This is a genomic window from Thermoflavifilum thermophilum (assembly GCF_900116565.1).
In the GTDB taxonomy this organism is placed as follows: Bacteria; Bacteroidota; Bacteroidia; order Chitinophagales; family Chitinophagaceae; genus Thermoflavifilum; species Thermoflavifilum thermophilum.
The window spans coordinates 747,653-1,209,025 of sequence record NZ_FPCJ01000001.1 but is presented as its reverse complement, the minus strand read 5'-3'; the positions used below and the strand labels follow the sequence as shown (position 1 = coordinate 1,209,025).

Sequence of the window (461,373 nt, the reverse complement as noted above, 5' to 3'; positions counted from 1 at the left end):
CAAATGGGCGAAGAGCTATCTTCTTCGTCTTGAACCCGATTTGCCGATCCATCCTTCGCCCCATCCCGAGCCTGCTTATCCAACGTCCCATCCTGAGCTTGCCGAGGGATCTCCCAGGCTGCATGAGATTCCTGCCTGCCTGTCGGCAGGAACCTGCCGAATCGTATGCACGCTGTTCAAGGAGATCCCTCACTTCGTTCGGGATAGGGACGAGAAAAAAGGGGATTGGGACGAGAAAAAGGGGATTGGGACGGGAAAAGGAGTTCTGCATGACGATGATGGAAGGATGCCTCGCATTCGCTTGGAATGTTGTTATCCATCCTTCGTCCTCATCCTGATCCATTCCCCTTCATCCTCATCCTGATTCACCCCCTTCGTCCTCATCCTGAGCGCAGCGAAGGATCTCCCGGGCTGCATAGGATTCCTGCCTGCCGGCAGGCAGGCCTCTCCGCCCACCAGCGCATTGGAATAGCAGCACAAGGCAGGGAATAAGCAACGCAAAGAGGCTGTCCCCGGGCAAGGGCGTATCTTTGCAACATGGTATTTTCCTCCCGATTGATTGAAGAAGCCGTAGAAGCCTTTTCCCGCTTACCCGGCATTGGTCGGAAAACTGCCCTCCGCCTGGTATTGCATCTGCTCAAAGAAGCGCCCGAAGAAACCCACCGGCTGGCCGATGCCATCAGCCGCATGCGCGATGAAATCCGCTTTTGTGAAATCTGTTTCAACGTATCGGATGCCGAAGTATGCAGCATCTGCAGCAATCCGGCCCGGCGTCACGATCTGGTCTGTGTGGTCGAGAACATTCGCGATGTGATGGCTATTGAGAATACCCAGCAATATACCGGTGTATATCATGTGCTGGGAGGCGTGATCTCGCCCCTTTCTGGCGTAGGCCCGGAAGACCTGACGATTGATCAATTGGTGCAGCGAGCCGCCAGCGGTCAGGTGCAGGAAATCATCATGGCCATCAGTCCCACGGTGGAAGGCGATACCACCCTCTATTACCTTTCAAAAAAGCTGAAGTCCTATCCGGTGAAACTCACCACCATTGCACGGGGCATTGCTTTTGGCGGCGAGCTGGAATATGCCGATGAAATGACCCTGGCTCGCTCCCTCACCAACCGCCTGCCCATAGAAAGTTATTTGCATACCGAAGAACAGGCCAGCCATCGGCCACAGAAGAGCGGAGAAACCGACTAAGCTATTGGCCTTGCGCATTGACGGTGGAACGGAACGATGCGTTAAGGCATAACTGTCACCATCACCCGCTTGTATCGGGCCAGGGGAGGTTTACCCATATCGGTAACCCTTACAATGAAATGCAAGGTTACAGGGTGCGTAACCTGGGGGGCGACGACAGATACGGCCTGCATGTTTTCGGCCGAAGCTATGGATACGGGCTTTCCATAAGTACCCGCCTCCGGGTAATTGAACCAAAGATAACTCAGATGATCTCCATCCGGGTCAGTGGCTGTTGCATTGAGCCAAAAGACTTGTCCGGATTTTACCGTGAATTGAGCAGGACATTTTAACTGCACAACAGGAGGATGGTTGGCTTCCCGATAGGGCTTGGTACACCAATCCATTCGGGCTGCAAAATCGTTTTGAAAATCTTTTCTCCATCGCCACAGGGTTACCTGATTACCAGTAAACGCAAGGGTATCTTCTCCCACGGTTTTTCCGAAAGGCCGATGCACAAAAGGCCGGTAAGTGTCGGATGTGTCCGTCCAGATCGGCCGGGTTTCCGGTTCAATCGGCACACCGGAAATGCCTTTTTTGAGTGGGGATATGTGGGGTAGATACAAGGCATAACGGCCGCCCCAGCCGCCCCAGTCGGGATGTTCGGGTGCATTCAAGCCATTGGGGATAAGCGAAAGAAATGAGGGGGTATCGCCTTCCATGCCATAGGCCACATCCGGATAGTCGGCTCCCAGGGGTCCGTGTCCTTCCTGAATATGCTCCGCAATCCAGTCGTTGCTGATTTCTTCGTTGTCAATACCCTTCACGACCATCGTGATTCCAATCCAGGTAGCCCTCCCGTAGTCATCGCCCGGGCTAACGATGTAAAACAGGTTAGGAAACTGGGTTCTGATCCAGTGCCCGCTGTCGTCCTGGTCGGAAATAGCATAGACCCGCAGTTTGGCAATCAGCCTATTCACTTCGGCTGCTGATCGGGTGGTACGCAGCTCATACAGGGCCTGGGCTAAGGTATTGGCGCCACCCCAAATGGCAATCCACAGCGGTCTGTCGTCAGGCTTTTCCAGCATTCGGATAATCCAATCAGACCCTTCTGAATTTTTTCCCTCCCCCACCCCTTCCATACCATAAGCCGGATTACCGCTTTTTACCAGGCGCAGCAAAGAATCGGCCGGTGGAAATCCGGGTTCATGCTGGAGCAGGTTGGGGCGCACTCTTCCATAATCAAGGATTAGTTTTCGGATGATTTCGGGATGCACACGATTTTTCATCCATACGGAAGTGGTGGCAACCAGTCCCTGGATGTCGATCTCATTCGAATACAACAGCAGGCGAATCAGCGACTGCATATCATCGACCTCTGCACCAACATCGGTGAGCACAATCAGACGGTTTTTCTGTTCTTGCTGTGCATAATTGGCCATAGCCAGGCAGTTCAGGATGCAAACAAGAAGAATGAAGCGAAAATGTTTCATGGCAAATGACTTCGGCAGGTTACAAAATACGGGTTGATCTGCATCCTTCAAAGTCCTTTTGCCAGGCGCCATCAGGTGGAAAAGCGGATTTGTTTCTATCCGGGTCATTTATTCCCCGTCCCCATCCTGAGCACAGCGAAGGATCTCCCAGGCTGCATGGGATTCCTCGTTGCGCTCCGCCTGAAGGGGGTACAGGGCGCAAATAGATGCGAAATGACAGCCGCTTTGTCAGCCAGCGGTGATTTTTCCGGATCTCGAAGAGAGGCATCCCGCGCTAAGTCCTGGATTTGTTGCTATCTTTGCCTTTTCACCATCGACGTGGGCGGATTTGTTTATTGTTCGGCCCGTCAGTGCAAACGGAACTAATAAACAGCATGAAATCACTACACGATTGCGCTCTTGAGCGCATCCTCATCATCGACGGTGCCATGGGCACCATGATTCAGCGTCATCGTCTTTCCGAACAGGATTATCGGGGTCAGCGTTTTGCCGATTATCACCGGGATGTGAAAGGCAATAATGATCTGCTCAATCTCACCCAGCCACAGATCATCCGAAGCATTCACGAGGCCTACCTTGAGGCTGGCGCCGACATCATTGAAACCAACACGTTCAGCAGCACCCGCATTGCCCAGGCCGATTATGATATGCAAGAGCTGGCCTATGAACTTAACCTGGCTGGGGCCCGCATTGCCCGGGAAGCGGCTGATGCTTTTACCCGCCGAAATCCCGATCGGCCCCGCTTTGTAGCTGGCGCGATAGGGCCCACCAACAAAACCCTTTCCATTTCACCGGATGTAACCAATCCCGGCTATCGGGCAGTGAGTTTTGATGAGGTGGCGGCAGCGTATGAAGAGCAGGTGCGGGGATTGGTAGAAGGAGGTGTGGATGTGTTGCTGATTGAAACCATTTTTGATACCCTCAATGCCAAGGCCGCCATTTATGCCATCCGGCAATATTTCCGGAAAACCGGCCGGCAACCCTTGCCTATCATGATTTCGGTAACCATCACCGATGCCTCGGGGCGTACCTTGAGTGGTCAAACGCTCGAAGCCTTTTATATTTCCATCATGCATGCCCGGCCATTTTCGGTGGGGTTAAATTGTGCCTTGGGTGCCCGGCAGATGGGGCCTTACCTGGAAGAGCTTTCGCGCCTGGCCAGCTGTTTTGTGAGCGTATATCCCAATGCCGGTCTGCCCAATGCTTTTGGGGAATACGATGAATTACCGCACGATACAGCACAAGCTATCGAGGGCTTTGCTCGCGAAGGCTGGGTGAATATTGTGGGCGGCTGCTGCGGCACCACGCCCGATCATATTCGCGAAATAGCCCGACTGGTGAGCTCCTATCCTCCTCGCCCCCTGCCCGAAGTGGCCCACACCCTGCAAACCGCAGACTCGATGGAGGCTTAACCGCAGTTAACCGTTTTGTACATGAACAAACGTCAGATTATTCACCCATATTTGCGATTATCCGGACTGGAGCCGCTGGTGGTGCGGCCCGAAACCAATTTCATCAACATCGGCGAGCGAACCAATGTTACCGGTTCCAAAAAATTTGCCCGGCTTATCCGTGAAGGGAAATACGAAGAAGCGCTTTCCGTAGCCCGCCAGCAAGTGGAAAACGGCGCCCAGATCCTCGACGTGAATATGGACGATGCCCTCCTGGATAGTGAAAAGGCCATGACCACCTTTCTGCAGTTGCTGGCTGCAGAGCCTGATATTGCCCGTATTCCCATCATGATCGACAGCAGCCGGTTTAGTGTGATTCTGGCTGGCTTGAAGTGTGTGCAGGGCAAATGCATTGTGAATTCCATTTCCCTGAAGGAAGGAGAAGAAAAATTCCTCGAACAGGCTCGCATCTGTCAGGATTTTGGTGCGGCGGTGGTGGTCATGGCCTTCGATGAACAAGGCCAGGCCGATACCCTCGAGCGCCGCGTCGCGATCTGCCAGCGAGCCTACCGGCTGCTTACCGAAAAGCTGGATTATGCGCCCCAGGATATCATCTTCGATCCCAATGTGTTTGCCGTGGCTACCGGCATCGAGGAACATAATCATTATGCGGTGGATTTCATCGAAGCCACCCGGCAAATCAAGCAACTGATGCCCCTGTGCAAGGTGAGTGGCGGCATCAGCAATGTGTCGTTTTCCTTCCGGGGCAACGATGTGGTGCGCGAAGCTATGCATGCGGTATTTCTGTATCATGCCATCCGGGCAGGACTGGATATGGGCATCGTCAATGCCGGGGCGATCCCGGTGTATGATGAAATACCTGCCGAGCTGCGTGAACGGGTGGAAGATGTAATCCTGGATCGCCGACCCGATGCCACCGAGCGCCTGATGGAATATGCCGAGCAGGTAAAGGCTAAAGGCAAACAGGTGCTGAAAGACGAAAGCTGGCGCAAAGGCACCGTGCAGGAGCGCCTCATCCATGCCCTGGTGAATGGGATCACCGATTATATTGAGCAGGATGTGGAAGAAGCCCGTTTGCAATATCCCCGCCCGCTGAATGTGATTGAAGGGCCTTTGATGGATGGGATGAATATCGTGGGCGATTTGTTTGGCAGTGGTAAAATGTTTCTGCCGCAGGTCGTGAAAAGCGCCCGGGTGATGAAAAAAGCCGTGGCCGTGCTGTTGCCCTATATGGAAGCCGAAAAAGCGCAGCTCCAGCTGGATGGCAAGCAGCAAGACAGGCAACAGGGCACAGGAAAAATAGTCATGGCCACCGTGAAAGGCGATGTGCACGATATCGGGAAAAATATTGTGGGGGTAGTGCTGGGCTGCAATGGATATGAAATCCTGGATTTAGGGGTGATGGTGCCGGCTGAAAAAATTCTGCAAACGGCCCGTGAAGTTCAGGCCGATGCCATCGGACTGAGCGGCCTGATCACGCCCAGCCTGGATGAAATGGTGCACGTGGCACAGGAAATGGAACGACAGGGATTCAGGATTCCGTTGCTGATAGGTGGGGCCACCACCTCCCGCATGCACACGGCCGTGAAGATTGCACCGGCATATTCCGGCGGTGTGGTGCATGTGCAGGATGCATCCAAATGCGTACAGGTGGTGAGTAGCCTGCTAAACCCCGCTTCCAGAGAAGATTTCCTGAAAAGCATCCGGGAAGAATATGGGCAGCTTCGCATGAATTTCGAAAGCAAAAAATCCGTCAAACCTTACATATCCCTGCAGGAGGCCCGGGCAAACAAACAGCGCATCGAATGGAGCGAATATCACCCACCCGTGCCCCGGCAGCTCGGAGTGCAAGTTTTCGCTGAGTATGACCTGGAAGAATTGTCGCATTATATTGACTGGCAGCCGTTTTTCATTGCCTGGGAGCTGCACGGTAAATTTCCGCAAATCCTCGATGATCCGAAGGTGGGTGAGTCGGCCCGCCGGCTCTATGAAGATGCACAGGCCCTGCTGCAGCAAATCGTCAGGGAAAAATGGCTTACCGCACGGGCTGTGATAGGCCTTTTCCCGGCTTATGCGGTGGATGATGACGACGTGATGGTGGAGACCCCCGATGGACAGGTTCGATTGTGTTTTCTTCGCCAGCAGATTAAAAAAGCGGCCGACCAGCCTAATTTGTGCCTGGCCGACTTCATCAAACCTCAATCCATGCTTGCTCCCGGTGAAACGGACTATATAGGGGCGTTTGCCGTGACGGCCGGGATTGGCATCGAAAAATGGATCCGCCATTTCGAAGCCGACCACGATGATTATCATATCATCATGCTGAAGGCATTGGCCGACCGGCTGGCAGAGGCTTTTGCCGAACGCATGCACGAGCGCGTGCGAAAAGAGTTCTGGGGCTATCAGCCCGATGAGCAGCTGACCAACGAGCAACTGATCCGCGAAGAATATGTGGGCATCCGCCCTGCACCTGGCTATCCCGCCTGCCCTGATCATACCGAAAAACGCAAGCTGTTTCACTTGTTAAATGCCTCGAAAGCCACGGGTATTCAACTGACCGAATCATTGGCCATGTATCCGGCGGCCAGTGTGTGCGGCTGGTATTTTTCCCATCCGGAAAGCAAATATTTTGGAGTGGGGAAAATCCTGCAAGATCAGGTAGAAGATTACGCCCGTCGCAAGCAGATGTCTTTGGATGAAGTTACCTACTGGCTCAGACCTCAGCTGCAGGATTGAGCCTACTGGACAACATGCAATCCCTCGCTGACGCCAATCCTTTTCCGTCCTCACCCCGGGCCTGCCGGCTTACCCACCCGTCCCCATCCCGAACGAAGTGAGGGATCTCCTGAACAGCGTGCATACGATTCGGCAGATTCCTGCCTGCCGGCAGGCAGGCCTCGCTGGTGCTCGGAATGACGGGAAAGGGCCTGAATTCGCCGATTCCACAGAGCTTGCCTCCGTATTTACCGGTGTGCGTATAAAAGAATCCTTTCACTCTTCATGCTTTTCCCGTTTGCGCAGCTGGGCGTTAATCAGCGGTGTTTTGGGAGCCAGGAAAAAGCCAGTGAGGCTGGCAAACAGAATGGGAATCAACAAATGCACACCCGTCATGCTAGCCACCAAAATGGTTGAGCTTACCGGCGTGCGGGTTACGCAGGCATTAAGGGCAGCCATACAACACACCATGATCAGGGCAGGTTGCGAATAAGGGAAGAAATGAGCAATGATCAATCCCAGCGTAGCTCCGGTGAAAAATAGCGGAATAATAAAACCACCCCGCCATCCGGAGGTGACGGTTACAGTAATGGCCATGAGTTTAACAATCAGAATCGCTACCAGCAGCTGCAGGGTAAAATGTTGGCTAAACAGTTCCGGAATTTGATAATGGCTGAAATAGCGAGTGATAGGCAATTCATAGGCCATAATACCCAACAATAGCCCACCCATGGCTGTTTTGATGAAAATCGGGAACGGTAGTTTTTTAAAAACTCTTTTTCCGGTACGTACCAAAAAAATAAAAGCCCAACCTATAGCAGCTGCAATGGCTCCAAATCCGATAGCATAAATAGCATCATTCACATGTACCTGATACGAAGCTGGAAATTGCCAGCTGGGACCTATGCCGATATGGGTAATGATTACGAAAACAATATAGCTTGTGCAACTGGCCACAATAGCAGGAATCAATGCCTGATAATATTCCGTTACATGCTTGTGGTGAAGGATTTCCAGTGCAAAGAGGCTGCTACCCAGAGGTGCACCAAACAAGGCTGTGAATCCAGCAGCTACGCCGGCAATGGTCATGGAACGGATATCTTCATTGCGGAAATGCAGTCGTTTAGCCAGCCAGGTTCCGGTAGATCCAGTAACCTGAATCATGGGCGTTTCAGGTCCCAGGCTTCCTCCCGAAGCAATACACACCAGTGAAGACAGAATCATAGCCGGATTGTTGCGTGTGTCAAGCCTTCCACCGCGGAAACGAATATTGTTCACAATCAGATCAATTTCTCCAGGATCACGCAGCAGGTAAATGATCAGGCCCGCTATCAATCCGGCGCCTGTCATGCAGGCAATCACCCAGGCTCCAGTAAAACCTGCCAACAAGTGGGTGAAGGCATCCAGGATAATCCAGTAAAAACCTGCCATAATCCCGCCCAGAAACCCAATCACAGCCCAGAGAATAAAAATTTTGCTGAAGATGAATTCGTTGATACGCAGCCGGTCATTGATGGTATAGCGAAGTTCAACTAATTTTTTCCGTGTGGCATAGTCCATAATCCTTGTTTTTCGGGCAAAGATAGCTTGCCAGGCCTTTAGCTCGAACCTTTTTATCTGAATAGAAGCCTTGCTGTCTGTAGGCCTATGGGATTCCTGCCTGCCGGCAGGCAGGCCTCTCCGCCCATCGGCGGATCGGAATGACGCTTACTTCCACCCGTCCCCATCCCGAACGAAGTGAGGGATCTCCTGAACAGCGTGCATACGATTCGGCAGATTCCTGCCTGCCGGCAGGCAGGCCTCGCTGGTGCTCGGAATGACGAAAAAAATGCATTTCGAGGCGTTAATTTTTTTCAAAATATCAGCCTTTATCTTTCCACCAGGCTCCGGTAAAAACTATATTTGCCTGCGTGATGAATTCCTGAGCATGCTTCGGTTTCAGCATCCTGAATATTTTCAGTGGCTCTTGCTGCTCATTCCAGCGGTTCTGGTATTTGTGTATGTGCTTTGGTGGAAACATCAAGCCATCCGCAAATGGGGAGAGGCCCGGCTGGTACAGCAGTTATTTACCGATTACCGGCCAGCCCTGTTCCGCTGGAAATTTTTGCTTTTGCTTCTGGCCCTGGTGCTGGTGATCACAGGTGCAGCCAATCTGCAGATGAGCACGCACATGGAAAAGGTGGAAACCAAAGGTGTGGATGTGATGGTAGCACTGGATGTAAGCAAAAGCATGCTCGCCCAGGATGTGCAGCCCAGCCGGCTGCAGCGGGCTGTTCAGTTGCTAAGCAGGTTGTTTGATCAATTGCCCGGAGACCGTCTTGGGCTGGTGGTGTTTGCCGGGCAGGCTTATTTGCAGATGCCGCTCACACTCGATCATGCGGCGGCTCACATGTACCTGAACAGCATCACCCCCGATATGGTACCCACACCTGGAACCCAGATCGCCGATGCAATTGAAATGTGCCGTCAGGCTTTTAACACCCAGGAAAAAACCCATAAAGCCATTATCCTGATTACCGACGGGGAAGATTTCGGTGAAGGTGCCGTTGAACAGGCCAGAAAAGCTTATCAGGAAGGTATTGTTATCTATACCGTGGGTGTGGGCACGCCCGCCGGAGCCCCGATTCGGGATCCGCAAACCGGCGATTACAAACGCGATGAAAACGGACAGATCGTGATTTCCCGGTTAAATGAAACTGAGCTCAAACAAATTGCTGCCGAAGGACATGGCTCCTTCCAATACCTGGATCAGGTGAGCGATGTAGCCCGCCGCCTGGAAAACAGCATTAACCAGATGGGACAGAAAACCTATCAGGAAAACATGTACACCGATTACAACAGTTATTTTCAATATTTCCTGGCCATCGCTTTGGCATTGATCGTGCTGGAACTGTTCATCCCTGAAAAATCAAAAGGACTATGGGTAAAACGGGTGTCTGCCTGATGCTGATCATGTGGATTGCTGCCTCAGCCGCCGCACAGTCGGCTCACCAGCTCGTTCGGAAAGGCAACAAAGCCTATCAGAAGGGTGATTATGCCGATGCCGAAGCCGATTACAAAAAAGCATTGCAAAAACAGCAAAACCTTCCCCCCGCCTGGTTTAACCTGGGCAATGCCATGTATCAGCAAAAACGTTATGAGGAAGCCCGCCAGCAATACCAGCATAGCCTGGAACTGGCCGGATCCCCGCAGGAGAAAGCAGATGCCTGGTACAATGTGGGCAATACTTTTATGAGTGAAAAAAACTGGCAGCAAAGCATTCAAACCTATAAACAAGCACTGAAGCTCAATCCGGCCGATAACGAAGCCCGCTATAACCTGGCCTATGCCCAGGAAATGCTGAAAAAACAACAGCAGCAACAATCCGCCGGTGGAAGCCAAAACCAGCAACAGCAAAACAAAAACCAGCAAAATCAGCAACAACAAAATCAACAAAACCAACAAAATCAACAAAACCAGCGGCAAAATCCCAATCAGCTCACCCCGCAGCAGGCCGATCAGCTGCTGAAAGCCCTGGCCCAGCAGGAACAAAAGATCCGCGAGAAACAAAACGAAAACCAAAAACAGCAAGTGGTTCCCGGTGGGAAAGATTGGTAAAATTTGCTAAGCACTCAACCCCATCCCCATTGGATTTGTTAGATTTGTAGGTGTTTTTGTGAGGTCTTTTAATTCCTTTTGCATGCAGTATTATACAGAGTCGCTTACGCGATATCAACGTTTGCCTACACGCGAAGTAAAAATAGGAGACCTGCTGCTGGGCAATTTCCATCCTATTCGCATCCAGACGATGACCACCACCGATACCCTGGATACGGAAGCCACGGTAGCGCAATGCATCCGCTGCATAGAAGCCGGAGCTGAGCTGGTGCGCATCACGGCGCCCAGCATCAAGGAGGCGGAAAACCTGTTGCACATCAAAAAAGCCCTGCGTGAGCGCGGCTATCATACGCCCCTGGTGGCTGATATCCATTTTACGCCAAACGCCGCGGAAGTGGCCGCCCGCATCGTAGAAAAAGTGCGTATCAACCCCGGCAACTATGTGGACAAAAAGAAATTTCAGTTCAAAGAATACACCGATGCCGAATACCAGGCTGAATTGGAACGTATTCGCGAACGCTTCGTGCCGCTAATTCGCATCTGTAAGGAATATGGCACGGCCATGCGCATTGGTACCAATCACGGCTCGCTCAGCGACCGTATCATGAGCCGCTATGGGGATACGCCTATGGGCATGGTGGAAAGTGCCATGGAATTCTTGCGCATCGCCCGTGAGGAAAACTATCATCAGATCGTGCTGAGCATGAAAGCCAGCAACCCCCAGGTGATGGTGCAGGCCTACCGGCTGTTAGTGAAAACCATGATGGAAGAATTTGGCGAATGTTATCCGCTGCACCTGGGCGTTACCGAAGCCGGTGATGGGGAAGATGGCCGCATCAAAAGCGCTATGGGCATCGGTACCTTGCTGGAAGATGGCATTGGCGACACCATCCGGGTTTCCCTCACCGAAGAGCCGGAGTATGAAATACCCGTTTGCCGGGATTTGGTGAAACGATATACCCATAGGGAAAACCATAAGCCCATTCCGCCCATCGAACGACTGGCTTATTCACCTTTTCAATATCAACGCCGGAACACCCAGCCAACAGGCCGCATAGGAGGCAAACAGGTGCCGGTGGTGATAGCCGATCTGAGCGAAGAACCTTTAACCCATGAAAAGCTCGCCGACATTGGCTATCGCTACGATTCCACGACCGACAAATGGCATGTGAGCGACACAGCAGCCGATTTTATTTACACCTCGGGACGATATGTGCCGTTTGAACTGCCAGGCACCTTGCAGGTGATTTGTGATGCGCAGGTGTATGCCCATGTGCCCGATCCGCGGCGCTATTTTCCGCTGTTCACCTGGACTACCTGGCTGCAAAGGCTCGACGAGCCCTCGCCCTATCTGAATTTCATCGCCCTGGATACCCTCAACACCACCGACGAAGAATGGGAACAGCTGCTGCAGACGCTGGATGATACCACCGTGCTGTGCATCTATTCCCAAAACCGGCACGCTATGCCTGCCGTGCGACAAAAAATCAACGACCTCATGCTGCGAGGCATAACCACGCCGGTTATCCTCTGCGTGGAAAGTTTTCATGCCTCTATCGACGAGCAGCTCATTCAGTTTGCCGTGGAAGCCGGAGCCCTGTTGCTCGATGGCATGGGCGATGGCATCTGGCTGAAAAATCATCCCGACTTGGTCAAGAACCTGCGCGTGAGCGGGCGCACCTATCTGGAAGTGCACAGCCACGCCCAGTTTTTAAACAATACGGCTTTTTCTATTCTGCAAGCCTCGCGCACCCGCATCAGCAAAACCGAATATATTTCCTGCCCTTCCTGTGGCCGTACGTTGTTCGACCTGCAGGAAACCACAGCTCGCATCCGCGCAGCTACGCATCATTTGAAAGGAGTTAAGATTGCGGTCATGGGCTGCATTGTAAATGGCCCGGGAGAAATGGCCGATGCCGATTTTGGCTATGTGGGCAGCGGACCCGGAAAAATTACGCTTTACAAAGGCAAAGAAATCGTAAAACGCAATGTGCCAGCCGAAACCGCTGTGGATGAGCTCATCCAGCTCATCAAAGAAAACGGCATGTGGACGGATCCCGAACCTGTTCCATCTGCAGCCATTGCATCAACTCCTCGCTCATAACCCCCATTTCACCGAAAACAACAAATACCGGCTTACCAGCGCATAGTAGGTCCATTGACCGCTGTTGGCATCCAAGGTTTGGTAGGCCAGGGTGGCATGATTGAGCAGGTTATGCCCGTAGAGCGAAACGGTGATGTTTTTCCACGGCCGATATTCCACAAACAGGTCAAGCGTGTGAAAAGCAGGCAAGAAGGCCGTGTGGATGTAATTGTATACGATATTGCCTTTCAAAAGACTGGTTACATCCACAGAGGTTTTCAGATAAGCTTTCTGGATGGTGCTTTGCTGGGCAAAGGATGCGGCCTGCCTTGTGGCGCGCAATTGTGTATGCAGCTGCTGCTGGGTGTAGGAAGCCTCCATCAGAAACCAGAGTAGCGGACTCCACTGATAAGTGAAAGTGTGGCTGAACACACGCAGCTGCTGGCGATAGTTGACGTCATTGAGCAGGTAGGGCTGGTCCTGCACGGTATATTGCAAGGTGTAAAAGCATTTGGAGTTGATTGCGATCAAAGGCTTAGCGAAATTGCCGGACAGCAGGTAGCGCCTGCTATTTTTCCCCTGATGGGGTTGGGTGAAGCTATAGGCCGGATTTTCAAAGAAAGACCAGATCACGGGTTGTGGCGTGTAGGAAACAGAAAAACTTGGGCCGAAGGAGATATCAGGCTTCTTCATCTTGATGGAAAAATAGGTCGTGCCCTGGTTGTCGGCTGTGCGATACATTCGGTCGGCTGGTTGCTTGATCTGGTATCCAGCCGATAAAAGGATGGGCGGAAAAAGCATATCTGCGGATAGCAAGTGCTCCCGGTGTGAAAGGGAAAGCGTGATTTGATCCACATACAGATTCTTTGATCTTCTTCCTGAGGGGCGCGACCATTGATAAGTCAGCGAAAATTGTTTCAACGTGAAGCTTTGCAGCTGATCCGCATAGCGGCTGCGGGCACTGGACAGGCTTGCACCTATTTTCAGTTGGGTAAACAGGTTCCAGTTGCGCTGGAATACAAAAGAGCCTCCGGCTTCCTGCAGGTTGACAGGATAGGTATTTTGCACAAAAGAGCTGTCTGGCGGCAGCTCGGCTTGAATTTGATGAGCCTGCTGAAGGGCATCGGACTGATAAAATGCTTTTGCCTGATAGCTGTGCCTGGTGTTGCCGTGTGTCCAGCCAAATTGCAGAAAGGTGCTGTGGAAATGGCTTTGCAGGAGCTGCAGGTAGTCGGTTGTCTTCCCGCTGGTGTCTAAGATTTTGCCTAGGCGTGAGGTGTGCAGCAGCTGTTGTTCGGGTAATTGTGTCTCCACATAAGCCAGATCGGCTTCCAACAGATGTTTGCCCAGGCGCAGCTGTTGGGTGGTGCGTGCACTCCATAGGTGTTGTTTATCTGTTATCCATTCCGTCAGCGTATCGTGCAGGTATCCGGAAGTGAGCTGCACAGCTTCATGCCGGGGCTGGCTATGGTGCAGGTTCCAGGCATAGGTGGCAATGTAGTGTTTCTTTGGGTCGTAAGTCCACTGCAGGGAAAGATCCTGAAGGGTTTGCGCAGCCTTAAACTGGCGCTGATTGGTCAATGCCCAGCTTTGCTGGCCCGGCACGATAAAAAAGCTGCTATCGCGTTGGGCTATCCATTGGCTTTGTTTCCCTGCCGTGTAATGGATGGTCAGTTCATGGGCTGGCGTGAGTTGCAGGCTCAGCTGGCTACCGGCCAGTTGGTCGCGGTTATCATAAGCATAGCGGGGATAGGGCACGTCGGGTTGGCCCGCCGGTATGGGCTTGATGAGCCATTGGGGTTCAAGCTGCTGGGGAGCCATAGGGTTGGCCGTTTGGGATGTATTGTCAAAAGCCTCGTAATGCACTCCGGCATTGTTTATCTTGCCATAGGTAAACCATTTGATGGGTTTGTAGAGCGCGAAAGCGTTCAGCTCCGCTTCATATTTGTTGAACAGGCTGGTGCCGCCGGTGATGCTGGCCGACCCGCTGAATGGCCGATGGGTAACCAGGTTTACCGCCACATCCTGTGAAAGTGAAAGACCTTTTTCCAACCGGTTGGGATGATAGTCCTTGATCAGTTCCACGGTGTCGAAGGTAGTAGCCCGGATATTGGGGGTGAGTTGCTGATAGGCATCCCCAAGAAACGGATCGCCATTGATGAGCAAAGCTTTGATGGGTTTGTTGTTGTAATAAATCTTCCCGCTAGCATCCGTGCTCAGTCCCGGAATACGATTGATGAGATCGGTGATGTAAAAATCGCGTTGGCCCAGGTAGGTTCGGATATCGAAGCGGAGGGTATCGAGGTTTTCAGCTGGAAGCTGAATAACTACTTCGGGCAATGGGTAAGGTTTGGGCCTGAGGTTGAAGTTCACGAGGTAAGAGCCGCTTTGGTTGATGATGATCTGACTCGTATCTGCGGCATAACCCAGGAGCCTGGCGATGCAAAGGGCAGTATCGGGTGCAGGCAATGTACCGGTGAAGCCAAACTTACCTGTGCTGTCGGTGATCGCAAAAAACATTTGTCGGGCATGCTTAAACTGCAGGATCAGGCTGGCACGAACAGCCGGTTGATTGTGGGCTTCGATCACGCCATAAATACGATAAGAAAGACTTTCCTGGGCAAGAGCCGGAAAGGCATATACCATCATCCATCCAAGCAAAAAAACATATACAAAATAGGTGTGCACACAACGTTTCACGATCCGGGATTTCGGCTTATGGGCTTATCGCATTTTGGCTGTGCGGGACTTACAAATCAAATACATATTTGATTCCTTCGTATGGGTTATAGAATGTTAGCGTTTGTGTGAGCTTAGCAGAGTTTGTGTTCTGGCAGCTTACACAATTGCTTTTTTCCTGTTGCCACAATAGTTTAGTTTTTTTGGCTGTTTCATCCAGCATTCTCCGGTAAGATGGGTAATAGGGTATATGCGTGGAGTTCAGTTCATGCCACTGGCTCACTAAGTTTTCAGGGAAGTCAGGCACCACATGCATGCTTTGCAAAAGCAAAGCTTTATCAGCGGGTTGTTCCCAGCACACAATCGGGCCCGGTAGTCCGCCTAATTTCCACGGGCCATCGGATATGGGAATATCCGGGCAATACCAAACGGTGATTTCTCTATTCCGGAAAAATGTGGTAGCTTTTTTGCAAAGCAAATTGCCAAATTTTTTCTCTTCGGGAATAAGTGTCCACTTCATCGGGAAAAGGGTATCGCTAAAAAATTTTTTAATCGCTCCATAAGCAATTCTTGAAGAATATTCGAAGTATAGCTTCTGTTCGCGTAAGTTTTTATATACGACACAACTGGTGTCTACTTGCTTAACAAGTGCAGGATGCGTAAGCTTCATTTGTCCGTAGTGTTGACCGGCGCTATCGTATTCCTTCACGATCACCGGAGTAAGATCGATGGGTTTAGCCGAGTCCTGTTTATACTTGATGGAATTATCATAAAAATAATAGAAACAGGAATATGTACCATTCGTAATTAAAAGATTTTGGGTAAGGATTCCTTCTTCCGATAAAAAGCTTATGCTATCATCCATTATTTTTCCGCTTTCTTGGTATGGTACATATACAAACAGATAAGCCTGCTGGGCATATATTCCCGTAATGAACATTAAGAAACTGAAGAAGAAAAAAATGATGGTTTTCATAGTTGCTGGGTTTGATTATGTTCTTTAAAAAAAACGGGAGGCGAGAAAACAATTAATCGATTTTAATGACTATATCGTGAATCGGAACTTGATTTGGTTTAAGGTTGTCATCCTGGATCTAATTTTTTCATAGCTGCACCGGGCATTTAATCAATCAAAGGTTTGCATGATAAGATATGCCTTCATAAGGAATGGTTACATACAATTCCTGCATACTTTGTGTTGCACATTGCACGCAGTTTTGCTTTTTGTTTGAAAACACTACCCTGGCTTTTTGAATGAATTGATGAACTTCCTTATCAATGAATTTCCTGAATTCCTGATAACCCGGGTATGATTTACGTAAAATGGATTGTATATGATCTGTAAATAATGATGTGGATTGACTTGTATGAAACGAGCTTAATGTAAAACCATCATTGTCACCAATTTTACAAGATACAATCAATCCAGGTAATCCACCCAGCTTCCAGGGTCCGTCGGATATGGGAATATCCGGGCAGTACCAGGCTTCAATGCGTTGATTTTTGTAAACAGTTGTGGCTTTAAAGCACATTAGATTTCCAAAGTTTCGAATCTCGTGATTGTCTGTTTTCCATTCCATTGGATATAAGGTATCTGCATAAAGGTTGCTCATAACAATCCGGGGAAACTCATTTGTGTATTTAAATAAAATCCTTTTTCCGATAAAATCTTTAACCACATATACTGTGGTATCATCATAAGAGAGGGGAAGTTCTACATGCATGGTCATATGCACATGATGTGCATCGGCACTGTCTGATTCAGCATCTTGCATCAAATGGATGGCTGTGTCCTGGCCTGCATGGAGGGTATTCTGTACAACATAGAATACGGAATGTTTCGCATTTCCCTGAAGCACGCACTGGTAGATTTCTCCATTAGCAGATTTAAAAGATACACTATCATTGAGCAAATTTCCTTTTTTATGTAAAGGAACGTACACACATGTGTAGTTTGTTTGTGCATATCCTATAACAGTACAGATCGTAAAGGCAAACAATGATATTCTTTTTTTCATCTCGTTATTTTTATGAAGAAATGAAGAAAAACGTCATCAATGAAATTGAAAAATAACCCAATTGCCGTGCTTGGTTTTAACGAAGAAAGGGGTTGAGTTACATTATGTACTACGACCGGGCTTGAATGTGTCGGGGGGAGGTAATTGCATATGTAAGATTACCCATCAATGTTAAACAACTGAAGATAAGAATTAATGTTTTCATAATTCCATGATTTAAGGTGAATAAATACTCACGACAGGGGGATATCGTAAAATTACATTTTATTTTTTTACAAATTTCTCTCTGTGAATTTTCCAAATCTTTCTTCCACCCGTTGAAAGCGGTAATCAAAGATTTCCTGCAATTGTTGGCGTATGTGCCACGCATGGGCCATTCGTCCGATCAAGCCCAGGGGCAAGCGGTAATGCACGATGTCAGTCATTTCCACACCGCCGGGTATTTCCCGGAAATGGTGTTGATGATGCCAGAAAGCATAAGGTCCCATGCGTTGTTCATCGATGAAATATTGTTTTTCTGCCACATGGGTGATTTCGGTCATCCAGAACAGGGGAATGCCCAGCAATGGCCGTACATGATAGGTAATGATTTGTCCGGCATACATGCGTTCTGGCTTTGCCGGGCTCAGGATGCGAAAACGCATATAGGGCGGCGTGATGAGAGGTAAATTGCCCGGATCTGCAAAAAATTGCCAAACCGTGTCGAGCTCGGCCGGTATCCGCTGGATACGTTGCAAAACATATACTTTCATCGGGATTTTATTCAATTAAAACGAAATTTTCATCAAAAGGTTGATTGCGCAGATAGGATGCGTGATTAAATCTTAGCTTTGACAGGTCATAAAAAATACAACATGAACCCGAAAACACAAATCAGCACTGCCTACCAACAAGCCTATCAGCGTTTAAATGCCAGACAAAAAGAGGCAGTAGATCATATATACGGCCCACTGATGGTCATTGCCGGACCGGGTACCGGGAAAACGCAATTGCTGGCTGTGCGCATTGGCCGGATTTTAGAGACAACCGATTTTGGGCCGGAAAACATCCTGTGCCTCACTTTCACCAATGCCGGTGTGGATGCCATGCGCAAACGCCTGGAATCATTCATTGGCAAGGATGCGCGTAAAATTGGCATTTATACCTTCCATGCCTTCTGCAACGAGGTTATCCAGGATCATCCGGAATATTTTAATATGGTGGAATGGCAGCCCATCTCTGAGCTGGAAAAATATGAATGGATGGAAGAAATCATAAGCAGGCTTGCATCAGATCATCCCTTGTATCGGGGGAAAGGCGATCAGTTTGTAGATGTTGATAGCTTGATTTCGCTGAACCGGATCATGAAGCAGGAAGGATGGACAAAAGATATGGTGCAAAAAGAAATAGATGATTACTTGGAAGAAATAAAATCTGGGAAGGTAGATGAATTTGTTTATAAGAGGGATACTAGAAATGGTAAAAAAGGGGATCTGAAATGGGATAAAATCGGGGAGCTCGAGGAAAGATTTACCCGCACGAAAGCTGCATTGGATGTAATTGAACAATATAACAAACTGCTTAAGGAAAAAAAGCGGTATGATTATGAAGATATGATCAATTGGGTAATTGATTTGTTTCAAAATCATCAGGGATTGCTGAGTGATTACTGGGAACGTTATCAGTTTATTCTGGTGGATGAATATCAGGATACCAATGGTGCACAGAACGAATTACTAAAGTTGCTTACCGATTATGATCAACCCAATGTCATGGTGGTGGGTGATGATGATCAGGCCATTTATCGCTTTCAGGGGGCCAGTATTGGCAACATGAAGTCGTTTGCCGATCGCTTTTCGGGTAGTGGTTTAAAGGTGGTGGTGTTGGAAGAAAATTATCGTTCCACACAGGATATTCTGGATGTAGCCAATCAGTTGATTGCAAATAACCAGAATAGGCTGGTTCAATACTTACAAGAACGATTTCAATTATCCAAACAACTTTTTGCTCATGTTTAATTCATTGTAGCCATGTCTATAATCATAAAATCTTACCCAAACCCATCTGATGAAATGATGGGCATTGCAGAGGAAATTGAAAAACTCATCCAGCAAGGCGTGGTTGCTCCTTCTGAAATCGCTGTCGTATTCCGGGAAAACAAACAGCTGGATGAGATGGCCGTTTATCTGCAAAACAAAAAAATTCCCTTTCAGCTTGTCAGAAAAGAAAACCTACTGAAGAATCATTTTATCCAACAGATTCTTCTGATGCTGGAGTGGGTTGCACTGGAAGCCGCGAGGCCGGGTAGCGGTGATCATCATTTGTTTACATTGTTGCATTTTCAATGGTTTGATTTACCCACTGAGCTTATTGCCCGCGTGCACATGGATTTTATCAGGCAGGCATTTGGTGGTCAGCAATCATTCCGGTTGTATTTGCAGGATTTGCAAAAACAAGGAAATCAGTTATTTACACCCATAGAAATCCAACAGCTGAAATCTGTAACCGATCTGCTCGAAGCATGGATCAAGGGTGTGTACAATGAACCTTTGCAAAACTTTTTCTGTCGAGTACTGAATGAAAGCCAGGTGCTGAAAATGGCTTCCCAGGCTCCTGACAGCGGTTTCCGGATTCATCTTATGAAAACCCTGTTTGAATTTCTTCAGGCAGAGAATCAGCGTAATCCCGATCTGACGCTTGAGGGATGGATACAGATTATCCGCAAAATGGAAAAATACAAATTAACCATTCCTTATGAAAGCCGGATAGGCGATGAGCATTGTGTGCAGTTGCTTACCGCCCATGGCACCAAGGGTCTGGAATTTGATTATGTGTTTATAGGTGGATGTGTGGAAAACAACTGGGAAAAAAAGAGGGGAAGAAATATAGGGTTTAGTTTGCCTCCAGCTTTAAAAATTCAGATGAGCAGTTATGCGCAGTCTCATCTGAAAGAAGAAGATGAACGCAGGTTGTTTTATGTAGCGCTTACACGCGCAAGAAAATATGTGCAGATAAGCTATGCCGAAAAGGATAATCAGGGTAATGAATGGCAGAAATCAAAGTTTCTCGATGAAATCCTGATACCCGGACGGCCTATTGTAAACCCTCAGCCAGAGGCATACAGCCAGCAAAACAGTGCCATTGTTTTTCAGGTAAACAGATTGCAGGGCAACCAGATCCAGGCCATGCAACAACGATACAGCCAAACTTTTCTTCAGGATTTGGTACGCAATTTCAAACTCAATCCTACCGCATTAAACAAATATCTCTATTGTCCCAGGAGTTTTTTCTATGAATCGCTGCTCCAGGTACCCCAGGCAGAACAAATGCACAGCGTCTATGGACAGGCCATCCATCATGCACTCAAACAATTAGCCAATTATCATGCTCAGGGAAATGGAGTCAACATCGAAAGGGTGCAGGCCGATTTTCAGTGGTTCATGCATCTAAACCGGCATCATTTCAGGCCCCAAGATTTTCAGCGTCATTTGCAACATGGTAATCAGGTACTGAAAAATTATCTGAATCAGGTTTTCAGCAACTGGGGGAACGTAAAAGAAACGGAAAAAGATTTTCAGGCCATTATCAACGAAGTGCCCATCAAGGGGCGGCTGGATAAAATCGAAATATGCAATGGAACAACCCAGGTGGTAGATTACAAGACCGGCAAACCAGATAATGCAAGCAATAAGCTTAAGCCTTTTGATAACCAACAAGGGAAAAAGAAAAAAGACGATTTTGATTATTGGATTCAGGCGGTAATGTATGTCATGTTGTTGCAGGAAAATGGCCACTCATCGGTCAATACGGTTGTGTTTGATTTTGTAGAACCCGATAAAGACGATCAATTTCAATCTCATTCCATTCAAGTTACGCAGGGTGATATTCAACTGGTTGAGCAACTCATTGAAGATACCTGGCAGAAGATTCAGGCATTCGAGTTTCCCTGCTGTGGGCACAATGATTGTCCCTGGTGTGCATTTGAGCAATCGCTTGCAAATGGATCCCGTGCTTCAAACCCATGATGAACCTGCATAGCCGATAAGCGCATGATGAAATGCGAAGGATGAAGTACCTTCGCTGAGATTTGGGTGGATATGATCAGGTATGCCAAAAGCAGATGGAAAGCCTCCATCGTCGCCATCGTTTCGTGCTTGCTTTTTTTGTGTGCATTATGGCAACGTTGTGCCAATATTGTACCCCCTTCGGGTGGACCAAAAGATACCATTCCACCGGTGCTTGTATCGGCTGTACCGCCCGATTCTACCCTGCATTTCCATAGTGATCGGATCGTGTTCACCTTCAATGAGTATGTACAATTGGCCAATAACTACAACGATGTACTGATCTTTGCACCCCGCCTGCGTCGCCAGCCCATTGTTAATGTCAAGCTGCGTACCATTACCATCCTGCTGAAAGATACCCTGCAGCCCCATACTACTTATCAAATCAATTTCGGCAATACCATTCAAGATATCGATGAAGGCAATGCCATCCCGGATTTCTCCTATATTTTTTCAACCGGCAATTACCTGGATTCTCTGCAAATCAGCGGTACCGTGCTGGATGCCGAAACAGGCTTGCCCGACAGCAACGTGCTTGTGATGCTGTATAAAAATCTCAGGGATTCAGTGGTGAGCCGGGAAAAACCCTTGTATTACACGCGAACAAATGGTACCGGTCATTTTTTATTGCACAATCTGCCGGCAGATACATTTAAAATCTTTGCCCTCAAAGAAGAGAACAACAGCCTGATGTACGATGATGTAGGAAAAGAAGCCATTGCTTTTATGAACCATCCCATAGCCTTGCACGGGGATATTCAGGGATTGAAGCTGTATTTGTTCCGCGAGGAAGTGCCAGCTGATACAAGTCGGCAGCATTCATCATCAGCCTCCACATCACCATCCGGTCAGTCACATTCATTTACCGTACAAATGAATCTGGATAATGGCAGGCAGTCTCTTATTGCTCCCCTGCAACTGCAATTTTCACAACCTGTTGCCTTTATTGACAGCAATAAAATCTCATTGCTGGAAGATACATTGCTTCATCCGGTGACATTTCATATTAAACTGGATGACAGCCTGCATCAGCAATTACAGGTGTTTGCACAGTGGAAGGAAAATATGCCTTATCAATTGCGCATAGCCGATAGCGCCATTATGGATACGGCACATCAGGTTTTGAAAGCGGATACACTTGCTTTTCAAACCAAAAAACTATCGGATTACGGCAGTGTAACATTAGAACTGCATGGATTGGATACAGGCTATCATCATAATGTGTTGCAGATCGTAAAAGATCAGCGTGTGGTTTATCATACTCTTATTCAGCAAACTACCGTCCGCATTCCCTTATTTGATCCGGGCGACTATCAGCTTCGCGTCCTGAAAGATGAAAATGACAACGGCAGATGGGATACAGGCTCTTACTACGGCCCGCATCCCCGCCAGCCGGAAAAAGTGATTGCCATTCCGGGAAAAATCACCGTAAGGGCCAATTGGGATAATACCTGGATCGTGGATGTACCGGCAGATTGAACCTGGAGCTGTGCGTGTTAAACTTCTGTCAAATCTGGCAGCAAGCATGGCTGCTTGTTTCCATGTGGTATAAATGATGTTGATATTGCAAACAGATTGAAGTACATGTAACCTAAATCAAAAACATGTTGCGTACAACTCCCGGTGAATGGATTGCATTGGCTGCGTGTTTTTTATGGATAGGCATGGTAATAGCCATCAGTTTTATGGAAGCCTGGTTGAAATTTCGTGCGCCGGGTGTAACCAAAGCTATCGGATTGAGCATCGGGAAAAGGGTATTCACGGCATTGAACCGCATGGAATGGGTTTGCGCCGTGATACTTACTGCAGGTGTATTGTTATTACCCGACCACCTTCATCTCATTACGGCAGTTTGTTTTGCGGCAGCTCTGTGTATTTTGTTGATACAAACCATTTTCTGGTTGCCTGTTTTAAAAATTCAGGCTGATGCCCTGATAGAAGGGAAAAATTATTCCGGTAAATCGGTGCATATCAATTATGTGGTAGGGGAAATTATCAAAATCATTGCTTTATTCACAGCAGCTATTTTATTGGGTGTGCAAAATTTTTCCTGATGTCTAAACCTATTAAACGCCATCCCGCCATTCAGCAACTCTCACGCGATCATCATTATGCCTTGTTGTTTTGCTGGAAAATAGGCCAGGGGCTGGAATGGCAGATCGATACCCCCCGTATCAAAAAATATGTGGCTTATTTTCATCAGCGTTATATCATTCCGCATTTTCAAGAGGAAGAACAGATTTTGTTTGTGCTGATGCCCGATGATGAAAGGGTGAAAAAAGCCGTTACCCAGCATCGGGAAATAGAACAATTAATTAAGCAACAATTGATTGCGCCTGATAAGATGGATGCGAATTTATCCGAAGATGTTAGTTTGCTAACCACACTTGCTGAAAAACTCAATCAACACGTACGGTATGAAGAACGGGAGCTGTTCCCTTATCTGGAGCAATGCTTGAGCGAAGCTCAGCTGGAACAGGTGGGTAAACAGCTTGCAGAAGCAACGCATACTCCCGATGATGCCTATCCGGACCCCTTTTGGTTGAGAAAGCGTACCTGATTTTAGCAGGTGAGGGCATGTAAATAGACCGTAGATCAGCATAAGCATAGAATGATCCAGATTTGCCAAAGCCGCTATGCTGGATATATGTACCATGTTCAGAAAAGCTGTTAAACCAAAAAAATCAAAAACCAACAACCAGAATTGGCAGCCAGGAAAACGATTGTGCGGATATTTGGTCAAAAATTTAGGATGATTTAACTTTGTTGACGTGAGGCGCCTCCTGGCTATAGTATTCCTTCAGATTTATTTTCTGGCCTTTGTAGAAGGTCATGAATTCTTGCGTGTGCCTTTACTGATTCAACATTATATTACGCATAAACATGAAAATCCACAGATGAGTCTGTTGGATTTTTTTTCTTTGCATTACAGCGGGAAAATCATCTATGATGCTGACTGGCAGCAGGATATGCAGCTTCCGTTTAAATCTGTTCCTGCCAACGATCTTTGTTTATATGCACTCAGCAGTATCGTTACGCCTTTGCAATATTCGCGGAACATTCAATTATCTCCACCAGAACCACATTCTTCCCTTCATCTTCCTCAAAACAACCAGGATTTATGTCCTGTTAATATCATCTCTGAAATTTTGAAACCTCCTCGTTATCAGGTTTTCTTTTTCCATCCTTTTATTTGATTCCATCGTTGGTATGCAGATGTGTGGATGTGAAGCAAAGCATGTATATGTGTTTGTTTTTCATCCATAAAAAATCTCCTTCTTAAGAGGATGTTTTGAAATGATGCAGGTAAGTTCATCTGTTTGCTGATGATGGAATGGATGAGCGTGTATTGTTTCATAAGCAGAAGTTGTAAAAAAAGAAAACCATGTGGCAAGCGATTATAAATTTTTCGATCCGCCATAAATTTCTCATAGGCATATTTTGCCTGGGATGGATAGGTTATGGCATATACAATCTCATGCATTTACCCATTGATGCTGTACCTGATATTACCAACAACCAGGTGCAGGTTATTACAGTTTCTCCCAACCTGAGTGCACCTGATGTGGAACGATTCATTACGGTTCCCATAGAACAAGCAACCCGCAACATACCCGGTATTACAGAGCAAAGAAGCTTTTCTCGTTCTGGTTTAAGTTTGGTTACGATTGTATTTAATGACCAAACCGATGTTTACTGGGCGCGTCAACAGGTGAGCGAACGATTGGTACAGGTTAGGTCGCAGATTCCCGATGGCATGGGCTCACCCGAGCTGGGTCCGGTCACAACGGGATTGGGTGAAATTTATCAGTATGTGGTGAGGCCCTTACCCGGCTATGAAGGAAAATATAGTTTGGAGGACCTGCGCGATATTCAGGATTGGATTGTGCGCAGGCAATTATTGGGTACGGAAGGAGTAGCAGATGTGAGCAGTTTTGGAGGTTTATTAAAGCAGTATGAAGTTGCTGTACATACGGATCGGTTAAACACCTATCATCTGAGCATTGCCGATGTATATCAGGCTTTATCCCAAAACAACCAGAATGCAGGAGGAGCCTATATTGAAAAAGGAAACAACGTATTATTCATCAGAACCGAAGGATTGGTTCGCAATCTGGATGATATCCGGCAAATTGTAATCAAGCGTGTGGAAGGTGTGCCGGTTTATGTAAAAGATGTAGCGGATGTACGTATCGGGCATGCGATTCCTTATGGAGCGATGGTTTATGTGAATAAGCATCATCAACAGGAAGTGGCGGGTGCTGTGGTGATGATGTTAAAGGGAGGAAACAGCAGCGAAGTCATTCGCAATGTGAAACGCAGAATTGAAGAAATTAAAAAAACATTACCGGAAGGTGTAACCATTGAGCCTTTTCTGGATCGCACGAAAATGGTGAATAATGCTATCCACACGGTGAAGAAAAATCTCATTGAAGGGGCCTTGATAGTTATCTTCATTCTGGTATTGTTTTTAGCCAATTTGCGGGCAGGACTCATCGTGGCATCGGTGATTCCCATGAGTATGTTGTTTGCATTTTCCATGATGAACCTTCTGGGAGTGAGTGGAAATCTGATGAGCCTGGGTGCACTTGATTTCGGATTGTTGGTTGATGGTGCCGTAATCATTGTAGAAGCTGTGATGCATAAACTGAGAAATTTAACTCATTTGCCGAACACCATGCGAATGGATCGGCAGCAGATGGATGAGCTTGTCCGCGAATCAGCCGGTAAAATGATGAGCTCTGCTTCATTTGGCCAAATCATCATCCTGATTGTGTATTTACCCATTTTGAGTTTGCAGGGTATTGAAGGGAAAATGTTCAGACCTATGGCTGAAACCGTTGCATTTGCCATTTTAGGTGCTTTGATTTTATCATTAACCTATGTCCCGGTAGTTTCATCATTGTTTTTGGGAAATAAACTATCAGTAAAAGAAACCTATGCAGATCATGCCATTCGGTATTTGCAAAGAAAGTATAAAATCTGGTTAATTAAGGCACTTCGGAAACCAGCAGTGTTGCTGGGTGGTTCTGTATTGCTCTTTGTCATATCTGTATGGATTCTTATGAAATTGGGAGGAGAATTTATTCCTCAGCTGGAAGAAGGAGATTTTGCTGTAGATACTCGTTTGCTTACAGGTGCTTCACTTAGCAATACCATTCACACCACTCAAAAGGCAGCAAAATTGCTGGTTGATAGTTTTCCGGAAGTGGAAAAAGTGGTGGTGAAAATTGGCTCCGGTGAAATTCCCACGGATCCCATGCCTGTAGAAGCTTCGGACATGATGGTAATCCTGAAAGATAAATCAACATGGACGAAAGCACAGAGTTTTAATGATCTGGCCGAGCAGATGAGTCATGTATTGCAGGCTGTTCCTGGAATTGCAACGGGTTTTCAGTTTCCAGTGCAAATGCGGTTCAATGAATTGATGACAGGTGCCAGGCAGGATGTGGTATGTAAAATATTTGGTGATAACCTGGATACGCTTGCACATTATGCGCAGCGATTAGGCGATATCATACAAACGATTGCGGGCGCAAAAGATTTATATGTAGAAACAGTTACAGGTATTCCGCAGCTGGTCATCCGATACAATCGAGCTGCGCTGGCGCAATATGGTTTGCAGATTTCAGATGTGAACCGGGCAGTTCAGGCTGCATATGCCGGTGCAGTTGCGGGTTCTGTGTTTGAAGAAGACAGGCGCTATGATTTGGTAGTAAGATTGGCAAATAAACAACGTGATAGCCTAACTGAAATACAAAATCTGCCCGTCTCACTTCAGGATGGTACCATTATTCCCTTGCGTTATGTGGCTGATATCCGTGTGGAAGATGGGCCGTATCAAATACAACGAGAAGATGCACGAAGAAGAATTATTGTAGGATTCAATGTACGTGGAAGAGATGTGCAAAGCCTTGTAAATGAATTGCAGCAAAAGGTAAACCGACAGTTACATCTTCCACCGGGATATTATATCACGTATGGTGGTGAGTATGAGAATCTACGACATGCAACTCGCAGATTATCGATTGCTGTACCAGTAGCATTGGTGATGATTTTATTGATTTTATACCTGGCATTTCAGCGATTAAAATATGGTCTTATGATCTCTTCTGCTATTCCGTTGTCAGCTGTTGGGGGTATATTATCATTATGGTTACGAGGCATGCCTTTCAGCATATCAGCAGGCGTAGGTTTTATTGCCTTATTTGGCGTAGCTGTGCTAAACGGCATTGTGATGGTCAGTGAAATGAATCGCCTGAGGCAAATGCATGATTGGCCATTGAGCCACATAATATTGAGAGCTACATCCATCAGGCTGCGTCCGGTATTGATGACGGCTTCTGTAGCTTCATTGGGTTTTCTGCCAATGGCTGTCAGCCAGTCTTCCGGTGCAGAAGTACAAAGGCCTTTGGCTACTGTTGTAATCGGAGGATTGATAACCGCCACTATTCTTACCCTGTTTGTTTTGCCATGTATTTACTTCATCGTTGAGCGTGTTCGTTTGCCAAAAATAAAGACCTCTCACATGCTTGTACTGCTGATGGTCATGTTGATATCTTATCCTGCTAAAAGCCAGCAGATGCAACAACCGGTTCTGCCGATCAGCTGGGAAACATTTCGTTCACGCATATCATCTCATGATCCCAGATGGCTGGCAAGTGATTTTCAGGTATATTATCAGCAAATTTTGGTAAAAACAGCATCAGATATTCCGAAGACCCAGTTAATTGCAGAATATGGAAATTTAAACGGCCCATTTGCTGATACGCGTCTGAATATTTCACAAAGCATAGCCTGGCCGGCTTATTACATAAGATTGAAAAAACGTTATGAAGCTGAATTGCAGGCAACCAGGTATGAAAGTGAGATGAAAAAATCTTCTATCATCCACTTGATGCAGATGAATTATGTGGAATTGCAATACCAGCAAGCGCTGCATCAGGAATTATCGTGGCTGGATAGCCTGTATCAGCGATATGCGCAATTGGCTCAATTGCAATATGAAAAAGGTGAATTTTCATTGCTTGAAAGAAATACCCTTCAGCAGGAAGCACGGCTTATGCATTTGAAAAAAATAGCTGCAGAAGCCGATCTGAAGGCTATTCAGCAACAACTTATGCAGTGGCTGCAAACAGATTCGGTGATTGTAGCCACCACACCTTTTGTTCCATCCAATGAGGTGTTTGACACCAGTGAAATTTATCTGAAGCCTTATGTGCAATATTACCAATCCCGCATGCAAATGTTCAAACAAAATGTGCTAACTGAACAAGCAAGTTTATTGCCCGAATTGTCAATTGGATATGTCAATCAATCTTTTACTGGCTGGCATACACTGAAAGATCGTACAGAACAGTACTATAGTTCATCCACTCGATTCTCTTCATTGATTTTGGGTGTTAATGTTCCTTTGTTTCTTAAGCCTTATCGTGCACGTGTGGATGCAGCCAGAATTATGGAACAAATAAGCAGGAAAGAATATGAATGGTCTGTGCTTTCATTGCAAATGCAAATAAAAAAAGTATGGCAGGATTATCAGAAGTACACCCATCAGGTGAACCTGCTTGAATCAGAAGAATTACCGGTTGCGGATCAAACCCTGGAACTTTCCCGTCAACGTTTTCAAAACGGAGAAATAGGTTATATGGAATGGATCTATTCCATGCGCCAGGTGAGCGACATTCGGCTTCAATATCTGCAAGCTATCAGAGATCAATGGCTTGCAGCCATCACTTTACATGATTTGTTAACTGAATTTTAAACCTTTTGCATATGAAAAAACTCATTTTTGTTGTTCTTATCGCGTGGACATCTTGTTCATCGCCCTCACGCCCATCAACACAAAGCGAAGCAATAGCTGCAAATGAGCAGGATAGCGTGGTTACAATGAGTGATGTGGAATTGCAAAATGCAGGAATACAGCTTGTGCATCCTGAGATTAGAGATATTTATACTCAGGTGAAACTGAACGGACAAATAGATGTACCTCCGCAAAACCTGATTTCTATTTCATCGCCCGTGGGTGGATTTTTGAAATATACCCATTTGCTTCCTGGCGATCATGTTAAAAAAGGGGAAGTAATAGCTGAACTGCAGGACATGCAATATATTCAGATGCAGCAGGATTATCTTACTGCAAAAACACGTCTGGCCTTTCTACAGCAGGAGTTGAATCGCCAGCAGGCATTGAGTGAAAATCAGGCAACCAGCCAGAAAAATTATCAGCAAATATTAAGCGAATATCAGGCTCAGCAAATTCAGTTTCATGCATTGGCTGCCAAACTACGTTTGATGGGTATTGAACCTGATTCACTTACACCCGATAAGCTTTCTTCTATCATTCGGCTTCGTTCGCCTATCAACGGATATGTAGCTTCTGTAAATGTTAACATCGGAAAATATGTGATGCCCACGGATGTATTGTTTCAATTGGTTGATCCCCGTGATATCCATGCAGCCATGACTGTTTTTCAGGAAGATATAGATTTATTTAAACCCGGGATCCGTGGAAAAGTGTATTTACCTAATCAGCCCGGAAAATTTTATGATGTGGAAGTGGTGCTCATCACGCGGAATGTGGATAGCAACAGGGCCGGTCTTTTGCATTGCCATTTTTTGCAGGATGCATCCGGTTTGTTGCCTGGCATGTATGTATCGGGAAATTTTACATTGGGTCATGAACGTTCTGTAGCCGTACCGGATCATGCCGTGGTTCACTATCAGGGAAAAGATTATGTTTTTGTGGCACATGATAATCATACATTTGTGCTTACACCCGTGCGAACAGGTAAAGCAGATAGCGGATGGATTGCGTTGCCTGATGTGAAGCCAGAACAATGGCTTCGGTTGCAGGTTGCTGCAGGAAATGCTTTTGCTATTTTGGGCAAAATGAAAAACAGGATAGAAGATTAAAATCATTGTCGGAATACACACTTTAGTGTGTCTTTATTGGACGGGAGTTTGTTAAATTTGCCGGGAGATGGATATTCATGCCAATAAAAAATTTCTAATTTCATACCATGCATTTTCTTGACGAACTCAATGAACGCCAGCGTGAAGCAGTACAACATATCGATGGGCCACTCATGGTAATTGCCGGTGCCGGTTCTGGCAAAACCAAAGTGCTCACTGCCCGCATTGCCTACCTGATAGAACAGGGAGTAGATCCCTTTCACATCCTGGCCTTGACATTTACCAACAAGGCAGCCAATGAAATGAAAGCCCGCATTGAACGGATGCTGGGCAGTACAGAAGCTCGTAATTTATATATCGGCACTTTTCACTCGGTATTTGCACGTTTATTGCGCGCAGATGCCCACAGGCTTGGATATCCGTCTAATTTTACTATTTATGATACAGACGATTCCAAAAATGTATTGAAAAAAATCATAGCAGAACTGAAGCTTGATGATAAACATTATCGCCCCGGCATGGTGTATAACCGCATTTCCAATGCAAAAAACAGCCTGATCGGTTGGGAAGAATATCAGCAATATCCGGAATTTATACAGGAAGATACACGGGCTGGAAGGCCTATGATCGGAAAGATCTTTGAATGGTATGCTAAACGTTGTTTTCAGAACGGGGCTATGGATTTTGATGATTTGTTGTATCAGATGTATGTGCTGCTTACCCGTTTCCCGGATGCGTTGCATAAATACCAGCATAAGTTTCAGTATATCCTGATTGATGAATATCAGGATACCAATCCAGCGCAATATGCTATCATCAAGCTGCTGGGCGCCGTGCATGAAAATATTTGTGTAGTGGGTGATGATGCACAAAGCATTTATTCTTTCCGCGGAGCCACCATTCAGAATATCCTGCAGTTTGAAAAAGATTATGAAGATGTGAAGGTGGTAAAACTGGAACAAAACTATCGCAGTACGCGTAGTATTCTCTCTGTAGCCAATGAAGTGATTGCCTATAACAAGCGCCAGCTCCCCAAAGTGCTGTGGACACAAAATGATGAAGGAGAAAAAATTAAATTGATTTCCCTGCTGTCAGAACATGATGAAGCTCGCTTTGTAGCCGATACCATTGCCGAACAAAAACTACGAAATCACTATGCCAACAAGGATTTTGCCGTGCTGTACCGTACCAATTCACAAAGCCGAAGCTTTGAAGAACATCTGCGCAGGTTGAATATTCCTTATAAAATTTACGGAGGCATATCTTTTTATCAACGAAAGGAAATCAAGGATTTCCTTGCTTATCTGCGTGTGATTGTTAATCCTAAAGATGAAGAAAGCTTATTAAGGATTATTAATTATCCTGCGCGTGGTATTGGCGAGCAAACCCTGCAAAAATGTTTGTTGGTGGCCCGTGAACAGGGAATATCACTTTGGGAGGTGCTGGAAAATATCAGGAAATATGACCTGCGTTCGGCCGCGGTTAACCAGATTGAAGATTTTGTAGTGATGATTAAAAACCTGCAGCTGCTGCTCAGCAAGGAAAATGCCTATACCGTGGCTGTGCAGGCAGGTAAAGCATCCGGACTGGTAAAGGAATTGTACAATGATCAGAGTGTGGAAGGCATTGCCCGGTATGAGAATGTGCAGGAATTGCTGAATGCCATTAAAGAGTTTACAGAAACGCCCGACAGTGAAGGTGAACTGGCAGATAAGGACCTGGGAAGCTACCTGCAGCAGATTACCTTGCTCACCGATGCAGATGATGAAAAAGAAGAGAGTGATACCGTAAAGCTCATGACTATTCACGCAGCAAAAGGACTTGAATTTCCTTGTGTATTTGTGGTAGGTTTGGAAGAGGGACTTTTCCCCAATGCTATGTCAATTAACACACGCGATGAACTGGAAGAAGAACGGCGACTGTTTTATGTGGCCGTTACACGTGCGAAAGAAAAACTATGGCTTACTTATGCCATGAACCGATATCGCTTTGGCAATTTTGTACAAAATGATCCCAGCCGTTTTATATCGGAACTACCATCGGATTATGTTGAAAAACCATTAGGCAGGGATTATAGAACAAATCACGGCAGTAGCTTTTGGCAGCATCAAACACAGAGAAAATCTCCTTCTTCCGGCAACTTATCATTTTCTCAGCACAAACCTGCAACTGCTGTGCATACGCCCTCACCAGATTTTAAACCTGATGATTTCCGATTAATGAAAGAAGGAATGAAAGTGGAACATCAGAAATTCGGATATGGGATGATTCTTTCCATTGATGGGAATGCATCTAACCCGATTGCAACTATCCGTTTTGAATTAAGTGGTGAAAAGAAAATCATGCTGAATTATGCACGCCTGCGGATTGTGCGCACAGATGAAACAGATACTCAATGATGCAACAACATGTCGGATTGTCAGCATATCAAACAATCTGTAATCTGGAAAAAAATTACACATTACTGTGCTTATCAGGAGCGATGCCATCAGGAAGTAAAGCAAAAATTATATCAGCTGGGTGTGTATGGTCAACAGGCAGAAACATATATCGCCTGTTTGATAGAGGAAAATTATCTGAATGAAGAACGTTTTGCTATTCAGTTTGCCCTTGGCAAATTCAACATCAACAAATGGGGTAAACGAAAAATCGCTTCGGCCCTTCAGCAAAAACAAATTTCGCCATATCTGATCAAAAAAGCACTGGCACAGATAGATACGGATCAATATTTGAAAGTGTTGGAAAAACAAATGCAATCCAAAATAGCTGCTGGTAGAAATCTGAGTGCTCCTCTGCTGAAACAAAAAATTATGTCTTATTTTTTGCAAAAAGGATATGAAGCAGAATACATTGAACAGATTTGGAATCATATTCAGGATTTACAGGATGAATAAACCATGAAATCACATCTTCACATAGCTTTGATGCAGATTGACATACAGTGGGAGCAGATAGATGAAAATTTGCAACAGATCGCACAACAACTTGCCACACTTCCCGGTGAAACAGAGGTTGTATTTCTTCCGGAGATGTTTGCAACCGGATTTAGCATGCATGCTGAAAAGCTGGCGCAACCTATGAATGGAAAAATTGTGCAGTGGATGAGAGAACTGGCTTACCAGCATCGGATCATTCTATGCGGCAGTGTGATTATTTACGACGAGGGTAACTACTGGAATCGCCTGATCTGGATGCAGCCAGATGGTAATTTTGGTACGTATGATAAGCGGCATTTGTTTGCCTATGCGGAGGAAAACAAGTATTACACACCGGGTTACCGCCAGTTGATTGTGCAGGTTAACGGATGGCGGATTGCTTTATGCATTTGTTATGATTTGCGTTTTCCGGTATGGTGTGCCCAGCAGCCTACGGACGATGGATCGGCAGCTTACGATGTACTGGCTGTTATTGCCAGTTGGCCGGCATCGCGCATTGAAGCATGGGATCTTTTGTTGCGGGCTCGTGCTCTGGAAAATCAGGCTTATGTGATAGGTGTAAACCGTGTAGGAGAAGAACCACCGGCTACACCGCATGCTTCGCATGGAACACAATATCCAGGTCATTCTGCTATCGTGGATCCTGTAGGGAAATGGCTTTATCATTCCACTCATCCACAACCTGAAATTATTACCCATACCCTTTCGGCACAGCATCTGCAACAGGTGCGCAAGCATTTTCCTTTTCTGCGCGACAGGGATCGTTTTACCATTCTGAATCATGAATAAGTTTATCTATGCGACAGGCTTACTACAATGGTTTCATTTACACGGGTAAAGAAATACTGAAACATCTTGCCGTGCTGATGGATGGCTATGAAGTACTGGATATTGTCCCGGAAAGCGCCATTCCGGAAGGCTTTCAACGGATAGATGTGCAGGGAAATCACATAGCTCCCGGTTTGATTGATTTGCAGATTTATGGTGGCAATGGTCAATTGTTTTCCCTGTATCCGGATGTATCGACAATTTTAGCTACCGAACAATATTGCAAGGCAGGAGGAGCCTTGTATTTTCAGCCTACCATAGCAACCAATGAACCCGGACTGATGCAAAAAGCTCTGGAGGCTTACCGGCAATATCGGGATCGTGGCGGAAAAGCAGCTATAGGCGTGCATTGGGAAGGACCTTTCATCAACCCGCAAAAACGAGGTGCCCATGTGGAGAAATACATTCGTCCCCTGCAAAAGGATGAAGCCAAACAGCTGACGGAACACCAAGATGCCCTTCGTACCCTTACATTGGCACCGGAGTGTTGTGATGCGGCATGTGTAGAAATATTGCTGCAGGCGGGTATCAGGGTTTCGGCCGGACACAGTGCTGCAAGTTATGAACAAGCCAGGCAGGCATTTACAAAAACCGGAATCCGGTTGACTACTCACCTGTTCAATGCTATGTCGCCCTTGCAAACACGCGATCCGGGGTTGGTGGGCGCTATTTTTGAAGATCCAGCAGTATATGCCAGCATCATTGCCGATGGAATTCACGTGCATCCGGCCAATATCCGCATAAGCAAAGCTATCATGGGCAACAGGTTGTTTTTGATTACAGATGCTGTGGAAGAAAGCAAAAACGAGCCTTATATTTATTTGCGGCAAAAAGACCGATATGTGAATCAGGAAGGGGTGCTGGCTGGTTCTACACTCACCATGCTAAAAGCAGTAGCTTATTGTGTGCAACAGGTAGGTATTGCATTAGATGAAGCTTTACGCATGGCATCCTGGTATCCGGCAAAAGCCATGGGTATGGATCAGCAGGCAGGTTTGCTGCAGCCGGGTTATCATTCCGGCTTAATTGTGTTTGATGATAATTTTGAATTGCTTTATCGTTCGGTGTAAGGCTTGAGTAAGATCTGCGCACTGTCCAAAGCACGATACATGCTGTCTTTTACCTGTTCAACATATTGCAGCTGGGTAATTAAATATTGCTTGCGCAGATCAGGCTGTGCTGTATCTTTATCAATGTCAAACTGTCCCATCCAGTTGAACATGGCGCTGTCGGCCAGGCTTAGCTGATTGATAATTCTATCCCATACAGCATTTTGCAAATGCAGGGAATCGCGCAGATGCTGCATCGTGGCACTGGCCCGGCGCAAATCTCCAATTTTTCCCATCAGGCTATCGTGCACATGCAGAATCTGATTTTCCAGCGCTTGCAGGCTGTCCTGCTGACTGGTTTGCGCGGATTGTTGATTGTGCGAATGACAGCTGGCAATAAGCATCACGATGCAAACATAAGCCAGCGTATGTGGGATGAAGCGATGCATTGTGTAATTACTTATGATTTACAAACAGCGGATGTGGATTCAAATTGAGTATTCAAAAATAACAGAATATTGAGACGAAAAGCAAATTTATCCTTAAATATATTTGGGTGCGTCGGATTTGTAAATTTGTACATACATTTTTTATTTCTGTCTGCCAAAAGACAGTTTTAACGGGATGAGATAGCATGAAAACATTGTTGGTCATCCGCCATGCTAAGGCCGACTGGCCGGAAGGTAAAGCACCGGCAAATGCTACAGATCGCGATCGTCCGCTCACTGAGCGCGGTGAAGCAGATGCTGTGCGGATGGCACAACGTCTTCAGCAGCTCAAAGCCGTACCGGAACTACTTATTAGCAGTCCTGCATTGCGGGCAGCTACCACAGCGCGCATCATGGCGCGTGAATGGAATTATCCTGAAGATGTCATTCAGTGGCAGCCCAGGCTGTATCAGGCCGATCTTACTGATTTTATCGAGACCATTACAGCCTTACCCGATACCTGGAAATCTATTGGCCTGGTTTCGCATAATCCCGGTATCACCTTGTTTGCCAATGCACTGACGGCGTACAACATTCAGCATATTCCTACCTGTGGTGTGGTGGCTTTTCATGTGCAAACATCGGAATGGGCACGCTTCTGGCCAGCGGAGAAAAAACTCTGGTTTTTTGAATATCCGGAAAAACTACAGCAGCATTCGCGTATATAAACTTTACCGCCGGTATTTCTGATAAACGTTATACAAGACTTTGAGTGAAAGCGAATCCCAGACAGGCGTGAGGTTGGTCTGGATGAAATGACGTTTGAAAGCCACCAGTGATGCAGTGGTATCGCTCAGATCATAGCCGATGATGCGCAGGGCATCCCAGGGATGAAAATCAGCCGGCGGATCGGCCAGCACACTGTCGCGCCAATAGCCAAATCCATGAGCAGCCAGTTCATTCCACGGAAAATACACACTGGGATCCTGCTTGCGGGTGGGCGCAATATCGGCATGGCCCACAAAATTGGCGGTATCCAGATGATAACGTTGCTGCAGGATATGCAACAACACCAGGAGCGAATGGATCTGCGTTTCCGGAAAAGGCTCCTTTCCGGTGTTGTCAAGCTCAATGCCAATCGATACCGAATTCACATCGCGGATAGCTCCCCAGCGGGAAACGCCCGCCTGCCAGGCTCGATACACATCGGGCACGAGTTGAAAGATAGTACCGTCTTTGCAGATCAGATAATGACTGCTTACCCGGCCGGCCCGGTGTGGATCGGTGAGGGTGGTCAGCGACTGGGCACAGCTTTGCTCTTCGGTTTGATGGATGATCACCAGATCGGGCTGGCGGATATTGAAATTGGGTGAGGGTGCTATCCAGAAAGCTTGTTGCAGGGAATCGAGCGGCAGCTGGATGGGAACAAAATGCCGATATATTTTGCGCATATCACGGAGTTGCCGGTGATAGGCACTGCGAACTTGTGAATTAAGGGGGTAGAGGTGTGCATTGCAGCTCCACAATAAGGCCAGCGCTAAAACCAGCCAACTGGTTATCCATGGACGAACTTGTATTTTCACAATGAATCTCATTTATTCATTCAATCCGCGCTACCCAGCCTCCACCCGGCGCCAGGTGAATATGCCAGACATCGCCTGCCTGCACGGTGGCTTCTTTCACGACATAATCGTTGGCATTGCGATCGGCATTTATTCCATCGGCATAATACACGATATGATGAGTGCCGGGCGGAAGAAACGAAAAAGAAAGCGTCAGGTCACGTGCTTGTTCATTGGTCATCGCGCCAATGAAGTAGGTATTGCCTTTTTTGCGTGCCATCAGCACATACTTTCCTACTTCAGCATCCAGTGGCAGGGTTTCGTCCCAGGTGGTGGGCACGGAGGTGATGAAATTCAGGCAGGGCTGTTCTTTTTCATAAGCCACCGGGTTATCGCTCAACATTTGCAGGGGTGCGTCGTAGAGCACATACATGGCCAGCTGCTGGCAGCGCGTCCCCAGGCTCATGGGATGGCGGTAAATGGGCGCAAAATCGCGCGGTTGGGCATTGCGCATGGCTCCCGGCGTATAGTCCATGGGGCCGGCAAACATGCGGATGAATGGCAGGGTCACCGCCATGGTGGAGGTTGCAATAGATGGCGACCACTTATCCTGTTCCAGACCTGGAACACCTTCAAAGTTTACCACATTCGGATAGGTGCGCTGCAAGCCTGCAGGCTTGTGTGCACCGTGAAAATCTACCAGCAAATGGTATTTGGCCGCAGCAGCCGCACAACGCCAGTAGAAATTCACCACGGCCTGGTCGTCGCGATCCATGAAATCGACCTTGATGCCTTTGATACCCCATTTGGCAAACAGGGGTAACACAGTATCCATCTGCTGATCGAGGGTATGCCAGGCGCACCAGAGGATGATGCCCACGCCTTTTTGTTGAGCATAGTTCAGCAGGGCAGGCATGTCAATATCTGGTACCACGCGCGTCAAATCGCCCAATACATACCAGCCGTCGTCCATGATGATGTAGGGGATGTGATGACGGGCCGCAAAATCGATATAGTATTTATACGTTTCGGTATTGATTCCTGCTTTGAAATCCACACCCGTAATATCCCAGTCGTTCCACCAGTCCCAGGCCACCTGTCCGGGCTCAATCCAATGGGTGTTTTCAATCTGATTGGGTTTGGCAAGTTTGTATACAATTTCATTGTTCAACAAATCTTTGTCCTGATATGCAAAGGCCAGGATACGCCAGGGGTAAGCTCTTTGTCCCGATGTGCGGGCAATGTATGGATATGTTTCGCGGGGATATACTTCCCGGTCCCAGCCCCACTGCGGCTTTTGCGGAGTGGAATCCGATTTCACAGCAAGCGGATAAATAGCCTCTATCAGGCCTTTTCCATTGCCTGTGAAGTACATGCCGGGATAATCAAATAAATCAGATTCTGTAAACAAGATTTTGCCGCTGTCAGGTAAATTCATCAAAAGTGGTAACTGGGCTGTTTTCTTATTTGTCAAGCTATCGAGTGGCAGCAGTTGATATACGTGTTCATAGTTGTTCATCCAGCGGGGAGCCCAGGCAAAATAAGCGGTGGTAGCTTGTGGCATGTGAAGGGTGCATATTTCATTTTGTACGGTAACAGAATCTTGTTTCCATGCCGTTTCAAACCGATAAGCCATGGCATCATTGTACACCCGGAATTCCAGGCGATAGCCATTCCGGAAGAATAAAGTCAGCACATGGCAGGTATCAGGGATTTGTTTGTTTTTGATGGCTACTACAGGTGTAATGATCTGCTGAATGCGATTGGTTGTTGAGCGCTGAATCCGATCATTACCCAGCGTATCGTGATCAATCACCAGGCCTATCTGCACATCGGGAATCCAGACGCGTCCATGGCGCCATACGGTGAAATGGATACCTTGCTGGCTTTTTATTGCTACTCGTGTGTTGCCATCGGGCGAATGCAATTCATACGATTGTGCACGGGTGGTTTGTGTCAGAAAAATCAAACAAATGGCACTAAGCAGATATTTCATGCAAATAGATTTTCAGATCAACAAGTGAATTCAAAAATAAGCGAATCGTTGAAAGAGGAATGTATTCCGAGCTAACAAACAGCTTGCTCATCCCATAGCTGTTGGGAATTACAGTTTTTTGATTTTGATATTCCGGAACCACACTTCATCACCATGATCCTGCAATGCAATATGTCCGCTGTGGTATTTTCCATAATCGGGATAATCTTTCCACTTGCCTTCGTTTTTCAGTTTATACCATTCAGGCGTCCACATATCAAATTCCAAAATTTTTTTCCCGTTCAGCCAGTATTGCACATGGCCGTGATTGACGATGATTTCGGTATGATTCCATTCGCCGGCCGGATGTACGGGGCGGATTTGTGGCACATGCATGGCATAATCGGCACCCGTATGTTGCCAGGGTTCCAGCTTTTCGGGGTAATGTTCGTCGTCGATAATCTGAAACTCAGGGCCTGTGTAATATGAGGCAGGTTGTGTTTCCCGAACCAGGTAGAGGATGCCGCTGTTGGAGCGGGGAGCGATTTTCCAATCTATTTTCAGATGAAAACTGGAAAAACTGCTGTCGTCCGTAACCAGGTCCACGGGTGCGAATCCGGGACCTTTTCCTTTGCAATGCAGGGTTCCATCCACCACATCCCAGGCTGTTGCGGGCTGGTGCTGATAGCCATGCCAGCCATCAAGATTTCGGCCGTTAAACAGCAATTGCCATCCCTCTTGTTTTTCTTGGTTGGCAAGGGTGTTATTGGTTTGAGCAGTACCGGCAATGAAAAATACAGCGAGCAATAAGGTCGTTAATCCTAAGTGCAAATAAGAGCTCATGCAAATGAATTTTCAACCAAAATACAAAACATTTACGGAGATTGCAGCATGCTGAACAGGAAAACGTTTGCGCGAAACGCTTGCCGGGGTGTGTGTTGGGGGGTGTGGGTGATGATGGCATTATGCACAGGGAAAATATTTGCACAGGTGCCGCCCAAATGGGAATTGCGGGGGGCCTGGATTGCCACTGTCGGGAATATTGACTGGCCATCCAAACCCGGACTGCCGGCCGATCGACAAAAGGCAGAATATGTACAGTTGCTTGATTCATTGCAGCACCTGGGTATCAATGCTGTGTTTGTGCAGATACGTCCGGCTGCCGATGCATTTTATCCATCCGATCAGGAACCGTGGAGTTACTGGTTAAATGGCGAACAGGGCAAACCGCCTTATCCGCTTTATGATCCGCTGCAGTTTATGATTGAAGAAGCGCACAAAAGAGGCATGGAATTTCATGCCTGGCTGAATCCATATCGCGCAGTGTTTAACATTCATACCAGCAAAGTGGCAGCCAATCATATTACCCGCCGGGCACCGCAATGGTTTTTGACTTATGGGGATAAAATGTATTTCAATCCTGGATTACCGGCTGTGTGGCATTATCTGACCGGCATCATTGCCGATGTGGTGCGGCGTTATGATGTGGATGGTATTCATTTTGACGATTATTTTTATCCCTATCGCATTCCGGGCAAGGAATTTCCCGATCAGCTCACGTATGCAACCTATGGACGCGGCATGAGCCTGGATGACTGGCGCCGGCATAATGTGGATACCGTCATTGAAATGATTCATGATACGATTCAGGCTATCAAACCATGGGTAAAGTTTGGAGTCAGTCCGTTTGGGGTATGGCGTAACCAGAGCCGCGATCCGGAAGGCTCGCAAACCTATGCCGGACAAACGGATTACGATGATTTGTATGCCGATGTATTGAAATGGCTAAGAAAAGGTTGGATTGATTATGTGGTGCCGCAGCTGTATTGGGAGTTTGGATTTCGTGCGGCGGATTATGGTGTGCTGCTCGACTGGTGGGCACGTCACACCTATGGCCGTGCCTTGTACATTGGCATGGCGCTATACCGTGTAGGTGGACGTGGTGCCTGGAGCGATCCGGATGAGTTGCCACGGCAGTTGCTGGCCAGCCGCAGTTACCCGCAGGTGCAGGGTCAGGTCTATTTCAGTGCCAGCGTGTTTTACCGAAATCCGCTGGGGTTTGATGATTCCCTGCGTCATCATTTTTACCGGTACCCGGCCATTGTGCCTCCCATGCCGTGGAAAGACCCTATTCCACCCGCTTCTCCCAGGCTGATGATGATAACCCCCGCAGAAAAAGGCTTTACGCTTTGGTGGGAAAATGCGGATACCACCAGCCAGGTGAAAAGTTTTGTGATTTATCGTTTTGACGCGGATGATGCCAATCCTGATTTTAACGATCCCCGGCATATTGTAGCCATTGTTCCGGATATTTCATCTGCTGAGATAAATCATGCCCTGTATCATGTTACCGATACTACGGCCATGGCTGACATGAATTATGCATACGCTATCACGGCACTGGATCGGTTGGATAATGAAAGTGTACCATCAGCCTGGCTGAGCGTATGGCCTCGTTCGAAATTTGAATATCGTTTGCGCGAACATCTGTATCCGCTGAAAAATATTTCCATGCTCGATTATCACACACCTGTACTGACTCATATACCCATATCGGTCAACATGGACTTATGGCAATCATCATCCCCGTCTCGAAAAGCTCCCGCTTCCCGCAGGCCGTGGTGGCGGATATTCATTCCATGGCATAAATCCGGACAATAATTTTTTGTATATGCAGAGGAATGTATTTGAATGTATGTGAGTGTGTAATGATGTTTTTAACTTGATATCCCACAAGCATGTGATGGATGATTTAAGATGTGGCAGGCAGCAAACAGAAATCATCAACGGTTTTATTTTCCATCGGGCTCATCTTATCTTTGGAACAACATTCAATTTTCATGGTATGCAATTAGCCACCAAACTGATTCATGCGGGTATAGAGCCCGATCCGGCTACGGGAGCCATTATGACGCCTATTTATCAGACTTCCACTTATGTACAGGAAGCACCAGGCAAACACAAAGGTTATGAATATGCCCGGACACAAAATCCCACCCGTACTGTATTGGAGAATGCCATCGCTGCGATTGAAAATGGCAAATATGGCATTGCTTTCAGCAGTGGTATGGCCGCTATTGAAGCTGTATTGCATACTTTGCGACCCGGCGATAAGGTGATTGCCTCCAATGATTTGTACGGTGGCAGCTATCGGTTATTTACCCGCATATTTGCTAAATATGGAATCGAGTTTCAGTTTGTGGATCTGCAAGATGCAGGCCGTCTGGAACAGTTTGCTGATGAGCGTACCCGGCTAATCTGGATTGAAACGCCCACCAATCCGCTTATTCGGATTGTGGATATTCAGGCCTGCGCTGAGATTGCCCATGCACATGGAGCTTTGCTGTGTGTCGACAATACTTTTGCATCCCCCTGGCTGCAAAATCCACTCGACTGGGGAGCCGATATCGTTGTGCATTCGGCTACGAAATATTTAGGTGGACACAGCGATGTGGTATTGGGTGTGGTGGTGGTAAAAGATGAATCGCTGGCCGAACAGTTGCATTTCATTCAGAACAGTGCCGGTGCTGTGCCGGGTCCGCACGACTGCTGGCTGGTATTGCGCGGCATGAAGACCCTGCACGTGCGCATGCAAAGACATTGTGAAAATGCCCGGCAGATTGCAGCATTTCTCCGTCGGCATCCTAAGGTGCAGCAGGTCCATTGGTGCGGTTTTCCCGATCATCCCAATCATGCAATTGCCCGCAGGCAGATGCGCGATTTTGGTGCTATGATGTCGTTTGTCCTGAAAGATGATCGCATTGAAACAGCCCATCGCGTGTTATCTTCTACCCGGTTGTTTGCCTTGGCCGAGAGTCTCGGAGGGGTGGAATCCCTGATTGGCCATCCCGCTTCTATGACCCACGCTTCTATCCCGCGGGAAGAACGATTGAAATCGGGTTTATCTGATTCGCTAATCCGATTAAGTGTAGGCATTGAAGATGTAAATGATTTGATTGCCGATCTGGAACAGGCATTGCAGCAGGCATGATCATGCATATCAGCACGAGTTAAGTGTAAACAGGTAAGATGAAGATTTGGTACTTTTGAAAGAAAGTTTACCCATGAAAACACATCATATTATCATCCATGGGGATAGCAGGCAAATGACAGAAGTGGAAAATCATTCCGTGCATTTGATGGACGATTGAAAGATTAAGAAATTTTACCCTGAAAATAATCCAGCCAGATAATGATGTTTAGGTAAAATTTATTCAAATGATTATGCAGCATTATCAAAAACAACTGGCAATAAACTTTCTAAAATGAAAAGTAGTTAGAAAAAAGCTGATACCGGATAAGGATATGAAATATGTGATCAGGCAATATTTTACTTGCATATACGTATCCGCAAATATCATGTACATCTGATTAATAGTGGTTTGCGGTGACGAATCATGATGAATCATTTCGTTTCATTTTTATGAGTAGAAATTTATTGAATAAAGCTAGCAAGGATTTTGAAGACATGCTCCATGCATTAAAAGAAGCTATGGAAAAAATTGATGAAGAAATGATTGAAAAATGGGTAAAAGATTGGGTGATTGTGAAAACTTTTATTGGGTTAAAATTCCAGGAAGCTATTCTTAAGCAAGTATCATCAGAGTTGAAATTATCATACAGGATGGCATCACCAGATGAAGAATCAAAGGGCATAGATGGCTATATTGGCGAGCATCCGGTGAGCATCAAGCCCATCAGTTATGCGGCTATGGCTTCTTTGCCAGAGGAAATCCCTTATCCGGTGATTTTTTACAGGAAGACCAAAGATGGTATCGAAATTCATTTCGATGAAAACCTGTTTACAGGGCATGCATAACCTGTTGCATTTAAATAAATATTAGACAGTTTCAGAGTCAGGTCATAATTTGCTAATTTTATCAGTTGCAAAATGGCGTTGTATGTTGCTTACACATATTGGCAGGTATATGCTGATGTTGAAAGGGATGTTTACCCGGCCGGAAAATTGGCGCATGTATTGGAAGGAGTTTATGCGGCAATGTGTGGATATAGGCATTGGCTCATTGAGCATTGTGCTGATTATTTCTGTATTTATCGGCGGTGTATCCACCATTCAGACGGCTTATCAGCTTGTCAGCCCCATCATTCCCAAATCCACCATTGGCCAGGTAGTGCGCGACACCATGATATTGGAGTTTTGTCCTACCATCACCAGCATTGTATTAGCCGGTGTGGTGGGATCCAAGATTGCATCCGAATTAGGTAATATGCGGGTTTCTGAACAAATTGATGCGCTGGAAATCATGGGTATCAACACCAAGAGCTATCTGATTTTGCCGAAGATATTAGCAGCGCTGCTGGTAGTACCCATGCTGGTGGTGATATCCGGATTTGTGGGTATCTGGAGTGGAAAAATAGCAGGCGTAGTTTCGGGCATTCTGTCTGCACAGCAATACATGCAGGGACTGGTGCTGGAATTCAAACCTTTTAATATTGTGTTTGCACTGGCCAAATCGTATACATTTGCTTTTATTATTTCGTCCATACCTGCTTATTTCGGATATCATGTGCAGGGAGGAGCGCTGGAAATAGGCCAGGCCAGTACCAAAGCCGTTGTGATCAGTTGCATTCTGATTTTGCTGGCCGATTATGGATTGGCAGCTTTGTTGTTGAAAAACGGTTGAACCAGCAATAACAGCACTACATGATTGAATTAAAGAATGTTTGCAAACGATTTGGCGATAAAGAAATCCTGAAAGGTATTTCAGCGATCATGGAAGCCGGCAAGGCCAATCTGATTATAGGAGCCAGCGGCAGTGGCAAAACCGTGTTGATGAAATGCATGGTGGGATTGCTGGAAGTAGATGCCGGTGAAATTCTTTACGACGGCATTTCTTTTTCTTCCATGAGCAATGCTGAACGCAAACATATCCGCAAAGAAATCGGAATGTTGTTTCAGGGTGCAGCCCTGTTTGATAGCATGACGGTGGAACAAAACGTGATGTTTCCGCTGGAAATGTTTTCAAACCTGAGTTATAGAGAGCGAAAAAAGCGAGTGGATGCCTGTCTGGCACGTGTAAATCTGCAGGATGCCCATAAAAAATATCCGGCTGAAATCAGCGGTGGTATGAAGAAACGTGTGGGCATAGCCAGGGCCATTGTGCTGAATCCCAAGTATTTGTTCTGCGATGAGCCCAACTCCGGCCTGGATCCGCAAACCTCCATGCTCATTGATAAGTTGATTCATGAAATTACGGTGGAGTACAACATCACCACCGTCATCAATACGCATGATATGAACTCGGTGATGGAAATTGGAGATCATATCGTGTATTTGTATGAAGGTAAAAAGCAATGGGAAGGATCTAATAAAGACATCATCTTCAGCAAGGATGAGAAATTGAATCAATTTATTTTTGCTTCTCAGTTTTTGCAGGATGCCAAGGAAATGCGGCAGCAAGAGCTGCTGAATCAGCGATCCGGCACTGGATAAATTTCAATTTTTTTCCATGGATGCTTTGACAATGAAGAAAGCTGCGGGTGAATTTGCAGCCCGTTATGTGGAGCCTCACATGCTCATCGGCATTGGTACCGGATCCACGGCTTACTGGTTTATTCAGGCATTGGGCGAAAGAGTGAAGCAGGGATTGCAAATTCGGGCAGTAGCCACTTCCAAGGAGAGTGCACAATTAGCATCTGCACTTCAGATTCCGATACTGGAGTTAAACGATGTAGATGAGATTGTGCTTACGGTTGATGGGGCCGATGAGGTGGATCCGCAGCTGCGGCTTATCAAAGGTGGTGGAGGTGCCTTGCTGCAGGAAAAGATGGTGGCTGCCGCTTCGCGCAGGCTTGTAATTGTGGCCGATGAGCGTAAGCAGGTGCAGCAACTGGGCGCCTTTCCCTTGCCGGTGGAAGTGATCCCTGCCGGATGGAAACATGTCCGCCGCCGCATCCTCGAGATGAATTGCAGCCGGGTAGAACTACGGGGTAATCCGCAACCTTTCGTGACCGATCATGGCCATTACATCCTGGATTGCTATTTCGGGAAAATTGAAGATGCACATGCTTTAAACATAAGCTTGCATCAGATTCCGGGTGTGGTAGAAACCGGATTATTCCTCAATCTGGCCACAGAAGCCATCATTGCCCGTGCTGATGGCAGCATTCAGATTATCAGGCGTGAATCCTGATACTTACCGCAAGATGGGTTTGCATTCAGGAATTATTTCTTTTCTTTTGTTGCTGTGGTTGTTGTGATTTTTTCTGTTTTTGTTTTCGGCGTTTGCTGGATTTTTCCAGCGATTTCAGGCTGATTTGCCCCACCACGTCCACAAATTCATGCTCTTCTGCTTTGCCTTTAGCAGGTAATTCTTCCACTGGTTTCAGCTCTTCTACAGCAATCCCCTGCTTGTTAAGTTCCAGAATTTCCTTTACCCGTTCTATGGTAAGAGCATAAGGTTTGGTAGGATTATGCTCATAGGCATACCACATGAGGTTTTTGAAAATATCTCTTTTTTGGAGCAGCGCTGGGCCGGAAACGGTTTGCAGTACATCGGCTTCTTCCGGAAAATCTTTCAGGGCGTCGAGATAAGTATCCAATTCATAGTTCAAGCAACATTTCAGGCGGCCACATTGACCGGAAAGTTTAGCCTGGTTGATGGACAGATTTTGATAACGAGCCGCTGTGGTGCTTACCGATTTAAAATCAGACAACCAGGTGGAACAGCATAATTCACGGCCACAGGTGCCAATGCCCCCCACTTTGGCCGATTCCTGGCGGGCGCCGATCTGCCGCATTTCCACCTTGACGCGGAATTCGCTGGCATACACCTTGATCAATTCACGGAAATCCACCCGTTCATCAGCGGTGTAATAAAAGGTGGCTTTTTTCCCATCGGCCTGAATTTCCACTTCTGTTAACTTCATCTCCAGCCCCATATTCCGGGCAATAGCCCGGCTTCGGATCAGCACTTCTTTTTCCCGTTTTTTGGAGGCCTCCATTTTGGCGAGGTCGTCGGCCGTTGCGCGCCTAAGTATTTTTTTTAGGTCCGGTGTGTCGGCAACGCGCTTTTTTTTCATTTGCAGCTTTACCAGTTCACCGGTGAGGCTCACCATACCTACGTCAAACCCATTCATGCCCTCCACGGTGACCATGTCGCCTTTCTCAAAACTGTGCCGGGTAGTATTTCGATAAAAATCTTTGCGGCTACCGTTGTTAAAACTTACTTCAACAATGTCAAAAGGCTTATCGTACGGTGATAACGGTATTTCGGCCAACCAGTTCCATACATCCATTCTGCTGCATCCTCCACATCCGCCGGACCCACATTGTCCACATCCCATCTGAATGATTTTTTACTGTCAAAGATGATATGCATGGATGCTGTAAGGCAATTTTTACCTCATGCAACATCTGCATGCAGCTTACAAAGATAAAGTTATTCCCGAAATAGGGTTCATGCATTTACCTGAGGTCGAACCAGGAGTTCCTGCATGTATAGGGTGAGGGCGTGAAAGACCAGTTTTGCATAGGCGTTACGTTCAATATGGTAGATAGCTGCATTGAGTCGCTCGCTGAGGGTGCAAAGCTGGGAAAAGGAAAACTGGGACTTAAGCCGGTTTACAAAATCCTGTTCGGCTTCTGGCAGGTGAAGCTGCTCAGGCAGGAGATAGTGCGCCTGGATGGTTTTTTCCACTAAGTTCAGGAAATATTGCAGGAAGAATTTTTGTTGCTCTCTTCCGTTTTTGGTACTGCCCATTTCATCGATCCATTGTACCAGGGCGGGTATTTGCTGTTTGGCTATGCTGTTGAGCCAGGAGCGCAGCATTTCCAGCCAGTCGGCATGGGCGTCGTGCAGCAATCGCAGCGCCATCCGGTAGTTTCCGTTGGCAGCCAGGCCTATTCGGGTAGCCATTTGTGGATCAGCCTGCGCCCGTGTGATAAGGGCCTGTGTGATTTCTTCGGCGGGCAAGGGATTCAGCTGAACGGTTTGCAGGCGGGAGGCAATAGTGCTTAATATGCGCTGGGGCTGCTGGCTGACGAAAAGCATAAGTGTATCGTCGGGTGGTTCTTCCACCAGTTTCAGCAGGCGATTGCCTTGCTGGCCCAGGTATTCGGGAAGCCAGAAGATGAGTATTTTGTAGCGGCCTTCAAACGATTTTAAGCTCAGCTTGCGAACAATTTCCCGGCATTCAGCGGCTGTAACGTTGGCCTGGCGGTTTTCGGCGTGGATCAGCTGCAGCCAGTCCTGCAAATCTCCATAGGGAAATTCCCGGACAAATTCTCTCCATTCTTGCATGTAATCATCGCTGGTGGGCTCGCTGCCCGGTTTGCGCGATACCACCGGAAAAGCAAAATGCACGTCGGGATGGATAAGCTGTGCCATCTTTTGGCAGCTGGGACACTGGCCGCAGGCATCGTTATCACCGGGCTGTTCACACATCAGGTAGGTGGCAAAGGCCAGAGCCAGCAACAATCCGCCGCTGCCCTCGGGCTCGCGCAACAGCAGCGCGTGAGCCAGGCGTTGCTGTTTTACCATTTGCAGCAGCGCATCCCGGGCTTTTTGCTGGTTGATGAGAGAAGAAAATAACATGCAATGGGTCGTTTGCAGACAAGCAAAAATACATGAATCTGCGAGGGGATGATGAAAACACAAATCGGTGAAAAATAAATTCTGCAGCCTTTTCGCTACTTTAGTTGCGCCAAATTCTTCTACCATGCACCGTTTTCGTTGTTTTATCTTTTGTTGGACAATCGCAGGCTTATTGACTTTTACTTGGGTCTCTGCCCAACAATACGATCCCTATCAGGCTTTTGCATCCGGATTTTATACACAACATGGCAATCCATATCGTTCGGCCGATGGTTCGCCCGGACCTGCATACTGGCAGAACCGGGCTGATTATACCGTGCATGCACGATTTGATACAGCTTCTCTTCGATTATCGGGCGATGTATGGATTCATTATGTCAACAACAGCCCGGACACACTTGCATTTTTGTGGCTGGAGCTCGACCAGAATTACGATCGGCCAGACATGCTTCAGCAAATTGAACACGGACAAGTTCTGCCGTCCGACACCGGTACGGGATTTATTTTTTATGCGGTGCAATCGGGCGGGAAGGATTTACATTACCGGGTCGAAGGTACCCGTATGCAAGTTTGGCTCTCGCAGCCATTAATCCCCCATCAGGAAATTCGACTAAAAATATCCTATGCCTATCATTTGCTGCCGCGCAGTGGTGGCGATCGTTCGGGGTATCTGGATACCCGGCGGGGCCGGATCTATGAATTTTCTTACTGGTATCCCCGCATGTGTGTGTACGATGATCTTCATGGTTGGAATACCCTGCCGTTCCTGGGCGAAGGCGAGTTTTATATGGATTATGGGGATATCGACTACACGGTTACCGTGCCGGCTAATATGCTGGTGGTAGGCTCGGGCGTCCTGCAGAACCCGGCACAGGTGCTGACACCGCTTGAACTGGAGCGACTGGAAAAAGCCCGGCAGAGCGACCAAACGGTGCTGATTCGCCATGCAGCTGAACCAGCTACCCGTGCCCGAGGTGGTGAGCTGAGTTGGCACTTTCACATGTCTAACACGCGTGATGTAGCCTGGGCTATGTCATCAGCCTTTATCTGGGATGCGGCCCGTATTCTTTTACCCGATGGCAAATCAGCGCTGGCCATGAGCGTATATCCCGAAGAAAGTGCGGGCGACAGTGCCTGGGGGCGCGCAACAGAATACCTGAAGGGAGCCGTGGAAATCTTTTCCCGGCAATGGTTTCCCTATCCCTATCCCGTAGCTATCAATGTGGCCGGGCCTGTCGGCGGCATGGAATTTCCGGGTATTACCTTTGATTATTGGAAAGAAAAAGGAAAAGATTTATGGGCGCTGCTGGCCCATGAAATTGGTCATAACTGGTTTCCCATGATTGTGGGCAGCGATGAACGGCGAAATGCCTGGATGGATGAGGGTTTCAATACATTTATCGATGTGTACGCTTCTGAAATCTTTCATCATGGCGAATATGCGCCCAAACGTGATGGCGAATATGCTCCGCATGGAGGCAATCCGGCTGATGAACTCATCCCTTTTATTACCAATAAAGCGGTGCCGCCCATCATGACCCACGCCGACCTGATTCCCCCGCAATATCTGCATCCGGTAGAGTATTTCAAAACGGCATACGGGCTGGTGCTCTTGCGCGAACTGATTCTGGGGCATCAGCGCTTCGACTCTGCTTTTCGCATTTATATTCGCCGCTGGGCTTTTAAGCATCCTTCACCCAATGATTTTTTCAGAACCATGGAAAATGTGTCGGGCGAAGATTTAGGCTGGTTCTGGCGAGGCTGGTTTCAGCATAATTGGCTGCTTGATCAGGCAATTACCCGGGTGGAATATGGGCAAAATGATCCTTCACAGGGGGCTTTGCTCACGCTCGAAAATAAAGATCAAATGGTCATGCCCGTGGTGTTGAAAGTCAGTCTGGAAAATGGAGATACCCTGCGTTATCGGTTACCGGTGGAAATCTGGGAGCGTGGGGCAATCTATCAGGTAAAGCTTCCCACTCATGTGCCGATCCGGCAGGTGGAGATTGATCCCGATCACCTGCTTCCGGATGTGGATAGGAAGAATAATGTATGGACATCTGCAATCAATCCATAAAAAAACAGGCTGTTGCTTAGGATCAACAGCCTGTTGGGAACATGGAGCATATTGGTTTTTTACGGATGCAGGTCAAAGCGGTCGAGTTCCATGACCTTATGCCAGGCTTTCACAAAGTCGTGCACAAATTTTTCTTTCGCATCGTCGCTGGCATACATTTCGGCCACAGCCCGCAGTTCGGAATGGGAGCCGAAGACCAGATCCACACGGGTTGCTCTCCATTTGCGTTGGCCCGTTTTGCGATCGCGGATTTCGAAATAATATTTCTGTTCATCCAGCGGGTGCCAGCTGTAGCGCATATCCAGGAGGTTCACGAAGAAGTCGTTGGTAAGCTGGCCCGGGCGGTCGGTCAAAACGCCCCAGTCTGAACCGTCGTAGTTGGCTTGCAGGGCGCGCATGCCGCCGATGAGCACCGTCATTTCCGGGACGGTAAGCGTAAGCAGCTGGGCTTTGTCCACCAACAAGAATTCGGCTGGGACGTGGGTAATCTGTTTGATGTAGTTGCGGAAGCCGTCGGCAAAGGGTTCCAGGTAGGAAAATGATTCTACGTCGGTTTGTTCCTGCAATGCATCCATGCGGCCGGGTGTGAAGGGCACTTCGATATCGAATCCGGCGTCACGAGCAGCTTTTTCCACAGCGGCCACCCCGCCCAGTACGATCAGGTCGGCCAGGGAAATGCGTTTGCCGTTCTGCTGGCGGGCGTTGAAATCCTGTTGAATCTGTTCCAGCACCGTCAGCACCCGGGAAAGCCTTTCGGGGTTGTTCACTGGCCAGTTGCGCTGGGGTTCCAGCCGAATGCGTGCGCCATTGGCACCGCCGCGTTTGTCGGAATCGCGGTAGGTAGAAGCTGAAGCCCAGGCTGTGGTAACCAGATCGGAGATTGAGAGTCCGCTTTGCAGCAATTGTTGTTTCAATTGCTGGATATCGTGATTATCCACTAGCGGATGATTTACAGGGGGAATGGGATCTTGCCAGATCAGATCTTCCTGTGGAGCTTCTGGTCCAATGTAGCGCGTTTTGGGCCCCATGTCGCGATGGGTAAGCTTAAACCACGCACGGGCAAAAGCATCCTCAAAGGCCCTGGGATTCTCATAGAAATGCCGGGATATTTTTTCGTATATGGGATCAAAGCGCAGGGCCAGGTCGGTGGTCAGCATGGTGGGCAGGCGTTTTTTGGAAGGATCGAAAGGATCGGGGATGATAGGCTCGGCGTTTTTGGCCACCCATTGCCAGGCACCGGCGGGGCTTTTGGTCAGCTCCCATTCGTATTCAAACAAGTGTTTGAAAAAGTCATAAGTCCAGCGGGTGGGCTGAGTTGTCCAGATCACTTCGGGTCCGCCGGTAATGGCGTCAGGACCTTTGCCGCTCTTGTAGTGGCTGATCCATCCCAGGCCCTGGTGTTCCACGTCGGCAGCTTCGGGTTCAGGGCCCAGCAGGCTGGGATCGCCCGCACCGTGGGTTTTACCAAAGGTATGACCACCTGCAATGAGGGCCACGGTTTCTTCGTCGTTCATGGCCATGCGTTTAAACGATTCGCGGATATGCTTGGCGGCGGCAACAGGATCGGGTTGGCGGTTGGGCCCTTCGGGATTCACGTAGATCAATCCCATTTCCACGGCAGCCAGGGGCGTTTCCAGTGCCTCCGGATGTTGGAGGCCTTTGCCAGAAAAGCGGGTGTCGTCGGTCAGCCATTTGTTTTCCGAGCCCCAATAGACGCTTTGGTCGGGTTCCCACACATCTTCGCGGCCACCGGAAAAACCGAAGGTTTTGAACCCCATCGATTCGAGGGCCACGTTGCCAGCCAGGATCATGAGATCGGCCCAGGAAATTTTTTGTCCGTATTTCTGTTTGATGGGCCACAGCAGGCGACGGGCCTTGTCGAGGTTGGCATTGTCGGGCCAGCTGTTGAGGGGAGCAAAGCGCTGCAGACCTTTGCGGGAGCCGCCGCGGCCGTCCCAGATGCGATAGGTACCGGCGCTGTGCCAGGCCATGCGGATGAAGAGTCCGCCATAGTGCCCAAAGTCTGCCGGCCACCAGTCTTGCGACTGGGTCATCAATTCGCGCAAATCTTTTTTCAGAGCCTCATAATCCAGCGATTGAAAGGCTTTTCGGTAATCAAACCCTTTGTCGAGCGGATTGGACAGCTCGCTGTTTTGCCGGAGCATGCCCAGGTCCAGCCGGTTGGGCCACCAGTCTGAGTTTTTAGTGCCTCCCAATTTAAATCCATTCTGTTGCACGGCGCCGCTGAACGGGCATTTTGCGGCAGTTGTTTTGTTGTTTTCCATATGTTTCCTGTTTGATTTCAACAATTCAGAGCAAACATACAAGGAAGCCGTTTATCAATCAAACTGATAATTTTTATAGAAAAATAGTTTTCATCTATTTATTTCAAAAAGTCGGATAACCATCAAAATTACGTTTCTCGAAAATAAAATTCCCGATTTGAATATGGATTTTCTCAATGGACGGGCAATTTTGCTTCCACATTTTAAAAACAAATGCTATGAAAAAATTATATCTCTCTGTTGCAGCTATATGCATCATCCATATCGGATTTGCACAACAAATAGATTCCGTTTCCCCTTTGCAGGATAGCCTGAAAATGCATCGGGTTCATCATTTACAAGAAGTGATTGTTACTGATCAGAAACATTCTTATCAGGCGAATAATCTTTCATCATCCCTTCGTTTGTTAACCCCTTTGCAAAAATTACCACAAAATATTCAGGTAATTACACAGGATGTGCTCAATGATCAACAAATTACAACAATGGGGAATGATATTATCAGAGATGTGAGCGGGGCTGTACGGCTTGAGCACTGGAGCATGTACACCCGAATCAATATGAGAGCCACGCGTGCTTCGGAATTTCGCAATGGAATGAATATCACTTCCACATGGGGGCCGCTTTCGCTGGATATGGGATTGGTTGATCGCATAGAATTTGTAAAAGGACCTGCAGGTTTTCTAATGTCGAATGGTGAGCCGGGTGCTATCATGAATATTGTTACCAAAAAACCAACAGGCATAGATCAGGGCGAATTGTCACTTATGTTTGGAAGTTATGATCTGTATAGAATAGCTATAGATAAAAATGGCAGATTCGATAAAAATGAAAAGTTATTATATCGTGTGAATCTGATTGGACAAACACAAAATTCATTCCGTCCTTACGAATTTAACAAGAGATTGAGTTTCCATCCGGTTATTACTTATAAGATAAATGACAAAACAGATTTTACAGCAGAATATACCCTGCAATCTGTAAACATGTCTGATGTGGGATCGCCTTATGCTTATTCTCCCAAAAACTATGCTGATGTGCCAAGAAGCTTTACTACATTGGAACCCGGATTAGATCCAGCTCATATTTCCGAGCAAAATTTCTTTTTTTATTTTCATCATCATATTCATGAAAACTGGATGCTGACTGTGCAATCGGCTTATTTTGATTATAGGCAACAAGCTTCCGATATATGGCCTTCATCTATAGATAGTGCCGGAAACATGATTAGAGGAGTTTACAATTTTGATGTTCTTAGCCAATATGCATTTGGTCAAATATTTTTGAATGGGCAACTTTCCACGGGACATATTTCGCATCATATATTAACTGGGTTAGATCTGGGTAATAAACAAAACTGGTATGACTGGAGTCAATATCATGAACTGGACACCCAAGATCATCCGTTTAATATTTATCAGCCGGTTTATGGATCCCCATCCAATGGTCTTCCAACATTTGACAGATCAAAAAGCATCAGACAACGCGCGGGTAATAACACCATCAATCAATCTTATTCTGCGCTGTATGTACAGGATGAGCTGGGATTTGCTGAAGACAAAATCAGGCTTACCCTGGCAGGTCGTTATACCAAAGCCCAGCAATCAGATTATGGTACGCCTTATCAGGCTGATCACTTCACGCCCCGTGTTGGATTAAGTGTATCGCTCAGTAATGACGCATCCGTGTATGCATTATTTGATCAGTCATTTCTACCTCAATCGGGTCTGTTGCGTGGCAATAAGCTTCCTAAACCTCAAACAGGGAATAATCTGGAATTCGGAATTAAAAAAGATTTCAGAAATGGCTTGTGGAACGCAACGGTATCTGTTTACCGAATTCAAAAGAATGGATTGCTGGTAAATGATCCGGATACTACAGATAATCCCAACAACCGCTATTCTTTGCAAATAGGTCAATCAGTGGCAAAAGGTTTTGAACTCGATATTCGTGGGCAGATTCTAAAAAATTTACAGGCAGTAGTCAATTATGCTTACACTGAAGCCAGCATCACAAAAGATGTTGATAAAAATAAGGTAGGCCAACCATTACCAGGATATGCACACCACATCATCAACTCATGGCTTACATATCAATCCCAGAACGGTAAATGGAAAGGTTTCGGTGTATCTGCCGGTTGTTCTTATCAGAAAGATCGGATTGGCTGGTCAGGAATTTTTCAAGCAGCAGTTCCCTACAGGCCATTGTCTGACTATTTCAGGCTTGATGGCGGTGTTTTTTGGCAAATCAATCAACTGAAAATAAATCTGACGGTAAATAATATTTTGAATGCTTACCTGTATTCCGGAGGCGCTTATGCCAATTTTTACTACTGGCAGACAGAAGCACCCCGAAATTATAAACTCGGCATTTCATATCGTTTTTGATTTATGCCTGTAAATAAAAAATCACCTTTTCTTCGTATCATATCCTGGCTGCATTTGTGGCCAGGCTTGATTTCTGGCCTGATTGTTTTTATTGTTTCCTTTACCGGATGCTTGTTTGTTTTTCAGAAAGAAATTTCAGAACTAACCCGAAAAAAAATTTTTTTCATCAGCAGGCAACATTCTACCAGTACTCTCCCACTCCGTGTACTTATAAATCGTACGCAATCGGCATTGGGTAGTGATAAGCAAATTACTTATATAACCGTTTACACTGACCCGTCGAGAACATGGGAATTAATGGCATATGCACCTGGTGATCCGAAATCAGTCTTTTTTCCAAATACGCTCCGTTATTATGAATCAGCATTTGTAAACCCTTACACAGGTGCAGTTACCGGCAAAATCAATTACAAGAAAGATTTTTTTGTCATTATCAAATACATTCACTGGAGCTTATTTCTGAATACCATTTATGGTCAGCCCATTGTAGGGTGGAGCACATTGATCTTTATATTGATATTAATTACGGGTTTGATTTTATGGTTTCCTGGTAAATGGAATCGCCATGAAATTAAAAAAGCATTTACCATAGCGTGGAGAAGTCGGTGGAAACGCGTAAACTATGATTTGCACAATGTGCTGGGATTTTATATTTTCAGTATAGCATTGATTCTGGCTTTTACGGGAATGCTATTTGCATTCGGATGGTTAAGAAGTATGTTTTCAGATGCCAAACATTCGCGTTCCAGAATTGAGACGAAAACATTTCATTATTTGCTCAATCCACAACCCAGAAATGATCTTCCTGATCAAATATTCCAGGCTGTACGGAAACATTTTCCGGAAGCGAAACGATTTATTCTTCAACTTCCTGCTGACAGCACTTCACCTATATATTTGAATGTTTATTTCCGGAATGAAGTGTACTATGACGCCCGCACATTTGCATTTGATTCAAGAACAGGAAGACTATTATCAGAAGAAGCTTTCTCAACAAAAACCTTGGGTGAAAAAATCCTTCAGATGAATTATGATATTCATGTAGGGGCTATAGGAGGGATTGCAGGAAAAATCATTGCTTTCTTCGGAAGTTTGATATGTGCAAGTCTTCCGGTTACGGGTTTCGTTATTTGGTTAGGAAAGAGAAAGAAGAAAGCAAAGCGCAAATACATTTTTTCTAAATTTCGCGTATAATCCTTCTCTCCATTTGGTGTAAGAAGGAAAATTAGCAAAGCATAATGGATGCCTACTGTTATTTTTCAAATGATGAATGTTGGTAGGATTTCTTGAGTCTATCCGTTGCCAAATATGAGTTATTAAAAGTTAACCATGCCGTGTTATTGTACATGTATGAATAATGATTAAAAATTCGATGAGATATTTATTTATTGCCTTGAAAAAATCCTTGATCACTAAGCCATTTTCTGACAAGAGCTAAGATTTTCTCACGCAATTGTTCCGGGCTTTGTTGTTTAGATTCCAGAAATACCGTAAAAAAATAAGGATGCCGGTTTTCTTCTTCCCAGCCCAGCATCCAGGCCTGTGCCGTGGTGTCGGTATGAATAGCCGCCGTAACGTAACTTAGTGAATATTGGGGAGTATTTTCCTGTAGCATGATTTGCTGGACCAGTCGTTGCGGGCGTTCGTGGAAGGGAAGTTCATGGAAATACAAATGAATCAGCAAGCCCAGTTGTTCATCCGGGGATATGCGCAGCGTACCGTTTTCCCAGAATGGTTGTATGGTGTCTATGTAAACCCGGTTGCCATAATGAACGGAGTCGAGCCAGAATTGCATAACTGCTTTGCGGATATGGGTAGAAAGCCACTGGTTCAGGGTTGCCGGATGCTGGCGGAATAAATCACCCATAGACATGGAATCGATATCCGAAATTTGGATCATGCTGCTGGTATCAGCTACCAGTCCAGATTCCAGCGCCACCAGTGAGCTGAATACAACAAATCCCGATCCGGGAACATAGCGCTGGCGCGCCTTTTCAACAGGATATACGCTTACCTGATCGTGCATGTTATCATAAAGCATCAGGCAACCCGTTGCCTGTGCGCTATCGAGGTAAGATTGCCAGGATTTTTTTTCTTTGATGCCGGAGTGGCAACCCATGGAAAAGCCCGCCCAGAGCAGAACCAGCAATAGATATGGATGCTTATGCATGTGAATCAGGATTTCAATATGCCCAATTGTTTTCCTACACGGGTAAAGGCATCGATGGCCTTATCGAGGTGTTTCCGTTCATGGGCAGCGCTCAGCTGCACGCGGATGCGGGCCTGTCCTTTGGGCACTACCGGATAGAAAAAGCCGATCACGTAAATATCTTCTTTCAACAACTCATCTGCAAAACGTTGGGCAAGCACGGCATCATAAAGCATGACAGGCACGATGGGATGTTCGCCGGGCTTGATGTCAAATCCGGCCTGCTGCATTTTTTCCCGGAAATAACGGGTGTTTTCCATCAGCTTGTCGCGGAGCTGCGTGGTTTCGCTGAGCATGTCCATGACGGCTATGGAAGCGCCTACCACGGCCGGAGCCAGGGTATTGGAAAACAAATAAGGCCTGGAACGCTGGCGGAGCATTTCAATAATTTCCTTGCGTCCGCTGGTAAAACCTCCGGATGCTCCACCCAATGCTTTGCCCAGGGTGCCTGTGATGATATCTATTTTGCCCATGACGCCCCGGTATTCATGCGTACCCCGTCCAGTTTTGCCTAAAAATCCGGTGGCATGGCTATCATCTACCATCACTAGGGCCCGGTATTTGTCGGCCAGTTCCACAATTTTATCGAGCTGGGCAATGGTACCATCCATGCTGAAACAGCCGTCGGTAGCAATCAGCCGGGTGCGGGCACCGGCGGCTTCCTGGAGTTTGCTTTCCAGATCAGCCATGTCATTGTGCTTATACCGGTAGCGCTGGGCTTTGCACAGGCGTATGCCATCAATAATGGAGGCATGATTTAGTTCATCGGAAATAATGGCATCCTGCTCGTTGAGCAGCGGTTCAAACACGCCACCATTGGCATCAAAACAGGCAGCATACAGAATGGTATCATCCGTGCCCAGAAATTCGCTTAATTTGCGTTCCAGCTCTTTGTGGATATCCTGGGTGCCGCAAATAAAACGCACACTGCTCAGTCCGTAGCCACGTTCATCTATGGTTTTCTTGGCGGCCTCCTTTACCCGCGGATGATTGGATAGTCCCAGATAATTGTTTGCACAGAAATTGATGACCTCGCGGCCATTGACCCGGATCACCGCATCCTGAGGCGATTCAATAATCCGTTCCCTTTTGTACAGGCCGGAAGCCTGGATATCAGCTAATTCTTTTTGCAGGCGTTCCAGAAAAGTAGTGTCCATGATGGCTGATTTTTCATCACAAAAGTCGGAATTCATCTGCATTCCTGATACAGTGGGCGAAACGATTCTGTATCTTTTCGAAATTTCATACGATTTCGGAAAAATGATAAAGCCAGACAAAACAAAAGCCATTTATTTTGGATGAACTGTAACCTTATGCATATCCCATTCGTTTTACGGATGCGTACAAAGTTTTACATCTGATTCTGATGACGGAAAAAGAGTATAATGATTGTGTGGATCTCTATGCCGACAGGCTGTATCGTTTTGTGGTGAAAAATCTGGGGCAGGAAGAAACGGCGCGGGATCTGGTGCAGGTGAGTTTTGAGAGGCTCTGGCAACATCGCAAAGAGGTGGCATTTGCCAAAGCAAAATCATATTTATTTACCATTGCGTATCATGCCATGATTGATCATCTGCGCGTTAATAGGTTTCGCCATCATGTACCCTTGCATCCCGAGGCTTTTGTACAGCAACCCCGGACAGAATGGGAAGTAAAGCATATCGTGGAAAAAGCGTTGAATGAGTTGGATCAAACCCAGAAAATGCTAATCATGCTGAAGGATTATGAAGGTTATCGGTATGAAGAAATTGCGCAGATTACCGGTTTAAGCCTGGCGCAGGTGAAGGTGTATCTGCATCGGGCAAGGAAAAGCCTGAAGCAGGTATTGGAAAAATATTTTGTATCCTAAATCATGAAATGATGAATTCAGAACGGTTGGAAGAATTGATGATACGGGCTTTGGATGATGAACTTTCCAAAGAAGAATGGAAAGAGCTGCAGGCCTATCTTGCCGCACATCCGGAATTACAGGCCGAATGGGAGAAATGGCAATTGACCCGGTTGCCTGCAGAAACATGCACTTATCCTGACAAGCAGCAACTATATCGCCACAGCAGAAAACGGATGAAATATCTGTATGGGATGGCTGCAGCAGCCTGCATTGCGGGTCTATGGATCTTGGGAAAAATGTTTATGTCTGCAATCCATCCTGTCAGCAATTGGGCAGTAGATCAGCCGCAAGTTTCCACATCGGCGATTTTCATTCCAAAGGAAGAAAAACAAAAATCAGATGTGATCTCTTCAACTACCCGTGCGGGTATTGATTCATTCCATCATCCCCATACATATCATTCTGTTGTTTCACATCAACCGATTGTTTCAAAAACTTCTGCAAAACAACAATCATTGTCCATACATGATACGGTTTCACAGGAAACAATTATGCAAACAATAAACATTGCACAGACGGGAAATGAGGCTGATGTATTACCATTGGACAGGTTAGCCGCCATTACCGATTTGCATGCCAAAGCCGATACAAGCATGGTGATAAACAATCATAAAATTCAAATTCATATCAATTCCACACCGGCATCAAACGCAGCAGATGCGCCGGTTTTGCTTCTTTCGGCACGCAGCCCCCGCACATTTAACCGAATCATACTGGCTGTGGCACGAACGGTAGATAATGCTCATAAGATTCAGGAATCGTTGTTTGCGTCTGATCATATTCGTATTGAACTTCAGCAGGAAAATCATTAACTATGGATATATTGCACAAAACATTTTCAATTGCTGCAGGTATTTCTGTGTTGCTGATGCTGCAATCCTCCGCCCAGGGCCAGCAAAAGCAATGGGTAAAGGTAGAAACCCGTAATGGCGTACATGTATATGCTGTTGATGAAAATGGTGAAACAGAAATTAATCTGTTGGGCGATAGCACATTTTCCAAAGCCAGTCGGGTAAAAGACAGCATTCCATCCGTTGAAGAAGATACGGTGATTGTAGGGCGCTGGCGCATCATTCATCGCGAATCTCCGGGGGGGCATTCATATACTGATATTTACCGGGTTCCCAAGCCGGCCTCCCAGCACGTGTTTACCCATTGGCTGGGGTTTGATTTTGGTTGGAACAATTTTGTGGATCGGAGTGATTATGCAGGTCTTTCTGGTGTGGATCCTAATGTAAAGGCTTATGATTATTCGGCACAGGGTTTATATACATTTGCACCCCGCCCACCAAGTGATCCGCTCACGGCATCGGAATTTTCATTGATACCGGAAAAATCGGTCAATGTGAACATCTGGATTTTCCACCAGCAGCGTTATCTGCGAAACAATAAGATAGGCATGGAATATGGATTGGGTTTGCTGATGAACAATTTCCGCTACCGGAGAAACATTACTTATGTAAATCAGGGAAGCCATACAGTGGTGATTCGGGATAGTATTTCATTCCGGAAAAACAAGTTGTTTACTGAATACCTTACCGTGCCTGTATTCCTTTGTTTTCATCTGTCAGGCAGGGGCGATGAAGGTTTTCAAGTTAAAGTCGGTTCCAATTTCGGGTATCTTTTTAAATCGCGTACCAAGCAAGTAAGCGATGCCCGTGGGAAGGTGAAGACCAATGATAATTTCAATCTCAGTACATTCCGGGTGTCGCCTGAGCTCGCTTTTGGCTGGCATAGCTGGTCGTTTTATGTGACATACAGCCTTACACCCCTGCATCAATACGGTGTTAAGCAATATCCTTATGCTTTTGGCATCCGGTTTAATGGGTTTTAAAAAAAATTGTTGTTTTCAATAAACGGAATGTAACTTTGCTACGTATATTGTAGCAGCATGAGATTGCTTGCTTTCATATGGTTTTTAGCCGTGTTATTGCAGGCTTTTAGTAAGAATCTCATTATTCTTGACTATCATTTGAATATTAAATACATTGCTACACATTTATGTGTTAACCGAAATCATCCTGAACTACATTGCGAGGGCAAATGTTTCTTGAAAAAAGAGCTGGAAAAAGATCAGCGTCGCAATCCCGCTGGTGTACCCGCTGGTAAATCTGCTCCAGATGTTCCATTTTGTGATTGCCATTTCCGTTTACTTGCGCCAGTTTTAGATTCACAACCTTTTCAATTTCTTCACTTTGTTCCCTTTTATTTAACCGGTATTCACAACCGTATTTTTCATCCTCCTGCCATGTGTTAAGTACATCATGCTTACCGGATTTTGTATGTTGAGGTGGCACATAAACGATGTTGTTTGTGCTGGCCTTTCCTATCCGGCTTGATGATTTAGCGTAATACACGTTATGTATTTTGTTCGCGGCAAGTAGAGCCGGAGGAATCTATTTGTGATTCATTCAGTTATTAAATGTTTTACACATGAAACATGTTTTCCTTTCTTTCATACTCAATTTCGTGTTATTGTATGCCTTGGCACAATCGTCATCTGCTATACAGGGTATCTTGATCAATGCTTCTACGTTGGAGGCTGTTGCTGGTGCTGCGATCCGTGATTCGCAGAATAAAGTGATAGCGCTTACAGATGCCCAGGGCAGATTCAGCTTTCCCTCCACTGATGCAGATAGCCTTGTGATTTCATGTGTTGGATATGAAACTTTAAAAATACCAGCCATGGCTGCATTGGGTACATTATATCTCAAGCCTGCTGCTACTGCATTACAGGAGATGGTGGTTACGGCCAGCCGCGAAGGTGAACAACGTGCAACCGTTCCTGTGGCGCTGAGTGTGATTTCATCCCGTATGATGCAGCAAACCCATGCCATTACTTTAGATCAACTGCTCAATCAGGTTACAGGTGTGTACATGGTTGATCTGGGAAATGAACAACATACTATGGCTATTCGCCAGCCCATCGGATATCGGAGTGTGTATTTGTATCTGGAAGATGGTATTCCCATCCGTACGGTGGGTAATTTCAATCATAATGCATTGATTGAAATCAACAGTGCAGCAGTAAAGAATATTGAAATCATTCGTGGTCCGGGTTCATCTATATATGGCAGTGATGCCATAGGCGGGGCGGTGAATTTTATCACCTATGATCCATCTGCAGTTCCTGCAGCAAAGCTTTCTGTGGATGGTTCATCTATCGGTTATCGACGTGCGCAGTTTCAGGTATCGAGTACAAAAAACAAGATGGGAGTTGGTTTATACGGATATTATGCCAATCAACATGATACCTATCATCAACATAATGATTTTCATAAACTTGCTGTCACACTGAAAGGTGATGTATATATCAATGATTATGTAAAATGGGAGAATGAACTTTCAATTATTGATTATAGATCTGATATGAACGGTGGGCTAGATAGCCTTGATTTTTATAAGAAAAACTATGCGAGCTATTATACATTCAATTACCGGAGCGTAAAAGCCATTCGTTTTGCAAGCAGTTTGCATTATAAAAAAGGTAATCTGGGGGAGGGCTTTGCCACAGCTTATTTTCGGTACAATGATATAGGCCAGAATCCTACATACCGGATTAAATGCACAGCTGATCCGTTGAAGGCAACCGGCGAAATCAATGATAACCGGTTTACAAGTTATGGTTTGCTGATGCAGCACACTTTAAAAAACGCCTCCTCGCATCTTCAGGCAATTTTTGGAATCAATGCAGAATATAGTCCATTGAATTATCATGCTCAGTTTATTCAGATTCAGAAAGATACGGCCGGTTATTATATCAGTTTTACACCTACGGATTCCGTACTTACTGATTACCATGCTGGGATTGATAATGAAGCTGCTTATGTGCAGCTGAAATGGGAACCGATACATGCATTGTATGTGGTAGGTGGAATCAGGTATGACCGGCTGGCATATCATTTTGTGAACCACTTGTCCCCCTCGGCTTATACAGGAGCGCCTTCCAGCATCAATGTGTTTTCGCATGTTACGCCTAAAATTGGTCTGACTTATCATTTTTCTCCCCGTTCGGGTTTTTATGCCAATATCAGCCAGGGATTTGCGCCACCCGATATTACGGATTTATACAACGGTGTAAAAGTACCTTATTTAAAACCTGCTGTTTACATGAATTATGAAGCAGGAGGATGGTTCATGTGGCAGCAGGGGAAGGGAAGCATACAGGCAGATGTATATCGCATGATGGGAACTCATGAGATAATTACAGTGCGACAGGACGATGGATCCTATCAAAATGAAAATGCGGGAAAAACCTTGCATGAAGGTATTGAATATACAATTGCATATAGCCCTTTTACGGGTGTGCAATTAAAATGGAATGGTACCTGGGCTTATCATGAGTTTCTGGAATATCAAATCAACGGAAAGGATTATAGCCATACACAAATGAATGCTGCTCCCAGGATTCTATATTTTGCTGAAATCAGCTATCATCCTGGATTTTTGAGGAATGCTTATATAGCTTTTGACTGGCAGCATCTCGGTAAATATTACATTGATCCGGCCAATACGCAGATATACAAAGGCTATGATTTGTTTCATATCCGATCGGGATATCAATGGAACCGCCTCGGTGTATGGCTCAATGTATTGAATGTGATGAATACTATTTATGCTACTACCGTTGATTATGCCAGCTATGGAAACACTTATCGGGCCGGCATTCCACGCACCTGGCAAATCGGTATTAGTTATGATTTTACGGGTAATCCGAAATCTTAAAAACAAATCATGATGATACGCAACATCTTTCATGTTCTTTTGATTATGGGTTTGATGGGATGGGTATCCTGCACACATTCCGAAAAGCATGTTGAACGGATTTTTCAACAAGGAGGCTGGAATTTTTCCTGCCCCTTTCTCACTTCTGATTCACAAGGTCATATTTTGCTTACCTGGGCTGGTATGGATAGTTCCGGGACGCATAGCCAGATATGGATGGCCAGATTCAACAGGCAAACGCTGCAACTGCAGGATGTTGCTCCCGTGCCGCATACAGTGGGCGTGTATCCACACGGCGAAAATCTGCCCAAACTGGCCTGTACATCCAAAGGCACCTGGGTATTGGCTTTCGGCACACCTGCCCATCGTTCATCCAATCCTTATGCAGGTGAAGTAAAATATGTGGTTTCCACAGATGCTGGCAAACACTGGTCTGAAGCGTATCCACTGGTAAACGACACAACCAGCCATGATCAGCGTTATTTTTCGCTGATATCATTTTCAGACAATCGCTTTCTCATCATCTGGATGGACGATCGTTTGAAAACAAAAGCAGACGGTTCAACATTGTATTTGGCAGAACTTAGTCCGGCAAGAGGTGTTTTAAATGAAAAGCCCATTGCATATCAACTTTGTCCCTGTTGTCGCACAGCCATGATTTACGATTCAACGAAACATGCATTGCACATTGCTTTCCGGCAAATCATTCACGACAGCATCCGTGATATCATGCATATGGTATCGTTTGATCAGGGTCAAACTTTTCAGGAACCTCAAAGAGTAAGTTTTGACAACTGGGTTGTGGATGCCTGTCCGCACAGTGGCCCTTCAATGGTTTGTTATGCCGGCCAACTGCATATCGTATGGTACACGCTGGGCGATGGTCGGGGCATTTTCTATGCTCGCACAACAGATGATAGAGTTTTTACTTACAAACAACAGGTGAGTGATAGGAACGTGTCGGCAAAACATGCGCAGATTGCAGCTTTGCCGGATGGACGGCTTGTGATAGCCTGGGATGAATATCCGCTGCATAGTACAAAAGCCCATCAACGCATTGGTTTACAGCTCAGGGATACGAATGGCAAATGGATTAAAACCTGGTACATAGCTGATAGTACCGGGGATCTGCAGTTTCCGGTCCTGTTGCCTGTAAACCGTCATCAGCTGTTCATGGCCTATACCTGGCAGCAGGGAAGGCATTCGGCTGTGATATGTCGTACATGGGATTTTCGGTAAACATGCATTCAACCTCAATATCAGGCAAAGCCTGGATTTATGACTCCGCAATAGCGAGGGTAGCAATACTTATCTGTACTCCGGGTAACTGAATAAGTGTATCAATGCAAGCATTTAATGTAGCGCCGGTAGTGACCACATCATCTATCAGCAACAGATGTTTGCCCGTTAATACATTTGCATGAGCAGCCAGCTGGAATGCATGTTGAACATTTTGCTGACGGGCTTGCCGGCCCTTACGGGTTTGACTTTCGGTAAATTTTTTTCGCCTCAGCAGATGATGGATGACTGGTTTTTGCAAATCATCTGCCAAGCCATAGGCCAGTATCGCAGCCTGATTGTAGCCTCTTTGACGTTCTTTGCGGGGATGTAAGGGCACCGGTATGATATAATCTATCGAGGCTAAACCTGGTTTCAACATCTGGGCCATCAATCTGCCCATGCTTCGGGCTAATTGCTGGTGGTGCTGGTATTTGATCTGGTGAATAATGCGTTGCAATATGCCATCATGGTGAAAAAAATAACAAGCCGTTGCAAATTTCACTTCGGGATGATGCATAAACAATTGAAAGACGGGATTCAAAGGCACCAGATGAAAATCAGTCGCGGGCAGGGATGATATGCACTCATAACAAAGCCATTGCTTTAAAGCATAAGAAATTTCTCTGCCACAATTGGCACAGCGTACAGGGAGCAATACGTGGATGATTTCTTCCAGAATAGAAAACACGGATGAAAAATAAGAAGCAAATTTCATCCAGGCAATGATTACAATTTTCGGTCAAATATGCACAGGATGTTATCCCTGAAACAGCTGCTGGTAGAGCTCTTCCACCCTACCCACGGGAATCACTTCGATTTCAGGGTGAGGCGGAATGTCCTGATTGTAACGGGAAAGATAGATACGCCGAAAGCCCAGGCGTGCGGCTTCGGCTATGCGCTGGGCTGGGCGGCTGATAGCCCGGATTTCGCCACTGAGACCAATTTCACCGGCAAAGCAGGTACTGGGAGAAATCGATAGATCTTCAAAAGAAGAGAGCAAAGCTGCCACCACGGCCAGATCCAATGCCGGATCCTCAATGTGCAGGCCGCCCACGATATTCAGAAATACATCCTGCTTATGCAGATGAAATCCGCCTCTTTTTTCCAGTACTGCCAGCAGCAATTGCAACCTTCTCAGATCAAGTCCGCTTACTGTGCGTTGGGGGGTACCGTACAAAGATGGGGTGACCAGTGCCTGCACTTCGACCAGCAATGGCCGTATGCCTTCCAGTGTGGCGGCAACAGCGCTTCCGCTGAATACCTCTTCTTTCTGATGCAGAAACAAGGCTGAAGGCTGGCTTACAGGCCTGAGTCCACGCTCTGCCATTTCATATACACCTAACTCAAAGGAAGCCCCAAACCGGTTTTTCACCGTGCGCAACAAACGATATACATATTGTCTGTCGCCCTCAAATTGCAGTACCGTATCCACGATGTGTTCCAGCACTTTGGGTCCAGCGATCAGTCCATCTTTGGTGATATGACCCACCAGGACAACCGGCGTATGGCTTGATTTGGCAAATTCCTGCCAGATGGCGGCGCACTCCCGTATTTGTCCTACACTGCCTGCCGGCGACCCCAGCATGGATGAAGTCATTGTCTGGATAGAATCCACAAAAACGAGATCGGGCTTTAGCTGGTGCAGGATTTTCAGGATAGCCTGCATGTCTGTTTCAGCAAGCAGATAAAAGGCCGGATGGGTGAGTCCGATTCGATCGGCACGCATGCGGATTTGCTGCTCGCTTTCTTCTCCCGTGATATAGAGGATTTGCAGATGCTGCAGCTGCAAAGCGGTTTGCAGCAGAAGTGTGGATTTGCCAATGCCGGGTTCACCCGCCAGCAATACCAGGCTTCCCCGCACCAGTCCGCCGCCCAATGCCCGGTTTAATTCTTCATCCGGAATCGGAATGCGATCTTCCTCTGCGGTGCGAACCAGTTCCAGAGATACAGGCGAGGCGGATTTACGCGTGGATGTGGAATTGCGGGCGATGGGGGTTACAATTTCTTCGGCAAAGCTGTTCCATTGTCCGCAGGATGGGCATTTCCCCAGCCATTTGGGACTCTCGTAACCACAGTGCTGGCAGAAAAAAGCTACTCTGGTTTTGGCCATAAATCGTTACAAAAAGTAAAAAGAGCCAGCACCAAGACTGACTCTTTTTACTTACTAACCCATTAAATTCAGGACTAAATTAGGAAAAGGGGCAGGAATAAAAAAGTTTTATTTCAGGATTCCCGATAAATTTTTCCCAAAGAAAAACATTACAATTGAGAAAAAGAAAAAATATAGTTTTACTTCTTTCATATTTATTTGTTTATTAATCATTTATGAATTATTTTTTAAAATTATTACAGATTTTCCCTGATTTAATTAAATATAGCCAATCTGGCGGTTTTGTTCGCTGGATTTCTATGTCACTCTGGCAGATTTTTGTTGAAAAAATGGTTAAATTCATGGAGATACGCCTTTCGGAAAGCTTTTTGAATAATAGATTTGTACAACTTAACATTTAATTTTTGTCTTATGGCCGGATGGTTTTTTCTGATGATTCTGGTAGCAGGTGCTGGATTGCTGATCAGCCTGCAATTACGAAGCAAGTTTCATATATACAGCAAAATTCCTCTTCAGGCAGGACTTACAGGAAAGGAAGTTGCCGAAAAGATGTTACACGATAACGGCATATACGATGTGCAGGTAGTTTCCGTAGAGGGCATGCTCACGGATCATTACAACCCGATCAACAAAACGGTAAATTTAAGTCCGGATGTATATCATGGAAGCAGTGTAGCGGCGGCTGCAGTAGCTGCTCATGAATGCGGGCATGCTGTACAACATGCAAAGGCTTACAGCATGCTGATGCTGCGCTCGCAGCTGGTGCCTGTGGTTCAATTCAGTGCCGGCATTGTGAACTGGATTTTGCTGGCCGGTATTCTTACCTTCCGTGTTTTCCCACAATTGCTGCTGATAGGAATTATTCTTTTTGCTGTGATCACATTGTTTGCCCTGATTACCCTTCCAGTGGAATTTGATGCATCCCGACGCGGATTGGCCTGGCTTACCACAGCCCATATTACCACACCAGCTGAATATGAAAAAGCCCGCGATGCCCTGTGGTGGGCAGCCATGACCTATGTGGTGGCAGCTATTAACTCCCTGATTACCTTGTTTTATTACATCAGTATTTTTCTGAGCGGACGAAATCGGAATTAAAAGCTGAGCCATTTTGATGCTGATTATCAGCATTTTATGCGTGCATGATAAAAAATTTCATGCATTTTCTTGTCGAAATTCGATCGGCACGCTATCTTTGCAACCCCATTTTGAAAGTGCCGCATTATGGAAAAAAATACATTTAAAACAATATCAGCCAATGCTGCTACCGTAGAGCACCGCTGGTATGTGGTTGATGCCACCAATCAGACTTTGGGCAGGCTTTGTTCGCAAATTGCAGCTATCCTGAGAGGAAAGAACAAGCCCTATTTTACGCCCCATGTGGATTGTGGTGATTATGTAATTGTCATCAATGCAGAAAAAGTGGCCCTTACCGGAAAGAAATGGAAAACGAAGGAATATATCAGTTTTACAAGTTATCCGGGTGGGCAGAAAAAAGAATCTGCCATCAGTTTGCTTCATCGCAGGCCAGAAGCTGTTATTGAAAGAGCTGTAAAAGGCATGTTACCCAAAAACAGGTTGGGGCGCCAGCTGTTTCGCAAGTTATTTGTGTATGCCGGTCCTGAACATCCGCACCAAGCTCAAAAACCTGAACCCATTCAGTTATTAACCAAATAAAGCACATGGAAAAACAACTCATCAAAGTTGGTCGTCGCAAAGAAGCCGTTGCCAGGGTGGTCATCCGCAAGGGCACCGGCCAGATTACAGTGAATGATAAGCCGTTTGCCACCTATTTTCCCATTCTTTACCTGCAGCATCAGGTAACCTTGCCGTTGAAAACCATTGAAGCTGCAGATCAGTTTGATGTGGTGGTAAACGTACAGGGCGGAGGGAAAAAAGGCCAGGCCGAAGCTGTTAAGTTGGGAATAGCGCGTGCATTGTGCGAGCTGAATCCGGACTACAGGCCCGTATTGAAAAAAGCCGGTCTGCTCACCCGCGATCCCCGTGCAGTGGAGCGTAAAAAACCGGGCAGAAAGAAAGCTCGCCGGAGCTTCCAGTTCTCCAAACGTTAAAGATTATTTTTTATCAATCCTATCACCAAAGATTGCAGGTATTTATGGAAGAATCAGCAGTATCCTTGCAGCAACAGCTTTTAGAAGCTGGTGTCCATTTCGGGCATCTTCGCAAGAAATGGAATCCCAAGATGCTTCCCTACATTTTTGCCGAAAAGAAAGGCATTCACATCATTGACCTGAACAAAACCACGGAATGCCTGCAGGAAGCTGCAGCTGCGCTGAAATCCATTGCCAAAAGCGGGAAGAAAATCCTGTTTGTGGCAACCAAAAAACAGGCAAAAGATATCGTAGCAGAAGCCGCTCAAAAGGTAAACATGCCTTATGTTACCGAACGGTGGCTGGGAGGTATGCTCACCAATTTTGCTACCATCCGCAGAAGTGTAAAGAAAATGCAGAGCATTGAAAAAATGCTTACGGATGGAACGCTGGATAGCGTAACCAAAAAGGAAAGGTTGCGGCTGCAGCGGGAAAAAGAAAAAATGGAAAAAGTGTTGGGTGGTGTGGCCCAGATGGCCCGGCTGCCGGCAGCCGTATTTATTGTGGATATTACCCATGAAGCCATAGCCTTGGCAGAAGCCCGGCGGCTGAATATCACCACTTTTGGTGTGGTAGATACCAATGCCGATCCTACCAAAGTGGATTTTCCCATCCCCGCCAATGATGATGCAACCAAATCCATAGCCATCATCATACATTATGTTACAGCGGCAATTGCAGAAGGTCTGGCTGAGCGGGCAAGTGAAAAAGAGGAACAGCACGAAGAAGAAGAAATACATGAACATACCGGCAGGCGTGAACTAAGCCTGGAAGCAGAAGAAGAGGAAGTACCCAAGCCTGTGCGGGGTTCTCGGCCGGCTCCTCCCAAACGCAGGGTGCCGCTGGCAGGCGGTGGAGGTCGCAAACCGTCCTCAAGACGTTAATCTTATTCTTAGCTGCCTGTAGCCATAAGTCATGCTGACAGGCAGGGTTATTTACCATCAAAAATTATCGTAAAAATGGCTCAGATTACAGCAGCAGATGTAAATAAACTCAGGCAACAAACAGGGGCAGGCATGATGGATTGCCGCAAGGCCCTGATTGAAAGTGATGGTGACTTTGAAAAAGCTATTGATTATCTCCGCAAGAAAGGTGCAAAAATAGCCGCCCAGCGCTCAGATCGGGAAGCAAAGGAAGGAGTGGTGATTGCACGCACCAATGCTGAGGGTACAAAAGGCGTGTTGGTCCTGTTAAGCTGTGAAACAGATTTTGTGGCCAAAAACCAGGATTTTGTAAGCTTCGCTGAAACCATTGCCCAGGCAGCGCTTCAACAGGATGTGCACCAACTCCAGGATTTACTACAGGTGCAAATGGATGGAGAACCCGTTCAGAATCGCGTGCTGGATCAAATGGCTAAGATTGGAGAAAAAATTGAACTTACCCGGTTTGAACGCATCGATGCTCCGGGCGTGGTAGCCTATACCCACGCTGGGAACCGGGTTGGGGTACTGGTAGGCTTGAACAAGGCGCTGGAGCCAACTATCGAACAAGCCGGAAGGGATGTGGCCATGCAGATCGCAGCCATGAAACCCATTGCCGTGGATCGTGATCAGGTGCCCGAGGAAATCCTGCAACGCGAAAAAGATATTGTATGGGAACAAATCAAACAGGATCCCAAGATGCAGGGCAAACCTGAAAATATCCTGGCAAAAATTGCAGAAGGCAAGCTAGAAGCATTTTTTAAAGAAAATACCCTGCTGTCCCAAACGTTTGTAAAAAATCACGAGCAAACGGTGGCACAGTTCCTGGCTTCTGTAGATCCCGATTTGCGTGTCATGGGCTTTAAACGCGTGGCGCTGGGATAAAGAATCTGTAAAGCGGGAAGTGAATTTCCCGCTTTTTTTATGCCCCACCCACCGGTGAGAATCCAAGCAGCCCGCCCGGCAGCGGGCAAGTTGAAAGCAACTTGTTTAAATTTACGAATCATAAGTCTATCGCATATGATTCCCAAGTATAAACGCATCTTATTAAAGCTGAGCGGTGAATCGCTGATGGGCAAGCGCAATTACGGAATCGATCCCGAAGTGATTGCCCAATACGCCCAGGACATTAAATCTGTCACCGATCTGGGTGTGCAGGTAGCCATTGTGATCGGAGGTGGCAATATATATCGCGGGATGGACAGTGAAGAAACCGGTATTGAGCGAGCCCAGGGCGATTATATGGGGATGCTGGCTACTGTGATCAATGGCATGGCCTTGCAAAGCGGGCTGGAAAAAATTGGTTTGTATACCCGCTTGCAATCAGCCATCAAGATGGAACAGATTGCCGAGCCCTACATCCGTCGCAGAGCTATTCGTCATCTGGAAAAAGGAAGAGTGGTTATTTTTGGAGCAGGTACCGGAAATCCCTATTTCACTACCGATACCGCAGCTTCTTTGCGGGCAGTGGAAATCGGTGCAGATGTAATCCTGAAAGGCACCCGTGTGGATGGGATTTATTCTGCTGATCCGGAAGTGGATGCCCATGCTACGCTGTATCGAACCATCTCATTTGAGGAGGTGTACCGCAATAACCTGAATGTTATGGATATGACAGCCTTCACCCTTTGCCAGGAAAACAATCTGCCCATTATCGTATTTGATATGAATACGCCTGGCAATTTACTGAAGGTGGTGATTGGCGAAAAAATAGGTACATTGGTTACCCGGTAAATATTTTTTGTGGAGCAGGAAAATATGCATATCTCAGATCTTCGGCGAGAATACAGCCGTGCTGCTCTTGATGAAACGCAAATAGCTGATAACCCTTTTGTCCAGTTTAAAAACTGGTTTCAGCAAGCACTTGAGAGCCATATCCTCGATGCCAATGCCATGGTGCTGGCTACCTGCGGCGAAGATGGACAGCCATCAGCAAGGGTTGTATTGCTAAAGGAATTTGATGAACGGGGAATGGTGTTTTATACACACTATGAAAGCCGCAAGGCAAGAAACCTCGCCACCAATCCACGAGCTGCTTTGTTGTTTTACTGGAGAGAACTGGAGCGCCAGGTGCGCATCGAGGGGCAGGTGGAGAAACTAACGGCAAAGGAAAATGAAACTTATTTTCTATCCCGGCCATTTGAGAGTCAGATTAGTGCCTGGGCCTCACCGCAAAGCCAGCCTGTGCCAGACAGAGCCACCCTGGAAGCGGCCGTAGAAGCCTATCGCAAGCAATTTCAGCATGAACCTGTCAGCTGCCCGCCTTTCTGGGGAGGATATCGCCTTATACCCCATTATTTTGAATTCTGGCAGGGACGCGAACATCGGCTGCACGATCGCATCATTTATCAGAAGTCAGGTGGTAAGTGGACTATAGGCAGACTGGCTCCCTAAGCCTGCTGAACTGAATTGGCTGAGGTCTCAGGTGAAGCAGAAGTTTTAGCCACCGGAAATTGTTTCTTATTCTGTTTTCTGGCCGGGCGCGATTTGCCAAATGTACCTTTCCAGATTTTTCCTCTGCGGGTGCGAATATCTCCTTTTCCCATTGCTCCTTCATTTTTGTGCGAGGCAAAAATAAAAAAAGCAAGGATTAAAATCCCTGCTTTTGGAAACGAAGTTTGAAAAGGCTTATTTGAGCTTGGATGCAAAAGCCTTACCAGCCTTAAATTTGGCCACTTTCTTTGCAGGAATCTTGATGATTTTCCCGGTTTGCGGATTGCGGCCATTGCGTGCATTACGCTTGGATACGGAGAAAGTACCAAATCCCACCAGCGTAACCTTGCCACCCTTCTTCAGGGTTTCTACAACGGCACTGGTAAAGGCGTCCAGAGCATCGTTGGCCTGAGCTTTGGTGATGCCAGCATCTTTGGCAATCTTGTCAATTAATTCGGCTTTGTTCATAGTGAGAACAGTTTTTAAATGGTGAAAAATAATTGATCTGGGCAAATTTAAAGCGTTTTGGCATATTACCAAATATTTTAAGCTGTTTTTCATTTTCTGAAACAGGCTACAGACAAAGGTTATAGCAGTTTGGTAATAAAAGTTGATTATTGCAAAAAGGTACTTTGTTGGTAAAATGCCTACTGGTGGCTTATTTCAGCCGTTTTTGTTTGTATGTATCTTTTTCAGGATCTTGCCAATAAGCATTCCGAAAACGTGCATTTCATGTGGATAAATCCTTTCAGAGCGAGATTTCTTCCATAACGGTCTGGAAATAAACCACGGATGTGCCCAGCAGCTGAGCCATTTCCTGAAGTTCGGGTTGAAGCCGCTGCATGAGCTTCTGATAGGCTTCCATATTTTGAACTCCCATTTGCTGGGTGAATGTAAATCCTTCATCTGGCTGATGGAGCAGCCTGCAAAAATGCAACTGCCTGACATCTCTTTGTTGTAGCACAGGCATCCAGCTGTGCCGGAGCCAGTTTTGCCATCGTTCCAATGCTTCGGTGCTCACATTCCAGGTGATGTTGCAGATGATCATGGATCCTCATTTTTTAGGCCTGCTATCTTGCGTTTTAAGAGGGAACTTTAATTCCAGATACACCGGGCAGTGGTCGGAATGCTGTACCTGTGGCAGAATATCGGCATCGATGATAGAGGACTTCAGGGGTTCGGTAACGGCAATGTAGTCAATGCGCCAGCCTTTGTTTTGCTGGCGCACGGTGGGAAAGCGCATGCTCCACCAGCTGTAGCGGTGTGCCTCATGAGGATGCATATAGCGGAAGGTATCAATCCATCCACTGGCAAAAAACTTATCCATCCAGGCTCGTTCTTCGGGAAGAAAACCGGATGAATTTTTATTGCCCTTTGGATCGTGGATATCAATTTCTTTATGGGCAATGTTGTAATCGCCGCAGAGAATGATTTTGGGATATTGCTTTTTTAATTTTTCCAGATACTCAAACCATTCATCGAGCCATTGATATTTGTATTGCTGGCGTTCTTCACCGCTGGTGCCGGAAGGATAATAGGCATTAATCAGCAGGATATCGCCAAACTGCAGTTGCAGTACACGTCCTTCCGCATCGCTTTGCGGAAAACCGTTGCCATGGAATACCTGGTCAGGTTTGATTTGGGTAAGGATGCCTACGCCGCTGTAACCTTTTTTTTGTGCGGAAAACCAGTAACAGTTGTATCCGGCTTTTTCGAATGCCGATGTATCGATATCTTCCGGTTGGGCTTTGGTTTCCTGCAGGCAAATGATTTCGCCGGGCGAAGTGGCTATCCAGTCTGCCAGTCCTTTTTTCAGTGCGGAGCGGATGCCATTCACATTGTAGCTGAAGATGCGGATAGACGATGACATGCTGCCGAAGTTAGGATTTTTGTTTTACAAATGCAGCTCATGAGTTGTTGCCATGCAGTTGGCGTAGCATGCGCCGGATGCGGTCTTCCAGTTTTTCACTGCTCAGGCTTTCCCGAAGGCTGTCAACCTTAATCGGGAAACTGAAAGGAGTCAGCTGTGCGGGTTTTTTCAGGATGATGTGTTGATGCTGGATGCGATGGAGGGCATTTTGAAGCCTTAGCAGATCTATTTGTTCCAGCAAGGCTTCATCCAATGCCTGTTTCAGCAACAGGTTAGCCGGATCGTAATCTCGGAGCACATCAAACAGCAGCCCGGTAGAGGATTGCAGATGACGTTGTAGTTTGGGTGCACCAGGATAGCCCTGAAATACCAATCCGGCAATGCAGGCTATATCGCGAAATTTTCGTTTGGCCATTTCGGTGGCATTGATGCTATGCAGCAAATCGTCCTGCAAAGAGGCTGGATGGAGCCATTGTTTGAGGGATGAGGCGTTGATGTGGAGGGGTTGATCTGTAAGCAATTCAAAGCCGTAATCGTTCATAGCCATGGAAAACGTTCGGGGTTGTTGCCTGGCAATGCGATAGGCCAGCAGGCTGGCGATGGCCTCATGCACCTGTCGGCCTTCAAAGGGATAGACAAACAGATGATGACCATCGCGGGTAATGATGTATTCTACCAGCAATTCATCTGGCCCGGGCAGGTGTGATACTTCCTGCTGCAGGGACAGCAAGGGACGAAGAAATCGGATTTCTTCGGCTGAGGTATCGGGTGCTGTGAGTTGTTGGCGCAGCTCAGCGGCCAGCGGCCCCGAGAGGGGAATACGTCCGCCCAGCCAGCTGGGAATCCAGGCTTGTGCAGCGTTGGATTTTCTTACCCACACGGTCAGGTCTTTTATTCTCACCAGCTCCAGGGTTTTGCCTGCCAGCACAAAATGGTCGCCCGGGTTAAGCCGGGATATGAAATATTCTTCAATCAATCCGATGTAGTCTCCATGCAGCATTTTCACTTTCAGCATCGCATCACTTACGATGGTACCAATGTGCAAACGATGGCGCATGGCCAGTTTGCGATGGGCGATGTGGTAATGCCCGTTTTTAGATACCAGTTTTTGAAATTCATCATAATGCTGCAGGGCCTCACCGCCATGGGTAAGGAAACCGAGAATCCAGTTCCATTCTTCATCGGATAGCTGATGAAAAGCGTAAGTATGGCGGACGACCTGCAGCATTTCTTCAGCCTGGAATCCTGTACCAATGGATAGGGTTGTCAGAAACTGGATCAATACATCGAAGGCCATCACCACGGGGCGGGGTTGTTCCATTTGCTGCTGGTTGATGGCTGATTTCAGGGCGGCCACTTCGGCCAGTTCCAGCGCATGGGTCGGAAGAAACCAGATGGTGCTCACCGCCCCGGGCTGATGACCACTGCGCCCTGCCCGTTGAAGAAAGCGGGCAATGCTTTTGGGACTGCCTACCTGGATTACGGTATCAACCGGACGGAAGTCTACTCCCAGATCGAGGCTGGATGTGCAAATCACGGCCTTCAGCCGTCCCTCGTGCAAAGCCTCTTCCACCCAATGGCGAAGCCCCTGATCCATGGAGCCATGATGAAGTGCCAGAGCACCGGCCAGTTCGGGTGCGGCATCGAGCAAGGCCTGATACCACCGCTCGGCCATCCCCCGGGTGTTGATGAATATCAGGATGGATTGGCTTCGCCTGATCAGGGGGATGATTTTGTCAATAAGTTTTAGTCCCAGATGTCCGGCCCAGGGATAGGTTTCAATGTCGTCCGGGTAGAGGGTTTCAATGCGAATCGCTTTTTGGATTTGTGCCCGGATAAAGATTTTTTTTGCAGGTGGTGGATAGCCCCAGAGGGCTTCCATCGCATCTTCGGGGTTTGCCAGGGTGGCCGACAGCGCCCAGATGGGGATGGAAGGCTTACCCTGTTTGGTTGTTTGCAGATATTGCAGGTAGGCACAAGCCAGGCTCACAAGCACGCCTCTTTTGCTACCCAGCAGTTCATGCCATTCGTCGACTACGATCATGTTGAGCGAACGGAAATAATCCGGATGGCGGGTATGGGTTAACAACAGATGCAGGCTTTCGGGTGTAATAACCAATACTTCTGGCATTTGCTTTTGTTGTTGCTGGCGCATGGCGGGGCTGGTATCTCCGTTTCGCACGCCCACTTTCCATGGCAGTCCCAGCTCATGCAGGGTTTGTTGCATAGTATGAGCCAGATCATTGGCCAATGCCCGAAGAGGGGTTATCCAAAGCAGCCTGAGGCCTGAGGAGGCGGAAGTGGAAGAAGGGTGGTTGATCCACTGAGCCACGGCAGGCAGGAATACGGCAAATGTTTTTCCGCATCCAGTGGGGGCCTGAACGAGTCCGGAATAGCCTTTTAGCACATGTATCCAGGCTTGATACTGGAAGTCGGCAATTTGCCAGCCTTTGTCCAGCATCCAGCGTTCGATTTTTTGAAAGCCGGGAGTATGACGCAAGGCCTGTTCAGCTTCCATACAGCTTAAGCAGTTGTTTCAAATCTTCCAGCGTATTGATTTCTTCGGGTTTTTTGTCTTTTCGCCAGCGGAGGATGCGGGGAAAACGTACGGCCACGCCTGAGCGGTGCCGGCGGGAAGGAGCCACTCCCTCAAACGCAATTTCAAATACCAGCAAGGGCTCCACAGTTTTTACCGGTCCGAATTGTTCCCGGCTGTGGGTTTTGATAAACCGGTCCACCTCCCGGATTTCTTCGTCGGTCAGGCCGGAATAAGCCCGGGCAAAAGGAACCAGTTGATTTCCGTCGCGCAAGGCAAACGTATAGTCGGTATACAGGCTGGCGCGCCTGCCATGGCCGCGTTGGGCATACAGCATCACGGCATCCAGGGAAAATGGATTTACCTTCCATTTCCACCATTCGCCTTTATGGCGACCAGTTCGGTAAATGGAGTCCTTTTTCTTCAACATCAATCCTTCACTACCCATGCCACGGGCATGCTGGCGGGCCAGCGACAGGGCTTCCCAATCCGCAAAAGATACCAGCGGGGAAAGGCAAAGTTGAGGGTGGGATATTTGTTGGATGCAGATTTCCAGCAGCCGACGGCGTTCGGTAAAAGGCAGATTTCTCAGGTCAGCTCCCTGAAACTCCAGCAGATCGTAAGCCATAAAAATTATTGGTATCTGTTGCATTAACTGAGTAGTGATACGTTTGCGACCGATCCTTGTCTGCAGTTGTTGGAAGGGTAAAATCTTTTTGTCCCGGCAGGGGAGTATTTCGCCATCCAGTACGGTACCATCGGGCAAGTGGGTTGCAGCTGTGATCAGTTCCGGGAAACGATCGCTGATTAGCTCTTCGCCTCTGGACCAGAGAAAAGTTTGGCCTTTTCGCCGGATCAGTTGTCCGCGGATGCCATCCCATTTCCATTCGGCCGCCCATGCTTCCGGGTAGCCCAGTGCTTCGGGGTCCTGTTCAAGGGGGTATGCCAGGCAAAAGGGATAAGGCCTGGAAATATTTTCAGTGGAGGGATGCAGCAGCACGTCAAGCTCAGTTTGTGAGGGATCCCATTGGCCGGAAATGCAATGCGCCACGGTAGATTTTTCCAGCCCATATACCTCTGCAATAGCCTGTACCACGAGGTTTTGAGATACTCCAACCCGGAAAGCGCCGGTGAGGAGTTTGTGCATTACGAAGCGGCCGGTCTGGTCGAAGGTTTGCCAGCAGCTGATTAGGAATTGCTGTTTTTCGGCTTCCGAAGCGCCCTGGAGTTGGCGGAGCTGTTGCATCATCTGGTGCAGGGGAGGAAGCGCATCAGGAAGTATAGGGCTATCGGGAATCAACAAGGCAATGGTTTCGGCCAGGTCACCTACCGTTTGATAACATTCTTCGAATAGCCAGTCGGGCATCTGCAAATAGGTTTTGCACGCATTTTTCAGCTGGGTGGAATGAATGGGACGCCTGGGCCGCCGGCCGGTGAAGAGTGCCAGGGTCCAGATCGCATCGCGCGGATCGGCAGTCTGGAAATAATTTTTAAGAGCTTCCAGTTTTTCGAGGGTTTTATGGGTTTGGTCGAGTCGTTGGATCAGGGCAATCAATTCTTTCATGCGCAATGGCCTTTAGCTGTTATAACCGACGCTCCGCAAAAAAGTTTTTCAGCAGCCGGATGCTTTCTTCTGCCAATAATCCACCTTGCACCGTGGTTTTGGGATGAAAAGGATGTGTCCGTTGTTGGTGGATGCGAAAGCCATTTTTTTCGTCGGTAGTGGCATAAACCACCCGGCCGATCTGGCTCCAGTAAAGGGCGCCGGTGCACATCAGGCAGGGCTCCAGGGTTACGTAAAGAGTAGCCTGGGGCAGGTATTTGCTCCCGATGGCGTGGAATGCAGCTGTCAGTGCCAGCATTTCAGCATGGGCGGTTGAGTCGTTCAGCAGCTCTACCTGGTTATGGGCGCGGGCAATGATTTGTCCGTCAATGACTAAAACGGCACCCACGGGCACTTCTCCGGCTTCGTAAGCCTTTCGGGCTTCTTTTAATGCTTCGCGCATGAATCGCTGGTCAGCTTCAAGGGACGACATAGATCAGGCTGATTCAATGAGTTTCAAAAACTGGGATTCATCGATAATTTTCACGGATGGCATTTTCCTGGCTTTTTCAAGCTTTGACCCTGGCTCCTCACCCACGACCAGATAATCCAGGTTACGACTTACCGAATTGGCAATTTTACCTCCATGCTGTTCTACCAGGGCTTCGGCTTCATGTCGTTTGAGATGGGGTAAAGTTCCGGTAAATAAAAAAGTTTTGCCAGCCAGCTTGCCTGCCGGCCTGGATGGCTGTGCCTGGTTGTGCATATTGACACCTAACTTTTCCAGTTCTTGCAGCATACGAATGTTGTCAGCATTATGGAAGAAGTCGTAGATGCTGCCGGCCACTTTGGGCCCAATATCGGGGAGCTGGGTGAGCTGATCAACAGACCAATGCTGCAAATCCGGTAAGTAATGGATCGCCTGGGCCAGGGTTCGTGCCGTGGTTTCGCCCACGTATCGGATGCCCAGGGCAAAGATCAGGCGGTGGAGGGGTTGTTTTTTGGAGGCTTCAACAGCCTGTTGCAGATTGTGTACGGATTTTTCGCCAAAACCTTCCAATTGTTTAATCTTATCATAATCCAGTCGGTAAATGTCGGGTATGCTTCGCAACAACCCCAGTTCGTAAAAACGCCTGACATTGGCTTCACCCAGGCTTTTGATATCCATGGCATCTTTGCTTACGAAGTGGATGATGCGCTCCAGTACCTGGGCTTCGCAGTTGATATTGACACAGCGCCAGGCAGCTTCGCCGGGTGTTTTAACGAGTGTATCCCCGCAAACCGGGCAATGATGGGGGAATTGAATAGGTTTTTCTTTGCCTGTTCGCATTTCCACAACCGGTTTTACGATGTAGGGGATCACGTCGCCGGCACGTTCCACCAGCACGGTGTCACCTATGCGCAGGTCTTTTTCCCGGATGACATCTTCGTTAAACAGGGAAATGGAGCTGATGGTCACGCCGCCAATCGGCACCGGATCGATTTTCGCAACGGGGGTGATGGTGCCCGTACGGCCCACCTGGAATTCCACCTTGCGCAATACGGAGGTAGCCTGTCGGGCTTTGAATTTATAGGCCATGGCCCAGCGGGGGTGATGCGTGGTGGCGCCGATTTTTTCCTGAAGCCTTAGATCATCTACCTTGATTACCATGCCGTCAATTTCATAAGGCAAAGTATCGCGCAGGTGTTCGAATTCCTGGAGGTACTGAATGGCTTCGTCGATATGATGAACGATTTTGATGAGCTGATAAGGGGTGGGAAATCCCAATTGGTGCAAGGTTTTGATGACGCCCGACTGGTAGTGAAGTACCTGGGGCAAGGGTTGGCTATCGGCCATTTCCACGAAGCTGATCTGATACAATACGGCCTGGAGTTTTCGTTTGGCCACTTCGCGCGGATCGATCATGCGCAAAGAACCCGAGGTGGCATTGCGTGGATTGGCAAAAGGCGGCAGGTTTTCGGCCAGGCGCTGCTGATTGAGGGCTTTGAAAGTATCTTTGTGCATCAGTACTTCCCCCCGGATTTCCACCCGCCGGATGCCCAGCGAGGAAAATGGCGCGGCTAGGGGAATTGCTTTAATCTGTTTAATATTGGTGGTGATTTCATCTCCCCGTACTCCATCGCCCCGGGTAGCTCCGCGCACCAGCATATCGTTTTCATAGATCAATGAAATGCTGGCCCCGTCGTATTTGGGTTCAATGCAGTAATCCACCTTTGAAATGCCCGACAGTTCCTTTACCCGGCGATCCCAATCGCGTAGGTCTTCGGCATTGTATGAGTTGTCGAGCGAAAGCATGGGGGTAAGATGGACTACAGTTGGAAATTGTTCGGTAAGTCCGCTGGCAATCCGTTGGGTGGGGGAATCGGGTGTAACCAGTTCGGGGTGTTTTTCTTCGATTTGTTTCAGCCGATGGAAGAGTTGATCATATTCGGAATCGCTAATGACGGGATCATCCTGTACGTAATACCTCCATTCCGCATAACGAAGTGCCTGCCGCAATTGCTGAACATGCTGTTCGGGAGCGGTATCTTCTGCTTTTTGTTCCAGCAGATGCTTCAGCAGCCGGGAAAGTTCTTTTTCTTGCTCTGGCGTATACATGGGATAAAGATTAAATTCGCAAAGTATTAAATATGTTAGGGTGAATACGAAAGCCTTTTCTGTTTTTATCCAGGCAATCAAATATACTTTATTCCCAATCATATCAGGCTTTATGCTCAGCTGTCATACCTCTACACAGCAGGCGGATCTGATCCTGTATCATGCCACTATTTACACAGTAGATGATAACTTTCGCATGGCTCAGGCCATGGCCATCCGGCAGGGGAAAATCGTGGCTGTAGGCAGCGACCAGCAGATTCTGCACGACTATTCGGCTCCGCAAAAAATAGATCTGCAAGGGCATTTTGTGTATCCCGGATTTATTGATGCCCATGCTCATTTTTATAGCTACGCTCTATCGTTGTTGTCGGTTGATTTAACCGGAACACGAAGCTGGGAAGAGGTGCTGGAACGTGTAAAAGCCTTTGCTGCCACGCACCCGCAAGGCTGGATTGTGGGCCGGGGATGGGATCAGAATGATTGGCCCGGCAAGCAGTTTCCCGACAGAGCTGAATTGGATCGTATTTTTCCGCATAGGCCCGTATTGCTTACACGAGTTGACGGGCATGCAGCCATTGCCAATGGCGAAGCCCTGAAACAGGCCGGTATCAAACCCGGGAAAACCCTGGAGGGAGGTTTGTTTGTAACCAAACAGGGACGCCTAACAGGTGTGCTGATTGATAATGCGGTGGAGAAAGTAGCCAGTCTGATACCTCCGCTGGATGATGCTACCAAGCTAAAGGCCTTGCAGGAAGCTGAACAGCGCTGTTTCGCCGTGGGCCTCACCACGGTAGCCGATTGTGGCCTTCCCAAACAGACAATTGACTTTCTGGACAGCCTGCAGCGTGCTGGCAAGCTGCGCATGCGGATCTATGCGATGGCAGCTGATGAAAAAGAAAATTATGATTACTACCTGAAACATGGGCCTTATCAAACCGATCGCATGCATGTATGTGCTTTTAAACTCTTTGCAGATGGCGCACTGGGGTCGCGGGGAGCCTGTCTGCTGCAGCCTTACAGCGATCAACCCGGGTGGTATGGTTTTTTACTCAAAGACAGGAAATATTTTGACAGCATAGCGCATGTCCTTATCAACAGCCCATTTCAGATGTGTACCCACGCCATAGGCGATTCTGCCAATCGCGTGATGTTGCAGATTTATGCATCGGTGCTCAAGCCCGGTAATGATCGCCGCTGGCGCATTGAACATGCCCAGGTCGTGCATCCCGATGATGTGCCGTTGTTTGGAAAATATGCCATTGTGCCTTCTGTACAGCCCACCCATGCCACTTCTGATATGTACTGGGCAGGCGAGCGGTTGGGCAAGGAGAGGCTTCGTTATGCCTATGCCTTTCAGGATTTGCTCCGGCAAAATGGCTGGTTGCCGCTGGGTACTGATTTTCCGGTGGAAGATATCGATCCGCGAAAAACCTTTTGTGCTGCGGTGTTCCGGCAGGATAGTACCGGTTATCCGCCCGGCGGTTTTCAGCCTGAAAATGCCCTGACGCGTGAACAGGCCCTCCGGGGCATGACCATCTGGGCGGCTCGTGCGCAATTTGAAGAACAGGAAAAAGGCAGCTTGGAGCCTGGCAAATGGGCTGATTTTGTGGTAATGGAAAAAGATCTGATGCAGATACCAGCACGGGAAATTTTGCATAACCCCATACTGGCAACCTATCAAGCTGGGCAGCTGGTATATGCACGAACACGAGATTGACAAACAGGTAAAAAGACTATATTTTTACGATTTTTCTCAAATCAGATAAAATATGCAAAGCCATACTTCCTTTCCCATAAAAAACATCAACACCCACCTGACGGAAATCAAGGATTATTTCAAAGTGGCCGTGTCGGTGGATTGTGTCATATTTGGCTTTGATGGTAGTGTGTTAAAGGTATTGTTGATCAAGTCGGACCTGGCTCAATATAAAAATAAGTGGTCATTGCTGGGCGATATTGTTCGCCCCGACGAAGAGCTGGATGCGGCGGCATATCGGGTGCTTCGGGAACGCACCGGCCTGGAAAATGTATACATGGAACAGGTACATACTTTTGGTGCATTGAACCGGCATCCGGCAGGCCGCGTCATCACGGTGGCTTATTATTCGCTGGTGAATATCCATCATGTGCAGCTCAGGGTCAGTGATTTCGGGTTGCACTGGCATGCGGTAAAAGACATCAAGCAAATGGCGTTTGACCATAAGCAGATTTTGGATACCTGTGTCAAACGCTTGCAGGACCGTATCATCGAACACCCGGTAGGTTTTAATCTGCTACCTAAAAAATTTTCGCTCCGGGAATTGCAAAATCTCTATGAAGCCGTGCTGGGAGTGAAATTTGACCGAAGGAATTTTCGGAAAAAATTCCTTTCCATGGGGCTTATTGAAGATTTGCATGAAGTGGAAAATGATGTGCGTCATCGGCCAGCCAAGCTATACAAGTTCAATGAAAAGGCCATGTGGAAAAACACCCGGTTTTTGAATGTCAATAGCATTGATTAAAGCCGGATGCTTGTGGAAGGAGCTTAACAAAAAATTTAATTTTTTTTTGCTTTTCGTTTTTCTTTTCAAACATTTTCTTTTAAATTGCGTTTAAGTTACGCAATGTTCTTTTAACGATTGAGCCATTTATTCCTTTACCCATAAACGTTACCATATGATGCACAGTCGTACTTTTACCAGGCCCTGGCTGGCCACATTGTTCTTTCTAACTCTTGCTCAATTTGCTTTCTCCCAGGCCCGTACCATCAGTGGGCGTGTAGTAGATGCCCAATCTGGAAGCTCGATGGCAGGCGTTACTGTCAGGGTTAAAGAAGTATCGGGTGTGGGTACCACCACCAATGCGCAGGGTGTATTTCAGCTCAATGTACCTGCAGAAGCCAAAACATTGATCTTCTCTTTTGTAGGATATCAGAATCAGGAAGTGCCCATCACGGGAAATGAGATCAATGTATCATTGAAACCTGGAGAAGCCTTGCAGGAAGTAGTGGTAGTAGGTTATGGTACCCAGCGTGCACAGGACGTAAGTGCAGCCATCAGCAGCATCTCCAACAAGGATTTCAACAAGGGAATCGTCACCAACCCGATGCAGCAAATTCAAGGCAAAGTGGCGGGTTTAGTGATTACCCAACCGGGCGGGGATCCCAACCAAAATGTAATCATTCGGTTACGCGGACAAACCTCCATCACAGGTGGGCAAACGCCTTTGATTGTAGTGGATGGAGTGCCATTAGATGATCCTTCGCAGATTGCCAATATTCCACCGGGAGATATTGAATCTTATGACGTATTGAAAGATGCTTCTGCAACAGCTATTTATGGTTCGCGTGGTGCCAATGGGGTAATCATCATTAACACGAAAAAAGGCCGGGCTGGTCAGACATCTGTAACTTACAATGGGTATGTAGGGCTCGACTGGCAAGCCAAATATTATGACCTGTTAACTGCAGATGAATGGAGAACGGCCACCAAACAGTTAGGTAATTATCAAGCCAGCCTGGATAAAGGAGCCAATACTAATTGGCAAAAAGCCATTACCCAAACCGCTTTCAGCCATGCGCATAATTTAATGGTCAGTGGTGGAACAGATAAGTTCACCTATTCGGCTGCTGGCAACTATATTAACCAACAGGGTATTGTCATCAACTCCGGGAAAACAGAAGTTGGCCTTCGCTTCAATGCCCAACAAAAAGCATTAGATGATAAGTTAACCCTGAATTATGGCCTCTTGACCACCCGCACCAACCGGAAATATGTGGATTACAGTATTTTCACTTATGTATTTAGCACGCCTCCAACTTACCCCGTATATAATCCAGATGGGAGCTATTTTGGGTACTTTGACTTTGAACAGCAAAACCCGGTAGCTCAACAAATGTTGCAATTAAACCGCGGCAATGAAAATCTGAACATCTACAGTGCGGGCGCTGATTATGAATTGTTGAAAGGCTTGAAATTAGGTATGTTAGGTTCTTTATCCTATTTCAACAAACAAACTGATTTCTTTCAGCCCACTTTGCCTGGTGTAGGTAACATTAATAATGGAGCGAAATATGCCGAAAACAGAAATTCGAAAAAAGGCAATATTCATATTGAATATACCCGCACCTGGAACAATGTGCATCATTTTGATTTCACAGGTGTTTATGAGTACAATGATTTTGAATACGACAATTTCCGGGCAGCTGGTCAGCAATATCTGGTAGAAGAAAATCAGGATAATGCACTCCAGAATGGCAACACGGCATTTAATCAGATTTCTTCTTACAAGGAAGAATATAAACTCATTTCTTTCCTGGGTCGCGTCACCTACAACTATAAAGGCAAATATTATATTGATGCGAGCTTCCGTCGTGACGGTTCTTCCAAGTTTGGGGTGAATAACCGCTGGGGTAATTTCCCCGCAGTATCTGCAGCTTGGCGCATCAGTGAAGAAGGATTCATGCGAAATATTTCCTGGATCAATGATTTGAAACTAAAAATCGGATATGGCGTTACCGGTAATCAGGATGCTATTACTCCTTATGCAACACAATTGCTGGTAGGAAGCATTGGAAGATATTACAATCCAGTTAACCCCGCTTATGCATATCCCCAGTCCTATGCGCCTACCCAGAATGCGAATCCCGATCTGAAATGGGAGGAAAGACATGGATTTAACGTCGGTGCCAATTTCTCTTTGTTCAATGACCGGCTGGGTGGTGATGTGAATGTGTTTAATGATAAAACCAAAAGTTTGTTGTATAACTACACCGTTCCTACTCCGCCTTTCTATGTGAACACTATTTTGGCCAATGTGGGAACCCTAACCAACAAAGGAGTTGAGATTGCTTTGAACGGAACGATCATCAAAGGAAGCAAATTTACCTGGACAGCAAACGGGCAGATTACTTTTATTAAAACCCGTGTAACCAGCCTTTCCGGCACTTATGCAGGTTACAAATTATCAACTGATAATATTCCTGGTGGATATGCTGAAGGACGTGGATTGAGCAGCAATCCCATTACTTTCCTGAAGGTAGGTTATTCACCGTATGTGTTTTATTTACCACACTGGGAAGGAGTGGATGCCAATGGCAATCAGCTATTTGATTCTGCAGGGGTTAAAATTCCTAATTATGGTAATGCAACATTCCGGTACATTGATCCGGCTCCTAAATTTAATTATGGATTGGGAAGCACCTTGAATTACGGCAACTGGAGCTTGAATTTCTTCTTTAGAGGCGTATATGGACAGAAGATTTTCAACAATACTTTGTTAGATGTAGAATTCATCAAACGCTTGCCGGGTAACAATGTGACGAAAGAAGCGCTAACCAATGGCATACAAGATGCCGCAGTAGCTTCTGATCACTGGCTGGAAAACGCTTCTTACTTAAGATTAGATAATGTATCGCTTTCGTATTCCTTTAAACAAGTGAAAGGCATTGGCAGCATTGATGTATATCTCACGGCTAACAATGTATTTGTAATCACTCCATATCGGGGCTTAGATCCTGAAATCAGAAATGCAGATACCAACGAAGCCTACATTGATGCGAATTATGGAAGCGATGGATACTACCCGAGAACCAGATCTGTGGTGTTTGGGGTAAATGTTTCATTTAAATAACCCATAATTCCATGAAGCTATGAAACATTTATTTTCTATTGATCAAAAACATGTAGACATGAAACCTTTTCGCTCATACATCAAAATTTTCTTGCTGGTTGCCTCATTATTTTCTTTTCAAGCATGTACTGATCTCAGCCAGCATGTATATAGTGTAACGCCTATTCAGAACTTTTATCAGACACCCGATCAAATTGCTGCCGGGTTGGCTCCTGCCTATCAGGCCTTGACAGCCATTGCTGGCAACCCAAGCAATGTATTTAATCTTCAGGAAGTATCGAGTGATGAAGTCATTGTACCGACGCGGGGTGCTGACTGGTACGATAATGCGCAATGGCAGCAGCTCTGGTTGCATACCTGGCCTACCAATCATAATGTGGTCAATGGTGCCTGGGGCGATATCTATAATGGCATTGGAAAGGTAAACTTTATCTTGAGTGTAGTGAACAGTTTACCCAATAAACCTGCTACGATCGGGGAAATTAACGCAGAACTAAAATTATTGCGTGCATACTATTATTATCTGGCCATGGATCTGTTTGGGAATGTGCCGCTGGTAACAGATTTCAATACGAATCCGAATACCGTAACCAACAGCGCCAGAAAAGACGTGTTTAATTTCATAGAATCAGAGATTAAAAATAATATTGATTCGCTTCCTACCAATGTAGATGCAAGCACTTATGGTCGTGTCACCAAATGGATGGCTTTTGCCTTGCTGGCCAAAATCTATTTGAACGCACAAGTATATACAGGAACACCTCGTTGGGCCGACTGCATTGCTGCTTGCGATTCCATCATCAATTCCGGTAAATATAGTTTGCTTCCCAACTATTTCGACAATTTCGCCGTGAACAACAGTGATCTGGTAGGTTCAGGCAATGAAAACATTTTCGTAGTGCCTTTTGATAAAACTAATATCGGAGGTGACAATATGGAAATGGCCACGCTTCACTACCAAAGTGATAAAACTTTTGGCCTTTCGGGTAGCCCGTGGAATGGATTTTCCAGCACGGCCGATTATTATGCACAGTTTGATACTTCTTCTACTTACTCCGTACAGAGCGGCGAATTGCTGCGTACGTACAATGATCAGCGAACCGGTCAGTTCTTAATCGGTCAGCAATATGCTATTCCTTATCATTATCCACCCAGTACGTATGTTGACAGTGCCGATCCTTCGCTGGCATTAAAAGATGCGCAAACAGGACTATCGCTAAAATTTTCACCTTACGTGTTGCAACTTTCCAATCCCGCAGATAGCTTCAGGCTTGCTGGCTTGCGCAATATCAAATACTTTCCGGAAGCTGGCACGGCAGGTAGCCAGAGCAATGATGTGGTGCTGTTCCGTTATGCCGATATTCTGTTAATGAAAGCCGAATGTGAGGTGCGATTGGGTATCAACCTTCCTGATGCATTGAATTTGGTGAATCAGATTCGCGAGCGGGCTTATGGAAACAACCTGCACGACTGGACGATAGCCAATTTAACTTTACCGAATATCTTAGCCGAAAGAGCTCGTGAACTGGCCTGGGAAGGCTTCCGTCGTCAGGATCTGATTCGTTTTGAAGTGGCCTCGGGTACACCCTATTTCAGCGCTGCCCGTACACCAGCCAAACCAGCCGATCCTGCTGATCATCATCTTTATATCTATCCGATACCTGCTCAGCAAATCACATCCAATCCCAATCTGAAGCAAAATCCAGGCTATTAACAACAGCATCACTGATTTTTGATTTACTTTACATCAGGCATCTTTACATATTGATAAAGATGCCTGATGATTTGTTATCTATTTTATTCACACAGAGCAGATAATCGATACATTGGCATGAGGTTTTGTTTGGAAAAGAACGTGTGCAGAGAAATACTCATAATCATGGCCTGTCTGTACATAGTATTTATGGCAGGTTGCCATTCATCTTCATCCAATTATCATCCGCCTTCAGATCCGTTGTTTGTTCAACTATCGGCCCGGCAAACGGGTATTGATTTCGAAAATCAAGTGAAACCTACGGCCCAATTTAACGTGTTCAACTACCGAAATTTTTACAATGGTGGCGGAGTGGCTATTGGGGATGTAAATAACGATGGTTGGGCCGATATTTTTTTAGTATCCAACCAGGGACAATGTAAATTATATTTAAATAAAGGTCACTGGCATTTTCAGGACGTAACCCGCCAGGCCGGTCTGGAAACAGCAAGCCTGCATTGGTCAACCGGTGTGGCCATGGTAGATATCAATGGCGATGGATTATTAGATATTTATGTATGCAACAGCGGCAATTTGCCGGGTGACGATCGGGCCAATGTATTATGGGTGAATCAAGGCGTGGATAAGAATGGTATTCCGCATTTCAAAGATGAAGCTGCTCAATATGGTTTGCAGGATAAAGGAGGTTTTACTACCCATGCTTCCTTTTTCGATTATGATGGCGATGGTGATCTGGATTGTTATATCCTGGAAAATAGTTTCAGGCCGATTAGCAGCTTTGGATATGATCGCTATCAATTGCGCTACCAGCGGGACCCCTATGGCGGAGATAAATTATTGAGGAACGATAATGGTCATTTTGTGGATGTGAGCGATTCTGCCCATATCTACGGCAGTGTCATTGGGTTTGGATTGGGCGTGAGCGTGGGAGATATCAATGGGGATATGTGGCCGGATATTTATGTATCGAATGATTTTTTTGAACGCGATTATTTGTATCTGAATCGTGGCAACGGCACATTCGAAGAAATCCTGGATACCGCCATGGGGCATATTAGCCAATCATCTATGGGCGCTGATATGGCCGATTTGAACAACGATGGCTGGCAGGATATTTATACAACTGATATGCTTCCTGAAGGAGATTACCGATTAAAAACCACCTCTTATTTTGATGATTATGATGTCAATCAAGAACGATTGAATCATGATTTTCATCATCAATATATGCGCGATATGCTCCAATTGAATAATGGCGATACTACGTTCAGCGAAATCGGACAGCTGGCCGGCGTATATGCTACTGACTGGAGCTGGGGCGCACTGGCATTCGATATGAACAACGACGGATGGAAAGACTTGTTTGTGAGCAATGGCATTTATAAAAACCTGACCGACCAGGATTTTATCAATTATTTTGCCAGCGATGCAAATAAAAAACGAGTGGCCGAAAGCGGAAAGTTTGATTATCGCGAGTTTCAGGATAAAATTTCTTCTACTCCGGTTGCTAATTATGCATTCATTAACCAGCACAATTTAACTTTTAAAAACGAGGCTTATGCGCTTGGCCTGGGCATGCCCGGATTCAGCAACGGTGCAGCATATGGCGATCTGGATAATGATGGCGATCTGGACCTGGTGGTGAATAATGTGAATATGCCCTGCTTCATTTACCGCAACATGACCAATGAAAAATATCATACATCCTATATCCGCATCAAACTGAAGGGTTCAGACGAAAATACATTTGGTGTTGGCGCACAGGTAACGGTGTATGCCAATGGCATCAAACAAATGCAGGAGGAGTTTCCCCAACGGGGGTTTGAATCGAGTGTAGACCCTGTATTGGTATTTGGGCTGGAGCATGCAAAAATCATTGATTCCATTGTAGTCATCTGGCCTGATCGCCATCATGAAATGCAGGTGTTGAAAAATGTAAAGGTCAATCAAACGCTTACGTTGTATCAGAAAGATGCGCATCAACAATTTATTTATCATCCGCCATTGTATCATCCGTTTTTCGAAAACGTTTCGGCATCCAAAATCATAGGTAATATCAGACATCAGGAAGATTTGTTTTATGTAGATTTTCATCGCGAACGATTGATGCCTGAATTGTTATCTACCGAAGGTCCTAAAATTGCTACTGCTGATATCAATGGTGATGGTCTTACGGATTTCTTTATCGGCGGCGCACGCGACGACCCGGGTAAAGTTTTTATACAACTTTCCAATGGACAGTTTAAGCGTGTGGATGAACCCGACCTCGATGCCGATCGTCATTTTGAAGATATTGGAGCTGCATTTGCCGATGTGAACCATGATGGATATCCCGATCTGATTGTTGTTTCCGGAGGTAATGAGGATGATGTGGGTTCACGCTGGCTGGAACCGCGCGTATATCTGAACAACGGAAAAGGTATTTTCAAAAAACTTCCGGATGCTTTTCCACCCGAAATTTCAGTGAATGCATCGTGTGTGAAAGTGTGTGATGTTAACCAGGATGGTTATCCGGATTTGTTCATTGGCGGACGGGATGTGCCGGGTATTTATGGAGCAGATCCCCGATCCTATTTGTTGCAAAACGATGGCCATGGTCATTTCAGGGATGTTACGGAAAGAATTGCACCCGGTTTGGCCAGAATAGGCATGGTCACAGATGCCTGTTGGGCCGATGTGGATCAGGATGGAAAACCCGACCTGATTGTGGTGGGCGAATGGATGCCTATTACCATTTTTAAAAACGAAGGAGGATATTTTAAAAAATGGATGGAAATTCCGCACAGTGAAGGTTGGTGGCATTGTATCACTGCAGCCGATGTGAATGGGGATGGAAAAGTAGATTTTGTGCTGGGCAATTTAGGCCTCAACAGCCAGTTTAAAGCCGATCCTCAACATCCGGTGCAACTTTACGTGGGTGATTTTGATCACAACGGACAAATTGATTGCATATTGACCAGCTACAAAGATGATGGAAAGTCGTATCCATTTTACATGAAAGATGAAATGTATGCGCAATTTCCCATGTTGAGCAAGCGCTTTCCAAAATATGCTGATTATGCTGGGAAAACCATCCAGCAACTGTTTAAACCGGAAGAACTAAAAGATGCAGTGATCAAAAAGGCCGAATACCTGCAAACGGCTTTGCTGCTGAATGAAGGGAATGGACATTTCCGCCTGGAAGCCCTTCCCATCCGCGCACAGTTTTCTCCTGTATTTGCTGCCCTGGTAGAAGATCTGGATGGTGATGGATATCCCGATATTTTCCTGGGTGGAAATTTTTACGGCGTAAAGCCTCAAATCGGGCGATATGATGCCAGTTATGGATGTTTCCTGAAGGGCGATGGGAAAGGACATTTTACTTACCTAATCCCCGAACAGAGTGGATTGTTTATACGCGGCGAAGTAAGAGATCTTGCTACATGGGAAGGAAAAAATCATACGAAATATATCCTGGTGGCAAGAAACAATGATAATGCCCTCTTGTTTCAGCAGATTCCTAAACATAAACCTTAAAGAACCAGATAAAATCCGAATGCATGTTATCGGGTCATACATCCAAATCAACATGGCTTGCACTTGCAGCTTATTGTTTGCTTTTGGTGGCGTGCAAACGTTCAGAAAAACTTTTTGTAGCACTGAAACCTGATCAAACCGGAATTGATTTTGTTAATGAAGTGCACGACAGTTCAGATATGAACATCCTCGATTACATGTATTATTACAACGGCGGAGGAGTAGCACTGGGTGATATCAATAATGACGGGCTGGATGATATTTTGCTGACATCCAATAAACATGGCATTCGTTTGTATGAAAACGAAGGGCACATGCATTTTAAAGATATTACCCACCAGGCAGGATTGGAAACCGATGCGAATTGGATTACAGGAGCTGTGATGGCAGATGTAAACGGCGATGGATGGCTTGATATTTACGTGTGTGTGGTAAGCGGATATCAGGGTTTGCAGGGACATAATTTGCTATTTATCAATCAGCACAATGGTACTTTCAAAGAAGAATCGGCAGCTTATGGATTGGATTTCCGGGGCTTTTGCACACAGGCCAGTTTTTTTGATTATGATCATGATGGTGATCTGGATTTGTTTCTGGTTTGCCATGCCGTGCATTCTGCTGAAACGTATGGTGATACATCTTTGAGATCACATTTCAGTGAAGTGAGCGGAGGGCATCTGTTCCGCAATGATCATGGGCATTTTGTAGAAGTAACCCGCCAGGCTGGTATCATAGCCAGTCCTATCAGTTATGGACTCAGCGCCATCATCGGTGATTTTAATAACGATGGATGGGATGATATCTATGAAGGCAATGATTTTCAGGAAAATGATTACTACTACCTCAACAATCAGGATGGCACATTTACAGAAATGAATGGCAAGGCTTTTGGCCATGAAAGCAAGTCCACCATGGGTTCAGATGCAGCTGATATCAACCAAGACGGGTGGCTGGATTTGGTAACGCTGGATATGCTGCCTGAAGATGAGAAAATCCTGAAATCCACGGCCAACGATGATCCTTATGAGATGGCGCTTTACAAAATGAAGCTGGGTTACAGCCCGCAATATACCCGCAACATGCTGCAGTTGAATACCTACGGTGGTAAATACTTTAGTGAAATTGGACTGATGGCCGGGATAGCCGCTACTGACTGGAGCTGGTCGCCCCTGATTGCCGATTTCAACAACGACGGTATGCCCGATCTTTTCGTGTCGGCCGGAATATGGAGAAGAGCCAATGACCTGGATTATATTCGGTTTATAGCCAACACCCAGGTGGCGAAAAGCTTGTCAGACACCCGCTTGCTCGATCAGGAAGCCATTCAGCGCATGCCACAGGGACCGGTGCATAATTTCATCTTTGAAGGCACGGATCATATGCATTTCATAGATCGATCTGCACAATGGGGGTTGCATCAACCCGGCTTTTCCAATGGAGGCGCTTATGCCGATCTGGACAACGACGGCGATCTGGATCTTGTGGTCAACAATCTCAATGCACCCGCTGTCATTTACAAAAATCAAACACGTGAAAAATACCATGCACATTATCTTCGGATAAAATGCGCGGGCAGTGACAGCAATCGGTTTGGCATTGGAGCGAAGGTGATACTCAAATATCATGGAAAATTCCAGTATGCCTACATACAGCCTACCCGTGGTTTTGAAAGTGCTACAGATCCTACTTTATTTTTCGGTCTTGGAAAAGATACCCTGGTAGATAGCTTGCAGGTGATCTGGCCCAGAGGTGAAAAGCAGGTGCTCAAACATGTACATGCCGATCAGATCCTGACGCTTTACCAGAACCAGGCGCATGATACCGGCCCGGAATGGTTACCACAAATGCGGGAAAATCAGTTTTTATTTACTGATTATACCGACAGCCTTTCTTCAGTTCAGTTTGTACATCGGGGAGATGCCAGTTTTATTGATTTTGCGCGGCAACCTTTTATTCCGCATATGGTATCTACGGATGCTCCCAGAGTGGCTGTGGGAGATGTGAATGGAGATGGACTCGAAGATTTTTATGTGTGCGGAGGTAAATTTCAGGCTGGCGCTCTTTATATCCAAAAGCCGGATGGACAATTTGTTTTATCCAATCAACCTGCATTCCAGCAGGATTCACTTTGCATGGATCAGGATGCAGCATTTGTGGATGTGAACCATGATGGATATCCCGACTTGTATGTGGTAAGTGGCGGAGGTGAATTTTATGATGGTATGAAACCCTTGCTGGATCGCCTCTATCTCAACAATGGAAAGGGATATTTTATCAAAGACACTGCGGCATTGCCACCCATGTATGGAAATAAATCTTGTGTAAGGGTATGCGATTTAAATCAGGATGGATATCCGGATTTGTTTGTGGGTGGCAGAGTTGATGCATTGGATTATGCAAAGCAACCTCGCTCATATTTGCTCATCAATGATGGCAAAGGACATTTCCGGGATGAAACCGATCAGATTGCTCCTGGCTTGAGCCATATTGGATTGGTAACCGATGCAGTCTGGACAGATTTTAACGGGGATGGGAAACCTGATTTGATTGTGGTGGGTGAATGGATGCCTATCAGTTTTTTTGAAAACGATGGACATGGACATCTGAAGAATGTTACCCAAAGTATGGGAATGGAACATACCCATGGCTGGTGGCAATGTATCGTGGCAGCCGATCTGGACGGGGATGGAAAAACAGATTATCTGGTGGGTAATTATGGGATGAATACAAAATTTCATCCCAGCAAAAAAAAACCGGTAAAACTCTATATCGTTCCATCATCCCAGCAATCAACAGATGTGACCATTCTCACTTATGCAAAGAATGGCCATGATTATCCTTTGGTTGGAAAAGATGTTTTTGATCAGCAATTTCCCGAAAGAATGAAAAAAAAGTTTCCGACATACCATGATTTTGCCGGACAAACCATACAAGATATTGTAGGATCAGATCTTCAGCATGCCCGTGTATGGCATGCCTACACCTTCCAATCAGTCTGGCTGCATAATCTTGGAAATGGAAAATTTGAAATGCTTCCTTTGCCTTGGGAAGCGCAGGTAGCTCCTATCCGTGCTTTTGAGGTGGGCGATTTCAATCACGATGGTCATCCGGATGTGCTGGTGGGTGGTAATTTTTATGGTGTATTACCTGCCGAAGGTCGTTATGATGCCAATGATGAAATTGTGTTGTTGGGTGATGGCAAAGGACATTTCCGGGCAGCATGGCCCTGGCAGACCGGATTTTTTGTAAACGGAGAAGTGAGGGACATAAAAACCTTGCACAGGAAAAATGATTCGTTGATTATGGTAGCCCGATATGATCAGCGTTTGTTGTTTTTTAAAAACAAATAATTGTTTTTTATGAAGACAATTACTTCATGGATGAGAAAAAATTTCGGTTTACTGGCGGGTATTCTTTTGTCAATCAATTTGCCGTATGCCTTATATGCACAAGCTGAAAATCCCTGGATCTGGCAGTTGCAAGCAGATCAGCCGGAGTCTTCGCATTACTATGGCATTACGGTAGCAAACGGGGTGTTGGGAATCGTTTCGGCAGCTGATCCATTAAGTGTAAAAGAAATTGTATTAAACGGTGCTTACGATCAGTATGGGCGGGGCCGGGTGAGCAATCTGCTGAAAACATTCAGCTTTGCCAATGTAGATCTCACCATCAACGGGCAACAGGTGACCGCGCAACAGATCAGCCATTTTCACCAGACGCTCGACATGTATCGGGCTGTTTTTACTTCTTCATTCGATGTGGGCAACCAGGCTCATGTAACCTGCTCCTGGCGGGCATTGCGGCAATTGCCCTACAACATGCTGGTTACGGTTGATATACAGGCCAAACAACCCATCACCATTTCGGCAGCCAGTGTGATTGAAGCTCCGGATATGCTGCGCCATGTGCAGCAATTTTATGAAGATATTGCCAGCCCGCGTGGTCCGCTGCACGTGCTGTTTTCCACTGCTTCCAGTCCCACGGGCAAACTGTCGGTAGCAGCAGCCACCTGTTTTTTGTTTGATGAAGCCCGTGATCAGCAGCCACAGGTCACGCATGAAATGTGGGACAATAACCGGCATCTGATGCGGTTCAGCAAATCCCTGCAGTCCGGTGAAACCTACACGTTTTCCATTGCCGGTGCAACCATCAGCAGCGCACAGAGTGCGGATCCTGCCAATGAAGCAGAGCGGCTGACCATTTTTGAAGCCCTGCAAAGCCGCAAAGAATTGATTGATGCTCATAACAAGGCCTGGCAGCAGCTCTGGCAAAGCGATATCCGAATTGAAGGAGATGATACCACCCAGCGGGATATTCACAGCATGTTGTATCATCTATACAGCTTTGTGCGTGAAGGTTCAGGTTATAGCCTTTCTCCGATGGGCTTATCCGGATTGGGATACAACGGGCATGTGTTCTGGGATGCCGATCTGTGGATGTATCCGGTGTTGTTGCAGCTGCATCCTGAAATAGCTCGTTCATTAATCGAATATCGGATTCATCGCCTGCCTCAGGCCATAGCCAATGCCTATGCTCATGGGTATCAGGGAGCGATGTATCCATGGGAGTCAGCGGCCAGCGGGGAAGAAGAAACGCCTGTGTGGGCTTTGTCCGGCCCATTTGAACATCATATCACGGCTTGCGTGGCTATTGCCATCTGGCAGTACTTCTGTGTTACCCACGACACGGCATGGCTCAGGAATGAGGCTTATCCGGTATTGAAAGCTACGGCAGATTTCTGGGTTTCACGCGTGCAAAAGACTACCGATGGCTATCATATTCGCAACGTGGTGGCTGCTGATGAATGGGCAGAAAATGTGGATGATGATGCTTTTACCAATGGAGCCGCCATCGAAAATCTGCGCGACGCCATCCGGGCAGCACAGATCATCGGGGCTGAACCGGATCCGCATTGGCAGGAAGTGGCCGACCATATTGTGATTCTGCATTTTCCGGATGGGGTAATCCGGGAGCATGCCACCTATCACGGAGAGCAAATCAAACAGGCTGATGTAAACCTGCTGGCATATCCCCTGGGATTGATCCGGGATACGTTGCAAATCAAAAAAGATCTTGGGTATTACGAACCCCGCATTGGTGCGGGCCCGGCCATGAGTTATGCCATGCTTGGCTTGTTGTATGAAAGGCTGGGATATCCTGATAAAGCCTATGCTTTGTTTAAACGCGGCTATGTACCCAATGAATTGCCCCCCTTTGGTGTGTTGGCCGAAACAGCCGGCGGTACCAATCCATACTTTGCTACCGGAGCGGGAGGTATCTTACAGTGTGTGTTGAATGGCTTTGGTGGTTTACAGATTACCGAAAACGGCATCATGCAGCTGAAAACCCGTTTACCAGCGCGGTGGAAATCGTTGACTATCACGGGTGTTGGGATGGATAAAAAAAATTTTACCATTTCCAATAAATAACCTAACTTTCACACGTGCGCAAACTCACTACCATCATACTCCTGTTGCTGTTTGCATTTTATGCAGCGGGGTATTATTTTGTGTATCAGTTCATGATCTACCAGCACAGTTTTGCCGGTATAGATCCCGCGCATGTGACCAATCAGGCTGAAATTGCCATCTTAAAAATTCCGGTTTACTTACCTTATTTGCCGCAGGCTACGCATGAAGAAAAAACTGATGGAAATGTGCAGATCAATGGTATCTGGTATCGGGCTGTCAGTAAGCATTTGTACAACGATACCCTGTATGTGAAATGTGTGAAAGATCGGGAGCGGATGACGTTAAACGAATGGTTTCATGATTTTGTCCGGTTCAGCTTTGGTAATAATGCTAATTCAAATAATAATCACCAGGATTTATACAAATCATTTTTCAAAGAATATATTTCGGATCTTATTGACTGGCATCGGCCCAATGCTGCAGTAAGTTTGCTGCATTTTGCAGAATGCACTCCTGTTTTATCGATGCCGGAGCTGGATCAACTCACGCCCCCTCCCAGATTTTCCTTTCAGGCTTGCTGAACATCAAGGTTGCATGTCATGTTGTGATGTTAAATTCATGATGCAGAGGCTTGTGCAAACACAAAGTTTGTACGCACTCTATATCTAAACACAACACAAGTCTATGTATCATGTGCATGATATGATCAACCTGGTTCTTCGGCAAGTTTACTTCAATCTTCCTATACAGGATCTTGCATAAATCCTGTTGAACACCCTTATTACTTTACCCATAAAAAAGAAACACATGTCTTGCTATATCAATTTACCCGATCCCGCATTGCCGGGCATCTGGGGGCCTATGCGCTTCAGGCCCGAAACAGCGCCTCCTCTTTCACACATTGCACAGGCCTTGTTGCAGACGGATGAAGGCATCAGCCGCATGGAACGCGAATGGATTGCATCCTATGTGTCTTATCTAAATGGTTGCCATTTCTGCCACACCATTCACGGAGCCGTAACCTGTGCGCATGCACACGAATCTGTGGATATGATTGATGAAATTGAAAAAGGACCTGCGTCAGATAGATTGTCGGATAAAATGAAAGCGTTGCTGGTCATTGCAGGTCAGGTGCAAAAAGGTGGCAAATATGTTACACAGGAAGCCATAGAAGCTGCAAAACGCGCAGGCGCCACGGATCTGGAAATCCATGATACGGTGCTGATTGCAGCTGCCTTTTGTATGTTCAATCGGTATGTGGATGGCCTGCATACCTGGGCTCCCGCCGATCGCCAGCTATATGCCGAAGAAGGCAAACGCATGGCCGCAGAAGGTTATCTGCGTAAAAACAAAGGTCAACACATGCAAAAAGTGTAACTCATTTTATCACATCTAAAAACAAAAACTCATGTCTTGCTATATTTCACTCAGAAATCCCCAACTTCCCGGCATTGTGGGATTATTGAATTACCGTCCGGAAACGGCTCGTCCTTTATGCGAACTTGCTGAAACATTGCTTCGCCGCGATGAGGGCCTTACACCGTTGGAACGGGAATGGATTGCCTCTTATGTGTCTTATTTGAATAACTGTCATTTCTGCCATACTTCACATGGAGCGGCTACCTGTGCGCATGCACACGAATCTGTGGATATGATTGACGAAATTGAAAAAGGGCCGGCCTCCACGCAAATCTCTCCCAAAATGAAAGCCTTGCTGGTCATTGCCGGTCAGGTGCAGAAAGGCGGTAAATGTGTTACCGAAGCAGCCATTCAGCAAGCACGGGCGGCGGGCGCCACAGATTTAGAAATACATGACACAGTGCTCATTGCAGCCGCTTTTTGTATGTATAACCGATATGTAGATGGCCTTCACACCTGGGCCCCAGCTGATCGGGAAGCTTATGTGGAAGAAGGACGACAGATGGCTTTTGAGGGTTATCTCCGTCATTTCTGATCAAAAGACGTTTTTTGGGTAAAAGGAACCTATACAGACAGCGTGGAGGATTCTTCCTTCACGAATCTTTTCATATAGCAGTGGTTGATTTTTGTTTGTATAAAATGTGTGAGTGAAAGCATATATGTGAAGCTAAAAAAAATAAACAGAAATGCAAAGTCAAACAATATAGGGGTAAATTTGGTATCACCTGAAAAAACTGTTTGTTGATGCAGGAAGTTAAAAAAATACCCTGGCTTGTTACTGTAGTGATTTTTACATTTTTACTGGTTTTTACTGCTTTCTCATCCAGGAAGAATTTGCTACATGGTGAAAAAAACATGGTTCAAAAACAGGAGGCTATCCAACGATTCGGATTTTACCTGGAACCAGTGAATAAGCAGGCTGGCATTGATTTTCGGCATCTTCCACCTGAACTTGATCCGAAGCTCAAACATATTGAACCCCAGATTGCATCCATGGGAGCATCTGTGTCGGTGGTAGATTTTGATCAGGATGGGTGGGATGATTTATTTTTTACCAGCAGCCGCCAGGGTACTCAAGATGCATTGTACCGGAATCTGCATAATGGCAAATTCGAAAATGTTACCAATCAGGTTGGACTGGAGAATTTGAATGATTCGGCAACAGGAGTTTCAATGGGCGCCGTGTGGGGAGACTATGATAACGATGGATATCCGGATTTGCTGATTTACAAATGGGGCAGGCCGGAACTGTTTCATAATGATCACGGTAAACGTTTTGTGAATGTAACAGACAGCAGTGGTTTGCCTCAGTGGGTGAATGCCAATTGCGCCATCTGGTTTGATTTTAATAATGATGGATTGCTGGATTTATTTATTGGTGGATATTATAGCGAAAAGCTCAATTTATTTCATACCTCTACCACGAAGGTGATGCCCGAAAGTTTTCGGTATGCAAACAATGGGGGAAGAAAGTATTTGCTGGAGAATATGGGGAATGGAAAATTTAAAGATGTAACCGAACAATATGGATTGAATTCCACCCGCTGGGTACTGGGTGCTGGTGCGGCCGATTTGAATGGCGACGGATATCCTGATTTGTTTATTGCCGATGATTACAATGTAAATGAATTGTATATCAATGATCATGGGAAAAAGTTCATTGAAGTGGGGCGTCAGTCGGGCATTGGTAATATTCCCAAAAGTGGGATGTGCGTAACGTTTGGAGATATACAAAACACAGGCAAGATTGGCATTTATAACACCACCATTACGGAAAAAGGTGTTCTGGTGCAAAGCAACAATTATTGGCAGCCTACTGATGAATCATCTGCAAATCGTTATCCGCAATTTGTGAATCTGGCACAGCTGGCCGGTATTGATGATGCGGGATGGAGCTATGGTGCCCAGTTTGGCGATCTGAATAACGATGGTTATCAGGATTTATATGTAGCAAACGGATTTATTTCTGCTCAAAAAGGCACTTCTTATTGGTATGATTATGCCAAGGTTACGAGTGGAAACAAAGCTATCATTGAAGATGCGCGCAACTGGCCAGCCATGAATGGCAAAAGCCAGTCGGGTTATGAACATGATAAAGTGTGGCTGAATAATGGCGATGGAACGTTTAAAGATATTTCATATCAGATTATGCCCGATATGACTTACGATGGAAGAGCTGTGGCCATGGCTGATTTGTGGAACAGAGGCGTGCTGGATGTAATTGTAGCCAATCAAAACAATATTCCTTTGATCTTGAAAAATGATTTACAATTGCACCATCACTGGATAGAGTTTGATTTGCGTGGTACTATTAGCAATGCCGATGCTGCAGGCGCTGAAGTGTTGGTGGAATGGAGTGGGAAAAAACAAATTCAAGTGCTTACAGATGGATGTGGCTTCTCTTCACAAAATAGCCATCGTTTACATTTCGGATTAGGCGATAGCACACAGGTTGATCGGGTAATCATCAAATGGCCATCCGGTAAAATAACAACACTTGTTCATCCACAAATAGATATGTTACATGTTGTTCGAGAGCCTAAATAAATCTATCAGAGAAAACGTAATGACGCTAAAAGTACCAGGAGTTCAAGAACTGAGAGAATTGCTGAAACAGCACTTCAGATATGTACCGCCTGTATTTATTACCCTTTTGTTGTTAATCGGACAGTTGAGCTTTGGTATTCTGGATAGTTACCTAAATCTGATTGTAGCAGTTTGTACAGCCATTATCACGGAATGGTTGTTGTCGCATTTTGTATTGGGCATTCGCAAAAATTTGGCCAGTGCTTATATTAGTGGCATCAGTGTGGGCATCCTGATTCGTTCTCCCATGGTATGGCCTTATGTGATTACATCTATGCTATCCATTATGTCAAAATATGTATTTCGGTATCGCGGTCGGCATATATGGAATCCTTCCAATTTTGGTGTGTCGTGGATGTTGTTTATGGCGCCTATGGATGTGGCTGGATTAAGTATTCAATGGGGAAGCAATTTTCTCGCTCTGATTGTGATCTGGATATTGGGGCTGGTGATTGTCAACAGAGCCCGGCGCATGCATGTAACCATTGCTTATGTGGTAAGCTTTGTGATATTGGCTTATGTGAGAAGTCTTATTACAGGGGATACATTTATGGCCGAAGTGGCACCGATTACGGGCCCTATGTATCAATTATTCATCTTTTTCATGATCACAGATCCCGCTACTACCGTATCGACTCGCAGGGGTCGGATACTGGTGGCCATACTGGTTGCATGTGTAGAGTTCTTCCTCAGGCTGGATAGTTTTATTTATGCACCATTTTATGCTTTGTTTATTGTGGGCCCCATAGCCCGATTCATTGATCTGAAAATTCATCAACCCAAGCCGGTGGCACAAATTGCATAAGTAAAAACAAAAATCCATTCATGTTTAAAGCGAAACTTTGAGTAAGTTTCATTTGAAATAAAAGTTCCCAAATTTTTCAGAAGCTTTTTATCCATTATTTGCTTTATCATTTGCAGCAATACTTCCATGTGTGTGTTTAACCATCCTCAATCCTGAAAATTTAGTGGCAATTTCTTTATGCGAGATGTGAGATATATAAGTATGTTTCCTGTTATTTAGGAATTATTTTCCATAATGATCACATCATGCGTAATGTTTTAACGCTTTAACGCTTGCCGGAAAATTGTTTGTGTACAAACAATGAGATTACACTTTCACCTGCTGTTTTGATAAATGGATATTATCTGTTTGATTTATCGTTCTCGATTGTTTATGAGTTCCCAGATTGCTGATAGGCAGGTTGCAATTCCTCAGCCGTTATATCTTCCAGTGAGCGTTTTCGTGTTTCTATTCCCATCAGAGTTATGGTAATGACAGCCAGGAGAAGAGGCAATGCAGCAATTAATGCTGTTGCAGTTATCGAAGGAGGTGCCACAGCCAGCACAACCAGTGCAATAATAAAAACGCCGGCAATCTGGCTCATACCCGAGATAAGTCCACTTCCACGCGAGCGAATAGCAGTAGGATAAATTTCTGCTGCGTAAGCCGAAAGTACAGACATAATAGCACTTACGCCCCAGATGGGCAAAATAAGCAATACATACAAAATCAGCGGATGTTGCACAATATGATTTCCTGCGATTAAGAAACCAATCATGGAAGCAGCCGTAAGCGCGGAAAGCAGGATAATGGTGCGCTTGCTGCTCCAGAATCCATACATCCAGGCTATCAAGAAATTAAGCGGAAAGCCAATCAAAGCAGCATTGCGTAGAATGGCAAAGGAGCGTTGCTGAGAAAAGCCTAACTCTTGAAGATTGGAAGGAATCCAAAGCTGAAAGCCAAACCGAACAAAGCCTGCTCCTATCGCCAACAGCACTACAGCGGAGGTAATGCCCCGAAAAGGAGTGGAAAACAAATCCCTGAATTGTGTGGGGCTGCTGGCTGATTGGACGGAATTTGCCGACATTTCGGGGCCTTCAGTTGCTGATGATGTTATGGCTGCGCCAAATTTTTTCATGATTTTTTCTGCTTCCTTCACACGGCCATGAAGCAGCAAAAAGCGCGGCGACTCTGGTATCCAGTGGTTTAACAGGATGAGTAATATGCCGGTGGGGAAACCAATCAACCATAGGATGCGCCAGTTGTAATGCGGCACCAGCCAGGAAGCCAGTGAACTGGTAATCAGATAAGCCCCCGCAATATCGCCACCAATCAGCACCATCAGCCAACCCCGATGACGGGCTGGAATACATTCAGCCATTAGCGTAAACAAAATAGGCAACATGCCACCTACGCCAAACCCCATAATCAGGCACATCAGGCAGTTCATCCAAAATTCCGGCATAGCTCCGCATGCACTCGTGGCTATGAACACCACAGCTGCCATTAAAATAGAGGCTCTTCGCCCCATGCGGTCACTCATCCATCCCCAGATAAAAGACCCCATGATAGTACCCGATATCCCGCACAAAGGCAATAAAGCTACCGGAATCCGAGCATGCGGATTTATGGGCGATTTTAAGCCATATTCAATTGCTGCACCCGGCACCACAAACGAAAGAATGGTGGGCTTCATCACATCCAAGGTCATAGCCAAAGCCATCACAAACAACAAGGCAATATGAGGCCATCGGATGGGTACATCATCCAATGCTCGCACCTGCAGCGTATTGTAATCAGCGCTGATGGCCGATTTTTCCGGAATCAATCCCATGATGGTAAGCACCAATCCTATCACCATCCCTATCATACCCATAATCATAAACGAATCCATGGGCATGCCCACCAGGCGATAGCCCATGTTACGGGCATGAAAATACATGGGCAACTGCATGGCCATACCAGCAGATACCAGGATACATCCAACCCAGAAAATGGTTTTACGGGAAAGGGTAAACTTGTTCATAGGCGAAATGTTTTTATGTAAGCGCTTTGAAGATACATTTTTTTATGATTGAAAGATGATGGCAATCAAAACTTTATCTGCTTCAAATGAAACGTTTTTTACGGATCCATGGTTACACATGCATGTGAGCGATGATTTTTTGATAGTTTTGGGGAAATACACAAGTTCCTTTCGTTAAATAAAAAACTGTATTCACATATGTCAGTTGCTTTGCCTGTACAGGATTTCGTAAATCTGCTGGACAATCGCAGGAATGTGATATTGAACATGACGCTCGAAGAAGCTGAAGCGCTTTTGCTGGCTGATGATCCGCGGGCAGTCAGCCGTATCCGGGGGCAATTTGCGCTTGTGGTGAGGAAAAATAAGGATGTGTATATGGCTCGTTCCATTGGCCGGCCTATGCGGTATTTTCTGGCCAAGCAAGCCGATGGTCCGTTGCTGATTGTGGCCGAACGAATAGATGAAATTTTTGAAGAACTGAAAAAAAGAGGGCTCGAAGCGCAGTTTCATCCCTCTTACACAAGGATGGTGCCTGCACATTATGTGGTACGATTGCAATTGATTGGCTGTCCGGATCCCAATCCGGTTTATGAGCGATATTTTGAGCCTAAGAGAAATCATTTGCCGGCCGATCTGGATATGATTGGGCGTGCTTATATCGGCGCACTGGCCGATGTGTGTCAGAAATGGCTGATGCAAATTCCGGCAACAGAACCTGTGGGCGTATTGTTTTCCGGAGGCATTGACAGTGGTTCCGTATTCCTCGTATTGTATCATCTGATGTTGCAGATGGGCATGTCGCCGCAACGGCTCAAGGCTTTTACGCTTTCCGTACAGGATGAGTCGGGCCAAACCGGCCTGTCGGCCGATGCGCGACAGGCACAGGATTTTCTGCATCAGCTGGGATTGGATTTTTTTCTGGAAATCATGCAAGTACCGGCATCGGCCGTAGATTATCGGGAGGCTATTCGGGTCATAGAAGACTATAAACCGCTGGATGTGGAAGCAGCAGCTATGACATTGGCCCTGTGCAAACAAATCAGGCAGCAATATCCCGAATGGCAATATCTGGCCGATGGCGATGGCGGCGATGAGAATCTCAAAGATTATCCGATTGAAGAAAACAGTGAACTTACCATTCGCAGTGTGTTGAACAATCCTTTGCTCTATCATGAAGGATGGGGTGTGGATAAAATCAAGCATTCCTTAACCTACACAGGAGGCATGAGCCGCGGACATGTGCGCACTTATGCACCGGCTCGTTTATTGGGATTTCAGGCGTTAAGTCCCTATGTATTGCCACAGGTCATTGAAGTATCAGAAGGCATTCCTTTCATTGAACTCACGCAATGGAATCATGAAAAATTATATGCCCTGAAAGGAGAAATCGTGAAGCGAGGCGTGAAAGCCATTACAGGAATGGACATGCCCGTTTATCCCAAACGTCGTTTTCAGCAGGGTGCTATACAACCCCGGTTGCAATCCCGATTGTTTCCCGGTAATGAACTCGTGTATCGTCAGTATTTCCAATCGCTGTATGCCTGATGAAGCGCAAGCCCGAAGTGCAGCTGGATCCCTTTCTTCCTTATCATTTTCTGCATGAGCAGGAGCCGGATCAGCAGGGCATGATCCGGGAAGTCAATACCATTTTTCTCACCAGCAAAACTTGTGTGTTTTCCTGTATTTTTTGTGATTTATGGAAAAATACCCTACCGCAGGCACCTCCCCGGGGCGCTTTTCTGAAGCAAATCCATTATACATTGGAACAGCTGCCACATGCATCGGTGGTGAAATTGTACAACAATGGTAATTTTTTTGACCCCAAATGTCTTTCACCCGATGATTATCCGGATATCTGCAACTGTCTCAATTCATATGAACGAGTCGTGGTGGAAAACCATCCTTTGCTGTGCGGACCTTTGTGTGCAAACTTTCAGCAGCAGCTTTCGGGCCAGCTGGAAATTGCCATGGGACTGGAAACCATTCATCCCCAGGTTTTACCTCGTCTGAAAAAGCAGCTAACCAGAGATGATTTTTGCCGGGCCGCTGATTTTTTGCTGCGACAGCACATTGATATCCGCGTTTTTTTGATGCTCTCGCCGCCATTTTTGACTGATCGCGAGGAAAGTATTCATTGGACGCTGGAAAGCATCCACTTTGCTTTTGCCCATGGAGCAAGCTGTTGCTCAGTGATTCCCACACGGGCTACCACAGCCGTTATGCAACAATTGCAGCAACAGGGCAACTATCGGGCTCCCACACTGGATATGCTGGAGGAAGTAATGGAAAAAGCATTGCAAAGAGGCTACAGGCGTGTATTTGCCGATACCTGGGATATAGCATTTATGTCGGCATGTCCCCATTGTTTCGAAGCCCGGAAGCAAAGGCTGGAGCGGATGAATCTCACCCAGCAGCTGCAACCTCCTGTGTATTGTGCTTACTGCCAAAACAATTCTTGAAACCATGAAACCGTCTTTTCCCCGATATGATGTGCTGATTGCCGGTAGCGGATTTGCCGGATCATTGGCAGCCCTGGTCCTGCAACGTATGGGATGGAAGGTATGTGTGGTAGAAAAAGCCAGACATCCGCGTTTTGCTATTGGCGAATCTTCCACTCCGGCAGCCGATATGATACTTCGCGATTTGGCCAGGCAGTATGATTTGCCCTGGTTACATGCTTTTTCGCGCTACGGAAGCTGGTGCCGCAATTATCCTCATGTGATGCGGGGGCTGAAACGGGGATTTAGTTTTTACAAACATTATCCCGGCAAAGCTTTTTATACCAATGATCAGCATGAGCATGAACTGCTGGTAGCGGCTAGTGCGGATGATGAACATTCCGACACGCAATGGCTACGTGCAGATTTCGATGCCTTTCTGGTGCAGAAAGTGCAGGAAGCCGGCATTGCCTATCTGGATCAAGCTGAAATTTTGGGCGTGCAGGAGGCTGAAGAATTGACTTTTACCCTTCAACATGAAGGGCTGGACAGGAAGCTGAGGGCTGATTTTTTCATAGATGCCACTGGCAGTCCGCATTTGCTGCAACGGCTCTGGCAGGTGCCATGGACAGCCGATGATTTTTATACGCATTCTTTTGCTGTGTTTTCGCATTTTGAACAGGTGCCCCTATGGGAAGAAATGCTTGCTGGCATGGGATATAAAACCCAGGATTATCCCTACCGCGCCGATTTTTCGGCCTTGCATCATATTCTTGATGAAGGCTGGATGTGGATGTTGCGGTTTGATGATGGCCGCGTAAGCATGGGGTTTGTGCTCGACGGGCATACGGACTTGCCAGGTTTACCGCTCAGGCAGCAAAATGATATGCCTGCCGAACCGATCTGGCATCAGATGCTGAGTCGCTATCCATCTCTGCAGGAGTTAATGCGGGGAGCCAGGCTTTGTGATCAGCCGGGGCGTTTGTTGCGATCAGCCAGGTTGCAAAGGCAATTGTTGCAGGTAGCCGGTCGTCGATGGGTGGCATTGCCCCATACAGCCGGATTTGTGGATCCTCTGTTCAGCCCCGGCAATGCGCATACCCTTTCCGGACTGGAACGCATTGTAAGGATTTTTCAACAGGATCGCCATGAACATCGGCAGGAACTGTTGCAAAGATATGCACGTGAATTACAGAACGAATATTGGTTGATTGACACGCTAATAGCGGGCTGTTACCGTACAATGACCCATTTTCAGCTTTTCATACCCTGGAGTATGGTATATTTTGCCTGCACCATTGCCTATGAACAGCACCGGAATGCCGTATCTGCCGCATGTGCTTCACATTATCCGGAAGGCTTTTTGTTGGCAGGCAGAGCTGAAATCCGGCAGATGGTAAAAGAAACTTGGCGGGCGTTGCAGCATCTTCCCCTAAAGGGCAATTATAGTCCCCACCAAATCGAGGCATTTACCCGCACAATCCGGGATTGCATTGCGCCTTTCAATACGGCAGGTTTGCTTAATCCTGCAGTGCACAACATGTATCGCCATACCACAGCCGAAGTATGATTCAGGGTTTTTCTACTGTGCCATTTCGCAACGCATTGCTGAAATCGTCAGCATCCACCTTTCGGGTATTGTAGGTGCGTAAATAGCGTTGATGTGCTGAATCCGAAGGATAATGCACCTTCGGACCATAGGGATAAGATGGCATCCCATGGAATGGCAATGGTTCCACCGTTTGGCTGCAGGCTGTATTCAGATCGCCATCTTTTACCCATCCTTCGCTGTAAAGCACAAAATCGCGTTTCCACCCCTTAGGCAGGGCCGGCAAGCGAGTAGCATCAAATGCAATAGCCACTTCATCTCCTGAATTGGCAATGATATAGGCATCATCGGCTTTTTGCAAAAGTGGCTGTACATCGCCGTATCGGGTATAATAACCTGTGAGATCGCGCCAACGCTGACCAGTGCTTACTTGATAGTAATCATACCATGGCGGGCCGTATGGACTGCCTTTATGATAGCAAGCGGAATAGCCCCTGTAGTGCAGATCAGCGCTTTGCATGGTAAGGGGTAAAACGCGAACGGGTGCGGCTGGCGGATGGCTTACGAAAAATGCCTGATCCCAGTAAATCTGCATGGTTGTGCGGATGCGAATGCGCCGATCATCAGGGGTGAGAAATTGATGGGATAAATTGATGACAATCATTTTGTCCCTGCCCATGGGGAAGCCCATGTTGGGAATAACGGTTTGCCATTTGCCTGCCCGATTGATCACCTGCAATAGAGGTGGCTGTTGTTTGAAACGGGAGGTTTGGGTAACAGCGGTGTTGATGCTCGCATCGGTGGGCATAATCCATCCGCGCAGGAAAAGCAGCAGGCTGTCGTCGTTGGCAGCTGCGGGTCCCAGGTCCAGGATCAGATCATGCAAGGGGGTTAATCCCTGGTATTTGCCCAGAGGGAAATCTGCCACATATTGAAAATCGTGTGCCCGCAACAGCGGCAGCAGATCGTGCCCATCCGCATCTGTCGCCCGTACGGGCAGATGGGCGTGTGCGACCTGATACAGAGTAAGGCCGGGATAGGGAGGAGGCACAAATCGCTCGTCGGTATAAAGGTTGACAGAGTCAGGATGATCTACGGCATACAGCTTGAGCTCATCCAGGTAGATGGTTTCCCAGAGTTCCTCGGTGATGCGCAGCAGATATTGGCCATGGCTGGGTTGCAGGGCTTCACCGGGAATCAGCAAGTATTCCTTAGAAGGGCCTGAATCAGCATAGACTGTATCTTTTCCGTGGATGGCAAAAGGTACACCCAGAATGCTTCGCCACATCATGTCTTTCAGGAAAATGAAACGTTTGCCATTCCAGGTGTAGAGAAACGGGCAGGAACCTTTCAGTTGTTCCTGCTCCAGGATGCGTTGTTTGCTGGTAGGATCCAGCACGGTTTGGGGCACGCCGTTGGGCCATAGAATGCGTACGGCATCCACGCGCCGGCGCTGGCCAAGGCCGAATTCAGTGAGGGTGCTTTTTACGGTTTTTGCCTGATACAAATCGCCAGCTTTCAGCTCAATTCGGGCACCAATGCCGGCCCGGTTGTTTTTGCTGTTGCCATAGGCGAGTCCGGTTAGTTGAATCTGAATGAAATGATTCAGATTGCCACCGTCGTTGCGGAGCAGCCGGGTACCGGATGGACCGGCTATGAAAATATCTTCATCACCATCGAAATTGTAATCGGCGATCCGCAGCCGATAGGCCTGCAAATTTTCCTGAGGCAGCAGGTTGCTGATATCGCGGAAACCTTTTGCACCTTCGTTGTGAAACAGCCGGACGCCCAAAGTGTTGCTGTTGTCCGATTTACCCACCACACAGATATCTTCATGGCCATCGTTGTCAATGTCCACAAAAGCTGCATCATATACCTGCATTCCTTTTAATGCCTGCGAAAGTTGTGCTGAAGCAAGCTTATCCGGCACGAAATGTTGATCCGGCTGGTTTTCCAGCAAGGTGCAGCCGTTTTTCCCTCCGGTAATCAGGATATCCAGGCGGCCATCATTGTTGTAGTCGCCCAAGGCAATTACACTACCGGTGTAGGCCGGATTACGCAGCCCGACGGAATTGCTGATTTCCTGAAAACGACCATGTCGGTCGTTGTTAAACAGTTTCACACCCTGCTGATCCAGACAAACAATATCGAGATCCCCGTCGTTGTCCCAGTCGCCAAAGTCCATCGACAATGTACCAGCATCATTCAGCTGCATGGCCTGGGTATTTTCGGTGAAGGTGCCGTCGCCGTTGTTTCGGAAAAAGAGATTACCGTTTTTCCCTGCCGCATACAAATCCAGATCCCCATCCTGGTCCAGATCAGCAAACAACATGCGGGTTATGTGATTGGCGTGATTAAGCCCGATGTCATTGCGGATACGGGTAAAAGAGCCATCGCCATTGTTTTTAAACACTATTATGCCGCTTGTGGTAGATACAAACAGATCGGGATATCCGTCATTGTCATAATCGGCAAACACAGCATCCAGGTCCATGCCATTATGCGCCAGATCACCCACGACCCGGCAGGGACTGAACGTACCCATGCTGTTAACCAGCAGATAGGGAACTGAACGGGAAGCGGAAACCGGATAGGAGGTGTAAAGAAACATGTTGCCTTCTGCGTCATAATCTGTAACGGCAAGTACTGCAGGTGGTTGGGTGGAATTTTGTATGGCGGGGATTCCGCTGCCCTCTGTGGCATCCGTAAATTTCATCACCTTGAGGATGTCGGATGCGGGTGCAGGGCCGGATGAGCTGGTATCGAGTGCAAGATTGCGGATATTGGTTTCTACATCAAAATAGCCGGCAAACATCTGGGGTATTTCCAGTTCATCAGCACCTGAAATATAGGCGCCTGTCAGTTTCATCTGATCGTGGAAAGCTTTGATATAGGGCAGGGCGGCCTCGGGCTGCTGATTTTCCAGCAGATCAATAGCTTGCTGGTAAGCCTGACGAGCTCCAGGTAAAAAATCAGGCGCAATCTTTTGAATGCTTTGCAGATAAAATCTTGCAGAATCGGCCTGGTGTGCCATAGCTAAGGCTTCCGCAAGCTTTAGCCTGGGTACCAGGTTGGCGGGTCTCAGATGAATGATGCGTAATAAATGCTGTTTCTGAAGCTCAATGGATGAATCCAGGTTGGCCAGTCCGAAATAAGCTCTTACATCGGTAGAATCATGGTGCAACATGGTTTCAAAAATGGAACGAGCCTGTGCAAACTGTTGCCGGGCGATATATACCTGTGCCAGGGTGAGCCACAGATCAGCCTGTCGGGGGAATTTCTTCAATCCTGAACGAGACACGCTTTCAGCTTCCGTGTAGTTTTTCTTCAACAGATACAGGCGGCAAAGAGCAATATAGTTCGACACGTCTTCCGGGTTTTCCTGTATGGCTTTTTTGAAAGCCAGCTCTGCTTCGTCCAGTTTGTTTTCTGAAAGATATTCCAGCGCAAGTTCCTTGGCGGATTGTACGGTTGAAGAAGCCTGCTGTTCAGCCCGATGATGACAACTAAACAACAGCAGCATGCATATACATGAGAGGACAAGCAACAATTGGTTTTTCATGCTTGAAAATTAAGCCTATCAAATGTAAGATGAAATCTGGTATGCTTTTGGGAGCGTATATTTAAAACTATTGGCTATGAAACACAAATGGATCATCATCGGCCTGTGTATGTTCATGTTAGGTGGCATCAGTGTAAAAGCTTTTGCCCAGCATAGAGATACAGATTGGCATCATAGACAAGAAATTGCATTGTATCGCGAAGGGCATGGCCATATGCCGCCGGGTTTGATGAAAAAAATCTATGGTGAACGTTCGGCCCGCTGTTTTGCACCCGGCCATCGCAAATGGCATGAACCTCGCCCCGTGTATGTGGTACCTGCGCCCGTACCGGTTGTATATGCACCGCAGCCACAACCGGGTGTGCATGTATGGATCAGTGCACAGGCCGGATTCTGACCTGCCTGCCGACAAACAGGAACGAACGGATGAAAAACCATAAGCATGTGTCTGCACTTTAGGCAGCACATGCTTTTTTATTTTGTAATTTTCGGAAATCCAGTAACTTAAAGTTTTACTCTATGTTATGAATCGCATACGCATCTGGTTTGCCGTCATTATCTTTTTTGGGAATTCTACGATATGCAATGCACAGCTGGCTTCGCCTCGCGCCTTGTTTCAAGATTTGTTTGTGGATGTACAAATGCACCAGGTGTTCCCTGATGGAAAAACATTTGTGGATTGCATTCCTACATATTCGCCGGATAGCATTCTCAAAGCTTATCATCAGCAAAAAAAGCAACCTGATTTCAGTTTGCAGCAATTTGTATATGCTTATTTCCGTTTGCCTGAAACCAGTACCCGTAGTTATCATTCCGATGTACAGGCAGGCATCAGGCATCATATTGAAGAGTTGTGGAATGTGCTTTCGCGCAATCCGAACCAGCAGGACACATCGCGATATGGTTCACTGATTCCGCTCCCCTATCGTTACATTGTACCGGGTGGACGTTTCCGGGAAGTTTATTACTGGGATTCTTATTTTACCATGCTGGGTTTGAAGGAAAGCCGCGATACAGCCTTGATAGAAGATATGGTGAAAAATTTTGCCTATCTCATCAATCGTTTTGGTTTCGTGCCCAATGGTAATCGCACCTATTATCTGACCCGCTCTCAGCCTCCTTATTTTTCGCTGATGGTTGATTTGCTTGCCGGTTTAAAAGGCGATTACATTTATGCAACCTATCAACAACCTTTGCTCCGGGAATATGCTTACTGGATGAAAGGTGCTGATGAATTGCATCCGGGTGAAGCGGCTCATCATGTGGTGATGCTGACCGACAGTTGTATCCTGAATCGTTATTGGGATGAAAGCAATCAACCCCGCGAAGAATCCTATCGTGCAGATGTGATAGCGGCCCGCCAGTCCAGCGAACCCGATACAGTTTTTTACCGCAACATACGGGCAGCAGCAGAATCGGGTATGGACTTCAGCAGCCGTTGGTTTGCTGATAACCGCAGCCTGGGTACCATCATTACCACCCATCTGATCGCGGTTGATTTAAATTGTTTGCTGTATCATCTGGAGAAAACCATAGCTAGAAGCTACGCCGTTACCGGAAACTATTTGCAGCAGAAGCAATATGAACATCTGGCTGAATTACGAAAGCAGCATTTGCTGAAATATTGTTGGGATGCACAACAGCAGGCATTCACAGATTATGATTTTACACAAAAAAAATATTCCCCCCGCATTTCACTGGCCAGCATGTATCCATTGTTTTTCAAACTGGCCGATTCCACACAGGCTGCTGCCATGGCCAGGCTGATTCGATCCCGGTATCTTCAGCCCGGAGGTGTGGTAACCACCCTGCAGCAAACCGGTCAGCAATGGGATGCACCCAACGGCTGGGCTCCTTTGGAATATATCACCATTCAGGGATTGCGCAATTATCATTACGATAGCCTCGCCCGTCAGATCGCACTTCGCTGGATTCAGCTTAATCGCCGTGTATTTGACAATACAGGTAAACTCATGGAAAAATACGATGTCATGGATATCCGAAGAAAAGCCGGTGGCGGTGAATATCCTACACAAGACGGATTTGGATGGACAAACGGAGTTTTACTCAAATTGATGAATGAATATCAAGTAAAGGATTGATTTCTTTTTTCTTTTTCATGCAAAGCTGATATTTCTTTCATATCTTGAAAATCTTGCTACATAAGGTATTTCAGCCATTCAGCCAGCCGGTGTTTTCGTAAATTGCAAGAACTCAATTTCCGTGTATGGAAAACGAAATCTCCGGCACGATGCAGGCTGCAGCTGATGCTGAAGCATCGCGTGATTATCCCATCCGGATTGTAACAGCAGCAAGTTTGTTTGACGGGCATGATGCAGCCATCAACATCATGCGTCGCATCATGCAAAGCAAAGGTGCCGAAGTCATTCATCTCGGGCATAACCGCAGTGTGTATGAAATTGCGAAAGCTGCATTGGAAGAAGATGCAGATGCCGTGGCTGTAACCAGCTATCAGGGTGGCCACATGGAATTTTTTACCTATCTGTATGATTTGCTGCATGATAATCAGGGATCTCATATTTTGATTTTTGGGGGTGGCGGCGGCACCATATTACCTCAGGAAATTACCGAACTGCATAACTATGGCATTGCCCGCATTTATTCGCCCGACGATGGCCGACAAATGGGGCTGGAAGGCATGATTGAAGATGTATTGCAAAAATGCCGGCAACAGCGGAAAATCCGGTCAATGAGCTCCGATGTGTCTGAACAGTCAATATCTTCCTCATCATCCCGTTATGTGTTGCAAACCAGCAAGCCGGTGGTGCAAATAGCCCGGGCTATTACCTTGGCTGAGCTGCAGGTTGAAGCTTATGATGATAGGATGCAAACAGAAAAACGGGCTCCTGTACTGGGCATTACCGGTAGCGGAGGATCGGGTAAATCCTCGCTGACCGATGAAATTGTGTTGCGGTTTCTGGAGGCTTATCCGGATAAAACAGTAGCCATCATTGCGGTGGACCCTTCCCGGCGCCGTACGGGTGGGGCGTTGTTAGGCGACCGGATCAGGATGAATACGGCCGGCGACCCGCGTGTGTATATGCGTTCGCTGGCTACCCGCAACCAGGAAAGCTCCCTGAGCAAGGCTATCCGGGCGGCTCTTCAGGTAGTGCAGGAAGCCGGTTTCGACCTTATCATCCTGGAAAGTGCAGGTGTGGGGCAGGGCGATACATCCATTGTGGATCACTGCGATGTGAGCCTGTATGTGATGACACCCGAATTCGGGGCAGCTTCCCAGCTGGAAAAAATCAACATGCTGGATTATGCCGATGCAATTGCGATCAACAAGTTTGACAAAGCCGGGGCGGAAGATGCCTATATGGCCGTCTGCAAGCAATACCAACGCAATCATGGCCTCTGGCAGGCCAAACGGGAGTCATTGCCTGTGGTGGGGACCATCGCTTCCCAGTTTCACGACAGCGGCGTAAATCGTTTGTTTCAAATCCTGATAGAAAAAATAGAATCCAAAACGGGTTTTAGATTTGGCAATCCCCGGGTGCAGATTGCTGCCGATCAGCATCCGGTATTTCCCGCCATCATTCCGCCGAAACGCACCCGGTATTTGTCTGATATTGCCGATACCATTCATCGATATAACCAATGGGTAAAAGAGCAGGCTGAGCTGGCAAGCAAATGGTATCAGGTAGAGGGCACCCTGGCTCAGCTGCCCGATGGCGCACCGGAAAAGCAAACTTTGGAAAACCTCAGACAGCAGCTGTTGGCAGCTCTGGATCCGGATTGCCGCAGCCGCATTGAATCCTGGCCGGCACTCCGGCAAACCTATCAGCAAGATGAGCTGGTGTATCAGGTGCGGGGCAAGGATATCCGCCAGCCTTTGTTTTATACCACGCTGAGTGGTACCCGCCTGCCCCGGGTGATATTGCCCCGGTATCAGGATTGGGGTGATGTGCTCCGCTGGCAGCTTCAGGAAAATGTGCCGGGCAGCTTTCCCTACACCGCTGGCGTATTCCCTCTGAAGCGAACCGAAGAAGAACCCATGCGCATGTTTGCCGGCGAAGGATGTCCGGAGCGTACCAACAAACGTTTTCATTACCTGGCTGCCGAACAGCCGGCCCGTCGCCTGTCTACCGCATTTGACAGTGTAACGCTTTATGGGGAAGACCCTGCCGAACAGCCGGATATCTACGGCAAAATCGGCAACAGCGGCGTAAGCATTGCCACGCTTGACGATGCCAAAAAGCTATACAGCGGCTTTGACTTGTGCGACCCTCACACTTCGGTAAGCATGACCATCAATGGCCCCGCTCCCATCATCCTGGCATTTTTCCTGAATGCAGCCATTGATCAACAATGTGAGAAATGGATTGATGCTCATTCCCAATGGGATGCCGTTCAGGCCCGCATGGAAGAAATATTTGCTCATCATCCACGCCCTGCTTATTACAATCCGCTTTCTCCCGGACGCTTGCCAGATGGGCATAACGGATTGGGGCTGCGGCTGCTGGGTGTAACGGGCGACCGGGTGTTGCCACGCGAGGTGTATGAGCAAATCAAAGCCCAAACCCTGGCACAAGTAAGGGGTACGGTGCAGGCCGATATCCTGAAAGAAGATCAGGCACAAAACACTTGCATTTTTTCTACTGAATTTGCATTGAAGCTGATGGGTGATGTGCAGGAATATTTTATCCAAAACCGCATGCGCAATTTCTACAGTGTATCCATCAGCGGATATCATATTGCCGAAGCCGGTGCCAATCCTATTACCCAGCTGGCTTTTACGCTGGCTAATGGATTTACGTATGTGGAGTATTATCTGAGTCGGGGCATGCAGGTAGATGATTTCATGCACAACCTTTCTTTCTTCTTCAGCAATGGCATGGATGCAGAGTACAGTGTGATAGGACGTGTGGCCAGGCGCATCTGGGCCAAGGCTATCCGGTACCTGTACAAGGGCAATGAACGCTCGCAAAAACTCAAATATCATATTCAAACCAGTGGCCGTAGCCTGCATGCACAGGAAATTGATTTCAACGATATCCGCACCACGCTGCAGGCTTTGTATGCGATATACGACAACTGCAATTCGCTTCACACCAATGCCTATGATGAAGCCATTACCACGCCTACGGAGGAAAGCGTTCGCCGGGCGATGGCCATTCAGCTGATCATCAACCGCGAACTGGGAACAGCCAAAACGGAAAATTTCATTCAAGGTTCATTTTTGATTGAAGAACTGACGGATTTGGTAGAAGAAGCCGTGCTGGCCGAATTTGAACGCATATCATCCCGCGGGGGTGTGTTGGGCGCTATGGAACGCATGTACCAGCGCAACCGCATCCAGGAGGAAAGCCTGCATTATGAAGCCTTGAAACACAGCGGAGAATTGCCCGTCATTGGCGTAAATACATTCCTGAATAAAAAAGGATCGCCTACCGTGATACCGCATGAGGTGATTCGCAGTACCAAAGAGGAAAAAGAACAACAGATTTTTAATCTGCGTGCTTTCCAGACCCGGCATGCCAATCAGGCCCCCGGCATGCTATCCCGGCTGAAACAAGTGGCCCGCCAGCAACAAAATATCTTTGCCGAACTCATGGAAACGGTGAAATATTGCTCTCTTGGACAGATCACCCATGCTCTCTATGAAGTGGGAGGCCGTTATCGCCGCAACATGTAATCCTTTCTCTTATTTTTTCAATTCATATCCAAAAATAACGGGCAATCTACCCGAGGCAGATTACCCGTTTCACCTCAACCTGTATTTGCCTGATTGCCTGATAACCCGACAAACAAGCTTCTTTATAAATCCGCTTTTTTAAGCGATTGTGGCAATGTCAATGTCAGCGTGCGTGTTTCGTTGTTGCGTTTGATTTTCAGGGTTACAGAGCTGCTTTGCTGATAATCGCGCAGCGCCTGTAACATATCATCCACGTTGTTGATTGGCTGATCACCAAGTTGAGTAACAATATCACCCGGTTTTACACCTGCTTTGGCTGCCGGCATATCGGGCGTAACCTTCAATACTTTCACACCGTTATTCCCTTCCGTATCCTGAATGGTCATTCCGAGTTTGGGCGAAGGATTCCGAAAGAAATAGGAATGGAAATCCGGCACACCGAAGGGACGAAAATTACGATAGGGCCATCCATTTGGCATCTGAAAATAAGGCAAAGGATTGGCACCGAACAAGTCCACCGGATTGTTTTCCTGTTTGCCCAGACGGGCTTTCGTGGTTTGGGTTTGATGATTCCGTAGGTAGGTAATCGTAACTTCATCACCGGGCTGGTAGTTGCGAATCACATCTGCGAGTTCCTGCGGGGAATGAATGATATGATCATCCACTTTGGTAATGATATCACCGGCAAGCAATCCAGCACTATCGGCTGCAGTGCCCCGCATCACTTCTTCAATTTTAGCTCCTTGCTGATCGCCGGCCTCTGCAGTCATTACACCCAGCAACGCACGGGAAGAGCCATTGGAGTCGCGATCCTGAAAAGGATAGATGCGGATATGCGGATTGGGTGATTGTTCGAAAATATAACTGTTTCCATCGCGCAGCGGAATTTTCCGTTCGATAACGGTTAATGCACTGTCGGAATACTGATCATATTTTTTGCCGTTGATCCATATTTCTCCGCCTTTGATGTGAATATCCAGGTTAGGATTCATCTGCCCACGCTGGCGAATGATAATTTCCTGGTATTCACCTGGTGTGGAATTACTGGTATGATCCTGGGCAAACACCTGCGGCGTAAATACCAGGCTGCATAACAGGAAGAAAATCCATCTTTTCATATAAAACTGATTTATGAAAGAAGCAAAGCAAATTTAACCCAAGCCCACAGCCAGTGCGGCTAATGAACTGTTAAATCACCTGCTGCAGATCGAAGGGAATGTTAAAGTTGCAAGCCGGATGGAAGCTTATTTGCAAAAGTTTGGCAGGGGTTTGACAGGCTTTTGTGAAGGATTTTGCAAATGCTGGTTATGCCTGCGCCATTTGTGCCATGCGATGGATCACTTCCTGCAGGGATGAAGTGTTTTTACCTCCTCCGGTGGCTATGGTGGCTTGTCCGCCGCCTCCACCCTGAATCAGCGGAGCCACAATTTTTTTCATCCACTCTCCTGCATGCCAATGATGCTGAGCGGCGCTATTTTCATCCGTCATAATCAGTACCTGGGCTTTGCCCTGGATAACGGCAGCCAGCACAATCAGATAAGCAGGTACGAGATGATCGCGAAGGAAAAAACCCAGTTGTTTCAAGGCATCAGCCGAAGGCACATCCACGATTTGCCCGATGAACTGCACGTCATGTATTTTTTTTGCCTGCTGTGATAGTTGTTTGGCTTGTTGCTGCAGCCATTTCTGCTCCAGCGATTGATATTGTTTTTCCAGCTGGGATTTCTCTTCAATCAGCTTTTGCAAGGCATCGGTCAGCTGGCGGGGTTGATGGAGCAATTCTCTGGCATCGGCGAGCAAGGCCAGTTGCTGACGCACGTATTGCCAGGCTGCTTCACCGGTAAGCGCTTCGATACGACGTACACCGGCAGCCACAGCTGTTTCGGCGGTGATAATAAAAAAACCTATTTCACCGGTATACCTGACATGGGTTCCGCCACACAACTCGATGGAAAACCGGGGATCCATGGTTACTACCCGCACCTGCTCGCCGTATTTTTCGCCGAACAAAGCCATAGCACCCATCCGGAGCGCTTCTTCACGGGGCAAATATTGAATCTGTACGGGTATATTTTCCCGGATCTTCGCATTGACCAAGGCTTCCACCTCTTGAATTTCCTGTATGCTGAGCTTGTTGAAATGTGAAAAATCAAACCGCAGATAATCGGGATGCACCAACGATCCTTTTTGCTGTACATGATGACCCAATACCTGCCGCAAGGCGGCGTGCAGCAGATGAGTGGCAGAATGGTTCAGCATAAGCTTCTGCCTGCGTATCTCATCCACATGGGCCTCTATCGGTTGGTCTGGATAGGCTGGGAGTTCGCGTGTAAGATGAACGATCAGGTCATTTTCTTTTCGGGTATCCCACACCTGAATTTTTTGAGTACCCTGGATGAGCCATCCGGTATCGCCCACCTGCCCGCCACTTTCGGCATAAAAGGGAGTTTCGTCGAGTACGATCTGGTAAAAACTTTTTCCTTTTTCCGTAACCTGGCGATAGCGCAGCATCCGGGAAGTGGTGCGCAGCTGCTCATATCCCACGAAGCGGGTAAGTCCGTCTGAAAGAATGGTCCAGTCTCCAACTTCCAGGGCTGTAGCCTGGCGGGAGCGGTTTTTCTGCATTTCCAGGGCTTGCTGGAATCCGGCTTCATCTACGCTAAAGCCTCTTTCTGCGGCAATAATACGAGTCAGATCAATTGGAAATCCATAGGTGTCGAATAGCTCAAATGCAAGCTGACCGGGAATTTCACGTGTGGCAGCCGTTTCAAAATAGGCTTCAATTCTTTGTATTCCGGTTTCCAGGGTTTTCAGAAAATGCTGTTCTTCTTCGAAAATAATTTTGGCAATGAAGCTGCTTTGTTGCTGCACTTCCGGGAAAACATCGTGGAAAATCTCACCCACCACCGGTACCAGCCGATAAAGCATAGGTTCCCGGATGCTTAGATGGGAATAGGAATACCGGACGGCCCGGCGGAGAATACGTCGGATTACATAGCCGGCGCCGGTATTGGAGGGCAGTTGCCCGTCGGCAATCGTAAAACACAACGCCCGGATATGATCGGCAATGACACGGAAGCTGATGGCCTGATAGCTTTGTCCGCCGTCGTAGCGAATGCCTGTGAGCTCTTCTGTGGCTAAAATCAGAGGTTGAAACAAATCCGTATCATAATTGCTTTGTTTGCCCTGCAATACCCTTACCAGCCGCTCCAGTCCCATGCCGGTATCCACATGCCGGGCAGGAAGAGGTTCCAGCGACCCATCTTTCAGCCGATTGTATTGAATAAACACCAGATTCCAGATCTCGATGACTTCAGGATGGTTTTGGTTGATGAGAGTATGTCCGGCCCGCTGCCTGCGTTGGTCATCAGGCCGGCAGTCGATATGAATTTCGGTGCAAGGACCACAGGGGCCGGTATCGCCCATTTCCCAGAAATTGTCTTTTTTGCGCCCTTTCAGGATACGATCGGCAGGTAGCCATTTTAGCCAGTGATGATAGGCTTCTTCATCCTCCGGCAATTGCTCGGCAGCATCACCTTCAAATACGGTTGCATACAACCTGTCTTCCGGAATCTGATAGACCCGGGTAAGCAATTCCCAGGCCCAGGCAATGGCTTCTTCCTTGAAATAATCTCCAAAGCTCCAGTTGCCCAGCATTTCAAACATGGTATGATGGTAAGTATCCTTGCCCACTTCTTCCAGATCGTTATGTTTGCCACTTACCCGCAGGCATTTTTGGGTATCGGCAACCCGGCGATGTTGGGGTATTTGGGTGCCCAGAAAAAAATCTTTAAACTGATTCATGCCCGCATTGGTGAAAAGCAGGGTGGGATCGTTTTTTACCACGATGGGTGAGGAAGGCACGATGATATGTCCTTTGCTTTTGAAAAAATCCAGAAATTGTTGTCTGATCTCACGGGCGGTTAATGGCATAGCAGGAAATTGTGACAAATGATTATTTTGCTATTCAGAATCAATAAAAGAAATCGTGAAATTTGCTAATTTCAGGTTTTGCAAATTTAGCAGCCGTAGCAACAATATCAAAAGCCCTTAGATTTCCTGAGTTTTCCCTTTGATGCTTGCCCTGATGCTGCACCCGTTGGATCGGGTCTGAAATATAACCATACGATGAAAAAGATCAAGTATTATTACGATACCCGTTCGTTGCGTTATGAAAGATGGGTGATGCCTCTGTGGATGAAATTGTTGCGCACTGCGGGTATATTGCTGGCTATTTTGTTCACTGCTATTCTGATTTTTTTAATAGCGAGTCCTTTTCTGGATACTCCGCATGATAAAATGTTACGACAGGACCTGTTGACCATGCGCGAACAGTATCATGTGCTGACAGGCCAGTTGCATCGCATGGAACAGCAGTTGCGTGAATTGCAAAGCAGAGATAATCAGATTTATCGCGCCATATTTGCTGCATCACCTATTCCCGACAGTTTGCGAGCGCATGAACAGGCGCGCATAGCGGAAATGGACATGCTCGATGGTCTTAGCAATACGCAACTGATCAGCAATGCTACAGCCATGATCCGGGACATTGAACATCGGATCCATGTGCAGAATCAATCCTATGCCGAGTTAGACTCGCTTGTACAAAACAAACAGAAATTACTGGCATCCATTCCTGCCATTGAACCCATTCCTGATGAAGACATCAACCGCATAGCTTCCGGTTTTGGCTATCGCATTGATCCGATTTACAAAACCCGCAAATTTCATCCGGGCATTGATTTTGCCGCATCGGAAGGCACGCCTATCTATGCCACTGGAAATGGTGTGGTGGAATGGTCGGGCATGGATGAAAGCGGCTACGGCGTGCATGTCATTATCAGGCATGGATTTGGCTATGAAACTCTTTACGGCCATCTGGAAAAAACAGTTGTGAAAAAAGGTGAACAAGTAAAACGTGGTCAGATCATCGGATATGTAGGCAGCACCGGAAAATCCACCGGTCCACATTGCCATTATGAGGTAATCCGCAATGGGGTGAAGGTAAACCCGGTGTATTTCTTCTACAATGATATTACACCCCAGCAATATGAACGTATTTTGAAAATGGCTGCGGCAAACAATCAGTCTTTGGATTAACTTGCAATATCGTTTTCAAAACAGATGGAAGAAAAACATGACACGGCTGTAGGTAAAAAAGCTTCTTCCCCGCGGGGCAGAAAGCCTGTTGCAGATATGAAGGCTCCTCCGCTGATTGTAGAAGATCCTTCGGCAGTTCCGCTTACCAAGCAATATTATTCCATCAGTGAAGTGGCCGAGATGTTTCAGACAAGTACATCCCAGATTCGTTTCTGGGAAAAAGAATTCGACATTTTGCAGCCTAAAAAAAACCGCAAAGGCGATCGTTTGTTCAGGCCCGAAGATATTGAGCATCTGCGATTGATTTATTATCTCATCCGGGAAAGAAAATATACGGTTGAAGGTGCCAAGCAAAAACTGAAAGAAGAAATGAAAACAACCCGATCGCGTTTTGAACTGATTCAAACCCTTCAGCGCATCAAACAATTTTTGATTCAACTGAAAGAACAGATATGAAACCATTGTTTTTCATTAGTTTGTTTCTGATGATAAGCATGCAGTTGTCCGCCCAGCAGCAATCTCCAAAAGTGCTAACCGGACCCATACAGGAATCTATGCTTGCCAATGATCCTGCATTTCCGTGGTTTTATCTGGGAGTGAATGCATATCAGCCCGATTCGTTATCGCTGGCACGCATCCGCGAACAAAAAGATTTGTTTCAGGTTGTGGCTTTTATCGGGACCTGGGATAGTGTAACCATGCGGGTTTTGCCCGCATTTTTCAAAACAATGATTTTAACGGGTTACCCCCTGAATCAGCTGACCATTTATGGCCTGGATGAAAAACTCAATGGTGCAGAGCGATGGAAAAAGAAGTATGCAATACAGACCGTTCCCACATTTGTAATCCTGAAAGGTAAACAAACGCTTGGCATATTGGCACCGCCTTTCACACAACCGATAGAGGTTTCATTGGCACATTTGCTGCAACCTCCGGCAGAATAGAATTCTTTTGTGTTCATTTTTCTATTGGTTCAGGCAATGCGTTGGGAGCGAGACTCAGAGCTGAGTCGTTGCTGATGAATGGAAGACACATGCACCACTCCTGGTTTTTTGCCCGGCGTAAAGCTGCCCAGCCAGCTTTCGCAATGGAGGGCTTTGGCACCATTCCAGGTTGCCCAGCGTAGCAGGTTTTCCAGCCCGATGGAAGGGAAATGCTGCTGCAAACATTTCATTTCTTCCAGAATAGATAGGGTATCATTCGATGCCAGGCTGTCGGTCCCCATTACGATCCGGTCATCTGCAAAGGTCATGAGTGCTTCCAGTGGAGGAAGCTGCTGTTCAATATACAGGTTGGCTTTCGGGCAAATGCACCAGTAAATGGAGTCTTGAAATTGTTCGGTTGCCCATTGGATGTCGGTTGCAGGGGTGAATGTATTATGCACCAGAATCAGCTGGCAAGGCTTGTGAGCCGATGTATTTTTTTCAAAGAAAAAAGGCAGTACATGCCGCAGGCTTGTATTTCCGCAGCCCGCTGCCTGGTGGAATGAAATACCCAGTGTATCATACAGGCGCCGCATGCTGCCTTGGCCGGTCAGAAACCATTCGCTTTCTGCAGCTGTTTCCTGGTTGTGTATCGAAATCAAAGACTCATCCTGAAGTGCGATATAGCGGAACAACGTATCTGAAACGGAGTAAGGTGCATGTGGAATTATCGTGGCCGGAAATGAAGTATGGGCTTTCCATGTGGCAGCCAGCTTTTGTGCCTGCTCAAAACGTTGTTGCGCTACATCATCGGGCACTCCCATGCACTCTACGAAATGATGATAATACAAGTTAGTGGATTGCTTTACAGGCAGGCTATCCAGCGTGTTTACAATATCACCAACGGCTACAATGCCCGCCTGTTGCATCTGCTGATCGGCCAACGTGATGGCCTGCAGCTTTATGTCGGGCGAGAAAGCCGGATCATGGCGGGTTTCCATTAGTTTCAGGATAAAATTCACCAGCCCGGTGCCACGCGGAATGCAGTCTTTCAGATAGGATAATTCGGTATGGCAATGCACATTGATAAAACCCGGACAAAGCAGTCCGGCGAAATAATCGGCCTTGCGAAGTTGCCTCTCATCCGGTTGGGGAATAAATTGGAGGATGCATCCTTGCTCATCAATTGCTATAGCTGCATGAGGCCATAATTGCCATCCATCGAATATAAAATCGGCCGTAAGCACCCTGCTTTTCATGAGCTTTCCTAAAACAAACGCTTGATAAAACTGCAAGATAGGCAACTGCGGGAAACAATATTAACTTTGCGCACGTTCAAGTTATCGCATGCAAGATCAGTTAGAAGCTATAAAAGCCCGCTTTGAAGAAATCCGGCTTGCACTGACCAATCCCGAAGTAGTGGCTGATCAGCAACGATTCAGTCAGCTAAGCAGGGAGTATCGGCAACTGGAAAAAATTGTAACCGCCTATGAGCAATACCGGCAGGTGTTAGACGATATCGAGTTTCGCAAGGAAGTGCTGGAATCGGGTGATGAGGAAATGCGTGCCCTGGCCCGCAAAGAGCTGGAAGACTTGGAAAAACGGCGGGATGAGCTGGAAGCAAAAATCCGGCAGCTGCTCATTCCCAAAGATCCGCAGGATGAAAAGAATGCCATCCTGGAAATTCGGGCCGGAACGGGTGGCGATGAAGCCAGCTTGTTTGCCGGCGATCTGTTGCGCATGTATTTGCGCTATGCAGAAAAAAAAGGCTGGAAAACCCAGATTCTGAGCGAGAATCCGGGTACAGTGGGCGGATATAAGGAGGTGATCGTGCGCGTGGAAGGCGAAGATGTATATGGTACGCTAAAGTTTGAATCGGGTGTACATCGCGTGCAACGAGTACCCGCTACGGAATCGCAGGGCCGAATCCATACTTCAGCTGCTACAGTGGCGGTTTTACCGGAAGCTGAAGAAGTCGATGTGGTGATTCATGAAAACGATATCAAAATGGAAACTGCCCGCAGTGGTGGTGCCGGCGGACAGAACGTAAACAAAGTGGAAACCAAAGTGAGGTTGATTCACATCCCTACCGGTATTGTGGTGGAATGCCAGACGGAACGCACCCAATTTGCCAATCGCGAAAAGGCCATGATGATGTTGCGCACAAAACTATATGAAGATGCCGTACGCAAACAGGAAGAAGCTATTTCGCGCCAGCGCAAAAGCCTGGTATCCACTGGCGACCGGTCAGCAAAAATTCGTACCTACAATTATCCTCAGGGACGTGTAACGGATCATCGCATCGGCATGACCATTTACACGCTCGATGCCTTTATGGACGGGGAAATTCAGGAGATGATTGAGGCATTGCAATTTGCTGAAAATGCCGAGAAGCTGAAAGCAGGTTCCAAAACCTGATGAAAGATTTGGCAAGAATTTTGGGAAAATACACATAAAAAAGACAGAAACATGAAACATCATCCACACAAGCTTTACACCATGAGTTTTCATTCCGGACTTGCAGGTTTACTTGCTGTGTCGCTCATAATAGGCAGTTGCAGCGTTACCAAAAAAATGAACAATACAGAAAAAGGTGCTGCCATTGGTGTGGGAGCCGGTGCTGCCAGCGGAGCCATCATCGGTAAAGCAGCAGGCAACACGGCTTTGGGCGCAGTGATCGGTGCCGCTGTGGGCGGAACAGCTGGTGCGTTGATCGGCAAGAAAATGGATCAGCAGAAAAAAGAAATTGAGCAGTCTGTGCCCCATGCACAGGTGGAACGGGTAGGAGAAGGATTAGTTGTTACTTTTAGTTCAAACGTATTATTTGGATTCGATCGTTACGATCTCACTCCTGATGCGAAAAATACCATTCAGGATTTATACCAGATTCTGGTAAAATATCCCGATGAAAACGTGCTGATAATTGGACATACCGACAGTGTTGGCTCAGAGAGTTACAACCTGAAATTATCCCAGCGCAGGGCTAATGCGGTGGCTGATTATCTGATTCAATTGGGAATTGATCCATCCAGAATTACCACCAAAGGCATGGGCGAAACTGATCCCAAATTTCCCAACGATACACCCGAACATCGTGCAGCCAATCGAAGGGTAGAATTTGTGCTAACGGCCAATGAAAAAATGAAACAGCAAGCTGAGCAGGGTACTTTGCAATGAATTTGAATATTTTTTGTTTGCAATAAATTCATATCTTCCCCTCAGGATAGTTTGGTGGTTTTTATAGGCAACAGTAAATCATCCCCGGAATCTAAGTCCGGGGATTTCTTTTTATCCGCCAAGACCGGAGAAAATGCCAATCATCAGGATACTTAGCACAATTATAGTAAGCACAATGTAAAGCACATCCCTTTCAAGGATAAACCCAATAATCGAAAAAAATACCCGGGCAATAGGTGTAGCAATCAGCAGTACAATGCCAAACTGTATAAATGCTTTGATATCGCCTTGATGCATGGCATGCAAAATACCAGAAAGAGATGTTAAATCACTTTGTTCTCCATGAAAAGTATGAAAATGAGGTGTGTCGCCTGCGTGGGATATAAGATACAATAATCCGCTTATGGCTACGATTACAGCTGAGATTGTTACCCCCCAGCGCAGTAAATAACTCAAGAATATTTCAATACGCTGATCATTTATCTGTTTTTTCATTGAAGACTATATTTTATTCAATAACCCATTGTAAATCATCTCCAGTCCGAGAATGGTAATTACCGCAATAAATAAAAGGCGCAACCAGCTGGTAGCACTTTTCATCAGAATGCGTGCACCCATCATGGAACCCAGCAACACACCCAAAACAACAGGCATGGAAAGTACCGGATCAATATATCCTCTTGAAAGATACACACTGGCACTGGCTGCAGCCGTTACACCAATCATGAAATTGCTGGTTGTGGTAGATACTTTAAATGGAATATGCATGATGTTATCCATGGCAACTACTTTCAGCGAGCCCGATCCCAGTCCCAGCAAGCCTGAAATAATGCCAGCAAACATCATCATGCCATATCCGCCGGCAACCCGATGCACAGCATAGGAAATCTTGTTGCCATGTTCATCTGGAAAATCGCCATTGAGCTTCAGGATTCTGGCCAGTTTGCTGGATTGATTTACATCCAGATGATCCTGTTTTTTCTTCAAAGAAATCAGCGCAGAATACAAAATAACGATCCCAGCAAGAATGGCAATAAAATGAGAAGGTAGGTAAATGGCTAAAATAGCTCCCAGAATAGCTCCTGATGTGGTAGCCACTTCCAGAAACATAGCGATCCGGATGTTGGAGAATCCTTCTTTCACATAAGCTGCGGCAGACCCGGAAGAAGTAGCAATGACAGCTACCAATGAAGTGCCAATGGCATAACGGATATCAATATGAAAGCCGATGGTTAGCAACGGAATGATCACCACACCACCGCCCAGGCCGGTCAACGAACCTAACAAACCAGCCAGTAATGCTCCGGCGAAAATAATCAGGGTAAACGTGAGCAAACTCATATCATGACATCATTCAAAGATGCGCAAAGGTATGGCAAGGAAATCAGTGTATAGGTAACCTGTGTTACACGTGTAGCAGAGAAAAATTCAATGCAGGAAAATTTTAATCCATTCCTGCAGATAACGCTGGCTTATATAGCCTCCTATCAGCGCTCCTATGGCATCGGCTATCATATCCCCAATTTCAAAATCGCGATGAATGAAAGCAATATCTTTCTGCAAAAATTCAATGGTGATGCCTAACAAAATGCCTGCAATGATATAGTGTATCACTCTTTTATGATAGATCGGGCCGCGATGCAGATATAATGCTGCACTCCACAAAATCACAAACAACATAAAGAAGAAAGCATGCACCAGCTTATCAAACTGAGGAATATGATCCAATACTTTAATATCCGGTACTACTTTTGCCGGCATCAGCGTAAGTACCAGAATGACACATGTCCAAGCCGAGGCTGGCAAATAATATTTCCAGTTTTTATGCAAAGCCGGTTCCATCAAAAAATAATATGGAAGAAAGCATTTAGTTTCCTACCAGTTGCTGATACTGTTCAGCTGCCAGCAGCTCATTAAGCTGAGAAGGATCACTCAGCCTGATTTTAATCATCCATCCTTCACCATAAGGATCCTGGTTTACCAGTTCCGGTGCTTCATTCAGGCGTGGGTTTATTTCGATGATAGTGCCTTTCACAGGCATATATAGTTCGGATACGGTTTTCACCGCTTCAACCGTACCGAAGGGAGCATGCGCATCCAGTTCTTTTCCTGCAGAAGGTATATCCACATACACGATATCACCCAATTCGCGCTGGGCAAAATCTGTAATTCCTACCGTGGCTGTATCGCCCTGTACAGCTATCCATTCATGTTCAGGTGTGTATTTCAGGTGTTCCGGGAATTTCATAACGGTGTTTTGATGTAAAAATACAGGTTTGCATCCAACTGCAAAAATGCAGCATTTAAACATGCTTTTCTAACAAGGGCTCAAAATAGTACAGCATTAATTTTTTTAACCACATTTCCTGATGTGCTGCATCCATTTCGGGTATAGATTTCATTTGTTGAAAATGCGGCCATCCCTCATCATCCTTCTTTACAACGCGATAATATCCTTCCTGTGCCAATAATGTACAGGTGCCTACATGAATCAGATCTTGTTTTTCTTCTTTGCTGAAGCGGGTTTTGGAAGAGCTGATTTCCTGCAGGCCTATGAGCATAAGAATGCCTTCCATATTCGGTTTACGACCCAATCGTTTCTCCAGTATATGTTCAAGTGTTTTCCATTTTTCGTTTATATCATCCATGATCAAAGCAGTTTTAACTTTTTCTGGCAGGTACTTCCATGTAGCTTTGCAGCAGAGGAGTAGCAGACCCATTCTTTAACACAGCTTTAACAGCACACCAAACTGGTTCAGATCATATTGCAAACTTATTACTATTTTAGCAACCATTCAATGTTATATCATGGAACAAGCTACTGCGGATATTCGGACACTGCATGAGCAGATTCATCAGGCCAGTGCATTTGTGGATTTGTTGCATATGGAGATGGGGAAAGTGATTGTAGGACAGAAGTATATGGTGGATCGCCTGATGGTGGCTTTGCTGGCACAGGGACATGTGTTGCTGGAAGGTGTGCCGGGTTTGGCTAAAACACTTGCCATTAAATCACTTGCAGCATGCATTCGTGCACAATTCAGCCGCATTCAGTTTACACCTGATTTATTACCTGCTGATGTGATTGGTACCATGATTTACAATCAGCAGCAGAACAATTTCATCGTGCGAAAAGGGCCTATTTTTGCCAACTTCGTGCTGGCCGATGAAATCAACCGTGCCCCTGCAAAGGTGCAAAGTGCCCTCCTGGAGGCTATGCAGGAAAAACAGGTTACCATTGGCGATCATACTTTTCCGCTGGAAGAACCCTTTTTGGTGCTGGCTACCCAGAATCCCATTGAGCAGGAAGGTACCTATCCGCTTCCGGAAGCGCAGGTGGATCGCTTCATGCTGAAAATAGTAGTGGGCTATCCTACCAAAGAGGAAGAAGTCAAAATCATCCGGCAGAATATTCAACCCGAAGGAATGCCCAAAGTCAATCCGGTGGTGCATCCCCAGGATATTCTCGCAGCCAGGCAACTGGTACGCAATGTATATATGGATGAAAAAATTGAAAAGTACATCATCGACATTGTATTTGCTACGCGACAACCGGCTGAATACAAATTATCCAAACTAACTCCGCTTATTGCCTATGCAGCATCTCCCAGAGCCAGCATTAATCTGGCACTTGCAGCCAAGGCTTATGCATTTATCAAACGCAGGGGATATGTAATTCCGGAAGATGTGCGCAGTGTGTGTTACGATGTGATGAGGCATCGCATCGGATTAACATACGAAGCAGAAGCCGAAAATGTAACTACAGAAAACATCATCAGTGAAATCCTCAATGTGGTAGAAGTACCATAATTGTTGGTGCCTGATCATCGTGCAATTGCTCTTACATGGATACCACCGAATTGTTGAAGAAGGTTCGCAAAATTGAAATTAAGACCAAAGGTCTGTCAAATCATATTTTCTCTGGAGAGTATCACAGTGCTTTTAAGGGTAGGGGCATGAGCTTTAGCGAGGTAAGGGAATATACTTTTGGAGATGATGTGCGTACGATTGATTGGAATGTAACAGCCCGTTTTTCCCATCCATATGTGAAGGTATTTGAAGAAGAACGGGAACTCACCGTGATGCTGTTGGTTGATATCAGCAAGAGTGCTTTGTTTGGAAGTGTTCAGCAAACCAAGCGTGATCTGATCACAGAGATATGTGCAGTACTTTCTTTTTCGGCTATTCATAATCATGATAAAGTAGGCGTGGTTTTTTTCAGCAATGGTATAGAAAAATATATTCCACCCAAGAAAGGTAGTTCGCATACTTTGCGTATCATACGCGATTTGCTTTCGATGGAAGCCACCCGGCCGGGTACGGATATTGCAGCTGCATTGCGTTTTTTCAATAATGCCGTTAAGAAAAAATCCATTGTGTTTTTGTTGTCAGATTTTTTTGCCGATGGATATGAAGATGCTTTGCAGATTGTAGCACGCAAACATGATTTAATAGGCATTCATGTATATGATCCGCATGAAAAGGAATTGCCTGCAGTGGGATTGGTGAAAATGATGGATGCAGAAACAGGGGAAACATTATGGCTGGATACATTGGATGCACAGGTGAGAAAAAAATATGCAGCGCAATTTCAGCAACATGTGCAATATTGCCGGAATGCATTTACCCGAAGCGGGGCCTCATTAATCAGTATTCGCACGGATGAAGATTATGTTCGCATTTTGCAGGGTTTTTTTGTCAGGCGTATATAAGCATCAGCAAGCCGCATGGTATTGTTGCATGGCCTTTCTGGGTATCATGTGGCACATGCAGGCTTTTGGGCAGCAACCTCGTGTGGAAGTACACACGGATTCATCGCAGATTCTTATAGGCAGCCAGTTTCATCTCTATCTCGACATTACCCTGCCTGGCTCCTATCGGTTGCAGGGTTATGCCTTACCTGATTCATTCAATCATATCGAAGTAGTACAGCGCGGCCAGGCCGATACCATTTCAACCGGCGGGCAATGGCAGTACCATCAGGTGCTGACACTTACTTCGTTTGACTCGGGTCGATGGCAAATTCCTTCTTTTCCTGTGGTACTGGCCTCATCCCGGCTCAACGATACTACACATCTGATGCTGCAAACGGATTCATTATGGATTCAGGTGCAAACCGTGCCGGTGGATACTACTAAACCGTTCATGCCAATTAAGGATATTCGTCGTGTAAAGCTTACTTGGCTCGATGTGTTGCCCTATGTGTTGCTGGGTATCGCATTGGTACTGCTTGTGTTGGGGATTATTTATGTTTTGCGGCATCGCAAACGTAAGGCCGCCCCTGTTGTGATACAACAACCTCTACAACCGCCCTATGAAGAGGCTATGGCTCTGTTGAAACAGTGGCAGGCAGAACAACCTTGGACAAAAATCCAGATGAAAGAATATTTTACCCGGCTCACCGATGTGTTGCGCCGATATGTGGAACGGGCATTTCAAATCCCGGCCATGGAAATCACTTCCGGCGAATTGTTGGAACAGATGGATAAGCATCGTGTACTGCGTGAACACCGGGCTGTGTGGGAAGAAATTTTATCGGAAGCGGATCGGGTAAAGTTTGCTAAATGGCAGTCTTCGCCTGAGATAGCTGCTCTTTGCCTTGAAAAAGCTATTCAGGTGGTTGAGGCCACGCATCAGGCTCAGGAGGCCGAACGACGGGCAGCAGAATCGGCCTCTGCGGCAGATGCCCAGGCCGCAGCTGTGAAAAACATAAGCAAGTAGCAGATGGACGAACTTTTGCATAGCCATATTGTATTTGCCAATCCCTGGTGGTTGTTGTTGCTGTGCCTGTTGCCTGTATGGATATTTCTATACATCCGCAATCGGCGCAGGCAGCAGGCTTATCTGCAGGTATCATCCACCCGTGGCATGAAGCAATTGCCGGTATCGTGGAAAATGCGTTTTCGTTCCGTGCTGATGGTTTTGCGCATGCTGGTGTATGCGCTGCTGGTGATGGCACTGGCGCGGCCGCAAACTACGGATGTGTTGCAAAACGTGAACAGCGAAGGTATTGACATTATCATCTGTCTGGATATCTCGGGAAGCATGCTGGCACAGGACTTTCATCCCAATCGCATCGAAGCAGCCAAAGCCGTAGCTAAAAATTTTATAGAACACCGGCCCAACGATCGCATTGGACTGGTGATTTTTGCGGGTCAGGCTTTTACCCAGTGCCCGCTTACCATTGATCATGATTTTCTGATTCAGCAGCTCGAAAAGGTTCACAGTGGTTTGCTGGAAGATGGTACCGCTATCGGCGACGGGCTGGCTACAGCCGTTCAGCGTTTGCGCGAAAGTTCGGCAAAAAGTAAGGTGGTAATTTTATTAACCGATGGGGTCAACAACATGGGTTTGATTGATCCGATGACAGCTTTGCAAATCGCAAAAACTTATGGTGTGCGTGTCTATACCATTGGGATAGGCACGCATGGCGTAGCTCCTTATCCAGTGCCGATGCCAGGTGGTGGTACGCAGCTGCAAGATATGCCAGTACAGATTGATGAAGCCTTGCTGCAGAAAATAGCCCGGCAAACGGGAGGTGAATATTTCCGCGCTACAGGTAACACATCCCTGCGCCGGATCTACGACCAGATTGATCAGATGGAGAAAACCAAAATTCAGGTTTCATCATTCACCCAATATGCCGATGTATTTTTCCCGCTGGCAATGGCCGCGGCTGTACTCCTTTTTTTGGAAATATTACTGCGTTACACTGTTTTCAAAACATTCCCGTGATACAAGGGGTTCTCTTTATCTTTACCACTAAAATATCCCTTGCAGGCAACTATTTACAAGTCAACCGGCAGCTGGTACCAGGCACGCACCACAACGGGTGAATGGATTTCGTGCCGCATAAAAGGCAAATTGAAAATTGACGAGGAAATCTCTTCCACCAATCCCGTAGCGGTGGGTGATGAAGTTATCATCAGTCGGGATCCGCAAACGGGCGATGCCTTGATTGAAGATATCCTGCCCAGAAAAAACTATATCATCCGAAGTTCGCCACACAAACGTGGGCAGAAACATATTCTCGCCGCCAATCTGGATCAGGCCTGGCTCCTCGTAACCATATTGCAACCGCGTACATCCACGGGTTTTATAGATCGCTTTCTGGTAACAACCGCTGCGTATCATATTCCTACTTCCATCATCATCAACAAAGCAGACCTGCTGGATGAAGAAGCAAAAATCATAGCTGCTGAATGGATAGATATGTATGAAAGCATAGGTTATCCGGTTGAACTGATTTCGGTAAAACAGGGGGAAGGCATAGACCGGCTTAAAAATAGCTTACAAAATCAAACCACGCTGCTGGCCGGTCATTCGGGTGTGGGCAAATCTTCGCTGATCAATGCGCTGATTCCGGGTCTTTCCCTGCGGGTACAGCCCATCAGCCGCTGGTCAGAAAAAGGTATGCATACAACCACTTTTGCTGAAATGTTTGAACTGCCATTCGGAGGACGTATCATTGATACGCCCGGTATTCGTGAATTTGGTATTGTGGATGTGGCACCAGAAGAGCTAAGTCATTATTTTCTGGATATGCAGAAATACGTAACCAGCTGCATGTTCAATAATTGCTTACATGTAAACGAACCCGGCTGTGCGGTGAAGGAGGCAGTGGAAGAAGGGAAAATTCACCTCAAACGTTATGAAAATTATTTACACATTTTGCAAACTCTGCAAGATGAAAGATAAACATACATTTATCTCATAAATCATTCTCCCTTAATTTTTTGGGAAATATCTGCAGTTTTTTCTGATGGGATTTTATATCAGGATTACTCAGTACCTTTTCCGCGCCCACTGCAGGTATTGTATGACGGGCACAACCATGCAAAACTGCGGTCACTATCAGCACACAAGTTAGGATCGCTGTGTTGCAGTAGGATCTATTTTTTATCTTCATACCATCCGGAGTAGAAGATATAGTTGTTGGCAATCCGCTCTATTTCCCGATTCACCTGTTCAATAGGGATTTCTTTTAATTTTCTGGCTGGTACCCCCCCATAAATGCACCCGCTTTCTATGACCGTACCTTCCAGCACCACAGCACCGGCTGCGATGATGACGTTGGAATGGATATGCGCATGGTCCATTACAATGGCGCCCATACCGATGAGTACATTGTCTTCTACCGTGCAGCCGTGCAATATCGCCCGATGGCCGATGGTTACGTGATCGCCGATGATGGTTTTGGTTTTCTGGTAGGTGCAATGAATGATGGCACCATCCTGGATATTTACCCGGTTGCCGATGCGAATGCTATTGACGTCGGCCCGGATCACGGCATTAAACCAGATGCTGCAATCATTTTTAATCACCACATCTCCCACTATGGTTGCGTTGGGAGCAATGAAACAATTTTCCCCGATTTCAGGATATCGATCTTTGACAGCTAAGATAACTGGCATATCAGGCGTTTGAATGGTTAATCATATATGCCATTCCCGGCGAATGATGGTACTTTTGCAAAAGTACTCGAATTCAGGTTATGAATCACCGGGAATTGTTTTTCAGGCATCTGGCGCAAACCTCGGATGAACCGTTGGCCTGGGAAATTAGCAAAGCTGAGGGTGCTTGTCTTTGGGATGCAACGGGGAAGTCGTATCTGGATTTGATCGGGGGCATCAGTGTGTGTCATGTCGGGCATCGCCATCCGCGCGTGCTGCAAGCCATTGCGGAGCAGGCTGAGCATTATCTGCATGTGATGGTGTATGGTGAGCTAATCCAGTCGCCGCAGGTGCAGTATGCTGAGCTGCTGGCGCGTCATTTACCCGCCAGCCTGCAGCAGGTGTATTTTACCAATTCCGGTGCAGAAGCCATAGAAGGGGCTATGAAGCTGGCCAAGCGTTATACCGGCAGGCCTCATATATTTTGTTTTCACAAAAGTTATCATGGTTCTACGCAGGGTGCATTGAGCCTGTTAGGCGATGAATACTGGCGACAGGCCTATCGGCCTTTGCTGCCTGGCATTTTCCGGTTTGATTACAATGAAAATGAGGTGATTGAACAGATCAATGAGCAGACGGCATGTGTGGTGCTGGAAACCATTCAGGCCGAGGCGGGAGTAGTGGTTCCGGATACAGCCTGGATGCAGGCATTGGCAGATGCATGCAAGCAAAATGGTGCCCTGCTTATTTTAGATGAAGTACAATGTGGTTTTGGAAGAAACGGTACGCTCTGGGCATTTGAACAGTTCGGCGTCGTGCCCGATATTCTGGTCCTGGGCAAGGCATTGGGTGGTGGATTGCCTTTGGGAGCATTCATTGCTTCAGCGGAGATCATGCAGGTATTAACCCATTATCCGGTGTTGGGCCATATCACTACTTTTGGAGGCCATCCTTTGTGTTGTGCTGCCGGAAAGGCTGCTATGGAAGTGTTGCTGGAAGAGCGTTTATGGGAGCAGGTCTATGAAAAAGAAAAACTTTTCCATCACCATCTGCAATCATTGCCAGGCTGCAAAATCAGAAGCCGGGGGATGATGATAGCCATTGAATTTGAATCAGCAGAAATCAATAAACAAATCATTCGCCGATGCTGGGAAAAAGGCGTGTTTACCGACTGGTATTTGTTTGCTCCTCATTGTATGCGCATTGTGCCTCCGCTCATCATCAGCTATGAGCAAATTCAGCAGGCCTGCGAAGTCATCCGGGATTCGGTAAGAGAAGTACTGGGTAATTAAAAATCAAGCTGAACACTGCCAAATACACCAAAGTTGTGATGGTAAGATTCTGTGGGCTGAATCTTGGGTGTTACGCGCCATACAAAATCAATGCGGAAGAAATGCAGGATATTCTCTACTCCTGTTCCTAATTCCAGATAAGGATTGCCCTGCAATGTTTTGAATGGTCCCTGATTTACGAGATTGAGTTGGGCATTGGCCTGGGAAAGATTGCCTATGATGCCCTTGGCAGTCCAGAACTGGCGCAGCTTCAGTTTATTCAGCAAAGGAATGTATGTAAAAATTCCACCACCCACTTCGTGCTCAATCATAAATCCGGCATATTCATCACAAAGAAATTCATAGCGCTGCATCATATCAAATGCATACTTGTCGTAATAATACAGATTATTGCCAGGTGGTACCTGCAGCAATACAAAAGGCAAAGTGCCGTAAATCTTTCCACCAAAAAAGTTATAATACAAATGTCCGAACGGAGCTATACTCATGTAATCTGAAATATTGGCTGCAACTTTCTGGAAAGCATATTGCCCGCTTAAGAAACCTTTCATGCCCAATGTAAATTTTACATCTACGATGGGATAATCACTTCCCAGGCTGATGCGGTAATAATTGCCTTCCAGAAATTGTTCCTGATAAGCATATCGCAATTCCAGAGAAATTTCTGAATTGGATAGTGGATTACCTGTTTTGCCGTCAATAGCAAAATCATCTTTGGTAGGCAAAGGAGCGTAAGGCGAGAATTGCTGGTTCAGGAAAGTAATATGCTGTGAAAAGCCGCTGTAATCTTCGTGATAAAACTCCATTCTTTTTTCATCAACCATCACGAATTTCTGGGTAACGCCAGGTTTATATACGGCCAAAGTGAAGATATTATCTGTATTGATCTGATCATAATAAATCGCACCATTGTCCAGATCGTGTGTATAAGAAGCATAGAGATAAATGCGGGGCCTGCGATGCAGAATCCATAATGCCGATGCATGTCCCTTGAAGGCGCGATCAGCAGTTCCGTAAGCCAAGTAGTTGCTGAGATAAATATTCTTGCTGAAATTTATATTGGTACCCACATCCAGGCGCAGCCGAATATTTTCGAGATGATTGGCTGATAATTCGTAATAATAAGGTCCGAATTCCAGCGGCCCTACTTCTTTCACGCCCGTAACCAGAAACTGCACCGTACGTGAATATTTCTGAAAGGTGGGATTGTGCTGCAACGAATCAACCATTTCATACACGCCTTTTTCCTGACGGGCGAGCGGTTCGAAGCGATGAACTGTCCAGAAGCTGTCGCTTCTGTCTCTTGCATCTGGCAACACCACAATATTGTCTTTGTAATGCGGATTGTCGAAAATGTTGGTTGCAGCGGTATCGTTGATGGCTAAAGGTTCATACAAAGTGGTTTTTCGGCCGATGAATGTAAGTTTGCGGGCAACCGGAGTATAGAAGTCGGCGACAAATTTATCTTTTGATATAAACCAAACGGAATCGTTGTAAGGCTTGTATTCCTGAACCAGGCTTACGCGGGAAACGAAGTTCAGATTGGCATTTGAAGTAACTTCCAGGTTCATTTTCTGAATAGCAAAGGTGGTATCGTTTACCCAGAAATCACCCGTAAATACATTTTCATTTTTTCTTTTTGGTACAAAGGTGATGTGAAAACATCTTCTACCGTCAATATATTGTGTGTCTACAAGCTGATAATCATAGTACAAAGTAGCAATGTTTGCAATAGGACTCACAAATTCTTTATCGAATACAGGAATGAAATTATCATACACATTTACATTCTGATACATGGTGCCCAGATAGCGTGTGATGCTTTTATTCTGAATACCGGATGTTTTGCTGGCAATAATGATTTCTTTGGTTCGGTGTGGGGTGCGCTGGAAATAGTAGTCGGAAATAGTTTCGGTAAAAAGGATGGGGAGATAAATATCGCCTGTTTCAGAAGTATCAACGTTATTTAGCACAAATTGAAAAGGCTGAAATAATTTGGAATGGAGAAATTTATTTTTATCGATTTTGTTGATATCAAATTCCAATTTGTTGTACACCTTTTCCTTGTAGCTTTCAAAGCGGTCCATATTGTTATAGGGTTTTCGCTGAATGATTTTGCGGAGGATAATTAATGCCGGATTCACACCGGCATGCACCACTATTTCGTTCATGGTATAACCCGAACGTTCGAGCCGGAAGACGATGTACTGGGAATCTGCATCATGTCTAACGGCTATGATCATGCGGTGATAGCCCAATACACTGGCCAGCAATGAATCGGAGGGCAAGTGATCCAATCTGAATATAAACCTACCATTCTCGTCGGCCACGACACCTACATCGGTACCTTTGAACTGCACACCTGCGAAGGGGAGAGCTTCTCCAGTATGTGCGTCGAGCACGCGTCCGGCCACAATCATTTGCTGGGCCGGAGCTACCACCCAGGCCAGCAGCAAGGTTACCAAACAGAGCAGGTTTTTCGACATAGGTTGGTAATCCATTTTGCAATTTAGGAGATTTTCATAGGCACATAGTCACATAATCGTTAGTTTCGTCCTATAAGATAGCCTGTTATGCAAAATCATTCATCTTTTTCGCTGAAGGCGCGGATACAAAGCTTTGCGTTTGCATTTGCGGGCCTTTTTCAGCTGATTTGCAAAGAACACAATGCGCGGATTCATTTGCTGGCAACAGCTGTGGTGATAACCGCAGGATTGTGGTTACATATCAGCCGCACCGACTGGTTGGCTGTGGTGATGGCTACAGGCCTGGTGTGGTGCGCCGAAGCTTTCAACAGTGCCATAGAAAAATTAACCGATCAGGTATCGCCGGAATGGAATGTACAGGCCAAATACATTAAAGATGTGGCCGCCGCTGCCGTGTTGATTGCAGCAATAACAGCAGTTGTAGTGGCTTGCCTGGTATTTATTCCCAGACTGAAGACTTTGTAAACAATGCGATAACCATCTACTGGCTTGTGGCAGGTTTTGTTTTTTCCATTTGAGATGCATATTCATCGGGATGGATAAAGCGCATCATGCGTGTCAGCAGGTTTTCCAGTTCATCAATGCTTTGCATGTGATCTATGACAAGCATGAAGTTTTTGCCGATTTGCTTCAATCTTGCCTGGTGCATTTCCTGTTGTACAAATTGCAGGATGCGCTGAAAAGTGGGTGATTCAAAATAGGGAGAATCGGGATTGCTGTTGAAATAACATCTCAGTTTACCTTCTTTGAGAATCATTTTTTCAAAGCCGGCTTTTACTCCCATCCAGCGGCAACGCATGGCTTTAAGCAAGTCCATGACGGGTTGGGGCAGAGGACCAAACCGGTCTTCCAGTTGATGAGCAAAAGCCTGGAGTTTCTCGTCTGTTTCAATCTGATTCAGTTCCTGGTATAGGTTCAGGCGTTCGGCAATATTTTCCACATAGTCATCTGGAATCAGGATTTCCAGATCGGTATCAATCGTACAATCACTCACGTAGTCAGCTTCTCGTTCCATCTGGTCTTTAAACAGATCGCGGAATTCATGTTGTTTCAATTCACGTACGGCTTCATCAAGGATTTTTTGATACATATCGATGCCCATTTCGGCCATGAATCCGCTTTGTTCGGCACCCAGCAGGTTGCCTGCACCACGAATATCCAGATCACGCAAAGCAATCTGAAAGCCGCTACCCAGGTCGGTAAATTGTTCAATAGCCTGCAGGCGCTTGCGGCTGTCGGCCGGTAAACTGCTTAAAGGAGGTGCAATCAGGTAACAAAATGCTTTTTTGTTGCTCCTGCCTACGCGGCCGCGAAGCTGATGCAAATCACTCAAGCCAAACTGATGGGCATTGTGGATGATAATGGTGTTGACATTGGGCATATCCAGCCCGCTTTCCACAATATTGGTACACACCAGCACATCGTATTTGCGATTCATGAAGTCCAGGATCACTTGTTCCAGCTGATGTCCTTCCATTTTACCATGTGCCACTGCAATAGATAGATCGGGGCAAAGCGACTGGATGAGGTTTTTGATTTCACCGATATTTTGCACGCGGTTGTGGATAAAAAACACCTGGCCGCCTCTTTCTATTTCGTAATAGATGGCATCCCGTATCACATGTTCATCAAACTGGATAATCTCGGTTTCAATGGGTTGGCGGTTGGGTGGAGGAGTATTGATGATAGACAGGTCGCGGGCGCCCATCAGCGAAAACTGCAGGGTACGCGGGATTGGCGTTGCGGTCATCGTCAGCGTATCCACGTTGGTTTTCAGCTGTCTGATTTTTTCCTTGGCTGCTACACCAAATTTTTGTTCTTCATCAATGATTAAAAGACCCAGATCTTTAAATTCCACGTCTTTTCCCAGCAATGCATGTGTGCCAATGATGATATCAATTTTGCCTTCTTTTAGTTTCTGCAGGGTTTCCTTTCGCTCTTTGGCAGATTTGAAACGATTGATATAATCGACTGTGCAGGGAAAATTTTGCAAACGATCTGAAAAGGTCTTGTAGTGCTGATAGGCCAGGATGGTGGTAGGAACCAACACGGCGGCCTGTTTGCCATCTACGACGGTTTTGAAGGCGGCACGGATAGCCACTTCTGTTTTACCAAAGCCCACATCGCCGCAAATCAACCGATCCATCGGCTCGGGCGATTCCATATCTCGTTTTACATCTTCAGTTGCTTTGCTTTGGTCAGGCGTATCTTCATACATGAACGAAGCTTCCAGCTCGTGTTGCAAATAGGTATCGGGTGAATGGGCAAACCCTTTTTTGGCTTTGCGTTCGGCATACAGGCGGATGAGATCGGCCGCAATATCCTTGACTTTTGATTTGGTTTTTTCCTTTAGTTTTTGCCAGGTGTCACTTCCCAGCTTGTGAATGCGGGGGGTAGTACCTTCTTTGCCTACGTATTTGCTGATTTTGTGGAGGGAATTGATGTTTACATACAGGATATCGTTGTCTTTATAAATGATGCGAATGGCTTCCTGTACATGGCCATTTACTTCTATTTTCTGCAGTCCGCTGAAAATACCGATGCCATGATCCATGTGTACCACATAATCACCGGGTTGCAGTTCTTTCAGGGCTTTCAGCGTGAGTGCCTTGTTTTTGCTGTAAGCCTGGCGGATATGGTATTTATGATATCGTTCAAAAATCTGATGATCGGTGTAGCATACCAGTTGGTGATCATGGTCCACAAAACCTTTGCTGAGATTTACAGTTAAAGGTGTGAGGACAATGCCTGCCTGAAGGTCGTCGAAGATAGCCTGCAGACGTTGAATCTGACGTGGATTTTCAGCAGCCAGCAGCAAAGCATATTTCTTCTGATCGTACTGTTTCAGGTTGTCAATTAACAGTTCAAACTGCCGGTTGAAGCTGGGCTGTTCTTCCATCTGGAAAGTGAAGACCTGTGTGGCCTTCGGATGACCCTGGCGCTTCCCAAACTCAATCAGATGATGCTGAAATAGTTGTTGCATGCAGTTTTCGGCCTGACAGAAATCATTGCGTTCGAAGACAAGTGTTTTGCCGGATTCTTCATCCATTACCGCATGGATGGGTTGTTGCAAGCTTTCTGCTATCAGGTGTTCATGCTGCCGCAAGGCATCTTGCAAAAACTGCAGGTCTTTTACCCACCAAATAGTGGGTGCGGATAGGAATGTGATGAGGCTCACCCGTTCCCTTGCCAGTTGTGGATTTTCAAGATTGGGTAACAGGGTAACATGTTTGATTTTTCGTTCACTGAGCTGGGTTTCCGGATCAAAAATGCGTATGGATTCAATTTCATCTCCAAATAATTCAATGCGATAGGGCTTTTCATTTCCAAAAGAATAAATATCCACGATACCTCCGCGGATGGCTACCTGGCCGGGCTCATACACAAAGTCGGTTCGCTCAAACCCCAATCCAATCAGTTGTTCTATCAAGGTTTCTACTTGCAACCTCTGTCCTACTTCCAGAGCAATGGCGTGCCGGGTATATTGCTCGGGCGGAGCTACTTTTTCCAGCAAGGCTTCCGGGTAAGTAACCAATATTTTTTTACGGGCTACGGGTTCTGAAAAATGCATCAAGGCTTCTGTGCGCAGCATGATATGGCTTTTCTGCACATGGTCAAACCGGCGTGGAGATTTAAACGAATCCGGGAAAAAGAATACATCCAGCGCATGGGATATTTGCTCCACATCGTTGTGGAAATAAGCCGCTTCTTCTTTATCATTTAAAATGAATACATGATTGAAAGATGTGTTTTTCCAAAGCACGGTTGCCACCATCGCTGCGGCTGAGCCGGCAAGTCCCGTTAAACAGAAAATTCCAGAAGAAGATGAGGAGAGCTGATCCGCCAGCGATTGAAGGCGGTCATCATGCTGAAATCTGCGCAACACATCCTGCGGATCCATCGAACGGCGGCAAAGTTACGAATTTTCTACGCTTGCCTTTGATTCCTGATTCATCTATTATCTTGAATCCATACGATAATCGGAATAATCGTATATGGCTATTTGTTTTACACTTAATTGTGAAAAATCAGATTCCATGCGGGTGTCCGAACAAGGGGCGTATGGTTGCATTTGGCCCGAATAGGTTTTTTTGTATCTTGCCCGCTCTAAAAATTTAATATTTAGCTAACCCAACCATCATTTGATATGCCCGAGCCATGGAGAACCGGTGTGTTTACCCGTATTGAACAGGAGACACACAACACGCGCCGATTCTGGATTCAAATTCCCGAGGTGGAGGAATTTGTATTCAAGCCCGGACAATTTGTGACACTTGACTTACCCATTCATGAACAAAAAAACAAGCGATGGAGAAGTTATTCCATTGCCTCACCCCCTGATGGCAACACCATTGAACTGGTGATTGTGCTGCTGGAAGGAGGGGCTGGTACCCATTATTTGTTTAACCACGTGCAGGTGGGCACAGAAGTGTTGCTGCGGGGGCCCCAGGGGGTATTCACGCTGCCTCCGGTTATTGACCGGGACCTGTTTTTCATATCCACCGGCACAGGTATTGCCCCTTTTCGATCCATGCTGCATTACATCAAAAAACATCAGATACCGCATCAGCAGATTTATTGCATTTTCGGTACCCGGACGCAGAAAGATATTCTGTATTACGAAGAAATGAAACAGCTGGAACGCGAGATCCCGGGGCTGCATTATATCCCCACCCTGTCGCGGGAGCAATGGGAAGGGCGTATGGGTTACGTGCATGCTATTTATGAAGAGTTAGCGGCCGATAGAAAACCAGCTCATTTTTATCTTTGTGGATGGCGGGCTATGATTAACGAAGCCCGGCAGCGAATCGCACAGATGGGGTATGAACGGCAATACATTCATTTTGAGTTATTTGATTGAATAAAAAAATTGCTTCAAACGCTGGATAGAAATACAGATATTTTTTACATTTACTCATATTTCCTGAAGAGGATATAAAACCTGATAACCTGATTTACCTCGATTTGTAATAAGGATGCCATGTTTATGGAAACCGGTAAATACTGTTGCCCCGGCATTTGCCTTCCAGCCTTCCGGCTTCAAAGGAAGTTGCAATTTCCTGATCCTCCTTATGGTTTTGCTTGCAGTCAAGAAACGTTTGTTTATGGGGTGTTTTCACCTGAAAACAAGGGTCAATTCTTTGCCCCAGCACGAGGGGTATTTTTTTCATGATTAAACCTACGCACACACATGAGACCGAGAAAACCAATCAGACGGCCGATTTCACAAAATCGCTTCAAGCCGAAGAAAATCAAAAACAGGCTTTATTTTATCGGGATATTACCTCCCCCGTCACTTTCGCAGCAAATTACCCAGATCAAGCAGGAATTTGCTGATACCTACGGGCCGCAATATGCGTTGCGCATTCTGCCGCACATTACGTTGCAGAATCCCTTCAAGGCTCCGCCCACGATGGAGCCCGCTTTTTTTGATTTGCTCACTTCATTTGCTGCCACCCAGAAGCCTTTTCAGGTGAGGCTTAACGGATTCGGATGCTTTCCCAACAAGGTAAGCCCGGTGATCTTCATCAATGTGGAGCTCAATCATGATTTTGCATTGCTGCACAAGAACTTGATGAATTTTTTGCGGAAAGAATTTGGTTTTAGCCATTTGCTGGCGCGTTCCACTTTTTCTCCTCATCTGACCATAGCCTATAAGGACATGACGCCCGAACAGTTTGAACGGGCCTGGCCTGATTTTGAACATCGTCCGTTTGAAGCCAGCTTTGATGTCAATCATTTTTACTTTTTACGCCACGATGGACGTGGATGGGAAATACTGGAAGAATTCCTCATTGGTTCGGATGAAGATCTGGCTGCTTCGATGTAGGGAATTGAAAGTGGAAATTAAGAGGTTTATAAAGGAAAAGGCTGATCTGCCCTGCAGACCAGCCTTTTCAGTAACATAGTGTGAGGTTAACTTATCTCCGGCTGTATACTTTGGCAAGCAAGCGAAGAATTTCCAGATAAAGCCAGATAATGGTAACCATGAGTCCGAAGGCGCCATACCATTCCATGTATTTGGGTGCACCCATGCGGGCACCGGTAAAAATCATGTCAAAATCCATGACCAGGTTCAATGCTGCGATGGCTACTACAATCAGCGAAAAAACAATGCCCGCAGTAGTGGACTGATGGATAAAGGGAATATCGATGTGAAACCAGTGGAGGACCACAGCGGCAAGGTAAAACAAGGCAATGCCACCTGTAGCGGCGAATACAATCATTCGGAACTGCTGGGTAACTTTTATGACACCGGTTGCGTAGAGTACATACATGGCCAGCGCCACTCCGAAGGTGAGCAATACTGCCTGCATCACGAAATAAGGCGCCACATTGGCCATGGCTGCATTAAACATGGCAGAAATGGCACCCAGAAAAAGCCCTTCCAGCAATCCATAAGCCGGAGCCAGATAAGGGGCCCAGCTTTGTTTAAAAATGATAATCAGGGCTGTAATAAAACCTCCTATGGCTCCTCCGGCCACCCAGCCGCCAAGCGGTGCGCCTTTGTACGCCAGATTCCAGGTAAAAACAGCTGAAGCCAACATCAGGGCCAGCATGAACAGGAATTTGTTCATGGTGCCCGACACGGTCATTGTTTCTTCACCAACCTGCGTAACGGTTGTTTCAAAAGCCTTCTCCTGCAGAGCTGGATTGCTGGTTTTAAATAAGTTAGCCATTTGCCGGTACATTTATGGATAACAAATATACAAATTTCGGTTTCCCTGTATAGGATTTTTCCTGTTGAAGCTTTGTAAAAAAGCATACAAGTTCTCTGCTAATTCTATAGAGAGCTTTAATTTTGTCGGCCTGTATGTTGGAAAACAACAAAACCATAAAGGTTGTCGTTTTTATACATTCAAAATAAAAATAACAGATACACGTATTTATGTCCACCCAAACCACTGTTCAGCAATTAAGAGACGTTGTCATCAAGTTTGCAGGTGATAGCGGAGATGGCATGCAGCTTACGGGCATGCAGTTCACCAATAACACGGCCCTGCTGGGTATTGATTTGTCAACTTTTCCCGATTTCCCGGCTGAGATCCGCGCCCCACAGGGCACTTTGCCAGGTGTGAGCGGTTTTCAGCTGCACTTTTCTTCTGATCCCGTTTATACGCCTGGCGACAGTTGTGATGTATTGGTGGCTATGAATGCGGCTGCCCTGAAAGCCAACCTGAAGAGCCTGAAAAAAGGAGGTATTATCATTGCCAATACAGACGGGTTTGATGCCAAGAATCTGCGGCTTGCCAATTATCCAGAAGGCGTGAACCCGCTTACCGATGGCTCGCTCGATGGGTACATTGTGTATGAAATTGATATCACCAAGCTTACACGCGAAGCCCTGAAGGATGTGGACCTGGGGATGAAAGAAAAAGACCGGGCCAAGAATATGTTTGTGTTAGGCTTTCTGTACTGGTTGTATGACCGGAAAATGGAAAGCACCATACATTTTCTGCAGGAAAAATTTGCCAAAAAACCGCTGATCCTGGAGGGCAACCTGAAGGCCCTGCATGCCGGATACAATTACGGAGATACCACAGAGGCTTTCACGACTCGCTATCGGGTGGAGCGAGCCAAGATGCCCCGCGGTACGTATCGGAGTATCACCGGCAATCAGGCATTGGCGCTGGGTTTGATCGCCGCCTCCCAGAAATCGGGCCTGCCTTTGTTTTTGGGCTCGTACCCCATTACGCCCGCTTCCGATATCCTGCATGAGCTCAGTAAGCATAAAAACTTTGGTGTTCGTACATTTCAGGCGGAAGATGAGATTGCCGGCATCAGCTCGGCTATTGGGGCATCTTACGGTGGATGCATGGGCGTAACCACCACATCCGGGCCTGGAATGGCACTGAAGACCGAAGCCATGGGCTTGGCCGTCATGCTGGAAATTCCGCTGCTGATCATTGATATCCAGCGCGGAGGGCCTTCCACCGGATTGCCTACCAAAACAGAGCAATCGGACTTGCTGCAGGCCTACTATGGTCGCAATGGCGAATGCCCCATGCCGGTGATTGCTGCGGCTACGCCATCAGACTGTTTCTCGGCTGTGTATGAAGCCTTCCGCATTGCTGTACAATACATGACGCCGGTGATTTTCCTGAGCGACGGCTATATTGCCAATGGTGCGGAGCCCTGGCGTTTCCCCAAAGCAGCCGATCTACCGCCCATCGAGGTGAAGTTTAAAACGCAATTAGACGAAGGGGAAGAGAAGTTTATGCCCTATCAACGCGATGAGCGTTATGTGCGCCCGTGGGCTGTGCCGGGTACACCGGGTCTGGAACATCGCATTGGCGGACTCGAAAAGCAGCATATCACCGGTAATGTAAGTTATGATCCGGATAATCACCAGCTCATGGTGAAGCTGCGCCAGGCGAAGGTGGATGCGGTGGCCGACGATATTCCGCTGCAAACCCTCGACAGCGGTCCGGAATCCGGTGATCTGCTGGTGCTGGGCTGGGGCTCAACCTACGGAGCTATCAAAGGCGCAGTGAAATCACTCCAGCAACAGGGTTATGCTGTAGCGCATGCCCATCTGCGCTATCTGCGGCCTTTCCCGAAAAATTTAGGTGAGATCCTGCGTAATTATAAACAAGTGTTGATTCCGGAAATCAACAACGGGCAACTCATCAAAATCATCCGCGATCAATTTTTGATTGATGCCAAGGGATATCATAAAATCATGGGCATTCCCATCACCAAATCAGAACTGGAAGAACATATCAAATCCTTGCTTGGCTAAGTTCATTTTTTATCATTCATGTAAAAATATCCAAGCCGCTTGTATCAGGCGGCTTTTTTATTGATCATTGTTTATTTACAGCTGATATCAGCATGAAATAAATTTCATCAGGCATTCTTAATAGTTTCAAATAGATATTCATGCAATGAATTACATGCATGTATTATTCCTTCATTGATTTGACATTCCAGGCGTATTTGAATACATTTGCATACAGGCAATAATTTTTGTTGAGTTACAAATTCTGTGCATCATGAATGATTTTCAGGATTTTTTTGAAATAACCTATGCAGGAAATACAATCAGAAATTATGCATTTGCGGTTCTTGGTATCATTATCGGATTTTTGATATTGCGCTTGCTTGCAAACAGGGTAATTCATCATCTCAAAAAATTATCTCAGAAAACTGCTACACATGTTGATGATTTTCTTATTGCGCAAATCCAGAAAAACGGATTGCCCGTTGCCTATATCTTGGTTCTTTATTTCGGCATCAATACCCTCCATCTCACCGAAAAAGCTTCAACAGCTGTTCATCATATCATGACGGTAATTGTCACCTTTTTTGTGTTGCGGGTATTGAGTGCGGTGGTTGATTATTCGTTGAAAGGATATTTACGTAGAAAAAATTATCCTGAAGAAAGAATGAAAGAAACACGCGGGATGATGATTCTCTTTAATCTCATCCTGTGGAGCATGGGTATTGTGTTTTTGTTGGGTAATTTGGGATATAATGTCACCACGCTGATTACCGGATTGGGCATTGGCGGTGTGGCCATTGCTCTGGCTTCGCAAACTATTTTAGGTGATTTGTTTTGCTATTTCATTATTTTCTTCGACAGGCCATTTGAACTGGGTGATTTTATTATTGTGGGTGATAAAATGGGTACGGTTGAACACATTGGATTGAAGACAACCCGTTTAAGAAGTTTGGGCGGCGAGCAGTTAATTTTTTCCAATAAAGACTTAACCGATTCACGCATACATAATTACAAACGGATGGAACAGCGCAGGGTGTTGTTCCGAATAGGTGTGATTTATGAAACCCCGTTGGAAAAGTTGAAAAAGATTCCTGCGTTGTTACGACAGGCCGTGGAAATGCAACAAGACGTGCGTTTTGATCGGGCGCATTTTGCCAGCTATGGTGATTTTGCACTGGTCTTTGAGATTGTATATTACGTGTTAAGTGCTGATTACAATACATACATGGATATTCAACAGGCTATTAATCTGCAGATTTATCAGCTGTTTGAGCAGGAAGGGATAGAGTTTGCTTATCCGCACCAGGTTATAGAAATTATCCGTCATCAGGAACTTGCTGCTAACGGTTAACTGTTTTCATGGCTTCTTCCGGATAACGTAGGCCGGCGGCTATGCCTTTGGGTGCGATTTCATCGATGGCTTTCAGGTCTTCCGGTGTGAGTTGCACATTGATAGCACCAGCATTTTCGATCAGATAGGCTACTCGTTTGGTGCCGGGAATGGGAAAGATATCTTCGCCCTGAGCCATGACCCAGGCCAGTGCCAGCTGGGCGGGTGTGCAGTGTTTTTGTTCCGCTAATTGTTTGATTTTTTCAACCAGTTGCAGGTTTTTCCGGAAGTTTTCTCCCATGAAACGCGGGGAATAACGCCGGTAATCATCGGCGGGCAGGTCGTCGGGGCTCAGGAAACGACCGGTGAGAAAGCCTCTGCCGAGAGGACTGTAAGCTACGAAGGCTATTCCCAGCTCACGGCAGGTTTGCAGGACACCCTCTTCCGGATCGCGTGTCCATAGCGAATATTCACTTTGTATGGCCGTGAGCGGATGCACCGCATGCGCCCGGCGGATGGTTTGGGGCGATACTTCCGAGAGCCCGATACCCCTCACTTTGCCCTCTTCTACCAACCGTGCCATGGCTCCCACCGTGTCTTCGATAGGCGTGTTGGGATCCACGCGATGCAGGTAATAAAGATCAATCACATCGGTTTGCAGACGTTTCAAGCTAGCTTCACAGGCCGATTTTACATATTCCGGCCGGCCATTGATGCCTCGTTTCGTGGGGTCGTTCGGATCGCGGACGATGCCAAATTTGGTGGCCAGCGTAATCTGCTGGCGCCGCCCTTTCAAGCCTTTGGCTACCAGCATTTCATTGGTAAAAGGACCATACATATCGGCTGTATCCCAGAATCGGATGCCCAGTTCAAATGCTTGGTCGAACACGCGCAAAGATTCAGCTTCATCGCGGCCGCTGTAAAAATCGCTCATGCCCATGCAGCCCAGGCCCAGTGCTGATGCCTGAAGCCCCTGACTCCCTAACGGACGAATAGGAATCGTAGTCATGGCAAGTACTTCGTCTTTTGTTTCAACAACTAAATTAAGCAGAACAGATGAAAGATGAAAATCATATAGGATGTCATGTTTGAGGTTACTGGATGGCCTGACGTACCTTATCCCGTATAGCGCGGATAGGAATCCTTTCTTGCTGCATGGTGTCGCGGTAGCGGATGGTAACCGTTTCGTCTTCTTTGGTTTGATAATCCACCGTCACGCAGAAGGGCGTGCCAATCGCATCCTGCCGGCGATAGCGACGGCCGATGGTATCTTTTTCTTCATAAAAACAATGAAAGGCCGGCATGCAGTCGTGCATGATCTTACGGGCAATATCAGGCAGGCCATCTTTCTTGACCAGTGGCAGAACAGCCAGCTTGATGGGGGCCAGATGAGGCGCCAGGCGTAGCACCGTACGGGTATCGGTTTTGCCTTCCTGTGCGGTGGGAACCTCTTCTTCGGCATAAGCTTCGCTGATGACCATCAGCACGGTACGATCCAGGCCGACGGAGGTTTCCACCACATAGGGGATATAGCTTTTGTTGATTTCCGGATCGAAATATTGCATTTTCTTTCCGCTGAATTCCTGATGTCGACGCAGGTCGTAGTCAGTGCGGGAATGAATACCTTCTACTTCCTTATAGCCCATGGGGAAGGCATATTCAATATCCACGGCGGCATTGGCATAGTGGGCCAGTTTTTCATGGTCGTGGTAGCGCAGCTTATCGGCCGGAATGCCCAGGCTTTGGTGCCATTGCATGCGTTGTTCTTTCCAGTATGCATACCATTCCAGCTCGGTGCCCGGCCGGCAGAAGAATTGCATTTCCATTTGTTCGAATTCGCGCATTCGGAAAATGAATTGGCGGGCTACGATTTCATTGCGGAAAGCCTTTCCGATTTGGGCAATACCAAACGGGATTTTCAGGCGGCCGGTTTTTTGGACATTCAGAAAATTCACGAAAATGCCCTGAGCCGTTTCAGGCCTGAGATAAATTTCGGTGGCTTCCTCATTTACACTTCCCAATTGAGTGGAAAACATGAGGTTAAACTGGCGCACCTCGGTCCAGTTGCAGGTGCCCGATACGGGGCAACAAATTTTATACTGTTCGATTAGTTTTTTCAAACCGGCCAGATCGTTCAGCTTCAGCAGTTCATTCATTTGCTGCAGCAGCTGTTGGGCTTCTGCTTCTTTTCCCTCATCCACAAGCTGTTCAGCAAAATCTTCAATCAAGGTATCGACCCGGTAGCGTTTTTTGCTGTCTTTGTTGTCGATCATCGGGTCGTTGAAATTATCCACATGTCCCGATGCTTTCCAGGTAGTAGGATGCATGAAGATGGCTGCGTCGATACCCACGATATTTTCATGGAGCTGGGTCATCCAGCGCCACCAGTGATCTTTGATGTTTTTCTTCAGTTGTGCACCAAACTGTCCGTAATCATACACAGCGCTGAGTCCGTCATAGATTTCACTGGATGGAAAAATAAAACCGTATTCTTTGCAATGGGCAATAATATCCTGAAAGCGTTTGGTGTTGTTCATAGCTTGCAAAGATAATCAGGCGAGGTTAAACACAGGATTCAACGCAGCTTTTTATTTTGCTGATGTCGCTGGGCATCCCGCAGGTTTTTCTTTTCCATATTGCGGAGGAAGGCCGCTTGCAAATCCACGCCGGTTTGGTTGGCCAGGCACAGCAACACCCACAGCACATCGGCCAGTTCATCGGCCAGGTCTTTTTTCTGTTCATTTTCTTTAAACGACTGTTCGCCATACATACGGGCGATAATGCGGGCTACTTCGCCCACTTCCTCGGCCAGGATAGCCATGTTGGTCAGTTCGTTGAAGTAGCGGACGCCTTTGGTGCGGATCCATTCGTCCACCATTTGTTGTGCCTGAGGAAGGGTGATATCGGAATAAGCCATGGGTGGGAAATTAAATGGTTGCCAAATACTGAATAAGAAGCTGCAAATTTCAGGAAAATATGGAGCTTATTCTTTTAACCGGCTGTCAATGCAAATGGTTACCGGTCCGTCGTTGATCAGCTCCACCTGCATGTAGGCCCGGAAGGTGCCGGTGTGGATGGGTTTGTTTAAGTCTTTTTCCAGTTGAGCAATCATTTGTTCATACATGGTTTCTGCTTCTGCGGGTGGTGCGGCCCGGTCGTAGGATGGACGATGGCCACGCCGGGTAGAGGCCAGCAGGGTAAACTGGCTGATGAGCAGGATATCGCCACCGGTGTCTTTGACCGAACGGTTCATGATGCCCTGGTCGTCGTCCATGATGCGCAGGTGCACGATCTTATGACTAAGCCATTGCACGTCCTCTTCGGTATCGCCTTTTTCGATGCCCAGCAGCACGCAAAGGCCCTGTCCGATCTGATCTTTGAGCTGATGGTCAACATAAACCCTTGCCTGGCTGACTCTTTGTATGACTGCCCGCATGGAATATTATTTCAGCCAAAAATAGGATGGTTCCGGGATTATGTTTCTTGCCAGCCAAATCTTTGGACGAGCAGGGCTATCAAGGCAGTCCATCCTGTCTGGTGGCTGGCACCCAGCCCCTGTCCGGTATCTCCGTGAAAATATTCATAAAATTGAAGCAGGTGCTGGTTTTCAGGTAGTTCGTAGAAGGGGGCGTAGGGTCCGAACATTTTTCTGCCTCGTTGATCTGTTCGCTTAAAGAGGCTGATGAGGCGAAGTCCGATCTGGGTTGCTACCTGTTGCAGGTTCATCCATTGGCCTGATCCAGTAGGGAATTCCACCTGCAGCGAATCTCCGTAAAACAGGTAGTCGTTGAGCAGGGATTCGATGAGGAGGTAGTTGATCGGCATCCACACGGGGCCTCGCCAGTTGGAATTACCGCCAAAGAGCCGGCTGGTTGATTCCCCGGGTTCATAATCCACGCAATATGTTTTTCCGTCGAGTGTCAGGCAGAAGGGGTGATCGCGGTGATATTGTGAAACAGAGCGGATGCCGCCCGGTGAAAGAAATTCATTTTCATCCAGCACATAGCGCAGCAGGCGAATCAGCCGGTCATGCTGTACCAGGGAAAGCAGCATCAGTCCCTGATCGCCCGTGCGTTCTTCGGGCATATAGAGATTGCGCTTACGGCGATAGTTGCGAAACCAGCGAGCCCGTTTATGGAAATCTTTCAACGCTTTCAGGTGTTCCATATTCAGCACTGAGGTGGCAAACAGTGCCGTCAGGCCCACAATGGAACGTACACGCAGGGGAATTTTTCTGCCATCGGGAAGATTAAGCACATCGTAGAAGAAGCCATCATCTTCATTCCACAACTCCAGGGAATTGAGTGATTCGGCGATATAGACGAAATGCTCGTAGAATTTGGTGGCTACATCTTCAAAAGCCCGGTCGTAGCGGGCTATTTCGAGCGCTATTTCCATCATATTCAGGGCAAACATGCCCATCCAGCTGGTACCATCAGCCTGTTCGAGCAGGCCTCCTTGGGCATGCATTTGACCGCGGTCGAAGACTGAAATATTATCCAGCCCCAGAAAACCGCCTTCGAAGATGTTATTGCCTGAGGCGTCTTTGCGGTTTACCCACCAGGTGAAGTTAAGCATCAGCTTCTGGAAAATGCGTTTCAGAAAATCCAGATCACCTTCACCACGGATGGAGCGTTCCAGCCGGTAAATCTGCAGGGCGGCCCAGGCCTGCACGGGCGGATTGACGTCAGAAAAATTCCATTCGTAAGCTGGAATCTGGCCGTTGGGGTGCATGTACCATTCGCGCGTGATGAGGATAAGCTGGTGCTTGGCAAATACGGGGTCAATCAGGGCCATGGCCACACAATGAAAAGCCAGATCCCAGGCTGCATACCAGGGATATTCCCATTTGTCGGGCATAGACAGCACGTCGTGGTTGTTGAGATGCCGCCAGGTGTGGTTGCGGCCCTGTTTGCGCTGGGGAGGTGGCGGAGGTTGCAGGGGATCGCCATCTAGCCACAAGGGGATGTCGTAGTGGTAAAATTGTTTATTCCAGAGCAGTCCTGCAAAAGCCTGGCGGAACACATTCGCCAGGTCGGGGTCAGGTTTTTCGGGAAGAAATTGGTTGTAAAACAGGTCGGCTTCTTGCCGGCGCTGCTGGATGAGGGTTTCTATCCATTTTTCGTCGATCGGGGTATGTTCCGAAAGGCTGTGTTCGGCACAGAGACGGAAATACAGGCTTCGAGTTTGTCCGGCCGGAATATTCAGTGCATATACCGGACTGGATTTGGTGCCATGCTGGCGGTCTTTGAGCAGGTCCCATTTGCCGTGGATAATCACGTCATGAAAGGCATCTTTCACGAACGGCGTGGCGTTGGGATACTGGAAAAGGCGTGCCGTATTGGTTTCGTTTTCGGTGAACAGGATGTGTTCGGTATCGGGATAGTAAAACCAGTAGGTACCCAGGACTGGATGCCGGCAGATTAGCCGCTGGATGTGCATATCGCGTTCGATGGAAGGATGAGGAGCCCCGGGTGTGAACGACCACTGGTTGCGGAACCACAGCGTAGGCAGCACGTACAGCGAGGCGTCCTGGTGATAGCGATTGGTCACGGAAATACGAATGGCCAGATCGGTATCATTGTTTTTAGCATAGGTAATCAGGATATCAAAGTACTGCCGGTTGTCGAATACGCCGGTATCGAGGATTTCGTATTCGGGTTGCAGGGCATTGCGGCTTTGGTTGGTTTTGACCAGGTCATCGTATGGATAGGCCCGCTGGGGATATTTATAAAGGTATTGCATGTAGTAATGGCTGGGCAGATTGTCCAGATAGTAATACAGCTCTTTTACATCCTCGCCGTGGTTGCCTTCTGTGTTGTTCAGCCCGAACAATCGTTCTTTAAGAATCGGGTCCTGTCCGTTCCAGAAAGCAAAGGCAAAGCATAGCAGCTGGTTGTAATCCGAAATGCCGGCTATGCCGTCTTCCCCCCAGCGATAGGTACGGGAGCAGGCATGGTCGTGCGGGAAGTAATCCCAGGCTGTGCCGTAGGGGCTGTAATCTTCACGTACGGTACCCCACTGGCGTTCGCTCAGATAAGGCCCCCAAAGCGGCAGGGGCACTTCCCTGGCAGCACTGCTTTGCAGGCGTGCCTGTTCGGCATTGATTGAGGTATGTGTGTTTTCGGAGTCGGTCATATCGGTTTTTGATTTGAAAAAGTAAAAAATACATTATCCATTGGTGGCGAATCCGGGATACAATGTCATGCCGCCATCCACGAAGATGGTAGCACCGGTGATGTAATCCGATTCATCGCAGGCCAGCCATACCGCTACCCGGGCAATATCTTCTGGGTCACCCACCCTGCCGTAGGGAATCAGTTCCAGCAGGCGTTTTTCGGCTTCGGGTGTAGACCAGGCTTTGTAATTGATTGGGGTTTTAATAGCTCCAGGTGCAATGGCATTTACCCGGATCTTATGGGGAGCCAGTTCCTGGGCCATGCTTTCCATGAGCAGGTGAATACCGCCTTTGGAAGCGGCGTAATTGACATGTCCGGCCCAGGGGATTTCCTGTTGTACTGAGCTGATGCAGATGATTTTGCCGGCTGCGCACGAGCGTTCGGGCACGATGCCTCGTCTGAGGAATTCACGGGCAGCTTCGCGGGCACAGAGAAATTGTCCGGTAAGGTTTACGTCAATTACCTTTTGCCATTGGTCGAGGGTCATTTCCGTGAAAGGCGCATCGCGTTGCAGGCCGGCATTGTTCACCAGGATATCCACCGTACCAAAATGGTCGATTACCTGCTTGAACATAGCCTGCACCTGGCCTTTCTGGCTCACGTCGGCCTGGACGGTGATGGCCTGTCCGCCCGCATCCCGGATCTGGTGGGCTACTTCTTCGGCTGTTTCGGGTTGCACCACATAGTTGACGGCCACGTTGGCGCCGGCCTGGCCGAAGGCCAGGGCAATGGCTTTTCCAATGCCGGAGTTGGCACCGGTAACCAGTACGGTATGTCCTTTCAGGGAAATCGTGAGGTGTTGGGCCATGATGATCAGGTTTTAGGTTATACAAAATGAAGATTGAACGGGCAATTGATATTGCTTTATCACGCGAATCAGCTCGCCCACGCTCCAGGCCTGCGCTATACAGCCCCGGGGCAGGTGCGGACTATCGCCATCGGCAATTTCTCCTAGGGTAAGCAATCCTTGTTCCGCCAGGGTGGTGAGCAGGCGGTTCATCACCAGCGTAGCCTGCAGTTTGCCTTCGGGCAGGTAGCGGATCAGGGCGTCCACATACGCGCCAATCAGGTAAAGCCATACGGTGCCTTGGTGATAAGCTGCGTCGCGTTGCTCCGGAGGACCCGCGTAGATGCCTTGGTAGGCCGGATCATCTGGTGCCAGGCTTCGCAGGCCTTTGGGTGTGTAAAGCTTTTCACGAACCACCTGCAGGATGTGGAGAGCCTGCGGGATTTCTACGAGTGGATAAGGCAGGCTGAGGGCAAACAGCTGATTGGGTCGCACAGAAGCATCCGGCCCTTCGGGGGTGAGCACGTCGTGCAGGCATTGCCCTGCTGGATTCCAGAATAGTGTCCGGAAGCTTTGAAGCGTGCGTTCGGCATCTATGACCAAATGTTGGGCTTCCTGGTGCTGATTTGTGTGGTAGAGCCATTCGGCAAGCAGGCATTTTAGATTGTACCACAGGGCATTGACTTCTACGGGCATGCCGATGCGGGGTGTAACCACACGATCGCCTGTGCGTGCATCCATCCAGGTAAGCTGCCATCCGTCCTCACCGGCAAAGAGCAGTCCACTCTCGGTTTCATGAATCTGATAGCGGGTTCCCTGCCGGTAATGCTTCCAGATATCTTGCACGGCAGGAATCATTTCCCGCAAAAAATCCTCGTCGTGAGTGAGTTGCCAGTAATGATGCACAGCAATTACAAACCACAGAGCCGCATCTACGGTGTTGTAGCAGGGTTCTTGGGCCCCATCGGGAAAAAAGTTGGGCAACATGCCTGCAGCAAGCTGATGGGCATATTGCGTGATGATTTGTCGGGCAAGCTTGGGATTGCCGTTGTAGGTGCACAGTCCGTTGACCGCAATCAGGGTATCCCGGCCCCATTCCGTAAACCAGGGATAGCCAGCCAGAATAGCCGGCACATGTTGTTGATGAATGAGAAAATGATGAGCCGCATCGTTAGAGAAACTATTTGCCAATGCTTGCTCCCGCCTGCGTATTTCAGCTGCAAAGCTTTCAGCCGGATTTTCCGGATAGGCATCGGTGGTTAAAACCAGATACACGGGTTCTCCCTTTTGCAAATGGGCTGTCCAGATGCCGTAGCTGAACAAATCTTCCCGATCGTCCATGCCCCGTTCTGTTTCCTGCGCATAATGCAGGTGAAAATACCAGCAGGCATCTGGATGAAACGCTCCATCTGTAAGTCCCATTCTCAATACCGGCAATCCCGGAAATGGCTGAACCTTTAGATGATCAGCCTGCCACTCAGCAGCCTGTTGAATAGGAGCGGAAGCATGTTGGAGCGCATGGTAATCGCGAGCAGCTATCAGCGGCCTGATGTGGAGTTGCAGGCTGGTCCCTTCCTGCAGCAGATATCGGATGATGGTGGTTTGGCGCTGATGAACCGTGATCAAGGTTTTTACAAGCACCACATCTTGCACATGTATGCGCCATTCCGGATAATGCCGCAAATGAAAAAACACGGCTTGCCCGGCAGAAAAAGGTGCTGGGAACAAACCATCACCATAGTCGTGGCAGGAAAGAAGATATTTGCTTGATGAAGATGAAAGCGTCATGCTTTCTTCCAGATCAGCTACCATATTAAACCGTTGCAGAGGCGGACCTGCAGCTGCAATCAAATAACCATGATATCGTCGGGTATTACAATTCAGCAAACTCGAAGAAGCCCATCCACCCGCACCATTTGTATCCAACCATTCTGCTCCCAGCAAATCACGTATAGACAGATGATGCAATGCTATGTGGATGGAACAGGTCAAAGTAAAAAGATTTAAACTAAATAGGATACTCACAAAATACTCATTTTCATGCAGTCATACCAGCAAGCTTTTGTTAAAAAAATTTTATCTGTAGCTGCAAAAAACAAAAACACATATGCAATGCAGATCAGGCAGATATATTTTTTTACTTACACATCAAAAACAATTGAGAGGTTGCGAACAACTGCTTGCAATCGCTTGCGTGAATGCAAAAGATGAATTCTATTATTTTTGACAAAAATTCCATTTGGGCGCTCTCAGAAAACTCGCCGGACAAACCATCATTTACGGTTTTAGCAATATCATCAGCAGGTTGCTCAACTATCTGCTGGTGCCCTATTATACGCATCTGCTTTCACCGGGAGAATATGGCCCGGTTAATATCATTTATGCGATCATTCCATTTTTGTTTGCGATTTATACTTATGGACTGGAAACCTCTTATTTTCGATTTTCCCAGAACCGGGATGACCGAAAAGCCGTACTGGGAACGAGTTCTGTTTCCATTATCTTTTCCACATTCCTTTTTACCTTTCTGCTTTTGCATTATAAACAAGTCATTGCAGGCTGGATCACTTTGCCGCATCATCCGGAATATGTAACCTATTTTGCCTGGATCTTGTTTTTTGATACGCTGGGTGTGATTCCATTTGCCAGGCTGCGTTTGGAAGAGCGGCCGGTAAAATATGCTGTCATCAAGATTTCAGGTATTGTTGTGAATATTTTGTTTAATGTTTTTTCCCTTTCTATTTGTCCGTGGTTGCTGCATCATGGCCATCATTGGGTGGTGTTGTTTTACAATCCCTATGAAAAAATTGGTTATATATTTATTGCGAATATTTTATCCAGTGCCTTTGCCTGGTTATTGTTATGGAAAGAATTTTTTCACATTGAATGGCAATTTAATTTCCGATTATGGTGGCGCATTATGAAATATTCGCTGCCGCTGGTAATTGTGGGATTTGCAGGTATGGTCAATGAAACCATGGACCGGGCATGGTTTCTGCCGCATTATTTGCCTTATGATCATGCAAAAAATGATTATCTGATTGGAGTTTACAGTGCCAATTATAAGCTGGCCATTTTGATTACCTTATTCATTCAGGCATTCCGGTTGGGTGCCGAACCATTTTTCTTTCAACAATCCACGTATGCAAATGCCAAACAAACCTACGCCAGGGTGATGAAATATTTTGTGATGGTGGTAAGCATCATGTTTTTGTTTGTGGCCATGTATTTACCTGTCTGGAAATTGTTTTTACGACGTCCGGCTTATTGGGAAGGCCTGTATGTGGTGCCATATCTGCTGGCTGCCAACATGTTTCTGGGTATTTATTACAATCTTACGATTTGGTTCAAACTTACGGATCGCACGCGCATGGGGGCCTACATAACTGTGTTCACGGCCTTGCTGGCTTTTATCTTGAATTATTGGTGGATCCCGATCTGGGGCTATTTTGGCAGTGCGCTGGCCACCATGGTCTGTTATCTGGTGCAGATGGTGATTTGTTATGTGCTGGGACAAAAATATTATCCGATTCCTTATGCAGTTAAAAAGCTGGTAAGTATCATGGTGATGGCGTTTTTGTTTTATGCCGTATATTGGCTCATCAACCGTTATTTGCTTTCACCCCAGGATCCCTATCGGATAGCATGGCCTTCGCTTTTGCTGGCCACCGTGCTGTTCTGCACGTATGTGTATATTTTATATCGAATTGAAAAGCCTTATCTGCAGCCATTATCCTGGTCGGGGAAAATGAAAAACAAAAAGTTAAATTTTTGACTCTTTGCCTTATGTATTTTATCTAACCATTAAGCTGCTCGCACAAAGGGATTATGTAGTTTTTCATGGCCGATGGTTGTAGCAGGTCCATGCCCGGGATACACTACTACCTCATCGGGCAGTACATACAGTTGCTGGCGGATGCTGGTTTCCAGAGTTTTGAAATCACCACCTGGCAAATCGGTACGGCCAATGCTTTCGCGAAACAGGACATCGCCGCCGATCAGCCATTTTTCCGCTTCATTGTACAGGCATATACTGCCCGGCGAGTGCCCCGGAGCCCAGATCAGGCGCAGGCGTGTATTTCCGAATGTCAACTCTTCCCCGTCGGCCAGGAAGCGTTCCGGATAGGGTGATGGCTCAAACGGAATGTTGTACATCTGTCCGGAAAATGGTGCCGCATCGAGAACGGGCAGCTCAGCCTGGTGTAACAGGGGCTTCAGTTTCCAATGCACATACACCAATTGGTTACCGAAAATATGATCCAGATGGGCATGGGTGTTGATTAACCCCGCAACCTTTAGCTTGCGTTTTCCGATAAAATCCAGGAACTGTTGTTGTTCTTCAGGAAAATAACAGCCGGGATCTATAATGAGACACTCGTTTTGTTCGTTAATGAGAAGGTAGGTATTTTCCTGAAAAGGATTGAAAGCAAACTGGTGGATTTCGGTCATATCATCTTAATTTTACTTTTAAACCGTCATTTTTCATGAAGCGCTTCCTCACACTGACATCGTTATGTGGAATGGTCGCATTGCTGCATATCGCTTCGCAGGCGCAGACCAATGCCGTTGAGTTTGGCCAGAATCGGCTTCAATTTAAAAACTTTCACTGGAGATATTATCAATCCGTTCACTTTGATGTGTATTTCAGCCAGAATGGCTTGAACCTGGGCCGCTTTGTGGCTCAGATAGCGGAAGAACAGCTGCCATTGATTGAGCGATTCATGGATTATGGGGTGAATGGCAAAATCAATATAGTGGTGTATAACAACTTTGGTGAAATGAAGCAATCCAATATCGGCATCGGGATTGACTGGCAGAATACGGGTGGTATTACCAAACTGGTTAACAATAAAATGATTGTCTATTACAATGGAGATCACACGGATCTGACCAGGCAGATTCGCGAAGGTATTGCCCGGGTGATTGTGGAGAATATGTTATTTGGTGAGGACGTGGGAGAATTTGCCAGCAATGCCATATTGCTGTATTTACCTAAATGGTTTACCGATGGATATATTGCCTATGTGGCGCAAAACTGGAATGCTGATCTGGATGCAGAATTGAAAAATCTGATTCTTTCCGGAAGATATCAAACACTCAACCAGCTGGTGCTTGATCATCCAACCCTGGGCGGGCAGGCTTTCTGGCATTTTGTGGAAATGAATTACAGCCCGCAAGCCACCTCATACCTGCTTTACATTGCGCGCATTGAGCGCAGTTTGAAACGAGCCATGAAACAGGTGTTACGCAAATCATACCGGGATATCAACCGGGATATGATCATGTTTTATCGCCAGCAATATGCACAGGACAACCGGGGCCGGCGCCAGGTAGTAGTAGGCACGCCTGTGACGGTAAAAGAAGTCAGCGAAAGAACAGATTATTTTCATTTTGCACCGAGACCCGTGGGCAGGGATTATGCCTATGTGGAATACAAACAGGGATTTTACAAGGTATTGCTTTATCAAGGCTTATTCAAGCCTACTCTTATTTACAAAGGGGGTGTGCGCAGGCTGAAGTCGGCTGAAAATCCGGTTTATCCGCTGCTGGCCTGGGACCCGCGGGGTAGCCGGTTGGGTGTAATTTATGAAAAAGCCGGTAAACCCGAGTTGCTGATTTACGACATCATCACGCGGCTCAAACATACCTATCCGCTACCTTATGAAAGCATCAACAGCTTTAACTTCCTGCACGATTACAACACCCTGGTGCTTTCGGCTATCCGCAACGGACATAGTGATATTTACACGTACAACATCAGCAATTTCAAATCCACCCAGCTCACCAACGATGCCTATGATGATCTGGATCCTTCCTATGCAGCTTTTCCCCGCAAAAGCGGCATCCTGTTTGTTTCCAACAGACCTTCACCCGATGCACCTTCGGGTGATACGGCGATTCATTACAGCCATTACAATGTGTTTATGGTGAACGATTGGGACAGTGACCAGCGACAGATTACCCAGCTCACCCATCTCACCGATGCAGATGCGCGCCTGCCCATGCAATATGGCGATACGTATTTCACCTATATCAGCAACGAAAATGGCATTGCCAACCGTTATGCCGGTTCCTACACGGCTATTCCGGCAGGGGTGGATTCCTTGTTTTACCTGGGCAGCACCATTTTGCGCAATCCTGATCCACAGGAGCTGGATTCCGCTTTGGCTGATTATGGCAGCACACAGCCTGATTCCATCAGGGTGATTGCCGTTACTCGCGATTCCACTTATACTTTTCCTATCACCAATTATGCTTATGGCATTGAGGAAAGCCATATAGCCGGCAATAACCAGCAGATTTCAGAGGTGATTCATCAGATGGATTTCAAGCGGGTTTACCGATTGAAAGAAGATACCATCACGCTTCGCCGGCGCAATGTAAGCACCCGGCCCACCCATTATGTGTTGTGGCAGCGTAAGGCTGATAGCGCTCGGATGGGCTTGCCCAACTATTATGTGCAGCCTGATACCCTGCGGCGCAGAAAAAGCTTTTTCAAAAGTCCCTTTGGCATAGCTCAGCCCGATACCAGCCAGGCAGCACCTCAGCCCGCTCAGGCACAGCCTTCTGTATTGAGCGGACTTAAGCTGATCCCCTACCATCTTCGCTTCGCTTCCGATTACTTGATGACACAGGTCGATAATTCGGTGTTATTTACCCAATATCAAAAATTTACCGGTAGTGGACCCATTGAGCTCGCCAATCCATTCAACGGACTCATCCGCCTGGGAGTATCGGATATGCTGGAAGATATCAAGTTCTCAGGGGGTCTTCGGGTGCCATCGGACCTGAACGGAAGCGAATATTTCTTCCAGTTTTCGGATTTGAAGCAGATGGTTGACTGGAGTTTGCTCTACTACCGAAAAGTAGAGCGCAATACACTGGTCGATCAGCAAGGCAATGCGGTTGCAGAGGCCAAATTCAAGACAAACCTGTATCAGGTTGATCTCACCTATCCGCTGGATGAAGTAAAAAGTGTGCGGGCGCAGGTGGGTGTACGCACCGATCGGATTGTGTATCTGGCCAGTGATCCGGTTACATTGAAATATCCTGATTACAATGAAACCTATGGAATCCTGCATCTGGAATATGTTTATGATAATACCATAAACCCGGCTATCAATATCTGGAACGGCCTTCGCTATAAAGTATTTGGAGAAATGTTTCCGCAGCTCAACAAACCGCAGCAGCCTGGAGGCAGCCGCTTTACCTTCAATGCCGGTGCCGATGTGCGGTATTATTATCCCATTTACCGGAATTTCATCTGGGCTACCCGGTTTGCAACCGGATTTTCCTGGGGTACCCGCAAATTGATTTACTATCTGGGAGGGGTTGACAACTGGCTATTTCCTAAATTCAATAACAATACCCCGATTGATTACAATGCCAACTATGCTTTCCAGACGCTGGCAGAAAACCTCAGAGGATATGATCAGAATATCAAGAACGGAAACAATTATGTGTTGTTGAACACGGAATTGCGGTTGCCGGTATTTTCCACTTTTATTGAAACACCGATCAATTCTGATTTTGTGCGCAATTTCCAGGTTACATCGTTCATTGATGTGGGCACAGCGTGGACGGGCGGATTTTCTTTAAAAGATAATACTTACACCTATTACGGATCACCTCCTGTGGTGGTGACAGTAAAAAATGGTTTTCTAGGGCCGTTTGCAGCAGGTTATGGTTTTGGTGCACGCACAACCATTGCCGGTTATTTTCTGCGGTTTGATGCCGGATGGCCTGCTACAGGCTTTTTCAAAGGATCGCCCAAGCTCTATTTGGCGCTGGGCGTTGATTTCTGATTTTATTCATGAGGGCCGGCCGGTGCACACTGGCAGGCATCGGCCTGTGGCGGAATCCCGGCTTTATCGGAAGTCCAGCAAAAATTCATGGCCTGACTGGTGATGCTTTGAAGCTGAATTTTGATTTTCACGCCTCGCCGGCTGTCAGGCGCAGTGATGGTCTTCTCGCTATGGGCTTGGATATCGGAGGCCGTGAGTGGGATGGCTTGAAAAATAGAGCCGTTGTTTTGTATATAAACCAGTTGGCATTCCACCTGATCCAGCGGAAAATCAGTCTGGTTCTCAATTCGGATCATGGGATGATGAATGCCTCCGAAAAGTCCGGTGTTAAATCCAGCAATGCTGATATGAATGTAGTTAGGCCAGTTTTTCCGGTAATAGGCTCGCAGATCCATCATGGTGCCCTGGCTGCTAAGGGGGGAACGTTGCTGGTTCAACTGGCTGATGGCATTGCGGAGTTGTTCATTTTCCTGTTGAATTTCCTGGTATTGCATCAGCAACTGATGCAGCTTTTGTTGGGTTTGTTGCAAGTCCCTGCGTGTCCGCTTGTTAGCCAAACCAAGCCACAGGCAAAGGATCAGCAACAAAGCGAAAATGAAGATGAAAAAAACGGATTTCGATTTCATAAAATAAAAACAAAACTATATGTTTGCCACAATCCAGCGTGTATATTTCTGTCAGCCGAAAAGGCCTGCTCCTTTGCAAATTGAGCTGCTCAAATGGTGAAAATTTATATCCACATATATCAGTACCCACACCCAATAAAATGTATTACAAAGGTTTATGCATATCCTACCCGTTGAAAATAGCCAGACAGCCCGTGCCTTTTTGTTGTTACCCAGAAAAATTTATGCCGGTAATCCGGAGTGGATTGAACCCTTGCATCGCGACATAGAAGAAGTGTTTGATCCGCGTCGCAACAAGGCTTTTCGCCATGGGGAATGCGCCCGCTGGATTCTGGTGGATGATCGGCAAAACTGCATCGGTCGGGTAGCTGCATTTGTAAACCAGAAATACAAGAACAAAGGGGATGATATGCCGGTGGGAGGCATAGGATTCTTTGAGTGTGTCAACGATCGCAGGGCTGCCCACATGCTATTTGATCAATGCAGGGCGTGGCTGCAGCAACGCGGCATGCAGGCCATGGATGGCCCTATCAACTTTGGTGAGCGCGATAAATGGTGGGGCTTGCTGGTGGAAGGATTTCATGCACCCCCCTACGGCATGAATTATCATCCTCCCTACTATCGGGATTTGTTTGAAAGTTACGGATTTGAAGTGTTTTTCAATCAGTATTGCTATGCCATGCGGGTAGATACGCGGCTGCAGGATAAATTTTACGAACGCCATGCACAGTTTGCTGCCAATCCGGATTTTCATGCAGAACATTACCGCAAAAAAGATCTGGAAAAATTTGCAGCCGATTTTTGCAAAGTGTATAACGAAGCCTGGGCCGGACATGGCGGACTGAAAACACTGGAGCTGAAACAAGTAATTCAGTTTTTCCGGAAAATGAATCCTGTCGCCGATGAACATTTGGTATGGTTTGTTTATTACAAGAATGAACCCATTGGGTGCTGGTTGAATATTCCTGATATCAACCAGGCTATTCGATACCTGCATGGTCATTTCAGCCTTTGGCACAAGCTAAAGTTCATCTGGCTGATGCGCCGTGGTGTGTGCAAGCGCTTCATCGGATTGGTATTTGGCATTGTACCTGCATTCCAGGGCAAGGGTGTTGACAGTTATCTGATTATTGAAGGTGCGAAAGTCATTCAGCCCGAAGCCAGGTATGAAGAATATGAAATGCAATGGATTGGAGATTTCAATCCCAAGATGATCAATATTGCCGAAAGCCTGGGCACCTACCGTAGCCGCCGGTTGATTACCTATCGGTATTTGTTTGACCGCAGTAAGCTTTTTCAGCGGCATCCGATGGTGTAAAAGAGATTTTCTAACTTCGTTTTCATGGAGCATTTTCTGGTTTCAGCACGGAAATATCGTCCGCAGGATTTCGCATCCGTTGTCGGACAATCACACATTACCACCACGCTTAAGAATGCCATTCTGCAAAAGCAACTGGCACATGCTTTTTTGTTCTGCGGTCCGCGAGGAGTAGGAAAGACAACCTGTGCACGCATCCTTGCCAAAACCATCAACTGTGAAAACCTTCGTCCCGATGGAGAGGCCTGCAATCAATGTGCATCCTGTGTAGCCTTCAACCAGGGCACATCTTTTAACATCCACGAACTGGATGCGGCATCCAACAATTCGGTAGATGATATCCGTGCACTGGTTGATCAGGTGCGTTTTCCACCCCAGGGAGCTCGTTACAAAACCTATATCATCGATGAGGTGCACATGCTCAGTACGGCCGCTTTCAATGCATTCCTGAAAACATTGGAAGAGCCACCATCTTATGCTATTTTCATTTTGGCTACAACCGAAAAACACAAAATCCTGCCCACGATTCTGAGCCGCTGTCAGGTATTTGATTTCAGGCGCATTACCCTGCATGATATTGTGCATCATTTGCAGGGAATCTGTGCCAAAGAGCAGGTGCAAGCTGAAGAAGAAGCTTTGCATCTGATAGCTCAGAAAAGCGAGGGATGCATGCGCGATGCGCTGAGTATATTCGATACACTGGTGAGTTTTACAGGAGGTCATATCACTTATCAGCAGGCTCTGGCGCATTTGAACATGCTGAATGTGGAGTATTATTTCCGGCTGATGGAATCCATTCATCAACAGGATATCGCACAAACCTTGCTTTGTTTGGATGAAATCTTGCAGAAGGGTTTTGATGGTGAAAATGTGCTGGAAGGAATGGCTGAATTTCTGCGGGATCTGATGGTGTGCAGAGATGAAAAACTCACAGCTCTGCTGGATATTGCCCAGAACTTCAGAAAACGATATGCTGAAATGGCTCAGCGATGCAGCCTTTCATGGCTGGTAAGTGCGCTGGCTTTGTTGCAGGATGCAGAAGTGCAATACCGCAATTCACGCAACAAAAGGCTTACGCTGGAAATTGCTTTTATTAAACTTTGCTATTTGCAGCAGGCCGTGCAGCTGGTGAGTGATGTGGCCACAGGCGAGGTAGTAAAAAAAAAGCTGATCCATGAAGGCGCGTCAACCCGGCTTCGTGCTCCCTTTCAGGCCGTCCCCAAACCAACAACGATTCCCAAACCAGGATCTATTCCATCGACTTCCCCATCTGTCAAAGAAAATCCCACACCATACGTTTCTTCGGTTACAACATCCATTCGCCCGGTGTTGAGTGAACCTGGCATGACTGCCAGCGGTAAGCTCCCCACGCTTGAAACCCTTAAAAAAGATCGTCAGACATCCCGGCAACCAACCGATACCGTGCAGGTACCGCTGACTCTTCAGCAGGTACAGCAATGCTGGGATCATTACATTGCCCTGCTGCAGGAAAAAGGTCAACATGCGCTGGCTGCACAGCTTACACACGCGCGCATTGGCGTTATGCCTCCGGAAGAAATTCAGGTCACTACCTGGAACATTGTACAGTTCCGCTTTCTGGAGGAAGAAAGAATTCATATAGCTGAATATCTGAAGGAAAAACTCGCAAGACCGGGATTGGTGATGAAAATTTTGCTGGAAGAACAGGAAACGCCTGCCGATACCCAATCTGTGCTTACGCCCCAGCAACAGTTTGAACAGTTGAAAATGCATTATCCGCTGATTGCCCGTCTGCAAGACGAGCTGGATCTGGAAGTGGATTATTGAAAACAGCACCAGTAGCTGCTTTTTTCATTTAACCCTGAATTAGTTACTTTTGAGCCGAATTTGAAAGTATTATCATTATGGCAGAAGCAATACGGATGCCCCTGTTGAGTGACACCATGAAAGAAGGCGTTATCGCCGCCTGGCATAAAAAAGTGGGAGATCAGGTAAAAGCTGATGATGTCATCGCTGAAGTAGAAACGGATAAAGCCACCATGGAAGTGATTCCATATGTGGAAGGCACTTTGTTATACATTGGTCCCAAAGAAGGCGAGGCTGCTAAAGTAAATGATATCATTGCCATTGTCGGCAAACCGGGGGAAGATTTTCAGTCTCTTCTGGCAGCGGAAGGTAAAGCTGAATCCGCAACAATTGAACAAAAGCAGGAATCAGAAGCCCCAGCCGGTAAAACTGCTTCCCATGCTGCTATTGAAAAGCTTTTGCAGCAGGTGACGGTGGTGCGGATGCCGCTGCTGAGCGATACCATGAAAGAAGGCAAAATTGTAGCCTGGCATAAAAAGGTTGGCGATCAGGTAAAATCAGATGACGTGCTGGCCGAGGTGGAAACGGATAAAGCCACCATGGAAGTGGTGGGATATGCCGAAGGTACCTTGCTCTACACCGGTCCCAAGGAAGGCGAATCAGCAAAAGTGAATGACATCATTGCTATTGTGGGTAAAGAGGGTACCGATATTCAGCCTATTCTGGATGCTGAAAAACAACCGACTCAGGCCGCATCTGCCCCGGCTGCCGCACCTGCTCAACCCAAAGCTGCTGTTGCGGCGCCAGCCCCGGCACCTACAGCCCCATCGGGAACTTCTGTAACACCCGAAGGCCGTATTAAAGCATCACCACTGGCACGCAAGCTGGCTGCCGAAAAAGGCATAGATCTTACCCGTGTCAAAGGTACGGGCGATGACGGACGGATTATCAAACGCGATATTGATCAATATCTTGCTTCGTCGGCGGCTCAGGCACCCGCCGCAACAACACCCGTTTTCACTGCTGCCGCTGAGGAAGGCTATGAAGATAAGCCTGTAACCCAGATGCGCAAGGTTATTGCCCAGCGCCTGAGCCAAAGCAAATACAGCGCCCCGCATTTTTACCTCACCATTTCGGTGGATATGCGTCGGATGGTGGATGCTCGCAAAGCTTTGAACGAAATCTCCGAAGTCAAGATTTCTTTCAATGACATTCTCATCAAAGCGGTGGCCATGGCCCTGCGCAAGCATCCTGAAGTCAACAGCAGCTGGATGGGCGATTTCATCCGCACCTATAAGCATATTCATATCGGCTCGGCCGTGGCTATTGACGACGGTTTGATCGTGCCCGTGATTCGCTTTGCCGATCAAAAGTCTATTGCCCAGATTGCAGCAGAAGCAAAGACATTGTACGAAAAAGCCCGCAACCGAAAACTTCAGCCACAGGATTTCAGCGGTAATACCTTCACCATTTCCAATCTGGGTATGCTGGGTATTGAGGAATTTACGGCTATCATCAATCCGCCCGATAGCTGCATCCTGGCTGTTGGGGCTATTCAGGATACGCCCGTAGTGCAAAACGGACAGGTGATTGTGGCTCCAGTAATGAAACTTACCATGAGCTGTGATCATCGGGTGGTGGATGGTGCTGTGGGGGCCCGGTTCCTGCAAACGCTCAAGCAGATGCTGGAAAATCCGCTGGCTATGCTGCTCTGATCATGTTTTTTCGGCTTCCATACATTGGATTCTTTTTCAGCCTTTTGATCTGTCTGGTAACGGCTTGCCATCAACAGAAGTCTGTTGCTTCATTGCCTGTTATCTGGGATACCGATATCGGGCCTGATTTTGATGATGCTGGCGCGCTGGCTATGTTGCACCATTTGGCTGATAAAGGCGAAATTCATCTGCTGGCAACCATTTCCTGTAATGGATATGCAAACAGTCCGCAGGTACTGCATGTGTTCAACGGCTGGTATGGTCGCCCGGATCTGCCTGTAGGCAGAGCTGATACGGCTTATGCGCCAGTAGTGCCCGATGAATGCCATTGGACGGATAGCGTGCTGGCCAATTCCGAATTTCGAAAGCAGCAATCTCTTGCAGATACATCCCAGGATGCCATCAAGCTTTATCGGAAACTGCTGGCTGCAGCGGCTGATCATAGCGTGGTGATCATCAGCACCGGCTTCTTCAGCAACCTGGCTGCATTGCTGCAATCCATGCCAGATCGGTTTGCACCAGACTCAGGTCTTCAGTTGGTTCGCAGGAAGGTGAAATATTTGGTGAGCATGGCAGGACGTTTTCCCGAAGGGCGGGAGTTTAATGTGTACAACGATACCCGCGCGGCTGCTTATGTGGCGGACCATTGGCCTACCCCCATTATTTTCAGCGGATTTGAAATCGGCGATTCAGTATTCACTGGCTTGCCACTGTTGCAGCCCCATTTGCCCGAAAGCCCACTCAGGCAAACATTTCGTGTGGGTTTGCGTTGCTGGCATGAAGTTGAAATTGGTCATCCCAGCTGGGATGAAACAGCTGTACTGGCTGCACTGGATACCACACATCAGCTGTTCGTCCCGGAACCCGGTCGCATCATCATTCATCCCGATGGCTCCAATGGCTGGGAGTACAAATCTGACGGCCAGCAGTATTATCTGATACCCCGAACCTCCCGTTCAAGATTGGCGCAGCTCATCAATGGTTATTTGCTGGGTAAGTAGGCTCTGAAGCTGATTCTGGGGGGAAATGAAATATTGTACGCTGATTCAAAAAATTAAAGATGCCACGGGCGGAAAACAGCTCTCGGAAAAATGTCGAAAGATTTGCGGAATAAAACCAGAGGCTAACATTTATTCATGATTGGCATTGCCTTCATCCTCATCCTGTTTATTGCTCACCCACCAGCGCCAGCCGATAAAACCCACCAGCGCCAGCGGTGTAATCATCAGGTAGAGAATGCCGGCGTTCAAACTCCGCGCTGCATCCGGATTCAAATCAGAAGCAGTCTTGGTGCAAATGGAACATTGGGCCTGGCTGTCAATCCCTATGAGCAACAGCCCAATAGCCACCATCAACACACCCAACAGGAACTTTTTCATCTCATGAATGTTTATCCGGAATAGCCTTACAAATATAAACAAATTTTACGTAAAATGGGTTTAAGAATTCTTTCTCTTTCGCGGGATTGCGGATTTGCAACATGCGCTCTTATGGATAGCATTAGCTGATCTTTTCGTCAATCCAAACCCGAAAAAAACCGTTTGTATATGCTATTTTACCAATTAACCAAGTAAACTTTAATAATGAAAAAAATAGTTTTACATTGGGTAAACTTAAAACCTAAAGTTCGGCATTCAAACAAGAACCAGATAAAAGATATTTCCAAAAAATATCCAACAAAATGTAAATCATAACTGACATACATGCGACCCGTTATTCAATTAAAGCTTCGTATGGCTGATAAGGTGCTTGAGATTGCCGGTTGGATTTTGCTGATTGCTTTGTGGTGGATGGTGATAGCGCATTATCACCGTTTGCCGGAAACAATTCCGGTGCATTTTGATGCAATGGGGCACGCAAATAAATTGGGCAAGAAATGGATGATATGGACAATCCCGTCAGTTACAACGGTTCTTTTTATCGGTTTAACCGTGTTGAATCAGTATCCTCATTTGTTTAACTATCCCACGCGCATAACCGATGAAAATGCATATACACAATACACACTTGCCACTCGATTGATCAGATACCTGAAAACAATCCTGGTGTTTATTTTCGGATTGATGGAATATCAGCTTATCAAATCTGCAGAAGGCAAGGCAGCAGGATTAGGTGAATGGTTTATGCCTGTTTCCTTATTGCTGATTTTTGTTCCATTGGGTTATTATTTGGTGAAATTGGTAAAAAGTAAGTGAACCTATGTGAATAACAGCATGATTGTTATACAAGAGTGAATGAAAATGAAAAGTTTTGCATGAAAAATTTATTTTATAATACTTGAATCTCCGTATTTATGGTCATTCGTTTTCTTTCTGCATGTGTTGTTTTATATATTTTTAACAGCATAACGGGCTACGTGATTCACGATGTATTGTTGCATCGCCAATACATGGAATTGATGCCGGTATTGCACACAGAAAACATTCAAAGTAAAATATGGGCATTTATCGTGACTTCTGTTATTGGATCATTTTTCTTTGTCCTGGTATACAGTGCCTGGAAAAAAACAGGTCGTATAGTTGAAGGATTGATCTACGGGCTGATAATGGGATGCTGGATTGGGTTGACAATGTCGCTGAATACTTATGCATCTACCGGATTCATTCCTTTTTCACTTGCGGCAAAATGGTTTTTGTACGGCCTGCTTCAATACGCTGCAGGGGGCATACTCATAGCCTGGGTATATCACCTGAAGTTTTTCACAAAAAGAAGTACCCACGCATAGATCACAATTGCTATTCATATCCTTCATTTCTCTTTTTTAACCGCAGTTTATTTTCCATGTGAATTTTCTAATTTGGGGGAATAATTTTCCCAGATGAGCAGTAAATTTCATTACACAGGTTATGGCATGCAGGTGCTGATTTTGATTGCCCTGACGATTGCCGGGTTTATGCTTTATTTTTTGTTAAGTATGCTGCTATTGTTCAGCCATGCCGGGTTTCAGCTGATAGATACGAAACAGGCATTGACTGATCCCCGGATGCTGGGGATGCTTAAACTCCTGCAATCGCTTTCCAGCATCATGATTTTTTTGTTGCCTGCTCTGGTATTTGCCTGGTTGGCTGATACCAAACCCATGCACTGGATGGGGTTAGGGCGGTCATTTAGCCTTCCTCAGCTGGTAGTAGTAGCGGCGTTGATGGTAGCAAGTTTGCCATTTATTGGTTTGACAGGCCAATGGAATGAACAGGTGCATCTGGGTGGTCGTTTGCATCAACTGGAAACCTGGATTCGGAACACGGAAAAGTTAGCTGAACAACAAACTCGTCTTTTGCTTACTACGCACAATGTGGGTGATTATCTGGTTAATTTGTTGATGGTAGCTGTGTTGCCGGGTATTTGCGAGGAAGCTTTTTTTCGTGGAGCCTTGCAACAGCTGCTCATCAGGTGGACGGGCCGCGTAACTGCAGGTGTGATTCTCACAGCATTTATTTTTAGCTTTTTGCATTTTCAGTTTCTTGGCTTTTTACCCCGTTTTATTCTCGGACTGATGCTGGGATATGTATTTGTCCTAACCAGAAGCTTGTGGCTGGCTATGATAGGGCATTTTGTAAATAATGGGGTGGATGTTACGCTCGTGTATTTGTATCAGCTGGGCTGGATAAAAACTGATCCCATGGGCGATAGTCAGGTTACGCCATGGGTGGGCTTGCTGAGTGGTGTAATGGTGATAGTTTTGCTGATAGGGCTGAAACGACTTTCGGCTCGGCATAAGCAGCGTGAATCTTTTTTCTGAACGGATGTTTGATTGCATGATCGAACACATAATAGGTTGAATAACTAAACGTTAAATATTTGGAAGTATATGGAAACAGAATGGGTAAAAATATACAGTACGCGGCAATCCTATGAGGCCGCACTGATTCAGGGTATGCTTAAGGAGCATGGTATTGAAAGTGTCATTATGAACAGGCAGGATTCTGAGTTTCTGGTGGGTGAAATACACCTGTATGTATATCAGTCAGATGCGGAACAAGCTAGAAAGTTGATTGAAGAAACGCGAGAAAAATAAAATCATCATATCCTTTTTTAGACAATTGGTAAGTTATATTCTGCATGGGTACACTTTCCCGCACTTTTTTTACACGGAGCATTACGGCAGTGGTATTTGTTGCCATTATGCTTTTGGGATTGTTACTCAATCGTTATAGTTTTCTTGTACTGTTTACCATAATTGCTGTAGGTTGCCTGTGGGAGTATCAGCAATTAACGAATCTGATAATGATGGTTGTATCAGATAATAGCAAGGGTAAAAAACGCAACCTGATAAACCAGATAGCTATGTGGCTGGCTGTAATGGGTATATTGTTGATGGCAATGGGTTTGGCATCATCTGTACAATCACCGCGGGTGGATGCAATAGGTCTCGATATATTGATGATCAGTTTTGTGTTGATTCCAGTATCTGAATTATTCATAGGGCAGTTTCGATTTGCTTTTGTGATGTTATCGTTGGCTGGTTGTTTGTATGTGGGTCTTGCTCCTGCGTTGATGATTTATTTTCGCTGGCAACAGATGCATGCTTCTCTGCAATGGATACCTGTAATCATTATTGGATGTCTATGGGTAAATGATACGATGGCTTATATTACCGGCTCTTTATTGGGGAAACACAAGCTTTGGCCTGCTGTTTCACCGGGTAAAACCTGGGAAGGTACGCTGGGAGGTATTGTATGCACCATGCTGCTGGCGTTGGTTGCATCCGAAATATGGCCATTATTCAGCAAGTGGCACTGGATCATGATTGCTTTGCTGGTTGGCATATTTGGTACCATGGGTGATCTGTTGGAATCGGCCCTGAAACGAATGGCAGGGGTAAAAGATTCCGGACAGTTGATGCCGGGGCATGGTGGCTTGCTCGACCGGTTTGATTCCATGCTGATAGCTGTGCCGGTGGTATGGCTGTATGTGCATATTTGGATGCTTTGATGCACGAAACAAGGGGTGATAAAATAATGTTATCTTTGTATCCATAGTTTTTGTATAATGCATATTCATCGCGAAGGATATCGCATCATAGCCATTTCAGCCATAGTACTGCTGATACTCGATTGGTTGATATATCATTTTTTGCATCAGCATTTTCCATCTGTATGGGGTTTATGGCTGGTAGTTTCCATCGTTTTATTCATTCTCATCGTTGCTTTTTTCCGGGTGCCCCACCGAAAAAAAGTAGATGATGAAAATGCTATTCTATCGGCTGCCGATGGACATGTAGTAGCTATTGAAGAGGTGGATGAAACAGAATATTTTCATGACAGGCGCATACTGATTTCTGTATTTATGAGTCCGTTGAATGTGCATCTCAATCGCTATCCCGTATCAGGGCAGGTTACATACAGTGCTTATCATCCGGGTAAATACCTGGTTGCCTGGCATCCGAAATCATCTTCACTCAATGAGCGACACACCCTTGTAATTCGTTCATCCCATGGAGATGTGATGGTGAAACAGATTGCCGGTGCCATGGCACGTCGCATTGTGAATTATGCACGAGAGGGCATGCAGGTACGTCAGGGTGATGAGCTGGGATTTATTAAATTTGGATCTCGTGTAGATGTATTGCTTCCTCCGCATGTGCACATCCACGTAAAACTTCAGCAACCCGTTAAAACCGGTGTTACCCGATTGGCAAGCTGGAATTAAATTTTCCCGGATTTTTCATTCAGAGTATTTGCTTTAGTTCTTCCAGATGTGTAATAGTATAGGTCGCCGTTGATGTTTCCGGATATCCTGGAGGATTAAAATAAACCTGATCCATACCCGCCTGGCGGGCCCCTTCAATATCCACTTCCAAATCATCGCCAATCATCAGGCTTTCGTTGGGATGTGCGTGGGTATGTGTAAGCGCATACAGAAAGAATTGCAGGTCGGGCTTTAAGCAACCCGCTTGAGCAGAAGTAATTACATAATCAAAATACTTGTCAATTCCTGCACTTTGCAATTTTAATTCCTGAATTTCCGGAAAACCGTTTGTCAGAATATGCAGATGATAATTTTTGCTCTTCAGATAATCCAAAATTTCTTTTGAACCAGGCATTAGTTGTGACTGACGAGGCAAGATTTTCAGAAAATCTTCACCCATCCGGATAGCCAGTGATTCATCGGGATAATTGATTTCCTGTAAAGCCAGCCACATACGTTTCCATTGCAACTCTTCCCTGCTGATCTGATGAAGGCGATATGCCTCCCATAGCCGTTCATTATGATATGCATAACCTTGATAGAATTTGTCAAAGCCTATACCTGTCTTCTTTTCCAGCATGTATTCCTCGTATAGTTGTGCCAAAGTTTGTTTTGCATTATGGGTGAAATCCCACAGGGTATGGTCCAGATCAAAGAAGATATGTTGATATTTCATGATCATCGTTTGATCCTGCAAAATTGAGGAAATGAAGATGAATGAACAACTCATGTTTGAAATGAATTTTTAGTTGAAAAGAGAATGGCCTGATCAAAAGAAAAAATTGAATTTAAAAAACTTCCTTTTATTTTTAATCTGTATTTATTTCATTTGCTTATGCCTTTGTTGATTACCATTTTCGGTATATTCCTATTGATTCTGCTTATTGCCTGGGTGAAGGCCGATACATTTTTATCTTTTTTGCTGGTAAGTGTAATGGTAGGATGGTGGAGCGGGATGGGATCAGATGCAATTGTGCATGCTGTTGAGACCGGCATCGGGAATACTTTAGGGTCACTGGTTATTATTCTGGGATTGGGGGCTATGCTGGGGCGCCTGGTGGCTGATAGCGGTGCTGCCAGGCAAATAACGGATCAACTCATCAGTTGGTTTGGTTTACGGAATATCCGGTGGGGATTGGCACTGGCCGGACTTATCATAGGTATTCCCATGTTTTATACGGCAGGTTTTGTAGTGGTAGTACCTTTTATTTTTGCAATTGCGCATCGTGTTCGTCTGCCTTTGTTATACATAGCTATTCCCATGCTATCTGCTTTATCGGTTGCGCATGGCTTTTTACCGCCCCATCCATCTCCTACAGCTATTGCTGTGGAGCTGCATGCCAATATCGGGAAAACATTGCTGTATGGAATCGTGATTGCAATTCCGGTCATTGCCCTGGCAGGACCCCTGTTCGCAACCCGACTCAAAAAATACAAGCCTGTAATAGAAGCACACATGTTTACATCCCCTGCGTTAGCAGCAGATAAACTCCCTGGTGTAGCAACAAGTTTTATTATTGCCCTCATGCCATTGATTTTGCTCACATTGTATACAATAGGTGCCATGCTTTTTCCCACATCCGGGTTTCTGATGCAGGTGTTGCATTTCATTGGCAATGCAGATATTGCTATGTTTATATCTGTGATTATAGCAATCGTGGGTCTTGGCTTAAAGAGAGGTTTATCCATGAAGTCCATCACGCGCGATTTGCAGGATGCTTTTCAACAGGTTTCGGTGGTGATGTTTGTGATTGCGGGTGCCGGGGCATTTATGCAAGTATTGCATGACGGCGGACTCAATGATTATCTTTCAGCTATTTTCGTCCAGTGGCATGTTCATCCTTTGCTGATGGGATGGCTGGTAGCTGCGGTCATCAGGATATGCATAGGATCAGCTACAGTGGCTGGATTAACCACTGTGGGTATTCTCATGCCTTTTTTACAGCAATCACATGTGTCGCCTGAATTGATGGTATTATCCATTGGTGCAGGCAGTCTGATGTTTTCGCATGTAAACGATGGCGGTTTCTGGTTGTTTAAAGAATATTTTCATTTAACCATGAAACAAACTTTTCTCACCTGGAGTGTGATGGAAACGATTGTATCCATTGGAGGTCTGGCAGGCGTATGGATCCTTCATTTATTGCACATATAAATGTATCAGGCGTTGGATTTTCAATGCGGCTTTTGGGTTTACGATTTGTTAAACAGAATTTCATTTTTCCTTATTGATTTGTTCATCATGCAGGTTGAAGTTTGTGATTGATTCACCTTTCAACCTGTATAAAGATGATACAATTTTATTTACACGCCAGAAAAACTTGTATATGCCTGTTTGCCGGATGGATGATGTTTATTTCAGCCTCTGGCCAGGAAATGATTTCAGGAAAAGTGCTTTCTTCTGTTGATCAGCAGCCTGTGCGGGGAGCGAGTGTTTTCTCAGTAATGACAAAAGAAGGCAGGATTACCGGAGAAAACGGGCAGTTTCATTTACCTTATGTATTGCACGATACATTGGTTGTCAAGTTCATTGGATTTGAAACGCAACGCATTCCCGTAGCAGAAAACAAGGAATTGATAATTGTGCTGAAACCTGCTCAACAAGCTCTCGATGAAGTTGTAGTTACAGCATTGGGTGTACGCAAGGAGGTAAAGAAAATCGGATATGCCGTTCAGGAAGTAAATGGAGATGAACTGGTGAAAGCGCGCGACCCCAATCCTCTTACCGGTCTGGAAGGAAAAGTAGCCGGGCTTTCGGTAGGACCCTCTGCTGAAATGCTTCGTCAGCCGACGGTATTATTACGTGGAAATCAGATCAGCTTATATGTGGTAGATGGTGTTCCTATCAGTTCCGATAGCTGGAATTTGAATCCGGATGATATTGCATCCATTTCTATACTAAAAGGCCCGGTAGCAGCTGCTTTGTACGGAAGCCGTGCACAATATGGTGCGATATTAATTACCACCAAAAAAGGACTCAAGCAAAAAGGTTGGCAGGTGGAAGTTAACTCCACCAATATGTTTGACAAAGGATTTATTGCTTTTCCACGTTTGCAAAATGAATATGGCCCAGGTGAAAACCAACTATATGCTTTTGCGGATGGACGTGGTGGAGGTTTGAATGACAATGACTATGATATCTGGGGACCTAAATTTCGCGGACAATTGATACCACAATACGATGGAAAATATTACCCCGATTCTGTTTTCACCACTGTATTTCCGGGAGGATATGTGTGGAAAGGGCATATTCAGCCTACACCCTGGATTGCACGTGGGGCCAATAATCTGCAACGTTTTCTGCGGATGGGTTTTCAGACCAACAATAACATATCGCTTTCGGCTACAGGTGATGCGTATCAGCTGAGGTTTTCAGTTTCTCAATCGCATCAGCAGAGCATTATCCCCAACATGAGTCTGAATATCATCAATTTCAACACGTATGGTTCCTATAAGCTAAGCGATCGCATCCGGATTGAATCAAATGTGAATATCAACCGCCAGTTCAGTCCCAATTTCCCGGATGTAGATTATGGCCCCAACAGTTTGATTTACAATGTGGCTATCTGGACGGGATCGGATTGGGATGTGGATGCACCGGATATCCGTGCTATCTGGCAACCCGGTAAAGTGGGTATTCAGCAAATGTTTGCCGAATATCAACGCTATCACAATCCATGGTTTATGGTTTATGAATGGCTAAGAGGTCATTACAAAACAGACATCTATGGTTATGTGACAGCTCATTATGTGTTGAATCCGCATGTAAATGTGCAGGTTCGTACACAAATTACCACCTATAATTTGTTCCGCAATGAAAAAATGCCTTACTCAGCGCATCCATATGGTCGTGAACAAAACAAAGGTGATTACCGGGAAGATCATCGGGATCTGTTCGAGAACAATACCGATGTTCAGATAAATTATGATTACACGATCAGAAGAAAAATTGAAATCAGCGGCTTGGTAGGTGGAAGTGTCAGATTGTTTAATTATCGTTCAACCTGGATTTCTACTGATTATTTAAGTGTACCTGGTGTGTATAATTTCAGCAATTCCCTGAACCCTATACAGGCCAGCAATTTCCTGGCTGATATGCGTGTATATAGTGCTTATGCTTCGTCGGATATTTCGCTTTCCAAGTATGCTACTATTGGACTCACAGGAAGAATTGACAAATCTTCAGCTCTACCTCCTAAACATAACAGTTATTTTTATCCTAGCATTTCTTTGTCATCGGTATTATCAGATTATATTCAATTACCCAGAAATATATCCTTCTTCAAAATACGTGCTTCGTTTGCTACCATACATGGTGATGCAACCTCTCCCACTATTGGACCGGCACCGTTTAATACCATCACACAATTTGGTGCCAATCCATCCGGAAATTCTTTGTATGATTATCCATTGGGTTACGGCAATCCTTATCTGTCGCCTTACGGCGGGCCTGATTATTCGCTGATTCAAACCTATTCTACTTCCAAACCATACAACAACATGACGGCTGCCTATTACAGCAGCAACCTGTATGATCCCAATCTCAAAACTTTCAATCGGGTGAATTTTGAACAGGGATTTGATATCAAATTCATCAACAACCGTCTGGGATTAAGTGCTACAGCTTTTCAGTATATTGATGGTCCGCAGATCCTGCAAAATCCTATTTCTACAGCTACAGGATACAGTTATTATTATCTGAATGCGCTAAAAACAGAAAAGAGCGGATATGAACTAAATATTACGGCAACGCCTGTATCTGTTTCCCATCTTTTCAATTGGGATATATCATTTAACTGGAGTACGTTCAAGGAAGTGTATTTGGAGTTGCCGCCAGGTCAAACAACCTACAATACTTTCTTCCGTAAAGGAGATCGCGTAGATAAGTTCTATGGATCTGCTTTCGTGAAAACCAAAGAAGGACTGGTTGTATATGATAATAGTGGTGCTCCTCTAATTAATCCAGTTCCTCAATTCCTGGGTTATCTAAATGGGAAATATGAATGGGGCATATACAATCAGATCCGGTATAAACAATTTAGCCTGGGATTTCAGTTTGATGGAAGGGTAGGTGGTGTGACTACTGATTATATTCACAACAAAACGATGCGTGGAGGAAGAAATATTGAAACCGTGCAAGGCCAATTAGGTATAGCCAGAGATCTGGACGATCAGCATGCAGGTGATCCGAACTGGAAAGGAGCTTATGTGGGTGAAGGAGTAGTGGTTGCGAATAATGTGCCTATCAATTTTGATTCAAAAACGGGCGTTATTACCAATTATGATCAACTAAAGTTTGTACCCAACACCACCCCTATACAGGTGCAACCCTGGACTACCATTTATTACTCCACCAGTGAAGCCAATCTGATGAGCAAAACATTTACCAAACTAAGAGAAGTAATCATCAGCTATGATTTCCCTGAGAATTGGCTGCAACGTTCAGGAATTCAAAGATTAACCGTTTCACTTGTTGGAAGAAATCTGCTTTATTTCTACAAAGACAAACGATTTAAAGATGTGGATGTAGATCAGTTTAATTATGGAACCAGTTCTACAGTTTTGCAAACTCCTACTACCCGACGTTTTGGATTCAATATTCAACTCACATTTTAAGCAATAGCTTGTATGAAAAAGTTTATTACCATTTCGTTGATCTTATGTTGTACAGGATGTGCATTATTTACTATTTCCTGCAATCAGTCATTTCAGGATCTGAATGTGAATCCAAACAAGCCTACGCAGGTTCCTCCATCGTTGTTACTTACCGGTATTCTGAGTGATATGGCAGATTTACCGGGTGGCATGGATGAGCGATGGGATCAATATTTTTTGATCAATTACAGTTATTACGGCAACAACCGATATGATTTTGGACCTGGTAATGATTATTATGCAACGTTAAAGAATGTGGATAAAATGGTTCAGGAAGCATCAGCTGGAAATACATCATTGCAAAATCCCTATCATGCACTGTCACTATTCTTCAAAGCATATTTCTTTACCAAGATGAGCCTCGAAATGGGGGATATTCCCATGCGCGATGCATTGAAAGGAACAAATAATCTTACGCCCGTGTATGATTCCCAAAAACTTGTTTTTCAGCAGGCCTTGCTTTGGTTGGATACGGCTAATCAGGAATTGCATCAACTCATTATTTCAGGACCCAGCAAGCCAGATGGTGATTTCTATTTCAATGGCAATCTGGTACAATGGCAGAAAATTGTGAATGCATTCAGGCTAAGATTGTTGATTCATTTGAGCAAAAAAATCAACGATCCTGATTTGCATATTGCCCAACAGTTTAATACCATTGTTAATAACCCTTCTCAATATCCTTTGTTGCAAAGCAATGATGATAACTTACAATACGTGTTTATTTATCCCACAAATATTTATCCTCGTAATCCCGGTAATTTTGGTTTCAATGCATTGAGAGAGAATTGCTCTGCTACTTATGTAGGCCTGCTTACACAATTACATGATCCGCGTGTATTTGTTACTTCAGAACCTGCTCAGGCTCTTGTGTCAGCTGGTGTTTCAGCCACCAGTTTTAATGCCTTTGTGGGTGCTGATCCTGGAGAAGATCTGGGTACCATGTATAATAAAACCAATGCGGGCGAATATTCATTGATCAATCGGAAAAGATATTACGATACTTATACGGGTGAGCCTTGTATTCAAATCGGTTATGCTGAACAATGCTTCAACATTGCAGAAGCTATTAACCGCGGATGGATTGCCGGCGGACCTCTTGGGAATGCAGAAGCTTATTATAAACAAGGTATTCAGGCATCGTGGAGTTTTTATCAGATTCCTTTATCAGGTCAGTTCACGGCTTATTTTCTACATCCAGGTGCTAGCTTGGGCACATATGATACCTATCAGATTCCTGTAGATTTTACCAGTTATTACAACCAGTCTACCGTAAAATATGCGGGCAACAATGCAATGGGACTTACCCAGATTCTTCAGCAAAAATATCTTACTTTGTTTCTGCATGCCGGACTTGAAGCTTACTATCAATATCGTCGCACGGGCGTGCCTAATTTTACTACCGGTCCGGGCACGGGTAATAGTGGACGCATAGCCATGCGTTTTCAATATCCGTCGGAAGAAAAAACAGCTAATGCACAGCATTATCAGGATGCACTGAACAGGCAGTTTGGAGGTAATGATGATATCAATGGCATCATGTGGATCTTAAAATAAAAAAATAATATCATGCAAATGCGACGTTTTTTTCTGCTATTCCTTAGTTCATTTTTGCTGGTTGTATATCTGGCCAAAGCTCAGCAGCCTGCGAGGAATCTGGTCATTGTTACTTTTGACGGATTGCGATGGCAGGAGGTTTTCGGTGGAGTGGATTCGGTATTGATGCATGATGCAGCATATACGCGAGATCCGGATGAGATGCGGCGCTTATATTGGGATGCATCACCCCAGGTACGGCGGGAGAAGTTGTTTCCATTTATCTGGGGCGTGATGGCGCACGACGGGCAGCTGTTGGGCAACAGGAATCTGGGCAATGACATGAATGTAGCCAATGTGTATCATTTTTCCTATCCTGGTTATCATGAAATCTTTACCGGATATCCGGATACAGCCATTCATTCAAATGATAAAGTCCGCAATCCCAATAAACATGTGCTGGGCTATCTCAATCAGCAATCTGGTTATCAGGGTAAAGTTGCGGCATTTACTTCGTGGGATGTATTTCCCTATATTTTAAACAAATGGGAAAGTGGCATCTATGTGAATGCGGATGAAGATAGCTTACCCGATGCGACACCTGAACTGCGTTTGCTGAACCTTCTGCAGCGTTTGACGGCCAAGCCATTGGATTTGCGTCCGGATATATTTACGTATGCAGCGGCGAAGGAATATTTGAAGGCTTATCATCCGCGGGTGTTGTACATAGCTTTTGATGAGACGGATGATTATGCGCATGCGGGCATGTATGATCAATACATCAAAAGTGCGCATGCGGAAGATGGGATGATACGCGATTTATGGACTTATTTGCAACAGGATCCTTTTTATGCTGGACAAACAGTCTTGTTGCTTACCTGCGATCATGGTCGTGGCACAGGCGATGCCTGGCGTGATCATGGAGCAAAAGTAAAAGGTTCATCCGCTATCTGGATGGCGGTGATGGGGCCAGGAATTGCTGCCGTGGGAGAAAGAAAAGAGCATGCACAATATTATCAGGCACAGATAGCCGCCACGTTGGCCGATTTGCTGGGTTTCAAGTTTCAGGCCGATCATCCCATAGCACCTTCTCTCTACCCGGTGTTGGTGCATGCAGAAAACTGATTTTGCTGTTTTCCGATTTGATTATGAACAGGAATCCGTATTTTACAGGGATTTCTGTTTCTATTTTGTATGCCCGATCAAAAACCACGATTAGGTTTATTCGATCTTACCGTCATAGTAATCAGCCTCGTGATTGGGATGGGTATATTCAAGGCCCCATCGTTGGTAGCAGCTGAGAGTCCTGTTCCTTTCTGGTTTTTTGCAGCCTGGGTAGCGGGAGGTCTTGTGGCTTTGTGTGGTGCATTGACCTATGCAGAGATTGGCTCGCGCTATCCGGTGATGGGAGGTTATTACCGGATCTTTGCTTATTGTTATCATCCGATGGTGGGTTTCATCATCAATATTGTGATTCTGGTTTCCAATGCCATTTCTACAGCCGGAGTAGCTTTGATTGGTGCGGAATATCTGGTACATGCATTTTTTTCGGTTCATTTGCAGACCGCATTTGTGCAGCAAGTGGTTGCAATTTGTTCGATTATGATTTTCTTCATCGTCAACATGACCGGATTGCGGATGAGTGCTACCACACAGAACATCCTGATGGGTATTAAGATCCTGATGATGCTGATTTTGTTAACATCTTTGTTCATACCGGTTCCGCACAGGTCGGCACCGGTTTCTTCATCTGCATCGTTTACAGCATTGCAACAACTTCGCATGTTTGGGGCGGCATTGATTGCTGTGACATTTACGTATGAAGGTTATCAGCAAACCATCAATTTTGGTGCGGAGGTCAACAGGCCGGGTCGGACATTACCCCGAGCCATTGTGTTGGCCATGGCTATTATTCTGCCTTTGTATTTAGCCATGAATTGGGCCTATGTGCGGGTGATTGGATTTGATCAGCTGCCTCATACGCAGGCCATAGCGGCTAGGCTTGCGGGTACTTTATTTGGACATGCAGCCGATCAGTTATTTTCCTTGTTGCTGTTTATTTCCGTATTGGGTTATGTAAATGTGTCGTTGCTATCCAATCCGCGTGTGGTATTTGCCATGAGTGAAGATGGTATTTTACCGGCGATTTTTAAACGTCGTCAAGCCGAAAAACAGATTTTATTTCCAGCATTGTTGTTGTTTACGATCATTTGCGTGGGAGCTTTGTTTGCCTCTAATCAGTTCAATGTATTGCTGAACTACACGATATTTCTGGATTGCATAGGGATGGCTTCATCGGCGGCTACTATTTTTATACTGCGCAAACGCATACAGGTAAATCCAAAAGAACAATACGTGATGAGGGGTTATCCCTGGATACCCGCTTTGTTTATTCTTGCCTATGTAGCCATAGCCATCAGCATTGCAATGGAGGATGTATACACCGTATGGTTCAGTGTGCTTTTATGTTTGGCTTGCGGAGGCATTTATTTGATATTAAAAATGCTATCGCGGCAACAACGTGTATCAAATCAGGCATGAGCTTCGAGCCAGTTTTTGCCTACACCCACTTCGGCCACCACCGGCACGTCGTGAGGCAGCGGAAGGGCTTCCTGCATTTCGCGAATCACGAGTTTAGATACAACATCTACTTCCTGTTCCGGCACATCGAGTACCAGTTCATCGTGCACCTGCAGAATCATGCGGGCTTTTAATTTTTTTTGCTGCAGCTTGTCGTGAATGCGGATCATGGCCAGCTTGATCATATCGGCTGCTGTGCCCTGGATGGGCATGTTGATGGCATTTCGTTCAGCATAACCTCTTACGGTGTTGTTTGAAGAATGAATGTCCGGAAGCCAACGTTTGCGCCCCATCAGGGTTTGCACGTATCCGTGTTTTTTGGCAAAAGCAATCTGTGCATCCATATAGGCTTTGATACCCGGATATTGTTTGAAATAATTGTCGATCAATTCTTTGGCTTCTGTGCGGGAAATGCCTAAGTTCTGGGCTAACCCGAAGGGCCCTTGTCCATAGATGATACCAAAATTCACACTCTTGGACCGATAACGCATTTCTTTGGTAACCTGATCCAGCGGTACGCCAAACACGCGAGCTGCTGTAGCTGTGTGGATGTCCCATCCTTTCTGAAAAGCTTCAATCATGTTTTTATCTCCGCTCATGGCGGCCACTATGCGCAATTCAATTTGTGAATAGTCGGCAGATACCAGTCGGTTGCCTTTTTCAGATGGAATAAATGCTTTGCGAATTTCTTTTCCGCGATCGGTGCGGATGGGAATGTTCTGCAGGTTGGGATTGTTCGAGCTCAGTCGGCCCGTAACAGCCACGGTTTGGTTGTAGGATGTATGTATTTTTCCGGTTTTCGGATCCATCATGTCAGGCAATGCTTCCACATAGGTGGATTGCAGTTTGGTAATTTCCCGATAGGCAAGAATATCGACGACGATGGGATGTTTGGGCGCCAGCTTGATAAGCACTTCTTCACCGGTGGCATATTGACCGGTGCGGGTGGTTTTGGCATTTTCGTCGAGTTTTAATTTTTCAAACAACACTTCACCCAATTGTTTGGGCGAAGCAATATTGAATCTTACACCCGCCTGCTGATAAATTTTTTCTTCCAGTTGCCTGGCTTCACGGCTTAATTCCTTGGCGTATTCCCGCAAAAAATCCACATCAATCTTCACACCGGTAAATTCCATTTCAGCCAGCACCGGGATTAACGGGCATTCAATTTCATAAAATATTTTTTCCAGTTCGTTTTTTTGCAACTCTTTTTCAAGTTTATCTTTCAGCTGAAAAGCAATATCAGCATCCTCGGCCGCATATTCTTTGATTTTTTCCAGTTCCACATCCCGCATACTGCCTTGATGTTTTCCTTTTTTTCCGATGAGTGTTTCAATAGAAACAGGAGCATATTGCAGATATTGCATGGCCACATCATCCAGGCTGCGCCTGCCTTCCGGATGGAGCAGGTAGTGTGCAATTAATGTATCGAAATAACTGCCTTTCAGTTCGATTCCATATTTTTTCAGTACCAGCATATCATATTTGATGTTATGTCCAATCCAGCACACATCTGTCCGGTTCAGCAATTTGCTAAGCTGCTCCAGGCGTTGTGTTGCTTTTTTATAATCGGCATCAAAAGGAATGTAATAAGCCTCATGAGGTTTCACACAAAGGCTCATGCCCACCAGTTCGGCCTGCATGGCATCAATATGAGTGGTTTCTGTATCGATGCTGATATTTTTGCTGGTTTCAAATTTTTTAATTAATTGTTGAATAGCGTTTTCATCATCGCAAACAAAATATTGATGTGCTACATCATGGATGGTTTTGTAATGGTCGCTGGGATGATTTTCTTCCTGATTTTTTTTATCAGCCTTTTTCGCAATCTCCGCATCACTGGGTGCAAATAAATCAGGTTGAATAGGGGATATGGAAAAATCCTCTCCCAGAATTCTTTTACCGAGGGTTTTAAATTCCAGTTCGCGGAAAATATTTTCCAATTCTGTTTTATTCCATTCTTTCAACCGAAAATCTTCTTCATGAAACTGTACGGGCACATCCGTAATAATGGTTGCCAATTGTTTGGACATCAGGGCCTGATCGGCGAATTCCTTTATTTTTTCACCCAGTTTACCACCAATTTCATCGGCATGTGCAATCACATTTTCAACAGAATGATATTGCTGAATCAATTTGGTTGCTGTTTTTTCACCAATTCCGGGTATGCCGGGAATGTTATCCACGCTATCTCCCATTAAGCCCAGGATATCAATCACCTGTTTCACATCCTGGATTTGCCATTTTTCACAAATATCTTTAGCACTCAAAATTTCTTCTTTATTGCCCATGTAAGGTGGCTTGTAGATGTAGATATGGTTGTGTAAAAGCTGGCCATAATCTTTATCTGCCGTTACCATGAACACCTCAAATCCTTGTTCAGCTGCCTGCAGGGCCAGCGTGCCAATGATATCATCGGCCTCATAGCCATCTTTTTCGATGATAGGAATTTCAAAAGCGCGTATGATACGTTTGATATCGGGTATGGATGATAGAATATCTTCGGGTGTTTCCTGTCGGTTAGCTTTGTAGGCTACATAAGTATCGTGTCGTTCTGTAGGAGCTTCGGTATCGAAGGCCACAGCCATGTGGGTGGGCTTTTCTTTTTGTATTAATTCAAACAGCGTGGAAGTAAAGCCAAATTGTGCATTGGTATTTTTACCGTAGGTAGTGATTCGGGGATTGCGGATCAGGGCGTAGTAAGCCCTGTAAATCAGGGCCATCGCATCTAATAGAAATAATTTTTGCTGAGCCATTGGGTACAAATTTGAAAAAGGCAATGATACTTCAGATCAACAACAGGATAGGTTTAATCTGGCTAAAATTAACGCTTTGCAAAGAATTATTGAAGATGCAGGCTTACAAATGATGAATTGAATGCTGGCTTGATTACCCCTGCCTGGAAGGAAATTGCCATGTGTACATGTGAGGCTGGCAAATTCGGAACGGAAAATTGAATGGTGGTTTGTATGGTATCATGTGCCTCAATAATAGGGGGAAGTTCAGATGAAATCAATGGTTCGCTCCACTTTTTATCTCCATGAATCCAAACCGTCTTCAGGCTCACAGGAAATTCCTGATTGTGCAAATGCACGGCAAATGGGTATGGATTGTAGATCTCTACAGGCAAGCGGATATTTTCTCCAGCACGCACATGTGTATCAGCGAATTTGAAATGAATGCGAAGATGCTGGACGGTGGGCAGATGCCTGGTGAAATGCAGATATACCGTTTGCTGATCAGGCAATGAATAAGGCTGTGCATAAGGATCTTCCGGTGTACTTACCAACACACAAGGCTGATCATGAAACCGGGTTTCCATTTTCCAGATATCAAACTGATTCTTTCGATAATCAATGCTATTGAATGTGAATGCTGGCTGATGGGTATAAAATGTGTACAACGATGGTTTTTGATAACTATCCATGAATGCGACAGGGTGGTTACCTGTTATGCGTTGCAACGTAGTGGCCCATTCCCGGTGTCCGTAAAACGGAACATCAACAAACGGAAGGGGGACGATGAGTATGATACGTGCCAGCAGAATCAACAACAAGGTTGGGAAAATGAAACGATGCACATAGCGGAAGAACGAATGTTTTTGCGTAGCCTGTCGGTAGGTGATGATAATCATCGGTACAGCAGCGGCTATTGTCCATTGCGGCTCTACATGTCCGCGAAAAGTCATCAGCCAGAAAAAAAGCAACAGGCCGCCGATGATGAAATAAAGAGATTTTTCGAATACATGTTGTGGACGAAACCGGTACATGAGGTAAAGGATCAGTCCCAGGGTAAAAGGGTTGAGTGCAACCATCTGGTTAGGCCAATATTCCAGCAGGTATTGCCATTGAAAGGGTTCAGCACGATCTATCAGGTGGTATTCCAGTGAAGGGAAGCCATGATGGATTTGCCAAAGCACATGTGGCAAGTAAAGCAAACAGGTTAATATCCCTGCAGCCCAGAAGTAGCCATTTTTCAGCAATCGGAGGTTGGACAAGCATACCAGGGCAATGATCAGGAAGCCGTGGTATTTGCTGTAAATCATGCCGGTCATGCCAAGGCATATCCAAAAAGCCGTTTTCCAGTTTGCATGGCGCAAAAACTGCTGATAAGCCCATAGAAATATGCTTTCAAACAGCAGCAAAGGCGCATCGGGCGTGCTCACAAATCCATATACATCAAACAACGCGATGGAACCTGCTATACCGAAAAATAAAACTAATGTTTTGACATCCGTGGTCCACGAGCGGGCCGTGAGCCAAATGAATATCAGGCTTATGCTTTGCGCCAGTACAGTGAGCAAACGCACGCCCAATTCACCAGATAGCAACAGGCTGCCCAGTTTGATGAACAAAGCAATCATGGGAGGATGATCAAAATAACCCCATTCGAGATGCTGGGCATATAACCAGTAGTAAGCTTCATCGGGATTAAGCTGGGTAAAACTGGCTTGCAGCAGATTGACAAGTGTCCATCCACCCAGGAAAAGAAAAAAATAACGAGTGAGCTTAGGGCAAAGAACAGGATTTTGGGGAATCAACATCCCATGTTGAGGCTTGATTCGGGTTTCAATCAATTCCATGGTTCAAAGTTAGGGCATACCTGCAGCCTGGAAGGAGTGCAATGTCAGCCATTTATCAAATCTCCCGCATGGGTGCTACAGGCTGTTTAAGAATGTTGCAATCCTGGATTTGTACATATCCATGGGCAAGGGAAAATGAGTAGCGGGCGATGGGTAAAGCGACAGTTGAGGCAGTTGTTGCTGCCAGTGAAACTGAGATTGGGAGCAATAGGGGAATATGCCTTGTTGCTGATGATAAACGGCCAAGTATTCTTGTTCCGTTTGTCCGGGAGTGGGAATGAGGATTGCCTTCTGATTCATTGCCACCAGATCCATGATAGTGGTATAGCCCGAACGGGAGATCACAGCATGAGCCGATTGCATTACCTCATTTAATTGGGCAGTGGGCAGATGAGTGATGATGGTCAAATGGCTATTGATGGAGATTTCCTGAAAAGGCTCATCGGGCCTGCCCCTGATCAGCAAAGCCTGTAAGGGCGCATCTTTTAGCTGTGCGATCAGTAATTTTTCCAGCAGGCTACGCTGCGGCTCGGGCCCGGAAATTAAAGCCACCACATCATGTTTTTTGCGCATATCGGGCAAGGCAGCAAAGCGTGAAAGCGGTCCGATGTACGAGACATGATCAGGCAGGTTTGCCGGATGGGAAAGTTTACCTGCCAGGTTGATTGAACCAGGCCAGTCGGGAATCCAGCAGGCTGCAAATCGCCGGATATACCGATAGTTCAGCTGTCGGAGCCAGGCAGACGGGCCCGGCAGCTTTTCCATCCACCCGGGAACCAGAATCTGCAACTGATGAGTCATGAACACACATGGAATGTCCGGATGAAACAATCCGAACCGATTATCAGAAATGATGGCATCAAACCGATAATGGCGCTGCATTTTTTGTAGCCATTCGTGCTCGTAGCGGATCGTACTGAAAATCCGAGGGATTTGCCGAACTATATTCCATGCAAACCATTTCCCATGGTTGTGATGGGTATAGCGAATGCGGTAACCTTTCAACGTAAGGATGGGCAGGTCGGGGAATTCCAGCTGCAACAGGCGGGCATGCTTACCTTCAGCTGCCAGCCAAACCTCGCATCCCTGCACAAGCAATTCACGCACAATAGGAATGCATCGGGTGGCGTGCCCCAACCCCCAATCAAGAGGGGCAACCAGGATTCGCTTGCTTGTCAAACCACTGTATTTTTCAGCGAAACTAAATGAGAATTTTTGTTATGAGATATGAATAAATCGTGAAATTAGCCTGATTGGAATATCATAAATCTGGAAAACAAACGTTTCTGTAAGAAAAAATGATGAAGTCAACTAAATGGTTATTATTTTTGTTGATCATGCTGATGTTGGGTACCGGCGGTTGCGGAGTAATCAAGCATAATGATTGCGGTTGCCCAACTATGACAAAGAAACGAATGCATTAAAATTAAATAAATATGCATCAAACACACATGTCCTGGGATCACAACACATATCGTTTTTTTGATGAGCATAAATTCTGGTTGCCGGAGCGGGAAAAGGCCGATGGAGATTATCCCGTTGCAAAAGAAAGAGAAATCCGCATGTTGAACCTTATGCTATCTGCCATTGAAACACCTTCCCGCTTTGTACTTAGCTATGAGTTATATGATTTTGTTCACACACGCATGATCAGGAAACCCAGTAAGATCCTGCGTTATGCCAGAAAGTCGGAGCTACCGCCCTTTTATTTTTTCATCTGCAAAAATTAAGTTTTGCATGTTCATTTCCGCGCGAATTAGGTTAGGTTTGCTTTCCGGTGAATGATAATGCATGGCAGCAGATACATTTTTTGAACAGTTATTGATGCCGGTAGATCGGTATCAGATCAATGAAGACGAAGCCTATCATGAGCTTCAGCTCGGTGCTCAGATACAGGTACATGAAAAGTCGGTTCCCGACTGGACGGCCGCCGATATCGTATTGATAGGCCTACAGGATCAGCGTGGCGAAGGTTTTTCCCAGCCATCAGAAGCTTCATTTTACATCCGAAGGCAATTGTATCGCTTGTTTCACTGGCATCCCGAAATCAAAATTGCCGACCTGGGTGATATACAATCAGGAAGGCAGATTTCAGACACCTATGCAGCTATGAAGACCGTGGTAGGCGAATTGCTGGCACATGGCAAGCTGATTGTGATGCTGGGCGGATCACACGACCTCACCTATGGCCAGTATCTGGGCTATGTGGCCAGGGAGCAACTCATGGAAGCCACGTTGATTGATGCCTTGTTTGATATTCGGGAAGACAGCACATTGCCGGCGGATACCTTTTTGATGGATTTGTTTGTTTCCCAGCCTAATTTTCTGAAACATTACAACCATATTGGCTTTCAGAGCTATTATGTGCAGCCACACATGCTGGAAACGCTCGATAAACTGCGGTTTGATTGTTATCGGGTGGGTTATGCACAGGAAAGGCCTGAAGATATGGAGCCGGCTTTGCGGATGAGTGATATGCTGAGTATTGATCTGAATGCCATCCGGCATAGTGACGTCCCGGCCAACTGGTTTTCTCCGAATGGCTTTACCGGACAGGAGATGTGCCTGCTATGCAAGTATGCGGGTATGAGCGCCAGACTCAGCTCATTGGGTATTTATGGGTATCATCCGGAAAGGGATCAGCATGAGCTAACAGCCAAACAAATTGCCCAGATGATCTGGTATTTCATAGAAGGCTTTTACTGGAGAAGCATGGATCCGCCTCCGGAAGAAAAACAGGCTTACTGGGAGTTTCATGTGCGGTTTACCGATGTAGAAACCCTCTTTCTGCGCAGCAAGCGTACCGGACGCTGGTGGATGCAGCTGCCCGACCAGCGTTTTATTCCCTGTACGGCAGAAGATTATTACCAGGCCTGTCGCAATGAAATACCGGAGCGCTGGCTACGGGCACAGGAACGATGATTGGCTTTCAGGTAAATATTGCTGGCCTCCCTATACATTTGTTGTGGAGGTGCATCCTGGGGATAAGTATCTCGGGCCTGATCTGTGCAGGCTGCAGTCCGTTGCGTGAATCCGTAGTGGGTCAGCACCGGATAAAACATTTTACCCACCGCTGGTTGCAGGATAGCCTGTTTCGAGGGGCACAGGTAGGCATATCTGTCTATGATATTTCACGTGGGCGCAGCATTTTGCAATACCATAACCAGCAATATTTTAATCCTGCTTCCAACACCAAGTTATTTACCCTTTTTGCCGGGCTGCATTTGCTCAGCGATTCTACAACTGGTATTTTATATGCTGAAAACCAGGATACGCTGTTCATCCAGGGCACAGGCGATCCCAGCCTGTTTCATCCTGAGTTTAAAGAGCAGCGTGCTGCAAATTTTCTGCTGAACGATGCCCACCGTGTACTGGCGTTACTGGAACCCGTTAATCGGAATGCTATATGGGGCCCCGGATGGGCCTGGGATGATTATGCCGAAGATTATCAACCAGAACGAAATACACTACCCTTGTATGGCAATGTGGTTTGGTGCACCCTTTACGATCATCGGGTGCAAATGATGCCCGCCTATTTTCAGAAGGCGGAGCTGGTAAGATGGGATACTATAGCCGGGCTGTCCCCTGTACAACGCCTGCCGGAAACGAATCGGTTTATCTTACATCCCGTCAGAGATACCGTGCATGTGCAGATTCCCTATCGCGTGCTGCAAGATTCGGTGAGCGCGCTTTTGCTTTCAGATACCCTTCATAAGCCTGTGTTTTTCTTTCCAGACCGGCATTTGGTCAGAGAAGATGTGTCGGTAAAACAAATTCCCAATGTGCCGACGGATAGTTTATTCCGCCGCATGATGTTCAGAAGCGACAATTTTTATGCTGAACAAACCCTGATGATGTGCAGCTATCGCTTGTTTGATACGATGGATACCCGGCGTACAATCCGGTGGGTGCTGGACAGCCTGTTGCCAGGCTTGCCACAACCGCCGCGTTGGGTTGATGGGTCGGGGCTCTCACGATTGAACTTGTTCACACCCGATGATATGGTTTATCTACTTCAACGGCTAATAGCTGATTTTCCCACCATGGATAGTGGTCGTTCCAGCAGGCATATTTTTGCCTTATTGCCTACGGGCGGAAGCGGTACGTTGAGTCGGTATCCGGATTTGCGGGGTAAGCTCTATGCCAAAACGGGATCCCTGAGCAACCAGGCAGCGCTGAGTGGATATTTGCTCACCAGGCGTGGACGTATGCTTGCCTTCAGCATCTTGGTAGGCAATTACGTCAGCTCCCCGGCCAGGCTCAGGGATCGGATGGGCGACTGGCTGCGTTGGCTGGTGGCACATTATTAAGGCTGGTGGGGCAGTTTCAGCTGTCGGGCAATATAGGTGGCCATGTGCACGGCTCCGATTTTATCGGGATGGATGCCGTCATAAAAATGGGCCCCTTCATGCTGCATACCCTTGTACAGGTTAATGATCCGGACATGTTCGGTGCGGGCTACACGCTTGATCATTGGAATTTCTTGTTTTTTGATCACGGCATTCCGGATGCCGAATTTATCGGAAAATGAAGGTGGGGGAAGACATAGATATATTTGGGGATGGCTGGGTAATTGCTTGAATATTTCCACAAATTCCCGATAGTTAGGGATAAAGTTCAGGCTGTCTTTCCAGTTCCACGGTTTGGAATCGTTGGTACCTAATTCGATGATCACAATCTGCGGGTTCCACTGCTGTACCTCCTGGAAGGCTTTTTCTTTCCAATAGGGGTGATCGCCGCTTTTGAGGAGGGTTCGGCCGCCCAGGCCATAGTTTCGCACTTCATAGGCGCTGCCCAGGATGCGCTGCAGGGCTTTGGGATAGGTACTATCGCCCAGGCCATATCCTTCCGTAATGCTGTTGCCCACACAGGCTACACGAATGGGTTGTTGGGCATGGACTTTCCAGAGGCTGGCGATTAAAAAAAAGCATATAAACCAGCAGGATGTTATTCGTTTCATGGGGAAATCTGTATGGCTAAGGGTGAATGAAATAAAAAAGGTGGAGCCAATGGCTCCACCCGGATTTCTGGTTAAAAGCTCAATTCCGGCCAGCCCTGGCGGTAGGTCCGCCGGATGTATTGATTAGCCGGATCGAAATTGGTGACTTTCATATTCGGGCCGTCCCATTGCAGGGTGATGCCACGTCCGGGATAACGATAGCCACGCCCGTTGCTGTTGGGTTCACGGTAGTTAAAGCTACGGATAGCCAGGTTACCCATCAGCACGCATTCCGTGAGCGGGCCGGCATATCCCACAAAAGGCGAATCCACTTCCATATTGCCGTAACCTGCTATGCAAGCATCCACCCATTGACCGTAGTGCCCGTCGGCACCGCCCGGCACCCGGGGGTATTTTTGGGGCACATTGATTTCTTTGGTAAGCGAGGTGGGCAGCAATTGGGGATTTTCCCCGTAGGTAGCGCACATCATTTTTCCACGGGTACCTATGAAGATTACGCCGTTCCCACCGTCACCCATGATTTCATTGGGTCCCAGTTCTTCCGGGCGTTCAGGCTGGATACCGCCATCCATCCAGGTCAGGCGGACTTCATTGCCTTTTTGGGTTTTGTATTTGAAATGAACGACCGAAGAAATTGGGCCGCTATCGGGGTAATAGGCCTGTGTCCAGTTGGTGATGTACGGGGTACTTACGCTGCAGTTGACCTCTGTGGGATAATCCAGCCCCAGTACTTTGAATACGGGTCCGATGATATGGCAGCCCATATCGCCGAGGGCGCCGGTGCCATAATCCCACCAGCCGCGCCAGTTGAAGGGTACCACATTGTCTTCGTATTCCCGATAGGGAGCGGTCCCCAGCCACAGATCCCAGTCCAGCCCTTTGGGAACGGGAGGTTTCTTGTCAGGCCAAGGAATGCCCTGAGGCCATACGGGTCGGTCCGTCCAGCAATATACGGTATGCACTTCACCGATGATGCCGGCTTCATACCATTCTCTGAGCTGGCGCACGCCGTCGCTGGATGCGCCCTGGTCGCCCATCTGGGTCACCACCTTATAGCGTTTGGCGGCTTCGGTGAGCATACGGGCTTCGTAGATATCGTGGGTCAGGGGCTTCTGAACGTACACATGTTTGCCTAACTGCATGGCATGAAAAGCCACAATGGCATGGTTATGGTCGGGAATGCCCACGCTTACTGCGTCGAAATGGTCATGCTCTTTGTCAAACAATTCGCGCCAGTCGTGGTAGTATTTGGCTTTGGGCCAGCGTTTCAGGCTGTCCTGGGCCTGGCGGTCGTCCACATCGCACAGATAGGCGATTTCCACTTTGCCGGTGGCGTAAAAATGGCGCAGGTCATCACCACCTTTTCCACCGGCACCTACGCCGGCAATGATGAGCTTGTCGCTCGGTGCCACATAGCCACGGCCCAGTACATGGCGGGGTACAATGTAAAATCCTGCTGTGGCCAAAGCCGCGTTCCGAATAAACTGTCTCCGGGAAATGGATTTTTTCTGATCGGATGGATCATGCTGGTGTGGGTAATGGGATTTTTGTTCGCTCATATCACATTGGTTTTTTATTTGGAAAATCAGCTCCAGGTCATGATTTTACCCCGTTCATCGGCTTTGATATACGGAATGTGGGGGTCATAAGCAAGCCCAAACTGTTTCAGCACATCTTCCGGCACTCCGTCCCAGAAGTTGGGTTGGTTGCCTACATAGCCCAGGTCTTTGATGCCCATTTCGCTGGTAAAAAAGCCGGTGGCAGTGAGGTTGCGCATCAAATTGAAGAAGGCCACGCCGGGTTCCATTTCGGGTTTAGCCCGGTTGGGATAGGCAATTTCCTCGACCATTTCAATTTGTTGTTCATGGCTCAGGCTGGCAAAATCAGTTCCATATCGTTTCATGCATTGCACATCGAGCCAGCGCAGGCCTCCGCGCATGGGTGTTTGCAGGCGGGGCATGTCTTTTACGATGAATTCAATAAAATCTGGCACTCCTGCGTCGGTAGCACTTCCAGAGTGTTCATCCGCCGGGATGATGATATCGGCCAGGATGGCAATTGTTTTCATTTCGTGTTCGGTGAAAAACTTTTCACTGGCAAGTTTTTTATCACGTTCTACTTCAAAAGGCTGCCGGCCGCTGTTTTCATCCCATGCCTTCAGGGAAGCGGGGAGCTCATCCGTTTCCTTTTTGGTTTCCTGTTTGCAGGCATCCAGCAACAATCCGGCAGAAACCGAGCTGAGGGCCAGCACCTTCAGAGATTCTCTTCTGTCCATAGGTTCAATATTTTTTAAGCCTTGAAAAAAAGCGGGTTAAATATTTCTTTTCTTGAGCTGATCCACCAGATATTCTGTGGCGCGCATGCTAAGCGCCAAAATTGTCCAGGTGGGATTTTTATCGGCCTGTGATACGAATGGCCCGCCATCCACGATAAACAAATTTTTACAGTCGTGTGCTTGGTTGAACTTGTTCACCACCGAGGTACGCGGATCATTGCCCATGCGGGTGGTGCCCACTTCGTGGATGATTTCACCCGGAGTGGAAAGCCCGTAGTTGCTTTCGGGGCCGGGTTTGTCACCCAATGGAATACCGCCCATGGCATGGATGATTTCTTCAAATGTGTCTTGCATGTGTTTGGCTTGCTTGATTTCATAATCTGTCCAGGTGTAGTGGAAGCGCAGGACCGGGATACCGTATTTATCCACCACATTGGGATCGATTTCGCAATAATTCTCGAAGCGGGCTATAGATTCTCCACGTCCGGCCATGCCGAAGGTAGCGCCGTAGAACCAGCGGTAATCATCCTTCAGGGAAGCTCCATAGCCGCCAGCTTCTTTTACTTTCCCGTTGCGTCCGGGGAAGCGGCCGTTCAGGTTCTGGATATCCCAGCCAAAGCCGTAGGAGGGCATGCCCATGCCGCCCCAGTATTCGATATGGTAGCCCCTGGGAAAATCAAGCTTTTTGTTATCGCCCCACCAGGGGGTGTAAACGTGCATACCGCCCACGCCGTCTTCGTTATAGCGTTTGCGGCCGAACAGCTGTGGCAAAATGCCCATACGGCCCGCTCCGGTGGAATCGTGCAGATAATGGCCTACTACACCGCTGGAGTTAGCCAGCCCGTTGGGGTGGCGGGGCGATTTGGAATTGAGCAGCAAGCGGGCTGATTCACAGGCACTGGCTGCCAGCACTACTACCCGGGCGCGCACCTGGTATTCCTGCAAATCTTCCTTGTTGATGTAGGAAACCCCTGTTGCCAATCCGTTCTGGTCAGTCAGGATTTCCCGGGCCATGGCGTTGGGAATCACGGTAACATGACCACTGCTGACGGCCGGTTTTACCAGCACCGAGGAAGAAGAAAAATCACCGTAAATCATGCAGCTGCGGTTGCATTGGCTGCAATAGAAACAAGGTTGGCGATCCTTGTTTACCGTGCGGGTCAGGATCGACAAACGCGATGGGATTACAGGTATGTTCAGCTTTTTACCTGCTTCCATGATCATCAGTTCATGCAGGCGGGGTTTGGGAGGAGGCAGAAAATAGCCGTCAGGGTCATTGTATCGGCCTTCGTTGGTGCCAAATACACCGATGAGCTTATCCACCCTGTCGTAGTAGGGTTTAATATCGTCGTAGCTAATTGGCCAGTCTTCTCCCAGGCCATCTATGCTTTTGCGTTTGAAATCCAGTGGGCCGAAGCGTAGGGAAATACGCCCCCAATGATTGGTACGACCACCCAACATTCGGGAGCGAAACCAGGCAAACTGGGTGTTGTCTTTGTGGGTATATGGTTCCCCATCAATTTCCCAGCCTCCCCAGGCTGCATCAAAATCTCCGAAAGGCCGGGTGGTGCCGGCACCGCGTCGTGGCGATTCATACGACCATTTCAGCTGGGTGCGCTGAGCCGGATTGGCCGGATCAAACATAGGTCCTGCTTCCAGCAATACTGTTTTGACACCTGCCTGTGCCAGTACATACGCGGCCATGCCGCCTCCTGCCCCCGATCCGACGATACATACATCGTAAACCTCGGGTGATTTTTTGATCTGAAAATCACTCATAATGCATCTATGTTTTAAGATATGGGTTACAGATTCAATATGCGGCAGAGCCCACCTGCGCTTCAGCCTGTTGTGGAGTTAAGCCAGAGGTGATTGGTTGTATGGGAAAACGAATATAGGGATTTTGCGTTTTATACAAGATAATTTTTTAAAACTTCGCTTCATCCTTTGTGTTTTTTTTAATCTTCAGGCCGGTGCAGAGCGATATTGTTCAGGTCTGTAGAGCTTTTCATAATATTCATCTGCCAGGCGGTTGCTATCGAACCGGGGTATCACATCCCGCAGGCTGTTCATCATGACATCAATCCATCGTGCTGGATTTTCGTAGTATGTTGGTATGACTTTCCGGGTAAGCACGTCATACAGTTGGGTGGCGTCGTGGGCATCAGCTTGTTCAGGTGACCAATCGGGCGGAGCTGCCGGGATTACAAAACTGTTTTCCTCATCCCGTGCAAATTCCGCAAACCAACCGTCGGGCGTACTTACATTGATTGCGCCGTTCATGGCTGCCGTCATGCCGCTGGTGCCCGAGGCTTCGCGTGTCAGGCGGGGAATGTTTAACCATACATCGGCCCCCGCTTTCAGTTGTTTGGACAAAGCCAACTCATAGCCGGTAAGCACAGCCACATTCCGATATGATTTACTGAGGTGCACCAGATGATTAAACAACCCGATGGCGCCCTGATCGGCAGGATAGGGCTTTCCGGCCCAGATCAGCTGTACTGGTTGCCGGGCATTATTTACCAGTGCCTCCCACGCATCGGGTTTGTGCAGAAGCAAATCCAGCCGTTTGTATCCTGCAAATCTCCGGGCAATGACAATGGTAAGCACGTCCGGATCAAATAATTTTCCGCACTGATCGGCGACGACTTCAAACAAGGCCTGCTTTTGCTGGCGTTTTCTGTTTCGCAGGCGTGCTGCATCGCGTGTTTGCAACGCTTCATACATCTCCGCGTCGGCCCAGTAACCAGCATGTTGGGCATTTGTGATGGAACAGATCGGGGAAATCCGGTCATATTGCCCCCACATCTGATGCAAAACACGGGTGTGGATTTCCGAAACACCGTTTGTAACGCCCGCCATCCGCAAGGCAGCCAGCGTATGGTTAAACACTGCACCATCAATACCTGTGATCCGGCGCACCTGATCGGCTGTCAATTCACCAAAGAAACTCATCTCTTCCAGCAAATGATAATCATGCTGAGGATTACCGGCGGCTTCGGGTGTATGATTGGTAAATACCAGTCTTTTTTTCACTTCATCTAAATCCTGATGTTGCTGGTACAGATAAAAAGCCAGGGGCAAGGCATGCGATTCGTTCAGATGATAAATCTCCGGTTTCCATGGCAGGTATTCAAACAGCCTGGCACCCCCAATGCCCAGTACAATATCAGCCGCCAGCTGAGCCGCCAGATCGGCATCATACAGCTTGTGTGATGTGGTTTTTGCCAGATAATCATTTTCTGGCACATCCGTACTTAATAAAAACAAAGGGGCCGTCTGAAAGGTTTCCGGTGGCAGATACCAGGCTTTCACCTGCACGGGTTGTCCGTGAATGCGAATGGTAAACTGAATACCTGTATCCACCAGAAAATGATAAATTTTTTCCTGAAACAACACACCCATCGTCTGATCAGCATTGCGCACCTGATCGTAGTACCCGTATTTCCAGAGTATGCCCACTCCTACCATATTTTGTTTCAGGACATAAGCACTGCGCAAATGTGAGCCAGCCAGGAATCCCAATCCGCCGGCATAGATCTTAAGCGGCTGATGAATAGCATATTCCATCGAAAAATAAGCTACAGGCCGGCTGTAACGAGGATCAAAATGGTAGGGGTGTGCAAAATCAAAAGACATGATATATCCGATTTCTATGTTAAAGATCTGTAGTTTCAGCTTTTCGGAATATGAATTTTTTGCAGATAAAACGATTGAGCACCTTCGACCTTCTCTGTCCATCCTGTACAGAGGATTGCGATAACACACAAGGTGGGCAGCGGGCAAACGGATATGTTCAATCGGTTAGCCGTTTTGGGTTTCGACATCACACACAAACAGGGCTCGGCCGTATATACTTTTTGATAATCATGAAGAAAAATGGGACTCCAGATTTGGATGCGTAAGGTTATGGGAATTTAGCGGGTTTGGAACGTATTTCGATCCCAAGGCTTCAGCCTGGCCTGTGTTTCAGTTTCCGTTAATCCTTCGAAGGCATGTGGTGGCTGTATGAAAAGGGTCATTTCAAAAAGATCAGCAAAAAAGAGGATTTCCGTCATTCAGTTTAGGTCAATTTTTCTGCAAAAACTAATTTGGTCGTATTAATTCAATGCCATGAAATCAAACAACCATGCGGACGAGAAACGGTATCGGATGGCCATAGATTTAGGTACTTCCTCGGCCAAGCTGTGCTGTGCGACGACCGATGGCAGGGTGTTACTGTTTTTGCAACAGCCTTATCCGGTACACCCAGTGGGGGAGTATGGAGTTGAACAATATCCGGATGAAATTCTGGAGGCCACTTCTCAGTTGATTCGGGAAGCGGTGCAGCGCTTGGGTCAGCCAGCTGCGCTGGGTTTCAGTGCGGCCATGCACGGTTTGATGGGCATGCATGCCGATGGCCGGGCATTGTCGGCTTTGCTCATCTGGTCAGACCGGAGAAGCATGGATGCGGCTCAACAATTGAAAGCAGCCATGGGGGAAACGATTTATACGCACTCCGGCGTCCCGGTTCATCCTATGCTTCCGGTTTGTAAATGGATATATTGGAATCAAAGGATGGAGCCCTGGTTATCGCAGGTGCGCTGGTGGGTGTCGGTAAAAGAATATGTCTTGTATCATCTGACGGGTGAGGTATTAACAGATTATGCCATGGCCGGTGCGACGGGAATGTTTGACATGCATACGCGGCAATGGAATATGGAAGTGCTCGGCCATATCGGATTGGAAAGAGGGCAATTGCCGGAAATTGTTTCTCCGCTCACCTGGCTGCAGACAGACGCGCGGTGCAGGCTGGTGCAGCAGTCGGGACTTGTGGGCGGGATTCCAGTGATGGTAGGTTCGACAGACGGCTGTCTGGCGGCTATTGGATCCGGGCTGGCGGGTACGGAAGATGTGAGCATCACCATTGGTACCAGTGGGGCAGTACGCAGGTGGTTGCCTCAACCGCTGATGGACCCCGGACGGAGATTATTCTGTTACATGTTATTGCCTGGGCATTATATCATTGGAGGCGCTTTGAACAATGGTGGGGGTGCGGTAACTCAATTTACAGAAGTATTTGGTGAAGCGGATTGTGCGGGTAGCGTGAAGCATTTTGTTCATCAAGCCATGATGGCTCCACCTGGTTGTGAAGGATTGATGTGTTTACCTTATTTTCTGGGAGAACGATCGCCGGTATGGGATCCGCTGGCTCAGGGAGCTTTTGTGGGCATTCGTGCTACGCACCGGGCCATGCACTTTCAACGGGCGTTGCTGGAGGGCATAGGATTTTCCGTGAAGCAGCTGGTGGATCTGCTCGAGGAGCTTACAGGTTCTTTCCGGCAGATATGGCTCAGCGGAGGCATTGTTCATGTGCCCGAATGGATTCAACTGCTGGCCGATATCACGGGTCGCGAGCTGTGTGTGCGCAGTGAAACCGATGCATCCTGTACAGGTGTGTTGACATTGATGGCGTTGACTTCCTCGGCAGATATCCTTCCGTCCAATATGGGTTATGGATTTTCATTGCACCGGCACCCATCGCAACCAGATGAGGAACAGCATTATCTTCCGGATCCGGATACGAGTTCCTGGTATGCACAGCTTTTCCCCCGTTTTGTAACTCTGTATCCCTTGCTTTTTACCTGGCAACAATCCCGTTAATCACAGCTGACCCGATTCCTGATTATAGACACAGATACCTGATATTTCACCTACCTTTGTCTGGATGCATTCCGAATACGATGGTTCATCAATTGAAAGGCTATGCATGTGCATCATTCCCACATTTCACACCCGCATAAACCAGCCGGGCTCCATGATTCATTCCGGCGGGTGTTGTGGTTAGGAGTTATGCTGAACACGGCTTATGTGCTGGTGGAAGCCTTTGTGGGCTTGTGGCTGCATTCGCTCTCGCTAGTAGCTGATGCCGGGCATAATCTGATGGATGTGCTGAGCCTGGTGATTTCCTTGTTGGCTTTCCGGTTGCTGCAAATCAGTCCCAATCAGCAGTTTACCTATGGTTATCGCAAAACCACCATTCTGGCTGCTTTACTGAATGCTGTGATTTTGCTGATTACAGTGGGTGCCATCGGTATGGAAGCAGTGAAGAGAATGCTGCATCCTCTTGCTATTGCCGGCATAGATGTGTCCATTGTGGCAGGTTGTGGTATACTCATCAATGGTTTTACTGCTTTTTTGTTTTTCCGGTATCAGCATCGGGATTTAAACATGAAAGGAGCCTTTCTGCACATGCTTGCCGATGCCCTGGTGTCAGTGGCTGTGGTAATATCCGGATTGCTTATGGCTGCCTTTGGTTGGTACTGGCTGGATCCGGTTATTAGTTTTGCCGTGTTAGCAGTTATTTTAATCAGCACCTGGAATTTATTGAAGGAAAGCCTGCGTCTTTCGTTAGATGGAGTGCCCAGGGATGTGGATGTACAAGCTCTGACCCGTCGGATGGAACAGGTAAAAGGAGTAAAAAATGTGCATCATGTGCATGTCTGGGCCATGAGTACACTGGAAAATGCATTGACTGCCCATGTGGTAGTAGATCAGCAATTATCCGTTGCTGAATCGAGCCGCATCAGGCATGAACTGGAGGCTGTGATACGCGATATGCATATTCAGCACAGCACTTTTGAAATGGAAACCCCTGCTGATGCCTGCAAGCATGGCGATTGTTGTGTAGCTGCCCAACAAACTTCCTCATCACCCGCATCCCCATGAAACGTCGTATTCCATACATTGATATTCCGGCGCTGGTGGATGAAATGTATCTATTGCGGGTGCAACTGATTGTGATTGCACTTGTGATGCAAAAACGCTTGTATGTTCGGGATGGGTTTCAGAAACCGAAGCTCAGATGGGGCAACGGAGTATTTGATTTGTTCACCGGCTTGATGTTAGTAACGGTAGAACTACCTTTTGATTTTGCTTTGTACCAGCTGTCGGAATCTGATTTCCAGATACCTGCATGGTGCAGCAAAATATGGCGAGTGGTTAAATACCTGTTGGTTGGATTGGGTTTGTTCTTGCTGAGCTATTGTTTGCCGGAAGAAAAGATCATCCGGATAATCCCTGCATCCCGCAAACAAGTAGGCAAAACTTCCAGGAACGGTTCTGGCAGGTATTTTCACAGCAGCCTTCATCATTGTTTCACCCATTATTTGACTACGATTTATCTGAGGCTGATTTGCATTTTTTCAGCTTGTTTGTTTCGCTGGTATACTCTCTTTTGTACGTACCCTGTTCAGCGACCGGTATTTTTGATGAACAGGGTATTCCGCAGGTAGCATTCTTTGGAAAGTATTACTACATGGTAGTTTGGTAAAATCATGATCTGCAAGTTCAGGCGTATAAGCAGTTCAACTTTGCAGATCAGGGTGCGGTTGTATGATCAATCTTCTTTGTATGATCTCAGTTTTCAAAACTTTTCAGGATGAATGCTATTCAAAAAATTGTTTTTGCAGCCTATATTGCTCTGTTTTGCATAAGCTGTTTGCTGCTACAGGCGCAGCAAAGGAGCGAAATCATATTAAAGATTGAAGATGAACAAACCCATAGTCCGGTGATTGGCGCTGCTGTGGTGGATGATGGCAGTGGACATGTTCAGATATCCGATTCTTGTGGGGTGGTGCGTTGGGAGGGGGTCAAGCGTTTTCCTGTAGTGCTGCAGGTGTCGGGCATGGGTTATCAATCCCGGCGTGTAGCCATGAGCAGTTACCCGCAGGATACTTTGCGGGTTATGTTGCATCCTCTGAGTCAGGCATTGCAGCAGGTAGTGATTACTGCAACCCGCATTCCGCAACCCATAGCCGATATTCCCACGCATGTGCAGGTGGTTGATGAGGATGATATCGAAGAAGGCACAGCTATGTCGCCCGGCAATATCCGGGAACTGCTGACGGAACTGTCGGGCACACAGGTGCAGCAAACATCTGCCGTTTCAGGTTATGCCAGCATACGGCTGCTCGGACTGGATGGGGAATATACCCAATTGTTAAAAGATGGTTTTCCATTGTACGGTGGACTGTCTGGCTCTTTAAGCATGTTGCAGATTCCTCCGCTCGATTTGCAAAGGGTAGAAGTCATCAAAGGTGCCAGCTCAGCCCTGTACGGCGGAGATGCCATTGCGGGCGTAATCAATCTGGTATCGAAGCAGCCACCGTTTACGCCGACCTGGACGATGGTTGTCAATCAAACCCATAAAGGAGGAACGGATCTGGGTAGTTATTTTGCATCCCGCAACCAACGGATAGGTACGGCTTGGATGGCTGATTACAGCCTCCAGCAACCTTTTGATGTCAACCACGATGGATTTTCGGATCTTCCCTTCCTCAGGCAGTTTACGTTGCAGCCCTCGGGCTATTTGTATTTCCGCGACAGCAGCCAGCTTTGGCTGACCCTGCATCTTTTTCACGAACTACGAAAGGGAGGCGACATGCAGGCATTGAAATCCGGCGCCGACAGCCTGCATCCGTATGTGCAGGAAAGCCTGACCTCCCGGGAGGATGCGGAATTACGCTATCAGCGAAAGATTCATAACGCCATTTTTACGATCAAAACCAGTGGAGTCGCGTATCGCAGACAGCTGAATGCCTTTATGGGCCGTCAATACGATTCTTATTCAGAAATCAGCTATGCTCCTGCGTGGAAAAGAAATCACATGGTAGCCGGGCTAAATTTGCTGACCGATCATTATCTGCCTGCAGCCGTTGATAGTAGCGCACCACCGCCATACGATTACCATACCTTGGGTTTGTTTCTGCAAGACGACTGGGAAGTTGGGCAAGAATTCACCGTGGAGGCTGGTTTGCGACTCGATTGGCATAATGTATATGGGCGTTTTCTTTTGCCCCGGCTTATGTTGTTATGGAAGCCTCTGGCAGGCCTTCAGCTTCGCAGTGGATGGGGCTGGGGCTACAAAATTCCGGACTTTTTCAATGCACAGGCAGAAGAGAATGGATATCTGCATGTGGTTGCAGCATCAGGGTCGCTGCTGCCGGCGCGGGCTTTGAGTCTATCGGGCAATGCCTATTATCAACAAACATTTTCTAACGGACTAAGCCTGAGCCTGGATCAGGGAATCTATGTTACACACCTGAAAAACGCGCTCGTGGATACTGCCCAACAAGCAAGCTCCTCTACCGGAAGCATCGTATTTGTCAATGCTCCGGCACCCATCCTTACCACTGCACTGGAATCGAATGTGCACCTGCAACTTTCACCCTGGGAGGCTTATTTCGGATATACCTTTATCCATGCTGTGCGTAGGTACAACAGGCTTCATCCTGATTTACCCCTTACGCCGCGTGGCAGGTTTGTTTCCACGCTGTTGTGGCACCAGGGCGATGTGAAATGTGGCATTGAAGCGTTTTATACCGGACATCAGCATCTGGATGATGGCATGCTTACGCGGGCTTACTGGACATTCGACCTGATGGTGGCCCGGCAATTTTCCCGATTCTTGATTTTGTTGAATGCAGAAAATATCACGGATACCCGCCAATCCCGATGGGGGCCACTTTTCACGGGGTCCCCTCAGCATCCGCAATTCAAGGAAATTTATGCTCCGCTCGATGGCCGTGTGATCAATATTTCGGTAAAATGGGATATGCTGGGTAAAGCAGAGCGGGATGATTAGCTTTTTCATAGCTTTGCGGTGAGACCGGAAAAAGCGGAAGTAGCTCAGTTGGTAGAGCATCAGCTTCCCAAGCTGAGGGCCGCGGGTTCGACTCCCGTCTTCCGCTCATGGTGATAGAAGTTTTTTGAACGCAGGACCTCGTAAGAAAGAATCCGGTTGGCACCAGTGCAACATCAGCTTCACAGACTTAAGGCCGAGGGTTCTCATCTTATTCCCCTTTGAAATATCTTACCTGATCAGCTTTTCATACCTTTGATTTTCATGGGATACATAGTCATCAGTGGGGGCAGCAAAGGCATCGGGAAAGCCATTGCCTTGCATTTTGCCCGGCAACACTGGCATATAGCCATTTGCGGACGTGATGAAATGGCTCTTCAGGCCGTGTTACAGGAAACCAGAAGATTGCATCCTGAAGGAGAAATGATTGCCGAACGTGTGGATCTGTCTGATAAGGAGCAGGTATTAGCTTTTGTCCGGCTTGTGCAGCAGCGTTTTCCGGTGATTGATGTGCTGGTAAATAATGCCGGTATTTTTGAACCCGGAGCCGTACATCAGGAAGCTGAAGGGCAGCTGGAACGTCTGATGGCTATCAATCTCTACAGTGCCTATTATCTTACACGTGCTTTGTTGCCCATGATGATAGCCCGACGGCAGGGACATATCTTTAACATGTGCTCTGTGGCCAGTTTACAGGCCTATGCCAATGGCGGATCTTATAGCATCAGCAAATTTGCATTGCTGGGCTTTTCCCGCAACTTGCGGGAAGAGTTAAAGCCTTACCGGATCAAGGTGACAGCCATCATGCCCGGCCCTACCCTCACCGACTCATGGGCTGGTTATCCCGCACCCGCCACGCGTTTTATTCCTCCGGAAGATATTGCCACTCTGGTGTGGCAGTTGAGCTGTTTAGCTCCCCAGACCGTAGTAGAGGAATTAATCGTACGGCCCATGGAAGGAGATATTCCGGCCGACACATAAGATTTTTTCACCATTTTTAACTTAGCCCTAACAGCCTGTGGCAGCGGCTTTGGATATATTTGTTGGCTGAATTGACATGAAACGCGGTATCCTTTACAGCTGGAAAGTGGTGCTTTGCTGCGGGTTATGGCTCTGGGCGGGACGGCATGCTACCGGGCAATCGTCGCCCGTGCATTTTACCACCCGTGTGCAATCGCATACTGTTGATTTACATCAGCCCTTTCAGGTTCAATTTGTACTGGAAAATGCCCAACGCGTTACGGCATTTACACCCCCTTCGTTCAAAGGTTTTCAGGTATTGCAAAATTTTCAATCCCAGCAAACCAGCATTATCAATGGCCAGGTATCGTCCAGCTACACGGTTACCTATGTATTGCAGCCATTAAGGGCGGGTAAATTTACCATTGACGGGGCTACAGCCACTGTGGATGGTGCGACCCTTCATTCCAATCCGGTTACCATTCAGGTAATGGCTGGCGTGGCTTCCAACAGTAATGCTGGTAATAGCTCTGCAGCTTCTGTTCCTCAGGTGCCTATGCCTGCTGCGCCTGGTTTTATGCCTCCCGATGAAGACGAAACGGATCTGGATCAGTTTCCGGGTCTGATTCGCAGCGGCGACGATCCGATGGAAGTGATCCGCAAAAATTTATTTGTGAAGGTGGATGTAGATAAAACAGATGTTTACCAGGGCGAGCAGATTGTGGCTACCTATAAACTGTATACCCGTCTGCAGACCACTTCAGATGTCATGAAGGTTCCGGCTTTCAGTGGTTTTTCTACGCATGATATTGATTTGCCCAATCCGCCGCAGGCCACCACCGAAATCGTGAATGGCAAACGATACAAAGTGTTTACCATCCGCAAAACCATTCTTTTTCCCCTTCAAACGGGTAAGCTGCAGCTGGATCCGGTGGAGATTGACAACCGGGTGCGGCTTTATATCCTCAACAAACCTTCCCGGCACGTGCGTCACACCGATCCACTGGAAGAATTCCTGAAAGATCCTTTCCATTTCAATCCGTTTGATGATCCATTTTTTGATGATCCTTTTGGTGGAGGATCGGGTATCACCTATCGGGATTATGACTATCACCTTACCAGCAATCCAGTAACCATTCACGTCAAGCCATTGCCGGAAGAAGGTAAGCCGGACAACTTTACGGGTGCGGTGGGTAATTTCACGATTACAGCCACGGTAGATAAACCCAGCTTGAGTACCGATGATGCTGGCACATTAAAAGTTACCATCAGCGGAGCCGGCAATCTGCAGATGGTTAGTGCGCCGACGGTGAATTTCCCCAGCAGTTTTGACAGCTACGATCCGAAAATTGAAGATCATTTCCAGAAAAACAGCATTCCCTTTTCGGGTTCTCGCAGTTTTGAATATGTCTTCATGCCGCATGCCGCAGGCGATTATACAATACCGGCCATCCGCTTTGCCTATTTTGATCCGCAGGCTAAAGCCTACAAAGAGGTGGAGACGGCTCCGGTTATCTTGCATGTGACTATGGGTAGCCGGGCTTCGGCTGCACCGGTTGATTTCAGCCAGCAGCACATGTTGCCCGATCAGCTCGCACCCATTCATTTGACTCCGCTGCTCTGGTTGCACAGCGATTTCTCGCTCTGGCAACAATGGTGGTACTGGTTGTTGCTCGTTTTACCATTGCTGGGTGTATGGCTGTGGTGGCGACAACAGCGCCGTTTAGCATGGCTGCGCACGGATGAAGCGTTGTGGAAAAATAAACAGGCCAACAAGATAGCCAGGAAGCGTCTGGCAAAAGCTGGAGAACTGCTTCGCCAACAGCAGGAAAAAGCTTTCTATCAGGAAACATCACAGGCGCTCTGGGGCTATCTCAGCCATAAATGCAATATTCCTTTTGCAGAACTGAGCCGGGAAAGGGTCAGGGAAACTCTTTTGCAAAAAGCCATACAACCCGGGCAGATAGACGCCTTGTTCCAATTGCTGGATCATTGTGAACAAGCGCTGTATGCTCCCACCACCTCATCGCAGGACAGGGAACAGGTATATCAACAGGCTTTGCAATGGATTTCCAGCCTTGAAAGCCAGTTAAAAAAATAATCATGAAGCAGGGTCGTGCAAAAACAAGATTCTGGATAAAGATGCTCTGGATAGCAGGCTGTTTATTGATGGGATGGGGCATGAGCGGGTATGCTGAAGACCCGGTGTTAACGCATTTTTCCAAAGCCAATGCATATTTTCAGCAAAAAAAATACGACAGCGCATTTCAGTTATACAAAGCATGCATAAGCGAAGGCATTGTTTCACCCGATGTGTATTACAATGCCGGATGTGCTGCTTTTGAATCCAGGCATATGGGTGAAGCCGTGTATTATTTCAGAAAAGCGCTGTTGCTGGCACAGGAAAAAGGCTTGCCAACGGCTGATATTGAACACAACCTGCATGTGGCAGAGCAGCAGGTGAAAGACATGCCGGAAACCCTTCCACCCTTGTTTTTTGTATCCGTCTGGTTTCGACTGGTTCACATGTTCTCACTCAATACATGGGCTTTACTCCTTGTAGTCAATATCTGGATCGTGGCTTTGCTGCTGGCGATACGTTGGCTTAAGGGGCAGAACAAATCAGGTGTAAAATATATTTTTGGGGCAAGCATCTGCAGTTTGTTGTTGCTAATAGTAATCGCACTAAGTGCTTATCAATCCACCCATCCGCACGGGGCCGCTGTTTGCATTGCACCTCAGGCTGCCCTGTACACAGCCCCCGACACCCAAAGTGAAGTGATGACCCAGCTCTCCGAAGGTGTGCCCTGTGAAGTGCTGGATATGGCCGGCAGCTGGTGCAAGATCCAGCTTCCTAACCACATTTCGGGATGGGTAAAGGCAGATGCCATCCGACAGCTCTGAGCCATATTTTTCCTGCATTTTTGATTTGATCTCCCACATATACCATTACCCATTCCTTGTTTTGCTTCTGATTCATTTTTCGGCAACGTTACCGGGAACGATTGCGTAAAAAAATTCGGTGAAATCGTTGCTGGGAAAGGACAGAGTATGTAGAATTGTCATGGAAAATCAGCCAGGCTGATCAAGTTTGTTCTTTTTCATTGGGGATTACCCGCTACTTTTTAAACCTAAAAAAGGTATTGCTGTATGAAAAAATGGATATTCCTTTTTGTATGTACGTTAGGTACACTCGCAGGATGGGCACAAACGGTGCAGCTGCAGGGTCGTGTGACTGATAAAAGCACCGGTCAACCCCTTGCAGGTGTTACAGTGCGGCTGCAAAATTCCAATACGGGAGCAGTAAGCGATGCCCAGGGCAATTTTAGCCTGGAAGTGCCCAAAGCAGCCCAGTATCATCTGGTTTTCAGCTATGTGGGTTATCAAACCCAGACGATTGCTGCCACGCCTGGCAGCCGCTTGCAAGTGCAGATGATCCCTTCCCAGCAACTGCTGAATCAGGTAGTGGTAGTAGGTTATGGTACGGTAAACCGGCGCGATCTCACCGCTTCTGTTTCCTCTGTTACAGCCGAACAGCTAAAAGATGTACCGATTAACTCAGCTGCTGAGGCCCTGGCTGGCCGATTGGCTGGTGTACAGGTTACCGGCTCGGAAGGCTCGCCCGATGCGCAGGTGATGATTCGGGTGCGAGGCGGAGGTTCCATCACGCAGGATAATTCCCCTCTCTATGTGGTGGATGGCGTGATTATGGACAATGCCCTTTCTACGCTTTCTCCACAGGACATTGAATCCATCGATGTGTTGAAAGATGCTTCGGCTACGGCTATTTATGGAGCACGGGGAGCCAATGGCGTGGTGATTATTACCACCAAAAGCGGTAAAGCCGGCCGTACGACAGTTAGCTATAACGGATTTGTGGGGGTTCAGAAACTGGAGAAAGAATTGAAAGTTTTTGACCCCTATGATTATGTGTTGTATCAATATGAATGGGCGCAGGGAAGCCAGCAGAATCTGAATAATTTTTATAAGACTTTTGGGCTTTGGAGTGATATTGCCCAATACAAGCAGGCGCCCTTCGTCGATTGGCAGGATCAGGTGTTTGGCAGACCAGCATTGATGCAAACCCATAACGTGGATATCAACGGTGGGAGTGAAAAAACACAGGTGAGCCTGAGTCTGACCGACAACGAAACCCAGGCCATCATGGAAGGATCCGATTTCAACCGTAAGCTGGTTAACTTCCGGCTCAATCATCAGGCCACCAATTATCTGAAAGTGGGATTTAATGTGCGGTTTGATAACCAAACCATCGATGGAGCAGGCACCTCCAATCCAGGCAGTAGCGCCACCAATTTTCTGCGCCAGGCCATTCGCTATCCGCCATTTCTGTCGCCCGGTACCTCATTGGATTATTACGATGCCAGCCTGGCCGATAATACCAATGCTAATGGGCTTTATCTCGTGAATCCGCTGCTGCTCATCAAGGCACAATACAAACGTCAATATCGGACAGTGTTGGGATTGAGTGGATATGCGGATTTGACGATTACCAAATTTCTCTCTTTCCGTACAACCATGGGTTATACCTATGATTTGCAAAATACCAATCAATATGATGACAGCCTTTCCTATAATTCCAGGTTAAATGGCAATGCCATGCCCATTGCCACCATCAGCAATAACAATTATTTGAGTTTTGATAATTCAAACGTGTTTACCTTTTCCAACAATAAACTCAAAGGTTCATTCCATCAGCACAATCATATTCAGCTGATCGTAGGTCAGGAAACCTATGAAACCAGAAACAAATCTTTGGGTATTGTACAGAAATATTTTCCCAATGGTACTTCGCCACAAAAGGCGCTGGGTAATTTAAGTCTTGCCAGCCCACCGATTGGCTTTCAAGAACCTTCACCCACTTCCAGCGAAGATATTCAGCGGATTCTGTCGTTCTTTTCCCGCGTCATGTACAACTACAAGGACAAATATTTAGCCACAGCCAGCATCCGGGCCGATGGTTCTTCCGTATTTGCTCCAGGCCGGCAATGGGGTTATTTCCCCGCTGCTTCGCTGGCATGGCGCATTTCACAAGAGCCCTTCATGCAGGGATTGCAACCGGTGATTTCCGACATGAAACTGCGCTTGAGCTACGGCGAAGCTGGAAACAATCGCATTTCTTCGTTCTTGTTTTTAACACAGTTTAATACCAACGGGAATTATTATGGATTACAAGACCAACTCGCTACAGCCTATGGCCCCGTGGCTTTAGCCAATCCTTACTTGAAATGGGAATCTACGCTCTCGCGTGATATAGGCCTGGATGTATCCCTGTTCAACAGCCGGGTGCAACTTAGTGCTGATTATTACAGAAATAAAACCAAAGACCTGTTGGTAAATGTGCGTATTCCGCAAACATCAGGTTATCTCACACAGATTCAAAATGTGGGTTCTACCAGCAACAATGGATTTGAATTGCAGTTGAATACCTACCTCATTGAAACAAAAGATTTCAGCTGGAATGCAAGCTTTAATATTTCCTTCAATCAAAACAAAGTGTTGAGCCTGGGCAACCAGACTTTCTTCACTGTGAATTCTGGCTGGGCCGGCAGCAACAATCCTGACGATTATATTGTGCAGGTGGGTAAGCCTGTGGGTAGCATGTTTGGGTTTGTGAATGATGGATATTATACGCTTGATGATTTTAATTATGATAAAACGACTGGTACTTACACATTGAAGCCAGGTGTTGTGGATAACAGCAGTATTACCGGAACAGCTCCTCAGCCCGGCACCATTAAGTTCAAAGATCTAAATGGGGATGGAAAGATCACAACCGGATATGCACAACTGGGTGCAGGCGATGAAACCATTATTGGCAATGCCAATCCGAAATTCTTTGGAGGTCTGAACCAGCAGTTTGTGTACAAAGGCTTTGACCTGAGCATATTTGTGAATTTTCAGTATGGCAACAAAGTGTTTAATGCCAATAAACTTGAATTTGCCAGTGGATATACACCCTATGCCAATCTACTGGCTATCATGAAGGACCGCTGGCGTATTGTTGATGATCAGGGCAATCTGGTAACGGATCCTGATCAGCTGGCAGCCCTGAATGCCCATGCCAAAATCTGGCAACCCGTAAAAAGTGCCTATGCTGCATTTGCACCCCAGTCATGGGCTGTGGAAGACGGCTCCTTCCTGCGTATCAACAACATCACCTTGGGATATACCTTACCGGAAAGGCTTACCAAACGATTCCTGGTCCAGAAATTAAGGGCTTATGTTACGTTGAATAATCTGGCTGTGGTTACGCCGTATTCCGGATATGATCCGGAAGTAAATACCCGTCGCGGTACACCGATGACGCCGGGAGTTGACTTTTCGGCATATCCGCGCAGCAAGGCCTATATTTTTGGTTTGAATGTTACTTTTTAACCCTTAAAAAGATTCGGTTATGAAAACGACTCGCAAATTATATATCGCAGGATTTGTTGTGATGGGAATTGTCCTCAGTTCTTGCAAGCATTATCTGGATTTGCAACCCATATCTTCTTTTGGTCCGGAAACTGTATTTGGCACGGTTAATAATGCACGCATGGCCGTGTTGGGTGTATATCAGGAACTGGCAGGTGACCAGGGCTATGGCATTCGTATCAGCATGTATTTCCCGTATGACGATGATACTTATATGGGTGCCAGTGGCGATGGCGATGGTGATCGCCGCGATATTGCAAGATATAACCTTGCACCTGGTAATCTGCAGATTGAGCGGCCGTTTGAACAGTTGTACAACGGCATTGAAAGAGCCAATCAATGCATCAAATACATTCCGCAAATGGATTTGTATAACCATGGAACACCCCAGCAGCAGGCGGAATTGCGGCGGTTATATGGGGAAGCCTTAACCTTGAGAGCGCAGTTTTATTTTCAATTGATGTTAAACTGGGGTGATGTGCCGGCGCACTGGGTGCCTTCAGCAGATGTGCAAAATTTGTTTGAGAGCAAAACCAGCCGCGATAGTATTTACGATCATATTTTAAATGATTTGCAATTAGCCGAAACGCTGGTTCCCTGGCGTTCGGAAGTGGCTTCCCTGGGAGATCCCAACGACGAACGCATCACCAAAGGAGCCGTGAAAGGCTTGCGGGCACGCATTGCTTTATTTGCAGGCGGATATTCACTTCGCCAGGATGGAAGCATGCAACGGCGTTCTGATTATCTGAAATATTATCAGATTGCCGATACGGAATGCCTCGCCATCATCAATTCCGGACAACACAGCCTGGATCCAAGTTTTCAGGATCTCTGGCAAAATCAGGTAGATGCACATAAAATAGATCCTTATGGTGAAATTATGTTTCAAGTGGCCATGAGCGGCGGAACCGGTGCTACCGATAGCAAACTGGGATATTACAATGGACCTCGTGTGGGAGGCAAAGGCAATTCCAGTGTATATCCCTTGCCCACTTATTTTTATTCTTTTGATTCGCTTGATAGCCGCCGCGATGTAACCATTGCTCCTTATTGGGTAAATGCAGACTATACCATTCAGGCCCAATCCATCAGCACCCTTTGTGATGGGAAATTCCGCCGCGACTGGATTACCAATCCCTCATTCGGGCCAACGAATAACGCCCAATATTTTGGCATCAACTGGCCGATTCTGCGGTATGCGGATATACTGTTGATGTATGCAGAAGCAGAAAACGAAATCAACAATGGTCCCACGCCAGCTGCAATTAATGCCTATTTGCAGGTGCGTAAAAGAGCATTTGCCGGTAATCTGCAGAATGTAGGTACACCCCCTGCCGACAAACAGGGATTTTTCCAGGCTATCATGCGCGAACGGGCATGGGAATTTGGCGGCGAAGGCATTCGCAAGTATGACCTGATCCGCTGGAATCTGCTGGGCACAATGTTAAACAACACCAAAGCGGCTTTGCAGGCTATGGCCAACGGTCAGCCCCCTTACAACAATTTGCCTAATAAAATGTATTACAAGCTGAATTCCACTACGCTGATCTGGGGTAATTCTTTCTATCAGCCCGCGCCCAGCACCACTCCATCCGGATATGGAAGCGTAAACTGGGTGAGCTCAAGTATGCTTACTTCCAACAGTTTGAATAAATATGCGGAAGGATTCACACCTGGTAAAACAGAACTATTCCCCTTCCCGCAGGCTATCATCAGCGCTAATCCCAATCTGGTGCAAAATCCCGGATATTGAATGATTATTATCATGAATGATAAAACAAGATAGACTATGAAAAAATATTTTTCAATATACTGGCTCGCAATCGGCATGCTGTTGATCGGATTGGTGAATGCTTGTGAAAAAAAACCGGTCAATCAGTTCTATCCCAGCCGCATTTTCACACCAACTTCTATTAGCATCATTGCCTACGATACATTGGTGAATATCTCCTGGCCAGCATCGCTTTATACCAGTACCATGCATGTGAGCTATACGGTGCAAATCGGCCGGGATTCCACTTTCCAGTCGGGTGCCGATTTTACGTTGGTTGCCGATACCAATTATCTGGTGGTAACGGATGATACGCTTGCCGATCGGGTGAAATATTTCGTACGGGTACGTGCCAATGCTGCTGATGGCGCTGATTCATCCAATTGGGTATATAGCACCAGTTCATTTACCTTAACCGGTGTGCAAATATTCGGAACGCTGCTGAACTCCGATATTTTAGATGATGCTGTTCGACTAAACTGGACACCTACGGCCGGTGTGAATCTGATTGTGCTGACGGCCGCCAACGGAGATACTATGCATGTGCAGGTGAGCAGTACAGATAATGCCAATGGCATGATTATCGTGAATGGATTGCAACCCGGTACAACTTACACAGCTCAGATTTTTGCCGGGACCAAAAGCAAAGGACTAATCACCTTTACTACCAAGCCTGCACTGACCGGAAATATCATTGACCTTCGCGGCATTACGGGCAGGCCTACGGTATTGTACGACACCCTGCCGCAGATTCCATCGGGCAGCATTGTATTGCTGGCGCGTGGGCAAACCTATACCATTCCTTCCACTTATACTTTTGATCGTGCTGTTACCATCATGAGTGGCATGGGTTTCAGTACGCCGGCTGTGTTGTTGCTCAGCAGCAATTTTGATGCAACCGGAAAGATTGATTCTATCCGTTTTTCTGATTTAGTAATTGCAACTAATGGTGCACAATATCTGATGAATGTGGGAAATACGGCCACAATAGGTACTGTAAGCCTGGTGAATTGTACGACTCAGGGTGTATTTACCAATTCGTTGATTCGTTTGAAAACAGCCAATGATACAATTCGAAAACTGTATGTGAACAACTGCATTTTCGATAGCATTGGTGTCCAAAATAAATACGCCGTATTCTATGCCAATGCCAGCTCCAGCGCCATGATTGACAATATTGAAATTCACAACAGTACCTTCTACAACATTTATTATTTCATCAGAGAAGACAATGTGCATCCCACTTCCTGTGTGGTTGATCATTGTACATTTAATGCCTTTATCAATCAGGGTGGGTATTTCATAAACTATACCTATTTCCCCTCAAACTTTGTTCTTTCAAACAACATCTTTGGCAGCACACTGGATCCCACGAATGCCAACTGGATTAAATCCACGCCCAACCTGACGGTAACCAACTGTTTTTATACCACCGATTGTGTGTTTAGTGCCAACAATATTTATGGTGCTACGGCCTACAATGGCTCATCCACAGCGTTGTTCCGTTCGCCATCTACAGGCGATTTCACGCTCATGGATGCCAACTTTGCAGCCAGTTACAAAGCCGGGGATCCGCGCTGGTTGCCGTAAAGGGAAGTTATGCGATTGGTAAGAAAGCTCCAGGTTATGATGTATTGGAAAACCTTGGCTGGTGCTGTTTTTGGCTGTTTGATCATCTGGCAGGCTTCGGGCTGCAAGAAGGCAGGCCAGCCCACATCTCCTTCCGGTCCGGGATCCGGCGATACTGCACAGGTGGGTGAGCCTTATCTGGCTTTCCCGGGAGCCGAAGGGGGCGGGCGATTGGCCTGGGGCGGCCGGGGCGGCGATGTGTATGAAGTAACCAACTTGAATGATAGCGGGCCCGGTAGCTTGCGCGATGCATTGAATGCCGGGCATCGTACCATCGTGTTTCGTGTGTCGGGAATTATTTATTTGAAAAGTCCCTTGAAAATCACACACGACAGCATCACCATTGCGGGACAAACTGCACCCGGAGCCGGCATCTGCATTGCTGGATATACCGTATCCATTCAGGCCAATCACCTCATCATCCGTTATTTGCGCTGCCGGATGGGCGATATCGATAAATATCCTGACGATGCCATGCATGCCAATGGCGGCGGCTATCACGACATCATCATCGATCATTGTTCCTTAAGCTGGTCAATCGATGAAGCCGGGAGTTTTTATGATATCAAAAACTTTACGTTGCAATGGTGTATTTTGAGTGAAAGTCTCTATCATTCTTATCATCCCAAAGGCGATCACGGCTATGGCGGCATCTGGGGTGGATACATGGCATCGTTTCACCACAATCTGCTGGCCGATCATACCAGCCGCAATCCGCGTTTCTGTGGTAGCCGCTATACGGGAAAGCCTGATTCAGAGATAGTGGATTTCCGCAACAATGTGATTTACAACTGGGGCAATATCAATTCCGCTTATGGTGGTGAAGGCGGGCATTACAACATGGTGAACAACTATTACAAACCCGGCCCCGCCACGCCCGGTGATCTTACCGTGAGCAGCAATAAAAACTTACGCAATCGCATTTTGCAATACACCAGCTACTATTATGCTTCAGATGCTGCCGTGTATCCGGATACATTGTGGGGCGGACAGTTTTATATCAACGGCAATGTGGTAGAAGGTTATCCGGATGTGAGTGCTGATAATTGGAGCAAGGGCGTGCAACCCGATGGTTATTACCGGGCAACTCAACTCATGCAACAAGCGCGCGTGGATGCACCTTTTCCCTATGCTCCCGTGCGCACGCAAACGGCACAGGATGCATATCAGTCGGTACTCGACAGTGCGGGAGCGATTCTGCCGCAGCGTGATCCCATTGATCAGCGCATTGTGGAAGAAGTACGCACCGGCACCGCTCATTATGAAGGGGCAGCTTATGCGCAAATCAATGCTACAGGTATTACGCATCCTTCAGGCATCATTGATTCACAAAACGATGTGGGGGGCTATCCCAATTATCCGTCGGCCACACCACCGGTGGATAGCGATCACGATGGCATGCCCGATGACTGGGAAATCCAGCATGGATTAAATCCACACGATCCTTCGGACCGGAATCTTTATACACTGGATAAACATTATACCAATCTGGAAGTGTATCTGAATAGTTTAACCGGCATGCAATAAATCCAATATATCATGCTTTTAAAATCTTGCTGGATGCTGGGATGGATGAGTTTGTGGGCCTTCATGCTACAGCCAGCTCCCGTTCAGGTGGTTTGCTTTGGTGACTCCATCACGCATGGAGCTGAAGTAGATGGCCATAGCTGGGTATGGATGCTGCAGCAACAACATGGTCATGATCAATGGCAATTCATCAATGCAGGTCGAAACGGGAGAAGAACAGCCGATAAGCAGGAGCTATTGCCTGTATTGCAACAATACCCGCAAGCTGCATTTTATTTGATTTTTTTGGGAGTAAATGATTTGAAAAATGCTTCATCTGCACAGGTTGACAGCTGTGTACAAAACATGCGGTGGATGATTGAACAAATTCGCCAGGTTAATCCGCAAGCAAAGGTGATTATTTTATCGCCTTGCAATATCAATCTGCAAAGCATGTCGGCCTTGAATCGGCAAAAACAATACAATGCTCGCACACAAGAGGCATTGTTTCAACTCGAAAAACGGTACCGTCAGCTTGCCAAAAGCATGCGTACGGGCTTTGTTTCACTGTTGCATGTGGTTTCTCCGGAAAATTATGCAGATGGCCTGCATCCCAATCTGGCCGGCCAACAACAAATTGCAGATGCTGTGTGGAAATATTTAACCAAACATTTTCCCCAAATCTTTCATACATGAAAACCTGTTTGTTGTTTTTATGCATGATTTCGGGTTTCCATCTGGGATGTCTGAAAACAAATCAGGCATCATCACAAGACGGGCAAACCAATCAGCGCCGTGAAATTGTTGTGGCCCAAGATGGCAGTGGTGATTTTACCACGGTGCAGTCGGCCATCTCGGCCGTACCCGATTCCGCAACCGATACCACCTACATTTACATAAAAAACGGCATCTACCGTGAAAAAATCGTGATACCGGCCAGCAAGCGTTTTATCAAACTGATGGGAGAAAATGTGGACAGTGTAATTCTGGTGTATGGCGATTATGCCAGTAAACTGGATAGTGCCGGAAATCCGCTGGGGACTTCAGGTTCGGCGAGTGTGTATATTTATGCCAATGATGTGGTAGCCGAAAACATTACGTTTCAAAACGATGCCGGGCCGGTAGGTCAGGCTGTGGCAGCTTATGTATCAGGTGATCGGGTTTATTTTCATCATTGTCGCTTTCTTGGTTTTCAGGATACTTTGTACACCGGAAATCCTGGATCAAGCAATAGCCGCCAATATTATCGGGATTGTTATGTGGAAGGTACAACTGATTTTATTTTTGGATCAGCCACGGCTGTGTTTGACAGTTGTCTGATTTACTGCAAAAGCGGCGGGCATTATATCACAGCGGCATCCACACCACAGGGAAATCGATTTGGCTATGTATTTCTTCATTGCGAAATTACAGGCAATGCACCACCCCACTCGTTTTATCTGGGTCGGCCCTGGCGGCCTTATGCGCGTGTGGTATATCTGTATTGCTACTTGGACAATATGATTGCACCGGAAGGATGGAGCAATTGGCACGATACACAGAATGATTTAACAGCTTACTATGCAGAATATCAAAACACAGGTCCCGGATATCAGCCCCAGCAGCGGGTTGCATGGTCGCATCAACTTACAGATGATGAAGCCAAAGCCTATACATTGGCAAATATCCTGCAGGATTGGAAACCTTATTAGTTCATTTTTTACGGTTTTATGTTTGATTAGTTGTTGCTGTGTCCTGAATCCTGCAAATGCGCAGCAAGCTTTAACGGCAAATCAAAAAAAATATGATTATGTAGTTGCTCAGGATGGCAAAGGTGATTTCACCTCTATTCAGGCTGCTATTGAAGCCTGCAAATCATTTCCCTATGAGCCAATTCGCATCTTTATCAAAAAAGGCATCTATCATGAAAAGGTCTTCATTCCTGAATGGAATCCCAAGATTGCTCTTGTGGGTGAAGATGCAGACAGTACCATCATTGTCTATGATGATTATTTCAAAAAAATAAACAAGGGTCCCAATAGTACGTTCTACACCCCCACTGTGCTGGTACAGGGCAGTGATTTTTATGCTGAAAACATTACTTTTCAAAATGATGCAGGCCCCGTAGGGCAAGCCATTGCACTGGCCGTGGATGCCGATCGTTGTATGTTTGTGCATTGCCGGATCATCGGCAATCAAGATGCATTATATGTAACCGGCGAGCACAACAGGCAATATTTTCGTGATTGCACCATTGAAGGTACAACTGATTTTATCTTTGGTGAAGCTACCGCATTGTTTGATAGTTGCACGATTGTTTGCAAAGCCAACTCTTTCATTACTGCCGCATCCACTCCGGCTGATGCAAAATATGGATTGGTTTTTCGTGATTGTCAAATTCAGGCCACGGCGGGTGTGGATAAAGTTTACTTAGGTCGTCCCTGGCGAAAGTATGCCAAAACAGTATTTATCCGTTGCGAAATGGGAGGCTTTATTCGTCCGGAAGGATGGGATAACTGGCGCAATCCGGATAATGAAAAAACGGTGTTTTATGCAGAATATCATTCTACCGGTCACGGTGCAAAACCCGCTGATCGCGTGAAATGGTCGCATCAGCTGAATGCAAAGCAGGCATCAATCTACACGATAAAACAAATTTTTACAAACCCTGCCAGTAGTTGGAATCCATTTTCTCAACTATAAACAATCCAATCAGCATGAAGCATAAACGCATCTCTTGGCACGCAGCAATATCTTTTATTGTGTGTTGCTTGGTGTGTATGTTTTATTTGTCTTCTTTTGCGCAGCAAAAGCAAACAGAAAATAATAGGCCTGCCTGGATCTCAGATCTGGGAAACGGTAAATACCGCAACCCTGTGATTTTTGCTGATTATTCTGATCCGGATCTATGTCGCGTGGGAAATGATTATTACCTGGTGGCATCCAGTTTTGATGCGGTACCAGGGCTGCCCATCCTGCATTCTAAAGATCTGGTCAATTGGAAAATTATCGGACATGCATTGCCTCAGCTGATTCCCGTTCATCATTTTGCAAAAACCCAACACGGCAATGGTGTGTGGGCGCCTGCTATTCGCTATCATAACGACTCATTTTATATTTATTATCCCGATCCCGATTTCGGTATTTATCTGGTGAAAGCAAAACGGCCAGAAGGCCCATGGACAAAACCTTTGTGGGTGTTGAAAGGGAAAGGATTGATTGATCCCTGTCCTTTCTGGGATGATGATGGACAAGCTTATCTGATACATGCTTTTGCCGGTAGCCGGGCCGGTATCAAAAGCATATTGGTGATTCACAAAATGAATCGAGCAGGCACACAGGTAATCGATAAGGGTGTGATTGTGTATGATGGACATGGCATAGACCCCACTATCGAAGGACCTAAATTGTATAAACGCAACGGCTATTATTACATCTTTGCTCCGGCTGGCGGTGTACCACAGGGCTATCAGCTGGTATTGCGTTCAAAACATATTTACGGTCCGTATGAAAGAAAAGTAGTCATGCATCAAGGCAATACATCCATTAACGGACCTCATCAAGGTGCATGGATCACTACACCCGATGGCAAGCAAGATTGGTTTATTCATTTCAGAGACATGGGTGCGTATGGAAGAGTTACTTATCTGGAACCAATGAAATGGATCAATGACTGGCCTTTGATTGGTATAGATGCAGATAAGGATGGCATCGGTGAACCCGTGGAAACCTACCCAAAGCCCGATGTGGGAAAAACCTATCCCGTAGAAGTACCGCAAACATCTGATGAATTCAACTCTCGGCAATTAGGCTTGCAATGGCAATGGCAAGCCAATCCACAAGCCACATGGTATTATCTGACAGCTTCGGGTTATTTGCGTTTGTACGCACAACCCATGCAGCCGCATTACAGAAATTATTGGGATGTACCCAATATCTTAATGCAAAAATTTCCTGCACCCCAATTTGAGGTGGTAACCAAACTGCAATTTCATCCTTTGCAAAAAGGCGATCGGGCGGGACTTATTATCATGGGTATGAATTATGCCTGTTTGGCTCCTACCGCTACGGATCAGGGAATTCAGCTGGATTATATCACATGCATGCATGCCGATGAAGGACAGAAAGAACAAATCAGCCATCTGATTACCTCGGCCGACAGCACGTTTTATTTTCGTGTATCGGTGAATGAACATGCACAATGTCGTTTTGCTTATAGTTTGAATGGAAAAGATTTTGTGGATGTGGATAGTGTATTCACAGCTGTGCAAGGAAAATGGATTGGAGCCAAAATCGGATTATTCTGCACCAGCAACATGCAAACCAATGATGCTGGCTACGTAGATGTGGATTGGTTTCGCGTATTACCCTCGAAAGATAAATAGGATTATCTGTTTAAATTTTGTTTCCATGTATCCAGAGCAGCTTCGAGAAAAGGTTTTTTGGGCAATGAAAGAATAATGGAGATGTCTTCCCAGAAAGTGGATTGTTCATTTAAAAAACGAATTACTTTGTCTGTTTGATTCTTATCAAACAAATCTGCAAATAGTTTATCTCCCGGATACAGCGATTTGCTCAATACATCCAAAAGCAAGCGATCATAATAACGATAAAATTTTTTTCTTGGCTGATGATAGATATGCGGCGAATTTCCATTTTCGAGTGCCTGCAAGATTGCATCGGAATGCTGCTGAATGAATGGAAAAGTATATCCGGTGGAGCCCTTTGTTTGTCCACCAGATGTGCCGATATAGATTACATGTTTATCCGTTTGGGGGAAGGTATAATCCGTCATGGGAATTTTTCCCTGTTCTTTTTCGAGGATTTCAAAAGATAAATCAGGATAATGCATTTGCATATACTGTTCAATACATGCATCATATACTTCAGGCAACAACAATTGTTTTGAAAATACGGTGTATTCAATTAATGCTTCTTGAGCGCTGAATGGCAATACATACATGAATGCTGTAGCCTGTTGTTGGGGCACACGGAAATCCATCAACACCATGCGCGATGCATCAAATACCGGTGTCGCACTTCGAATCAGCCATCCCTGAAAATGCTGCCAGAGAAAATGAATAGATTTATCCTGTGGAATATCTCTTGGCAAACTGCTGAATGCAAATCTGCACCGGATGGTATGATATGAGGTGTGTACCTCAGCATAGGTTTCCTTGTCAAGTATCTGTGTGACAGGTTCATACCAAATGTCTATTCTTCGTGCTTGGTTTTGTTCGTTAACTTGTTGTAATATCTCCTTGCAATACGCATAAAAATGTTTGCTTCGTATCATTTTGTATTCAAACGGTTCGAAGTCCAGGCAAATGCATTTTTCATCTGTTATTACATCACCTGCAGACCAGCGATGTTGCACGATGGATTCAAAATAACCCTTTCCCGATTCCCAGAAACACCAGGTGCGGTCGTTTTGATTTTTTTCCTGTTGTTCAAGCAATAAAATATTCCATGATGATAAAGCCGGTGATCGGGCCATCCTGACGGCCAGACTTAAACCCGCACAACCGGCTCCTGCAATCACCACATCGTAATAACAAATCTTATCTGACACATGCAATTTTAATGATGACTTGAGGATGCATGAGAAGTTGCTATTTGCTCATCGCGTTTTACTTTATCCCAATATTTTTTGGCTACGATCAACATGCCAAATGATTCTCCATCTTCTTTTCCCAGGTGCTTGTGATGCATTTTGTGTGCCCAGCGCAGTACTTTGATATACCTGTTTTGCGAGCGGGTAAACCATTTAAAACGTTGGTGAATAATCACATCATGTACCAGAAAATAAGCAATGCCATAAATCAGAATGCCTGTACCTATGGAAGCCAGCCATCCAATATTACGGGTAGCTCCAAAATACAGGCACAAAAAACTGGGAATCGCGAATATGAGAAAAAATGCATCATTCTTCTCAAAAAAGCCAGGCTCTTTCTGATGATGATCTTTGTGCAGTACCCATAAAAATCCATGCATTACATATTTGTGTGTAAACCAGGCTACCCCCTCCATAAAGAAGAAGGTGGCAATCACAATCAACAGGTTGAATAAAACGGATACCATATGCTTTATGATTTATGATGAAACCATGAGTTGAATTTCATTCATATTGTTTTTTATTTTCGGGAACGCCAGCTGAAACCAGTATGTAAACTGATGCGGGTGGATATTTATTTGTTGTTGAATATCATCCAGTGAGAAAAATTTGATTTCATCAATTTCGTTTTGGTCGGGCGTAAAAGGTCCTTCATGAAATCCGATAAACACGTGGTCCAGTTCATATTCTATCAATCCGTTTGGCAGTTTCACACGATAGGTAAAAGTAAACAACTCTTGCAAAGGGCAATCTGTTCCCAGCTCTTCCTGCAGGCGACGATGTGCTGCATCTATGGTCGATTCCCCGGGACGCGGATGGCTGCAGCAGGCATTGGTCCACAATCCTCCGGAATGATATTTATCCTGTGCTCTCAGTTGTAGCAACATATCGTATTTATGATTAAACAGGAACACGGAAAAAGCCCGATGCAGCAACCCTAACTGGTGCACTCTCATTTTTTCCATTGTGCCCACCATTTCATCGTATTCATCAACCAGTATTAGTGTTTCTTCTTGTTTCATATTCCATTGATTTGATGACGAATGCTGGCACGGAGCATGATGATAAGTTTCTGATGATTGGGTATTCGAATGCGTTGTTGCATGATTTTTTCCGGATTTGTACGTTTGATTTTTTTAAATAATGCATAAAAATACCGATAGGCAACATACACACCAAATCTGGCTTTGGAAGGCAGGAAGCGGATGCCTTGCAATCCAAGTGCAAACTCTTCCTCAATATCCTTCTCAATTTCGCATTTGGCCTGCTTGTCAAGAAAACCTTTGGCTGTGAATGCAGGAAAATAGCATCGTTTCAGATCTTGAGAATCAGCCTGGATATCCCTCAGAAAATTTACTTTCTGAAAAGCGGATCCAAGGGCACGGGCTGCATCTTGTAATTGATGATATTTTGCTTGATCACCTTCACAGAAAATACACAGGCACATGAGTCCCACCACTTCTGCTGATCCATACACATAGGTGTTTAATTCTTCGGGATGTTGATAAATATTTTTTTCCAGGTCGAGATACATGCTTTTAAAAAATGCGTCAATCAGATGATGGGGAATCTGGTAACGACGAACGGTTTGCTGAAAAGCCTGCAGGACGGGGTTGGTGCTGATGCCTTGTGAAATGGCTTCATAAGTGGCTTGTTCAAATTCTTTCAGCAGCTGGTATTTGTTATAGGCATGAAAACTATCTACAATTTCATCGGCAATGCGTACAAAACCATAAATCGCACAAATGGCATTCCGAAGATCCGGATGAAGCAAACGAATAGCTTTTGAAAAGGAAGTGCTGTAATGCTGGGTAATTTCCCGGCTACATACCTGGCTTACGGACAGATAGAGTGCCAATCGGTCTTTCATATTGTTCATAACAATTTATGCAGGTAGTTTGTTGCCAGTGTAGCTGCAAGCTCGCCTGAAATCAAAGCCGCAGGCATGCCGGGTCCGGGAGCCGTAAGTTGTCCGGCAAAAAACAGATTTTCAACTCGCTTGCTGCGCATGCGCGGTTTCAGGACGGCCGTTTGCCGGAGCGTATTGGCCAATCCGTAGGCATTGCCTTTGTAGGCATGATATCTATTTACGAAGTCACGAGGACCCAAAGTTTTACAATAACGGATATGGCCTGATAAATCTATGCCTGTAACCCGTTGTAGCCTGTTGAGTACCTGTTGCAAATAGGCTTCCCTGCGAGGCTCGTCATCACCTTCCAATTCGACAGCAATGGGAATCAAGACAAACAGGTTTTCATTTCCCGGCGGAGCCACATTGGGATCTGTGATGGAAGGTGCACACACGTAAAACAACGGACGGGATGGCCACGCTGGATTTTTATAAATCTCGGCCGCATGCCGGTCAAAATCAGCATCAAAGAAAAGATTGTGATGCAGCAAACCACTCACCCTTCGGTTGATGCCCAGATAATACAGCAAACAAGAGGGAGAAAGCTGTCGGGTTTGCCAATAGGTTTCCCGATACTGGCGGACCTCAGCGGGCAATAATTGCTGCTCCACATGATGGTAATCGGCCGTAGCAAGCACGGCATCGGCATTGGTTTCACCCTTGCTCGTAACCAGGCCTACAGCTTTTTTCCCTTCGATGCGAATTTGTTGTACGGGTGTGCCGAAATGAAACTTTACTCCCGCAGCTTGGGCCAGTGCATACAAAGCCTCTACCACACGATAGATGCCACCCATGGGATACCAGGTGCCCAGCACGATGTCTGCATAATTCATCAGGCTGTACAATGCAGGCGTTTCCTGTGGCAAAGCACCGAGAAACTGCACAGGAAATTCCATGATTTGCCGGATGCGCGGATGGTTGAAATGGCGGGCAACGTGATGATGGATGGAATGCAACAAATCCAATTTGCCCAGTGCCTGCCATACATCCCGGTCCATGAATTCCATCCAGGAGAGTCCAGGCTTGTAGGCAAACTTTTTCATGCCCACTTCATACTTCCAGGCCGCCTCTTTCAAATATTGCTGCAAAGCCTTGCTGCTGCCGGGTTCCCAGCTTTCAAATAGGGCGGCAAGCGCTTTATTATCGGCCGGAATATCGGTAAAGCCATCTTCCCAGAAAATCCGATAGGAGGGATTCAAACGAATCAACTCATAGAAATCCGATGGCTGATGCTGAAACCGTTGGAAAAAACGTTCAAAAATATCGGGCATCCAGTACCAGCTGGGGCCCATGTCGAAACGGAAATCCTCAGCCTCCCAGAGACCCGCCCGGCCGCCGGGTCCGTCGAGTGCTTCAAAAACCTCCACTTCAAATCCTTCACGCGCCAGAAAGCATGAAGCAGCAAGGCCGGCAAAACCGCTTCCTATGATGCTGATGCGCTTAGCCATATTTGTTCCGATTGCGAAATCCTTGCTTTGAGCATTTTCCGGGCAAAATGAATCCGGCTTTTGATGGTACCCAGCGGCTCCCGCAGCATCCGGGCTATTTCTTCATATTTAAAACCCTGGAAGTATAGCAAAAATGGTTTACGGAATATTTCCGGCAATGTATCCACCTGTTTGCGGATTTCGGCATAGCGCAGATTGGATTCGCCGGCATTTCGTCCGGAGCGTGATGGATGATCGGCGGCAAGGGTTGCAGTGGTGGAATCGAATATTGTCCAGTGTTTACGTTTTCGGCGATAGTCGTTGATGAAAATATTTTTCATGATGGTGTACAACCAGGCTTTCAGGTTGCTGCCGGCCTGGTATTTCTCCTGGTTGGCCAGTGCCCGGTAAAGCGTTTCCTGGTAAAGGTCTTCGGCCATCGAGGTATCGTGTGTCAGGTGAATGGCCAGTGGCTTAAGGAAATCTGACTCGGCAGTCAGGATTTCCTGAAATTCTGAAGCAGACATCTTGTTTAACTTTTTCTATTTCAAAGTTAAACAATTTTCTGAGAAAAACTACTTTCCCGGAGAAAAATTTTTTCAATCTCGGCCTGTAGTTCTTCCTGGGAATGAATCAGGTGGATGTTGGGGTATTTTTTGCCGGAAAGCTGCTCTATTACCGGGCCGGAAATGTATATGCTGGATTTTTTCAGATGAAGGCTCAACTGATGAACGTAAAAGGGCAGGTTAAAACCAGGTGGCAGGGAAGTGAGATGGGTAAACAGAATCGAGATGTTTTTTTGTTTAACAACAAACTCAATATTGTTCAACGGAACGCTGCCTCCCAGGTAGTACACCTGTATGCCGCGCTGTTTGAGCAGATAATACAGGTAAAGCAATCCCAGCTCGTGGTATTCGTCTTCGGGTAAAAACAGGAGAGCTGTTTGCTGTGTGATAGGTCGGTTCACCAGGCCTTCGATACCCGCAATGATTTTCTGGCGAATCAGGCAACTGACCAGGTGTTCGTGCACCGGGTGGATGCGATCGGTGCTCCACAGAATACCAATGCGTTCCAGAAAAGGGAAAATAAGGGTATTTACGGCTTTCTGAATGCCTTTGGTCAGGATAAAGTGGTCGAGGATTTCCTCCATGCCGCTTATATCCATGTCAATCATGCGGGTGATGAGTTCGTTTACCAGCCGATCTTGCAGAGCTTCATGGTGATGTAGCTCCAGTACTTTTTCCTGAAGCTGCTCGTCATTCATTTTGCTGATTTGTGAAATCTTGAATCCATAGCGCGTGAGCAGGGCGGCATTGAGGATTTTTTTCAGCTCCTCGTTGGTATAATAGCGGATATTGGTATCAGATCGCCGGGGTTTCAGAAAACCATAGCGTTGTTCCCAAATGCGGATGGTATGGGCTTTAACGCCGGAAAGATTTTCCAGATCCCGAATAGAAAATCGTTGTTCCTCAATTTCCATGGGCGAAATTTACATTGATTTCAAGGATAACAGTTGCTTGGTGGATTTGTTTACAGAAGAATGAATTAAGTTAGCTTTGTTTGCATAAAATGCAGCCAATGTGTGGCTGATCATTTAATATTTTCACCATGAAAACAGCTTTGATTACAGGCATTACCGGTCAGGATGGCGCGTATCTGGCGGAATTTCTGTTGGGTAAGGGATACCTGGTGCACGGTATCAAGCGGCGCAGTTCGCTGATCAATACCGAACGCATTGATCATTTATACCAGGATCCCCACGAGCCGGATCCGCGGTTTATTTTGCACTATGGCGACATGACCGATGCCACCAACCTGATTCGCATTATTCAAGAAACCCAGCCCGATGAAATATACAACCTGGCTGCCCAGAGCCATGTGAAAGTAAGCTTTGAAACGCCCGAATACACAGCCAATGCCGACGGGCTGGGTACCCTGCGTTTGCTGGAAGCCATCCGGCTGTTAGGGTTAACGCATAAAACCCGTTTTTATCAGGCATCCACTTCCGAATTGTATGGATTGGTGCAGGAAGTACCGCAGAAGGAAACTACTCCTTTTTACCCGCGTTCACCCTATGCCGTGGCCAAGTTGTATGCCTACTGGATTACCGTCAATTATCGGGAGGCTTATGGTATGTTTGCGGTGAATGGCATTTTATTCAACCACGAAAGTCCCATCCGTGGTGAAACCTTTGTAACCCGCAAGATTACCCGTGGGGTAGCCCAAATTGTGCTGGGGCAGGCCGATCGGATTTATTTGGGCAATTTAGATGCTCAGCGCGACTGGGGCCATGCCCGGGATTATGTGGAAGCCATGTGGCTGATGTTGCAACAGGATAAACCGGAAGATTATGTCATCGCTACCGGCAAGACCACCTCAGTCAGAGAGTTTACGCGGATGGCTTTTGCACAGGCAGGTGTGGAGATTCAGTTTGAGGGAACCGGTCTTGAGGAAAAAGGTGTGGTTGTGGCCTGTCACGATCCCCGTTATCAGCTTCCTGCAGGCAAGGTGGTGGTGAGTGTGGATCCCAATTATTTCCGCCCCACTGAAGTTGACTTGCTCATCGGGGATGCTTCCAAAGCCCGGAAGCAACTGGGCTGGCAGCCCCGTCATACCCTCGAAGAAATGATTCGCGAAATGGTTGAAAGCGATATTCGATATTTTTCGACCTTACATCCTTCATTGATTCAACAAAAATCCCATGCGTCCTACGGATAAAATTTATGTAGCTGGCCATCGGGGAATGGTGGGAAGTGCCATTTTGCAACGATTGCGGGAATCAGGATATACACATTTTGTGTTACGTACTTCACAGGAACTTGATTTGCGCAATCAGGCAGAGGTATTTGCATTTTTTGAAAAAGAAAAACCCGATTATGTGTTTCTGGCTGCTGCTCGTGTGGGAGGTATTCTGGCTAACAACACCTATCGGGCCGAATTTATTTACGATAACCTGCAGATCGAGGCCAATGTCATCCATGCAGCTTATCTGAGTGGGGTGAAAAAGCTGATGTTTTTAGGCTCGTCCTGCATTTATCCCCGACTGGCGCCGCAACCCATCAAAGAAGAATATCTGCTCACAGGCCCGCTGGAACCCACCAACGAACCGTATGCTATCGCCAAAATTGCGGGTATCAAGCTTTGTGAAGCCTATCGCGCCCAGTACGGTTGCCATTTTATTTCTGTGATGCCTACCAACCTGTATGGGATCCACGATAATTTTGATCTGGAAACTTCCCACGTGCTGCCTGCTCTCCTGCGTAAATTTCATGAAGCCAAAATCAAAGGTATGCCGGAAGTGGTGGTATGGGGCACAGGAAAACCCAGGAGGGAATTTTTGTATGTGGACGATCTGGCCGATGCTTGTGTGTTTCTGATGAATCATCCGGAAGAGCCTGATCTGATTAACATTGGCACGGGCGAGGATATCAGCATTGCGGAACTGGCTGAGCTGATCCGGACGATTGTCGGTTACAAGGGTCGGATTGTGTACGATACCAGCAAGCCCGATGGCACCCCGCGCAAATTGCTGGATGTAAGCCGCCTGCATGCCATGGGATGGCATCATCAGACCTCGCTGGAAGAGGGCATCCGCAGGGTATATGAAGCCGTCTTTCTGCAGCAAACCAGTGATTATACTCACAGGAACCGCGCCGTATAGCTTCCTTCTACCTGCTTCAAAGCTTCGGGTGTACCGGCAAAAATCAGCTCTCCGCCACGCTCCCCACCTTCGGGCCCCAGCTCAATGACCCAATCGGCCCGGCGAATCACATCCAGGTTATGTTCAATGACAATGATGGAATGACCTTGTTCAATCAAAGCATCAAAGGATTGCAGGAGAAAGGCAATATCGTGAAAATGCAGGCCGGTTGTGGGCTCGTCGAAAATAAACAGGATGTGCTCCTGCGCATGGCTGTGCCCCAGAAAAGAAGCCAGTTTCACACGCTGGGCTTCACCACCACTCAGTGTGCTGGCCGGCTGGCCTAATTTGATATATCCCAGACCCACCTGCTGCAAAGGTTTCAACTGACGGACGATATCCGGTTCATCGGCAAAAAATTCCAGTGCTTCGTCCACACTCATATTCAGGACATCGTGGATGTTTTTTCCCCGATAATGCACTTCCAGGATTTCTTCCTTGAAGCGCCTGCCGTGGCAAACTTCACAGGTCAGGTGCACATCGGCCAGGAACTGCATTTCGATGGTAATTTCACCCTCGCCCTTGCATCGATCACATCTTCCGCCATCCACATTAAAAGAGAAATGGCGGGGTTGATATCCCCTGATTTTACTGAGTGGCTGGGAAGCAAACAACGAACGGATGCTGTCGTATGCCTTGATATAGGTAATGGGGTTGGAGCGGGAAGATTTGCCGATGGGTTGCTGATCCACCAGTTCTATTTGTGTGACAGCCTGCAGATCGCCTTTCAGCGCTTTATGCCAGCCAGGTTTGCCTACAGGATCTCCTTTCAGCTTTTTCAAGGCCGGATATAGGATCTGGGTGACAAGGGTACTTTTCCCGCTGCCACTCACGCCACTCACCACACACAGGACATTCAGGGGAAACTCTACATCTATTTGTTTCAGGTTATGTTCCCGGCATCCTTCGAGCCTGATCGATTGGGTCCACTTGCGTGGCCGGCCTGGCCCACCTCCGGGAATACGCATCCGGCCGCTCAGGTAGGCGCCGGTCAGGCTTTTGGAATCATTGAGGATTTCATCGTACGTTCCGGCAAACACTACCTCACCACCCTGATGGCTGGCTAGGGGTCCCATATCGATGATGTAATCGGCCTCGCGCATCATCTGCTCGTCGTGCTCCACCACTATTACGGTATTGTGCAGATCGCGCAGTTCCTTCAGCACTTCAATCAGCTGGTGGGTATCGCGGGGATGTAACCCAATGCTGGGCTCGTCGAGGATATAAAGCGAGTCGGTGAGATTGCTGCCCAGCGATCGGGTGAGCTGAATACGCTGGCTTTCGCCGCCGCTGAGGGTGTTGGCCGGACGATCGAGGGTGAGATAACCCAGTCCTACTTTGAGCAGGGTGCTCAGCCGGTAACGGATTTCGTGCAGCAGACGTGCGGCAATCTGCTGTTCGGCAGGTGCAAGGGTGAGCTCGTCAAACCAAACAGCCAGCTCTTCTACCGGCATCGCCATCAACTCAGCAATATGGCGCCCCTGGATTTTTACATACAATGCTTCTTTGCGCAGGCGCGTTCCGTGGCAGGCCGGACAGGTGGTGAGACCCCGATAACGGGATAGCAATACCCGGTATTGGATTTTGTAGAGGTTTTCTTCTACCATTTTGAAGAAATCCTCAATCCCAGCAAAATATTTGTTCCCTTTCCAGAGCAGTTCGTATTGTTCAGGAGTAAGCTCAGCAATGGGTTTGTGAATGGGGAAATTGAACTTGTGCGCGTTACGGATCAGCGCTTCATTCCATTCTTTCATCTTTTCCCCGCGCCAGCAGGCTATAGCCCCCTCATATACGCTCAGCTGTTTGTCAGGAATCACTAAATCGGGATCAATGCCCAGAACCTGTCCGAATCCTTCACACACCGGGCAGGCTCCGTAGGGACTGTTGTAGGAAAACAGCTGGGGTACGGGTTCCTCAAATCGGATCCCATCCATTTCAAACCGATTGGAAAAAGAATGCCACTGCTGCTGATTTACCTCAATCCAGCACTCACCCTCAGCTTCATAAAAGGCAGTTTGAATGCTATCTGCCAACCGGTGACGAGCATCTTCTTCCTGCAAGGATGCATCTACCACCAGCCGATCTATTAATACGAACACATTCCCTTTAGGCCATTTCTGATCCAAGAGATCTTCAATGCGTAAAATTTCCCGATGATTGCCATCAACCACATACAGGCGGGAAAACCCTTTTTGCAGCAGAATATGCAGTTCCTGTGATTGGGTATAACCCTTGCGGATACGGAGCGGAACGGCAATGACTATCCGGGTTTGAGCCGGAAGCTGCAAGACAAAATCCACCACATCACTTACCTGATAGCGCTTCACTTCTTTGCCCGAAACCGGCGAATAGGTTTTCCCAATTCTGGCAAACAGCATCCGCAGATAATCATACAACTCAGTAAGCGAGCCAACAGTGGAACGGGGCGTACGGGCCATGACTTTTTGTTCAATGGCAATAGCCGGGCAAATGCCCTTAATCATGTCTACATCCGGTTTATCCATGCGCATCAGAAACTGTCGGGCGTAAGCACTTAGGCTTTCGGCATAGCGACGCTGCCCCTCGGCATACAGGGTATCGATGGTTAAGGATGATTTGCCCGATCCGGATACGCCGGTTACCACAATAAAACGGTTTCTGGGAAAGGCTACGGTAATGTTTTTTAAGTTATGCACCCGCGCGCCTTTCACCAGTATCACATGCCGGATATCCCACTGGCCGTCAGCCAAAGCCGGCTGATGAACGAGGGTTGCTGAGTGTTGTGCTTGTTTTTGAGCCATCGCGTAAAACTACAGATCATCTGGCAAGTGGGCGCAGATTGACAAAACTTTGACTTCTCACGCCCCTAATTGGGTAACACATGCAGGAAAAAATTGTTTTCAACAAATAGATTTGGAAAAAAAATTTTTTTGAATAAATTTGGTATTGTTTTTAACAATTCTTTTATTTTTGCTATCAAACCAGTTTTAAAACCTCTAAAATTCCCCTCTATCAGCAGTGAGTTCTACGTGGTGTTTTTGAGATGGTGTATCAAAATACGCAAAATGCATACGCTTTAACCCCTCCTACAGCAGTTGCATGTGTATGCCTGTTGTAGGGGATAACCTAAAAACCATATCTCATATGACTCATTCGTATCGGAATTTGTCAGACCAGGCGTTGATCGCTGCCTATCAGAGGGGAGAAGATGAAGCCCTGAATGAACTCATCCAGCGGCACAAAGATCGGTTATACACAGCTATTTACCTGCTGGTAAGAGATGCTCATCTGGCCGAAGACATTTTTCAGGACACCTTCATCAGGATTATCGATACGCTTCGTGCTGATAGGTACATGGAAAAGGGTAAGTTTTTGCCCTGGGCAATGCGCATAGCCCACAATCTTTGTGTGGATCATTTCCGGCGGGCTAGGCGAAACCCTACGATGCACAGTACCGAAGAGCACGATGTGTTTAATTTCATCAAATTCCCGGATGGCAATGCCGAAGAAGAAATGATGACGCGGCAAAGCCATCATTATGTCAGGGAAATGCTCGACCAGTTGCCGCCCGAACAGCGGGAAGTCATTATTCTCCGGCATTATGCAGATCTTAGTTTCAAGGAAATAGCCGCATTGACAAACGTAAGTATCAATACTGCCCTGGGTCGCATGCGTTACGGGCTTATTAATCTGCGTAAGATGATGCTGGAAAAACAAATATGTCTGTAACGCCTTGTATGTTCCATCCATAGCGGGCAAACTTTCCATTATCAGGCAAGTCCTTTTTCCAGATTAGGGGTTATGTCATACAGCCGGTCGGAAATGCGTAAATTTGGGCTGTGAAACAAACTTCCGTAAGGCCCAATATTCGCCATCTTTCCCTTTCTGATTTGCAGGAGTACGTTGCTGGAGCCGCGCAGCCCGCTTATCGGGCCAGGCAGCTGTATGGCTGGCTTTGGCAGAAGCATGCGCGTAGCTTCGAGCAAATGAGCGATTTGCCGAAAACTTTCCGTGAAAAGCTGGCAAATGATTTCAGTTTTCCGGTGTTGAACGTAGAGCTTTTGCAACAGAGCAGGGATGGTACGGTGAAATGCTTATTCCGCTTGAGCGATGGCAAGGCTGTGGAAGGCGTTTTGATTCCCTCCGGAGATCGGCTTACAGCTTGTGTTTCATCGCAGGCGGGCTGCAGCCTGGGTTGTAAGTTCTGTGCCACGGGCTATCTGGGCTTGCAACGGAATCTGATGTTTGAAGAAATCTTTGACCAGGTAGCTTTTCTCAATGAAATTGCGATGCAACAGGCCGGACGCAGGCTCACCAACATCGTATTTATGGGCATGGGCGAGCCGCTGTTGAATTACAAACAGGTGCTATTGGCCATTGACAAGATAACCAGTCCGGATGGGCTGGCTTTTTCACCCCGCCGCATTACCCTTTCTACAGCAGGCATCAGCAAAATGATTTATCGCCTGGCCGATGATCAGGTGAAATTTAACCTGGCTCTTTCGCTGCATGCAGCCACCGATGAAAAGCGAAGCCAGATCATGCCTATCAACCAGAGTAACCGCATCCCTGATCTGCTGGAAGCATTGGAATATTTTTACAAGTTAACCCGAAATGAAATCAGCATTGAATACATCCTGTTAAAGGATTTTAATGATAGCCTGGATGATGCAAAAGCGCTGGTAAAACTCTATCGCAAACTGCCTTTTAAAGTCGTGAATCTGATTGAATACAATCCTGTTTCTCTTTCTCCCTTTTCACGAACCGAATCCCATGTTGCCGATCAGTTTATTGCCTATCTACAGAGGCAGCATGTGAATGTACGTCTCAGAAGGAGCCGGGGAGCCGATATTGATGCAGCCTGCGGACAGCTGGCCAATGTGGTGCATACAGAGGCTGCCCAGCGTTTGCCTCATGTCAATGCCCGTTAAACTTTTTCACTATGGCCCGCAAGCATTCACATACCTCTGAAACAAATCGTTCCACCGGCCATAGCCAGCAACCCAAAGCGGCCGAACAACCAGATACCATGCCACTAAACAAATACGTGGCACATTGTGGGATTTGTTCCCGACGCAAAGCCGCAGAACTTATCAAACAAGGACTGGTGCAGGTCAATGGCAAGACCATCCTGGAACCCGGCTTTCAGGTAACCGGCAACGAACATATTACCTACAACAAGAAACCCATCAGGCCAGTCAGGCAAAAGGTTTACGTGCTGTTGAACAAACCCAAAGGGTATCTTACCACTACGCATGACCCCAAAAACCGGAAAACTGTAATGGAGCTTGTAAAGTCGGCATTCAACGGCCGTTTATTTCCGGTAGGACGTCTGGATCGCAATACGTCCGGATTGTTGCTCTTAACCAATGACGGGGAGCTTGCCCAGAAGCTTTCGCATCCTTCCTTCGAAGTGAAAAAAGTATATGAGGTGCACATCAATAAACCGCTTACCGAAGCCCATTTTCAGCAGATGCTGGAAGGAGTGATGTTGGAGGATGGGCCGGCAAAAGTGGATGCCCTGGCTTATCTGGATGGTACAAGGAAAGTGCTGGGGCTGGAAATCCATAGCGGGAAAAACCGCATTGTTCGTCGTTTGTTTGCGGCTTTGGGTTATGAAGTGGAAAAACTCGATCGGGTCATGTATGCCGGACTTACGAAAAAAAATTTGCCACGGGGCAAATGGCGGTACTTGAGCGAGAAAGAAGTTATCTGGCTGAAACATTTTCGGGGAGCATAGCTATACCCCTTTTCAGATCCCTTGCACAAGTGGTGTAAAATGAAAAAAAATCGTCCGGAAATATTGATTGAGCATGCCGATTTTGTTGCTGTCAATAAGCCAGCAGGTTGGTTAAGCGTGCCGGACCGATTTGATAGCGACCTGCCTAATCTTTATGTCTGGCTCAAAGAACAGTACGGAGAGATTTTAATTGTTCACCGGCTGGATAAAGATACCAGTGGCGTGATCATATTTGCCCGGCATGCGGATGCCCATCGCTGGCTATGTCAGCAATTTGCAGCCCATAGCATTGGCAAAACCTATCTCGGGATTGTGGAGGGACGGGTAGATTTCGAGGAAAAAACTGTGGTTTTGCCGATAGCACCTGATCCAAAGGCTCCCGGCAAAATGCGGATTCATGCTGCGGGTAGGGAAGCTATTACCCATCTGAAGCTTTTGGAATCCTATAGCCGCCACAGCCTGCTGCAGATGATTCCTACCACCGGCCGTACGCATCAGATCCGGCTTCACCTGCAGCATCTGGGTTATCCACTGGTTGCTGATCCCCTGTATGGCAGCGGTAAACCCATCATGGCTGCCTCGCTCTATCGGTCATTTCATCCAAATGGTCAGGAACGTCCGCTGATAGCCCGTACGGCACTGCATGCTGCCGTCATTGAGCTGCAGCTGCCAAATAACCAGCATCATCGCATCGAGGCACCACTTCCCAAAGACATAAAAGCAGCCCTCTATCAGCTCCGCAAAACGTCTGCAACCATTGTGCAACATATCCGGAATGGCAGCCAATAAAAAAGCCGTCCGAATCAGGACGGCTGTATGCGGAGCCCAATTGGTTTTATTTGTTGGGTTGCGGAGTAAATCGCAGGTAGGGTTTTACCACACGGAATCCTTTGGGGAAACGTTTACGGGCTTCTTCATCAGGCAGAGAGGGCGCAATTACCACATCTTCTCCTTCTTTCCAGTCAACCGGCGTGGATACCGGATACTGCGTGGTTAATTGCAAAGCATCAAGGGCGCGCAGGATTTCATAGAAATTCCGGCCAATGGAAGGTGGATAGACCAGAATCAGCCGAATCTTTTTGTCCGGATCAATGATAAAGACATTGCGCACCGTATGGGTTTCAGAAGCATTGGGATGAATCATGTCATACAGAGTGGCGATTTTTCGATCCGGATCGGCAATAATGGGATAGTTTACCTGTGTTTGGCCCACTTCATTGATATCCTGTACCCATTTTTGGTGTGAGTCCAGCGGATCTACACTGATAGCAATGATTTTTGCATTGCGTTTAGCAAACTCATCGGCCAGTTGCGCTGTCCGGCCCAGTTCAGTGGTGCAGATGGGTGTGAAATCAGCAGGGTGGGAAAAGAATACGCCCCAGCTATTGCCAAGATATTCATAGAAATCAATTTCACCCTGCGTGGTTTGGGCCTTGAAATTCGGGGCTGTATCGCCAAGTCGTAAGCTCATAATAGTAAGGTTTTAAAAGGTGAACAATAATTTGAAAAATATAGGCTCAAAACTATATAATCTCTACAAAAATAGTAGAATTTATTCAGTCATACTTGTGTTAAATTCAATTTAAAACTGGGAAACCAGGTTTTTGTTGATTGAATGGCAAGCTTTCCAGGCGTGGTAGGCCGTTTTAAATTTGAGGCTATCCTGCAATTCGGCCTTTTCGCGAGCCTGTGCTCCATCAAAGCCAATTTCTAAATAACCCAGGTATTCTTCATATTGTTTTGCCAGCATTTCCATGCATCGGGTAAGGTCGGGTTCCAATATAAAAGGTGAAAGATGCAGGGCCATGAGCCGGGAACTGATGTTGCTAATCATGTTTTTACGTTTTTGATAATACAAAATTTTTGTGTATATACGCATTCATTTTGCGTAATCAAAAAATCTTTTATTATGCCTCTCAATAAAAATGCCATGGCCCGCTACAAAGCCATTGATGAACGGCTGAGAAGGAAAGATTATCCATCTTTAGAAAAGCTGGTGAATTATGTGTCACAAAAATTGGGGAAAAGCGTTTCTGTACGCACTATCCAGAAGGACTTGTATGATATGCGGTATAGTGCAGAGCTAAACTTTAAAGCACCTATTGATTATCATTATCAGAGAAGGGGATATTATTATAAGGAACCGAATTATTCTATCAACAGCCTGCCTGTGACGGAATATGATTTGAATGGATTGGAGATAGCGATTAATATTTTGGAACATTTCAAGCATATTACGCTCATTCGGCGATTTGAGGATGCCATTCGCCAGATTGCTGATGCAGTGAAAATCAGCAAAGAGCGACTGGTCCAATCTCAAGGCATGCTGCATATAGATTTGTCGGCTGAATATGCAGGAGCCAGGTGGATAGAAGATCTTGCAGAAGCCATTGTAAATCGAAACTGGGTAAAAATTAAACATAAATCCTATCAGCGGAATGAAGAGCATGAATATCGGCTGGCGCCCTATCATATCCGGGAATATCAGCATCGTTTCTATGTAGTTGGGATGAGCAAGCGCAAGGATCAGCAGGAAAACAAGGTGCGCATATTTGGCCTGGACCGGATTACCAATATCTGGCCCACAAGAGATCATTTTGATGTACCGGAGAATTTTGAACCTCACAAGTATTTTGCCAATATTATTGGTATTTCCAATCCGGAAAATGATCCGGAAGATATTGAGTTGTGGTTTGATGCGCAGCAATGCAAATATGTGTTGAACCATCCCATTCATGCTTCGCAGCAACTGCTTGAGCAAACAGAAGATGGTTGTCGGGTTCGGCTAAAGCTGGTGATAAATTATGAATTGATGATGTTACTGCTGAGCTATGGGTCTCATGTAAAAGTGCTGTCTCCGGCTCATCTGGCCAGGCAAATTCAGGAAGAAATCCAGAAAATGGCTGCGCAATATGCACGATGAGTTCAATCTCACTTACTCAGCAGCATGCTTCTCTCTTTGTACAGTTTGCGGAAGTAGGGATCGCGAAGGTCCTTGATGAAACGGATGGCTTCGCCGGTGGATTTCATTTCCGGACCCAGTTCACGATTCACTCCCGGGAACTTGTTGAATGAAAACACTGGTTCTTTGATGGCATAGCCGTTCAGCTTCTTTTCGATTTTGAAATCTTTCAGCTTGTGCGTGCCGAGAATGATTTTGGTGGCTATATTCAAGTAAGGAACCTGGTAAGCTTTTGCAATAAAGGGAGTAGTACGAGAAGCGCGGGGGTTGGCTTCGATCACATACACCACGCCGTCTTTAATGGCAAACTGGACGTTGATCAGTCCCTGGATATGCAGGGCACGGGCAATTTTTTCGGCGTAGAATTCCATGGTTGTTACTTCCAACGGCGAAAGGTTGAAGGGTGGCAGCACGGCATTGCTATCACCGCTGTGGATGCCTGCAGGTTCAATATGTTCCATGACGCCCATGACATGGAATTCTTCACCGTCAAAAATGGCATCGATTTCCGCCTCCTGGCAGCGATCCAGGAAATGATCAATCAGGATTTTATTGCCGGGCAAATGTTTCAGCAGGCTCACCACGGCTTTTTCGAGTTCTTCTTCATTGATTACGATCCGCATACGCTGCCCGCCCAGCACATAGGAAGGGCGAACCAGCACGGGATAGCCTACTTGCTTGGCTACTGCCATAGCCTCTTCGGCTGTGTAGGCCGTACCGTATTTTGGATAAGGGATGCCTAATTCCTTAAGCATGTCGGAGAAGCGTCCGCGATCTTCGGCAATATCCATATCGTTAAACGAGGTACCGAAAATGTGGATACCTTTTTCATGCAGGTTTTTGGCCAGTTTCAACGCAGTTTGTCCGCCAAGCTGCACAATGACGCCCTCGGGTTGTTCCAGATCGATGATTTCCCGCAAATGTTCCCAGAACACGGGTTCGAAGTAAAGCTTGTCGGCCATATCGAAATCGGTGGAAACTGTTTCCGGATTGCAGTTGATCATAATGGCCTCGTAGCCGCATTCCTGAATGGCCAGCAGCCCGTGGGTGCAGCAATAATCGAATTCAATGCCCTGGCCAATGCGGTTGGGGCCGGAACCCAGCACCAGTACCTTTTTCCGTTTAGATGGGATGCTTTCATTAACCTGGTCAAAACTGGAATAATAGTAAGGCGTACGGGCTTCAAATTCGGCTGAGCAGGTATCGACCATCTTATAGGTTCGGGTAATGCCCAGCTTTTTTCGTTTTTTATACACCTCATCTTCCGAATCACAGCGCAGCAAAATGGCCAGTTGGCGATCGGAGAAGCCCAGCTGTTTGGCTTCGCGCAACAGTTCGTCCGGAATATCATGGAGATGGTAATGGGTAAGTTTCTTTTCCATATCCACGATAAGCTGGATTTGATGCAGGAACCAGGGATCGATATAGGTGAGCTGGTGAATGGTTTTGATGGAAACCCCCAGCATGAGGGCATCTTTGATACGGAAGACGCGGTCCCAGGTAGGGCGTTTGAGTTTTTCCAGTAGTTGATCGACCTTCAGATTGGTGTTTCCGCTATAAAAACCGAGGCCAATAGCTTCGTTTTCCAGGCCCTGACAGGCTTTCTGGAGGGCTTCGGGGAAAGTGCGGCCGATGGCCATCACCTCGCCGACGGACTTCATCTGCAGGCCGAGCGTATCATCGGCTCCTTTGAATTTGTCGAAATTCCAGCGAGGCATTTTCACGATTACGTAATCCAGTGCCGGTTCAAAGTAGGCGGAAGTGTTGCCGGTAATCTGGTTTTTCAGTTCATCGAGCCGGTAACCGATAGCCAATTTAGCGGCGATTTTGGCAATCGGATAGCCGGTGGCTTTGGATGCCAGAGCCGAGGAGCGGCTCACGCGGGGGTTGATTTCGATGGCTATGATTTCTTCGGTTTGGGGATTCAGGGCAAATTGCACATTGCATCCGCCGGCAAAATTGCCCATGCTGCGCATCATTTTGATGGCCGTGTTGCGCATGAGCTGGTAGGCCGTATCGCTCAGGGTCATGGCCGGTGCCACCGTAATCGAATCGCCCGTGTGGATGCCCATGGGGTCCATGTTTTCCACCGTACAGATGATTACTACGTTATCGGCCGCATCGCGCAGCAATTCCAGCTCGAACTCTTTCCAGCCCAGCACGGCTTTTTCCACCAGCACTTCATGAATGGGAGAAGCCTCCAATCCGCGCTGCAGGGCTTCGTCGAGTTCCTCCTTGCTATGCACAAAGCTGCCGCCCGTGCCCCCCAGGGTATAGGAAGGACGAATCACCAATGGAAATCCAATCTCCTGGGCAAATTCTTTTCCTTCCAGAAACGAATTGGCTATCCGCGAAGGAGCCACCGGGACGCCGATTTCAGTCATAAACCGACGAAATTCCTCCCGGTCTTCGGCTTTGTTGATGGCTTTGATATCCACGCCAATCAGGCGTACACCATATTTTTCCCATATACCCAGCTCGTCGGCCTCCTTGGCCAGGTTCAGGGCCGTCTGGCCACCCATGGTTGGTAGTACGGCATCAATTTCATTTTCCTGAAGAATTTGTTCCAGGCTTTCTACCGTAAGCGGCAACAGGTACACACGATCGGCCATCATGGGGTCAGTCATAATGGTAGCCGGATTGGAATTGATGAGAATCACCCGGATACCCTCTTCGCGCAGCGACCGTGCAGCCTGGGAACCGCTGTAGTCAAATTCGCAAGCCTGGCCAATAATAATAGGACCGGAACCAATGATCAGTACAGAACGGATGGAAGTGTCTTTTGGCATTGCTTTCAGACCAGCATTAAGAATTCAGGAAATATTTAAAAAGAACCAGAGATTAATTGGAGATTGTTCAATTTTTCCAAAAAATCGTGCAAAGATATGCAGTCCGAATGGTTTTCAAAAATGGAATCTTCGACCCCAATGGGAGCATGGATGGATGCGAAATTCTGGCAAACGATAAGTATGGTGCATGGGGAAAGCTCCTGGATCTTACCTTTGCAAAAAGGTTTGCTTTGAAAAAGAAATATGCCTACCTCCTGATTGCGTTGATTCTGGTTGCCGATCAGACCTTGAAAATCTGGGTGAAGACCCACATGGCGCTGGGTGATGAATTTCCCGTCATTGGTCATTGGTTTCGGATTCATTTCATTGAAAATGAGGGCATGGCTTATGGTCTGCAGTTTGGCGGCCCTTCTGGCAAGCTGATGCTGAGCCTGTTTCGGCTGGCAGCGGTGATTTTTGGTTTTTTCGTATTGCATCGCATTATCCGGGAAGGTTATCCCAAGGGCCTGGTGATATGCGGGGCGCTGATTCTGGCGGGAGCTATTGGCAACCTGCTGGATAGCATGTTTTATGGATTGATATTTTCTGAAAGTGATTATGGGGTGGTAGCTCATTTGTTTCCCAAAGGCGGAGGATATGCCGGATTTCTCCACGGCAAGGTGGTGGATATGCTTTATTTCCCGATTTATGAAGGTTTTTTACCTCGATGGATTCCTTTCAAGGGAGGAGAATATTTCATTTTTTTTCAACCGGTATTCAATATTTCCGATGCCTCCATTTCCGTGGGTGTGATCGCTATTTTGTTATTCCAGAAACGTTGGCTGCATAAGCCGGTTGCCTCGTCACCTGCAAATGCCGAGCCCGCTGAGCAGCATTCTTTGTCTTCGTCTGAAAATCAGTCTGTGGGTGGATAATTTATCCGATGCGCAATCCGTTGGCTACGGGTCGGTCGGGCTGAAGCAAAATCACTTCTTGATTTTCGGCCATCACGCCCAATACAAGGCATTCACTTTTAAAATGAGCAATTTGTTTCGGCGGGAAATTCACCACGGCTATTACCTGCCTGCCGATAAGGGTTTCGGGGTGATACAGGCGGGTAATCTGTGCAGAAGATGATTTGATGCCGATGGGACCAAAGTCAATCCAGAGCTGATAGGCTGGCTTGCGCGCTTCAGGAAAAGGCTGAACCTTTAAGATGGTGCCTACGCGAATATCCAGCCTGGCAAAGTCGTCCCACGTTGCTTGTGGCAAAAGGTTGTTTTCCATTGTTCAGGGAACTTAATCACGAAGCGTGTACAGACAAAACTTGAGCCACAGTTTTGCCAATATCGGCCGGACTTTCCACCACGTGGATCCCACATTCGCGCATGATAGCCATTTTGGCTGCGGCGGTATCTTCTGATCCGCCCACGATGGCGCCGGCATGGCCCATGCGGCGGCCGGGAGGTGCCGTTTGACCGGCTATGAATCCGATGATGGGTTTGGTAGCATATGTTTTGGCCCAGCGAGCTGCTTCAGCTTCCATGCTGCCTCCGATCTCGCCAATCATCACAATGGCCCTTGTTTCTTCATCATCCATAAACAGCTGAATGGCTTCCAGGGTAGAGGTGCCAATGATAGGATCGCCGCCAATGCCAATGGCTGTGCTGATGCCCAGGCCGGCTTTTACCACCTGATCGGCAGCTTCGTAGGTCAATGTGCCGGAACGGGATACAATGCCAACAGGACCTTTTTTGAACACAAAACCTGGCATGATACCTACTTTGGCTTCTTCCGATGAAATCACGCCCGGGCAATTGGGCCCGATTAGCCGGGTGGAAGTGCTCTTGAGCATGTGTTTTACCTTCACCATATCTTGCACCGGAATGCCTTCGGTAATACATACTACCAGCGGAATACCCGCAAATGCGGCTTCCAGAATAGCATCTGCAGCAAAGGCAGGCGGAACGAAGATGATAGATACATTTGCCTGGGTGGCTTTCACAGCTTCTTCCACCGTATTAAATACCGGACGATCCAGGTGCATTTTACCGCCTTTTCCGGGGGTAACACCTCCTACTACCTGTGTTCCGTATTCAATCATTTGTGTGGCGTGAAAAGTGCCTTCTGTGCCGGTGAAACCTTGTACAATAACTCTGCTTTGTTTGTTAACCAGTACGCTCATGATGAAGATTTAGTCAGCGGAATGATCAATTCTACCTGCAAAAGTAAGGCTTAATGCCGGATAAATTTACATCCCGGGATTATGTTACATCAGCAATCCACCGCATACGCTGATTACCTGCCCGGTCACATAACTGCTGAGCGGTGAAGCGAGAAACAATACCACATTAGCTACATCTTCGGCTTTTCCGAAGCGGCCGAGGGGGATATTTTTCAGATAATTCTCACCCTGTCCGCCCTCATGTAGATAGGCTGTCATATCGGTTTCGATAAAGCCGGGAGCTACGGCGTTGCAGCGGATCTGACGGCTTCCCAGCTCCTGTGCAATGGATTTGGTAAAACCGATGATACCCGCCTTGGAAGCGGCATAGCTGCTTTGTCCGGCATTGCCTTTTATGCCCACAATAGAACTCATGTTGATGATGCTGCCGGAACGGGCTTTCATCATGGGTTTGATAACCTGGCGGGTAATGTTGTACACACTTTTCAGATTGGTATTCAGCACTTCGTCCCATTGTTCGGGCGTGAGCCGCAGCAGCAGATTATCTTTGGATATGCCTGCATTGTTCACACAGATATCAATTCTACCGAAATGCTGAAGCACTTCATTTACCAATTGTTCAGCCTGTGTATAATCAGCTGCATTGGATTGCCAGGCTTTTGCCTGTACACCCATTTGCTGAATTTGTTGAACCAGTTGCTGAGCTTTTTCAGCTGAACGTTCACTCACATAGGTGAAAGCAATGTGAGCTCCTTCAGAAGCCAGTTTCAGTGCAATGGCCTCGCCAATGCCACGGCTCGCGCCGGTAATCAAAGCTACCTGGTTGGTTAACAACGCCATAATGCATGAGTTTTGGGCAAATTAAAACAAGTGTTGATCTGTTTGCTTAAGGAAAATGGATTTGATTTCTTCAATCATTTGCCTGTTATTATTCAACCGGGGCACCTTATGTTGGCCACCCAGTTTGCGTTTGAGCTTTAACCATTGATGAAAAGTGCCTCTGGGAACGGGAATGACTACAGGTGGATGAAGGGCTATGTTTTTATATCGTTTGGCCTCATAATCGGAATTGATGGATTGCAATGTACGGTCGAGAATTTCTGTGAAACGGGATAAAGAATCGGGCGGAATTTCAAATTCTATCAACCATTCATGAGCGCCAACAGATTGTTGTTCAAAGAACAAAGGAGCAGCCGTGTAATCACTTACCTGTGCGCCAGTATGTTTGCATGCTTCGGCTATTGCCCGATCAGCATTTTCCACCACTACTTCTTCGCCAAAGGCGTTGATAAATGATTTGGTTCGCCCGGTAACCCGAATGCGGAACGGCTGTAACGATACAAATTCGATGGTATCGCCGATCAGATAGCGCCACAATCCGCCATTGGTGCTGATTACAAGTGCATAGGATTGTCCGGTTTCTACTTCGCGCAGGCTCAAGGTTTGGGGATTGTCTTTTCCAAGTTCTTCCATAGGCATGAATTCATAATAGATGCCGTGGTTTAAAAACAATAACATACCAGGCGAAGCATTGGCCGGATCAACCTCATCAGATGAAGTACACAATGCATCACACAATTGATCCTGTGCTGCAAAAAATCCTTCCGATGCATTGTAGGTTTCCAGATAATGCATATGCGGGGAAGGGATAAGCTTGTGAAACTGGCTGCGATAAGGTGTAAAGCTCACGCCGCCATGCATATACAATTCCAGATTGGGCCACACGTCCAGCAGGTTTTGCGTACCGGTAATCTCGAAGATTTTTTTGATCAGTACCATCGTCCAGGTGGGCACGCCGGCAATGGAGGTTACATTTTCCTGAATGGTGGTATATGCCATCCGGTTAATTTTTTCTTCCCATTCGTCCATCAAAGCAATGGAAAGATCGGGTGTACGAATCAGCTGACCGTAAAACGGCATATTCTGCAGCATGACTGCACTGAGATCGCCGTAATAGGAAGCTTCATTGAGTTTGTTTACCTGATGACTGCCGCCAATGACCAGGCCTTTTCCGGTAAGCAAATCGGAGTCGGGAAAATTTTTATAGTAAATGGAGATTACGTCTCTGCCTGCGCGGTAATGGCATTCCTGCAGGCTTTCTGAACTTACGGGAATAAATTTGCTTTTATCGCTGGTGGTGCCGCTTGACTTGGCAAACCATCTGATAGGCGTATTCCACAGTACATTCTGTTCGCCTTCCATGATGCGGAAAATATAGGGCTTCAATGATTCATAATCATGAACAGGTACTTGCTGTTTGTATTCTTGTAGGGTATGGATTTGCGAAAAACGGTATTCACGGCCAAATACCGTGTATTGTGCTGCAGAAAGCAGTTGCTGCAGCCATTGTTGCTGCACTTCAAAGGGGTTGTTGATGAAATATTCAATGCGCCCCCAACGGAGGCGTGCAATTTGTGATAAGGCAGGACTTAGTAATTTTTTCATACTTCATCATGCGTTGGATACAATCTGCATCATTTGCACAGCAAAATTGTGCATAGCTGATGCATGGTGCAAATGCCAAATATATATTGCAGAATACTTGCTCATGATTGGGTGATGTGATGAAACTTCCTACCGGCTTGCAGCAGCCAGATGGTCCTTTCTGCGCAACACAAAATTCTGTCCTAAATATACTTTTCTCACCTGTTCATCTGCCGCCAGTTCTTCAGCTGTACCCGATTTCAGAATTTTTCCCTCAAACAATAAATAGGCCCTGTCGGTAATTGACAAGGTTTCCTGCACGTTGTGATCGGTAATCAGAATGCCGATGTTTTTATATTTCAGCCTGGCTACGATGGATTGAATATCCTCGACTGCAATAGGATCAATACCTGCAAAAGGTTCATCCAGCAAAATAAACTTGGGATCGACAGCCAGCGATCGCGCAATTTCCGTACGGCGGCGCTCGCCACCGCTCAACACATTGCCGTGGCTCTTGCGCACATGTTGCAGGTGAAATTCTTCCAACAGGGATTCCAGCTTTTCTCTTTGTTCCTTTTTGCTCAGGCCTTTCATCTCCAGCACAGCCAGGATATTGTCTTCCACGCTCAGATTGCGGAATACGGAAGCTTCCTGCGGGAGGTAGCCAATGCCCATTTGCGCTCTTTTGTACATCGGTAGCCGGGTGATATCCTGATCGTTCAGAAATACCTGGCCTTCATCGGGCTTAATCAGTCCCACAACCATGTAAAAAGTGGTGGTTTTACCCGCCCCGTTGGGCCCCAGCAGGCCCACAATTTCACCCTGGGTTACGTCAATGGAAACTGCATTGACAACCGTCCGGTTGCCATAATGCTTAATCAGATTCCGGGTGAAAATTTTCTGCAGCATACGGTGAAACCAAGCAAAAATAAGAATTTCGAACTTGCTACCTTTGCAAAAATTTCAAATTACCCTGCATGCACGTGACGGAACATATTCGAAAAGCCCAAAAAACATTGATTTCTTTCGAAATTTTGCCGCCTTTGAAAGGCAAAAGCATTGAATCTATCTATCAGCATCTGGACCCTCTGATGGAGTTTAACCCTGCCTATATCAATGTTACCTATCACCGCAGCGAATTCATGTTTAAAAAAAAGCCGGATGGCTCATTTGAAAAAGTGGAAATTCGCAAGCGGCCCGGCACTGTAGGCATCTGTGCGGCTATCATGAATCATTACAAGGTAGATGCTGTACCGCACCTGATTTGTGGCGGTTTCACGAAGGAAGAAACAGAAAATGCACTGATTGACCTGAATTTTCTGGGCATTGATAATGTACTGTTGCTGCGGGGCGACCCTCCGAAAAATGAAGCTTATTTTGAACCGGAACCCGGCGGGCACCGCTATGCCGTAGAACTCATCGAGCAGGTGGTAAATATGAACCACGGCATCTATCTGGAAGAAGATCTAATTGATGGTGTCAAAACCAATTTTTGCATCGGCGTAGCCGGCTACCCCGAAAAACATTATGAAGCGCCCAACCTGGAAACCGATCTGTATTATCTCAAGCAAAAAATTGATAAAGGTGCTCATTATGTGGTCACACAAATGTTTTTTGATAACCAGAAGTATTATGATTTTGTAAAACGCTGCAGGGAGAAGGGAATTGATGTGCCGATTATTCCCGGATTGAAGCCCATTACATCACGCAAGCAGCTATCCATGCTTCCTCGCGTATTTCATGTGGATATTCCTGCGGAATTGTGTACAGAAATCATGAAATGTAAAAATGACAAAGAAGTGGAAGAAGTGGGCAAAGAATGGCTGGTGTATCAATCGCGTGAGTTAATCAAATTTGGGGTCCCTGTGTTGCATTATTACACCCTGGGCAAACCGGAAGTCATTAAAAAAGCATTGGCAGAAATCCTTTAAAAAACAGGCCGGCTGTAAGGTGCGCCGGCCCGATCAGGTGCAGAGGTGAAATGAAAAATTACTTAAACGTATAACCTATTGTAACCTGGAACGAGGTATTGCGGAAGCCGTTGTCACTATCTCCATTTTTCAGCAGATTCACCAAACCCAGTTCGCTTTGTACGCCGAAGTTGATACCATTGGCCGTTTGATAGCCGATCAGCACGTTCAAACCCGCATCAAAACGTTTTAATCCATAATCTCCCGAAAATGGATCGTGGGAAAAGGTAAACAGAGAATCGGCAAAACTACCCGAGTGGGTACCCGATAAGCCATATCCGAAATACGGGCCCACGCCCACCATCCATTGGCCCGTACCCACAGCTGGTGCAAAAGTAAAATTGATGGGCAGCGTCAGGTAATTTAAACGAAACATTTCATCTGAATTGTTACCATATACTTTTTTCCCTCCTTTCTGTTCAAACAACAAAGCAGGTTGCAAATAAAACTCTGGAGCCAATGGAACATTTACATACACACCTCCACTGATGCTGGTAAGCAGGTTGCTGGTTTCTTTGGAGCCCGACAACTTGGTGGTAACGCTTGAGAAATTAGGCCCTACTTTAATCCCAAAGCTTGCAGTTGCAGGAGGTTGATTGATGGTATTTAACGGATCAGCTTGTTGTGCAGAAGCAGAAAACCAAACGAAGTTCATCCATGCCATCAGCAATGGCAAAGCAGATTTTGCTAATTTGAAATGCTTCAAGTTTACGTGTTTCATACAAAAGTTTTTAATGTGATGTAATCAATTCCGATCACCCTGCAATCGGGTATAGCTAACAATCGAAATACTGGATAACGAATTATGTGCCAAAATCATGGAGTGGATGCAGAAGCAGTTTCACGGAGATGATGCAGAAAGGCGGAAAGTCCCTCTACGTCAAGCTTTTTGGCAATGATTCTTTTTTGTGCATCCAACAGGTAAGTTACAGGTGTTTCATATACATCATATAGCTGACGGAAGTGACTGCTATTGTCGGGGTCATACAAATGCAGCCAGCCGGTGAGATGATGTTGATGCATAAAATCTTTCCACTGCTGAGGGGTGCCATCAGCAAGGATGCCGATCATTTTAACGCCCATCTGTTGCCAATCGGCTCGCCAGGCAGAGTCCAAACGCGGCACCTGACGGATGCAATGGCCACAGGTGGGATCCCAGAAAACCAGCAGCAGGTAAGGTGCACGAATCGTATCGAGTTGATAAATGTGTTGCAGGGTATCGCGCAGCAGCAGATTGGGAGCGGTTTCGCCGATCAGGTTGGGAGAAAGCTGATAAGCACGCTGAATCAGCTTTTGACGAATGGATTCACTCAGCCAGTCTGTGCGTGCAGGTGGCATGAAATATTTTTCAACCAGATGCACAAAAACTGCATCCATACCCATGTAGGGCGAATTCTCAAATGTGTAGGTAAGCCACCACAGAATGAATTTGTACATAGGGAAATTGGTGCGGGCTTTTTCCAGCAGGGCATCGGCTGCCGCATTGATGGAATCGGGCTGGGGAGGCACAAGCTGCGAAAAATACCGGTTCAGCCGGCCTTCTAGGATGGGTGTACGCAACCACATGCTATCGGTGAGCGACAGCTGATCCCAATAATGGGCTTTGAGATAGTGATAGGCAAAGAGTGAATCTATCTTTTCTCCTTGCCGTTGCTCTTCCGGTGAAGGTTCAGGATCCATCATGCCCCTGAACAGGGTGGCCAGCATGCTTTCGGGATGATTGTGTATCCATTGTAAGCGATAATCTTTGATTTTTTTCAGCACATCTTCTTGCAACTGTTGCAGCTGCAGGCTATCGTGTATAGTTTTCCGTTTTTCTTCAAGTTGCTGTTGGATATGTGACAGGAATTGATTGTAGGCTACAAAGGCTTCGTTGTCGGGTGAATGGGTGAAGACGACCTGATTCAGATAAGCGGTATCGGCCGTAATCTCAAATTGCTGATTGTGCGGTGGCATCAGCATTTCAAAAAAATGTTGCCGGTCGGGCATCAGAACAAAGTAAATCCCCGGAGGCAGCAGATCTGCACCTGCAAATACAGCCACTCCCTGATGATCAATGCGGGTGGAATCAGTGATGTAGGTTTTGCTTCCGTAATAATTTCCGAGGTAAAGAATGGTATCCTTCAGGTTCCGGATATGAATGCGAATGCGGTGTGACTGGGCAAACCCATCGGCAATCAATCCTGTACAAAGCAGGCAGAGCAACAGGTGGCGGAGCAAATGTTTCATGCATACAGTTTTTCACAGGAGCTATATATCGGAATTGAGTGAATACCTATGCTAAGATAAGATTTATTCAACGAGCTGGTTCCGGGCGGATATTTTCTCCAGGAGGTGTTCCTGGCATAGCCGGGCATTTGCTTACTTTTGTGGCAAACCCAGGTTGTATTGAGCCGGAGAAATCAGATTATTGAGCGAGTATCCGTACAGGATTATGCGGCAGAAGGTCGTGCACTTGCTCGTCTGGACGGTAAGGTAATCTTCATTGAAGGCGGAGCCGTGCCGGGCGATGAAGTGGATGTTCAGCTGGTCAAGGATCGGAAAGATTGGGTGCTGGCGAGGGTGATTCGTTTTCATACCTATGCACCGGATCGGGTTGATCCCTTCTGCCAGCACTTTGGTGTATGCGGGGGATGCACATGGCAAATGTTGCCCTATCAGCAGCAATTGCAATACAAACAACGCCAGGTAGAGCAGGTATTTCAGCACATCGGCCGGCTGCGATTCCCGGCTATCCGGCCTATTCTGCCTGCCAACCCTGTCATCCGGTATCGCAACAAAGCTGAATTTACGGCTTCGGACAGGGCCTTCCTGCCCGGGCTGGAATGGCAGCTAACTGCTCAGAAAGGCGAACTTCCCCCACCAGCCCTGGGCTACCATGTGCCCCGGCGTTTTGATCGGGTCCTGCATATTGAAACCTGTGATCTGGTGCCTGAGCCTGTTAACCGGCTTCGCAACCGGGTGCATGCATTTGTCTGGCAACAGCAGCAAAAGCTGGGATATCAATTGTTTTATCATATCAAACATCATACAGGATGGCTGCGGGGCCTTTCTGTGCGCATCAACAAGCAACAGGAGGTGATGGCCAATCTCATCTTCGCATACGAAGATCAGCAGTTGTGTGAGGCCTTATGTGAGATGCTATTGAAGGAGATACCTGAACTCTCCTCCCTGTATGTTACGTTAAATGCCAAGCGAAACGATTCCCTGCATGACCTGCAACCCAAACTTGTGCATGGCCCCGGCTATTTGCTGGAACGGCTGGGCAACTACGTGTTCAAAATCGGACCCAAATCCTTTTTTCAGACCAACAGTTATCAGGCCGAACGATTGTACGATCAGGTGAAGCAACTGGCAGCTCTCTCCGGCCGGGAAACCGTGTATGACTTGTACTGCGGTACTGGCTCCATCGGCATTTATGTGGCTGAAGGCGCTGCCCGGGTTATCGGTATTGAACAGATACCGGAAGCTGTGGAGGATGCCCGGGAAAATGTGCGCCTGAATGAGGTTTCCCACGTTCATATACAAGCAGGGGATGTAGTGGATGTCTGGGATGAAGCATTCATTGCCCAACACGGCAGGCCTGATGTAGTGATTACAGATCCTCCCCGTGCCGGCATGCATGCCAGGCTTATTGCAAAGCTTTTGCAAATCAGACCACGTGTACTGATTTATGTGAGCTGCAATCCTGCTACTCAGGCCAGAGATCTTCAACAACTGCAGCAAGCTTATGCCATCGACGTGGTGCAGCCGGTAGATATGTTTCCGCATACCCACCACATTGAAAACATTGTCAAACTGAGCAGTATATAAAACCAAACATTTGCCCGATATTGAAAAACAAACTATATGAACGGATTCAGGCCAACCGGATTTCGGATCTTACCTCCTGTTATTAAAAATCTGATTATCATCAATGCGCTGGTATTTTTTGCACAGCTTACCTTGCCTCGTGTGATACACGTGGATATTGATGAAATGTTTGCCCTGCACTACTGGGGCTCGCCGTTGTTTCACTGGTATCAGTTTATCACCCACATGTTCATGCATGGCAGCTTTGAACATATTTTCTTCAACATGTTTGCCTTGTGGATGTTTGGCAGCATACTGGAAAACATCTGGGGTCCTCGTCGCTTTCTGAGTTTTTACCTGATTTGTGGCGTTGGAGCTGCATTTTTTTATATGCTTACGCTCACCTGGCGCTTTCATCAGATTTTACAGCAAACGGGTATCACGGAAGAACAAGTGCAAAATTGGTGGTATCTGTACACCCATCATATCAGCGGTACCTTCGCCATGTTGCCCGATAAGATTCAGGAAATCTGGATTGTACCTACATTAGGCGCATCAGGCGCTATTTTCGGTGTGCTGGTGGCTTTTGGATACATGTTTCCCAACAGCATGATTTACATTTACTTTTTCTTTCCGCTCAAAGCAAAATATTTTGTTACGATTTATATCTTAATCGAATTGTTCTTGGGTATTCAGAATTCGGCAGGCGACAATGTAGCCCATTTTGCCCATCTCGGTGGGGCACTGGTGGGTTTTATACTGATGAAAGCTTGGAACCAGAACCACCACTCGCCGTACGATTACTGAGAAAATATAAAAGGCTAAAATTGATTGGAAAAGTGAAACGGGGCCGACAAAGAATTGCAGAGAAATATTAAATTTGTAACAAACCGTGCAGGATGAAAACGACGATGCAGCATCAGCGCCATACGATTTTCCTGGGCGAGGATCACAATATCGTTTTCAAATTGATATGTATCAATCTGGTGGTCTATTTGCTGCTCAATTTCATCCGGGTTATTTATTTCCTGTATGGTTTTTCCTATGCAGATTTTTATGATCAGATCATGCCCTGGGTGGTGCTTCCTTCATCCTGGCATGGATTGGTTACGCATCCCTGGACGTTGCTCACTTTCATGTTTGTGCATCTGAGTTTTTGGCATATCCTCAGCAATATGTTGTGGTTTTGGGTATTTGGGCGGTTGTTGCAGGATTTTGCCGGTTATCAGAAGGTAGCTCCGATCTATCTCTATGGCGGATTGGCCGGGGGAGCCCTGTTTGTGCTTAGCTATCATATCTTTCCGATATTCAGGCCTATTGCTGCGCAATCCACTGCTTTCGGAGCTTCGGCAAGCGTCATGGCAATAGCCTTTGCCGTTACTTTGCTGATTCCCAGGTTCCGGTTTTTCCCGATGGTTGCAGGAGGCATTCCTCTGTGGGTGGTTACGGTCATTTTTGTGCTGGTGGATCTGGCAAGTATTCCGCATGGCAATGCAGGTGGACATATTGCGCATTTAGGAGGTGCTGCATTCGGCGCATTGTTTATGTGGCAACTGCAGCGGGGGCACGACTGGTCGGCCGGCATGCAACGGATGTTTGTATGGGTCAATGGCTGGTTTGATCCGGAACGCAAGCAGATGTCCCATCGTCCACACAAGGAAGAAAAGACAACAACCTATCGTACGGGTAAATTCTATCGTTCTGATGTACCGCCTTTTAAAAAAGTATCGCGGGTAAGTGAAAAAAAGATTGATGAGATTCTCGATAAGATCAATGAACAGGGTTTTCATTCCCTGACCCGGGAAGAAAGGGAAATCCTGAAGAGAGCCAGTCAGGAAGATATTCAGTAGCCTGCTCATGCGTTTTGCCTTGCACAAATTGTTTCCCTTATTGTTTCATCTTGTGCTGATGGGTTGCAGTGGGGTGCTGTTGTTAGCAGCATGGTCGCCCTATGCAGATCCCCGGTCGTGGTGGCCGTTGGCTTTTCTGGGGCTGACTTTTCCGTTGTGGCTGCTTATTGTAATCTTTCTATGGATATTTGCTTTGCTGCTGAGGAGTAAATGGATTGTATTGCCCACGCTGGCTTTGATCGGAAGCTGGAAGGCCATCCGGGTAACGGTAGCATTGCCGCATCTCTCATCAGCAACTGAAGATACCACCAGACCTGTCATCAAATTGATCAGTTACAATGTACATAGTTTTGCTCCTTATCATAATCGCCCTGATCCGCGGGGGAAATATGGTCGTGCCATGCTGCAATTGATTGCCAGTCAGCAACCGGATATAGTTTGCCTGCAGGAGTTTTTTACCAGCGACCACCCGCGGTTGAAGCAAAAAGATTACAAAACGTATATCTCTGATAGCCTGGGTTATCCGTATCGTTATTTCAGCAGTGATTACAATGGGGCAAGCAGCACCAGCCATTCCGGTGTCATCATCTTTTCCCGATGGCCTATTTGCCGGGCAGGCAAAATTCCCATTATTCAGCATCCCCATGCGGAAAGCCTGATTTATGCCGACCTGGTTATCAAGCAGGACACGGTGCGGGTGTTTACCGTACACCTGCAATCCATTTATTTGAATCAAAATGATTTGATGCAGATTGAAGAGATGAAACAGGGCAATGATACAGCGTGGCGGGCATCAAGGCCTATCTGGAGTAAACTGAAACGTGCATTCATCCGGCGCAGTGAAGAAAGCAAACGTGTTAAACAGGCACTGCAACAATCGCCTTACCCCTTTCTGATCTGCGGTGATTTTAATGATACACCGGTATCATTCACCTATTTCACAATTGCAAAAGGATTGCAGGATGGCTTTGTCAAATGCGGGCAGGGATTAGGAGCTACCTACTACAGCATATCCCCCACCTTGCGCATTGACTATATCCTGGCCGATCCCAACTGGCAGTTTCTGCATTTCAGGCGAATACCGGTGCATCTTTCCGACCATTACCCTGTTGTGGCCGAATTGCAACTTCATTCTCCCATTCATCCCTAAACTCCGGTATCATGTCTTCTTTCACGTTCAGGAATCTGTTGTTGTACATAGCCACGCTGTTGATATGGTTGTTGTACCTGTTAGGTGTAGCGGCCAGCTATCTGCCTTCACCGGTGCCCTGGTGGATGAATCTGGCCGGACTTGCATTTCCTTATCTCTTTTTTGGTATGCTGGTACTGATTATGGTATGGATACCTGTGCGAGGGAAGATGGCATTGATAAGTGCTGTGTTGCTGATCAGTGGCTGGAAAGGGGTGGTGCACACCTGGGCCTGGCACTGGCGCAACAAGCCTGTGAACGGGGAAAATGGTTTTACAATCATGAGTTACAATGTCAACAATTTCAAGTCAGCCGTAAGTGCCTGGCTGCATTGGCGTGAAGATTTCGACCGGATCCTGTATTTTCACAATGCGGATATCATTTGCCTGCAGGAGTTTGCCACAGTGGATTTATACCAGCAAAACGAGAAAAACAACGTGCTGCATTATACCACCTTGCTGCAAAAACCTTATGCCTATTTCACCAACGACTTTCAATGGGCTACGCCTTATGGATACACCTGGTATTTTGGAAACATGATTTTGTCGAAATTCCCCTTTGCAGATACCGGTAAAATCATCCTGGATAGCAGCCGGCATACGACCCTGGCCTATGCTGACCTGGTAATCGGAGCAGATACCATTCGGGTCATGACCGCCCATTTGCAATCATTTGGCCTGGAACAGGAAGAAATGCAGGGCATAAAAAATTCAGATCCCCAAAGCTCATGGCAGGCGCTACGCAAACTCAGAAAAGGATTTCAATTGCACGAACGTCAGGCGCTGGTGATAGCGCGGGTTATCCGGCAAAGTCCCTATCCGGTGATTCTTTGTGGCGATTTCAATACCACACCGGTTTCAGGGGCTTATTTTACGATAAGCCGGCACTTGCAGGACGCTTTTCTGGCAACGGGTGCAGGGTTGGGACGAACCTATTCCCGATACGCCCCCACTTTGCGTATTGATTATATATTCGCAGATCCGCGGTTGGAGGTCAAAGGATTTGAGGTGATCAAGCTTCCTGCATCAGATCATTATCCCATCCTGGCAAGCATTGATCACCAATCCGGCGGATCGTAGGAAAATTCCGATTTTTGCGGCAACAGGATTCGTTTTTATGTCAGAACTTTTGATCTACAATTCTTTAACCCGCCAGAAAGAACTATTCAGACCTCTACATCCGCCCTATGTAGGCTTGTACGTCTGTGGTCCGACGGTTTCGGGTGAATCGCATCTGGGGCATGCCCGTCCTTACATCACCTTCGATGTGGTTTATCGTTATTTGCGGCATCTTGGCTACCAGGTGAGGTATGTACGCAATATCACCGATGCCGGCCATTTTGAAGAGGAAGGTCGGGAAGCTGAAGATAAGATAGCCAAGGGAGCTACACTGGAGAAACTGGAGCCCATGGAGCTGGTGCAGAAATACACCCGGCTCTTTCACTGGGGCATGCAGCAGTTCAACTGCCTGGATCCCAACATCGAACCCACCGCTACCGGGCATATCATTGAGCAGATCAGCATGATTGAGGATATCCTGGCCAAAGGTTATGCCTATGTGGTAAATGGCTCGGTGTATTTTGACGTGGTGAAATATGCGGCGCATTATCCCTACGGGCAGCTCAGTGGCCGGGTGCTGGATGAGCTGCTGGCTACCACGAGGGAACTGGAGGGGCAGGAAGAAAAACGGAACAAAGCCGATTTTGCTCTTTGGAAAAAAGCACCTCCGCAACATATCATGCGCTGGAAAAGCCCATGGGGAGAGGGTTTCCCTGGATGGCACATTGAATGTTCGGCCATGAGCACCAAGTACCTGGGTCATCCGTTTGATATTCATGGAGGGGGTATGGATTTGTTATTTCCCCATCATGAATGTGAAATTGCCCAGTCAACCATTGCTTATGGCGAGCCACCCGTGCGCTACTGGATGCACAATAACATGATCACCATCAACGGGCGGAAAATGGGCAAAAGCTACAACAATGTTATCAAGCTTACTGAATTGTTCAGCGGGCAGCATCCCCTGCTGGAGCAACCCTATCATCCCATGGTGGTTCGGTTTTACATTTTGCAAACCCATTACCGCAGTACACTCGACTTTTCCAATGAAGCCCTGCAGGCAGCTGAAAGAGGATTGCAACGGCTATGGGAGGCCTTTGATATCCTGCAAAAGATGGCAGCCACCTTCCCTGATGGTAAGCATCAGAAACCAGCAGCCGATACTTTGGCTCCAGATAATCTGGAGGGTAGGATACACAAGCTGTGTATGGATTGTCGCGAAGCCATGGACGATGACTTCAATACGGCTCGGGTGCTGGCTGATTTATTTGAGCTGGTGCCCATCATCAATGCGGCAGGCCACCATCAGCTGGGCGAGCAGTTGAGCCCGGCCACCATTCAGTTGCTGCAACATACATTTTCCTTATACATGAGTGAAATTTTGGGTTTACAGCCCATTCGAAAACAGGATAGCCGTTTGGTTGAAGCATTGTTGGAATTGCTGATTGATATCAGGCGGGAGGCCCGGTTGCGGAAGGATTATGCGACTTCTGACCGGATTCGCCAGCAGCTGCAGCGTATGGGCATCCAGCTCAAAGATGAAAAAGATGGATCGGTAACTTATTCCTTTCAATGATTTTCATTTTATTCGCTTGATTTTATGCGCTTGTTTAAATCGTTTTCTGTTTTTCCCAAACGTTCATTTCCGCGCGTCAGCCTTTCTGGCAGAAGGGTTTTGCTTGGGCTGGGAATCTGGGCTCTCGGTTCGCTGATGTGGAGCAGTGGCTGCCATTCCCGTCAGTCAACTTCTGAATCGGCTTCTAATAGCTCATTCATCAATCCAAACATTACCGTCCCTGCTTTTGATGCGGATTCGGCTTATGCTTATGTAGCCAGGCAGGTGCAGTTTGGCCCTCGTATTCCAGGTACCCCGGCGCATGCGGCCTGTGGAGATTGGCTCATTGCGCGCATGAAAAACTGGGCTGATACGGTATATGTACAACAAACTACACTCACGGCCTGGAACCATGAAAAATTGCCTTGTGTAAACATCATTGCCAGCTTTAATCCGGCTGCAAAGGAGCGGTTGCTGTTGCTGGCTCACTGGGATACCCGGCCCTGGGCCGACCAGGATCCCAATCCGGCCAACCGAAAAAAACCTTTCCCCGGGGCCGATGATGGTGCAAGTGGAGTTGCCGTGCTACTGGAAACAGCCCGGCAACTGCATGCCCACAAACCAGATATTGGGATTGACCTGTTTCTGACCGATTGCGAAGATTACGGAAGCGACAGTGTGGCACACAGCTTTTGCCTGGGTACCCAATACTGGGCTCAGCATCCGCATGTGCCAGGATATGTAGCCGATTATGGCATATTGCTCGACATGGTAGGCGGGAAAAATGCCCATTTTTACATGGAAGGACAATCCCAGCAATTTGCCGGCCCACAGCAAACATTATTCTGGAATCTGGCCAACGCCCTGGGTTATTCTGATTTTTTCCGGTATGATAAAATCAACGTAACCATTGAGGATGATCATCAGTATGTTAGCCAGATGGCTCATATCCCCTGTTTTGACGTGATTCACCTGCGCGACAACCCCAAAAATCCATTCCCAGCTTACTGGCATACCCTGCAGGATAACCTGGATAACATTGATCGTGCCACCCTGAAAGCGGTGGGACAAACCGTCTTGCAGGTGATATATACCCATCCAGCTTATTAAATTGACCGGTGCAGGTACATATTGTAATCAGGCAATATCGCCCGGTATTCCTGGTTCATCAGCGGTGAAGTCATCAGAAAATCAGCCGTAGCCCTGTCGCACGCAATAGGAATATTCCACACCACGGCCAGCCTGAGCAAGGCTTTGATATCCGGATCATGCGGCTGAGCTTCCATCGGATCCCAGAAAAAAATCATCACATCCACCTTCCCTTCGGCAATACGAGCCCCGATTTGCTGATCCCCACCCAGTGGCCCGCTGAGCATTTTTTTGATGGGTACATCCAGCGCATCTTCCAGCAGTTTGCCGGTAGTACCGGTGGCCAATAGTTCATGACGCGATAGAGCAGTCTTGTTGTACACCGCCCATTCAATCAGCTCGGCTTTTTTATGATCGTGGGCAATCAGGGCAATTCGCTTGCGTGCCTGAAGCACCCGATGAGGAGGATGTTGCGCATGCATAATCATATTTTTTTAAAGATAATCCGGATTTTTAAGGTAGTGGAGGATAAAAAAGCTGACACAAAAAGGATGTGTAAATTCCCCTTAAGCCGGCCAAATTAACTAATTTTGTATCAAACAAAGCAACTGAAAATGATTAAAACCGGCAATCCCACCATCAGCATATACACGGAGACGACACCCAATCCGGAAACCATGAAATTTGTGGTAAACCGGTTGCTGTATCCGGGTAAAAGCATTGAATTTACGGACGAGGCCACGGCGCGTCCTTCGCCCCTGGCTACCGAATTGTTCAGTTTCCCTTTCATCAAGGGCGTTTTTATCATGAGCAATTTTGTAACCCTTACCAAAGTGCCCGACGTGCAATGGGAAGATGTAATCCCCACCCTGAAAGCCTTTTTGAAATCTTACCTGGAAGAAGGCCGCCCCGTGATCAATGAAGAGGAATTGGAAAAACAGGCCGACACAGCCATTGCCGATGATGATTCGGAAGTAGTGAAAAAAATCAAGGAACTGCTGGAAAATTATGTAAAGCCTGCAGTAGAAATGGACGGAGGTGCTATTCAGTTCAAGCACTATGAAAAAGGCAAGCTCACCCTGATTTTGCAGGGAGCATGCTCGGGCTGTCCCTCTTCCATGATTACGCTCAAAGCAGGTATTGAAGGGATGATGAAACGCCTCGTCCCCGAAGTAAAAGAAGTAGTGGCCGAACCCCGATAAAAGAGACATGTTAAATCAGGATGAAGTAGCGGATATCTTACATGTTATCCGCTATTTTTTATTCTTTGCATGATGAACGGACTTGCATTACAGGTGGAAGCGTTTTTTGCACACGTCTGGCAGCAACTTTCCTGGCAGGAGTGGGTGGCGGTGATTTTCGCAGTTATCAGTGTATTGTGTGCAAGAGCCAACAGTATTTGGGTTTATCCCACAGGTATTGTAGGCATTTTATTCAGCATTTCTTTGTTTGTGGAAGAACAAAACAAGCTCTATCCGGATGCAGCATTAAATCTGTATTACCTGGTGATGAGCATATATGGCTGGTACATGTGGTCTCGGAAAGATGTTGATCAGCAACCCAAAGAGCCCGTCAGCTGGGCATCGCGAAGGGAGTATGTATTTGCGGCAGTGTTGTTTGTCACATTATGGACAGGACTTTATTTCTGGCTAAAACATTACCGCATTAACAATGTGCCCGGGCTGGATTCGTTTTCTTCGGCCATGGCGGCCACCGGGATGTGGTTGTTGGCCAGAAGGAAAATTGAAAACTGGATTGCATTGCTGATAGCCGATGCCGTGGATATTCCTATGTTTTACATTAAGAAATTGTACCTTTTCTGCGGGCTGAATATTTTTTATGTAATCATTGCATGGTTGGGTTTTTTGGCCTGGAAGAAGATATATCATCAGCAAAAGCTTGTATCTGTTTCAGATTGTTTTCAGCATGTGGAGTGAACTTGGTAGTACGGCTTAACTGCAAAAGCCATGAAAATACTAATCGTTGAAGATGAAAAAGCCTTGCAGCAAAGCATGATGCAATATCTGAATACTGCAGGCTTTCAGTGTGAATCAGCAGACAATTTCCGAAGGGCACTTCGTTTGCTCGATGAAGCAGATTATGATGCCATTGTGCTGGATATCATGCTGCCGGATGGTGACGGATTATCATTGCTGAAAATATTGAAGGAAGATAAAAAACAGGAAGGTGTGATTGTGGTATCAGCAAGAGGTGATGTGGATGATCGGATACTGGGCTTAAAATTGGGTGCAGATGATTATTTGTCAAAGCCTTTTCACATGGCCGAGCTTGCGGCGCGCCTGCATGCCATTATCCGAAGAAAACAATTTCAGGGAATGAATGAGCTGAAAGCCGGTGAAATCTGTGTGAATCTTGAGCGTAGAGAAGTATATGTAAATGACCAGCCTGTCAATCTCACCCGTAAGGAATATGATCTGCTTCTGTTTTTTCTGGCTAATAAAAACCGGGTTATTTCCAGGCAAGCACTGGCCGAACACCTTTGCCAGGATCATCAAGAATGGTTTGATGATTTTGATCTGGTATATGCTCATGTCAAGAATCTAAAGAAAAAACTTGCCGACAGAGGTTGTACGGATTGCATCAAATCCGTGTACGGAATTGGTTATCGGTTTATTTGCTGATTTTCTTTTTTATGCACCTGCTTACCCGTTCCACACGCACGTATGTGATTTATGCCAGTATCATGATGCTGGTGGCCATACCGCTGTGTTACTTGTTGATTCATTATCTGTTTATTCAGGATGCCGATGAATGGCTTTTGCATGAAAAGAACCTGGTAGTGCAACAAATCCAGCAACATCAGTTTGATTTTTCTGCTTCACATGCGCCCAGCTGGCAAACCAATGTGATGATCAAACCCATTCAACATCCGCAGGAAATAAGATCTGATCAGTTTTATACCGAATATGTGCGTAATCCACTAAACCATGAACAAATTCCATATCGGGTATTATCGTCTGTAATTCCGTCAAACGGTAATTATTATCAGGTATTTATTCGCATATCTTTGATTGATAGCGAAGATTTGATTCAAAGCCTTGTACTAACCATAGCAGTGCTATGGGCTTTGCTGTTTATCGGCTGGATTATGTTGAGTCGCATACAGTCGAGAAGGCTTTGGCAACCTTTTTATCTTGCACTAAAGCAATTAAAACAGTTTCAACTGAATCAGCAACATGCGCTTCAGCTTCCGGAACAGGAACCCATTCAGGAATTCCGTGAATTGAACCAAACGCTGAATCAACTTACAACACATATTGTAACCACCTATCAGCATGAAAAAGAGTTTACAGAAAACATGGCTCATGAAATGCAAACGCCTCTGTCCATTATTCAATCACAGATAGATTGCTTGCTGCAGGATAAATATCTGAAAGCTGCCCATGCAGAACAGTTGCAATATATTCATCAGGCTGTTCGCAGGTTATCACGTATCAGCAAAAGCCTGCTTTTGCTTACCCGCATCGAGCATCGTCAGTTTGAAGAAATTGCCGATATTGATTTCAGCGAATTGATTCAAAAGAATTTGCTGCTTATTGAACCATTGATAGAAGCGCGTGGTTTGCGGTTGCATTATCAGGTTCATGCCTGTCCGGTGGTACGCATGCATCCTTTCCTGGCTGATGTGTTGATCAGCAATCTGTTATCCAACGCTGTCAGACATAATATTGAAAATGGGGACATTGAAATTGAGCTCATGTCCGATAGATTGTGCATCAGGAATACAGGGATCGCTCAGCCACTGGAAGAAGATGTATTCAACCGGTATCGCACGAGAAGTCATCCTGAACAGGGCAATGGGTTGGGGTTGTCTATTGTTCGGGAAATCTGTCGCACATCAGGCATGCAGATTCATTATCAATATACTGCTCCCTGGCATGTATTTGAACTGCATTTTCAACCGGTGCGGATCGAGGATCGGATTACATCCCCCATGCTGCAGGAATGATGGCGTGTTGTGAGGAAATCTGCTCAGATATTTATACATCTTCGGCTGCGGAATTTTCCGACGCTTGTTCATCATCTTGTTGGGGAACGGGTTGCAGGGTTCCATCTTCACTTACGATGTAAGTTGTATCTTGTGTTTGGGAAGGGGTATCATCCTGCAAACGGAAATCCTTCATCAGGGTATCATCGCTGAATTCCTGCAGGGGTGGCAGATCTTCTGGTCCGTTTAATCCGAAATAATCCATAAACAACCGCGATGTGGAGTACAGCAAGGGCTTGCCAGGCTGATCTTCGCTGCGCCCCGAAATCACAATCAATTCTTTTTCCAGTAATTTTTGAATGGCATAATCCGCGTTCACACCGCGAATGTATTCAATTTCGGCTTTGGATACGGGTTGCCGGTAGGCAATGATAGCCAGGGTCTCCAAAGCTGCCGGGGAAAGTCGTTTCAGGAATTTATCACCATTCAGCTGGGCAACCGTTTTAAAATAATTTTTTTTCGTGAGGAATTGATAACCTCCTCCTCTGTATTTTACTTCAAACGGAAAATTTTCATCGGCATATTTTTCTACCACAGCCTGTATGGCGGCTTCCACCTGATCTTCCGGAATCATATGATCCAGGAAGCCAAAAGCTTTATTGACAAGAGTGGTGATTTCAGATACAGTCAGTGGATGATCTGCTGCAAAAATCAGTGCTTCCACATGCGGGATCAATTCCATTAATTCCATCTGCAGTAAGGATTTCCGTTCAAACCATGTGAATCAGCCAGGATGCCTGATGCCAGCTGATACAGAATATTTTTCAAATCTACAGGCTTTTGACAAAATCAGCTGCAGAAGATATGCACCTGAGGTGGACAAATTATCCTTTCAGAGCTGCTGCTCCGCTGACGATTTCGGTCAATTCGGTTGTGATGGCTGCCTGGCGAGCCCTGTTGTAGCTAATGCGCAGCGTTTTAAGGATTTCAGTGGCATTCTCGGTAGCCTTATCCATGGCAGTCATGCGCGCGCCATGTTCTGATGCATGTGCATCAAGTACAGCTTTGAAAAATTGAGTGTTCAGAATCTTCGGAATCAGTTCCTCAATGAGCTGATCTTCGTTGGGTTCGAACAGAAAGTTGGTATGAGTCTGGGATTGCTGGGCCTGTGCGGGTTCCACAGGCAAAAAGCGCTCCACCACCAAGCGTTGGGAAGCAGCATTTTTGAATTCGCTGTATATCAGCTCCACCACATCCCAACGATGGCTCAGGAATCCCTGAACAGCTGTTTGGGCTGCCTGACGCACCGATTCAAAATTGAGTTCATGGAACAACCGCCAATGGTCAGGGATAACCTGGAAGCGGTATTTTACGAAATGATCGTATCCTTTTTTTCCGATAGGCATTACATAAACATTCCCGTGAGCCTGCTGGGCCGCATATTTTTCGGCAATCAGCTGTTTTGCCAGGCGGATGAGGTTGGCATTATAGGCTCCGCACAGGCCCCTATCAGAGGTAATCACCACGATGAGCACTTTTTCGACCGGCCGTTTCGTGATATACTTTCTGCCCGCATCGCCCTGATAGTTTTGCACAATATGCTGCAACAATTCCTGCAATTTGCGGGCATAAGGTCGCATCTGGATAATGGCATCCTGAGCACGGCGCAACTTGGCGGCGCTCACCATTTTCATGGCTTTGGTGATTTGCTGGGTCGATTGAACCGATTTTATCCGATTGCGGACTTCCTTGAGTTTGCCTGGCATAGTTTTCTGGCTTACTGGCCCGCAAAGGTAAGAAGTTTTTGAGTAGTCAGCCGAAAAATCAGGCTGTCCGCTGCAAGCAGGGACAGCCTGGAGAAATTATCGGATATGCATTTACAGCGAGAAGGGGATGGTAGCGCGAATACCAATATTTCGTCCCATGTTGTAAATGCCATGATATGGCCGGGGATCATCGGGATAGGGTTCCATATATTTCAGCCTGCTGAGGTGATTCTGGTAAAGTCTATTGAAAATATTATCGGCAAACAGGGCGAGTTGCAGGTAGGGTTTGCCTTTATGATTCACCAGTTCGGTGCCCATCAGCACATTAAACAACGTATATCCGGGTGTAGGCGTTTCCGTGTTGTAGGCCAGCATCACATGGTTTTGGGTGGCGTAATACTCGGCCTGGGCTGCCAGATAGGTATTTTTCAAAGGCAAATGTTTCCAGCGAATGTTGGCCCGGATCTCTGTGAGCCCATGCAAAGGTGGGATAAAGGGCAGGTATCGGGCGCTGTCTCCGCCGAATTTCATCTGGCTTGCGTCCAGGTTAAGTCCGGTAACTGTGGATAGGCTGCTTTCCACATGCAGCCAGTCGAGCGGGTGAGGATGTATGTCTATATGAAATTCACCACCGTAAAGCCGGGCATGACCCTGGCGAAACATAAAGGTTTGGTTTCCGGGTACAATTACAGAATCCTGCCCTTCGCTGTTCAGCACTTTGGCATTGTAGATGTAATGCTGAATGTCGTTGTTGAACAGGCTTAGATCTACCGATACGTGTTCAGAAGCAAAAGATAGCCCTAAGTCTTCTTCCTGGCTGAATTCGGGCTTAAAGTGGTTGTTGCCAATCTGGTAAATATCTGTGCCAGGGTGAACCCCATTGGCAGATAGCTCAACGATGTTGGGTGCCCGGTAGCCTCTTGCCAGATTGGCTTTCAGAGTAAATTGCGGGGTAATCCGATACGAGATACCCAGGCTTCCGGTCAGGCCAGAATATGTATAGTGGGCTTTTGCAAATTCTGGCATTTGTCCGGGAGAGACAGGCTGAGGGGATGCCTGGTCAAATCCGGTAACCGGATTGGGAAACGTATAAAGGGCATCCTGGTGGAAATTGCGGTGATCCAGGCGCAGCCCACCCATCACAGTCCATTGGTTCCAGGTTTTCTGCGTCATGGCAAACAAGCCACCGTCCAGCTCCCGGTAGCTGGGAATAATGAATTCCGTGCCTTTGGTAACGTTGTCGTGCTGATACATGCCGTTTAATCCAAAGGTGGTTTGCCAGCCAGCAGGCCCATGCAGGTTATATTTCAAATCGTAGGTAAATGTATTCAGGATCATATACAGCCCCGGAATGGAAGGGTATTGCGGATGGCTGTATTCCCGTCGCACATTTTGTTCGAAACCCAGATTCACTTGAAGCTCCGACTGTCCAATATTGATGCTGTTAGCCCAGTAAATGCGGCTGTGCTGGATGTGCTGATGCAATACGGGCAACCGATAGTTGTTTAGCTCCGATGCCGGCACAATGGGCCGGAAAGTATCGGCTTCCGTAATCTGCTTGGTAAACCGGCGGGTAGCTGAATCCCGGCTTCCATCGGGGATGCCCTGTAAATCATCAAAATAGGTCAGATCCACATGGGAAGATCCCCAGGAAAAAGTCTTGCTGAGCGAGGCAGTAAAATCCGTCTCCTGGAAATTGGTAGCATAAACCCGACCATCTACTTTATTCCGGTAGTCTTTAGCCATTTTATGCGAACCCCTCGCGACCCATCCCAGGCCGTGATGATTGCCGGAAAACATCAGTGAATGGCCAATGAGGTTATTGTTAGTCTGATATTCATTCAAAAAACTTCCCATCGTATGGCCTTCCGGGGCAGGTTGTGTAGGAATCAGATTAATCACTCCGGCCAGTGCGTCTGAGCCATAGGTAAGGCTTGCAGGCCCCTTAATGACCTCCACTCTGTCAATGCTATATTCATCCACCGCTATACCATGTTCATCGCCCCATTGCTGATCTTCCTGCCTTTGCCCATCATAAAGGGTCAGGATGCGGTTATATCCAAGCCCGCGTATAAATGGCTTGGCCACATTCGGCCCGGTTGATACAGCGCTGATGCCAGGAATCTTCGTAAGGCTGCTGATGATATTAGTACCCAGATTTTCCTGAAGATATCGATGGCCAATAGCCAGCACCGGAATGGGCGTGTTGCGGATGGAAGTGGCCCGCGACTGGCCTGTGATTACCACCTCATTTTGCTCAATCAATGAGGGTGAAAGGGTAAAATTCAGTACTGTGATTTTTTGGCGGAGACGTACCTCCCGGGAAACTGTCCGGTAGCCGATAAAACGTACCTCAACCAGATAGTCACCCGCAGGAAGGTGATTAATCGTATAACGACCTGCAGAGTCGCAAATAGTGCCCGTGCGCAGGTCAGGAATAAAAACGGTGGCTCCAGCCAGCGGTTGATGGGTAGATGAATCAATTACAGTTCCGGTGAGGGTGTATTCTTGAAGTGATTTGCCCCGTGCAGTGCCGGAGCAGATGAACACTGCGGATAAGCATAACAAAACAGCCTGGAAGGTAATCAAATGTTTAAATATTAAAATAATTTTCATGTAATTAAATGATTTTTATGCATTAAAATAACTTCTGACTGTCAATAATCTTGATGTGAACTAAAGCTGGAGTAATGAATGACTTGAGTAATCAGGAAAGTGCGAAGCAAACGGGTGGAGCTCGCAAAAATGTGTGGGGGTTAGGAGAAAGGATAGGGAATAAAGGGGCAAAGATTGTTACATTGTTGAAAAAACAGCTCACCACGGGCAAAGGAGGACTACTCACGGGGATATAGGGAGCCAGATGAATATGCATGAAAGCGCAATGGATGTGTTGGGGGCTTACGTGATACTGATTTCCGATGGGCAGGTCAATAGTATCATCGTGATTGGCAAAGATTTCATGGAGCAGAATGCGGGGAGCGGAACTATAGAGAAAAATGCTTAACAGCCAGGTGCTAAGCAGCAGACGGATTCGGGATGTGTGATGAGCCGAATAAACTGGCATATCAAAAAATAGATGGCAAAACTAAGTTTATATTTCAGATAATGCGCGCAACCAGTAATATTTAGCATTTTTCAAATATGCCGGCTATTCCCTGCCCGCCACCTACGCAGGCTGTAACCATGCCGTATTTTTTGTTCAGACGTTGCAGGTCGTTCAGGAGTTGGACGGTGAGTTTGCACCCGGTGCATCCCAGGGGATGACCCAGCGCAATAGCGCCTCCGTTGATGTTTACTTTTTCCGGATCCATATCCAGCTGGCGGATCACGGCTAATGACTGTGCGGCGAAGGCTTCGTTCAGTTCAATGAGATCGATATCGGACAATTGCTTGCCAGCCATTTTCAAGGCTTTGGGAACGGCTTCCACCGGACCTATGCCCATGAGCCGGGGTGGCACACCGGCTACTGCGCAGGAAACCAACCGGGCTATGGGTTGAATGCCTAACTGATGGCAAAGCTTTTCACTCATGACCACCACGAAAGCAGCCCCATCCGAGGTTTGAGATGAATTGCCCGCGGTAACCGTACCGCCTGCAGCAAATACCGGTGGGAGCTTGGCCAGGGCTTCCAGCGAAGTATCGGACCGGGGTCCTTCATCCTGATCCACCACATAGCTTACGGTTTCTTTTTTGCCTTGTTCATTGATTTTAACCTGTTCTATGGTAATGGGATAAATACCCGACCGGAAATAGCCCTGTTGTTGGGCAAAAAGAGCGCGCTGGTGCGAGCGCAGGGCAAACAGATCCTGGTCTTCCCGGCTGATGTGGTATTCACGCGCTACGGCTTCAGCCGTGAGGCCCATGCTGAGATAATAGTCGGGATGCACGGAAGCCACTTCATAGCTCGGTGCGGTTTTCCATCCGCCCATGGGCACCCAGCTCATGCTTTCCGTGCCGCCGGCAATGATGCATTCGGCCATGCCCGAACGGATTTTGGCCGTGGCAATGGCAATGGTTTCCAGTCCGGATGCACAGTAGCGGTTCACCGTCATACCCGGAGCCTGTTCACCCAACACCCGGACAGAAATCATCCGCCCGATTTGCAGGCCCTGCTCGGCTTCCGGAACGGCATTCCCCACAATGACATCATCAATGAGTTTACGATCAAGCTGGGGTAGGTGTTGCAGCAGGCCCTCAATCAGCCGAACAGCAAGATCGTCAGGACGTACAAAACGAAATTTGCCCCGTTTGGCGCGTGTTACAGCTGTTCGATAACCGGCAACAATATACGCTTCCTGGCTCATGGCTGTAGTTTATCCAAACTTACAACAAAAATCAGAATGGCTGCTATTTCATGAATGTCTGTATTTTTACGTCTCCCGGCCAGGCCGGTGCAGATACAATTAGCAGAACTTGTCATTCATCCCTATGTATTCGCTGTTGCGCAGGTTACTTTTTCTCCTTCCGCCGGAACAGGCTCATATTGCTGTCATGCAGGGTCTCAGGCAGGTACATCATTTTGAAATAGGGAAAAGATGGCTTTCCAGGCGTTTTTGTATTTCACATCCCAGCCTGCAGCGGGAAGTGATGGGCTTAACTTTTCCCAATCCGGTGGGTTTAGCTGCCGGTTTTGATAAAAATGCAACCTACGTGGAGTTGCTGGCTGCTCTTGGATTTGGGTTTATTGAAATTGGTACCGTCACTCATCGGCCGCAGGCTGGCAACCAACGTCCCCGCCTGTTTCGCCTTCCGGCTGATGAAGCGCTTATTAACCGGATGGGGTTTAATAATGATGGGGTGATTGCGATAGCCGCACGCCTGCGGAACATCCGCTCCCGGCTTAGCCGGGAAGCACAAGGAAACGCCCGGTTAATCATCGGAGGGAATATGGGCAAAAACAGAGAGACACCCAATGAGCAAGCCCTGGTTGATTACGGAATTTGTTTTGAAGCGTTGTACGATACGGTAGATTATTTTGTGATCAATGTAAGCTCACCCAATACCCCGGGATTGCGGGATTTACAGCAAAGGGATGCCCTGCGGGAGATTATCAGTCATTTGCAGACACTAAATCAAGCCAAACCTGTCCCCAGGCCTTTGTTGCTGAAAATTGCGCCCGATCTGAGCTGGGCTGAGCTGGATCAGATTCTGGACCTGGCCCTGCAATTTCATCTTTCAGGCATTATTGCAGCCAATACCACCATCAGGCGGGATGGTCTGCGTACGCCCGCCGAAATCATTGAGCGGATAGGTGCAGGCGGATTAAGCGGCAGGCCTTTATTTGCCCACACCCTTCAGATGGTAAACCATATTGCCCGACAGACATCGGCACGCCTCCCCGTAGTGGCATCAGGTGGTATTTTCTCTGCTGAGGATGCCCGCAAAGTCATGGATGCGGGTGCTTCGCTGGTGCAACTTTATACCGGTATGATTTACCGGGGGCCCGGCCTAATCCGGGAAATTTGTGAAGCCTTAGTCGCCACATAATTTTTCCGTTTTGCGTAAATCTTTTTCCCGATTTTTCTCATCTCTTCCCTTGCAATATGCTTGCTTTGCAGCTCGATTGCAAAACCAGCATACAAATGGGCAAAAAATTTTTACTCTTCTTTTGGGGATGTTGTTTCGGAATTATTTCGCAGGCACAGGCTCAAAAACCTGGTTTGCTCACTGGCGAAGATTCCCTGCATCAGCGTTTAGGGCCATCTACCATCATTGGCGGCTATGGTGAAGCTGCCTATCAGCGGGATATGGATCAGGGGACATCCAACATAGATCTGGTGCGTACGGTGTTGTTTGTAGGGCATCAGTTCAACGACCGGATTTCTTTTTTCTCAGAGCTGGAACTGGAAGATGCCAAGGTGGAGGGTGGAGATGCGGGTGGAGAAATTGCCATGGAGCAGGCATATTTAAAGTTTTCCAGCAAACGACATCCGCAAAATTATTGGGTTGCCGGTTTGTTCATTCCCCGGATCGGGATATTGAATGAAGATCATTTACCGGTGAATTTCAACGGTGTGGAACGCCCATTGGTTGAACAACTGGTGATTCCGGCCACCTGGCGTGAGCTGGGGGTAGGATATTATGGTTCGCTTTCAGCATGGCCTTTGCAATACACGGTAGCCCTGGTCAATGGGCTGGATGCGGCCGATTTCAGCCATGGCAGCGGTATCCGGGAGGGACGGTTTGAAGGGAGGGATGCCACAGCCAACAATCTGGCCATTACGGCTTCGGTGCGCGTCAATCCCGGATCGTTTCAGCTGCAGGTTTCCGGATATGCAGGCGGTGCTAACGGATTGAACAAACGGGAGTCTGATAGCCTGGGGCTTGCCCATGGCCTGTTTGCCCTGCCGCTTTATCTGGGTGAAGCCGATGTGCAGTACTGGCATGGGGGCTTGCATGTAAAAATGCTGGGCGCTTATATTTCCTTTCCCGATGCGGCTGATGTCAATAAAGCGTATGCCAATAACGTGGCTTCCGGCATGTATGGCGCCTATGCTGAAGTGGCTTACAACCTGTTTCACCATGCCAACAAGCGGCTGGAAAAACAACAGCTCAACCTGTTTGCCCGGTATGAATGGATAGACCTGAATAACCGGATCCCAGCCAATGCCATTTACGATGGCACCTTGCGGCAATCGCATCTCATCGTGGGAGCTGGCTATTTGCCTATTCCCAACGTGGTCATCAAGGCCGATGTGCGTTTCCAGCATACCGGCCCGCAAAATCCTGCTTTGATTGTCAATCCCAATCCGGCTGCACCGCCCTATCAGCCAAACAACAGCTTTGTAAATCTGGGCATTGGATATTCTTTTTAAAAAATCCTGAAAATGAATCGTCGTCATTTTCTCCGGGAAACTTGCAGCCTGTGTGTAACAGCCATGATAGCCGGTTGGCTGGCTGAATCCTGTGCAGGATCGGGCCGGGTGATACAGGCAGGTGTAAATGGGCAGGAAGTGGAAATCAAAGCATCGGAGCTGGAAGATAACCGCTTTCAGGTGATTGATGCTGCTGGCCTGCGTTATCGCATTGCTGTTCGCCGGGAGGCTGAAGGGCAATATGTGGCGTTGTTGCTGATGTGCACCCATGCCCGTAATCCGGTTACCCTCACGGGCAACGGCTTTTATTGTCCGCTGCATGGCAGCCGCTTCGATGATCAGGGAAATGTGGTGCAGGGGCCAGCCCAGCAGCCGCTGGTCCATCTGCCGGTGAATATGGATCCACAAGGGTTGTTGCATATCCATCTTCAGCCCTGGATGAAAGAAAGCTGAATTTTTCATCATTTAAAATACCGCATACCATGAACAGACCCATATCACAAGCAGTGTTATTACCGGTCATAATAGCGTGCATGGCATTCAGCTCCTGTAGCAAGTCTGATCAGCCCACTCCCGTAGATCAGCAAACAATGGAACAGCAAACGCTGGATGATTTCGTGCAGGTGGTAGCCATACCGCAATATGCGGCCTTACAGGCTCAGGCCGACACCCTGCAGCAAATTATTCAGCTTTTTGTGCAACAGCCCTCTGATGCCCTTCTTTTGCAAGCCCGCAATCAATGGCGGCAGCTCAGGCAGGTATGGGAACAATGTGAGGGTTTTTTGCTCGGACCGGTGGAAGACGATGAATACGATCCGCGGATGGATACCTGGCCGGTGGACTATGTGCAAATGGATTCCCTGCTGGCTAGCAGCCAGCCATTGAATCTTCAAACCATTCAGCAACTCGACCTTTCATTGCGGGGGTTTCATCCGGTGGAATACCTCCTCTGGGGGAAGGATGGCAACAAATCTGCTGGAGATTTTACCAATCGGGAGAAAGAATACCTGCAGGCATTGGTAGCCGATATTGTGCAGAATACTACTCAGCTTTACCAGAGCTGGATTCCGGAGGGAGGTAATTTTGCAGCTACCCTTCAGCTGGCAGGCAAGGGCAGCAGCCGATATCTCAGCCGCCTGGAGGCTTTGCAAGCCATCGTAGGCGCTATGGCCGACATCTGCGATGAAGTGGGCAACGGCAAAATCGCCGAGCCTTATACGCGCCGCGATTCATTGATTACCGAATCGCCTTTCTCCCATAATTCCATGCAGGATTTTGTGAACAATATCATCGGCGCCCGACAGGTATATCTGTGCGATTACGGAGCTAAGGATGGCAAAGGGCTGAGTGATCTGGTAGCCCTTCACAATGTGGCGCTCGACAACCAGATTCGCCAGCAGTTTGCCACAGCCATCCAGGCCTTGCAGCAAGTTACACTTCCCTTTGAGCAAGCCATTTACCTGCAGCGCACCCAGTTATCTCAGGCTATGGAGGCATTGGCCAATCTGGAAGCTATTCTGAGTGGTCCTTTGCAGGACTATTTGCAGCAATACGTGAAGGATTAGAAAATCTCGGAAAATGAGCATGAGCAGGAAGCTATGGATTGTAGGACTGTTGGGCCTAATCACCACCTTGGGTATTTGGTGTACCAAGCCGGGCCTGTTTCCTGAGGATGGCTATGATCCGCGGTTGTCGGGTGGCATGGCTACGGTATTTGACTTGAGCTCACAGTCATTCAGCCATCCTATTCCGGGCCTTTCCGCGTGGGACAGCCATGTGCATGAAAAAGGTGATCAGATTTTTGAACAAAATTTTGTGGCCGCCCCTGCCCCGCTGTTCAGTGGTTTGGGTCCGATATTCAACAATGTTTCCTGTATTTCCTGTCATCACAATGACGGGAAAGGCACACCCAGTTTTGGTGCGGTCAATTCTTCCATGCTCATGCGTGTAAGCCTGCCAGGCGAGGATGAACATGGAGGTCCCGTGCCGGTACCTGGTTTTGGACTGCAGATTCAGGATCGCAGTGTGCTGGGATATGTTCCGGAAGCACGGGTCTCGGTCAGTTATCATGATAGCCTGGTATCTTACCCGGATGGAAATACAGTCGTTTTGCAGGTTCCGGTTTATACGGTGAGTAATCCATATATCCCTCTTCCTTCCTCCACGCTGTTTTCGCCGCGTATGGCGCCACCGGTATTTGGAGTGGGTTTGCTGCTACGGGTACCCGAATCGGAAATCCTTTCCCATGCCGATCCGGATGATGCCGATCACGATGGGGTTAAGGGACATCCTAACTACGTGTATGATCCGGTTAGTGGTGCGCAGGTAATTGGGCGTTTTGGCTTAAAAGCCAATGTGGGCAACTTGCTGACACAGGTAGCCAGCGCTTTTCAGCAGGATATGGGCGTCACCAATTCGGTATTTCCGCAGGAAAGTGCCGCCGGGCAGCCTCAGGTTGATGGGTTGCACGATGACCCGGAATTACCCGACAGCTTGCTGAATGCCGTAAAATTTTATGTGGAAACCCTTGCCGTACCTGCCCGGCGCAACGTAACGGATCCTCAAGTAAAAGCCGGAGAACAGTTATTTAGTCAAATCGGCTGCGCCAGCTGTCATCTACCCACCCTTCATACAGCAGTTGATGTCAATTTCCCGGCTTTGAGTAATCAGCGTATTCATCCGTACACCGATCTGCTGCTGCATGATATGGGACCCGCACTGGCCGATGGCCGGCCCGACTATCAGGCCTCCGGCAGCGAATGGCGTACGGCTCCACTTTGGGGGATTGGCCTGTTTCCCAAAACCAACGGCACAGCCTATTACCTGCACGATGGTCGTGCCCGCAGCATCGAAGAAGCTATTCTCTGGCATGGCGGAGAAGCAAGTAAGGCTAAACAAAATTTCATGCAACTCACCGCTTCGCAACGCCAGGCAGTTCTTGCCTTCCTGCAATCGCTTTAGCCATTTCCCTGCCGATAGCCAACCAGCATTTTATCAACCGGCTATCCGTTGCCCTTTCCTATATTTGTGCCCTTGTCAAAGCTGAATTAATTCCTTCATCATGTATCGAACTCATACCTGTGGAGAATTGCGTTTATCCGATGCAGGCAAAAAGGTGAAATTGGCGGGCTGGGTACAGCGCATCCGGAAGTTCGGGAAAATGACCTTTGTGGACCTGCGTGATCGATATGGCATTACGCAGCTGGTGTTTACCGAAGCGATGAATCAGCGTCTGGAAGACCAACCGTTAAACCGGGAATATGTGATTCAGGCGGAAGGCAGGGTGGTGGAGCGCAGTAATAAAAATCCGCACCTGCCCACGGGCGACGTGGAACTGGTAGTAGAGCAGTTTGATATCCTCAATGAAGCCAAAACACCTCCGTTTACCATTGAAGAAGATACCGATGGTGGGGATGATTTGCGCATGAAGTATCGTTATCTGGATTTGCGCCGTCCGCCGCTGCAACGCAACCTGCTGCTTCGTTACCGGGCCAGCCGGGCGGTGAGGGAGTATCTGGATCAACACGGATTTGTGGAAGTGGAAACCCCGTTTTTGATTAAATCCACACCCGAAGGCGCGCGCGATTTTGTGGTGCCTTCCCGCATGAATCCCCATCAGTTTTACGCCCTGCCTCAATCACCGCAGACTTTCAAGCAATTGCTGATGGTGAGCGGCTTTGACAGGTATTACCAGATTGTGCGTTGTTTTCGGGACGAAGACCTGCGGGCTGACCGGCAGCCGGAATTTACCCAGGTTGACTGTGAGATGAGCTTTGTGGAGCAGGAAGATGTGTTACAGGTATTTGAGGGTATGATGCGGTATGTGTTCAAACAGGTGGCAGGCGTGGAATTGCCCGATCCGTTTCCCCGCATGAGCTGGGATGAAGCCATGTGGAAATATGGCAACGATAAGCCCGATCTGCGTTTTGATATGTGCCTGCACAACCTGAAGGTCAGAAACCAGATTCATTGCCCGGCTGTCGATAAATCGGGCTTTGGTGTGCTGGATCAGGCCGAAACCATCTTGGCACTGGTTGTACCCAACGGGGCATCGTACACACGCAAACAACTGGACGAACTCACAGAGTGGGTCAAGCGCCCACAGATTGGTATGCAGGGTTTGCTGTATGTGCGTTGTCAGCCAGAGGGTGAGCTGAAAAGCTCGGCTGATAAGTATTTGTCGCAAGAAATCCTGCGGCAAATCCAACAGTTCTGTCATGCGCAGCCGGGCGATCTCATTCTGATGTTGGCCGGCAAGGAAGATCGTACCCGCAAGGCTGCCGCCGAGCTCAGGTTGGAGTTAGGTGAACGATTGGGTTTGCGTCAGAAAGACGTATTTAAACCGCTGTGGATATTGGATTTCCCATTGTTTGAATACAGTGAAGAAGAAAGCCTGCCGGGAAGCGTAGGTCGCTGGGTGGCGCGCCATCACCCCTTTACAGCTCCCCGACCGGAACATATTCCCGTGATGATTGAAAACAGCCCGTTGATCCCACCGGGTACCGACTATCAGGATCATCCCTATGCAGGCATCAAGGCCAACGCCTATGACATGGTAATCAACGGGCAGGAAGTAGGTGGAGGTTCTATCCGGATTTTCCGGCGCGACTTACAGGAAAAAATGTTTGCCGCCCTTGGACTCAGCCCTGAAGAAGCCCGCCAGAAGTTTGGGTTTCTGCTGGGCGCTTTTGAGTATGGCGCTCCCCCGCATGGAGGCATTGCCTTTGGCTTTGACCGGCTCTGTGCTATTTTGGGTGGTAGCGATACCATCCGTGATTTCATTGCCTTTCCGAAAAACAATGCCGGACGGGATATGATGCTCGATGCGCCTTCGCCTCTGGAAGAATCGCAATTGCGGGAATTGCACATTTGCCTGCGCAAAGACCAGAACTAAAAAAGGGTCTTAACTTGCAGCAAAGCCACAAGATGAATGCGATTCATGCACCGCTGGCCGAACGCATGCGCCCCCGCAGTTTCGATGAATTGGTGGGCCAGCCCCACCTTACTGCTCCTGATGCGGGGTTGCGACAAGCTTTGAAACAGCAAAAACCCCCATCCCTTATCCTCTGGGGCCCTCCCGGCGTGGGCAAAACCACCATTGCCCAGATCATAGCCGCTGAATCGGGTAAACCCTTTTATGCACTCAGTGCTATTTCTTCGGGTGTCAAGGATATCCGCGAAGTGCTGGAAAAAGCACAGCTGCAAAATGGGGCAGTGCTTTTTATTGATGAAATTCACCGATTCAATAAAGGCCAGCAGGATGCGCTCCTGGGTGCTGTAGAAAAAGGCATCATTACCCTGATAGGTGCCACCACGGAAAACCCTTCGTTTGAAGTCAATGCAGCCCTGCTTTCCCGTTGCATGGTGTATGTGTTGTATCCGTTAAGCGAAGCAGACCTATTGCTGATTGCCCGGCGTGCCCTTTCACAGGATGAGTGGTTGCGACAGTTGCCGGTGGAGCTCACCGAAACAGCCGCCCTGATCAGGCTTTCCGGCGGGGATGCCCGGCGTTTGCTGAATCTCATAGAACTCGCTGTGGACAGCCTCCTGGCCGTTACACCCCACGGGCAGCCGCTGCAAATTACCGATGAGCTGATCATGAAGGTAGCCCAGCAGCGGGTGGCTTTGTATGATAAGCAGGGCGAACAGCATTACGATATCATCTCGGCCTTCATCAAGTCAATCCGCGGCAGCGATCCCAATGCCGCTGTATATTGGCTGGCACGCATGATTGAAGGCGGAGAAGATGTGCAGTTTATCGCCCGGCGTATGGTGATTCTCGCATCCGAAGATATTGGCAACGCCAACCCCAATGCGCTGCTATTGGCTACCAGCACCTTCCAGGCCGTGAATGTCATTGGATACCCGGAGGCCAGCCTGATTCTTTCTCAATGCGCTATTTATCTGGCTTGCTCGCCTAAAAGCAATGCTTGCTACGAAGCTTTGCAGCAGGCCATGCAGGCCGTGCGAGACCATGGCTCTCTGCCCGTGCCCCTGCATCTCCGCAATGCCCCTACTTCGCTCATGCGTAACCTGCATTACGGAGAGGATTATCAATATGCCCACGATTTCGCTGGAAATTTTGTGCAACAGGAATATCTGCCCGACCCGCTCAAGGGCATGCGTTTTTATACACCCGGCCAGAATGCACGCGAACAGGAAATGCGAAAACAATTGAAGAGCTGGTGGAAAGAAAAATATGGATACTGAAAACCGTTCATCCATGACCGCATGTAGAAAAGCGGGCAATTGTGTAGTTTTATTTTTCAAAATTTTTCTGCCATGTCTCGCCAATCCATGTTTGTCTTCATCATATCGACCGGGCTGATCATAGGCTTAAGCCGTTGTTCCCACCCGGAATGGGCAACCGTTAAAGCTTTGCAGCAGCAAGTACAGCGTTTGCAGGATACGCTGGCATTTATCCGGGAACACTACAAACCCGGTTTGGGGGAGCTGATGACCACCATTCAATACAATCATGGCAAACTCTGGTTTGCCGGTATCAAACACAATTGGCCGCTGGCTGCCTTTGAAGTGGGAGAAATCCGCGAAACAGCCCGCACAGCACAAGAAATTGAAACGGATAGACCGGAAGTGAAAGATATTCCGATGTTATATCCTGCCCTCGATAGTGTGCAGGCTGCCGTGGATGCGCAAGACGAAGCCCGATTCAAAAAAGCATTTACATTTTTAACCACTACTTGCAACAATTGCCACAAAGCCAATCATTTTGCTTTTAACGTGATCACCATTCCCACGGCTCCGCCGGCTACCAATCAGCAATACGGTCCGGCGTCATCCGGGCAATGATGCGTACTTTTGTAAACAAACCAAAACCTGAATGTCGTGAAAAAAGCCATCACCTCGCGTGCAGATGTAGAAGAACTGGTGAATCGTTTCTACGACCGGGTGAAAGCCGATGAGCTCATCGGCCCTATTTTCAACGAAATAGCACGGGTTAACTGGAATAAACATCTGCCCATCATGTACGATTTCTGGAGCAGTATTTTGCTGGATGAAGATGTGTATCATCGCAATGCCATGATCCCCCACCTGCAATTGAATAAACGTTTCCCTTTGCAGGAAGAACATTTCCAGCGCTGGCTGCAGCTTTTTGATGAAACGGTAAATACCTATTTTGAAGGAGAAAAGGCTGCCCTGGCCAAATTCAGGGCCCATTCCATAGCCGGGGTCATGCAAACCAAGCTGGGATTGCTGAAGCAAATTCAAACTTCCCAACATAAACATGAAAATCCGTAATCTGATACCATGGGTTTTTGTCCTCTGGATAGGAGGTACCTGGCCACAATTGGCCGGTGGCCAGTCTTTCCCTGCCCGGGATCCAATAATTGAAAAATCTGTGCAGCAGGTATCGGCTGATAGCTTGCGGGCCTACGTGCAGACCCTGGTGAGTTTCGGCACCAGGCATACCTTGAGCACGGAAAATGACCCTCACCGTGGTATAGGAGCTGCACGTCGCTGGGTGGAAGCCCGCCTCCAAGAATACAGCCAGCGGGGAGGCAACCGGTTGAGAGTAGAAGAAGATCGCTGGATGTTGACTCCCGGAGAGCGCGTGCCTTTTGCTCATCCCATAGCTAACATCATCGCCACACTGCCGGGTACCGATACCTCCGATCATCGGATTTTTATGGCCAGTGCCCACCTGGATAGCCGGCGCAGTAATGTACTGGATTCAATTGGCGATGCACCCGGAGCCGATGACGATGGAAGTGGGGTGGCAGCCCTTCTGGAAATAGCCCGCATCATCGCCAACCAGCATTTTCCGGCTACCATCAAGCTGGTGTTTTTTAGCGGGGAAGAACAGGGCCTCTATGGTTCGCGGCATCTGGCTGAGCGGGCAGCCAGCGAAGGGTGGCAAATTGCAGCCTTGCTCAACAATGATATCATTGGCCAAACAACCGCAAGTGAAACCGGCCTGCAGGACAATACCCGCGTGCGTGTGTTCAGCGAAACCATCCCGGCGGCAGAAACACCCGAACAGGCCCGCATGCGCAGAATGACCAATGGCGATAACGACAGCCCCTCCCGCGAATTGGCTCGTTACCTATACGAAATAGCCCGGGCTTATATTCCCAATCTCGATGTGGTGCTCATTTACCGACCCGATCGTTTCCTGCGCGGGGGTGATCATTTGCCCTTCCAGCAAAAAGGATATACGGCTGTGCGCCTTACCGAATACTATGAAAACTTCAACCATCAGCATCAGGATATCCGGGTGGAAAAGGGTATCCATTATGGCGATCTGCCGGAGTATATGGATTTTGAGTATCTACGGAAAAATACAGCGCTGAACCTGGCTACCCTGATAAGTCTGGCCAAGTCACCGGCTGCTCCTGCCCATGCCTGGCTTAGTGCCGGTGAGCTGGGCAATGAAACAACCTTGCGCTGGATGGCTTCTGCAAGTGGTCATCCGGCAGGTTACCGGGTATTGATGCGCGATACCGATCAGCCGCTCTGGCAACAGGCTTTTTATACTACCGATACCACCCTCACCTTGCCTTATTCCAAAGACAATGTATTCTTTGCCGTGCAGGCTATTGGTGCGAATGGCGATATGAGCCTTCCGGTGTTTCCGGAAATCAGCAGATAAAGCTATGGGTCGACATGTTTTGCTCTGGATTTGCATAGGGACAATCATCGGGTTACCGGCTCACCTTCGGGCTCAATCGCCACCTCTTGACGAAAAGCCCGACAGCGCTACGTTTCTGACCCATATCCTGAGTGCTCGTAAGTGGGATCAACTCTTTCCCAATCGATATGGGAAAGCCCATCTGGGGCCCAATGCAGCCGATTCGGGTAAGTCCGATTTCTATACTTTTCAGGCCTTTGTGGCAGCTGCCCGCAAGTTTCCGGGCTTTCTGGGTGAGGGGTCACCTGCCGTGCGTCGCAGGGAACTGTCCGCTTTTCTGGCTCATGTGGCGCAGGAAACATCGGGTGGCTGGGACCAGGCTCCAGGTGGTTACCTGAAATGGGGATTGTATTTCAGGCAGGAGCGGGGTTGCGCCCACGGTTGCCCGCAGTACAGTGTGGCCAATGTTAGCTATCCTCCAGTGCCGGGCGTATCCTATCATGGCCGCGGTCCCTTGCAGCTGAGCTATAATTACCTCTATGGCATGTTTAGCGAAGCCTGGTTTGGCAGCAAAGACAGCTTGCTGGAGCATCCGGAAAAATTGCTACAAGATTCTGTATTGGCCTTTGCTTCAGCCATTTGGTTCTGGATGACGCCCATAGCCAACAAGCCTTCCTGCCATGCGGTGATAACCGGTCAATGGCTTCCTGCTGCTGCAGATAGTGCAGCCGGACGCTTGCCTGGATTCGGAGTCACCTTAAACATTATCAATGGAGGGGAAGAATGCGGACATCCCCCATCAGCGGAAACCTTGCACCGGTATGATTTTTATGAATACTTTTGCCAGCAATTTCATGTTGATCCCGGTTTAAATCTGATGTGCACCTACCAACAACCATTTTCATTGCATCCCTGAATACCATGCATTCCATTCAATTCATCTGTCGTGATTTTACTGCCCTTTCGCCCACGCAATTGTATGCTATCTGGCAGTTGCGCAACCGGGTATTTATCGTCGAGCAGCAATGCGCCTATCTGGATGCCGACGATAAAGATCAGCAGGCTTATCATCTGATGGGATTTTCCATATCATCGCATCAGCTTCTGATATATACCCGTTTATTACCGCCGGGCGTAGGTTTTCAGGAAATGGCTATTGGCCGTGTGGTGGTACATCCTGATTATCGCAATATGGGACTGGGCAAGCTATTGATGCAAAAAAGTATAGAAGCCATTCAGGTATTGTATGGTCCGGGACCTATCCGCCTCGGGGCACAGTTGTACCTGCAAAAATTTTATGAATCATTTGGCTTTCAGGTTTGCAGTGATGTGTATCTGGAAGATGGCATTCCGCATGTGGAAATGATATGGAATCCTGCATCCTGAACACTTAATCTGTTATTTGGAGAATACAAAGATTTTGTGTTTATTTCGCTATTATTCATTTAATCTTTTTGAAATGGAAAACACAATTTCACCCCAACCTGCGCTTCACCTCGAAGAAGCTGCTGTTGCAGCACTTAAAATTGCGGCTAAATGGGCAAAGTTTATAGCCATTGTTTCGTTTGTGCTTATAGGTTTGTTTGTGTTGGTTGGTGTTGCAGCTATTGCCGGCAGCTCTTTTACCAATGCGTTTTACGGCTATGGTTTTGAGTCGGCACTTGCGATCGCAATCTATTACTTTGCGACGGCAATCATTTCTTTTATTCCCACGCTACGGTTGTTTCAGTTTGCAACAAAAGCCAAAAAGGCGATTCTTGATATGCAGCATAGCGAGCTTACCCAATCATTTCTGTATTTAAAGTCTTACTTTCATTTTATAGGTGTTTTGATTCTGATTGTGATCATCCTGTGCGTTGTAGGTGTAATAGGTTTTATCATTGGTTTATCCCTTCAGGGTTGATGTTGTTTTTGGTGTATAGTGTAATGGCTTTGAAATAAAGGAATTTGGAAAAACACCGAATAATTGAAATCAAAAGCTTGTCTGCTGCTGCCCTTGCCGAATCCGGGTATCACATAAGGTGGCACATTGGTATGCTGTTCGGGATGATTCAGCAATGTTCTGCCACGAACAGACCATCCCAGATCTACATATTTTGCAATTTGTATTTTTAATCCTGCTACAAATTCCAGCCATAAACCCTGGATGGTTTGTGTGGGGATACTGCCATCCACATTTCCCCAGATTGTATCTGTGATATGATAACTATTTACGGTTTGTTGCAGCACCGCATGTCCCAGGCGGAATCCAACATAGGCAATATCCTGACGCTGATGATTGGGATCAGGTGGTAAAATATTTTTATCAATTCCAATTCTGTAAAAATAACCATGACTATGATATTCAAACAATCCGGTTTTATGGATTTGCATTTGATGATAACCTGATTCCACCACTCCGTATAGGTTGGGGATTATCTGCATATCGGCTGATACTTCCACATCGCGCCTGCCCGGTTGCAGAAAAGGCATGGCTATTCTGCTTAAATCAATTCCCAGACGAAGATCATGTGAAACCAACATTACGCTATCATGTCGCATCGGTTGGGTGCCCGGATGCTCAGCAGCGGAGAGAGTATCTTTTTGAACAGCGGATGTATCCGTTTTTTGCTGGGCATGACCGATATGCATGATCAGCAGACTAATAAAACAAACGAATATGTTCTTCATGTATGTTGATCACTGATTTGTTGACAACAGATGCTGAATCAATATGATGGGTGGTGTAATGAATGGTATCGATCGTAAAAAATGTTACAAATCCACATCCGGGAGAAAGCAATTTTTGCTGACGTGCATAGTAAATTAAAATTGTATCTGCTAAGTTTACCGAATCTGGTTGAATGATAAATCCACTCGAATCAGCCAATTGATTCAGTGGCAAGGAAATGCTTTGAAATGTGCTGGTATCAATCAGCAACACGGGTGGTTGATGCAAGGTTTGCACATAAGCAAGAGATAATGAAGTATCTTGATATTGTGTGCTGTCAATCTTGTGATAAAAACCGATGGTAAGTTTTACATCCGTAGGTTCTTCACAAATTTTGATATCCTGATTACAGGCTGATATAATCATGAGCAGGCAAACAATTGTCCACAGCCTGAAGCGCATGTATCATGGTTGTTTTCGCGAAGATAGGTGAAATGAATGGATTGCAAATTTGAAATCAACCATCAGAATCAGCATTCATCCTGGAGTTAGGTAAGTTCCTGTTTCAGATACATGCCGGTATAGCTTTTCGGATGGTGGGCCACTTCTTCGGGTGTGCCCTGGCAAACGATATATCCGCCGCCGGCTCCGCCTTCTGGCCCCAGATCAATGATGTAATCAGCCACTTTGATGACATCCATGTTGTGTTCGATGACCAATACGGTATTGCCCCGATCTACGAGCTTTTGCAACACATCGAGCAGGTGCTGGATATCCTGAAAATGCAAGCCCGTAGTGGGTTCGTCCAGGATATAAAAGGTGCGGCCCGTATCTTTTTTGCTTAATTCAGTTGCCAGCTTCACGCGCTGGGCTTCTCCGCCGGAAAGGGTAACAGCCGATTGTCCGAGCGTGATATAACCCAGGCCAACCTCCTGCAGCACCTTGATTTTGCGATAGAGTGAGGGGATGGATTGAAAAAATTCCACCGCTTCATCCACGGTCATGTCGAGCACATCGGCTATGGATTTGCCTTTGTAGCGGATTTCCAGGGTTTCGCGGTTGTATCTTCGTCCGTTGCATTGTTCGCAGGGTACATACACATCGGGCAGGAAATTCATTTCGATGGTGCGCCAGCCGGCTCCTTCGCAGGCGGGGCAGCGGCCAGCCTTTACATTGAAGGAAAAACGACCTGCATTGTATCCACGGATTTTGGATTCAGGAAGTTGGGCAAACAGCTGACGGATATCGGTAAAAAATCCGCAATACGTAGCCGGATTGCTGCGCGGGGTGCGGCCAATGGGCGATTGATCAATTTCAATAACCTTATCAATGTATTCCAGCCCTTCTATTTTCTGATAGGGCAAAGGCTGGGTACGTGACCCGTAGCAATAGGCATGCAGAACAGGAAACAGCGTTTCATTGATCAGGGTGGATTTGCCGCTGCCGCTCACGCCGGTGATGCAGATGAAAGTGCCCAGCGGGAAGCTCACATCTATTTTTTTCAGGTTGTTGCCACTGGCACCGTAAAGTTTCAAGTACAGGCCATTTCCTTTTCTGCGTTGGGCGGGTACCGAAATCTTTTGTTCGCCCCGCAGATAGGCAGCTGTGAGCGTAGGCAATTGTTTGAATTCTTCCGGCGCACCCTGTCCCACGATCTCTCCGCCATGTACACCGGCGCCCGGACCGATGTCAATGATATAATCCGATTCCAGCATGATATCGCGATCATGTTCCACCACGATAACGGTGTTGCCCATCTGACAGAGTTCCTTCAGCGATTGGATGAGGCGGTGATTATCGCGCTGGTGCAAACCTATGCTGGGTTCATCCAGAATGTAGGTGATGCCCATGAGCTGCGAGCCGATTTGGGTAGCCAGCCGGATACGTTGTGACTCGCCACCGCTCAGGGTTTTGCTGGGGCGGTCGAGGGTCAGGTAATCCAGCCCTACCTGCAGCAGAAAGTGCAGTCGGTCATGAATTTCTTTCAGCACATCGTGTGCGATTTTCAGCTGTCGCTCGTTCAGGTGCCGGGGCAGATCATCAAACCAGGCCTGCAGGCTACGCAGGTCCATGGCACTGAGCTCGGCAATGTTTTTATGATGGATTTTAAACCAGAGGCTTTCTTTTTTCAGGCGGGTACCGCCACATTCCGGGCAAGGCGCCAGTTTCATGAACCCTTCGGCCCAGCTGCGCACCATGTCGGAAGGACTTTCATAAAAATAGCGCATCACCTGGTTGGCTACGCCTTCAAACCCGGTTTCGTAAGGTTGATAAAAACCTTCTTCAAAACCCAGGTCAACCGTTACTTTTTCTTCCTCACTGCCGTAAAGCAAGAGGTTTAAGATTTTACGTGGCAGGTTTTTGATAGGGGTACGCAGGGAAAAGCCGTGTTTGCGGGCCAGTTGCTGGATTTGTTTGAAAATGAAATTGTCTTTCATTTCGCCCAGCGGCGCCAGTCCGCCTTCTTCAATCGATTTTTCCGGATCCGGGATGAGGGCTTCCAGATCAATCTGATAGATAGCCCCTAAGCCCTTGCAGCGGGGGCAGGCACCGTAAGGCGAATTGAAAGAAAAGGTGTTGGGCGAGGGCTCTTCGTAGGAAATACCCGTGTCTGCACACATCAGGTGTTTGCTGAATATATGCAGCTTTGAGCTTTGATGTTCCAACACATAGATCAGGCCTTTGCCTGTTTCGAGGGCTTTTTGTACGCTTTGGGTAATCCGGGTTTTTTGTTCTTTTTCCACCTGCACCCGATCAATCACGATTTCGATGTCGTGAATTTTATATCGGTCAACCTGCATTTTGGGTACCAGTTCCCGGATTTCGCCATCAACCCGCACTTTCAGATAACCTTGCTTGCGCAGCTGTTCAAACAGCTCCCGGTAGTGGCCTTTCCGGCCTCTCACCACGGGGGCCAGCAGGGTGAGTTTTTGATGCAGAAATTTTTTAAACAAATGCCGGATGATTTCTTCTTCGGAGAAGCGAATCATCTTTTTGCCTGTGTTGTACGAATAAGCCTCGCCGATACGGGCAAACAACAGGCGCATGAAATCATATACTTCCGTTACCGTACCCACGGTGGAACGGGGGCTGCGGCCGGTTGTTTTTTGTTCGATGGAGATAACGGGCGATAGGCCAGTAATCTGATCCACATCGGGCCGTTCCAGTTCGCCTATGAACTGGCGGGCATAGGTCCCAAAACTTTCCAGGTAACGCCGCTGTCCTTCAGCATAAATGGTATCGAAAGCCAGAGAGGATTTGCCGCTGCCGCTGACACCGGTAATCACCACCAGCCGGTTTTTGGGGATGGTTACGGAAATATTCTTCAGGTTGTGTACGCGGGCACCCTGTACGGCAATTCCTTCCTCTTCTGCAACGGCAGGAGATGCAATCGTATCAGATGCATGTAGCCGGGATTCTGCTTCACTTGTGTTCTGATTCATGCCCTAAGGATCAACGCGTGATTTAGAAACAAAACTACGGAGAGAAAGTTTGCAATCTACAGATACAATCAGCTTTGACAGGAAAAAGAAAAGGATGGATGCCCATCCTTTGGCGGTGAGGGCGGGATTCGAACCCGCGGTGGCGCTTTGGGCACCACGACGGTTTAGCAAACCGCTCCTTTCGGCCTCTCAGGCACCTCACCCAACAAGCTTTGCAAATATAGGATTTTCTCGTTAGGTTCTATGAATTACAGAGCCGATAGCTGTACTTTTTGCTGCAATTCCATCAGCATTTCCCGGAAAGCCGCATCGGTTTCCATCAGGTCTTTCACCGTCTGGCAGGAATGAATCACCGTGGTATGATCCCGGCCTCCGAAATGTTCGCCGATGGTTTTCAGTGAATTCTTGGTAAATGATTTGGCCAGATACATGGTAATTTGTCTTGCCTGCACAATCTCGCGTTTGCGGGTTTTCTCCAGCAGTTTTTCATAGGGCACACCCAGGTGTTCGCATACCATGCGCTGGATAGCTTCGATGGTGATTTCTTTGGAAGATGTTTTGATAAAAGATTTCAGTACTTTTTTAGCCAGATCCAGATCAATTTCTTTCCGGTTCAGGGAAGATTGTGCCAGCAGCGATATGAGAGCGCCTTCCAGTTCCCGCACATTGGTCTGGATATTATAGGCAATGTATTTGACAACTTCTTTGGGCATTTCCAATCCATCGTTGCGCATTTTGTTTTCCAGGATTTCCATGCGGGTTTCAAAATCAGGCACCTGCAGATCAGCACTCAATCCCCAGCGAAAACGACTCAGCAGGCGTTCCTGCACTTTTTCCAGGTCTTTAGGTGGCTTATCGGAGGTTAAGACCAGTTGCTTGCCAGATTGATGCAGATGGTTGAAGATGGCAAAGAAAGCATCCTGTGATTTTTCAGCATTGGCAAAAAACTGAATATCATCCAGGATCAGCACATCAATAAGCTGGTAAAAATGAATGAAATCGTTGATGGCGTTGTGTTTGGAATGGTCGATAAACTGGTTGATAAATTTTTCGGTGCTTACGTAGAGTACGGTTTTGTGGGGATGCAGTTTTTTCACGGCATTGCCCACAGCTTGTGCCAGATGGGTTTTGCCCAGTCCCACGCCTCCATAAATGACCAGCGGGTTGAAGGAGGTGGCGCCGGGTTTCTCTGCCACGGCTTTTCCTGCCCGCCGGGCCACCCGGTTGCAGTCGCCCTCAATGAATGTTTCAAAGGTGTAATGAGGATTGAGCTGAGAGTCAATCTGAATGCGCTTCAATCCAGGTATCACGAAAGGATTTTTAACGGGCGTGTTTTGCTGAAACAATGGAAAATCCACCTCGTTCTGGGTTTGGGGTTTGTCATAGTGGGTGGGCATATCTACCGTAGCGGGATGGCGTTGGGCTGATCCCTTTTCCACCACAATGCGATATTCAAGCCGGGCATCTTTTCCAAGTTCCCGTCGCAAAATCTTGGCCAGTAATTCCACATAATGTTCCTCCAGATATTCGTAAAAGAACTGACTGGGTACCTGGATGGTCAGTACATTGTTTTCCAGCTTTACAGGCTTAATAGGTTCAAACCAGGTCTTGTATGGTTGCCATTCCACAATATCCCGGATAATACTCAAACATTTTTCCCATACAACTTCGCAATTTTTTTCCATGTATCAGGTTTATTTTGTATTCGGACAGTTTAGAAAAAAATCTGGGAAATCTTCAGCCAGCAAGGCCTGAAAATTTCCTGGAGGGGGAGCGAATTTCATGAGAAATTTCTGAAAAAAAAAATGCTACACCCCTTGTTTGTTTACAAAATCCTTTTTAAATAAAAGGATAAGTTATGCAACATCATCAGTTTCTCCATGCCATGAAAATTCGCTTCCAGAAAGGGTTTGAAAAGATGCTGACAAAAATTCATTTGTGCAAAAGCCTTATTTAGCCTTCACATTATGCAACTTATCACACAGAAAAAACTACGGCAGTTGAAATATAGTAAATTTTTATTCAACTCTCCAAATAGAAATTGTATATTTGTCGAAAGATATTTTTATTCGGTATCTCCTAAAAATCTTTGATCATGAGCTTCGAAGTCATCGGCAAAATTGTTGCCAAATTTGATGTTGTCCAGCGCACCGAAAGCTTTCGTACACGCGAGTTTGTCATTGAGAAAACAGACGATTTCGGTGGGAAATTGATCAACCAATACATTAAGTTTCAACTGGTTCAGGATCGTACATCTTTGATTGATCGTTTTCAAGAAGGAGATGAAGTAAAAGTGAGTTTTAATTTGAAAGGTAGCAAGTGGGAAAAAGATGGCCGGGTAAACTATATCACCAACCTGGATGCCTGGAAAATTGAGCTGGTTCAGTCCGCACAAAGTATGTCATCCGCACCGGTCATGTCTGACATGAATAGCGGTTATAATCCTGCACCTCAGGAAGATATGTCAGAAGGGGATGATTTGCCTTTCTGATGCATTTCATAGGTAGGATTTCTTCAAGGAAATTTAAAATAGAAGCGGATATGTATCATATCCGTTTTTTATTTTTTGTTTCTTTTCATGCATTAGATAAAAGTTTGTTTATCCATGAAAAAGCAAATTTGTTTTTACTTATTTGTCGCCGAATCGGGTGAGTGTAATGTCATCCCATCATGCATATCAATAGGTGATATTTTACGTTTCAGGCATGTTTCTTCAGATGCAGGTAAAAATCTCTGCAAAAAATTTTTCATAGAAGAAGAAATCTAATCTCATCACTGAGTTACCATTCATACATTTCTTTCCACTACCATAGTAAAAGTATTACGCACAACACAAAATAATTAAAATATCTATTGTCTTGATATCATGATGTGCGCTGTATTTTGCTGATATATATATCAGCAAGATATGAGCTGAATGGATAGGCTGATAGTTAGCAATAATCTTCATGTAAAAATAACATACTGGCTTTTGGTTAACGGAAAGTTTTTCTATTTTGGTGCTTAAATATTCCTTGAATGGCTTTTCTTTCCTTACGCAATCTCAAAAAATATTATGAACAGCACAGGGCTGTAAACGATTTCAGCCTGGATATGGAAAAGGGTTGCATCTGGGGTTTGCTGGGCCCCAATGGTGCAGGTAAGACCACCTTGCTGCGCATGGTTACAGGTATTATATTTCCTGATGCAGGTGAAATCATTTTCCGGGATCAGCCATTTGATCCGCAACGGGATCAGCAGCGTATCGGATATATGCCTGAAGAAAGAGGACTTTATAAAAAAATGCCGGTGGGTGAGCAGTTGATTTACCTCGGCCGCCTGAAAGGTTTGTCAGCAAAAGAGGCCAAAACCAGAGCCTGGGAGTGGGTGCAGAAAATGGAATTAACTGCCTGGTGGTCAAGAAATGTGGGTGATTTAAGCAAAGGCATGAGCCAGAAGGTGCAATTTATAGCAACGGTATTGCATGAACCGGAGCTTATCATTCTCGATGAACCTTTTTCCGGATTGGATCCTATTAATGCCAACCTAATCCGTGATGAAATTTTTTCGTTCAGCAAAAAAGGAAGTCTGATTATTTTCTCTACTCATCGCATGGAGCAGGTTGAAGAAATTTGTGATCATATTGTTTTGATGAACAAAGGAGTAAAACTCCTGGAAGGCGAAACCCGCCAGGTGCGCGAACAGTTCAAACAACAGCAATTCATTATAAAAACGTATCCCTTGCTCCAGCAGCATGATTTTACCGATAAACCATTTACCATTATATCTTCCACATCTGACCGATGTGTGATTCAGTTGCAGAAAAATGTTTCTCCCAATGATGTGTTGCGGAAACTTATTGAGGAGGGATATCAGATTTTAGAATTCAGCGAACTGCTTCCATCCCTGAACGAGATTTTTATCAGAACTGTACAGCAACAAACCTTCTCTTCTTCAATCGAAGCTGCATAAATTATTCTGATATATGAACAACACATGGCTTATCCTTAAAAGAGAATACATAACCAGGGTACGTAAAAAATCATTTATTGTTCTAACCTTGCTGGTACCTTTTTTATTTATTGGATTCATTGCACTGGAAATTTATCTGGCTGCAGGAGCTGCGCCACAACAATTGCAGATTGCGGTGCTGGACAAAAGTCATTTGTTTGATTCTTTATGGAAAGATGATACCCATTTTCATTTTCAGGTATTGCAGCAACCCTTACCCAATGATTCGCTTTCATCTTATCCCGCAACGCATGGTGCCGATGGATTGTTATATATCCCTGATACGCTGAACATTTTGAGACCTGCCGGTATACGTTATTTCAGTCAGAAAAAATTGCCGCTGGAAAGTTATGTTGTTTTAAAAAGTAAACTTGAAAATGCACTTGAACACCTCCGGCTCAGCCAGTTACACGTGAATATGCAAATGATAGATAGTGTAAAAAATAGCATTCAGGTAAATATTGAACAGCCTTTGACACGTGCATCTGAATTGCAGGCAGGTGTATCAATAGCTATAGCCATGATTTGTGGTTTTTTGATTTATTTTATTCTGATATTTTTTGGTGTTTCGGTTATGCGTGGAGTGATGGAAGAGAAAGTTAACCGCATTGCTGAAGTTATTGTATCATCTGTAAAACCTTTTCAGTTGATGTTGGGAAAAATCATGGGCATTGCTGCGGTGGGGCTGACACAGTTTTTAATCTGGATTATCCTGATATTGGTTTTATGGGGATTGTTGCATCCATTATTGCCGGATTTACATGCACAGGTGCAAAACATGCAGCCGGCGGATGTTTCAGCAAATGAACAGATGCAGATGTTGCAGTCTGTATCTGCTGAGTTGTTGAAATTGCCTTTACTGGAAATTGTGATTTGTTTTATCCTTTATTTCTTAGGAGGATATTTTTTATATGCCAGTTTATTTGCAGCTATCGGATCAGTGGTAGATCAGGATGCATCGGACGCGCAGCAGCTTACATTTCCGATCACATTACCGATTGTGATTTCATTTCTTATTGCCCTGCGGGTAGCACGTGATCCGGATAGTGCGCTTGCTGTTTTCACAAGTTTATTTCCGTTTTCTTCTCCACTCGTAATGGTGGCTCGTTTGCCCTATGGTGTGCCCTGGTGGCAGTTGGCTCTTTCTTTGCTGTTGCTGGCGATTACTTTTTTATTTACCACCTGGCTGGCTGCAAAGATTTACCGCACGGGCATTTTGTTGTACGGGAAAAAAGTAACCCTGAAAGAAATTGCCCGTTGGTTATGTAGAAAAAAGTAAATCATTTCGTTCAGAAGCAATAGGTATTGGCTTCGCGGAGTGCAGCTGTAATGCGGCGTCGGGCTTGTTTGGTATTAAATGGCAATACTTTGCAGAATCTTCGGATAGCCGATTGCAGGATGCGCAATTCATCGCCTTCGGCAAAAGCCATTAGTGCTTCGTTGGCTTGTTGCTGAATGCGATAGGTGGCATCGGCTACAAACACCTGAGCCAGCAGTGGATAGAGGGAATCTGGCTGTTGCCGACTGATTTTTTCTGCCCGCAACACGCTGCTTTCTGCCAGGTAAATATCCATGATGATGTCGGATAAAGCCATCAGGATTTCCTGTTCATCTTCGAGCTGTTGCATAAACTTTTGTACAGCGGCGCCGGCAATCAGCAGTGCGAGTTTTTTCCATTGCGCAATTTGTGAATGAAGAGTTTGGAAATCTGTGCTGTTGGCATTGATGATGTTGGTCAATGCAGCGGGAGGTGCCAGCAGCTCATCCTGGGCGGCTTTGGCGGCCTGCAGCAAGGGCAAACGTCCCTGCATGGCGCGTTTGATGAGCATATCCAGAATCAGCAGGCGGTTGATTTCATTGGTGCCTTCAAAAATGCGATTGATGCGCGAATCCCGGTATGCACGCGAGACCGGATATTCTTCGCTGAATCCGTTTCCGCCATGAATTTGCACGGCTTCATCCACCACATAATCGAGCATTTCCGAACCGCAAACTTTCAGGATGGCACATTCCACAGCATATTCTTCTGCAGCCTGCAGCAAAGCTTTTTCATGGGGTATGCCCTGTGCAAGCGATTCTTTTTCCAGTGCATCAATCAATTGCGTAGTTCGGTACAGGGCTGATTCGCAGGCAAAGAGCCTTACGGCCTGTTCAGCCAGTTTGTATTGGATGGCGCCAAAGCTCGCAATGGGCTTACGAAATTGTTCGCGGTTATTGGCATACTGCACGCTCAATTCAATTGCTCTTTTGGCGGCACCTACTGCAGCTGCACATAATTTTTGCCGGCCTATATTGAGGATGTTGAAAGCAATTACGTGTCCTTTTCCGATTTCACCCAACAAATGATCGGCAGGTATGGCACAATCCTGGAAAAACAATTGGCGGGTGGATGAGCCTTTGATACCCATTTTGTGCTCTTCTTCGCCAAAGCTCAGGCCGGGGGTATTTCTTTCCACGATAAAGGCTGAAAAGCCCTGATGCTTGTCTGTAGCACCTTCCACTTTGGCAAATACGGTAAAAATATCGGCGAAACCGGAGTTGGTAATCCAAATCTTTTGCCCGTTCAGGATAAACTGGGAGCCGTCGGCACTGCGGCGGGCAGTGGTTTTGCCACTCAGGGCATCGGAACCCGCACCTGGTTCGGTAAGCGCATAAGCCCCCTTAATGGCTCCTGTAGCCAGTCCGGGCAGATATTTTTGTTTTTGTTCGGGCGTACCAAAATACAGGATGGGCAATGTGCCAATGCCGGTATGGGCAGCCATGGCCACAGCAAAGGAATGTCCGGCGCCAACAGCTTCATTGATAAGCGTAGCTGTAATGAAGTCTTTACCCATGCCCCCATAAGTTTCTGGCAGGGCAGCACCCAGCAAGCCCAGCTCGCCGGCCTTATCCAGCAAGGATTGCATGAGCCCGGGCTCCTGTTGATCTATCCGATCAAGCAAAGGCCAGATTTCTTTTTCAATAAACTGATGCGCCATGTCATAAATCATGCGCTGTTCTTCATCAAAGTCTTCCGGAGTGAAGATGTTGTCAGAAGGGCGGATTAAAAATTCTCCTCCTTTCAGGGTTGCCGGAGCGATGGTTTCCATATGTGAATTTTGATAGGAAGTTAAGAAATAATTCAGATACACAGGCAATCACTGTCAGCCGAATTTCTTTTCTGTGTGATCCGTTTGCAGGAAATCAAAGAAATATTGAGTTTTGTCTGGTGCAGGATTTATGGTGGTACACGGACGGATGGCAATGGCATGGGCTGCGCTGGGGCAACGGTAGCCACATGCTGATTTGCTTTCACGGTTTTGGGGAAGATGCATCGCGTTTTCAGGTGATGGAACAGGCATGGGGGCGCGATTACACCATTATAGCCATTGATTTGCCCTTTCATGGTGGAACACGGCAGACAATAGTTTCTGAGGCATTGCCCCAACTTGTTGACTGGCAGGAATTGATGCAGCAGATCATGCATCAGTTTCATCAACAGCAATGTGATCTGATGGGATATAGCCTGGGTGGCAGAATATGTTTGCGATTAACCCAGCAAATGCCTCAACACATCCGCTCACTGATATTGCTTGCACCGGATGGCCTGCATCATAATTTCTGGTTTTATTTTTTAACCCGTACCAAAATTGGAAAAAAATTATTCCGATGGCATGTAGATCATCCTAAATTGTTTTTTACGATTACAACATATCTTGAAAAGATGAAATTGCTATCGCCCAGTCTGAAAAAATTTCTGGAAGTGCAAATGAACACACGTGAAAAACGCATGCTGGTGCTGCAAAGCTGGAATAGCCTGCGAGCTTTTGTGCCCGATCTTGCCATGATAAAGAAAAACATTAACCAATATGCTATTTCGTGTTATTTGTTCTTTGGGAAATATGACCGGGTCATTCAATCAAAACACGGGAAAAGGTTCTGCAGTTGTTTGCCCAAAGCACACATGCTTATTTTGGATTGCGGACATCAGTTGTTAACGGAAGAAACTGCATGGTTTATCAAACAACAAATTGACAAGCCATCATGATAGTGCTATATGTATTAATACTGCTTGCCTTGTTTTATGGTGTGCTGATGGGTATTTACTGGTATGGTTGGAATCATTTGAAGGAGTATGATCCGGATTTGCAACATGTACATGAAGATGTGTATGTATCCGTTATTATACCTGCACGCAACGAAGCAGAACATATTCAATCATGTTTACATGCTATTTGCAGACAACATTATCCGCCAGATAAAATGGAAATTCTGGTAATGGATGATGATTCTACAGATGATACCGCACAACGGGTACAGGAAATTAAAGATCCACGCATCAGGATATTGCATGTAAACGATTACATCAGCCACGAATCGCGCCAGCGTGCACCTAAGAAAAAAGCCATAGAGCTGGGTGTTGCGCATGCCCGCGGAGAGTTGATTATCACTACCGATGCGGATTGTGTAGCTGAACCCGATTGGATAAAAACCATTGTTTCATTTTATCGTCAATATCACGCTGTGTGTATGGCCGGGCCTGTGATATATGCGAATGAAAAAAGTTTCTTTGATATTTTTCAGTCGCTTGATTTTATGACGATGCAAGGAATTACCGCAGCAACTGATCATTTGAGAATAGGAACCATGTGCAATGGAGCCAATCTGGCCTATAGCCGGAAAGCTTTTAATGAGGTAGATGGATTTACCGGCATTGATGGTTTGGCATCGGGAGATGATATGCTGCTGATGTATAAGTTATACTGTGCGTATCCCGATCGGGTTTTTTATGTAAAATCCCGCAAAGCAATAGTAAAAACAAGTCCGGTAAAAGGTCTGAAAGCCTTCTGGCATCAACGTGTGCGTTGGGCGTCCAAAGCGGGTAAGTTTGACGATAAAAGGCTTACCTGGGTTCTTGCTGGTGTTTATTGCTGGAATCTTACTTTTTGTTTATTGTTCTTTGCCGGTTTTTTTCATACGCGCTGGTGGCTATGGGCGCTGGGTTTGCTGGTGTATAAAACGGTTGTGGAACTTTGTTTTTTAATACCGGTTGCTGCGTTTTTTCAAAAGAAACATTTGTTGTGGTATTTTTTCCCTGGACAATTTTTGCATATTCCTTACATTGTAAGTACGGGGTTGTGGAGCCTTTGGAGCCAATATCAATGGAAAGATCGGAAGCTGAAATGAATGAATATGCGATTAGGTATTGAATTTTTTCCTTATTCTCTTCGTCGGCCATGGGAAGCTGATGCGTACTGGCTTTATGTGATTCAGGATTTGATTCCATCATTTCATCAGACAGAAATAATTTGCCTGACAAGTCCACAGGTGGCCCAGTTGTCGGCTGCTTCGATGCATCGGCATATGCCAGCCGGTTTGTACAGATGGGTATTTCCGTGGGTACGTCGTTGGTGGAAAAAGCAACGGCCGGATCTCATTTTTTCTGTTCACCGGCCGACTCAGGCGGGTCGGCAGATACCGTGCTGTGTATATGTAAGTCCGGGTGACGGAAATGGGGATCAGCAATTGGCATTCAGCCAGCAATGGCTTTGGGATAAGCTGCATACCCGCACTCATCTGGTAATTTTCCCTTTTCAATCCGAAGGTACATCGGCTTCAGCCTTGCGAACAACTGTGCTGTATCCGGTGCCGGAGGCCGTATTTCATCCCCGCAGCTGGGAAGAAGAACAACGATGTCGGATGCAATTGACGGAAGGGCATCCCTATTTTCTCTCGGCTGCAGTTCCGGTACATGATATGAAGAAAATGGTGACCTGGCTAAAAGCTTTTTCCGTATTGAAAAGACGGCTGCAATCGGCTGTCAGGTGGGTATGGTTGCTTGAGCAGCGGCATTTTCCCCAGGCAGAGCGTTTGCTGAAAGGTTACAAGTTTCGCAAAGACGTGATATTGCAGGATGTGGAAGACCAGGAGGTTCTGGCCGGCATGCTATCTTCGGCGTATGCCTATTTGGCCGTGGGCTCTGTATCAGCCCAGTGGCGGATGATGCTGGCATCGGTGTACAGTGAAGTTCCGGTGATGGGCATCGGGCATTCAGTTTATCAGGCTTTGATGGCAGTGGCTGGCATGTGGATATCCTATGAGGATACAGAAATCATTGCTGCTCAGTGGCTTCGGCTTTATCAGGATGAATATCTGCGAAAACAAATGGTGCAGGTCTGTCAGTATCAACGCGCATTTGCATACGAAACATTTTTACAGACCCTGCAGTCACATGTGCTGTCGTGCATTTCGTTGCACTCGCCGAAATCGTAGTACATTTGTTCAAATTCCACTTACATCATGCATCATTCGCGGATTGAAATTCAGGTGTCGCTCGATTCGGCACGTATTCCGGAAGCTATTTCCTGGCAGGCCAGTGATACGGCAGCGGCTGAGCCACGTGCAGCAAAAGCCATGTTGCTTTCCCTGTGGGACGATCAAACCCGCACGTCCCTGCAGATGGATCTATGGACGAAAGAGATGCGAATGGATGAAATGGCTGATTTTATGTATCAGACCATAATAGGCATGGCCGATAGTTTTGCCCGTGCCACCCGCCATACACAGCTTTCCGAGCGGATGAAAAATTTTGCCCAGGAGTTTATCACAGAATTTGTGAAAGCGCAGCAGCAGTTGCAGTCAACAGATTCTTCTTCTCCATAAATTTCATGTTATATGGCATTGGAACAACAGATAAATGAAGGTATTAAAGCGGCCATGAAAGCAAAGGATGAAGCCCGGCTTCGTGCTTTACGTGCCATCAAATCGGCCATCCTGCTGGAAAAGACGGCAGAGGGCAGATCGGGTGAACTCACTGAAGCCGATGAACACCGCATGTTGCAGAAGATGGCCAAACAAAGGCGGGAATCCATAGAAATTTACCGGCAGCAAAACCGCGACGATCTGGTGCGCAAGGAAGCCGAAGAGCTGGCCGTCATAGAAGAGTTTTTGCCCAAACAAATGGATGAACAGGAATTGAAGGCAGCTTTGCAGCAAATCATTCAGCAGGTGGGTGCCCGTGGCCCCGCTGATATGGGCAAAGTCATGGGTGTAGCTACCCGACAATTGGCCGGTAGGGCTGATAACAAAACGATAGCCGATATCGTGAAGGTTTTGCTGCAGAAATAAGCGCGCAGTATCAGCTCCGCTCATGTGGATAGATATTGTATTTGCCGTTTTAGTATTGATAGCCCTGTATAAGGGTCTTACCCGGGGGCTGGTGATGGCTTTGGCTGCTTTTGCGGGGTGGATTGTGGGGCTGACAGCAGCTTTGAAGCTTACATCTTTACTGGCGCACAAGCTCCAGGATAGTCTGGGTTGGGCACATGCGGCCTGGCTACCGGTATTGGTATTTGTGTTGTTGTTTTTAATCGTTGCCCTGCTGGTGCATCTGTTGGGCAAGCTTCTGGAGCGCGCGCTTCAGCTGGCCACGCTGGGCTGGCTCAACCGCCTGATGGGCTTTTTGTTGTACCTGCTTTTGTATCTCATCGTTTTCAGTATTGTATTATGGCTGGCCAATCAGCTTTATCTGATTACTCCTACAACCAAAGCACACTCTGTGGTGTATCATTGGATAGCACCCGTAGGGCCTTTTGTGATTGAAGAAATCGGGAAATGGATTCCGATATTTAGCCATATTTTTCAGGATCTGCAGCATTTCTTTGAACAGGTAGGGCGGCGGTTGCAGCATGCATAGCTGCTTGCAGCCCGGGCTTCATGATGATTTCATGCGGATGAAGGATAAAAAAGTTTATTTTAGCGCCATAAACAAGGATCGGGGAATGGATTATGAGATCAAAACACATGGCAAATTCAGGTTTGTAGAAGAGGGAGAGGGAGAGCCATTGATCCTGCTTCATGGCTTGTTCGGTGCACTGAGTAATTTTAAGGACCTCCTTGAATATTTCCGGCATCATTGCAAAGTTGTGATTCCCATCCTTCCGCTTTATGAACTGAATATTCTGGATACCTCGGTGGGCGGCCTGGCCAAATATGTGCACAGGTTCATTGAAACCAGAAACTATGGTCAGGTACATTTGCTGGGCAATTCACTGGGTGGACATGTTGCTTTGATTTATGCGTTGCATCATCCTGAAAACCTGAAAACACTTATTCTCACTGGCAGTTCGGGCCTGTTTGAAAACGGCATGGGCGAAACCTATCCCAAACGCGGGGATTATGAATATATCCGTAAAAAAACAGAACTTACCTTTTATGATCCCCGGGTAGCCACCAAAGAGCTGGTGGATGAGGTGTTTGAAATTGTCAACAATCGTTTCAAGGCATTGAAAATCATTACCCTTGCCAAATCGGCCATCCGCAATAATCTTGGTGATGAGCTGCGGCAGATTCAGGTACCGGTATTGCTGATCTGGGGTAAAAACGATACCATCACGCCGCCGTTGGTAGCTGAAGAATTTCATCGCTTGCTTCCCAATTCCGAATTGCATTACATTGATAAATGCGGGCATGCACCCATGATGGAGGTGCCAGAGGCCTTCAATGCCATTCTCCATGAATTCCTGAAAAAGCACGCAGACGGAATAAAATAAATCTTTTGCCAGACAAGCAACAAGAGCTCGGGGAAATCCGTTATTCTTGTATAAATTGCAGGGCATGGTGATAGGCCAGTTCATATCTTCCCGGTTTGTTCCCTTGTACCCGCATCAGCAGGTGGCCGAGGCATTGGCCAGCATGCATAATCAGCATGTGCAGGAGCTACCTGTGGTGGCAGAAGATCATTTTACCTATCTGGGTATTGCCACTGAAGCACAGCTGAATGATTTTCCTCCGACCCTGAGAATCGGTGAGATTCCCATGGGCGAACATAAACCTGCTATATCCATCCAGGCAAATCTTTTCGACGCACTCAGGGTGTATCAGCAAAACCAGTTATCTGTGATCCCGGTACTGGATGAGGCTGAACATTATGTGGGAACGGTGACTATGGATAAACTGCTGGAAGGCCTGGCAAAGATGATGAATGTGCAGGAGCCTGGCGCCATTATTCAATTGCAGATGGCTGCGCATGATTATATGCTTTCTGATATTGCCCGCCTGGCCGAATTGAACGACGTACGGATTCTGAATATATCCACACTATACGACAGCACACGTGATATTGTAAATGTGTATCTCAAAACCAATCGCATGGATGTGCAGGCACTGGTAGCCACTTACGCCCGATATCATTATCAGGTGGTGCAGGTTTATGCCCAGGAATCACCCATTGACAGCCTGCGCGATAATTATGACATGCTCATGAATTATATCAACATGTAAAACCACAGAGCCCTGTTGATAGCTGTGAATGATGTCATTTGTTCTCATATTGCTCCTACCTGCCGCCGATTCATTCCCTATTTTATTTTTTTGCAGATTCTGTTCCCTGCGTGGATGCATGCACAACAGGCTCGTTTACCGGTAATAGGTGCTACGGAAGTCCCCGACACATCTCTGCACGATGGTGTGGTAATTATCAGGCATATTGATATCAGTGGAAATAAAAAAACCAACGATGCCATTATCCTGCGTGAACTGGCCATTCATCCAGGAGACACCTTGCCGTGGAAACAGGCTCCTGCTCTGTTAGAAGAAGCCCGGCAGCGCGTTATCAATACATCGTTATTCCTGAGCGTGAATGTGTATTTCAAAAACTGGCATGCACAACAAGCAGATATTGCTGTGGATGTGGTGGAACGATGGTATATATTTCCCGTACCTATTTTCAGCCTGGCCGATCGCAACTTCAATGTTTGGTGGGTAGAACATCATCACCAACTCAGCCGTGTGAATTATGGCATCAACTGTTTTGATAACAATCTTACGGGTAATAATGATCAATTGATTTTTACTATCCAGAGTGGATATACATACAAATATGCACTTGCCTATAACCTGCCGTATTTTGATAAAGTTATGCATGCAGGATTAGGTCTGATGGCGGGTTACAGCCGCAACCGGGAAGTGAATTATATGACGCAGGCCAATAAGCAGATTTATTTAAAGACTGAGCAATTTATCTACAAAAACTGGTATGCCGGATTGAATTTCACTTATCGAAAAAATATTCGTACGCGGCATTTGCTTTCACTTACTTATCATAACCTTACAGTAGGAGATACTGTCGTAGCTTTAAATCCGGATTATCTGCCAGGAGGTAGCACTCATCAGCAATATCTGGGGCTGGAATATCGGTTCAGCTATACAGGTGCTGATCATTGGGCTTATCCCCTGCGCGGCTTCAATCTGATCGCAGATTTTTTCCAGCAAGGCTTTGGCTGGCCCGGGCAGGTACACATGACCCAGCTTCAACTTATGATGGCTTACTACATGCCTTTGTTTCCTCGCATATATCTGGCCACGGGTTTCCGCACACAAGTACAGCTGCCGGTTCATCAACCTTATTTTTTGCGGCAGGATATGGGTTATTATGAAAACTATCTGCGCGGATTGGAATATAATGTAGTAGATGCCAGTGCATTTGGTATTCTCAAAACCAATCTGAAATACCAAATAGGAAAATGGAATATTCATCTGCCCCTGATACCCGACAAGTTTGCTCATGTGCCGCTGGCTGTGTATGTCAAATGTTTTGGTGATATGGGTTATGGTTATGATCCATATCAAGAAGTCAGCCATTTGAGCAACCGCTGGCTTTTTACCGGAGGTGTGGGTATTGATTTTGTTACGTTTTATGATGTTCGTTTGCGGGTAGAATACAGCTTCAATCAGTTCGGTCAAAATGGGTTATTTTTACACACCAAATCCGAATTATAATCTGCTTTTAGTCAAATTACTTCATGCAGGTAGCTATCTACAGCCGCAATTTTTCTCCGCAGGATCAGGCCGATGTGCAATTGCTGATTCACACATTGCATCAGCGAGGCATGCAGCTGTGGATTTATGCGCCGTGGTATGAGCAAATGCATAATAGCATCCGCTGGCCGCAGCAACCTGTTTTATTTTATACTGCTCATGATCTGAATGAGAAGATAGCGTGTATGATCAGTCTGGGTGGCGATGGGACTTTGCTCGATACATTATGCCTGGTTCGGGACAAATCCATTCCGGTGATGGGCGTAAATATGGGCCGGCTGGGCTTTCTGGCCAACATTGGCCGTGATATGATTGAACGTATGGCCGATGCTTTGCTTTCGCATGATTACGTGATTGAAAAACGTATTCTTTTGCATCTGGATGCCAGCATTCCGCTTTTCGGAGAAGTGCCTTATGCGTTGAATGATTTCACGCTGCATAAAAAAGATGCATCATCCATGATTCGCATCCATGCATTTCTGAACGGGGAATTTCTCAATACCTACTGGGCCGACGGACTTATTGTATCCACACCCACGGGATCAACGGCTTATTCGTTGAGTTGTGGCGGACCGATTTTGCTGCCGGAAGCAGGTGGATTTGTGGTAACGCCCGTTGCACCGCATAACCTGAACGTGCGTCCGTTGGTAGTTCCGGATGATGCTGTGATTTCGTTTGAGATTGAAGGCCGCAGCGAACAGTTTCTCTGTACCCTGGACGCCCGGATGGAAACCATTACCAGTGATGTGAAAATGGCCATTCGAAAGGAAGATTTTATGCTCAATCTCATTCGCCTTCAGGAAACCAATTTTCTGCAAACGCTTCGCAGCAAACTCTTCTGGGGAATTGACAAACGAAATTGATTTCTGCATACCAAAATCCGGTGTAAAACGTTACTTAATCAATTGCATTTTGCGATGAAGAAATGTTATGTTTGGCTAAGCTTTTTTGCATTGACTACAGGCATCTGGCTATGGCCGGGGACAACGGCTGCACAGATTTCTCTTCGATCTTATCAGGCCCTGGCTTATACCTCTGAGCTCGGAGTGGCTGCTGGTGGGGCAGAATATTTCGGTGATCTGAATACCCATTACGGCTGGCATGCTGTTAAGGCTTCCGGTGGTATATTTTATCGCAAGTTATTCAGCCCCTACGTGGCTGCACGTCTGGAAGCTGAGCTGGCTCAGTTAGGCTATTCAGATGTGTATAATAAGAATGAATTTCAGCATCGGCGCAACCTCAGTTTTAATACCATGATCTGGGAAATAACGCTGATGGGGGAGTTTAATTTTTTTCGGTTTGTGCCGGGCAGTGAGTATCACAGGTTTACGCCCTATCTCGCATTTGGTGTGGGCTTTTTTCATTTCAATCCTTATGCCTACTATCAGGGGCAAAAATATTATTTGCAGCCCCTGGGCACAGAAGGGCAGGGCTCGTTTCTGTATCCGGACCGGAAACCCTATGCTTTGCAGGCTTTGTGCTTTCCGGTAGGCGCTGGTATCAAATACAATCTGGGAAGGAATCTGGATATCGGATTGGAAGCCATTCACCGTTTTACGACATCAGATTATCTGGATGATGTGAGTACCACCTATGTAGGCATCACGGCATTTCCTCCCAAACCCAACGGACAGCCTTCTGTAGCGGCTATTTTGCAGGACCGCTCCAACTGGAACGGGCAGCCTGCGATTGGCACTCCGGGGCGACAGCGTGGCAACAGCCTCACTAAAGACCAATATATTTTTGTACAGCTTACTTTTTCTGTGCTGTTCAGCAATTACCGCTGTCCCACTCTCTGAAAGCGGTTAAACTTGTGTTAAAAACCCATACCAGCAAGCCTTTCAGCCGATATTAGGATATATTTGTAACTTTCTCGACTTTTGCGGAACAAGCAAGGTCCACATGTCCGGAACATCTACATTAAAAGATCGTATTGATCCCCGAAAATTGCCCCGGCATATTGCCATTATCATGGATGGCAATGGCCGGTGGGCCAAAGAGCGCGGACAGGACCGCATTTACGGGCATCACGAAGGTGTGCAAAGTGTGAAGAGTGTAGTGGAAGCCTGTGGCGAGCTGGGGATACCTTATCTCACTATTTATGCCTTTTCCACAGAAAACTGGGAGCGACCTTCTGATGAAGTGAATGGCATTATGGAGCTGCTGGTAAGAACGCTGCACAAGGAAATTGATTCCCTCCGGGAACACAACATCCGTTTACATGTAATTGGAGATCTGGATATGCTGCCTCCCGTATGCAGGCAGGAAGTGCAGGAGGCCATACAGCTCACGGCCAGCCATGATGGATTGCATCTGATTGTTGCATTAAGCTATAGTTCCCGCTGGGAAATTGTGCAGGCCGTTAAACAGGTGGCGGCCGATGTGCGTGCAGGAAAGCTGAGACCTGAAGATATTGATCAGCAGCTCTTTGCACAATATCTCTGCACGGCCGCCTTTCCCGATCCTGAACTGGTTATCCGCACCAGCGGCGAATACCGCATCAGCAATTTTCTGCTTTACCAAATTGCCTACGCAGAACTGTATTTCACACCTACCTTATGGCCAGATTTCAGGAAGGAAAACCTGTATGAAGCCATTTTAGACTTTCAATCCAGAGAAAGAAGATTTGGGAAAACGAGCGAACAAATACGGCAGAATGAAGAGATGTTTTCGTAGACATGTAGTATGGATTTTATGCGTGTTTTGGGGGCATCATCTGCTGGCACAGCAGCTATCAGCCCCATCAGCTGCAGCGGTCGATACCACGCAGATTCCCGCGCTGCCCTCCAATCCCAAATCCTATCGCATTGCAGGTATCACGGTATCCGGTGCCCGTTATCTCGATCCGCAACTCCTGGTTTCTGTATCCGGCATTTCGGTGGGCGATCGTATTATCCTGCCGGGCGATGGTCTGGCTAAAGTGATTCAAAATCTCTGGAAACAACATTTGTTTTCCAACATCCAGATTTATGTAACCCGCATTGATGGCGACGATATCTATCTGGATATCCATGTCACCGAACGGCCCAGGCTGGCCAATTTTTACTTCCGGGGTGTCAGCAAAACAGAAGCTGATGAACTGAAAACCAAAACGGATCTGCATCAGGGATCGGTAGTTACCGATAACATGAAAATCAATGCGGAAATGGCTATCCGCAAATATTTCCAGGACAAGGGATACCGCAACATAACCATGCAGATCAGCGAAAGGCCCGATACGGCTGTGATGCTGAATGCGGTGGATTTGATTTTCAATATTCACAAAGGGAAAAAGGTTAAAATCAGCGAAATCTTTTTTGCAGGAAATGATCATGTGCCAGATGCTAAGCTGAAAGCCCAGATGAAAAATACTAAGGAAGGTATGCGCCTCACCCTGCATCCGGCAAGAGATGTAAATGTGTATGGAGGGCATCCGTATTCATTTTCCGATTATCTGCATGAATGGGGCTTTTTGTATCCATCCAAAACCCTGCGAGTGCTGGAGCCTTATTTCCGGTTTAAACTGTTTAATTCGGCCAAATTCAACCAGAGCAAGTACGAGGAAGATAAGGCCAAGATTATTGAATACTACAACTCGTTGGGTTATCGCGACGCAACCATTGTGGATGATACCATCTATCAGGCGCCTAATGGCAACATAGATATTGCCATCAAGGTGAATGAAGGCGATAAATATTATTTTGGCAACATCACCTGGAGCGGCAATACCAAATATCCAGACACCTTGCTAAATGCCATTCTGCGCATTCATAAAGGCGATCCTTACAACCTGGATTTGTTCAATAAAAGACTTGGCATTACACCCACCCAGCAGGGAGATGATATCAGCAGTTTGTATCTGAATGATGGTTATTTGTTCTTCCGTGTAACGCCTGTAGAAACGCAGGTATATCACGATACGATCGATTATGATATCCGCATCACGGAAGGTCCGCAGGCCACGATCAATAAAGTGACCATTTCCGGAAACGATCGTACCAACGAGCATGTCATCAGAAGGGAGCTGCGCACGATTCCTGGCGAAAAGTTCAGTCGGGCCGATCTAATTCGATCTCAGCGCGATATTGCTCAGCTGGGCATGTTCGATCCACAGAAGGTTAACGTGAATCCACAGCCTAACCCCGACAACGGTACAGTAGATATTGGCTGGTCGGTGGTGGAAAAACCTTCCGATCAGCTGGAACTCTCTGCCGGATGGGGCGGCTACATCGGACTAACGGGTACATTGGGATTATCGTTTAACAACTTTTCCTTGCGCAACATTACCAATCCACACGCCTGGACACCCCTGCCCAGTGGCGACGGACAGAAGCTTTCATTGCGTTATCAGTCCAACGGTAAATTTTATCACTCTTATAGTTTTTCCTTTACGGAACCCTGGCTGGGAGGCAAGAAGCCGAACAATTTCACGGTAAGTTTATACAATTCATTTATTGCCAGTGGTGTGTATAACCCCTACACCGGATTCTTTGGCGGCTCGGCCGATAGCAGTTTTCTGCGTTCCACAGGATTTACGGTGGCTTTGGGCAAACGGCTTACCTGGCCTGATGATTATTTCACGCTTACCGGAGCCGTGAATTTTGTGCGATATACATTGAAAAACTATCAATTCTTTTACGGGAATCCACTGAACAACGGAGATATCAATGAACTGAGCTTGAAACTCACGCTGGCACGATCTTCCGTGGATGCACCCATTTATCCGCGCAGCGGTTCGAATATTGTACTTTCTGGTGAATTCACGCCACCTTATTCTCTGTTTGAATCACAAAGTGTGTACGAAGGCAAAACCCTGGCTCAGAAATTTAAATACATTGAATATCAGAAATATCGGTTTGATGCTGAATGGTATGTGCCTCTGGGCAGGCCGCATGGAACGGATCAGAAACAGTTTGTGCTGAAACTGGCCGCTAAATATGGATTTCTGGGCAAATACTCTTCTCACGCCCTGCTGTCGCCGTTTGAACGATTTGAACTGGGTGGTGATGGATTAAGCAACTATGCTATTTATGGTAAAGAAATCATTTCGCAGCGCGGATATGAAGTATATTACAGCTCTGATCCAAAAGATAATACACAAACCCAACCATTGAGTTATCAAGGATTCACGATTTTCAACAAATACACAGTAGAATTGCGCTATCCCATTACCTTGAATCCGAGTTCAACCATTTTTGCATTATTGTTTTTCGATGCTGCCAATGGATATGAAAACTTCCAGAAGTACAATCCTTTCCTGTTAAGGCGCGATGCAGGTATAGGTATGCGTTTTTACTTGCCCATGTTTGGTTTGCTGGGATTTGATTACGGAATCGGATTTGATAGAATGCAACCCGGTCAGGGACTTCGCAATGCCACCAAGTTTAGCTTCATGCTGGGGTATGAACCAGAATAACATCCATATTTAACAGTTCATTTCAGATGTTTTTTGCATTTTTAACCACAACCATCAAAATAAAAATATGCGTTACAAAATAAATGCACTGATTATGTACAAAAAAACTGGAATATTCGTGGTATTGCTGTTGTTGGCAAATCTTGCTGCATTTGCACAACGATATTGCGTCATTGACAGCAAATATATTCTTGAGCATATCCCGGAATATCAGCAGGCGCAGCATCAGCTTGATAGTGTGTCAAAAGCCTGGCAACAAGAAATAGACGCACAGTATCAGCAGCTCGATGAAATGTATCGTTCCTATCAGGCAGAGAAAGTGGTATTGAATGAAGATCTGCGAAAGAAACGTGAAGATGAAATCGTAGCAAAGGAAAAAGCCGTGCGTGATCTGCAAAACCAGCGTTTTGGCTATCAGGGTGATTTGTTCAAATTGCGGCAAAAGTTGGTACAGCCCATTCAGGATGAAGTATATCAGGCCGTTCAGAAATTGGCTGCACAGCGATCTTATGATTTTGTACTGGATAAAGCCGGTGGCATCACTGTTTTTTATGCGGATCCGAGGCTTGACAAAAGTGATGATGTATTAAATTTATTGGGAATTCAAAAATAAATTATTTTCGCTGCTTCATTAAAAAACAAACGAATTATTCAATTAAAAACAGTCAGTCATGAAGAAAGCTTTGATGTTCTGTTTCTTGCTGGGTGCCATGGTTTGCACACTCCGCACGGAGGCACAGGTTAAAATTGGTTACATTGACATGCAGGAACTGATTCAGTCCATGCCCGAAACCAAAAATGCAGATTCCGCTTTGCAGAAATTTGCCAACCAGCTGCAACAACAAATTCAATCTGCGCAGCAGGAATATCAGAACAAACTGATTGCCTTCCAGCAGCAGGCCGATACGCTTTCCGATGCTATCAAGGAAATCAGAACCCGCGAACTGAGCAACATGCAAAAGAATCTGCAGGATTTGTCGCAGGCCGCACAAGACAGTTATCAGCAAAAGAATCAGCAGCTCCTGCAACCCATCATTGAAAAAGCCCAGAAAGCCGTGCAGGAAGTAGCCAAGGAAAAAGGATATACGTACGTTTTCAACAAACAACAGGATATCCTGATCGTGGCTCCGTCAGCCGATGATTTGCTGCCAGCTGTGAAAGCCAAGTTGGGAATCAAATAATCCTGTCAGCTTACACCGCCGGCAGTTATTGCAAACATGCGTAATAAAGCTGTGGCTAAGAATCTGCTGAAGGTTCTTAGCTTTTTTATTGGATTTCAAACATGCAGGTATATCAACCTATTGGCATCTTCGATTCCGGCTATGGTGGGCTCACGGTAATGCGCGATATCGTGAAGCTGTTGCCGGAATATGATTATCTGTATCTGGGCGATAATGCGCGTACACCTTATGGCAACCGTTCTTTTGAAACGGTGTATCATTATACCTGGCAATGTGTGCAGTATTTATTTTCCTGCAACTGCCATTTAGTGATTCTGGCCTGCAATACCGCTTCAGCAAAGGCTTTGCGCACTATTCAGCAGCGCCATTTGCCTGCGTTTCCTGATCGCAGGGTGCTGGGGGTCATTCGTCCTACTACCGAAAAAGCACGTGCGTTTACCCGAAGCGGTGCATTGGGTATTCTGGCCACGCAAGGCACCGTGCAATCAGAGTCGTACGTGATAGAAATACGAAAATTCTTTCCGGAATTGCGTGTCTATCAACAAGCCTGCCCCATGTGGGTTCCGCTGGTGGAAAACGGAGAACATGAAGGCCCCGGTGCGGATTATTTTGTACAGAAATACCTTCATGAGCTCTTTCACCAGGCTGCCGATCTGGATGCCATTGTTCTGGCGTGTACACATTATCCCCTGCTGATACCCAAAATCAAAGCTTTTTTGCCGAAACAGATTCAGGTAATATCGCAAGGTCCTCTGGTAGCAGCCAGTTTGAAGGATTACCTGCATCGTCATCCGGAGATCGAACAGCATTGTTCAAAAACGGGCAGGAGAGATTTTCTGACTACCGATTCAGCAACCTTGTTTAGCCGTCAGGCCAGCATTTTTTATGGAGAACAGGTAGATGCCCGGCAAATCAGCCTGGATGTGATATAGCGCAATATTTTATTGGGTAGCAGATGAGGATTCCAATTTTTTAAAAAAACTTTTTTGCCTACCTTTGCGATCCATTTGAACAGATTTGTATGAAACGGACCTATCAACCACATCGTCGAAGAAGGAAAAGCACGCATGGTTTTCGTCGCCGCATGCGCACGGCCGATGGGCGTAAGGTACTGGCCCGCCGCCGGGCAAAAGGACGTCATAAACTGACCGTATCCGACGAAAGGAATGATCGGCTGAAATAAGCAATCCATGCCATTTGCCGGTTCGTTATACATTCAAAAAAGCAGAGCGACTCAAAAAACGCAGGCTGATTGAGCAATTATTTGCTCAGGGTCGTTCTTTCTCCCATCCGCCTTTACGCGTTTATTACTCCATTCATCCTGTAACAGATCAGCATCACGTTGCATATCCAGCGCAGGTAGCTTTTGCCGTGCCCGGAAAATACTTCCGCAAAGCTACCCAGCGCAATCGCATCAAAAGACTGCTTCGCGAAGCCTACCGGTTGCAGAAACATGAGCTGTATGATTACCTGCGCCAGCAGGGAATGGCTTTGCACTGGATGATTATTTACCAGGGCAAAGAAATGCCTACCTTTGAAGAGATACAGCAAAAAATGCAGGCCGTTATGCTTCGCATGAGGCAAATACAGGAGAAGTAAAGCCATGCGCATCCTGAATTTCATCAATCATTTGCTGGCCTGGCCATTGTTGTTGCTTATCCGTGTTTATCAGCTGCTGCTTTCTCCCTGGATAGGCAACCGCTGCCGGTTTACGCCTACCTGTTCAGTGTATGCACGGGAAGCCCTGCAGAAATATGGTTTTTTCAAGGGCGGTTATCTGGCGGTCAGGCGGCTTTTGCGTTGCCATCCTTTTGGCGGGAGCGGCTACGATCCGGTGCCTTGAGGTTATTTTGATTTTAAATCGGTATTCAGGATTTTCTGCCTGTATCTGCGGGTGGAGTTTTGCTGGCCAAGGCGATAATTCAGCCCGATTTTCCAGGAGGTAAACCGGAAATCGGAAACCGTGTGTTCTTGAAAATCTGCTCCCTGCAGGGTGGTTGTATATCTTCCGGTAAATCTGTTGCCCAGATTTTCTACCAGCGTAAATACCCGCAATTTTCCATGAAAGAATGCCCTGGATAGTTGCAGGCTGTTATAGCGAAAAGGCTGGCCGTAGCCTTGCAGCAACAGGGGTTTGAATTGGATATTCAGGTCTCCGTTTAGCAGCAAATGAGCAGGCAAACGACAGCTGAGATCGATACCTGCATTGCCGGTCAGCCCTTCGTGTGAAAGCTGATGATATTGCAGTCGGGTATAATTGCAAACGCCGTTGATACTCGTCTGCAAAATGTGAAACACAGAGAAGCTGATATATATGCTGATTCCTTCAGTATGTTGCTTATTCAGGTTTACATAAGAAGTTTGTAGTTGACCGGAATCGCTCGCCAGTGTGAGCGAAGAAATAGGATGAGTGGTCCATAGGGCATACACGGATGCGTCGAGATAAATGTTTTCTGTATTCAGGCTGTATTCCAATTCTGCATCATGTAAGCGTTCATTTTGCAGTTGTGAATTACCGGTATAGCTGTGTTGCAAATCCATTTTATCGGTATAGTTGTTCAGATAATCAGTAGAAGGCCTTGCGATTTTCTGAGTGTAGCTCCAGGTAAATTGTTGGGTTGAAGAAACTGGAATACGGAGTTTAATGCTCGGGAATAGGGATGATGTAAAGCGCCCGATATCCATCGTATCCGTCCACTCAGGGTGCAGGGCAGTGCCTTCCCATCTGATTCCTGCCTGCATTTGCCAGGATTTTTGCAGAAGCGTATACTGGGCATAAGCAGCGATTACATCCTGATTATAGCGGAAAGTTCCGGAGTTTGAAGGATCAGGAAGCCAGATATGCTGTGTAGGGTTATATTGTTCACTGGTGTATAAACTGCGATTATTGCGGATAATCCATTTTACACCGGTTTCCCATTTTTGTTTTGTATTGATGGCATGCACCAGACTCGATTGAAATGTCATTTCTCTGAATCGGGTATGATCGCTGCTTGCATACCAAGCGGAAGCATTTCCATTTGAATTAGCGGTATGTGCATAATGATCAAGGGTGATAAGCTGATTGAGAAGTATAGCAAAAGAAAGCTGGTTCGCTGGATTGGCAAAATGATGTGTGTAATCCATCGATCCATACAATCCCGGTTCTTGCGTAGGATGTTGGGTAAAAATTTGCAGCACATAGGGCGGCTGGAAAGAATTTTGATAGGTGGAGAAAGCAGATCTGGTGAACCGGTATCCGTAAGCATTCAAGGAAAGTCCGAATTCGTCATGTTCACCGGGCTGGAAAATAAAAGCCAGATTGCCAAACTGATAGGTTTCTTGGGTTGTATTGTTGGTGTTTTCCGTAAAAGGTTTTCCGAAAATGCTTCGTTCTATGGAATTGTATCCTGTATTTTTCAACGTATTCAGGGTATATGAGCCATTTATGTTCCATTTTCCTTTTCGGATGGCGATATAGCCATAGTCTGAATTGCGGTTTCGTGTACCCGTAACCACGCTCAGATTGCCTTCATACCCATCAAACCGTCGTTTTCGTGTGATGATGTTGATCACACCACCGGTGGCCTCGGCATCGTAGCTGGCTCCCGGCACGGTCATGATTTCAATATCCTGAATGATTGCCGGAGGCAAACCCCTCACCATGTCAAGAGTAGCAGGCATGCCGTTCACAAGTATTTTCACGTTTCTTCTGCCACGCAATATCAGGTTACCCTGTTCATCTAAAGAAACCATGGGTGCTTTTCTCAGCACGTCCAGTGAGGTTGTGGCGGTGAGCAGGGTGATTTCGTTTACGTGAAAAATAAGTTTATCCACCCGGTTTTCAATCGTGCTTCTTTTTCCCGAGATCTTCACCTCATGCAGGGCAATGGCTGTGGGTAGCAGCTTGATTATACCCAGATCAGTTGTACCATCATTCAGCAGGTGAAGCAGGGTATCGAGCGATTGATATCCTATGGCTTCCACATGCAGGCGATACATGCCTGTATCGGGCAGAGCGATTTGAAACCTTCCGGTGCTATCGCTCAACCTGCCAATTGAAGCCGATGAAGTAGCAGCATCAACGGATTGTAGGGCTATCCATGCATAGGGTACAGGATGGTCATGTGAGGCATCATAAACAATGCCTTTCAAAATGGGCTGAAAAAATAAAATTGATAATAGTGAAGCAAACAACATAAATAGGTATTTATGTTTTCGATGGCCTGGATTTTTTTACCAGGTATATACCGACTAAAGAGATTCCAATGTATAACAGATTAAAAAGGATATGGACTGTATAACTTGTTTTTCCAAGAATTCCCCCACATGCACATGGAATTTTAGAATAGAAAGTTATTAGCACCATTAAGTACAAGGTGAACATATTCATTAGAAATAAAGAAAATAATAACCCTATTTTATAAGTCTTAGTAAAAATCAACATTAGTGCTGTAAGAAGCTCCAGGAGTGGAATGAATATGCTTATTAAATTTATAGTACCTGGTATAATAAGAGGAGATTGTGAAATTGTAAATCTAAAAAACGAAAGGTTAAGTAACTTGATTAATCCAGCATAAATAAATAAAAAAATTAGCATGATTCGTATAAGTAGTAAAAAAAATTATTTTTCATTGTAAAATTTTATATTCAATTATATAACTACAATATAACCACCCTGTACGACATAAAGATTTTTTCAAAATAGAAATCACCATCGTGATAACAACAAACCGTCCCTGGGTGAATCATCCTGAGCATGGGATTGGTTTTTCATCAGCCCTTGATTCTATAGCAAGTAATGAACCCATAGCGCCACGCCAATAAAGAGCGCAACCAACGTGATGAAAATTTTCTTTTTCATATGTTATGATTTTTGACAAATCTAATTACTAAAATTTACTCATAAAATACTAGATTTTGATAATTTTTTTCCGATATCGTTATCGGGTTGTTTCTTCATTTCCTATGCTATGGTTTTCTGGTAGATGAATGATACGAAGCAATGAAACCAGGTTATTGAGTTTTAATTTCTTTCTAATGTTGTACATGTGTTTTAAAACCGTATTGTATGAGATATGAATTCTTGAAGCAATTTCTTTATAGCCATATCCCAGCTTTAGAAGCGATAATATTTCGGCTTCTCGTTTTGTGATATCGCTGAATAAATCCGCTTTGCTTCTGTAATCATCTATCAGTAGGGAAATGTTATCTTCATGAAAAAACATTCCGATAATATAATGTTTATGCTTTCCTGGCTTAACTTGAAGGTTCAATGGTAATAGCAAAAGAAATCCTTGCTGATATTTCTGGAATGGAATTTTTCTCAAGGTGGTTTTGATGAATTGAGCACTGAAAATAGGCTTTTGATGAATTTGAGCCACAAAATCATCTTGAAATACATTGAATCCACCCCCGCTCATATTAAGAAATTTTTTAAACGTTGAATTCGCATACAAAAAAGATGGGGGTTCACCTGCCAGATGTATAAGGCGGAAGGTATGGTCAGGTATTCGAAACCGTCCTTCAGGTTATCAATGATATTAGGCATTCATGGAAGATTACTAATCCTTCCAAGTTTAGCCTGAAATTACAGAAAAAGCAAGTTTTTTAATTGAAATGTTATTTTGTTGATTTCTGGCGTGTTGTTTTCATTTTCTGATTTTGTGTAGCTTTGTCCCGTCTTTTCAAGATCAGGGGATAGAAGCTTTGTTGGCATTTATCCCGAAATCAGGATCCCATGAGCGATTCATTTGTACACGACATTCACCTCTGGCCTTTGCTTTTGTATAGCGCTCTGGTTTTGCTTACCGCAGTCGGTATGTTGCTGTTGTCGCATTTTCTGGGTCAGCGACACGAAGAGCCAGCTACGGATGAGACCTATGAGTCGGGCATACCGGTTACGGGTTCGGCTCGTTTGCTTTTCCCCATTCATTTTTACATTGTAGCCATGTTTTTTGTGGTGTTTGACCTGGAGGCGGTTTTCATTGTGGCATGGGCTATTTCATTGCGGCAGGTCGGATGGGCGGGATATGCCGGGGTGTTGATCTTCATTTTCATTCTGGTGGCGGTATTGATTTACGAGTGGCGCCAGGGTGCTCTTGATTTTGGTCCGAACAGCAAAAAGATATTAAAAGCCTATTACAGGCGCATACAGCAAAAACGGAAATCTTCATGAACTGGTGGACAGCAAAGATAAATGAGCCCATGGCGGGTGGTTCCCTGCTGGACGAAGCAGTGAAACGTACCGTAGTACTTACCCGCCTGGATGATTTGATCAACTGGGGTCGGAAAAACTCCATCTGGCCGTTCAACTTCGGGCTTTCCTGCTGCTATGTGGAGATGGCCACCAGCATCACGAGCCGGTATGACGTGGCCCGTTTTGGTGCAGAAGTGATTCGCGGTACGCCCCGCGAGGCCGATTTGATTATCATTGCCGGCACGGTGTTCATGAAAATGGCACCCATCATTCAGCGGTTGTATGAGCAAATGATGGAGCCGCGCTGGGTGATTTCCATGGGTTCCTGTGCCAACTCGGGCGGCATGTACGATATCTATAGTGTGGTGCAGGGAGTAGATAAATTTTTGCCGGTGGATGTATATGTGCCAGGCTGTCCGCCCCGTCCGGATGCATTTTTGGAAGGCATTACGCTGCTACGCGAACGGGTGGGCAAGGAAAAAAGGCCGCTGAGCTGGGTGATTGGTCCGCAGGGCGTCATCAAGCCAGATAAGCCTTCTATGCGCGATCAGAAAATGGAGATGCGTCGTCAGATGACCGAGATCCGGCCGCCCGATGAAGTTTGAATCATCATTGAATACCAAACATTTGAATCATTGATTTGTATTATACCCAAAGGATATGTCCGATATTCCGTCCATACTGGAGCAGCGGTTTGCTGATGCCATACTGGCGCAACAAGCTACCCGGGATGAGATTCCAACGTTATGGATCAAGCCTGCTTCTATTCGGGAAGTCTTGCAATACCTGAAATACCAGATCGAGCAGCCTTATCGGATGTTGTATGACCTCACGGCGATAGATGAGCAAGCACGCACCCATCGGGAAGGGCAGCCTGATAGCCGTTTTACCGTAGTGTATGTGCTGTTTTCGTTTGAAAGAAATGCTTTTCTGCGCCTGAAAATTCCCCTGACCGATGAACAGCCGGTAGCACCCTCCGTGACCTCTGTATGGCCTTCGGCCAACTGGTATGAACGGGAAGTATATGATATGTTCGGGATTAGATTTGATGGACATCCCGATCTCCGGCGGATTCTCATGCCTCGCACCTGGAAAGGACATCCTCTGCAGAAATGCCATCCGGCAAGAGCTACAGAGATGGGGCCTTTTCAGCTGCCTCCTGAAAAACAGCACGAGGAAGAGGAAGCGCTTCGTTTCAGGCCTGAAGATTGGGGCCTGAAGCCGGAAGAAGTAGATCCAGAGCATTTTATGTTTCTAAATCTGGGTCCCCAACATCCGGGTACACACGGGGTGCTGCGTCTGGTACTGGAACTGGATGGCGAAGAAATTGTCCGCATCATACCCGATATCGGCTTTCATCATCGCGGAGCGGAAAAAATGGGCGAACGCCAATCCTGGCATACATATATCCCTTATACCGACCGGGTGGAATACCTGGGCGGCGTAATGAACAATTTTCCGTATGTGATGGCCGTGGAAAAGCTTGCTGGCATTGAGGTACCCGACCGGGTGAAGGTGATTCGCATCATGATGAGCGAGCTGTTCCGCATTTCCAGTCATCTGGTGTGGTATGGCACGTTTGCACAGGATCTGGGCATGATGACGCCTGTTTTTCTCATGTTCAACGATCGCGAACGCATCTTCGATATCGTAGCTGCCATTTGTGGCGACCGCATGCATCCCAACTGGTTTCGCATCGGAGGGGTGGTACAGGATCTGCCCAAGGGTTGGGATAAGCTTATCAAAGATTTTCTGGACTATATGCCCGGCCGGCTGAAGGAGTACGATAAGATGGTGATGCGCAACAGCCTGTTCAAGCGTCGCACCATTGGCATCGGCATTTATGATACCGATGAAGCCATTGAATGGGGGGTAACCGGGCCTGGGCTGCGGGCTACCGGCCTGGAATGGGATTTTCGGAAAAAACAACCTTATTCTGGCTACGATCAGTTTGAGTTTGATGTGCCTATTGGGAAAAATGGCGATTGCTATGATCGGGCCGTGGTGAGGGTGGAGGAAATCTGGCAAAGCCTGCGCATCATCCGACAATGTGTAGAAAATATGCCTTCCGGGCCCTATAAAGCCGATCATCCCCTCACCACGCCGCCCCTGAAGGAATACACGATGCAGGACATTGAAACCCTGATCAACCACTTCCTTGGCGTGACCTGGGGACCGGTGATTCCGCCCGGTGAGGCCATGGTGGGCGTGGAAGCTACCAAGGGGCATAACAGCTATTACCTGATCAGCGATGGCAATACCACATCCTATCGGACCCGTATCCGCACGCCGTCGTTTGCACACATGCAGTTTGTACCCATCATCAGCCGGGGATACACCATTCCCGATTTGCTGGCTATCCTGGGCAGTGTGGATTACGTGCTTTCCGATGTGGACCGATAAAATATCCATGCATGGACACACAAACACAACGCATATTAACCGATGACATGATTGCCGAAATCCGGGATATGTACCAACATTTTCCGGTGAAAAAAGCGGCTTGCATTGAAGCCTTAAAACTTATCCAGAAACATCATCGCTGGGTATCCGACCAGGCTGTGCAGGAACTGGCAGAAGTGCTGGACATGTCGCCCGACGAGATCGACAGTGTAGCCACGTTTTACAACCTGATCTTCCGTAAGCCTGTGGGCCGGCATGTGATCCTGATCTGCGACAGTGTGAGTTGCTGGATCATGGGGTATGAAAAAATCGCCGATTACCTGAAGCAGAAATTGGGGATTCAATTCGGGGAAACCACGCCCGACGGGCGTTTTACCCTGATCCCGATCTGCTGCCTGGGCACCTGCGACCGGGCCCCGGCCATGTTTATTGACGAAGATCTTCACCGTGACCTGACGGTAGAACAGATTGATGCTATTCTGGAAAGATATCCATAAACGCTGGAACGGAAAGAATCATGGAAAAACCATTAACAGCACATATTCCCAAAGACGGCAGCTGGCTGAGGCTAAAGGACTATGAGCGTGTGGGCGGATATCAGGGGCTGCGGCAGGCATTGAAGATGACGCCGAAGGAAGTAATCGATATGGTAAAGGATGCCGGCCTGCGGGGACGAGGAGGTGCGGGCTTTGCTACAGGGTTGAAATGGAGCCTGGTGCCCACACCCGATCAGATTCCCGGACCACACTATCTCATTGCCAATGGTGATGAAATGGAGCCGGGCACATTTAAGGATCGCCTGCTGCTGGAAGGCAATCCGCATCAGCTGATCGAAGGCATGATCATTGGCGCCTACGCCATTCAGGCTGAGTTCAGCTATGTGTTCCTGCGCTGGGGATATCAATTCGCTGAAAAAGCACTCGAGGAGGCCATCCACGAGGCCTATGAAGCCGGCTATCTGGGTAAAAACATTCTTGGCAGCGGTTTTTCTCATGAACTATCCGTCCATATCAGTGCAGGCAGGTACATCTGTGGGGAAGAAACCGCTTTGATCAACGCCCTGGAAGGCAAACGAGCCAATCCCCGCGCCAAGCCGCCTTTCCCGGTTGTGAGCGGATTTTTCGGAAGGCCCACCGTGGTCAACAATATCGAAACCTTATCCAACGTACCGCATATTCTCAGCAAAGGGGTGAGCTGGTATAAAAGCCTGAGTAAATGTGAGGATGGTGGTACCAAGTTGTATGGCGTAAGCGGAAAAGTGAAGAGACCTGGATTGTGGGAACTGCCGCTGGGTACGTCTTTCCGGGAAATCCTCGAAGAGCATGCCGGGGGTATGCGCGATGGATATCAGTTTAAAGGTGCCCTGCCAGGAGGTGGATCCACTGATTTTATCACGGCCGAACATCTGGATGTGGCAATGGATTACAACAGTGTAGCCAAGGTAGGAAGCCGCATGGGTACGGGTACTATTATTGTGCTGGACGATAAAACCTGCGTGGTGGGCATGGTGCTGAACCTGGAGCATTTCTTTGCCCAGGAATCCTGCGGCTGGTGCACCCCTTGCCGCGAAGGACTGCCCTGGACAGAAAAACTGTTGCTGGCGCTGGAAAATGGAGAGGGTAAAATGGAAGATTTGAAGATCTTCGATGACCTGACCCGCTATATGGGTCCCGGCAACACCTTCTGCGCTCTGGCTCCCGGCGCCATGGAGCCCCTGCAGAGCGCATTGAAACATTTCAGAGCAGATTTTGAACGACATATCCACGAACATCGTTGTCCGTGGAAATAAGCGAAGATTATGGCAACGATTTACATTGACAACGTTCCCTATGAGGTAAAAGATGGAGAGAACCTGCTCCAGGCCTGCCTTTCGGTGGGCAAAAACCTCACCTATTTTTGCTGGCATCCGGCCCTGCATTCCGTAGGAGCTTGCCGGCAGTGCGCCGTTATTCGCTATCGGGATGAAAACGATACCCGGGGACGTATCGTGATGGCCTGTATGGAGCCGGTGGCCGATCAGGCGCGCATTTCCATTGATGCGCCGGAAGCCAAAAAATTCCGTGCGCAGAATATCGAAAGCCTGATGATCAACCATCCGCACGATTGCCCGGTGTGCGATGAAGGCGGCGAGTGTCACCTGCAGGACATGACCGTGATGAGCGGGCACAATTACCGGCGTTACCGTTTTAAGAAACGTACGCACCTCAATCAATATCTGGGCCCCTTCCTGCATCACGAAATGAACCGTTGCATCCAGTGTTATCGCTGTGTGCGCTTTTACAACGATTATGCAGAAGGAAAAGATTTTGGAGTATTTGCGGCGCATGACGATGTGTATTTTGGCCGGTATGAACCGGGTGTGCTGGAAAACGAATTCAGTGGCAATCTCGTGGAAGTGTGCCCAACGGGTGTTTTCACTGATAAAACCCTGCGGAAGCGCTATACCCGCAAGTGGGATCTCACCAATGCTCCTTCCATCTGCCATCAGTGCGGATTGGGCTGCAATATCATTGCCAGCGAACGCTACGGCTCCCTTCGCCGTATTCTCAATCGCTACAACGGAGATGTAAACGGCTATTTCATTTGCGATCGTGGCCGGTTTGGATATGAATATGTAAACAGCCAGCGACGCATTCAGCATGCGCTCAAGCAGGAACCTGCCGGCCAATGGCAGGGATTGAAAAAAGATACGGCCATCCGGGAAATCCGCAACCGAATCAGGGCTGCCAAACGAGTCATTGGCATCGGTTCCCCGCGGGCTTCGCTGGAAAGCAATTTCTTGCTTCGGGAACTGGCAGGAGCCGAACATTTTTATGCAGGCGTATCCGAAAAGGAATCCCGGTTAATCAAAGAAGTTTTGCATATCCTCCGCCACAGCGGTGTGCGAACGCCTTCTTTAAAAGAAACGGAAACATACGATGCCATTTTTGTGATTGGCGAGGATGTGACCAACACGGCTCCCCGGCTGGCGCTTTCGCTTCGCCAGGCAGCCAAAAACCAGCCCAAGGAAAAGGCAAAAGCCCTGAAAATAGCCGATTGGAATGATGCGGCTATTCGGGAAGTCATTCAGGGACAGAAAGGCCCACTGTTCATTGCCGCTCCATATGCAACCCGGTTGGATGATGCTGCCCTGGCAACCCATCAGGCCCATCCCGATGAAATTGCGCGGCTGGCCTTTGCCGTGGCTCATCATGTGGATGCAGCTGCCGCAGATGCTGAATTGCCTGAAAAAGCAAAGGCTTTTGCCCGGCAAGTAGCCGATGCCCTTGTGGCAGCCAAAAAACCTTTGATTGTAGCCGGAACCAGTCTCTATAGCCCGTCTCTGATCCATGCTGCAGCCAATGTGGCTATGGCGTTGAAAAAAGCGGGAAAAGAGGCAGGGCTCACCTATACCGTGCCTGAAGTTAACTCCATGGGCTTGATGATGATGACCGATCAATACCTGGAGCAGGCCTTTGAACAGGTTTATTCGGGCCAGGCAGACATGGTGATTGTGGTGGAAAATGATTTGTATCGTCGTCTGCCTGCCGATCAAGTGGATGAATTTTTCCGGAAAGCCGGGACGGTAGTCGTGCTCGATTCCATTGCCCATCGCACGGGTGAGCATGCGCATTTCGTATTGCCGGCAGGAACCTTTGCCGAATCTTCTGGCACCGTGGTGAACAATGAAGGACGTGCCCAGCGGTTTTTTCAGGTCTATCAGCCCCGGAATGATATCCAGAGCACCTGGAAATGGCTGCAGGCCTTCGTGGAAAAGGAGCAGCTGGCTGCAGCTAATCTGGACGATGTGATTCAGCAGTTGACAATGGCTTATCCGGAACTGGAAGGCGTTCGGGAAGCAGCTCCTGGTGCACAATTCCGCGTAGGCACGCAAAAGATACCACGCGAGCCCCATCGCTACAGCGGCCGCACGGCCATGCTGGCGCATATCAACGTGAGCGAACCCAAACCACCCGAAGATCCGGACAGTCCGCTGTCCTTCACCATGGAAGGATATGTAGGCACACCGCCGGCTCCGCTCACACCCTTTTTCTGGTCACCAGGCTGGAACTCGGTACAGGCCGTCAACCGCTACCAGCAGGAAGTGGGGGGTATGCTTCGCGGCGGTAATCCCGGCCGGCGGCTCATAGAAGCCAACGGATCATCTTTGCAGTATTTTACCGACATACCTGCCGCCTTTCATCCAGACAATTTCCATTGGAATATTGTGCCCGCCTATCACATCTTTGGTTCTGATGAGCTTTCGGCACTCAGCGAGCCGTTGCAGGAGCGGATACCGGCATTGTATCTGGCGCTTTCACCCGCTGATGCCCAGGCATTGCAACTCCAGCCGGGTCAGCAGGCTGAACTTAACGTATCCGGGCAAACCCTTCGGCTACCGGTAGTGATCAGGCCTGATTTGCCGGGAGGATATGTGCTGGTGCCCAAAGGATGGGAAGCTACGGCAGGCTGGTTATTCCCTGTACAATCATCCCTTAAACCTATGCAAGTATGAGCGAAACCTGGATTCATATCATCATGGTGGTGCTGATTCTGCTGGTATTGCTAACCATTGCAGCCGGATTGATCTATGTGGAACGCCGCATGCTGGCCGTCTGGCAGGATCGCTATGGGCCCAACCGCACCGGACCCTTCGGATTGCTACAGGTATTGGCAGATATGGTGAAAATATTTTTCAAGGAAGACTGGATACCTCCTTTTGCCGATAAGAAAGTATTTGTGATTGCACCCACCATTGTGATGATGGCCGTGCTGATGAGTTTTGCCGTGATTCCCTTTACGCCGGGGATCGGTGTGGTGGATCTAAATATAGGCGTGCTGTTTTTCCTGGCCATGTCGTCGATGGGCGCATACAGTGTGGTACTGGCCGGATGGGCTTCCAATAATAAATATTCGTTGCTGGGGGGCATTCGTGGTTCGGCTCAAATGATTTCCTATGAGGTATTCATGGGTTTGTCGCTGATGGGCGTGGTAATACTGGCCGGCTCTTTTAACCTGCGCGATATTGTAGAGGCTCAGCGCAAAATCTGGTTTTTCATTCCGCAGATTGTGGGTTTTGTGATTTTCTTTCTGGCGGGCCTGGCTGAAACGCATCGGCTTCCCTTTGATATTCCCGAAGCAGAAAGCGAGCTGATTGCAGGTTATCATTCCGAGTATTCCGGGATGAAGTTCGGGATGTTTTTCGTGGGTGAATATCTGGGTATCACGCTGATTTCGGCACTGGTTACCACCCTGTATTTTGGCGGTTGGCTGGGGCCACATTTTCTGCCGCCTATTGTGTGGTTTTTAATCAAGATGTTTGCCTTTATCCTGTTGTTCATTTTAATTCGTGCTACCTTGCCCAGGCCTCGTTATGATCAGTTGATGTCGTTGGGATGGAAGGTGTTGTTGCCACTGGCATTGCTGAATTTGCTGGTAACGGGTGCTGTGGTATTGTACTGGCATTTGTAAATGCAAAAAAGAAATTATGATCAGTCATCTTCGTTCATTGTGGTTGGTATTCAAACACATGTTTCATAAGCGGGAAACGGTGCAATATCCCGAAGAAAAGCCTTACTTGCCGCCACGCTGGCGCGGGCGTATTGTATTGACACGCGATCCGGATGGGATGGAGCGCTGTGTGGCTTGCTATCTATGCGCAGCTGCCTGTCCGGTGGATTGTATTTCCCTACAGGCTACGGAAGATGAGAATGGCAGGCGTTATCCGGAATTTTTCAGAATCAATTTTTCCCGCTGCATTTTCTGTGGCTATTGCGAAGATGCGTGCCCAACCTATGCCATTCAGCTGATTCCAGATTTTGAGATGGCAGAATATGACCGGCAGAATCTGGTATATGAAAAGGAACATTTGCTGATCAGCGGGCAGGGCAAATATCACGGTTATAATTTCTACAGGGTTGCCGGCGTGGATGCAGGCGTCAAACCTAAAGGAGGGGGTGAAAAGGAAAGTGAACCAGTGGATGTGCGCAAGTTATTGCCTTGATTTTTACAGCCGTGCGCGGTTGAATGGTGCAGTTGAAATATGTTTTATAAAAACTGAAAAAAGATTCATTTGTATCTGTAACCGGATTTCTTTTGAATGACATGAACATCATATTTTACTTATCGGCGGTTGTGGCAATTTATTGCACACTCAGGGCTGTATTTCACAAACATGCGGTCCATGCCCTGCTGTATCTGATTGTATCTCTGCTTGCCGTTGCTGTGGTTTTCTTTGTGCTGGGAGCACCTTTTCTGGCTGCGCTGGAGGTGATTATTTATGCGGGCGCCATCATGGTATTATTCGTATTCGTGGTGATGATGCTCAACAGGGGAGAAGCTGCTATACAGCAGGAGAAGGCCTGGCTGCAGTTTAGCACGTGGGCGTGGCCGGCTGTTTTTGTATTGTTGTTGTTTGCCGAGTGGTTGTATTTGTTGTTTTATCAGCCACCAGCTGTTGCTCCGGTGGGCGGTAATCAGTCCATTATGCCCCAGCAGGTAGGAGAGGCTTTGTTCACCCGGTATTTGCTGGGTGTGGAAATGGCTGCCATGCTGCTGATGGCGGGTGTAATCGGTGCATATCATATCGGCAAACAAAAACAAAGAAATTATCATCGCTATCTGGAAGAAGAAGAAAATCTTCGTTCCACAGCATCTGAAAAACAAACACAACAAGTAATATGATTTCGGTACCTGTTTCTGTTCAATTGTTGCTGCCGTCTGTGCTGTTTCTGATAGGCCTGTTGGGCGTGTTGATTCGCCGCAATGTGATATTTATGCTCATGGCCATGGAAATCATGTTGAATGCGGCCGGGCTTGTATTTATCATCGGCAGTTCCTTGTGGAAGCAGGCCGATGGGCAGGTGATGGTGATTTTTATCCTGGCTATGGCAGCAGCAGAGGTAGCCGTGGGATTGGCTTTGATCCTGCAGGTATTTCAGATGCACAAGACTGTGGATGTGGATCAGCTCCAGGAGCTGAAAGATGAACGGGAACGGGGCTAAACAGATTGATAGAATCACATAAAATTATACAGATTCATGGATGTATTTCATCTTTTGTGGCTGGTGCCGGCTTTTCCGCTGGCCGGGTTTCTGATCCTGGCTTTGTTTGGATTGCGGTTGCATTCCCGGGCTATTGCCTGGATAGGTACAGGATCTATAGGACTTTCTGCTATTCTGACGTTGTGGATCGGTGTGCATTTTCTTACACAGCCACCCGCCAATTATCAGTATAGCCTCACGTTGTGGACCTGGTTTGATATAAATGGATTTGCTCCGGGCATTGCCCTGTATCTGGATCCGCTATCACTGGTTTATATTTTCGTCATCACTTTCGTCAGCTTTTTTATTCATCTGTATTCCACAGCTTTCATGCGGAGCAATGAAGGTTATGTGCGGTTTTTTGCTTACATGAACCTGTTTGTATTTTCCATGCTGGTACTGGTACTGGCCAATAATCTGCTGCTGCTCTATCTGGGATGGGAAGGTGTGGGCTTGTGCAGCTTTTTGCTGATTGGCTTCTGGTATCGGGATGAAGTCAACGGATATGCGGCACGCAAGGCTTTCATTGTAACCCGCATTGGCGATACAGCGTTTATCATTGGGTTGTTTTTACTGGTAAAACAATTCCATACCCTGAATATCCAGGATATTCTGCAACAAGCACCGGTGGTTTGGTCGGCGGGTGCAACGGCGGTGGTGTGGGTTACTATTTTGTTATTGGGTGGAGCAGTTGGTAAATCGGCCCAGCTGCCTTTGCAGACCTGGTTGCCCGATGCCATGGCTGGTCCCACGCCGGTGAGTGCGCTGATCCATGCTGCGACCATGGTTACAGCAGGCGTGTACCTGATTGCCAGAACCCATGTATTGTATAGCCTGGCACCGGCTGTGCAATTGCTTGTAGCCATCATAGGTTTGCTTACCCTGTTGATTGCCGGATTCAGTGCCTTGGCACAGCACGATCTGAAGCGCATCCTGGCCTATTCTACCATCAGCCAGATCGGCTATATGTTTCTGGCATTGGGTGTAGGTGCCTGGACGGCAGCTATCTTTCATTTCATGATTCATGCCTTTTTCAAAGCTTTGCTCTTTTTGGCTGCAGGAGCTGTGATCATGGCCATGGAAGAAGAACACGATATTTTCAAGATGGGCGGATTGCGTAAAAAAATGCCGGTTACGTTCTGGACCTTCCTGGTTGGGTCGGGCGCTCTGGCCGCTATTCCGCTCATTACGGCAGGGTTTTACAGCAAGGATCTGATTTTGTTTGATGCTTTTGCTTCTACGCAGGGCAGCTTCTGGCTTTGGCTGGGTGGCTTTGTGGGCGCATTCATCACGGTTCTCTATACTTTCAGGATGGTGTTTGTTACATTTTATGGTGAACAGAAAAAGCCGATCACCCATAATCCGGAAGAGGAAAAGGCTATGATGATTCCTTTGGTAGTGCTGGCTGTTTTGTCGGTTATCGGCGGCTGGATTGAATTACCGCATGCATGGGCTCATTTTACTCCGTTTTCAGATTTTCTGACTCATGTGCTTCCACCCACGAATCTGAAGCCGGATATGGAAAGCCAGGAATTCATGCTTCAACTGCTTACCGCTGTAATTGTATTTGCAGGCATCTATCTCAGCTGGCTGGCCTATGTGAAAAAACCCGCCCTGTCGGCATCCTGGAAGAATACATCGCTGGGGCGCGCCTGTCATGATTTCTTTTACAAGGGATGGATGTTCGATCAGTTGTATGATAAATTGTTTGTGAAACCTGTGGTTTGGATTTCACGGATTGACCCGCATGATTTCATTGATTATATCTACGAAGGTTTTGGACGATTGAATGTCTTGATTCATGCGGGTTTTAGCCGTACCCAGAGCGGATATGTGCGCTGGTATCTGTTGTGTATTGCAATTGGTATATTATTCATCTTCAGTTTAATCTTGTTCGTATGATCCTGGTTTGGTTGCTGCTCATCCCTCTGATAGGCGGTGTGATGGCCTGGATGTTTTCAGGCCTGAGCCGATGGATTGCTACCCTGGCGGTATTGATAGATCTGGTATTGGCTCTGCAGTTGTGGCTTTCACATCCATCAATGCCCATCCAGCCGGTTCAAGGTACGGCCATAGGTGCAGGATTAGCCTGGATAGCTGAAGTCCAGTACCGGTGGATACCCTTGCTGGGAGCCAGTTTGCATCTGGCTGTGGATGGGTTTAGCCTGTTGATGATTGTGTTAACCTTATTCATTGGGTTGTTGTGTGTGTGGATGTCGTGGCATGATCCGGTCAGCAGGGAAAAAACAGGGTTTTATCATTTTCATTTGCTGTGGCTGATAGCAGGTATGGTAGGCGTATTCATGGCCATGGATCTGTTGCTGTTTTATTTCTTCTGGGAATTGATGCTGATTCCCATGTTCTTTTTAATCAGCATCTGGGGCGGAGCGCAGCGCAAGAAAGCCAGTCTTAAGTTCTTTTTGTTTACCCAGTTCAGTGGCTTGTTTATGCTGATTGCCATTCTGGCCCTGTATGTTTTACATGGACGGCAAACTGGTCTGTATAGTTTTGATTACACCGAATTGCTGGGTACCACGTTATCGCGCGAAGTGGCTGGATGGCTGCTTGCCGGATTCCTGCTGGCTTTTCTGGTCAAATTACCCGCCTTTCCGTTTCATAGCTGGCTGCCCGATACTTATACCCAATCTCCCACAGGTGGTGTGGCTTTGCTGGCCGGAGTGATGTCCAAGACAGCCGCTTATGGAATGCTGCGGTTTGCCCTGCCATTGTTTCCGGAAGCTGCACGCATGTTTGCCCCGGCCATGGTGATACTTGGTGTGGCAGGCATTCTCTATGGAGCCAAGTTAGCCTACGCACAGAGCGATTTGAAGAGGCTTATTGCTTTTTCCAGTTTTAGCCATATGGGCTTTATCCTTTTGGGAATTTTTTCCATGCAGGAACTGGCTTATCAGGGCGTGATCATTGAAATGGTAGCACATGCCATCAGCATCACGGGATTGTTTTTTGTGGCCGGCATGCTGCAGGTGCGGCTGCAACATACGCAGCTCGATGCGATGGGTGGATTCTGGGAATATATGCCGCGCATGGGCGGGGTAGCGATGGTTTTTGTGATGGCTTCCCTGGGGCTTCCGGGTCTTGGCAATTTTGTAGCTGAATTTCTGATTCTGGCCGGTGCTTTTCAGGTACATGTGGTATGGACGGTGCTGGCTTCGCTGGGATTGATAGCTTCCATGATTTACTCACTGGTGATTTTGCAACGTGTGTTTCATGGGAAAAGCAAGCAAACGCTTACCCATGCCGATCTGAAACCATTGGAAGGCCTGGTGATGGCTTGTCTGGTTGCAGCCATTGTCTGGATAGGCTTTTTCCCGCAACGCATTGTACGTTCGGTTCAGCCGGTAGTGCAGCAGCTCAAACAGATAGCAGTAAAACAAAACAATTCGGCAGCAGATTACGAATGGGTGTGGAACGATCTAACTTTATTTAAATAATGCAAACCATGTGGCATCAACATCTCTTACCTGCTTTGTTTCCACAGATTATACTGGCGGCGGCATCCGTACTGTGTTTGTTATTGATTGCTTGGAAACGCAATCATGCCGTGGTGCATCTGTTCACTTTGCTTTCCCTGATTCTGGCGCTTGCTTCATTGGGCAAAATATATGATGCAACAGCTGTGGATGGCTTGTTTGTCATAGATGGACTGGGTGTGTTTGTGGAGGGAGTGATTTTGATTGCTGTATTTTTTATTACCATCTTTTCCTATCCTTATTTTTTCCAATCCCAGATTGAGAAAGAGGAATATTATGTGCTGTTATTGCTGGCTACGCTGGGAGCGACATCTATGGTCATCAGCAATCATTTTGTATCGTTTTTCCTTTCACTTGAAATCCTGAGCGTATCCTTGTACACATTGATTGCTTATCCGAAAAAAATGTCGGCTTCGGTGGAGGCAGGCGTGAAATATCTTATTCTGGCTGCTGTTTCATCGGCTGTACTGGTTTTTGGCTTGGGATTGATATACGTACAAACAGGTCAGATGAGTCTTGCCGAGTTGGGTAAACTGGCTACGGGTGGAATAGGTGCGAATATCTGGATGATAGTAGGTTTAGGACTGGTGATAGCAGGTCTGGGATTTAAGCTTGCCCTGGTGCCCTTTCATTTATGGACACCCGATGTATATGCAGGTGCACCGGCCCCCACTTCCGCTTTTGTAGCTACTATTTCCAAAGGCAGTGTATTTGTGTTTCTCTGGCGCCTGTTTAGCAGTGTGGGCACTATGTCCCATGCGGTGCAGCTCATCTTCGTTGTCATTGCCATTGCTTCGATGCTGATAGGCAACTGGCTGGCACTTTTGCAACAAAACCTCAAACGGCTGTTGGCATATTCATCGATAGCCAACCTGGGATATTTGATTGTAGCATTTGTAGCTTCCGGCGAAACAGGATTGCATGCAGCGATGTTCTTTCTGGTAGCTTATTTTATTTGCATGCTGGGGGCTTTCGGCATCATCAGCTTTTTAAGTGAACCCGCAGAAAGCGGCCAGCAGGAAAGGCTTTCCCTGTCGTCCTACACTGGATTGTTCTGGCAAAAACCCGGATTGGCTGTTTTGCTTGCACTCATCATGCTTTCACTGGCCGGCATTCCGCTCACAGCTGGATTTATCGGTAAGTTTTACGTATTGTTATCGGGTGTTTACAGTACGCAGTGGTTGCTGGTCATTGTTTTGATTCTTTCCAGTGTCATCGGTTTATTTTACTATTTGCGGGTGGTGATTCAGTTATTTTCCAGACCTGAAACGCCTGTCAGCTATCCGGCTTCACCTTATGCCGTTTCGACCGGGCTTGCGTTTCTGGTCTTGTTTATTTTACTGATCTGGTTTGGCGTAGCGCCCGGACATCTCATGGATCAGATTTCCCAAATGGTACATATGATTAAGGGATAATTTCTTCGTCAAGCCATTTGGTAAAATAAATCAGATCCACATATTCTCCCGAAGGCTGACGTAAAAACTTCGACAGGCGCCCTTCTTCTACCAATCCAAAGGATTGATACAGATGAATGGCTCTTTCATTATTGGCCATCACCTTGCAGTATAGCAACTTAATTTGTGGATGGGTGGTGAGCCAACGAAACATATGCGTCATCAACCGTCTGCCGATACCCATATTCCAGTATGGGCGAATGATAGCAATCCCAAATTCAGCCGTGTGTTCAATTTTGCTGCGATTACCCCGGGTCACACTTAACGTGCCCACGATTTGTTGTCCTACCAGCGCCAGCAGATAAAGATTATGCGGATGAGCCCGAAAGCTGCGGATCAAATCCTGTTCTGAGCGCAGGGTATGTTGCCTGGCTTCATCGGGTGTGGTCATTAAAAATTCGCTGTCCTGTACGGCTTGCTGAAAATAGGCCAGCAAAGCAGCAGCATCGCTGGTTTCAGGTTCACGGATAATCAGCTCCTCCCCATTGGCCAGAAAATAGTGCATGTATCGAAATTAGATAAAAACTTTTAGCTGTGCTGAAAGATTGCACAGTAAGCTGATTTTGTTTGTTGCAGCAAAGATGGGCAGACCCTTTCAGCAAATGATCCGGATTATTGACGGGATGGGATAAAATGATTTCAGCCTATCCGTGTAAAACCTGTATAAGGATGAAGGATAGCAGGCAAATGAATGCCATCGGCCTGCTGGTTATTTTCCAGTAAAGCAGCCAGGATACGAGGAAGGGCCAGCGAGCTGCCGTTCAGTGAATGCACCAGTCGGGTTTGTTTGCCATCCCGGAAGCGTATTTTCATCCGCAAGGTCTGGAAGGTTTCAAAATTCGATACCGAGCTTACTTCCAGCCAGCGCTGCTGAGCGGCACTATATACTTCGAAATCATAAGTCAGCGCTGAGGTAAAGCTCATATCGGCTCCGCACAGCTTCACAATGCGGTAGGGCAGTTCCAGGCTTTGGATGAGGCCTTCCACGTGTGCCACCATTTCATCTAATGATTGATAAGATTGATCGGGATGTACCAGCTGCACGATTTCCACTTTATCGAACTGATGTACGCGATTCAGCCCGCGCACATCTTTCCCGTAGGAGCCGGCTTCCCGGCGGAAGCAGGGTGTATAGGCCGTCATTTTGATGGGCAATTGTTCTGGCTGCAGGATGCTGTCACGGTAAATATTGGTTAACGGCACTTCTGCGGTTGGAATCAGGTAAAACTGGTCTTCCGGTATAAAATACATTTGCCCTTCTTTATCGGGCAGCTGGCCGGTACCGAAGGCGGTTTGAGCATTCACCAGCAGAGGAGGCAGGTATTCCACATAGCCTGCGCGGGTGTTGTAATCCAGAAAATATTGGATCAGGGCTCTTTCCAGCCTGGCTGCTGCTCCTTTAAACACCGGAAATCCGCTGCCGGTGAGCCTGGTGCCTGTGTCGAAATGAATCAGGTCGTATCGGGATGCCAGTTCCCAGTGGGGCAGGGCATTTTCCGGAAGGGTGGGCCATGAACCTCCCTGGCGGATGATCACATTATCGGCTGCCGATTCCCCGGCAGGCACGCTTTCGTGCGGCAGGTTGGGCAGTTGAAGAAGCAATTGCTGGATTTTTTGTTCTATTTCATCCAGCTGGTTTTTCAATGCATTGATCTTTTCATTCCATTCAGCAACCTGTTGCTTTTTCTGTGCTGCTTCGGCATGATTGCCGGCTTTCATCAGCTGGCCGATTTCACGGGAAGCCGTATTGCGTAGGTTTTGCAATTGATCGTGCTCGGTAATCCATTGCCGCCGTTGTTCGTCGAGTTGCAAAATTTCATCGATGAGGTGGGTTTGGGTAAAATGTTTAACCGACAAACGTGCAATCACCCAGTCTTTTTTTTCACGAAGTAATTGAATGGCCAGCATGCTTTAAATTTTGTGCAAAGATAGGCGCTTAGCCGGCAATCGCAGGTTTTATGAAAGGAGTTTTTAACTCAATTTCACCTCAAGGGCATTCGCTAATTCGCTGGGAGCCGAGGATGGCAATTGCACTACGAGGGCATCGGGTTGTTGGATCCATGTTATTTGTGCATCGTATCCCAGCAAGCGCACATGTGCAATCCGGCCTGGAGAAAGTTCATGCTCCCGGCCCAATGGTGCGATATGCAGTTGTTGGTTTTCGGGCCAGCCCATGAAAAATACGTACAGGCTTTTGCCTTTGGTGGTAAACCGAATATCTTCGGCGGTCAGTGCCGGGCGGTTGCGTTCGTTGAAGCTGTTTCCTTTAACGGGTTGGCTGTTGGGGCCGTAGCCAAAAATCTTCCACGGGCGGGTATCATAGATCGCTTCGCCGTTAACCTGCATCCACGCTGTGATTGCTTCCAGGATCGCCAATTCCCGGTCGTCTAACATCCCGCTGTTGGGCAAGGGGAAGTTGAGCATCAGATTGCCGTTGCGGCTCACGATATCCACTAACATGTCAATGATCATCTTGGGTGTTTTATATTTTGCACGTACATCATAGTGCCAGTGGCCAATGCAGGTATCGGTTTGCCAGGGCCTGGGCCAGATGGTATCGACCACGCCCCGTTCCACATCCAGCACGCAGGTACCCACCAGACTGTCTTCCGGGCGCTTGCTGGTATATACGGCCGTTACTTCGCGGCTATCGTTGCGCTGAAAATTGGAATTGTACAGGTGGGCAACGATGGCCAGCCCCCAGTCTTCGAAAGGAATTGGCCCGTCGCAATACAGCAAATCCGGTTGATATTGATCAATGAGATCCTTGATGCGTTTGAACCAGTGGGCCTTCCAGCTTTCGGGAATGCCGGTTTCGTCCCAGCTGAGGTGGGTATGTACGCTGCTGATGTCGTGATACAAATCCCAATACTCCGGATTTTGCCCGTCGTAAGGCAATCCGGCCTCCGGACCGGAAAGATCGCTACCATGGCTGGTGGAAAACCATTTATAGCTGATCCAGAGATGATCGCTCACGGCAAATTTGAGATCATGTTTCAGAGCAGCCTGCCGGAACAGCCCTACAATATCTTTGCGGGGACCCATCTGCACGGCATTCCAGCGGTTGTAGGTGGAATGCCACAAATCGAAATTATCATGATGCACGCCCATGCTCATGAAATAACGGGCACCCGCTTTTTTGTACAATCCCACCAGGTAATCGGCATCAAAACGATCGGCTTTCCATGTGGGGATGATATCCTTAAAGCCAAATCGGGATGGATGGCCGTAGGTCTTCACATGATACTGATATTGATCACTACCCTGGATGTACATGTTTCGTGCGTACCAGTCGCCATACTCGGGGGCTGATTGGGGCCCCCAGTGCGCCCAGATTCCAAATTTGGCATTGCGAAACCATTCTGGCACTTCATATTGTTGCAAAGATTCACGGGTGGGTTGAAAAGGGCCAGGAGCAATATCGGGCGAAAAGTTCGTTTTCCGGTTCAATATGTTTGCTCTCAGCAGGTGAGGAGCGGCCATGGCCGGAATCCCTGCAGCCATCCATTTCAGCAGGGTGCGTCGCGAAATCGGTTGCATAATTTCGAATCTTTGGTTCAATATACGCTATATTCAGCATAGTTGAAAATTAAAATTGCTGTATTTTCCGGCAAAATGATGTCATGGATATTCAATATGCAGTCAATCAGATTCCCGTTGTGGAAGAAATCATAGATGTATATGTTTCTTCAGGCATTCGCCGTCCGGTGGAGGATTTGCAAAGGATCAGCAAAATGTATCGGTATGCCAACCTGGTTATTACAGCCCGTCATGGGGGACAGCTGGTGGGGGTGGCGCGTTCATTGACCGATTTTTGTTATAGCTGTTATTTAAGTGATTTGGCTGTGCGTAAGGAATATCAGCGGCAAGGTATTGGTAAAAAACTCATTGAGCTCACTCTTCAGGAGATTGGAGAGCAGTCGATGCTGTTGTTGTTGGCTGCTCCCGAAGCTATGGATTATTATCCCCACTTAGGATTTATGCGGGTAGAAAATGGTTTTTTGATTCCCCGCAAAAAATAAAGGACAGACTTTCAATAAGGAAGTGCAAATCAGTATTTTCCCACAATGGGAATGCGGCGGCCCCGGCCAAAGGCCTTGGAAGAGACCCGGATAATGGGGCAGAACTGATTGCGTTTGTATTCATTGCGATTGACCAGCGGCACAACCTGTTGTACCAACGTCGGATCAAAGCCCATCGCAATGATTTCCGGAATGGTTTTGCGCTGTTCAATGTATTGATACAGGATCGGGTCCAGCTGTTCGTAGGGGGGCAGGCTATCGGTGTCTTTTTGTCCAGGCCTGAGTTCGGCAGAAGGGGCTTTCTGGATGATGTTTTGGGGAATGATTTCCTGATTTCGGTTCAGATAACGGGCAAGCGCATATACCTGCAGTTTATACACATCGCCCAGCACGCTCAATCCGCCGGCCATATCGCCATACAGGGTGCCATAACCCACGGCCAGTTCGCTTTTATTGGAGGTGTTGAGCAGGATATAACCAAATTTGTTGGCAACGGCCATCAGCAAGTTGCCGCGGATCCGGGCCTGGATATTTTCCTCAGCCAGCCCGAATGGCCGGTCCTGAAAGACGGGCTTCAGGGTATCCAAAAAACTATGGTAAATTTTGCGGATGGGAATGATTTCATACCGATTGCCCAGCCGTTTGCTCAGCTCTACAGCATCTTCCACGGAAGCAGATGAAGAAAATTCGGATGGCATCATCACGGAAAGCACCCGATCGGCACCCAGGGCCTCGCAGGCCAGCACGGTGGTCACCGCACTGTCGATGCCGCCGGAAGAACCAATGACACAGCGTTCCAGCCTCATCTTGGAAAAATAATCCCGGATGCCTATCAGCAGGGCATCGTGAATCCGATCGATCTGAAACCCTGGCCGCAGGGTTTGGGTAGAGGCCGGAGGTTGCCGGGTGATGGGAGGATCGTGTGGAAGGGATTGTAGTTCGATGATTTCAAATGCTTCTTCAAAAGAAGGCAAATGCCTCACCAGTTCGGCGCGGGCGTTGAAGACCAGGGAAGCACCGTCGAACACCAATTCGGTTTGTGCACCCACGGTATTGCAATAAATCAGGGGCACATGATATTGCCGTACATTTTCCCGGATAATTTCAATCCGTTGTTGTTCGTGATCATAATCAAACGGGGAAGCAGAGATATTGATGATGCAATCGGGTTGTTCACCGATGAGCATATCCAGCGGTGAAATCCGGTAGAGTTTGGGTTCTGCCACATTCCAGATATCCTCGCAGATGGTAAGCGCGATTTTTTTATTTTGAAATTGTATGCAATGCCAGCTGTTAGCCGGCTCGAAATACCGGCTTTCATCAAACACATCGTAGGTTGGCAAGAGGGTTTTGTGTATCACATCCTGAATTCGGCCGTTATACAATAGATAAGCGCTGTTGAACAGGCGCTTGCCGCTTGAGGAGGGATTTCTGGAAGGGGCACCTACAATGACACCTATATTTTCTGTATGTGCACAGATCCGTTGCAATGTGTTTTCGCAGGCTGCAATAAAATCATCAAACTCAAGCAAATCCATCGGTGGATAGCCACATATACATAATTCAGAAAAAACCACCAGGTCGGCCTGCAGGCTGCGGGCTTGCTCAATGCCCTGAATGATTTTATCAGCATTGGAGTTAAAATCTCCGATATGATAATTTTGTTGTACGAGTGCGATTCTCATGCAGCCATGTAATTCAATGCAAAGGATTCATTCCTGCAAAAATAACGTATTCTGCAGCCGTTGCAGAGGATGGATTTAACAAAACAGGAACTGCATATATCAACAGCAAATCCATAAGTTTGCGTTTACCCTTCATTATTATTCATATCTGCTATATGCACATGAAAAAAATGAACCAGCTCGGATGGGTCTTAATGCTGTTATGCATCGTATGCAGCAGCTGTGTGCGTAAACAACATCGGCCTGCGCCCGATGTCTCGCATATTTCAGTTTCACCCGTCCGGATTGATCGTTTTGATCAGGCGCTAACTTCGCTCGATACTGCTCATCTGCATCAGGCGCTTGCACAACTCTATCAGCAATATCCTGCTTTTATGCCGGTATATTTTGAACAAATCATGAATTATGGGCCCTACAGTGATACCAATCATCTGTTGTTTGAAGAAGTACGGGCCATGCTGCGTTCAAAAGATATTCACGGATTGCAGGATACGATCAACAAACATTTTCCAGATTTGCGTTGGCTGGAGAAGCAGCTAAGAGAAGGTTTTCGATATTTGAAATATTATTTTCCCCAATATGCCATACCACGTGTGGTTACATTTTATTCGGGGTTGAACAATTTTGGAGCAGTCACAGTAGATACGGTTTTGGGTATTGGATTGGATATGTTTTTGGGAGAAAATTATCCATTTTATTTGCAAGTATCCGATCCTTATCCGGCATACATGCTGCATCAGTTTGCACCGGAATATATAGTGCCCGATTGTTTTAAAGTAATTGAACAGCAAATGTATCCACCGGCTCAGGAAGGCACCTTGCTGGATATGATGGTGCAGGCCGGCAAACAGTTGTATTTTCTGGATGCCGTATTGCCCGATGCGCCGGATAGCGTCAAAATCGGTTTCACCCAAAAACAACTTGACTGGTGCACACAAAATGAACGCATGATCTGGCAGTATTTTATCCAGAACAATTTATTGTATGTGCGCGATATGCAGCAGATTCTTCATTATGTGGGGCCGGGACCCAGCACGCAGGGTATGCCAAAAGAAGCACCGGGCAACATTGGCAGCTGGGTGGGCTGGCAAATCGTGCGAAAATATATGGACGATCATCCGCAAGTTACATTGCCCGAGCTCATGCAGATGCATGATGCGCAGCAACTGCTTACCGATGCCAGGTATCGGCCCTGACAGCAAACCGCGTTATTCAAAATTCAGGGAGAAAACCACCATGTGCGATTTCATGCGTTCAATTACATCCGAATAGATTAAGCCGGGTGTGGGTTTGAAGATATTGCGAAATCCATTGCTGATCTTCACTTCTGGCGAAAGTACAAAAGCCGGAAAATAAATGTGAAATCCAAACCCCAGTTCATAGCCCAGATCATATTTGGAAAGCTGAATCATATCTTCTGCTTTTCGGGCTGTTGCATTGGTGCTTACATCGTCAGCAAAACGTACGCCTGTGAAAGCATATACCCTGAAATTGCCGAACCGGTCTGAATTTAATACTACATGCAAAGGGAAATTCAGCAATACGGATTCAATTTTTTTATCCACTTCAGAAGAATCCTTGATGGTATAGCGAATGTTGCGGTCCGTAAAAATCAATGCAGGATTGAAGCGCACATCAAGATGTTCTGTGAGTCGCATTGTGGCACGGAATCCCATGGTGAGGCCTCCGTTGTTGAGAGGCAATACAACCTGAATACTGTCCTGTTGCAGGAAATAGGGTGAAGGATCCAGGTTAAATGTAGAAGTTGCATAGCCCAATGTGATGCCGAAATAATAATCGGCATTATCAATATCATTGGCAAAGAACTGAGCTTGTGCCGGAACAGATTGCCACAGGTATAAACCTAAAAAAACTACGATTGCTTTTTGTAGCCGCAATACACGGAACAAATGCCCAAGGTGTACTTTCTGCATATGACTTGCTGATAACCAATCTCAGTTAATAGATCTATCATGCGTTGACCGTAAGGAAAGGCGCTCACCGATGCAGGCAAATAGGCATAAGCCTCCCGATGATGAGCCAGCCATTTCCCGATCATCGGAGTGATATAACGAAAATACAGGTGATATAATTGTTTGACGGGGAAAGATTCCGGCTGAGAAAATTCCAGGATCACGGCCTTGCCGCCGGGCTTCAGCACGCGAAGCATTTCTTTTAGCCCTGCCTGCAGATTTTCAAAATTACGCACTCCAAAAGCCACCATCACGGCATCAAAAGCATGGTCGGGGAAAGGCAGAGCTTCGGCATCGGCCTGCTGTAAGATAATCCGGCTGTCCAGATGAGCTTCTGCTACTTTCCGGCGGCCCAGTTCCAGCATTTGTTCGGCAATATCCACACCCGTAATCTGTGCCTGCGGGTATTGCCTGGCAAGCATCAAAGCCACATCGGCCGTACCGGTAGCCACGTCCAGAATGTGTTGGGGCTGTATGTCGGCCAGCAGGCGAATGGCTTTCCTGCGCCATTGAACGTCGATGCCTGCTGAAAGCAGCCGATTCAGCAAGTCGTACCGGCCGGCAATTTCATTAAACATCTGCGCCACCTGTGCTTTCTTGCTTAACTTTGAATGCTGATAGGGGACAATGGGTGGCTTTTGGGCTGATGAAGACATGATGCGCAAAGTTAGGAGTTCATCTTTAGAAGCCAGATAACAGATTAGCCGATGGAAATTATTTCTGCCCGTTTGGTAAGCTGCAGTGCGGATGTGCAAAAATGTCCCAAACCTCATTTGCCTGAATATGCATTCGTAGGACGTTCCAATGTGGGAAAATCGTCGTTTATCAATATGCTAACCGGCCAGCACAGATTGGCCAAGACCAGCGCCACGCCCGGCAAAACACAAACCATCAATCATTATATCATCGAAAGCCGCCCGGATCCGCTGCAGCGGCTCAGGCGCGGAAGCTGGTATCTGGTTGATCTGCCGGGTTATGGCTATGCCCGTCAATCCCTGCAACAACGTAAAAACTGGCAACAGCTGATTCAATCCTATCTCCAGCAACGCAAAAACCTGGTATATACCTTTCTGCTGATTGATAGCTCCATTCCGCCTCAAACCCTTGATCTGAATTTTGCAGATCAGCTGGGTCAATGGCAAATTCCTTTTGTGTTGATATTTACCAAAACGGATAAAGAAAAACAAAACGTGGTACACAAACATATGCAGGCATTTCTGAAGGAAATGGAAAAGCGCTGGCAACATCTTCCACCCTATTTTCTGGCTTCTGCAAAGAAAAAAACAGGAAGAAAAGAAATCCTGGAATTCATCCAGGAATGGAATACCCGGTTCCAGGCTATTGCCTGAAAATTAATTCACGATTTTATTGGCGCAACAGCTGCTGGCAAAAGCCTCGGGCTTGGCCTTGAAAGCAAAGCCCATTCCCAGGATATAGCCCATGGCTTCGCGAAGTGCTTCATTGCTTTTGAAGTGAGGATTGGTGTTGATGTCGGCATGCACTTCCATATCCACATCATACTCATTGAATAAATCGCAAAGCTCATAGGCAATCGTAATGCTTTTGCTTACTTCCACCAGCATGCGTTCCCGGATGGAATAATGCTGATGATCTTTTTCGTTGTGGATGAACATGAAGCCGCCATGTCCTTCACGCAGAAATACAATAACAGTTGCAAATTCGGTTTCATGGCCTCTCACCTGACTGTCCGTGCCAATACATACCTTCAAGCGGAAACCCTTTGCTGTTTCACGTTCTATAGCGCGGCGAACTTCTTCTTTGATGGGAAGTTTGATGGGTTCGCCATTAAATCTTCGCCAGTGCATGTTGATATGGTTCTGGTGATAAAAAGAACATAATCAAGCATCTAAAGTAACAAAAAATCCGGACGCTTGTATGTTTTATTTTTGTTAACCGACTGCAGGACATCAAACATCGTTTATTTGTTATTCAATCCCGCTGTTTCAAACTGATGGGTGCTTAGCAACACCAGGGTGCAGGCTTCAATGACTGATATGCCCGCTTGCTGCAAAACAGCTTCCAGTTCAGGATTTTCTGTGCCGGGGTTGAAAATAACCCGAACAGGATGCAATTGCAATAACTTATCCCGATATAAATGCTGATGCCGGGGATGCAGGTATAGGCTAACGGTATGCACAGCTATGTGTTCTGGCCATGAAGTCTGTATTCGGATGTTACCGATTGTGCCCTCATGCTGCCCCAGCGCAATCACCGGATATCCATGTTTCTGCAGTTGCATCACGGCTAAATAACTGTAACGTGCAGGGTTGGGAGAAGCGCCAATGACCAGAGTAGTCCAATTCATACATTTGCAATTCTATTGGGGAAATTAATCGAATGATTTGGTAATGCCAAAAGCTGATATTAATTTTATCGCATAATTAATTTTTTATGCTGACACGATTAAATGTTATTCTTACATTATTTTTATCTGCAGCTATTTTTGCCTGCAGCACATCTCATCATCAGGCACAACAACGATCTTTTTCAATTGATTCATTGGTTATGGAACATTTGTTACCCGATTCTACGGCATTTGCCGACACAGTAGATGGAAAGGAAGTGCGGATGTATTATCTCGAAAATCATCAAGGGATGGCAGTGGCTATCACCAACTATGGTGGCCGCATTGTAAGCCTGGTAGTGCCCGATAGTGCGGGTAATCCCGTAGATGTGGTATTGGGTTATCCCAGTTTAAAGGATTATCTGGCTGATAGCAACACCTATCTGGGTGCACTCATTGGCCGCTATGGCAATCGCATTGCCAAGGGCAGGTTCACCCTGAACGGGAAAACCTATCAGCTCTATATCAACAATGCGCCCAACAGCCTGCATGGCGGACATTATGGTTTCGACCGCAAGGTGTGGGAAGCAAGACAACCATCGGATAGTGTGCTGGAGCTCACCTATGTATCGCCCGACGGAGAAGAAAATTATCCGGGCACGCTCACGGTGCATGTAACCTACACCCTGACTGACAGCAATGCTCTGAAGATCAGCTATGAAGCCACGACAGATAAACCTACCATCGTTAATCTTACCAATCACGCCTATTTCAATCTTTCCGGTGAAGGATATCCCACCATCGGCAATACCGTGCTTCAGCTGTTTGCCGATCATTATACACCCATTGACAGCACATTGATACCTACGGGTGAGATTGCGCCTGTAGCGGGTACGCCGCTTGATTTTACCCAACCCGAAGAGATAGGTCGGCGGATAGATTCACCTTTCATTCAGCTGCAATATGGACATGGATATGATCACAATTTTGTGTTGAACAAATCCCAAGCCGATGCATTGAGCCTGGCTGCCATAGCTTATTCGCCCATTACCGGCGTAGAAATGAAAGTGTACACAACCCAGCCAGGCGTGCAATTTTACAGTGGGAATTTTCTGGATGGTACCAGACATGGATTAAGTGGCAAGCCTTACGTGCGGCGTTCCGCATTTTGTCTGGAAACCCAGCATTTTCCGGATTCTCCCAACCATCCCAATTTCCCGAGCACGGTTTTAAACCCGGGTCAGACCTTTAGAAGTGAAACCATTTATGCCTTTGGCATTCATGGGGAGGAAGAATAAGGCTGGCTCATTCGATCACGTTTTACTGAAAACAAGTATAAAACTTATGCATGCAGATGCAGGGAACAGGAGCAAAACTGCATCTGCATGATGTGTATAAACAACTAAAAGGGAGTTTAAGTCAGGTTTAAGCGCAACAAATGTCGAGATTACACATCCAGGTTAGCGTAGCGAGCATGTTTTTCGATAAATTCCCTGCGGGGTTGCACTTCTTCACCCATTAACATAGAAAAGATACGATCGGCTTCTGCGGCACTTTCAAGCGTAACCTGCTTCAAGGTACGGGTGGCAGGATTCATGGTGGTTTCCCACAATTGTTCGGCATTCATTTCACCCAAACCTTTGTAACGCTGAACGGTTACAGAACCTTCTTTGCCGCCACTGAGGCGTTCCACGGCTTTTTTTCTTTCTTCTTCGGTCCACGCATACACGTGTTCATTGCCTTTTTTGATCAGGTATAACGGAGGCTGGGCGATGTACACATAACCCTGTTCCACCAGCTCTTTCATGTAGCGGAAGATAAAGGTGAGGATCAGGGTAGCAATATGGCTTCCGTCCACATCGGCATCTGTCATGATGATGAGTTTGTGGTAACGCAGCTTGGAAAGATTCAAGGCTTTGTCGTCGTTTTCTGTGCCGATGGTTACGCCCAAGGCGGTAAAGATATTTTTGATTTCTTCGTTGTCATAGATTTTGTGCTCGGCGGCTTTTTCCACGTTCAGGATTTTTCCCCGAAGTGGCAGGATAGCCTGGAAGCTGCGGTCGCGGCCCTGTTTGGCCGTGCCACCTGCCGAATCGCCCTCTACCAGGAACAGCTCGCAGCGGGCGGGATCGGTATCGGAGCAATCGGCCAGTTTACCCGGCAATCCGCTTCCGGTGAGCACGCCTTTGCGCTGCACTTTTTCTCTTGCATTGCGGGCTGCAATACGGGCTGTAGCAGAAGTAATGACTTTTTCAATGATGCGGCGGGCTTCGCGCGGATGTTCTTCGAGATAGGCCTCCAGCGCAGCACCCACTGCGCTGTCTACCACGCCCATCACTTCTGAATTGCCCAACTTGGTCTTGGTTTGACCTTCAAACTGGGGCTCGGGAACTTTTACCGAAATCACAGCGCTCAAGCCATCCCGAAAATCATCACCCGTGATCTCAATTTTATTTTTCTCAAATAATTTGTTTTTATCACCGTAAGCTTTTATCACCCGAGTAATGGCTCTGCGAAAGCCTGCCACATGCGTTCCGCCTTCAATGGTATTGATATTGTTTACATAGGAAAACACATGCTCGCCATACGAATCATTATATACCATAGCCGCTTCAACGGCGATATAGGTATTTTCATCGAATGTATTTACATAAATCGGCGAAGGTGTGAGCAGGTTGCGGCCTGCTATATTTTCATGCATCAACAGAAACTCCTGCAGTCCACCTTCAGAATAAAATTCTTCCCGATAAGGGCCTTTGCCTGTTCCCTCTTCTTCCCGTTCATCCACAAGTTCAATGCGCACACCTTTGTTCAGATAAGCCAGTTCTTCGAGACGGGTAGCCAGGATTTCACGATTAAAGGTTAAGGTTGTGAAAATAGTCGGATCGGGCTTGAAATGAATGATCGTACCGGTATGATCGGTGGTGCCGATTACCCGAACCGGATAAAGAGGAACGCCACGGCTGTATTCCTGTTCAAAGATTTTTCCGTCGCGGTGTACCAGTACATGTAGCTTTTCAGATAGGGCATTCACGCAACTCACGCCTACGCCATGCAATCCGCCGGAGACCTTATAGGTATTTTTATCAAACTTGCCACCTGCATGCAAAACGGTCATCACGATTTCCAGTCCCGAGCGGCCATCCTTGGGATGGATATCGGTTGGAATGCCTCGGCCATCATCTTCCACGGTGATGGAATTATCCGCATGGATAATAACTTTGATATGCTTGCAAAAGCCAGCAAGTGCTTCGTCAATGGAATTGTCCACCACTTCGTACACCAGGTGATGCAGTCCTTTGCTGCTGATATCACCGATATACATGGCGGGCCGTTTCCTCACGGCTTCGAGCCCTTCCAGGATCTGAATACTTTCTGCAGTATAGGCATGGGCGGATGATGACACAAGCGGTTGGTTATCTGTAATCATGTTGATGGATGCGAAGTTTAAGAAGGGACAAATTTACGCAAAATTGGCTGAACATCTGCATTTGGCGGGTAAAAACAAGTGCTGCTATGCGGTTTGTCTTATCTTTGCAGATCATGAATCAGACACTGGAATTTTTTCAGCAAACCGGCATGCGTCAGCTTTCTGATCATCGGCTGGAGCTCTTGTCAGAACGGGAGTTTCAGGCAGGTAATCATGTGCAGGTTCAGGTGAGCAGGTATCTCTGGGCCGAAGGTGAGCCACAGGCGGTAGCTGCCATGGTATATCACGTGGTAGCTGAATCAACAACCAAAGAACCGGTTATAGAATTGAAATATTGCATTCCGGGCCGCCGCTATTGTGCTTTTGCCGGATGCAAGGGCAGCCTGTGTACTTCGCCGCATCAGGAAGATGATTGCCTGCACAGCCATTCCACCGCCGAAATGATTTCTATAGCCTTTTCATCTGCTTTTTTCCATGCACAGGAGCTTGAGGAATGCTGGGTGGGTACGGATAGGCCAGCCACCACAAAGAAAACGCTGATCTGGAAGCCCGTGCAAGTCACCCCTCGCATGACCAGCCTGCTGCAACAGATGCTGCATCACCCCTATCAGGGAATAGAAGAAAGGCTTTATGTGCAAAGCAAGGCTCTGGAATTGCTAGTGATTTCCCGTGAACAGGCCCGGCATCAAGCTGTCCGGAAAACGACTGCCCGTTTTCTGCTTAGCCCCGAAGACAGGCAAAAAATTTACCAGGCCCGGGATATCATGCTGCAGCATCTTGATGAGCCCATCACCATCCGCGAACTTTCCCGCAAGGTGGCTATCAATGAATGCTATTTGAAAAAAGGTTTTAAGGAGATTTTTGGAACTACCATCTACGACTATTTCCAGCGTGAACGAATGGAAAAGGCCCGCCAGCTGCTCTATGAGCAAGGCCTTTCCGTATCGGAAGTGGCCGCCCGTATGGGATACTCTTGCATCTCCCATTTCAGCACGGCATTTAAAAAATACACCGGGCTGAAACCTTGCGAACTGATCCGCTGAACAAATTTTCCCAATTGGATATAGATTTTTTCCCGATCCGATAAACAGAACAATAGGCCGTAGCTTAGCTTTGTGATGCTCTAAGTTACACATCGCTCATGCTGATCTCCTGCATCCGCCCTGGCCTGGCCGGGGCGAATGTATTTTTACAACATAGATACATTACGGCTGACGGCCATTTGTTGTATTTTTGCATCCATTTTTGATTAAACTGACAGGCTTTTCCATGGGAACTACGGCAAAATATCCGGAATATGCTCAGCTGAATCTTCCGGCCTTCGAACAGGAAATCCTCCAGCGCTGGGAACAGGAAAAGACTTTTGAACAAAGTATTGCCCAAAGGGAGGGACAACCCTCTTTTGTGTTTTATGAAGGTCCCCCTTCTGCCAACGGATTGCCGGGTATTCATCACGTGATTTCCCGTACCCTCAAGGATCTGGTATGCCGTTACCAGACCATGAAAGGCTTTCAGGTGAAGCGCAAGAGTGGCTGGGATACCCATGGATTGCCGGTAGAACTGGGCGTGGAGCAGGAGCTGGGTATTTCCAAGGCTGATATTGGGAAAAAAATATCGGTTGAAGAATATAATCGTCGTTGCCGGGAGGCCGTCCTCCGCTACAAAGACAAATGGGAGGAGCTGACCCGCAAAATGGGCTATTGGGTGGATCTGGAACATCCCTACATTACTTTCGACAACGACTATATCGAAACGCTTTGGTGGCTGCTGAAAAAACTTTACGAAAAGGGTTTGCTCTATGAGAGCATCAGCATTCAGCCCTATTCGCCTGCAGCCGGAACCGGCCTGAGCTCGCATGAGCTCAACCAGCCCGGCACATACAAGATGGTAAAAGATACCACGGTGGTAGCCATGTTCAGACTTTCCGGCCAGGATGGGCGTAATGCTTCCCATCCGGCATGGAAGCGCATGCAGGAGGCTATTGCGGCCTACCGGCAGCAGCATGCCGTAGCGTACCCCGCAGAGCAGGAACAGGTGTTTTGCCTGGCATGGACCACTACACCGTGGACATTACCTTCCAACCTGGGTCTCACGGTGGGGCCTCATTTTACCTATAGCCTGATCCGTACCCGTCATCCCTATACCCAGGAGGTGGTGCATGTGTTGCTGGCTAAAGAAAAAGTCAAGGAATATTTTGCCGAACCCGAGCAAGGATCGATCGAAGAAACCCCGCTTGCCCTTGATGGACACCGCAGGGTTAAGTCGCCCTGGGCTGAGCTGCTTACCCTGCAAGGACAGGAGCTGCAGGGCTTGTATTATGAGCAGCTTATGCCTTTTGATGCCAATAGGCCTGAACTGGCAGGTGGCGATCCTTTCCGGATTGTAACAGGTGATTTTGTAACCACAGAAGAAGGTACCGGCATCGTGCATACGGCTCCGGCTTTTGGGGCCGACGACTTTCGCGTGGGTCAGCAATTCGGATTGGGCATCCTGGTGATGGTGGATAAGGAAGGAAAATTTGTGGAAGGCATGGGCGAATTCAGCGGCCGGTATGTAAAAAATTACAAGGACGATCCCAATTACCGGGATGTGGATGTGGATTTGTGCAACTGGCTGAAAGCACGCGGGCTGGCTTTCCGGATTGAAAAATATGAGCACAGTTACCCGCATTGCTGGCGTACCGACAAGCCGGTGTTGTATTATCCGCTACAGGCCTGGTTTATCCGCACCACGGCCATGAAAGATCGGATGGTGGAGCTCAATCGCCGCATCCGCTGGAAACCCGCCAGCACCGGGGAAGGCCGCTTTGGCAACTGGCTGGAAAACATCGTGGACTGGAACCTGAGTCGTAGCCGTTTCTGGGGAACGCCGCTGCCCATCTGGCGTACGGAAGACGGGTCAGAAGAAAAATGTATTGGTTCAGTAGCTGAATTGAAAGCGGAACTCAAAAAAGCTGCTGCCCTCAATAAACCCGAATACCTCCGCGAAGATGCCGTGTTTGATTTGCATAAACCCTTTGTTGATGAAATGGTGTTGCTGAGCGACAGTGGCAAGCCCATGCATCGCGTGCCCGATCTGGTGGATGTATGGTTTGACAGCGGTGCCATGCCTTTTGCCCAATGGCATTTCCCGTTTGAAAATACCAATGTGTTTGCCAGCAACTATCCGGCTGATTTCATCTGCGAAGGGGTTGACCAGACCCGCGGCTGGTTTTACACCCTGCACGCCATCAGTGCTTTGCTCAAGGAGGAAATCCAGGACGAGCTCCGCCGGCAGGGTTTCCCGGCCGACGACCAACGCTATCCCGGGCTGGCATTTAAAACCGTGGTTTCCAATGGACTGGTGCTCGACAAGCATGGCAACAAGATGAGCAAGCGCCTGGGCAATGTGGTGGATCCGTTTGAAACTATCCAGACCTTTGGTGCCGATGCTACCCGCTGGTACCTGATTACCAATGCCTCGCCCTGGGATAATCTGCGGTTTGATGTGGAAGGCATCCGCGAAGCCCAGCGTAAATTTTTCGGTACCCTCTACAATACGTATCAGTTCTTTGCCCTATATGCCAATATTGATGGGTTTACCTATTCCGGTCAACCCCTGCCCGTAGCGCAGCGACCCGCCATCGATCAATGGGTACTCTCGGCCCTCAATACTTTGGTAACCAGGGTCAATGAAGCATTCGATGATTATGAGCCCATGGTGGCAGGCCGATTAATTGAGGAGTTTGTGATTGAACAACTCAGCAACTGGTATGTGCGGCTGAACCGCAGACGGTTCTGGAGTCCCCTGCGTCCCAGTGAAAACGGCCGGCCTGGGGATGACGATGATAAAGAATCAGCCTACCAGACACTGTATGAATGCCTGGAAACCGTATCCTTGCTGATGGCACCCATAGCTCCGTTTTTTGCCGATTGGCTCTTCCGCAACCTGAACCAGGTAACCAGCAGGTATGCAGTATCTTCCGTACACCTGGCTGATTTTCCCAGGCCCGATAGCCGCCTCAGTCGCCCCGACCTGGAGCAGCAAATGCAGCTGGCACAAGATATTACTTCCCTGATTCTTTCGCTTCGCAAAAAGGTGAATATCAAGGTCCGCCAGCCGCTGCAAAAAGTACTCATTCCGATTGTGGACGACCAGATGAAACAACAGCTCCAGGCCGTGGAAGAACTCATCAAGGCAGAGGTGAATGTGAAAGAAATTGAATATGTAAGCGAGGCTGGAATCCAATACCGGATAAAACCCAACTTTAAAGCCCTGGGCAACAAACTGGGCAAAAAAATGAAGGCTGTAACCCAATATTTCCAACAGCTCGATCAATCGCACATTCTCGAGCTTAAGCAAGGTAAGGCCCTGCAGCTGGCTTTTGTGGGCGACCAGATTGCTCAGCCGGGGCAAACCCCGCAGGAAGTGATTTCCCTTTTGCCTGAAGAAGTAGAAATCTTCCCCGAAGATATTCCTGGCTGGATGACCGCCAATAAGGGCAATCTCACCGTAGCCCTCGACATCACGGTAACGCCTGAACTGGAAAAGGAAGGGCATGCCCGCGAGCTGGTGAATCGCATTCAGAGGCTTAGAAAAGAATCAGGGCTGGAAGTCACAGATCGCATCCAGGTGAAGATTGCCGACCATGACCTGATCCGCCCGGTGCTCAATGATTCACATCTTTATAAGTATATTTGCACGGAAATTTTGGCAGACCGACTGGAAATAGTTTCGCAAATTCAGGATGGCAGTTTGATTGAAGTCAATGAAGTCCCATTAACCGTTCACCTTCAAAAAATCCGCTGACATATGGCAAGCCAGAAAAAAACAACCAAGGACCCAAAAAAGCAGACAACAACTGCCCTGAAGGCCGAATCCCAATCGGCTCAAACGGCTTCCTCATCCTCCCGTAAAGCAGCTGAAAGCGCTACCCCAAAAGCTGCATCAGCCAAAACATCAACCAAAACCGCGAAAAGCAGTGCAGCTTCTAAAACCAATGCTGATACTGCAGGGAAAAAGCCTGTCTCCAAATCCGCGAAAAAAAACCAGACCAAGACTTCCGAAAAAGTTACTCATACATCTGCTGTTTCTGATCAGACGAAAAGCAAAAAAACTGCGTCTGCCGAAGCCTGGCCTGACAGCCCGGCTGCTAAAAAAGAAGATCGGGCTGAAATCGTCTATCAGCCTGAATTTGAAAAATCAGTACTCGATCAGCCCGGCCAGCATAACGGGCCAGTCTATCGCTATAGCGATGCCGAACTGCAGGAATTCAAGGAGATTATCCTCAAGAAGCTGGAAGCTGCCCGCAAAGAGCTCGCTTATCTGCAGGGACTCATTACCCGGAAGGATGAAATGGGCACGGAAGACACGGAAAACAAGTACATGAGTTTGGAAGATGGCTCCGGTACGTTGGAACGCGAGCAGCTGAATCAGATGGCCAGCCGTCAGATTCAGTTCATTGATCATCTGGAGAAAGCGCTGGTACGCATCGAAAACAAGACCTATGGCATCTGTCGGGTAACGGGTAAGCTTATCGACAAAGCCCGTCTTCGTGCTGTGCCGCATGCCACGCTGAGCATCGAGGCCAAAAAAGCCCTGAGCAAGGGCAGCTAAGCGTCGGTTGCTGGTACATCAATCTGTTGCATACGAATCAACCTGCGGTAAGTTCCGTCAAACGCCATCAACTCGTCGTGGGAGCCATGCTCCACAATCCGTCCATTGCTCAGTACGTAAATTTCGTCGGCATGCTGGATGGTGGAAAGTCGGTGCGCAACGATGATGCTTGTTCGGTGTTTCATCAGCCGCTGAATAGCTTCCTGAACCAGCCTTTCGCTTTCTGTATCCAGGGAAGAGGTGGCTTCATCCAGAATCAGAATCGGCGGATTCTTCAACACAGCCCGGGCAATGGTAATGCGCTGTTTTTCCCCGCCGCTTAGCTTGATGCCTCTGTCGCCCACAATGGTTGCATATCCTTCTTCTTTTTGCATGATGAATGCATGAGCGTTGGCAATGCGGGCAGCTGCAATAATGTCTTCTTCCCGGACCTCTCCATTGGCTCCGAGTGCAATGTTATTGGCTATGGTATCGTTGAACAAAATAGGCTCCTGCGTCACAATGCCCATCAGCCGGCGCAAATCCTGCAAACGGTATTCTTTGATGTTGATGCCATCAATTAAAATTTCTCCTTCGGTAACATCATGAAAACGAGGAAGTAGGTCCACCAGTGTGGATTTTCCGGCACCGGAAGCCCCTACAATCGCAATGGTTTTGCCTTTGGGTATGGTCAGGGAAATGCGGTCAAGTACCAGCTGATCGCGGTAGCGAAAACTTACATTGCGGAATTCAATGGCATACTCAAAACTAACAATAGGTCGGGCACCCGGCTTTTCGACCACTGTGATGGGAGTGGAAAGAATTTGCTGAATACGCTCAGCACTGGCCCTGCCTTTCTGGATGTTGTAGGAAGTAGTGGAAAATGATTTCAGCGGATTGATGATCTGGGAAAAAATGGCAATGTAGGCAATGAATACGTCGGCACTCACCACTGGCGGATTGGAAAGGGCCAGTTGTCCACCAAAAAACAATACCACGCAAAGCACCACCACCCCAAGAAATTCCGAAAGTGGAGAAGCCAGATCCCGCCGGCGGTTGATACGATTTTTGAGCCGAAACAACTGATGATTTTCATGCTGAAACTTGATCTGCTGGTGACGTTCGGCATTGAAGGCTTTTACAATCCGAAGGCCTGTAATGGTTTCATCCATGATTGCCAGCAGATTGCTGAGCCTTTGCTGGCCTGCATTGGAATGCCGTTTCAAGGATTTGCTGATGCGGCCAATCACAAATCCAGCTGCCGGTAGCAGAATCACCAGAAACAAAGTGAGCTGGGGACTTAAAATGAGCAGCGTACAGAAATAAATCAATACCGTAAAAGGATCCCGAAAAGCACTTTCCAGAAAGCTAATAATCGAAACCTCGATTTCCTGCACATCGTTGGTCATCCGACTCAAAATATCGGCTTTTTTTTCCTCAGAAAAATATCCGATGGGCAATGCAATCACGTGATTAAACAAATCCCTGCGGATGTCCATCAGAATGCTGTTCCGGATGGGCGTGCTGATAAAAGAAGCACCGTATGAAAACAGATTTTTCAGCAAAATAGCAACCATTACCACCAGGCAGATAACCCCGATGGCGTAAGATTTGCCATAGGTATCAATGACCTGGGTAAGATAGTAATTGAACAGCTGCAACAGACTGGAAGAAGAAAAATGAAACACAGGCTTGGTGTGTACAGGCTGTGTTTTCCCAAAAATCAGCGACAAAAAGGGTATCAGCATGGTGAGCGATATCAGCGAAAAAAAGATCGACAACAGGTTGCAGATAAAATATAACACGATGCCCTGCACGTGATTTTTTAAATACCGCAATACCCACAATAAATTTTTCATCAGAAGGCGTTTAAAGGTTTATGATTGTTTAATCGGCCGGCATAACAGCATCCACCAGACTGGCGTAGTCCGAAAGAAAGCCAATGGATGACATACATTTCACAGGAAGCTCGTAAAAACCCCGTAAATTTACAAGTTAACCACAAGAGGAATGGCATTTTCATGTAAAAACTGAATAATCATGCAAGAATCCAAACGTCAGAAACAGGTAGCACGATTGATTCAGGAAGAGCTGAGTGATATTTTTCAACGGCAGGGCCTGAATATTTTCCACGGGGGAATGATATCCATTTCACAGGTGAAAATGACTCCGGATCTGCTGGAAGCAAGAATATATCTGAGTTTTTATCAGATCACAGATCCTGACCAGATGCTTGCCCTGATCAAAGATCGCAAATGGGAAATCAAAAAGGAGCTGGCCGCACGTATCAAACATCAGCTTCGGCGCATCCCCGAGTTGCAGTTTTTCCGCGATGATACGCTGGATTATGTATTTCGGCTGGAAGAAATTTTCAAAAAAATTCACGAACAGGACAAGCCAGCGGATGAGTGATGGCTTCTATTGGTTTGCTGCTCAGATTTGCCCGGCGTTATTTCTGGGGCCACAAATCTACCCAGGCCATCCAGCTGATTTCCTGGGTCAGTGTGCTGGCCATAGCGGTGGGTACTGCCGCACTTATCATTGTGCTGAGTGTATTCAACGGATTTGAAGATCTGGTGAAATCGCTTTATTCCTCCTTTTACCCTACTCTTCGGGTCATACCTGCCCGCGGTCCTGTGTTTCAGGTGACGCCTTCACAACTGCAAGGCATCCGGCAGATCGCGGGTGTAAAGGCTGTGAGTGAAACTGTTGAAGCCAAGGCCAGCATCCGATACAACAACCAGCAGATCATTGCCGTTGTGAAAGGAGTGGATAGTGCCTATACGCATGTTACCGGTCTGAAAGATAAACTCGTAGAGGGCGTCTTTGCGCTGGGTACGCCTCAGGTGCCGGGAGCTGTGGTGGGCATTGGTATTGCATCGGCTTTGGGTGTGGATCTGCAAAATCCGCTGTATCCTTTGTGGGTTTATGTTCCCAATCCGCATGTAGCCACTTTCCTGAATCCTGAACAAGCCCTCCGTGTAGGCAGCCTTATGCCGCAGGGTATATTTGCCATCCAGGAGGAATTCGACGATAGATACATTATCACCCGTATTGATGCCATGCGCCAGTTGCTTTTGTTGCCCGAGGATGCAGTGTCAGCCCTGGAAATCAACACAGGCGATCGGGCATCCCTGGCAGAAGTGGGGCGGCAGATCCAGCATATCCTGGGGCCCGATGTGGTTGTTAAAACCCGTTATGAACAGAATGAAACCCTCTATCACGTGATGCAGACGGAAAAATGGGTCGTGTATGCCATCCTGAGTTTCATCCTGGTGATAGCAGCTTTTAACATGATCGGGGCACTTTCGATGCTGGTCATTGACAAACAGCAGGACATAGCCATTTTACGGGCTATGGGGGCAACTGAAAAGCTGATTCGACGCATTTTTCTATCCACCGGTTTGTGGATAGCCTTTACCGGAGCAGCTATCGGCGTTGGCCTGGCACTGTTGCTATGCATAGGTCAGCAGCATTACGGCTGGATCAAGCTGGGTGGGCATTCTTTCGTGATAGATGCCTATCCGGTGAGCCTCAAAGGGCAGGATTTTGTGCTGGTGGTGATGACGGTGGCCATTATTGCTGCACTGGCATCTTACCTGCCGGCCCATCGGGCAGGAAGTCGCCAGCTGGATTTGAAATCTTTGCGGTCTTAGAAATCACCCAGGGAAGTTTCGGGAAGCTGGGCCATCGCCCGTTTGAATTGTTCTTCATTGGGCGCAGTACCATGCCACTCGTGGTTGTTTTCCATGAAATCCACCCCTTTGCCCATCACGGTGTGCATGAGCACAGCCACGGGCTTGCCTTTCCCGGTGAGGGTCTTGGCTTTTTCCAGGGTTTCTATCACCAGGTCCAGGTTGTTGCCGTCCTTGAGTTCGAGGGTTTCCCATCCGAAAGCACGGAATTTTTCCACCAGATCACCCAGTCCGGCCACCTCGCGGGTGGGGCCATCAATCTGTTGACCGTTCCAGTCGACCGTAGCAATCAGATTATCTACCTTATGATGAGCGGCAAACATCATGGCTTCCCAGTTTTGGCCTTCTTCCAGTTCGCCATCGCCATGTAGGGAAAAAACCCAACGCTTGTCGCCACTGAGTTTTTTACCCAAAGCTGCACCCACGGCCACGCTCATGCCCTGGCCCAGCGAGCCAGTGCTGATGCGTACCCCTGGCAAATGTTCATGTGTGGTGGGATGCCCCTGCAGGCGGGAATTGATTTTGCGGAAGGTATATAATTCTTTCAGGGGAAAATATCCGGCTCGTGCCAGCGTGCTGTAATACACCGGCGAAATATGTCCGTTGGAAAGAATAAATATGTCTTCGTCCTTTCCGGCCATGGTGAAGTCGGGATTGTGTTTCATGACCTGAAAATACAAGGCGGTGAAAAATTCGGTACACCCCAGCGACCCGCCCGGATGTCCACTCTGAGCCAGATACACCATGCGAATAATGTCCCTTCTGATTTGTGCAGCGATTTCGGTAAGCGAAGCCATGATCCCTATTTTTAAGCTTCAAAAGTAAAAGAAAATTTTCAAGCAGGTAGAGCTGGATATCTGAAACTTCTGATGGGAAGCCGCTTTGTGAATATGAACAAATTCCTGTAGGTTTGCACATCCCAAATTACTTTTATGGAAGAAGAACTTACCCTGATCATAGAAGATGCCCGTGAAAAAATGCAAAAAGCCATTCAGCATCTGGAATCAGAACTGGTGAAAATCCGTGCCGGTAAAGCCAATCCGCAGATGCTGGAAGGTATTCAGGTTGAATATTACGGCGCTTTTGTGCCCCTCAATCAGGTAGCCAATGTGACGGCTGCCGATGCGCGTACCATTGTGATTCAGCCCTGGGAAAAACAAATGGTGCCGGTCATTGAAAAAGCTATCATTGCAGCCAACCTGGGTTTCACTCCGCAGAACGATGGTCAGATCATCCGCATTTTCCTCCCTCCGCTTACCGAAGAGCGGCGCAGGGATCTGGTGAAACGGGTCAATGCCGAAGGCGAACAGGCCAAGATCGCCATCCGCAATATCAGAAGGGATGCCATTGAAGAAATCAAAAAGATGCAGAAAAACGGGCTGAGCGAGGATCAAGCCAAGGACGCCGAAGAAGAAGCCCAGCAGCTCACCAATAAATTCATTGCCCTGGTCGATAAGTACTGCGCGGCCAAGGAAAAAGAAATCATGGTGGTCTAAACGCGGATATCTGTTTTTATTGCTGAAAAACGATATCTTTCAGATGCGATTCTCAAGCATCTGCACATGTCTGCTATTCGTTTGACCGATATCCCCACCCGTGCTCCCGGCAATATGGATAAAAAGAAGACCCGGAAAGCCACCCATAAACTCAAGAAGGCCATTGCCGATTTGCAGAATATCTTATACGCGGAAGCCAAACACAGCCTGCTGGTGATCCTGCAAGGCATGGACGCCAGTGGCAAAGATGGGGCTATTCGGCATGTGTTCAACCGCATCAATCCGCAAGGCATTCAGGTTACCTCATTCAAAGTGCCCACTCCCGAAGAGGCTGCGCATGATTTTTTGTGGCGCATCCATGCACATGCGCCGGCTCGCGGCATGATGCATATTTTCAACCGTTCGCATTACGAAGATGTGCTCGTCACCCGTGTGCATGGCTGGATTGACGATGATACGGCTCACAGGCGCATGCAGCACATCAACCATTTTGAACAACTACTCCTCGATCACCAAACCACCATCCTCAAATTTTACCTGCACATATCGCGGGAAGAGCAAGCCAAACGCTTGCAGGAAAGGCTGAAAAACCCGAAAAAGCGCTGGAAATACAATCCTTCAGATCTGGAAGAAGCCCAAAAATGGCATGATTACCTGCATTACTATGAAGAAGTGTTTGCCACGTGCAGTCCGGAAATTCCCTGGATCATCGTGCCTGCTGATCAGAACTGGTATAAGGAATTTGTGATTGCGGAAGCCGTACATCAGGCACTGAAAAACATGCAATTGCGTTATCCTCGTCGTGCATCCCTTGCTTCAGCCGGGCATGCACACAATCGAAAAAAATGATGCACGGGTACATGGTTTTTGTTTATGGGGGATTGTTGGGTTTGGTATTAGTGGAAAGCTGGTATCGCTGGATCTCATGGCAGAGCCGCAGGTTTTGCGTGGGCCGGGCTGAGCTGCTTACATCCAGCACCTATGCTTTGGTGTTGGGAACGCGGGTCAGGGTAGGCAGGAGTTTCAACCGGTATTTGCTGTATCGCCTGCAGGCTGCACTCAGGCTGGTACAGGCAGGTAAAGCAGAAAAGCTGATTTTGAGTGGTTCACATCCTGCGGGTTTAATGGATCAGCCGGCAAGCATGAAAGCCTGGTGTTTGGAAAATGGAATCCCGGCAGACCGGATTCTGGTTGATGACCGGGGTAGTCGCACCTGGCAATCGCTCCGGCATTGCCGGGAAGCCGGTATCCGGGAGCTGATCATTGTTTCCCAGCGTTTTCATAACGAACGGGCCGTATTCATTGCTCGCCATATGGGGATGCAGGTGCAGGCATTGAATGCGGCCAACGGCCATGGATGGGTACAATATCGGTTGCTTTGTCGGGAACGACTGGCTCGAATGAGGTGCTTATGGGATATTTTGTTTGACCGTTTGCAAAAAATATAAGCTAACCAGGTACTTTGTTTTTGAAACTTGTTTATCTTACTGCATTAAAACTATACAGATATGTCATTCTGGAAAGACTTTCGGGATTTTGCCATGAAAGGCAATGTCATTGACCTGGCAATAGCTGTGGTCATCGGGGGTGCCTTTGGGAAAATCGTAAGCTCGCTGGTAAATGATATTCTGATGCCATTGCTGGGTATCCTGACGGGCGGCATCAATTTCAGTGATAAGAAGATCGTGCTGCAACAGGCTCAGGTAGATGCCGCGGGTAAAATCCTGAAACCCGCCAACACCCTGAATTATGGCTCTTTCATTCAGGCGGTGATTGATTTTCTGATTATTGCTTTTTGCATCTTTCTGGCTATCCGTGCTTTGCAGCAATTTAACCGTAAGCAAAAGCAGGAAGCTCCTGCTGCGCCTCCGCCCCCATCCAACGAAGAAAAGCTGCTGGCCGAAATCCGCGACTTGTTGAAGTCTCGCTCTTGAGAGGCAAGCCGAAATCAAAATTTTTTTGCTTCCTGTTGATGCCTTTTCTTTGCCCCATGAAATGGGGTTTTTGGGGCATGATGGGGTGCTTTTTATTTGCAGTCAGCACGGCATATGCCCAACAAGACATTCTCCACCTGAAAAAGGATATTGACTATTTTGAAAAAAGCAAAATCGGTCAGCCGCTCGATACCCTGGAAGGCTGGCGCTATGGTACCATTGCCAATCTGAGCCTGAGCCAGGGCAGCCTGCAGAACTGGGCTGCCGGTGGTGATCCGTTCTCCATTTCCATCAATGCCATGGGTAACCTGTATGCCAACTATCGGAAGGGCAACTCGCGCTGGGACAATGGCTTTACCCTGGCCTATGGGGTGCAAAAGACCACCAGCACCGGCATGCGTAAGACCGATGATAATTTTGACCTGTCGAGCAAATATGGATACCGCTTTTCGCCCAACTGGTATGCCGGTGCGATGTTCGACCTGCGCAGCCAGTTTGCCAATGGCTATCTCTACCCGGAAGATTCGGTGATTTCACATGCCTTTGCTCCTGCTTATGCCCTGCTGGCGCTGGGTTTCAACTTTCAGCATAGTGAGCGGTTTTCCCTGTTTCTGTCGCCCATGACTTCCAGGCTTACCATTGTGGCCGATCGTCGCCTGGCCAACCTGGGCGCCTATGGCGTGGATAGCGCCATCTACGCATATCATGACGATGGTACGCGTACCCTGATCCGGAAAAGCAAGCTTGCCAGCTACCAGATGGGAGCCTATCTTTCGGCCCGGCTGGATCGGCCTGTGATGGAAAATGTAAACTGGGCAACCCGACTTGATTTGTTTTCCAACTACCTGAAAAACCCGCAGAATATCAAAGTTTACTGGACTTCCCTCATCAGCATGAAGGTAAACCGGCTGATTTCCGTAACCCTGAGCACGGAACTGATTTATGATGATGATGTACGCATCTGGCAAAACAAAGATGGGGTGTATGGGCCCCGCACCCAGTTCAAGGAAATCCTGGGCATTGGATTTTCCTATACATTTGCCCGGCATCCCGACAGTTAACCTGTAATTTTGTGATGCATCAATCCTGATACCACGTGCCGGAACGTTTGACCTATACCATTCACCTACCTCAGTTTGAGGGCCCTTTCGACCTGCTTTTGTTTTTTATCGAAAGGGATGAGATTGACATTTACGATATCCCCATCAACCAGCTCATTCACGATTTTCTGGACTATATCCACCAGATGGAGTCGCTCAATATTGAGTTGGCCAGCGAATTCATCCTGTTTGTCTCCACCCTCATGCGCATCAAAGCGCGGATGTTGCTGCCCCGGCGTGAGGTGGATGCTTCCGGCCAGGAAATTGATCCGCGGCAGGAACTGGTCAATAAAATCCTGGAATACAAAAAATACAAGCAGGTAGCCGCCGAACTGGCCCAGCGCGAAGCAGAGCATCAGCAGCAGGCGAGGCGGGGCAACGCGTTGCGCGATCTGGAGCAGGTAGGCGAAACCATGGCCGAAGGTACTGAAGTGCAAACCCTTACCCTGTTCAAACTCATGAAAGCCTACCAGAAAGCCCTGTTCCGGCTGGATCAACGGCTCAACAAGCCTCAGCATGTGGTAATGCGCTATCATTACACCATGGAAAACTCGCGTGAGTTTATGGTGCAGCTCGTGTCCACGCAACACACCGTGCCATTTACTCATCTGTTCAATTATTTCGAAAACCGCATGCATGCCATCTTTCTCTTCCTGGCTATCCTGGAGCTGGTGCAGCAGGGCCTCATCGGCCTGCTGACAGGCGAGGGCTACAACAACTTCATTCTCGAATACCGACCACCGGTAACCCTTCCGGCAGAACCGGCTTCTGCAAACTGAATTTCCTCTTTCTGGCTGATAAATCGGCCATTTATCATTTTTCTGCACAATATTTGTTGTAACAATTAAAAATTCTATCTTTGGTCATTGTAATCATCAAAAAACTTTACGACTATGGCAGAAACAGCAACTAAAACCATCTGGAAGGTAGATCCCACACACTCTGAAATCCTGTTCAAGGTGCGCCACATGGTGATTTCAACCGTCACGGGAAAATTTGAAAAATTCGACGGCACAGTGGAAACCGAAGGCGACCGGCTGGAAACGGCTAAAGTGGAGTTTGTGATTGACACGGCCAGTGTGAACACCGGCGTGGCCGACCGCGACAATCATTTACGTAGCGATGATTTCTTCAATGCGGAGAAGTATCCGCAGATTCGTTTTGTGTCAACAGCTCTCAAAAAAATCAACGATCAGGAATACGAACTGGAGGGCAATCTCACCATCCGCGATGTAACCCAACCCGTGAAGCTCAAAGTGGAATATGGCGGCATGGTCAAGGATCCCTGGGGCAATACCCGGGCGGGTTTTGTGGTAACCGGTAAAATCAACCGCAAAGATTTTGGTCTGAAATGGAATATGCTGCTGGAAACCGGTGGGGCCGTGGTGAGCGATGAAGTGCAGGTGCAGTGTGCGGTGGAGTTTGTCCACAGTTGATGGGGAATTAGAAGCAGAGGAAGAGCCAGCACCGCCCGTGCTGGCTTTTTTGTACCCCAAGCTTTCAGCAGTTCGATCCGGAGGTGCTTACCATCACCTTTTCCTGCAGCAGGCTGCGCACGGCAGCGGCAATGCCTTCGGCATCGTAGCCACATTCGTGATGCAGTTCAGCAGGTTTGCCGTGTTCCACAACCCGATCGGGAATGCCCAGGATGCGCAGCTGGTTGTGGTAGCCATGCAAGGCCATGAATTCGGCCACGGCGCTGCCCAGCCCACCGATGCGGGATCCATCTTCAACCGTGACGATGATAGGGAATTGCTGCAACACCTGATGGAGCAATTCCTCGTCGAGCGGCTTCAGGAAGCGCATATCAAAATGAGCGGGCTGGATACCCTCCGTTAGCAACATTTTGCTGGCTTCGGTTACAAAATTGCCGGCGTGACCGATGGACAGGATAGCCACTTCTTTGCCTTCGGCTATCTGGCGGCCCTTGCCGATGGGCACTTCCCGGAAAGGCTTGCGCCAGTCGGGCATCACGCCCTCTCCCCGGGGATAGCGAATCACAAACGGATGCGTGATATGGGGCAGTTGGGCTGTGTACATGAGGTTGCGCATCTCCTCTTCGTTCATCGGGGCGCTGATGATGAGGTTGGGAATGGGCCGCAGGTAAGCCAGGTCATAGGCTCCGTGATGCGTAGCTCCATCTTCCCCCACCAGGCCGGCCCGGTCCAGGCAAAACACCACCGGCAGATCCTGAATCGCCACGTCGTGGATCAGCTGGTCATAAGCCCGCTGCATGAAGGAGGAATAGATGGTGCAATACACCTTCAGTCCCTGCGTAGCCATGCCGGCCGAAAGCGTAACGGCATGCTGTTCGCAGATGCCCACATCAAAAGCCCGGTGCGGCATTTTTTCCATCATAAACTTCAGGGAAGATCCCGAAGGCATAGCCGGGGTGATGCCTATGATTTTATCGTTCTGCTCAGCCAGTTCCAGCAAGGTCAGCCCGAAGACATCCTGGTATTTGGGTGGCTGGGGCGTGGGCGAAATCTTTTTCTGGATTTCCCCGTTTACCTTGTCGAATAGGCCGGGCGCATGCCATTTGGTTTGGTCTTTTTCGGCCGGGGCATAGCCCTTCCCTTTTACAGTGATGATATGCAGCAGCTTGGGACCCGGAATTTGTTTCAGGTCGGTAAGGGTATCCACCAATTTTTGCACATTATGCCCGTCAATCGGCCCGAAATAACGCAGTCCCAGGGCTTCAAACAGGTTGCTGGAGCGGGTGAGCAAACCTTTCAGGCCGGCTTCGATTTTAGCAGCCAGCTCCCGCGAGATATCGCTCATGGGTAGCTTGCCCAGCAGCCTCCAGAGGTCCTGCCGCAGCTTGTTGTAGGTAGGCGAGGTGGTGATATCGGTGAGGTATTCCTTCAAGGCGCCCACGTTGGGGTCGATGGACATGCAGTTGTCGTTCAGGATAATCAGCAGGTTGGTGTCCGACACACCGGCATGGTTCATCGCTTCAAAAGCCAGTCCGGCCGTCATGGCTCCATCGCCAATGACGGCAATGTGCTGGCGCTGGGTATCGCCGGCATATTTGGCGGCCATGGCCATACCCAGGGCTGCCGAGATGGAAGTGGAAGAATGGCCTACCCCAAAGGTGTCGTAAATGCTTTCGCTTCGGCGAGGAAAGCCGCTGATGCCGCCATAGCGACGATTGGTGTGGAATACCTTGCGGCGGCCGGTGAGGATTTTATGGGCATAAGCCTGATGGCCCACATCCCACACCAGCTGATCGTAAGGCGTTTGAAACACATAATGCAGCGCCACCGTGAGCTCTATTACGCCCAGATTGGCAGCAAAATGACCCCCATACACACTCACCATGTCGATGATATATTCCCGCAGCTCATCGCACAAAATATTGAGCTGTTCGCGGGAAAGCTTGCGCAGGTCGTCGGGGTATTCAATCTGGCTGAGCAAAGGTCCTGGCTGGATCTCTATATTTGCCATGGATAATGGTTTGGTATCAAATTCAAATAACAAGGTACGGCAAAAAAAGTTTTTTGGATGAAACCCGAAAGTTACGAGTTTTTAAGGAATGGGAGGGGAGAGAATAAACTGAGATAAGTGCGGATCCCCCAAAATAAGGACAAACATGGCAAATGCATGAAAGTGCAAGCAATCATTATACGCAAGTGATTGTGCATGAAGGGGGCGAAGATTGCCCGTAAGTTTTGAAAATGCGGGTAGAACAATAAACTCTGCAGCTAAAATAACAGGCCGTGTTTTTTGGGATGCCGTGATTTCCGCTCCTTGTAACCGTTAAACTCTTTATGGAAGGCAAGAGCAGCATCGTTTTAAGTTTTTTACAAAAAGCCTGATTAGAAAATTGAATGCGAACAATTAAATTTGGCCAATGCCTCGCAAAAAACAACCCTCTTCTGCCAAGCGCCCAGTTGAATCGTATGAGCATCGCGGCAAAGAGCGACTCAACAACCCGCCTGTGGGGCTGGTGACGCCGGAAACCGACCCGGACGCTACACCGCTGCATCCAGGAACGTTATCCGAACCGTGTGCGCTGGTAGGTGTTTGCTAAGCTACAGGATTGTGTGTGGTGGTGGGCAAGGTAGCCAGTTCGTGCGGGCATTCTTCTCTTTTCAAAGAGGCCGATTTTCTGCAAAACGGTAAACGGTGGGTTCTGAAAATATTCCCATGAAAACACAATACTACACAGCTACCAGCTTGGATGGATTTATTGCCACGGAAAACGATTCTCTCGATTGGCTCTTTAGCTTAGGCGACGTAAACAACACCAGTTATCCCGATTTTATATCGAACGTAGGTGCTCTTGCCATGGGCTCGGCAACCTATGAGTGGATGGTTCGTCATGCGGATAAGATTGCCGATCAGATGGGCACTGCGTGGCCATATACGCAGCCGGCATGGGTTTTTTCGAAGCGCAAACTTCCGGCAATAGCCGGCGCTGATATCCGGTTTGTGAGCGGAGATGTGCGACCTATTCACGCTGAAATGAGGCTGGCAGCAGGTGATAAAAACATCTGGATTGTAGGCGGTGGCGACCTGGCGGGGCAGTTCTATGATGCCGGACTGCTCGATGAAATCATGGTGCAGGTTGGGTCTGTAACCCTTGGCAAGGGAAAACAGTTATTTCCGCGACGAGTGTTGAGTCCTGTATTGCGCCTGGTTGCTGTTCACCAATTAGGCCACGCAATGGTTGAACTGCGATATGAGGTGAACAAAGATTGATTAAAAACATTCAAATAAGTATGCCACGATTTGTTGCTTTTCTGCGGGGCGTAAGCCCCATGAATCTGAAAATGGCTAATCTGAAGCATTGCCTGGAATCAGCTGGATTTACAGAAGTAAAAACCATTCTATCCAGCGGCAACGTGGCTTTCAATGCCTCTGCCCGAAGTGAAGCATCCATTGCAAAAAAGATTGAAGCACAACTTCAGCATCAGTTGGGACGCAGTTTTCCGGTTACGGTACGGTCAGTGGAGCATTTGCAAAACTTGCTAGCTTCAGATCCGTTCGGCAAGCACAAGGTTCGTGCTGGCGCCAAACGGGTTGTAACCTTTTTGTGGAAACCGGCAGATGCAAAACTGAAATTGCCCATTGAATATGAAGGTGCCATCGTTCACGAGGTGCAGGGGCTGGAAGTATTTACCAGCTATGTTCCTCACCCCAAAGGACCGATATTCATGAGTTTATTGGAAAAGACCTTTGGCAAAGAACAAACCACCCGCACGTGGGAGACAGTCAAAAGGTGTGTTGTTGCGTAAGGCAAAGGCAGAACAATATGCGACCCGGAGGTCCGCATGGAAGGAGGGTTTGTCATTGGCTCCGTCGCGGTTGGTTTTCAAATCGTATATTTTCAACATCACTAAAGGAGTACCTAAGGGAAGTACAACAATTCAAGGTCAGCTTTGGGGGCCCGTGCTCAGGACTGGGCCACGCATGTGGAGCAGGTGTGCTTGCCGCTTTTCGGCGCGGCGTTCGATGCCGCCCGTGTGACGGTGGGCACGCGTCTGCTCGACGCCGGCTGTGGTGCAGGACTGCTCGCGCTGTTGGCCAGCTTCCGCGGCGCGCAGGTGACCGCTCTGGACGCCTTGCCGGGGCTTTTGGCGATCGCGCGGCAACGCTTGCCCGGGGCCGACGTCCGGGAAGGCGATCTGGAGGAGCTCCCCTTTGACGATGCCAGCTTTGACGCGGTCGTGGCTGTCAACAGCGTCTTTTACGCGGTGGACATGGCGGCCGCCATGCGCGAACTCGTCCGCGTTGTCCGGCATGGCAGTCGGGTGGTCGTCACAGCCTGGGGGCCGCCCGAGAAATGCGAATTCTTAAGGGCCGTGATGCCCGCGCTCGGGCCGCTGATGCCGCCCCCGCCGCCGGGCGCTACACCGCCGCATCCAGGGGCGTTGTCCGAACCGGGAGCGCTGGCCAGCACGCTTGAAGCGGCTGGCTTAAGAGTCCTTGAGGAGGGCGAGGTCGCTTGTCCGTTCGTCTTTCCGAGCACCGAAGCATCGTGGCGCGGGAACTCAAGCGCCGGGGTCAACCAGGCAGCCATCGCTCACAGCGGGGAGGCCGCGGTTCGCGCCGTGTACGCAAACGCCGACCGCGCCCACATGCGCCCCGATGGGAGTGTTCGGTATAACAATGTCTTTCTCTGGGCTTCCGGCGAACGACCGTAGCGATGGACGCTTGTGAAATATACTCCTAATTGGTTGTGGCGAATTACCCGCTGCTCGCCGCCGAGATTTCTCTACCACGCCAGCGATCCCAGGATTCTCGGCGCGCCCGCGCGTTATCAGCGCACCTTACCGATGCCAATCGGATGGAGGACTCGCCCTCTTTGTGGCGACGCCCTCTTCGGCCTAGGCCACTCGCCAGTCCGGGTGGTTTCGGGTAAACGCTTTCAGGACGTCGGATATCTGTTTAAACGACAGGACATGATTGAAGGCGATATTCCTATGGACATCGGCTTGTTGTGCCCGCGACTGGTATTTTCTTTCACCTGCCCTTTTGGGCGCAGATATTTGTCAAAAGAAAGCAAAATGGGGAGCTAAGGTCTTTTCCCATGATCCCAGATAATTTCAAGACTGGATGGCGAATCAAGGATTTTCAAAAAAGATATGTTCTTGTGAAATTGCATGCGAATAAGTATTTTCGAAACAAAGATGAGTTTCGAAGAAAAAAATATAGTATTACATTGTAATAAATTTGGGACAAAAAAACATAATCAATTAAGGAAAAGCAACAAATGAATGACTTTCCGCAGAATCCTTACGACATACTTGATCCGAATATCAGATGGGCGCCGTCGCAGGAAGATTTGAAGGAAAAAGCCTACGAGCAACTTATCCCGCCGCTGGTTTATAAAATTCGTCTGGATGTAAAAAAGTGGCGTGACAGTGATTATTCAGGTGCTTCCGACACCACAAAAGCCTTGTTGAATTTCTGGTTCAAACCCGATGGGCATAAGAAAAATGGCCAAGTTTTCCGATACTATTTTGCCCAGCGGGAAGCCATTGAATCCATCATTTACCTGTATGAAGTAGCCAAAGCCAGAGACAAGTTTGAACTGATGCGCTTTAACTCGTCGGACAGAATCAGCACGGGCATATTTCCTGAAAGTTGGCCAAGATATGTGATTAAAATGGCAACAGGTTCGGGAAAAACCAAGGTGTTGAGCCTTGCCCTGGTCTGGTCTTATTTCCACAAACTTTATGAAACAGAATCTGAACTTTCCCGAAATTTTCTCATTATTGCCCCTAACATCATTGTTCTAAATCGCCTACGCAAAGATTTTGATGATCTCAAAATTTTTCGAGAAGACCCGCTTATTCCAGAAAACGGCTATTTCGACCGTGACTGGCAAAACGATTTCCATCTGACCCTGCATATTCAGGACGAACTTAAACCAATTACAGAAGAAGGCAATCTGTTCCTGACCAATATCCATCGTGTGTATTTAAACGAGGATAGAGAACCGTCCCTGGAAGAAGAATTTTTGGGCAAAAAACCGCCTGCCGACGCGGACACATCCAAAGGTATGGATCTGGGAAAAGTGCTGCGCAGCACTAAAATCAAGGATCTGGTAGTGATGAACGACGAGGCGCACCATATTCACGATGAAAATATGCAGTGGTTTAAAAGCATTGAAGACATCAACAATCACTTGAAACTAAAACAGGGCAAGGGCATTTCCCTGCAAATCGACAACACCGCCACACCCAAACACAACAACGGCGCTATCTTCGTGCAGACAATATGCGATTATCCGCTGGTGGAAGCCATCAAGCAGAATATTGTTAAATCGCCTGTGCTGCCTGATGAGGCATCGCGGGCAAAGTTGCATGAAAAGTCGTCATCCCAGTTTGTGGAGCGTTACAAAGATTATATTCATCTGGGTTATATCGAATGGAAAAAACAGTTTGACGAACTGAAAAACGTCAAGACCCCCATCTTGTTTGTAATGACGCTGGACACCAAAGAAGCCAATCAGACCAAAGATTATCTGGAAGCCAATTACCCCGAATTCAAAAATTCTGTGCTGCTGATCCATACCAAAAAGAGCGGCGAAATATCGGAAAGTGCGGCATCGAAACGGGACAAGGAAGAACTGGAGCAATTACGAAAAGCAGCGGATGCGGTGGATGAAGATACTTCTCCTTACAAAGCCGTGGTTTCGGTTATGATGTTGCGCGAAGGCTGGGACGTGCGCAATGTGATGACCATTGTCGGTTTGAGACCATACGGATCGCCCGCCAAGATTCTGCCCGAACAGACCCTGGGCAGAGGACTGCGTAAGATGTTCGGCCTGGAGGTAAAAGAAGAACTGGTTGTTGTTGGCACGCCCGCTTTTATTGAATTTGTGGAATCCATCAAGACCGAAGGCGTGGAGTTCAGTTACCGACCCATGGGCGAAACCGGCAAATCCCGTAACCCAATCATTGTGGAAATTGACACTGACAATGAAAAAAAGGATCTGGATAAACTGGACATCCCCGTGCCTGTCTTATCCCCGCGTATCCATCGGGATTACAAAAATCTGGAAGATATTCAGGTTGACAAGATGGCGAAGGACATCACGCCCGTTGCTCTGAAGCAGTTCAGCCAAAACGAACTGAAAGAAATCGTGTTTACCGATATTGACGGCAAGTTCTCCCATAAAATCGAATTTACCGACACCCTGCCTGATTGGCGAAACGTGGTCGGATTTTTCACGCAGGCCATCTTAAAGGAAAGCAGGCTGGTGAGTGGTTTCAACATTCTCTATCCCAAAGTGGAGCAGTTTATTCGCCACAAGTTATTCGGCAAAAGCGTGAATATTGAAGACGCCAATGTTTTGCGCAATCTTTCCGAAGTGGAGGCAAAACAGACGCTGTATCGCGCATTCAAAGAGGCGATCGATGACCTGACCATAAAGGATAAAGGTTCGGCGCAAATCAAAAACTTTATTTCCTTGCGCAAAGCCAAACCGCTGGTAGCGGACAACCAGCCTTACCTGGTGCCGCAGAAAAGCGTGTTTACCAAAATCATCGGCGACAGCCAGTTTGAACTGGAATTTGCCGCGTTTCTGGAAAATTGTTCGGATATCATTTCTTTTGCCAAAAATTACCAGTCGCTCGGATTTAAGATCGAATATCAGGGCGAGGACGGCAATATCCACGAGTTTTTCCCCGACTTCCTGATTAAACAAAACGAGCGTGATATTTACATCGCTGAAACCAAAGGCAGGGAAGATTTGGACGATGTGCGCAAAATAAAACGGCTGCAAGTCTGGTGCAACGACGTTAATGCTGCGCAGAAAGAACGAACGTATATCCCCCTGTATGTAAAGCAGGAATTATGGGAAAAGCATCAGAAAGATATAAAGACATTCACTAACATCATTGAATTATTCAAACTGGAAAAACAAGTGAGAACACAGTGACACAACTCAATTTGACTGATAACGAAAGACAATTTATTATTGATACTATCAAACAGGGCAAACCCCTGCCCAAGGAATATATTTACAAACTCTACGCCGACGACGAGGACGTTTTCCTGTTCTGGAACGGCAGAAATGAAACTGTAACCAATGCCGTGCTGCCCTTTCATTCCATCGAACATATTGACGAGCCGCGCAGGGAAATTGAAAAAGAGCCTGAATTATTTGACACTACGGGCAGACAGCTAAAAGGCTGGACCAACAAACTAATTTGGGGTGACAACAAGCTGATTCTATCGTCTTTGGTAAACGGCCCCATGCGGGAAGAGATTGAAAAAGAAGGCGGATTGAAACTGATTTACATCGACCCGCCCTTTGCGGTTGGAGCGGATTTTTCCTATCAAATAACCGTCAACGGCGAGGACGTTACCAAACAGCAGTCCATCATCGAAGAAATCGCTTACCGCGATACCTGGGGACGGGGCATCTCATCCTACCTTTCCATGATGTATGAACGGCTGAGACTGATGCACCAACTGCTGGCAGAGGATGGGAGTATTTATGTGCATTGTGACTGGAGGGTGAATAGTGTTTTGAGATTGATTTTAGACGATATATTTGGAAATGATAATTTTTTAAATGAAATAATTTGGAGACGACATTACAGCCATAATGATGGAAACAGATATGGATGTGTTCATGATTCAATTCTGTGGTATTCCAAATCAAGAGATTACATTTGGCATAGGCAATATTTATCGTATGATGAAGATTATGTAAAAAAGAATTATAATTTAATTGATGAAAGAACAGGAAGAAGGTATAGATCTGTATCAATGAATGCTGCTGGTCCAGGACCTGGTAGGTATTTTGGAAAAATTTTTTTAAATCCACCTCCAGGTACACATTGGAGATGGTCGCAAGAAAGAATTGATGAAGCAATCAAAGAAGGTAAAATATATTTTACTTCAACAGGAGTTCCAAGATATAAACAATATCTCGATGAAACTGAAGGTTTACCCGTGCAAGATATTTGGTTGGATTTCTATGGTGTGTCATCACAATCAAATGAATTATTGGGTTATGCCACCCAAAAACCCGAAGCCCTTTTGGAGCGCATTATCAAGGCCAGCAGCAACGAGGGCGATCTGGTGGCGGATTTCTTCTGCGGCAGCGGCACCACCGCGGCGGTGGCGGAAAAACTTGGCAGAAAATGGATTGCCGCGGATTTAGGCCGCTTTGCCATTCATACCACCCGAAAGCGTATGATACAGGTGCAGCGGGAACTGAAGAAAGAAGGCAAACCCTACCGCGCCTTTGAGGTGCTCAACCTGGGCAAATACGAACGGCAGTTCTTTTTCGGCGTGCCTGCCAATATTCCGCAAGAAAAGCAGGAACAACTGCTGGAAGCCAAGCAGGAAAAATATGTCAGTCTCATTTTGGAAGGCTATTCAGCGCAGAGGGTTCATGAGCACAAATACCTGCACGGCAAAAAGGCGGGGCGATTTGTGCACGTGGGGCCGCTTTCCGTGCCCGTCACCAAGACGCTGGTGGAGGAGGTGTTTGAGGAATGCCGCCAGAACCTGATTACGCAGGTAGATATACTGGGCTTTGAGTTTGAAATGGGGCTGGTGCCATACATCAAAGATGAACTGCGCCAGCGGGGGGTTGACATCCGCCTGCGCTACATTCCCAAAGAGGTCTTTGACAAACGGGCGGTGGAAAAAGGAGAGGTAAAATTCTATGATGTGGCGTATGTGCAGGTTAAGCCATACATTAAAGGCAAAACCGTTAAAATCGAACTGACCAATTTCACCACCTACTACACCCAGGACGATCTGGAAGAACTGGAGCAATCTCTGAAAAAGGGCGGTTCCAAAGTAGTTATTGAAAACGGTCAGATCATCAAACTGACCAAAGATCAGAACGGTATTTTGCAGCGCGAGGTGCTCACAAAGAACTGGGTTGACTGGATCGACTACTGGTCGGTGGATTTTGATTACGAGGATAAAAAAGAGATTATACGGATTGAGGAAAACGGAGAAGTAAAGGAAGTCTGGACGGGCAATTATATTTTTGAAAACATCTGGCAGTCGTTTCGCACTAAAAAGAATCCGAAGATTGAATTGATAACGGCGCCGCATACGTATGAAAAGGCGGGAAAATATAAAATAATGGTCAAGGTGGTGGATATTGTTGGTGTGGATACGTCTCACATTGTTGAGGTGGAGGTAAAGTAAAAAATGGTATAATCACACATTGCGGAACTCAACATGACAGCTGGAGCTGTGCAGATCTTTTAGGTTTTTTCAGCCCGCGTCAAGTTTTCTTGATGATTTAAGGTCAGTGCCTCTCAACCTGCGGCAAATTAGCCAAAGCGTTAGGAGGCATGAGTACGATGCAGATCGAGAGACGACTTGAGCAACTCAGCTTGGTTCTTCCTGAATTGACCAAGGTGTGACCGACCGTTAAGATTCCTTTCGCGTGGGTTGCGTTAATGGGGATCCTGCATATGTTTCCGGGCACGGCCCGCTTAACGGCGACGGCTCACCCGCAGCCCCTCTCGGGCGTGTCGGTGCCGAGATTTCTGCTGAGCAAGCCTACACCGCGGCCTGACTCGCTACGTTTTCCATGCTGAGCCGCCTCAAGCGCAGTAGGCGAGGCCAATAAATAAAGCAGACATGATGCAAAGCAACGAAGTCAACACAGCTTTCGAAATCCTGCTCGAAGAGATCGAGCTGGTTGCCAACCAACTCAACGACGACGGCGCGCAAGCTTTCAAGGAAGGCAATTACGATACAGCGCGCCACGCCATAGAAGAAGCGACACGTCTGGCGGAGTTCCGCGAAAAGGTTAAGGCGCTACAAAAAGAATGGGCTTCTCTTCTGACTAAAAGGCCACAGCGCTCGAAGAAGGCAGGCCGCATTGTCAAAAGTCGTTTGCCGAGGGGGCTTCGTACCCCGGAGGATGCTTTTCGCCGTCCCATTCTACAAGCACTCGTAGAGCTTGGTGGCAAAGCTGCAATCGGCGAGGTTCTGGAGTTTGTCGAAAAGAAAATGAGCGCCAAACTAACGAAATACGACCGTGAGCCGTTGCCCTCCGATCCCAAGTCTATTCGTTGGCGCAACACGGCTCAGTGGTGCCGTAATACCCTGGTGCGCGAAGGATTGCTGAAAAATGACTCGCCTTACGGTGTGTGGGAAATTTCCGAGGCTGGAAAGAAATGGTTGCAACATAAAAGTGCGCAATAGAAAACACCTCGTGTGCACGGTTGCCACCATTGAGATTTGCAACAAACCCGATTTTTGCTACTGCGCTGGGTTGTTCACAATTCTTGTGCTCAACGCTTAGAGGCTTCTATTCAGAATCAAGTGGTTAAAATATTATGAACCAGAAACTGCTTATGCAACCTTTAGACACAATATCTTGAGGCCTTTAGTTGGGCAATCACTCTGTTAATCCAGTACGAAACAAAGTTATCCAAGCAATTTAGCCGCAAAAAATATTTTGGTAATCATAGCTTGAGATAGACCTTTAATTTCGCCTTCCTTTGCTTTCCGGAACAGCTAAATTGCAGAACCTGTTTTCCCTTCATCCGCAAAATGAGCCGCTGATCAAAAGCTCACTCCCTCTGAAAGCCTGGAAACCCGTATTTTTGAAAAGAAAAGCACATGTTCAGGCGGGTACGGACATATTACTGGTGGTGTCAGATTGGTGGCTGGATGGCTTTCTGGATGTTTAGCACCCTGGTGAGCTACATGTATGGCCAGCGCATTACCCTGCAATCGCTCATCGACCGCACGGTGTTCATCCTTGCTGGCATAGGCGTTACCCATGCTTTCCGCCTTTTCATCTTGCGACATCAATGGCTGCAATTGCGCCTCGATCGCCTGATATGGCGTATGCTCATGGGCGTGCTGGTGAGCAGTGTGCTGATTACCGCCACAGTGGATGCTTACAAATATGCCTTCCACCTGATGACGCCTCAGGAAAAATCGTTTGAATTCGGTCGTTTCTTCAGTATTTTCATCATCGTCCTCATCTGGTCGCTGATTTACATTCTCTGGCATTATGTAGAAAAGGAACGCCGTTATCAGCTTGACCGGCTGCGGCTGGAATCGCTGGTCAAGGAGTTGCAGCTGAAAACCATCAAATCGCAGCTCAATCCGCATTTTATTTTCAACGCCCTCAACAGCATCCGGGCCCTGATCGAAGAAAATCCTGAGCGGGCCCGTGAAGCCGTTACCGAGCTGTCGAATATCCTGCGCAATTCCATGCAGGCCGAAAAAGTAGAAACCGTTTCCCTGGAAAACGAGATTACCATGGTGCGCGATTATTTGGCACTGGAGATGATTCGCTTTGAAGAACGCCTGCAGGTAAAATTCAATATTGATCCGGAAACCCTTCCACTGCCTGTGCCTCCCCTGATGTTGCAAACTTTGGTGGAAAATGCCGTCAAGCATGGTATTTCAAGGGCCGTACAGGGGGGATGCGTGGAAATTATGTCGCGGATACACGCGGGTTTTCTGGAAATCGTGGTGCGCAACACCGGTCAGCTTGCTGCCGCCTATTCTGTTCAGGGATTTGGATTGCAAAGCACCCGTCAGCGGCTGGAAATTTTATATGGTTCGCGGGCCCGTTTTCAGATTGCCAATGTGGGTGATCACCAGGTAGAAGCCCGCGTGCAGATTCCGTTGGTTGAAGAGCCTGTTTTTTCTCAAGCCGATAAACATCTGTCGATATGATCTCTCGTCTTACTCGCGCTTTGATTATTGATGATGAACGACTGGCGCGCAATGAGCTCAGGCGTCTGCTGAAGGAATTTCCGGATATCCAGATCGTGGGCGAGGCTTCCAATGCCCAGGAAGGCCTGGAACAAATTCAGAGCCTGGAGCCCGACCTGCTGTTTCTCGACATCCAGATGCCCGACAAGACCGGCTTTGAGCTGCTGGAAATGCTCGACAAGGTGCCCACGGTTATTTTCACCACAGCCTATGATGAATATGCCCTGAAGGCCTTTGAGTTCAATGCGCTCGATTACCTGATGAAGCCCATTGAGCCGCGTCGCCTGGCCGATGCCCTGCAGAAGCTGCGCCAGCAGGAGGAAAAAGAAAAACAACAACTCCTTGGCCGAGGTGTGCTCTCGGAAAACGACCAGGTGTTTGTAAAAGACGGCGAACGTTGCTGGTTTGTGAAGCTCTACGACATACGCCTGTTTGAAAGCGCAGGCAACTACGCACGAGTGTATTTTGGGCAAAACAAACCACTGATTCTTAAATCCCTCAATGCCCTGGAAGAACGCCTCGATCCACGGGTTTTCTTCCGCGCTAACCGCAAGCATATCGTGAACCTGCGGCATATCGAAAAAATTGATCCGTATTTTAATGGTGGACTGCTGCTGGAAATGAAGGGCGGAGAAAAAATCGAGGTGTCGCGCCGCCAGGCCGTGAAGTTCAAGGAAATGATGAGCCTCTGATGAACTTCTCCGGGCAGAGATTACGACATCAGGGCCGGTACGGAATGGATGGCTGTGGCCATATCTTTGATGAGTTCAGGATCTTTTTCAATGGCATTGCCCACTACAATCACGTCGGCACCAGCCCGAGCCATGCGATAGGCCGTTTCCGGATCGCGGATGCCCCCGCCTACAATGAGCGGAAGAGAAATATTTTCCGATACCCTTTGCAACATGCGCTCGCTGATGGGATAACGCGCTCCACTGCCGGCATCCATGTAAATGATTTTCTTGCCCAGCATTTCACCCGCCAGGGCTGTACACATGGCAATATCGTCTTTATCAGCCGGAATAGGAGCCGCATTGCTGATGTAGGAAACCGTGGTGGCCACACCGCCATCAATGACCATGTACCCGGTTGAAATGACCTCCACACCACTCTGTTTCACCGCCGCTGCCGAAAGTACATGCTGACCGATGAGCAGCTCTGCATTCCGCCCCGAAATCAACGACAGGTAAAGCAAGGCATCTACATGGCGGCTCAGCTGGGTAGGGCTACCCGGAAATAAAATCAATGGAATCTTGCTCTGTTGCTTGATATGCTTGCAATAAGTGTCCAGATGATCGGTTATCACCAGGCTGCCACCAATCAGCAGATAATCCACCCGAGCTTCTTCCGCAAGCTGAATCAGATGATTAAGGCCAGGAAGATCAATATTATCCGGATCAATCAGGACTGCAAAAGTTTTTTTGCCTTTTTGTTTGTTTTCACAGAATGTGGTATATACAGGCTGGGCTGTTTGCATATCTGAAAAAGGCTTATACACAAAACTATGATTTTTTTTCCCATCTGCAGGTAAACTCATGTCTGAAGGCTTCAGGCTTTGTTTTTGTGTAAGTTATTCACAGCCTGTGCATAAGAAAGAAACGATGCAATAAGGGAATCTGTTATTTTCGTTTTCCCGGCCGGGACATATCTGCCTACCGGCAGGCAGGTTTTCACAGTAAAAAAATTTTTTATCATGACAGCAAATAACCAAACCCTGAAAAAGGGGCTGCAGTTTAGTCGCTATTTTACCAAAGAAGGCATCAGCCCCTACGACATGTTTTCCTATGAACTCCGCAGTTCGGTAATCCGCAACCCGAATGGGGAAGTAATTTTCGAGATGAACAATGTGGAAGTGCCTTCCCACTGGTCGCAAATTGCCACCGATATTCTGGCGCAGAAATACTTTCGGAAGGCTGGCGTTCCCCAGCCCGATGGCAGCCTGGGGCGGGAGACTTCGGTGAAACAGGTGGTGCATCGCCTGGCCAATTGCTGGCGCAACTGGGGCGAGCGCTATGGCTATTTTGCCTCCCCTCAGGACGCCCAGGTGTTTTACGACGAACTGGTGTATGGCATGCTCAACCAGATGTGTGCACCCAACTCGCCACAATGGTTTAACACGGGCCTGTACGACAGCTATGGCATCAAGGGCAAGCCGCAGGGTCATTATTACGTTGATCCGGAAACCGGTGAAGTGAAAGAATCCACATCAGCCTACGAACGGCCGCAGCCGCATGCCTGCTTCATTTTGAGTGTGGAAGACGATCTGGTCAATCCCGGTGGCATCATGGATTTGTGGGTACGCGAGGCCCGCATTTTCAAATACGGTTCGGGCGTAGGTACCAATTTCTCCAATATCCGGGCTGAAGGTGAAAAATTAAGCGGGGGTGGCTCTTCCAGCGGATTGATGAGCTTTTTGAAGATTGGCGACCGGGCTGCTGGTGCTATCAAGTCGGGCGGCACCACCCGCAGGGCTGCCAAAATGGTGTGCCTTGACCTGGATCATCCCGAAGTGGTGGAATTCATCAACTGGAAGGTAGAGGAAGAAAAAAAAGTAGCGGCTCTAATTGCAGCCGGCTATTCGTCGGACTACGAAGGAGAGGCCTACCGCACCGTGTCGGGCCAGAATTCCAACAACTCGGTTCGTATTCCGAATGAATTTTTCCGCATTCTGGCCGAAGACGGGATCTGGGAAATGAAAGCCCGCACTACCGGCAAAACCATGCGCACCATCAAAGCCCGCGAGCTATGGGATAAGATTGCCTATGCTGCCTGGCGTTGTGCCGACCCGGGTGTACAATACGATACCACCATCAACGAATGGCATACCTGTCCAAAAGGTGGCCGCATCCGCGCCTCCAATCCCTGCTCGGAATACATGTTCCTCGACAATACGGCCTGCAACCTGGCTTCCATTAACCTGCGCAAGTTCTACGATGAAAACACCAACCGATTCGATATTGAGGCTTTTGAATATGTCGTACGGCTGTGGACGGTTGTGCTGGAGATTTCCGTGCTCATGGCTCAGTTCCCTTCGAAAGAGGTGGCTCAGCTGAGCTATGATTACCGCACGCTGGGGCTGGGCTATGCCAACCTGGGCTCCCTGCTGATGATCAACGGCATTCCCTACGACAGCGAAAAAGCCCGTGCCATAGCTGCTGCCATCACCGCCATCATGACGGGCGTGGCCTATAAGACTTCGGCTGAGATGGCCATGCACCTGGGCCCGTTCCCGCGCTTTGCCGAAAACCGGGACGATATGCTGCGTGTAATCCGCAACCACCGGGCCGCGGCTTACGATGCCACCGATGCCTACGAGGGCCTGCAGATTAAACCCCAGGGCATCAATGCGCGTTATTGCCCCGACGACCTGCTGAAAGCAGCTACCCGGGCCTGGGACGAGGCGCTGCAAATGGGCGAACGCTATGGGTACCGCAACGCCCAGGTGACCGTCATTGCCCCCACCGGCACTATTGGCCTGATCATGGATTGCGATACCACCGGCATTGAACCCGATTTCGCGCTGGTGAAATTTAAAAAACTCGCCGGTGGAGGCTATTTTAAAATCATCAACCAATCCATCCCCACCGCATTAAAACATTTGGGATACAGCGATACCGAGATCAAAGCTATTGTCGATTATGCAAAAGGCACGGGCAGTTTTGAAGGTGCTCCTTACATCAATCATCAAACCCTGAGTGAAAGAGGGTTTATTGCCGAAGAACTCAAAAAGCTGGATCAGGCCGTGGCATCTGCGTTCGACATCAGCTTTGTGTTTAACGTTTATACTTTGGGTGAAGAATGCTTACAGCGGCTGGGCTTCAAGCCTGAACAGTATTTCAATCCCGACTTCAGCTTGCTGCATGCCCTGGGCTTCACCGACGCAGAAATTGAGGCTGCCAATGATTATGTGTGTGGCACCATGACGGTAGAAGGGGCACCCTATCTGAAGCCGGAACACCTGCCGGTATTTGATTGCGCCAATAAATGCGGCAAAAAAGGCCAGCGATATATTCATCCCCATGGCCATATCCGCATGATGGCCGCCGTGCAGCCCTTTATTTCGGGAGCCATTTCCAAAACCATCAACCTGCCCAATGAAGCCACCGTAGCCGATATTGCCGACTGTTATTACCTGAGCTGGGAACTGGGACTGAAAGCCTGCGCCCTGTACCGCGATGGCAGCAAACTGTCGCAACCCCTGAGTAACCGGGCCGACAAGAAAAAAGAAGAACAGGCTACCGAGGCAGCAGCACCGGCAAGCTCCGGTAAGGTAGATTTGAACAGCCTGACGATTGATGAAATCCTGGAAGCGGCCCGGATTAAGATGCAGAGCAGCCCCGATACTTCGTTTATGCGGGCCCTGTCGCGTGTGGTGCAGCGCAAGACCTTGCCAGCCAAACGCCGCGGCTTTACCCAGAAAGCCAAAATCAACGGGCAAACTATTTTCCTGCGGACGGGCGAATACAGCGATGGTACGCTGGGTGAAATCTTCATCGACATGCACAAAGAAGGGGCCACCCTGCGCTCGATGATGAACTGCTTTGCCATAGCGGTATCGATTGGCCTGCAATACGGCGTGCCGCTGGAAGAATTTGTGGACAAGTTCGTCTTCACCCGCTTTGAACCTTCCGGGCCGGTGGAACATCCCAATATCAAATTTGCCACATCCATTGTGGATTATATTTTCCGGGTACTGGGCTATGAATATTTGCACCGCAGCGATCTGGTGCATGTACCTGATCCGAACCAGGCGGACGAAAATTTCACGGCAGGTGGACTTCCTGTCCGGCAGACTGGCAACGCCCAGGCTTCGCAGGGGGAATCAGCTCCAGAAGCTCAGCCAGCAGGAAACCAGCCGGTCCGGCAGGCAGGAAAGCAAATGGCGCCGGTCAGCACGTTGACCCATGAAGCCGAATCGCTGGCTGGTACAGGGGTACAGGCCGGCACACAGGCCTACCTGCGTCAGATGCAGAGTGATGCACCCACCTGTCCAGGCTGCGGACATATCACCGTGCGCTCGGGCACCTGTTACAAATGTCTGAATTGTGGCGCCAGCCTGGGTTGCAGCTAATGCTGTTAAAATTTTCTAAAGGAGAAAATGAATTAGTTTTTTTTCTCTGGAAAAGTATATATTTGCATTAAATAGGGTTTTCATAAGATAGTAACAAACGTCGGCTCCTTTCTAGGCGCCGTTTTTATTTTCCGGGATCAGATCGCAATACCAATATCGGGTATCCCATGCGGAAGAGGCATTTGAGCTGGGTGAAAAATGTTTTTCCACAACCTCCCCCTTTTGAAATAACACCGGAAATCGGAACAGTGGCCCGTCAAACACAAAGCTGTGGTATTCACCGTTTTCTCCGCAGGGATCCACATCAGGCGGAAGGTCTTGCAAAAAGGTTTCGTCAATCAACCGGCCACAAAACGAGATATCGAGCTTTTGGGCATTTACACAAACCACAATAGCCCGAAACCCGGCTTGCAGAAATTGTTCAATAAGTTGTCGGCTATCCATCTGCCACAGCGGAAAAACAGCCCGCATGCCGACCCGTGCCAGCTGTTTTTCGCGGTACTGCCGAAGGTCCTCCAGAAAGATATCACCAAACACGGCCGTATGAATATCCTCCTCAGCCATGCTTTTCAGGGCATCGGCCATTCGCTCGTTGTATATTTCCATGGAGGCTTGTTCCGGCAGCCAGATTTTTTTCAATGGAAGATCCAGTGCACGGGCCTGCAGTTCCAGAAGCGACTCGCGGACGCCATGCATAGATACCCGTCGGTAAGCTTCATTGAAGGTGGTAAGCAGATACCGAATCTGATACTGGGCGGATCGGGAAAGCAGAAAATAAGCCATTGTGGCATCTTTCCCACCACTCCAGTTGAGGAAAGCGCTTTCCATATTTGAACAGGTAAAACAACAAAGTAAGCCGGAATTTTTCAGGCAGGCAAACACTGAAAAACTGTATTTTTATGAATTGTTTAACCGGAGCACATGATTGGATGCAGACATTTCGGATGGATGTTGCTACTGGGCATTCTGCCTGTGATAGCTCATGCAGGAGGGCAGCCAGGCCGAAAGTCCCATACCCCTCAGCCGGTCCCCTGCGAACAGATAACGCTGGAAAAATTGATGCTGATGTACCCGGGCTTTACGCCTGCCAGCCCTGCATGTAAGAAACAAGGCAATTTGCCGGCTTCTGTGTTGCGTTTTTACAGCTGGTATCTCAAACGCAGCCAGCAACAAAGCAGTTCGATCCGCCTTCGGGAAAAGGAACAGACTGATCTGTTACCACCCTTTGGCGTGCAGTGGCCCGAGATTGAGCAATATGTGGAATACCTGAAACAACGTTATCCGGAGCTGGATACGCTTCATTTTTCATGAGCCGTTCTGTGGCATATCCATTCATGTTATTAACCGGAATTAACAGAAGGAAATCAGATTTTGACGTATGCTGGTGGAATTTACCTATGATCGTACATCCGTCATACATGCGCTGCGGGTGCATTTTCTCAGCAGAAGTGAAGTGAAATTTCTGAGGATTACACTCTTGATTCTGTTTGGGATCACGGTGGTGGGCAATTTGCTGGGTTATGTCTCGTTCGGGGCTGTGTTTGGCATTTTCATGATGATATTGCTGCTATTGCTTATTTTCTGGTTCTGGCTGCCGGTACTCACTTACAACAAGTCGGCCACCTTCAAAGACAACATTCGTTTGCAGGTGGAAGATCAGGGAATGGCCATTGGTACACGCAGCGGGGAACACATGATCCGGTGGGAAAGTTTTCGGAATGTGGTGGAAACGCGCGATTACATTTATCTGTACCGCAATACCCGTTCTTTTTTCATCATTCCTTGGAGTGCTTTCCGGGAGGAAGACAGGCAGGCATTTCGCAACCTGTTGCACAGCAAGTTTGCCAGTTATGAAGTAAATGTGTCCCATTGATCGATGCTGGGCGGAGCAACCAGGGACGGAACAAAAGCATAGGCGAAAGCAGCCCGTTGGGCGCCTGCCCGGTGCGCTTCTTCTACAGTACCATCGTCACTATTCCCATCGGCCACAATGATTTCAGCTTCTTCTGATGTTGTTTGCTGGCGAAGATGGTGAACCAGCTTCCCGGTAAGTGGGGATGATGATGCTCAAGACTGGCATAGCGGGTGCGAAGCATTATCGGGCCACGCTGATGGCACGTTTTTCCCGTATTACGGTTACCTTGATCTGGCCGGGGAACTGCATTTCATTCTGGATTTTCTGGGCAATTTCAAAAGAAAGTCGGTCGGCATCACTGTCGCTCACCTTATCGCTTTCCACAATCACCCGTAGTTCACGGCCAGCCTGAATCGCATAAGCTTTTTCAACACCAGCAAATCCCATGGCCAGGGTTTCCAGGTCTTTGATGCGCTGCAGGTAGCTCTGCATCATTTCGCGGCGGGCGCCGGGGCGAGCGCCACTGATGGCATCGCAAGCCTGCACGATGGGAGCGATCACATAGGTCATCTCGATCTCGTCGTGATGGGCGCCGATGGCGTTGACCACGGCCGGATGTTCGTTGTATTTTTCGGCCAGCTTCATGCCCAGCAAGGCATGCGACAGTTCACTTTCTTCATCGGGTACCTTGCCGATATCGTGCAGCAGCCCGGCACGTTTGGCCAGTTTGGGATTCAGGCCCAGCTCGGCGGCCATGATGGCGCAGAGGTTGGCGGTTTCTTTGGAGTGCATGAGCAGGTTTTGGCCGTACGACGAGCGGAAGCGCATCTTGCCCACCATGCGAATCAGTTCGGGGTGCATGCCGTGGATACCCAGCTCGATGACGGTGCGTTCACCGATTTCCATGACCTGTTCTTCCAGCTGGCGTTTGGTTTTTTCCACTACTTCCTCGATGCGGGCCGGGTGGATGCGGCCGTCCTGAATCAACCGCTGTAGCGATAGGCGAGCCACTTCCCGGCGCAGGGGATCGAAACAGGAGAGCACGATGGCTTCGGGTGTGTCGTCTACAATCAAGTCCACACCGGTAGCGGCTTCCAGAGCGCGGATATTGCGTCCTTCCCGGCCGATGATCTGGCCTTTGATTTCGTCGCTTTCCAGGTTGAAGACGGTGATGGCGTTTTCGATGGTTTGCTCGGCAGCCGTGCGCTGGATGGTCTGGATGATGATTTTTTTCGCCTCTTTGTTGGCTTTGGCTTTCGCTTCTTCCATCATCTCCTGCAGGTAAGCCATAGCCTGGGTGCGGGCTTCTTCCTTCATGCTTTCGATGAGCTGGGCTTTGGCCTCTTCGGCAGTCATGCCGGCTACCTTTTCCAGCCGGCGGATGTGTTCCTCCTGATGTTTTTCCAGCTCTGTGCGTTTTTGATTGACCAGCTCCAATTGCCGCAGCAGGTTTTCTTTCAGGGCCTCGTTTTCCTGGATCTGTCGCTGGGCGTTTTCGGTTTTCTGGTTCAGCGACTGTTCTTTTTGTTTGATGCGGTTTTCGGCTTCTGCCAGTTTCTGATTGCGCTGCAGCACTTCTTTTTCATACTCGGCTTTCAGCTGCAGATATTTTTCCTTGGCTTCCAGGAGTTTTTTCTCCTTCAGCGTTTCAGCTGCGAGCTGAGCTTCGGCCAGGATTTTTTGTGCCTGTTGCTCAGCTTCCTGGATGCGGATCCGGGTATTTTTGGAAAAAATCAGTTTTCCGATCAGAATGCCTACGATGCAGGCTGCCAGGCCAACCCCTATTAACAATCCGATAGTGATATTCATGTGAAATGATTTGATTCATGAAAAAATTGCCTGAAGGCTGAAAATAAAACAGTGTGCGAAGATACAAATTTCGTGGCTTGCAGGGCTCAACGGCTGAGGGCCTGATCCAGCAGTTTTTCAATGCTCTCCAGCCGAGGGCGAAGCATATCGGATGACAGCGTATGTTCGGGTTGAGTGGCGTAATAGATGAGGCACATGGCTACATAGTCTTGCATGTCTTTTCCGGCGTAAAGGGTTTTGAATTCCAGGATTTTCTGGTTCAGGTTCTTAATCACCTGACGGATATAAGCCTCTTCTTCGGGATAAATTTTCAGGCGGTAGGAACGGTCGGCGATGGTAACCTGAATAGCGATGAGGTCATCGGTGGAAGGCATAGGCGAGATGGATTTAAAATTTAAAGTTGAAGTTCTGCAATACACAATTCAATTTCACGGATATAGCCATTCAACAGGTTTCGGATTTCTTTGCGCGCCGCTTCATCCAGATTCAGGGTATTGATTTTTACCAGATGGGCAATTTGCACCTGGGTATGCAGGCGTTCTACCTCTGCCCGGAGGTTTTGCAGTTGCTCCTGTTGTTGGGCCACCTGTGCCCTAAGTTTGTGGTTTTCTTCCACACATAGCATGTAACGTTCGATCAGCTCCCTGAGCTTTTGTTCAATATAATCGAGCTGTTGCTGGGCGTTCATGGTTACAAGCTAAGGATTATTTCCGCAGGATGATCTGCAACTGGTTGCCAAGATGTTGAACGATTCGTTGCAAAGATTGCTCCACATCCTCATCAGTTAGCGTTCGGTCAGGATGCTGGAAAAACAGGCTGATGGTGCAGGATTTTTTCCCGGGATCCAGCTTTTCACTTTCAAACACATCCATCAGGTTCCATGCTTTCAGGTAGGGTGCTTGGGAATTTTGCAGGATTTCTTCGATACGGGCGTAAGGTGTTTGTTTATCGATCAGGAAAGAAATATCCCTTCGCACGACCGGATAGGGGATGATTTCCTGATAGGTAATCTGATGTTGGGTGCGTGCTTCTACCAATTTTTCCCATTCCAGAGCCACATAATAGACGGGTGGTTGCAGGTCTAAGGCTGCACAGGTTTCTGCATCCACTGCGCCCAGCATGCCCACGGGTTTTTCAGGAGCAATGATTTCCATCAAAGGCTTGAGTCGGGGATGCCCGCTGGCGGGCCGGAACTGAAACCGATGTATGCCGCTAAGCTGCAGGAGGTTTTCTGCCACCCCCTTCATGAAAAACCAGCCGTAGGCCTTTGGTGGGGTTTCGGGTTCGGCCCACCAGATCGGATGAAGGTTACCAGCCAGCCAGATGGCGAGGAATTCGCGCTCCCGATATCCTTTTTCGCCATCGGGATGGTAGGTTTTGCCGAATTCAAAGAAAGCAATCGGCTCGTTGCGGTGATGTTGGTTATAGGCCACGCATTCCAGCCCGTTTTCCAGCATGGAGGGTCGCAGCACGTCGAGGGCTGCATTGAGATGGTTCAGCAGATGCACCACCTGGGTTTCCGGATAAACGGTATACAGCTGGCTTCTGGAAATGGAGTTCGTATAGATTTCCCGGAACCCTTGGGCTACCAGAAAGCTGGACAGGCTATCCCTGAGGTTTTCCCGAACGTGCAAGGCATGATGGGCGGGGGTAATGGTGATCTGTGCAGGAATGGGAATCTGGTCGAGTCCGTCAATCCGCATGATTTCTTCCACCAGGTCGGCAGCCTGCCTGACGTCGTGTTTGAATGGGGGCACCTGCCATACCCATTCCTGATCGTTGGAACTGACAAGCCCGAAACCCAGGTCTTGCAACAAGGGCTCGACCTGCTTGTCGGGATAGGTTTTCCCGCTCAGGGCAGTAAGATAGGTTTTCCTCAGGCGCACCTCTGGCTGATTTTGGGGAGTGGGATATACATCCACAGGCTGGTAGCGGATCTGCCCGCCGGCCAGTTCCTGAATCAGCAGAGCCGCCCGTTTCAGGGCATAGGGAACCCGGGTGATGTCTACCCCTTTTTCAAAGCGCAGGGCGGCCTCTGTACGCAGGCCGAGGCGTAGGGAGGTTTGTCGGATGAAGCGGGGATGAAACACCGCGCTTTCCAGGAAAATATGCCGGGTATCATCTTGAATGCCGGAATGAGTTCCACCCAGCACGCCGGCTATGCACATAGGTTCCCTGGCATCGCAGATCATCAGATCCTCCGGATGCAAGACACGATCTTTCCCGTCGAGGGTGAGCAGATGCTCTCCCGAGCGAGCTTTTCTGATCCGCACCTCGTGTCCGGCAATGGCATCGGCATTAAAAGCGTGCAGTGGCTGGCCACACTCGTGGAGCACGAAATTGGTAATGTCCACCACGTTGTTGATAGGCTTGACGCCGATGGAGGTGAGAGCGGCTTGCAGCCATGCCGGTGAGGGGCCGATCTGCACATGCTCAATCAGCAGACCGGCATACCGCAGGCAGGCGTCGGGGTCTTCAATCTGTATGCGGATAGGGGATGGATCAAGGCCTGTTTCCGGAAAAGCAGCTGTATCGGGCCATTGAAGCGCGCCTCTGAACTGGTAGTGATGGTTGATATAAGCGCAGAGATCACGGGCTACGCCCAGGTGGCTCATGGCATCCATGCGGTTGGGTGTCAGGCCGATTTCAAACACCTGATCATGAAATACCTCTATGTATCGGGTGAGTGGTGCTCCGGGTTCAGCGGAAGGGTCGAGCACCAGGATGCCACTGTGGTCGGTTCCCAGCCCGATTTCATCGGCAGCACAAAGCATGCCTTCGCTTTGCTCCCCGCGGATTTTGGTTTTTTTCAGCTGAAAAGGCTCGCCTTCAACCGGATGAAGTGTAGTGCCGGGCAGGGCCACCACTACCTTTTGCCCCACAGCCACATTGGGCGCTCCGCACACAATCTGCAGGGATTGCCCGTTGCCTATGTGTACGCGCGTAAGCTGCAGTTTGTCGGCTTGTGGATGTTTCCACACAGCCTCCACTTCGCCTACCACCAATCCTTCCAGGCCACCGGGAATAGAGCTAAAGCTGCTCAGCTGTTCGACTTCAAGCCCTACAGAAGTGAGGATCCGGGCAATTTCTTCCGCATTCAGGGTGGAAGGCCATCCTTTCTGCCCCAGAGGTAGATATCGCAACAGCCAACGGTATGCAATCTTCATTGAACTACGATTATTTTATACTGTATTTCCGCTCCGATGACCAGGCTTTATGCAGGTGGTTGCCCTGCAAAAAACGGATCTGAAGCATCATCCTTGCATTGTGCACGATGGGGCGTAAAATTAAGAAGTTATGCCGTAGAAAAACTTTTGCAAACAAGCAAGAAATCGCCCAAAAATCTTTTTTCACGAGCTTTGTGAAAAACTTCGTCTGCAAAGATGATTTTTTGCAGAAACGGTGGAAAACTTTGCCCAAACAGTTGCATAAGTTTAACTAACTTGTTGCATACGCTGTGCATAAGTGCAGAATAAATTTTTTGCAGGAAGGCTTCTTTTTAAATCTTAAAAAACCTTTTACCTTAGAACCAACGGCAGGAAAAGTTCATGATTTTTTCATGAATTTTTCATTTTGCGTTTATACGATACCCTCAACCCAGAAACCCAAAGTATTCGATTCATGGAAATAAATATCAGAAAGGATTCCCGATCAGCGGCCACCAGGAAGAAACCTGTGGATATAAGCGGGTTGATGTATGGCAAGGTACCGCCTCAGGCACCCGATCTGGAGGAAGCGGTGCTGGGGGCTATTATGCTGGAAAAAACGGCCTACGAAACCGCTCTTGAAATTTTGAAACCGGAATGTTTCTATGTAGAGGCTCATCAGCGCATCTTTGCAGCTATCCGCAGGCTGGCCGACAAGTCGCTGCCGGTAGATATTCTCACCGTGGTGGAGGAATTGCGTAAGACGGGCGAGCTGGAGCTGGTAGGTGGGGCATACTATGTAACCAAGCTAACCCATGCTGTTGTATCGGCAGCCAATATTGAAGCGCATGCCCGCATCATCCTGCAGAAATTTATCCAGCGGGAACTGATCCGGATTTCCGGCGAAATCATTACCGAAGCCTACGAAGAGGGTACGGATATTTTTGATCTGCTGGACGATGCCGAAACCAAATTGTTTGAGATTACCGACAACCACCTACGGCAGAATTTTTCGCCCATTGATTCACTGGTCGTGCGGGCCATCAAGCGGATAGAAGAATTGCGCAACCGGTCCGACAACATGACTGGCGTGCCTTCAGGTTTTAAGGCGCTGGATGCCATTACATACGGGTGGCAAAAATCTGATCTGATTATTCTGGCGGCCAGGCCCTCGGTTGGGAAAACGGCTTTTGCCCTGAATCTGGCCCGCAATGCAGCCCTGCATCCCAGCCAGCCTGTGCCGGTGGCTGTGTTTTCAATGGAAATGTCGGCCGAGCAGATTGTGCAGCGTTTTCTGGCCATGGAAACCGAAATTTCGCTGGAAAACATCTCCCGCGGCAAATTGGCTGATTATGAATTCAACCAGCTCAGCCATGGAGTATCCAAATTGGCCAAGGCCCCTATTTTCATTGACGATACACCCGCGCTGAATATTTTTGAACTACGGGCCAAATGCCGGCGGCTCAAGGGCAAACACAATATCGGGCTGGTGGTGATTGACTATCTGCAGCTCATGAGCAGCAACCATGAAAACCGGAATGTTAACCGTGAGCAAGAAATCAGCAAAATTTCACGTGATCTGAAATCGCTGGCCAAAGAGCTGGAAATCCCCATCATTGCTCTTTCACAGTTGAGCCGTGAGGTAGAAAAACGCAAGGAGACCAACAAAATGCCCCAGCTCAGCGACCTGCGCGAATCGGGCGCCATTGAACAGGACGCCGACCTGGTGCTTTTCCTGTATCGTCCGGAATATTATGACATTACCACCAACGAATTTGGAGAGTCCACCGAGGGTGAAACCTATGTGCGTATTGCCAAACATCGCAATGGCCGGCTGGATACGATTAAACTGAAAATGCTGAAATCCATTCAGAAATTCATTGAGATAGAAGACCAGGGCTTTGCCACTTCTTTTGGTAAATCTTCATCCGGAACGTATCAGGAAAATGATGCGGCGCGTTTATACATCGAACGGCCTTCCCGGATGAACGACTATACCGACGATTCCGACGACGATGCACCATTTTAGCCATGGATCATCCCTATCCCGTTTACCAGCGTACAGATGGGCTGCCTTTATTTTATGCGGAATCCCTGCCTGATGGGGGTGGGGAAATCAGGCTTGATGCCCTCAGTTCCCGGCACTGCATTCAGGTTTTGCGCATGCAGCCGGGAGATGCAGTGCAGCTCACCGATGGGAGAGGGCTGAAAGCCAGGGCTGAACTTACAGCGGTGCATGCAGGTGGCCGAAAGGCATCCGCGCCAGTAGCCATTGTACGTATATCAACCATCACCCAACAACCTTACCCGCCCGATCACATCCTGGCCATAGCCCTGCCGCACCATGCTGGGCGAGCAGAATGGCTTATCGAAAAAGCCACTGAATTAGGTATCCGGCATATTGTCCCTCTGCTCACGGCTCGCTCGCCTCATGGAAGATGGAAGCCTGAACGTTACCGCCAGCTGATGATAGCGGCTATGCTTCAGTCATCGCAGTATTATTTACCGGAACTCCATGCGCCGACAGCATTTAGCGAATGGGTGCATACCTGCCATGCCACATGCCGGGCCATTGCCCATTGCGAGCCCACAGCCCGGATTCCGATATGGCAGCTTTCTTGCCAGCCGGGCAGCAAATGTGTGCTCATAGGCCCGGAAGGCGATTTTACACCCGAAGAAATTGAAATAGCGCGGCAGGCAGGCTGGCAAGAGGTTTCACAGGGTTATACCCGGCTTCGCACAGAAACAGCAGCTATCGTGGCTTGTGTGTGGATGCAGGCTTCGGCCTTCAGTTCAGCTTAAGGGGGGCAATCATCTGGAATTCGGGAATCTTTACTTCAAAAACCCGCTTGGTCATCAGGTTTTCCATGAGGTAGGTGCCATACATTTTACCCATTTCCGTACGCAGGTTGCAACCAGACACATATTGGTAACGCTCACCCGCAGCAATAATCGGCTGCATGCCCACCACACCTTCACCTTCAATCTCACGTTTCAAGCCATTGGCATCTACCACATACCAATGCCGGCGCAACAGTTTTATGGGAAATACATTTTCGTTTTCAATGGTAATACGGTAGGCAAACATAAATTCATGACCCAAAGGATTGGAATAATCAGGTTGGAAAAAAGTTTCTACGCTGATGGTAATGCCTTCCGTGACCTTTTTCATTGTAGGTTGATTTGTGTAAAGATAAATATTTTATGATACTATCCTGTAAAATTTACAAGAACTCTGTCATGCAAAAGGGTTGACCCCTCCGGACAGTTCTATATCCGGCGATCAACCCTACCTGATGCAACAACCCTACTGCTTCCATTCCTTTGCAGCTCCTTTGGCAAGCGTAAAGGTTCGCGTAACATTAAAGCCCCATCGGAATTGCCCTTTCGTCCAAGACGTGGTGGTATTTGGAATAAATTGATTTTCCAGGATGGAAGTCGCGTTGGTGAATTCAATATGAAACACGTGCCCACCGGTTTCCACTTCCCAGCCGATACCAATTGGAGGATAAAAATGCTGGTTGAATTGTTGTTTGTAGTAGTTCCGGGAAGCTGTGCTCCGGAAGGGCTGCACATAATCGGCTATGATGGCCATGCGCTTGTTGATTTTTAACCGAAATCCAGCACCCAGGGCAAACATCTGATGTGGGTCCTGCGGTGCGGTGAGGGCCCGGTACAGATAGGTAGGAATCAATTCTGCAGAGAAGCTTTCGGAAAATTTGCGGGCGAGCAGCAGTTGCAGGCTTCCACTCCACCGGTCTCCGAAATGCTGAAAATCAATATTGGACTGAGGAATGGGCAGGCGCTGGGCGGCGCTGAAAATCCCTCTGGCAAACAAATCCAGGGAAACCGGTATATGCCCGTCGCCGGTTTGATCGAGCAACCGGTATTTTCCGGTGAGATAAAACAATTGAGTCTGAAATTCAGAAACACCGTTCGGGGCTCCTTTGTCACGCCCTATGCCGGCAGTAAACCGATCATTGAAACCATACTCAAATCCAATTAACACATCGCTGATGGCATCCATGCCAAAAAAAGTTTTACCCCCACCGTTGCTTCCTGCAAAATCACCAAAACGATGACTTACGATGAACAGCAAATCATGGGCATGCAGGGTTTTGGTGGTTTGCAGATTTACCAGCGTAGTGCCTTTGAATGTGGCCATTACCGGCAGATGAGAAGCTGTGCTATCGGCAAAAAGCTGGCTCAAATCCTGCTGTGCCCGGCCAGCATGCGGGAAAAGCAACAAACCCGCCATCATTGTCACATAGAGTCTTTTCATGTGTCCGTTTGTAGATAAGTATCGGATCGTCTGCAATTGAAGTTGCCAGCAGGCAAGACAAAAAGCAAAAATTGTTGTCTTCTTTTAGTTTTTTATGCAAACGGCAGACAAGCTACAGAAGCCTGTTTTCAAACAGAATTGTGAAGACGAATAAGTTTATTCCCAAGCAAACCTGCTTTTTGAGGCCCCCTTTATGCGCCAGGATTTGCTGATGAGGAGTTATCAACCTGATACACGGCATCTACGGTTACCTGTACCTGTTCGGCAATATCTTTCATCAACAACCGGGGAATCTGAATATGATGATCGGCCAGTTTCACATTGAATACAGCATGTCCGCTCACCTGTTTGTTTTTTACACTGAGCGTAGCCGGTACCGTATAGTTTTTGCTTACACCATGAATGGTCAATATGCCCTGCACCTGCACGGGGTAATTGCCATCTTTACTAAGATCGGGCATTTGCACCACATTGCCCTTGAATTCGGCATAAGGATACCGGTCGCTTTCCATGAAATCTTCATTGAAATGTTCCTGCATCAAACTTCTCCGGAAAGTAAAACTGCGAATCATGACTTTGAAGTACAAACTGCCGGTTGCACTGTTGAACGCAGAAACAGCCTGATCGGTTTCGGCCCGGATATCTTCGATGGGCGCAGGCGAATAAAAGGAAATATGGGCATTGCGGCAGATTAGAATATCAGAGGTGGGTTTGGTGGCTGCAAATTCATGGGGATACAGGGGAGAGAAACCCAGCAGCAATCCCCAACCCAGACAAAAGACATTGTGAAACAGAGACATCATGTGAAACGGTTTTGCAAATTAAACGGTATTGACACCCAATCAGGTTGGCATGTGCGCCTAATTTTTTGTTAAGGTTAAAAATGGTAATGGACGGAAAGCCAGATACCAAAGCTTTGCAGTTTTACCTGGCCATAGCCTATACCCGAGAGGGGTAGTTTGAGATAAGGCTCAGCCTGCAGAGAAAATCGGGAGTCGATGGATTGTTCAAATCCGGCGGAAAGATTGCCAACAGCAAAATAATGAGTATTGACGTTCTCAAGGGTAACATGCCAGGGATAACCGGGCACATAGCGTTTGTAGGTATAGCGGTAGTCTTCTTTTCGCATGAAATAGGAGGATACGCCTGCACCCAGAAATATCCGTTGCCGCGGCGTTGAAAATATGTCCCATTGTAGGTTGAGTGGTACGTCGGTGATTTTGCAGGCTGCCTGGATAGCTTTGATATTTTCTCTTTCATTGGGCGTGAGCGGCATGTGATAGTTTTCTATCGTGCCATTGTAGTCAGCCTGGCTCAAGATCATTCCCGTTTCCAGATGCAGGCGGGGTATAAGTTGCAGGCCAAGCATCCATCCGGCAGCAAACGAAGAATATCTGGCCGATGCCTCGGGCAGTTTTGCCCAGGAGGGGCCGGTCAAGATTCCGAATGTCCATCGGTAGGGGGGTAGTCGTCTGAAGTCGGCAGGCTGCAGGTGGATGGTTTGTTGCACGGGCGTATGGATTTGCGGGGGAGCTGAAGTCGGCAATAAGGGTAGATCCAGAGCAAATGAAGGGGCAGCCTGTGCAGAGTCCGTTTCAGGTTGAGGGAGAGATGGTGGGATTTGTTCGGTTTTTGTAGCCATGCTTTGAAGCTCATTACGCCGGCTGTCAGAAAATTGGGTTTGAGAAGACACACGTGTGTGGCCCGGGGCGCCAGGTGCGCCGGTGGTTTGGAATACGGGCAAAGAAGCAGTTTTCCTGGCATTGCTTACAGGTTGCTGGGAAGCTGGCGAAGACGAAGGAATATTGGGCCGGGAAACAACGGCAGATGGAGCAGGGGCTGGTAAGCCCATCGCGGTGTCGATGGATTGGCTGACAGAAGGATTGGCAGGCGACCCTACCTGAGGCTGAAGCCAGAGCTTCCAGGAAAGCCAGCCGGCAGCTGCGGCTGCAGTTATGCCTATCCAAAACAAGCGCCTCCGGCCAGGCCAGGAACGCTTCCGATTTACAGACTTGCCAGCCCATAAGGCTGGATCGAGCCGGCGCGCAATCTCCTGCCAGTTATCCGGAGGGACCTTTGGCTGGAAAGCAGCAGCTGCTTCCCGGAATAGCCTGTCCAGCTCATCATCGTTCATATCTGGAGTAAAGTTCTGCATATCTTGAGAGCAACATTTTTCGTAATTTTTCACGGGCTTTGGCAAGATTGGATTTGGATGTCCCAACCGAAATCCCCAGCTGGCGCGCAATTTCTTCATGCGAATAGCCATCAATCACAAACAGGTTAAACACCATCCTGTAAGCAGGTGAAAGCATCTGCACCATTTTCATCAGTTCTTCGTGGCTAAGCTTATCCAGCGGGGTGGCTTGGGGATCGGCCTTATACAGCACTGCATGATCTACCTCTTCATGCTGGTGTTTTCGGTTGGCCCGGAAATAATCGATGGCCGTATAAATCATGATTTTTTTAATCCAGCTTTTGAAACTTACCACTAGGTGCTGATGCTGTTTCTCAGGCCGAAACTGATGCAAATGCGTAAAAACCTTTACAAAGCCATCGTTCATCACCTGCCGGGCTTCATCTTCCTGATGGGCGTACCGCAAACAAATAGCCATTGCATATCTGCAAAAATGTTCATACAGTTGCTGCTGACTGGCAGATATGCCCTTCCTGCATCCTTCCAGCAGGGAAGCAAGTTGTTCATCCGTAAGCGGCACCAGGTTGTTGCTTTGCTCTTCCACAAGTCGAAAGAAATGCCTGAAAGGTTGCGTTTGCCTTTTAAAATTACAAAAAGGCAGAAGCATGATTACCGGGCATAATCCTGCCTTTCAGGAATGGCCAACGGCTGCCATTACTTCCTGTGCATGACGAGCTGTATTAGGCTTTCGGATGATTTTTTCAATAATGCCATCTTCGTTGATGATGAAAGTGGTGCGGGTGGTACCTAAAAACGATTTTCCCATGAATTTTTTCTGCCCATAGACACCGTAGGCCTGCACAATTTGTTTGTCGGTATCGGCAATCAGGGTAAAGGGCAGCCGGTATTTTTCTTCAAACTTCTGATGGCTTTTCACCGAATCGGTGCTTACCCCGATTACTTCCAGTCCCAGTTGCCGAAGCTGGTCATAATGATCACGCAGACTGCAGGCCTGTGCGGTACAACCGGGTGTATTATCTTTCGGATAAAAATACAACACCACCTTTTTGCCCCTGTAATCAGACAATTTCACGGTGCGGCCGTGTTGATCAATTCCGGTAAAATCCGGCGCTTTATCGCCTTCCTGCAAAGCAGCCATGGTATGAAATTTTAAGGTTAACGAATAAAATGCAGTTCATAGGTGCGGGTATTGCCCACACGATCACTTACCGTAAGGATAAGCGTATGTTTGCCGGGTGGACAATGCTCATCAAAAGTATAATAAATCGTGTTTTTAAATTGTCCCATCAGCAGCCATTTTCCGTCCAGTTCTGCTCGGTAGCTGGCTATTCCGCTCAGATTGTCGGTTACCCGAAAACGAATTTCCCGTGCATCTGTAAGCCGGATGCCCGGATATAGCCGGGTGATGGGTTGAATCAACGGCGCCACGGTATCAGCCTTTACCTCAAATTTTCCAAATCCGCTGAAGCGACCCGCCAGCCACCCGCCAGATGTCCATTGTGCTACACTCAGCTCCTCCTGGCGGGGTGCTGTACGAATAATAACCAATTTGTTACGCAAAGGTTCAGGAATATCTGGCAGAGGTTTGAGATAAAGGGTGAAATGGGTTTTCAGCGGGATGGTAGCCGGGAAAAGATGATAGATGGGGGCGAGCAAATGTGGGCTTTGGGTAGCCTCAATGGTATAACGGAAGCAAATGCCGTCGTATAAGGCGTCGGACGGCAGGTCAAAAGAAAGATTGGGCTCATCTACAATGTTGAGTTGTCCGGGCTGCATGGCCGAAGAGCAGCTGTCAGCCGAACGGTTATGTACACCGGCTCCGGGTGCTTGTTTCAAGGTCAGGTGGACGATCCGGCTGTTTCCACTAACGTCTATCACTTCGATGGTCAAATGATGAGGCTTCCCGTCGCTGATATCAACAGCGCCCTGAGGGGCATAAAGCTGGTAAACAGGCAGGCGGTTGCCCGGCAACGGGAAAAACAGCTGATAAGCCCGGCCATCTTCCAGCCAGGTTTGATAGTCCATATGTGCATTCACATCCCGGGTCAGGTCAAACGGAATGCTATCGAGCCGGAAAGATGCTACTGGCTGGCCGTTGTCGTAAAGCCTGGCCTCATAAATACCGAAAGTGTTGGATGTGCCGTTTTGATGGTCCACCACCTGTACACCCACGCCGATATGGCTGGCCTTGACCCATACTTCTGAAGGCTGGGTCGTCCACCGCCCCTGCACCGCATGTACGGTCAGCTGAAGTGGATGCTGCAGGTAAATGCTCTGATCACGGTCATAAATGGCAACCCGGTACACGGTTGGCGGAATATGATCCTCGATGGGCAGGCCAAATAATTGGGTATTGAGCGGCGTTTGTGTGGAGGTATGGCGGATTTCAAAATGCAGATGCGGTCCAACGGCAGCACCTGTATTGCCGCTCCAGGCAATCAGTTGCCCCTGGCGTACGGGAAACTGGTCAGGATTAAGCTGCAGATCAATAGCCCAGCTTTGTTGCCGGTACTGCTGCTGTTTCACGTAAGCAGCCAGTTCGGGCATGAATCGTTCCAGATGCCCATAGACCGTGGTATAGCCATTGGGATGCTGGATGTATATCACATGACCATATCCGCTGTTGGAAACGGCTACCCGGCTGATGAAGCCATCGGCAGCCGCATATACCGGAAGGCCGGTGCGGCCTTGCGTCTTGATATCCAGTCCGGCGTGAAAATGATCGGGGCGCAATTCCCCGTAATTACCCGCCAGCAGGAGAGGAATGTGTAAAGGCGAGACAAATGCATGCGAGGATGGTGATTTTGTGGCTGGCTGAGCCGAGGCCAGGATGGCAGTCGCCATGAGTCCGGAAATCAAAACAGGCAGCTTACATAGTTGCATAGACGTAAAAATACGGGAGGCACCTACATTTGTAAAAAATCCAGAGCAGCTGTAAAAAATCTTTAACAAGTTATTAGTCGTCGGGCGCCTGAACTCCCGTATTTTCGTTCTACAAGCCATATGCCCATGTCAGTGAAGCTTACCCATGTAAGTCGGTACTACGGAGCCCAGGCAGCTGTGGATGATATCAGTTTTGACATTCATCCCGGCGAAGTGGTAGGCTTTCTGGGTCCCAACGGAGCGGGAAAGACTACTACCATGCGCATGATTACCGCCTATCTGAAGCCTGATTCCGGAAAGATTGAAGTATGCGGTCATGATGTGGTGCGCGATTCTTTGGCAGTGAAACGTATCACCGGATATCTGCCGGAGCAGAATCCGCTCTATCCGGATCTTTACGTACGAGAATACCTGCGGTGGATGGCCGATATTCATCATCTGGGTAAACGAGGTAGGCAAAGGGTGGAAGAAGTGATTGGCCTGACGGGCCTGGGAAAAGAAAGCCATAAAAAAATCGGCATGTTGTCAAAAGGATACCGGCAGCGGGTAGGTCTGGCGCAGGCCTTGCTGCACGATCCTGAGGTATTGATTCTGGATGAACCCACTTCAGGTCTGGACCCCAATCAGATTGTAGATATCCGGCAGCTAATCCGCGAATTGGGCCGGCAAAAAACCGTGATTTTGTCAACCCATATCCTGCAGGAGGTAGAGGCTATGTGCCAGCGGGTTATCATCATCCATCGTGGCAAAATCGTGGCCGACGGGGACATTGAAGCGCTCAGGCAACAGGCAATAGCCCAGCAGGTGCTGGAGGTGGAATGGGCCGAAACGCTGGCCGAAGACTGGTGGCAGGATGTACCGGGCATACAGCAGGCCCGCGCCCACACCCCCCACCAATGGCAGCTTATTGCAGCAGATGCCGAAGAACTCAAAAAAAATCTTTTCCGCTATGCTTTGCAAAATAATCTGAATATCATTTCTTTGCAAACCCAGATGCGATCGCTGGAAGAAGTGTTTCGCCAGCTTACCCAGATTTGATATTTATTAATCAAAATTTTGATACACAATGAGTGCCATTGTTTCCATCCATGCCCGTCAGATTCTGGATAGCAGAGGAAATCCAACCGTAGAAGCCGAAGTGTTTACCGAAGACGATGGATATGGCGTGGCTGCCGTGCCTTCGGGAGCCTCCACCGGCGTACACGAAGCGATAGAACTCAGAGACAACGATAAACAGAAATACGGAGGGAAAGGTGTGGAGAAGGCTGTGCAGCATGTCAATGAAACCATTCAGGAAGCATTAGTAGGATGGGAAGTTACCGATCAGGAAGGTATTGACCAGACGATGATTGAACTCGATGGCACAGAAAACAAATCGAAGCTGGGAGCCAATGCCATGCTGGCTGTGAGCCTGGCTGTGGCCAAGGCAGCTGCTTCCGAGCTGGGCATGCCGCTGTATCGCTATGCGGGAGGCGTAAGAGCCAGCCTGCTGCCCGTGCCATTGATGAACATCCTCAACGGAGGCGTGCATGCCGATAATAAAATCGACTTTCAGGAATTTATGATTGCGCCCCATGGCGCCCCCAGCTTTAGTGAGGCTTTGCGTTGGGGAGTGGAAATTTTCCATAGCCTCAAAAAAGTATTGAAACAAAAGGGATATTCTACCAACGTGGGCGATGAAGGCGGATTTGCTCCCAATTTGCAGCACAACGAAGAGGCTATTGAGCTGGTGCTGGGCGCCATTGAAGCTGCCGGCTACCGGCCAGGCAGCCAGGTAGCCATTGCCCTTGACCCCGCTGCCAGTGAAATGTATGTGCCTGAAGAAAAGAAATATCGTTTTTATAAATCCGATGGTCGGATGCTCACCCCGGCCGAGATGGTAGAATTCTGGGCTTCGTGGGTTGAAAAATATCCCATTGTATCCCTGGAAGATGGCATGGCAGAAGATGATTGGGAAGGCTGGCAATTGCTTACTCAGCGGCTGGGCAATCGCATCCAGCTCGTGGGAGATGACCTGTTTGTAACCAATGTAAAGCGACTGGAACGGGGCATTGCCCAGGGTGTGGGCAACAGCATCCTGATCAAGGTAAACCAGATCGGCACCCTTACGGAAACCATTGCCTGTGTGCAGATGGCACAACATCATGGCTATACCACCATCATGAGCCATCGTTCCGGCGAAACAGAAGATACAACTATTGCCGACCTGGCCGTGGCACTGGGATGCGGGCAGATTAAAACCGGTTCAGCTTCCCGTACCGACAGGATTGCCAAGTACAACCAGCTGCTGCGCATTGAAGAAGCCTTGGGCGATCAGGCACGTTTTCCCCAAAATCTTTTTAAATTACCATAGTTTTGCTTGCTTCAGCATTTCATAATTACGGGTCATGAAGCGTTTTCCTGCCTGGATCCAAAACAAATACGTATTCACAGCCCTGGTTTTTGGGCTGTGGATGCTGTTTTTTGATCACGATGACCTGATTACCCAATGGCATCTGAGCCATCAGATCCGGGAGCTGGAGCAGAAAAAAAACTTCTATCAACAGCAGATCGAACAGGCCGAACAGCAGAAAGCTGCCCTGCAGCACAATCCGGTTCAGCTGTTGCAGTTTGCCCGAACCCGTTATTACTTCAAGCCTCCACAGGCTGATTTGTACAACATTACATTTGAAAAAAACCATTGATACTGACAATAATTTGAGGTGCCCATCGTTTAATATTCGATTAACATGGAAAAGATGGTTTCACCTCAAATTTCCGGTTCATGGCCAATTTTACTCCTGAAGAAAAATTTTCTCCGGATGGCGGAGAGCGACAGTCTTCTATCGAAGAAACCATTCGCAGCCTCGGACTCACAGGTGAAGAGGCAGAAGCAGCCCGCCAGATTCTGGAGCAGTTAGATCAGTTGCAAATCCCGCCCGATCCGGCCACTATTCGCGCCATTCTGCTGCATGCAGCCCTGAAGAAAAATGGTTCCCTTTCTGAACGCATCCAGGGAAAATAATTTTCATCTACCACCAGTTTGGTAATCCCTTCGTATTTACCTGTTCGCAACAAGTGCGGCCATGCCGTATTTTTGTCCAGCATGAAAGCAAAAGAAAAAGCGGACTTTCTGGTCAGTTATTTTGAACAACACCTGCCCGATGCCCAAACTGAATTGCATTATGCCAATCCTTATCAGCTCCTGGTGGCTGTGATGCTGTCGGCCCAATGTACCGATAAACGGGTAAATCAGGTAACGCCCGCCTTTTTTCAAACATTTCCCGATGTATATGCGCTGGCCAATGCTACGTTTGAGGAAGTGTTCCCATTGATCAAAAGCATCAGTTATCCCAATAGCAAGACGCGGCATCTGATAGCTGCTGCACAGGCCATCGTACAACAGCACCAGGGTGAAATTCCACGTGATGTGGAATCGCTGATGCAATTGCCCGGTGTGGGGCGAAAGACAGCCAATGTACTCACGGCTGTGTTGTATGAACAACCCAATATGCCGGTTGATACGCATGTGTTCCGGGTATCGCACCGGCTGGGACTGGTTCCCGCTTCTGCCCGTACACCTCTGAAGGTAGAACAGCGGCTGGTGAAATTATTCCCGCCCGATAAAATTCATAAAGCCCATCACTGGCTCATTTTGCACGGGCGTTATGTGTGCACAGCCCGCAACCCCAAATGCGAGATCTGTGGCCTGAAAGCAATCTGTAACTATTACCAGCGCATGGAACGAAAGAAAGCGGCTTCTCCGGCCCAGGCATCATCCGAAAAAAAGAAAAAACGGAATACCTCTTCTTAACGCGGGGTTGTAGGCAGCCAGTTATTGCTGATTAGCCAGTTGCGCAGCCTGTCCATCCATTGATCGGGAGTAGCGGGGTTATGCATACCGAAGCCATGGGGCCCCTTTTCATACAGGTGCATTTCAACCGGCACCCCATGTTGGTGCAAAGCAAGGTACATGGCCACGCTATTGCCCACCTTTACTCCCGGATCAGCGCTGGATTGCATGATAAAAGCCGGAGGTGTTTGCGACGTCACCTGCATCTCGGCCGAGAAGGCATGAATTTGTTCCGGAGTAGGATGTTCGCCCAGCAGGTGCGTGCGGGAGCCCATGTGCGTTAGGCTATCCGTCATGCTGATTACCGGGTAACACAAAATCATGAAATCGGGCCGCAGGGAAATATGAGATGGGTTATCGATAAAATTTTCCTCGAAACGGGTGCCCGCCATAGCTGCCAGATGCCCACCCGCAGAAAAGCCCATGATGCCAATCTGATGGGGATTGATATGCCATGCTGCTGCATGTTCGCTCACGAGCTGGATAGCCCGTTGGGCATCCTGAAGCGGGCCGATGGATTTGTTTATCATGATCCGGTCGTCCGGCAATCGGTATTTCAGCACAAAGGCTGCAATGCCCCATTGCTGCAGGGTTTGCGCCACATCGTATCCTTCGTGTTTGATTGCCAGGATGCTGTATCCGCCGCCCGGGCAGATGATGATAGCCGTGCCTGTAGCCCGCGCAGGATCCGGCAAATAGGCAGTCAGGGTGGGCCGGGTAACCCCGCTGATCCGCACGATGCCATGGGCATCAGTGGCAGAAACCTCGTGTACGGCCGTATCGGACTTTGCATTCGGAATGGGACCGTCATACAGCGGTATTACCTGCTGAGCCCGGATTGAAAAGGTCATACTCATGAAAACAACCAGAGCCGGAATGGATTTTTGCATGGCTTCTCTGAAAGACATCATGCCTGCAAGTATACAACAATCCGTTCGGAATGGATTATAAAATTGATCGGGGATTGGAGGATATGGTTAAGCAGCCGCTTTAACCCGGGTTATAGAGGAATACAAAAACGCCTGCCCATGGCAGGCAGGCGTAAAAGCACAAACGGAACTCGTTTTACATGCTCCCACCCGAGGCTTTCACATTGTCCACAACCAGTGCCTGCACGCCACCTCTGTTTTCCACCGTGCCAGTAATTTCTACCTGGTCAGCGGCATGATTACGGGCTTCTTCATAAGGTGCGCTCTTGTCGTGGTTTTCGACCAGCAGGTACACTTTACCGTCGCTGGTGAGCAATCCGGCAGGAGCTCCTCCTTTCAAACACATTCTGGCGCAGCTGGCATGTCCGGCACCATGGGCACCCTTGGCCATGTAACAATTCATGTCAAGTACTTCGCCTTTTACGGTTACGGTCTTTTGTGCAGAGGCGGAGAGAGCCAGAAAGCTGAAGCAGGCTATCATCAATCCGCCAAGCATGTGTTTTTTCGTCATCATAGGTCTTGTATTTAAGAGTGAACAAATACGTAAGGGTTGTTTAAAGTTACCATCTTTCCTGAGTCTAATCAATTTGTGTAGAAGAAAATACGAAAATCTTAACAGCCTGGTTTGCATGAAACTCATTTTACTAAAAAATTTAGTAATTTGGTTTTGCAAATGAAACCGTTATGAACCGAAATACCGTTCATGCAAGGCCTGATCAGGGATATGTGATGTTTGTGGATATGAATAGCTTTTTTGCTAGTTGTGAGCAGCAGATGAACTATTATTTGAGAGGGCGTCCGGTAGGAGTATGTGTATACACGGGCGAGAACGGATGTGTGATTGCTCCTTCTATTGAAGCCAGGCAGCGTGGCGTGAAAACGGGTATGCGGCTACGGGAGGCTATTCGGTTATGCCCGGAGCTGGTACCGCTGGAATCCCGGCCTGAGCGGTATCGCGAATTTCATGTTCGCATCATAGAAGTGCTCAGGCGTTATGCGCAGGAAGTGATTCCCAAAAGCATTGATGAGGCGGTGATTGACCTTCGGAGTTACAAACGGGTGTATCCGGATCTGATGGCATTGGCCAGGCAGATCAAGACCGATATCCGCGAGCAGGTAGGTGAATGGCTGCGGTGTTCCATTGGCATTGCGCCCAATGCTTTTCTGGCTAAATTGGGAACCGAGTTGCAAAAGCCCGATGGGCTGGTAATGATTACTCCGGAAAACATTGATCAGATACTGGCAGGACTTTCTTTGACCGATCTACCTGGGATTGCTGAACGAATGGCTCAGCGACTGAAAAAGGGGGGTATTCATACGCCGTTGGAATTGCGCCATGCTTCTCCCCATCATTTGCGCCAGGTTTGCCAGAGCATTGTGGGGTTGCATTGGCATTACCGCCTCAATTTTGCGGAGGTGGATATCATGGATCATCCCTATAAAACCATGCAGGCCATGCGGCAGATTTCAGCTGCCCAGCGGCAGCGGGTAGAATCACTTCATGATCTGTTGGTAGCTTTATGCATGACGCTGGAGCGTCGCATGGTCAACCAACGCGTCTGTTGCCGGGAAGTGACCGTACAGTTCACCTACACCTATACACGCCAGTGGCATCAGGTTATCCGCTTGCCCCAACCCGTACAGGAAGGCACATGGTTGCTGCAGGCCATCCGCCAGCGGATGGAGCATTTTGTGCGTATCCACCACTGCGAGCCGCTGATCAACGATCAGCTTACAGCCATGGGCATCTCAGTATCGGATTTTGTGCCGGAAGAGCTGGTGCCTCTAAGTTTGTTTGAAGAGCCAGTACGCCGGCAAAACCTGCTGCGCGCCGTGTATGATATCAAAGATCGCTTTGGCCCGGACAAGCTGATAAAAGCCGTGGAACTTTCCGATGCGCAGCCCATGAAAGATGCTATTGGCTTTGGCTCGGTGAAAGATCTCCATGCTCGTCAAACCTGAGACATGCTCATACCCGGATGTATATCCGGCGGCGATCCAGCCAGAGGCCAATAAGCCAGCAAATCAGCATATAGCTCAATGAATACAGAAGTCCACCCAAAGCTCCTGTTGCTATCTTCTGAAAAATGTGATCACTTACCCACTGCGGAAGATCATTGTCTCCTGCCGGAATCATCCACAAAACCGTAATCAGCAATTCGGAAACCAGATAAAGGAAAAGCGGATTTCTTCCAAAAACCAGAAAGAAATAAGTCAGCCGACGCATGCCTGGCCGATTCAGAGCGTCGGTTCGTACTTCCAGGATATACATCAGCATACCCAGGATGATCAAATCCAATCCTACCGTGTAAAGCACAAACGGACTGGTCCAAAGTTTTTTGGCGATAGGAAAACTCAGGTTCCAGAATAGGGCCACAAACACCAGCAGCGATCCCCAGATCATAAGCCGGGCAATGGTTTCGTATGATTTTCCATTTTCCTGGATGAATTTGCCGGCCAGGTATCCATATAACACATTCACGATGGCGGGTAGCGTACTGAGCACGCCTTCCGGATCGAAAGGAATGCCTTCTCCGTGATAGAGATGGTTATCGCCAAACAAAAACCTGTCGAGCCGCAATACTGCATTACCGGTCATGCTGAGGGGTGCGGCAGGATCGCCAAACAAATACAGCAAAGCCCAGTAGCCCAGCAACATGAGGACTGACAGGATGATGACAGCTCTCCTGGAAAGGTAGTAAACAATGATGGACCCGAAGAAATAACCCAGGGCAATACGTTGCAACACCCCCATGATCCGGGTATGGCTGAAAGGTTTCCAATAAAACTGCCCGCTGTCAGTAAAATCAAAAAAGGGAAACCAGTACATGAGGTATCCCAGCAAAAAGATAATAACCGTGCGTTTGATTACCTTTTGCCAGAAAACAGATGGTCCACGCTCGGCATATTTGGGCATGGAAAAACTCATGGCATTGCCCACGACAAACATGAAGGTGGGAAACACTAAATCCGTGGGCGTAAACCCAAACCAATGGGCATGTTCCAGTGGCGGATAGGCCTGCACACCAGGGGCACCTGTATTCACAATAATCATGAAACAAATGGTCATTCCCCGGAGCACGTCGAGCGACAGGAAACGTTTCTGCAAGGTGTTTGTCATGGGTAAAGGAGTTTTGGAAGATATCACTCAAATGCGAAAAGATAAAAGGTTTCCGTTTTTTTATCTCAGTCAAACGAATGCGCGATCGTTATCATTTGGTTAATCAGTTGATTACCTGTTCCATAGCGAGGCTTCTGGAGCCTTTTACCAGCACATGGGCACCGGTAATATGCTGCGACTTCCACCAGTTGCGCAAGGAAGCGGCATCAGGAAAATACAGATAAGGATGGGAGATACCGGCAAACTCTTCACCCGCCAAAGCTACCAGATGCCAGGGGTACTGGCTGATGAGCCGGATCAGCTCCCGATGTTCGCTTTCGGAAGCGGCTCCCAACTCCTTCATGGCTCCCAGCAGTAAAATTTTTTTTTCGGCATTCAGGGCAGCGAAATTTTCGATGGCGGCTTTCATACTCGATGGATTGGCATTGTATGCATCGAGGATATAGGTATTGCCATCTTTTTCCACCAGTTGCGAGCGATTATTTTGGGGCGTGTATTCCGCAATGCCGGCCTGGATCCGGGGAATGGGTACTCCCCAGTATAGGCCCACAGCTATGGCTGCCATGATGTTTTGAAAATTATATCGGCCAATGAGCTGAGTACGGATGAGCACCTCTTTCCCTTCCAGGCGTACCTGCAATTGCAGGAAAGGATCGGCCTGCACCACAGTACCACTGACGCGTGCCTCCGGAGATGCGCCGTAGGTAAATCGGTAGGGAATACCTTCGCTGAGGGTTATCAATTCCGTGTCGTCCTGGCAAACGAATGCTGTGCCACGGGTAATCCGGAGGTAGTCAAACAGTTCATTATAGGCTTTCTTTACCCCTTCTATGCTGCCAAATCCTTCCAGGTGGTCTTTCCCGATGTTGGTCACCAGGCCGTGGGTGGGGTTTACCATATCACAATACTGCATCATTTCGCCGATGTGGTTGGCTCCCATTTCAATGATGGCAATATTGGTTTCCGGTGGCATCGCCAGCAGGGTAAGCGGAATGCCAATATGGTTGTTCCAGTTGCCCGGGGTGGCGTAAGCCTGATAGGTAGTAGATAATACGGAACGGATCAGCTCTTTGGTAGTGGTTTTGCCGTTCGATCCGCCGATGGCCAGAAAAGGAATATTTTGCTGCATGCGATGGTGGCGGGCCAGCAGCTGCAGCGCCCGGAGAGTATCGGCTACCAGAAGGCAGCGATCGTTGAGTACGGCTTCAGGCCGGTCAACTACCACATAGCTTGCGCCCTTTTCCAGGGCAGCGGCTACAAACTCATGTCCATCATAGCGAGGACCTTTCAGGGCAAAAAAGATTTCGCCGGGCTGTAGTTTGCGGCTATCGGTCTGTGCGTGCGGGTGCTGGCGGTAGAATGCATATAGTTCAGGAATAGAGATCATGGATCGACATTTAGGGCGGGTTTGCAACAAAAATAAAGGCCTTTCCTAAACCGGGAAAGGCCTTTGAAAATGAAGTGAGTCAGGAGATTATCTTTTTTGCCGGGGTTGGCGGAAATAGTTGCCGGTGCGAAAGCCGTTGCCTTCCTGGCTGCCCACCCGATCCATGGCGCAGCGGAAGCCAACGGTGTTGCTGGCCATATTTTGCTGCATATACCGGCGGGTGCCCGGCGAAAGCCAGTAGGGCAAATCATTCCAGGAGCCGCCTTTGATAACCCGGGTTTCGTTGTTGATCAGCGAGGTGATCCCATAACCGTAGGTTACACCCGAGAGGGAGTCCCCATCCAGATAATCGCGTACGTCAGCCCGCTGGTAATTCAGGCGCTGGGCCGCAATGGAATCGGGTTCTACAATCTTTTTCAATCTTCCCAGGCTATCTTTTTCAAACTCACCCTGGGGATTGCGGTATACGTCCATAAACACATTTCCCCGGAAATAATTGAAACCATCGGCATCGAGCGGGGTGAGCTGGCGGTACACATCGGCTACCCATTCGCTGACGTTGCCAGCCATATTGTAAATGCCGAATGCATTCGGGTAAAACGATTTCACGGGCGCGGGGATAGATGCCCGGTCATTCAATCCGCCGGCAATACCCATGTTATCGCCGAGGCCACGCTTGAAGTTGGCCAGGAACTGACCTTCAAAATTTCCCCTGCGCTGATCGCGCAACCCGCTCGGGTTGATGGACCAGGGATAAATTTCGCGGTTCATGATCAGCTCTTCACCCCGTTTGCCCTCTTTGCGGGAGGGATTGGGATTTTCACCGATATAGGCCAGGGCTGCATATTCCCATTCTGCTTCCGTAGGGAGGCGATAATTGGGTAGCAAAATGCCGTCTTCAAATGTAATATTGCGGGGAGTACCATCCGGATTTCGGTAGGGCGATTTGCGGGAATTGGCCATTTTGCCGGGAGTACCTTCATAGAGGCCTGCCAGATAGGCTCCTGTAGTAAATACATTATCAGCCTGTTCGTTGTCAATATCCTGCATGGAAAGGATACCGGCGTCGATGAGCAATTTTTCATTAACCCGATCGCTGCGCCATTTGCAGAAGTCGGATGCCTGCTCCCAGGTTACACCTACAACGGGGTAATAGTTGTAGGCAGGATGCCGGAAATAATATTCCACCAAAGGCTCGTTATATGCCAGCTCGCTGCGCCACACCAGGGTATCGGGCAGGGCTTTCAGGTACACCTGCGGATAAGTTTGGCCGAATACCCGGTTCAGCCAGTACAGGTATTCCCGATAATGAACGTTGGCAACCTCCGTTTCATCAATATAAAACGAAGATACCGTCACGCGCCGGGGAATATTGTTCCATTGATACATCACATCCTGTTCGGTAGCGCCCATGGTAAACGTACCACCCTGTACGAACACCAGCCCGGGGCCGGTTTGCTGTTCCTTGTTTTTAGCTACATAGAATCCTCCCCATTTGGGATTGTTGTAATCCCAACCGGTAACGGCCGATTTCTCATATTTCTTTTTAAACAGACTGCAGGAGCTAAACATCAGAGCTGTTGCCGCTCCTGCACACATCCATAGGAAAACTGATCTTGTACGCATGGTTTTTCACGTTGGATTTCCGGTATAAAACGCAAAAACATTTTTTTTATTTTGCCAGTGAGCCTGTTTGTACATAAAACTTTATGGGTTGATAACGTATGTATTTGCTGAAAAGTATGCAAAATATCTTTTTCCTGGCTCAAGTTTAATTTTCGCCGGCAAAAAAATTATCCCCGGGAGGATGGCGCAAGCAGAATGGCCATATTTTTGTGCGTAGAAATACTATTTTCGACCCGGCTACCAGACATGTTAAAATACTAAACATATCATTCAATCGTTTACATTATCCAAGCTTTTTAAGGAAAAAAAATTAGTTTGCGTAAAAATTACAATAACTAAAAATTTTGTTGTAAGTTTAACCTGTTTATTGCCCAAACCAGAACCATACATGACCCGACTGAACGCTATTGCAGCTTATTTGAGTTTTTTTGTATCCTTATTGCCCCTGATGTCAGCAGCCCAGCAGATTGATTCTAACACTTCGATTGACGGGCGGGTAAATGTGATCAACACGGCCGTGCCGTTTTTGCGGATTTCGCCGGATGCACGAAGTGGGGCTATGGGCGATGCGGGCGTAGCCATTACACCGGATGCCAATTCCATTTACTGGAATCTTTCCAAAATTCCTTTTGCTTCCCAGTCGGGTGCATTGTCTGTGACCTACACACCGTGGTTAACCCAGCTGGTCAATGATGTGTATCTGGCGGATTTGAGTGGATATAAACAGCTGGATGAAACCCAATCCATTGCAGCTTCTCTTCGGTATTTTTCCCTGGGCAATGTACAATTTTACGATTTTCGGGGAATGGACCAGGGGCAGTTTCATCCACGTGAATTTGCCATTGATGGAGGATATGCACGGAAATTATCGGATCATTGGGGTTTGGGCATTGCCCTGCGGTACATTTATTCCAACCTGGCTTCCGGATACAATCCCGATAACGGAAGCACCTACAAAGCGGGTCAGGCCGTAGCCGGAGACGTATCAACCTATTACACTGCTACAGTGGAAAATGATAATGGTGGCAGCCATACCTGGAGTTTTGGTGCAGCCATTACCAATGTGGGCAATAAAATTTCCTATACCAACGGTGCTGCCCAGAAGAATTTTCTGCCAACCAATCTGGGCATTGGCGGGGCATATACCACCCAGCCTGATGAATACAATAAAATCACTTTCACTATTGACCTGAACAAGTTGCTGGTACCTACTCCGCCAAAAGATTCGGCCGGACTGGCAAATTATTATGACATTGGTGTGGTGGAAGGTATTTTCAAATCCTTCGGGGATGCTCCGGGCGGTTTAAAGGAAGAATTGGAAGAGATCACATACAGCATTGGGGTGGAATATTGGTATAATGATCTGTTTGCGGTGCGGGGAGGCTATTTTCATGAAAGCAAATACAAAGGGGATCGGCAATACTTTACAGCAGGGCTGGGCTTGAAATACAACAGTTTTGGATTGAACTTTTCCTATCTGGTACCGTCCGGATCGGGTATTCAGCGCAATCCGCTTTCCAATACCCTGCGCTTTTCCCTGTTGTTTGATTTCGGTAAAAAGCAGTAGATGCCGCATTTTCGTATTGGCCAGGGAATTGACTTTCATCAGCTCTCAGCCGATATTTCAGGTGGTTTGCGGCTGGGCGGAATTACTCTGCCTTCGTCCAAAGGTGCGGTTGGGCATAGCGATGCCGATGCCTTGCTGCATGCCATTTGCGATGCTTTGCTGGGCGCTGCCGCCCTGGGTGATATCGGAACCTATTTTCCGGATACGGATCCCGCCTGGAAGGGGGTGGATAGCCGTGTACTGCTGCAGCAATGTGTGAACAAGGTGCTAAGCCAGGGCTATGAGGTTTGCAACCTGGATTGTACCGTTTGCCTGCAGACGCCGAAAATTAAACCTTATATTCCTGCCATGCAACAGGAGATTGCCCGCATTGTACAAATCCAACCCGATCAGGTTTCCATCAAAGCTACGACTACAGAACATTTGGGATTCATCGGCCGGGAAGAGGGAATAGCAGCCATGGCTGTTGTATTGCTGATGAAGGCTTGAACCCTGTTTTTGTGTGTTTGTTGCCGCTTATCGCAAAACCTTACTTTTGTGTTGCTATGCATACCTTGAAAGTTCCCCTCATCAACCGTTCTCCGTTTGAGGTTCCGCAGTACGCTACGGCAGGCGCAGCTGGGCTTGACCTGCGGGCCTATCTCCCCCAGGCTGTCGCTGTAAAGCCAAGCGAACGCGTGCTGATACCAACCGGTTTGTTTATTGAATTACCTGCTGGCTATGAAGCCCAGATCAGACCCAGAAGCGGATTGGCCTGGAAGCAGGGGCTTACGGTTTTGAATGCACCCGGTACGATCGATTCGGATTACAGGGGAGAGATACAGGTGATTTTGATTAATCTTTCCGGAGAAGTCCAATGGATTCAACCCGGCGATCGGATAGCTCAGATGATTGTAGCACCCTATACCAGGATTGAATGGATGGAGGTGCAGCAACTCGCAGCGACAGATCGGGGTGGAAACGGATTTGGCCACACCGGTAAAACCTGAGCTGGCCATGAACAAATTGCTGCGATACGGGTGCTGTGGCATGATGCTGGTTTTGGTAATGGTAAGCTGCCGATCTACCAGAAAGCTTTCCCGGTCGTATTATCCTCATTTTACCCATCTGCCGCATTTCCCGGACCAGGCTTCGCAGCAGCGGTATCTGGACAGCCTGTTTTTCGCCACAGAAATCAACAAACAGCAGGGCAATTTCACCTGGGCTTTGTTTAATTTATTTGTATTCCTGGCCTATCGTCCGCAGGATGCAGCCGCTCATTTTGAGATTTCCCGCCTGTTTGTACAATTGCAGCAACCCGAACGGGCATTGTACTATGCAGAGAAAGCCGCGCGGCTGGATACAAACAATGTGTGGTATCAGATTAGCTATGCCGATTTGTTGGTCATGAACAAACGCTATGATTCGGCAGCGGCCGTATTTGCCGGGCTTTATCAACACTATCCGCAACATACCGAATATCTGTACAATCAGGCTGTATTGCTTTCCCAGTCACGTTTTCATCGGGAAGACAGTGCATTGAAAATTTTTGATACCCTTGAAAAAATCAAGGGTCTGCAGGAAGAATATGTGTATCAGAAACAACGGATTTTCCTGGAGCAACACAAGATAACAGCCGCAGCCGCCGAAGTGCGCAAACTTATTGCCGAATATCCGGATGAACCCCGTTATTATCGGTTGTTGGCACAAATCTTTGATCAGCAGCAAATGCACGACTCGGCTATAGCTGTTTGGCAGGCTTTATTGCAGCGATATCCCGATTATCCCCAGGGTTTGATTGCCATGGCCTTGCAGTTCCGCCGCCAGGGCGATACGGCTTCTTTTTACAGGTATATGGCTCGAGCATTTGCCAATCCTGATCTCGATATTGAAGATAAGCTTGAATTTCTGTATCCGTTTCTCCAATATGTTGAGATTGATGCAGCCCAGCTGCAGGTAGCGCTTCGGCTGAGCCGGATGGTGATAGCTGCCCATCCGGACGATAGCCGGGCTTATGCTTTGTATGGGGATATCTGGCTGCATGCTGGCCAATGGAATCCACCAGCCTGGAGCGATAGTGCAGCTTATGCCTATCGGCAGGCCATAGCACTCGATACTGCTGAAATCAGCTGGTGGCAGCGTTTGCTGCGGTTGTATGCCATGCAGCAACAGACAGATAGCTTGTACCGGCTGAGCCATGAAGTTTTGAGCCGCTTTCCCGGCATGCCAGATGGATATTATTATTGCGGTATGGCTCAGGTATGGAAACATGCGGAATCTGCAGCCGCCGATACTTTGCAACAGGCTTTGTTTCTGGCTAAACAGGATGCGGAACTGAAAACCCAGATTTTGTCGTTATTGGGAACGGTATATTTTGATTTGCAGCAATACAGCAGATCGGATAGCTGCTTTGAGGCAGCATTGATCCTTGCGCCCGACAACGATCTGATCCTGAATAATTACAGCTATTATCTTGCCGAACGAGGCGAACATTTGCAGAAAGCCTTGCAAATGATTCAAAAAGCCGTACATCTGCAACCCGATAATTACAGCTATGAGGATACCTATGCCTGGGTATTGTACAAGTTAAAGGCTTATCAGGCGGCGCTTCAATGGATGCAAAAGGCTCTTGCTCATCCGGAAGCCCAGCAAAGTCCCGGATATTGGGTCCATTATGGAGATATTCTCTTTTCCCTCCACCGGATTGACGATGCAATTTCGTCCTGGAAAATGGCTGTGGAAAAGGGCGATACCTCTTTGATTTTGCAGCAAAAAATAAAATATCGTACGTTAAACCCCGATGCTCAGTGATATGAATACGTTCCGGCAATTCGTGATCTTAGGCAGTTGTATCTGTTGGATGAGTCTCAGCTCCTCCTGTGGTATTGTCCACCGGTTGTTTTCATCCGGTAAAGCAGCAGGCATTTCCCCTGTTTTACCTGCAACCTCATCTTCGGCTTCAGAAAAAATACAAGCGTCATCTTCATCTGGTGCTTTGCATGCACTTGATGTTACGACATTATACAGCACCTTGCAGCAGCATCTGTTGCGGTTTCATACTTATGCGGCACGACTGAAGGTAAATTTCATCAGGGGTAATGAATCACAAAACCTGGTAGTAAATCTGCGCATGCAGTCGGATAGCCTGATCTGGATGAATGCCACTGCTCTGCTGGGTATTGAGGTGGCCCGCGCCTTGATTACGCCGGATAGTATTACATTGATCAATCGCTTAAAGCGCACCTATTATCAAAAAAGCTTTCAGGAAATATCTGCCTGGCTGGGAGTGCCGGTTGATTTTCATATCCTGCAAAACTTGCTGGTAGGCAACCCGCCATTCCTGAGTACGGCTATCAGCGATGTTGAGGAAGATACGGTTTCGGTTCGTTTTACCATGCATGCGGATAGCCTTGAAAGTCGCTTGTGGCTTACTCTTCCGGCTTTCCGCTGGCAGCAAAGCGAACTGATAATCCCCCATGGAATTTTATCGTTGGCCGATACTGGCTTGACGCAGGCCGTGGTGCAATATTTTTATGCGGATAGCACACAGGCTTTCCCTGCGGGCTGGCAGCTGCAGGCCGGTGATCAGCAGCATACCACCCTGCAGGTGGAAATACAAAACGTGGAGTTGAATCAGCCGTTGAGCTTCCCATTTGTCATTCCTGCGCATTATACGGCTCAATGACACATATTCAGTTGTTAAAAATCTTTCCCTTTTGATGAAATGCCGTGCCTTTGCATGGCATTTGGTTAAATTTGCCCGTGTGAAACAGCTGATTCATAAGCTTCTCCGCTATATCTGGATGTTGCTGGTTTTTTTGCCGGGATGGCATCAGGTCACGTATGCCCAAAAAAATACCGGCTTGCCTACCAGAGCTGAATTGGAAAAAGAAAAGGCCCAGCTGCAGCGCCAGCTTGAAGAGGCAAATGCCCATCTGGAAGAAATCCGGAAAAACAAAAATCTCACCGTCCGGCAGGTGCAGCTGCTGCAGAGCAAAATCAGCCTGCGCGACCGGCTCATAGAAAACCTCAATGATGAAATCAGCCTGATTGACCGCGATATCCGCAGGGCTTATGCTGATATCCAGGGACTGGAACAGGACCTGGACACTCTGAAGGCTGAATATGCCCGGCAAGTGGTGTACACCTATAAGAACAGAAGCATGTATGATTACATCAACTTCATTCTTTCTGCAAACAGTTTTAACGAGGCCCTGCACCGATATGCTTATCTGAAGCGCTTGCGTGATTACCGACGTCATCAGGCGCAATCCATCCTGCAAACCCAGGCACTGCTGAAAGAGAAAATCAGTTTACTTTCGGCCAGCAAACAGGATCGCACGCAGGCATTGAGTGCCCAGCAAAAACAAATGCAGCAACTGGAGCAGGAGCGGAAAGAAAAAAATCAGCTGCTCTTAACCCTGAAAGGAAAAGAAAAACAGATCCTGGCCGATATTGAAGCCAAACGCAGGGCACAACAAAAACTGGATGCTACCCTGGCTATTTTAATCAGGCGTGAAATTGAAGAAGCCCGTCGCAAGGCGGCCGAAGAAGCTGCCCGAAGCAAATCAGCCACTGCCTCGGCTTCCGCAAAATCAACTCCGGCAGCTGCTTCTTCCAGCTCTGCCATATTATCCGAAACGCCGGAAGAAAAACTCATTTCCAGCAATTTTGAAGGCAATATGGGCCGGCTACCTTGGCCTGTGGAAAAAGGATATATTTCCGATCCCTACGGCCGGCATCAGCACCCCGTGCTTTCCTACGTGGAAGTGGAAAACAACGGAGTGAATATTGATACCGAAAAGGGAGCTGTAGCCCGTGCCGTTTTTGAAGGCGATGTGGTAACCGCCACGTTTGATCAATACAACCGGTGGACGGTAATTCTTCGCCACGGGCAATATTTTACCGTGTATTCCAACCTGCTGAAGCCCCTGGTAAAGGCTGGTGAACACGTGCAAACCAAACAACCTGTGGGCATTGTATATACCAACGATGAATCGGGCGAAACCTACCTGCATTTCCTCATTTACAAGGGTACGGAATCCATGAATCCTGCCCTTTGGCTCAGCAGCAACCACTGATGGTTTAAGCCGGCAGGGAAATGGCGGGCTGTTGCTGGATCATCTGCACGTACAGCTCTTCATACCGGGGAACGATTTTTTCCAGATCGAAGTTGGCCGCTCGTTTCAGGGCCTGTCTGCGAAACCTTTGCAGCATCTCCTCGTCGCTCAGCAACTGGATGGCATGAGCAGCCATGTGCGCAATATCGCCTACCGGGCTCAGGAAACCCGTTTCAGCATTGATATTCACTTCGGGCAGGCCGCCTGCGTTGGATGAGATCACCGGCACCTCGCATGCCATGGCTTCCAGTGCTGCGAGGCCGAAACTTTCATATTCCGAAGGCAGCAAAAACAAATCACTGATGGAAAGAATGTCTTCCAGCTGCTCCTGCTTTCCCACAAAGCGAATATCATCACATAAACTCAGTTCCCGGCATAAACGTTCTACCATGGGCCTTTCTGGTCCATCTCCTACCAGCAGAAGCTTGCTGGGAATGCTTTCATGTACTTTCTGAAAAATATGCACCACATCCTGCACGCGTTTGATGGGGCGGAAATTGGATACATGCACCAAAATTTTTTCTCCATTTGGGGCAATGGCCTGGCGAAACTGTGCCAGCGGACGGCGCCGGAAACGTTTTAAATCCACAAAGTTGTAAATCACCTGGATATCCTTTCGGATATCAAACGAACGATAGGTTTCATCCCGCAGATTTCTGGATACGGCTGTGATGGCATCTGACTGGTTAATGGAAAAAGATACTACCGGTGCATAGGTTTTATCTCTGCCCACCAGCGTGATATCCGTACCATGCAGGGTAGTAATCACTGGCAGGTATTTTCCCTGCCGCTTCAGGATTTCCTTGGCTACAAAGGCTGTAGAGGCATGGGGAATGGCATAGTGCACATGCAACAAATCCAGATGGCTGTTCAGTGCTACATCCACCAATGTGCTGGAAAGAGCTGATTCATAAGGTGGATAGTCAAACAAAGGATAGGTGGGTACGATCACTTCGTGATAGTAAATGTTGGCATGGAAATGATCCAGCCGCACAGGTTGCTGGTAGGTGATAAAATGCACCAGATGACCTTTATCGGCCAGTGCCTTACCCAGCTCGGTTGCAATCACGCCACTGCCCCCATAAGTAGGATAGCAAACAATACCGATGCGCATAGGCTTTGCTTTTACAGACTCTAAGGTAACGACAATTTTGCTGAACCCTTTGGCATGAGCAGGAATTCTTTGTACTTTTCGGATATGGCGCGGTTTAGCTTTGTTACCATTTTTATCTTGCTTCTGCTTTTGGCTACGTTAATTTATTTTCGGTATATAACACCCTATCAGATTAGTATCCAGCATGGTATTTTGCGTTCGGTTGTGCAGCGGGGCTATGTGTTTAAAACCTATGAAGGCTACCTGCAATTACCCGGAAAAAGCGATACAACCGATCGGCTGCTGCATTTTTCCATCATCCGGAAAACGCTGGCCGATTCGCTGTTTTCGGATATCGGAAAGGATGTTACCCTGAAATTGCTCACCTACAAAGGCAAGCTTCCCTGGCGTGGTGAATCGGCTGTGATAGCTGACGAGCTGTTGTACGTAACCCTACCTGATAGCACGGGTATTTACTGAGCAGGAAAGCCAATCAGAAATACGGCTGGTATTTTCTGCAGTTCCGGCAAAGGTGATTTTTTCCATTCCGAAACAGGAGCACTCCTGATAAATGCTTCCGGCGAGGTAAGTCCGGCTGCCACACAAAGCCAGGTTGCAGGCTTTAATTGCTGAAGTAGCGCTTCTAACAGGTTTAGATTGCGATAGGGTGTTTCCATAAAAATTTGTGTTTCCCCGGTGTCTTGCGCCCGGCGTTCGAGTGCGAGAATGGCCTGACGTCTTTGCCGGCTTTCTACAGGTAGATAACCACAAAACCGGAATTGCTGTCCGTTCATGCCGGAGGCCATCAGTGCCAACAACAGGGCATTCGGGCCTGTGAGCGGCACTACGCGGGCTCCCAGCCGATGGGCTTCGGCTACTAGCTGCTGACCGGGATCAGCAACGCCCGGGCAGCCCGCCTCACTCATTACCCCCACCTCTTCGCCGGCCTGAAGCCATTGCCGAAGCTCATGCAGCGAGATATCTCTGTGTTTATTCATTTCAACCCAAATTTTTTCTTCCAAATTCAGCTCGGGAAGCAGCTTTCTGATAAACCGCCTGGCGGTTGTAGCTTTTTCTACATATAAAAAACGAACTCGCTTCAGCACTTCCCTGATTTCTTCCGGCAGGCATTGCAGCGCCGTTTCTTGAAGAGGTGCAGGGATGAGGTATAAGCAGCCTTTGGCGGAAGGTGGATTCATTTATGTTAGATATTTTGGGAAGCCATTGAAAGATTATACCTGTTCTGCACGAAATTGCAGGCAATTTGGGTAAAGGTCATGACCAGGATTTCGCGCAAATTACCGCTTTCTTTTTACCTCCGTCCGGATGTGGTGGGTATAGCCAGGGAACTGCTTGGCAAAAAGCTGGTTACTTGTATAGACGGCAGGCTTACCAGCGGCATAATCGTTGAAACAGAGGCTTATGCGGGAGTTGAAGACCGAGCATCCCATGGCTACGGAGGGCGTCGGACGGCACGGAATGAAATGCTCTACCATGCAGGGGGGGTAGCTTATGTGTACCTCTGCTATGGCATCCATCATTTGTTTAATGTGGTTACCAATCAGGAAGGGGTGCCTCATGCCGTGCTGATCCGGGCCGTTCAGCCTGCAGAAGGTTTGCCGGAAATGTTGCGCAGAACAGGTAAGCAGAAACCAGATTATAGCCTTACAGCCGGTCCCGGAGCTCTCTCGCGGGCATTGGGCATTCATTATCGCCTGCACAACGGGGAGCCATTAACCGGTGACCTGATCTGGATCGAAGATGCCCTGCCCGTGCCGGAAGATGCCATTGTAGCTACGACCCGTGTGGGTGTGGCCTACGCGCAGGAAGATGCCTGGCTGCCCTATAGGTTTTACGTGCGGGATAATCCCTGGGTAAGCAAAGCAAAAGGATTGCAGGATACATAAATTAAAGAGCCCATCCACAGATGGGCTCTTTTGCTGACTACCTGCTGATGATTGATGAGCTCGTGATCGTATCAGAAAATAATCACTGCATTTGATGTCGAAGAAAATACAGATACGCATCGTCAAGCTCAATCAACTTGCGCTGATATAGCATTTGGGTTTTCAAATCTTTTGTAGTCTCTTTGATCTGATTGTACTTTTCCTTGAGTTCCCGATATCGTGCGATGACTTCTTCCGCATTGCTGGGTTGTTGGATATCCAGAATTCGGTACACATCGTAAAGGTTCATTTCCATAGGATATTTTTAATGGTTAACGAAGATTTGAATAACGAACACAACAAAGATACTTGCAGAAATACTGCACAGACAACCCCCATTTTTGGGGGTTTTTGATTTTTCAGAAGTGGATGTCTGCCAGATCAGGTTTTACTCCAATCCAATTTGTTTCGCGAGAGCAACCAGTTGTGGCGTGCTGTTTACGTTGAGTTTAAGCCGGATGCTTTTCCGATATCCTTCAACCGTATAGCTGCTTAAATACAATTGCTTGGCGATTTGTTTGGTTGTATAACCCGCCACAATGAGTTTGATAATTTCTTTTTCTCGGGGCGTGAGGGAATCGTGGATGTTTTTGTATCGCTGGGTAAGGGTTTCGTGGAGAGCCTCACTGAGTTGGGGCTGGGTGTAGACAGCAGAACTAAGATCAATGAATACACAAAGCGTGAGCCACACCTTACCTTCTTCAGTATAACGAAAAGGGGTAGAAACGCCTGCGTACCAGCGGTAACTATTGCTATCTGTGCGGCGTACACGGATTACACCGGCAAAATTTTCTTCTTTTTCCTGATAATGCTGGTTGCTGAGAGCTGCCAGGTAGTGATCGTCTGGGTACAATATTTTTTCAAAAAGCTCATTTCCCAACTGGTAGATGGTTTCTGCGGGCAGTCCAAAAGCCTCTTCTGTGGCCTTGTTGCACCATACAATGCCTCCAGTAAGTTGATTCCTCAAATACACCAGGGCCGGAATCCTGTCAAAAATTTCCCGAAGGGGAGGATCGAAAATATGGTCATTGCTGGTTGCGCCCTGGTAGGCCTGTGCGTCTTCCCTGATCACTTTCATGTAGTATCTCGAATTCATAGCAAAGTAAAAATATTTTAAGAATTAATATCATATATTAAAAATACTAATTCGTTTAAAACTTTGGACACTTATATCGTTTCAGGTTAGGGCCGGGTGGCGGATAAGTATAAATGAGTGAAATTTCCATCCCGCCGCGATGCAGCGAGGCTGCCTGTAAGCTGGATGTGTTGACATCGTAGCTGATGCCCACCTGCAAGTTGTTTACCTGAAGGCCCACGTAAGGATTGACTGCATCCCGGTAACGGTACCAGCTGCCTATGTAGAGTACTGTTGGGGTTTCGGGAATGCCGTTCACCAACAAGCCTATGGCTCCGCCCAATGCAATTTCTGTAGCACTTCCCTGTTTCATGAAAAGGCCGCTGAGGTAAACACCGGATGAAGCATTGAATCCGATTACCCCTCCGCCGTGTGCCGTAAAGCGGGAATGCAGGTGATAATTGGCCCCGAGGAATGATTCGTGTGGCTGGGAAATATGGTAGTAAGATAAACCTGCATAGAAACTGGACCATTGGCCGATGAGCTGGTTATAAATCAATCCCACATCGTAATCCGGATAGGTGATGCTGGCATTTGGAATGTACTCGCCGCTGGGCAGCGTGGGGTCAAATCCATTGCTGGTAAGCTGATCTTCAAAAACGAGCTTGGAGAAATCGATTCTCTTTTGCACCACGGCCAACTGTCCACCCACACCCAGGGTGATATTTCCATCCATGTCCAAAGCCTTATGGTAAGCTGCTGATACTGCAGCATATTCTGTTTTCAGGCCTCCTCCGCCTGTTTCATCGTAAAGCAGCAATCCACCCACCCCGAAGATATCATTTGCCGGAATTATACCGGGCAATAGCTGAAAGTCAGCTGAAACCGTTCCCGTTACAAATGGGGTGGCGATACTGCCCCATTGGCTGCGATAATTGGCGGCAATCCGTCCGATGCCAGAAAAAAGGCCAGTATTGGCTGGATTCAGGGTAAGCGGGGAGGCAAAGAATTGTGTAAAATGCGGATCCTGGGCATGGGCTTGAACCGTTACCACAAGACACAGGCATAATCCCATCAGGCGTACGGGTATAGATGTCCACACCTTTGGCGTAGAATTTTGTTTAAATCTAACTAAAAGTTTTGAAAATTATTGTTGTTGTTTGCTTCCGAAGGCCAGATCGCCTGCATCGCCCAGTCCGGGGACGATGTATCCTTTTGCGGTGAGTTCCTCGTCGATATCACCGGCCCAGACATACGCCTGTGGGATGTGCCGGCGCAGATGATCGATCCCTACCGTACAAGCAATGGCTGCCACCACATGAATCTGGGCCGGCTGGCCGCATTCCAGCAACAACTCAATAGATTTTACCAGCGATGCACCGGTGGCCAGCATCGGATCGCAGATAATGAGATAACGCCCTTCCAGAGGTGGACAGGAAAGATATTCCAGGTTGATGTGAAACGATCCGTCTTCGTGATGCTTGCGATAGGCGGAGATAAAGGCATTATCGGCTTTATCAAAATAATTCAACAAACCCTGATGCATGGGTAACCCGGCACGCAAGATGGTAGCCACTACCGGCTGTTGTTCCAGCACATGGCAGGTGGCACGGCCCAGGGGCGTGATGCAGGTTTTTTTCACATATGGCAGATGCTTGCTGATTTCAAAAGCTGCTATTTCGGCTATGCGTTCCAGATTTCTGCGAAAACGCATCCGATCGGTCTGTATATCCACCGAACGGATTTCATACATCCATTCGTTCAGGATAGAATGTTGTTTGCTCAGATTGATGATGGTGGGCTGTCCGGCAATCATGGCAGCAAAATACAAATTCCTTTATTTACAAACTGTTTCTTAGCAAAAGCTCCATAATCCGGTATTTTTGCCGGAAAAGCAGGATGCATGATTTATAAGGCTATTGGTGTCATGTCTGGAAGTTCGGGTGATGGGTTGGATGTAGTATATGCCCAGTTTCACGAAAGAGGAGGTAAATGGGAATACTATCTGGAAGCTGCTGAATGTTTCCCTTACCCCGAGCCGATGCTTTCCCGGCTTCATCAGATCCCGCAGCTGGATGCACTCTCCTACAAACGGCTGGATATAGCGTTGGGAAGATTTATCGGCGAGAAAATTCTTGCATTCATCGAGAAACATGGCTTGCAGTACCGGGTTGATTTGATTGGTTCCCATGGGCATACGGGTTTTCACCGACCGGAAGAAGGGTTTAGTGATCAGCTGGGTAACGGGGCGGTGATTGCTGCCATGACCGGACTCCCGGTGGTAACGGAGTTGCGCATGCTCGATGTGGCCTTAGGTGGCCAGGGGGCGCCCATTGTGCCGGTGGGCGAAAAATGCCTGTTTCCCGATTATCCCTGGCTTTTGAATATCGGTGGCATTGCCAACCTGAGTTTTCATGGTGAAACACTTTCAGTGGCTTTTGATGTATGCCCCGCCAATCAGATCCTGAATCGGCTGGCCATGCTCAGGAATCAGCCTTTCGATCGGGATGGCGAACTGGCGGCAAGCGGTCATGTGCAGGAAGTGTTGTTGCATCAACTGCATGCATTGCCGTATTATGACAGGCCCTTCCCCAAATCTATATCCAATGAGTGGATTGCAGAGGCAGTGTGGCCTTTGCTTGAACAATATGATGCAACCGTGGAAGATAAGCTGGCCACTTTTTGTGAACATATCTCCGTACAATTGGCCCGTGCTATAGCGCAGGTGCGGGAGCGATTTCCTGAAGCCAGGCAGGCCAATTCCCTTCTGGCAACGGGTGGGGGTGTTTTTCACAGGCACCTGCTTTCCCGTATCCGTGCTGCGTTACAGCCCATGGATGTGGAAGTGATTGTGCCTGATGCTGAAACGGTAAAATTCAAAGAAGCCTTGATCATGGCTTTTCTGGCTATCCGCCGCTGGCGGGAAGAAAGTACCACTCTGGCTTCGGTTACGGGAGCCAGGTATGATGGCATAGGAGGAGCTCTGTGGATTGGCCATCAGCCCTGAGAGAAAAACTTCCAGCGCCCATGGCTGTACACTTCCCGCGGAATTTGATTAAATTTGTTCACATTCTTTGCATCATGCTGACTCCACAGGAAGAAGATTTTCTGTTGTACTGGGAAAAAATGCGTACCCTCATTCCGAAATGGCGATATCGGTTAGGACCCAACCTGATGATAGGTCTGATGTTTGGCCTGTTGATGATTACCTATTTTTTGGTAGATGGCTGGAGAGATCGGGGGATGGTTACGCATGGGGATCTGGTACTGATTATTGCAGGAGCGCTGATGATTGCAGTTTTTGTGGCTATCCTGCGAAGTGTGATGCAATGGGAAAAAAATGAGCAACGATATACCATTTTGCAATTAAAAAAGAAAATGCGGGCTTCTTCCTGAACAGCACAGCAAGCCATTTGGGATGCGGGTAACCTATTGTAACGAGGCATGTGAGTGAGAGATGTAATTTTTAGCCTGAAAGGGAACAGATTTGTTCCTCATAAGTTTTTTTGACTTGCATGCACCGGCTTGTGATTATTCACCATACAATCTCGTAAAGCATGTCTGATTTACATTCCGATACCGGAGCGCAGGCAGGTCAGCCCAAGAGTCAATCTATTCCTGTAGCTACCAGCTTTGAAGGACTCAAGGATGTACAGGGTAAATTACTGGCTGCCCCCCGCAGTGGTCTTTCCAAAAGAGTTATTTATTTGACTTTGCAGGCCATATTCAATGCGGTTTTGATTGGTTTTATGGCCAAAGTAATGATCTGGCTCATTAACTTTTTCACGAATCTGTGTTTTTATGGGCGTATTTCCATTGCACCGGCCTCTCCTACAAATACGGTTATGGGGTGGTTGACGGTTTTGATGCCGATAGCGGGCGGATTGTTGGTGGGTCTGATGGCCAGATATGGTTCGCCGGGTATTCGTGGGCATGGCATTCCTGAGGCCATGGAACGGATTCTTACTGGTCGCAGCAAGGTGCCGCCCATCATTACTTTTTTAAAGCCTGTATCAGCAGCCATATCTATTGGTAGTGGCGGGCCTTTTGGCGCAGAAGGTCCTATCATTTCCACGGGCGGTGCGTTGGGCTCACTGGCTGGGCAGATCATGCGCATCACAGACAATGAACGCAAAATCATGTTAGCTGCTGGTGCTGCTGCAGGCATGACGGCAATATTTGGTAGCCCTCTGTCTTCGGTGCTGCTGGCTGTTGAACTATTGTTGTTTGAATTTTCTCCACGCTCACTTATTCCGGTGACTCTTAGCTGTGCTACTGCCGATGTGATGCATTTTATTTTGTTTGAGAAGACCCCCATTTTTGCCATGCCCGCTATTCCGGAATCCAACGGATTGGCATTGACAGTTTACTTGCTCATGGGGCTGGTAGTAGGAGTTATTTCGGCTTTCGTATCCAAAAGCGTGTATTGGGTGGAAGATTGGTTTGGTAAAACACAAATTCACTGGATGTGGTGGCCAGCCATAGGGGCTGTTGTGGTAGGTGTTGTGGGTTATTTTGCGCCGGTAACCATGGGCGTAGGATATGATAACATCCGCCTCCTTTTGTCGGGGCATGTGGGTATTTCCATGATGCTCACTTTGTTTTTGTTGAAATATATATCCTGGTTTATTTCGCTGGGGACAGGCACTTCCGGTGGCACGCTTGCACCCTTGTTTACTATCGGAGGCGGATTAGGAGCGCTATTGGGGTTTTTATTGTTACATCTGTTTCCTTCTTTACCTGTTATAATGCCTGTGTGTGCGTTGGTTGGAATGGCGGCCATGTTTGCCGGGGCCACCCGGGCACTGTTGACTTCCATTGTGTTTGTGGTGGAAACTACTGGTCAGTTGCATGGTTTGCTGCCCGTGCTGGGGGCTTGTACTGCCGCTTACACCATTTCATTCTTTCTGATGAAGGGCACTATTCTTACCGAGAAAATTGAACGCAGGGGTATCCATTCACCCGACACGTATGAACCAGATATTTTGCAGCAAATACTGGTGAAAGACGTGATTGGTGAAGCCGTAAACGTATTGAGCGCATACAATACCGTCCGCGATGCAAAAGAATGGATCAAAAGCAACGAATTTGCATCGCGCATGAGTTGTTTTGTGGTAGTGGATCCTCAGGAAAGGCTGGTGGGGATTGTGCGCAGAAAAGATATTTTCAGTCACCATCAAGCTGAGGATACGCTTATCGCAGATATGGTACAAAAACAAATTTGTGCTGTATCGCCTTACGATCAGCTTAGTGCGGCCGTTGATGCTATGGATGAATGCCAGACCGATGTGATACCTGTTGTGGATCCCATCACCAAGGAAGTGATTGGTTTAATCACTTATCAAAACATTGTTGCTGCTTATCATAAGCGAAAGGAAGAAGAAAGTCTTTTCAAGCGTTCAATCTGGTTGAAACGGAAAGGGATTCAGATTGTGCTAAAAGGTCGGGAATTGCTGGGATGGGAGAGGGAACGCATGAAGAAAACCTCTTCTCGTACGAATGCTTGATCAGATAAATAAATGGGTAAACCCAAATTGTTCAACATCGAACAGGCCCTGGTCGCTCAGTTTGAGACGGGGAATCACCAGCAAAGCCATAAAGGAAAGTGTCATGAAAGGAGCGCGCAATTTTGAACCCAGGGCTTTGGCTTCTGCATCGAGTTGTTCATATTTTCGGGCAACAGCATAGCCATCTTCTGCACTCATCAGCCCGGCCACAGGCAGGGGAAGCACCAGTTGTTTGTGTTCATGCACCACACTCAGGCCGCCGCCATGCGGCACAATTGCCTGTATGGCTTTCAGAATCATCTCGTCGTTTACCCCCACGGCTATCAGGTTGTGGCTGTCATGCGCTACCGATGAAGCAATGGCTCCGCGTTTCAACCCGAATCCGCGAATGAAAGCAATGGCTGGCCGGGCAGCTTTGTATCGGTTGATGACCACAAGTTTCAGGATATCCTGCTGGGTATCGCTGACAATTTTTCCATCATGAATCCGGGCTAAGGCTTGAGCCGCACCGGTAACGATTTGGCCGTCAATAGCTTCAATGATGCGGATGAAGCAGGGAGAGCCTGTCGGTGCCTTTACCTCCAAATCTTCCTGTTTGAGTTTGGGGGAATGAAAATGATTGGGAGTCGGGCTGGATACGGACGGAATGAGTGATTTGCCTTCCCGGGCAACAAGTTTGCCTTCTACATAGGTGGCCAGGATATGCAGCCGTTCGAAATTATCGACTACGATGAAATCGGCCGGATCGCCGATTTGCAGCCTGCCCACGGGAAGATGGTAATGCTGAATGGGATTCAGGCATGCAGCACCAAGGACGTCGAACAGGGCTTGTCCTTTTGTCAATGCTCTTTTTACCAGTTCGTTGATATGTCCGGCTACCAGGCTATCGGGATGTTTGTCGTCACTGCAGAACATGATGCGTTCGGGAAATGTTTTCAGCAGGGGGATGAGTGCATCAAAATTGCGGGCTGCGCTCCCTTCCCGGATGAGGATGTGCATCCCGGCGTGGAGCTTGTCCTGTGCTTCTTCGAGGGTTGTGCATTCATGATCGGTGCTGATGCCAGCTTCGGCATATCGGCGAGCCTGTTCGCCTCTCAGGCCAGGTGCATGTCCATCCACGGGCTTGCCGTATTGCCTGGCCAGGGCAATTTTTCCCATTACATCCGGATCTTGTTGCAATACGCCCGGGAAGTTCATCATTTCACTGAGATACCAAATATCTTTTCTTTGCAGCAGTTGCTCAACCGCCTGGACATCGAGCACAGCGCCTGCTGTTTCAAAACGGGTGGCAGGCACACAACTGGGAGCACCAAAAAAGAATTTAAAAGGCACTTGCCTGGCATTCTCAAGCATAAACTCCACGCCCGCAATGCCCAGCACATTGGCAATTTCGTGGGGATCAGATATGGTAGCCACGGTGCCATGTACAACAGCCAACTTGGCAAATTCGGCAGGAGTAAGCAAAGAGCTTTCCACATGCACGTGGGCATCAATGAATCCCGGACAAATAAATTGCCCGTAAATGGTGTTATCTTCCTGAATATGAACAATGCGCCCTCGTTCAATATGCAGTGTTCCGGCAAATATGCGCCGGTTCAATACATCCACAATATTTCCGCTTACAGAGAAAACGTCTTCCATCGGTCCTACATTGAATATCCGACAATCCTTAGCGCGCAAATGGTTTGAAGCATAACCAAAAAATAACCAATTATTTGTCGCAACAAGTGAAACAGAATTTTTACATTAGCTGTAAATTCTGTACAAATGAAAAATCGGCATCAACTCCTGGCTTTGCTTGCTGTTGCTTTGATTCTTTGTTTAGGCATGGCTTTCACGCGCCCCCCGCAGCAACCTCAACCCCCTCATCCGCAGAATCTGAAAATTCTACCTAAAGATATTGATCATGCTTCGCTTATCAAAATCATGCATGATTTCAGTGAATCATTGGGTTTTCGGTGTGTCAATTGCCATGTCACGAAACCGAATGGCGATATGGATTTTGCATCGGATGCCAAACCTGAGAAACGTGAAGCCCGGGAGATGATGCGGATGATGAAAAAAATCAACCGCAAGTATTTTGGTGTGAAAGGCAATTTTGTGGATGTATATATGAATGCCAAAATCACCTGCTATAGCTGTCATCACGGCCAGGCCCATCCTGCTGTGGCTCTCAGCCATCCGGAAGGGCAGCAGCAATTGCCCCCGCCTCCGCCTCCGGGTTCCAGACCGTGAATAGCTTGGCTGCTCAGCTTTTATTCAAAACTGATGAACGAAGGCTCGTGCAGGGCATAAATACTAAACCGGATATCGGCAAGGGTGGTAATCTGCACCATCCAGTTTTTGACACCTGCCGGGGCCGCTGGATAATAACTGGCACTGATTTTAAGTGTGTTAATCGGCAGGTTTTCATTGCGGATCAGGCTTCCCACTGAAATAGCATTGTAAAACCGATTTCCCTGCAATTGTTGCCGACCAAGTGTAGCTCCCTGCCATTGAGCATAGAAGGTAAAACCAAACCCGTAAATCCGAACAGGTGCATAATAGCGCCATTCCAGATAAGTGTTTAGCCGATGATAGCCGGTGAGCAAGGTGTTTTTATAACCCTCAAAGCCATGTGGGTAATTGATATTCAACGGCTTATTGAAATAAGGATTGGGCGATTCCAGAAGATCTGCTCCGGAAAATATGCGCCATCCGCCTCTGCCCAGAGATACATACGGACTGTAGTATTCGCCTGCAAGATGAATGACGGCATCCTGTGATCCCTGATGCCAGAAGCTGCTGAGTTCCAGCAAACCATGCCAGAGCCCGTGCAGCCGGGTTTCCTGAAAGTTTTCAAGTTGAAGACCGGTATATTGGCGGCGGAGCCCCACATAGGTTTCGATGGCTGTGCTTAACCCCACCTGCCAGCCGATGGGTATGTCTTCTGTACGGCCAAAGCCAAACAAATAGTGGGTAACCTCATAACGCTGGCGATAAAGTACCAGCTGCCCCAGCAGATATCTTCGGTTATGATAAAACGGATCGGAAGCAAATTGAGGCTGACTGGGATTTCGGGTAAAAATAATATTGTACTGGCGCAATAGGGCAGCCAGATGCCATTGGCTGTGCATGAGCGGATGAATGAGATTGTACCCAACCCATACATCTGTTGTGCCATACTGGTAATTTCTGAACAGGCTATCAGGCCACTGATGGATGTTGAGGCTGCGATGGTAGGATAATGACATCCCGCCGGTAAAACGTGTAAACAAGCTGTACAAAGGCCGGTTTACCTGCATAAACCAGGCATCTTCATATACGCCGGTATCAATGGTGGGCTGGTGGTTCAGCTGGGAATAGCCAGCTGTTAAGGTAGCAAAACTATGTCCCAGGTTCCAGTTTGCATAACTCCATTCGCCGTACCAGTGAGGCAAGTAATCGGTATGCCAGGCCAATCCGGCCTCCAGCCCCTGTCCGCTGCCGAACAGATTTTTATCAAACACGTTCCCTTCAAACTGCGTAGGATCCAGCCGGCTCAGGTTACCCCCATATTCAAACACGTCTTTTGTGCGGATTTCTACATCAACAGTATCCCTGCTAACTGGGATCAGGGTAATCTGCGCATCTTCAATCGGGGGGCTGTTTCTCAGGTAACGTTCATTATCGGCCAGCAGCTGTGCATTTACCCGATCACCGGCTTTAAAAAACAGAGATCGCCGGATGAATGAAATACGGGTAGGTGTATGCAGCCTGTTGGCAATCCGGATGAGTCTGATGTGCTGGTAGGAGTTTGTGTCGTTCAGCGAGCGGGGGCCAAATACCGGAATTTCCACAAATTCAATATTCCGGATTATGCGGCCCTGGTAGGGCAAAAACACCTGCTGGCGGTTGGCAAACTGCAGATTGTGCTGGGGCGGTGGCATATGGGCGTGGGTAATCCGGTTGAGCAGGGAATCACGGTAACTCCGGCTCAGCAAGGAATCCACCTGTGTGCCGATTTTTTGCAACCAGGAATGATTTTGCGGAATGCTATCGCGCAGATTTGCTTGTTTGTTGGACTGGATTTGCATAGTGAAATGGATATCTCCCCAGGCACGGGATCTGCCCGGAGACAATACCATACCTGTAACCAGGATTACAATCCACAAACGCAGGTGCATGGAACAAGGCTCACCGAGAGTAAAGATAACCCATGCTTTGTTTGGAACAATCAGTGCAAGAGAGGAAAGGAGGGAATTGGTGGAGGTTACCGGACTCGAACCGGTGACCTTTTGCATGCCATGCAAACGCTCTAGCCAGCTGAGCTAAACCCCCAGGCAGGCTGCAAAGATAAGGTTTTCCGAAAATTTATATGGCGTTAAGCAGTTTTATTCACTGTGTGGGTTGTGGCGTATCTTTGGGTAAATTCTTTCTATCCGATCATGAAAAGCATCTGGCAGCAGATCCTCCGGTATCTTTACCTGCGCAAACGGGATCCTAACGCTCCTCATAATACCAATATTTTTTTGATGCACAGCATGAACCGCATCTCTATCCTGCTGTTTCTGGTGGCCTTGATTGTGCTGTTAGTCCGGCTGGTGAAGCATTTTTTATGAACTGAAAAATCGCCTCAGCTGCTTTTCTGGCCGCATTACCGGTATCTAATTTTTTCCAGAGTTCAGCATAATCCGCTTTTATTCGGGTGATACAGGTTTCATCGTGCAGAAGCTTATCGAGCAGGCGGGTCAGGTTTTGCTCATTTACCTGTTGCTGGATGCATTCCTCCACCACTTTTTTCCCCATAATCAAGTTCACCAGTGAAATGTAGGGAACCCGGATAAAATGCCGGGCCAGCCAGTAGGAGATCCAGGTGCTTTTATAGCATACCACTTGTGGCACGCCGAACAAGGCCGTTTCCAGTGTGGCTGTGCCCGATGTAACCAGGGCTGCCGATGCCTGGGCAAGCAAATCGTAGGTCACGCCTTTGGCCAGCATGACATTCGGATACCTGTTGGGATGGTACCACGGGCTAAGATCGGGTATGGAAGGCGCCTGGGCAACCACAAACTGAGATTGCGGAAAGTGGCGGGTAACTTTCAGCATTTCGGGTAGCAGCCGTTTCACTTCCTGGAGGCGGCTGCCGGGCAAAAGTGCTATCACCGGCCGTGAGGTATCAAATATCGGGCGGGCCAGCGGGCGAGCTTCCCGCACAATCTGCACCAGCGGATGTCCTACATATTCCACCTCATAGCCATATTGCCGGTAAAACGCTGCCTCAAACGGCAAAATGACCAGCATGCGATCCACATATTTTCGAATCGTTTCCACGCGCTTTTGTTTCCACGCCCATACCTGTGGAGAGATATAGTACACTGTGCGGAAGCCTTTCTGGTGCGCCCATTGAGCCATCCGCAGGTTAAATCCCGGATAATCGATAAAAATCACCGCATCGGGGTGGAACTTTCGGATATCGCGTTTGGCAAAACGAAAATGAGCCAGGATTTTTCCCAGATGGCGGATTACTTCAGCAAAACCCATGAATGCCAGATCGCGATAATGGCGCACCAGTTCTCCGCCGGCTTCAGCCATCAGGTCGCCACCCCAGCATCGGATCTGAGCTGCCGGATCCAGTTGCCTGAGTTCGCGGATCAGGCGGCTGCCATGCAAATCACCGGAAGGTTCCCCCGCTATGATGTAGTATTTCACGCCTGCATTCAGGTTTTAAGTTGCACGTGCCAGTGCTGGTGAAGAAAATCTTTCAGGGCATAATTCGTAAGATCAAAATGAGTGGGCACTACAGATACATAGCCGTTCTCCAGTGCCCATACATCCGTATCTGTGCCTTCATCCAGGTTCTGGAAGCGGCCGGTGAGCCAGTAGTATTTTTCGCCCCGGGGGTCCCGACGTTCGTCGAATTCTTCTACCCATTTAGCGTAGGCCTGCCGGCATATTCTGATGCCTTTCAGCTGGGAGAGTGGGAGGGCAGGGATATTGACGTTCAGCAGGGAGCCTTTGGGTAGATCGGGGGTATCCAACATCTGTCGGGTGAGCTGATAGGCTACCTGACGGGCAGCGGTAAAATCGGCATCGAAACGATAATCCAGCAGCGAAAATCCGATGGAAGGAATGCCTTCAATAGCGGCTTCCATAGCAGCACTCATGGTGCCGGAATAAATCACATTGATGGAATGGTTGGCGCCGTGATTGATACCGCTCAGGCAAATATCGGGTGCCCGGTGCAGGATTTTGTCCTTGGCCAGTTTCACGCAATCCACCGGCGTACCTGAACTCTGATAGGCTTCGATGCCTTCAAATAGGTTTACGGCATACAGGCGCAGAGGCACACCGATGGTGATGGCGTGTCCCATGCCCGACTGGGGGCTATCAGGTGCTACCACTACTACTTTGCCCAATGATTTTACTGCTTCTACCAGATGACGCAATCCAGGAGCCGTGATTCCGTCGTCATTGGTTACGAGAATAATTTTTTCCTCAACAGATGTCTGAGCCATGATCATTCAGGATCGAACTGCGAAGATAGGTAACCTTGTGATGGACGATTTAATTTCTTACCGGGCGACCTTGTTTCAATACACTTTGCAGGCGTTCCAGCGTTTTAGGCTCCCCGCAAAGAGAAAGGAAGGCTTCCCTTTCCAAATCGAGCAAATAGGATTCATTGACTTCCGTAGCTTCACTCAGGTCGCCGCCGCTCATCACATAGGCCAGTTTTTGAGCCACTTTTGCATCGTGTTCGCTGATGTAGCGTGCTTCCTGCATGGCGTAGATGCCAGTGAGGAAAAGTCCCAGGGCTTCGCGTCCCAGCACTTTGATGCGGGGAGGTGAAGGCGGTACATAGCCGCTGCGGGCCATTTCCAGTACCCGTTGTTTGGCATCGGCCAGCAGGCGATTGGCATTCATGGTAACACGATCGTATCCCGGGCGCAGCAACTGCAGATCAAATGCTTCCTGTGCAGAGGTCGATACTTTGGCCATGGCAATCGTCAGGAAACGCTCCTGCAGCTTGGGCAGGTCTATTTCACCCTGGTGGTAAGCCTCACTGGCTCTTTGTGTCATTTCCTTGGATCCACCGCCAGCCGGTATCAGCCCAACGCCCACTTCTACCAGGCCCATATAGGTTTCAGAGTGGGCCTGTACTGCATCGGCATGCAGGCAGAATTCGCAGCCACCACCCAGGGTAAGCCCGCGGGCTGCTACAACCACCGGCACCCGTGCATAGCGGATCCTGAGGCTGGTTTGCTGAAAAGCCTGTACAGCCATGGATAGCTCATCCCATTCCTGCTCTAAGGCCAGGGTAAGAATCAAAGCCACATTGGCACCGGCCGAAAAATTAGGCGATTCCTGGCCGATGACCAGCCCTTCGTAATTTGCTTCGGCGAATTCGATGGCTTTTTGAATACCCTGAATCACCTCGCTGCCAATGGTATTCATCTTGGTGTGGATAGCCAGGTTCAAGACCCCGTCTCCCACGTGGTAAAGCGTAGTTCCGGCATTTTCCCAGATTTTTTGCTGGCTGTAGTTGCGCAGTACAATGATTTCATGGCTTCCCGGAACAGGGCGATATTCCTTTTGTTGTGGATCGTAGCAGGACACCCGGTCGGCTTCGCGGAGGTAAAAAGTGGTATTTCCTTTCTGAAGCATTTCTTTCACCCAATGAGCCGGCGCATATCCCGCTTTTTCCATCTGTTCAGTTGTTTCGGCTACCCCCAGTGCTTCCCAGATTTCAAATGGCCCCATTTCCCAGCCAAAGCCTGCCCGCATGGCATCGTCCACCTTGTACAACTCATCGGCAATTTCGGGGATGCGATGCGATACATAAGCCAGCAGGGCATAGGTAAAATGCCGGAAAAATTCACCGACTCGATCTTTCAGCCCATGCAGGAATCTGAGGCGTTCACCCAGATCGCTGATATTGCGCGCCTGTTCAATAGCAGGGCTGCTGAATTTCTGGCGCGGTTCATATTGCTGCGTATCCAGGCGCAAAACCCGGATTTCGGATTGACCATCGGTTGATTTTATTTTTTTGTAGAAACCTTCTCCGGTTTTATCGCCCAGGCGTTGCGTATTGACCATTTGCTGCAGGAAAGCAGGAATCTGAAACAGATCCCGCTGCTCGTCCTGTGTGCAATTTTCATACAGGCCCCGGGCCACATGTACCATCGTATCGATGCCCACCACATCGGCCGTGCGGAAGGTGGCCGATTTGGGATGACCAATCAGCGGCCCTGTGAGTGCATCGATTTCCTCGATTTTCCAGCCCTGTCGTTCCATTAACCGAAATACCAGCATCATGGAGTATACGCCAATGCGGTTGGCAATGAATGCGGGTGTATCCTTGCAGATCACGGTGGTTTTGCCCAATACCCGATCACCCAGCTGACTCAGGGTGTCCACTACTTCCGGCAGGGTTTCAGGTCCGGGGATTATTTCCAGCAAAGGAAGGTAGCGGGGAGGATTGAAGAAATGCGTACCGCAAAAATGCCGGCGGAAATCGGGCGAACGGCCTTCAGCCAGTAGATGGATAGGTATACCCGAGGTGTTGGTGGAAATGTAGGTGCCTGGTTTGCGGTGTTGTTCGACTTTTTCAAAGAGGGATTGCTTAATGAGCAATTGTTCCACTACGGCTTCGATAATCCAGTCGCAGGTTGCAATCCGATGCAGGTCATCTTCAAAATTGCCGGTGCGTATGCGCTGCAGCACACTGTTGTGAAAGATGGGAGAGGGTTTTGATTTCACAGCAGCCTGCAGCGCATCGTTCACAATGCGGTTGCGAAAAGCCGGGTTTTCTTCTGTTAGACCTTGTTGCTTTTCCTTTTCATTGAGAGCAGGGGGTACCATATCCAGCAGCAGCACCTGCAGACCAGCATTGGCCAGATGACAGGCAATGCGGCTACCCATGACACCCGCTCCCAATACAACAACCTGGTGAATACGTTTTCTCATAATGAAAGTGGATTTGCAGGATTGTTCGCTCAAATTAGGACATTTTCAGCAATGTTTGAGGTTGCACATTCCACAATACGCAGCAAAATAGATAACCTGAGAGCTGAAGGGATTATTGGTTGATTTTTTCAAAAAATTGCTGCATCGCATGCAACAACCTCCAATTATTTAGAAGCCAAGCATGAAAAGGTTTATTTGCTGTGTTTGATCAGAAATCGTATTCGCAGGTCATGGAAAAATAGGCGCTGATGGTATGCGTTGCGGAACTACTCACAGGTATGAAAAACTGTACATCACTTCGGAGTGTCCAGGAAAACCAGGATAGACTTAATTCGGCTCCAGTAGCGATGTTGTTGAACTGCATACGATTGAGGCCTGATGAAACCTGTGTAACCGATGTGGTATCTGGATTGGAATTGATATTCATATTCACAATATGCCTTCCTGCTTGCACAGCTCCTCTTGAACCAGCATAATGAGGATTTTTCAGATACTTGATAAATCCTTTGCTGTGGCTGATATAAGGTGCAATGCGGGATAGAAAAAAGTATGAATCTGTGCCTATATTCCCTAACAAGGAAGGTGTTACAGAAAGTGCTGCCTGATGAAAGTCCCATTGAAATGCATACTCTATTCCTGCAGCGAAATTCAGGTCATAACTCATTTTTCCCATTGCGGAACTATCCCGTCCCCAGCCAATATCGGCTTCCACGACAGGACGTAAAGAAATTTTCTTGTATTTGAATAATGCATATCCTTCATTGTTTAACGGAATATAAGGAAGAGGAGAATTGGAAGTGAAAAAATCATGCGCATAATCCATGACCCATGTATAATTAGGTCTGTCATACTGTTCGAGTCCTATGGTGAATCGTTGTACATACAGTTGAAGTTTGGATGAACTGAGTACAAATCCTGGTGCATAACTGATGCCCCAGCCGCTGCGATGTTTGAGGGTGAATATGCTTGTTAATGAAAGGCTGTTGTGATAACTGGTATCCGTTTTATTTGAAACAGCCAAAGTGGGAACAGGCTCAGCATCCAGGCTTATAGAGGGCTGCCATGTGTTTGTGGTGTCTTGTGCATGAGCCCAGGAGCTTGCGATGCAGCATAGCAAACATGTATGTATGAATTTCATAGTGAAATGGTTAAGCTTCATGTTTTCATTTGCACAAGAAATTTATAATCCTGAAAAAAAGCCTGCAAGGAATGTGTTGTTAAGCATGTGTTATTCTCAGGCAAAGCTGATGAGAATAGCCTACCTTCCATACAATCCGATGGTATGGAATGCTGAAAATAAAATGCTTTTGGGTATATGCGGATATAATATTGCTCAGCTCACTTTCCCGCCTGGTGAAATGATGTTGGACGGAGCAATGAAATGCAGCTTACCCTGCTGATCTTCTGCCATGAGGATCATTCCCTGTGATGTGATACCCTTTAATTTGCGCGGAGCCAGGTTAGCCACTACCACCACCTGCTGGCCGATAATTTGTTCAGGCGCATAATGTTGGGCGATGCCTGATACAATGGTGCGTTGTTCGTTACCCAGATCTACGGTAAGCTGGAGGAGTTTATCGGCCTTTTGTACTTTTTCAGCTGCTATGATGGTGCCCACACGCAAGTCGATCTTATCAAAATCTTCGAAATTAATGGTGGGTTTGGCAGATGAAGAAGCTTCTTTTTGAGGCTGGGAGGAGACGGAAATCTTTGGTTGTAGCTGTTGCCCGCCGGACTGAAGTTTTTGGATTTGTTTTTCGATTTCTGCATCTTCAATTTTGCGGAACAGCAACTCAGGAGCACGCAAACTGTAACCTACGCTCAGCAGTTTCAGGCTTCCAGCATTTTCCCATTCCAGCATGCGATCCACTACTTTCAGCAAATAACAGATCTTTCGGGCTGTGGCCGGGAGAAAAGGATTCAGGAAAATAGCCAGATTAGCCGTTAATTGCAGGCACATGAAAATGGTGTTGTCAATGAGTTGCTGATTGGCTTGTTGTGCGGCTTCGTCTCTGGCAAGCAGCCAAGGCGCTTTGTCCTGCAGGTATTTGTTTCCTTCGCGTGCCACATTCATTACTTCCATGAGTGCATCACGGAAATGAAATTGTTCAAGATTTTGTTCAATTTTTTGTTTAGCCTGCTGCAGGTGTACATACAGTTGTTCATCTCTTTCATCTTTCAGCTGTTCATGAAAGGGGGGCACTTTGCCTTTGCACAATTTGTGCATCAGCACCAGGGTGCGGTTTACGAAATTGCCCAGAATCGCCACCAGTTCATTGTTATTGCGATCCTGAAAATCCTTCCAGGTAAAATCATTGTCTTTGGTTTCAGGCATATTGGCACACAACACGTAACGCAACACATCCTGTCCGCGCTGTTCTATCGGGAAATCGCGGATGTATTCGTGCACCCAGATGGCCCAGTTGCGGCTGGTGGAAACTTTTTGTCCTTCGATATTCAAAAACTCGTTAGCCGGAACATTATCGGGCAGTATGTAACCGCCATGAGCTTTTAGCATAGCCGGGAAGATGATGCAATGAAAAACGATATTATCTTTTCCGATGAAATGAATAAGCCTTGTATCTTCCTGTTGCCACCATTGCTGCCAGCTATCGGGTAATAGTTCTCTGGTTGCGGAAATATAGCCGATAGGTGCGTCGAACCACACATACAACACCTTTCCTTCCGCATTGGGCAACGGCACTTTCACACCCCAATGGCTGTCGCGTGTCATGGCACGTGACTGCAAACCATGGTCCAGCCAGCTTTTGCATTGACCGTATACATTGGCTTTCCACTCCCGATGCTGTTCCAGAATCCATTGGCGCAGCCAGGGCTCAAAGCGCTGCAAAGGCATGTACCAATGTTTCGTTTTCCGTTTTACCGGAATGGTGTCGCTCAGTGCCGAACGGGGATTAATGAGCTCATCTGGACTCAGCGAGGAGCCACATTTTTCACACTGATCGCCATAAGCCTTTTCATATCCGCATACCGGGCAGGTGCCTACAATGTAGCGATCGGCCAGGAAAATCTGTTTCTCCTCATCGTAAAATTGTTCGGTTTCTTTCTCTTCAAAATAGCCTTCGTCGTATAGTTTTTTGAAAAATGCAGCAGCCGTTTCGTGGTGAATGGGTTTGGATGTACGTGAAAAAATATCAAACGAAATATCCATGGCGGCAAAGCTATCCCGTATCAGCTGATGATAGCGATCCACAATGGCTTGCGGAGATGTATTTTCCTGCAGGGCTTTAATGGTAATCGGCACACCGTGTTCGTCGGTGCCGCAGATAAACTGCACAGGAATTTTTCTGGCACGCAGATAACGCACGTAAATATCGGCCGGCAAATAACATCCGGCTAAATGACCAATGTGAACGGGACCGTTGGCATAAGGCAGGGCTGCCGTAACCAGATATCGCTTGAATTCGGGCATAGTGGCACAAAATTACAGGAATCGGGTTGGTTGTGCGTGCGGCCGAAAGAATAAAAACTTGCATACTCCGGGCAGACTTGTGATATTGCATCTGGTAAAGCCTGACTGCATGTTGATACCACCTTATTTAAATCCGGGCGATCGCGTGGGAATCACCTGTCCGGCAAGCAAAATCACGCCCGAGGCTGCAAGGTTTGCCGCTGATGTGATACGCAGCTGGGGATACGACGTGGTGCTTGGTGAAACGGTAGGCACGGCCTATCATAATTTTTCCGCACCGGATGAAGTGCGCCTTCGCGATCTGCAGATGATGCTCGACGATTCATCCATCAAAGCCATCTTGTTCGGCCGCGGAGGTTATGGTATGATTCGGATTCTGGATCAATTACAGTTTGACAAATTTCTGCAATCGCCCAAATGGATTTGTGGGTACAGCGATATTACGGCTCTGCACATACATGTACATACACGTTATCAGGTAGTTACTTTGCATTCAATGATGTGTAGCGGGATCACACAGGAAACATTTGAAGATCGGTATGTGCAAAGTCTTAAACAAGCCTGGACGGGCATTTCCGGGTCTTATAATTTTGATGCGCATCCATTAAACAAAACCGGATATGCAGAAGGTGTATTGATTGGAGGCAATCTTTCCTTGCTGGCCAATCTCTCCGGCACACATTCCCAGCCCAACACCCAGGGCAAGATATTGTTTATCGAAGATGTGGGTGAATACAAATATCACATTGATCGCATGATGTATCAATTACGAAGAGCAGGATGGCTAAACGGGCTGGCAGCTTTGCTGGTAGGAGCTTTTACTGATATCAAAGACACTGCTACGCCTTTTGGTATGTCCGTATATGAAATCATTTATCAGCATGTAAAAAATGAAACATTTCCGGTAGCATTTGGCTTTCCGGTAGGTCATCAAAAAGAAAATTATGCATTGAAAATCGGGTGTCAATATGCATTAACCGTCGAAGAAAATGGTTGCGCTTTGCAGGAGGTTATTACAGCCGCATAGTTCACTCCTGTGTGTGCAATGAACACAAAATATCGAACCGGCTTCCTTTTCCGGGTGCACTTTCTACCTTGATTTTCCATCCATGTGCATCCACAATGGATTTCACGTAAGATAATCCCAGTCCGAATCCTTTTACGTTGTGTATATTGCCGGAATGAGCACGATAGAATTTTTCAAAAATATGCCGTTGTGTTTGTTTGTTCATGCCCACGCCTTTATCACTCACGCTAATAATGATTTGATTTTTTGATGTATTTCTGGTTTGTATGGTGATGACGGGTATTTCTTTGGAGTATTTCAATGCATTATCAATCAAATTTGATAGCATGTGGATAAAATGATTTTCATCTGCCAAAATGGTTGTACGCGTAGCTTGAAGATAGGTATGTACTTCAGCTTTGCGGCTTTGAAACTGAAGTGCGAAGCCGTTCAGGGTTTTTTGAATCAATGCATGCGCATCGTGTGGCTGTAGATTCAGCTTCAGTTCGTGACGGTCCAGTGCAGAAGATTCCAGTACCGATTCAATATGTTGTTCCATTCTCCGGCTTTCTTCCAGGATCACATTGGCAATAGGTTTGATTTTTTCGGGATCGGCCAATACCTTTTCATTGCAGATGGTGGCCATGGCAAGATTAATATTGGTCAGTGGAGTTTTTAATTCATGCGAGATATTGTTGATTAAATCGGATTTAATTTCGGATATCTTTTTTTGACGCAATAAAGCATATACGGTGAGTGCAAAGGCAGCGATGATGATAAAGGTAAACAAAACGGCTCCTGCAATCATCCATCCCATAGAACGCACGATGCTGACCTGGGTAACGGGTACTGTAATTACCAATGTTTCGCCCGTAGGCAAAAAGCCCGGAGCATCCGAGAGCTGAATCAGGCACTGAATGTTGTTGAGTGTATCCTGAATGGTTTGCAGAATATGAGGTGAACGGATCAGATAGGAAGGAAACATGCCGAGGTTAGAGATTACGGCAAATTCATAAGGTGTATGCAATCCTTTTTGTTCAAACACCTGGTGGATGACGGCACTGATTTCATCGGCCGTAAATTTTTCGCTCACAGGTATCTGGCTGTTAAAACGGTTAGCCAACATTTGCCAGGGTGAACTATCTTCATCGTGATGGGCTGATAAAACGGTAAGTCCGCTGCCACTGCTATGTACCAGCTGGTTCCGGATCGCATCGGTGGCTTCCACCAGCTTTTGTCGCATCTCTTCCTTTTTGATTAAAGCCGCATTTTTTATCCAGCTGGTTTGAATATAAATGATGCCAAGCAGGGAAATGGTAATCAGTATGACAATGATGGGAAACAGCCGCTTCATCCTTACAAATTTAACAGCTTCTCTTGCTTTGTGCAGGAGGCTTTGCCGAAGGTCATTTTGATTTAACTAAGCTTTAACTGGTAAATAGCATGGTCTTTGCACCATTATAGGTAGCGTTATCATACAGCTGGATTTTGGTTGACACAGGAGGCTTTCGGGCCTCCTTTTCTGTTGCTTACAGGTTTTCACATGCACATGTTTTCTGATTGTTTTTTGGTAAATTTGGTTAACCCTAAATGTGTGTAATATGGCTCCGGCAAGTGGTACTTTTCTGATTGCGGATCCGTTTTTAAAAGACCCCCATTTTGCCCGCACAGTCGTATTGTTGTGCGAGCATCAGGCTGAGGGCAGCTTTGGCTTTGTCATCAACCGCCCATTTCAAGAAAGCCTGAATGAATTGTTGCCTGATGCGGCAGATATGCAATCTATTCCTTTGTATTTTGGTGGGCCTGTACAGCCGGATACCGTACATTTTATTCATCAGTATCCGGAATTAATTGAAAACAGTTACGAAGTAGGTGAAGGCATTTACTGGGGTGGCAATTTTGAACAGACGTTAGAATTGATTCAGATGGGGTTGATTGATTTACGGAAGATTAAGTTTTTTATTGGTTACTCGGGTTGGGGTGAAGGGCAGCTGGAGGCTGAGCTTGAGGAACATTCCTGGATTGTATCCCCGGCTCATCCCGAGCTGGTCTTTCACAGACAGGAGGAAAGGATCTGGCAACAGTCATTGCGTGAGCTGGGTGATGAATACGCGTTGATGGCCAATTTTCCGATTGATCCTTCGTTGAATTAATTATTCGGAATGTGCTTGAGGCTCCGCCACGGCTGATTCAGCGAGAATAGTGGCCTGGTTGTGTAGCACCTCCACAAATCCTCCACTGATTTGATAAAAGCATACTTCGCGTTGATCGGCATGCTGCAGGATTTTCACACGACCTTTTGCCAGTGCCGCAATCAGGGGAGCATGTCCGTTCAGCACTTCAAAAAGCCCGTCCAGTCCGGGCATTTGCACACCATATACTTCACCTTCGAAGACTTTCCGTTCGGGGGTATAGATTTCCAGCAGCATGGACATTAGTTTTTAGCCGCTTCTTCCAGCAGGCGTTTGCCTTTTTCAATTGCATCGTCAATGGTACCTACCAGGTTAAAGGCAGCTTCGGGATATTCATCTACCTCGCCGTCCATGATCATGTTGAAGCCGCGGATGGTTTCTTCGATGGGTACCAGTACACCCTTCAAGCCGGTAAACTGTTCGGCCACGTGGAAGGGCTGCGAAAGGAAGCGCTGTACTTTACGGGCGCGGGCTACAATCAGTTTATCTTCATCACTGAGTTCGTCCATTCCCAGAATAGCAATGATGTCTTGTAGCTCTTTATAGCGCTGCAGAATGGCTTTTACGCGGTTTGCGCACTGGTAATGAGCTTCGCCCACAATGGCGGGAGTGAGAATACGCGACGAGGATGCCAGGGGATCCACGGCCGGATAGATGCCCTGGTCGGCAATTTTACGGTCGAGAACCGTGGTGGCGTCCAGGTGCGAGAAGGTGGTAGCCGGAGCCGGGTCGGTGAGATCGTCGGCCGGCACATACACAGCCTGTACGGAAGTAATGGATCCGTTTTTGGTGGAGGTAATCCGTTCCTGCATGATGCCCATTTCGGTGGCCAGTGTGGGCTGATATCCAACGGCTGAAGGCATGCGTCCCAGCAGGGCCGATACTTCAGAGCCAGCTTGCGTGAAACGGAAGATATTGTCCACGAAGAACAAAATATCGCGTCCGCCGGTAGCTGAGCCATCGCCATCGCGGAAATACTCGGCAATGGTCAGTCCGCTCAGCGCCACGCGGGCACGAGCGCCAGGGGGTTCATTCATCTGTCCAAACACGAAGGTGGCTTTTGATTCCATGAGTTCTTCCAGATCGACGGCTGAAAGGTCCCAGCCACCTTTTTCCATGCTGTGGCGGAATTTCTCGCCGTAGCGCATAATGCCAGCTTCAATCATTTCGCGCAGCAGGTCATTCCCTTCACGCGTACGTTCACCCACGCCGGCAAACACAGATAAACCGCCGTATCCTTTGGCAATATTGTTGATAAGCTCCTGAATCAGCACTGTTTTACCTACACCCGCGCCGCCGAAGAGTCCGATTTTTCCACCCTTTGCATAGGGTTCGATCAGGTCAATCACCTTGATACCGGTATAGAGCACTTCGGTGGTGGTACTCAGTTGTTCAAATGCAGGTGGTTTGGCATGGATAGGCCGGCCATTGTCTTTAGGCAGGGCAGGAAGACCATCGATGGGATCACCGGTTACGTTGAACAGGCGGCCTTTGATGCGTTCACCAATGGGCATTTTGATGGGTGATCCGGTATCTCGTACGGGCATACCGCGCATCAGGCCGTCGGTGGAATCCATGGCGATGCAGCGCACGCTGTCTTCTCCGAGGTGTTGCTGCGCTTCCAGTACCAGGATCTGGCCATTTTCACGTTCAATTTCCAATGCATTGTAAATCTCCGGCAATTGATTTTCGCCTTCAAACTGTACGTCCACCACGGGACCGATGATCTGCTTGATTTTTCCTACGCCTGGCATATGTGATGATGAATTGGATATCTATGAAATCAATAATATGTGGTCAAAAAATTTGTGCAAAGGTAGGGCGAAAGAGGGGAAAAACAAAGTTTCTCAAAAATCCTTTGCCGGGGTTTGAGGGTTTATTTGTCATCGTCTTTTTCGGGTGTGGAGGTGAGCACGAAGGCACTGTGCCTGGGGGCTGGCATTTCACTGTCTATGCCTTTTACAGCTTTCCAGATCACTTCATTGAAAGGAATATCGGGTGCCGCATCTTCAACGGCCAGATTAAATTTTGCAGATTCGCGGGCTAGTGCGTTATCGGCCGTGTTGCGGGCATTGATATCCACATTTGCTGGCTTGGCCGTGTAAGGCGTAAAATCAGGTGTGGAGGTAAAGGCTCGCCACATGGGTGTGGCAGCGGCATCATACTGGCTCATAGGAGGCAGCCCCAGGATCAGCTCTATGGTGCGCAGCATACCCGAAGTAGAATACATCGTATGGTCCACAAAATGGCGCTTCACATAGGGGCTGATGACAAAAGCGATGGAACGATGGGCATCTACATGATCGGGTCCGTTCTGGGCATCGTCTTCCAGCACAAAAACAGCGCATTCCTTCCAGATGGGGCTATGGGAAAGATGTTCAATAAAGCGGCCCAGTGCCAGGTCGTTGTCGGCCAATGCAGCAAAAGGTGTATAGGCGCCGCGGCGCATGCCGCTGGTGTGGTCGTCGGGGAATCGCAAGGTACAGAACCGGGGTAGGGCATTTGCGGCTACCAGCGAATCGAAATCGTGTTCCCACACTTTCTCCCGGTAAACATCCTGTATGCTCAGATCGAAATCCGGGAAAACCGCACAGTAATGCCCGCGGATGGCAGGTAGGATATTGCCCTTACCGTTGTGTACAAACTCGCCGTAATTCCGGTAGCTGATGCCTGCCCGCTGGCAATAGTCCCAGATAAATCCATTTTTGGGGAAAGCCACCTGGCGAGTCCCTTCATAATCATAGTTACCGCCCCGACCGCTGTAGTTGGTGGGCCAGGTTTTTTCCACATAATCGGTTGCGTAGGCTGCCGTGCTCCAGTTGTGGCCGTCGGCGCTTACTTCGGCATCCACGTAAAAATTGTCGAATAACACAAATTCACGAGCCAGGGCATGATGATTGGGGGTGATGCTGTCGGGAAACAAGCAGAGAGAAGGATCTCCGTTGCCTTCCGGCATATCGCCCAGCACCTGGTCGTAAGTACGGTTTTCCTTGATGATGTAAAACACATATTTGATGGGCGTGGAATCGCCGGGTTTCATGGGAATGGGATTGCCCGGCACGCCGGGTGCTTCTGCTTCCTTGTAGGGATTAAAAGGTGTGTTGGCATACACCTGTTGGGAATACTGTGCCAGCTGCTTTGTGTCGGGCGCGGGGATCACCGACAGGCTGCCTTTGAACAGGCTGCCAATGTATTGCACGGGCTGGGAGCTGGTTACATTTTTCTGATAAGGGCTTTGTACACGTCGATTGGTAGGCTGCGGGCCATAAGGGTTGGCCATCGAGGTGAATCCTTTGCCATTGACTACCCAAATCTGATTTTTCAGCGCCCGCACGCAGGTGGGATACCAGCCGGTGGGAATGAAGCCCAGGGAGCGAGAAGCTCCGGGCATAGATACATCAAACACGGCCAGGCAGTTGTTGTCTGCATTGGCCGCATAGAGCCTGTGTCCATCCGGCGAGAGGGCCACGGCATTGGTGGTAGAGCCTGTGAGCGAATCGGCCGGAAACAGGCTGCAGTTAAGTGTTTCAATTACTTTCTGGTTGTGCGTGTCGATGACTGATACGCTGTTGCTGTTGGCATTGGCTACAAACAGGTAGCGCCCATTGCGGCTAAGCACCATGTCGTTGGGATGACTTTCCACCAGGATCCGATTTTCGATACGATGAGCGCGGGTATCGTACACAGCCACGGCGTTGCCCCCCCAGAGCGAGATATACAGTTTCTGTCGCGCTGCATCGTACACACATGTATATGCTTCTGCCCCCAGCGGAATAGGCTTTTCTGCCCGCCGGCTGTCAGTATGCACCACATACAGAGAATTATTTTCCTTGGTCACCGCATACAGTATGTGGTGAGCTTCATCCAAAGCCAGTCCGGTAATACCTATTTTATGGGGCCAGGGCGCGCCCAGGATCAGGGAATCGGCAATTACCAGGCTGTCGTGTACAGGCCGCATCACCAGGATGCAATTATCATCACCCCCCGATACGTAGAGCGTTTTTCCGTCGCTGCTCATCGCCAGCCCCAGCCAGGCAGCATGCACCGGGGTAAAGGACAACACCTTTTGTTTTTGCAGATCCACCCATTCAATACCCTGTTGTCCATCGCCGTTTTCCGAAATGGCCGCATAATGTCCGTCGGGCGTAATTACCATGTTGAGGGGTAAATCGCTGGTCAGCATCAATCCTTTACCGGCCGGACTCAGCTTCCAGCCATTGGGAAGCATCACGGCTTGCTGGCCATTGGTGGCTGAAGGCATCAGCAGGACAACCCAGCAAAGCCAGCAAAACAAACCTGTGTGGATGATGGATCGCATAGGAAAGCATGATTGGCGACACCAAAGATAACTTGCTTTTTGAAGCCTGTGTATAAAGAAATCATGAATCTCTCAGGGCAATGGTTTGAGAGTTAAACTTTTTTCATTTAGGCAGGTCATACTTGCATCAGATCCATGATATATGGCCATGCATTCTGCTACTGAACCATTGTGGAAATACCAGCACCTGGCCTGGAGGGCGGGCTTTGGCATAGACAGACAAACCCTCCTGCAGTGGCAATCCATGTCGCTGAAGCATGTGGTCAAAACACTGCTTCGCCAGCATCAATCCATGCCCACGATATTGCAAACCGAAGAGGGCAGACAGTTACGCGAACAATTGCCATCCCTGAGCAGGCGATTTTTGCAATTGACCGCAGATGAAAAAAAACAACTGCAAAAGCTACAACGCGAAGGAGTCAAAAACCTGAATCTTGCCTGGTTGCAGGAAATGAGCACAACACCCGATTTCTTACGGGAAAAGATGGCGCTGTTCTGGCATGGACATTTTGCCTGTCGTGTACCCAATGTGTTGCACAACGAACAGATGTTGCAGGTGATCCGGGAGAATGCACTGGGCAACTTCGGAACCCTGCTGGTAGCTGTTTCCAAAAGTCCGGCCATGCTGCAGTTTCTCAATAATCAGCAAAACCGCAAGCAGCATCCCAACGAAAATTTTGCCCGCGAAGTGATGGAATTGTTTACCATGGGGCGGGGAAATTACACTGAACAAGATGTAAAAGAAGGAGCCCGGGCCTTTACCGGATGGGGATTCAATGCTGCAGGTGAATTTGTTTTTCGTAAAAATTTGCATGACGATGGTGTGAAACATTTCTTGGGGAGAACCGGCCGTTTTACCGGCGATGATATCCTGCAGATTTTACTGGAACAGCGGGCCACAGTCTATCATGTCACGGAAAAATTGTATCGCTTTTTGGTAAACGACGAACCCGATACAGAGCAGGTGCAGCTGCTGGCCAATCATTTCTACGAGAGCGGATATGATAGTGCCGCCCTGCTGGAAAGGATATTCACCAGTGAACATTTCTATGCACCTCAGAACATAGGTGCCCATATTAAATCGCCTGTGGAATTGATAGTGGGCATGCAGCGCCTGATTCCGGTAACCTATCCGAATCCAAATATCTGGTTGCTATTTCAACGCAGCCTGGAGCAGGTGTTGTTTTATCCGCCAAATGTCGGAGGCTGGCCGGGTGGCAAAAGCTGGATTGACAGCAGCAGCCTGATGTTGCGTTTGCGCCTGCCCCAGGTATTGTACGCGGGTTCCGTATGGAATATCCGCCCAAAGGCCATGCCCGACGAAATCATGGATGAAGATTTGCAGATGCAGCCTGCGACAACTTCTGCTGAAGAACAGCAACATATACGCGACTACATCATGCACGCCATAGGTTCGCGCATGCAGGGTACTGTACAATGGGACGGCTATCTGCAGCAGTTTCATGAGGTAGCGGAAGCCCAACTTGGTGAGGAAATAGCTCAGCTGTTGTTCGTGAATACACCTCAGCACGTGGATATGAACAGGCTTTCAAAATATGTGGATCACAGCAGCCGTGAGCGTTTGATTCAAAGCCTTACCATCCAGTTGATGTCTACACCTGAATATCAGGTTTGTTAATCATGCAAAACATTTCATTATGTTGATTTTACATCGTCGTGAATTTCTGAAAATAGGTTCCCTGGCTACGGCAGCCATGCTGGTACCCCGTTTTCTCAAAGCATTTGAACAACCCGGCCTTTCGGAAGGACAAAAAGTGCTGGTCATCATTCAGCTTTCCGGTGGCAATGACGGATTGAATACCGTGATTCCGTACCGAAACGATATGTACTACGAAAGCCGACCCCAACTGGCCATCCCGAAATCGCAGGTCGTAGGCCTTACCGATGAACAGGGCCTGCATCCAGCATTGGAAGGACTAAAGGAATTGTATGAGAATGGCGAACTGGCTATTCTCAACAGCGTGGGTTACCCGAATCCCGATCGCTCCCATTTCCGCTCTATGGATATCTGGCAAACGGCCAGCGATAGCCAGCAGGTGCTCACCACGGGCTGGGTGGGCCGTTATCTGGATGCCCAGTGCAGCGGATGTCCGCATCCGTCTGTGCAGGCTATAGAAGTAGATGATACCCTTAGCAAAGCCATGAAAGGTGCACAATATACCGGTCTGGCTGTTCATGATCCCGCTCAGCTCCACCGGGCCAGCGATGATCCCTTCTTCCGTGAAATCCTGAAAAAACCCGTAGTGGATGATGATCACCTGCAGGTGGATTATCTCTATAAAGTAATGGCCGAAACCCTTTCTTCAGCCGATTATTTGTATGATCAGGCAGGATTGTATCACGAAGATGGACAATATCCGGATACCCAGATCGGGAAAGATATGAAGACAGTAGCTTCCTTGATACTGGCCGGATTGCCCACCCGCGTGTATTATCTTTCCCTGGGCAGTTTTGATACCCATGTAAATCAGCAACCTCAGCAGCAGCGATTGTTCAAACAGCTGAACGACGCTATCCTGGCTTTTCGCAACGACCTGAAAAAGCACAATCGTTTTCAGGATGTGATAATCATGACCTTTTCCGAATTTGGCCGCAGGGTAAGTCAGAACGCCAGTGCGGGCACCGATCATGGCACAGCCAATTGTATGTTTCTGATTTCAGGTGGATTGAAACGGCAAGGTGTGTTGAATGCACCTCCTGATCTGCAGAATCTTGATCAAGGCGATTTGCGCTATGAAATTGATTTCAAGCAGGTCTATGCCACCATCCTCCATAAATGGCTTGAAGCCAACGATCAGCTTATTCTTGGCAAAAATTATCCTTACCTGGATTTCATTTAATTTTCTTTACCAGCCTTGATCGCACATGAAGGGATTTATGTAAGTTCGCAGCCACAATAAGCCATTGTGCATGCGCATTCAGGAAGTCAATGATCGGCGCACAGAAAAAGATTTTCTACGACTGCCGAAATGGATTTATCGCCATGATCCCAACTGGGTAAGCCCTTTGGAAAATGATATTCGCGACATTTTTGATCCGCAACGCAACAGTTATTTTTCACACGGGGTGTGTACGCGCTGGGTTTTGTATGATGCGCAAGGAAAGCCCGTTGGACGTATTGCTGCGTTTGTGGACGAACATCGGGCGTATAAGTTTCCAAGCCCCACAGGAGGGGTGGGCTTTTTTGAATGTATTGACGATCAGCAAGCCGCCAATATTTTGTTTGATACCGCAAAAGCCTGGTTGCAGCAGCAAGGCATGCAGGCTATGGAAGGCCCGGTGAACTTTGGTGAAAACGATCGGTACTGGGGCTTGCTGGTAGAAGGTTTTAAGCCACCCAGCTTTGGCATGAATTACAATCCGCCTTACTATCAGCAGTTGTTTGAAAACTATGGCTTCGTGAAGGCATACGACCAGTACACCAATTTTTTAGATGCCACCGTGCCCATGCCTGAACGATTTACTCGCATTTCTGATTGGGTGATGAAAAAACCGGGTTATCATTTTGAACATTTCCGGTTAAAAGATCAGGAAAAATTCTTTCGCGATTTTCAGGAAATCTACAACGATGCCTGGAGCGATTTTCCCAATTTCACGCCGATGAGCCTGGACACCATCCGCGATGTGTTTCGCCAGATGCGCCCCATTCTCGATGAAAAAATCATCTGGTTTGCTTACTATGAACAGGAGCCAGTGGCTTTTATTGTGTGTCTTCCCGATGCCAATCAGATTTTAAAACATGTACATGGAAAGTTAAATCTTTGGGGTAAACTGAAATTTTTGTGGTATAAATACACGCATACCATTGATCGGCTGCGGATTATTGTCATGGGCTGCAAAAAACGTTTTCAGAATCATGGTATGGAATCGGCACTGGTGCGTTGCTTGCAAGAAGAAGTATTGCCCCGCAAAACCATCAAAGGTGTAGAACTCGCATGGGTAGGCGATTTCAATGAAAAGATGATGGCCCTGCACCGGGCCACCGGCGCCCAAACAGATAAAATACATCGTACGTATCTATATGTATTTGCATAAAAAACCCCGGCTGTTAACCGGGGTTTTGATTTATTTTTTTGCCTGATTACATGGTTTCCTCAAAAATGTTTTCCGGCATACGGTTTTGTTTGAGCAATTCATAATGCTTTTTGAGTGAATACCATAATGGATAGCTTCTGTAGGGCAGATGATGCTTTTGGGCTTCTTCTCGTAAAATAGCCGTTACTTCCGGATAGTACACGTGGTTGATATTGGGAAACAGATGATGAGCCACATGATAGTTGAAACATCCCATGAAAAAGCGCGTAAACCAGTTATCGTGCGTAACATCGTTGGTATTCTTGAGCTGATGCATGAACCAGGGATGATGAATCTGGTTGTGTTCATCGGGCAATGGAAATTCATTTTCCGTATTGGCATGCGGGGAAAGCAGCACAATCAGTGAAAAAATGCTGGCTGTAAAAATGAAAATCAAAAATGCAGCAATAGCCTGTCCCCAGCTGATACCCAATACCAGTTTGGGAATCACAATCGTGTAAAACAGAAAGAAAGCCTTAAAGAAAAAAAGTTTATAATATTCTTTTCTGGGGATTTGGGTAACTTTCCATACGGGTTTTTTCTTATTGAAGAAATCTTTGAAATCGCGTACCAGCAGCCAGTTCAGCAGATAAAAAGGATAAATCAAGGGCAGATAAATGTGCTGGTATTTATGGATTTTGCTGTATGGGCCATAGGGAAATACACGAGCCAGATCACTTTGTTCAATATCACTATCCCATCCCATGATGTTGGGATAGTTGTGATGCAGGCGGGTATGACGTATGCGCCACACAAAGCTGTTGGCACCCATCAGATCAAAAAAATGAATGTACAATTCATTCAGCCATTTCTTTTTCCATAACACGCCATGCACGGCATCATGAATCTGATTCAGGAAAATGATGACCAGCAGCAGTCCCATCACGAAATAGCAACCATACAATATGCGTGTGTTTTCTCCCCAAATCAGCGCTGAAGCATAGGCTGCAACAAATAGAGCTGGAAACAAAATGGCCTTGAAACGAATCTGCCAGCTGCGCAAAGGCTCCAATTGCCGCACCACTTCATGTGCCTTTCGTTTGATTTCACGAAACAGTTCTTCATCGGCCGACTTTAGAAACACGGGTTTCGTAGTTTCCATGGTCTTCTGATTTTGATAGCTCAAAATTAACAAACTTTGCCGCGCATCGGGCCGGCACATGTCAATTCATCGTCAGGAAGTATATGAATTTTGCTTATGGCTCGTTTGATGGTGTCAATACGCACCTGTTTTTTCATAGACAACTTTAGCTACCCACCGGCTCAGCAGCAACATAATGAAACCTGCTGCAGCGGCTGCAATGACCAGGATCAAGAAATAATATTTTTTGTCAATGAAGCTATCCCAGAAAGTGGCCATCAACCCGGCCAGCTTGCCAGCGATGGAATTCACGAGGAACCAGCCACCCATCATCAACGCTGTAAGCCGAGTGGGGGAAAGCTTGGAAACCATCGATAGGCCGATGGGGCTCACCAGCAACTCGCCGATGGTAAATACGGCATAGGTAGCAATCACCCACAGCATACTGGCCTTGTCCACATAAATATCGCGGGTACTGATGGCAATCACCATTAGCAGCGAAGAAAGGCCGGCAACCCAGATGCCCAGCGTAACCTTGATGGGCGTGGTGGGTTCCTTGCCTTTGCCGCGCAGCCAGCTGAACAGCCCCACCAGCAAAGGTGTAAATACAATGATGAAAAACGGATTCACGGATTGAAAAATTTCCGTGGAAAGCAAATGTAGCTGCCCGCTGGAAGGCCATTGGCTCCTGGGCAGATTCTGGAAATAAGGATCAATGCCTTTTACCATCACCGTTGTACCCTGTGCATTGGTTTGTGCCCGGAAATAACGATCCATTTTCACCACCATCTGCGAATCAGTAGTCACTGTTTGCAGCATCCCAAAAGGTTTTACAATTTTTTCGAGAGCCGGCGGCATCTGCCGGTTGGTGTACTGATCAGCCCAGATGGTAAGACCCGTGCTGTTCTGGTTGTAAATAACCCAAAACACCGTGGACACCAAAAAGAATGCAAACAAGGCACCCAGGCCTCGCTTATCTTCCCGGTTAGCACGGAAATACAGGCTGCCGTAGAAAATGACGATGGGCACACAGGCAAACATAAAAGCATCATTCGACCGGGTACCAAACAGGGTATGACCCGTGAAGCTGCTGAACAAATATCCAATAGCAGCGGCTATTATAGCCGGCAAAAACACATAACCGAAAATTTTGCTCAGAGGCATATCTTCCTTTTGTACGGGCTTTTTCACATCACCCTCCTTAATGTAGCGCATACCGGAAATAAACCAGATCAACCCGATGGTCATGCCCACACCTGCTGCAGCAAAAGCATATCCCCAGCCAAAATGGTTACGCATATAAGCCGCCACGAAGTTGCACACGAAGGCTCCCAGGTTAATGCCCATGTAAAAAATATTGTAAGCCACATCTTTTTTGGGTCGCAAATCTTCGCGGTTATACAGATTGCCCAAGATGGTGCTGATATTGGGTTTGAAAAAACCGTTCCCCAAAATAATAAGCAGCAGAGAAACATACATGGCTGTATTTCCCGGAAGGGCAAGTCCGTAATATCCGCAAGCCAGCAGAATGCCTCCCAGAATAACTGCACGCCGATAGCCCAGATACCGGTCGGCCAGCAATCCGCCGATAAAAGGAGTAAGATATACCAGTGCAATATAAGAGCCTACCAGATCGGCAGCTCTTCGGGTATCAAATCCTTTTCCACCATGACTGATAGGGTCAATGAGATACAACAGGAAAATACCTACCATCAAATAATATCCGAATCTTTCCCACATTTCCGTGAAAAACAACACATACAATCCCGGATGGTGGCCATTTTTGCGGCCTGGTGAAGGGGTTTTTGCAGACGAGTTACCTTCCATAAACAAAGCGATTTTGTGTGATGAAATGTGTAAAACCTTGTTTTAAAGCCCGTGTAACGGCATTTTAAAACGGAAAAATACTATAAAAATCATTTTAGGTTCTGGTCATACGCATGAAACCTTTTTCTTTGCAGGAAAAAAATGCGTATCCTCATTCTGGGTGGTGGTGGGCGGGAGCACGCCCTGGCATGGAAACTCAGTCAAAGTAAGTACTGTGATGGGCTGTATGTAGCCCCTGGCAATGCCGGCACGGCACAAGTTGCCGAAAATGTGTCACTTTCTCCTCTGGCGTTTGCAGAGATAGAGAACTTTTGCCGTGAGCAGGATATTGATGTGGTGGTGCCCGGCTCAGAAGATGCGCTGGTGGCAGGTATTGCCGATGTGCTTCCACGCGCTGCAGGATTGCAGTCTGTACGCGTAGTAGGCCCTTCACAGGCTGCAGCCAGGCTGGAAGGCAGCAAGGCTTTTGCCAAAGCATTTATGCAACGATATGGTATTCCTACTGCTTCATACCGGGTTTTTCGGCAGGATGAACTTGAAGCCGGCAAAGCTTATCTGCGGCAGCATCCCATGCCTGTGGTACTGAAAGCCGATGGCCTGGCAGCCGGGAAAGGCGTGCTTATCTGCAACGATACCGATGAGGCCATTGTGCAACTGGAAGAAATGCTCGCGCATGAAAAGTTCGGAGAGGCCAGCCGGCAGGTAGTGGTGGAGCAGTATCTGTCCGGTGTGGAAGTCTCCGTGTTTCTGTTCACCGACGGTCAACATTATGTGCTATTGCCTGAAGCAAAAGACTACAAGCGGGTTGGTGAGGGCGATACGGGTTTGAATACTGGCGGGATGGGTGCTGTTTCACCTGTGCCTTTTGCCGATGCAGCTTTTTTGCAAAAGGTAGAAACCCGCATTATCAAACCTACACTGGTGGGGATGCAACAGGAAGGGTGTCCGTATCGGGGTTTTCTGTTTTTAGGGTTAATGTCCGTCAGCGGCGATCCGTATGTCATCGAATACAACTGCAGGTTGGGCGACCCTGAAACGGAAGCCATCCTGCCCCGCATCCGGAATGACCTGATGGAGGTGATCTTGCAGGCACAGCAGGGCAGGCTGGCACAGGTGCAGCTTGAGGTAAGAGGAGAGTGCGCGCTCACGCTCGTTTTGGCATCAGGCGGCTATCCGGGCAGCTATCGCAAAGGCTTGCCCGTGCATTTGCCCGGTGATATACCCGAAGGAAGCTTTCTGTTTCATGCGGGCACGAGCCGACAGGAGGGCCGGATTGTGACTTCCGGCGGGCGGGTATTGGCTATCACCTCACTGGGAAAGGATTTGCATACAGCCAGGGAAAAATCCCTGAAACTGGCTGAAGCAGTAAACTTCGAAGGGAAATATTTCAGACGCGATATCGGGTGGGAATTTTTATAGGTTTTGCATCATAGAAATAAAAACCCGAAACTACATTTTCGTAAAAAAATTATCCCAATTTTGCAACACAATTTTCATTTCTTTACGTTTTCAATACTACGTTGCTTTTTCCTATGGGATTCCTGAATTTCATGACGCAAGATCTGGCAATTGACTTAGGTACGGCCAATACCTTGATTATCCATAATGACCAGGTGGTGGTGGATGAGCCCTCCATTGTGGCCGTTGAACGGGCTACCGGTAAAATCATTGCAGTAGGGAAAAAGGCCATGATGATGCATGAAAAAACCCACGAATACATTCGCACCATCAGGCCTTTGAAAGATGGTGTCATCGCCGATTTCAATGCTGCGGAGGGCATGCTGCGGGAGATGATCAAAATGGTCAATCCCAAGAAACCATTTTTCACGCCCAGCTGGCGAATGGTGATTTGCATCCCTTCCAGCATCACGGAGGTGGAAAAGCGCGCCGTACGCGACTCGGCCGAGCAGGCAGGAGCGAAGGAGGTGTATTTGATTCACGAGCCCATGGCAGCAGCACTGGGCATTGGCATTGACGTGGAAGAGCCGGTGGGCAACATGATTATTGATATTGGCGGTGGTACCACAGGTATTTCGGTGATTGCGCTGGCCGGCATTGTCTGTGATCAATCCATCCGCATTGCGGGTGATGAATTTACGGCCGATATCATGGAGGCTTTGCGGCGCTATCATAGCTTGCTGATTGGTGAACGTACAGCCGAACAGATCAAAGTACAAATAGGATCGGCTTTGAAAGAGCTTGACAATCCGCCGGATGATATGCCGGTGAATGGGCGTGATTTGGTGACGGGCATTCCGAAACAAATCATGGTCTCCTATCAGGAAATTGCCGAGGCGCTGGATAAGTCCATTTTCAAAATTGAAGAAGCCATATTGAAAGCGCTGGAAACCACGCCGCCCGAGCTGGCTGCTGATATTTACCGCAGAGGTTTGTATTTAACTGGTGGAGGGGCCTTGCTGCGTGGGCTTGACAAGAGGCTGGCGCAGAAAATCAAGCTCCCCGTGCATGTGGCCGATGATCCGCTGCGGGCTGTGGTGAGGGGCACCGGCATTGCATTGAAACACATTGGCAAATATCCGTTTTTGATGCAGTAACCTGATGAAACTATTGCTTCATCATCCATATTCTGCATAAACCAAGGCCGTGCGCAATCTGATTCTGTTCATCCGGCGTTATTTTAATCTGCTCTTGTTTATTGCCATTGAGGCGATATGTTTGAACAGGGTGTTCAGCCAGAATCCCTTTCAGCAAGCGTGGTTTCTGCAGTTTTCTGAGGAATGGATGGGCAGGCTATATCAGCATTATGCGGATGTGATGCAGTATTTCCATCTCAAGCAGGTCAACGAAAGCCTGCTTGCGGAAAATGCCCGCCTGCGAAATCAGCTGCTGCAGGACTTCAGCTTTCCCGATACTTCCCGCCAGCTTATCCGCGATACCGCCCATCACCGGCAATATGCTTATTTACCTGCAGAAGTGGTAAACAACAGCATTGTCCATGCCAGCAATTACATCACCATTCATCGGGGCAAGCTGGAAGGTGTGCATGCCCATATGGGTGTGGTAAGCAGCCAGGGTGTAGCCGGTGTGGTGGTTCGAGCCAGTGATCATTATGCCCTTGTGATGTCGTTATTGCATAAGGATTTCAGGCTCAGTGTACGGCTCAAACGCACAGGCGATATCGGTTATGTGCGGTGGGATGGTGAAGATCCCACTACGGCTTTGTTTTCTGACATACCCCGAAGTGTAGCTTTGTATAAAAATGATACCGTGGTGACCAGCGGCTTTTCTGTGATGTTTCCGCCTGGTATTGTCGTGGGTTATGTGGAAAAAGTGGCGCATCAGCCGGCCAGCAATTTTCAGGTAGCCCGTATTCGATTGGCTACGCCATTCAGCAGACTTAGATATGTGTATGTGATTGAAAACCTGCAGGCGCCTGAGCAGTTGCAGGTTGAATCCAATGTGGTTTCACCATGAGTGAGTTGTTCAAAAATATCATTCGTTTTGTGTTGTTGATTTTTGTTCAGGTGTTTATCCTGAACAATATCATGCTGAATGGATGGGTGCAGCCTTATCTGTATCTGCTTTTAATTTTGCTTTTGCCTTTTCAGACACCCCGTTGGTTATTGTTGATGATCGGCACAGCCACCGGTTGGATTATAGATAATTTCATGCATACACCCGGATTACATGCTGCAGCCTGTGCGGCTATTGCCTATCTCCGTCCTTTCCTCATCGGGATGCTTGCTCCTCAAGGTGGTTTTGAAGATACTACCCGGTCTCCCTCGCCCGCTACCATGGGTACGGGTAAATTCGTTTTTTATGCAGGCATGTTGGTATTGATTCACCACGTGATTTATTTTACTCTGGAAGTATTCAACTTTCAGGCAACCCCTTACCTGGCGATGAAGATTGTGTTTTCCACCCTTGTTACCCTGCTATTGATTTTTGTGTATGGATTATTGTTTTTTGAAAAACGCCCGAGGAGAAGATAATTATCAAGGTTTTACAGGCAGGTTTTCATTAGGTTTGCAGGCAGTCTGAAGTCCCGTATTTCGCTAAAGCCGTAGTTTTTAAGCATATGGCTGAATTTCACCAATCCAGAAAAAATATCATCCGGCTGATATTCATCGGTGTATTTGCTGTCATAGCAATGCGGTTGTTTTATTTGCAGGTGATCGAAACAAAATATCGCCAGCTGGCCAATGCACAGGCCATTGTACGCAAACTCATATATCCTACCCGGGGCATTATCTATGATCGCCATGGACGTGTAGTAGTGAATAACACGGCCCTTTACGATCTGATGGTAACACCTTCGGAAGTCAAGCACCTGGATACGGCTTTTTTATGTGAGCTGCTGGGTATTGATACAGCCACTTTCCGGGAGAGGATGGAAAAAATTATCATACGGAATTCCCGTTATCGCCAGTCTGTTTTTGCAGAATTACTGCCTCCTGACGTGTATGGCCGCATTGAAGAAAACCTGTATCAGTTCCCTGGCTTTGAACTGGTGGAAAGGCCTGTGCGTAATTACCCCTATCATGCAGGGGCTCATATTTTCGGATATATAGGCGAGGTGGATTCTGCTACTATCCGGCGTTCCGATGGATTTTACCAGGCCGGCGATTTTATAGGCAAAACGGGTTTGGAGCGCAGTTATGAGGATGTGTTACGCGGGCAGCGTGGGGTGACATATCTGGTGCGGGATTCCCGGAACAGGATTCAGGGCTCGTATGCCGGAGGCATGTATGATACACCAGCTGTAGCCGGTAAAAACCTGTATCTCTCGCTGGATATAGAATTGCAACAATTGGGTGAACAACTGCTTCAAAACAAAATTGGAAGCATAGTAGCCATAGATCCCAATACGGGCGGCATTCTGGCGATGGTTAGCAGTCCTACCTATGATCCGAATGAACTGAGTGGTTCAGAGCGTAACAAAAAATTTTCCCGCTTGTTTACAAACCCCGAACTTCCTTTGTTTAATCGTCCCATTCAGGCTACTTACCCGCCTGGTTCTACCTTCAAGCCTGTAGATGCATTGATAGCCCTGCACGAAGGTGTCATTACTCCCCAATACGGATATGATTGCCGGGGTGTGTATCTGGGATGCGGAAGGCCAATCAAATGCACAGAAAGTTTTCCTGGACACGCTTCCAATCTGTACAATGCCATCGCCTATTCGTGCAACTCCTATTTTTCGCAGGTGTTTCGCTTTATTGTGGACAGAGAGCGCAGGCCTGCATTGGGGTTGGCAGAGTGGTACCGATACGTGAGTGATTTTGGACTGGGTAAAAAACTCGGAATTGATTTGCCTGGTGAATACAGCGGATATATTCCGGATACAGCTCATTACAACAAAATATTTGGCAAAGGACATTGGAATTCCTGTACCATCGTATCACTGGGCATTGGCCAGGGAGAAATCACCGAAACTCCTCTGCAGCTGGCCAATGTGATGTGTATCATTGCCAACCACGGATATTATTACACGCCTCATGTAGTGGATAGTGTGGAAGGCGATCCGGATTTTTATCGCACACACCTGGTGTTGCATCGGATCACTGCCAATGTATCGGACACGGATTACGATATTGTTACCCGTGCCATGGCAGCAGTGGTTGAACGGGGAACCGCTACCATTGCTGCTATTCCGGGCATCACGATTTGCGGGAAAACAGGTACGGCTCAAAATTTTACGATTATCAACGGGAAACGGGTGGAGTTGAAAGATCATTCATTATTTGCAGCTTTCGCACCGCGTGAACATCCCAAAATCGCCATTGCCGTGGTGGTGGAAAATGCCGGCTTTGGGGCCAGCTGGGCAGCACCGATAGCCAGCCTGATGATTGAAAAATATTTGCGTGACAGCATTGCTACGGATCGTTTGCCGTTGTTAAAGCGGATTTCGGAAGCTAATCTGATACCAGAATATATTTTGGAAAAGAAACGCAGAATTGATTCGCTGAATCAGGTTCGTGATAAATTGGAGGCCAGGCGCATAGTCGCGCGTTAAACATATTGACCTGTGGACACGCATGTACGCACATCAACAGACTTGATTAAGCCGGGAATAGACCGGGTGCTGATGGCATTGTATTTTATCCTGGTGCTTATAGGTTTGTTTTCCATCTTTGCCGTGGAGCACCGGCCGGGGGAAGATGTATGGTACAACGTCTTGCATCTGAGCAAAAACTATAGCAGGCAGTTGATGTGGGTGTGCATTTCGCTGGTACTGGCTCTCGGCATTCTGTTGGTTGACAGCAAACTATTTCCTGCATTAGCCAATCTCATGTATGTATTTGGCATTTTGTTGTTGCTGCTGGTGCTGGTAGCCGGCAAAGACATCAAAGGTTCTCACTCCTGGCTTGTGATTGGTGGTTTTCAGTTTCAGCCGGCAGAATTTACAAAGCTTACGACCAACCTGGCACTCGCCAAATATTTATCGCGCCTGGATGTGGATTTTTCCACATTACGTGCGCGGCTGATTGCCATTGGCTTGATTCTTTTACCTGCAGCCATCATTGTGATGCAATCTGAAACAGGGTTGGCATTGGTTTACTTATCATTTTTTCTGGTATTGTATCGGGAAGGATTACCGGGCATTATTCTTATTGTTGGATTTTCTGTGATTGTGTTAGTGCTTTCTGCTTTGCTGGTAGAGAAACATATATTGCTGATGATATTCAGCGTGGCCGCTGCGTTCGTGATTTATTTCATGCGGCGCAGCTTCCGGCGTCATCCCGAACGATTGTTTCTGATCCTGTTGATCTGGGGTTTCTGCAGTGTATTTGTGATGCAGGTTGTGCCTTATATATTCACACATGTACTGAAACCTTATCAGGTAAGTCGAATCAATGTGATGCTGGGCAAAGAAGTAAGTCCGAAGTCAAGTTACAATGTGCTGCAATCCAAAATAGCCATTGGTTCAGGAGGGCTGTTTGGGAAAGGCTATTTGAAAGGAACCCAAACCCGCTACGAATTTGTACCGGAACAGAGTACAGATTTTATTTTCTGTACCATCGGAGAAGATTTTGGTTTTATAGGAAGCATTGGATTATTGGGTTTGTATCTGATATTGTTGTTTCGCATCATTCAGGTAGCTGAACGCCAGCGATCCACATTCAGCAGGGTATATGCTTATGGATTGGCGAGTATATTGTTTTTTCATGTGGCCATCAATATTGGAATGACCACAGGATTGGCTCCGGTCATTGGCATACCTTTGCCGTGGATGAGCTACGGTGGATCATCAATGATTACCTTTACGATGATGCTTTTTATATTGATACGCTTGGATGCAGACAGGCAGAAGATTTTAAGATAATATCCATCAAAAATATGGTGAATGATGGCACAAATTATTCCGCTTGCAGAAGGAACATTTACCGTGGATAGAAGTAAAAAATTTATCCCCTTTGATCCTCAGCATGATCGTTTGCAGGATAGGCCGAAAGGTTCATTGCTGATTGAGATTCAACCATTTCTTGTAATTGCAGGATCACATTATATTTTGCTGGATACCGGATTAAATCTGTCTAACAATCAGGAATTCCTTTTGTATCAGATCCTGAAAGAAAAAGGAATTGATCCTTCACAAATTACGCATGTGTTGCTTAGTCATTTGCATAAAGATCATGCAGGTGGCATTTGCAGCCTCCATCCCGATGGAAGTTACAGGCTGAATTTTCCTCAGGCCATCTATTATGTGCATGAAGATGAATTAAAATATGCTCTTTCACATGCCCAGCAAAATGAAGGTGAAACAGGAGGGGATATAGCTTCTTCGTATGCAGCAGAAGAGTTTGAATTATTGTTTCAATCTGATCAGGTAATGCTTTTGCATGATGAAGGATATATTGATACACATATTCGGTATCAGCTCAGTGGTGGGCATTGTCCCTATCACGTTGTGTTCTGGATACAAGATCAGGATGAAATTATTTTTTATGGTGGCGATGTAGCACCTCAATATTTGCAGATGAAAACACGCTATGTGGCCAAATATGACTACGATGGCCGTAAAAGCATGGAACTGAGGCAGCAATTTGCTGAGCAGGGCAAACGTGAAGGATGGACTTTTTTATTTTATCACGATGTACAAAGGCCCGTGATGAAACTGATTTGATTCATCAGGGCTTCTCATTTTCCAGTTCAATCTGTGCAGGAGAAGTTATAATCATTTCGGGTTCGTCATGGAACAATGTAATTTTCCCTTTCACACAAATCTGTTTGTTTTTCAGATAGGTTTCAGGTTTGTAAGGAAAATTTTTCCGGTCATCTCCCCAGATCACTACGGTAAAGGTTTCATCGGGATGTGGATAGCGGAAATTTAGAAAAGTAGGTTTGCGTTTGGAAGTGGAGTCGTAATAGGTACTCGCAATTTTTCCGCAAACAGTTACCTGCTGATTCACATAACGCGCAACATATTCGTCGGATATTTTGGCTTGTGCGTATGCGGCCTGTACGGCAAGCAAGCTTATGGTCAGACCTGTAATCCATGTTTTCATAGCAACAGGATTTATTTCAAATGATAGGGGATTCATTTTCAAAGATAGGATGACATGAATTGAAAAAATTCACTTTTACAATCATTAAAACAAACTTAACTGTTTTCCGGGTCTGCAAAAATGCGAGCTATCGAGTTCCCATCGTTCATCGTTCAGGCCATATCGCTTGTTGCATTTGATGAATTGCTGACGAACCAGCTCAGCGATAGGGCCTTCGCCGCGCATGCGCACGCCCCATCGGCTGTCATTGACTTTACCACCATGTGATTGTTCAATGAGATGCCAGACTTTATCGGCCCGGTCGGGGAAATTTTTATACAGCCAATCATGAAAAATCAGTTTGATGGCACCATTGAGGCGGATAAATGTATAGGCTGAAAATGTGGCGCCGGCTTCTGCGGCAGCTTTCATGATAGCAGGCATTTCGTGTTCATTCAATCCAGGAATCATGGGTCCCAGCATCACACCGGTGCGCACGCCCAGCTGGCTTAGCTCCCGGATCACGCGCAGTCTTTGCTGAGCGGTTGTGGTTCTCGGTTCCATCAGGCGCCGCAGTTCTTCGTGAAAGGAAGTAATGGACACCAGCACGCTCACCAACCTGTAACGCGCCATGGCCTGCAATATATCCTTATCGTGCAGGATAAAGGCATTTTTGGTAATGATGCCTACTGGTTGTTTGAAAGCATAACAGATTTCCAGCAACCGACGGGTGATGCGGTATTTTTGTTCGGCCGGCTGATAGCAATCGGTGTTGCCGCTCAGCGAAATGGGCCACCCTTCCCAGGAGGGCTGCATCAGAAACTGTTCCAGCAGTTGAGGAGCATTTATTTTCACAATGATGTTGCGTTCAAAATCCAATCCGGCGCTGTATCCCCAGTATTCATGCGCATTTCGTGCGTAGCAATAAATGCAACCATGCTCACATCCCTGATAGGGATTCATGCTGTACATCATACCCACATCGGGGCTTTCTACCTTGTGTACCAGGCTTTTGGTCTGTTGCTCAATATAATGTGTAGGCTCATCGCCTTGTTCCCAATCATCAATAGCTGTTGGTTCATCGCGGCTGAACCTTGTTTTTTCAAAACGATTGTGCGGATTCAGCTGTGCACCGCGACCTTTGATATATGTCATGATACAAGTTTTTAATCAAACAAACTGTATTGAATCTGTCCACCTGCTGCCCCTTCTGGTGAAGAGGCCTTTTGCAGCGGAAAGCGTGCTATTTGCTGGAAAGCTTTCTGATGATCATCTTTTTTCCACAATGTTAATTCCTGCACTACACATCGGCCGGCGAATGATTTTTGCTGGTATTCGGGTACGCTTTTTTCATATTGCCAGGGCTTAAGCCTGGATGCAAACAACAAATACGGTTCTGTGATGAAATGCGGTTTGCTGGCTAAACTCTTTAGCATGCGCTGCATAGGACGGAACGATTTCACCAGAGCGGCAACAGCTGATGCATTGCGGATTTTCAGGATGATACTGTGGCTGGGCATAAATCCAAAACCGTCAATTTCCAGCAGCAGAGGGGGTTGCGGGGCAGCAAGCATGCTAAAATAGGCTATCAACTTCTTTTCCTGCGTTTCCCATTGCCAGAAATGAATGAGCCAAATCTGGGCATCTGTAGCCAGCCGGGGGTGCCGGTAATTCCGGCTAAAAGCATCTCTTTCCTCACCGATACGCTCAGCCAGCGGTCCTTGCACCGGCGCTGTCAACACATATTCTTGGGTTTGCCAGATTTGACCTTCATATTCCAGGTTATGAGCATCTGCCGGCCAAATCTGATTGGAAAGGGCATTCTTTTTCATGCAGCTAATGTACTAAAAAATTTAGTAAAAAGCATTTTCATTTTCCCAAAAGAGAAAAACTGTTCTAAGGGTATTCAATCAGAAAGATTCATATTTAGTTATCATTTGGTTAACAATTGGTTAATCATCAGCAGGAAATTTTGCAGTGTTCGAAAACATAAGAGGGATGAGATTATTACTACTCTTTTGCATGGTTGGCATTTCTTTTTTGTCACAGGCTCAGGTGTATGGTATCATTTCAGGTAAAACATATGCACAGGAAGGAGAAAATGCATTGGCCGGAGTAACTGTTATTCTGCAAGGCTCTTCGCAGGGAGCGATTTCCGATGTGGATGGTCAGTATTTGCTTCGGCAGGTTCCCGCCGGTGAATATACTTTGCTGTTCAGATATCTTGGATATCAGACAAAAATCATTACAGGTGTAAAGGTAGAACCTGGTACTATCACTACCTTGAATGTAGGGCTGGAGCGGGCAGCCTCTGCACGTTTATCTGAGATTGTGGTAACGGCTTCTTTCCAGCAGAATTCCATACAAGCCTTGTATGCGGATCGAAAAAAACAGCCCGTGATCAGTGATGGGATATCGGCCGACATGATTGCCCGCTCGCCGGATAAACACATGGGTGATGTGCTTCAGCGCATCAGCGGTGTGCGTGTAGAAGATGGAAAATTTGCGGTGGTACGGGGCCTTGCCGCACGATACAACGAAACCTTGTTAAACCATGCCCCCGCCCCCTCCACCGAGCCCGATGCAAAGGCTTTTTCCTTTGATATCATTCCGTCGGAAATGGTGGATCAGGTTGTGGTTTATAAAACCTTGACTCCCGATTTGCCAGGTGATGCAGCTGGCGGGGCTATTCAGGTGCGGACCCGGGATTTTCCTGCATTGCCTTATTTTTCTGTATCTCTTGGCACCGGCTACAACAGCCAAACTACATTCAGGCATTTTTATACAGGCAGGTCGAAAGGCAATCTGGATTTTCTGGGATGGGTCGGTCAATCGCGCAACTTGCCATCGGCCTTTCAGCTGGTGCGCCAGCAATATGCCACCCTCAGTCCTGATCAGAAAATATCCATTACCCGGCAGTTCCCCAATACCTTCGGCGCTGTTTCCCAGCCTTCCAGTTTTCTCCCTTTCAGCTTGCAACTGGCAGGAGGTAACACCCTTACCTTTCATTCTGGAAAGAAAATCGGCTATATGGCTGCTGTTTCATACAACAATAGCCATCAGGTATTGGATCAGGATCAGGCGCAATATCTGCTCAACAAGGAAGAGATTTATGACCTTCAAAGCGATATATTTCAGAAAAAAGTACGCACTGGAGCATTGTTCAATATAGCGTATTCTTCCGCTCACAGCAAACTGACATGGATAACATTTGCAAGCAATGAATTCCATAATGATTTTTATATAAGGACAGGAAAAATTTTTGTGGGTTCTGATCAGGTTAATCCTATATATAGCCAGAATCAACACATCACCCAGCAGGGTTTATACCTGACGCAACTCTTAGGTTCGCATCAGATGGGAAATAATCATCTTCGCATAGGCTGGACAGCTTCTTACGGAAGATCATATCGTTTAGAACCTGATCAACGCATCCTTACGCTTGAAAAGAAAAACAGCAACTATGCGTTGTATCTGTCCAATGAAAACAGTCCGGCTGTCAATACAGCAGCCCGTATTTATTCGAGACTGCATGAAGATATTTACAACGCGCAGATTAGCCTGAGTGTTCCTATCAAGTGGCATGCGCAAACCCAGTTGCTGAAAGCAGGCATATCTGAAACATACCGGCAAAGATTGTTCAGCATTCTTGCATTGGGCTATGCCAGCGATCTGGATCCTTATGGTCGGGGAGCAGTTATTGATATCAGCAAAGATGTAACCATCGAAAATTTATTTTCTGATACCAACATCAATCATTACCGAATTTTATTAGCCAATATTCCTCAAAACACAAAAGACTATACCGGTAAAGCTCATCTTGCCGCTGCTTATGTGATGATGGAAAATCATTTTTTTAGAAATCTTCTTCAGCTCACATGGGGACTTAGGACTGAATATAATTTTCAGCAGTTGATTTCGCTGAATCAGCCTACACAGAAATATGAAAATCTGGATTTACTGCCTTCCCTAAACGTTACCTATTATGTGCAGCCCCAGGTGGATATCAGACTGGGATATTATCGTTCAGTAAACCGGCCTGAATTCCGCGAGTTGGCTCCTTATCGGTATTATGATTACAAAAGAAATTTTATTATTTCCGGTAATTCTGAATTGAAACGTTCTTTACAGGATAATCTGGATTTGCGTGTAGAATATTATCCTGCAGCAGATGAAATCTTTTCATTTTCCTTGTTTTACAAGCATTTTCAGCAGCCTGTCGAACAGGTAAATCTGGGCAATGATGTACTTTCTTATGATAATGCTGATCATGCTTACGATTATGGTTTTGAACTGGAAATGAACAAAAAGCTAAATTTCCTCATTCACTCCTCTTTCTGGAATCATATTTTCCTGTATGGTAATTTTTCATACCTGGATGGTGGGGTGAATTTTCAGGGTCAGCATCAGCGTCGCCCGTTACAGGGATTATCAAAATATATGATCAATGCAGGGATCACTTATGCATCTGATCGAGGTGATTTTTCACTCTCGGTGTTGTTTAATCGAAATGGCGAGAGTATGATGTTCAGAGGAGAAAATGATGGGCTGGATACGTATGAACGTCCCAGAAACATGCTTGATTTTCAGGTAAGCAAAAAATTTTCCCACCAGCGTTTTCAATGTCGGCTCACCTTATCTAATCTTTTGATGCAGCATACACAACTTTATTACAAATATGGCAATACATCGCATATACGGTTTGACCCGAATCAGGACCGAATCATATCTGATATACAAGAAGGTTTAACAGCCAGCATTTCCCTGCGTTATCTGATTTCACGGTGATTTGATTATTATGGATAAGCATGTAGTTGCAAAAATTTCATATTGATTTCATGACTTATTAACAAGCAATTTACAATTTCATTTCACATTTGTTTAAAATCAAAATTATGAGTATGAAACAGACATTTTTATTCTGCTTGATTGCTGTATCAGCTATCATGGGCGCTTGTTCTAAAAACAGTGACAATCCAACTCCTCAACCTCCGGTAACAACCTCTCCTGATACTATTAACATAAGAGGAATTATCACTAGCAATACTACCTGGAGTAGCAATAAGGTGTACAGGCTTCGAGGATATGTGTATGTGGATTCACCGGCGATATTAACTATTGAAGCAGGAACTAAAATCATCAGCAATAAGGATTCAGCAGGTGTGCTGGTTATTTACAAAGGAGCAAAAATTATAGCACAAGGCACAAAGGATAAACCCATTGTTTTTACCTCTGCAGAGCCTAATCCCAAGCCAGGTGATTTAGGAGGCGTGGTATTGGTAGGCAAGGCTACAGGCAATGGGAATCATGCCGTGCTGGAAGGTGGCGTGGATGATAAACATAAATTATTTGGTGGAAACGATGATCATGACAATTCTGGTGTGTTGAGATATGTACGCATTGAATATGCTGGGAAGGCCGTGAATCCAGATGATGAAATCAATGGCCTCTCACTGTATGCCGTGGGGGATGGAACCACAGTTGAATATATACAAGTGATACGCGGTTTGGATGATGCTTTTGAATTTTTTGGAGGATCTGTTAACTGCAGGTATTTGATTGCTTACAATTGTGCAGATGATGATTATGATATGGACGATGGTTTTCATGGGAAGATTCAGTTTGCCATTTCTATTAAAGATCCAGGTTTTACCGATAAAAAATCGGGCGGTGATTTATCTAACAATTTTGAAGTGGACAATACCAATGGTTCATCCAAGCCTTTCACGGCTACACCTGTTACTCACCCATTGCTTTCCAATTTTACAGCTATTGGACCCAATAATGCATCCAATACCAGTGCGGATTATGGATATGGCATGCGTTGGAGAAGAGGAGCACAGTTTGAGATGGTGAATTCCATTGTAATAGGTGGTCAGAAAGCGGGGCTGGATATTGACAACGATCCCACTGCACAGTATTACAAAGATGGAATAAGCGGTTTCCGTAATTCTTTCTTGCATGCTGTAAACAATGTAACCCAGGTAGATAAACTAAATGACACAACCATCTTATCTGCTGCTGCCTTAAAAACTCTGGTAACAGGCCGTGATAGCAGTACAATATTTACCAACCCAGCAGATATTCAGCTTACAGATCCATTTAACAATGCTCAGCCTAATGTAAAACCCAAAACAGGTTCTCTTGCGTTGAGCGGAGCAAAATTTGATGGAAAATTTAATGATAGTTTCTTCCAGAAAGTAAATTTTATTGGTGCTATCGGAACAGATGACTGGACGCAGGGATGGACGGTATGGAATAAATAAGCTGTATTTCTTCAGGCTGCTTTTCATCTATATACAAGCAGTGATGGTGTAGGGTATCGTCTCGCACAATGCGAGGCGATACCTGTTTTATTCCCGGAATAATTCGAGAGTGAATCCAAAAGTAGAACCGATATCAGGCTTGCTGCGTACGTGAATGGTTTGTCCGTGTGCTTCGATGATATGTTTTACAATAGCCAGACCAAGACCGGTACCACCTGCGTCCCTGCTGCGTGCCTTATCAGTCCGGTAAAAACGTTCAAAAACCCTGGTTAAATGTTCTTCTGCGATGCCGATTCCGTCATCAGAAATTTCAATCAGTACATGTTGTTCATCCGTGTTGTACACGCTTGCAAAAGTATGTCCGTCCCGCTTTCCGTATTTGATGGAATTATCAATCAGGTTAATCAGTACCTCACGTATCCTTTCTTTATCAGCATACACAGTAACCGGAGTTTCACATCCTTTCTTCAGGTAAAACTGAATATTTTTCTGAGCGGCCTTCAGGGACAGCAAATCAAATACATCCTTAATTAAATCCTGGATTACAAAAGCTTCTTTATTCAACTGAATTTCGCCGCTTTCCAGGCGGGAGATTTCATCTACATCATCAATCAGTCTGCATAAACGGTCAATATTTTTGGCTGCATTCTTCAGAAAAGTGCGGTTCACTTCTGCATCTTCAATGGCGCCATCAAGCAAGGTGTGAATATATCCCTGAATGGCAAAAATGGGTGTTTTCAGTTCATGAGAAAGATTCATCAGAAATTCCTTTCTGAATTTTTCGTTTTTGCGTAATACTTCCAGCTCATTGCGTTGCTGGGATGCCCATAATTCCACATCGTGTTGCACCTCTTCCAGCGTGGGTTTGGGAAGCACGTGACTCTGAAAGAACTCTTCTTGCGGTGTAGCTTTGGTTTGGTAAATGAGTTTATAGATTAGTTTGATTTTTCGGTACAGGAATTTTTCCATCACATAGCGGATGATAGCAAATGCTGCAGCCCATGTGACAAGGCTTAGCCACAAAAGCTGAAGTATATGCAGGTGCATCAGGGCGCCTACCAGCATCGCAACTATACCGATGATGATGGCACTGAGAAAGGATAATTTACCCGTTGAAAGGTTTTTGTCAT

The 461,373-nt window shown here is 47.4% G+C and carries 387 protein-coding genes and 3 tRNA genes (1 of these 390 running past the window's edge); 242 read left to right on the top strand and 148 right to left on the bottom strand.

Going from position 1 to position 461,373, the window contains the following annotated elements:
• The first annotated feature begins 306 nt into the window (after window positions 1–306).
• Entirely contained in the window at window positions 307–492 is a 186-nt protein-coding gene (locus BM367_RS12090) for a hypothetical protein (protein ID WP_143103957.1), read from the top strand.
• Between the two features lie 45 nt (window positions 493–537).
• Window positions 538–1,200 (top strand): recombination mediator RecR, encoded by a 663-nt coding sequence (gene recR, locus BM367_RS05190; RefSeq protein WP_092458635.1) that lies wholly within the window; start codon window positions 538–540, stop codon window positions 1,198–1,200.
• Between the two features lie 41 nt (window positions 1,201–1,241).
• Here recR and BM367_RS05185 read toward each other — a convergent pair whose 3' ends face one another.
• Window positions 1,242–2,672, bottom strand: a complete 1,431-nt coding sequence (locus tag BM367_RS05185) for a DUF1593 domain-containing protein (protein WP_092460920.1) — start codon at window positions 2,670–2,672, stop codon at window positions 1,242–1,244.
• Window positions 2,673–3,046: 374 nt separating this feature from the next.
• Here BM367_RS05185 and BM367_RS12225 point away from each other — a divergent pair, with 374 nt between their 5' ends.
• On the top strand, window positions 3,047–4,084 hold the full coding sequence (locus tag BM367_RS12225) for a homocysteine S-methyltransferase family protein (protein WP_245759902.1): 1,038 nt from the start codon (window positions 3,047–3,049) through the stop codon (window positions 4,082–4,084).
• A 21-nt stretch (window positions 4,085–4,105) separates the two neighbouring features.
• Complete coding sequence (metH, locus tag BM367_RS05180; protein WP_245759901.1) at window positions 4,106–6,820, top strand: methionine synthase; 2,715 nt, start codon at window positions 4,106–4,108, stop codon at window positions 6,818–6,820.
• A gap of 255 nt (window positions 6,821–7,075) precedes the next feature.
• On the opposite strand, the gene BM367_RS05175 is transcribed toward metH, so the two are convergent.
• Window positions 7,076–8,359 carry a chloride channel protein gene (locus BM367_RS05175; protein ID WP_092458633.1) on the bottom strand — a complete coding sequence of 428 codons (1,284 nt, stop codon included), beginning with the start codon at window positions 8,357–8,359 and terminating at the stop codon, window positions 7,076–7,078.
• Window positions 8,360–8,444: 85 nt separating this feature from the next.
• Window positions 8,445–8,633: a hypothetical protein gene (locus tag BM367_RS05170; protein ID WP_092458631.1), complete on the bottom strand. Its 189-nt coding sequence runs from the start codon at window positions 8,631–8,633 to the stop codon at window positions 8,445–8,447.
• A gap of 93 nt (window positions 8,634–8,726) precedes the next feature.
• Here BM367_RS05170 and BM367_RS05165 point away from each other — a divergent pair, with 93 nt between their 5' ends.
• From BM367_RS05165 to ispG, 3 genes are all read left to right on the top strand, one after another.
• On the top strand, window positions 8,727–9,743 hold the full coding sequence (locus BM367_RS05165; protein WP_092458630.1) for a VWA domain-containing protein: 1,017 nt from the start codon (window positions 8,727–8,729) through the stop codon (window positions 9,741–9,743).
• Window positions 9,719–10,396 carry a tetratricopeptide repeat protein gene (locus BM367_RS05160; RefSeq protein ID WP_092458628.1) on the top strand — a complete coding sequence of 226 codons (678 nt, stop codon included), beginning with the start codon at window positions 9,719–9,721 and terminating at the stop codon, window positions 10,394–10,396. The genes BM367_RS05165 and BM367_RS05160 overlap by 25 nt, the downstream gene beginning before the upstream one ends.
• 82 nt (window positions 10,397–10,478) lie before the next feature.
• Window positions 10,479–12,500: a (E)-4-hydroxy-3-methylbut-2-enyl-diphosphate synthase gene (ispG, locus tag BM367_RS05155; protein ID WP_092458626.1), complete on the top strand. Its 2,022-nt coding sequence runs from the start codon at window positions 10,479–10,481 to the stop codon at window positions 12,498–12,500.
• Here ispG and BM367_RS05150 read toward each other — a convergent pair.
• The 4 genes from BM367_RS05150 to BM367_RS05135 all read right to left on the bottom strand — a co-directional run bounded on the left by BM367_RS05150 (window position 12,495) and on the right by BM367_RS05135 (window position 17,928).
• Window positions 12,495–15,179, bottom strand: a complete 2,685-nt coding sequence (locus BM367_RS05150) for a peptidase associated/transthyretin-like domain-containing protein (protein ID WP_143103956.1) — start codon at window positions 15,177–15,179, stop codon at window positions 12,495–12,497. The genes ispG and BM367_RS05150 overlap by 6 nt on opposite strands.
• 49 nt (window positions 15,180–15,228) lie before the next feature.
• Window positions 15,229–16,134, bottom strand: a complete 906-nt coding sequence (locus tag BM367_RS05145) for a GLPGLI family protein (RefSeq protein ID WP_092458622.1) — start codon at window positions 16,132–16,134, stop codon at window positions 15,229–15,231.
• A gap of 154 nt (window positions 16,135–16,288) precedes the next feature.
• Window positions 16,289–17,176, bottom strand: coding sequence for a GLPGLI family protein (locus tag BM367_RS05140; RefSeq protein ID WP_092458620.1), 888 nt, complete (start codon window positions 17,174–17,176; stop codon window positions 16,289–16,291).
• 272 nt (window positions 17,177–17,448) lie between these two features.
• Complete coding sequence (locus BM367_RS05135) at window positions 17,449–17,928, bottom strand: SRPBCC family protein (protein ID WP_092458618.1); 480 nt, start codon at window positions 17,926–17,928, stop codon at window positions 17,449–17,451.
• A gap of 102 nt (window positions 17,929–18,030) precedes the next feature.
• Between BM367_RS05135 and BM367_RS05130 the strand changes: the two genes are divergently transcribed.
• The 12 genes from BM367_RS05130 to nagA all read left to right on the top strand — a co-directional run bounded on the left by BM367_RS05130 (window position 18,031) and on the right by nagA (window position 34,969).
• The gene (locus BM367_RS05130) at window positions 18,031–19,173 is read left to right on the top strand and encodes an ATP-dependent helicase (protein WP_092458616.1); all 1,143 of its coding nucleotides are present in this window, start codon (window positions 18,031–18,033) and stop codon (window positions 19,171–19,173) included.
• A 12-nt stretch (window positions 19,174–19,185) separates the two neighbouring features.
• Window positions 19,186–21,180, top strand: coding sequence for a UrvD/REP family ATP-dependent DNA helicase (locus BM367_RS05125; protein ID WP_092458614.1), 1,995 nt, complete (start codon window positions 19,186–19,188; stop codon window positions 21,178–21,180).
• A 72-nt stretch (window positions 21,181–21,252) separates the two neighbouring features.
• Window positions 21,253–22,698, top strand: a complete 1,446-nt coding sequence (locus BM367_RS05120) for an Ig-like domain-containing protein (RefSeq protein ID WP_092458612.1) — start codon at window positions 21,253–21,255, stop codon at window positions 22,696–22,698.
• 125 nt (window positions 22,699–22,823) lie between these two features.
• Window positions 22,824–23,273 (top strand): hypothetical protein, encoded by a 450-nt coding sequence (locus tag BM367_RS05115; protein WP_092458611.1) that lies wholly within the window; start codon window positions 22,824–22,826, stop codon window positions 23,271–23,273.
• Window positions 23,273–23,779 carry a hemerythrin domain-containing protein gene (locus BM367_RS05110; protein WP_092458609.1) on the top strand — a complete coding sequence of 169 codons (507 nt, stop codon included), beginning with the start codon at window positions 23,273–23,275 and terminating at the stop codon, window positions 23,777–23,779. Before BM367_RS05115 ends, BM367_RS05110 begins: the two co-directional genes overlap by 1 nt.
• Before the next feature lie 211 nt (window positions 23,780–23,990).
• Window positions 23,991–24,416, top strand: a complete 426-nt coding sequence (locus tag BM367_RS05105) for a hypothetical protein (RefSeq protein WP_092458607.1) — start codon at window positions 23,991–23,993, stop codon at window positions 24,414–24,416.
• 188 nt (window positions 24,417–24,604) lie between these two features.
• Entirely contained in the window at window positions 24,605–28,984 is a 4,380-nt protein-coding gene (locus tag BM367_RS05095; protein WP_092458604.1) for a CusA/CzcA family heavy metal efflux RND transporter, read from the top strand.
• 11 nt (window positions 28,985–28,995) lie between these two features.
• A complete protein-coding gene (locus BM367_RS05090; protein ID WP_092458602.1) occupies window positions 28,996–30,135 on the top strand; it encodes an efflux RND transporter periplasmic adaptor subunit in 1,140 nt (379 codons plus the stop codon).
• A gap of 107 nt (window positions 30,136–30,242) precedes the next feature.
• Complete coding sequence (locus tag BM367_RS05085; RefSeq protein ID WP_092458600.1) at window positions 30,243–32,534, top strand: ATP-dependent helicase; 2,292 nt, start codon at window positions 30,243–30,245, stop codon at window positions 32,532–32,534.
• A gap of 9 nt (window positions 32,535–32,543) precedes the next feature.
• Window positions 32,544–33,029 carry a regulatory protein RecX gene (locus tag BM367_RS05080; RefSeq protein ID WP_092458598.1) on the top strand — a complete coding sequence of 162 codons (486 nt, stop codon included), beginning with the start codon at window positions 32,544–32,546 and terminating at the stop codon, window positions 33,027–33,029.
• A gap of 3 nt (window positions 33,030–33,032) precedes the next feature.
• Window positions 33,033–33,860, top strand: a complete 828-nt coding sequence (locus tag BM367_RS05075; protein ID WP_092458596.1) for a nitrilase-related carbon-nitrogen hydrolase — start codon at window positions 33,033–33,035, stop codon at window positions 33,858–33,860.
• Between the two features lie 8 nt (window positions 33,861–33,868).
• Window positions 33,869–34,969 carry an N-acetylglucosamine-6-phosphate deacetylase gene (gene nagA, locus BM367_RS05070; protein WP_092458594.1) on the top strand — a complete coding sequence of 367 codons (1,101 nt, stop codon included), beginning with the start codon at window positions 33,869–33,871 and terminating at the stop codon, window positions 34,967–34,969.
• Here the strand turns inward: nagA and BM367_RS05065 are convergent.
• Window positions 34,954–35,397, bottom strand: a complete 444-nt coding sequence (locus BM367_RS05065) for a hypothetical protein (RefSeq protein ID WP_092458592.1) — start codon at window positions 35,395–35,397, stop codon at window positions 34,954–34,956. The two genes, nagA and BM367_RS05065, sit on opposite strands and share 16 nt — an antisense overlap.
• Before the next feature lie 185 nt (window positions 35,398–35,582).
• Here BM367_RS05065 and BM367_RS05060 point away from each other — a divergent pair, with 185 nt between their 5' ends.
• A complete protein-coding gene (locus BM367_RS05060; protein WP_092458590.1) occupies window positions 35,583–36,104 on the top strand; it encodes a SixA phosphatase family protein in 522 nt (173 codons plus the stop codon).
• A gap of 3 nt (window positions 36,105–36,107) precedes the next feature.
• Here BM367_RS05060 and BM367_RS05055 read toward each other — a convergent pair whose 3' ends face one another.
• The 3 genes from BM367_RS05055 to BM367_RS05045 form a co-directional block, all read right to left on the bottom strand.
• Complete coding sequence (locus BM367_RS05055; protein ID WP_177224109.1) at window positions 36,108–36,959, bottom strand: N-acetylmuramoyl-L-alanine amidase; 852 nt, start codon at window positions 36,957–36,959, stop codon at window positions 36,108–36,110.
• 16 nt (window positions 36,960–36,975) lie between these two features.
• Window positions 36,976–38,934: a glycoside hydrolase family 97 protein gene (locus tag BM367_RS05050; protein WP_092458586.1), complete on the bottom strand. Its 1,959-nt coding sequence runs from the start codon at window positions 38,932–38,934 to the stop codon at window positions 36,976–36,978.
• Between the two features lie 108 nt (window positions 38,935–39,042).
• The gene (locus BM367_RS05045; protein WP_092458584.1) at window positions 39,043–39,756 is read right to left on the bottom strand and encodes a 3-keto-disaccharide hydrolase; all 714 of its coding nucleotides are present in this window, start codon (window positions 39,754–39,756) and stop codon (window positions 39,043–39,045) included.
• Window positions 39,757–39,804: 48 nt separating this feature from the next.
• On the opposite strand from BM367_RS05045, the gene BM367_RS05040 reads away from it, so the two are divergent.
• The 6 genes from BM367_RS05040 to rpiA all read left to right on the top strand — a co-directional run bounded on the left by BM367_RS05040 (window position 39,805) and on the right by rpiA (window position 46,067).
• Window positions 39,805–41,574 carry a glycoside hydrolase family 10-like protein gene (locus BM367_RS05040; protein ID WP_092458582.1) on the top strand — a complete coding sequence of 590 codons (1,770 nt, stop codon included), beginning with the start codon at window positions 39,805–39,807 and terminating at the stop codon, window positions 41,572–41,574.
• Window positions 41,575–41,758: 184 nt separating this feature from the next.
• Window positions 41,759–42,904, top strand: coding sequence for a cystathionine gamma-synthase (locus BM367_RS05035; protein ID WP_092460919.1), 1,146 nt, complete (start codon window positions 41,759–41,761; stop codon window positions 42,902–42,904).
• Window positions 42,905–43,336: 432 nt separating this feature from the next.
• A complete protein-coding gene (locus BM367_RS05030; protein WP_143103955.1) occupies window positions 43,337–43,732 on the top strand; it encodes an MjaI family restriction endonuclease in 396 nt (131 codons plus the stop codon).
• An 82-nt stretch (window positions 43,733–43,814) separates the two neighbouring features.
• Window positions 43,815–44,558, top strand: coding sequence for an MlaE family ABC transporter permease (locus BM367_RS05025; RefSeq protein ID WP_092458578.1), 744 nt, complete (start codon window positions 43,815–43,817; stop codon window positions 44,556–44,558).
• 20 nt (window positions 44,559–44,578) lie between these two features.
• On the top strand, window positions 44,579–45,367 hold the full coding sequence (locus BM367_RS05020; RefSeq protein WP_092458576.1) for an ABC transporter ATP-binding protein: 789 nt from the start codon (window positions 44,579–44,581) through the stop codon (window positions 45,365–45,367).
• Between the two features lie 16 nt (window positions 45,368–45,383).
• Window positions 45,384–46,067: a ribose-5-phosphate isomerase RpiA gene (gene rpiA, locus BM367_RS05015; RefSeq protein ID WP_245759900.1), complete on the top strand. Its 684-nt coding sequence runs from the start codon at window positions 45,384–45,386 to the stop codon at window positions 46,065–46,067.
• Between the two features lie 25 nt (window positions 46,068–46,092).
• Here the strand turns inward: rpiA and BM367_RS05010 are convergent, their stop codons facing one another.
• Together BM367_RS05010 and BM367_RS05005 are read right to left on the bottom strand one after the other, a co-directional pair.
• Window positions 46,093–47,220, bottom strand: a complete 1,128-nt coding sequence (locus BM367_RS05010) for a PSP1 domain-containing protein (RefSeq protein WP_245759899.1) — start codon at window positions 47,218–47,220, stop codon at window positions 46,093–46,095.
• Between the two features lie 113 nt (window positions 47,221–47,333).
• The gene (locus BM367_RS05005; protein ID WP_092458573.1) at window positions 47,334–48,470 is read right to left on the bottom strand and encodes a DNA polymerase III subunit; all 1,137 of its coding nucleotides are present in this window, start codon (window positions 48,468–48,470) and stop codon (window positions 47,334–47,336) included.
• Between the two features lie 124 nt (window positions 48,471–48,594).
• Here BM367_RS05005 and BM367_RS05000 point away from each other — a divergent pair, with 124 nt between their 5' ends.
• Window positions 48,595–50,547, top strand: coding sequence for a M1 family metallopeptidase (locus tag BM367_RS05000; protein WP_092458571.1), 1,953 nt, complete (start codon window positions 48,595–48,597; stop codon window positions 50,545–50,547).
• A 59-nt stretch (window positions 50,548–50,606) separates the two neighbouring features.
• On the opposite strand, the gene katG is transcribed toward BM367_RS05000, so the two are convergent.
• The gene (gene katG / locus BM367_RS04995; protein WP_092458569.1) at window positions 50,607–52,832 is read right to left on the bottom strand and encodes a catalase/peroxidase HPI; all 2,226 of its coding nucleotides are present in this window, start codon (window positions 52,830–52,832) and stop codon (window positions 50,607–50,609) included.
• Window positions 52,833–53,050: 218 nt separating this feature from the next.
• Here katG and BM367_RS04990 point away from each other — a divergent pair, with 218 nt between their 5' ends.
• Window positions 53,051–55,219 carry a TonB-dependent siderophore receptor gene (locus tag BM367_RS04990; RefSeq protein WP_177224108.1) on the top strand — a complete coding sequence of 723 codons (2,169 nt, stop codon included), beginning with the start codon at window positions 53,051–53,053 and terminating at the stop codon, window positions 55,217–55,219.
• A 3-nt stretch (window positions 55,220–55,222) separates the two neighbouring features.
• On the top strand, window positions 55,223–56,413 hold the full coding sequence (locus BM367_RS04985; RefSeq protein ID WP_092458567.1) for a PepSY-associated TM helix domain-containing protein: 1,191 nt from the start codon (window positions 55,223–55,225) through the stop codon (window positions 56,411–56,413).
• Between the two features lie 187 nt (window positions 56,414–56,600).
• On the opposite strand, the gene BM367_RS04980 is transcribed toward BM367_RS04985, so the two are convergent.
• On the bottom strand, window positions 56,601–57,389 hold the full coding sequence (locus BM367_RS04980; protein ID WP_092458565.1) for a hypothetical protein: 789 nt from the start codon (window positions 57,387–57,389) through the stop codon (window positions 56,601–56,603).
• Window positions 57,390–57,394: 5 nt separating this feature from the next.
• Window positions 57,395–58,585, bottom strand: coding sequence for a glycine C-acetyltransferase (gene kbl, locus BM367_RS04975; protein ID WP_092458563.1), 1,191 nt, complete (start codon window positions 58,583–58,585; stop codon window positions 57,395–57,397).
• A 209-nt stretch (window positions 58,586–58,794) separates the two neighbouring features.
• Here kbl and BM367_RS04970 point away from each other — a divergent pair, with 209 nt between their 5' ends.
• The 6 genes from BM367_RS04970 to BM367_RS04945 all read left to right on the top strand — a co-directional run bounded on the left by BM367_RS04970 (window position 58,795) and on the right by BM367_RS04945 (window position 65,283).
• Window positions 58,795–59,277 (top strand): RNA polymerase sigma factor, encoded by a 483-nt coding sequence (locus BM367_RS04970; RefSeq protein WP_092458561.1) that lies wholly within the window; start codon window positions 58,795–58,797, stop codon window positions 59,275–59,277.
• 11 nt (window positions 59,278–59,288) lie between these two features.
• Window positions 59,289–60,131 (top strand): anti-sigma factor family protein, encoded by an 843-nt coding sequence (locus BM367_RS04965; protein WP_092458559.1) that lies wholly within the window; start codon window positions 59,289–59,291, stop codon window positions 60,129–60,131.
• Between the two features lie 2 nt (window positions 60,132–60,133).
• The gene (locus BM367_RS04960; protein WP_092458557.1) at window positions 60,134–61,153 is read left to right on the top strand and encodes an outer membrane beta-barrel protein; all 1,020 of its coding nucleotides are present in this window, start codon (window positions 60,134–60,136) and stop codon (window positions 61,151–61,153) included.
• A gap of 57 nt (window positions 61,154–61,210) precedes the next feature.
• Window positions 61,211–61,576, top strand: a complete 366-nt coding sequence (locus BM367_RS12085; protein ID WP_143103954.1) for a hypothetical protein — start codon at window positions 61,211–61,213, stop codon at window positions 61,574–61,576.
• A 176-nt stretch (window positions 61,577–61,752) separates the two neighbouring features.
• Window positions 61,753–64,044 carry a TonB-dependent receptor domain-containing protein gene (locus BM367_RS04950; protein WP_092458553.1) on the top strand — a complete coding sequence of 764 codons (2,292 nt, stop codon included), beginning with the start codon at window positions 61,753–61,755 and terminating at the stop codon, window positions 64,042–64,044.
• A 9-nt stretch (window positions 64,045–64,053) separates the two neighbouring features.
• On the top strand, window positions 64,054–65,283 hold the full coding sequence (locus BM367_RS04945) for a sialidase family protein (protein ID WP_092458551.1): 1,230 nt from the start codon (window positions 64,054–64,056) through the stop codon (window positions 65,281–65,283).
• Between the two features lie 37 nt (window positions 65,284–65,320).
• On the opposite strand, the gene BM367_RS04940 is transcribed toward BM367_RS04945, so the two are convergent.
• Window positions 65,321–66,040: a ComF family protein gene (locus BM367_RS04940; protein ID WP_092458549.1), complete on the bottom strand. Its 720-nt coding sequence runs from the start codon at window positions 66,038–66,040 to the stop codon at window positions 65,321–65,323.
• A gap of 42 nt (window positions 66,041–66,082) precedes the next feature.
• A complete protein-coding gene (gene radA, locus BM367_RS04935) occupies window positions 66,083–67,435 on the bottom strand; it encodes a DNA repair protein RadA (RefSeq protein ID WP_092458547.1) in 1,353 nt (450 codons plus the stop codon).
• A gap of 411 nt (window positions 67,436–67,846) precedes the next feature.
• Between radA and BM367_RS04925 the strand changes: the two genes are divergently transcribed.
• The 7 genes from BM367_RS04925 (at window position 67,847) to pdxH (ending at window position 72,860) form a co-directional block, all read left to right on the top strand.
• Window positions 67,847–68,533: a zinc metallopeptidase gene (locus BM367_RS04925; protein WP_092458543.1), complete on the top strand. Its 687-nt coding sequence runs from the start codon at window positions 67,847–67,849 to the stop codon at window positions 68,531–68,533.
• A 126-nt stretch (window positions 68,534–68,659) separates the two neighbouring features.
• The gene (gene rplM / locus BM367_RS04920; RefSeq protein ID WP_092458541.1) at window positions 68,660–69,112 is read left to right on the top strand and encodes a 50S ribosomal protein L13; all 453 of its coding nucleotides are present in this window, start codon (window positions 68,660–68,662) and stop codon (window positions 69,110–69,112) included.
• Window positions 69,113–69,117: 5 nt separating this feature from the next.
• A complete protein-coding gene (gene rpsI / locus BM367_RS04915) occupies window positions 69,118–69,507 on the top strand; it encodes a 30S ribosomal protein S9 (RefSeq protein ID WP_092458539.1) in 390 nt (129 codons plus the stop codon).
• Between the two features lie 44 nt (window positions 69,508–69,551).
• Entirely contained in the window at window positions 69,552–70,430 is an 879-nt protein-coding gene (gene rpsB, locus BM367_RS04910; RefSeq protein WP_092458537.1) for a 30S ribosomal protein S2, read from the top strand.
• Window positions 70,431–70,505: 75 nt separating this feature from the next.
• Window positions 70,506–71,351, top strand: a complete 846-nt coding sequence (tsf, locus tag BM367_RS04905; RefSeq protein ID WP_092458535.1) for a translation elongation factor Ts — start codon at window positions 70,506–70,508, stop codon at window positions 71,349–71,351.
• A 135-nt stretch (window positions 71,352–71,486) separates the two neighbouring features.
• A complete protein-coding gene (gene pyrH, locus BM367_RS04900) occupies window positions 71,487–72,200 on the top strand; it encodes a UMP kinase (protein ID WP_092458533.1) in 714 nt (237 codons plus the stop codon).
• 24 nt (window positions 72,201–72,224) lie between these two features.
• On the top strand, window positions 72,225–72,860 hold the full coding sequence (gene pdxH / locus BM367_RS04895) for a pyridoxamine 5'-phosphate oxidase (protein WP_092458531.1): 636 nt from the start codon (window positions 72,225–72,227) through the stop codon (window positions 72,858–72,860).
• On the opposite strand, the gene BM367_RS04890 is transcribed toward pdxH, so the two are convergent.
• The 8 genes from BM367_RS04890 to ligA form a co-directional block, all read right to left on the bottom strand.
• On the bottom strand, window positions 72,857–73,012 hold the full coding sequence (locus tag BM367_RS04890) for a 30S ribosomal protein THX (RefSeq protein ID WP_092458529.1): 156 nt from the start codon (window positions 73,010–73,012) through the stop codon (window positions 72,857–72,859). The genes pdxH and BM367_RS04890 overlap by 4 nt on opposite strands.
• 82 nt (window positions 73,013–73,094) lie before the next feature.
• The gene (locus BM367_RS04885; RefSeq protein WP_092458527.1) at window positions 73,095–73,367 is read right to left on the bottom strand and encodes an HU family DNA-binding protein; all 273 of its coding nucleotides are present in this window, start codon (window positions 73,365–73,367) and stop codon (window positions 73,095–73,097) included.
• A gap of 280 nt (window positions 73,368–73,647) precedes the next feature.
• A complete protein-coding gene (locus BM367_RS04880; protein WP_092458525.1) occupies window positions 73,648–73,947 on the bottom strand; it encodes a DUF4286 family protein in 300 nt (99 codons plus the stop codon).
• Between the two features lie 6 nt (window positions 73,948–73,953).
• Window positions 73,954–74,769 carry an exodeoxyribonuclease III gene (locus BM367_RS04875; protein ID WP_245759898.1) on the bottom strand — a complete coding sequence of 272 codons (816 nt, stop codon included), beginning with the start codon at window positions 74,767–74,769 and terminating at the stop codon, window positions 73,954–73,956.
• Between the two features lie 37 nt (window positions 74,770–74,806).
• A complete protein-coding gene (locus BM367_RS04870; protein WP_092458522.1) occupies window positions 74,807–77,287 on the bottom strand; it encodes a ligase-associated DNA damage response DEXH box helicase in 2,481 nt (826 codons plus the stop codon).
• A complete protein-coding gene (locus BM367_RS04865) occupies window positions 77,277–78,869 on the bottom strand; it encodes an ATP-dependent DNA ligase (RefSeq protein WP_092458518.1) in 1,593 nt (530 codons plus the stop codon). The genes BM367_RS04870 and BM367_RS04865 overlap by 11 nt, the downstream gene beginning before the upstream one ends.
• A 19-nt stretch (window positions 78,870–78,888) precedes the next feature.
• A complete protein-coding gene (locus BM367_RS04860) occupies window positions 78,889–79,341 on the bottom strand; it encodes a nucleoside deaminase (protein WP_092458515.1) in 453 nt (150 codons plus the stop codon).
• Window positions 79,342–79,344: 3 nt separating this feature from the next.
• Window positions 79,345–81,447: an NAD-dependent DNA ligase LigA gene (gene ligA, locus BM367_RS04855; RefSeq protein WP_092458512.1), complete on the bottom strand. Its 2,103-nt coding sequence runs from the start codon at window positions 81,445–81,447 to the stop codon at window positions 79,345–79,347.
• 112 nt (window positions 81,448–81,559) lie between these two features.
• Here ligA and BM367_RS04850 point away from each other — a divergent pair, with 112 nt between their 5' ends.
• The 12 genes from BM367_RS04850 to BM367_RS04795 all read left to right on the top strand — a co-directional run bounded on the left by BM367_RS04850 (window position 81,560) and on the right by BM367_RS04795 (window position 102,508).
• Complete coding sequence (locus BM367_RS04850; RefSeq protein ID WP_092458509.1) at window positions 81,560–83,164, top strand: amidohydrolase; 1,605 nt, start codon at window positions 81,560–81,562, stop codon at window positions 83,162–83,164.
• A gap of 52 nt (window positions 83,165–83,216) precedes the next feature.
• Complete coding sequence (locus BM367_RS04845) at window positions 83,217–83,948, top strand: NUDIX hydrolase (RefSeq protein WP_092458506.1); 732 nt, start codon at window positions 83,217–83,219, stop codon at window positions 83,946–83,948.
• 154 nt (window positions 83,949–84,102) lie between these two features.
• Window positions 84,103–87,057: a SusC/RagA family TonB-linked outer membrane protein gene (locus BM367_RS04840; RefSeq protein WP_092458503.1), complete on the top strand. Its 2,955-nt coding sequence runs from the start codon at window positions 84,103–84,105 to the stop codon at window positions 87,055–87,057.
• A 91-nt stretch (window positions 87,058–87,148) separates the two neighbouring features.
• Window positions 87,149–88,771, top strand: coding sequence for a RagB/SusD family nutrient uptake outer membrane protein (locus BM367_RS04835; protein WP_394333023.1), 1,623 nt, complete (start codon window positions 87,149–87,151; stop codon window positions 88,769–88,771).
• Window positions 88,772–88,936: 165 nt separating this feature from the next.
• Window positions 88,937–92,287, top strand: coding sequence for a VCBS repeat-containing protein (locus BM367_RS04830; protein ID WP_222842571.1), 3,351 nt, complete (start codon window positions 88,937–88,939; stop codon window positions 92,285–92,287).
• 23 nt (window positions 92,288–92,310) lie between these two features.
• Complete coding sequence (locus tag BM367_RS04825; RefSeq protein ID WP_092458497.1) at window positions 92,311–95,637, top strand: VCBS repeat-containing protein; 3,327 nt, start codon at window positions 92,311–92,313, stop codon at window positions 95,635–95,637.
• A gap of 30 nt (window positions 95,638–95,667) precedes the next feature.
• Window positions 95,668–97,716, top strand: a complete 2,049-nt coding sequence (locus BM367_RS04820) for a kojibiose hydrolase (protein ID WP_092458494.1) — start codon at window positions 95,668–95,670, stop codon at window positions 97,714–97,716.
• A 14-nt stretch (window positions 97,717–97,730) separates the two neighbouring features.
• Window positions 97,731–98,279 (top strand): hypothetical protein, encoded by a 549-nt coding sequence (locus BM367_RS04815; protein WP_092458490.1) that lies wholly within the window; start codon window positions 97,731–97,733, stop codon window positions 98,277–98,279.
• Between the two features lie 226 nt (window positions 98,280–98,505).
• Complete coding sequence (locus tag BM367_RS04810; RefSeq protein ID WP_092458487.1) at window positions 98,506–99,075, top strand: carboxymuconolactone decarboxylase family protein; 570 nt, start codon at window positions 98,506–98,508, stop codon at window positions 99,073–99,075.
• 31 nt (window positions 99,076–99,106) lie between these two features.
• On the top strand, window positions 99,107–99,652 hold the full coding sequence (locus BM367_RS04805) for a carboxymuconolactone decarboxylase family protein (protein ID WP_092458484.1): 546 nt from the start codon (window positions 99,107–99,109) through the stop codon (window positions 99,650–99,652).
• Between the two features lie 320 nt (window positions 99,653–99,972).
• On the top strand, window positions 99,973–101,664 hold the full coding sequence (locus BM367_RS04800) for a CRTAC1 family protein (RefSeq protein ID WP_177224106.1): 1,692 nt from the start codon (window positions 99,973–99,975) through the stop codon (window positions 101,662–101,664).
• Window positions 101,642–102,508 (top strand): RnfABCDGE type electron transport complex subunit D, encoded by an 867-nt coding sequence (locus BM367_RS04795; protein WP_092458478.1) that lies wholly within the window; start codon window positions 101,642–101,644, stop codon window positions 102,506–102,508. Before BM367_RS04800 ends, BM367_RS04795 begins: the two co-directional genes overlap by 23 nt.
• Before the next feature lie 370 nt (window positions 102,509–102,878).
• Here BM367_RS04795 and BM367_RS04790 read toward each other — a convergent pair whose 3' ends face one another.
• A complete protein-coding gene (locus BM367_RS04790) occupies window positions 102,879–104,513 on the bottom strand; it encodes an MFS transporter (protein WP_092458475.1) in 1,635 nt (544 codons plus the stop codon).
• Window positions 104,514–104,711: 198 nt separating this feature from the next.
• Between BM367_RS04790 and BM367_RS04785 the strand changes: the two genes are divergently transcribed.
• Genes BM367_RS04785 through BM367_RS04775 form a run of 3 tightly spaced genes read left to right on the top strand, consistent with a single transcriptional unit; the run spans window position 104,712 to window position 108,521 of the window.
• The gene (locus BM367_RS04785; RefSeq protein WP_092458471.1) at window positions 104,712–106,058 is read left to right on the top strand and encodes an asparagine synthase-related protein; all 1,347 of its coding nucleotides are present in this window, start codon (window positions 104,712–104,714) and stop codon (window positions 106,056–106,058) included.
• On the top strand, window positions 106,058–106,972 hold the full coding sequence (locus tag BM367_RS04780; protein WP_092458468.1) for a hypothetical protein: 915 nt from the start codon (window positions 106,058–106,060) through the stop codon (window positions 106,970–106,972). The genes BM367_RS04785 and BM367_RS04780 overlap by 1 nt, the downstream gene beginning before the upstream one ends.
• A gap of 4 nt (window positions 106,973–106,976) precedes the next feature.
• Window positions 106,977–108,521 (top strand): NAD(P)/FAD-dependent oxidoreductase, encoded by a 1,545-nt coding sequence (locus BM367_RS04775; protein ID WP_092458465.1) that lies wholly within the window; start codon window positions 106,977–106,979, stop codon window positions 108,519–108,521.
• A gap of 1 nt (window position 108,522) precedes the next feature.
• On the opposite strand, the gene BM367_RS04770 is transcribed toward BM367_RS04775, so the two are convergent.
• A complete protein-coding gene (locus BM367_RS04770; RefSeq protein ID WP_092458462.1) occupies window positions 108,523–112,062 on the bottom strand; it encodes a CRTAC1 family protein in 3,540 nt (1,179 codons plus the stop codon).
• 76 nt (window positions 112,063–112,138) lie between these two features.
• Here BM367_RS04770 and BM367_RS04765 point away from each other — a divergent pair, with 76 nt between their 5' ends.
• The 3 genes from BM367_RS04765 (at window position 112,139) to BM367_RS04755 (ending at window position 117,721) form a co-directional block, all read left to right on the top strand.
• Window positions 112,139–112,459, top strand: coding sequence for a hypothetical protein (locus tag BM367_RS04765; RefSeq protein ID WP_092458460.1), 321 nt, complete (start codon window positions 112,139–112,141; stop codon window positions 112,457–112,459).
• A 127-nt stretch (window positions 112,460–112,586) separates the two neighbouring features.
• Window positions 112,587–114,164: an alpha,alpha-trehalase TreA gene (gene treA / locus BM367_RS04760; RefSeq protein ID WP_092458457.1), complete on the top strand. Its 1,578-nt coding sequence runs from the start codon at window positions 112,587–112,589 to the stop codon at window positions 114,162–114,164.
• 125 nt (window positions 114,165–114,289) lie between these two features.
• A complete protein-coding gene (locus BM367_RS04755; RefSeq protein WP_245759897.1) occupies window positions 114,290–117,721 on the top strand; it encodes a methylmalonyl-CoA mutase family protein in 3,432 nt (1,143 codons plus the stop codon).
• 122 nt (window positions 117,722–117,843) lie between these two features.
• Here BM367_RS04755 and BM367_RS04750 read toward each other — a convergent pair whose 3' ends face one another.
• Window positions 117,844–118,839 (bottom strand): PDZ domain-containing protein, encoded by a 996-nt coding sequence (locus BM367_RS04750; RefSeq protein ID WP_092458454.1) that lies wholly within the window; start codon window positions 118,837–118,839, stop codon window positions 117,844–117,846.
• A gap of 187 nt (window positions 118,840–119,026) precedes the next feature.
• A complete protein-coding gene (gene alaS, locus BM367_RS04745) occupies window positions 119,027–121,654 on the bottom strand; it encodes an alanine--tRNA ligase (RefSeq protein WP_092458452.1) in 2,628 nt (875 codons plus the stop codon).
• A 195-nt stretch (window positions 121,655–121,849) separates the two neighbouring features.
• Here alaS and BM367_RS04740 point away from each other — a divergent pair, with 195 nt between their 5' ends.
• From BM367_RS04740 to BM367_RS04730, 3 genes are read left to right on the top strand one after another with little or no spacing between them, the layout of a single operon-like run.
• The gene (locus BM367_RS04740; protein WP_092458449.1) at window positions 121,850–122,821 is read left to right on the top strand and encodes a M23 family metallopeptidase; all 972 of its coding nucleotides are present in this window, start codon (window positions 121,850–121,852) and stop codon (window positions 122,819–122,821) included.
• Window positions 122,822–122,845: 24 nt separating this feature from the next.
• Complete coding sequence (locus BM367_RS04735; RefSeq protein ID WP_222842570.1) at window positions 122,846–123,277, top strand: MerR family transcriptional regulator; 432 nt, start codon at window positions 122,846–122,848, stop codon at window positions 123,275–123,277.
• Window positions 123,274–123,765 carry a hypothetical protein gene (locus tag BM367_RS04730; protein ID WP_092458446.1) on the top strand — a complete coding sequence of 164 codons (492 nt, stop codon included), beginning with the start codon at window positions 123,274–123,276 and terminating at the stop codon, window positions 123,763–123,765. Before BM367_RS04735 ends, BM367_RS04730 begins: the two co-directional genes overlap by 4 nt.
• Before the next feature lie 29 nt (window positions 123,766–123,794).
• Here BM367_RS04730 and BM367_RS04725 read toward each other — a convergent pair whose 3' ends face one another.
• Window positions 123,795–125,003: an amidohydrolase family protein gene (locus BM367_RS04725; RefSeq protein ID WP_092458444.1), complete on the bottom strand. Its 1,209-nt coding sequence runs from the start codon at window positions 125,001–125,003 to the stop codon at window positions 123,795–123,797.
• Window positions 125,004–125,091: 88 nt separating this feature from the next.
• Between BM367_RS04725 and prfA the strand changes: the two genes are divergently transcribed.
• Both prfA and BM367_RS12280 read left to right on the top strand, forming a co-directional pair.
• The gene (gene prfA / locus BM367_RS04720; RefSeq protein ID WP_092458441.1) at window positions 125,092–126,162 is read left to right on the top strand and encodes a peptide chain release factor 1; all 1,071 of its coding nucleotides are present in this window, start codon (window positions 125,092–125,094) and stop codon (window positions 126,160–126,162) included.
• Between the two features lie 51 nt (window positions 126,163–126,213).
• Entirely contained in the window at window positions 126,214–126,921 is a 708-nt protein-coding gene (locus tag BM367_RS12280; protein WP_222842569.1) for a YiaD family glycine zipper/OmpA-like lipoprotein, read from the top strand.
• Between the two features lie 111 nt (window positions 126,922–127,032).
• On the opposite strand, the gene BM367_RS04710 is transcribed toward BM367_RS12280, so the two are convergent.
• The 5 genes from BM367_RS04710 to BM367_RS04690 form a co-directional block, all read right to left on the bottom strand.
• Entirely contained in the window at window positions 127,033–127,416 is a 384-nt protein-coding gene (locus BM367_RS04710; protein ID WP_092458439.1) for a DUF1634 domain-containing protein, read from the bottom strand.
• A 6-nt stretch (window positions 127,417–127,422) separates the two neighbouring features.
• Complete coding sequence (locus BM367_RS04705; RefSeq protein ID WP_092458436.1) at window positions 127,423–128,262, bottom strand: sulfite exporter TauE/SafE family protein; 840 nt, start codon at window positions 128,260–128,262, stop codon at window positions 127,423–127,425.
• An 87-nt stretch (window positions 128,263–128,349) separates the two neighbouring features.
• Window positions 128,350–128,763 (bottom strand): VanZ family protein, encoded by a 414-nt coding sequence (locus BM367_RS04700; RefSeq protein ID WP_092458433.1) that lies wholly within the window; start codon window positions 128,761–128,763, stop codon window positions 128,350–128,352.
• Window positions 128,764–128,788: 25 nt separating this feature from the next.
• Window positions 128,789–129,169 carry a glycine cleavage system protein GcvH gene (gcvH, locus tag BM367_RS04695; protein WP_092460912.1) on the bottom strand — a complete coding sequence of 127 codons (381 nt, stop codon included), beginning with the start codon at window positions 129,167–129,169 and terminating at the stop codon, window positions 128,789–128,791.
• A gap of 55 nt (window positions 129,170–129,224) precedes the next feature.
• Complete coding sequence (locus BM367_RS04690; protein WP_092460911.1) at window positions 129,225–129,569, bottom strand: hypothetical protein; 345 nt, start codon at window positions 129,567–129,569, stop codon at window positions 129,225–129,227.
• A 160-nt stretch (window positions 129,570–129,729) separates the two neighbouring features.
• Here BM367_RS04690 and BM367_RS04685 point away from each other — a divergent pair, with 160 nt between their 5' ends.
• The 5 genes from BM367_RS04685 (at window position 129,730) to rsgA (ending at window position 134,619) form a co-directional block, all read left to right on the top strand.
• Window positions 129,730–130,731, top strand: coding sequence for an AAA family ATPase (locus BM367_RS04685; protein ID WP_092458431.1), 1,002 nt, complete (start codon window positions 129,730–129,732; stop codon window positions 130,729–130,731).
• Between the two features lie 146 nt (window positions 130,732–130,877).
• Window positions 130,878–131,633 carry a DUF58 domain-containing protein gene (locus BM367_RS04680; protein WP_245759896.1) on the top strand — a complete coding sequence of 252 codons (756 nt, stop codon included), beginning with the start codon at window positions 130,878–130,880 and terminating at the stop codon, window positions 131,631–131,633.
• A 28-nt stretch (window positions 131,634–131,661) separates the two neighbouring features.
• Complete coding sequence (locus BM367_RS04675) at window positions 131,662–132,642, top strand: hypothetical protein (RefSeq protein ID WP_143103953.1); 981 nt, start codon at window positions 131,662–131,664, stop codon at window positions 132,640–132,642.
• Between the two features lie 3 nt (window positions 132,643–132,645).
• Window positions 132,646–133,656 carry a vWA domain-containing protein gene (locus BM367_RS04670; protein ID WP_092458423.1) on the top strand — a complete coding sequence of 337 codons (1,011 nt, stop codon included), beginning with the start codon at window positions 132,646–132,648 and terminating at the stop codon, window positions 133,654–133,656.
• A 39-nt stretch (window positions 133,657–133,695) separates the two neighbouring features.
• Window positions 133,696–134,619 carry a ribosome small subunit-dependent GTPase A gene (rsgA, locus tag BM367_RS04665; protein ID WP_092458421.1) on the top strand — a complete coding sequence of 308 codons (924 nt, stop codon included), beginning with the start codon at window positions 133,696–133,698 and terminating at the stop codon, window positions 134,617–134,619.
• A 194-nt stretch (window positions 134,620–134,813) separates the two neighbouring features.
• Here the strand turns inward: rsgA and BM367_RS04655 are convergent, their stop codons facing one another.
• A complete protein-coding gene (locus BM367_RS04655; protein ID WP_092458415.1) occupies window positions 134,814–135,335 on the bottom strand; it encodes a gamma carbonic anhydrase family protein in 522 nt (173 codons plus the stop codon).
• A gap of 80 nt (window positions 135,336–135,415) precedes the next feature.
• Between BM367_RS04655 and BM367_RS04650 the strand changes: the two genes are divergently transcribed.
• Window positions 135,416–136,606, top strand: coding sequence for an aspartate aminotransferase family protein (locus BM367_RS04650; protein ID WP_092458412.1), 1,191 nt, complete (start codon window positions 135,416–135,418; stop codon window positions 136,604–136,606).
• Here BM367_RS04650 and BM367_RS04645 read toward each other — a convergent pair.
• Window positions 136,603–139,107, bottom strand: coding sequence for a DUF5686 and carboxypeptidase-like regulatory domain-containing protein (locus tag BM367_RS04645; RefSeq protein ID WP_092458409.1), 2,505 nt, complete (start codon window positions 139,105–139,107; stop codon window positions 136,603–136,605). The two genes, BM367_RS04650 and BM367_RS04645, sit on opposite strands and share 4 nt — an antisense overlap.
• A 72-nt stretch (window positions 139,108–139,179) precedes the next feature.
• On the opposite strand from BM367_RS04645, the gene BM367_RS04640 reads away from it, so the two are divergent.
• On the top strand, window positions 139,180–139,557 hold the full coding sequence (locus tag BM367_RS04640; RefSeq protein ID WP_092458406.1) for a diacylglycerol kinase family protein: 378 nt from the start codon (window positions 139,180–139,182) through the stop codon (window positions 139,555–139,557).
• Between the two features lie 16 nt (window positions 139,558–139,573).
• On the opposite strand, the gene mfd is transcribed toward BM367_RS04640, so the two are convergent.
• Complete coding sequence (gene mfd / locus BM367_RS04635; protein WP_245759895.1) at window positions 139,574–142,978, bottom strand: transcription-repair coupling factor; 3,405 nt, start codon at window positions 142,976–142,978, stop codon at window positions 139,574–139,576.
• 261 nt (window positions 142,979–143,239) lie between these two features.
• On the opposite strand from mfd, the gene BM367_RS04630 reads away from it, so the two are divergent.
• A complete protein-coding gene (locus BM367_RS04630) occupies window positions 143,240–143,953 on the top strand; it encodes a ferredoxin--NADP reductase (protein ID WP_092458400.1) in 714 nt (237 codons plus the stop codon).
• A gap of 124 nt (window positions 143,954–144,077) precedes the next feature.
• Here the strand turns inward: BM367_RS04630 and BM367_RS04625 are convergent, their stop codons facing one another.
• Window positions 144,078–144,263, bottom strand: coding sequence for a hypothetical protein (locus BM367_RS04625; RefSeq protein ID WP_092458397.1), 186 nt, complete (start codon window positions 144,261–144,263; stop codon window positions 144,078–144,080).
• 20 nt (window positions 144,264–144,283) lie between these two features.
• Here BM367_RS04625 and BM367_RS04620 point away from each other — a divergent pair, with 20 nt between their 5' ends.
• Window positions 144,284–144,922: a 2'-5' RNA ligase family protein gene (locus tag BM367_RS04620; RefSeq protein ID WP_092458394.1), complete on the top strand. Its 639-nt coding sequence runs from the start codon at window positions 144,284–144,286 to the stop codon at window positions 144,920–144,922.
• A gap of 91 nt (window positions 144,923–145,013) precedes the next feature.
• Here the strand turns inward: BM367_RS04620 and BM367_RS04615 are convergent, their stop codons facing one another.
• A complete protein-coding gene (locus BM367_RS04615) occupies window positions 145,014–145,772 on the bottom strand; it encodes a Bax inhibitor-1/YccA family protein (RefSeq protein ID WP_092458391.1) in 759 nt (252 codons plus the stop codon).
• Between the two features lie 209 nt (window positions 145,773–145,981).
• Between BM367_RS04615 and BM367_RS04610 the strand changes: the two genes are divergently transcribed.
• The gene (locus BM367_RS04610) at window positions 145,982–147,835 is read left to right on the top strand and encodes a 2-oxoacid:acceptor oxidoreductase subunit alpha (protein WP_092458388.1); all 1,854 of its coding nucleotides are present in this window, start codon (window positions 145,982–145,984) and stop codon (window positions 147,833–147,835) included.
• 253 nt (window positions 147,836–148,088) lie between these two features.
• Window positions 148,089–149,168, top strand: a complete 1,080-nt coding sequence (locus tag BM367_RS04605) for a mechanosensitive ion channel family protein (protein ID WP_092458385.1) — start codon at window positions 148,089–148,091, stop codon at window positions 149,166–149,168.
• Here the strand turns inward: BM367_RS04605 and BM367_RS04600 are convergent.
• From BM367_RS04600 to BM367_RS04570, 7 genes are all read right to left on the bottom strand, one after another.
• A complete protein-coding gene (locus BM367_RS04600) occupies window positions 149,158–150,156 on the bottom strand; it encodes an aldo/keto reductase (protein WP_092458382.1) in 999 nt (332 codons plus the stop codon). The two genes, BM367_RS04605 and BM367_RS04600, sit on opposite strands and share 11 nt — an antisense overlap.
• Before the next feature lie 85 nt (window positions 150,157–150,241).
• Entirely contained in the window at window positions 150,242–151,684 is a 1,443-nt protein-coding gene (locus BM367_RS04595) for a glycine--tRNA ligase (RefSeq protein ID WP_092458379.1), read from the bottom strand.
• Between the two features lie 38 nt (window positions 151,685–151,722).
• A complete protein-coding gene (locus tag BM367_RS04590) occupies window positions 151,723–152,064 on the bottom strand; it encodes a nucleotide pyrophosphohydrolase (RefSeq protein WP_092458377.1) in 342 nt (113 codons plus the stop codon).
• 66 nt (window positions 152,065–152,130) lie between these two features.
• A complete protein-coding gene (gene dtd, locus BM367_RS04585) occupies window positions 152,131–152,583 on the bottom strand; it encodes a D-aminoacyl-tRNA deacylase (RefSeq protein ID WP_092458374.1) in 453 nt (150 codons plus the stop codon).
• A 38-nt stretch (window positions 152,584–152,621) separates the two neighbouring features.
• Window positions 152,622–155,285, bottom strand: coding sequence for an MGH1-like glycoside hydrolase domain-containing protein (locus BM367_RS04580; RefSeq protein ID WP_092458371.1), 2,664 nt, complete (start codon window positions 155,283–155,285; stop codon window positions 152,622–152,624).
• 33 nt (window positions 155,286–155,318) lie between these two features.
• Window positions 155,319–156,134, bottom strand: coding sequence for an SDR family oxidoreductase (locus BM367_RS04575; RefSeq protein WP_092458368.1), 816 nt, complete (start codon window positions 156,132–156,134; stop codon window positions 155,319–155,321).
• A gap of 12 nt (window positions 156,135–156,146) precedes the next feature.
• Window positions 156,147–158,105, bottom strand: coding sequence for an amylo-alpha-1,6-glucosidase (locus tag BM367_RS04570; RefSeq protein WP_143103952.1), 1,959 nt, complete (start codon window positions 158,103–158,105; stop codon window positions 156,147–156,149).
• A gap of 247 nt (window positions 158,106–158,352) precedes the next feature.
• Here BM367_RS04570 and BM367_RS04565 point away from each other — a divergent pair, with 247 nt between their 5' ends.
• Window positions 158,353–159,888: an oligosaccharide flippase family protein gene (locus BM367_RS04565; protein ID WP_092458362.1), complete on the top strand. Its 1,536-nt coding sequence runs from the start codon at window positions 158,353–158,355 to the stop codon at window positions 159,886–159,888.
• Between the two features lie 29 nt (window positions 159,889–159,917).
• Here the strand turns inward: BM367_RS04565 and BM367_RS04560 are convergent, their stop codons facing one another.
• Window positions 159,918–160,562, bottom strand: a complete 645-nt coding sequence (locus BM367_RS04560) for an MBL fold metallo-hydrolase (protein ID WP_092458359.1) — start codon at window positions 160,560–160,562, stop codon at window positions 159,918–159,920.
• 35 nt (window positions 160,563–160,597) lie between these two features.
• Here BM367_RS04560 and BM367_RS04555 point away from each other — a divergent pair, with 35 nt between their 5' ends.
• On the top strand, window positions 160,598–163,918 hold the full coding sequence (locus BM367_RS04555; RefSeq protein WP_143103951.1) for a hypothetical protein: 3,321 nt from the start codon (window positions 160,598–160,600) through the stop codon (window positions 163,916–163,918).
• 2 nt (window positions 163,919–163,920) lie between these two features.
• Here the strand turns inward: BM367_RS04555 and BM367_RS04550 are convergent, their stop codons facing one another.
• Window positions 163,921–164,544: a prefoldin domain-containing protein gene (locus tag BM367_RS04550; RefSeq protein ID WP_143103950.1), complete on the bottom strand. Its 624-nt coding sequence runs from the start codon at window positions 164,542–164,544 to the stop codon at window positions 163,921–163,923.
• A gap of 157 nt (window positions 164,545–164,701) precedes the next feature.
• On the opposite strand from BM367_RS04550, the gene BM367_RS04540 reads away from it, so the two are divergent.
• The 4 genes from BM367_RS04540 (at window position 164,702) to BM367_RS04525 (ending at window position 170,363) form a co-directional block, all read left to right on the top strand.
• Window positions 164,702–165,862: a hypothetical protein gene (locus BM367_RS04540; RefSeq protein ID WP_092458347.1), complete on the top strand. Its 1,161-nt coding sequence runs from the start codon at window positions 164,702–164,704 to the stop codon at window positions 165,860–165,862.
• Between the two features lie 24 nt (window positions 165,863–165,886).
• Window positions 165,887–167,668, top strand: coding sequence for a DNA polymerase III subunit gamma/tau (locus BM367_RS04535; protein WP_092458345.1), 1,782 nt, complete (start codon window positions 165,887–165,889; stop codon window positions 167,666–167,668).
• A 77-nt stretch (window positions 167,669–167,745) separates the two neighbouring features.
• Complete coding sequence (locus BM367_RS04530; protein WP_092458342.1) at window positions 167,746–169,362, top strand: pyruvate dehydrogenase complex dihydrolipoamide acetyltransferase; 1,617 nt, start codon at window positions 167,746–167,748, stop codon at window positions 169,360–169,362.
• Window positions 169,363–169,364: 2 nt separating this feature from the next.
• Complete coding sequence (locus tag BM367_RS04525; RefSeq protein WP_092458339.1) at window positions 169,365–170,363, top strand: nucleoside hydrolase; 999 nt, start codon at window positions 169,365–169,367, stop codon at window positions 170,361–170,363.
• A 129-nt stretch (window positions 170,364–170,492) separates the two neighbouring features.
• Here the strand turns inward: BM367_RS04525 and BM367_RS04520 are convergent, their stop codons facing one another.
• Window positions 170,493–170,741: a hypothetical protein gene (locus BM367_RS04520; RefSeq protein WP_245759894.1), complete on the bottom strand. Its 249-nt coding sequence runs from the start codon at window positions 170,739–170,741 to the stop codon at window positions 170,493–170,495.
• Between the two features lie 324 nt (window positions 170,742–171,065).
• Between BM367_RS04520 and BM367_RS04515 the strand changes: the two genes are divergently transcribed.
• From BM367_RS04515 to BM367_RS04490, 6 genes are all read left to right on the top strand, one after another.
• Window positions 171,066–171,557, top strand: a complete 492-nt coding sequence (locus BM367_RS04515) for a DUF1648 domain-containing protein (RefSeq protein ID WP_092458336.1) — start codon at window positions 171,066–171,068, stop codon at window positions 171,555–171,557.
• A 98-nt stretch (window positions 171,558–171,655) separates the two neighbouring features.
• Window positions 171,656–172,087: a hypothetical protein gene (locus BM367_RS04510; RefSeq protein ID WP_092458333.1), complete on the top strand. Its 432-nt coding sequence runs from the start codon at window positions 171,656–171,658 to the stop codon at window positions 172,085–172,087.
• Between the two features lie 93 nt (window positions 172,088–172,180).
• Window positions 172,181–173,101 carry a CPBP family intramembrane glutamic endopeptidase gene (locus tag BM367_RS04505; protein ID WP_092458330.1) on the top strand — a complete coding sequence of 307 codons (921 nt, stop codon included), beginning with the start codon at window positions 172,181–172,183 and terminating at the stop codon, window positions 173,099–173,101.
• A 69-nt stretch (window positions 173,102–173,170) separates the two neighbouring features.
• Window positions 173,171–173,377 carry a putative signal transducing protein gene (locus BM367_RS04500; protein WP_092458327.1) on the top strand — a complete coding sequence of 69 codons (207 nt, stop codon included), beginning with the start codon at window positions 173,171–173,173 and terminating at the stop codon, window positions 173,375–173,377.
• 44 nt (window positions 173,378–173,421) lie between these two features.
• A complete protein-coding gene (locus tag BM367_RS04495; protein ID WP_092458324.1) occupies window positions 173,422–174,294 on the top strand; it encodes a phosphatidate cytidylyltransferase in 873 nt (290 codons plus the stop codon).
• A gap of 57 nt (window positions 174,295–174,351) precedes the next feature.
• Window positions 174,352–175,011 carry a phosphatidylserine decarboxylase family protein gene (locus BM367_RS04490; RefSeq protein WP_092458321.1) on the top strand — a complete coding sequence of 220 codons (660 nt, stop codon included), beginning with the start codon at window positions 174,352–174,354 and terminating at the stop codon, window positions 175,009–175,011.
• A gap of 19 nt (window positions 175,012–175,030) precedes the next feature.
• Here BM367_RS04490 and BM367_RS04485 read toward each other — a convergent pair whose 3' ends face one another.
• Window positions 175,031–175,726 (bottom strand): YjjG family noncanonical pyrimidine nucleotidase, encoded by a 696-nt coding sequence (locus BM367_RS04485; RefSeq protein ID WP_177224105.1) that lies wholly within the window; start codon window positions 175,724–175,726, stop codon window positions 175,031–175,033.
• Between the two features lie 159 nt (window positions 175,727–175,885).
• On the opposite strand from BM367_RS04485, the gene BM367_RS04480 reads away from it, so the two are divergent.
• The 5 genes from BM367_RS04480 (at window position 175,886) to BM367_RS04460 (ending at window position 184,782) form a co-directional block, all read left to right on the top strand.
• Complete coding sequence (locus BM367_RS04480; RefSeq protein ID WP_092458315.1) at window positions 175,886–177,205, top strand: gluconate:H+ symporter; 1,320 nt, start codon at window positions 175,886–175,888, stop codon at window positions 177,203–177,205.
• A gap of 134 nt (window positions 177,206–177,339) precedes the next feature.
• The gene (locus BM367_RS04475; protein WP_245759893.1) at window positions 177,340–180,666 is read left to right on the top strand and encodes a SusC/RagA family TonB-linked outer membrane protein; all 3,327 of its coding nucleotides are present in this window, start codon (window positions 177,340–177,342) and stop codon (window positions 180,664–180,666) included.
• 12 nt (window positions 180,667–180,678) lie between these two features.
• On the top strand, window positions 180,679–182,262 hold the full coding sequence (locus tag BM367_RS04470) for a SusD/RagB family nutrient-binding outer membrane lipoprotein (RefSeq protein WP_092458309.1): 1,584 nt from the start codon (window positions 180,679–180,681) through the stop codon (window positions 182,260–182,262).
• A gap of 18 nt (window positions 182,263–182,280) precedes the next feature.
• Window positions 182,281–183,366: an alkaline phosphatase family protein gene (locus BM367_RS04465; protein ID WP_143103949.1), complete on the top strand. Its 1,086-nt coding sequence runs from the start codon at window positions 182,281–182,283 to the stop codon at window positions 183,364–183,366.
• Between the two features lie 69 nt (window positions 183,367–183,435).
• Window positions 183,436–184,782, top strand: coding sequence for an APC family permease (locus BM367_RS04460; protein ID WP_092458303.1), 1,347 nt, complete (start codon window positions 183,436–183,438; stop codon window positions 184,780–184,782).
• Here the strand turns inward: BM367_RS04460 and polA are convergent.
• The 3 genes from polA to BM367_RS04445 all read right to left on the bottom strand — a co-directional run bounded on the left by polA (window position 184,773) and on the right by BM367_RS04445 (window position 190,582).
• Window positions 184,773–187,577 (bottom strand): DNA polymerase I, encoded by a 2,805-nt coding sequence (gene polA / locus BM367_RS04455; protein WP_092458300.1) that lies wholly within the window; start codon window positions 187,575–187,577, stop codon window positions 184,773–184,775. The genes BM367_RS04460 and polA overlap by 10 nt on opposite strands.
• 86 nt (window positions 187,578–187,663) lie before the next feature.
• Complete coding sequence (locus tag BM367_RS04450; RefSeq protein WP_092458296.1) at window positions 187,664–189,403, bottom strand: ArnT family glycosyltransferase; 1,740 nt, start codon at window positions 189,401–189,403, stop codon at window positions 187,664–187,666.
• A gap of 75 nt (window positions 189,404–189,478) precedes the next feature.
• The gene (locus BM367_RS04445) at window positions 189,479–190,582 is read right to left on the bottom strand and encodes a glycosyltransferase (protein WP_143103948.1); all 1,104 of its coding nucleotides are present in this window, start codon (window positions 190,580–190,582) and stop codon (window positions 189,479–189,481) included.
• A 257-nt stretch (window positions 190,583–190,839) separates the two neighbouring features.
• Between BM367_RS04445 and BM367_RS04440 the strand changes: the two genes are divergently transcribed.
• The 3 genes from BM367_RS04440 (at window position 190,840) to BM367_RS04430 (ending at window position 193,713) form a co-directional block, all read left to right on the top strand.
• Window positions 190,840–191,133, top strand: a complete 294-nt coding sequence (locus BM367_RS04440; RefSeq protein WP_143103947.1) for a hypothetical protein — start codon at window positions 190,840–190,842, stop codon at window positions 191,131–191,133.
• Window positions 191,134–191,194: 61 nt separating this feature from the next.
• Complete coding sequence (locus BM367_RS04435) at window positions 191,195–192,325, top strand: formimidoylglutamase (protein WP_092458286.1); 1,131 nt, start codon at window positions 191,195–191,197, stop codon at window positions 192,323–192,325.
• Window positions 192,322–193,713 (top strand): D-alanyl-D-alanine carboxypeptidase/D-alanyl-D-alanine-endopeptidase, encoded by a 1,392-nt coding sequence (locus BM367_RS04430; protein WP_092458283.1) that lies wholly within the window; start codon window positions 192,322–192,324, stop codon window positions 193,711–193,713. Before BM367_RS04435 ends, BM367_RS04430 begins: the two co-directional genes overlap by 4 nt.
• Here BM367_RS04430 and BM367_RS04425 read toward each other — a convergent pair.
• The 5 genes from BM367_RS04425 to glgP form a co-directional block, all read right to left on the bottom strand.
• Window positions 193,710–194,363, bottom strand: a complete 654-nt coding sequence (locus BM367_RS04425) for a GDSL-type esterase/lipase family protein (protein ID WP_092458280.1) — start codon at window positions 194,361–194,363, stop codon at window positions 193,710–193,712. The two genes, BM367_RS04430 and BM367_RS04425, sit on opposite strands and share 4 nt — an antisense overlap.
• Window positions 194,364–194,434: 71 nt before the next feature.
• Window positions 194,435–195,922 (bottom strand): Gfo/Idh/MocA family protein, encoded by a 1,488-nt coding sequence (locus BM367_RS04420; RefSeq protein ID WP_092458277.1) that lies wholly within the window; start codon window positions 195,920–195,922, stop codon window positions 194,435–194,437.
• Window positions 195,923–195,948: 26 nt separating this feature from the next.
• On the bottom strand, window positions 195,949–196,638 hold the full coding sequence (locus BM367_RS04415; protein ID WP_092458274.1) for a gluconate 2-dehydrogenase subunit 3 family protein: 690 nt from the start codon (window positions 196,636–196,638) through the stop codon (window positions 195,949–195,951).
• 36 nt (window positions 196,639–196,674) lie between these two features.
• Entirely contained in the window at window positions 196,675–198,417 is a 1,743-nt protein-coding gene (locus tag BM367_RS04410; protein ID WP_092458271.1) for a GMC oxidoreductase, read from the bottom strand.
• A 186-nt stretch (window positions 198,418–198,603) separates the two neighbouring features.
• Complete coding sequence (gene glgP / locus BM367_RS04405) at window positions 198,604–200,277, bottom strand: alpha-glucan family phosphorylase (RefSeq protein WP_092458268.1); 1,674 nt, start codon at window positions 200,275–200,277, stop codon at window positions 198,604–198,606.
• A 474-nt stretch (window positions 200,278–200,751) separates the two neighbouring features.
• Between glgP and BM367_RS04400 the strand changes: the two genes are divergently transcribed.
• The 16 genes from BM367_RS04400 to BM367_RS04325 all read left to right on the top strand — a co-directional run bounded on the left by BM367_RS04400 (window position 200,752) and on the right by BM367_RS04325 (window position 222,925).
• Entirely contained in the window at window positions 200,752–202,281 is a 1,530-nt protein-coding gene (locus tag BM367_RS04400) for a gluconokinase (RefSeq protein WP_092458265.1), read from the top strand.
• A 102-nt stretch (window positions 202,282–202,383) separates the two neighbouring features.
• Complete coding sequence (locus tag BM367_RS04395) at window positions 202,384–203,346, top strand: cation diffusion facilitator family transporter (protein WP_092458262.1); 963 nt, start codon at window positions 202,384–202,386, stop codon at window positions 203,344–203,346.
• Window positions 203,343–203,912 (top strand): hypothetical protein, encoded by a 570-nt coding sequence (locus BM367_RS04390; protein WP_092458259.1) that lies wholly within the window; start codon window positions 203,343–203,345, stop codon window positions 203,910–203,912. Before BM367_RS04395 ends, BM367_RS04390 begins: the two co-directional genes overlap by 4 nt.
• A gap of 146 nt (window positions 203,913–204,058) precedes the next feature.
• Window positions 204,059–206,263: a TonB-dependent receptor gene (locus tag BM367_RS04385; RefSeq protein WP_092458256.1), complete on the top strand. Its 2,205-nt coding sequence runs from the start codon at window positions 204,059–204,061 to the stop codon at window positions 206,261–206,263.
• A gap of 33 nt (window positions 206,264–206,296) precedes the next feature.
• A tRNA-Gly gene (locus BM367_RS04380) sits at window positions 206,297–206,369 on the top strand.
• 155 nt (window positions 206,370–206,524) lie between these two features.
• Entirely contained in the window at window positions 206,525–207,241 is a 717-nt protein-coding gene (locus BM367_RS04375) for an SDR family oxidoreductase (protein WP_092458253.1), read from the top strand.
• Between the two features lie 76 nt (window positions 207,242–207,317).
• Entirely contained in the window at window positions 207,318–209,321 is a 2,004-nt protein-coding gene (locus BM367_RS04370; RefSeq protein WP_092458250.1) for a BatD family protein, read from the top strand.
• A 2-nt stretch (window positions 209,322–209,323) separates the two neighbouring features.
• Window positions 209,324–210,124, top strand: a complete 801-nt coding sequence (locus tag BM367_RS04365; protein ID WP_092458247.1) for an SH3 domain-containing protein — start codon at window positions 209,324–209,326, stop codon at window positions 210,122–210,124.
• 246 nt (window positions 210,125–210,370) lie between these two features.
• A complete protein-coding gene (locus tag BM367_RS04360; protein WP_092458244.1) occupies window positions 210,371–213,616 on the top strand; it encodes a SusC/RagA family TonB-linked outer membrane protein in 3,246 nt (1,081 codons plus the stop codon).
• Window positions 213,617–213,635: 19 nt separating this feature from the next.
• Complete coding sequence (locus tag BM367_RS04355) at window positions 213,636–215,408, top strand: RagB/SusD family nutrient uptake outer membrane protein (protein ID WP_092458241.1); 1,773 nt, start codon at window positions 213,636–213,638, stop codon at window positions 215,406–215,408.
• 36 nt (window positions 215,409–215,444) lie between these two features.
• Window positions 215,445–217,016, top strand: a complete 1,572-nt coding sequence (locus BM367_RS04350; protein ID WP_092458238.1) for a DUF5123 domain-containing protein — start codon at window positions 215,445–215,447, stop codon at window positions 217,014–217,016.
• Window positions 217,017–217,052: 36 nt separating this feature from the next.
• Window positions 217,053–218,582 carry a pectate lyase family protein gene (locus BM367_RS04345; protein WP_222842568.1) on the top strand — a complete coding sequence of 510 codons (1,530 nt, stop codon included), beginning with the start codon at window positions 217,053–217,055 and terminating at the stop codon, window positions 218,580–218,582.
• 12 nt (window positions 218,583–218,594) lie between these two features.
• The gene (locus BM367_RS04340) at window positions 218,595–219,257 is read left to right on the top strand and encodes an SGNH/GDSL hydrolase family protein (protein WP_092458235.1); all 663 of its coding nucleotides are present in this window, start codon (window positions 218,595–218,597) and stop codon (window positions 219,255–219,257) included.
• Window positions 219,254–220,252, top strand: coding sequence for a pectinesterase family protein (locus BM367_RS04335; RefSeq protein WP_092458232.1), 999 nt, complete (start codon window positions 219,254–219,256; stop codon window positions 220,250–220,252). Before BM367_RS04340 ends, BM367_RS04335 begins: the two co-directional genes overlap by 4 nt.
• Before the next feature lie 22 nt (window positions 220,253–220,274).
• Window positions 220,275–221,243, top strand: a complete 969-nt coding sequence (locus tag BM367_RS04330; protein WP_222842567.1) for a pectinesterase family protein — start codon at window positions 220,275–220,277, stop codon at window positions 221,241–221,243.
• A gap of 173 nt (window positions 221,244–221,416) precedes the next feature.
• Window positions 221,417–222,925 carry a glycoside hydrolase family 43 protein gene (locus BM367_RS04325; protein ID WP_245759892.1) on the top strand — a complete coding sequence of 503 codons (1,509 nt, stop codon included), beginning with the start codon at window positions 221,417–221,419 and terminating at the stop codon, window positions 222,923–222,925.
• A 2-nt stretch (window positions 222,926–222,927) separates the two neighbouring features.
• Here BM367_RS04325 and BM367_RS04320 read toward each other — a convergent pair whose 3' ends face one another.
• From BM367_RS04320 to BM367_RS04290, 7 genes are read right to left on the bottom strand one after another with little or no spacing between them, the layout of a single operon-like run.
• Window positions 222,928–224,112 carry a lycopene cyclase family protein gene (locus BM367_RS04320; RefSeq protein ID WP_177224104.1) on the bottom strand — a complete coding sequence of 395 codons (1,185 nt, stop codon included), beginning with the start codon at window positions 224,110–224,112 and terminating at the stop codon, window positions 222,928–222,930.
• A gap of 8 nt (window positions 224,113–224,120) precedes the next feature.
• A complete protein-coding gene (locus BM367_RS04315) occupies window positions 224,121–224,621 on the bottom strand; it encodes a sterol desaturase family protein (protein ID WP_092458220.1) in 501 nt (166 codons plus the stop codon).
• A 12-nt stretch (window positions 224,622–224,633) separates the two neighbouring features.
• Window positions 224,634–225,176: an isopentenyl-diphosphate Delta-isomerase gene (gene idi, locus BM367_RS04310; protein ID WP_092458218.1), complete on the bottom strand. Its 543-nt coding sequence runs from the start codon at window positions 225,174–225,176 to the stop codon at window positions 224,634–224,636.
• On the bottom strand, window positions 225,173–226,024 hold the full coding sequence (locus tag BM367_RS04305) for a phytoene/squalene synthase family protein (RefSeq protein WP_092460908.1): 852 nt from the start codon (window positions 226,022–226,024) through the stop codon (window positions 225,173–225,175). Before BM367_RS04305 ends, idi begins: the two co-directional genes overlap by 4 nt.
• Before the next feature lie 5 nt (window positions 226,025–226,029).
• Window positions 226,030–227,511 carry a phytoene desaturase family protein gene (locus tag BM367_RS04300; RefSeq protein ID WP_092458215.1) on the bottom strand — a complete coding sequence of 494 codons (1,482 nt, stop codon included), beginning with the start codon at window positions 227,509–227,511 and terminating at the stop codon, window positions 226,030–226,032.
• Window positions 227,487–228,017 carry an RNA polymerase sigma factor gene (locus tag BM367_RS04295; protein WP_092458212.1) on the bottom strand — a complete coding sequence of 177 codons (531 nt, stop codon included), beginning with the start codon at window positions 228,015–228,017 and terminating at the stop codon, window positions 227,487–227,489. Before BM367_RS04295 ends, BM367_RS04300 begins: the two co-directional genes overlap by 25 nt.
• A gap of 26 nt (window positions 228,018–228,043) precedes the next feature.
• Window positions 228,044–228,970, bottom strand: coding sequence for a MerR family transcriptional regulator (locus tag BM367_RS04290; RefSeq protein WP_092458209.1), 927 nt, complete (start codon window positions 228,968–228,970; stop codon window positions 228,044–228,046).
• A gap of 128 nt (window positions 228,971–229,098) precedes the next feature.
• Here BM367_RS04290 and gmd point away from each other — a divergent pair, with 128 nt between their 5' ends.
• Complete coding sequence (gmd, locus tag BM367_RS04285) at window positions 229,099–230,208, top strand: GDP-mannose 4,6-dehydratase (RefSeq protein WP_092458206.1); 1,110 nt, start codon at window positions 229,099–229,101, stop codon at window positions 230,206–230,208.
• A complete protein-coding gene (gene fcl, locus BM367_RS04280; RefSeq protein ID WP_092458203.1) occupies window positions 230,192–231,151 on the top strand; it encodes a GDP-L-fucose synthase in 960 nt (319 codons plus the stop codon). The genes gmd and fcl overlap by 17 nt, the downstream gene beginning before the upstream one ends.
• Here the strand turns inward: fcl and uvrA (BM367_RS04275) are convergent.
• Complete coding sequence (uvrA, locus tag BM367_RS04275; protein ID WP_092458200.1) at window positions 231,130–233,970, bottom strand: excinuclease ABC subunit UvrA; 2,841 nt, start codon at window positions 233,968–233,970, stop codon at window positions 231,130–231,132. The genes fcl and uvrA (BM367_RS04275) overlap by 22 nt on opposite strands.
• Before the next feature lie 343 nt (window positions 233,971–234,313).
• Between uvrA (BM367_RS04275) and BM367_RS04270 the strand changes: the two genes are divergently transcribed.
• The 4 genes from BM367_RS04270 (at window position 234,314) to BM367_RS04255 (ending at window position 237,698) form a co-directional block, all read left to right on the top strand.
• Window positions 234,314–234,898 carry an RNA polymerase sigma factor gene (locus tag BM367_RS04270; protein WP_092458197.1) on the top strand — a complete coding sequence of 195 codons (585 nt, stop codon included), beginning with the start codon at window positions 234,314–234,316 and terminating at the stop codon, window positions 234,896–234,898.
• Window positions 234,899–235,008: 110 nt separating this feature from the next.
• The gene (gene rlmN / locus BM367_RS04265) at window positions 235,009–236,100 is read left to right on the top strand and encodes a dual-specificity RNA methyltransferase RlmN (protein WP_092458194.1); all 1,092 of its coding nucleotides are present in this window, start codon (window positions 235,009–235,011) and stop codon (window positions 236,098–236,100) included.
• Between the two features lie 11 nt (window positions 236,101–236,111).
• The gene (locus BM367_RS04260; RefSeq protein ID WP_092458191.1) at window positions 236,112–236,909 is read left to right on the top strand and encodes a pseudouridine synthase; all 798 of its coding nucleotides are present in this window, start codon (window positions 236,112–236,114) and stop codon (window positions 236,907–236,909) included.
• A 39-nt stretch (window positions 236,910–236,948) separates the two neighbouring features.
• Window positions 236,949–237,698 carry an RluA family pseudouridine synthase gene (locus BM367_RS04255; protein WP_092458188.1) on the top strand — a complete coding sequence of 250 codons (750 nt, stop codon included), beginning with the start codon at window positions 236,949–236,951 and terminating at the stop codon, window positions 237,696–237,698.
• A gap of 46 nt (window positions 237,699–237,744) precedes the next feature.
• Here the strand turns inward: BM367_RS04255 and BM367_RS04250 are convergent, their stop codons facing one another.
• Both BM367_RS04250 and BM367_RS04245 read right to left on the bottom strand, forming a co-directional pair.
• Window positions 237,745–238,380 (bottom strand): peroxiredoxin, encoded by a 636-nt coding sequence (locus tag BM367_RS04250; protein ID WP_092458186.1) that lies wholly within the window; start codon window positions 238,378–238,380, stop codon window positions 237,745–237,747.
• Window positions 238,381–238,491: 111 nt separating this feature from the next.
• Complete coding sequence (locus BM367_RS04245) at window positions 238,492–238,743, bottom strand: hypothetical protein (RefSeq protein WP_092458183.1); 252 nt, start codon at window positions 238,741–238,743, stop codon at window positions 238,492–238,494.
• 75 nt (window positions 238,744–238,818) lie between these two features.
• On the opposite strand from BM367_RS04245, the gene BM367_RS04240 reads away from it, so the two are divergent.
• Window positions 238,819–239,832, top strand: a complete 1,014-nt coding sequence (locus BM367_RS04240) for a helix-turn-helix transcriptional regulator (RefSeq protein ID WP_177224103.1) — start codon at window positions 238,819–238,821, stop codon at window positions 239,830–239,832.
• 8 nt (window positions 239,833–239,840) lie between these two features.
• Here the strand turns inward: BM367_RS04240 and carB are convergent, their stop codons facing one another.
• Entirely contained in the window at window positions 239,841–242,660 is a 2,820-nt protein-coding gene (gene carB, locus BM367_RS04235; protein WP_092458178.1) for a carbamoyl-phosphate synthase large subunit, read from the bottom strand.
• Between the two features lie 86 nt (window positions 242,661–242,746).
• On the opposite strand from carB, the gene BM367_RS04230 reads away from it, so the two are divergent.
• Window positions 242,747–243,574: a lipoprotein signal peptidase gene (locus BM367_RS04230; RefSeq protein ID WP_245759891.1), complete on the top strand. Its 828-nt coding sequence runs from the start codon at window positions 242,747–242,749 to the stop codon at window positions 243,572–243,574.
• 1 nt (window position 243,575) lies between these two features.
• Here the strand turns inward: BM367_RS04230 and BM367_RS04225 are convergent, their stop codons facing one another.
• From BM367_RS04225 to lptB, 5 genes are all read right to left on the bottom strand, one after another.
• A complete protein-coding gene (locus BM367_RS04225; protein ID WP_245759890.1) occupies window positions 243,576–243,911 on the bottom strand; it encodes a tRNA-binding protein in 336 nt (111 codons plus the stop codon).
• 31 nt (window positions 243,912–243,942) lie between these two features.
• Window positions 243,943–244,824 (bottom strand): succinate--CoA ligase subunit alpha, encoded by an 882-nt coding sequence (gene sucD / locus BM367_RS04220; protein WP_092458169.1) that lies wholly within the window; start codon window positions 244,822–244,824, stop codon window positions 243,943–243,945.
• Window positions 244,825–244,908: 84 nt separating this feature from the next.
• Window positions 244,909–245,664: a 3-oxoacyl-[acyl-carrier-protein] reductase gene (gene fabG, locus BM367_RS04215; RefSeq protein WP_092458167.1), complete on the bottom strand. Its 756-nt coding sequence runs from the start codon at window positions 245,662–245,664 to the stop codon at window positions 244,909–244,911.
• A 21-nt stretch (window positions 245,665–245,685) separates the two neighbouring features.
• Complete coding sequence (locus BM367_RS04210) at window positions 245,686–247,269, bottom strand: GH3 auxin-responsive promoter family protein (protein WP_092458164.1); 1,584 nt, start codon at window positions 247,267–247,269, stop codon at window positions 245,686–245,688.
• A gap of 129 nt (window positions 247,270–247,398) precedes the next feature.
• Entirely contained in the window at window positions 247,399–248,157 is a 759-nt protein-coding gene (gene lptB / locus BM367_RS04205) for an LPS export ABC transporter ATP-binding protein (protein ID WP_092458161.1), read from the bottom strand.
• 68 nt (window positions 248,158–248,225) lie between these two features.
• Here lptB and metF point away from each other — a divergent pair, with 68 nt between their 5' ends.
• Entirely contained in the window at window positions 248,226–249,179 is a 954-nt protein-coding gene (metF, locus tag BM367_RS04200) for a methylenetetrahydrofolate reductase [NAD(P)H] (protein ID WP_092458159.1), read from the top strand.
• Between the two features lie 58 nt (window positions 249,180–249,237).
• On the opposite strand, the gene BM367_RS04195 is transcribed toward metF, so the two are convergent.
• Both BM367_RS04195 and BM367_RS04190 read right to left on the bottom strand, forming a co-directional pair.
• Complete coding sequence (locus BM367_RS04195) at window positions 249,238–249,939, bottom strand: porin family protein (RefSeq protein ID WP_092458157.1); 702 nt, start codon at window positions 249,937–249,939, stop codon at window positions 249,238–249,240.
• Between the two features lie 95 nt (window positions 249,940–250,034).
• Complete coding sequence (locus BM367_RS04190; RefSeq protein ID WP_092458154.1) at window positions 250,035–251,447, bottom strand: DUF5106 domain-containing protein; 1,413 nt, start codon at window positions 251,445–251,447, stop codon at window positions 250,035–250,037.
• 159 nt (window positions 251,448–251,606) lie between these two features.
• Between BM367_RS04190 and rlmD the strand changes: the two genes are divergently transcribed.
• The 7 genes from rlmD (at window position 251,607) to BM367_RS04155 (ending at window position 259,772) form a co-directional block, all read left to right on the top strand.
• The gene (gene rlmD / locus BM367_RS04185) at window positions 251,607–253,031 is read left to right on the top strand and encodes a 23S rRNA (uracil(1939)-C(5))-methyltransferase RlmD (protein ID WP_092460907.1); all 1,425 of its coding nucleotides are present in this window, start codon (window positions 251,607–251,609) and stop codon (window positions 253,029–253,031) included.
• A 36-nt stretch (window positions 253,032–253,067) separates the two neighbouring features.
• Window positions 253,068–253,817, top strand: a complete 750-nt coding sequence (locus BM367_RS04180; protein WP_092458151.1) for a rhomboid family intramembrane serine protease — start codon at window positions 253,068–253,070, stop codon at window positions 253,815–253,817.
• A gap of 92 nt (window positions 253,818–253,909) precedes the next feature.
• Window positions 253,910–254,860, top strand: a complete 951-nt coding sequence (locus BM367_RS04175) for a rhomboid family intramembrane serine protease (RefSeq protein ID WP_092458148.1) — start codon at window positions 253,910–253,912, stop codon at window positions 254,858–254,860.
• Between the two features lie 7 nt (window positions 254,861–254,867).
• On the top strand, window positions 254,868–256,010 hold the full coding sequence (locus tag BM367_RS04170) for an endonuclease/exonuclease/phosphatase family protein (protein ID WP_092458144.1): 1,143 nt from the start codon (window positions 254,868–254,870) through the stop codon (window positions 256,008–256,010).
• Window positions 256,011–256,021: 11 nt separating this feature from the next.
• The gene (locus BM367_RS04165) at window positions 256,022–257,128 is read left to right on the top strand and encodes an endonuclease/exonuclease/phosphatase family protein (protein ID WP_092458141.1); all 1,107 of its coding nucleotides are present in this window, start codon (window positions 256,022–256,024) and stop codon (window positions 257,126–257,128) included.
• Between the two features lie 37 nt (window positions 257,129–257,165).
• The gene (gene cysS, locus BM367_RS04160) at window positions 257,166–258,683 is read left to right on the top strand and encodes a cysteine--tRNA ligase (RefSeq protein WP_092458138.1); all 1,518 of its coding nucleotides are present in this window, start codon (window positions 257,166–257,168) and stop codon (window positions 258,681–258,683) included.
• Window positions 258,684–258,707: 24 nt separating this feature from the next.
• On the top strand, window positions 258,708–259,772 hold the full coding sequence (locus BM367_RS04155; protein WP_092458135.1) for a M28 family peptidase: 1,065 nt from the start codon (window positions 258,708–258,710) through the stop codon (window positions 259,770–259,772).
• Here BM367_RS04155 and BM367_RS04150 read toward each other — a convergent pair.
• The gene (locus tag BM367_RS04150) at window positions 259,769–260,233 is read right to left on the bottom strand and encodes a methylglyoxal synthase (RefSeq protein WP_092460906.1); all 465 of its coding nucleotides are present in this window, start codon (window positions 260,231–260,233) and stop codon (window positions 259,769–259,771) included. The genes BM367_RS04155 and BM367_RS04150 overlap by 4 nt on opposite strands.
• 132 nt (window positions 260,234–260,365) lie before the next feature.
• Here BM367_RS04150 and BM367_RS04145 point away from each other — a divergent pair, with 132 nt between their 5' ends.
• The 4 genes from BM367_RS04145 (at window position 260,366) to BM367_RS04130 (ending at window position 263,721) form a co-directional block, all read left to right on the top strand.
• A complete protein-coding gene (locus BM367_RS04145) occupies window positions 260,366–260,953 on the top strand; it encodes a NifU family protein (RefSeq protein WP_092458132.1) in 588 nt (195 codons plus the stop codon).
• 72 nt (window positions 260,954–261,025) lie between these two features.
• Window positions 261,026–261,688, top strand: a complete 663-nt coding sequence (gene pnuC / locus BM367_RS04140; RefSeq protein WP_177224101.1) for a nicotinamide riboside transporter PnuC — start codon at window positions 261,026–261,028, stop codon at window positions 261,686–261,688.
• Between the two features lie 30 nt (window positions 261,689–261,718).
• Window positions 261,719–262,393: a response regulator transcription factor gene (locus tag BM367_RS04135; protein ID WP_092458125.1), complete on the top strand. Its 675-nt coding sequence runs from the start codon at window positions 261,719–261,721 to the stop codon at window positions 262,391–262,393.
• 11 nt (window positions 262,394–262,404) lie between these two features.
• Window positions 262,405–263,721: a sensor histidine kinase gene (locus BM367_RS04130; RefSeq protein WP_092458123.1), complete on the top strand. Its 1,317-nt coding sequence runs from the start codon at window positions 262,405–262,407 to the stop codon at window positions 263,719–263,721.
• A 31-nt stretch (window positions 263,722–263,752) separates the two neighbouring features.
• Here BM367_RS04130 and scpB read toward each other — a convergent pair whose 3' ends face one another.
• The 5 genes from scpB to BM367_RS04110 all read right to left on the bottom strand — a co-directional run bounded on the left by scpB (window position 263,753) and on the right by BM367_RS04110 (window position 269,770).
• Window positions 263,753–264,451 (bottom strand): SMC-Scp complex subunit ScpB, encoded by a 699-nt coding sequence (scpB, locus tag BM367_RS04125; RefSeq protein ID WP_092458120.1) that lies wholly within the window; start codon window positions 264,449–264,451, stop codon window positions 263,753–263,755.
• A 133-nt stretch (window positions 264,452–264,584) separates the two neighbouring features.
• Window positions 264,585–265,466 (bottom strand): ATP synthase F1 subunit gamma, encoded by an 882-nt coding sequence (gene atpG, locus BM367_RS04120; protein WP_092458118.1) that lies wholly within the window; start codon window positions 265,464–265,466, stop codon window positions 264,585–264,587.
• 111 nt (window positions 265,467–265,577) lie between these two features.
• Entirely contained in the window at window positions 265,578–268,082 is a 2,505-nt protein-coding gene (locus tag BM367_RS04115) for a TonB-dependent receptor (RefSeq protein ID WP_092458115.1), read from the bottom strand.
• 91 nt (window positions 268,083–268,173) lie between these two features.
• On the bottom strand, window positions 268,174–268,530 hold the full coding sequence (locus BM367_RS12080) for a hypothetical protein (RefSeq protein ID WP_143103946.1): 357 nt from the start codon (window positions 268,528–268,530) through the stop codon (window positions 268,174–268,176).
• A 61-nt stretch (window positions 268,531–268,591) separates the two neighbouring features.
• Window positions 268,592–269,770 carry an acetyl-CoA C-acyltransferase gene (locus BM367_RS04110; RefSeq protein WP_092458112.1) on the bottom strand — a complete coding sequence of 393 codons (1,179 nt, stop codon included), beginning with the start codon at window positions 269,768–269,770 and terminating at the stop codon, window positions 268,592–268,594.
• Window positions 269,771–269,879: 109 nt separating this feature from the next.
• Between BM367_RS04110 and BM367_RS04105 the strand changes: the two genes are divergently transcribed.
• From BM367_RS04105 to BM367_RS04045, 13 genes are all read left to right on the top strand, one after another.
• Window positions 269,880–270,953 (top strand): quinone-dependent dihydroorotate dehydrogenase, encoded by a 1,074-nt coding sequence (locus BM367_RS04105; RefSeq protein ID WP_245759889.1) that lies wholly within the window; start codon window positions 269,880–269,882, stop codon window positions 270,951–270,953.
• Between the two features lie 95 nt (window positions 270,954–271,048).
• The gene (locus BM367_RS04100; protein WP_143103945.1) at window positions 271,049–272,281 is read left to right on the top strand and encodes a hypothetical protein; all 1,233 of its coding nucleotides are present in this window, start codon (window positions 271,049–271,051) and stop codon (window positions 272,279–272,281) included.
• A gap of 12 nt (window positions 272,282–272,293) precedes the next feature.
• A complete protein-coding gene (locus BM367_RS04095; RefSeq protein ID WP_092458103.1) occupies window positions 272,294–272,734 on the top strand; it encodes a QcrA and Rieske domain-containing protein in 441 nt (146 codons plus the stop codon).
• 29 nt (window positions 272,735–272,763) lie between these two features.
• A complete protein-coding gene (locus BM367_RS04090) occupies window positions 272,764–273,846 on the top strand; it encodes an imelysin family protein (RefSeq protein WP_092458100.1) in 1,083 nt (360 codons plus the stop codon).
• 13 nt (window positions 273,847–273,859) lie between these two features.
• Window positions 273,860–275,242, top strand: coding sequence for a di-heme oxidoreductase family protein (locus BM367_RS04085; protein ID WP_092458097.1), 1,383 nt, complete (start codon window positions 273,860–273,862; stop codon window positions 275,240–275,242).
• Window positions 275,243–275,342: 100 nt separating this feature from the next.
• Window positions 275,343–277,175, top strand: coding sequence for an aspartate--tRNA ligase (aspS, locus tag BM367_RS04080; RefSeq protein ID WP_092458094.1), 1,833 nt, complete (start codon window positions 275,343–275,345; stop codon window positions 277,173–277,175).
• 32 nt (window positions 277,176–277,207) lie between these two features.
• A complete protein-coding gene (locus BM367_RS04075) occupies window positions 277,208–278,491 on the top strand; it encodes a replication-associated recombination protein A (RefSeq protein WP_092458092.1) in 1,284 nt (427 codons plus the stop codon).
• Window positions 278,492–278,563: 72 nt separating this feature from the next.
• On the top strand, window positions 278,564–279,091 hold the full coding sequence (locus BM367_RS04070; RefSeq protein WP_143103944.1) for a cytochrome c: 528 nt from the start codon (window positions 278,564–278,566) through the stop codon (window positions 279,089–279,091).
• 36 nt (window positions 279,092–279,127) lie between these two features.
• Complete coding sequence (locus tag BM367_RS04065) at window positions 279,128–279,541, top strand: group III truncated hemoglobin (RefSeq protein WP_092458086.1); 414 nt, start codon at window positions 279,128–279,130, stop codon at window positions 279,539–279,541.
• Complete coding sequence (locus BM367_RS04060) at window positions 279,528–280,892, top strand: M20/M25/M40 family metallo-hydrolase (protein ID WP_092458082.1); 1,365 nt, start codon at window positions 279,528–279,530, stop codon at window positions 280,890–280,892. Before BM367_RS04065 ends, BM367_RS04060 begins: the two co-directional genes overlap by 14 nt.
• A 4-nt stretch (window positions 280,893–280,896) precedes the next feature.
• Entirely contained in the window at window positions 280,897–281,787 is an 891-nt protein-coding gene (locus BM367_RS04055; protein WP_092458079.1) for a chitinase, read from the top strand.
• Between the two features lie 5 nt (window positions 281,788–281,792).
• Entirely contained in the window at window positions 281,793–282,257 is a 465-nt protein-coding gene (locus BM367_RS04050; protein WP_092458076.1) for a GNAT family N-acetyltransferase, read from the top strand.
• Window positions 282,258–282,330: 73 nt separating this feature from the next.
• Window positions 282,331–282,774 carry a DUF5362 family protein gene (locus BM367_RS04045; protein WP_092458073.1) on the top strand — a complete coding sequence of 148 codons (444 nt, stop codon included), beginning with the start codon at window positions 282,331–282,333 and terminating at the stop codon, window positions 282,772–282,774.
• Here BM367_RS04045 and BM367_RS04040 read toward each other — a convergent pair.
• The 5 genes from BM367_RS04040 to dnaA form a co-directional block, all read right to left on the bottom strand.
• Window positions 282,765–283,541: a DUF6048 family protein gene (locus BM367_RS04040; RefSeq protein WP_143103943.1), complete on the bottom strand. Its 777-nt coding sequence runs from the start codon at window positions 283,539–283,541 to the stop codon at window positions 282,765–282,767. The two genes, BM367_RS04045 and BM367_RS04040, sit on opposite strands and share 10 nt — an antisense overlap.
• A complete protein-coding gene (locus tag BM367_RS04035) occupies window positions 283,513–283,983 on the bottom strand; it encodes a DUF6452 family protein (RefSeq protein WP_143103942.1) in 471 nt (156 codons plus the stop codon). The genes BM367_RS04040 and BM367_RS04035 overlap by 29 nt, the downstream gene beginning before the upstream one ends.
• A gap of 86 nt (window positions 283,984–284,069) precedes the next feature.
• On the bottom strand, window positions 284,070–286,964 hold the full coding sequence (gene uvrA / locus BM367_RS04030) for an excinuclease ABC subunit UvrA (RefSeq protein WP_092458064.1): 2,895 nt from the start codon (window positions 286,962–286,964) through the stop codon (window positions 284,070–284,072).
• 110 nt (window positions 286,965–287,074) lie between these two features.
• Window positions 287,075–287,167 (bottom strand) — tRNA-Ser (locus BM367_RS04025).
• A 45-nt stretch (window positions 287,168–287,212) separates the two neighbouring features.
• On the bottom strand, window positions 287,213–288,649 hold the full coding sequence (gene dnaA, locus BM367_RS04020) for a chromosomal replication initiator protein DnaA (RefSeq protein WP_092458062.1): 1,437 nt from the start codon (window positions 288,647–288,649) through the stop codon (window positions 287,213–287,215).
• Between the two features lie 410 nt (window positions 288,650–289,059).
• On the opposite strand from dnaA, the gene BM367_RS04015 reads away from it, so the two are divergent.
• The 3 genes from BM367_RS04015 (at window position 289,060) to BM367_RS04005 (ending at window position 292,233) form a co-directional block, all read left to right on the top strand.
• Entirely contained in the window at window positions 289,060–289,455 is a 396-nt protein-coding gene (locus BM367_RS04015; RefSeq protein WP_092458059.1) for a DUF3127 domain-containing protein, read from the top strand.
• Window positions 289,456–289,982: 527 nt separating this feature from the next.
• Window positions 289,983–290,915, top strand: coding sequence for an ABC transporter ATP-binding protein (locus tag BM367_RS04010; protein WP_092458056.1), 933 nt, complete (start codon window positions 289,983–289,985; stop codon window positions 290,913–290,915).
• A gap of 13 nt (window positions 290,916–290,928) precedes the next feature.
• Window positions 290,929–292,233 carry an ABC transporter permease gene (locus BM367_RS04005; RefSeq protein ID WP_092458052.1) on the top strand — a complete coding sequence of 435 codons (1,305 nt, stop codon included), beginning with the start codon at window positions 290,929–290,931 and terminating at the stop codon, window positions 292,231–292,233.
• Window positions 292,234–292,243: 10 nt separating this feature from the next.
• Here BM367_RS04005 and BM367_RS04000 read toward each other — a convergent pair whose 3' ends face one another.
• Complete coding sequence (locus tag BM367_RS04000) at window positions 292,244–294,043, bottom strand: acyl-CoA dehydrogenase family protein (RefSeq protein WP_092458049.1); 1,800 nt, start codon at window positions 294,041–294,043, stop codon at window positions 292,244–292,246.
• Window positions 294,044–294,162: 119 nt separating this feature from the next.
• On the opposite strand from BM367_RS04000, the gene BM367_RS03995 reads away from it, so the two are divergent.
• The 19 genes from BM367_RS03995 to yidD all read left to right on the top strand — a co-directional run bounded on the left by BM367_RS03995 (window position 294,163) and on the right by yidD (window position 310,170).
• On the top strand, window positions 294,163–294,981 hold the full coding sequence (locus BM367_RS03995; RefSeq protein ID WP_143103941.1) for an alpha/beta fold hydrolase: 819 nt from the start codon (window positions 294,163–294,165) through the stop codon (window positions 294,979–294,981).
• A complete protein-coding gene (locus BM367_RS03990) occupies window positions 294,978–296,120 on the top strand; it encodes a glycosyltransferase (protein ID WP_092458043.1) in 1,143 nt (380 codons plus the stop codon). Before BM367_RS03995 ends, BM367_RS03990 begins: the two co-directional genes overlap by 4 nt.
• Before the next feature lie 6 nt (window positions 296,121–296,126).
• On the top strand, window positions 296,127–297,206 hold the full coding sequence (locus BM367_RS03985; RefSeq protein ID WP_143103940.1) for a hypothetical protein: 1,080 nt from the start codon (window positions 296,127–296,129) through the stop codon (window positions 297,204–297,206).
• A gap of 27 nt (window positions 297,207–297,233) precedes the next feature.
• Complete coding sequence (gene gldC / locus BM367_RS03980; RefSeq protein WP_092458037.1) at window positions 297,234–297,596, top strand: gliding motility protein GldC; 363 nt, start codon at window positions 297,234–297,236, stop codon at window positions 297,594–297,596.
• 12 nt (window positions 297,597–297,608) lie between these two features.
• On the top strand, window positions 297,609–298,061 hold the full coding sequence (locus BM367_RS03975) for a GatB/YqeY domain-containing protein (RefSeq protein ID WP_092458035.1): 453 nt from the start codon (window positions 297,609–297,611) through the stop codon (window positions 298,059–298,061).
• 22 nt (window positions 298,062–298,083) lie between these two features.
• Window positions 298,084–298,629, top strand: coding sequence for a CvpA family protein (locus tag BM367_RS03970; protein WP_092458032.1), 546 nt, complete (start codon window positions 298,084–298,086; stop codon window positions 298,627–298,629).
• 37 nt (window positions 298,630–298,666) lie between these two features.
• Window positions 298,667–299,485, top strand: a complete 819-nt coding sequence (locus BM367_RS03965; protein ID WP_245759888.1) for an alpha/beta fold hydrolase — start codon at window positions 298,667–298,669, stop codon at window positions 299,483–299,485.
• A gap of 46 nt (window positions 299,486–299,531) precedes the next feature.
• Window positions 299,532–300,215, top strand: a complete 684-nt coding sequence (locus BM367_RS03960) for a CBS domain-containing protein (protein ID WP_143103939.1) — start codon at window positions 299,532–299,534, stop codon at window positions 300,213–300,215.
• Window positions 300,216–300,329: 114 nt separating this feature from the next.
• Complete coding sequence (locus BM367_RS03955; protein ID WP_092458027.1) at window positions 300,330–301,712, top strand: BamA/TamA family outer membrane protein; 1,383 nt, start codon at window positions 300,330–300,332, stop codon at window positions 301,710–301,712.
• Between the two features lie 23 nt (window positions 301,713–301,735).
• Window positions 301,736–302,614, top strand: a complete 879-nt coding sequence (locus BM367_RS03950; RefSeq protein WP_092458024.1) for an NAD kinase — start codon at window positions 301,736–301,738, stop codon at window positions 302,612–302,614.
• 54 nt (window positions 302,615–302,668) lie between these two features.
• Complete coding sequence (porG, locus tag BM367_RS03945; protein ID WP_092458021.1) at window positions 302,669–303,550, top strand: type IX secretion system protein PorG; 882 nt, start codon at window positions 302,669–302,671, stop codon at window positions 303,548–303,550.
• Between the two features lie 103 nt (window positions 303,551–303,653).
• A complete protein-coding gene (locus BM367_RS03940; RefSeq protein ID WP_092458018.1) occupies window positions 303,654–304,427 on the top strand; it encodes an isoprenyl transferase in 774 nt (257 codons plus the stop codon).
• A complete protein-coding gene (locus BM367_RS03935) occupies window positions 304,408–307,146 on the top strand; it encodes a BamA/OMP85 family outer membrane protein (RefSeq protein WP_092458012.1) in 2,739 nt (912 codons plus the stop codon). The genes BM367_RS03940 and BM367_RS03935 overlap by 20 nt, the downstream gene beginning before the upstream one ends.
• 94 nt (window positions 307,147–307,240) lie before the next feature.
• Window positions 307,241–307,759 (top strand): OmpH/Skp family outer membrane protein, encoded by a 519-nt coding sequence (locus tag BM367_RS03930; protein WP_092460904.1) that lies wholly within the window; start codon window positions 307,241–307,243, stop codon window positions 307,757–307,759.
• Between the two features lie 58 nt (window positions 307,760–307,817).
• A complete protein-coding gene (locus BM367_RS03925) occupies window positions 307,818–308,327 on the top strand; it encodes an OmpH/Skp family outer membrane protein (protein WP_092458009.1) in 510 nt (169 codons plus the stop codon).
• 101 nt (window positions 308,328–308,428) lie between these two features.
• Entirely contained in the window at window positions 308,429–309,259 is an 831-nt protein-coding gene (gene murI, locus BM367_RS03920) for a glutamate racemase (RefSeq protein WP_092458006.1), read from the top strand.
• Window positions 309,260–309,348: 89 nt separating this feature from the next.
• On the top strand, window positions 309,349–309,510 hold the full coding sequence (gene rpmH, locus BM367_RS03915; protein WP_092458002.1) for a 50S ribosomal protein L34: 162 nt from the start codon (window positions 309,349–309,351) through the stop codon (window positions 309,508–309,510).
• A 14-nt stretch (window positions 309,511–309,524) separates the two neighbouring features.
• Window positions 309,525–309,926, top strand: a complete 402-nt coding sequence (gene rnpA / locus BM367_RS03910; protein WP_177224099.1) for a ribonuclease P protein component — start codon at window positions 309,525–309,527, stop codon at window positions 309,924–309,926.
• Between the two features lie 4 nt (window positions 309,927–309,930).
• Entirely contained in the window at window positions 309,931–310,170 is a 240-nt protein-coding gene (gene yidD / locus BM367_RS03905; protein WP_177224098.1) for a membrane protein insertion efficiency factor YidD, read from the top strand.
• Window positions 310,171–310,172: 2 nt separating this feature from the next.
• Here the strand turns inward: yidD and BM367_RS03900 are convergent, their stop codons facing one another.
• The 3 genes from BM367_RS03900 to BM367_RS03890 form a co-directional block, all read right to left on the bottom strand.
• On the bottom strand, window positions 310,173–312,506 hold the full coding sequence (locus tag BM367_RS03900) for a TonB-dependent receptor (RefSeq protein WP_092457996.1): 2,334 nt from the start codon (window positions 312,504–312,506) through the stop codon (window positions 310,173–310,175).
• 10 nt (window positions 312,507–312,516) lie between these two features.
• Window positions 312,517–312,915, bottom strand: coding sequence for a MauE/DoxX family redox-associated membrane protein (locus BM367_RS12315; protein WP_394333022.1), 399 nt, complete (start codon window positions 312,913–312,915; stop codon window positions 312,517–312,519).
• Between the two features lie 334 nt (window positions 312,916–313,249).
• Window positions 313,250–313,729: a helix-turn-helix transcriptional regulator gene (locus BM367_RS03890; RefSeq protein ID WP_092457989.1), complete on the bottom strand. Its 480-nt coding sequence runs from the start codon at window positions 313,727–313,729 to the stop codon at window positions 313,250–313,252.
• A gap of 317 nt (window positions 313,730–314,046) precedes the next feature.
• Here BM367_RS03890 and BM367_RS03885 point away from each other — a divergent pair, with 317 nt between their 5' ends.
• From BM367_RS03885 to BM367_RS03825, 13 genes are all read left to right on the top strand, one after another.
• Window positions 314,047–314,484, top strand: coding sequence for an NADH-quinone oxidoreductase subunit A (locus BM367_RS03885; RefSeq protein WP_092457986.1), 438 nt, complete (start codon window positions 314,047–314,049; stop codon window positions 314,482–314,484).
• The gene (locus BM367_RS03880) at window positions 314,481–315,110 is read left to right on the top strand and encodes an NADH-quinone oxidoreductase subunit B (RefSeq protein WP_092457984.1); all 630 of its coding nucleotides are present in this window, start codon (window positions 314,481–314,483) and stop codon (window positions 315,108–315,110) included. The genes BM367_RS03885 and BM367_RS03880 overlap by 4 nt, the downstream gene beginning before the upstream one ends.
• 55 nt (window positions 315,111–315,165) lie before the next feature.
• Window positions 315,166–316,908, top strand: coding sequence for an NADH-quinone oxidoreductase subunit C/D (nuoC, locus tag BM367_RS03875; protein ID WP_092457980.1), 1,743 nt, complete (start codon window positions 315,166–315,168; stop codon window positions 316,906–316,908).
• An 11-nt stretch (window positions 316,909–316,919) separates the two neighbouring features.
• Window positions 316,920–317,405: an NADH-quinone oxidoreductase subunit NuoE gene (gene nuoE, locus BM367_RS03870; protein WP_092457977.1), complete on the top strand. Its 486-nt coding sequence runs from the start codon at window positions 316,920–316,922 to the stop codon at window positions 317,403–317,405.
• A 20-nt stretch (window positions 317,406–317,425) separates the two neighbouring features.
• Window positions 317,426–318,697: an NADH-quinone oxidoreductase subunit NuoF gene (nuoF, locus tag BM367_RS03865; protein ID WP_092457975.1), complete on the top strand. Its 1,272-nt coding sequence runs from the start codon at window positions 317,426–317,428 to the stop codon at window positions 318,695–318,697.
• Between the two features lie 9 nt (window positions 318,698–318,706).
• Window positions 318,707–321,403, top strand: a complete 2,697-nt coding sequence (gene nuoG / locus BM367_RS03860; protein WP_092457972.1) for an NADH-quinone oxidoreductase subunit NuoG — start codon at window positions 318,707–318,709, stop codon at window positions 321,401–321,403.
• Window positions 321,400–322,359: an NADH-quinone oxidoreductase subunit NuoH gene (gene nuoH, locus BM367_RS03855; protein WP_092457970.1), complete on the top strand. Its 960-nt coding sequence runs from the start codon at window positions 321,400–321,402 to the stop codon at window positions 322,357–322,359. Before nuoG ends, nuoH begins: the two co-directional genes overlap by 4 nt.
• A gap of 16 nt (window positions 322,360–322,375) precedes the next feature.
• The gene (nuoI, locus tag BM367_RS03850; protein ID WP_092457967.1) at window positions 322,376–322,891 is read left to right on the top strand and encodes an NADH-quinone oxidoreductase subunit NuoI; all 516 of its coding nucleotides are present in this window, start codon (window positions 322,376–322,378) and stop codon (window positions 322,889–322,891) included.
• Window positions 322,892–322,992: 101 nt separating this feature from the next.
• Window positions 322,993–323,571, top strand: a complete 579-nt coding sequence (gene nuoJ, locus BM367_RS03845; protein ID WP_092457964.1) for an NADH-quinone oxidoreductase subunit J — start codon at window positions 322,993–322,995, stop codon at window positions 323,569–323,571.
• Complete coding sequence (gene nuoK, locus BM367_RS03840) at window positions 323,568–323,891, top strand: NADH-quinone oxidoreductase subunit NuoK (RefSeq protein WP_092457961.1); 324 nt, start codon at window positions 323,568–323,570, stop codon at window positions 323,889–323,891. Before nuoJ ends, nuoK begins: the two co-directional genes overlap by 4 nt.
• A 36-nt stretch (window positions 323,892–323,927) precedes the next feature.
• Window positions 323,928–325,832 (top strand): NADH-quinone oxidoreductase subunit L, encoded by a 1,905-nt coding sequence (gene nuoL, locus BM367_RS03835; protein ID WP_092457958.1) that lies wholly within the window; start codon window positions 323,928–323,930, stop codon window positions 325,830–325,832.
• Window positions 325,829–327,382 (top strand): complex I subunit 4 family protein, encoded by a 1,554-nt coding sequence (locus tag BM367_RS03830; protein WP_092457955.1) that lies wholly within the window; start codon window positions 325,829–325,831, stop codon window positions 327,380–327,382. Before nuoL ends, BM367_RS03830 begins: the two co-directional genes overlap by 4 nt.
• Before the next feature lie 8 nt (window positions 327,383–327,390).
• Window positions 327,391–328,836 (top strand): NADH-quinone oxidoreductase subunit N, encoded by a 1,446-nt coding sequence (locus BM367_RS03825; RefSeq protein WP_092460902.1) that lies wholly within the window; start codon window positions 327,391–327,393, stop codon window positions 328,834–328,836.
• On the opposite strand, the gene BM367_RS03820 is transcribed toward BM367_RS03825, so the two are convergent.
• The 3 genes from BM367_RS03820 to BM367_RS03810 form a co-directional block, all read right to left on the bottom strand.
• On the bottom strand, window positions 328,826–329,380 hold the full coding sequence (locus BM367_RS03820; RefSeq protein WP_092457952.1) for a GNAT family N-acetyltransferase: 555 nt from the start codon (window positions 329,378–329,380) through the stop codon (window positions 328,826–328,828). The two genes, BM367_RS03825 and BM367_RS03820, sit on opposite strands and share 11 nt — an antisense overlap.
• 134 nt (window positions 329,381–329,514) lie before the next feature.
• Window positions 329,515–330,783, bottom strand: a complete 1,269-nt coding sequence (gene serS, locus BM367_RS03815; protein ID WP_092457949.1) for a serine--tRNA ligase — start codon at window positions 330,781–330,783, stop codon at window positions 329,515–329,517.
• Window positions 330,784–330,846: 63 nt separating this feature from the next.
• A complete protein-coding gene (locus BM367_RS03810; RefSeq protein ID WP_222842566.1) occupies window positions 330,847–332,415 on the bottom strand; it encodes an alpha-L-fucosidase in 1,569 nt (522 codons plus the stop codon).
• Window positions 332,416–332,498: 83 nt separating this feature from the next.
• On the opposite strand from BM367_RS03810, the gene BM367_RS03805 reads away from it, so the two are divergent.
• Window positions 332,499–332,897 (top strand): GNAT family N-acetyltransferase, encoded by a 399-nt coding sequence (locus tag BM367_RS03805; RefSeq protein ID WP_092457945.1) that lies wholly within the window; start codon window positions 332,499–332,501, stop codon window positions 332,895–332,897.
• Between the two features lie 29 nt (window positions 332,898–332,926).
• On the opposite strand, the gene BM367_RS03800 is transcribed toward BM367_RS03805, so the two are convergent.
• Window positions 332,927–334,582, bottom strand: a complete 1,656-nt coding sequence (locus tag BM367_RS03800; RefSeq protein ID WP_092457942.1) for an NAD+ synthase — start codon at window positions 334,580–334,582, stop codon at window positions 332,927–332,929.
• Window positions 334,583–334,743: 161 nt separating this feature from the next.
• Between BM367_RS03800 and gldB the strand changes: the two genes are divergently transcribed.
• Entirely contained in the window at window positions 334,744–335,778 is a 1,035-nt protein-coding gene (gene gldB / locus BM367_RS03795; RefSeq protein WP_143103938.1) for a gliding motility lipoprotein GldB, read from the top strand.
• Window positions 335,779–335,790: 12 nt separating this feature from the next.
• On the opposite strand, the gene porT is transcribed toward gldB, so the two are convergent.
• Both porT and ubiE read right to left on the bottom strand, forming a co-directional pair.
• Window positions 335,791–336,516, bottom strand: a complete 726-nt coding sequence (porT, locus tag BM367_RS03790) for a type IX secretion/gliding motility protein PorT/SprT (RefSeq protein ID WP_092457935.1) — start codon at window positions 336,514–336,516, stop codon at window positions 335,791–335,793.
• The gene (ubiE, locus tag BM367_RS03785; RefSeq protein WP_092457932.1) at window positions 336,456–337,211 is read right to left on the bottom strand and encodes a bifunctional demethylmenaquinone methyltransferase/2-methoxy-6-polyprenyl-1,4-benzoquinol methylase UbiE; all 756 of its coding nucleotides are present in this window, start codon (window positions 337,209–337,211) and stop codon (window positions 336,456–336,458) included. The genes porT and ubiE overlap by 61 nt, the downstream gene beginning before the upstream one ends.
• A 51-nt stretch (window positions 337,212–337,262) precedes the next feature.
• Here ubiE and yihA point away from each other — a divergent pair, with 51 nt between their 5' ends.
• Window positions 337,263–337,904 (top strand): ribosome biogenesis GTP-binding protein YihA/YsxC, encoded by a 642-nt coding sequence (yihA, locus tag BM367_RS03780; protein ID WP_092457929.1) that lies wholly within the window; start codon window positions 337,263–337,265, stop codon window positions 337,902–337,904.
• Between the two features lie 3 nt (window positions 337,905–337,907).
• On the opposite strand, the gene BM367_RS03775 is transcribed toward yihA, so the two are convergent.
• Both BM367_RS03775 and BM367_RS03770 read right to left on the bottom strand, forming a co-directional pair.
• Complete coding sequence (locus tag BM367_RS03775; RefSeq protein ID WP_092457926.1) at window positions 337,908–338,381, bottom strand: ribonuclease H-like YkuK family protein; 474 nt, start codon at window positions 338,379–338,381, stop codon at window positions 337,908–337,910.
• A 113-nt stretch (window positions 338,382–338,494) separates the two neighbouring features.
• The gene (locus BM367_RS03770) at window positions 338,495–338,881 is read right to left on the bottom strand and encodes a CoA-binding protein (protein ID WP_092457923.1); all 387 of its coding nucleotides are present in this window, start codon (window positions 338,879–338,881) and stop codon (window positions 338,495–338,497) included.
• Between the two features lie 200 nt (window positions 338,882–339,081).
• Here BM367_RS03770 and BM367_RS03765 point away from each other — a divergent pair, with 200 nt between their 5' ends.
• The gene (locus BM367_RS03765) at window positions 339,082–340,158 is read left to right on the top strand and encodes an aldose epimerase family protein (protein ID WP_092460900.1); all 1,077 of its coding nucleotides are present in this window, start codon (window positions 339,082–339,084) and stop codon (window positions 340,156–340,158) included.
• Window positions 340,159–340,307: 149 nt separating this feature from the next.
• Here BM367_RS03765 and gyrB read toward each other — a convergent pair whose 3' ends face one another.
• On the bottom strand, window positions 340,308–342,290 hold the full coding sequence (gyrB, locus tag BM367_RS03760; RefSeq protein ID WP_092457920.1) for a DNA topoisomerase (ATP-hydrolyzing) subunit B: 1,983 nt from the start codon (window positions 342,288–342,290) through the stop codon (window positions 340,308–340,310).
• Between the two features lie 86 nt (window positions 342,291–342,376).
• Between gyrB and BM367_RS03755 the strand changes: the two genes are divergently transcribed.
• The 3 genes from BM367_RS03755 to BM367_RS03745 all read left to right on the top strand — a co-directional run bounded on the left by BM367_RS03755 (window position 342,377) and on the right by BM367_RS03745 (window position 347,885).
• Complete coding sequence (locus BM367_RS03755) at window positions 342,377–343,333, top strand: helix-turn-helix transcriptional regulator (RefSeq protein ID WP_177224096.1); 957 nt, start codon at window positions 342,377–342,379, stop codon at window positions 343,331–343,333.
• Window positions 343,334–343,559: 226 nt separating this feature from the next.
• Window positions 343,560–347,078 carry an isoleucine--tRNA ligase gene (gene ileS, locus BM367_RS03750; protein WP_092457914.1) on the top strand — a complete coding sequence of 1,173 codons (3,519 nt, stop codon included), beginning with the start codon at window positions 343,560–343,562 and terminating at the stop codon, window positions 347,076–347,078.
• Window positions 347,079–347,081: 3 nt separating this feature from the next.
• The gene (locus tag BM367_RS03745) at window positions 347,082–347,885 is read left to right on the top strand and encodes a TraR/DksA C4-type zinc finger protein (RefSeq protein ID WP_092457911.1); all 804 of its coding nucleotides are present in this window, start codon (window positions 347,082–347,084) and stop codon (window positions 347,883–347,885) included.
• On the opposite strand, the gene BM367_RS03740 is transcribed toward BM367_RS03745, so the two are convergent.
• The gene (locus BM367_RS03740) at window positions 347,882–349,723 is read right to left on the bottom strand and encodes an ABC transporter ATP-binding protein (RefSeq protein ID WP_092457908.1); all 1,842 of its coding nucleotides are present in this window, start codon (window positions 349,721–349,723) and stop codon (window positions 347,882–347,884) included. The two genes, BM367_RS03745 and BM367_RS03740, sit on opposite strands and share 4 nt — an antisense overlap.
• Before the next feature lie 181 nt (window positions 349,724–349,904).
• Here BM367_RS03740 and rbfA point away from each other — a divergent pair, with 181 nt between their 5' ends.
• Both rbfA and BM367_RS03730 read left to right on the top strand, forming a co-directional pair.
• On the top strand, window positions 349,905–350,276 hold the full coding sequence (rbfA, locus tag BM367_RS03735) for a 30S ribosome-binding factor RbfA (protein ID WP_092457905.1): 372 nt from the start codon (window positions 349,905–349,907) through the stop codon (window positions 350,274–350,276).
• A complete protein-coding gene (locus tag BM367_RS03730; protein WP_245759983.1) occupies window positions 350,276–351,520 on the top strand; it encodes an ABC transporter permease in 1,245 nt (414 codons plus the stop codon). The genes rbfA and BM367_RS03730 overlap by 1 nt, the downstream gene beginning before the upstream one ends.
• On the opposite strand, the gene BM367_RS03725 is transcribed toward BM367_RS03730, so the two are convergent.
• Window positions 351,517–352,356 (bottom strand): transketolase, encoded by an 840-nt coding sequence (locus BM367_RS03725; RefSeq protein WP_092457900.1) that lies wholly within the window; start codon window positions 352,354–352,356, stop codon window positions 351,517–351,519. The genes BM367_RS03730 and BM367_RS03725 overlap by 4 nt on opposite strands.
• 135 nt (window positions 352,357–352,491) lie before the next feature.
• On the opposite strand from BM367_RS03725, the gene frr reads away from it, so the two are divergent.
• The 7 genes from frr to BM367_RS03690 all read left to right on the top strand — a co-directional run bounded on the left by frr (window position 352,492) and on the right by BM367_RS03690 (window position 357,525).
• Window positions 352,492–353,055, top strand: a complete 564-nt coding sequence (gene frr, locus BM367_RS03720) for a ribosome recycling factor (protein WP_092457897.1) — start codon at window positions 352,492–352,494, stop codon at window positions 353,053–353,055.
• Between the two features lie 66 nt (window positions 353,056–353,121).
• Window positions 353,122–353,904, top strand: a complete 783-nt coding sequence (locus BM367_RS03715; protein ID WP_092457894.1) for a PPK2 family polyphosphate kinase — start codon at window positions 353,122–353,124, stop codon at window positions 353,902–353,904.
• Window positions 353,905–353,915: 11 nt separating this feature from the next.
• Window positions 353,916–354,503 carry a SanA/YdcF family protein gene (locus tag BM367_RS03710; RefSeq protein WP_177224095.1) on the top strand — a complete coding sequence of 196 codons (588 nt, stop codon included), beginning with the start codon at window positions 353,916–353,918 and terminating at the stop codon, window positions 354,501–354,503.
• Between the two features lie 60 nt (window positions 354,504–354,563).
• A complete protein-coding gene (mscL, locus tag BM367_RS03705; RefSeq protein WP_092457888.1) occupies window positions 354,564–354,989 on the top strand; it encodes a large-conductance mechanosensitive channel protein MscL in 426 nt (141 codons plus the stop codon).
• 56 nt (window positions 354,990–355,045) lie between these two features.
• Entirely contained in the window at window positions 355,046–356,050 is a 1,005-nt protein-coding gene (locus BM367_RS03700; protein ID WP_177224094.1) for a DUF3078 domain-containing protein, read from the top strand.
• A 35-nt stretch (window positions 356,051–356,085) separates the two neighbouring features.
• On the top strand, window positions 356,086–356,868 hold the full coding sequence (locus BM367_RS03695; RefSeq protein WP_245759887.1) for a segregation and condensation protein A: 783 nt from the start codon (window positions 356,086–356,088) through the stop codon (window positions 356,866–356,868).
• Between the two features lie 114 nt (window positions 356,869–356,982).
• The gene (locus BM367_RS03690) at window positions 356,983–357,525 is read left to right on the top strand and encodes a YceI family protein (RefSeq protein ID WP_092457882.1); all 543 of its coding nucleotides are present in this window, start codon (window positions 356,983–356,985) and stop codon (window positions 357,523–357,525) included.
• 64 nt (window positions 357,526–357,589) lie between these two features.
• Here BM367_RS03690 and dxs read toward each other — a convergent pair whose 3' ends face one another.
• Window positions 357,590–359,536: a 1-deoxy-D-xylulose-5-phosphate synthase gene (gene dxs / locus BM367_RS03685; RefSeq protein ID WP_245759886.1), complete on the bottom strand. Its 1,947-nt coding sequence runs from the start codon at window positions 359,534–359,536 to the stop codon at window positions 357,590–357,592.
• 702 nt (window positions 359,537–360,238) lie between these two features.
• Between dxs and BM367_RS03680 the strand changes: the two genes are divergently transcribed.
• From BM367_RS03680 to BM367_RS03640, 8 genes are all read left to right on the top strand, one after another.
• The gene (locus tag BM367_RS03680) at window positions 360,239–360,793 is read left to right on the top strand and encodes a dihydrofolate reductase family protein (RefSeq protein WP_092460897.1); all 555 of its coding nucleotides are present in this window, start codon (window positions 360,239–360,241) and stop codon (window positions 360,791–360,793) included.
• A 20-nt stretch (window positions 360,794–360,813) separates the two neighbouring features.
• Window positions 360,814–361,329: a DUF1697 domain-containing protein gene (locus tag BM367_RS03675; RefSeq protein WP_092457879.1), complete on the top strand. Its 516-nt coding sequence runs from the start codon at window positions 360,814–360,816 to the stop codon at window positions 361,327–361,329.
• A gap of 144 nt (window positions 361,330–361,473) precedes the next feature.
• The gene (locus BM367_RS03670; protein ID WP_092457876.1) at window positions 361,474–362,238 is read left to right on the top strand and encodes a class I SAM-dependent methyltransferase; all 765 of its coding nucleotides are present in this window, start codon (window positions 361,474–361,476) and stop codon (window positions 362,236–362,238) included.
• Between the two features lie 569 nt (window positions 362,239–362,807).
• Window positions 362,808–365,483, top strand: coding sequence for a DEAD/DEAH box helicase family protein (locus BM367_RS03660; protein ID WP_092457870.1), 2,676 nt, complete (start codon window positions 362,808–362,810; stop codon window positions 365,481–365,483).
• Complete coding sequence (locus BM367_RS03655; RefSeq protein ID WP_222842564.1) at window positions 365,480–367,723, top strand: site-specific DNA-methyltransferase; 2,244 nt, start codon at window positions 365,480–365,482, stop codon at window positions 367,721–367,723. Before BM367_RS03660 ends, BM367_RS03655 begins: the two co-directional genes overlap by 4 nt.
• A 441-nt stretch (window positions 367,724–368,164) precedes the next feature.
• Window positions 368,165–368,734: a winged helix-turn-helix domain-containing protein gene (locus BM367_RS03650; RefSeq protein ID WP_222842563.1), complete on the top strand. Its 570-nt coding sequence runs from the start codon at window positions 368,165–368,167 to the stop codon at window positions 368,732–368,734.
• A 420-nt stretch (window positions 368,735–369,154) separates the two neighbouring features.
• On the top strand, window positions 369,155–370,228 hold the full coding sequence (locus BM367_RS03645) for a sensor histidine kinase (protein ID WP_092457867.1): 1,074 nt from the start codon (window positions 369,155–369,157) through the stop codon (window positions 370,226–370,228).
• A complete protein-coding gene (locus tag BM367_RS03640; protein ID WP_092457864.1) occupies window positions 370,225–370,959 on the top strand; it encodes a LytR/AlgR family response regulator transcription factor in 735 nt (244 codons plus the stop codon). The genes BM367_RS03645 and BM367_RS03640 overlap by 4 nt, the downstream gene beginning before the upstream one ends.
• A gap of 20 nt (window positions 370,960–370,979) precedes the next feature.
• On the opposite strand, the gene BM367_RS03635 is transcribed toward BM367_RS03640, so the two are convergent.
• Window positions 370,980–371,804, bottom strand: coding sequence for a phosphoglycerol geranylgeranyltransferase (locus BM367_RS03635; RefSeq protein WP_245759885.1), 825 nt, complete (start codon window positions 371,802–371,804; stop codon window positions 370,980–370,982).
• 156 nt (window positions 371,805–371,960) lie between these two features.
• Here BM367_RS03635 and BM367_RS03630 point away from each other — a divergent pair, with 156 nt between their 5' ends.
• On the top strand, window positions 371,961–375,338 hold the full coding sequence (locus BM367_RS03630) for a vitamin B12-dependent ribonucleotide reductase (protein WP_092457858.1): 3,378 nt from the start codon (window positions 371,961–371,963) through the stop codon (window positions 375,336–375,338).
• 111 nt (window positions 375,339–375,449) lie between these two features.
• Here the strand turns inward: BM367_RS03630 and BM367_RS03625 are convergent, their stop codons facing one another.
• Window positions 375,450–376,166: a Dph6-related ATP pyrophosphatase gene (locus BM367_RS03625; RefSeq protein ID WP_092457855.1), complete on the bottom strand. Its 717-nt coding sequence runs from the start codon at window positions 376,164–376,166 to the stop codon at window positions 375,450–375,452.
• Between the two features lie 93 nt (window positions 376,167–376,259).
• Here BM367_RS03625 and BM367_RS03620 point away from each other — a divergent pair, with 93 nt between their 5' ends.
• Both BM367_RS03620 and BM367_RS03615 read left to right on the top strand, forming a co-directional pair.
• Window positions 376,260–376,649, top strand: coding sequence for a hypothetical protein (locus BM367_RS03620; protein ID WP_092457852.1), 390 nt, complete (start codon window positions 376,260–376,262; stop codon window positions 376,647–376,649).
• 67 nt (window positions 376,650–376,716) lie between these two features.
• On the top strand, window positions 376,717–377,211 hold the full coding sequence (locus BM367_RS03615; protein ID WP_092457849.1) for a YcxB family protein: 495 nt from the start codon (window positions 376,717–376,719) through the stop codon (window positions 377,209–377,211).
• On the opposite strand, the gene BM367_RS12075 is transcribed toward BM367_RS03615, so the two are convergent.
• From BM367_RS12075 to pheT, 5 genes are all read right to left on the bottom strand, one after another.
• The gene (locus BM367_RS12075; RefSeq protein WP_177224093.1) at window positions 377,187–377,327 is read right to left on the bottom strand and encodes a hypothetical protein; all 141 of its coding nucleotides are present in this window, start codon (window positions 377,325–377,327) and stop codon (window positions 377,187–377,189) included. The genes BM367_RS03615 and BM367_RS12075 overlap by 25 nt on opposite strands.
• Window positions 377,328–377,433: 106 nt before the next feature.
• Window positions 377,434–379,002, bottom strand: a complete 1,569-nt coding sequence (rny, locus tag BM367_RS03610) for a ribonuclease Y (protein ID WP_092457846.1) — start codon at window positions 379,000–379,002, stop codon at window positions 377,434–377,436.
• 86 nt (window positions 379,003–379,088) lie between these two features.
• On the bottom strand, window positions 379,089–379,376 hold the full coding sequence (locus BM367_RS03605; RefSeq protein WP_092457843.1) for a cell division protein ZapA: 288 nt from the start codon (window positions 379,374–379,376) through the stop codon (window positions 379,089–379,091).
• Between the two features lie 20 nt (window positions 379,377–379,396).
• On the bottom strand, window positions 379,397–379,690 hold the full coding sequence (locus BM367_RS03600) for a hypothetical protein (protein WP_092457840.1): 294 nt from the start codon (window positions 379,688–379,690) through the stop codon (window positions 379,397–379,399).
• A 16-nt stretch (window positions 379,691–379,706) separates the two neighbouring features.
• Window positions 379,707–382,169 carry a phenylalanine--tRNA ligase subunit beta gene (gene pheT, locus BM367_RS03595; RefSeq protein ID WP_092457837.1) on the bottom strand — a complete coding sequence of 821 codons (2,463 nt, stop codon included), beginning with the start codon at window positions 382,167–382,169 and terminating at the stop codon, window positions 379,707–379,709.
• Between the two features lie 454 nt (window positions 382,170–382,623).
• On the opposite strand from pheT, the gene dnaB reads away from it, so the two are divergent.
• Window positions 382,624–384,177, top strand: coding sequence for a replicative DNA helicase (gene dnaB, locus BM367_RS03590; RefSeq protein ID WP_092460894.1), 1,554 nt, complete (start codon window positions 382,624–382,626; stop codon window positions 384,175–384,177).
• Window positions 384,178–384,179: 2 nt separating this feature from the next.
• On the top strand, window positions 384,180–384,950 hold the full coding sequence (locus tag BM367_RS03585) for an RsmE family RNA methyltransferase (RefSeq protein WP_092457834.1): 771 nt from the start codon (window positions 384,180–384,182) through the stop codon (window positions 384,948–384,950).
• On the opposite strand, the gene apaG is transcribed toward BM367_RS03585, so the two are convergent.
• The 7 genes from apaG to BM367_RS03550 all read right to left on the bottom strand — a co-directional run bounded on the left by apaG (window position 384,937) and on the right by BM367_RS03550 (window position 391,468).
• Window positions 384,937–385,320, bottom strand: a complete 384-nt coding sequence (gene apaG, locus BM367_RS03580) for a Co2+/Mg2+ efflux protein ApaG (protein ID WP_092457830.1) — start codon at window positions 385,318–385,320, stop codon at window positions 384,937–384,939. The two genes, BM367_RS03585 and apaG, sit on opposite strands and share 14 nt — an antisense overlap.
• Window positions 385,321–385,455: 135 nt before the next feature.
• Window positions 385,456–386,430 carry a DUF5777 family beta-barrel protein gene (locus tag BM367_RS03575; protein ID WP_092457827.1) on the bottom strand — a complete coding sequence of 325 codons (975 nt, stop codon included), beginning with the start codon at window positions 386,428–386,430 and terminating at the stop codon, window positions 385,456–385,458.
• Window positions 386,431–386,621: 191 nt separating this feature from the next.
• Window positions 386,622–387,233 (bottom strand): YceI family protein, encoded by a 612-nt coding sequence (locus BM367_RS03570; RefSeq protein ID WP_245759884.1) that lies wholly within the window; start codon window positions 387,231–387,233, stop codon window positions 386,622–386,624.
• A gap of 74 nt (window positions 387,234–387,307) precedes the next feature.
• Complete coding sequence (locus tag BM367_RS03565) at window positions 387,308–388,585, bottom strand: hypothetical protein (RefSeq protein WP_143103936.1); 1,278 nt, start codon at window positions 388,583–388,585, stop codon at window positions 387,308–387,310.
• Window positions 388,554–389,168, bottom strand: a complete 615-nt coding sequence (locus BM367_RS03560) for an RNA polymerase sigma factor (protein WP_222842562.1) — start codon at window positions 389,166–389,168, stop codon at window positions 388,554–388,556. The genes BM367_RS03565 and BM367_RS03560 overlap by 32 nt, the downstream gene beginning before the upstream one ends.
• Window positions 389,169–389,255: 87 nt before the next feature.
• Window positions 389,256–389,723, bottom strand: coding sequence for a thioredoxin-dependent thiol peroxidase (gene bcp, locus BM367_RS03555; protein ID WP_092457815.1), 468 nt, complete (start codon window positions 389,721–389,723; stop codon window positions 389,256–389,258).
• A 17-nt stretch (window positions 389,724–389,740) separates the two neighbouring features.
• Window positions 389,741–391,468, bottom strand: a complete 1,728-nt coding sequence (locus tag BM367_RS03550) for a M23 family metallopeptidase (RefSeq protein WP_177224092.1) — start codon at window positions 391,466–391,468, stop codon at window positions 389,741–389,743.
• A gap of 126 nt (window positions 391,469–391,594) precedes the next feature.
• Between BM367_RS03550 and gldA the strand changes: the two genes are divergently transcribed.
• From gldA to nth, 5 genes are all read left to right on the top strand, one after another.
• The gene (gldA, locus tag BM367_RS03545; protein ID WP_092460893.1) at window positions 391,595–392,506 is read left to right on the top strand and encodes a gliding motility-associated ABC transporter ATP-binding subunit GldA; all 912 of its coding nucleotides are present in this window, start codon (window positions 391,595–391,597) and stop codon (window positions 392,504–392,506) included.
• 28 nt (window positions 392,507–392,534) lie between these two features.
• Window positions 392,535–393,821: a phosphopyruvate hydratase gene (gene eno, locus BM367_RS03540; protein ID WP_092457810.1), complete on the top strand. Its 1,287-nt coding sequence runs from the start codon at window positions 392,535–392,537 to the stop codon at window positions 393,819–393,821.
• 34 nt (window positions 393,822–393,855) lie between these two features.
• Window positions 393,856–394,152 (top strand): hypothetical protein, encoded by a 297-nt coding sequence (locus tag BM367_RS03535; protein ID WP_092457807.1) that lies wholly within the window; start codon window positions 393,856–393,858, stop codon window positions 394,150–394,152.
• Between the two features lie 80 nt (window positions 394,153–394,232).
• Window positions 394,233–394,472, top strand: coding sequence for a hypothetical protein (locus BM367_RS03530; RefSeq protein WP_092457804.1), 240 nt, complete (start codon window positions 394,233–394,235; stop codon window positions 394,470–394,472).
• 81 nt (window positions 394,473–394,553) lie between these two features.
• Entirely contained in the window at window positions 394,554–395,261 is a 708-nt protein-coding gene (nth, locus tag BM367_RS03525; RefSeq protein ID WP_092457801.1) for an endonuclease III, read from the top strand.
• On the opposite strand, the gene BM367_RS03520 is transcribed toward nth, so the two are convergent.
• Window positions 395,258–396,211 carry an alpha/beta hydrolase gene (locus BM367_RS03520; protein WP_245759883.1) on the bottom strand — a complete coding sequence of 318 codons (954 nt, stop codon included), beginning with the start codon at window positions 396,209–396,211 and terminating at the stop codon, window positions 395,258–395,260. The genes nth and BM367_RS03520 overlap by 4 nt on opposite strands.
• A gap of 154 nt (window positions 396,212–396,365) precedes the next feature.
• A complete protein-coding gene (locus tag BM367_RS03515) occupies window positions 396,366–396,743 on the bottom strand; it encodes a hypothetical protein (protein WP_143103935.1) in 378 nt (125 codons plus the stop codon).
• 170 nt (window positions 396,744–396,913) lie between these two features.
• On the opposite strand from BM367_RS03515, the gene BM367_RS03510 reads away from it, so the two are divergent.
• A complete protein-coding gene (locus BM367_RS03510) occupies window positions 396,914–398,191 on the top strand; it encodes a DNA polymerase Y family protein (protein ID WP_092457795.1) in 1,278 nt (425 codons plus the stop codon).
• A gap of 7 nt (window positions 398,192–398,198) precedes the next feature.
• Here BM367_RS03510 and BM367_RS03505 read toward each other — a convergent pair whose 3' ends face one another.
• The 3 genes from BM367_RS03505 to BM367_RS03495 all read right to left on the bottom strand — a co-directional run bounded on the left by BM367_RS03505 (window position 398,199) and on the right by BM367_RS03495 (window position 402,363).
• Window positions 398,199–399,350 (bottom strand): acyltransferase family protein, encoded by a 1,152-nt coding sequence (locus tag BM367_RS03505; protein ID WP_092457792.1) that lies wholly within the window; start codon window positions 399,348–399,350, stop codon window positions 398,199–398,201.
• 103 nt (window positions 399,351–399,453) lie between these two features.
• On the bottom strand, window positions 399,454–400,737 hold the full coding sequence (locus tag BM367_RS03500; protein ID WP_092457789.1) for a UDP-N-acetylmuramoyl-tripeptide--D-alanyl-D-alanine ligase: 1,284 nt from the start codon (window positions 400,735–400,737) through the stop codon (window positions 399,454–399,456).
• An 87-nt stretch (window positions 400,738–400,824) separates the two neighbouring features.
• Window positions 400,825–402,363 (bottom strand): SUMF1/EgtB/PvdO family nonheme iron enzyme, encoded by a 1,539-nt coding sequence (locus tag BM367_RS03495; protein WP_092457786.1) that lies wholly within the window; start codon window positions 402,361–402,363, stop codon window positions 400,825–400,827.
• Window positions 402,364–402,751: 388 nt separating this feature from the next.
• On the opposite strand from BM367_RS03495, the gene porV reads away from it, so the two are divergent.
• The 6 genes from porV to BM367_RS03465 all read left to right on the top strand — a co-directional run bounded on the left by porV (window position 402,752) and on the right by BM367_RS03465 (window position 408,990).
• On the top strand, window positions 402,752–403,930 hold the full coding sequence (porV, locus tag BM367_RS03490) for a type IX secretion system outer membrane channel protein PorV (protein ID WP_092457783.1): 1,179 nt from the start codon (window positions 402,752–402,754) through the stop codon (window positions 403,928–403,930).
• Window positions 403,931–404,419 carry a 2-C-methyl-D-erythritol 2,4-cyclodiphosphate synthase gene (ispF, locus tag BM367_RS03485; RefSeq protein WP_092457780.1) on the top strand — a complete coding sequence of 163 codons (489 nt, stop codon included), beginning with the start codon at window positions 403,931–403,933 and terminating at the stop codon, window positions 404,417–404,419. It abuts the gene before it with no gap.
• Window positions 404,420–404,475: 56 nt separating this feature from the next.
• A complete protein-coding gene (gene dut / locus BM367_RS03480; protein ID WP_092457777.1) occupies window positions 404,476–404,919 on the top strand; it encodes a dUTP diphosphatase in 444 nt (147 codons plus the stop codon).
• Between the two features lie 7 nt (window positions 404,920–404,926).
• Window positions 404,927–406,720: a tetratricopeptide repeat protein gene (locus tag BM367_RS03475; RefSeq protein ID WP_092457774.1), complete on the top strand. Its 1,794-nt coding sequence runs from the start codon at window positions 404,927–404,929 to the stop codon at window positions 406,718–406,720.
• Window position 406,721: 1 nt separating this feature from the next.
• Window positions 406,722–407,594, top strand: coding sequence for a lipoprotein insertase outer membrane protein LolB1 (locus BM367_RS03470; RefSeq protein WP_177224091.1), 873 nt, complete (start codon window positions 406,722–406,724; stop codon window positions 407,592–407,594).
• A gap of 79 nt (window positions 407,595–407,673) precedes the next feature.
• Window positions 407,674–408,990 carry a murein hydrolase activator EnvC family protein gene (locus BM367_RS03465; RefSeq protein WP_177224090.1) on the top strand — a complete coding sequence of 439 codons (1,317 nt, stop codon included), beginning with the start codon at window positions 407,674–407,676 and terminating at the stop codon, window positions 408,988–408,990.
• A 4-nt stretch (window positions 408,991–408,994) separates the two neighbouring features.
• On the opposite strand, the gene bshA is transcribed toward BM367_RS03465, so the two are convergent.
• Window positions 408,995–410,143, bottom strand: coding sequence for an N-acetyl-alpha-D-glucosaminyl L-malate synthase BshA (gene bshA, locus BM367_RS03460; RefSeq protein WP_092457765.1), 1,149 nt, complete (start codon window positions 410,141–410,143; stop codon window positions 408,995–408,997).
• A 54-nt stretch (window positions 410,144–410,197) separates the two neighbouring features.
• On the opposite strand from bshA, the gene BM367_RS03455 reads away from it, so the two are divergent.
• The gene (locus BM367_RS03455; RefSeq protein WP_092457762.1) at window positions 410,198–410,602 is read left to right on the top strand and encodes a hypothetical protein; all 405 of its coding nucleotides are present in this window, start codon (window positions 410,198–410,200) and stop codon (window positions 410,600–410,602) included.
• Here BM367_RS03455 and BM367_RS03450 read toward each other — a convergent pair.
• The gene (locus tag BM367_RS03450) at window positions 410,596–411,321 is read right to left on the bottom strand and encodes an SAM-dependent methyltransferase (protein ID WP_092457760.1); all 726 of its coding nucleotides are present in this window, start codon (window positions 411,319–411,321) and stop codon (window positions 410,596–410,598) included. The two genes, BM367_RS03455 and BM367_RS03450, sit on opposite strands and share 7 nt — an antisense overlap.
• A gap of 78 nt (window positions 411,322–411,399) precedes the next feature.
• On the opposite strand from BM367_RS03450, the gene BM367_RS03445 reads away from it, so the two are divergent.
• Complete coding sequence (locus BM367_RS03445) at window positions 411,400–412,029, top strand: DNA-3-methyladenine glycosylase (RefSeq protein ID WP_092457757.1); 630 nt, start codon at window positions 411,400–411,402, stop codon at window positions 412,027–412,029.
• Between the two features lie 82 nt (window positions 412,030–412,111).
• Here BM367_RS03445 and BM367_RS03440 read toward each other — a convergent pair whose 3' ends face one another.
• The 4 genes from BM367_RS03440 to upp all read right to left on the bottom strand — a co-directional run bounded on the left by BM367_RS03440 (window position 412,112) and on the right by upp (window position 414,974).
• Window positions 412,112–412,324 carry a hypothetical protein gene (locus tag BM367_RS03440; protein WP_092457754.1) on the bottom strand — a complete coding sequence of 71 codons (213 nt, stop codon included), beginning with the start codon at window positions 412,322–412,324 and terminating at the stop codon, window positions 412,112–412,114.
• A gap of 132 nt (window positions 412,325–412,456) precedes the next feature.
• A complete protein-coding gene (locus BM367_RS03435) occupies window positions 412,457–413,146 on the bottom strand; it encodes a LuxR C-terminal-related transcriptional regulator (RefSeq protein WP_222842561.1) in 690 nt (229 codons plus the stop codon).
• Between the two features lie 73 nt (window positions 413,147–413,219).
• Window positions 413,220–414,245: a PorP/SprF family type IX secretion system membrane protein gene (locus BM367_RS03430; RefSeq protein ID WP_092457748.1), complete on the bottom strand. Its 1,026-nt coding sequence runs from the start codon at window positions 414,243–414,245 to the stop codon at window positions 413,220–413,222.
• 45 nt (window positions 414,246–414,290) lie between these two features.
• Window positions 414,291–414,974 (bottom strand): uracil phosphoribosyltransferase, encoded by a 684-nt coding sequence (upp, locus tag BM367_RS03425; RefSeq protein ID WP_245759882.1) that lies wholly within the window; start codon window positions 414,972–414,974, stop codon window positions 414,291–414,293.
• A 72-nt stretch (window positions 414,975–415,046) separates the two neighbouring features.
• Between upp and BM367_RS03420 the strand changes: the two genes are divergently transcribed.
• From BM367_RS03420 to BM367_RS03410, 3 genes are all read left to right on the top strand, one after another.
• Window positions 415,047–416,150: an anhydro-N-acetylmuramic acid kinase gene (locus BM367_RS03420; RefSeq protein ID WP_092457743.1), complete on the top strand. Its 1,104-nt coding sequence runs from the start codon at window positions 415,047–415,049 to the stop codon at window positions 416,148–416,150.
• Between the two features lie 74 nt (window positions 416,151–416,224).
• On the top strand, window positions 416,225–416,539 hold the full coding sequence (locus tag BM367_RS03415) for a hypothetical protein (protein WP_092457740.1): 315 nt from the start codon (window positions 416,225–416,227) through the stop codon (window positions 416,537–416,539).
• Between the two features lie 161 nt (window positions 416,540–416,700).
• Complete coding sequence (locus BM367_RS03410) at window positions 416,701–418,650, top strand: chloride channel protein (protein ID WP_092457737.1); 1,950 nt, start codon at window positions 416,701–416,703, stop codon at window positions 418,648–418,650.
• On the opposite strand, the gene ade is transcribed toward BM367_RS03410, so the two are convergent.
• Window positions 418,651–420,291, bottom strand: a complete 1,641-nt coding sequence (gene ade, locus BM367_RS03405) for an adenine deaminase (RefSeq protein ID WP_092457734.1) — start codon at window positions 420,289–420,291, stop codon at window positions 418,651–418,653. It lies immediately after the preceding gene.
• Window positions 420,292–420,417: 126 nt separating this feature from the next.
• Between ade and BM367_RS03400 the strand changes: the two genes are divergently transcribed.
• On the top strand, window positions 420,418–420,885 hold the full coding sequence (locus BM367_RS03400) for a c-type cytochrome (protein WP_092457731.1): 468 nt from the start codon (window positions 420,418–420,420) through the stop codon (window positions 420,883–420,885).
• Between the two features lie 20 nt (window positions 420,886–420,905).
• On the opposite strand, the gene BM367_RS03395 is transcribed toward BM367_RS03400, so the two are convergent.
• Both BM367_RS03395 and BM367_RS03390 read right to left on the bottom strand, forming a co-directional pair.
• Window positions 420,906–422,795, bottom strand: coding sequence for a BamA/TamA family outer membrane protein (locus BM367_RS03395; protein ID WP_092457728.1), 1,890 nt, complete (start codon window positions 422,793–422,795; stop codon window positions 420,906–420,908).
• A 77-nt stretch (window positions 422,796–422,872) separates the two neighbouring features.
• Window positions 422,873–422,949 (bottom strand) — tRNA-Ala (locus BM367_RS03390).
• Window positions 422,950–423,056: 107 nt separating this feature from the next.
• Between BM367_RS03390 and BM367_RS12275 the strand changes: the two genes are divergently transcribed.
• Window positions 423,057–423,230: a DUF6728 family protein gene (locus BM367_RS12275; protein ID WP_169924827.1), complete on the top strand. Its 174-nt coding sequence runs from the start codon at window positions 423,057–423,059 to the stop codon at window positions 423,228–423,230.
• Here the strand turns inward: BM367_RS12275 and lpxB are convergent.
• The 5 genes from lpxB to metG all read right to left on the bottom strand — a co-directional run bounded on the left by lpxB (window position 423,166) and on the right by metG (window position 431,008).
• Complete coding sequence (gene lpxB / locus BM367_RS03385) at window positions 423,166–424,320, bottom strand: lipid-A-disaccharide synthase (protein WP_092457726.1); 1,155 nt, start codon at window positions 424,318–424,320, stop codon at window positions 423,166–423,168. The two genes, BM367_RS12275 and lpxB, sit on opposite strands and share 65 nt — an antisense overlap.
• An 8-nt stretch (window positions 424,321–424,328) precedes the next feature.
• Window positions 424,329–425,126: a 5'/3'-nucleotidase SurE gene (gene surE, locus BM367_RS03380; protein WP_245759881.1), complete on the bottom strand. Its 798-nt coding sequence runs from the start codon at window positions 425,124–425,126 to the stop codon at window positions 424,329–424,331.
• A gap of 49 nt (window positions 425,127–425,175) precedes the next feature.
• Window positions 425,176–427,575 carry a 3-hydroxyacyl-CoA dehydrogenase/enoyl-CoA hydratase family protein gene (locus BM367_RS03375; RefSeq protein ID WP_092457721.1) on the bottom strand — a complete coding sequence of 800 codons (2,400 nt, stop codon included), beginning with the start codon at window positions 427,573–427,575 and terminating at the stop codon, window positions 425,176–425,178.
• Window positions 427,576–427,783: 208 nt separating this feature from the next.
• Window positions 427,784–428,713: a hypothetical protein gene (locus BM367_RS03370; RefSeq protein WP_143103934.1), complete on the bottom strand. Its 930-nt coding sequence runs from the start codon at window positions 428,711–428,713 to the stop codon at window positions 427,784–427,786.
• Window positions 428,714–428,908: 195 nt separating this feature from the next.
• Window positions 428,909–431,008, bottom strand: coding sequence for a methionine--tRNA ligase (gene metG, locus BM367_RS03365; protein ID WP_092457715.1), 2,100 nt, complete (start codon window positions 431,006–431,008; stop codon window positions 428,909–428,911).
• Window positions 431,009–431,117: 109 nt separating this feature from the next.
• Between metG and BM367_RS03360 the strand changes: the two genes are divergently transcribed.
• Window positions 431,118–432,035 carry a S66 peptidase family protein gene (locus tag BM367_RS03360; RefSeq protein WP_092457712.1) on the top strand — a complete coding sequence of 306 codons (918 nt, stop codon included), beginning with the start codon at window positions 431,118–431,120 and terminating at the stop codon, window positions 432,033–432,035.
• Between the two features lies 1 nt (window position 432,036).
• On the opposite strand, the gene BM367_RS03355 is transcribed toward BM367_RS03360, so the two are convergent.
• Window positions 432,037–433,368 (bottom strand): sensor histidine kinase, encoded by a 1,332-nt coding sequence (locus BM367_RS03355; protein WP_092457709.1) that lies wholly within the window; start codon window positions 433,366–433,368, stop codon window positions 432,037–432,039.
• A 247-nt stretch (window positions 433,369–433,615) separates the two neighbouring features.
• Here BM367_RS03355 and BM367_RS03350 point away from each other — a divergent pair, with 247 nt between their 5' ends.
• Window positions 433,616–434,167 (top strand): YqgE/AlgH family protein, encoded by a 552-nt coding sequence (locus tag BM367_RS03350; protein WP_092457706.1) that lies wholly within the window; start codon window positions 433,616–433,618, stop codon window positions 434,165–434,167.
• On the opposite strand, the gene atpC is transcribed toward BM367_RS03350, so the two are convergent.
• The 3 genes from atpC to BM367_RS03335 form a co-directional block, all read right to left on the bottom strand.
• Window positions 434,168–434,443, bottom strand: coding sequence for an ATP synthase F1 subunit epsilon (atpC, locus tag BM367_RS03345; RefSeq protein ID WP_092460891.1), 276 nt, complete (start codon window positions 434,441–434,443; stop codon window positions 434,168–434,170).
• A 5-nt stretch (window positions 434,444–434,448) separates the two neighbouring features.
• The gene (gene atpD, locus BM367_RS03340; protein WP_092457703.1) at window positions 434,449–435,960 is read right to left on the bottom strand and encodes a F0F1 ATP synthase subunit beta; all 1,512 of its coding nucleotides are present in this window, start codon (window positions 435,958–435,960) and stop codon (window positions 434,449–434,451) included.
• 122 nt (window positions 435,961–436,082) lie between these two features.
• Window positions 436,083–438,524 carry a bifunctional YncE family protein/alkaline phosphatase family protein gene (locus tag BM367_RS03335; protein ID WP_092457700.1) on the bottom strand — a complete coding sequence of 814 codons (2,442 nt, stop codon included), beginning with the start codon at window positions 438,522–438,524 and terminating at the stop codon, window positions 436,083–436,085.
• A 142-nt stretch (window positions 438,525–438,666) separates the two neighbouring features.
• Here BM367_RS03335 and BM367_RS03330 point away from each other — a divergent pair, with 142 nt between their 5' ends.
• The 3 genes from BM367_RS03330 to BM367_RS03320 all read left to right on the top strand — a co-directional run bounded on the left by BM367_RS03330 (window position 438,667) and on the right by BM367_RS03320 (window position 442,580).
• The gene (locus BM367_RS03330) at window positions 438,667–440,163 is read left to right on the top strand and encodes a DUF1800 domain-containing protein (protein WP_092457698.1); all 1,497 of its coding nucleotides are present in this window, start codon (window positions 438,667–438,669) and stop codon (window positions 440,161–440,163) included.
• Between the two features lie 19 nt (window positions 440,164–440,182).
• Window positions 440,183–441,385: a DUF1501 domain-containing protein gene (locus tag BM367_RS03325; RefSeq protein WP_092457694.1), complete on the top strand. Its 1,203-nt coding sequence runs from the start codon at window positions 440,183–440,185 to the stop codon at window positions 441,383–441,385.
• Window positions 441,386–441,455: 70 nt separating this feature from the next.
• Entirely contained in the window at window positions 441,456–442,580 is a 1,125-nt protein-coding gene (locus BM367_RS03320; RefSeq protein WP_092457691.1) for an N-acetyltransferase, read from the top strand.
• Between the two features lie 46 nt (window positions 442,581–442,626).
• Here the strand turns inward: BM367_RS03320 and BM367_RS03315 are convergent, their stop codons facing one another.
• Window positions 442,627–443,721: a fatty acid desaturase family protein gene (locus tag BM367_RS03315; protein ID WP_092460890.1), complete on the bottom strand. Its 1,095-nt coding sequence runs from the start codon at window positions 443,719–443,721 to the stop codon at window positions 442,627–442,629.
• A 114-nt stretch (window positions 443,722–443,835) separates the two neighbouring features.
• Entirely contained in the window at window positions 443,836–445,527 is a 1,692-nt protein-coding gene (locus BM367_RS03310) for a peptide MFS transporter (RefSeq protein ID WP_092457688.1), read from the bottom strand.
• A gap of 141 nt (window positions 445,528–445,668) precedes the next feature.
• Between BM367_RS03310 and purD the strand changes: the two genes are divergently transcribed.
• From purD to BM367_RS03275, 7 genes are all read left to right on the top strand, one after another.
• Entirely contained in the window at window positions 445,669–446,946 is a 1,278-nt protein-coding gene (gene purD, locus BM367_RS03305; protein WP_092457685.1) for a phosphoribosylamine--glycine ligase, read from the top strand.
• A gap of 131 nt (window positions 446,947–447,077) precedes the next feature.
• Complete coding sequence (locus BM367_RS03300) at window positions 447,078–448,082, top strand: rod shape-determining protein (protein WP_449649453.1); 1,005 nt, start codon at window positions 447,078–447,080, stop codon at window positions 448,080–448,082.
• A gap of 49 nt (window positions 448,083–448,131) precedes the next feature.
• Window positions 448,132–448,962 (top strand): rod shape-determining protein MreC, encoded by an 831-nt coding sequence (mreC, locus tag BM367_RS03295; protein ID WP_092457679.1) that lies wholly within the window; start codon window positions 448,132–448,134, stop codon window positions 448,960–448,962.
• Window positions 448,959–449,480 (top strand): rod shape-determining protein MreD, encoded by a 522-nt coding sequence (mreD, locus tag BM367_RS03290; protein ID WP_092457677.1) that lies wholly within the window; start codon window positions 448,959–448,961, stop codon window positions 449,478–449,480. Before mreC ends, mreD begins: the two co-directional genes overlap by 4 nt.
• A gap of 86 nt (window positions 449,481–449,566) precedes the next feature.
• Window positions 449,567–451,504: a penicillin-binding protein 2 gene (gene mrdA / locus BM367_RS03285; protein ID WP_092457674.1), complete on the top strand. Its 1,938-nt coding sequence runs from the start codon at window positions 449,567–449,569 to the stop codon at window positions 451,502–451,504.
• Between the two features lie 12 nt (window positions 451,505–451,516).
• Entirely contained in the window at window positions 451,517–452,815 is a 1,299-nt protein-coding gene (gene rodA / locus BM367_RS03280; RefSeq protein WP_245759880.1) for a rod shape-determining protein RodA, read from the top strand.
• Between the two features lie 21 nt (window positions 452,816–452,836).
• On the top strand, window positions 452,837–453,616 hold the full coding sequence (locus BM367_RS03275; RefSeq protein WP_245759879.1) for an MBL fold metallo-hydrolase: 780 nt from the start codon (window positions 452,837–452,839) through the stop codon (window positions 453,614–453,616).
• Window positions 453,617–453,620: 4 nt separating this feature from the next.
• Here BM367_RS03275 and BM367_RS03270 read toward each other — a convergent pair whose 3' ends face one another.
• The 3 genes from BM367_RS03270 to BM367_RS03260 all read right to left on the bottom strand — a co-directional run bounded on the left by BM367_RS03270 (window position 453,621) and on the right by BM367_RS03260 (window position 455,809).
• Complete coding sequence (locus BM367_RS03270; RefSeq protein WP_143103933.1) at window positions 453,621–453,998, bottom strand: DNA-binding protein; 378 nt, start codon at window positions 453,996–453,998, stop codon at window positions 453,621–453,623.
• 84 nt (window positions 453,999–454,082) lie between these two features.
• A complete protein-coding gene (locus tag BM367_RS03265; protein ID WP_092457664.1) occupies window positions 454,083–455,132 on the bottom strand; it encodes a PA0069 family radical SAM protein in 1,050 nt (349 codons plus the stop codon).
• A gap of 11 nt (window positions 455,133–455,143) precedes the next feature.
• The gene (locus BM367_RS03260) at window positions 455,144–455,809 is read right to left on the bottom strand and encodes a 2'-5' RNA ligase family protein (RefSeq protein WP_092457661.1); all 666 of its coding nucleotides are present in this window, start codon (window positions 455,807–455,809) and stop codon (window positions 455,144–455,146) included.
• Between the two features lie 190 nt (window positions 455,810–455,999).
• On the opposite strand from BM367_RS03260, the gene BM367_RS03255 reads away from it, so the two are divergent.
• Both BM367_RS03255 and BM367_RS03250 read left to right on the top strand, forming a co-directional pair.
• Complete coding sequence (locus BM367_RS03255; RefSeq protein WP_177224089.1) at window positions 456,000–458,765, top strand: TonB-dependent receptor; 2,766 nt, start codon at window positions 456,000–456,002, stop codon at window positions 458,763–458,765.
• Window positions 458,766–458,878: 113 nt separating this feature from the next.
• Window positions 458,879–460,243, top strand: coding sequence for a hypothetical protein (locus BM367_RS03250; RefSeq protein ID WP_092457655.1), 1,365 nt, complete (start codon window positions 458,879–458,881; stop codon window positions 460,241–460,243).
• A gap of 87 nt (window positions 460,244–460,330) precedes the next feature.
• Here the strand turns inward: BM367_RS03250 and BM367_RS03245 are convergent, their stop codons facing one another.
• On the bottom strand, window positions 460,331–461,373 hold the 3' portion of the coding sequence (locus BM367_RS03245; protein ID WP_092457652.1) for a sensor histidine kinase. 10 nt of this gene lie beyond the right edge of the window; the window shows 1,043 of its 1,053 coding nt (coding positions 11–1,053); its start codon lies off the right edge, out of view; the stop codon is at window positions 460,331–460,333.

Excerpts from the sequence above, each read along its gene's own strand:
- BM367_RS12085 (WP_143103954.1), top strand. The coding sequence starts at position 61,211 with ATGAGATTGCTTGCTTTCATATGGTTTTTAGCCGTGTTATTGCAGGCT.
- BM367_RS05010 (WP_245759899.1), bottom strand. The coding sequence starts at position 47,220 with ATGGGATGTGGACAATGTGGGTCCGGCGGATGTGGAGGATGCAGCAGA.
- BM367_RS04615 (WP_092458391.1), bottom strand. The coding sequence starts at position 145,772 with ATGGCTAACTTATTTAAAACCAGCAATCCAGCTCTGCAGGAGAAGGCT.
- BM367_RS04195 (WP_092458157.1), bottom strand. The coding sequence starts at position 249,939 with ATGAAACACGTAAACTTGAAGCATTTCAAATTAGCAAAATCTGCTTTG.
- rpmH (WP_092458002.1), top strand. The coding sequence starts at position 309,349 with ATGAAACGGACCTATCAACCACATCGTCGAAGAAGGAAAAGCACGCAT.
- yidD (WP_177224098.1), top strand. The coding sequence starts at position 309,931 with ATGCGCATCCTGAATTTCATCAATCATTTGCTGGCCTGGCCATTGTTG.
- BM367_RS03675 (WP_092457879.1), top strand. The coding sequence starts at position 360,814 with ATGCCACGATTTGTTGCTTTTCTGCGGGGCGTAAGCCCCATGAATCTG.
- BM367_RS03320 (WP_092457691.1), top strand. The coding sequence starts at position 441,456 with ATGCGCATTCAGGAAGTCAATGATCGGCGCACAGAAAAAGATTTTCTA.
- rplM (WP_092458541.1), top strand. The coding sequence starts at position 68,660 with ATGGAAAAAAATACATTTAAAACAATATCAGCCAATGCTGCTACCGTA.
- BM367_RS05005 (WP_092458573.1), bottom strand. The coding sequence starts at position 48,470 with ATGTTATTTTCTTCTCTCATCAACCAGCAAAAAGCCCGGGATGCGCTG.
- uvrA (WP_092458200.1), bottom strand. The coding sequence starts at position 233,970 with ATGGCTCAAAAACAAGCACAACACTCAGCAACCCTCGTTCATCAGCCG.
- BM367_RS03880 (WP_092457984.1), top strand. The coding sequence starts at position 314,481 with ATGAACTGGTGGACAGCAAAGATAAATGAGCCCATGGCGGGTGGTTCC.
- BM367_RS03970 (WP_092458032.1), top strand. The coding sequence starts at position 298,084 with ATGTGGATAGATATTGTATTTGCCGTTTTAGTATTGATAGCCCTGTAT.
- BM367_RS05020 (WP_092458576.1), top strand. The coding sequence starts at position 44,579 with ATGATTGAATTAAAGAATGTTTGCAAACGATTTGGCGATAAAGAAATC.
- BM367_RS03985 (WP_143103940.1), top strand. The coding sequence starts at position 296,127 with ATGCGATTAGGTATTGAATTTTTTCCTTATTCTCTTCGTCGGCCATGG.
- BM367_RS04755 (WP_245759897.1), top strand. The coding sequence starts at position 114,290 with ATGGAAAACGAAATCTCCGGCACGATGCAGGCTGCAGCTGATGCTGAA.
- mreD (WP_092457677.1), top strand. The coding sequence starts at position 448,959 with ATGAGTGAGTTGTTCAAAAATATCATTCGTTTTGTGTTGTTGATTTTT.
- BM367_RS04165 (WP_092458141.1), top strand. The coding sequence starts at position 256,022 with ATGTCTTCTTTCACGTTCAGGAATCTGTTGTTGTACATAGCCACGCTG.
- BM367_RS04085 (WP_092458097.1), top strand. The coding sequence starts at position 273,860 with ATGAGCATGAGCAGGAAGCTATGGATTGTAGGACTGTTGGGCCTAATC.
- gldA (WP_092460893.1), top strand. The coding sequence starts at position 391,595 with ATGTCAGTGAAGCTTACCCATGTAAGTCGGTACTACGGAGCCCAGGCA.
- BM367_RS05160 (WP_092458628.1), top strand. The coding sequence starts at position 9,719 with ATGGGTAAAACGGGTGTCTGCCTGATGCTGATCATGTGGATTGCTGCC.
- BM367_RS03330 (WP_092457698.1), top strand. The coding sequence starts at position 438,667 with ATGGCCATGCATTCTGCTACTGAACCATTGTGGAAATACCAGCACCTG.
- BM367_RS05035 (WP_092460919.1), top strand. The coding sequence starts at position 41,759 with ATGCAATTAGCCACCAAACTGATTCATGCGGGTATAGAGCCCGATCCG.
- BM367_RS05115 (WP_092458611.1), top strand. The coding sequence starts at position 22,824 with ATGTTGCGTACAACTCCCGGTGAATGGATTGCATTGGCTGCGTGTTTT.
- scpB (WP_092458120.1), bottom strand. The coding sequence starts at position 264,451 with ATGGAATTAATGGAATTGATCCCGCATGTGGAAGCACTGATTTTTGCA.
- BM367_RS03740 (WP_092457908.1), bottom strand. The coding sequence starts at position 349,723 with ATGAAAAATTTATTGTGGGTATTGCGGTATTTAAAAAATCACGTGCAG.
- BM367_RS04840 (WP_092458503.1), top strand. The coding sequence starts at position 84,103 with ATGATGCACAGTCGTACTTTTACCAGGCCCTGGCTGGCCACATTGTTC.
- BM367_RS04825 (WP_092458497.1), top strand. The coding sequence starts at position 92,311 with ATGTTATCGGGTCATACATCCAAATCAACATGGCTTGCACTTGCAGCT.
- BM367_RS04295 (WP_092458212.1), bottom strand. The coding sequence starts at position 228,017 with ATGTCTGCTTCAGAATTTCAGGAAATCCTGACTGCCGAGTCAGATTTC.
- ispF (WP_092457780.1), top strand. The coding sequence starts at position 403,931 with ATGCCGCATTTTCGTATTGGCCAGGGAATTGACTTTCATCAGCTCTCA.
- nuoK (WP_092457961.1), top strand. The coding sequence starts at position 323,568 with ATGATTTCGGTACCTGTTTCTGTTCAATTGTTGCTGCCGTCTGTGCTG.
- recR (WP_092458635.1), top strand. The coding sequence starts at position 538 with ATGGTATTTTCCTCCCGATTGATTGAAGAAGCCGTAGAAGCCTTTTCC.
- BM367_RS04385 (WP_092458256.1), top strand. The coding sequence starts at position 204,059 with ATGAATGCTATTCAAAAAATTGTTTTTGCAGCCTATATTGCTCTGTTT.
- BM367_RS04305 (WP_092460908.1), bottom strand. The coding sequence starts at position 226,024 with ATGAAAGACCGATTGGCACTCTATCTGTCCGTAAGCCAGGTATGTAGC.
- polA (WP_092458300.1), bottom strand. The coding sequence starts at position 187,577 with ATGGCTCAGCAAAAATTATTTCTATTAGATGCGATGGCCCTGATTTAC.
- BM367_RS05000 (WP_092458571.1), top strand. The coding sequence starts at position 48,595 with ATGCACCGTTTTCGTTGTTTTATCTTTTGTTGGACAATCGCAGGCTTA.
- cysS (WP_092458138.1), top strand. The coding sequence starts at position 257,166 with ATGTCAGAACTTTTGATCTACAATTCTTTAACCCGCCAGAAAGAACTA.
- BM367_RS03775 (WP_092457926.1), bottom strand. The coding sequence starts at position 338,381 with ATGCACTGGCGAAGATTTAATGGCGAACCCATCAAACTTCCCATCAAA.
- BM367_RS04255 (WP_092458188.1), top strand. The coding sequence starts at position 236,949 with ATGAAAAAAAATCGTCCGGAAATATTGATTGAGCATGCCGATTTTGTT.
- BM367_RS03440 (WP_092457754.1), bottom strand. The coding sequence starts at position 412,324 with ATGGAAATGAACCTTTACGATGTGTACCGAATTCTGGATATCCAACAA.
- BM367_RS04890 (WP_092458529.1), bottom strand. The coding sequence starts at position 73,012 with ATGGGAAAAGGAGATATTCGCACCCGCAGAGGAAAAATCTGGAAAGGT.
- metG (WP_092457715.1), bottom strand. The coding sequence starts at position 431,008 with ATGCCCGAATTCAAGCGATATCTGGTTACGGCAGCCCTGCCTTATGCC.
- BM367_RS03660 (WP_092457870.1), top strand. The coding sequence starts at position 362,808 with ATGAATGACTTTCCGCAGAATCCTTACGACATACTTGATCCGAATATC.
- BM367_RS04750 (WP_092458454.1), bottom strand. The coding sequence starts at position 118,839 with ATGAAAAGATGGATTTTCTTCCTGTTATGCAGCCTGGTATTTACGCCG.
- BM367_RS04530 (WP_092458342.1), top strand. The coding sequence starts at position 167,746 with ATGGCAGAAGCAATACGGATGCCCCTGTTGAGTGACACCATGAAAGAA.
- murI (WP_092458006.1), top strand. The coding sequence starts at position 308,429 with ATGCAGGTATATCAACCTATTGGCATCTTCGATTCCGGCTATGGTGGG.
- BM367_RS04490 (WP_092458321.1), top strand. The coding sequence starts at position 174,352 with ATGCATATTCATCGCGAAGGATATCGCATCATAGCCATTTCAGCCATA.
- BM367_RS03680 (WP_092460897.1), top strand. The coding sequence starts at position 360,239 with ATGAAAACACAATACTACACAGCTACCAGCTTGGATGGATTTATTGCC.
- fcl (WP_092458203.1), top strand. The coding sequence starts at position 230,192 with ATGCGTCCTACGGATAAAATTTATGTAGCTGGCCATCGGGGAATGGTG.
- BM367_RS04830 (WP_222842571.1), top strand. The coding sequence starts at position 88,937 with ATGGCCTGTCTGTACATAGTATTTATGGCAGGTTGCCATTCATCTTCA.
- BM367_RS03565 (WP_143103936.1), bottom strand. The coding sequence starts at position 388,585 with ATGCAGAACTTTACTCCAGATATGAACGATGATGAGCTGGACAGGCTA.
- BM367_RS05120 (WP_092458612.1), top strand. The coding sequence starts at position 21,253 with ATGATCAGGTATGCCAAAAGCAGATGGAAAGCCTCCATCGTCGCCATC.
- BM367_RS04000 (WP_092458049.1), bottom strand. The coding sequence starts at position 294,043 with ATGGAAACCATCGCTCCGGCAACCCTGAAAGGAGGAGAATTTTTAATC.
- BM367_RS04725 (WP_092458444.1), bottom strand. The coding sequence starts at position 125,003 with ATGAAAAGCAGGGTGCTTACGGCCGATTTTATATTCGATGGATGGCAA.
- BM367_RS04865 (WP_092458518.1), bottom strand. The coding sequence starts at position 78,869 with ATGAAAGAATTGATTGCCCTGATCCAACGACTCGACCAAACCCATAAA.
- BM367_RS04965 (WP_092458559.1), top strand. The coding sequence starts at position 59,289 with ATGAATTCAGAACGGTTGGAAGAATTGATGATACGGGCTTTGGATGAT.
- ispG (WP_092458626.1), top strand. The coding sequence starts at position 10,479 with ATGCAGTATTATACAGAGTCGCTTACGCGATATCAACGTTTGCCTACA.
- BM367_RS03690 (WP_092457882.1), top strand. The coding sequence starts at position 356,983 with ATGGCAGAAACAGCAACTAAAACCATCTGGAAGGTAGATCCCACACAC.
- sucD (WP_092458169.1), bottom strand. The coding sequence starts at position 244,824 with ATGAGCGTACTGGTTAACAAACAAAGCAGAGTTATTGTACAAGGTTTC.
- BM367_RS03715 (WP_092457894.1), top strand. The coding sequence starts at position 353,122 with ATGTCTGCTATTCGTTTGACCGATATCCCCACCCGTGCTCCCGGCAAT.
- BM367_RS03550 (WP_177224092.1), bottom strand. The coding sequence starts at position 391,468 with ATGCAACTATGTAAGCTGCCTGTTTTGATTTCCGGACTCATGGCGACT.
- BM367_RS03500 (WP_092457789.1), bottom strand. The coding sequence starts at position 400,737 with ATGATCTCTATTCCTGAACTATATGCATTCTACCGCCAGCACCCGCAC.
- nuoF (WP_092457975.1), top strand. The coding sequence starts at position 317,426 with ATGGAAAAACCATTAACAGCACATATTCCCAAAGACGGCAGCTGGCTG.
- BM367_RS04370 (WP_092458250.1), top strand. The coding sequence starts at position 207,318 with ATGAAACGCGGTATCCTTTACAGCTGGAAAGTGGTGCTTTGCTGCGGG.
- BM367_RS04605 (WP_092458385.1), top strand. The coding sequence starts at position 148,089 with ATGAATGATTTTCAGGATTTTTTTGAAATAACCTATGCAGGAAATACA.
- BM367_RS03530 (WP_092457804.1), top strand. The coding sequence starts at position 394,233 with ATGGCCAATTTTACTCCTGAAGAAAAATTTTCTCCGGATGGCGGAGAG.
- BM367_RS03940 (WP_092458018.1), top strand. The coding sequence starts at position 303,654 with ATGTCCGGAACATCTACATTAAAAGATCGTATTGATCCCCGAAAATTG.
- BM367_RS12280 (WP_222842569.1), top strand. The coding sequence starts at position 126,214 with ATGAAACATCATCCACACAAGCTTTACACCATGAGTTTTCATTCCGGA.
- BM367_RS05140 (WP_092458620.1), bottom strand. The coding sequence starts at position 17,176 with ATGAAAAAAAGAATATCATTGTTTGCCTTTACGATCTGTACTGTTATA.
- BM367_RS04480 (WP_092458315.1), top strand. The coding sequence starts at position 175,886 with ATGCCTTTGTTGATTACCATTTTCGGTATATTCCTATTGATTCTGCTT.
- bshA (WP_092457765.1), bottom strand. The coding sequence starts at position 410,143 with ATGCGCATCGGTATTGTTTGCTATCCTACTTATGGGGGCAGTGGCGTG.
- BM367_RS03950 (WP_092458024.1), top strand. The coding sequence starts at position 301,736 with ATGCAGGTAGCTATCTACAGCCGCAATTTTTCTCCGCAGGATCAGGCC.
- BM367_RS03355 (WP_092457709.1), bottom strand. The coding sequence starts at position 433,368 with ATGAAGCGGCTGTTTCCCATCATTGTCATACTGATTACCATTTCCCTG.
- BM367_RS05080 (WP_092458598.1), top strand. The coding sequence starts at position 32,544 with ATGTCGGATTGTCAGCATATCAAACAATCTGTAATCTGGAAAAAAATT.
- BM367_RS04560 (WP_092458359.1), bottom strand. The coding sequence starts at position 160,562 with ATGACCGAAATCCACCAGTTTGCTTTCAATCCTTTTCAGGAAAATACC.
- ligA (WP_092458512.1), bottom strand. The coding sequence starts at position 81,447 with ATGTATACGCCAGAGCAAGAAAAAGAACTTTCCCGGCTGCTGAAGCAT.
- BM367_RS05065 (WP_092458592.1), bottom strand. The coding sequence starts at position 35,397 with ATGCATCGCTTCATCCCACATACGCTGGCTTATGTTTGCATCGTGATG.
- gyrB (WP_092457920.1), bottom strand. The coding sequence starts at position 342,290 with ATGATTACAGATAACCAACCGCTTGTGTCATCATCCGCCCATGCCTAT.
- BM367_RS04340 (WP_092458235.1), top strand. The coding sequence starts at position 218,595 with ATGCTTTTAAAATCTTGCTGGATGCTGGGATGGATGAGTTTGTGGGCC.
- BM367_RS04685 (WP_092458431.1), top strand. The coding sequence starts at position 129,730 with ATGGAACAAGCTACTGCGGATATTCGGACACTGCATGAGCAGATTCAT.
- BM367_RS03415 (WP_092457740.1), top strand. The coding sequence starts at position 416,225 with ATGCTGACTCCACAGGAAGAAGATTTTCTGTTGTACTGGGAAAAAATG.
- BM367_RS04475 (WP_245759893.1), top strand. The coding sequence starts at position 177,340 with ATGATACAATTTTATTTACACGCCAGAAAAACTTGTATATGCCTGTTT.
- BM367_RS04710 (WP_092458439.1), bottom strand. The coding sequence starts at position 127,416 with ATGAAAAAACAGATAAATGATCAGCGTATTGAAATATTCTTGAGTTAT.
- BM367_RS04775 (WP_092458465.1), top strand. The coding sequence starts at position 106,977 with ATGAAACCGTCTTTTCCCCGATATGATGTGCTGATTGCCGGTAGCGGA.
- BM367_RS03650 (WP_222842563.1), top strand. The coding sequence starts at position 368,165 with ATGATGCAAAGCAACGAAGTCAACACAGCTTTCGAAATCCTGCTCGAA.
- BM367_RS03445 (WP_092457757.1), top strand. The coding sequence starts at position 411,400 with ATGACCAGGATTTCGCGCAAATTACCGCTTTCTTTTTACCTCCGTCCG.
- BM367_RS04110 (WP_092458112.1), bottom strand. The coding sequence starts at position 269,770 with ATGAGCCAGGAAGCGTATATTGTTGCCGGTTATCGAACAGCTGTAACA.
- BM367_RS03395 (WP_092457728.1), bottom strand. The coding sequence starts at position 422,795 with ATGCACCTGCGTTTGTGGATTGTAATCCTGGTTACAGGTATGGTATTG.
- BM367_RS03510 (WP_092457795.1), top strand. The coding sequence starts at position 396,914 with ATGAACCGAAATACCGTTCATGCAAGGCCTGATCAGGGATATGTGATG.
- nuoC (WP_092457980.1), top strand. The coding sequence starts at position 315,166 with ATGTCCGATATTCCGTCCATACTGGAGCAGCGGTTTGCTGATGCCATA.
- BM367_RS12080 (WP_143103946.1), bottom strand. The coding sequence starts at position 268,530 with ATGCCAGTTTATTCGGCTCATCACACATCCCGAATCCGTCTGCTGCTT.
- BM367_RS05095 (WP_092458604.1), top strand. The coding sequence starts at position 24,605 with ATGTGGCAAGCGATTATAAATTTTTCGATCCGCCATAAATTTCTCATA.
- gcvH (WP_092460912.1), bottom strand. The coding sequence starts at position 129,169 with ATGAAATTCCCGGAACACCTGAAATACACACCTGAACATGAATGGATA.
- BM367_RS04100 (WP_143103945.1), top strand. The coding sequence starts at position 271,049 with ATGGGCAAAAAATTTTTACTCTTCTTTTGGGGATGTTGTTTCGGAATT.
- BM367_RS04395 (WP_092458262.1), top strand. The coding sequence starts at position 202,384 with ATGCATGTGCATCATTCCCACATTTCACACCCGCATAAACCAGCCGGG.
- BM367_RS04300 (WP_092458215.1), bottom strand. The coding sequence starts at position 227,511 with ATGGCTAAGCGCATCAGCATCATAGGAAGCGGTTTTGCCGGCCTTGCT.
- BM367_RS04785 (WP_092458471.1), top strand. The coding sequence starts at position 104,712 with ATGTCAGTTGCTTTGCCTGTACAGGATTTCGTAAATCTGCTGGACAAT.
- idi (WP_092458218.1), bottom strand. The coding sequence starts at position 225,176 with ATGAAACAAGAAGAAACACTAATACTGGTTGATGAATACGATGAAATG.
- BM367_RS05040 (WP_092458582.1), top strand. The coding sequence starts at position 39,805 with ATGCTGAACAGGAAAACGTTTGCGCGAAACGCTTGCCGGGGTGTGTGT.
- BM367_RS04765 (WP_092458460.1), top strand. The coding sequence starts at position 112,139 with ATGAAACACAAATGGATCATCATCGGCCTGTGTATGTTCATGTTAGGT.
- BM367_RS04135 (WP_092458125.1), top strand. The coding sequence starts at position 261,719 with ATGAAAATACTAATCGTTGAAGATGAAAAAGCCTTGCAGCAAAGCATG.
- BM367_RS04345 (WP_222842568.1), top strand. The coding sequence starts at position 217,053 with ATGATGTATTGGAAAACCTTGGCTGGTGCTGTTTTTGGCTGTTTGATC.
- atpC (WP_092460891.1), bottom strand. The coding sequence starts at position 434,443 with ATGCTGCTGGAAATCTATACCCCCGAACGGAAAGTCTTCGAAGGTGAA.
- BM367_RS04335 (WP_092458232.1), top strand. The coding sequence starts at position 219,254 with ATGAAAACCTGTTTGTTGTTTTTATGCATGATTTCGGGTTTCCATCTG.
- BM367_RS03830 (WP_092457955.1), top strand. The coding sequence starts at position 325,829 with ATGATCCTGGTTTGGTTGCTGCTCATCCCTCTGATAGGCGGTGTGATG.
- BM367_RS04990 (WP_177224108.1), top strand. The coding sequence starts at position 53,051 with ATGAAAAAATTATATCTCTCTGTTGCAGCTATATGCATCATCCATATC.
- BM367_RS03505 (WP_092457792.1), bottom strand. The coding sequence starts at position 399,350 with ATGACAAACACCTTGCAGAAACGTTTCCTGTCGCTCGACGTGCTCCGG.
- BM367_RS04860 (WP_092458515.1), bottom strand. The coding sequence starts at position 79,341 with ATGTCGTCCCTTGAAGCTGACCAGCGATTCATGCGCGAAGCATTAAAA.
- BM367_RS04795 (WP_092458478.1), top strand. The coding sequence starts at position 101,642 with ATGTTGTTCGAGAGCCTAAATAAATCTATCAGAGAAAACGTAATGACG.
- BM367_RS04740 (WP_092458449.1), top strand. The coding sequence starts at position 121,850 with ATGAAAAAGATCAAGTATTATTACGATACCCGTTCGTTGCGTTATGAA.
- BM367_RS03805 (WP_092457945.1), top strand. The coding sequence starts at position 332,499 with ATGGATATTCAATATGCAGTCAATCAGATTCCCGTTGTGGAAGAAATC.
- dnaA (WP_092458062.1), bottom strand. The coding sequence starts at position 288,649 with ATGGAAAAAAATTGCGAAGTTGTATGGGAAAAATGTTTGAGTATTATC.
- BM367_RS04820 (WP_092458494.1), top strand. The coding sequence starts at position 95,668 with ATGAGAAAAAATTTCGGTTTACTGGCGGGTATTCTTTTGTCAATCAAT.
- BM367_RS04555 (WP_143103951.1), top strand. The coding sequence starts at position 160,598 with ATGAAGCGCTTCCTCACACTGACATCGTTATGTGGAATGGTCGCATTG.
- BM367_RS03645 (WP_092457867.1), top strand. The coding sequence starts at position 369,155 with ATGTTCAGGCGGGTACGGACATATTACTGGTGGTGTCAGATTGGTGGC.
- BM367_RS03400 (WP_092457731.1), top strand. The coding sequence starts at position 420,418 with ATGAAAAATCGGCATCAACTCCTGGCTTTGCTTGCTGTTGCTTTGATT.
- glgP (WP_092458268.1), bottom strand. The coding sequence starts at position 200,277 with ATGTCTTTTGATTTTGCACACCCCTACCATTTTGATCCTCGTTACAGC.
- BM367_RS03410 (WP_092457737.1), top strand. The coding sequence starts at position 416,701 with ATGTCTGATTTACATTCCGATACCGGAGCGCAGGCAGGTCAGCCCAAG.
- BM367_RS03965 (WP_245759888.1), top strand. The coding sequence starts at position 298,667 with ATGAAGGATAAAAAAGTTTATTTTAGCGCCATAAACAAGGATCGGGGA.
- eno (WP_092457810.1), top strand. The coding sequence starts at position 392,535 with ATGAGTGCCATTGTTTCCATCCATGCCCGTCAGATTCTGGATAGCAGA.
- BM367_RS04075 (WP_092458092.1), top strand. The coding sequence starts at position 277,208 with ATGAATGCGATTCATGCACCGCTGGCCGAACGCATGCGCCCCCGCAGT.
- BM367_RS04805 (WP_092458484.1), top strand. The coding sequence starts at position 99,107 with ATGTCTTGCTATATTTCACTCAGAAATCCCCAACTTCCCGGCATTGTG.
- BM367_RS04620 (WP_092458394.1), top strand. The coding sequence starts at position 144,284 with ATGAGACCGAGAAAACCAATCAGACGGCCGATTTCACAAAATCGCTTC.
- BM367_RS04595 (WP_092458379.1), bottom strand. The coding sequence starts at position 151,684 with ATGAACAACACCAAACGCTTTCAGGATATTATTGCCCATTGCAAAGAA.
- alaS (WP_092458452.1), bottom strand. The coding sequence starts at position 121,654 with ATGCCATTAACCGCCCGTGAGATCAGACAACAATTTCTGGATTTTTTC.
- BM367_RS03630 (WP_092457858.1), top strand. The coding sequence starts at position 371,961 with ATGACAGCAAATAACCAAACCCTGAAAAAGGGGCTGCAGTTTAGTCGC.
- BM367_RS03455 (WP_092457762.1), top strand. The coding sequence starts at position 410,198 with ATGAGCAGGAATTCTTTGTACTTTTCGGATATGGCGCGGTTTAGCTTT.
- BM367_RS03770 (WP_092457923.1), bottom strand. The coding sequence starts at position 338,881 with ATGAATTGGACTACTCTGGTCATTGGCGCTTCTCCCAACCCTGCACGT.
- BM367_RS04465 (WP_143103949.1), top strand. The coding sequence starts at position 182,281 with ATGCGACGTTTTTTTCTGCTATTCCTTAGTTCATTTTTGCTGGTTGTA.
- BM367_RS03520 (WP_245759883.1), bottom strand. The coding sequence starts at position 396,211 with ATGATGTCTTTCAGAGAAGCCATGCAAAAATCCATTCCGGCTCTGGTT.
- BM367_RS03725 (WP_092457900.1), bottom strand. The coding sequence starts at position 352,356 with ATGGCTTCGCTTACCGAAATCGCTGCACAAATCAGAAGGGACATTATT.
- BM367_RS04450 (WP_092458296.1), bottom strand. The coding sequence starts at position 189,403 with ATGGAATTGATTGAAACCCGAATCAAGCCTCAACATGGGATGTTGATT.
- metF (WP_092458159.1), top strand. The coding sequence starts at position 248,226 with ATGCACGTGACGGAACATATTCGAAAAGCCCAAAAAACATTGATTTCT.
- BM367_RS04550 (WP_143103950.1), bottom strand. The coding sequence starts at position 164,544 with ATGAAATCGAAATCCGTTTTTTTCATCTTCATTTTCGCTTTGTTGCTG.
- nuoH (WP_092457970.1), top strand. The coding sequence starts at position 321,400 with ATGAGCGAAACCTGGATTCATATCATCATGGTGGTGCTGATTCTGCTG.
- BM367_RS04440 (WP_143103947.1), top strand. The coding sequence starts at position 190,840 with ATGCATCAAACACACATGTCCTGGGATCACAACACATATCGTTTTTTT.
- BM367_RS04610 (WP_092458388.1), top strand. The coding sequence starts at position 145,982 with ATGTCCACCCAAACCACTGTTCAGCAATTAAGAGACGTTGTCATCAAG.
- BM367_RS03800 (WP_092457942.1), bottom strand. The coding sequence starts at position 334,582 with ATGAGAATCGCACTCGTACAACAAAATTATCATATCGGAGATTTTAAC.
- BM367_RS04315 (WP_092458220.1), bottom strand. The coding sequence starts at position 224,621 with ATGGTATCCGTTTTATTCAACCTGTTGATTGTGATTGCCACCTTCTTC.
- BM367_RS03700 (WP_177224094.1), top strand. The coding sequence starts at position 355,046 with ATGAAATGGGGTTTTTGGGGCATGATGGGGTGCTTTTTATTTGCAGTC.
- BM367_RS05110 (WP_092458609.1), top strand. The coding sequence starts at position 23,273 with ATGTCTAAACCTATTAAACGCCATCCCGCCATTCAGCAACTCTCACGC.
- BM367_RS04525 (WP_092458339.1), top strand. The coding sequence starts at position 169,365 with ATGTTTTTTCGGCTTCCATACATTGGATTCTTTTTCAGCCTTTTGATC.
- BM367_RS04505 (WP_092458330.1), top strand. The coding sequence starts at position 172,181 with ATGAGCAGTAAATTTCATTACACAGGTTATGGCATGCAGGTGCTGATT.
- BM367_RS04735 (WP_222842570.1), top strand. The coding sequence starts at position 122,846 with ATGGAAGAAAAACATGACACGGCTGTAGGTAAAAAAGCTTCTTCCCCG.
- BM367_RS04170 (WP_092458144.1), top strand. The coding sequence starts at position 254,868 with ATGCGTTTTGCCTTGCACAAATTGTTTCCCTTATTGTTTCATCTTGTG.
- BM367_RS04145 (WP_092458132.1), top strand. The coding sequence starts at position 260,366 with ATGATTAAAACCGGCAATCCCACCATCAGCATATACACGGAGACGACA.
- BM367_RS04790 (WP_092458475.1), bottom strand. The coding sequence starts at position 104,513 with ATGAACAAGTTTACCCTTTCCCGTAAAACCATTTTCTGGGTTGGATGT.
- BM367_RS04960 (WP_092458557.1), top strand. The coding sequence starts at position 60,134 with ATGGATATATTGCACAAAACATTTTCAATTGCTGCAGGTATTTCTGTG.
- BM367_RS04360 (WP_092458244.1), top strand. The coding sequence starts at position 210,371 with ATGAAAAAATGGATATTCCTTTTTGTATGTACGTTAGGTACACTCGCA.
- dxs (WP_245759886.1), bottom strand. The coding sequence starts at position 359,536 with ATGGCAAATATAGAGATCCAGCCAGGACCTTTGCTCAGCCAGATTGAA.
- yihA (WP_092457929.1), top strand. The coding sequence starts at position 337,263 with ATGGAAATTATTTCTGCCCGTTTGGTAAGCTGCAGTGCGGATGTGCAA.
- BM367_RS05125 (WP_092458614.1), top strand. The coding sequence starts at position 19,186 with ATGTCTATAATCATAAAATCTTACCCAAACCCATCTGATGAAATGATG.
- BM367_RS03275 (WP_245759879.1), top strand. The coding sequence starts at position 452,837 with ATGATGGCACAAATTATTCCGCTTGCAGAAGGAACATTTACCGTGGAT.
- BM367_RS04150 (WP_092460906.1), bottom strand. The coding sequence starts at position 260,233 with ATGCATGCGCAACATCCTCCTCATCGGGTGCTTCAGGCACGCAAGCGA.
- frr (WP_092457897.1), top strand. The coding sequence starts at position 352,492 with ATGGAAGAAGAACTTACCCTGATCATAGAAGATGCCCGTGAAAAAATG.
- BM367_RS04645 (WP_092458409.1), bottom strand. The coding sequence starts at position 139,107 with ATGGATTACCAACCTATGTCGAAAAACCTGCTCTGTTTGGTAACCTTG.
- BM367_RS04580 (WP_092458371.1), bottom strand. The coding sequence starts at position 155,285 with ATGACCGACTCCGAAAACACACATACCTCAATCAATGCCGAACAGGCA.
- BM367_RS04675 (WP_143103953.1), top strand. The coding sequence starts at position 131,662 with ATGGCCTTTCTGGGTATCATGTGGCACATGCAGGCTTTTGGGCAGCAA.
- BM367_RS04510 (WP_092458333.1), top strand. The coding sequence starts at position 171,656 with ATGGTCATTCGTTTTCTTTCTGCATGTGTTGTTTTATATATTTTTAAC.
- BM367_RS04115 (WP_092458115.1), bottom strand. The coding sequence starts at position 268,082 with ATGAAAATTATTTTAATATTTAAACATTTGATTACCTTCCAGGCTGTT.
- BM367_RS04015 (WP_092458059.1), top strand. The coding sequence starts at position 289,060 with ATGAGCTTCGAAGTCATCGGCAAAATTGTTGCCAAATTTGATGTTGTC.
- BM367_RS04240 (WP_177224103.1), top strand. The coding sequence starts at position 238,819 with ATGCCTCTCAATAAAAATGCCATGGCCCGCTACAAAGCCATTGATGAA.
- BM367_RS03810 (WP_222842566.1), bottom strand. The coding sequence starts at position 332,415 with ATGCAACCGATTTCGCGACGCACCCTGCTGAAATGGATGGCTGCAGGG.
- BM367_RS03625 (WP_092457855.1), bottom strand. The coding sequence starts at position 376,166 with ATGGAAAGCGCTTTCCTCAACTGGAGTGGTGGGAAAGATGCCACAATG.
- nuoI (WP_092457967.1), top strand. The coding sequence starts at position 322,376 with ATGATCAGTCATCTTCGTTCATTGTGGTTGGTATTCAAACACATGTTT.
- bcp (WP_092457815.1), bottom strand. The coding sequence starts at position 389,723 with ATGGCTGCTTTGCAGGAAGGCGATAAAGCGCCGGATTTTACCGGAATT.
- BM367_RS04925 (WP_092458543.1), top strand. The coding sequence starts at position 67,847 with ATGGCCGGATGGTTTTTTCTGATGATTCTGGTAGCAGGTGCTGGATTG.
- nuoG (WP_092457972.1), top strand. The coding sequence starts at position 318,707 with ATGGCAACGATTTACATTGACAACGTTCCCTATGAGGTAAAAGATGGA.
- nuoE (WP_092457977.1), top strand. The coding sequence starts at position 316,920 with ATGGACACACAAACACAACGCATATTAACCGATGACATGATTGCCGAA.
- BM367_RS04460 (WP_092458303.1), top strand. The coding sequence starts at position 183,436 with ATGCCCGATCAAAAACCACGATTAGGTTTATTCGATCTTACCGTCATA.
- dnaB (WP_092460894.1), top strand. The coding sequence starts at position 382,624 with ATGGAAATAAATATCAGAAAGGATTCCCGATCAGCGGCCACCAGGAAG.
- BM367_RS12225 (WP_245759902.1), top strand. The coding sequence starts at position 3,047 with ATGAAATCACTACACGATTGCGCTCTTGAGCGCATCCTCATCATCGAC.
- BM367_RS03570 (WP_245759884.1), bottom strand. The coding sequence starts at position 387,233 with ATGATGTCTCTGTTTCACAATGTCTTTTGTCTGGGTTGGGGATTGCTG.
- BM367_RS05030 (WP_143103955.1), top strand. The coding sequence starts at position 43,337 with ATGAGTAGAAATTTATTGAATAAAGCTAGCAAGGATTTTGAAGACATG.
- BM367_RS04940 (WP_092458549.1), bottom strand. The coding sequence starts at position 66,040 with ATGAAATTTGCTTCTTATTTTTCATCCGTGTTTTCTATTCTGGAAGAA.
- BM367_RS04575 (WP_092458368.1), bottom strand. The coding sequence starts at position 156,134 with ATGGCCCAACACCTCACGATTTCCCTGAAAGGACATACCGTACTGGTT.
- BM367_RS04435 (WP_092458286.1), top strand. The coding sequence starts at position 191,195 with ATGGCAGCAGATACATTTTTTGAACAGTTATTGATGCCGGTAGATCGG.
- gldB (WP_143103938.1), top strand. The coding sequence starts at position 334,744 with ATGAAAAAAATGAACCAGCTCGGATGGGTCTTAATGCTGTTATGCATC.
- BM367_RS05165 (WP_092458630.1), top strand. The coding sequence starts at position 8,727 with ATGCTTCGGTTTCAGCATCCTGAATATTTTCAGTGGCTCTTGCTGCTC.
- BM367_RS03300 (WP_449649453.1), top strand. The coding sequence starts at position 447,078 with ATGACGCAAGATCTGGCAATTGACTTAGGTACGGCCAATACCTTGATT.
- BM367_RS05060 (WP_092458590.1), top strand. The coding sequence starts at position 35,583 with ATGAAAACATTGTTGGTCATCCGCCATGCTAAGGCCGACTGGCCGGAA.
- pnuC (WP_177224101.1), top strand. The coding sequence starts at position 261,026 with ATGAACGGACTTGCATTACAGGTGGAAGCGTTTTTTGCACACGTCTGG.
- BM367_RS04630 (WP_092458400.1), top strand. The coding sequence starts at position 143,240 with ATGCCCGAGCCATGGAGAACCGGTGTGTTTACCCGTATTGAACAGGAG.
- gldC (WP_092458037.1), top strand. The coding sequence starts at position 297,234 with ATGCATCATTCGCGGATTGAAATTCAGGTGTCGCTCGATTCGGCACGT.
- BM367_RS03890 (WP_092457989.1), bottom strand. The coding sequence starts at position 313,729 with ATGAGCGGGGGTGGATTCAATGTATTTCAAGATGATTTTGTGGCTCAA.
- BM367_RS04250 (WP_092458186.1), bottom strand. The coding sequence starts at position 238,380 with ATGAGCTTACGACTTGGCGATACAGCCCCGAATTTCAAGGCCCAAACC.
- BM367_RS03955 (WP_092458027.1), top strand. The coding sequence starts at position 300,330 with ATGCATGCACAACAGGCTCGTTTACCGGTAATAGGTGCTACGGAAGTC.
- BM367_RS03535 (WP_092457807.1), top strand. The coding sequence starts at position 393,856 with ATGAAGCGTTTTCCTGCCTGGATCCAAAACAAATACGTATTCACAGCC.
- BM367_RS03585 (WP_092457834.1), top strand. The coding sequence starts at position 384,180 with ATGGATCATCCCTATCCCGTTTACCAGCGTACAGATGGGCTGCCTTTA.
- BM367_RS04500 (WP_092458327.1), top strand. The coding sequence starts at position 173,171 with ATGGAAACAGAATGGGTAAAAATATACAGTACGCGGCAATCCTATGAG.
- apaG (WP_092457830.1), bottom strand. The coding sequence starts at position 385,320 with ATGAAAAAGGTCACGGAAGGCATTACCATCAGCGTAGAAACTTTTTTC.
- BM367_RS04650 (WP_092458412.1), top strand. The coding sequence starts at position 135,416 with ATGAATCACCGGGAATTGTTTTTCAGGCATCTGGCGCAAACCTCGGAT.
- nuoJ (WP_092457964.1), top strand. The coding sequence starts at position 322,993 with ATGAACATCATATTTTACTTATCGGCGGTTGTGGCAATTTATTGCACA.
- BM367_RS03825 (WP_092460902.1), top strand. The coding sequence starts at position 327,391 with ATGTGGCATCAACATCTCTTACCTGCTTTGTTTCCACAGATTATACTG.
- BM367_RS04845 (WP_092458506.1), top strand. The coding sequence starts at position 83,217 with ATGCAAAGCCATACTTCCTTTCCCATAAAAAACATCAACACCCACCTG.
- BM367_RS03755 (WP_177224096.1), top strand. The coding sequence starts at position 342,377 with ATGCGGTTTGTCTTATCTTTGCAGATCATGAATCAGACACTGGAATTT.
- BM367_RS03315 (WP_092460890.1), bottom strand. The coding sequence starts at position 443,721 with ATGGAAACTACGAAACCCGTGTTTCTAAAGTCGGCCGATGAAGAACTG.
- BM367_RS04730 (WP_092458446.1), top strand. The coding sequence starts at position 123,274 with ATGAAACCATTGTTTTTCATTAGTTTGTTTCTGATGATAAGCATGCAG.
- BM367_RS04945 (WP_092458551.1), top strand. The coding sequence starts at position 64,054 with ATGATGATACGCAACATCTTTCATGTTCTTTTGATTATGGGTTTGATG.
- BM367_RS03360 (WP_092457712.1), top strand. The coding sequence starts at position 431,118 with ATGTTGATACCACCTTATTTAAATCCGGGCGATCGCGTGGGAATCACC.
- nagA (WP_092458594.1), top strand. The coding sequence starts at position 33,869 with ATGCGACAGGCTTACTACAATGGTTTCATTTACACGGGTAAAGAAATA.
- BM367_RS03730 (WP_245759983.1), top strand. The coding sequence starts at position 350,276 with ATGGCTTCTATTGGTTTGCTGCTCAGATTTGCCCGGCGTTATTTCTGG.
- BM367_RS04190 (WP_092458154.1), bottom strand. The coding sequence starts at position 251,447 with ATGAAACATTTGCTCCGCCACCTGTTGCTCTGCCTGCTTTGTACAGGA.
- BM367_RS04705 (WP_092458436.1), bottom strand. The coding sequence starts at position 128,262 with ATGAGTTTGCTCACGTTTACCCTGATTATTTTCGCCGGAGCATTACTG.
- tsf (WP_092458535.1), top strand. The coding sequence starts at position 70,506 with ATGGCTCAGATTACAGCAGCAGATGTAAATAAACTCAGGCAACAAACA.
- BM367_RS04640 (WP_092458406.1), top strand. The coding sequence starts at position 139,180 with ATGCAAAATCATTCATCTTTTTCGCTGAAGGCGCGGATACAAAGCTTT.
- BM367_RS03820 (WP_092457952.1), bottom strand. The coding sequence starts at position 329,380 with ATGCACTATTTTCTGGCCAATGGGGAGGAGCTGATTATCCGTGAACCT.
- BM367_RS04985 (WP_092458567.1), top strand. The coding sequence starts at position 55,223 with ATGCCTGTAAATAAAAAATCACCTTTTCTTCGTATCATATCCTGGCTG.
- BM367_RS04950 (WP_092458553.1), top strand. The coding sequence starts at position 61,753 with ATGAAACATGTTTTCCTTTCTTTCATACTCAATTTCGTGTTATTGTAT.
- carB (WP_092458178.1), bottom strand. The coding sequence starts at position 242,660 with ATGCCAAAAGACACTTCCATCCGTTCTGTACTGATCATTGGTTCCGGT.
- BM367_RS04095 (WP_092458103.1), top strand. The coding sequence starts at position 272,294 with ATGAATCGTCGTCATTTTCTCCGGGAAACTTGCAGCCTGTGTGTAACA.
- BM367_RS04035 (WP_143103942.1), bottom strand. The coding sequence starts at position 283,983 with ATGCGCTTCAGGCTGTGGACAATTGTTTGCCTGCTCATGATTATATCA.
- gmd (WP_092458206.1), top strand. The coding sequence starts at position 229,099 with ATGAAAACAGCTTTGATTACAGGCATTACCGGTCAGGATGGCGCGTAT.
- BM367_RS03600 (WP_092457840.1), bottom strand. The coding sequence starts at position 379,690 with ATGAACGCCCAGCAACAGCTCGATTATATTGAACAAAAGCTCAGGGAG.
- BM367_RS03640 (WP_092457864.1), top strand. The coding sequence starts at position 370,225 with ATGATCTCTCGTCTTACTCGCGCTTTGATTATTGATGATGAACGACTG.
- BM367_RS05090 (WP_092458602.1), top strand. The coding sequence starts at position 28,996 with ATGAAAAAACTCATTTTTGTTGTTCTTATCGCGTGGACATCTTGTTCA.
- rny (WP_092457846.1), bottom strand. The coding sequence starts at position 379,002 with ATGAATATCACTATCGGATTGTTAATAGGGGTTGGCCTGGCAGCCTGC.
- BM367_RS03515 (WP_143103935.1), bottom strand. The coding sequence starts at position 396,743 with ATGATGACGAAAAAACACATGCTTGGCGGATTGATGATAGCCTGCTTC.
- BM367_RS05050 (WP_092458586.1), bottom strand. The coding sequence starts at position 38,934 with ATGAAATATCTGCTTAGTGCCATTTGTTTGATTTTTCTGACACAAACC.
- BM367_RS03765 (WP_092460900.1), top strand. The coding sequence starts at position 339,082 with ATGGAACATTTGTTACCCGATTCTACGGCATTTGCCGACACAGTAGAT.
- BM367_RS03900 (WP_092457996.1), bottom strand. The coding sequence starts at position 312,506 with ATGTTGTTTGCTTCACTATTATCAATTTTATTTTTTCAGCCCATTTTG.
- BM367_RS05025 (WP_092458578.1), top strand. The coding sequence starts at position 43,815 with ATGTTGCTTACACATATTGGCAGGTATATGCTGATGTTGAAAGGGATG.
- mscL (WP_092457888.1), top strand. The coding sequence starts at position 354,564 with ATGTCATTCTGGAAAGACTTTCGGGATTTTGCCATGAAAGGCAATGTC.
- porG (WP_092458021.1), top strand. The coding sequence starts at position 302,669 with ATGAAGAAATGTTATGTTTGGCTAAGCTTTTTTGCATTGACTACAGGC.
- BM367_RS04410 (WP_092458271.1), bottom strand. The coding sequence starts at position 198,417 with ATGAGTGATTTTCAGATCAAAAAATCACCCGAGGTTTACGATGTATGT.
- BM367_RS04690 (WP_092460911.1), bottom strand. The coding sequence starts at position 129,569 with ATGGATGATATAAACGAAAAATGGAAAACACTTGAACATATACTGGAG.
- ileS (WP_092457914.1), top strand. The coding sequence starts at position 343,560 with ATGGGAACTACGGCAAAATATCCGGAATATGCTCAGCTGAATCTTCCG.
- BM367_RS04050 (WP_092458076.1), top strand. The coding sequence starts at position 281,793 with ATGCATTCCATTCAATTCATCTGTCGTGATTTTACTGCCCTTTCGCCC.
- serS (WP_092457949.1), bottom strand. The coding sequence starts at position 330,783 with ATGCTGGCCATTCAATTACTTCGTGAAAAAAAAGACTGGGTGATTGCA.
- BM367_RS04680 (WP_245759896.1), top strand. The coding sequence starts at position 130,878 with ATGAGCTTTAGCGAGGTAAGGGAATATACTTTTGGAGATGATGTGCGT.
- BM367_RS04485 (WP_177224105.1), bottom strand. The coding sequence starts at position 175,726 with ATGAAATATCAACATATCTTCTTTGATCTGGACCATACCCTGTGGGAT.
- BM367_RS03745 (WP_092457911.1), top strand. The coding sequence starts at position 347,082 with ATGGCAAGCCAGAAAAAAACAACCAAGGACCCAAAAAAGCAGACAACA.
- BM367_RS04180 (WP_092458151.1), top strand. The coding sequence starts at position 253,068 with ATGAACGGATTCAGGCCAACCGGATTTCGGATCTTACCTCCTGTTATT.
- pdxH (WP_092458531.1), top strand. The coding sequence starts at position 72,225 with ATGCATATCTCAGATCTTCGGCGAGAATACAGCCGTGCTGCTCTTGAT.
- BM367_RS03990 (WP_092458043.1), top strand. The coding sequence starts at position 294,978 with ATGATAGTGCTATATGTATTAATACTGCTTGCCTTGTTTTATGGTGTG.
- dut (WP_092457777.1), top strand. The coding sequence starts at position 404,476 with ATGCATACCTTGAAAGTTCCCCTCATCAACCGTTCTCCGTTTGAGGTT.
- BM367_RS04870 (WP_092458522.1), bottom strand. The coding sequence starts at position 77,287 with ATGGAAGCTGAACAGGCCTTGCGTCATACTCCCGGCTTTCAAAAAATC.
- BM367_RS04655 (WP_092458415.1), bottom strand. The coding sequence starts at position 135,335 with ATGCCAGTTATCTTAGCTGTCAAAGATCGATATCCTGAAATCGGGGAA.
- BM367_RS03495 (WP_092457786.1), bottom strand. The coding sequence starts at position 402,363 with ATGCGTACAAGATCAGTTTTCCTATGGATGTGTGCAGGAGCGGCAACA.
- BM367_RS04540 (WP_092458347.1), top strand. The coding sequence starts at position 164,702 with ATGCATATCCTACCCGTTGAAAATAGCCAGACAGCCCGTGCCTTTTTG.
- BM367_RS05085 (WP_092458600.1), top strand. The coding sequence starts at position 30,243 with ATGCATTTTCTTGACGAACTCAATGAACGCCAGCGTGAAGCAGTACAA.
- BM367_RS05170 (WP_092458631.1), bottom strand. The coding sequence starts at position 8,633 with ATGCATTTTTTTCGTCATTCCGAGCACCAGCGAGGCCTGCCTGCCGGC.
- rpiA (WP_245759900.1), top strand. The coding sequence starts at position 45,384 with ATGGATGCTTTGACAATGAAGAAAGCTGCGGGTGAATTTGCAGCCCGT.
- BM367_RS03615 (WP_092457849.1), top strand. The coding sequence starts at position 376,717 with ATGCTGGTGGAATTTACCTATGATCGTACATCCGTCATACATGCGCTG.
- BM367_RS03475 (WP_092457774.1), top strand. The coding sequence starts at position 404,927 with ATGAACAAATTGCTGCGATACGGGTGCTGTGGCATGATGCTGGTTTTG.
- porT (WP_092457935.1), bottom strand. The coding sequence starts at position 336,516 with ATGCAGAAAGTACACCTTGGGCATTTGTTCCGTGTATTGCGGCTACAA.
- BM367_RS04970 (WP_092458561.1), top strand. The coding sequence starts at position 58,795 with ATGACGGAAAAAGAGTATAATGATTGTGTGGATCTCTATGCCGACAGG.
- BM367_RS03635 (WP_245759885.1), bottom strand. The coding sequence starts at position 371,804 with ATGAGTTTACCTGCAGATGGGAAAAAAAATCATAGTTTTGTGTATAAG.
- BM367_RS04875 (WP_245759898.1), bottom strand. The coding sequence starts at position 74,769 with ATGTCATCGTCTATCCGCATCTTCAGCTACAATGTGAATGGCATCCGC.
- BM367_RS04885 (WP_092458527.1), bottom strand. The coding sequence starts at position 73,367 with ATGAACAAAGCCGAATTAATTGACAAGATTGCCAAAGATGCTGGCATC.
- BM367_RS05075 (WP_092458596.1), top strand. The coding sequence starts at position 33,033 with ATGAAATCACATCTTCACATAGCTTTGATGCAGATTGACATACAGTGG.
- nuoL (WP_092457958.1), top strand. The coding sequence starts at position 323,928 with ATGGATGTATTTCATCTTTTGTGGCTGGTGCCGGCTTTTCCGCTGGCC.
- BM367_RS04005 (WP_092458052.1), top strand. The coding sequence starts at position 290,929 with ATGAACAACACATGGCTTATCCTTAAAAGAGAATACATAACCAGGGTA.
- BM367_RS04400 (WP_092458265.1), top strand. The coding sequence starts at position 200,752 with ATGAAATCAAACAACCATGCGGACGAGAAACGGTATCGGATGGCCATA.
- BM367_RS12090 (WP_143103957.1), top strand. The coding sequence starts at position 307 with ATGTTGTTATCCATCCTTCGTCCTCATCCTGATCCATTCCCCTTCATC.
- BM367_RS04130 (WP_092458123.1), top strand. The coding sequence starts at position 262,405 with ATGCACCTGCTTACCCGTTCCACACGCACGTATGTGATTTATGCCAGT.
- BM367_RS04600 (WP_092458382.1), bottom strand. The coding sequence starts at position 150,156 with ATGACTACGATTCCTATTCGTCCGTTAGGGAGTCAGGGGCTTCAGGCA.
- BM367_RS03350 (WP_092457706.1), top strand. The coding sequence starts at position 433,616 with ATGGCTCCGGCAAGTGGTACTTTTCTGATTGCGGATCCGTTTTTAAAA.
- BM367_RS04470 (WP_092458309.1), top strand. The coding sequence starts at position 180,679 with ATGAAAAAGTTTATTACCATTTCGTTGATCTTATGTTGTACAGGATGT.
- rbfA (WP_092457905.1), top strand. The coding sequence starts at position 349,905 with ATGCAAGAATCCAAACGTCAGAAACAGGTAGCACGATTGATTCAGGAA.
- BM367_RS04045 (WP_092458073.1), top strand. The coding sequence starts at position 282,331 with ATGGAAAACACAATTTCACCCCAACCTGCGCTTCACCTCGAAGAAGCT.
- purD (WP_092457685.1), top strand. The coding sequence starts at position 445,669 with ATGCGTATCCTCATTCTGGGTGGTGGTGGGCGGGAGCACGCCCTGGCA.
- prfA (WP_092458441.1), top strand. The coding sequence starts at position 125,092 with ATGCAAGATCAGTTAGAAGCTATAAAAGCCCGCTTTGAAGAAATCCGG.
- BM367_RS03925 (WP_092458009.1), top strand. The coding sequence starts at position 307,818 with ATGAAGAAAGCTTTGATGTTCTGTTTCTTGCTGGGTGCCATGGTTTGC.
- BM367_RS04495 (WP_092458324.1), top strand. The coding sequence starts at position 173,422 with ATGGGTACACTTTCCCGCACTTTTTTTACACGGAGCATTACGGCAGTG.
- BM367_RS04670 (WP_092458423.1), top strand. The coding sequence starts at position 132,646 with ATGGACGAACTTTTGCATAGCCATATTGTATTTGCCAATCCCTGGTGG.
- BM367_RS03975 (WP_092458035.1), top strand. The coding sequence starts at position 297,609 with ATGGCATTGGAACAACAGATAAATGAAGGTATTAAAGCGGCCATGAAA.
- BM367_RS04625 (WP_092458397.1), bottom strand. The coding sequence starts at position 144,263 with ATGAAAAAAATACCCCTCGTGCTGGGGCAAAGAATTGACCCTTGTTTT.
- BM367_RS05175 (WP_092458633.1), bottom strand. The coding sequence starts at position 8,359 with ATGGACTATGCCACACGGAAAAAATTAGTTGAACTTCGCTATACCATC.
- dtd (WP_092458374.1), bottom strand. The coding sequence starts at position 152,583 with ATGCGGGCAGTCATACAAAGAGTCAGCCAGGCAAGGGTTTATGTTGAC.
- BM367_RS03370 (WP_143103934.1), bottom strand. The coding sequence starts at position 428,713 with ATGAAATTCATACATACATGTTTGCTATGCTGCATCGCAAGCTCCTGG.
- BM367_RS04850 (WP_092458509.1), top strand. The coding sequence starts at position 81,560 with ATGCTCAGCTGTCATACCTCTACACAGCAGGCGGATCTGATCCTGTAT.
- BM367_RS03250 (WP_092457655.1), top strand. The coding sequence starts at position 458,879 with ATGAAACAGACATTTTTATTCTGCTTGATTGCTGTATCAGCTATCATG.
- metH (WP_245759901.1), top strand. The coding sequence starts at position 4,106 with ATGAACAAACGTCAGATTATTCACCCATATTTGCGATTATCCGGACTG.
- BM367_RS03310 (WP_092457688.1), bottom strand. The coding sequence starts at position 445,527 with ATGGAAGGTAACTCGTCTGCAAAAACCCCTTCACCAGGCCGCAAAAAT.
- BM367_RS04430 (WP_092458283.1), top strand. The coding sequence starts at position 192,322 with ATGATTGGCTTTCAGGTAAATATTGCTGGCCTCCCTATACATTTGTTG.
- BM367_RS04425 (WP_092458280.1), bottom strand. The coding sequence starts at position 194,363 with ATGAAACGAATAACATCCTGCTGGTTTATATGCTTTTTTTTAATCGCC.
- BM367_RS03575 (WP_092457827.1), bottom strand. The coding sequence starts at position 386,430 with ATGAAAAGACTCTATGTGACAATGATGGCGGGTTTGTTGCTTTTCCCG.
- BM367_RS04040 (WP_143103943.1), bottom strand. The coding sequence starts at position 283,541 with ATGAAGAACATATTCGTTTGTTTTATTAGTCTGCTGATCATGCATATC.
- pheT (WP_092457837.1), bottom strand. The coding sequence starts at position 382,169 with ATGAAGATTGCATACCGTTGGCTGTTGCGATATCTACCTCTGGGGCAG.
- BM367_RS04515 (WP_092458336.1), top strand. The coding sequence starts at position 171,066 with ATGCGACCCGTTATTCAATTAAAGCTTCGTATGGCTGATAAGGTGCTT.
- BM367_RS03620 (WP_092457852.1), top strand. The coding sequence starts at position 376,260 with ATGATTGGATGCAGACATTTCGGATGGATGTTGCTACTGGGCATTCTG.
- BM367_RS03375 (WP_092457721.1), bottom strand. The coding sequence starts at position 427,575 with ATGAGAAAACGTATTCACCAGGTTGTTGTATTGGGAGCGGGTGTCATG.
- rpsB (WP_092458537.1), top strand. The coding sequence starts at position 69,552 with ATGGAAGAATCAGCAGTATCCTTGCAGCAACAGCTTTTAGAAGCTGGT.
- BM367_RS04810 (WP_092458487.1), top strand. The coding sequence starts at position 98,506 with ATGTCTTGCTATATCAATTTACCCGATCCCGCATTGCCGGGCATCTGG.
- BM367_RS05045 (WP_092458584.1), bottom strand. The coding sequence starts at position 39,756 with ATGAGCTCTTATTTGCACTTAGGATTAACGACCTTATTGCTCGCTGTA.
- BM367_RS03255 (WP_177224089.1), top strand. The coding sequence starts at position 456,000 with ATGGTTGGCATTTCTTTTTTGTCACAGGCTCAGGTGTATGGTATCATT.
- BM367_RS04090 (WP_092458100.1), top strand. The coding sequence starts at position 272,764 with ATGAACAGACCCATATCACAAGCAGTGTTATTACCGGTCATAATAGCG.
- BM367_RS05145 (WP_092458622.1), bottom strand. The coding sequence starts at position 16,134 with ATGAAAACCATCATTTTTTTCTTCTTCAGTTTCTTAATGTTCATTACG.
- aspS (WP_092458094.1), top strand. The coding sequence starts at position 275,343 with ATGTATCGAACTCATACCTGTGGAGAATTGCGTTTATCCGATGCAGGC.
- BM367_RS12275 (WP_169924827.1), top strand. The coding sequence starts at position 423,057 with ATGAAAAGCATCTGGCAGCAGATCCTCCGGTATCTTTACCTGCGCAAA.
- nth (WP_092457801.1), top strand. The coding sequence starts at position 394,554 with ATGAAAGCAAAAGAAAAAGCGGACTTTCTGGTCAGTTATTTTGAACAA.
- BM367_RS04390 (WP_092458259.1), top strand. The coding sequence starts at position 203,343 with ATGAAACGTCGTATTCCATACATTGATATTCCGGCGCTGGTGGATGAA.
- BM367_RS04010 (WP_092458056.1), top strand. The coding sequence starts at position 289,983 with ATGGCTTTTCTTTCCTTACGCAATCTCAAAAAATATTATGAACAGCAC.
- BM367_RS03605 (WP_092457843.1), bottom strand. The coding sequence starts at position 379,376 with ATGCCTTCCACCGATGACCTCATCGCTATTCAGGTTACCATCGCCGAC.
- BM367_RS04700 (WP_092458433.1), bottom strand. The coding sequence starts at position 128,763 with ATGGAACCGGCTTTGCATAAAAACTGGAAATATTATTTGCCAGCCTCG.
- pyrH (WP_092458533.1), top strand. The coding sequence starts at position 71,487 with ATGATTCCCAAGTATAAACGCATCTTATTAAAGCTGAGCGGTGAATCG.
- BM367_RS04590 (WP_092458377.1), bottom strand. The coding sequence starts at position 152,064 with ATGGCTTATTCCGATATCACCCTTCCTCAGGCACAACAAATGGTGGAC.
- BM367_RS03260 (WP_092457661.1), bottom strand. The coding sequence starts at position 455,809 with ATGAAAAAGAATGCCCTTTCCAATCAGATTTGGCCGGCAGATGCTCAT.
- radA (WP_092458547.1), bottom strand. The coding sequence starts at position 67,435 with ATGGCCAAAACCAGAGTAGCTTTTTTCTGCCAGCACTGTGGTTACGAG.
- porV (WP_092457783.1), top strand. The coding sequence starts at position 402,752 with ATGACCCGACTGAACGCTATTGCAGCTTATTTGAGTTTTTTTGTATCC.
- BM367_RS04070 (WP_143103944.1), top strand. The coding sequence starts at position 278,564 with ATGTCTCGCCAATCCATGTTTGTCTTCATCATATCGACCGGGCTGATC.
- BM367_RS04270 (WP_092458197.1), top strand. The coding sequence starts at position 234,314 with ATGACTCATTCGTATCGGAATTTGTCAGACCAGGCGTTGATCGCTGCC.
- kbl (WP_092458563.1), bottom strand. The coding sequence starts at position 58,585 with ATGGACACTACTTTTCTGGAACGCCTGCAAAAAGAATTAGCTGATATC.
- BM367_RS03450 (WP_092457760.1), bottom strand. The coding sequence starts at position 411,321 with ATGAATCCACCTTCCGCCAAAGGCTGCTTATACCTCATCCCTGCACCT.
- BM367_RS04365 (WP_092458247.1), top strand. The coding sequence starts at position 209,324 with ATGAAGCAGGGTCGTGCAAAAACAAGATTCTGGATAAAGATGCTCTGG.
- atpD (WP_092457703.1), bottom strand. The coding sequence starts at position 435,960 with ATGCCAGGCGTAGGAAAAATCAAGCAGATCATCGGTCCCGTGGTGGAC.
- ubiE (WP_092457932.1), bottom strand. The coding sequence starts at position 337,211 with ATGTCTTCATCAGCCCAAAAGCCACCCATTGTCCCCTATCAGCATTCA.
- BM367_RS03270 (WP_143103933.1), bottom strand. The coding sequence starts at position 453,998 with ATGAAAACATGGATTACAGGTCTGACCATAAGCTTGCTTGCCGTACAG.
- rpsI (WP_092458539.1), top strand. The coding sequence starts at position 69,118 with ATGGAAAAACAACTCATCAAAGTTGGTCGTCGCAAAGAAGCCGTTGCC.
- BM367_RS04055 (WP_092458079.1), top strand. The coding sequence starts at position 280,897 with ATGGGTCGACATGTTTTGCTCTGGATTTGCATAGGGACAATCATCGGG.
- BM367_RS05185 (WP_092460920.1), bottom strand. The coding sequence starts at position 2,672 with ATGAAACATTTTCGCTTCATTCTTCTTGTTTGCATCCTGAACTGCCTG.
- BM367_RS04375 (WP_092458253.1), top strand. The coding sequence starts at position 206,525 with ATGGGATACATAGTCATCAGTGGGGGCAGCAAAGGCATCGGGAAAGCC.
- BM367_RS03930 (WP_092460904.1), top strand. The coding sequence starts at position 307,241 with ATGTACAAAAAAACTGGAATATTCGTGGTATTGCTGTTGTTGGCAAAT.
- BM367_RS04155 (WP_092458135.1), top strand. The coding sequence starts at position 258,708 with ATGCGCTTGTTTAAATCGTTTTCTGTTTTTCCCAAACGTTCATTTCCG.
- BM367_RS04520 (WP_245759894.1), bottom strand. The coding sequence starts at position 170,741 with ATGAAAAAGTTCCTGTTGGGTGTGTTGATGGTGGCTATTGGGCTGTTG.
- BM367_RS04770 (WP_092458462.1), bottom strand. The coding sequence starts at position 112,062 with ATGAAAAACCAATTGTTGCTTGTCCTCTCATGTATATGCATGCTGCTG.
- BM367_RS03710 (WP_177224095.1), top strand. The coding sequence starts at position 353,916 with ATGGTTTTTGTTTATGGGGGATTGTTGGGTTTGGTATTAGTGGAAAGC.
- ade (WP_092457734.1), bottom strand. The coding sequence starts at position 420,291 with ATGGAAGACGTTTTCTCTGTAAGCGGAAATATTGTGGATGTATTGAAC.
- BM367_RS04800 (WP_177224106.1), top strand. The coding sequence starts at position 99,973 with ATGGTTCAAAAACAGGAGGCTATCCAACGATTCGGATTTTACCTGGAA.
- lptB (WP_092458161.1), bottom strand. The coding sequence starts at position 248,157 with ATGCTGCAGAAAATTTTCACCCGGAATCTGATTAAGCATTATGGCAAC.
- BM367_RS03885 (WP_092457986.1), top strand. The coding sequence starts at position 314,047 with ATGAGCGATTCATTTGTACACGACATTCACCTCTGGCCTTTGCTTTTG.
- katG (WP_092458569.1), bottom strand. The coding sequence starts at position 52,832 with ATGGAAAACAACAAAACAACTGCCGCAAAATGCCCGTTCAGCGGCGCC.
- uvrA (WP_092458064.1), bottom strand. The coding sequence starts at position 286,964 with ATGAATCAGAACACAAGTGAAGCAGAATCCCGGCTACATGCATCTGAT.
- BM367_RS03335 (WP_092457700.1), bottom strand. The coding sequence starts at position 438,524 with ATGCGATCCATCATCCACACAGGTTTGTTTTGCTGGCTTTGCTGGGTT.
- BM367_RS04260 (WP_092458191.1), top strand. The coding sequence starts at position 236,112 with ATGGCCCGCAAGCATTCACATACCTCTGAAACAAATCGTTCCACCGGC.
- BM367_RS03420 (WP_092457743.1), top strand. The coding sequence starts at position 415,047 with ATGATTTATAAGGCTATTGGTGTCATGTCTGGAAGTTCGGGTGATGGG.
- BM367_RS05130 (WP_092458616.1), top strand. The coding sequence starts at position 18,031 with ATGAACCCGAAAACACAAATCAGCACTGCCTACCAACAAGCCTATCAG.
- BM367_RS04245 (WP_092458183.1), bottom strand. The coding sequence starts at position 238,743 with ATGATTAGCAACATCAGTTCCCGGCTCATGGCCCTGCATCTTTCACCT.
- BM367_RS03325 (WP_092457694.1), top strand. The coding sequence starts at position 440,183 with ATGTTGATTTTACATCGTCGTGAATTTCTGAAAATAGGTTCCCTGGCT.
- fabG (WP_092458167.1), bottom strand. The coding sequence starts at position 245,664 with ATGGCGTTGTTAACCAACCAGGTAGCTTTGATTACCGGCGCGAGCCGT.
- BM367_RS04415 (WP_092458274.1), bottom strand. The coding sequence starts at position 196,638 with ATGGACAGAAGAGAATCTCTGAAGGTGCTGGCCCTCAGCTCGGTTTCT.
- BM367_RS04060 (WP_092458082.1), top strand. The coding sequence starts at position 279,528 with ATGAAAATCCGTAATCTGATACCATGGGTTTTTGTCCTCTGGATAGGA.
- BM367_RS04350 (WP_092458238.1), top strand. The coding sequence starts at position 215,445 with ATGAAAAAATATTTTTCAATATACTGGCTCGCAATCGGCATGCTGTTG.
- BM367_RS03265 (WP_092457664.1), bottom strand. The coding sequence starts at position 455,132 with ATGACATATATCAAAGGTCGCGGTGCACAGCTGAATCCGCACAATCGT.
- BM367_RS03435 (WP_222842561.1), bottom strand. The coding sequence starts at position 413,146 with ATGAAAGTGATCAGGGAAGACGCACAGGCCTACCAGGGCGCAACCAGC.
- treA (WP_092458457.1), top strand. The coding sequence starts at position 112,587 with ATGAATCGCATACGCATCTGGTTTGCCGTCATTATCTTTTTTGGGAAT.
- surE (WP_245759881.1), bottom strand. The coding sequence starts at position 425,126 with ATGGCTCAGACATCTGTTGAGGAAAAAATTATTCTCGTAACCAATGAC.
- BM367_RS04355 (WP_092458241.1), top strand. The coding sequence starts at position 213,636 with ATGAAAACGACTCGCAAATTATATATCGCAGGATTTGTTGTGATGGGA.
- BM367_RS04535 (WP_092458345.1), top strand. The coding sequence starts at position 165,887 with ATGGAGCATTTTCTGGTTTCAGCACGGAAATATCGTCCGCAGGATTTC.
- BM367_RS04880 (WP_092458525.1), bottom strand. The coding sequence starts at position 73,947 with ATGATCATCTGCAACATCACCTGGAATGTGAGCACCGAAGCATTGGAA.
- BM367_RS04980 (WP_092458565.1), bottom strand. The coding sequence starts at position 57,389 with ATGCATAAGCATCCATATCTATTGCTGGTTCTGCTCTGGGCGGGCTTT.
- BM367_RS04420 (WP_092458277.1), bottom strand. The coding sequence starts at position 195,922 with ATGAGCGAACAAAAATCCCATTACCCACACCAGCATGATCCATCCGAT.
- BM367_RS03935 (WP_092458012.1), top strand. The coding sequence starts at position 304,408 with ATGAAGAGATGTTTTCGTAGACATGTAGTATGGATTTTATGCGTGTTT.
- mrdA (WP_092457674.1), top strand. The coding sequence starts at position 449,567 with ATGGCTGAATTTCACCAATCCAGAAAAAATATCATCCGGCTGATATTC.
- BM367_RS04780 (WP_092458468.1), top strand. The coding sequence starts at position 106,058 with ATGAAGCGCAAGCCCGAAGTGCAGCTGGATCCCTTTCTTCCTTATCAT.
- BM367_RS04175 (WP_092458148.1), top strand. The coding sequence starts at position 253,910 with ATGAAAACGACGATGCAGCATCAGCGCCATACGATTTTCCTGGGCGAG.
- BM367_RS05135 (WP_092458618.1), bottom strand. The coding sequence starts at position 17,928 with ATGAAAGTATATGTTTTGCAACGTATCCAGCGGATACCGGCCGAGCTC.
- atpG (WP_092458118.1), bottom strand. The coding sequence starts at position 265,466 with ATGCCAGGCAAACTCAAGGAAGTCCGCAATCGGATAAAATCGGTTCAA.
- BM367_RS03470 (WP_177224091.1), top strand. The coding sequence starts at position 406,722 with ATGAATACGTTCCGGCAATTCGTGATCTTAGGCAGTTGTATCTGTTGG.
- BM367_RS04290 (WP_092458209.1), bottom strand. The coding sequence starts at position 228,970 with ATGGAAATTGAGGAACAACGATTTTCTATTCGGGATCTGGAAAATCTT.
- BM367_RS04210 (WP_092458164.1), bottom strand. The coding sequence starts at position 247,269 with ATGAAAAAATTACTAAGTCCTGCCTTATCACAAATTGCACGCCTCCGT.